Origin of the sequence: Rhizobium sp. PP-CC-3G-465, from assembly GCF_004343445.1 — a bacterium.
In the GTDB taxonomy this organism is placed as follows: domain Bacteria; phylum Pseudomonadota; class Alphaproteobacteria; order Rhizobiales; family Rhizobiaceae; genus Ferranicluibacter; species Ferranicluibacter rubi.
The window spans coordinates 1,860,620-2,313,683 of the sequence record NZ_SLYH01000001.1; the positions used below are offsets into that span (position 1 = coordinate 1,860,620).

Genomic DNA, 453,064 nt, shown 5'->3' on the forward strand with positions numbered 1-453,064 from the left:
GTGACGAAGCTTCGATCGTCGTTGGCAAGATCCTCGACAAGAACGACGACAACTACGGCTACAACGCCCAGACGAGCGAATATGGCGACATGATCGCCAGGGCCATCGTTGTGCTCACGCGATTCCGAGAAAAACAGCGAGTGTGCGTGTAACCGCGATCATGTTCTCGGTCTCCAACCGGCCAAAGGACCGGGCCGAGCCTGTCTCGCCTTACTGACATCGTCTTGTCGATCATGATCTGGGATGGCTTGCGAAGACCGTTCTCCGGTGACGGAAGAACCGTCGTCCGGATAAGCGGGGCATCGACCAGCGTGCCGGATATGAGCATGATGGTGACCGAGCCCGTTTCCGCGAAACGATCCGACTGGATGATAAGGGCCGGCCTTGGTTTGCCAAAGTCGCCCGGCATTGCGACCGTGACGATGTCACCCCTCGTCACGCATCCGCCTCGTCTCCAAGATCAGCCAGAGCAGCATCGATGAAGGCATCCGTATCGGTATCCATGGCATCTGCTGCAGCGACGATCCGTGCCTGACGGCGGCACTCTTCAAGGAAACCGGGGCTACGCGTATCTGGCAACCATATCTGCACCGGCCGCAGACCGGATGCACGCATGGCATCGCGGTGCTTCTGAACCCGTTGTGTCAAAGGCGTGCGCATGACCTGCCTCCTTCGTTACATGTAACATGATCAAATTCGACAAAACTGTCAAGTTTAGCGGACAGCTTCACGCATATCGCGGAACCTCCTCCGTGCATGAACGTTTAGCGAACATAACCACCTGAGGAGCACTTCATGTCCGACAAAGCCGTTGCCAACGACACGTCTTCCAACACCGAAAAGAACCCCGACGACTGGGTCAGCGGCGACGAGCCCATGACGGGAGCGCAGCGGTCTTATCTGCAGACGCTGTCGGAACAGGCGCATCAGCCGGATCAGTTTGCCGAGGACATCACCAAGGCGGAGGCTTCGAAACGGATCGATGCGCTGCGCAGCAAGCTCGATCTCGGCGAGTAGCCTGATCAGGAGGCGAGGAGCGCCTTGAGGTCGGTGGCGGGGTTTTCGATGGCGGCTTTGTCCGGTGTCGTCCCCATTTCGATCAGTTTCTTTCCAACAACGTAAGCCTTGGCGTCGTTGATCGCATCCACCGCGATCAGCGTGCCTTGGCGGTAGTACCAGACGGAGGCGCTGCCTTCTCTCTGTCCTGCTCGCGTGACCGTTTCGTCATGACCGAGGCCGAAGCCGGCGATCTGTAGCTTGACGTCGTATTGATCGGACCAGAACCACGGTTTCGCGTGGTAAGGCGTTGGCGTACCCGCGATGTTTGCCGCGATGGTTTCCGCCTGATCGACGGCGTTCTGCACGGATTCCAGACGGATCAGCATGTCGGCGAAGGGCAGCACGGCGCAATCACCCATCGCGAAGATGGAGGGGTCGCTGGAGCGGCCGTTGATATCCACAATGATCCCGTTCGCCGTCGCGATGCCCGCATCGTGGGCGATGCGGTCGTTGGCGGAGACGCCGATGCCGACGATCACGAGGTCGACGTGGATCTTCGTGCCATCCGACAATTCCGCCCCTGTCACTCGGCCGTCGTGTTCCAGCAGGTGCGTGAGGCCGGTGCCTTCGCGCAGGTCCACGCCGCGGGAGAGATGCAGGTTCCGCAAAATGTCTGAGGTTGCCGATGCGGCGACGCGTTGAACGATGCGGTCGGCCATCTCGATCAGGGTGACCTCGAGGCCCAGCGTGCGAGCGACGGCCGCAGCCTCCAACCCGATATAGCCGCCGCCGATGATGAGGGCGTGGCGGCCCGGGCGCATCTCCTCCGCAAGGCGGTCCGCATCCCGAAAGTCGCGCAGGGTGAAGACACCCTCGAGCGTCCCGCCGATGCTGTCCGGCAGGCGCCGGGGCGTGGCGCCGGTCGCGAGCGCCAGCGTGTCGTAGGCGAGCGCGGTGCCATCATCGAGCGTCACGGACTTTGCGGCACGGTCGATCGCGGTCACACGGCAGTCGAGCCGGACATCGATGGCGTGCTCGGCGTACCAGCTTTCCGGCCGATAGAGCAGCCGATCGAGCGTCATTTCGCGCAGGAGATATTTCTTGGACAGCGGCGGGCGCTGGTATGGCAAGCTTTGTTCGGCCGAGATCAAGGTAATCGGACGCGTGTCCTTCAGCGCGCGAAGCCTGGCGATCAGCGCAAAGGCCGCCTGCCCGCCGCCAACCACGACAAGCCGGTTGTCCTGCCCTGTCTCCCGCTCTTCCGCCACGCCGTCTTCCCTTCGCATGATTCCGCCCGAGACCTATCCCGTCGCGGGCGGAACCGTCAATGCGGTAGAAAACCGCGTGCGATCAATCCCGCTTGGGGATCTCCATGCCGGTCTTGACCGCCGGACGCTCCAGCGCGCGGGCGACCCAGGCCATGACGTTGGGGAAGCTCGCATAGTCGAGCACCTGATCGCCGCCGTAGAATTTTCGCGCACCCTCGATCCACGGGAAGGTGGCGATATCGGCGATGGTGTAATCGTCGCCCATCAGCCACTGGCGGCCTTCCAGACGGGTTTCGAGCACCGAGAGCAGCCGCTTGGATTCGTCGCGGTAGCGCTCCATCGGGTAGGGATTGTTGGCGACCTTGTCGGCGGCGAACTTGAAGAAGTGGCCGAACTGACCGAACATCGGCCCGACACCGCCCATCTGGAACATCACCCAGGCGAACGTTTCATACCGTCCGGCAGCGGAGGCCGGCAGAAGCTTACCAGTCTTTTCCGCGAGATAGACGAGGATGGCACCGGACTCGAACAGGCCGATCGGCTTTCCCTCAGGGCCGTTCGGATCGATGATCGCGGGAATGCGGCCGTTCGGGTTGAGCGAGACGAACTCCGGCGATTTCTGATCGTTGGTGCCGAAAGAGATGAGATGCGGCTGGTAGTCGAGGCCGAGTTCTTCGAGCGCGATCGAGATCTTCACGCCATTCGGCGTCGGTAGCGAATAAAGTTGAATGGCATCCGGCCGGGTGGCGGGCCAGCGGGTGGTGATGGGGAAGGAAGAGAGATCGGCCATGCGGGACGGGTTCCTTGGAAGGGGTTGCGGTTTCACATAGGGGCGGGATGTCAGCGGGGCGTGCGGCGATTTTCGTCGCCGTCATACATGCGAACCCGTTCTAGCCGCGCAACGCCGCCTGTACCCGCTCCACGATCTCCCGCACCCGGATGTCGTTCTCATGCCCCGGCTTGCGGGCGCGCACGAGGCAGGCTTGGCTGCGCAGGATGATGCCGTCGGAGAGGATCTTCAGGTGGTTGGCCGTCAGCGTCGAGCCGGTGGAGGTGATGTCGACGATGATGTCGGCGGAGCCCGAGGCCGGGGCGCCTTCGGTGGCGCCGAGGCTTTCGACGATGCGGTAGAGCTGGATGCCGTGGCTGCCGGAGAAGTGCTGCTGGGTCAGGCGCCAGTATTTGGTGGCGATGGCAAGCCGGCGGCCGTGGCGGGTGCGGAAATCGGCGGCGACATCGCCGAGATCGGCCATGGTATCGACGTCGAGCCAGATATCCGGCACGGCGACGACAACATCGGCATGGCCGAAGCCGAGGCGGGCGCAGAATTCCACCCGTTCGTCCGCATCCGCCAGACCTTCGCGCACGAGGTCTTCGCCCGTGACGCCGAAATCCACGGAGCCGGCGCCGATTTCGCGCGAGATTTCGGACGCCGACAGGAAGGCGATTTCGACATCGTCGATGCCTTCGACGCGGCCGCGATAGGAGCGGTCGTTGCCGACGGTCGATATTTTCAGGCCGGCGCGCTCGAAGATGGCCGAGGCCTCGTCCTTCATGCGGCCCTTGGAGGGGAGCGCGATGGTGATGGTCATGCAGGCTCTCCCGTTTTCCCCTGTGCGGCGTCGCGCAGCGCCTCGATGCGGTCGAGCCACAGCGAGAAACCGACGGCCGGGATGTGGCTTTGCGCACCGAGCAGCGTCATCAACCGGTCGAATCGGCCGCCACCGGCCAGCACCTCCGCACCGCCGGAGGCGACGATTTCGAAGACCATGCCGGTGTAATAGTCGAGCGGGCGGCCAAAGGCGGCGCGATAGGTCATGGCGGAGAGATCGGCACCGGCATTGGCGAGGGCTGCAAGACGCGCATCGAAGGCGGCGATAGCAGGGCCGAGTTTCAGGTCGGCGGCATCGGCGAAACCGGCGAGCGCTGCGGAGGCCTCGGCCAGCGGCAGGCGCAGCGTCAGGAACTCGCGCAGCAGCAGGAGTGCCGAGCCGTCGAGGCGGGTTTCGGCGAGCGCGCGCTTCTCTTTCAGGCGGCGGGCGATTTCGGTGGGCGAGCGGCTGGCATTGGTGGAGTAGCCGGTCTCTTCCATGCGGCGTTCCAGACGGGCGATCAGGTCATCCTGCCGGTCTGCCGACAGCAAGGCCTCGATCTCGGGGTCGAGCCCGGTCACGGGCTGGGGTCGGGCCAGGCGGTCGAGCAGCGCTTCGAGGTGGCCGACGTCGCCGAAGGCATGGATCAGCCGCTTCTGCCACCCGACCGGCAGGCCGAGGGCTGCGACCACGGCCTCGAACACGGCCTGATCGCCCAGCGTCAGCGAGAGGGTCTGAGCCTGGCCGGGCAGCACGACGCGCAGCAGGTCCATCGCATCGACGATGGCGCGCGCATCGGCACTCGCCACGTCCCGCTCTCCCAGATCCTCGATACCGGCCTGATAAAACTCCTCCGCGCCGCCGCGGCGCTGGCGGAAGACCTCGCCGAGATAGGCATAGCGCTTCGGCGTGCCGGTGGCGGTCTCGATATGGCGAAGGCAGACGGGAATGGTGAATTCCGGCCGCAGGCAGAGGCTCGTCCCCGTCTCGCTCGCGGTGAGAAAAATGCGCCGGCGCAAGTCCTCGCCCGCCATGTCGAGAAAGGGATCGGCCGGCTGGATGACCGGCGTATGCACCCGCTCGGCCCGCCGCGTGGCGAAGGCTGCAAGCAGGTCCGGGGCGAAATCGGGGAGATCGTAGCGGGTCATGGGTGTGCGGTTCCCGAGGGCGTGCGGGCGGGGGTGAGGAGAAGAACCGATACCGTCGCGGGGAGGCTGCCCCTCATCCGCCTGCCGGCACCTTCTCCCCGCTTGCGGGGCGAAGGGAGGGTGTGGCGACCGCTTTGCTTACCAAACGTAGTCAGGGTGTGGCGAGTGGTTGCCGGCATCTCAAGGGGCGCATGAGGCACGTCCCCTCGCCCCGCGTGCGGGGAGAGGGTTAGGGTGAGGGGCTGCGCGGTCGGCGATATCGAGGACACGCGCGTCAGCCTGCTGCCCGGTCGCGGTCCTGCCTCTGGGCATCCAGCATCTCGCGGACTTTTTCCACCAGTTCGGCTTCGGGCACGGAGACCTGCGCCACGCGGGCTTCGCGCCAGGTGGCGTTGTCCTCGATCTCGCCGGAGAGGCGCTTGCCTTCGATCAGGTCCTTGATCTGGACGAGGCCCTGCGCGCGCTCGTCGCCGCCCTGGATGATGGCCAGCGGCGCGCCGCGGCGGTCGGCGTATTTCAGCTGGTCGCCGAAGTTCTTTTTATTGCCCTGATACATTTCGGCGCGGATGCCGGCGTGGCGGAGCGCCTGGGTGAAGCGCTGATAGCGACCGAGCGCTTCGATGTCGCGATCCATGACGCAGACGACGACCGGGGCGAGAACCTCGTCGTCACCCAGCTTGCCGAGGTTCTTCAGCGCCGTCATCAGGCGGGAGACGCCGATCGAGAAGCCGGTGGCGGGCACGGGCTGGCCCATGAAGCGGGAGACGAGCCCATCGTAGCGACCACCGCCGCCGACGGAGCCGAAGACGACGCTTTCGCCCTTTTCGTTGGTGACGGGGAAGGTCAGTTCGGCTTCGAAGACGGGGCCGGTGTAGTATTCGAGGCCACGGATGACGGAGGGGTCGATCTTGATGCGGTCCTCGGCGTAGCCGGCTGCGCGCACAAGCGCCTCGATCTGATCGAGTTCGCTCATGCCCTGCGTGTAAAGGTCACTCGTCGGCTCGTAGCCATCCTGCGCGAGATAGGCGAGCACGCTGGCGATCTGGTCGGAGCCGAGGCCGGCGCCCTTCGTGAAGTCGCCGCTCTCGTCCTTGCGGCCTTCGCCGAGCAAGAGCTTCACGCCGTCGAGGCCGAACTTGTCGAGCTTGTCGATGGCACGGAGCACCGTCAGGCGGCGGCCGGCATTGTCGTCACCGGCAAGGCCGATGCCGTCGAGAACGCCGTCGAAAACCTTGCGGTTGTTTACCCGCACGACGAACTGGCCCTTCAGGCCCAGCTCCTCCATCGTATCGGCCATCATCATGCACATTTCGGCATCCGCTTGCACGCCGGCGGCGCCCACCGTGTCGGCGTCGAACTGCATGAACTGGCGGAAGCGGCCGGGGCCGGGTTTTTCGTTGCGGAAGACCCAGCCGGCGCGGAAGGTGCGGTAGGGCAGCTGGATCTCGTTGAAATTCTCCGCGACGTGGCGGGCGAGCGGCGCGGTGAGGTCGTAGCGCAGTGACATCCACTGATCGTCGTCGTCCTTCAGCGAGAAAACGCCTTCGTTCGGGCGGTCGCTGTCGGGCAGGAACTTGCCGAGTGCGTCGGTATATTCGAACAGCGGCGTTTCCACGGGATCGAAGCCGTAGCGCTCGTAGACCTCGCGGATTTTCGCCACCATGCCATCGACGGCGCGGATATCGGCGGCGGAGCGATCGACGAAGCCACGCGGCAGGCGGGCCTTGAGCTTCTGAGGCTTCTTCTTCTTGTCGTTCATGGCGTCTCGACCGTCTCGTTTGCGGCTGGAAGGGCTCGTTCTATAGCGTGGCGCCTTCCCTATCCGATCGCGGCCAGAGCGGCAAGGCTGGGCGGCAAGGCTGGGCGGGCGCAACGGGACGGCGCGGGCGGGCTTCCCTTCGCGCCGATCCTGCTTATGTTGAGAGGATGCGCCCCTTCATCCTCGCCCTCGCTGTCCTCTGCGCCATCCTGTCGGGATGGACCTCGGCCGTTGCGCAGGCGCAGGGTCTCGCGCATTGGGACGGCATCGCTGTCGCACATGATGCGGTGAGCGGCCATTCCGAAGCGCCCGCGTGCGCGAGCGGCTGCCCGCATCCGGCAAAGGGTGCGCATCCCATGCTCTGCTCGGCCTGTTTCGCACTGGAGGTCGCGGCCGGCGATCTCGGTCGGCTGGCAGTCCCGGTGCAGCGCGTGCGACCAGCGGCGGAGCTTCCGTTGGTGGCCTCCGCCCCGCAACCCGCAGCGCCGCCGCCCAAGGCGGTTCTTTCGACCTGATAGCCTTCATCATCATTTCGAAAGGACAGACCATGTTTCGACAACAGGCCGTATGCGCCGCAACGATCGCCCTTCTCTCCCTCTCGGCACCGTTTGCCGTGGCGCAGGACGCGGCCAAGCCCATGGATCACAGCCAGATGAACCATGAGAGCATGACAAAGCCCAAGGGCGACCAGAGCCCGTCGAGCCAGGCCTTTGCGAAGGCCAATGCCCGGATGCACGAGGGCATGGCCATCACGTACACCGGCAAGGCCGATGTGGACTTCGCCAAAGGCATGATCGCCCATCATCAGGGCGCGATCGACATGGCGAAGGTGGAGCTGGAGTTCGGCACCGACCCGAACCTGCGCGCACTGGCGCAGGAGGTGATCGCGGCGCAGGAAACCGAGATCACCCGTATGAAGGACTGGCTGGCCAAGAACGGCGGCTGAGGCCTGAAACATAAAGGCGTGGGGCGGGCCATGGCTTGCCCCACGCCGCACGGCGAGACGATTTGGAGGAGAACGGGATGAAGCGTTTCAAGACGATTGCGGGTGTGCTCTGTCTGCTGGTGGGGCTGATCTGGACGCTGCAGGGCGCCAATCTGATGGGCGGAAGCTTCATGACCGGGCAGACGCAGTGGCTCGTCATCGGCCTTGTTGTCGCCGTCATCGGCGTCGTGCTTCTGGCCAGCGGGCGGCGGGGCCGCACGCTGTAGGGCTGACGGTTACGGCCGCACGAAGGTGGCGCGCAGGTCCTCGATCGGCTGCCGGCAAATACAGCCTTCGATATGGTCGTTGACGAGGCCCATGGCCTGCATGAAGGCATAGACGGTGGTCGGGCCGACGAAGGTCCAGCCGCGTTTCTTCAGGTCCTTTGAGATCCGTACGGAGACGGGCGTCGTCGGATTGGCGGCGATCTCCGCGAAGGTGACAGTGGCAGGCCGCTCGTGCGGGGCCGGCTCATAGCTCCAGAAATAGCGGGCGAGCGTGCCGAATTCGGCGCGGAGATCCTGTGCGCGCTTCGCATTGTTGATGGTCGAGACGATCTTGCCGCGATGGCGCACGATGCCGGCGTCCGCAACGCAGCGGGCGATGTCGTCGTCGCCGAAGGCCGCGACGGCGTCGATGTCGAAGCCGGCAAAGGCGGCGCGGAAGGATTCGCGCTTCCTGAGGATCGTCAGCCAGGAGAGGCCGGACTGGAAGCCTTCGAGGCAGATCTTTTCGAACAGTTTGATGTCGTCGGTAACGGGGCGGCCCCATTCGTCGTCGTGGTAGCGCAGGTAATCCGGCAGTTGGCCCGGCCAGAAGCAGCGGGTCAGGCCGTCCGTGCCGGTGATCAGGCCCTTGATCACGCCCTGGGGTGCCTCGATCTCGCTCATCGCTCTCGCCTTCCCTACGCCGAAAATCTCGACGCTTCATGCTTCGTCAACCATTTTCCGAAAGCACGCAATAACCCTACCGAAGACTTTCACGGTCCGTCCACCCGTTCCGCGACGCTCGTTTACGCTTCCTATTCCGCTGCGGTGTCAGGCTTCCACCATACGCCGGATGAACCGGCTGAGCCACCGCCGCCGCCAGATCGAGAACGAGCCCGTCATGAAGACATTGTTGATCCTCACCACCCTCCTGTCCGTCACGCTGGCCGATATCGGGTCCGGATACGCGCAGGCCGCCGAGCGCTACGGCAACCGTCCGCCGGTCATCGTCAGCCCGGATCTGACCGCACCGTGGCTGATGCAGCTCGGCGCCGGCAATGTGCCCGTCGATCAGAGGGGCGTGCGCCGGCAGCGGGCCGCAGGCGACCAGCCGCGCATCGTCTACCGCGAGCGTCCGGCAGCCTATGCTCCGCGCCAGCAGGTGATCTACCAGCGCCCTTACCAGCGTCCGGCCCCTCAGCGGGCGGCACCGCTGGTCCGCTCGGCCGGCATGGTGGCGCCGCAGCGGCCCGTGCGGCCGATCGATCCGCAGTTCCTGCCGCAGATGGTGGCCTACGAGACCCGTGAGCGGGCCGGCACGATCGTCATCGATACCAATAGCCGCTTTCTCTATCTCGTCACCGGCAATGGCGAAGCCCGGCGCTATGGCGTCGGCGTCGGCAAGCCGGGCTTCGAGTGGGCCGGCGCCCACAAGGTGACGCGCAAGGCGGAGTGGCCGACCTGGCGCCCGCCATCCGAGATGATCGCCCGCGAGGCCGCCAAGGGGCATTATCTCCCCGCCAGCATGGAGGGCGGGCCTGCCAACCCGCTCGGCGCCCGCGCCATGTATCTCGGCTCCACGCTTTACCGCATCCACGGCACCAATGCGCCCTGGACCATCGGCTATGCCGTCTCCTCCGGCTGCATCCGGATGCGCAACGAAGACGTCACCGACCTTTACGAACGGGTGAATGTGGGGACGCGCGTCATTGTGCTGTGAGGCGAGCAGCGCGTCGGCGCGTAAGCCGGTTTCGACGCAGTATCGTGCTTTTTCGGCAACAGCCGTTCCCGAGGTGACATCGGGGATGGTCACATTCAGTCGATGTTGCAACCGATGATCTTGCGGGATGCGTGCGATCGAATAGCGTTTCCCCAATGCGTTGCGCAGGGCGCGACTGGCGGGCTCGAGTGGGAGAGACAAAAATGACAACGACAGCGAGAAGACTGGCAGGGGCCGCCCTGTCGGTCGCGATCTTGATCGGCGGCGCCGGCGTGGCATCGGCGACGATGATCGAGCGACCGGCCGCGACCATCGGGCAGAGCGACGTAACGACCGTTGCCGCCCCGCAGCGCAAGCCGGCGCGCGAATTCTGGCGCACCAAGGTGCGGCTGCGCACCGACGAGACGCCGGGCACCATCATCGTCGATACCAACCACAAATATCTCTACTACGTCGAAGGCAACAACAAGGCGACCCGCTACGGCATCGGTGTCGGGCGCGAGGGCTTTGGCTGGTCGGGCGTGGTGAAGGTGCAGCGCAAGGCCGAATGGCCCGGCTGGACGCCGCCCGCCGAAATGATCGTGCGCGAGCGCAAGAACGGACACATCCTGCCGGCCTACATGGAAGGCGGGGTCAACAACCCGCTCGGCGCGCGCGCCCTCTATCTCTACAAGGGCAAGAGCGACAGCGGCTTCCGCATCCACGGCACCAACCAGCCCTGGACCATCGGGCAGAACATGTCGTCCGGCTGCATCCGCATGATGAACCAGGATGTCGAGCACCTCTACGATCGCGCCTCGATCGGCGCCAAGGTGATCGTGGTCGGACCCGGCAACAGGCAGGGTGAGGTCTCCTACGACGACCGCGGCATCGACCTGCTGCGCACCATCTTCGGCGGCTGATCGTTTGGGTGTAAACTTTCGGGACCGGTCGGCTTGATGCCGGCCGGTCCTTTTTTCGTCTCTTGTTTTGTCGCATGATCCGACGCCGAAGCGATCTCGCTTCGGCTGGACATGCTGTGGGGGAAGCGCGTGGCGGACGAGCCTGTCGAAATGTTCTCCGCCATCCATCACAGCCGGGCGGCCGACGAGATCGTGCAGCGGATCGAGACGCTGATTCTCGACGGCGTGTTGCGCGACGGCGACCGGCTGCCGGGAGAGCGCGACCTTGCCGCCCGCTTCGACGTCTCCCGGCCGATTTTGCGGGAGGCGCTGAAGGAACTGGAGGCACGCGGGCTGCTCGTCAGCCGGCATGGCGGCGGGACCTTCGTCGCGGATATCATCGGTGAGATCTTTTCGCAGCCCATGCGCGCCCTGATCGTTCGCCACGAAAAGGCGGCGCGGGACTATCTGGACTATCGCCGCGAGATCGAGGGGCTGACGGCCGAGCGGGCCGCGCGCCATGCGACGCCTGCCGATCGCGAGAGCCTGACACGGATCGTGGCGCGGATGCGGGCAGCGAAGGATGCGGACGACCGCGACGGCGGCTTGCGCGCCGATATCGACTTCCACATGGCGGTGGGCGAAAGCGCTCACAACATCATCCTGCTGCACACGCTGCGGTCGTGCTACCGGCTGCTGGAGCAGGACATCTTCTTCAGCCGCACCACGGTGTTTTCGGCCCCGGGGGCGGCCGACAGGCTGCTGGAGCAGCACGAGGCCATCCATGCGGCCATCCTTGGCGCCGATGGCAATGCCGCTCGCCGGGCCGCCGAGAGCCATATCGATTTCGTGATCGGCGCAAGCCTCGATGCACACCGGACAGAGGACCGCGCGCGGGTTGCGCGTCTGCGCCTGCAGGAACGGCATCAGGATTGAATTGCGCCATTGGCTGTCGCATCCGCGATAGGCAATGGCGGTGCGCGACTATGTCTGCACAAGATTGCAGGCATAGTAAGAATCACTCACATGAAGTAGATTTCTATGGACTGTGACAGCCTCCGCGTCCATTCGAATATTCATATTTTCGGATATGACGGGAGCCATATCATTTTTTCTGACGATCATGGATCGACCTCCTTCCAGCGGAGTTAGGCCAGGCATTATCATCACCGCCGCTCGCGGCAACCTCGACTATTCTCCCGGACACTGATTCCGTGGAAAGGGCCGCACGTCATTGACCATCCTCGATAGCATCGTTTCCGAAGTCCGCCTGATGTTCCGCCGTCCCGAGCGCATGCAATTCGCTGCCCTGTGCTATCGATTCCGGAAGAAAAGTGCCGTGCCGGAAATGCTGTTGATCACCAGCCGTGACACCGGGCGCTGGGTGATTCCCAAGGGCTGGCCCATGGAAGGCAAGGCCTCGCACGAGGTCGCCGCCCGCGAGGCCTGGGAAGAGGCCGGCGTGAAGGGCGAGCCCTCCTCCGATTCCATCGGCAGCTTCATCTATGAAAAGGGTATGAACAACGGCCTGAAGATCACCTGCCGGGTTCACGTCTATCCGGTCGTCGTGTTCGACATGGCCAAGCGCTTTCCCGAAAAGGGCTCGCGCACCTTGGAATGGGTCACCTTCACGGAGGCTGCCGGCCGCGTTGCGGAACCGAGCCTGCGCGCGCTCATCCTCGACTTCCAGACCCAGCTTCTCTCGACCATGCAGCCCGACGAGCCCCGCAGCGTCGCGCAATAGTACGCCCCATTTTCGCACCGATCCTGCAGCACGATTCGTCTTCGGCCTGCTTTCGGCCGCTTTCGAGCGGCATGCAGGGCGATTATGAGACTGTCAGGTTTGTGGCATACCCTCAATCTGACAAAAGCTCGCCGGCGGTGATGTCGCGACGTTTGCGCGCTTGGCAAGCGTCGTGCGAGATTTCTCGTATAAGAGGACGACACGATACGGACGGCGCCTGCCCTGCCGCGCGACTCAACTGTCGCGCAAGGGCTCTCACGCCGGTGCGACAAGGAATGACATGGGGAAGACGACACCCGCTCTGGAGAAATCGACACTCGACAAGGACCTCGACAAGCTGACGCTGAACGAGGAGGCGTCGCATTTCGTCCTGAAAAGCTCCGTCGGCCTCGGTCTCGGCTTCATCTTTCTCGTCTTCGTCATGATCATCGCGGCGAGCGCCGTTTCCACGGCTCCCGGCGCGATCATCGTCGTCGCGGCCGCGGCCATCGCCGGCTACATGGCCATGAACATCGGCGCCAACGACGTCACCAACAATGTCGGCGCAGCCGTCGGCGCGCGGGCGATGACGATGACCGGCGCGCTCGTGATCGCCGCGATCTTCGAGATCGCCGGCGCGCTGTTTGCCGGCGGGCGGGTCGTGTCGACCATCGAGGGTGGGCTCGTGGATGCCACGGCCTTCACCGACAGTGCGACACTGGTCTGGGTCATGATGTCGGCGCTGATATCGGCGGCCGTCTGGATCAACATCGCAACATGGTGCAGTGCGCCGATTTCCACGACGCATGCCATCGTCGGCAGCATTCTGGGCGGCGGCATCGCGGCCGTCGGGTTCTCGTCGGTGCAATGGCTGTCGCTCGGCGGCATCACGCTCAGCTGGATGCTGTCGCCCTTCATCGGCGGCGGGGTGGCGGCCGGGCTTTTGTTCTTCATCAAGACGTTCATCATCTACCGGGAGGACAAGATCGCCGGGGCGGTGTTCTGGATTCCGATCCTGCTCGCCTGCATGGGCGGCGTCTTCGCCGCTTATTTCGCACTGATCGGGCTGGAGCGTGTCTATGACATCCCCCTTGGCGAAGGGCTGGCGGTGGGCCTTGTCGTCGGTATCCTGATCTATCTCGTTTCGCGCCGCACCGTGGCGCGCCGGGCGGTCGGGCTCGAGAACCGCAACCAGTCGCTGCGGCCGCTGTTCCATCTGCCGCTCGTCGTCTCCGCGGCCCTTCTCTCGTTCGCGCACGGGTCCAACGACGTCTCGAATGCGGTCGGGCCGCTGTCGGCTATCGTTGCCAATGTCGGCACGCTGGCGCCGACGGAAACCGCGGACGTCGCGTTCTGGGTTCTCCTGATCGGCGCGCTCGGCATCTCCGCCGGGCTGCTGCTCTACGGGCCGAAGCTCATCCGCGTGGTCGGCGAGGAAATCACCAAGCTCAATCCGGTGCGCGCCTTCTGCGTCGCGCTCGCCACCGCCATCACCGTCATCTTCGCCTCGACCTTCGGTCTGCCGGTCAGCACGACCCATATCGCCGTCGGCGCCGTGTTCGGCATCGGCTTCTTCCGCGAATGGTACACGCGCAATTCCAAGCTGCGGCTGGACTATGTGCGGCGGAAAACGGGTCAGTCCGAGTTCCAGCTGCGGACCGAGCATGGCGCGGACGAGACGCGGCGGCGGCAGCTGGTTCGGCGCTCGCATTTCATGACCATCGTCGGCGCCTGGATCATCACCGTCCCCGCCTCCGCTCTGCTTTCGGCGCTCCTCTACATTCTCTTCTCCGCGATCTTTCTGTAGAACCGCATCATGAGAGCCAATTTTCGCATGCAGCGCCTGTTCGTCGAGCCGGATCTCGTCTCCGACATCGCGGTCGAGACGACGAAGGACCAGTTCAACTATCTCGCCAATGTGCTGCGCATGGAGGAAGGCCGCGATCTCCTCCTGTTCAACGGGCGTGACGGCGAGTGGCGGGCGGAGATTTCCATGCCCACCCGCAAGCGCATGGCGCTGATCCCGCGGGAGCAGACGCGGCCGCAGTCTCCCCTGCCCGACCTCCATTATCTCTTCGCGCCGCTGAAGGTGGGACGGCTCGACTATCTCGTGCAGAAGGCGGTGGAGATGGGTGCGGGCCTCTTGCAGCCCGTGATGACGCAGCATGTGCAGGGGCGCATCACCAGCCTGGAGCGGCTGCAGGCCAATGTCATCGAGGCCGCCGAGCAATGCGGCGTGCTGGCGGTGCCCGACGTGCGCGAGCCGGTGCGGCTGGAGGCGCTTCTGGAAACATGGCCGCGCGACCGCCGTATCCTCTTTTGCGACGAGGGCGATGCCGGCGACAATCCGGTGCCGGTGCTGCGCGGGCTGACGGATGCGCGGTTCGCGCTGCTCGTCGGTCCGGAAGGCGGGTTTTCCGAGGCAGAGCGGAGCATCTTGCGCGGGCTCGACTTCGTGACGGCGATCCCGCTCGGGCCGCGCATCCTGCGGGCCGACACGGCGGCCGTCGCCGCCATGGCGATCATTCAGGCGACGCTGGGCGACTGGCGCTGAAACGCCACAGGCTCCGTGAAATTTTGGAACCAAGGTTGAAATATTTTTGCTTGCACCGCATCTGAAAGCGGTTCAATCAGCCCATCATAGCTGCTCTCATACCCTGCTATCCGGCCGGGTTTCTCCGTTACCGAGACGATACCCATGGCCCGCGATACGACCGACCAGACACCGGTGACCTCCGTTTCCGAGTTGACCGAATATCTGGCGGACGGCAACAAGCCGAAAGAGGCCTTCCGCATCGGCACCGAGCACGAAAAATTCGTGTTCTACACCGCCGACAACAGCCCCGTGCCCTATGCCGGCGATGCCGGGATCCTCGCGCTTCTGGAAGGCATGCAGCAGAAGACCGGCTGGGAGCCGATCATCGATGCCGGGCATCTGATAGGCCTCGTGGAGCCGACAGGCCGTGGCGCGATCTCGCTGGAGCCGGGTGGGCAGTTCGAGCTTTCCGGCGCGCCGGTCGAGACGCTGCACGAGACCTGCAAGGAATCCAACACGCATCTGGCGGTGTTGCGCGATATCGCCGAGCCGCTCGGCATCCGCTTTCTCGGCATCGGCGGCAGCCCGACATGGACGCTGGCGGACACCCCGCGCATGCCGAAGTCGCGCTACGACATCATGACCCGCTACATGCCGAAGGTCGGCACCCAAGGTCTCGACATGATGTACCGGACCTGCACGATCCAGGTGAACCTCGATTTCTCGTCCGAAGCCGACATGGCGGCGAAGATGCAGGTGTCGCTGAAGCTGCAGCCACTGGCGACCGCACTGTTTGCCAGCTCGCCCTTCACCGAGGGCAAGCCGAACGGGCTGCAATCTTGGCGCGGCGAGATCTGGCGGGATACCGACAACCAGCGCGCCGGTGTGCTGCCCGCAGCGCTGACCGGTCATTTCCGCTTCGAGGAATATGTCGAGTGGGCGCTGGATGCGCCGATGTATTTCGTGGTGCGCGACGGGCGCTACCACGACTGTACCCATGTGACCTTCCGCCAGTTCATGGCCGGCGCGCTGAAGGGCGAGCTTGCCGACTGGGAGCCCAATATGGGCGACTGGACCAACCATCTCTCGACGCTGTTTCCCGATGTACGGCTGAAGCGGTTCCTCGAAATGCGGGGCGCGGATGGCGGCCCGTGGCGGCGCATCTGTGCCCTGCCCGCCTTCTGGGTCGGCCTGCTCTACGACGATGCCGCTCTTGCGAGCGCCGCCGAACTGGTGAAGGACTGGACCTATGAGGACGTCATCGCACTGCGCGATGCCGTGCCCGCGCAAGGGCTGGATGCAACGGTGCGGGGCCGCAAGCTCGGCGACATCGCCCGCGACGTGCTCTCGGTCTCGCGCGCCGGCCTGAAGGCGCGCAACCGGCTGAACGGCGAAGGCGTGGACGAAACCCATTTCCTCGCGCCGCTCGACGAGGTCGTCGCCCGCGGCACCACGCTCGCGCAGGAAATGCTGTCGCTCTACAAGGGTCGCTGGAACGGCTCGGTCGAACCGGTGTTCAAGGATTACGCCTACTGAGCGGCGCGGTATCCGGCGGCCTGGGTTAGAAAGCAATTTCCTATCGTCTTTTTCCCGTTATAGTGCAGCAGAGAGCGCTGCCTGCAACAAGGATGAGACGATGATCCCCCTATTCGACATGATGATGCAGGCACAGAACGGGCGTGCCATGGATGTCATGGCGCAGCAGTTCGGGCTGGCGCAGGAGCAGATGGCCAAGGCGACGGCCGCGCTGATGCCCGCCTTTTCCGCCGGGCTGAAGACCAACGCTGCCAACCCCTATGACTTCGGCACGTTTCTCGCGTCGATGAGCAGCGGCGGCTATGCCAAATATTTCGAGGACATGACCAAGGCCTTCACCCCGCAGGGGCTGGCCGACGGGCAGGCAGCGCTCGGGCAGATCTTCGGCTCGAAGGACATGTCGGGCGCCGTGGCGGCACAAGCCGCGCAGCTGACCGGGATCGGGCAGGACATCTACCGGCAGATGCTGCCGGTGGTGGCGAGCGCCATCATGGGCGGGCTGTTCAAGCAGGCGACCGGGCAGATGAGCGCGCCGCCCTCCTTCGGCGACAACCCGTTCGGCCCGGCGATGCAGACCTGGCTGGAGACGATCGGCCTTGCCCGCAAGAAGGAGCCCCCGGCCATGCCGAACCCCTTCGACAACCCTTTCACACAGGCGATGCAGGCCTTCTTCACCCCGCCGAAGTCGCCGGAAAAGCCGCAGGCCGCACCGGACATGTTTGCCGGCAACCCGTTCATGAAGGCCTTTCAGGACATGATGAGCATGGCCTCGCCCCAAGCTCCCGGCCAAGGTCAAGGCCAGGCAAAGCCGGCCGAGGCCCCGCCGGCGCCGAAGGCCCCTGTCGTCGATATGTTCAACACCATGTTCGACAGCGGCATCGAGGCGCAGAAGGAATATCAGAAGGCGATCGACGGGCTTTTCAAGCCGTTCCAGCCCAAAAGCTGAGACCCCGGCATTCGCGCATAAAAAAGCCCGGCGCCGAACGGATCGGAGCGCCGGGCAAGCGGCAGGGTCGTTGGCTATAACCCTGCGGGGAACGCGGATGATGCGAGCGGCCGCACCATCCGGGCGCCGCATGCCCGGGGAGAGCACGCGACACCAAAGAGGCTTGCCTCGCCTTCACCGGCCTTCGATCGGGGCGGGCTCACGGCGGCGGCGTCGGGTGTCAGCGGGAGCGGGCATCCCGGTAATAGCGGTTGGCGCGCTCGCGGGCGGCCGTGGTCAGATGCCGGCTCGGATCCTCGAAGAAGGCCGACATGGTGGCGTCGCGCACATCGTTCCGGCTAAGGCCGATATCGGCGAGCTGCCGGTCGTCGAGGTCGTGCAGATGGCCTGCAGCGCGGTGGTTCTTCAGGAGGCGCCAAACCGTCACGAGACCCTGCGTCAGTGCGGACAGGCGCAGCACGGCCGGCTTGCCGGCGAGGGTGAGATCAAGGGCGGTATCTGGCGTGCGCATTGGCTTTGCTCCTGAAAAGGCACGGGTCGGACATCCCACGTCCTTGAGCGGACACAGGTTGGATGGAGGTTGACCGAAGCATTGGCGCTGCGGGGGTTAAGAAGACGTTGTTTGCAGCCCGACAGTCGCAAATCGATATTGATCAGTCCAACGAATGTTTCTAATGGTATTCATCAAACAAACTTATAGGCACCGCCATGGCCTCTCCTCTCGACCTCGACCAGCTCCAGACTTTCGTCGCCATCGCCGACACGGGAAGCTTTACCCGGGCGGCCGAGCGGGTGTTCAAGACGCAATCGGCCGTGTCGATGCAGATGCGTCGGCTGGAAGAGCGGATCGGCAAGGCGCTGTTTGCGAAGGACGGGCGCGGCAACCGGCTGACGACCGAGGGCGAAAAGCTGCTCAACTATGCCCGCCGCATGATCCGCCTCAACAACGAGGCCGTCGCCGCCTTCGACGACAACCGGCTGGAGGGCACGCTGCGCATCGGCACGCCCGACGACTATGCCGACCGTTACATGCCGGAAATCATCGTTCGCTTTGCCAAGACCCATCCGAATGTCGAGCTTTTCATCGTCTGCGAACCCTCGGTGGACCTCGCCGAGAAGATCGCGCGCGGCGAGCTCGATATCGCGCTCGTCACCCACAATCCGCGTATTCGCGCGTCCGACGTCGTGCGCACGGAGCCGCTCTGCTGGGTGAGTTCGGCCAATCATCCCCTGTCGGAAAATGCCTCGGTGCCGCTGGCCGTGGGAAAGCGCGATTGCCAGTGGCGCCAAGCCGCCTGCTCGGCGCTGGATGCGACCGGCAAGGAATACAACATCCTGTTCACGAGCTGGTCCTCGACGGTTGTCGCAGCCGCCGTCCTCGCCGGCATGGCCGTTTCCGTGCTGCCGGAATCCGCACTTCGCAGCGGCATGAAGGTGCTGAGCCAAGCGGACGGCTTTCCCGCGCTCGCCCCCGTGCAGATCGGCATCATGAAGCGGCCGGGCCTCTCGCCGTCGCTCTCCACCGCCATCAGCAACCACATCACCGCCTGCCTCGACAACATCACGCCGCAGGTGACGGGCGACGATCTGGACGGCGACCTCAAAGGCCTCACGCGCATTCCCCGGGCCCGGCAGAACCAGCTTCTCTCCGGCTGGTAGGCACCCGAAGCCTCCCTTTCAAAGATATCCACATCCCGACATCAACCTCTGGACGCATTCCGCGACCTGCGCCATACTGACTTCGACGGGGGCTGGCAGCGGTTCCCGGCAGCATTCTGGGGGCCTGATGCGCGGCATGTGTCGCACACCGGGTGTCTAGCAGACATGGAATCGGGAAGACGGGAGTGACGGCATTTTCGGGTGCATCGGCGTTCGCAGCCGATGAGCCTCGAGGATATCGGGATCTGCGTAGCCGAAGGGTGGCGGAGGCGCTGATAAAGCCGGACAGTCGAACCCTGATCGCATATTCGAGCCTGCCTGCAGCACGCCGTGTCCATCGTCAGGGCATTCTGCTGCGGATCTTGAAACCGGTGCATGGCTTTCTCGTGGGGTGTTCCAGCATTTGCGAGCGGGCGATGCCGTAGCGGAGCGATCCATGACCGCCTCAGTCCATCCCGTCGACCAGAAGCTTGCCCCCACCCTTCTTGCGCCGCTGGCGCTGCAGCATGTGCTCGTGATGTATGCGGGCGCCGTGGCCGTGCCGCTGATCGTCGGCCGCGCGCTCAATCTTGCGCCGGAGGAGGTCGCCTTCCTCATCAGCGCGGACCTCTTTGCCTGCGGCATCGCCACTCTCATCCAGTGCTTCGGCTTTCCCGGGGTCGGCATTCGCCTGCCGGTGATGATGGGCGTGACCTTCGCCTCGCTCGGGCCGATGCTCTCGATGGCGAACGCACCGGATGTGGGGCTGCTCGGCATCTTCGGCTCGGTCATCGTCGCCGGCCTCTTCGGCATCCTCGTCGCGCCATTCATCTCGCGGCTGCTACCGCTGTTTCCGCCCGTCGTCACCGGCACCATCATCCTCGTCATCGGGCTCTCGCTGATGCGGGTCGGCATCAACTGGGCCGGTGGCGGGCAGCCGACGATGATGAAGGTGGTCGATGGTGTACCCGGCGCCTTTCCCAACCCGAACTATGCGCAGCTGCCGGGACTGGCCGTTGCCTTCTTCGTGCTCCTCGTCATCCTCGCGCTGCTGCGCTGGACATCGGGTTTTGCCCGCAACATCGCGGTTCTCCTTGGTATCGTCGCCGGCTGCGTGCTGGCAGGAGCGCTTGGCATGATGCATTTCGACAAGGTCGGCCAGGCCGCCTGGGTCGGCGTCATCCTGCCGTTTCACTTCGGCATGCCGCAGTTCCACCTCGTGCCCTCGATCACCATGTGCATCGTCATGATCGTGGTGATGATCGAATCGCTCGGCATGTTCTTGGCGCTCGGCGACATCACCGGCCGGAAGATCACCCGCGAAGCGCTGACACGCGGCCTGCGCGCCGACGGCCTGGGCACGCTGATCGGCGGCATCTTCAACACCTTTCCCTACACCTCGTTCTCCCAGAACGTCGGGCTCGTCGGCGTCACCGGCGTGCGCAGCCGCTGGGTGACGATAGCGGGCGGCGGCATCCTCATCGTGCTCGGCCTCCTGCCGAAGATGGCGGCGCTGGTGGAAGCCGTGCCGCAGGTGGTGCTCGGCGGCGCCGGTCTCGTAATGTTCGGCATGATCGCCGCCACGGGCGCCCGCATCCTCGCGACCGTCGATTTCCGCACCAACGCCAACAACCTCTTCGTCGTCGCCATCTCCGTCGGCTTCGGCATGATCCCGATCGTCGCCCCCACCTTCTTCAAGGCCCTGCCGCATGACCTGCACCCGCTGCTGGAGTCCGGCATCCTGCTGGCGGCCATCGCTTCGGTTTCGCTGAATGCGTTTTTCAATGGGGTGAAGAGCGAGGCGGAGGCCAGCGCGGAGGCAGCTGGTGCGGCGGCGGCGGTGGAGCATGGTTGAGGTCGTTTGAGGTGTTGAGATAGAAAAATAGAAAGGAAGGCCCTCTCTGCCCTGCCGGGCATCTCCCCCACAAGGGGGGAGAAGATCCTGGGCTGAACTCCCTTTTCCTCAAAAGAGGTACAATCGTTAAGCGGTCAGCCAACCACGAGTCTTCTCCCCCCTTGTGGGGGAGATGGCCGGCAGGCCAGAGAGGGTCTTTCTTCCTACTTCCCACCCCACAGCAAAAAACCGGAAGCGTCTCCGCTCCCGGTTCCTTGATACCAAACTCCTGACGCCGATTATTCGGCGGCGGCGGGCTGGTCGGCGCTGATGGTATCGGCCTGGTAGCCGTGCGCCTTGTTGAGCGCGGCGCGGACGCCGGCTTCGTAGTCGGGGTGGACCAGTTTGAAGTGGGCAAGCTGGCGCTCGACGATCTCGCCGGGGACGCCGCCCATCGCGGCCGCGATGTTGGAGAACAGGCGGGCCTTCTGGTCGGCGTCGAACAGGTTGAACAGCGCCGTCACCTGGACGTAGTCGTTGTTGCCGTCGCGGTGGTTGAAGCGGGCCATGTCTCCATCGATCCGCAGCGGCGGTTCGACGGCTGCGGGCTGTTCGACCGGGCCGTTGAACGAGTTGGGCTCGTAATAGGCATCCGGGTTACCGGTGCGAATGCCGCCGAACGTGTTCATCTGGCCATCGCGATGGTAGTGATGGACCGGGTTCTTCGGCTGGTTGACCGGGATGTGCTCGTAATGCGTGCCGAGGCGATGACGGTGTGCGTCGGCATAGGAGAACACGCGGGCCTGCAGCATCTTGTCCGGCGAGAACGCGATGCCGGGAACGATGTTCGACGGCGAGAAGGCGGCGTTCTCGACTTCGGCGAAGTAGTTTTCCGGGTTGCGGTTCAGCTCCATCGTGCCGATTTCGATCGGCGGATATTCGCTGTGCGGCCAGACCTTGGTGAGGTCGAACGGGTTGTACGAGGTCTTGTCGGCATCCAGTTCCGGCATGATCTGAACCTGAACGGTCCAGCGCGGATAGTTGCCTTCCTCGATCGAGCCGAACAGCGCTTCCTGATAGGATTCGCGCGTCTTGCCGATGACCTGCTCGGACTCTTCGTTCGTGTAGAACTTGTGGCCGTGCTGGGTCTTGAAGTGGAATTTTACCCAGTAGCGTTCGCCAGCATCGTTCCAGAACGAGAAGGTGTGCGAACCGTAGCCGTTCATGTGCAACGGCGAGGTCGGACAGCCGCGGTCGGACATCAGGATGGTGACCTGATGCAGGCTTTCCGGCGAGAGCGACCAGAAGTCCCACATGGCCGTTGCCGAACGCAGGTTGGTCTTAGGGTGGCGCTTCTGCGTGTGGATGAAGTCCGGGAACTTGTAGGGGTCGCGGACGAAGAACACAGGCGTGTTGTTGCCGACGAGGTCCCAGTTGCCTTCGGACGTGTAGAACTTCAGTGCGAAGCCGCGCACGTCGCGCTCGGCGTCGGCTGCACCCTGCTCACCGGCAACGGTGGAGAAGCGGGCGAGCATCGGGGTTTCCGCACCCGGCTGGAAAACGGCGGCCTTGGTGTATTTGGAAATGTCGCCGGTGATCTTCAGCGTGCCATAGGCACCCCAGCCCTTGGCGTGCACGGCGCGTTCCGGAATACGCTCGCGGTTCTGGTGGGCCAGCTTTTCGATCAGCTGGTAATCCTGAAGCATGATGCCGCCCTTGGGGCCGGCCGTCAGCGAGTTCTGGTTGTCCGGCACGGGCGCGCCGGCGGTCGTCGTCATTGTCGGGCGATCAGTCATTTCGTCCTCCTGTCTGGACATGTCGGGCTCGGTCACACCGGTCCCGCTCGTTCATCGCCGAGGCACATGGGCGCTCCGGCACGTTTGGCTCGCAGGACTCTTATCGAGCTTGCTCACCCAATTCCGCTTGCAAGGCCTCTGGAGCCTCTCCGGCCGTTGGGCCTGAAGCTCATCTTGATCGTCCAACATGCCGAAAATGCGACATGCGTCAGATATCAGACGCCAGATCCTCTTCTCGCATCCGGGATCGATAATTTCCAATTGTATTTCTTGTAATGTTCGATAGGAAATTCCGATCATGCTCACCGTCCGACAAATGCGCTATTTCGATGCCCTCGCCACCACGCGCCACTTCGGCCGCGCGGCCGAGATGGTCAATGTCAGCCAGCCGGCGCTTTCGGCGCAGATCGCCGAGATGGAGAAGGACCTCGGCGTCGCCCTCTTCGAGCGCAACCGCGCGGGCGCGCTGCTGACGCGGCAGGGAGAGGCTCTGCTACCGGAGGTGCAGGCGATTTTGCGGGCGGTCGATGCCCTCTACGACCGGGCGCGGCAGGTCACCGGCATTCTCGAAGGGCGGTTGCGGCTCGGCATCATCCCCACGGTCGCGCCCTATCTGGTGCCGGTGCTGATCCCCATGCTGCGGGAGCGGTTTCCCAAGCTCGAGATCGAGCTGCGCGAGTTGCTGACGTCGGGCTGCGTCGATGATGTAAAGGCCGGGCGGCTCGACTGCGCCATCGTGGCGCTGCCGCAGAACGAGGAGACGCTGGAAACGCTGCTGCTGTTTCAGGACCGGTTCCTCATCGCCACGGCGGACGACGAGAGCACCGTGCTGATGTCGCCGATGACGGAGGCGCAGGTGGATGTCGACCGGTTGCTGCTGCTGGAGGAAGGCCACTGCCTGCGCGACCAGGCGCTGGCCGTCTGCGGTGCCTCGGCCGGGCGGCGGGTGGCGAATTACGGTGCAACCTCCATGGCGACGCTGCTGCAGATGGTGAGCCATGGCATGGGCATCACGCTCATTCCGGAGATTGCGGTGAAGGAGGAGCGTGGGCGCAGCCGCATGCGCATCGTGCCCTTTGCCGAGCCGCAGCCATCGCGGCAGATCGGGCTCGTCTGGCGTGGCCGGTCGCGCCGGACCGCCGATCACCGGGCGCTCGCCGAGGTCGTCATCGACGCCTCGGCGAAGCTGCTCGAATGAGCTGAAAAACCTAACGCATGCCCCAGCCGTGGCTGACCATCAGCGACTGGCCGGTCAGGGCATTGGTCTCAAAGCCGGCCAGGAACAGCGCGACATTCGCCACATCCTCGATGGTCGTGAACTCGGTATCGACAGTGCCGCCCAGCATGACGCGCTTGACGACCTCTTCCTCCGAAATGCCCAGCGCCTTCGCCTGTTCCGGGATCTGCTTTTCCACCAGCGGCGTCTTGACGAAGCCGGGGCAGATGACGTTGGAGCGCACCCCATGCGGGCCGCCTTCCTTGGCAACCACGCGCGCGAGACCGAGCAGGCCGTGCTTGGCGGTGACATAGGCCGACTTCAGCGGCGAGGCTTCGTGCGAGTGGACGGAGCCCATGTAGATCAGCGCGCCGCCGCCCTGGCGCTTCATGTGCGGCATGCAGGCCTTGGTGGTGAGGAAGGCGCCGTCGAGGTGGATGGACAGCATCTTCTTCCAGTCCTCGAACGGGAAATCCTCGATTCTGTGGACGATCTGGACGCCGGCATTGGAGACGAGCACATCGACGCGGCCCCATTTTTCCACCACAGCGGCAACGCCGGCATTGACCGCCGCCTCCGACGTCACGTCCATGGCAAGGCCGATGGCTTCGCCGGGGCCGGAGGCGGTGAGGTCCGCGGCGGTGGCGTCGGATGCCTCCCGCTTCAGGTCGGCGATGGCGACGCGGGCGCCTTCGGCGACGTATCGCGCGGCGATGGCCCGGCCGATACCGCTGGCAGAGCCGGTGACGATGCAAACCTTGTCTTTCAGTTTCATGTTGCTCTCCCTCAATGCCCGGTGGTCGTGGCCACAGCTTGGACGATAATCGCTTCGCGCACGGGGTAAAGCCGGCAGGTCCGGGAAATGTGCCGAACGATCAGACGATGTGGATCGCGAGCAGCAGCCAGAGCAGCGCATTGAGGAAAAAGCCGGCGACGAACAGTCGGTGGCGGAGCATCAGCCGGTTGGAGGTGACGTGCACGAAGGCATGGCCATAGCGGGAGAGGACGAAGAGCCATGCCGCGGAGACCGTCAGGATGGACACGCCTTCCGTGACATAGAGAAGCGTGCAAACGAGGGTGAAGAGGACGGGAAGCTCGAACTGGTTGGTGAGATTGCGCGCCACCGTCGCGCTCGTTTCCGGCTCGACCGACGGGATCAGGAAATCGCGAGCCCGCGCCGTCCCCTGCCGCACCGCGCCGAAGCGCCGTTTTCCCATCAGGCCATAGACGATGTAGACCAGCAGGACTTGCGCGATCACGGGCCAGATCATGGCGGTGTTGGTCATGCGGCTTGTTCTCCTCGCCTGATGATCGGTTCGATATGTCCGGGAGAAGTAGGTGAGGCCCTGCTAAAGGAAAGGGAGCCGCGCGGTTTGCGTGCGGCTCCCCTCCCGAGTTCAGCAGATTCCAGAGTCTGTCAGGTTCATTCTGAACCAGCCATACTCTGGATTCCCTTATTGTCGTTTGTCTCTTCGGGATAACCGGATTCCACTTATCCCTGACAAACTCTAACAATCACGCGCCGGGATAGTTGGGGCTTTCGCGGGTGATCGTCACGTCGTGGGCATGGCTTTCGCGCAAGCCCGCACCCGAGATGCGGACGAAGGTGGCGCGATCCTGGAAGTCCTTCAGGGTCTTGCCGCCGACATAGCCCATGGAGGCCTTGAGACCGCCGGCCAGCTGGTGAAGGACGCCGGAGACCGGGCCCTTGTACGGCACCTGGCCCTCGATACCCTCCGGCACGAGCTTCAGCGTGTCGCGCACTTCCGCCTGGAAGTAGCGGTCCGCAGAGCCGCGCGCCATGGCGCCGACCGAGCCCATGCCGCGATAGGCCTTGAAGGAGCGGCCCTGATGCAGGAAGACTTCGCCCGGGCTTTCATCCGTGCCGGCCAGCAGCGAGCCGATCATGACGGCCGAAGCGCCGGCCGCGATGGCCTTGGCAAGGTCGCCCGAGAACTTGATGCCGCCATCGGCGATGACGGGGATATCGGCTGCGCGGGCGGCCTCGACGGCCGACATGATAGCGGCCAGCTGCGGCACGCCGACGCCGGCGACGATGCGCGTGGTGCAGATGGAGCCCGGGCCGATACCGACCTTGACGGCGTCGGCGCCGGCGTCGATCAGCGCCTTGGTGCCATCGGCGGTCGCCACGTTGCCGGCCATGATGCGAACCGAATTCGACATGGTCTTGACGCGCGTGACGGCATCGAGAACGCGCTGGGAGTGGCCATGCGCCGTGTCGATGACGATGAGGTCGATGCCGGCATCGATCAGGCGTTCGGCGCGCTCGACCCCGTCATCGCCGACCGAAATGGCGGCTGCGGCCCGCAGGCGGCCCTGCGCATCCTTGGAAGCATTGGGGTTCAGCTGCGACTTCTCGATGTCCTTGACCGTGATCAGGCCGACACAGCGGCCATCGGGATCCACCACCAGCAGCTTCTCGATGCGGTGGGTGTGCAGCAGGCGCTTGGCTTCCTGCTGGTCGACGTTTTCCTTCACCGTGATGAGGTTTTCGCGCGTCATCAGCTCATAGATGCGCTGACCGGGATCGGAGGCAAAACGGACGTCGCGATTGGTGACGATGCCGACGAGGCGGCCGGGCTTGTTGCCCTTGCCAGCATTCTCGACGACCGGAATGCCAGAGATGCCGTAGGTCTTCATCAGGCCGAGCGCGTCGGCAAGCGTTGCTTCCGGGCCGATCGTCACGGGGTTGACGACCATGCCGCTCTCGAACTTCTTGACCTGACGGACCTGCTCGGCCTGCTCGACCGGCGAGAGATTGCGGTGGATGACGCCGATGCCGCCGGCCTGGGCCATGGCGATGGCAAGACGGCCTTCCGTCACCGTATCCATGGCGGACGAGAGGATCGGCAGGTTGAGCTCGATATCCTGGGCGATGCGGGTGGCGATGTTGGTCTGGCCCGGCATGACCTCGGAGTGACCGGGCTGCAGGAGGACGTCGTCGAAGGTCAGAGCCTCCAGACCGGTAGCCGTTTCGATGATGCGCGCCATGGGCCAATTCCTTTAAAAATGTGAAAGGCGCCCGGACGGACGGGGTTCCGGCGGGAGCGTCGCCTGCCGGTCATCCTGGGAGGGGAATGACGGCAAGTGTTTCATGGAAGTTGGCGAGGGCACGTAACACGGATGTGACGGGATGGAAACAGAAAAAGCCCGGCGAGCCCGGAGCGGTCCCGCAAGACCGGTGGAGAAGCATTTTCAGATTCTATTAGCCGTGCCTTTTGGATCGGAATTAAGCTGCGTCCGGTAGACCTCTCCTCACGGCGCCTCGGAAGAAGGGCGACCGGCGAAACAGAGAAAAACAGGGACCGACAAGATGACCGCACTGCGCAAGCGAGCCCACGCTCAGGAAACACGTTTTGTACGTGAAGAAGAACTGACCTTTCGCGCCGAAGCGCGCCGTAACGCGCTGATCGGCCTGTGGGCCGCCGTCATGATCGACACACCGGATGCCGAAGCCTATGCCCGCGGGATCGTGGATGCCGGCGTGGAGAACCCGAACGGCGTCATCGACCGGCTGCACAGCGACTTCGAAGCCGCTGGCGTGATCTTCCTGGAAGACGATATTCGCGACCGCATGACCGGCATGCTGCGCTCGCTGCGCGACGAAATGTACGCCGCCTGACGGGCTGCCCGCGTCCAAGGACGCAGGCCATCAACCGTCAGAGATACAGCTGATACGACGCCGGCACGAAGCGGTAGCCGGCGTCCAGCTTTTCGGCATAGCCAACGGCCGGGAACGGCATGTGGTAGCCGATGAAGGGCAGCCGCTCGGAGGCCACCATGTCGAACACCTTGCGGCGTGACGCTGCGGCCTTTTCCTTGTCCATGTCGAACTTCACCTGCCAATCCGGCTGCTGGAGCGAGAGGACATAGTGATTGGCCGTATCGGCCGTCAGCATGAGATCCTTGCCCTGCGAGGAGACGCGGAAGACCATGTGGCCGGGCGAGTGACCGAAAGCAGCCATGGCGGTTATTCCCGATGCGACGTCGGCACCATCGCCGATCAGCGTCGCCTTTTCCACCAGCGGCACGACATTCTTCAGCACCGCCTTGTGCCCGCCCTCGGCGGGCGAACCCACGCGGGCCGGATCCTTCCAGAAGGCGAGTTCCGTTTCGCCCATCACATAGCGCGCATTGGGAAAGGCCGGCTTGCCGCCATCCATGAGGCCGTTGATATGATCGCCATGCATGTGGGTGAGAACCACGAGCGTGATGCTTTCCGGCGGATAGCCAACCGTCCGCAGGCCCTCCAGCAGCAGGCCGGTGCCGGCGGCGCGTCCTGCCTCGCCATTGCCGGTGTCGAACAGCACGACCTCCGACCCGGTCTCCACGACCACAGGCGAAAAGCCGTTGGCAAAGCGATCGGTCGGCAGAAAGTTCTTTTCCAGAAGTGCGGCGACAGCCTCCGGCGGCTGGTCGATGCCGAAGGTCTCGCTCGGCTTGTCGGCGAGCCGCAGACCGTCGCTAACGACGGTGATGGTGAAATCGCCGAGCCTGAAGCTCGAGCTCTTGCCGCCCGTCGTGGCCTTCGGCGTTTCCTTCGCACCCTTTCCGGCCGCATCCTGCGCAAAGGCAGCGCGCTTCATGATGAGGGGCGCGGCCAGCGCGCCGATGGCGGTTGCAGCAAAGAGGGCGCGTCGGCCGAGGGAAAATCCGTGCATCGATCGTTTCCTTTGTCTTTGAACATCAAGGTCGGTAGCAGAGGGTGGTCGTCCGTATCCGACCATGAAGCGCAGCCATGAGCCGTCCCGCATCGTGCGTGATCCGCCGGCAGAAGCGCCCAAGGTAGCGCAAGACGCACGCCTTGACAGAACGCGCGTTACGCCTTCACAGGAAGTTGACTATTGCGTGAGACGGGACACGGGACTTTCGTGTTTCCGTTTCTATCTCCCTCGCCATACAACCTCGCAAGACCGCACGCCCCCGCGCACCGGCATCTGCTCCCCTACCGTAGCGGCCATTCCCGGTATTCTCCGCCGGGCGCCCAAGAGGCCGTCGAAAAGGCTTGCCTTCGCATGAACCGCATCGTTCCGCTGATCCTCGCCGTCGCTCTTTTCATGGAGCAGATGGACTCCACGGTCATCGCGACCTCCCTGCCCGCCATCGCCCGCGACCTTGGCGTCGGTCCGATCACGCTCAAGCTGGCGCTGACCTCCTACATGGTGTCGCTTGCGATCTTCATTCCCTTAAGCGGCTGGATGGCCGACAGGTTCGGCGCCAAGCGCATCTTCCGCTCGGCCATCCTCGTGTTCATCGTCGGCTCCATTCTCTGCGCCATCTCCGGCGATCTCGTCTCCTTCGTCGGCGCGCGCTTCCTGCAGGGCATGGGCGGCGCGATGATGACGCCCGTGGCGCGGCTGGTGCTGGTGCGCAGCACGCAGCGCAGCGAACTGGTGAGCGCGATGGCGCTGCTCAGCATTCCCGCACTGACGGGGCCGCTGGCCGGCCCGCCGCTCGGCGGCTTCATCACCACCTACTTCTCCTGGCACTGGATCTTCATCATCAACGTGCCGGTCGGCATTCTCGGCTATATCCTGTCGGGCATCTACCTTCCCGAGGTCGTCAGCGACCGCCCGCCACCGATCGACGTCACCGGCTTCTTCCTCAGCGCCATCGCCGCCTCCGGCACCATGTTCGGCCTATCGGTGATGAGCCTGCCGGCCCTGCCGCCGAGCGTCGGCGCGATTGCGGCGGGCATCGGCATTCTCTGCGGCTTTCTCTACGTTCGCCACGCCCGGCACCACCCGGCACCGCTGCTCGATCTTAACCTTTTCAAGGACAGCGCCTTTCGCGCCGCGGCCATCGGCGGCACGCTCTTCCGCATTTCCATCGGTGCCATTCCCTTCCTCATGCCGCTGATGCTGCAGGTGGGCTTCGGCCTGTCGCCGTTCCAGTCGGGCATGATCACCTTCGTCGGCGCCATCGGCGCGCTGACGACGAAGTTCTTCGCCAAGCGCGTGCTCGTTTTCGCCGGCTTTCGCACGACGCTGATCATCGCGGCGCTGATCGGCACCGTCCTGACCTTCGTCAACGGCCTCTTCACGCCGGCCACGCCCTATATCGTCATGTGCCTCGTGCTGCTGATCGCCGGCTTTGCCCGCTCGTTCTTCTTCACCAGCATCAACGCGCTTTCCTTCGCCGACATTCCCGACGCCATGGCCAGCAAGGCGACCGCCATGAGCGCCGTGCTGCAACAGATGAGCCTGGCGCTCGGCGTCGCCGTGGCCGGTGCTATTCTGGAAGTGGAAAACCGTTGGACCGGCACGCAGCTGGAACTCGGCGATTTCCAGCTCGCCTTCATGCTGATCTCCGCCATCACCCTCACCTCCGTCATCCCCTTCATCGGCATGGCGAAAACCGCCGGCGCCGAAGTGTCCGGCCACGGCGCCGCAGCGCGGGAGAAGGGTGAGGCACAGCTGGAGTCGCTTGGGGGGAAGTAACTACTCTGCGCGTTCGCAAACCGCAGCGATCTTGTTGCCATCGGGATCGCGCAGGAAGGCGGCGTAAAACGAGGCATGAAACGGCCGAAGGCCCGGCGCGCCTTCGCATGTGCCGCCCATCCGAAGGCCTTCCGCATGAAACGAATCCACCGCCGCACGGCCGGCTGCTTCCAGTGCGATCGTCACGCCATTGCCGAAGCTTGCCGGTCGCCCGGCATAGGGCGCGACGACCCAGAGGCGGCACCGGCTGTCATCGGGATGCGCATAGCCGATATCGGCGCCGCTTTCCTGCCGGCGGACCAGTCCGAGAGGGGCCAGCGCAGCATCGTAGAACGTGCCTGCGCGGACCGGATCGTTCGAACCGACGGTGACGTAGAACAGCATCCGCTCAGCCCTCGTCGTCGTGTTCCGTCACATCCTCGCGCTCGTCCCGAAAGGTCTGACCTTCCGCCCGAAGATCGTCGTGATCCGAGATGCCCTCGCGCCGGCCCTTGAAGTCCTTTGCCAGTAGGAACATCTCGACCGATTCGGCGCGGGACGATGCCGGCTTGATGTGCAGGACCTGGCGGAAATTCTGCTTCAGCAGGTTGAGAAGCTCGCGCTCCGTGCCGCCCTGGAAGGTCTTGGCGAGAAAGTGCCCGCCGGGGCCGAGCACATCGATGGCGAAGTGGGCTGCAACCTCGCAGAGGTGCATGGTGCGGATATGATCGGTCTGGCGGTGGCCCGTGGTGGGGGCCGCCATGTCGGAGAGCACGAGATCCGGCGTGCCGCCCAGCGCATCCATAATGGCGTCGGGCGCGGAGGGATCGAGGAAATCGAGCTTCAGGATGATGACGCCGGGCAGCGGATCGACGTCGAGAAAATCGATCGCCACCACGCGCGGGTCCGTATCCGTAGAGCTCGTGACCTTGGCGGCGATCTGCGACCAGCTGCCGGGGGCCGTGCCCAGATCGATGATGCGCTTGGCGCCGGTCAGGATCTTGTGCTTCTCGTCGATCTCCAAGAGCTTGAAGGCCGCGCGGGCGCGATAGCCTTCCAACTGGGCGCGCTGCACATAGGGGTCGTTGATGTGGCGCTCGATCCAGCGCCGCGACGACGCCTTCAGCTTGCCCTTCTTCACCCTCTGCCCGAGTTTGCGTCCGGTCCGATTGCCGCCGATGGGGGGCTTGGTCATGAGCTTCGGCCCTCCTCGGAGCCAGTTTGTGGGCCGGGACGCGACAGGCGGCGGCCTCGACCGCGGCGCCAGACGCCATCATCGGCCATCATATCCGTCAAAAGGCCCTCGCGCAGCCCGCGATCGGCAACCCGCATGCGGGTCGACGGCCAGCGCCGGCGAATGGCTTCCAGAATGGCACAGCCGGCCAGAACGAGATCCGCCCGATCCGGCCCGATACAGGGATTGGCGGCGCGCGCCGCGAAATCCCAGGAGAGCAGACGCGCCTGCATGGCGGAGACCTCGTCGTCCGACAGCCAGAGCCCATCCACCCGGCGGCGGTCGTAGCGCGGCAGGTCGAGATGGACGCCGGCGAGCGTGGTGACCGTGCCGGACGTGCCGATGAGGTGAAAATCATCCGCCGCGCGGACGGCCTCGATCTCCGGGCAGTCGAAGCGATCGAGCATGCCGGAGACTTCGCGGATCATGCCCTCGAAGCTTTCCGGCGTGACGTCGCGTCCGCCGTGGCGCTCCGACAGCGTGACCACGCCGACCGGCAGCGAGGTCCAGTGGGTGATGTGATTGGCAAGCCGGCTCGACCTGTTGTCGCCGATGTGCAGCACGGCGATTTCCGACGAGCCGCCGCCGATATCGAACAGCACCACGGAGCGCGCCTCGCGCCCGACCAGCGATGCGCAGCCGGACACGGCGAGCCGCGCCTCGGTTTCCCGGTCGATGATCTCGAGCTCGAGCCCGGTTTCCGCAGACACGCGCTCCATGAAGATCACGCCGTTTTCGGCAGCACGGGCGGCTTCGGTCGCGATCAGCCGGGCACGCCGGATGTTGCGGTGCCCAAGCTTCGCCGCGCAGATCTTCAGCGCCTCGACCGAGCGGTTCATGGCATCCTCGGACAGGCGTCCGCTGGCCGCAAGGCCCTCGCCGAGCCGAACGATCCGGGAGAAGCCATCCACGACGCGGAACTGCCCCGGTCGCGTCGGCTGCGCGATCAGCAGGCGACAATTGTTGGTGCCGAGATCGAGCGCCGCATACAGCGGCGGCGGTCCGGAATCATCGCTCTCGAACGTATCCATGCGCCCGTTGGAGGCTGCGGCACGGTTTCCGGCGTTAGAGCCGGGCCGCGCGAAGTACCCGCCCTCCGCAGCCGATCCATGATGCCCGCCCTGCCCTGCACCATGGGCGCCGCGCCCGTGGCCCGCATGACCGGATGTCTTGTTGATCGGGGCGCCCGTGTGCGGGCCACCACGGGCTCCGCCCTGATTGGTGCCCTGTTCGAAACGCTGATGCCCGGAATGGCCGCTTTGCTGCGACACCGGGCGACCGGACGCGCCAGCCTGCGAACCGGAATCCGAATGCGCCGCCGTCCCGGCACCGCCCTGGACGCCCGGATTGCGGCCCTGCCTCTGCCCCGCCGACGCGCGACCGTCGCTACTGGGCGCGCCGACGCGGTCGCGCCCGGACCTTACGACATCCGTGCCCTGCAGCGGACGCGCCTGGGCATTACGGCGATGACGATGCTTGTGATTGCGGTGGCCTTTGCCGGCCGGTTCTGCCCCGCGTCCCTGCCCGGGCTTCGAACCGTTGCCAGTGGGCGCGCCCTGTGCCGCCGATCCGCCATCGGGATGGCTGCGCGAAGCACCGGCCGCACCACCTGCATCCTGTGCTGTAGCACTCACGCCGCCAACCACATGACCATGGCCGCCCACTTCGTCCCGCCGCTCGCCCGACCGGCGACCGGAAGCGTGACGCGAACCCTCGAAGGCGACGCTGCGATGCGCATCTCCATCGCGTGCCGGGCCATCCTGTGTTTGAGGGCCGCGAACATGCGCGTCCGAACCGGACGCCTTGATGTCGGCGCCGTGAACCGCACCATCGCCATGCAAAGCGCCACGCCCCTGCGCAGAGCCTGGAGAAGCGGACTTCGTCCGCCGCCGCCGCTTGCGTTTGCGCACGGGTTCGCCGTCCAGAACGGTCTGCCCGGAATGGCCTGCTCCGGATACGGAGGGGCCTTGGTTATGTGGGGAGCTGGCATGTGCGGAGCCCTTGCGCGCCGCCTTACGACGCCTGCGCTTGGCTTTGCCGGACCCGGGGATGGATTGCCCCTGGTTTCCGGCCGCTGCCGACGCCCCGCTCTCATACGGCGTATCGCCGTGCTCGGGGTCTTTCACTGATCTTACCACCGCGTCGCGCGAAGCCTTACAGGTCGCTCAAGACGCTCTCTCGATTTTCGTTGCCCCGACTCTACCAGCGCGCCCGCCTTTCGCCAACTGCTTTTTCCCAAACGACAATCCACCCTACAAAACCCGCATGTTCCACCCAAGCGCCGTCCGGTCCCGATCGAAAAACCACCCCATTCGACCATCCCGCAAAGTTTTTCAAAAACCCCCTTTGCATCCCGCCTCCTTTTGTCTATAAGCCCGGCACACCGACGGGCACAGCCCGCGCGTTGGGGAATAGGTTAACGGTAGACCCACGGACTCTGACTCCGTTAGTCCTGGTTCGAATCCAGGTTCCCCAGCCAAATCTTGTTAAATTCCATTTTTTCTAGTTTTTTCGTCGCGCCAACCCTGTTCGGCGTCAACGGCGATCTGATGCCATGCGGCTCTAAGTGGCGTGCATTTCTATCCCGAACTCCCGTGCGTTGCCGACAACCTGCTGATGGGACGAGGCCGCCATCCCTTCCCGGAACATTGGCTTCCCACCAGCGTTTTCGATCAGGAAACCAAGGAGAAGCGACATGGCCGACAAAGGCAGGGCTGGCGAAGAGGGTCATACGGACCGTAATCTCGATATTCATGACGAGGATGTGACACCGATCGGGAGTGAGGCGGAGTTGAGAGACAAGGATGGGGATGATGTGGAGCCGGATGATGTGATTTCGGCGGCTGCGCGTCGGGAGGCGGTTCGGTTGAAGGGGGACGTTTTTCTGGTGCGTTCCGATCTGGAGGATGCCGATCAGCGGGAAGCGACGCCAGGTGCGCGTGAGCAGGACTGAGGTTTTTCTCAAGAGTGATGTCGAACGGTGAGAAGCAAGCGGCAGGGGAGGACTTTGCCGCTCGATTTTTGCGCTCGCCGCGCTTGGCGAACGAGCCCGGGGCGTCTGTCAGGAACTTAAGCTTCGACAGCGCGTTTTCTCTGCATGTGCCGGTATTCGGCGAAACCATAAGGAGGAAGCTGTCATGAACCAGCGTTTTGATCCGAACGAAAAGCGCCCCGCAAACCCCACGTCCTGGCCCGCCGACGATGCGGCGAGAGCCGAGCAGGCTGCCCGTACGGACGCGGCGACAATGCGCCCAACCGCCGGGATCGACCCGGTGACGGCGGCACCGATGGGTGATCCCTTGGCACAGCGTCCGCTGGATCCAGCAGCGCCGACCACGCGGGCCCGTCGCAGCAACTGGCCGGTTCTGATCATTCTGCTTGCCGGTCTCGTGCTGGCATTGTTGGTGTGGTTGCCTGCGGAAATGTCGAATGACGCGTCCGACACGGCGATACAGCCCGCACCTGCCAGCCAAACGGCGACGCCGCCGGCCGCAGATGCGCCTGCCGCCACCGGTGCGCAGGCCCCTGCAACGGCGCCGACCGCGACACCGCCAGCGGCAACTGCCCCGGCTGAGACCGCTCCTGTCACCCCCGTAGCGCCGCCGGCTGCAACGGGTACTGCGCCAAGCACCGCTCCGTAAGTCAGGTGTGACGCTCGGAAGTGCTTTGAGAGAATGGAGAAAGCGAGGCCGGAAGGTCTCGCTTTTTTCGTGGTGCGTTTCTTCCACACACCGAACGTATTGCTCGGGCCAGTAAGGATGCAGACAGTCTCCTTCATATGGGCGAAATGCTGGACCGCACCTCGATGGTGGGCGCCGGTTCCTCTCCCATCTCATGCTGAGCAGCTGTTATCGTGTAGACGCTGCGAGCGCGAAAACCCGTTGACCGGACATAATCAGCCGTCCGGTCGAACCAAAGCGTTGCTCAGCGGTTTACCCAGGTGAAACGACCAGATCGAGGATCCGACGATGATCGAGAAGACCACACGCCGTGAAGAAGACTATCGTGATTATGAAGACCGCGACCTAAAGGACGGCTGGCCTTATGCCGACGAAGTCTCCGGTTCGCCGACCGATGTCGCCAACCGGTCTTATGGCGAGACGCCGGAGAGTTTCGACGAGTCGGGTAATCCTGGCTTCGAGACCTCGGACGAAACGGTTCGGATCGGCCATGGCGGTCCGGATATCCTGCGGGACGATCCGGAGGCCGATACCGATGATGACGGCATGGAAGAGGCGCTTTCCAATGCGCTTGAAGAGCATGAGATCGACACATCCGCCATCGACATCAAAGTTCTTCGTGGCGTTGCCGAACTGTCCGGTGAGGTCGAGACGGCAGCCGATCGTCGTGCTGTCGAGGAACTTGCATACCGCATTCCCGGCATCTCCAAGGTGCGGAACGACCTGACGACGATTGCCGTTGATGCGGCATTCCCGAGCGGGTTGAACGATTGAGATCCTGCCGAAGTGTAAAGAGCTTATCTGACGTCTCCGCTTAAGCATTTGCCTACGCTCGGCGTGTCGGACTATGAACCTTGGATGTTTTATCTGCGCGGTCCTTTCGGCCGCGCAGTTTTGTGTTTTGCGCGTTGGGGGTGACGATGGAGGATGTGGACGAGGCGCGCGGGGCGCCGTTTCATACGACCGCGTTCGTCACCGGGCTTGGGCGCGGCATTGCAGGCGCGCTCCTCTTTGCCCTGCCCATGCAGATGACAATGGAGATGTGGGATTTCGGCTTTGCCATGGATCGCTTCCGGCTCGCTCTGCTTCTCGTCATCACTGTGCCCCTGCTTGTGGGCATCGCGCATCGCATCGGTTTCGAGAAGACTTTTTCTTGGCGCGAGGATATTCGCGATGCCATGATTGCCTATGCGATCGGCATTCTCGCCAGCGCGATGATCCTCACTCTGTTCAAGCTTCTGACGCCGGAGACGGCCGAGCAGGATTTCCTCGGCAAGATCGCGTTGCAGGCCGTTCCCGCTGGTATCGGCGCGCTTCTCGGCCGCAGCCAGCTCGGCACCGACCCTGACGACGCGGAAGATGAGCCGGACAGCGGCTATGGCGCCGAGCTTTTCATGATGGCGGTGGGTGCGCTGTTTCTCAACCTCAACATGGCGCCGACGGAAGAGATGATCCTGATCTCCTACAAGATGACGCCGTGGCATGCGCTGGCCACCATCGGCCTGTCGATCCTCGTCATGCATGCGTTCGTCTATGCCGTCTCGTTCAAAGGTGGGCACGAGCTGGAGGGTACGCCGGGATGGCACGCGCTGATCCGGTTCACCCTGCCGGGCTATGTCATCGCGCTGCTGGTCAGCCTTTATTGCCTGTGGAGTTTCGGCAGGCTGGACGGGTCAGGCTCCATGCCGGCCTTGATGTCCACCATCGTGCTCGGCTTTCCCGGAGCGATCGGCGCAGCGGCCGCACGGCTGATCCTGTGAGGTTCTGATGGCACGTTCCCGCCGCAAGGTCGTTCGCCGCCACCCGCATTGGATCGAGTGGACCACCGGTCTTCTCTCCACCGCGCTCGTCGCCACCATGACCGGCATGATCCTCTATCACGGCCTGACCGCCAAAGATGCGGCACCAGAGCTTAGCATCACCATCACCGCACAAAGGCCGACGGTGCAGGGCTTCGAGGTTTCCTTCATCGTCTCCAACGCCGGCAAAAAGACGGCTGCCGGCGTGCCTGTGACGGGACGGCTGCTGGATGGTGAAAAGCAGGAGGTGGAGACGCGGGAGGTGACGATCGATTATGTGCCCGCCCAGTCTCAGGTCGAAGGCGCCCTCGTGTTTTCTGCAGATCCCGGTGCCTATCGGCTCGATATTCATGCGTCCGGTTACAGCGACCCCTGACCTCTTTTTCCGCTGATCTCTCTATCAGTGAACGCGGTCGGCCATGGCCTCGCGGGTCGCGGCGATGTGGGCGGTGACGGCCTGATGCGCTGTGGCGGGATCGGCATAGACCTCGCCATCCAGCGGCCAGACGTGGAATTTGACGGCCATGAAGCGTAAGCCGTGCGCGTGCGGCATCAAGGTGCCGACGGCTTCGCCGGCAATCTCAACGATCTGTTTTTGCATGTCTATCTCCCGCCGCCGTGCCCCGGCAATCCCTCTCGTAGCGGCCACGACAGCCTGTCATGGCGGCCACGACGGTCTGTCGTGTGCAGCGACGGGGAAACGGCAGCAGAGGCCTATCGTTCCGTGTCCGACATCAAACAAACTTGTCCGCATTGCGAGGTCGTTTGATGGGACCGGGCGTTGCGAAGGTGTGGGCTCAGGCGACGAAGCGTTCCGGACGATAGGGGCCGAGATCGACGATGGTCGTGCGTTCGCCGGTCATCTTTTCGGCCAGCGCACGGCCGGTGACGGGGCCGAGGGTCATGCCGTGATGGGCGTGGCCGAAGGCAAACCACAGGCCTTCATGCCGCGGTGCCTTGCCGATGATAGGCATCATGTCCGGGGTGCAGGGCCGCGCACCCATCCACGGCTCCTCGTCGCGGCGCTCGGCGAGCGGGAAGAAGTCGCGGGCGACGCGCTCGGCACGGGCGAGCTGCACCGGCGTCTTCGGCGCATCGCGGGTCGCGAACTCGGCGCCGGTCGTGAGTCGGATTCCACGCAGCATGGGTGCGAGGAAGTATCCCTTCTCGGCGTCGAGCACCCAGTTGTTCAACCGTTCGCCCTCCTGCGTGCCGTAATGCATATGGTAGCCACGCTTGACCGCGAGCGGGTAGCGGTAACCCAGCTTGCGGGTGACGGTGTCCGCCCAGGGACCGAGGGCGACGACGACCTCCGCCGCCTCGATCGGTCCATCCGGCGAGGCGATGCGCCAGCCGGGGCCTTCCAGAACGTGCTCGAGTGTTGCGGCATCGCCAGCGACCAGGCGCCCGCCGAGGGACTGGAAATAGGTGAGGTAGGCCTTGTTCAGGCTATGGGGATCGCGGATCGACCACGGATCGGTCCACCGCAGACCGCCGGCAAGGTCGATGCGGATCGAGGGTTCTAGTGCCTTGACGTCGCTCGGCGACAGCTTCTGGTGATTGACGCCGAAGCCGGCCGACAGGCGCTCGGCCTCCTTATAGGCAGCATCGCGGGCGGCATCCGTGCGGAAAACCTTCATCCAGCCATCGCGCTGAATGAGGTTGTCGGCACCGGATGCCTTGATGAGGTCGGCATGTTCGGTGATCGAGTTCTCGATCAGCGGCGCATAGAGCCTTGCGATATGCTGGTGCTGGGTAAAGCCTGAATTCCACCAGTAGCGCACCAGAAACGGCACCAGACCCGGCAGGGCCTTCAGGTGGTAATGCGCGTCGATCGTGTTGTTCAGGGCATAGCGGAACAGGGCGCCGAAATCATGCGGGAAGCCGTAGGGCACGACGCCCTCGCGCTGGATGAGGCCGGCATTGCCGAAGGAGGTCTCCTCCCCTGCCCCGCGGCGATCGACGAGCAGAACCGATTTTCCGCGCCGTGCCAGATGGATCGCCGTGGACAGGCCGACAATCCCCGCACCCAGAACCGCCACATCCGTCTTCATCGTGCTCAACTCCATGTTCCCAGCGCGTCGCGTCTTCGTGCCTATGTCAGCATTTTCCAGACGTTCCGCAACAGGTCTGATCAGGAATTCGCTGTTCGGGGCGCTCTCCGCACAACGAAAAAGGGAGTGGCGAACCACTCCCTTTCCAATGCCATGCGTACGTCGTTTCTGACAAATCTCAGGTGCGGCGACGCATCAAGCTTGCGACGAGCGAGATGACGAGGAAGGCAAGAAACAGGAAGAACAGGATCTGCGCAATACCGGCAGATGCGCCCGCAATGCCGCCGAAACCGAGAACACCTGCGATGATAGCAACAACGAGAAAAACAAGTGCGTAGTACAACATGGTTTCTTTCTCCGATGAACTCATGCTCACTAACGCATCACAATATCGTTTGTTCCCTCAGTGCGTGCAATGCGAAGACGGCCGGCAGGCTTGATGTGATGGCTGCGCGGTACGAGGCCGGAGGTAACAGCTGGAAAAATCGGGATCTTCTAGCGGCGCATTCGCCCCTTCGTCGCGGCCACAAAGCGTCTCCCCGCCAACCCCTGCGGAGCAACGACCTTTAAGTATTCATTTACCATAACGGGAGCGCTGGTTCATTTTGACACGACGTTGCCACAGGATTGGCGGAACTTCACCGTGCACGAGGCGTTGAGTTCACGATTCATTGAGGCGAGACACCAACATGACCGTATCGAACGCACATATCTGGAAGTCCGTTGCGGCCTCGGCGCGGCCTGCATCGCGGTCGAGCGAGAAGAACCTTCACATCGGCCAAACGCTGAAGGATCTCTACTTCAACGGTCAGATGCCGGCGACGGATGGGCGGTTCGAGCAGTTGCTGGATGCGCTGGATTCGTCGGAAGACCGCAGCGAGCGGCATTGATTTTTATTCAACAGACATCGTGAGGGCGGCCCGGTGGGTCGCCTTTTTTTGTTGTCTGGAAATGGGTGATGACAACCGGCGAACATGGAAAAAGGCGGCTGATCGCTCAGCCGCCTAGTCCTCATACGATCAGGGCTTCGGGTTGGCGAGCACGATGCTGCCGGGGTTGGCCTTGTAGGCGGCGGCGTCGTAGGCGGGCTGGGTTTCCAGCTGCTCCTTGGTGTAGGGCGAATAGATCGTCATCGCGCCCTTGGCATCAGCCATCACCTGAATATTGGCGGCACTCATCGCCACCGGCTTCTGCGCGATGCCGAGAAAGCCGCCGACGTCGATAATATAGGCTTCGAGCTTGCCGTCCTTCGCCAAGATCACATCGCCGACCTCGCCGATCTTCGTGTCGTCGGCCACTTTCACCGGCGTGCCGATCAGCTTGTCGGCCGACAGCATGGCGGCATCGACCGGCTTCAGCTCATCAGTGGGCTCGGTGGTCGCTGCGTCGGGCGCCAGATCCGGATCGGTCATCTCCGGTGTGGTACCGGTCTGCGGAACGGTCGGTTCGGCGCCGGCGGCATCCAGTGGGACTTCCGTATTCTCCGGCGTTGCAAGCGGCTTGGCCGCGGTGTCCGTGGATGCTGCAGGCGTCGTCGCCGCGGTATCCTTGGTAACGGCACCATCCATGACAGCCTTGCGCTGGAAGGCGGGCGCGGCTTCCAGATCCTGCTTGGTCATGGAGACCACGAGGATCTTGGCGCCATCACGCTCCGACCACGAGGCGCGATCGAAATTGACGGCCACATCCTTTTCGCCGATGCCGAGGAAGCCGCCGACACCGACGACGAGCGCTTCGGTGGCGCCGGCCGCGTTGATCACGACATCCTTGACCTCGCCGATCGCTTCGCCCTCCTCGTCAACGCCCGTATAGACCGTCTTGCCGATGACGTTGGACGCGAGCATATCGTCGCCTGCTGCGGCAGCTGCAACAGGGGCGGAAGCTGCGGGTGCTGCCGGCGTCTGCTGCGCCAGTGCGGTACCGGCGAGAGCGGCAGCAAGAACTGTGCTTGCCAGAAGGGTTTTCAGCATCGGATTGCTCCTTAAAACGTGAGACGATGAGACAGAATTGAATAAAGGGCTGGGGCTACGAGATGCGTGCGACGCCTTGTCGGCATGCGCGGTCTCGGAATGTATTCTGGAACAGAGAAAACATGTGGGAGGCGAAACGCAGCTTGATGCGCGTGCCGGCGGCCGTCATGGCCGACTTCGTGTTGCGGAGATGATGGCATCACCCCTTTGGTGACGCTGGATACGTCGCTGATTCCGCGCCGGTTACCTGCCACACCACACACTATCCCTTTATCCACACAGCCCCTACAACGTAGGCAGGGCAGGATTTGTTCCCACGGCGAGGCCGCAGTCTGCGCTGGAGGCATGTCGGTGAACGGCTCCCGGACGCGGGCATCAAACTGGTATGATCAGTGCTTGGAACAAAAGGGAGAGACGCGCGTTGTAGCTCCGCATTCCGAATGAACCCAAAGAGGAACCGCCAATGCTCGGCACCATTCTCGTGATCGTCCTTGTACTCCTGCTCATCGGCGCTCTGCCGACGTGGGGCCACAGCCGCAGCTGGGGCTACGGACCTTCCGGTGGCTTGGGGCTGGTGGTCGTTATCCTTCTTGTGTTGGTCCTTATGGGACGCATATAAAACCTCGGCTTTCCCAGAGGGCCATCCACACCAAGTTGAACCGGAGGATATCACCATGAAAAAAGCTCTTCTCGTCGTCGCCCTGATCATGCCGCTCGCAGCCTGCACCCAGACGGAACGCGGCGCCGGCATCGGCGCCGCATCGGGCGCCATCATCGGCGGCGTGGCAACGGGCAATGTCCGTGGCGCAGCGATCGGCGCTGGCGTTGGCGGCCTTGCTGGCGCGCTGATCGGTCAGGCAAACGAACCGGGCCGCTGCATCTACCGCGACCGCAACGGCCGCCGCTACACGGCATCCTGCTGATCGGATCTTTCGGTCATAGACTGAAACGGAAAAACGGGCCTCGGCCCGTTTTTTTGTGTCGCTACTCTGAGGCTTCGCTCTTTCGTCAGCCCTTGCGCGCATCCTCGACGCTGTCGAGTTGCTGCAGGAGATCGAGAAACGCATCGGGAAGCGGTTCCCGCTCCACGGCACTGTAGAGGGCTCTCAGTTTCGAGACGATCTGGCTGTTCGGGTCCATGGTCTCCGCATGTTGCAGGACCGCGCGAGGTTTGGGGTTGGTCATATCCGCCATGATGTCAGGTCCGTTTCGTCCGAAGTCCGATCGCGCTCGTCCCGGTGCGGCCTGTCGGCATCCTCAAATTGATCACGTCGCCCTCATGCTTTGTAATTCTTGCCGATCAAACTTTCCACACGACGGGAAACATGGTCAAACGTCCCTGTTTCGACTCGTCGAACGATCTAACTTTGTCCGGTTTCGGCGCCAATATATCGAAGGACGTCTTTCATGTCACTTTCCATGCGGATCGCCGCACACCTTCCCTATGTCCGCCGCTTCTCCCGCGCCATCACGGGCTCGCAGACGTCGGGCGATGCCTATGTCGCGGCCGTCCTCGAAGCGTTGATTGCCAATATCGACCTGTTCCCCAAAACGTCGAGCGACCGGGTCAGCGTCTTCAAACTCTATTGCTCGCTGTTCGATACGATCACCATCAAGATCGACGAAGAGGCGGTGAACTCGCCTTATGCCTGGGAAAAGCGGGCCGCCGCCAATCTGGCGCGGATCTCGCCCGATGCGCGCAAGGCGTTTCTGCTCGTCTCCGTCGAAGGCTTCAACCCGGATGAGACCGCGGAAATCCTGAGCGTTACGCCGGATGCCGTGGCCGGACTGATTCAGCAGGCGTCGACGGACATTGCCCGTCAGGTCGTGACCGACATCCTCATCATCGAGGACGAGCCGCTGATCGCCATGGATATCGAGGATATGGTGCGCAGCCTCGGCCACGGCGTGGCCGGCATCGCCCGCACGCATAGCGAGGCGGTCGAGCTGTTCAAGCGGACATCGCCGAAGATGGTTCTGGCCGACATCCAGCTTGCGGATGGCAGCTCGGGTATCGATGCGGTGAACGAGATTCTCTCGACGGCGACCGTACCGGTGATCTTCATCACCGCGTTTCCGGAGCGCCTGCTGACGGGCGAAAAGCCGGAACCGGCCTTCCTCGTCACCAAGCCGTTCAACCCCGATATGGTGAAGGCGCTGATCAGCCAGGCGCTGTTCTTCAACGAGAACGCCCCTGCCGGCGAGGCCTGAGAGGCTCATCAGCCCGGCAGCTGGCGTTCCGGCGGCCGGGTGCGGACCTCGTTGAAGATGGTGAGACCGATGAGCGCGAGCGGCATGGCCAGCATCGCGCCGACGGCACCCCACATCCATGTCCAGAAAATGATGGCGATGAAGATCAGGAACGGATTGATCTCCAGGCGATGGCCAAGAATCGCCGGTGTCACCAGATTTTCCATGACCAGATGCAGCAGGAAGAAGCAGGCAGCCGGCAACAGTGCCATGATCATGCTGTCATGCGTCATCAGGCCGGCGCAGGTGAGCGCGATGGTCATGGCGGTAACGCCGAGATAGGGAATGAAGCTCGAAACGAAGGCGAAGAGACCCCAGAGAACCGCGCCCGAGAGTCCGCCAACAAAGGCAATGAGCGCCGTGATCGTGCCGAGCGAAATATAGATCAGGCTGGCGGTGGAGAAATAGAAACCGACCGCACTCTCCGTGGCGTTCATGACGCGGATGGCCGTCAGGCGGCGCTCATGCGTAGCGAAGGCAAGGATGATGGTCTTGCGCAGATGCGCGCGGCCGATGAGGAACAGGCCGAGGGCTGCGAGGAAGATCAGCGTCTGCACGAAGGCGGGCGTCAGGCCCGTAGCGACCAGCCCCAGCATGGAACCGGCATTGGCCATGACCATGTCCGAGATCGCCTTCTCATTCGCGCCGTTGATGGCACGTTTCACCCATTCGAACCGCTCGAAGAAGGGTAGAAACCGCTGGACCGCATCTTCCATCATCGCTGGCGCCTTGGCGGTCAGCGTGGAGATCGGCTCGATCAAGGCATTGACGAGGAAAAAGACCAGCACCACGAAGACAATGCCGAAGAACAGGCCGCCGAGCATGGGCGGTAGGCCGAAGCGCGAGAGCCTGTCGGCCGCGACACCCAGCACCATACCGACGACAATTGCTAGCGTGACGGGCATCAGGATGGATTCGAGCGTGTAAATGACGCCGGACATCAGGATGACGAATGTGCCGACGATGCTCCAGGCGACGACAAGATCGAGGCCGGTCTTAGGATCGGCCAGTGCCGTCGCCTCGGACGGCGGCGGGTTTTCGATGTGCGCTTTCTTCTTGGCCTTGAACAAGGCCCGCTCCGGTATGGCAGAATTCATCTTTGACCTCCACTCGCAATGAGCGCGGGCCGAAAGCTGCCGCGGTATCTTGCCTGACGCCCCACATTTACGGTCTTGCGATGCTCAACGAGCATGAGCTGATAGCCGGGACGTCCGTCAATCCGGATACGGGAGAAAAGTTCCCGTAACGCTCTGAAGGCCCACCATTTTCCACCAAAAATGGTGTTTTTCAGCGGGCGCTTTTACATTCGGCAGGATCAGTACTTTTCCGGCGGAAAGATCCGCAGGGTCAGCGAGAAGAGGCCGAGACCAAGGAGAACGACCAGCAGCGTGTTCGCCACGTCGTCGGATGTTGCGGAGACGACGCCGACGGCAAGTGCGGCGCAGACGAGCAGGATCAGGCCGAGCCTGGGCAGCCAGTAAAGCATGGGGGGCGTCCTTCGATGTGTGGAAACGTTAATTCTGGCCTAACAACGGCCCGATTTGCCAAATTGTTCCCAAGCTTTCGCGAAGCTTGTGATCCGGGACATTTCCGGCGGCGTACGTCTCGACGAACAAAGAACCGAGAGCGCGCGCCATGCACAGATTCCTCCTCTCCATCAGCCTGTTGTTGGCCTCCGGCAGCACCGCAGCCTTTGCGGCCGGCATGACCGAGGCCGACATCCGCGACAAGATCATCGGGCGTACGATCTATCTCGAAGCGCCGATGGGCGGAGAGTTTCCGCTGAACTACCGGACGTCGGGCGTGGTGGATGGGGATGGCAAGGCGCTTGGGATCGGCAAGCTGATCCAGCCGAGCGACACCGGCAAATGGTGGATCGCCGACGACAAGCTCTGCCAGCAGTTCACCACCTGGTACAAGGGCGCGAAAATGTGCTTCGACCTGACCGCAACCGGCGGCGACAAGGTGAAGTGGGTGCGCGACAATGGCGAGAGCGGCATGGCGCGGATCGGCAACTAGGGGCGGAACCGGGCGACGGTGTCGCCGCCCGGCGTTCGCACCTTAAAGGGCGGCGATGACGATGACTTCGACCAGGTATTCCGGGGTCGCGAGCTTTGCTTCGCCCGTGGCGCGCGCCGGCGTGTTGCCCTGCGGTGCCCACTTGTCCCAGACGGCATTCATCTTCGGGAAGTCGGCCATGTCGGCCAGCCAGATGGTGGCGTTGAGGATGCGGGTTTTATCGGTGCCGGCCTGTTCCAGCAGGCGATCGACGGAAGCCAGCGCCTGGCTCGTCTGGGTTGCGACGTCGTCGCCGGCATTGCCGACCTGGCCGGCGAGATAGACCGTGCCGTTGTGAACGACGGCCTGGCTCATGCGCGGGCCGGTCTCGAAGCGTGTGATATCCATGGTGAAATTCCTATTGCTCGAATGCGTTGACGCCGAAGCGCAGACGCATCGGGGCTTACAGGAGAACAGGCCTCAGGAAAACCTTCCGGCTGAAAAGTTCATCGCGCTCCCGCGTTTAAAGCGACGCAGGTGACGGGGGGAATTCGAGCCGCACGCGCGTCCCCTCCCCGGGCCGCGAATCCACCGTCAGCGCGGCGTCGTGCAGTTCGGCGATGCGCTCCACGATCTTCAGACCGACGCCGAGCGCGTCCGAGCTCTTGATCCGCCCACTGTCGAGGATGTGGCTGGGAGAGCGGCCGAAGCCGGGGCCGTCGTCGGCCACTTCCAGAAGTCCGGTTTCCGCCGTCCGCACCGAGATGCGCGTCCCCTTCGGCGTGTGCTTGACCGCGTTCTCGACGAGGTTGCTGATGGTGTTTTCGACCAGTGCCGGCACAGCGCGGATCTCGCCGCCGCCCTCCTCCACGAATTCGAGCGTGCGGCCGCTGTTGAAGACGAAGGGCGCGAGCTGGGCGACGACATCGCTCGCAAGCCCCGCCAGTGACACCGGCTTGAACGAGGCGGCATCGACCACGTCGAGCCGGGCGAGCGAGGTCAGCTGCTCCAGCATATGGGTCAGTGCCTCCAGGTCCTTTTCGGCCTTGCGCGCGCGGGGGTCGTCGATCCGCTCCAGTTCCATGCGGACGACGGCGACGGGCGTGCGGATTTCGTGGGCGATCGATGTGGAGAATATTTTTTGCGCCTGGATCAAGTCTGCCACCCGCACCAAGAGCCGGTTGACCGCATTGGCGAAGTTGGCGATCTCGCGCGGCATGCCCTCGGTCGAGAGCGGGCTGAAGGCCGCACGCGGATCGATGGCGTCTGCCGCCTTGCCGGCTTCCACTACCGGCTTCAGCGCGCGCCGGACGGAAAGAATGGTGGCGCCGGCAACGAGGCCGAACATCAGCGGCATGGGGATGATCAGATGATCCCGCAACTCGTGCAGCAGTACGCTGGTGACGAACCCATGGGGATCGCGCAGGACCGCAAGCTCGACGAACACCTCCTGTGTCCCGAACCGGAACGAGCGCCCACCGGCGACGCTGAGCGGCTTTCCGGGCGCGATCTCGCGCTGCCAGAAGGTCGGCGGGTTGATTTCGATCGGCAGGAAGTGGCGCTGGCAGAGCGCCTCGCAGTTGGAAAACAGGACTTCGCCGGCGGAGGTGCGGACCCGGACGAAGATGTCGCCGTCGGTCTCATCCTCGCGCATCGTGTAGCGTTCGGCGAGCGCCGGCGGCATCTGGAAGGAGATGCGGTCCTTGGCGACGACGATGCCTTCGGCCAGCGTTTCCGCCTCCTGCCCGATGAGAAAGCCGCCGAGATCGGCATCGTTCGACCAGTATTCGGCCAGCACGATGCCGAACTCCAGCATCATCGCGAGCACCGTGAAGGTGACGATGCGTAGCGAGACGATGCCGATCAGGGAGCGATCCCGCACGGCGTTCATGGCGCGGCCTGCAGCATGTAGCCGACGCCCCGCACGGTCACGAGATCGGCGCCGGTCTCGAACGGCAGCAGCTTCTTGCGCAGGCGCGACACGGCAAGCTCCAGCGCGTTGGCGGTCATCTCCTCGCCGAATTCCGACAGCGCCAGTTCCAGCTTGCGCTTCTGCACCACCCGGCCGGCATCGCGCATCAGCAGTTCGGCCAGCGCCCGCTCGCGCGGCGGCAGCGCGACGATGGTGCTGCTGCAGGACAGCTCAGCCATGGCAGGATCGTAGCGCAGATGGCCGCATTCGAGCACCGGCTGCAACGATGTCGGGCTGCGGCGCAGCATGGCGCGGCAGCGCGCCAGGAACTCGCGGTGGTGGAACGGCTTGACGAGGTAATCGTCTGCGCCCGCATCCAGCCCCTCGATCCGCTCCTCGATCGACCCACGCGCCGTGATGACGAGGACCGGCAGGTCCTTGTAGGTCTTGCGGATCTGGCGCAGCAGTTCGAGCCCATTGCCATCCGGCAGGCCGAGATCGAGGAGGATGAGGTCATGCTCGCGCAGCGTCAGCGTCACCGTGGCGTCGGCGATCGTCGTCACGACATCGAGCCGCCAGCCGGCCTCGCGGACGGTTTCGCCCAGAAGCTCGGCGAGCCGGGGACTGTCTTCAACCAGCAGCAGCCGCATGCATCTGTCTCACATGTTGGAAAAGCGGATCTGGAAACACGCCGACCGTATCAGCTTTCGCAGCCGACGACAGCGCCTCCCGCATCATCGTTGCGGGCCGTTGCTCATGGAGGCCGCGACGACGTCGCCGGTCATCGGGTCCATGACGACATCGGCCTGCAAGTGGCGCACCGTCAGTGCCTCGATCTCGTAGCAGGAGCCGATGACAATGATATGCCGGATATCGGGATAGCCAGCGGCCACGGCCTTGCGGGAGATCGCCTCGCGGCTCATCCAGTGCGCCTGCGGTTCCCGCGTACAATCCGCCTTCGGGCCACCAGCGAGCGCCGTGCCCGCGGGAAATGCGAGAGGTAGAAGAGGAAGCACAAGACGGAGCAGGCGGCGCATCGGCAATCTCCAGGGGCGGGCCATTGGAGATATGCCGATGTCTTGCCGTCATCCGCCTGTCAGAAGCCGATCGAACGTCAACCTGCCGGGACGGAAGGCGGGGCGTCATCAAGCGGGTGGTAGCACGCGAAGCGATGATCGACCGGACCGTCGAGCGCCGGCATCTTTTCGCGACAGAGATCCGTCGCACGCCAGCAGCGCGGGTTGAACGGACAGCCGCTCGGGGGATTGAGCGGCGACGGCAGCTCGCCCTGCAGCTGGATGCGCTGGCGCTTGCCTTCCGGATTGGCGACCGGGGTCGCTGACAGGAGCGCCGCGGTATAGGGATGCTGCGGGTTCGTGAACACGCTTTCCGCCGTCCCCGTTTCCACCGGGCGGCCGAGATACATGACCATGATGTCGTCTGCGATATGGCGCACCACGGAAAGGCCGTGCGAGATGAAGAGGTAGGCCAGGCCCATCTCCTTCTGCAGGTCCATCAACAGGTTCAGCACCTGCGCCTGGATCGACAGGTCGAGCGCGGACACCGGTTCGTCCAGCACCAGCACCTTCGGCCGTAGCATCAGGGCGCGCGCAATGGCGATGCGCTGGCGCTGGCCACCGGAGAACATATGCGGGTAGCGATCGTAATGCTCCGGCCGCAAGCCGACCTTGCGCATCATCTCCTCCACCTTAGCCCGCCGCGTGGCTGCGTCGTCGGTGGTATTGATCTTCAACGGCTCTTCCAGAAGGGACCCGACCTTCTGGCGCGGATTGAGCGAGCCATAGGGGTTCTGGAAGACGATCTGCACGAGGCTGCGCAGCGAGGCATCGCCGACGCGGGCCGGCTTGCCGTCGATCAGCAGTTCGCCACCGCTCGGATCCTCGATCATGGTGACGAGGCGGGCGAGCGTGGACTTGCCGCAGCCGCTTTCGCCGACCACTGCCAGCGTGCGGCCGGAGTGGAGCGAGAAGGATACGCCGTTCAACGCCCGCACGGTCGCCGCCGGTTTGAACATGCCGCGGGAGACGGAATAGAAGCGCTGGAGGTCGTGGCCTTCGAGGACGGGTCTGGATGCGGTCTCGCTCATCGCGTGCCCTCCCCTGCAAGCTCGACGGTCATCGTCGGGTGGTTCTGCGGAATGCCGTCGATCAGCGGATAGTTGCACAGCGCGCGGCCGAGCTCGGGGCCCTGCCGCATAACGGAGCGCGAACAGAGATCGGTGGCGAAGGCGCAGCGCGGCGAGAACAGACAGCCTTGCGGGCGATCATGCTGGCCCGGCACGACGCCGAGAATGGAGGGCAGACGCTCGCCGATCTGCGCGCGTTCGGGAAGAGACGCGAGAAGGGCCGCCGTATAGGGGTGATGCGGATCGCGGAAGAGCGCCTTGACCGGCTGCTCCTCGACCTTCTGGCCGGCATATTGCACCTGCACACGCTCGGCGGTTTCCGCGACCACGCCCATATCATGGGTGATCAGCACCAGCGCCATGCCGTTTTCCTTTTGCAGGCGAACGAGCAGGTCGAGGATCTGGGCCTGGATGGTCACGTCGAGCGCCGTCGTCGGCTCGTCCGCGATGAGGAGCTTCGGATTGCAGGAGAGTGCCATGGCGATCATGACGCGCTGGCTCATGCCGCCCGACATCTGGTGCGGGAAGTTCGACAGGCGGTCTTCCGGCGAGGGAATACCGACGAGCTTCAGGAGTTCGATCGAGCGGGCGCGGCGCGCGGCGCGGTCGAGGCCCATGTGGATGCGCAGGCTTTCGCCCAGCTGAAAGCCGACCGTGAAGCACGGATTGAGGCTCGACATCGGCTCCTGGAAGATCATCGCCATGTCCTTGCCGATGATCTTGCGCCGGTTGCGGGGCGAAAGCTTCAGCAGGTCCTGGCCGTTGAAGGCCATGCGGTCGGCGGTGATCTTCGCCGTCCAGGGCAGAAGGCCCATGACGGCAAGCATGGAGACGGACTTGCCGGAGCCGCTTTCGCCGACGATCGACAGGATTTCCCCGGTGTCGCAGGTGAGCGAGACGCCATCCACCGCGCGGAAGGTGCCGGTGGAGGTCTGGAACTCGACGGTGAGGTTCTGGATATCGAGAAGCGGCATCAGGACCTCTTCAGTTTGGGATCGAGCGCATCGCGCAGGCCGTCGCCCATCAGGTTGATGGCAAGCACGGTGATGAGGATGGCAAGGCCGGGGAAGGTGACGACCCACCAGGCGCGCTGGATGAATTCGCGCGCTTCGGCAAGCATCGTGCCCCATTCCGGCGTCGGCGGTTGAGCGCCCATGCCGAGGAAGCCCAGCGCCGCGGCGTCCAGAATGGCGGCGGAGAAGGCGAGTGTCGCCTGCACGATCAGCGGCGCCAGACAGTTCGGCAGGATGGTGACGAACATGATGCGCAGCGTGCCGGCACCGGCAACCTGGCTACCGATGACGTAGTCCTTGTTGCGCTCCGTCATGACGGAGGCGCGCGTCAGGCGCACGAAATGCGGCAGGTTGACGAGTGCGATGGCGATCATGGCGTTGACGAGGCCTGGGCCGAGCACGGCGACGAGGACCAGCGCGAGCAGCAGCGACGGGAATGCGAGGATGATATCCATCAGCCGCATGATGATGGTGTCGGTGGTGCCGCGGAAGAAGCCGGCGACGAGGCCGATCAGTACGCCCGCGACCACCGAGAGGGTGACGACGATGAGGCCGACGAACAGCGAGAAGCGCGCGCCGTACATCAGACGGGTCAGGATATCGCGGCCGACAGGATCGGTGCCGAGAAGATACTCGGCGCGGCCGCCTTCGGCAAAGACCGGCGGCAGCAGCAGGACGTCACGGTTCTGGATGATCGGATCATGGGCGGTCAGCAGCGGCGCGAAGATCGCCATCAGCAGGATGATCACGAAGATGCCGAGCCCGAGCACGGCGCCGCGATTGCTGGAAAAGTAGAACCAGAACTCGGCAAAGCCGGAGGGCGGCGCCGACGGGGTGGCGGCGGCTGCCGCTGCGGGGGATACGGATTTGGTTTCGACAGATGACATCGGTCGCGTCTCCTATCGCCGGATGCGGGGATTCGCCCAACCGTAGAGAAGGTCGACGATCAGATTGACGAACATGATCACGAGCGTGATCATCATGAGGCCGCCCTGCACGACGGCATAGTCGCGCTTGAACACGCTATCGACCATCCACTTGCCGATGCCCGGCCAGGAGAAGATGCTCTCGGTCAGGATCGCGCCGCCGAGCAGCACGCCGATCTGCAGGCCGATGGTGGTGATAACGGGGATCATGGCATTGCGCAGCGCGTGGACGCCGATGATGCGGAAGGGCGACATGCCCTTGGAGCGGGCGGTGCGGACATAGTCTTCGCTCAGCACTTCGAGCATGGCGGACCTTGTCTGGCGCGCGATGACGGCGAGTGGAATGGTGGCGAGCACGATCGTCGGCAGGATCATATGGCTGACGGCGGAGCCGAACGCGCCCTTCTGGCCGGACAGCAGACTATCGATCAGCATGAAGCCGGTGACGGGCGGGAAGAAATAGAGGAACGAGATGCGGCCCGAGACGGGCGTCCAGCCGAGCGTTCCCGAGAAGAAGATGATGAGCAGCAGGCCCCACCAGAAGATCGGCATGGAATAGCCGACGAGCGCCGTGCCCATGATGGTCTGGTCGAGCCAGGTGCCGCGCTTGACCGCCGCCACCACGCCTGCCGGGATCCCAAGACAGACCGCGAGGATGATGGCACAGATCGCAAGCTCCATGGTCGCCGGAAACAGCGTCATGAAATCATCGATAACAGGGCGCTTGGAGATGATGGAGCGTCCGAAATCGCCCTGCAGCAGGCCGGTGAGATAGTCGAAATACTGGACGTACATCGGCCGGTCGAGGCCAAGCTCCGCCATGATCTGCGCATGCCGTTCCGGCGCCATGACGCGCTCGCCGGAGAGCAGCATGACGGGATCGCCGGGAAGCAGGCGGATGAAGGAGAAGGCGATGATGGAAACCCCGACGAAGGTCGGGATGAGGACGGCGAGCCGCCCGAAAATGAAGCGCAGCATGAGCGTTCCGTAAGATTGCAAAACCGGCGGCCCGATAGGTATCGGACCGCCGGAGACACCGCGGATGCGGCAGACGTGGCGATGTTACTCGGCGATATCAACGCCGTCGAAGCGGTGGATGCCGAGCGGATCCTGGACGTAGCCCGAGACCTTCTTGTTCATCGGCATGAAGACCAGGGAATGGTCGATCGTGTTCCAGGGCGCTTCCTTCTTGAAGACGAGCTGGGCCTGCTGGTAGAGCTTGGTACGCTCCGCCTGGTCCGGCGTCAGCTTGGCCTTCTTGACGAGATCGTCGAACTCCTTGTTGCACCACTGTGCACGATTGTTGCCGCCAACCGCGGTGCAGCCGAGCAGCGTGTCCAGGAAGTTGTCCGGATCGCCATTGTCGCCGGTCCAGCCGAGGATGACCGCGCCGTCGCGGGCCTTGTCGGAGGAGAGTTTCAGGTATTCGGCCCATTCGTAGGAGACGATTTCGACCTCGACGCCAATCTTGGCAAGGTCGGCCTGCATGAGTTCGGCCGCACGGCGGGCGTTCAGCATGTAGGGACGCGACACGGGCATGGCCCAGATCTTCATCTTGAGGTTGGAGACGCCGGCGGCCTCGAGCGCCTTCTTGGCGGCTTCCGGATCGTACTTGTCGTCCTCGACGGCGTCGTTATAGGACCACATCGTCGGCGGGATCGGGTTCTTGGCAACGGTCGCGGCGCCCTGGAAGACGGCATCGACGATCGCCTGCTTGTTGACGGCCATGTTGAGCGCCTTGCGCACTTCCGGCTTGTCGAACGGTGCAACCAGCGTGTTGTAGGCGAGGTAGGAGACGTTCAGGCCTTCTTCCTTGAGGACCGTCAGGTTCTCATCCTTCTGCAGCTCGGAAACGTCGGCTGCATTCGGATACGGCATGATGTGGCATTCGCCGGCCTTCAGCTTCTGCGCACGCACGGCGGCATCCGTCGTGATGGCGAAGACGAGGTCGTCGATCTTCTGCTTGCCGCCCCAGTAGTCGGGGTTGGCCTTGTAGCGGATGGCAGCGTCGGCCTGATAGGCGACAAAGGTGTAGGGACCGGTGCCGAGCGGCTGCTGGTTCATCATCTCCATCTTGCCGTCGGCCTGCAGCTTGTCGGCATATTCTTTGGAATAGATGGAGGCGAAGTCCATGCCGAGGTTGGCGAGGAACGGCGCCTCGGACTTGTTGAGAACGAACTTGACGGTGAGGTCATCGACCTTCTCGATGGACTTGATCAGCTCGGGAAAGCCCATGCCGCTGAAGTATTCGTAGGTCGCGCCGGCGACATACTTGTTCCACGGATTATCGGCCTTGTACTGGCGCTCGAACGAGAAGATGACGTCGTCGGCATTCAGCTCGCGGGTCGGCGTGAAGAAGTCGGTGGTCTGGAACTTGACGCCCGGGCGCAGCTTGAAGGTATATTCGGTCCCGTCAGCCGACATTTCCCAGCTCTCGGCCAGGCCCGGCTCGATTTCCGTGCTGCCTTTCTTGAACTCGACAAGACGGTTGTAGACCGTGCGCGAGGAGGCATCGAACGTGGTGCCCGCCGTGTAGAGCGCGGAGTCGAAACCTTCGGGCGAGCCCTCGGAGCAATAAACCAGCGTCTTCGACCAGGCACTGCCGGCCATCAGCGTCACGACAGCCGTCGCCGCGAGAAGAGTAGAGAGCTTTTTCATCACCGTTTTCCCAGTTTTCTTGTGTTCTCTTGAAACATTCTTATTCGCAAATGATCCGGATCGCAGCCGCAACCGGTCAGACCGGAAAGGAACGACATTTGCTGCGGCAATGCAATAACCCGCTCCATTCTTTTGTCCAGTTGGAAAATTTATCCAAGATATAAGACATCTACGCTACGTCATTCCGGATTTCCGACCTTGCGATGCGCGCGCTTTGCTGTCCGAGCCCTGTCGTCCGTGGAAAGGGTCGGCGTGCCACGCGAGCGACCGCTTCATGTCCGGAAGGCGCACGGCGTTTCCCATTTCGAGCGGGTTTCACCTTTTTTAGGGGAGTTGCCAAGCGCGAATTGCCCGCTAAGCTAGTATTCCGGGAGCCAGGGGGGCATCATCGACGTGGGCGCGTTGCTGGAAAGTTGCAGACGCTACGATTTTCAAAAGGATCTTGAGAAAGCGCTCAACCGCGTCGATTTCTTCCGGATTTTCCACATGCTGGCACTTGGTGCCGGGTTCGATCACTTCGGCGTGTTGCAGCTCGGCCAGGAGGCCGAACCTGCTCTTCTGACCACGCGACTGGTGCTGCACGACCTGCCGCCCGGGCTGACGGAGGAGTATGACCGGCGCTACAGGCTTTCCGATTGCCTGCTTCTCAAGAGCCTCCACGCGTCCACCGTGCCCTCCGTATGGTCGGCATCCAAGGACGATGCGGCGACCTCGAATGCCGGAACGGATTTCCTGGCGCAGATCGGCTTCGACCTCGTGGCCTGCGTACCTGTCCACAGCATCGTCGGCACGCGCTATGTCGTGCTCTATTTCGGGGATAACGACGACATCGATCGTACCTGCCACGTCGAGCTCTGTTACAACTCGATCACGGCGTTCGACTATTTCTATCGGTTCGTGCTGGCAACGCGGGCGGGAATGGGGCTGACGGCGCGGGAGACGGAAATTCTCCGGTGGATTTCACATGGAAAGACGGCGAGCGAAATTGCCCTCATCGTCTCGGTTTCCGAACACACGATCAACTCGCATACGGCGACGATCCTGAAAAAACTGGATGTCGTCAATCGGACGCAAATGGTTGCCAAGGCCATCAGGGAACAAATTATCCAATGATCGTATTTGGGGCGATCGAGCCCCGAAAGATATAAAACGACAATTATTTTAGATATTTATAGATAACGGAACATTCATGTCGATGCCCACACCTGTCCAAATTCTTCTGATCGACGACGAACCCGCCGAGCATGTGATCCTCCGGCGGCTGATGAGCAAGGTTCAGGCCTTCGCCATCCAGCTGCATTACTGCGAGACGATCGAAGCCGCCCTGCCCCTGCTCGAGCGGGGCACGCCCGTATCCATGGTGCTGGTCGACAACCGGCTTCCGCCGCATGGCGACTTCCGCGATACGGTGCCGCAGATCCGCCAGAAGGGCTTCATCGGCCCCGTCGGCGTCATCTCCGGCTCGCTGGACGACGCGTATTTCCAGTCGTTCCAGGAATTCGGCGTCGATTTCCGCCTCGACAAGGCGGAGCTCGACCCAACCGCCATCGAATTTCTGCTGCAGGAATATCTCGTGAAGTCCTGAAACGAAAACGACGCGTCTGCTGGAGACGCGTCGTTCCTTACTCGACGTGTGCCGGTCTTCCGGAGAGGCTGCCCTCAGGCAGCCGTCTGGGGCTGTGCCGCCGGAGCGACGTAGGGAAGCGGGTCGATGCCGAGCAGGAAGTTGATCTGCGGGCGTGACTTGACCAGATCGTCGATCGAATATTGCGAAAGCACGTCGAAGAAAGCGTTCAGCGCCTTGCGCAAGGCCGTGTTCAGGCCGCAGCTATCGACCAGCGGGCAATCCACTTCGCCAGCATCGAAGCATTCCGCCATCAAGAAGCTGTCTTCCGTCACCTTGACGACATCGAACAGCGTGATCTGCGAAGCGGGCTTGGGCAGGCGCACGCCGCCATTGCGACCGCGAACCGTTTCCACGAGGCCGGCCTTGTTCAGCGGCTGGAGAATCTTGAACAGAAACAGCTCGGACACGCCATAGGCCCTGGCGATTTCCGGGATGCGGCTCAGATGCCCTTCGTTTGCAGCACAATACATCAGGATGCGAACGGCATAATTGGTCTGCTTGGTCAGGCGCATTCTTCACTCCGATGCTCGGACGCAGGCGAATCCCAGATCGCCACTTCCCTGTCGTTCCTACATATAGAACGCCTGCCAGTTTGGAACAATTCCAAAAAGAAGAAATGTCGAGAAAGATGCTCATGAAAAAAGGGCCCCTTGCGAGGGCCCTTTCACGACAGTCACAAAAGACGGAAATTACTTCATCGTCGGCATGACGAATTCGGCGCCGTCCTTGATGCCGGAAGGCCAGCGGCTGGTGATCGTCTTGGTGCGCGTCCAGAACTTGATCGAGTCCGTGCCGTGCTGGTTGAGGTCGCCGAAGGACGAAGACTTCCAGCCGCCGAAGGAGTGGTAGGCGAGCGGAACGGGGATCGGAACGTTGACGCCGACCATGCCGATGTTGATGCGGGAGGCGAAGTCGCGGGCCGCATCGCCATCGCGGGTGTAGATCGCGACGCCATTGCCGTATTCGTGCTTCATCGGCAGATCGAGCGCTTCCTCGTAGGTCTTGGCGCGGACGACGGAGAGGACGGGGCCGAAGATCTCGGTCTTGTAGATGTCCATATCCGGCGTGACGTTGTCGAACAGGCAGCCACCGACGAAATATCCGTCCTCATAACCCTGCAGCGTGAAGCCGCGGCCATCGACGACGAGATTGGCACCGGCTTCCACGCCCTTGTCGATCAGGCCGAGAATGCGGTCGCGCGCTTCCTTGGTGACGACGGGGCCGAGGTCGGCCTTGTCGTCGGTATAGGGGCCGATGCGCAGGCTCTCGACCATGGGCGTCAGCTTCTCGATCAGCCGGTTGGCGGTTTCCTCACCGACGGGAACGGCAACGGAGATCGCCATGCAGCGCTCGCCGGCCGAGCCGTAGCCGGCGCCCATCAGGGCATTCGCAGCCTGGTCGAGATCGGCATCCGGCATGATGATCATGTGGTTCTTGGCGCCGCCGAAGCACTGGGCGCGCTTGCCGTTCATGGCCGCGGTGCCATAGACGTAGCGGGCAATCGGCGTGGAACCGACGAAGGAGACGGCGGAGATATCGGGATGCGTCAGGATCGCATCGACCGCGCCCTTGTCGCCATTGACGACGTTGAGGATGCCGGCGGGCAGGCCTGCCTCGATCATCAGTTCGGCGAGGCGGATCGGCACGGACGGATCGCGCTCGGACGGCTTCAGAATGAAGGCATTGCCGCAGGCGATGGCCGGGGCGAACATCCACATCGGGATCATGCCCGGGAAGTTGAACGGCGTGATGCCGGCGCCGATGCCGACCGGCTGGCGGATCGAGTACATATCGATGTTCGGGCCGGCGCCTTCGGTGAACTCGCTCTTCGACAGATGCGGGATGCCGATGACGAATTCGCAGACTTCGAGACCGCGGACGATATCGCCCTTGGCATCGTCGATGGTCTTGCCATGTTCACGCGAAAGCAGTTCCGCAAGCTCGTTCATGTTGTCGTTCAGGAGCTGGACGAACTTCATGAACACGCGGGCGCGGCGCTGCGGGTTGGTGGCAGCCCATTTCGGTTGTGCGGCCTTGGCGTTCTCGACGGCTGCTGCCAGTTCCGCGTCGCTGGCCAGCGCCACCGTGCCCTGCACTTCGCCCGTTGCCGGATTGAAGATATTGCTCGTGCGGCCGCTGGTGCCGGCAACCGTCTTGCCGCCGATGAAATGACCGATCTCGTACATGGCTGTCTCCTCCAGATTGTCGTTGCTGTTGGCGAGACGATCGCACTACAGTCTACACAAATCAACGTGCGAAATTCAGGAACAGTTGTGCAGAAATCGACACAAGATAGGCTGACACCGTGAACTGGGACGATGTGCGGATGTTTCTCGCCGTCGCCCGAACGGGGCAGATCCTCTCGGCATCCAAGCGGGTGGGCGTCAACCATGCGACGCTCAGCCGACGGGTGACGGCGCTGGAGGAGGCGCTGAAGACCCGGCTGCTCGTTCGCCGGACCAATGGCTGCGAGTTGACGGCGGAGGGCGAGGTGTTCTTTCACGCCGCCGAGCGGATGGAGACGGAGATGCTGGCGGCGCAGGCGCATGTCGGCCGGGTCGATACGGCGGTCGCCGGCACCGTGCGGATCGGAGCGCCGGACGGTTTCGGCGTGTCGTTCCTCGCGCCGCGTCTCGGGCGGCTTACGGCCCGCTTTCCGGCCCTGCGCATTCAGCTGGTGCCGGTGCCCCGCTCCTTCTCGCTGTCACAGCGAGAGGCAGATATCGCCATCACGCTCGAACGGCCGGAACAGGGTCGGCTCGTCTCGTCCAAGCTCACCGATTACACCCTCGGCATCTATGCGTCCGACGCCTATCTACAGGAGAACGGCACGCCCGAGAGCATCGAGGCGCTGAAGCGGCATCGGCGGATCGGCTATGTCGAGGATCTTCTCTGGACGGCCTCGCTCGACTTTACCGGCGAGGTGATGCGCAACTGGGATGCGGGCTTCGAGATTTCGAGTGCAACGGGGCAGACGGAGGCGGTGCGATCCGGCGCCGGCATCGGCATCCTACACAATTACATCGCGCGCCAGCATGGCGAATTATGCCGTATCCTGCCCGATGCGACGATCCGGCGGGCCTACTGGACGACCTATCACGAGAGCGCGCGGGACCTGCTGCGCGTGCGGACCGTGGTCGATTTCCTGCAGGAACTCGTCGCTGCAGAGCATGCGATCTTCATCTGAGGGGTTCGGGGATCAGCGGAGGCGGAATCAGCGGAGAAAGACGATCATCATGGCAATTCCGACCGTGCCGGCCGGAATTGCCAGATTAGCTTCGCACGTCATGCACTTCATCCACCATTGTTTTCGAGCTGCGCATCATGCGCCTCGGTTCTCCATCGAACAGGACGACTTTAGCGGCGCAAACGTGAACGGGATCTTAACACGGCCCTCTCCGGCGTGCAGCGCGACGTGAAAGGTTAATACCTGTTTAACGCGCTGCCGTGATATCTCGGGAGGACGCCCCGATCTTTATGCGGGTTCTACGCCGAGAGTTCTTTCATCACTCGCCGGAATCGATCCGAGATCCGGTCGCGCGCATGATGGCGCCCTGACGTCACCTGCCGCTTGCCGGCGACCCAGACGCTGTCCGGCCGGGTGCCGTTGGCAAACAGCCAGGCATCGAGCACGGCATCGTGGCGCGCGCCGCTATCGGGCATCGACAGCGAAACCATATCGGCTGGAGCACCCGCCACGAGCCCGAGCGGAGAGGCCGCACCGAGCGCGATGGCGCCGCCGGCCGCCGCAGCATCGAACAGGGCGCGTCCCGTCGATTGGTCGGCTGCCGCCATGACGTTGCGGGAGCGGTGCAGGAGGCGCTGGGAATATTCGAGCTGCCGCAGTTCGTCGGGCAGGCCGATCAGGATGTTGCTGTCCGAGCCGATGCCGAAACGGCCGCCAGCCGCACCGAAGACGGTAGCATTGAACGTGCCGTCGCCGAGATTGGCCTCGGTGATCGGGCAAAGGCCGGCAATCGCGCCGCTCTTCGCCATGCGCTTCGTCTCGTCATCGGTCATATGCGTCGCATGGATGAGGCACCAGCGCGGATCGAGCCCGACATGGTCGAGGAGCCATTCGACCGGGCGCGCGCCGGACCAGGCGATGCAGTCCTCCACCTCCTTCACCTGTTCGGCGACATGGATATGGATCGGCCCCTCCCCGGCCATGGCGACCACCGCCGCGATCTCCTCCGGCGTTGCCGCACGCAGGCTGTGCGGGGCAACGCCGACGCGCGACGCGGGCAGGCCGGCCACTGCCGCGCGGCACCCCTCCAGCAGGCGGGCGAAGCTGTCGAGCGTATTGATGAAGCGTCGCTGACCTTCGCTCGACGCCGCACCGCCGAACGTGGAATGGGCGTAAAACACCGGCAGAAGTGTCAGGCCGATCCCCGTTTCGGATGCGGCAGCCGCGATGCGCACGGCCATCTCGGCGATATCGGCATAGGGGCTGCCATCGATCGCGTGGTGCAGGTAGTGAAACTCGCCGACGCGGGAGAAGCCCTGTTCGAGCATTTCCATGTAAAGCTGGGCCGCGACCGCCTCCACCTGCTCGGGCGTCATCGTCAGCGCGAAGCGATACATGACGGTGCGCCAGCTCCAGAAGCTGTCGGCGCCAGGGCCGCGCACTTCGGCCAGCCCCGCCATGCCGCGCTGGAAGGCGTGACTGTGAAGGTTCGGCATGCCGGGGAGAAGGACGGCGTGGCGCTCCTCGCCGGCATGCGGCTTTGCATCGGCTTCGACGGATACAATGCGCCCGTCGGCAAGCGAGATCCGGATATCGTCATGCCAGCCGTCCGGCAGGAGGGCCGATGCCGCCAAGATCGTGTCCGTCTTTCCCGTTACCTGTCCCGTCACTGCCTGGCTTTCCATCGTCCTGCTCCCGATATTGGCCGCGCCGCAGCTTCAGAATGAGGCTTGCGCTCCGTTACCATTTGTATATACATAATGACGAGCGAAGGAAAGGCGGGAAAAGCGATGTCTTCCATGAAGTCCCCATCGGCAGTGTCGGGCATCTCGGCCTGCGACACGCTCTGGCACAACGCCCAGCTTGCCACGCTCGACCCCACCTTGCCCGGCCTTGGTCTCATCGAACAGGGTGCGATTGCCGTTTCGAATGGCCGGATCGTCTATGCCGGGCCGGAAGCGGATCTTCCTTTTCCACGTGAGGCTGCCGGCCATCTCGTCGACTGCGGCGGGCGGCTGATCACGCCGGGGCTGATCGATTGCCATACGCACCTCGTCCATGCCGGCGACCGGGCGAACGAATTCGAGATGCGTCTGGCCGGCGCAACGTACGAAGAGGTTGCGCGTGCCGGCGGCGGCATCGTCTCCTCCGTGCGCGCACTTAGAGAAGCGAGCGAGGACGATCTCGTGGCGCAGTCCCTGCCTCGCCTCGATGCGCTGATGGCCGAGGGTGTGACGACCGTCGAGATCAAGTCTGGCTACGGGCTAGATCTTGACCATGAACGCAAGACGCTACAGGCCGCGCGCCGGCTCGGCGCGCTTCGCGACGTCACCGTGCGCACGACCTTTCTCGGCGCCCATGCCCTGCCGCCCGAGTTCAAGGGTGACAGCGCGGGCTATATCGCCAAAGTTGCCGACGAGATGCTGCCGGCGCTTGCTGCGGATGGCCTTGCCGATGCGGTGGATGGGTTCTGCGAAGGGATCGCTTTTTCGCCGGACGAGATGCGGCGCGTGTTCGATGCGGCAAAGGCCCATGGCCTGCCGGTCAAGCTGCATGCGGATCAGCTTTCCAACCTGCATGGCGCAGCCCTTGCTGCCGAATATAGCGCTCTGTCGGCCGATCATCTGGAATATACCGATGCGGCCGGGGCGCAGGCGATGGCGGCGAGCGGCACGGTGGCCGTCATCCTTCCCGGCGCCTTCTACTTCATCCGCGAAACGAAGAAGCCGCCGATCGACCTCTTCCGGCAGGCCGGCGTCGCGATGGCGATCGCCACCGACAACAATCCGGGCACATCGCCGTTGACCTCCCTGCTCCTGACCATGAACATGGCCGCGACCCTCTTCGGCATGACCGTGACCGAGTGCATCGCCGGCGTGACGCGGGAGGCGGCACGCGCGTTGGGGCTGGTCGACGAGGTGGGAACGCTGGAGGTTGGCAAGCGGGCCGATCTCGCCATCTGGTCGGTGGCCCGCCCCGCCGAACTCGTCTACCGCATGGGGTTCAACCCGCTCCATGCCCGCATCTACAACGGACACTGATGGCGCGGGCCAAGCCCCGCCAGACCTTTAGGACTTTGCCATGACGCTTGTTCTGCAGCCGGGCTCCGTGCCCCTTTCCACCCTCGAAACGCTCTATTGGACCGGCGAGCCCGCCCGGCTCGATCCCTCCTTCGATGCCGGCATCGAGAAGGCTGCGGCGCGCATCGCGGAGATCGCCGGTGGCAATGCTCCCGTCTACGGCATCAATACCGGCTTCGGGAAACTGGCGAGCATCCGCATCGATGCCGCCGATGTCGCGACGCTTCAGCGCAACCTCATCCTATCGCATTGCTGCGGCGTCGGCGAGCCGCTGGCCGACAACATCGTTCGGCTGATCATGGCGTTGAAGCTCGTTTCGCTCGGCCGCGGCGCTTCGGGCGTGCGGCTGGCGCTGGTGCGGCTGATCGAGGCCATGCTGGAAAAGGGCGTTATTCCCGTCATCCCCGAAAAGGGCTCCGTCGGCGCATCCGGCGATCTCGCGCCGCTCGCCCATATGGCGGCGGTGATGATGGGCGAAGGCGAGGCCTTCTTCGAGGGCGCACGGCTCGACGGGCGCACCGCGCTGGAGCGGGCCGGCCTTGCCCCCGTCATTCTCGCAGCCAAGGAAGGGCTGGCGCTCATCAACGGCACGCAGGTATCGACAGCACTGGCGCTCGCCGGCCTCTTCCGGGCGCATCGTGCGGCGCAGTCGGCGCTGATCACCGGCGCGCTTTCGACCGATGCGGCCATGGGCTCTTCGGCACCGTTCCATCCCGATATCCATACCCTGCGCGGCCATCGGGGCCAGATCGATGCGGCGGCGGCACTTCGCGGCCTGCTTGCGGGCTCGGTGATCCGCGAAAGCCATATCGAGGGTGACGAGCGCGTGCAGGACCCCTATTGCATCCGCTGCCAGCCCCAGGTGGACGGCGCCTGCCTCGACCTGTTGCGCTCCGTCGCCCGCACGCTGGAGATCGAAGCCAATGCGGTGACCGACAATCCGCTCGTGCTCTCCGACAACTCCGTCGTCTCCGGCGGCAATTTCCATGCCGAGCCCGTGGCGTTTGCCGCCGACCAGATCGCTCTTGCGGTCTGCGAGATCGGGGCCATCGCCCAGCGGCGCATCGCGCTTCTGGTCGATCCCGCCCTCTCCTACGGCCTGCCGGCCTTCCTCGCGAAAACGCCGGGGCTGAACTCCGGCCTGATGATCGCCGAGGTGACGTCCGCGGCGTTGATGAGCGAGAACAAGCAGATGTCGCACCCGGCCTCCGTCGATTCGACGCCCACCTCCGCCAATCAGGAGGACCATGTGTCCATGGCCTGCCACGGCGCACGCCGGCTGCTGCAGATGACGGACAATCTCTTCTCCATCATCGGCATCGAGGCGCTGACGGCGGCACAAGGCATCGATTTCCGTGCTCCGCTGGTGTCGAGCCCGGAGCTGTCCAACGTCATCGCCGCCATCCGCACCGTCGTGGCGACGCTCGAAACCGACCGCTACATGGCGACCGACCTCAAGGCTGCGCGCGACATCGTGGCCGATGGCCGGTTGAACGCTGCGGTATCCCACGGCATCCTGCCGGTTCTGGAGGCCTGACATGTCCGTTTTCGAGATCACACGGGGCAACTCGCCGGTCATCCTCGCCTTCCCGCACACGGGGACGGACGTACCTTCCGACATTGCCGCCCGGTTGAACGACAATGGCCGTATCCTTGCCGACACCGACTGGCACATCCACACGCTCTATGACGGGCTGCTGGCGGAGGTGACAACCGTGCGCGCCACCTTCCACCGCTACGTGATCGACGCCAATCGCGATCCGGAGGGCGGGAGCCTCTATCCCGGGCAGAACACCACGGGGCTTGTGCCGGAGACCGATTTCGACGGCGTACCGATCTGGAGGCAAGGTGCTGCGCCCACGGCCGAGGACATTTCGGCACGTCTGCAAGCCTTCCACCAGCCCTATCATGCCGCCCTTGCCGCCGAGATCGCGCGGGTGAAGGCGCTGCATGGCGTCGCCATTCTCTATGATTGCCACTCGATCCGCTCGCACATCCCCTTCCTGTTCGAAGGCAAGCTGCCGGACTTCAACATCGGCACGGACAATGGCCGGACCTGCGCGCCTGAGATCGAGGCGGCTGCCGTTACCGTCTCCGCCGTTGCCGCCGGCTATGACAGCGTGCTCAACGGCCGCTTCAAGGGCGGCTGGACGACGCGGCATTACGGCCGGCCGAATGAGGGCGTCCACGTCATCCAGATGGAGCTGGCGCAATCCACGCATCTGGCCACCGAAGCGCCGCCCTTCGCCTATGATCCTGCCAAGGCCGAGCCGCTTCGCCGCCATCTCAAGGACATTCTGGAGCGCATCGCGACGATCGCGCCCACGCTCGCACACTCATAAAAAGGGGAAACCGATGACCAACCCGCGCCACAATATCCGCGACGTCCGCGCTGCCCGCGGCACCGAACTGACCGCGAAATCCTGGATGACCGAAGCGCCGCTGCGCATGCTGATGAACAATCTCGACCCCGAGGTCGCCGAGAACCCGCACGAGCTGGTGGTCTATGGCGGCATCGGCCGGGCAGCGCGCACCTGGGCGGATTTCGACAAGATCGTCGCCTCGTTGCGCGATCTGGAGGAAGACGAGACGCTGATGGTGCAGTCCGGCAAGCCGGTCGGCATCTTCCGCACGCACAAGGACGCGCCGCGCGTGCTGATCGCCAACTCCAACCTCGTTCCGCATTGGGCGACGTGGGATCACTTCAACGAGCTCGATAAGAAGGGCTTGGCCATGTACGGCCAGATGACCGCGGGCTCGTGGATCTATATCGGCAGCCAGGGCATCGTGCAGGGCACCTACGAGACCTTCGTGGAAGCCGGGCGCCAGCATTACGACGGCAATCTCACCGGACGCTGGGTGCTGACCGGCGGGCTCGGCGGCATGGGCGGCGCGCAGCCGCTGGCGGCCGTCATGGCCGGCGCCTGCTGCCTTGCGGTCGAGTGCAACCCCGACAGCATCGATTTCCGCATCCGCACCCGCTATGTCGATGCGCGCGCCGACACGCTGGACGAGGCGATGGAGATGATCGAACGCTGGACGGCCGCCGGCGAGGCGAAATCCGTCGGCCTGCTCGGCAATGCCGCCGACATCTTCCCCGAAATGGTGCGCCGCGGCATCCGGCCCGACATGGTCACCGACCAGACATCGGCCCATGACCCCATCAATGGCTACCTGCCCAAGGGCTGGACGATGGCCGAATGGCGCCAGAAGCGCGAGAGCGACCCGAAGGCCGTGGAAAAGGCCGCGCGCGCCTCGATGCGCGACCACGTGGAGGCCATGCTCGCCTTCCAGCAGGCCGGCATTCCCACCTTCGACTACGGCAACAATATCCGCCAGGTCGCCAAGGACGAGGGACTCGAGAATGCATTCGACTTCCCGGGTTTCGTGCCGGCCTATATCCGCCCGCTCTTCTGCCGCGGCATCGGCCCCTTCCGCTGGGCGGCCCTGTCCGGCGATCCGGAAGACATCCGCAAGACCGACGCCAAGGTGAAGGAACTGCTGCCCGACAACAAGCACCTGCACAACTGGCTGGACATGGCCGCCGAGCGCATCGCCTTCCAGGGCCTGCCGGCGCGCATCTGCTGGGTGGGCCTGGGCGATCGCCATCGGCTGGGCCTTGCCTTCAACGAGATGGTGCGCACCGGCGAGCTCGCAGCACCGATTGTGATTGGCCGCGACCATCTCGACAGTGGCTCCGTCGCCTCGCCGAACCGCGAGACCGAAGCCATGAAGGACGGCTCTGACGCCGTATCGGACTGGCCGCTGCTCAACGCGCTGCTCAACACCGCCTCGGGCGCGACCTGGGTATCCCTGCATCACGGCGGCGGCGTCGGCATGGGCTTCTCCCAGCATTCGGGAGTCGTCATCTGCTGCGACGGCTCTGAGGATGCCGACCGCCGCATCGAGCGTGTGTTGTGGAACGACCCGGCCACCGGCGTCATGCGCCATGCGGATGCCGGCTACGACATCGCGCTCGATTGCGCCCGCGACAAGGGCCTGCGCCTGCCGGGCATTCTCGGCAACTGATCGCACGAACGGCAGGCGTCCGCGCCTGCCGTTCGCTCTCGGCACTTTCCTCCGGAGACACCCCATGACGGTCTTTCGCAACAGCGACCACCGCCGCATGCCTTGGAAGAACGGCGGCGGCGAGACGGTGGAGATCGCCGTCTTTCCGGCAGACGCCTCCATAGAGACGTTCGGCTGGCGGGTCAGCATGGCCTCGGTGGCGACGGATGGTCCGTTTTCGGTCTTTCCGGGCGTGGACCGGACCCTGTCGATCCTCGACGGTCACGGCATGGTGCTGGACATATCAGGCCGGACGCCGGTGACGCTGACGGCGCGCGATGCGCCTCATGCGTTTCCTGCGGATGCCACGACGGAGGCGACGCTCGTCGATGGTGCCATCACCGATCTCAACGTAATGACCCGCCGTGGGGCCTTCGTGCATGCCGTTGAGCGGCGCGTGATCGACGGGGTGACGGAGGTGAAGCGGCATGGCGGGACGCAGATGCTGCTGTCGCTCGGCGATGTCAGCATGGGCCCGGTGCGGCTCGGTCGTCTCGACGCGCTGCTGCTCGATGGCGACGTAACGCTGGAAACGGAGCAGGCCGTGACCGTCTATCTCATCCGGATCGATGCGGCTTAAGCAGCGCACCATCCCCTCTGCGCCCTTACGGCTTTGAGCGCCAAGCTCAAAGCGTCGGGTTTTCGAGGTCCGCGCTCGCGCTTTTCGCGGCGATGAAACGGTCCATTGCGGCAAAGGAGAAGGCGTCGATCGGCAGCTGCGTGCCACCCTCAAGGGCGAGGTCCGCCAGGATTTCGCCGACGACGCTCGTGAACTTGAAGCCGTGGCCGGAACAGGGTGATGCCACGACGATGCGGGGGTCGGACGGCAGGAGGTCGATCAGGAAATCCTCGCTCGGCAGCATGGTGTAACGGCAGGTCGTCGCGCGCACCCGCATGCCGGCAGCCGTCGGCAGGCGGTGGCGGACGAAGGCGTCGAGCAGATCCGTATCACGCGCGTTGACCGGCGGATTGGGCGCATGCGGGTCGATCGGCTCCATGAAATGCGCGTGACGCCCGACCTTGATGCCATCGACGCCGATGGCCGGGAAACCGAAATACGAACCGTTATCCCCCTCGTCGCGGATGAAAGCGGGCATGCGCTGCGGCGTGGTGATGAAGCCATCCTTCGGCTGGTACCATGCGACCACCTGCTTGATGGGCACGGCCTTGCCGGCGAGATCCGGCACGAGGTCGGTGATCCAGGATCCCGTGGCGACGATGACCTTGCCAGCGCTATAGCGGCCGGTGGCGGTTTCGATCGAGATACCATCGGCCTCCGGGTGGATGGCGGTTACCTTTTCCCCGAAATGCAGGGCCGCACCATCGGTCGCGGCGAGCTTCACGTAACCCATGACGGCCGCTTCCGGCCGGAGGTATCCACCTTGCGGGTCGAGCACGGCAATCTCGTCGTCATCGATTGCGAAGGCGGGATGGCGGGCGCGCAGGGCCTTCGCGTCGATCGTCTCCGACGCCAACCCGTGCATTTCGCTGCTCTTGCGGGTGCCGCTGACGATCTTGCTGTCCGGCAAGCCGATCTGCAGCACGCCGGTGATGGTCAGGATGTCCTCGCGCAGCCGGGTTTCCATCGCCCGCCAATTGGCATAGGCGCGCTGCAGCAGCGGCACGTAGGACGGATCCTCGAAGTAGCCGAGGCGGATGAGGCGGCTGTCGCCATGGGAGGAGCCGAGCCCGTGGGCGGGATAATAGGCATCGAACCCGATCACCGAAACGCCGCGCGCGGCAAGATGGGCTGCCGCTGCGCTGCCCATGGCACCGAGACCGATAATAGCGACATCGAAGCGGGCGGTCATGAGGCATCCTTCTCGTGGTCTGGCTTCTCGTGGTCTGAGCCGTCTTCATAGCCTGCAGACAGGGATAGACCATATCGCGCCGCACCGCGCGAGAGAGAAATGGCCGGGCGCCTACCCAGCCTGCCCGCGAACCGCCGGACCTTCGGAACCCGAGGCATCAATGATCGGGATCTCCGGCATTGCGGCTTGCGAGAAGGATGCGAAGTCGAAGGCCGGCAGGGGCCCCGAGGTCATGAGGGTGAAATCGAACGAGGATTTCCGGTCCGGCCCCAGCACATATTGCCGGTGTACGCGCAGGAAATCGAGCTTGATGCGCTTGTAGCGCTCCGCGGACAGAATGTGCTTCAGCCGGATCGTCACGATGCGCGCCGGCGGTGCATCCCCATGGCCGCACAGGGCCACCACGGGCGCCTTGTAGAAATGGATGGAGTCCGTCAGGCACTGGACTTCCAGCCAGTCGATCCCGGTCGCGCGCGCCAGAAGCCCGACGCGGGCGCGCAGGCGGGTGGCGGGTCGCAGCAGCGCGCATTGCAGGATGGCCCCGCCCAGCGTGACGAACACGATGCGGCGGCCCTGCATCAGCTCCGGCTCCCGCTCCAAGAGCGCGCCGATGACATGGGCGGCGATGGTGGAGCCCATGCTGTGGGACGTCACGAGCACCTCGTCGCAGCCGGTATCCCGGGCTTCAACGAGAACCTTGCGGGCGGCGTCGATCGCCGCCTCCAGCCAGAGATCGACCTCCGGCCGATCGAGCGCGGCCATGGCGACGGCGAGTTCCCAATCGGCAAAGAGATGCAGGGTATGGAGGCGTTCGGCCTGAGGTATCAGCACGAACCGGAAGAGCGCAACAGCGGCCGGCGTGCTCCAGAGGAGGTTCCAGGCGGGCAACCCGAGGAGAAGGGGCGCGAGCGCAAAGCCGATCGAGGCGAGAAACGCGAGCGCGACCAGCAGGAACGGGAAGATGAAGAAGAGGCCGAAGCGCCAGGCATGACGGAAATAGCCGATCAGCCCGCCGTGGCGAACGACCTGCACGGCGCTCGCATATCCGGCCATGAGACGGCGGTGAAGCGGCTTGTCCGTGAGCAGCGCCACCAGTCGGTGATGGTCGAAGATGTGGATGCGGCTTTCCGTGTGGTGGCCCTGGCCGGTGGCCGTGGCATCGAAGCAGGGAACCTCCGTGGTTTCCACCAGCGGACCGACATGGAAATAGAGGCCCCAGACATGCGTGCTCTGCACGGCCGCGCGCGCAAAACGCGCCAGGTGCGCATGGGCATCCAGAGGCTCGAAGCCCGGAAAATGCAGGACGATCCGCTTGCGGACGGTAGACGCGTTGCCATCTGTCATGGACGTCCTTTCTTGGCTTCTCCGGCCGGGTTCTGACCGATGCCTGAATGCGCGCTTGTCTTGACCCGATCTGCCGCGAGGCATGATCGCCGGGCAGCGCATTCCCTGGCACAGCCGGATTGCATGAGGGAGCAGGGCATTTTGCCGGACCCTAAGTCCGCCTTCCCTATCCCCTGTCCTCAGACTTGTTCTTTACAAGGGCTGATGCATATCCCTGTTCGGACGCTCCATGCATCAGCCTGGAGGGTTTGGCAATCCTGCCGCGTCCGGAGAGGGCGATGTTCGGCTGCCGTTCATGTTTGAGAGCGCAGATAGCATGACGACGTCTCTCTGGTGCTCTGGGCGGCGACGTGTATCGTGGTTTTGGCGCTTGTCGTTTTGCAGATTGCCCCCTTGAAAGGTTGACCCCATGCGTGCCGTCCTGTCGGTTCTTCTTCTCTCTTCCACCGCCCTCCTCGCCGGCTGCGTCGATGACGGTGCTCGCTACGATAGCGGGCCCCGCTATTCGGCAAGCGGCGTCTATATCCGGGAATCGCGACCCGACATCTACCGCGTGCCGGTCTACACCGAACGCGACCGCCGTCCGCGCTATGATCGCGACAACCGTTACGACCGCGACGACCGTGCGCGGGACGACCGGCGCGTGCGCCGCGAACAGGCCGACCGGGATGCCGGCGACAACGGCTATCGCCGCGACCGCGACGACGACCGGCGTGGCCCGGCACGCCCCGGCTACGTTTGCGAATACCCCTGCATTCGCTGATATCGATCGTTCCAGAACAGGACGGGCGGGTGGAGTACCCCGCCCGTTTCCCTGCTTCATGCAAAGCGCCCTCATGGTCGTCTCGATGCATGTCGTGTGAAATACCGCTCATGCGCGGTTCTTTCGCGCCGGGTTGAAGCGCATGCGCGCTTCCCCGAGACCACGGCCCGCTTCCGGTGCCCGGATCTGTACGCGCCCCGCCGGCCGATTGGTCGTTGCACCCCAGCGATAAAGCACTGCACACCCCATATATTAGGGATTTTAAATTCAAACTTTGTTTAGACTACCACAATAGAACTACACTGGTCGGTTGCAGGCATGATGCCCGTACGATCCCATCCAGCACATGACGTATCGCTTGTACCGTCGGCCTTTCGGTCGTCCGGGCGCTTTCGCACGTCACTGGCGTCGGATCACACTGCCATTCCCCAGATTTGCCCCCCAACACACGTTGAGAGAGCCCATGTCCATTTTCCAGAATGCCAAGGTCGGCACCAAATTGATGATCACGTCCGGGATCAGTATCCTGCTCGTCCTCGGCATCATTTCCAACCAGCTGATCAGCGATGCGAGGACGGCAGAAGCCAATGCCATTCTTGAGCGGGAGCAGATCGTTCTCGACGGAGTCGTCAATGCGAAGCTCGCCCTGAGCAACATGCGGTTCGCCTCGCGTGGCCTGCGCCTCGTCAACAGCGAGGCCGAAACCGGGAAGGCGACGGCCGATGTGAAGACCTATTTCGACAATGGCATGGCCGGCATGCAGAAGCCCCTCCAGGTCGCGCCGGAGCGCGATACGCTGAAGCAGATCGCAGCGCGGCTGACGGACTACAAGACGATTTCGGACAAGCGCTCCGCGGACCTCCTTCTGGCGTTCCAGAAGGTCGGTGGGCGCAAGCTGACGGCCGAGGAAATGTCGGCTGCCGTCGCCACCACCGCCGCCGACAATACGAAGGTCGCGGAAACCACCAGCAAGCTCATCAACGACGCGGTGGAAGACGCCACCGGGATCACGGCTGAGGCGAAAGCATCGCTGAAAGCCGTGGTCGCGCAGGCCCGCACGGTCTCCCTCACCATCAATTCCGCGATCATCCTCATCCTCATCGCATCCGCCATCGTTCTCGTGCGCAGCGTCGGTCGTCCAATCCGTGTGATGACGCAGGCCATGCGCCAGCTGGCCGCCGGGCAGACCGACATCGATCCCGGCAATACCGAACGCAAGGATGAAATCGGCGACATGGCCGGCGCGGTCGAAGTGTTCCGCCAGTCCGCCATCAGCAACAAGCGGCTCGAGCAGGAGGCGGAAGCCGCCCGCGCCCATGCGGAAGCCGAGCGCGAGCGCCTGACGGCCGAAGCCGAAGCATCCGCCCGCGAACGCATGCAGCAGGCGACATCCGGCCTTGCCACCGGCCTGCGCCGTCTGGCCTCCGGCGATCTCGGCTTCCAGCTCGACCAGGCATTCGCCCCGGATTTCGAGGCGCTTCGTCACGACCTGAACGGCGCGATCGGCCAGCTGTCCGCCACACTTCTCTCCGTCGCCCAGGCGACCACGCAGATCGACACCGGAACCCGCGAGATCAGCCAGAGCGCCGACGACCTTTCGCGCCGGACCGAACAGCAGGCAGCCTCGCTCGAGGAAACCGCCGCGGCCCTCGACGAAATCACCGCCAATGTCACCAACTCCTCCAAGCGCGCCGAGGAAGCCCGTTCGATCGCCGTACAGGCCAATGCCAGCGCCGGCCAGTCCGGCAAGGTCGTCGCCGATGCCGTCGATGCCATGCAGAAGATCGAACAGTCTTCCGATCAGGTTGCCAACATTATCGGCGTCATCGACGAGATCGCGTTCCAGACCAACCTGCTCGCGCTGAATGCCGGGGTGGAAGCCGCTCGCGCCGGTGAAGCCGGCAAGGGTTTCGCCGTGGTCGCTCAGGAAGTGCGCGAACTCGCCCAGCGCTCGGCCAAGGCCGCCAAAGAGATCAAGGATCTGATCCGCAATTCGTCGGTCGAGGTGCAGAGCGGCGTCAAGCTCGTCAGCCAGACCGGTGAAGCCCTCAAGACCATCGAGGACTACATCGTCAGCATCAACCAGCACATGGACGCGATCGCGACCTCGGCGCGTGAGCAATCGGTCGGCCTGTCCGAGGTCAATACGGCCGTGAACCAGATGGATCAGGTGACGCAGCAGAACGCGGCGATGGTGGAAGAAAGCAATGCCGCCAGCGCCGCGCTCGCCGGCGAAGCCGAACGCCTGCGCGACCTCATCAGCCGCTTCCAGTTCGGCGACGCCAAACGTTCGTCCGCAAGAACCACGACCCCTGTCGCCGCCGCCAATGCCAGCCACCGCCCGGCAGCCTCCCCTGCCCGCAAAATGACCGCCCAGATCGCCCGCTCCTTCTCCGGCAACGCCGCGGTGCAGCAGACCTGGGAAGATTTCTGATCGGTTAGAATGAGAGTCTAGACGTGAGGAAAACGCCATCCGCGAGAATTTGCGGGTGGCGTTTTCCGTTGGTGCGTCGGATCTTTCGGGTGCACGCGGGCAAAAACCAGGAAAGCGGGTTGAGGATGGTTTGGAGAAAGCAGGCCGGAAATACGCGAGCAGGAGCGTCGTGAGAGCAATGTCGCCGCCATGCCTCCGCCGACGGGGAGAAGCGTACATTCGACGCAGCCGATCGGCGTCATGTCGCCTTGGGAAATCCATTGCGCAGATTGTTCAAGGGCGTAGCCGTGCTCAAGCTCGATGCAGTGCACGAGCCTGAATGATCAGCTGTTTTCATGTCATTGTGGAAAAATGGTACGGTTGGGGGGTCTCGAACCTCCGACCTCAGGTGCCACAAACCTGCGCTCTAACCAACTGAGCTACAACCGCACGAACAAGCATGTCGCTTGGTCGCGTCATTACGGCCATGGGTTCGGTTTGGCAAGTCCGAACTTCGAATTTTGGCCAAAAAACCGGGCGGTTTCCCGTCCGGTTCTGGATTTACGGGGCTTTTCCGACGGCAGGATCAGGCGCGGGGGATGCTGGACAGGGCCTTTTCGGCGGCGTCCTTGGTCGGCTTGACCAGGTTTTCGGCGACCTTGCGGGTGGTTTCCTGCATGCCGCGGGTCTGTTCCATGGCCAGCTCGGCCTGCTTGCGGATGAAGGCCGTCTGAAGTTCGAAGACCTCCGACAGGGATTTGCAGGCGATCAGCGCTTCCATGTGGGACAGCGACGTTTCAGCATTGGTGCGCAGCGCGTCGATCGCCTTCAGGCTCAGCTCGACCGTGCCGGACTGGGCGCTCTCGACCGTGGCTTCGATGGTCTTGCCAGCCTCTTCGGCGGCCGCCTTCATCTTCGCATACGCTTCGCGCGATTGCGTCGCGCCCTTCTCGGCAAAGTCGCGGAAGGTTTCGGTGACCTTGTTCGGGTCGAAATTCGAAATGGAAAAGATGTCCTGAGTCATCGAAGTGTCCTGGTTGGCGTCGGCTTGTAGCGGCGGATTTCGGGTTCTCACCATCTTCTACGACAAATTATGTTGCGATGCAACATAATTTTGCACTGCAACATGCGCCATTTCGTTACATTAACCTTGCGTTAGGAAAGAGGGCGGTTTTCACTGCGAAAACGATGCTCAAGCTGGACCCTTTCGGGGGTCACGGATATTAATAGTCTATTAACGCATCCGGAGACCCGAGACCTCCGCCAGAGCCGGATAGAAGAATGCCCGTGAAATCCTACCCCTTCATCGACATTGCCGTTCATGAACGTGTGCGGGATCATTTCGCGCGTGGCGATGCGGCCATTCTGTTTGCGCCGGATCTGTCGCGGGTGCTCTGGTCGAATGGCGAGGGTGCGGCTCTCTTCGGGCTGGGCTCGATCTATGACTTTCTGGATGGGGGGCCCAGCGCTGCGAGCGTTGCCTTTCGCCAGCTGCAATCGACCGCGCGCCAGTTGCGCGAGGCGGGGGAGACGCGCCGATTTCTGATGCGCATGTCCGCCGGGTTCCAGAGCGTGACCGTGAATGCCGAACTCGCACTGATCGACGTGCGCGCCGGCGAACGGGCGATCCTCTTCACCGCACCGCGCCTTGCGCCATCCCGTGCCGGCCGTCCCGTGCCGGTGGCGGAGATGGCCGCGCGGATGATTTCGGGTTTCGACGATCCGGATACCCACATGGCGGTGCTCGATGGCGCGGGGGCCGTGCTCGCCTCGTCGCCGCAGTTTCAGGCGCTCGGCATGACGCAGCAGACGCTGCTGTCGCTGGTCGAAGCAGTCGGTCGCGATAGCGACTGGCTGCTGAAGCGGCCCGTACCCACGGGCAAGGGAACGCTGCCGGCAGCCATCGGCAAGGTTTCGGCCGATCCGGCGCTGCACCTGCTTTTCGCGGTGGAGACGATTCTCGGGCATATGGATGCAACGAGCGACGTCAGCGTGCCGGTAGAAGCGGCGGCCGCTGCCGCGGAGCCGCCGGCGAGCGCTGAAGCCGCCGATCTGGATGTGCCGGAAGCGGTTGATATCCCTGATGTCGAGGCGCGCGACAGCCATGCGGAGGCTGAAGAGGTCGCGGCCGATGTTTTCGAGCCTGTCGATAGCTTGGATGTCGCGCCTGATGGTTCGTCGAGGGACATCGAGCAGGATGATGAGACGATCGCCACGGCTGCGTCGGACGACGAGGCGCTGGATCTGGTCGAGGACACAACCGTGGCGGACGAGCCTGCGGATGTGCTGCCGGTTGTCGATGAGGCCGCTGACGTCGATGTGACGGACGTGGACCAGGATGTCCCGGCTACGGACGCGCATAATGGCCTCGACGATGTCGTTGAGGAGGCTGAGCCGGCCGGCGTGGACGTTGAGGAAACGTCTTCCGAGGTTATCGACGCCGCAGGCGACGAGGTCGCTCCGTCCGATGACCTAACCGCGAAGACCCATGCCGAGGGTGATGCGAGCGGCGGTGACGATGTCCCCGTTGCAGAGCCCGCGGCTTTCGCTTTCGATCCCGCCATGCGGTCCATCCGGTTCGTCTGGAAGATCGGAGCGGACGGGCGTTTCAGCGAGATTTCGCGCGAGTTCGCGCTGGCGGTCGGCCCGCAGGCTGCCGATGTTCTGGGGCAGAGCTTTGCCGATCTCGCCGCGCGCTTCGCGCTCGATCCCGATGGAACCATCGTGGAGCTGTTGAACCGGCGCGACACATGGTCGGGCAAGACGGTGCTGTGGCCGGTCGAAGGCGAAGCGCTCTGCGTTCCGGTCGATCTCGCCGCCTTGCCGACCTACTCGCGCAACCGGGAATTCGACGGCTTTCGCGGCTTCGGCATCGTGCGGGTGTCCGATGCGGTCGCGGACCCGGCGGCGCGTGGGCTCAACCTTGCCGGCCTGTCGACTGTCGGAGATGATGTGGAGCCGGCGCAGGACGCGGAAGTTCTCGGCGAGGCTTTGGAAGAGACCCCTGCCCTGCCGGACGAGGACTTTGCCTCCGATGCGCAGCGCGAGACGCTGGAGGATGACGGCTCGTTCTTCGTTGCGGCGGATGAGGACGTGTCCTCTTCGGACAAGACTGACACAACCGATACCGTTGCCGATGACCTCGTCCCCCTTGAGGATGGCCTTCCGCGCGATCCCTTCATGGGCGAACGTCCGGCGCTGAAGCTGGTAGAGACGCCATCGCGGCGCCATTCGGACAAGATCGTTCCGATAGACGATGCGCGCCCGACAAGCACCGAGACGCTGACGCGAAGCGAGCAGGCGGCCTTTCGCGAGATTGCGCGTCAGCTGACGACGACCTTCGGCAAGCGCACGGAGCCGGCAGGATCACCGGTCGAAGGCGAGACGGATGCTGAACAGGCTGCGGCGGATCCGGCGACAAGTGCAGAGGTCGGTCAGAACGATGTGCAGGCCGAGGACGCGATAACGGAAGAAGCGGTCGCCGGCGCGCCTGACGAGGTCGAGGCAGCGGGCGACGCCACCTCGGACGCGGATGAGACCTTGGCGGCTGGTGATGATGCCGTCGCTACGCCCGAACCCAGGCCTGCCGATGAGGACAAGCCCGCTGACGCTGCCGAGGGCGTTGCGGATGCCGACGATCATGGGCCAGCCGCGGACGATGCTGCGTTGACTGCGGATGACGAGACGCCAGCGGCGGACGCTGCCGACATGCCCACGGAAGAGGTTCTCGAACCTGTTGCCGCCGGCGAGCTTGAGGGCGACGACGAGGCTGGCGACAAAGATGCAGCACTAAGCCCTGCGATGATCGATCGCCTGGAGAGCGCGGTGCTGATCCACAGCGGTGACGAACTCTATCATGCGAATGCCGCCTTTCTCGAACTGACCGGCTATCACACGCTGCAGGATCTGCGCGTGGAGGGCGGCATCGACGCTCTGTTCGTCGGCGAAGACGAAGGTATTCTCGACGTACCCCCAGGCGCGATGATGATGATCCGCAATGACGGCCGGCTGGTGCCGGTGACGGCGCGGCTGCAGGCCATTCCGTTCGACGACAAGGGCGTGGCGCTGATGATGTCGCTGGTTCTGGTCGAGACGCTGCCGGCCGATGCCTTACCCGTCGAGGACGAGGGGCTGCCCGAAGGCGAGTATGTCGCGGACATCGCCGAAAGCCATGCGGACGCGCCCGAAACGGTCGAGGCAGGTTCGTCATCGATTGCGGATCAGGCTGCGATCGCCGAAGCCGAGGCGCGGGTGGAGGCGCTTCAGATCGAGACCGAGGAGCTGCGCGCGATCCTGGAAACGGCAACGGACGGCGTCGTGGTGATGGGTACGGATGGCGATATCCGGTCGCTGAACCGTTCCGCCAATGCCCTGTTCAACTATAATGATGCCGATGTGATCGGTAAGCCGTTTGCCACTCTGTTTGCGCATGAGAGCCAGCGTGCGGTCATGGATTATCTCGCGGGTCTTGCCGGCCACGGCGTTGCCAGCGTGCTCAACGATGGACGCGAAGTGATCGGCCGGGAGGCGTCGGGCGGGTTCATTCCGCTGTTCATGACCATGGGTCGCCTGTCCTCCTCCAGCGGCTATTGCGCCGTCATTCGCGATATCACGCAGTGGAAGCGGACCGAGGAAGAACTGCGCAGCGCCAAGCGGGCGGCGGAAACGGCGAACGCGCACAAGACGGATTTTCTGGCGCGCGTCAGCCATGAGATCCGCACGCCGCTCAACGCCATCATCGGCTTTTCCGACATGATGGCGAGCGAGCATTTCGGGCCGATCGGCAGTGCCCGCTATATCGAATATGCCAGCGACATCGGCCGGTCCGGTCGCCATGTACTGGATATCGTCAACGATCTCCTCGACATATCGAAGATCGAAGCCGGCGAAATGGAGCTGGACTTTGCCGCAGTCGAGATCAACGAGGCGGTTTCGGAAGCCGTTTCGCTGGTGCAACCGCAGGCCAATGCCCAACGCGTCATCATCCGCACGTCGCTATCGACCTCGGTGCCCAGCGTCGTTGCCGATAACCGTTCGATCAAGCAGATCGCGCTGAACATCCTTGCCAATGCCATTCGCTTCACCCCGGCCGGCGGGCAGATCGTGGTGTCCACAGCCTACGAAGCCAATGGCAGCGTGATGCTGCGCATCCGCGACACCGGTGTCGGCATGACGCGGACCGAGCTTGAACAGGCCATGAAACCTTTCCGGCAGGTAACGACCGGCACGCGCATGCGTGGCGAGGGTACGGGGCTGGGCTTGCCGCTGACGAAGGCGATGGCCGAAGCCAACCGCGCATTGTTCGCCATCAACTCGGCGCCGAACGAGGGCACGCTGGTGGAAATTACGTTCCCGTCGCAGCGGGTTCTGGCCAACTGATTTCCTTTGTGGAAACCGAGGCTCGAAAGGGAGGCAGCCATAGGGCTGCCTCAAGTTGAGTGCTTTCGAACACGTATAATCGACATCATGTCGGAGATCCGGCTTTGCCGGCGCAAGGTCTGTCATGGACCTGCGAGAGCCCAACCATGACGGTGCGGACGATAAGGAAGACTTAACAACCGCTCCCTGCAATCTTGTCGTTGAAAGACACGATGCAACCTCTATGGCAGGCTTTCCGGCGGAAAGCGCATGTTTCCGGCGGTCATTATTTATCCCTAGACTTACGTCATAGCGGGATTTCGGAGCCTCGATGCTCGCGCCTGTCTCAGGCCCTGAGATCCTCAAGATCGGCATAGAGATCCAGTGCTTCCGGATTGGCCAGCGCTTCCTTGTTCTTCACTGACCGGCCGTGCACCACGTCGCGAACGGCGAGTTCGACGATCTTGCCGGACTTGGTTCGCGGGATGTCGGCGACGGCGATGATCTTGGCGGGGACGTGGCGGGGCGAGGCGCCGGTGCGGATGCGGGTGCGGATCGCCTTGACCAGATCGTCATCGAGCGAGACGCCGCTGGCAAGCCGTACGAACAGCACGACGCGCACGTCGTCGTCCCAATCCTGCCCGATGCACAGCGCCTCGGCGACCTCCTCCATCTGCTCGACCTGATTATAGATCTCCGCCGTGCCGATGCGGACACCGCCGGGGTTGAGTGTGGCATCCGAGCGGCCATGGATGATGAGGCCCCCATGCGCGGTCCACTCGGCAAAGTCGCCATGGCACCAGATATTGTCGAAGCGATCGAAGTAGGCGGCGTGGTATCGGGCGCCGTCGGGGTCGTTCCAGAACATGATCGGCATGCTCGGAAACGCCTTGGTACAGACCAACTCCCCCTTCTCGCCCCTGATCGGGCGCCCCTCGTCGTCCCAGACATCCATGGCGAGCGCCAGTCCCGGCCCCTGGATCTCGCCGCGCCAGACGGGCTTCAGCGGATTGCCGAGCACGAAGCAGGCGACGATATCGGTGCCGCCGGAGATGGAGGCGAGCTGGATATCGGACTTGATGCCGTCATAAACGAAGGTGAAGCCCTCCGGCGACAGAGGCGATCCGGTCGAGGTCATGACACGGAGGGCCGAGAGATCGTGAGTCTCTTTTGGCATTAGCCCGGACTTCCGAACGGCATCGATATATTTCGCCGAGGTGCCGAAGACGGTGAAGCGTTCGGCCTGCGCAAAGTCGAACAGGACCGAGCCATCGGGATAGAAGGGCGAGCCGTCATAGAGGCACAAGGTGACACCGGCGGCGAGACCGGTGGCGAGCCAGTTCCACATCATCCAGCCGCAGGTGGTGAAGTAGAACAGCCGGTCGCCATCCTTCAGCCCGCAATGCAGAACGTGTTCCTTCAGATGCTGGACCAATGTGCCCCCGGCCGAATGCACGATGCATTTCGGAACGCCCGTGGTGCCGGAGGAAAAGAGGATGTAGAGCGGATGGGAAAACGGTAGCCGGCGAAATGACAGGGCCTGCGCCTCGAACGGGGCGATGAAATCCGGCAGCGTGCGGCCATCGGCGAGCTTGGAGACCAGCGCATCAGCCTCTCCCGCATAGGGAATAACGAGCACGGGAATACCGAGCCGGTCAGACACGGCCTTCACCTTCTCCGACACATCCTGGCGCTTGCCATTGTACCAGTAGCCGTCGCAGGCGATGAACAGTTTTGGCGAGATCTGGCCAAAACGGTCGAGCACGCCCTGTTCGCCGAAATCAGGTGAGCAGGACGACCAGATGGCGCCGAGCGACGCTGTCGCCAACATCAGGGCAACGGTCTCCGGCAGGTTCGGCATCATGGCGGCAACGCGGTCGCCCTCGCCGATACCGAGCGCGACCAGCGCCTGTTGCAGGCGGGATACCAGCGCAGCCAGCGCATCCCAGGAGAGACGGGACGAGACCTTGTCCTCGCCGCGGGACACGATGGCATCGTCGCTGCCGGTTTTCCGCAGAAGGTTTTCGGCGAAGTTGAGGCTGGCATCGGGAAAGAAGCGGGCTTGCGTCATAGGGCCGTCATCGACCAGCGCGCGGGCGCCCTTGTCTCCGACGATGCCGCAGAAATCCCAGAGATCGCTCCAGAAACTGGCACGGTCGGCCACGGACCAAGCGTGAAACGCATCGACATCGGCAAAATGCACGCGGTGCCGCTTGCTGCAGAGCGCCATGAAGGCCGTCAACGGCTGCGCTTCGATGGAGGCTTGCGATGGTGTCCAGAGCGGCTGGTCGGAATGCATCATCTTCCCCTCATACGCGGCACTCGATCTATAACACGTCGTCGCGCGGGGTAAACGGACCTTGGCGAACCCTTGCCGATTTCACGCCGAGCCGCTCACGTCGTGCCTGTCGAACCCCGACGTAAGAGGTGACCGGACCTCATGGCGAAGGCCCGGCAGAGGTCTTGCCGGGCCTTCGATCACAGCCGGTGGCGGTATCAGCCACGGCTCTGGGTAACGATGACAGGGATCATCAGGTCACCCCAGTTGCCTTCGCCGGCGTGATGGCGGGCGGAGCGGACGAGCTCGACCGAAACACCAGCCTCGACGGCCTTCATGATAGTGTGGTTCAGGCGGTGCAGGTCGTTGGCGACCATGCGGATCGCGGCCTGCTGGTCGGTGGTCATGCTGGATGCCTGTTCGTCTGCGCGTTCCTTGACGCGGGTCTGGATCGTCATTGTGGTCGTCCTTTCCTGAGGAATTACGGGTCTTTAGGCGTTACGGGCTCTGGGAAATTCCGGGCCTTGGTTCGGATAGGGTGTGCCGACGTCTAGCCGTCGATCTGAAGGCGGGCGCGAACCACCTGCTTTGCCTGGTTGCCGGACAGGACGTCCAGGCCTGTGAAGGAGGCTTCCTCGCGGAGGCTCTTCCAGAGGCGGTTCGCGCCGTTCCTTGCCAGCGTCGAGCGATCGGCGACGGAGCCAGGAAGGCGCGCCACATCGTTCACCGGAATGATCCGCACGACCTTGTCAAAGCCGCCGGCCGAAGCGGAAAACACCGTCGTGTCAATTTTCGTCATGAGATCCTCCTTTCGCATCGATCACCTGGGGAACCGTCTCCAGTTCCTCCGTGATCCCTGCAGAGAGATGTACCGAATGATCGAATTTTTCGCCAATGGTTTCAGTGTATTGCGACTGTGAAAGAGGTTATGCTGTCTTGTCTTTTACATCACAGGTCTGTAATATTGTAAAAATAGTCAAGGATCGAAACATCCGGCGCGGTGTAAATTTTGTCATGAGCGAGAACAAGATCTTTGCCGGACCGCGCGTCCGCCGTATCCGCAACGGGCTGTCGCTGACGCAGACGGCCATGGCCGAAGCGCTGGGCATCTCGCCGTCCTATCTCAACCTGATCGAGCGCAACCAGCGCCCGCTGACGGTGCAGCTGCTCCTGAAGCTGGCCGCCGTCTACCAGATCGACCTTGCGGAACTGCGCGGGCAGGCCTCCGACAGCCTGGGCGAGCTGCGCGCCGTATTCGCCGATCCGCTGCTTTCGGGCGAGCTGCCGGGTGATCAGGAGCTGATCGAGATCGCGGAAGCGGCGCCGAATGCGGCGATGGGGCTGATCAAGCTCTACCGGGCCTACAAGGAACAATCGTCGCGGCTGAAGGATCTGACGAGCCTGCTGTCCGGCCAGGATCAGGCTGCAGCCCTCAGCGGCGCCCGCCTGCCGATGGACGAGGTGCGCGAGATCTTCGAGACCCGGCCTTATCATTTCGCGCGGCTCGATGCCGCGGCCGAGGCGTTTCATCAGCGGCTGGCGCCCGGAGACGACCTGCAGACGGCGCTGAAGGACTGGCTGCGGCGCGACCACGGGCTCGCGGTGCGCACCCTGCCGATCCACGTCATGCCGGATCTTCGCCGCCGGTTCGATCGGCATTCGCTGCGCCTGTTCCTGTCCGAACGCCTGTCGGCCGAGGACCAGCTTTGCGAAATCGCCATGGAGGCTGCGCATTTCGCCATGCCGGAGGCGCTTGCCGAAGAGCTGGCGGCTCTGCCGCTCACCTCCGGCGAAGCGCGGCGCATCGCCCGGTTCGAGCTGGCCCGTTATGCCGCGCTGGCGCTGATGATGCCTTACGGCACCTTCCTCGACATCTGTCGGCGCGTGCAGTTCGATATCGACCTCGTGCGGGTGCGCATGCGGGTGAGCTTCGAGCAGGCGGCGAGCCGCATGGTGACGTTGCAGCGCAGCGGTGCACTCGGGCCACCCTTCTTCCTTCTGGAAATCGACCATGCCGGCAACCGGCTGCGCGCGCGTGGCGCGACGGGCTTTCCGCATCGGGCCTTCGGCGGCGGATGCGTGAAGCTGAGCCTGCATGCGACATTCGCCCAGCCGGGGCAGATCCTGGTGGAGCGCGCCGAGATGCCGGCTGGCGCCAGCTTCCTTCTCGTCGCGCGAACGACGGACGGGCCACGTTCGGGCTTCAACGAGCGCGTGCGGCGCACCGCGCTTCTGCTCGGCTGCGAGGCGGGACACGCCGGCGAGACGGTCTATGCGGCCGTGCCAGCGCCGCCGCTTGCCGCGGGCACCGCCTGTCGCCTCTGCGAGCGCCAGGGCTGTCTTGCGCGCGCCGAACCGCCGGTGACGCGCCCCCTCGGGCTCGATGAAATGGTGGCTGGGCTGAGCGTCTTCGACTTCCAGTAACGAAAGGCGAACGCTGTCGGCGGCGGTTCCCGTGGATGTCCCTCGCGGGCGTCGTTCGCGGGTGCGAAAGGTCTTGAGCTTCGATGGAAAGCTGCTTAACCTTTCGTTACGCGGCTGAGGCCGCGAACAATAAAGGGGAATAGCATGTCGTTGAAGTTCGTCAGCTTGGTCACTGGCCTCGTCCTGGCCGGATCCACAGGGTTTGCGAGCGCGCAGGAGCGCGTCGTCAATGTCTACAACTGGTCCGACTACATCGATGCCAGCATCCTTGAGGACTTCACCAAGGAAACCGGCATCAAAGTCGTCTACGATGTGTTCGATTCCAACGAGATCGTGGAGACCAAGCTTCTGGCCGGCGGCACCGGTTACGACGTCGTGGTTCCCACGGCCGACTTCCTGCAGCGCCAGATCAAGGCCGGCGTGTTCCAGAAGCTCGACAAGTCGAAGCTGCCGAACATCGCCAATATGTGGGACATGGTGATGCAGCGCACCGCCCGCTACGACCCCGGCAACGAATATGCCGTGGACTATATGTGGGGCACCAACGGCATCGGCTACAACGTGGCCAAGGCCAAGGAAATCCTCGGCTCCGACGCGCGGCCCGGCCTCGAAGTCCTGTTCGATCCGGCGATTGCCGCGAAGTTCAAGGATTGCGGCATCTACGTGCTCGACGCGCCGAAGGACGTGCTGCCATCCGCCCTCACCTATCTCGGCCTCGACCCCGACAGCCACGACCAGGCAGATCTCGACAAGGCCGGCGAGCTGATGCTGAAGGCACGCCCCTTCATCCGCAAGTTCCATTCGTCCGAATACATCAATGCGCTCGCCAATGGCGATATCTGCATCGCCTTCGGCTATTCCGGCGACCTGCTGCAGGCCCGCTCGCGCGCCGAGGAAGCCAAGGCCGGCGTCGAGGTCAACTATTCCATTCCGTCGCAGGGCGCGCAGATGTGGTTCGACATGATGGCGATCCCCGCCGATGCGCCGCATCTGGAAGAGGCCCATGCCTTCATCAACTACATGATGAAGCCGGAGGTGATCGCGAAGGCGTCTGACTACGTCTTCTATGCCAACGGCAACAAGGCCTCCCAGAAGTTCGTCTCCAAGGACATCCTCGAGGATCCCGCGGTCTACCCGGACGAGGCGACGATGGCCAAGCTTTACACGATCTCTCCCTGGGACCCGAAAACACAGCGCGTGGCGACACGCCTCTGGACCCGGGTTCTCACAGGTCAGTAAGTCCTTCCTTCAATGCCCGGTTCTCCTAAGTTCCGGGCATTTTCCATCCTGCGGCGTCCTCTCTTCAGCTCACGCGGCCTTGCGGCCCATCGGGAACCCCTTCATGAAGTCTCTTGGCAGCATTCGCCGCTCCTTTTCTCCCTGGACGGACCCCTCGTCCAAACCCTTCATCTCCTTTCGCAACGTCACCAAGCGCTTCGGCGATTTCGTCGCAGTTGACGATCTCTCGCTCGATATCTATACGCGCGAATTCCACGCCCTGCTCGGCGCGTCCGGCTGCGGAAAATCGACGCTGCTGCGGATGCTCGCCGGCTTCGAGCAGCCGACCTCGGGCGAAATCATCCTCGACGGGCAGAATCTAGCGGGCATTCCGCCCTATCGCCGCCCCGTCAACATGATGTTCCAGTCCTATGCCCTGTTTCCGCACATGACGGTGGAAACCAACATCGCCTTCGGGCTGAAGCAGGACGGCATGCCGAAACCGGCGATTGCCGAGCGCGTGACGCAGATGCTGAAGCTCGTGAAGATGGAGCAGTTCGCCAAGCGCAAGCCACACCAGCTCTCCGGCGGCCAGCGGCAGCGCGTGGCGCTCGCCCGGTCGCTCGCCAAGCAGCCGAAGGTGCTGCTGCTCGACGAACCGCTCGGCGCGCTCGACAAGAAGCTGCGCGAGGAAACCCAGTTCGAGCTGATGGACCTGCAGCAGGATCTCGGCCTCACCTTCGTCGTCGTGACGCACGACCAGGAAGAGGCGATGACCATGGCCGACCGCATCGCCGTGATGGCGCATGGCAAGGTCATCCAAGTGGCGACGCCGGCCGAGATCTACGAGGCGCCGAACTCCCGCTTCGTGGCCGACTTCATCGGCGACGTGAACATCTTCGACGGCACGGTCTCGCGGGCGCAGGCCTCCGAGATCCGCATCGAGGCGGATGCGGGCTTTGCCATCGAGGCGGCCAGCAGCGAACATCCGAGTGAAGGCGCCAAAGCCGGCTTTGCCATCCGCCCGGAAAAAATCCGCGTCGGGCGGCAGGTGCCGGCCGGAAGCCTCGTCAACGCGGCGGAGGGCGAGCTTTGGGACATCGCCTATCTCGGCGACATGACCGTCTATCACGTCAAGCTGAACAGCGGCAAAGTCGTCAAGGCATCGTCGCTGAATGCGGTGCGCGCCGTCGAGGACCCGCTCGGCTACGACCAGAAAGTCTGGATCTCGTTCGACCGGGATGCCGGCGTCGTGCTGAAGGATTGAGCCCGATGAACAGGCTGCTCCCCGCCATCGTCAACCGTCTCGTGATCATCATCCCCTATGCGTGGCTGCTGGTCTTCTTCCTCATCCCCTTCGTCATCGTGTTGCGGATCTCGCTGTCGGAAGCCGCCATCGCCATGCCGCCCTACCTCCCCGTCTTCGCCTGGGCGGACGGCCTTTCGGGCTTCATCGACAATATCCGGCAGTTCTCCTTCGACAATTATGTCTGGCTGACGGAGGACGCGCTCTATACGAACGCCTATCTCTCCAGCCTCACCATCGCGCTGATCTCGACCGCACTGACCCTGCTCATCGCCTATCCCATCGCCTACGGCATGGCGAAGGCGCCTGCGACGCTGCGCCCGACGCTGCTGATGCTGGTGATCCTGCCGTTCTGGACGAGCTTCCTCATCCGCGTCTATGCCTGGATCGCCATCCTGAAGCCCGAAGGCCTGCTCAACCAACTTCTGCTATCCGTCGGACTGATCAGCGAGCCGTTGATCATCCTCAACACCAATACCGCAATCTATATCGGCATCGTCTATTCCTACCTGCCGTTCATGGTCCTGCCGCTCTATTCCGCGCTCGAAAAGATGGATCACAGCCTGACGGAAGCCGCACAGGATCTTGGCTGCACGCCAATCTCGGCCTTCTGGCGCATCACCTTCCCGCTGTCGCTGCCGGGCGTCGTCGCCGGCTGCCTGCTGGTCTTCATTCCCGCCGTCGGCGAGTTCGTCATTCCCGATCTGCTCGGCGGCTCGGAAACGCTGATGATCGGCAAGACGCTCTGGAACGAGTTCAACGCCAACCGGGACTGGCCCGTCTCTTCGGCGGTCGCGGCCATCCTGCTGATGATCCTCGTGGTGCCGATCATGTTCTTCCAGAATGCGCAGTCGCGCCTCGATCGCGAGGGCCGATAGGATGAACCGCTGGTCCCGCTTCAACATCGCCTCGATCGTCATCGGCTTTGCGTTCTTGTATCTGCCGATCGTGCTGCTCGTCGTCTTCTCGTTCAATGCGTCGAAGCTCGTCACCGTCTGGGCTGGGTTCTCGACACAATGGTACGGGCAGCTCTTCCGCAACCGGGCCCTGATGGATGCGGCCTGGGTCACGGTGCGCGTCGGCCTGCTCTCGGCGACCGTCGCAACCGTGCTCGGCACGCTCGCGGCGCTCGCCATGACGCGTTACCAGCGCTTTCACGGCCGGGTGCTGTTTTCGGGCATGATCTATGCGCCGCTCGTGATGCCCGAGGTGATCACGGGCCTGTCGATGCTGCTGCTCTTCGTCGCGATCGGCTTCGATCGCGGTTTCTGGACGCTGACGATCGCGCACATCACCTTCACCATGTGCTTCGTCGCGGTCGTCATCCAGTCGCGGCTGGCGAGCTTCGACCGGTCGATCGAAGAGGCTGCCCTCGACCTCGGCGCAACGCCGACCGCGACCTTCTTTCAGGTGACGCTGCCGGTCATCGCGCCGGCCGTCTTCTCCGGCTGGGTGCTCGCCTTCACCCTGTCGCTCGACGATCTCGTCATCTCCAGCTTCACCTCCGGCCCTGGCGCGACCACGCTTCCGATGAAGATCTACAGCCAGGTACGCCTCGGCGTCACGCCCGAGATCAACGCCGCCTGCACCATCCTCATCGGTATCGTCGCCACCGGCGTCCTCATCACCTCCATCGTCTCCCGCCGCCAGCAGATCCAGCGGGAACGGGACGAGCGCGCGGCGTTTGCTATGGGGTGAGTGGGGCATCTTGAAGATGCGCAGGGTCGGGTAGCAAGAAAGGCTTTCTCTGCCCTGCCGGGCATCTCCCCCACAAGGGGGGAGAGGACTCGTAGCACGCGCTCAGCCTTATCCTTGAACGTTCCTTGAGATGTCGAGCGGCTCGCCCCAAGTCTTCTCCCCCCTTGTGGGGGAGATGCCCGGCAGGGCAGAGAGGGCCTTTTTTTCGTAAACTCTCCAAACAGTTACCGGGAACAAGATGCCCCAACGCAAAACGCCGGGACTGAGCCCGGCGTTTTGCATTTCGACCTGCGTTCCATCCCCCCCCTTAGGCAGCACGCCCCATGCGGTGGCCCGTTGCGGGTTCCAGGCGGAACTGTTCGACCAGTTGCATCAGGGTGTCGGCCTGCTCTGCCAGGGCGCGGCTGGCCGTCGTGGCTTCGTCGACCATGGTGGCGTTCTGCTGGGTCATCTGGTCCATCTGGTTGACGGAGCCGTTGACCTCGTGGAGGGCGGAGGCCTGGTCGCGGCTGGCGGTGGCGATCATATCCACGTGCTGGCTGACGGTAACGATCTGCTGGCTGATGGAGGCGAGCACGGCGCCGGTCTCCTTCACCGCCTGCGAACCCGCCGTCACTTCGAGCGTGGACTTGTTGATCAGCCCCTTGATCTCGCGCGCGGCACCGGCCGAGCGCTGGGCGAGTTCGCGCACTTCCTGTGCGACGACAGCAAAGCCCTTGCCCGCCTCCCCTGCCCGCGCCGCCTCGATGCCGGCATTGAGCGCGAGGAGATTGGTCTGGAACGCGATTTCGTCGATGACCTCGATGATCTGCTCGATCTGGCGCGAGGCATCCTCGATGCGGCTCATGGCCGAGATCGCATTGGTGACGACGACGCCCGAGCCGTCGGCGCTCTTCTTGGTGTGCGACACGGCGACATTGGCTTCATGGGCGCGCTCGGCCGAGGAGCGCACGGTGACCGTGATCTGATCGACGGCAGCCGCAGTTTCCTCGAGCGAGGCGGCCTGCGCCTCGGTGCGACGCGACAGGCTGTCGGCGGAGGCGTGCATGTCGTTGCCGCTGCGCTGGATCAGGACGGCATTGTTGCGGATCTGTAGGAGCGTATCCTGCAGGCGAACGAGCGAGCCGTTGAAATCGATGCGCAGCTGTTCGAGGCGGCCGTTGAACGGCGTCTCGATCTGCTGCGACAGATCCCCCTGGGCAAGGCGCCCAAGGCCTGCGGCGAGCTGGCTGACCGCGAAATCGATCTGGCTGTCCATCGATTGCTTCTCGGCATCGTTGCGGCTGCGCTCGGCATCGGCCTGCAGCCGCTGCTCCTCGCTCTGCGCCTCGATGCGCACCTTCGACAGAGCATTCTCCTTGAAGACGCCCAGCGCGCGAGCCATGTCGCCGATCTCGTCCTGACGGGCGTCGCCGTCGATGCGCGTGTCGAGCGCCCCTTCGGCCAGCCGGCGCATGGCGGCGGTGATCTGGCCGATCGGACCTTTCAGCGTCAGCACCAGCGCGATGCCGGCGAGAAGGGCGATGACGACGCCGCCGGCGGTCGCAAAGACGGAGACCTGATTGGCCTTTTCGCGCTCGATCGCCGCATTGGTCTTCTGGTCTTCGGCAAAGCCGACGAGCTGCTGCCAGATCTGGTCGATATCGGCTGCCGCGTCGGCGAATTCCTTATGCCGCCCCGCGCTGACGCCGATCAGCGACATGCTGTCCGACTTGATCTTGCCGGCGACCGGCTGGACGGTTGCCGCAAGGCCCGCGAAGAAGGGCATTTCGGGCGCCGTGTAGGCGATGTTGAGGACTTCCTGATTGAGCACGTTGACCTCGCGGGCAAGGCGCGCCTGGTCCGTCTGCTGGGACGTTTCGAGGAAGCTGCTGGCAGCAAGCCGGATTCCGGAAACGGCGGTGACGATGGCACGTGCGTTTTCGAGGATCTTGTTGGCCTTGATCAGCGGCGCATCGAGCTTGCCGAACGTCGCCGTCGCATTGCGCATCGTCGCGGTGGCCGCGGTCTGGAACTGGATGCTGGCCTGGCGGAAGCGCGCGACCAGCCGGCCGATCGCCTTGGCGTTTTCATCGCTCAGGTCGCCATTGTTGGTCAGCGTGCGGATCTCGCCGATGGTCGCCTTGAACGTGTCGGCCACGGCCTTCTGGTTGGCCGGAAGCGCCGTGCCAATCTGGGTGAGAACCTGTTCGAGCGCGGCCTGGCCATCACGCGCCACCTTGATCTTGGCTTCGGGTGTCGGCGCGCGGGCGAAATCGGAGGTGAGGCCGGTGAGGATGTCGCTGGAGGCGGTCAGCCGCTCGGCTTCGCGCAGGAGCGATTTCGCCTTGGTCTCGTCGTCGCGCACGCGCTGCTCGACGGAGGTCGCCTCCTCGATCAGCTTGCCCTGCGTCGAGAGGAGAAGACGGATGCTCTTGGTGATGGATGTGCGCAGCGCGACTTCCGTCTCATGCAACTTCCAGAGTTCGCCGACGCGCTCGCGGATCTTCGCGGTGCCGGCGATGGCGCTGTCGAGCTGGCTGGCGCCCTCGCTGTTTTCCATCTGGGCGCGCGTCCCGTTAAGCACAGCCTCCTGGCTGGTGATCTTGAGGACGACGTCGTCGCGCGTCTGTTCGCTCGCGTCCGTCAGGAACGCATTCATGCCGGCATAGACGTCGCGGAAGCCGGACAGTGACTGGAGCACGCTGTTGGAGATTTCCATGCGCCCCTGCAGCAAGCCGGATGCGTAGAGCCCGGTCAGGCCGACGGCGCAGATACTGACGACGAAGGGCAGGATGAAGAAGAGAACCTTCGTCTGTATCTTGAAGCGGGCAAGGATCTTGTCGATGAACATGGGCGCGTCCTGGCTTGCAGGGCCTGCATCCGCCTCCCCCAAGCCGCCATCGGCTTCTTCGGTGCGCTTCATGTCAGGCCGTCATCATGGTCTGATTAGAGCGCCGCGCGTCCTGTATGACGCGCTAAGGTCGCTCTAACAGTTTATAGCTGCTGCATAATTTTGTCCTTAAACCGATCCCGGTTTAAGGAATTATGCAGTAGAATGCGGGGATACCGCCAGCCGCTTCGCAATCATTGCAGGACGCCGCAGCCCTCCGGTCGCGTCGTCCAAGCCTGCTCCTCAATGGGTGCAGCTTGGACGAGATGCGTTAATTTCATGTAAGCAGCACGAGACATTGTCACGCACCTGCCATGTCGGCATGGCAAACAATAGGGACACACCTCGACCGTCCTCACGGCCAGACGGACCTCAAAGAAATGGCCCCTGAGGGGCCGCCGGTTCTGGAAATTTACAGGTTCGCCGATTGATGGGCCGCCTCACTTGGGGAAACGACCAACGCGCGTCATTGTCCGCGCAGGATGTCAGGCTGCAGCTCTCGATGCAGCCAGAAGCATATTCGCCCGTTTGCTACCGCTTCAGAAGGATCCCAGGGTCGAGAGACCAATAATGGCGGCAGCTGTCAAAACAGCAGCGGCCGTATAGGTCAGCGCCAGGATTTTCTGTGTACGGCTTTCATCGGCCTTGGTGATGGCGATGGCACGGGCATTGCGTCGGCTATGCTGGTTCATGATTTCATGTCCTTCCGTCCGAAGAGAATAGACCCGGTTGAGACGATCCACCAGCCACTTTCTGTCGCACCCGTTAAAAATGCGAAAACCGTGCCGCTGCGGGACAATCCGTTCCCATTCGTCAGGTAGGGTCGGACAGTTTCGTTAACAAGGGCTGAAGCACCTTCACGCTTTTGGCATCGCGGGCATTTTACCGATCAGACGGCCTGGCCGCAGGAGAAGCCGGAGGCCCAGGCCCACTGGAAATTATAACCGCCAAGCCAGCCGGTGACATCGACGCATTCCCCGATGAAGAAAAGGCCGGGAACGGCCTTTGCCATCATGGTGCGGGAATCCAGATAACGGGTGTCCACGCCGCCGAGAGTCACTTCCGCCGTGCGGTAGCCTTCCGATCCCGCGGGTTTCAGCGACCAGCCGGAGACGAGCGCCACCAGCCCGTCGATCGCCTTGTCGGAGAGGTCGGCCAGCGGGCGGTCGAGAAGCCCCGCTTCCGTCGCCAGATGCTGCGCGAGGCGCTTGGGCAAGTGTTCGCCAAGCACGGTCTGCACCGCCTGCCGGCCCTGCGTGCGGCGGGCCGCCTTCATCAGGGCGCCCAGATCGGTGCCCGGCTCGAAGGCCACGCGGATCTCCTCGCCTTCGCGCCAGTAGGACGAAATCTGCAGGATCGCCGGCCCGCTCAGGCCCCGGTGGGTAAAGAGCATGGCTTCGTTGAACGCCGTCTTGCCGCAGGCGGCGCGCACATCGACAGCGAGACCCGCGAGCGCACCGAGGCTCTCTTTCGCCGCATCGGCCACCGTCAGCGGCACGAGACCGGGGCGCGTTTCGACCAGCGCCAGGCCGAACTGCTCGGCGATGCGATAGGCAAAGCCGGTGGCACCCATCTTCGGGATCGACTTGCCGCCGGTGGCGATGACGAGCGTGCGGGCGTCGATGGTCTCTTCGGCAAGACCGACACGAAAGCCTGTGGCAGAAGCCTCGACACGGGCGATTTCCGTTCCCAGCCGGAGCACGACGCCGGCCGCCTTCATCTCCTCCATGAGCATGCGGACGATGTCGCGGGCGGTATCGTCGCAGAAGAGCTGCCCCAGCGTCTTTTCGTGCCAGCCAATGCCGTGCCGCTCGACGAGGGCGACGAAATCGCGCGGCGTATAGCGGGCGAGTGCCGATTTGGCAAAATGCGGGTTCTGCGAGAGGAAGTTGGCGGGCGCTGTATGGAGGTTGGTGAAGTTGCAACGGCCGCCGCCGGAGATGCGGATTTTTTCGCCCGGCGCCCTCGCGTGATCGAGCACGAGCACGCTGCGGCCCCGGCGCCCGGCTTCCGCCGCGCACATCATTCCCGCCGCGCCCGCGCCGATGATCACCACGTCGAAGCTCTTTGCCACGCACGTCTCCTTCTGGTCCCACTGCATCATTCCTGAAATCGAAATCGATTTCAGGAATGATGCAGCAGGTATAAGCGCTACAGCGAACCTGAGTGCGCCATATATGGCGCACGGCGCTGTAGATGCCCCGATAACGTCAACGGCATCCAATCTCCAGCATTTTCGCGCTCTGCAAGCTGGCCAATCGTCAAACACCGTCTATGATAAGCAATATCCGAAAGAACCCCGGTGATTTATGCCTGCGAAGAAAACGATCGCTAACACGACGACGAAATCTGGTAAAAGCAACAAGATCCCGTCCGCCCTTCAGGCGCCGCGCGGGGTGAAGACCTGGAAGGAAGCCGCCGACTGGCTGAAGGTCCGGGGTATCGAAGACGTGGAGTGCATCACGCCCGATATTGCCGGGGTTCCCCGCGGCAAGATGATGCCGTCCTCCAAGTTCACCTCCAACACCTCGCTCGCTTTGCCCTCCGCCATCTACCGGCACACGATTTCGGGCGAGTACCCGGAGGAAACGGGCGACTTCCGCTATGACAGCCGCGACAGCGACATCAAGCTCGTGCCGGATCTCTCCACACTCTCCATCGTTCCCTGGGAAACCGACCCGACCGCGCAGGTGATCTGCGATATCGCCGGCTCCAAGGGCGAAAACGTGCCCTACACGCCGCGCAACGTGCTGAAGCATGTGCTGGAGCTTTACCGGCTGAAGGGCTGGAAGCCGGTCGTCGCGCCCGAGATCGAGTTCTACCTCGTTGCCAAGAACGACGATCCCGACTATCCGCTGCATCCGCCGAAGGGCCGTTCCGGCCGCTCGATCCAGGGTGGGCAAGCCTATTCGATCGCCGGCGTCAACGAGTTCGACGAACTCATCGACGACATCTACCACTTCTCCGAAAAGCAGGGTCTGGAGATCGACACGCTGATCCACGAAGAGGGACCGGCGCAGCTCGAGATCAACCTGCGGCATGGCGACCCGATCGAGCTGGCCGACCAGGTGTTCCTGTTCAAGCGCACGATCCGCGAAGCTGCGCTGAAGCACGGGATCTACGCGACCTTCATGGCCAAGCCCATGCAGAGCCAGGCGGGCTCGGCCATGCACATCCACCAGTCGATCGTGGAGGTGAACACCGGCCGCAACCTGTTTTCCAACGCGGACGGCTCGCCCTCCAAGGAGTTCTTTCACTTCATCGGCGGCATGCAGACCTATATCCCGAAGGCGCTGTCGATGATGGCGCCTTATGTGAACTCCTATCGCCGGCTGACGCCGGATATGTCGGCACCGGTCAACAATGCCTGGGGCTACGACAACCGGACGACGGCGTTTCGTGTGCCGGATTCCGAACCGGCCGCACGGCGCGTGGAAAACCGGCTGCCGAGTTCGGACGCCAACCCCTATCTGGCGCTCGCGGCCTCGCTCGGCTGCGGCTATCTCGGCCTGACGCAGGCGCTGGAGCCGACGGCACCGGCCGACGACAGCGTCAACACCAAGGCGATCGAGCTGCCGCGCGGTCTCCTGGAAGCGGTCGCGGCGCTGGAAGCGGAACCCGCCTTCCACGACGTGTTCTCGGCCGAGTTCATCGCCATCTATGCCGGCGTGAAACGCGGAGAGTTCGAGACGTTCATGCAGGTGATCAGCCCCTGGGAGCGGGAATATCTGCTTCTCAACGTGTGAGCCTCGCCATGACCTCCGAGGTACAGTGGCAGAGCCCGATCTCGCCCGGCATTTCCTGGTACGAGGATGCCGTCGGCGAGCGTCCGGCCTATCCGACGCTCGACGGCGACATGACGGCCGATGTCGCCGTTATCGGCGGCGGCTTCACCGGCCTTCAGGCGGCCCATAACCTCGCCGCCGGCGGGGTACGGGTCGTCCTGATCGACGCCTGCCGCTTCGGCGACGGGGCGTCCGGACGCAATGGCGGGCAGTTCGGCACCGGCCAGCGTGCCGAGGTGGACGAGCTTGAAAAGCAGTACGGGCGAGAGCGGGCCAAAGCGCTCTTCGACATGGCGGAAGATGCAAAGCGCGGTCTCCTCGCCTTCGCCGCGCGCCACGACATCGACATGGAGTACCAGCCGGGTCACCTCTCGGTAACGCACAAAGCCTCCTCCGAGAAGGACTACCGGGCCTATGTTGAGAGCATGGCGCGCGATTACGGCTATCCGCACATGCAGATGATGGATGCCGAGGAAACGGCCAAACGCGTGGGATCACGGCATTACGTGCTCGGCATCCGTGACACCGGCACCGGCCATATCCAGCCGATGAAGTTGCTGGTGGGGCTCGCCCGCGCCGCGCAGGCGGCAGGCGCGCAGCTGTTCGAGAACAGCAATGCCACGAACATCCTGATATCCCAGGGCAAGGTGCTGGTGGAAACCGCACGCGGCACCATTCGCGCCGACCGGGCGCTGATCGCCTGCAACGCCCATATCGGCACGCTGGAGCCGGTAACCGCTTCGCATGTCATGCCGATCCGCTCCTTCATCGGCGCAACCGAGCCGCTGGGCGATGCATCGCCCGTTCTGCCAGGGGGCGAGAGCGTTGCCGACAGCCGCTTCGTGGTGCGCTACTTCCGCCGGTCGCGCGACGGGCGGTTGCTCTTCGGCGGTCGTGAAGCCTATACGGCCGACAATCCGCGCGACATTTCCACGCATATCCGGCGGCAGATCGCGGGGATCTACCCGGACCTTGCCGACGTGCGAATGACCCATGCCTGGGGCGGGTCCGTTGGCATCACCATGCCGCGCCAGCCCTTCGTGCGCGAGGTCATGCCCGGCGTCACCACCGTTGGCGGGTTTTCCGGCCATGGCGTCATGCTGTCCAATCATTGCGGAAAACTCTATGCCGATCTCGTGCTCGGACGCGGTGGCGATCTCGACCTTTTGAAGGAACTGCGCGTTCCCGCCTTCCCCGGCGGTCGCCGTTTCCGATCGCCGCTTTTGTTCCTGGCGCTCACTTGGTATGCTTTGCGCGACAAGCTCTGACCCACCCCCCGGCGCATTTTTTGCAACGCAGCACTGGCGCCTTTAAATCGATTAGATTATAAAACGCCCGACCTGAGAGAGATCGATATCCCATGAGCAGCCAGATCATTCCCGTCGAACCTTTTGACTATGTCGTCTTCGGCGGCACCGGCGATCTTGCCGAGCGGAAGCTCCTTCCTGCCCTCTACCACCGCCAGCTCGATGGCCAGCTGACCGACCCGACCCGCATCATCGGCGCATCGCGCACCGCGATGACGCACGAGGAATACCGGCAGTTCGGCCGCGCGGCGCTGAAGGAACACCTGAAGGCCGGCGAGTACGACGAGGCGCAGGTCAAGACGTTCACCGAACGGCTCTACTACATTTCCGTCGATGCCAAGTCCGACCAGGGTTGGGACAAGCTGAAATCCTTGCTGGACGAGGCCAAGGACCGCGTCCGCGCCTTCTATCTCGCCGTCGCCCCCGGCATCTTCGGCGCCATTTCCGAGAAGATCCGCGACCACAAGCTGATCACCAAGACCACCCGCATCGTGGTGGAAAAGCCGATCGGCCGCGATCTCGCCTCCGCGCTGGAGCTGAACGACACGATCGGCAAGGTGTTCAAGGAAGAACAGATCTTCCGCATCGACCACTACCTCGGCAAAGAAACCGTGCAGAACCTGATGGCGCTGCGTTTTGCCAACACGCTGTACGAGCCGCTGTGGAATTCATCCTATATCGACCACATCCAGATCACGGTGGCCGAAGCCGTCGGCCTTGAAAGCCGCGCCGGCTACTACGACACGGCCGGTGCGCTGCGCGACATGGTGCAGAACCATATTCTCCAGCTGCTTTGCCTCGTCGCCATGGAAGTTCCGCCTTCCATGAATGCGGAGGCCGTGCGCGACGAGAAGCTGAAAGTGCTGCGCGCGCTGAAGCCGATCACCGCTGCCAATGTCGAGAAGATGACGGTGCGCGGCCAGTACAAGGCTGGCGCATCTGCCGGCGGCCCGGTCAAGGGCTACCTCGAAGAGCTCGAAGGCGGCGTTTCCAACACCGAGACCTTCGTCGGCATCAAGGCCGAGATCAACAACTGGCGCTGGGCGGGCGTTCCCTTTTACATCCGTACCGGCAAGCGCATGGCGACCCGGATGTCGGAAATCGTCATCTCCTTCAAGCCGATCCCGCACTCGATCTTCGACGACGCGGCCGGCCGCGTGGAAGCCAACCAGCTGATCATCCGCCTGCAGCCGGACGAAGGCGTCAAGCAGTCGCTGATGATCAAGGACCCGGGCCCGGGCGGCATGCGCCTGCGCAACGTGTCGCTGGACATGACCTTTGCGGAATCCTTCAATGCCCGCAGCGCCGACGCCTATGAGCGCCTGCTGCTCGATGTCATCCGTAACAACCAGACCCTGTTCATGCGCCGCGACGAGGTGGAAGCCGCATGGCGCTGGGTCGATCCGATCCTCAAGGCCTGGGACGAAGTGGGCCAGAAGCCGCAGTCCTACACGGCCGGCACCTGGGGTCCGAGCCAGGCGATCGCGCTGATCGAGCGTGACGGCCGCACCTGGCATGAAGTGGTCTAAGCCATGACCGCCACGCTCCAAACCTTCGAGACCTCGGCAGAGCTTGCCGAAAACCTGGCGAAGGCCGTTGCCGACGCTCTCTCCGCCGGCATTGCCAGAGACGGATCGGCCTCCATCGCCGTTTCCGGTGGCTCGACGCCAAAGGCCTTCTTCAAGGCGCTTTCGAACGCGCCGCTCGACTGGACCAAGGTCACCGTGACGCTGGTGGACGAGCGGTTCGTCGAGCCTGACAGCGACCGTTCCAACGAAAAGCTGGTGCGCGACAATCTTCTGACGGGCGCAGCTTCGGCCGCCGCCTTCCAGCCGCTCTACTACCCCACGGCCACGGCCGAGGAGTCGGCGGCAACCGCCACCAAGGAAACGGCCGGGATCGGCCGGCCTTTCGACGTCGTGGTGCTGGGCATGGGTGGCGACGGGCACACGGCCTCGTTCTTTCCCGGCGGATCGCGCCTTGCCGAGGCGCTCGACTTGAAGACACCGCGCGGCGTGATGACCATGCAGGCGGACGGGGCCGGCGAGCCGCGACTGACCTACACGTTTACGAGCCTCGAGGATGCGCGGCTTCTGGTGCTGCATATCGAAGGCGACGCCAAGAAGACGGTGCTGGAGACGGCGCAAGGGGACGGCCCGGAAACGGACATGCCGATCCGCGCCATCCTGCGCCGTGCCGCCTCGCCGGTCGCGATTTTCTGGGCGCCGTAACAGAGGGCACCTCAACAGGGGTGCCGTCACGGTCACGGGCCCGTCGCGCGAGACTTGACACAACCGGCGCTCATTCGCGCCGATACCGATGATCCACATCTGAGACAGGGGCCAGACAGGCCCCGGAAGGATAGGCCATGACCGTCGATCCCCGCATCGCAGCTATCACTGCCCGCATCGTCGAGCGCTCCAAGCCATCGCGCGAACTCTACCTGCACCGGGTGCGCAACGCAGCCGCCAAAGGCGTGCACCGCTCCGTGCTCGGCTGCGGCAACCTCGCACACGGCTTCGCCGTCTGTTCCCCCTCCGAGAAGGTTGCGCTGTCGGGAGACACCGTGCCCAATCTCGGGATCATCACCTCCTACAACGACATGCTGTCGGCGCATCAGCCGTTCGAGACCTACCCGGCGATGATACGCGAAGCGGCAGCTGAAGCGGGCGGCATCGCGCAGGTGGCTGGCGGCGTTCCCGCCATGTGCGATGGCGTGACGCAAGGGCAGCCCGGCATGGAGCTGTCGCTGTTTTCGCGCGACCTCATCGCCATGGCCGCCGGCATCGGCCTGTCGCACAATATGTTCGACAGCACCGTCTATCTCGGCGTCTGCGACAAGATCGTGCCCGGCCTGATGATCGCGGCCATGACCTTCGGCCACCTCCCCGCCGTGTTCATTCCCGCGGGTCCCATGACGACGGGCCTGCCGAACGACGAAAAGGCCCGCGTGCGCCAGCTCTATGCCGAAGGCAAGATCGGCCGCGACGAGCTGCTGGATGCCGAATCCAAGTCCTATCACGGGCCCGGCACCTGCACCTTCTACGGCACGGCCAACTCCAACCAGATGGTCATGGAGATCATGGGCTTCCACATGCCCGGCGCCTCCTTCATCAATCCCGGCACACCGCTGCGCGACGCGCTGACGCGCGAGGCGACCAAGCGGGCGCTCGCGATCACCGCGCTCGGCAACGAGTTCACGCCGGCCGGCGAGATGATCGACGAGCGCTCCATCGTCAACGGCGTCATCGGCCTACATGCGACGGGTGGCTCAACCAACCACACGATGCACCTCGTCGCCATGGCGCGTGCCGCCGGCATCATGCTCACCTGGCAGGATATTTCGGAACTCTCCGACATCATTCCGCTACTCGCCCGCGTCTACCCGAACGGCCTTGCGGACGTGAACCATTTCCACGCCGCCGGCGGCATCGGCTATCTCATCGGCCAGTTGCTGAAGACCGGCATGATCCATGAGGATGTCCGCACCGTCTTCGGCCATGGACTTCAGGCCTATGCGATCGACGTGAAGCTCGGCGAGAACGGCACGGTCGCCCGCGAGCGCGCGCCCGACGTCAGCCACGACCCGAAGGTGCTCGCCACGATCGACAAGCCTTTTCAGGCGACCGGCGGCCTCAAGATGCTCACCGGCAACCTCGGCAAGGCCGTCATCAAGATCTCGGCCGTCAAGCCGGAGCGCCACATCATCGAAGCGCCGGCCAAGATCTTTCACGATCAGGCGGGCCTGAACGACGCCTTCAAGGAGGGCAAGCTCGAGGGCGATTTCGTCGCCGTCGTCCGCTTCCAGGGCCCGAAGGCGAACGGCATGCCGGAACTGCACAAGCTGACGACGGTGCTGGGAATCCTCCAGGATCGCGGCCAGATGGTCGCCCTCATCACCGACGGCCGCATGTCCGGCGCCTCCGGCAAGGTCCCCTCCGCCATCCACATGACCCCCGAGGCCAAGGACGGCGGCCCGATCTCCAAGATCCGCGAAGGCGACATTATCCGGCTGGATGCCACGACCGGCAAGATCAACGTGCTGGTGTCGGACGCAGAACTGGACGCGCGCGAGCCGGCAGAAGCCGACCTCTCCGGCAACGAATTCGGCATGGGCCGAGAGCTGTTCGCACCGTTCCGGGCGATGACGGGGGCTGCGGAACACGGGGCGAGCGTGTTTTTTCACTGAAAAACGAAACTTCGCTATCCCACATTAGAAAAGAGCGCGCCGACATCATCGGCGCGCTCTTTTTTGTCTTATGCCAGAAACTCCAGCAAATCCTTGTTCAACCGATCTGGTACGGTTGCAAACAGACCATGGGGTTCGCCGTCATACTCGATCAGTCGCGCACCGGCGATGCCGTTCGCGGCCGCGCGGCCTGATGGATCGATGGGAACGGTCTTGTCTGCCGTACCGTGAATGACGAGCGTCGGGATAGTGAACGAGGCGAGGTCTGGACGAAAATCCGTCGTTCCAAAGGCTGTGACGCAGTCGATCGTCGCCTTCGGGCTAGCCATGACTCCGAGTACGAAGGACCAGTCGAGCACGCCCTGGCTAACGGGACGGCTCACCAGTCCCACACCATAAAACGTCTTTGCGAAGCTCTGCAGGAAGGCGAAACGATCCTCGCGGATCTGCGCCTTCATATCCTCGAAGACGCTGGCATCGACGCCATCCGGGTTGGTCTCGTCCTTGAGAAGATACGGAGCGACCGATGCCACGAGGACGGCCTTGGCGATGCGCGATGCGCCATGACGGGAGAGGTAGCGCGCGATTTCGCCGCCGCCCATGGAGAAGCCGACCAGCGAGACATCCTGCAGGTCAAGCTCCTCGATGACGCTCGCCAGATCGTCGGCGAAGGTATCGTAGTTGTACCCGGTCGCCGGATGACCAGATTGGCCGAAGCCGCGGCGGTCATATGTGATGACGCGGTAGCCTGCTTCGAGCAGGGCTACGGTCTGATATTCAAACATATCGCCGGTCAGAGGCCAGCCATGGATAAGAACGACGGGACGGCCTTGCCCCATATCCTTGACATGAAGTTGTGTGCCGTCCTTTGCATCGATATACGCCATGCGGAAATCCTTTGCTGTGTTGCCCCACCCAATTCGCAGACGACGGGTTTGGTTCCGGCAAAAGCATTCGCGGCTGTGATCGATGGCTTAACGCCGATACGTCTTCCCCTCCCCATCGAACAGATGCAGCTTGGCGCGGTCTGCGGTGAAGCGGACCCGCTCTCCACGCTTGATCGGCTGGATGCCGGCAAGTTTGGCGATGATCGGTTCGTCGGGAACGAGGCCTTCGATGTAGAGGAGGGTGACTTCGCCCAGCGCCTCGACGATGGAAACGGTGCCTTCGAAGAGGAAGCTGTCCCCGGTGGTGATCTGAAGGTCTTCGGGGCGGACGCCGAAGCTGGCCTGCCGGCCGCTTTCGGTATCGGGCGTCGGGATATCGAGGATGTCGCGCTTGCCGCCGACGAGTTCGACCGTCGTCTGGGCGCCGGTGGCGACGATCCTGGCGGGGATGATGTTCATGGCGGGCGAGCCGATGAACTGGGCGACGAAGAGGTTGGCGGGGCGCTCGTAGAGTTCGAGCGGCGGACCGACCTGCTCGATATGACCGCCAGAGAGCACGACGATGCGGTCCGCAAGCGTCATCGCCTCCACCTGATCGTGGGTGACGTAGATCATGGTCGTGTCGGCCATCTGCTCGTTCAGCCGGGCGATCTCGATGCGGGTGGCGACGCGCAGCGCCGCGTCGAGGTTCGACAGGGGCTCATCGAACAGGAAGACCTTGGGGTCGCGGCAGATGGCGCGGCCGATGGCGACGCGCTGGCGCTGGCCACCGGAGAGCGCCTTCGGCAGGCGGTCGAGATATTGCGTGAGCTGCAGGATATCGGCGGCGGCGCGGACGCGGCGGTCGATTTCCTCCTTGCTTTCCTTGGCGATGCGCATGCCGAAGGCCATGTTGTCGTAGACCGTCATATGCGGGTAGAGCGCATAGGACTGGAACACCATGGCGATGCCGCGCTTCGACGGCGGGGTATCGTTGACCTTCTCGCCCTCGATGAACATCTCACCACCGGTGATCTCCTCGAGCCCGGCGATCATGCGCAGCAGCGTCGACTTTCCGCAGCCGGACGGGCCGACGAAGACGATGAACTCGCCCTTCTCGATCGTCAGATCGATACCGTGGATGACGTCCACGGCACCATAGGATTTGCGGATCTTGCGTAGTTCCAGTCCGGACATGGGTCCCTCCCCGTTCACTTCAATCGTGATCGTCAGACGATCCGCGCGAAAAATCCGCTCCAGGCGGGCAGTGTAATGCTGTTGTCGCCGAGTTCCGAGGCAAAGCCGTGGCCGGTCAGCACCTCGAGCCGCTCGGCCGGCCGTTCGACCGATGCTGTCTCGCCGCTCATGTTGAACAAGCATAGCAGCGTCTCGTTGCCATGGCTCCGTTCGAAGCCGAGGATCGGCGCTGCGTAGGGCTTGAAGGCGATTTCGCCCTTGGCCAGCGCCGTGTACTGGCGGCGGAAGGCGAGGAAGCGGCGGTAGTGGTGGAGGACAGAGCGCATGTCCTGTTCCTGCACCGAGACGGCGCGGGGCAGATGCTCGGGCGGCACCGGTAGCCAGGGACGGCCATCGCCGAAGCCGCCGTTCTGCGCGTCGGCCTCCCAGACCATCGGCGTGCGGCAGCCGTCGCGGCCCTTGAAGTCGGGCCAGAACTGGATGCCGTAGGGATCCTGCAGGTCCTCGAAGGCGAGATCGGCCTCGGTCAGCGCCAGTTCTTCACCCTGATAGATGCAGACGGAACCGCGCAGCGACATCAGCATGCTGGCGAGCAATTTCGCGTGGGCGTCATGATCCGCGATGCCCTGCCCCCAGCGGGAGACATGGCGCACGACGTCGTGGTTGGAAAACGCCCAGCAGGCCCAGCCTTCGGGTGCTGCCCGCTCGAAGGCGTGCTGCACCTCGGCGACGCGCGCCGGCGTCAGCGGATCGGGCGCCAGGAACTCGAAGGCGTAGCACATGTGCATCTTGTCGCCGCCCGACGTGTACTGGCCGGCGATTTCGAGACCGATCTGGCTGTCGCCCACCTCGCCCACCGCGGCGATCGCCGGATATTCGTCCATGACGGCGCGGAAGCGCTGGAGGAAGGCGATGTTTTCAGGCCGGTTCTTGTCGTAGAGATGTTCCTGATAGTTGTAGGGGTTCACGGCCGGGGCCGTATTGGCATTGCGGCGCTCGGGCGCCAGCGCCGGATTGTCGCGCAGTTGCAGGTCGTGGAAGTAGAAATTGATCGTGTCGAGGCGAAAACCGTCGACGCCGCGCTCCAGCCAAAAGCGCTCGACGGATATCAGCGCGTCCTGCACCTCGGTGTTGTGAAGGTTGAGGTCCGGCTGCGAGGTCAGGAAGTTGTGCATGTAATATTGCAGGCGCGTCGGGTCCCAAGCCCAAGCCGAACCGCCGAAGATCGACATCCAGTTGTTAGGCGGCGTGCCGTCGGGCTTGGAGTCCGACCAGACGTACCAGTCCGCCTTCGGGTTGAAGCGGCTGGAGCGGCTTTCGGCAAACCAGGGGTGCTGGTCCGAGGTGTGGGAGAGCACGAGGTCGATCATGACCCGGATTCCCAGACGATGCGCCTCGGCGATCAGGTCGTCGAAATCCGACAGCAGGCCGAAGATCGGATCGACGCCGTTATAGTTCGAGACGTCGTAGCCAAAATCCTTCATCGGCGAAGTGAAGAAGGGCGAGATCCAGATGGCATCGACATTCAGCGAGGCGATGTAGGGCAGCCGGCGCGTGATCCCCTTGAGATCGCCGATGCCGTCGTCGTTGCTGTCCTGATAGGACCGCGGGTAGATCTGGTAAATCACGGCGCCGCGCCACCAGTCGCGGTCGGCGGGCAGCAGGGTGGAGGTCTGTTCGGTCTGGGTCTTGCGAAGGGGTAGGCTCATGGAAAGGGGCGGGTCCTTGGACGGGTGGGTTCGGGAGACGATGGTTCAGGTCGCCTGAGTGGGATCAACCGCCCTTGACGGATCCCGCCAACAGGCCGCGCACGAGATAGCGCTGCAGGCTGAAGAACACGAGGAGCGGAATGATGATGGTGATGAAGGCGGAGGCCGTCAGGATTTCCCAGTTGCCGCCGCGCGAGCCGAGCAGGTTGACGAGGCGGCCGGTGAGCACGAGCTCATTATTGCCTGTGCCGAGGAAGACCATGGCGACGAGGAGGTCGTTCCATGTCCAGAGGAACTGGAAGATGGCGAAGGAGGCGAGTGCGGGGAAGGACAGCGGCAGGATGATCTTGACGAAGATGTCGAAATCGCTGGCGCCATCGACCCGGGCGGACTCCATGATCTCGCGCGGCAGGCCGGCCATATAGTTGCGCAGCAGATAGATGGCAAGCGGCAGGCCGAAGCCCATATGCGCGAGCCAGATGCCGACATAGGTCTTGGCGGGAACGCCGAGGAACGCGCCGACGCCGTTATAGAGCTTGAGCAGCGGGATCAGCGACATCTGCAAGGGTACGACCAGCAGGCCGACGACGATGGCAATGAGGACGGTGCGGCCGGGAAACGGCATCCAGGCGAGTGCATAGGCCGCAAAGGCCGCAACGAGGATGGGGATGATGGTGGAGGGAATGGAGACGGTCAGCGAGTTGATGAAGGACGCGCCGATTCCTTCCGCATTGAGAACCTCGCGGTAATTGTCGAAGGTGAAGCGCGAGGGGACGGCGGCCTGAACGAAGATGCGCTGGCCACGCGAGCCTTCCATGGCAACGTCGGAGACGATCTCATATGTGCCGTCCTCCTGCACGGTCAGACGCTCGCCGTCGTTGAGCGTCGCGGTCTGGCCGGGCTCGAAGGCTGCCGGTTCCTGCGTGCGGAAGCCGAAGGCGGAGACCTTGGCGCCGGGATTGTCGAGCGCGTTGCCGGATATGACGAACTTGCCGTCGCGCTGCTGCTGCGCTTCCGGGCCCGGTGCGCGCACCGTCAGGTTCTGGCTGGAGGTGGACAACGCCGTCCACCAGCCGGAGACGGCCAGCTGGTCCTTGTCGCGCAGCGACGAGATGAGAAGGCCCGCTGTCGGGATCGTCCAGAGGATGACCAGCAGCAGCACCGAGAGGTGGACGAAGAGGACGAGCGGGGAGCGTTTCGATGCGATCATCTCAGTGTCCCTTCATCTCTTTGGCGGCATTGCGAATGTTCCAGATCATGATCGGCACGACGAGGAGCATGATGACCACGGCGATCGCCGCGCCGCGGCCGAAATCGCCACCGCCCCGGAACATCCAGTCGAACATGAGATTGGCCAGAACCTGCGTCTGCCATTGCCCGTTGGTCATCGCCAGCACGATGTCGAACACCTTGAGGACGAGGATGGTGATGGTGGTCCAGACCACGGCGATGGTGCCCCAGATCTGCGGGATCATGATCTTGAAGAAGATCTGGAAGCCGTTCGCCCCGTCGATCACGGCGGCCTCGACCGTTTCCTCCGGAATGCCGCGCAGGGCCGCCGACAGGATGACCATGGCAAAGCCGGTCTGGATCCAGACGAGGATGGCCATTAGGAAGAAGTTGTTCCAGAGCGGGATGGTGACCCAGGCCTGCGGCTCGAAGCCGAGCGATGTGACGATGGCGTTGAGCAGGCCGATCTGCTCCGTGCCGGCAGCGCGGTAGTCGTAGATGAACTTCCAGATGACCGATGCGCCGACGAAGGAGATGGCCATAGGCATGAAGATCAGCGTCTTGGCAATGTTGCCCCACCAGATGCGGTCGGTCAGAGCCGCGATGATCAGGCCGAAGAAGGTGGCGAGCGCCGGGACGACGAGCAGCCAGAGGAAATTGTTGAAGATCGACTGGCGGAACTCGCCGTCATTGATCATCCAGACATAGTTGGCGCCGCCGACGAAATTCTGCCCTGCACGATCGTGGAAGGAGAGCCAGACGGACTCGATAACCGGATAGATGAGGTAGATCGTCATGGCGAAGAGCGCCGGAAACAGGAAGAGCCAGGGGCGGATGGCGTTGCTGATGCGCAGATTGCGCGATGCCTTGGCGCCCGATCGACCCTTTGACGGGAAGATGAGGTCGAGGATCAGGTTCGTTCCGTAGAAATAGGCAGCGCAGGCGAGAACGCCGGCCACCATCGTTACCACAGCCATCAACAATTGCTGCATGTTCCCCCCTCAGGCCGCGGCGCGGCCGACCGTCGTCCACCCACAAGATCGAACCCGCGCGCGCCACTTGCCATGGTGGCAAGTGGCGCGCGACGTCGCGAAACGATCGTTACTTGATGCTGTCCCAGGACTTCTGGATGTCGGTTGCCACATCGGCTGCCGGCTTGCCGCCGACATAGTCGATCATGGCGGTCCAGAAGGCGCCGGCGCCGATCTTGCCGGGCATCAGGTCGGAGCCGTCGAAGCGGAAGGTGGTCGCATTGAGGAGAATATCCCCCTGCTTCTTCATCGGCGCATTGGCGTAGGTATCGAGGTTCACGCCCTTGTACGGGGTGAGGAAGCTCGACTGGGCCATCCAGACCTCATGCGCGATCGGCGTCTTCAAGAAGTCGAGGAAGGCGCGCGAAGCCGGCGTGTCCTTGGTGATCATGGCGAGCGTGCCGGCACCGAGGACCGGATTTCCGAGTTCCGGCTTGCTGGCATAAGGCGGCATGTAGAAGAAATCCGCGTCTTCGCCGACCTTCGTGCCTTCCGGGAAGAAGGACGGAATGAAGGATGCCTGGTGATGCAGGTAGCACTTCGGCGGCGAGGCGAAGAGGCCCTTCGGGCTGTCGCGGAAGTCGGTGGACGAGACCGCCTGCGTGCCGCCATCGACATATTTCGGGTTCTTGGCAAAGAAGCCGAACTCGTCGATCGCGCCGACGACGGCGGGGTCGTTGAACGGAATGGCGTTCGAGACCCACTTGTCATAGGTGTCGGCCGGCTGCGTGCGCAGCATCATGTCTTCGACCCAGTCGGTCGCCGGCCAGCCGGTCGCGCCGCCGGAACCGAGACCGATGCACCACGGCGTGCCGCCATCGGCGACGATCTTGTCGGTCAGGGCCTTCAGCTCTTCCATGGTCTTGGGCACTTCATAGCCCGCATCCTCGAAGTTCTCGGGCACGTACCAGACAAGCGACTTGACGTCGATCTTGTAGGGGAACGCGTAGAGCGCCTTCTGGCCGTCCTTGCCGGCATAGGTCGACAGATCGACCCAGGACTGGCCCGCCGCGTAATTGTCGAGCAGCCACTTGTCCGTGCCTTCGCTGAGCGGTGTCAGGTAGCCCTTGGAGGCGAGGTCGGCGATGAGACCCGGCTGCGGCAGGATCGCGACATCCGGCGGCGAGCCCGCCTGCGTGTCGATGACGATCTGCTGCTCGTAGTTCTCGGACGACGAATATTTCACGTCGGCGCCGGTAACGTCGCGGAAATAGTCGAGCACGGCTTCGAACAGGACCTGGTCTTCGCCGCGCCAGGGGCCGAAGATGGTCAGCGACTGACCCTTCAGGTCATGCCCGGACTTGAAGTCCTCGTAGCTTTTCCAGTTGAACTTGGCGTCTTCGCCCGGCTTGAACTTCAGCTCCGCCGCCAAGGCGGTTCCTGCGATAAGAGCAAGCGCAGCTGCGCCCAGGATCAGTTTGGTCTTCACGTGTTTCCTCCCGAAAAACCGCTGCACCTTGCCGGCATCTTTCCTTGATGGCCGCTTTCAAAGCGCTTTGAGAAGCTTAAGAAATCATTGGTCGAGGCGGCAAGTCAAGAGGTTTTGCATGCCTGTCCATCGTAAGTTGTTAATTTGCAGTGCAGCGAAGGTTTGCAGTGCGGCAAGACGAGAACCGTTTTGCGCAGCCATGCCTTTAGTGGTAATCAGCAATCATACCGCTTTGAGGGGGTATCGAAGCGCTTTGGCGGGAGTTCTGGAGGATGGTCGTCAATCTCAGACAGTTGGCCGAGATGCTGGGTCTGTCGCAGACGACGGTCAGCCGGGCGCTGAACGGCTATCCGGAGGTGAATGCGGAAACGCGCGAGCGCGTGCTGCAGGCCGTGCGCGACACCGGCTATCGGCCGAACCGGGCAGCGCAGCGGCTGGCGACCGGCCGTGCCGCCTCGATCGGCCTCGTGATGACGGTCGCTCCCGATATCGATACGGACGTGCATTTCAGCGCCTTCCTGACCGGACTTGGGGAAGCTTCCGTTCGTCACGACTTTCATTTCGTCATCAATCCCAGTGCGCCGGAAGAGGAAGAGACGACCTTTCGTCGGCTGGCGGCCAGCGGCAATGTCGATGCGCTCTTCATAGCCTCCGTACGTCGTGACGATCCACGGATCGAGATGCTGCGCTCTTTGCCGATCCCCTATCTGGTGCACGGCCGGGCGATCGGTCAGGGCGAAGACTATCCCTTCCTCGACATCGACAATGAGGGCGCTTTCTACGAGGCGACGCAGTTGCTGATCTCGCTCGGGCACCGCCGCATTGCGCTGATCAACGGGCAGGAACACCTGACCTTTGCCATGCGCCGGAAGGCCGGCATGCTGGCGGCTCTTCAGGAAGCTGGGCTGGAAACACAGGATGTTCTGATCGCCCATGACTTCATGACGGACGAATACGGGTTTCGGGCGACGACGGCATTCCTGGCCGATGCGCGGCCGCCGACCGCCATTCTCTGTTCCAGCACGGTCATGGCGCTGGGCGTGGTCAGGGCCCTGAACCGCGCCGGGCTGAAGGTCGGCGACGACGTGTCGCTGATCGCGCATGACGACGTGCTACCGCTGCTGAAACCGGAACATTTCAACGTGCCGCTGACGACCACGCAGTCCTCGCTACGGGCAGCGGGCGCCCGCGTCGCCGAACGGCTGATCACCCATGTCCTGAGCCCGGAAGACGCACTGGAGCACGAGGTTTGGCAGGCGGAACTGATCATCCGCGACTCGACCAAGCCGGCGCCGCGGGGCTGACATCAAAGATTAGAAGCTCGGCGCTTCCACGCCGGCCGCGCGGTGGGCGGCGATGACGGTGTTGGCCATCAGCATGGCGATGGTCATCGGCCCGACGCCGCCGGGGACGGGCGTGATGGTTGCGGCGATATCCTTGCACTCGGCGAAGGCGACGTCACCGACGAGGCGGGTTTTCCCCTCCCCCCGCTCGGGCGCCGCGATGCGATTGATGCCGACATCGATGACGGTGGCACCGGGCTTGACCCAATCCGCCTTCACCATTTCCGGCCGGCCGACGGCGGCAACGAGAATATCCGCATTGCGGCAGACGGCGGGCAGATCCCGCGTGCGCGAATGGGCGACCGTCACGGTCGCGTTGGCGGCGAGCAGCAGGGCTGCCATCGGCTTGCCGAACAGGTTGGAGCGTCCGATGACGACCGCATTGAGGCCCGAGAGATCGGCGCCATGGGTCTGGCGAACGAAGACCATGGCGCCAGCCGGCGTGCAGGAGACGAGACCGCCCTTGAGGTCGCCGGTCGCAAGCTTTCCGGCATTGACGACATTCAGTCCGTCCACGTCCTTTTCCGGCCGGATCGACTGGATGATGGGGTCGGCGTCGAAATGCGGCGGCAGGGGCAGTTGCACGAGGATGCCGTGGATCGCGGGATCGGCATTGAGGCGATCGACGATGGCAGCGAGGTCATCCTGGGTGGTTTCCTCCGGCAGCGTGTGCTGCACGGATACGAAACCACATTCCTTGGCCATACGGCTCTTGGAGGAGACGTAGGTGTGGCTGGCCGGATCATTGCCGACGATGACGACGGCAAGCCCCGTCTTGACGCCGTGGCTTTCTTCCAGCGTGCTGGCCGCTGTCTTCACGCGGTCGAGAACGGAGGCGGCTACGGTCTTTCCATCGATAACGGTGCTCATTAGGCCCTCGCGGATATGGTTCGTCCAGAGGGACATATAGGGCGCGAACGCCAGCAGATCGCCTCAATGCGTCCTAAGCTGTTCTTCACGAGGATTTCAAGGCCGACATGGGCCTGTACCGGAAGATCGCTCTCCGGTGCACCGTTTTTGCTCGAACCGGGACGATATCGTTACAGCGATGCGACCCGCCGGGCCGGCAGTGTGCGTGCCGTGCGCGGCCCGGTCAGCTTGCGCCAGAGAACGAAGCGCAGGAAGACCGGGATGCCGATGACGTAGCGCTTCCACAGGCGTTGCGGCTCGATGGTCATGCGGTAGAGCCACTCCAGGCGCATGCGACGGATGGATTCGGGTGCACGCGGCACCTCGCCGGCGATGAAATCGAACAATGCACCCACACCGAGCACGAGCCGGGCATGCCCCGGGCCGACATAGCGGTCGATCCACTTTTCCTGGCGCGGCGTGCCCATGGCGATCAGCAGGATATCAGGGCTGGCCTTGCGGACCTTCGCCATGACGGCATCGGATTCGGACGGATCAAAGTAGCCGTCCGATACCGGAATGAACGTGTGCCAGGGCGTATGCTTGGCGAAATTCTCGGCCGCCCGCTGCAGGACATCGGCGCGCGCGCCGACCATGGCCACACGGCGGGGCGTGCGCATGTAGGTGAGCATGGCCGGCACGAAATCGGTGCCGTTCAGATTGGCGGGGAACGGCTTGCCATGAAAGATCTTGGAGGCGATATCGACGCCATGGCCATCCGGCAGCACGACATGCCGCTCGAGGATCGCGCGGTAGTCGGGGTCTTCCATCATGTAATTGGCATTGTTGGCATTCAGGAAGGAAATGATCGTTTGCCCGATCGGCAACGAGGCGACCTCGTCCACGAAGGTGAAAGCTTCCTCCCATTCGAAATCGCAGACCGCGAGGTCGAGGATGTCGCGGTGGGACGGCTGGATCGAGACGGGCGGAAAATATTTCATGCGGGCAATCCTCCATCAAGGAGCATCGCGCCGCACGAGCACCGTCCTCATTCCCTGTCCCTGCTCTCGCTCGTCGTCGCGGTCAAGCGGAGACGGAGCGGGCTGTGACGAGAACGAATATTCCCGGATGCCTGTGCGGTCACGATCCTCGGATCAATTGACGGCACAATAGCAAAGCGGTCTGAAATCGCGTTTAAACCATTCAATCAAAAGCCTTTTCCCGAATTCAGGATCCGTTTACGACGATCCTGTGAAAAGGCGAGCAAGAGCAAGCATGGCGGCCGGGGAAACGATGTTTCCCGCCCGGCGACGGCTCTTCGATCGTTTCAAGCTGATACAGGCCCGTGACGGAAGATGCGTCCACCGACTCAATGGCCGGCGGCTGCCTTCTCTGCCGCACCGGGGATGACGTCGTGTGCGGTGTTGCCGTTGCGATCGACGATCGCGACCGGCTCCGGCTGCTTGCGGCTTTCGCGATTTGCGACGCGCGCGACATCGGCCTTGGAAAGATATTCGAGCTGTTCGACCAGCACCTCGAAGATCACCTCTTCCTTCATCTGCTCGTTCAGGCCCGCCTTCACGACCGACTTGAAGTTGGCGAGATCGAAGGATTTGCTGTCCTCGACATTGATCAGCTGCTTGCCGACGAGAATATCGAACAGCGCGTTGGTGACGGTCTCCTTCAAGGGAACCGGCAGCGTCTTCACCTTTGTCTTGTCCACGGCGAAGGAGAGCTTCGTCAGAAAGTACCCCTGCACGCCGCCATCGCGGAGCACCGGGACCGTGATCAGCTCGCCGGGAACGTATTCCTGCACGGCGAGCCGAGCCTGCTCCTCACTGGATTCCACCGGTGCGGAGGCGTGACGCATCGAGACATAGACCGATCCGAGCGTGATGCCTGCGACCCAGACGCCGGTGAGAAGAAGCTTGATCATACCATCGCGCCGTAACGGAACTGTTCTTCGGAGTAGATGCCATCGGCATCGGCGTCCTGCGCCGCAGTCTTCAGCAGCTCGACCACTGAGCGGCAGGCCTCCAGATGGGCCTCGACCTTCTCGGAATTGGTCGCCAGCTTGTTGCGGATATGCTTGGCCTGCGACAGGTAGGACGGCGACACGTCGGTCGGCGCTGCCTGCCGGCGGTTGAGCATGGTCAGCTCATAGAGGCACCGGCTCTTGCGCAGGTTGGACGCCTTGAGGTCGAAGGTGGGATCGACGCCGATCCGGGCGTTCTCATTGTCGAGGATCATCTCGAGCCGACCCAGAATGTTGCGGACCCGCACATCGCCCGAAGCCTGAATTTCCATAAAACGTCTCCCGTCTTGGCACGGCACCCAGGTGGATTTCGCCGCTCACCCTGCGCCTGCATTCCTGATTTTCCGCATGTCTCGACGTCTGGGGCCAACCCTCTGACATCACGTGCGAAACATGAACCTCTGCCGGCGGCCGGGGCATCTGGACGATGCCGGCAGCCGGTCCGCGTCGCTGCGCCGGCCCCCTCAGGGCCGGGCGTCCTCTTATTCCGTTTCCGGCTGATCGCGTTCCGCGAACCGGAAACAAGAACCATCGAAAATCTCTGGCCGGAAGGCCGGATTTTCACTGGACGGAATACGGTTTCCGGTCTGATCAGCCGGAAGCCGTATCACTCCGTGCTGCCTGTCGAGGACAGTGCGTCGCTCGCCCGGAAGCCGTCCAGCGCCTTGCGCTGATATTCCTGCACCATGCTCTGGGCCATGTTGGCGCTGTTGCCATCGAGCTGCGCGCTGACGCGATTGGTCATGCTCGTGCCGCCGGCGCCATCGGCCACCATGCTCGCGGCGATACCGACGCCGTCGCCCTTGGCCATGACGTTGCCGATCTGCTCGGCCATCATGCTCTTCCAGATGTCGCCGGCCGTGCCCTTGCCGTAAACGTCCTCGCTGTTGCTCGGCATCATCGACTTGACGAAGTTCTGGAGCACCATGGCCTCGAACTTCCGATAGGTTTCCGGCACCTTCTTCGGCTCGGCGCGGTTGTCGATATTCCCCAGGCCGGAACCGCCCTGGTTCTGGTTGAGGATTGCGACCGTGTTGGCAAAACCATTGCCGGTCTCCGCAAGGCTCGACGCGCGGAAGGCGGCCCGGTTGGACTGCAGACGCGCCTGCGCCTCTTTGACCTGCGTCGGATCGGCCGCGCGCAGGACATCCATCACCAGATCGGTCGGAGGAGAAATGGCCATCCGGGTGCTTCCTTCGTCATGCAGCCTGCAGCCCGCTGAGAGAGGCTGAAAATCCGCGATGAAAATCAGATATTTGGCTGGATGAAACGAGACCGTCGCATCCTGCCGACCGGGGCCACTATGAGTGGTCAAGCTTACCGGAAGCTGGCGCGCCATGCATGACATGCTGGTCGATGAGATCGTAGATCGCATCGTCCGCCTCGGCGCGCTCTTCGAGCGCACGGGCATCCTTCATATGCTCGGCCAGCCGGTCGCCCTTCGCCCGCTCCTTGAGCACGCGCGCTTCGTGTACCTGCTGGATGCCCTCGAGCATCTGGTCCTTCTGGGCGAGGCGGCCGAGTTGCGACGCGTAGTGGCCGGAAAACATGGCGTGGAGGGGCTTCGCCGAGCCCATGGCGTCGGCCACGACGTCGATCGTGGTCGCGAGTTCGCGGCGCTGGCGGGCGGTTTCGGAAAGCTCGTTTTCCGCCATCTGTTCGAGATGGCGCTGGACGGCGACGAGGCGCTTCAGCTTGTCGGAGCGGTTTCCGGCCATGTCTATATTCCCTGCATGACGACGGCGAAGCCATCGGCGAACAGCCGCAGCATGGCGGCGATGCCCAGATAGAGAAGGAACAACCCGCCCATGATGAGGTAGGGCGCGGAGATGAAGTAGAGTGGCATCTGCGGCGCCAGCTTGTTGACCATGCCGAGCGCCACGTTGAAGAGCAGGCCATAGATGATGAACGGGCTCGACAGGCGCAGCATGATCATGAAGGTCATTTCCAGCGCATTGGTCATCGTGATCAGGATGCCCTGCGGATCGAACCCGACGCCGAGCGGCATGACCCTGTAGCTGTCGAAGATCGACTCGAAGATCACGTGATGGAAATCGAGCATGAAGAGCACCATGAGCCCGGCAAAGGAGATCATGTTCGTCACCTGGTTTTCCGAGGAGTCTTCCAGCACGTCGCTGGCCGGCGGCGCGGTGAAGCCGATCATCATGGTGAGCACGGTGCCGACGAACTGCAGGCCGAGCGCATAGAAACGGGCGATGAGGCCGATCACGCTGCCGATGACGATCTCGGTGGTGATGATGTAGATATAGGTGTGACCCTTGCCGGAGATCTGCGGATAGATGTCGTTCCACATCAGCGGCAGGATCGCCATCGAGATCGCGACCGCCGTGAAGAGTCGGATCTGGACCGAGACACGGGCCGACGAGAAACCCGGCATGACCATGATGCAGGCGCCGATACGGCAGAACGCCGCAAACAGCGCCAGCACCGTGCCTTCCGGGTCTGTTATCATGAAATGGAGCCGATGATCTTGATCTCGAGCCCCTTTGCGAGCTCGACATGGCTGAGGACCGGCAGCGTGGCAAACAGGCGTTCGATGATCATGCGGACATAAGAGCGGGATTCGGGCGAAGATACCAGTACGAACGGCATGCCGCGATCCAGATGTTCGCGGATGACGCGGGTCGCCTCCTCGCTGAATTCCTCGAGGTGGCGCGGATCGATGTCGAACTCGACGATATCGCCCTTGGCGTCGCGCTTGAGCGCCTGGTGGAACACCATGTCCCACTTGTTGCCGAGGCGCAGCACACGCAGCGTGCCGTTGTCGGAGAGATCGCCGCAGAGCTGCTGCGACATGCGGACGCGGACGTGCTCGACGATATGTTCGGTCTTGCGGACATGCGGGGCGAGTTCGGCGACCGCTTCGAGGATCAGGTGCAGGTTGCGGATGGAGACGCGCTCGGCGAGCAGCAGCTTCAGCACGGCCTGCAGGCCCGAATAGGACATGTGCGAGGTGCAAATCTCGTCCGCGAGCTTGCGGTATTCGGGATCGAGACGCTCGATGAGGATCTTGACGTCCTTGTAGGACAGCAGCTGCGGCAGGTTGTTGCGGATGACTTCCGACAGGTGCGTGAGCACGACGGAGACGTTGTCGATCGGGTGGAAGCCTTCGCGCTTCAGGTCTTCGGTGAAGGTTTCGAGGATCGAGACGGCGGGCATGCCGAAGGCGGGTTCGCGGATATCGTCGCCGGGAACCGTCGGACGACGGCCACCGCCGGTGACGACGATGACTTCGCCGACACGCACCGTATTCGACGCGATCGTCGTGCCGTGGACGCGGATGTGGTAGGCCTTGTCCGGCACGGCAATGTCGTCGGAGACCTTGATCTCGGGAACGATGAGCCCGTACTGGCTGGCGAATTTGCGGCGCATCTTGCCGACGCGGAAGGCGAGTTCCTGGTGGGCGCCGAGCAGTCGGGTCGAGACCTGCTTGCCGAGCAGCAGCTCGATTTCCGCGGTCTTGAGGACGGACTTGACGCTGTCCTTCTCGCTGTCCTTGACCTGGGCTGCCGTCTGCAGATCCTGCTCGCGCTTCAGCTGACTTGCGGCTGCAGCACGGCGCGGGATGATATAGGCTATGGCGGCCATGCCGACACCGAGCGTGGCGAAGGGAATGAAGGGCAGACCAGGGATGATGGAGAGCATGGCCAAAAGGCCCGCCGCCACCATTAGTGCGCGGGGATAGTTGCTGAGCTGGCCGACGACCGCCTGGTCGGTGGAGCCCGAGGTGCCGCCGCGCGACACGAGAAGGCCGGCGGCCAGCGAGACGATCAGGGCCGGGATCTGCGAGACCAGACCGTCTCCGACCGAGAGCTTGACGAACACGTCCGCCGCTTCGCCGATCGACATGCCGTGGCGGAAATAGCCGATGATGATGCCGCCGAACACGTTGATGCCGGTGATGAGAAGGCCGGCGACCGCATCGCCGCGCACGAACTTCGAGGCACCGTCCATGGAGCCGAAGAAGGAGCTTTCCTCCTCCAGCTCGCGCCGGCGATGCTGCGCTTCCTTCTCGTTGATCAGGCCCGCCGACAGGTCGGCGTCGATCGACATCTGCTTGCCGGGAATGGCATCGAGGGTGAAGCGGGCGCCGACTTCCGCGATACGCGTGGCACCCTTGGTGATGACGATGAAGTTCACCGTGATCAGGATGAGGAAGACGATCAGACCGATGACGAAGTCGCCGCCCATGACGAGTTCGGCGAAGCCCGCAATGACGCCGCCGGCCGCATCGTGCCCCTGGTGCCCGTGCGAGAGAATGACGCGCGTCGTCGCGATGTTCAGCGCGAGGCGGATCATGGTCGAGATCAGCAAGATAACCGGGAAGGACGAGAAATCGAGCGGCCGCTGGATCCAGAGCGATACCATCAGGATGAGGATGGAGAAGGCGATGGAGAAGGCCAGCCCCATGTCGATCAGGAAGGGCGGGATCGGCAGGAAGAGGATCGACAGGATCGCGACGATGCCGAGCGCAAAGCCGACATCGCGCCCGTTCGGGGCGATCTTGGGGATTACAATTGCAGGAGGTTGTGCCATCGGAATGTCCGTCTCGTCATGAGAGGCGGGCGACATTCATACCTGTCGCCCCATATGCCGACAGTTCTAGGTGTCCAAGCTTGCGCGGGGATGGCTGGCGAGGCGAAACGGAAGGCGCCGTCGATGGCTTGCCTAGCCCGGACGGGGATCAGAAGCCGGTCTGGATGCGGGAGAAGACGATGTCGGTGAAGATCGAGACCTGCGAGCCGATGAACGGCGCGGCGATGGCGACGGTCACGAGGACCGCCAGGATCTTCGGAACGAAGGTCAGCGTCATTTCCTGAACCTGCGTCAGCGCCTGGATCAGGGCGACGACGAGGCCGACGATCATGGCGGCGAGAACGGGCGGGCCCGATGCCACGACCACCGTCCACATTGCCGTCTGAACCATGTCGAGAGCGTCGGCCTCATTCATTGCAGTATCACTTCACCACGGAGGATCGGACCAATTCCTGGACCGAGACCGCTACTTTACCGAAACCCCAGGACCGATGGGAAGCTTGGTGCCGTTTTCGAGAAGCGCAACGATTCCGTCGGAGTATAGCGTGACCTCCTTGACCACGCCAGTCGTCTTGCCATCGGCGCTCGTTACCGTCTTGCCGATGACGGCATTCGCTTCCGAGAGCGAGGTACGCTGCAGCAGGCTTTCCAGATTGGTGTTCGTCTGGATGGTCTGCTCGACCTGGGAGAAGGTTGCGAGCTGGGAGATCTGCTGGGTGCTATCCATCGGCTGCGTCGGATCCTGATTCTTCATCTGGGCGACGAGCAGCTTGAGGAAGCTGTCATAGTTGAGGCTGGCCTTGGTGGACGCGGTTGCCGCGTCCTTGGCCGTGGTGTTCGTCGTCGGGGTGGTCGCTGCCGCAGCGCCGACCGGAATAGCTACCGCCATGGTGCAATCTCCTTGCGGATGTGTTCGATCATCGCCGGCGCCATTTCCTGGGCGTTGAGGATCTTGTCTTCGATCGGGTAGAGACCGCGGATCGCCTTCAGGGCGTCGAAGGCACGACCCTGCATGACGAGACCGTCGACGCGCTTCAGTTCAGACAGAATCTCGTCGTTCTTGAAGCAATTCAACAGCATGACGATCGACTTGCGGAACATGATGGTCGACTGCTCGGCACCTTCCGGATTGATCAGGATCATCTGGGCGATGAAATAGAGCTGACGCAACGGGGTGGTCGCGTCCTCCGGCTGGAGGACGTGGTTTTCGAGCAGGAAGGTGACATCGTTCAGGAATTCGACCGCCACCTTGCGATCGACCCGCAGAACGGCGCCATTCACAAAGATCCGTTCGCCCGACTTCAGCGAGATACGCAGTGTGCTTTTCATTTCAGTCCATCCCTGATGATGGTTGTGATGTCGATGATGCCCTGGAAGTTCGAGGATTCGCGTTTGCGGATCTTCTCGGTTTCGCTCAGAATCCAGATGGCGATGGAGATGAGATTGGCACGCAGCTCTTCGTTCAGCTGATTGTCGGGCGCGCGCAGATCCTCGATGAAACGGATCCAGAGACGCCGCGTGTAGTAGACCGCTTCGATCGCTTCTCGGGAGTACCCCTTCTGCAGGCTGGCAGATGCGAGAAGTGCTATCGAACGGTCGAGGACTTGTCGCTCACGATCCTTGGAGTCGGCAACGCCGTCCTCCATGATCTCGGCATACGAAAACTGATACATTCAGACATCCCTCATGTTTGTCTAAGGCCTCTTCGCATCAGAGGAAATTGATCAAGCTCAACTGCTGCATTCGCGACGTGAGCGTGTAAGACGTCTCGATCTGCGTCATCAGGGCCTTCATCCGCGTGGTCGCCTCATAGGGATCGACACCCTCGAGGTCGCTGACATGGGTGGTGAGCAGCTTCGTCTGGGAGTCCAGCAACGCATTGGCCTTGCCGACGCGCCCCTCGGACGTGCCAAGATCGCTTCCCATGCTGATCAAGCCGGAAATCGCCTGCTGGGTATAGTTCTGCGCCGTCTGGTTGACGACCTGGCGCGCCTGGCTGGAGAGATCCTCGGTCAGCAGCTGGTCGGCGATCATGGAGGCCAGCACCATCTTACGGACACCCGCCTCGTTGGCGTTCGTCGTCGTCGATACGACTTCGGATCCGGAAATGCGGCTCTGGACATTCTTGTCCGAGGCCTGCGACCAATCCGTCATCCACTGATCGGGGACCGCCTTTTCACCGGCGCTCGTATCGCCCACGTAGAGCGGCACGATCTTGCGATCGATGAAGTCCTTCATCTGATCGGCGGAAAGGTCGCGGTAGCCCGTGATCGTCGCGTTGGCGGGATTGCTGTTGTTCTCCAGCTTGAAGCTTTCGAACGCATCGGCAAAAGTTTGCTTGGCGGCCGCGTTCTCTGCATAAGGCGTCAGCGGCCTGGCGTCGGAATTGAGGCCGGAAAGAAGGTATTCTCCGTTCGACTGGGAGTTTGCCGCCACGAAGAACGCGTTGAACGTCGAGGTGAGCGCCGTCTTCGTGTTGCCAAGCCGCGAGGCGTCGTCGACGCCCATGCTACCCACCAGCGTGGTGTTCATTTCCTCGCCCGCCTTGCGCATCGATTCGACGGCAAGCTGCGATGTCGAGAGACGCTGGGTTACGAGTGCGTTCGTGTCCTTAATGTTGGTCAGGCGCTGCAGCTCGTCCTTCAGGCTGACAAGCCGAGCCGCGCTGGAACCGAGAGCCGCACCCGGATCGGCATGAATGCCGGTCGTTACTTCCTGCTGGAGCTTAACGACTTCAGACTGGCCGCGCTGGACGCTGAGCCGCAGTGCGTTTTGGACCGCCAGATTGGAAATGAATGACGTCTTCATCTTATCTCACCATGTCCAGCAGGGATTTGAGCATCTCGTCCACCGTGGTCAACAGCTTTGCCGACGCCTTGTAGGACTGCTCGAGATCGAGCATCAGCGACAATTCCTCGTCGAGACTGACGCCGGTTTCGTTGCTCAGAGTCTGCTGCATCTGCGCCACCATGGCGCCCTTGGTCTCGTCGGCAGACGTTGCCGCCTTGCGCAGCTGCTCGATCCAGCCGATCGAGTTGGAGGCATAGCCCATGACGGTTGCGCTTCCGCCGATATCCGCCGTGGCGTCGAACGCCTGCGGCGTTCCCATCTGTTCGATGAGACCGTCGAGGCGACCGGTATAGGCCGCAACACTGTCTCTGTTGTAGGTGTAGTTCGTCGAGGTGGACGTGTTGTTGAAACCGCCGTCCCGCAGCAGCATGGGATTGTCATCGACCGCAGCGTTGATCTTGATGCGTCCGGCGAGACCTGTGGATATCGTGCCTGCCGTCGGCATGTCCGTGCTGCTCGAGTCGATGAACAGACCCGGCACTCCCGGCTCCCGGTTTTCCTCCGGTATCGTCTGGTCCGTCTCGCGGAAGGAGACGATGAGACCGCGGGCGATCTCGTCCAGCTGGTTCTGCATCATGGGTGCGATATCGTCGCGCAGCTGAAAGAGAGCCGCGAGCGTTCCCTGCGCGGTGGTGTTGCCACCAGTGCCGGGCTTCAGCTCTTCATTGTCGATCTCCACATGAAACGGCGGAGACGAAGACCCGTCCTTGCCGACCAGTTCGACCTTGCGTGCCGACGTCTCGAAGAGCACGCTGCCATCGCTCGTATAGATGACGGTGTCCATGCTCTGGCGCATGGTGGTCGAGATGCCAACGATGCCGGCAATCGACTTCAGGAGCGAGTCCCGCTTGTCGAGCGCATCGCTCGCATCCTTGCCATTGGCCAGCATTCCGATGACGGTATAGTTCACCTTCTCGAAGGCCGAGAGATATTCGTTGAGCTGCACGACCTGCTCGCCGATCTCCTTGTCCGTCGTCGCCTTGACCTGATCGACGACTGTGGAGGCGGAGTTCAAAGCGTTTGCAACGTCTCGCGCGTCCGCCACGGCGGATCTGGCGATCGTAATGCTGCTGGGCGACGCGGCAAACGTCTGGAGGCTGCTGCGGAACGCAGTCATGTAGGTCGATGGCGACGTCGGATAATCCGCGCCGCCAAAGGCGGACTGTATCTGCTGGAGACCGAACAACAGCCTCGACTGCCCTGCATCGTCCGAGATGCTGGCAACGGTCTGCTTGAACAGCGCGTCGTTCTGGGCGCGCTGCACCTTGAGATAAGGCTGTCCGTCGTTGTCTACGCCCATCATGGCGAGACGACGCGAGTAGTCGGCACTGCCAACATTCGCGATGTTCTGCGATACGATGGCCGTTTGCTTGCCGGTATTGCTGAAGATCGTCTGAGCCGTGGTAATGGCAGAAGCGAGAGACATGACGGAGCCCGTCCTTTTCTAGATCAGCGCTTGAGGTTGACCAGGACGTCCAGAAGGTCGGCGCCTGTCTGGAAGACTTTGGAATTTGCCGTGTAGCTGCGCTGGGATTCGATCATCGCCGTCAGTTCGTCAGCGATATCGACGTTGGAGCCTTCAAGAGCGTTATCCTGAACCCCGCCGAACTGGCCGGTACCTGCGTACCCGACGGAAACCTCGCCGGAGGAGGCACCTGCCAGGTAGACGTTGCCGGTCTGCGGCTCAAGGTTGTTGACGCTCTGGACCGTTGCGAGGGCCAGGCGATAACGGGGATCCAGATCGTTGTTTGCGTATCGGACGTAAACGATACCTTCCTTGTCGATCTCGAAGCCGGCAACGGCGCTCGGCGCGTTCCCGTCCTTGTTTCCGGGGACCGGCGTGAAGGCGGAACCCAGCTGGGTCGTCTTGGACAGATCGATCGTGATCTCGTTGAGCTTGGCGCCGGCATACGTCTTCTCGGCCGTCGTGACCGTGACCGGCGACGTCGTCAGGCTGCCGTCTTCTCCGAAGGCCATCGTGGTCGTACCAAGCGAGTCACCGCTGGCGCGATCCGTCACGGCGACGTTCCAGGCGTTGGTCCCGCTCTTCGTGTAGGAAATATCGAGGACGCGCGCATTGCCCTGCGTGTCGTAGACGCTCAACGAGGTCGTGGATGCATCAGCACCTGCCGTCGTCCGTGAGTCCAGGTTTGCACCGAAGGCTGCAACCGTCGTGCCCGTTGCCGTCAGGCCCCCGGACGAGAGATTGATGTTCGTCAGACCGTCGAAGCTGTTGGCGACGGCCGTCGGCGCTTGGCCATTGACATAGGCATAACCCTGAAGGGCGTAACCACCCGAATTGATCAGGTTGCCGTCTTCGTTTTTGGTAAAGGCGCCGGCGCGGGTCATGAAAGGGCTGCCGGTCGCGTCCGATACGACGAAGAAGCCCTCGCCGTTGATCCGCAGGTCGGAGCCGGAGGTCGTCGTGACCGTGGCGCCTTCGTTCTCGATGCTGCGGCGAACCTTCGTCTCGACACCACCGGAATTGTAGCTTCCACCCGTGGCTGGCAGGATCAACGAGGAAAACTCCGTCGATGAGCGCTTGTAGCCAGTGGTGCTGGCATTCGCGATGTTCTCCGCGACGGTGCTAAGGCGGTTGGCCTGTGCGTTCATGCCGGAACCGCCGGTCTGCATCATTCCAAAGAGACTCATGTCCAATCCTCGTTTCGTTCGTCTTGGCGACACTAGGAAGCAAGCCTTGCGTGAACCTGTTCAGGCTGCCTGTCCCGGCTGAAGAGACGAAGGATCGAACGAAATTTCCTGAGGAAAATCAGCCGTCTGAAATGAAAAGGAGCCATGGCGTCTCCCGATTGCGAACCCTCGTCGTTCGCTTTCGAAAGACCCCATGGCTCCTTTGGAAACCGGGGTAGACGTTGGAGGCTTAGCTCCAGTCGATGCAGTAGCCCAGGAAGCGCTTGCTATCGATCGGATCGAAGCCAAGCTTCTTGCGCAGCTTCTTGCGCAGCTTGCTGATGTGGCTCTCGACGACGTTCTCTTCGACGTCTTCGTCGAAGATGCCATAGATCGCGTTGAAGATCTGCGACTTGGAGACGCGACGGCCACGGTTGGCGACCAGATATTCCAGGATGCGGCGCTCGCGGCGCGGCAAGGCGAAGGTATCGCCTTCGATCTCGGGATCGCGACCGTCCGAGAAGACGCGGATCGCACCGATATCGGTGTAGTTGGACAGGGACTTGAGGCGGCGGCGGATGGCCGCTGCACGGGCGAGGATCTCGCGGGGATGAACCGGCTTGCGCACGACGTCATCGACTCCGCAGTCGAAGAAGGCGAGCGTGGCTTCCAGCGACGGCGTATCGCTGATGGCGATGACCGGGGCCGTGGAACGATCACGGATGGCGCGGGGAAGCGTCATGGCCCGTTCGCCCTGGCCGATCAGGAACACCTCGACAGCATCGATATCGCTGTCGGCGGCGGTGGAGACCCAGTCGCCGAATTCCTTGGGATCAAACCCGGTGGAGGGTACGCCTTCCCGTCCGAAGAGAGAGGTGTATCCATCTTTTACAAGTTCACGTTCATCAACCACTACGATCATTCGTCCGCTCCGAATCAGTATGGTGTTTTCCAATACGTCATTGGTACGAATCGTGGCGCCTCGTCACAATTAGAGGCTTTTGGTGGGTAGAAATGGTACTAGCTCAGGGTCCCCGCACCGATTTGATCAAGATGTAGTGGCTCATTTCGATACACCGACTATTAATTCTGTGGAAAGGTTAACGCGTGTTAATGATCGCCATTGCACGTGCCTTATTTTTGCGACGAAGAACCTGCGCGTGCATTGCAACAAATCATCGGTTTAAAATCGTATAGGTTGTTATTAACGGACGTTCAACGACAGAAGGACGCAGCGTTCGGCGTCCATTTTCCGTAACCTGTCGCGACCAGATTTGCGATCACGCGGCAGACATATCGCTTCTGGGCAGGATCGTTGTTCGGACCGGCATGATACCGCGCGACGGCCATGGTCCAGGTTTCGTGGCGGGCATGGAGATTTGCAAGGAAGCGTGCGGCATATTCGACGTTTGCACGCGGATCGAGCATCGCTTCGGGTGAGGTGAAATTCTCCCCATGGTAGCGATAATTTATCTGCATACAACCGAGATCGATGAGCTTTGCACCCCCTGCCCGAGCCGTCTCGAACCTCTGCAGCACCTCGCTTGCGCTCGACGCGAACACGGCCTTGCCATCGATGTTCATGGCATAAGGCTGCAGCGAGCCCTTGCGGCCCGTTTCCGTCAGTCCGACCGAATAGAGGATGCCTTCGGGAATGCCATATTTGGCGGCTGCAGCGACGATCTGGCTTTCGCACAGGCCGGCATCCGAGCCGGATGCGGCGTGTGCGACCATGGGAGCACTAGAAATAAAGCTCGTCAGACAGGCCAGGCTGAGGTGCCGCAGGCGTTTCACGAAGCGTGTCTTGTCTGGTCCGCCCGTCATCTGCACTCCGCTGTCCTGCGCCGCCATTACGGCCTTCTCCGCCATTGCCTGCCGCAAGGCCGCCTTGGCTGTCCCGTCCGTTCTGCGACGGCTGCTGCTGGTTGCTCTGTGGTTGCCCCGAGCCGTCATTTCCACCGGCGCTGTCCAACGGGGTGAAGATTACATTGACCTGATCGACTTGGAAGCCCTGCGCGCGAAGCGCCTTGATCATCGCATCCTGATCGTTGGTGAGCTGCCGGTAGGCGTCGCCCGTCTGGACACGAAGATCGATCTGCAACTCGTCGTCGCGCAGGCGCAACGTGGCCGTGACGAGACCGAGGTCGATCGGGTGCATCTGGATCTTGAGCGTGTTGACCACCTTGCCGGTGGCAGCCTGTGAACCTGTGTTTGCCTGGAGCGCCTGCGTCGGATCACCATTGCCCGTGATCGCGGCGGCAACCGCCTGGGCGTTGGCCGTCATCGGTAACGGGTTGCCGAGCGTCGGTGCGATGCCGAGATAGCGCCGGGCATCCAGCACGGTGACGGTCTCGGCCTTGGTGTTCGCCTGATCGTTCGATGCCGTGGACGCGGGCCGGTCGGCATCCGCTCGCAGAGAGATCGGGCTCACTTTGCCATCCGCCCGCGCGAAGCGGAAGACCTGATCGGTGCCATCCGTCGATGTCGGCAGTGCCGATGAATCAACTGCGGCCATTGAGGCCATAGGCATGCTTGCCTTGTCGCCCGTCACCTTGAGGCCCGGCATCCTCACCTTGGACTCGTTGCTTTCCCCCTTGGTGGACGCATCCACCGCCGGCTGTGCCGTGACCGGGCCGAGAATGGCCATGAGACTGCGAATATCTATCTCTGGGGCGGGTGCTGCTGCTGCGGTATCCTCCGCAGGCTCCGGCGTCGTCTCGGTCGTCACCTGCTTTGTCTGGCGCAGGAGAGACGATGCTGCGACGTGCGGAGATAGCTTGTCAGCAGCAGGCTCGACAACGTCCGATGCCTTGGTCACGCCGATCTTTTCAGGGGCAACAGCTTGAAGATGCGCAGGTATCGCCAGGACTGGAAGAGAGTCTGAATCAACCACTGCGGGAGGTTGGTTCCCGGCCGTTGTCCGTGCATCGGTTGATTTCACCCCGGCGGGCGCCCTTGCCACACGCACGGTGGCAGGCGCGTCGGATCCCGGATTCTGCACCGTTTCGGATGTGACCGCCGTCGTCAGTGTCTCAAGCGTCTTTTCGACAAGAATCGGAGCTGCCACTTTCGGTTCTGCCGTATTGGGGCTCTTGCCGGCTCTGACCTTTTTCTCATCGTCCGCCGGCACTGTCGCAGCACCTGCAGCCGTTCCGGCGCTATCTGCTTCTGGGTCGGCCTTGATGGCTTTCAGCGCGAGGGTGGCAGAGAGCGTTGCGGTCGCAGCTGCCTGTGTCGTCTTGGGGAGCGCCGTCTGGCTTTCGCTTGTCGCTTCGTCGGACGAGGGTGGCGGAACGGCTGCTTCACCGTCTGCATCCTGAGATTGCGGTGCTGTCACGAGAGACAGGAGAGCGAGCGCGTCGGTCTTCCCGGCAGGTGTCGCAGACGAGACAGCCGAATTCCTATCCTTCGATGCGCCTGCACCGTGAGCGACAGATGCATGTGGCGTCTGGTCAGACTCTGCCTCAGCTTCCTTCGATGTCGAAGCAAAGTCTTCGGCTGTGCGCGTTTGCGCAGCATCCGCCTTGTCGACCTGTCTGGTGTGTGCAGACGAACCGGTTGTCGTGATTTGTGCCGGCTCATCCGGCTGAGTCTTTGTGTGGCCGGCCGACGCGTGCGTCTTCGCGTTCGTATCCCGTGCGTGCCCGAGATCGGCGAACGTCTTGCGAAAGGCTGCGCCGCCTTCGCCTTCGCCAGGGCGGTTCTTGACGGCAGAAACACTCGCGCGGGCAGCTTTGGCTGCCGGCAGCGCATCATCAAGGGATCTCATGTCTACATATCCTCCCGCAGCAGCGCGTCGATCTCGCCCAGCTTGCTCTTCCCGCTCGTTAGAAACGTCGCCAGCGCCGGATCGATATCCACGGAAGCCGATGTCTCGGGCTCGGTGGGCGCAGCCTCGGATGCCGTTGGCGTCGCGGGGGCTGCAAAGGGGCTGTCGCTGCTACCGGATCCCGACAGGGCTTCGGGAGATGGCGTTTGTGCAGCCAGTATATCAGCGCTGGCTTGTGCTGAACTGTCGGCACTGGCCTGCACATCCGCAACCGGAGCACGCAGCACCTCCCGTGCAACGGCCTGGGCTGCCTCCCTCAAGCTGCGATCGCGCGCAGAAAGTTCGGCATCGGGAATGGCTTCGATAGTCTTGACGGCGTCGAGGATGCCGGTCGACGGCACATTTACGAGGCCGGAATAGAACGTGGCGAGAGCGTTCGGCTCCATATCCGCTGCAGCGGATAGCGCCGCTGCGCGTTCCGAGGCAAGTTTCGTCAGAGGCTTCAGCCCTGCAATGGCAGCGTTCCGCGCAATCCGCAGGAAGATCTCGCGCTGGCGCGGCTTGTCCATGAAGGACAGGATCTCCTCGATCTTCTGGCGCTTTTCATCGCCGTAATTGGCGACCGCAAGCTCCACGAAGATATCCGCGAACTGGCCCGCATAAGGCGACGTCATGAAGCGGCGGGTATAGGCAAGCGAGTACGCCAGCGCCCGATCGACATTGCCGGCACGTGTGGTCAGCATGAGGGAACGGCGCAGGGCCGCTTCCTCGATATTGGTGCCCGGTGCCACAAGTCTTGCCCAGTCATAGGCTTTCACAGCCTTGCCGGGATCCTGTTGAGCGACCGCATTGCCATAGACGAGGTAGAGATACGGTCCGATCGGCGCATTCTTGTACTCGTCGATCGTCTTCGACATGATCTCCACGATCAGACCGCCCTTGCCGTTCAGGTAATGGCTCAGGGCATCGGTGACGCGATTGTCGAAATTGCCGTCGATGTCGCGACTGGCGAGGTAGGCGAGCGTCTTCGGGTTGCCCCCGCTCATGGCGTAGATCAGCGCTGCGTCCACATTGCGGGGATCCGCAAAGACGCTTCGATCGGCCGTCATCAGGCGCTTTTCGATGGCACCGAGCATGAACTGCTGCATATCGGCCGAGGAGAGATCGCCATGCACCACGCTGTCCTGAACGTGCTGCAGCGAGCGGATCATCTTGTAGGGCGGCAGGTTGTCGTCTTCGCTCCCTGCGGCGTGAACGGCAGACAGCGAGACGAGCGATGCGCATGTGCCAAGCAGAATGGAGCGGAGAGCCTTCATCATGGCCTAGCCCTGGTTCGTCTGGACGAGGATCTCGATGCGCCGGTTTGCCGCCGCGTTCGGATCCGTCGGAACCTGCAGGCGCCGGTCGGCGAAACCACTGATCTGGCTGACGCGGTTTTCGGCAAGGCCACCGTGGACCAGCATGTAATAGGCGCTCTGCGCGCGATCGGCCGACAGGCGCCAGTTGTCGTAGCCACCCGACTTGAACGGCCGTCCGTCGGTATGGCCGCGGATGGCGATCGCGCCGGTCCGGGTCGAGAGCAGCTTGCCGATCTTCTCCATGGCGAGAACCGTCGCGCGCTCCGGAACGGCCGAACCCAGGCCGAACATCGGGGTATCGCTCTGCTCGCTGATCGAGACCAGCAGCCCGCCTTCGGTCGGCGTCACGATGAGGCCTTCGGCAAGTTTGCCGGCGGCGCCGCCGATCTCCTTCTCGATGGCCTCTTTCAAATCCGTCGCAGCCTTGGTCTCGGCGACCGACGGCGCGGCCTTCGGGGTTGCGGGATCGTTCGCAGCCGCCATGGCATCGCTCTTGCCGTCGCCGATATTTTCCGCAGCACCGTTGCCCGCCTTGTCGGCGGCACTCGAACCGGCGTCGGCGATCTTCTTCAGTTCGACCTGCTTCGTCCAGAAATCCGGATCGAAGGGATCGCGATAGGCTTCTCCACCCTCGGCACCCGTTGCCGGGCCGGAGGTCGAGGCTCCGCCGTCCCCTTTCGAGCTGATATTGGTTTCGCGGCCGACCTCGTTGGCGATCTCGGACAACACGGAATAGGGATTCTCGAAGAAATCGGCGTCGGAATATTTGGTTTCCTCGCCCGATGTCGCAGCTTCATCCTCACCGGTCTTGGCCGATCCGCCGCTTTTCGGCTGGTCGCCATCGACCTTGGATCGCGACTGCGTCTCCTCGCCCTTCGCGTCTTTCGCCGGCGCCTTGACGCCCTTTTCCGCCGGTTCCTGCTGGGTCAGCTGGACCGGATTGAAGTAGGAGGCGATGGCGGCCTTGGTCTTCGGGTTGGAGGCGTTGATCAGCCACATGACCAGGAAGAAGGCCATCATGGCGGTCATGAAGTCGGCATAAGCGATCTTCCAGGCGCCCCCATGGCTGCCGCCATGGGCAGGGGCATGCCGCTTGATGATGATGATTTCATTCTTGCCGTGATGGCTGTTGCTCTCGCTCATGCTATCACTTTCCGCACGGTATCAGCCCAGGCCGATAGCCGGGTCATCAGAATCGAATCGCCGAATTCGGCGGAGAGGTCGATGTCGTCCGTTTCGACGTGGCGGAAGGTCACCTCCGTGTCGGAGAGACGCGCCTCGAGCGCCTGGAACATCCGGGACGGGCCGCGCACGGTGATCTTCACAGCATCGCCATCGACGGAATGCCGGATCGCGATGGCGAGCGACTCGATGGCCTTTTCGGTCAGCTGCTCCTGCAGGATTGGCGCGAGAACCTGGGCCGTCTGCTCGGAGATCATGTCGGCGAGCAGCGAGCCGATCTCGCTGAAGCGTTGATGGATCATCGCGGCGGCCTCGTTTTCCAGTCGTTCACGAATCGTCTCGCACTCGGCTTCATGTTCGGCCCGCAAGGCGGCGATCTCGGCTTGGTGGCGGGCGCGCATTTCCATTTCGGCATGCTCGCGGCCGCGGCCATAGGCGCTCTGGCGTTCGGCCTCGATATCGATGACCGGCTCCGGCGGCTGCTTCGCGACCGGGCGCGTATCGCGGGAGATCGGCTCTTCGAGTTCGTGGAAATACGTCTTGGGCACGCGCGTCAGGTCCACCTTGGGCGCGCTGAAATCTTTGAGATATCGGGAAAGCGGCGCCGTCATCGTTGCATCTCCGGCATCGGCCGCTGCGCATCGGTGCGCATGGGGGCGGTGCAGGCTGGGGACAACAGGCTTTCGGGGCCGAAACAACGGGTCATGGGCACGTCCGACCGTCTCCTTCTGGGCCCGTGCCGTGTCAGCAGAGCCCGGACATCTCGTTGAGCAGACAGGCGGAACGGGATCCGGAAGGCTGCAAGCGGCAGTGCAAGGACAGGATGCACCGGCGGCCCCTTCCCGCGACAAGCGGGATCTTCTGCCTCGACCGCGCGCCTGAAAAGGGCACGGCCAGAGACGGGGCTGCGAGAGGAGACTAGCGGGTCAAACTTGTGCGAGGGTTGAAGGGTGTTGGACCGCGCTCGGGCAATAGCGCGGTCCAACCGATCCACCGAAGCCGATGACCGCGGCTCCGGCGAATGACGGCCTCCCCACGAAGGGAGGCCTTGTCTCGGCTTACTGCTGGAAGAGGCGCAGGATGTTTTCGGAATTGGTGTTGGCAATCGAGAGAGACTGGACGCCGAGCTGCTGCTGCGTCTGCAGCGCCTTCAGGCGGGTCGATTCCTCGTTCATGTCGGCATCCACCAGACGGCCGACGCCCTTGTCGATCACGTCGATCAGGTTGGCGACGAAGCCTTCCTGCAGGTCGATGCGCTTGGTGATGGCGCCGAGTGTCGAGGCCGCGTCCGTCAGGCCGGACAGGATCGAATTGACCGCGGAGAGCATCCCCGCAATTTCCTGCGGCGTCGTCGAGGTCTTCAGTTCGATCACTGTGCCAGGCGCAGCGACGCCGCCCTGTGCAGCGATCAGGTGGTAGGTGGCTGACGTCGTTCCGCCCAGACCGTCCGGCTGATCGACCGTGATGTCCTTGGTCAACTGACCGCGCGACGGATCTTTCAGGTCGATCATGATCGACGTGGCTGTATCGTAGTCAAGCGTCGTGACGGAAACCGAGCCATCCGACGAGCGGTTGAAGGAACCAACGATCGACTTGACGCCGACAGCGGCCGTATTGGCGTTGTAGAGCCAGTTTTCGCCGGAGAACGAGGCGGACTGCGAGGCGGCGGCGAGCTGGTTCTTCAGCTCGGTAATTTCCTTGTTGATCTTGGACTTGTCGACGCCCGGCTCGCTGGCCGCGACGAGCTTCGACTGGATCTCGCTGATGACGTCGATCGAGGAGCTCATGGCCGAATAGGAGGTATCGACCTTGGCGGCGCCGAGGCCCAGCGCGTCCTGTACGGTCGAAAGCGCCATGTTGTCCGAGCGCATGGTCGTTGCGATGGACCAATAGGCGGCATTGTCGGCTGCGGTTTCGACGCGGTAGCCCGAGGAAACACGCGCCTGCGTTTCTTCCATCGAGGTATTGATCGTCCGCAGGGTCTGCAGAGCCGCCATTGCGGCGGCATTGGTCATGATGCTGGTCATTGGGGTTTGCCCTTTTGTCAAAACGTCGGGGACATGCGGCTGAAAGCTGCTGCGACGAAACGGCGTCATGCACACTGCCCAATTTACCCGATCGGCAGCTCGTCGTGTTAAGAATGATTTAATCCCGTTATGGTTAACAAAGGTTTAAATGACGCGCCGGTGCGTCAATCTTCATGAACAGATTTAAACGAAGATGACGAATTCGTTAAACCGCTGTTCGACAACGAAAAAAGCCGCCCTCTTGCGAGAGCGGCTTTTGCCTGATCGGATCGGACGGCGCCGGAGCGCCGTATCCTCGGTCTCTTAACGGAAGAGCGAGAGGATGTTTTCCGAGTTCGAGTTGGCGATCGAGAGCGACTGGACGCCGAGCTGCTGCTGAGTCTGCAGGGCCTTGAGGCGGGTCGATTCTTCGTTCATGTCGGCGTCGACCAGACGGCCGATGCCCTTTTCGAAGGACGAGCTGAGATCGTTGACGAAATCGGCCTGCAGGCCGATGCGCTTGTTAAGGGCACCGAGATCGGCACCGGCATCGGTCATTTTCTGCAGTACGGAGTCAACACCGGAAAGTGCCTGTGAGAGGGCAGCAGGCGTCGTCAGCGTCTTTACGTCGAGGGTTAGGACACTGTAGGTCAGAGACACATCCGTTGTACCGTCGACGTCCTTGTACGTGATGTTCTCAGAAAGCTTCCCACCCGTGGTATCGACTGCGCCCGTGGCATCGACCTTGATCAGCAGGCTGTTGCTTGTGTCAAACGAAAGCGTCGTGAGGCTCACATTGTTGTTGCTGTCACGGTTGAAGCCGCCAACGACCTCCTTCGTTGCGCCCACAGTCCCCTGGACCCAGTTCTCACCGGAGAAGGCGGCAGACTTCGAGATCGACTTGAGCTGGTTCTGAAGTTCGGCGATTTCTTTCTGTACCTTGGCCTTGTCGACGCCCGGCTCACTGGCAGCGACCAGCTTGGCCTTGATTTCATCGACGACCTTGATGGAAGAGTCCATTGCTGTGTAGGCAACGTCGGTCTTAGCAGCGCCCAAGCCGAGCGCGTCCTGAACGGTTCCGAGTGCCTTGTTGTCGGACTTCATGGTCGTTGCGATCGACCAGTATGCGGCGTTATCGGCAGCTACGCCGACCTTGAGGCCGGAGGAAACGCGACCCTGCGTCGTCTCCATGTCCGCGCCGATCTGGCGCAGCGTGGAGAGTGCCGCCATTGCGGAAGAATTTGTCAGAATGCTCGTCATTGTAATCTGCCCCTCTTGAACAGGAAAATATGGAAGGGACATTCCGGCCTTTACCGGGAAACAGCAGCCAGCTTCATGCCTGCTAACGTGTTAAATCTCTTGGTTAACCCGCTGTTTCGATGAGCACAGAAAACACCATCAGGGTTAAGGAACAGCTAAAGCGGAAAAAAAATCGAATCAGACAACAGAAAAGGCCGCGCCTCCTGCGAGACGCGGCCTTTTCTATTTTTCGTTTTGTCCAGACCCTTACAGGCCGTCCGCTTCGATTAACGGAAGAGCGACAGGATGTTCTGCGATTCCGAGTTGGCGATCGAGAGCGACTGGATGCCGAGCTGCTGCTGGGTCTGCAGGGCCTTGAGGCGGGTCGATTCTTCGTTCATGTCAGCGTCCACCAGACGGCCGATGCCCTTGTCGAAGGACGATGTCAGGTCGCTGATAAAATCCGACTGCATGTCGATGCGCTTGTTGAGGGCACCGAGGTCGGCACCGACATCCGTCATCTTCTGAAGAACGGAATCCACACCGGAAATTGCCTTTGAGAGGTCAGCAGGCGTCGTCAACGTCTTGACGTCGAGGGTCAGGACGCTGAAGTTCAGAGACACGTCCGTTGTACGATCAACGTCCTTGTACGTGATGTTCTCAGACAGCTTGCCACCCGTGTTATCGATGGCGCCCGCGGCATCGACCTTGACCAACAGGCTGTTGCTCGTGTCGAAGGAAAGCGTCGTGAGGCTCACATTGTTGTTGCTGTCACGGTTGAAGCCGCCAACGACCTCTTTCGTTGCGCCCGCAGTCCCCTGGACCCAGTTCTCACCGGAGAAGGCGGCCGACTTCGAGATCGACTTGAGCTGGTTCTGAAGTTCGGCGATGTCCTTCTGTACCTTGGCCTTGTCGACGCCGGGCTCGCTGGCAGCGACCAGCTTGGCCTTGATTTCATCGACGACCTTGATCGAAGAATCGATCGCCGTGTAGGCGACATCTGTCTTTGCAGCGCCGAGGCCGAGGGCGTCCTGAACCGTTGCGAGTGCCTTGTTGTCCGACTTCATGGTCGTGGAGATCGACCAGTATGCGGCGTTGTCGGACGCCGAACCGACTTTAAGGCCGGAGGAGATGCGCGACTGCGTCGTCTCCATGTCGCTGTTGATCGTGCGCAGCGTGGAGAGTGCTGCCATTGCGGAAACGTTGGTATTGATGCTCGTCATTAGACTGTCCCTCTAAGGTACAAAAAACAAAAAACTTAGGGACATACCGGACTAACTTACCGGTGATAACGGTTCGGCATCATGCCACTCGGTACCTGTTATTCCTCAGGAGAACCAAACCCGTCATGTAGGGTGAATATCGCAGTCAAAGCTTGCGATTTGCTTAAATCCACCTTTTTGGGACACGGGCTCAACGGGCCGCAAAACGACGCAGCGCCGGAAAATTAATCAATGAAAACAATAATTTGAAAAAGCCATTAAGACTAAATACACCGTGCTGCGCAATACTTGGTTAACTACGCCGCAAAGGTCAGTTAAACGAGCGCACCAAACTGCCCACGAGCAGGTTCCAGCCGTCGATCAGGACGAAGAAAAGAATCTTGAAGGGCAAGGAAATGGAGGTCGGCGGCAGCATCATCATGCCCATCGCCATCGTGATGGTCGCCACGATCAGATCGATGACGAGGAAGGGCAGCATGATCAGGAAGCCGATCTCGAAGCCACGCCGGATCTCGGAGATCATGAAGGCGGGGATGACGGCACGCAGGTCGACGCGGCCGTCCACGACCACGGTCTGGTTCTTCTCCTGGGCGATATCGACGAAGAGCTGAAGGTCCCGGTCGCGGGTATTGGCCAGCATGAATTCGCGGAAGGGCTCGCTGATGCGGGTGAGCGCTTCGGTCTCGGTGATCTGGTTCTGGATCAGCGGATCGACGCCCTCGCGCCACGCACGGTCGAAGGTGGGCGCCATGACGTAGAAGGTCATGAACAGCGCGAGGCTGACCATGATCATGTTCGACGGCGTCGTCGCAAGGCCCATGCCGGTGCGCAGGATCGCAAAAGCGATAACGAAGCGCGGGAAGCTCGTGACCATGATGAGGATTCCGGGCGCGACCGACAGGATCGTCAGGAGCCCGAACGTGCGGATGATCCACGAGGCCGCGGAGCCGTCGATCGGCTGGTTGAAGATCTGGGAAGGAAACCCTTGGGCCCCTGCGATCCCCGTCATGGCAACCATGGCGGCTATGAATGCGACCAGACGAATCATTGGACCACGAATGTTCTGAAGATCACATTCGTTACGCGCCCTTCGGAGCGCAGGTCAACCCGTTCCTGGATATCGTCCTTCAGATACTGGAAGCCGCGGGGGCCCTCGATCTGTTGCAGGGAGACGGTGCGCAGATAAGCGGCGACATCTTCGTGGATCTGCTGCGCCATGGCGACGTCGGGTGTGCCCTTGAAAAGGAGCGCCAGTTCCAGCCGGATCCAGTTTTCCGTGGGATAGGACAGGTTGGTGGTGATCGGGTCGAGCTGGAGAACACCATTGGCCTCCGTCGAGGCCTTCGGGAGACCTTCCTCGTCTTCCTTCTTGGCCTTGCCATGCTCGCCACCGGCCGGGGCTGCCTCGTTGGCCGCCTCCGCCGCTTCCCGAGCCTTGATGGTGGCCTTTGCCTCTTCCAGCACCCGCGCCTCGTCCGAGGTCAGCGGTTCGGGCGCCAGCATGCCGCCGAGGAACCAGCCCCCGCCGGCGCCGAGCACCGAGACGATGGCGATCGCCGCGATGGTCATGACCATGCCGCTTTTCTTTTTCGGCGGTGCGCCGCCTTCGATCTCGTCCATCAGAGCCTCGCTTGTGCCTTCCAGATGTCCATCCGATCCGCTTCCTGCCCACCCTTGCGGGTCTGCGCAGCGGCGATCAGAGCGGCGATATGATGTCCATGACCTGCTGCCCCCAAGGCGGCTGCTGCACTTCCGTCAGGCGACCACGGCCGCCATAGGAGATACGGGCCTCGGCGATTTTGTCGTAGGAGATCATGTTCTTCGCATCGACGTCCTGCGGCCGGACGATACCGGCGACATTGAGGATGCGGAGTTCGTGGTTGACGCGAACCTCCTGCGAGCCGCTGATCAGCAGGTTGCCGTTCTCCAGCACCCCGGTGACCACAGCGGCAACCAGAAGGACGAGCTTTTCGGAGCGCTCCGTCGTCCCCTCCCCCTTCGTCGAGGTATTGGAACCGTAATCGAGATTGCCCTTCCAGGCGAAATCGCTCGTCTGGGAATTGCCGGCAGCGCCGACATTGTAGCCACTGTCGTTGGTGCGCTTGCGGTCGGTCTTGTTGTCGAAGCTCGCCTTGTCGTCGATGCGGATATCGACGGTGATGATGTCGCCGATCTTCATGGCGCGGGCATCCTTGAAGAGCGCCGATTGCTGGTCGCTCCACAGGGAGTATCCGCTCGCTACCTGATGCGGCTCCTTGGGATACATCGCGAGCTGCGGCGTCTGCGTATATTGCAGGCCGCTGCCGATCGGGCTCATGGCCGGTGCGCGACCGACGTCGTGCAGCGACGACTGGCAACCGGTCAAAAGACTTGCGGCCAGGGCGGCCGAAAGGCGAATGTTCATGACGGTTCCTTCGATGTGTTCGGATCGGCGGCACTGGAAATGATGTTTGTCAGAATGGCCGCCTTTTCATCGCTCATCTCGCTAAGGATGAGGCTCGACTGGCGGGGCGGCAGCTTCATGATGACGGCGGCGGCAATTTCCGAGCGCACCAGCGTGAGCTTGCTCGCCGCTGCGTCCGGCTTCATGGTCTTGTAGATATCGACGAGGTTGAGCTCGGCCTGCTTCAGGAATTCGTCGCGACGCTTGCGCCAGTCCTCGTATTCCGCCCGCTTCTTTTCCAGAAGCGCGATGCGCTCGTCGACGCCCGCCTGCAACTGTTCGATCTGCTGCTTTTGCAGGAGGTAGCGCTGGTCGCGGGCGGCATCTGCGATGTTGGTGCAGAATTGCTGGATCTCGCCGCCCTGGGGGGCACCCGTGCCGGACGGTGCAGCAACCTCCTGGGCGAAGGCGCCCGGGATCGTCAGGACGAGCGTGACGGCGGCACCGATGAACAACTGGCGCAGACGAGGGGAAAGCGTGTGTGTTGCGGTCATTGCAGAACGAGCTCCGCCTGGAGGGCACCGGCCGATTTGATGCCCTGGAGAATGGAAATGATGCCGTCCGGCTTCACGCCGATCGAATTCAGGCCCGAGACGAGCGTGCGCAGATTGGATCCGTTGAGAATGGCGACCTTGCCGCCGGCCTCTGTGGCGTCGATCCGCGTGTTCGGCTCGACGGCGGTTTCGCCGCGCGAGAAAGGTTCGGGCTGGACGACCGTCGGCGTTTCGGTGACCTGCACCGTCAGCGTGCCGAAGCTCACCGCCACCGGCGAGATCTGCACGTCCTGCCCGATGACGATCGTGCCGGTCCGCTCGTTGACGACGACCCGGGCGGGGACATCTGTCTCGATGACGAGATTTTCGACATCCGCCATCAGGCGGGCGAGATCGGCCATCTTGGGCTTGTCGATGACCACGGTCTGGCTGTCGCGGGCTTCGGCGATCTGGCCGCCGAACTGTTCGCGCCCATAGCGGTTGATGGCCGCGGCCATGCCGACGGCGGTGGAGAAGTCGGGATTGCGGAGCTGGAGAACGAGATTGACCCCGTCCTTGAACTTCGCTGGCAGCTCGCGCTCGATGATGGCGCCGTTCGGCACGCGGCCGGCCGTCGTGATGCCCTGCTGCAACGTCGCGGCATCGCCTTCGGCGCTGAAGCCGGTGACGACGACGGACCCCTGGGCCACCGCGTAGATCTGTCCATCGGCACCCGACAGAGACGTCATGACCAGCGTGCCGCCGCGCAGCGAGGTGCTGTCGCCGAGCGACCCTACGGTCACGTCGATACGGCTGCCGGGGCTTGCGAACGGCGGCAGGTTCGCGGTGACGAGCACGGCCGCGATGTTCTTCGACCGGGATTCGCCGCCCTGCGTGGAGATGCCGAGGTTCTGCAGCATGGCGCGCAACGACTGCTCGGTGAAGGGCGAGGAGCGCAGGCTGTCGCCCGTGCCCTGCAGGCCGACCACGAGGCCGTAGCCGATCAGCTGGTTGTCGCGGCCCGACTGCAGCGAGGCCACATCCTTGATGCGCGCCGCGGCGGATGCGGTATCGACGCCGAGGGTGAGGTTGAGCGGCAGGCTGAGAGCCAGCGCCGCAACCACCGCGATGAGGCGCCGTGCCATGGAAAAGATCATTTTGCCACCACGTGTACTGTGCCGTCTGCCATGACGGTGCCCGAGACGATCATGCCGGAATCGGTGTTGCGGATACGGATGAGGTCGCCGACCGAGGCATTGTCGAGCGGCGAGCCGCCGGCCGTGATGGTCAGCGAGCCGTTCGAGTAGACGATCCGCACGGCCTTGCCGCGTTCCACGGCATAGGGCTCGCGCAGTCCGGCGACGAAGATGACGCGGCCGGCGAGAAGCGTGCGGTTGGTGACCTTGCCGACGACCTGATCGAGACCGGAGGCATAGTCGCCCGACAGGTCCGGATTGGTGACGGCGACCACCTGCAGGTGCGTCTCCTCGATGGTCTGGCCGGGATAGATGGTTTCCGTGGGGATGACGGCCGTCTTGGAGGCGGTCCGGGCGCCGCTCTGGCTGCTGCTCTGACTTCCGGCCTGACCGCTCGCGCCGGTCATCGTCATCGTGGAAAAGGCGGCAGCACACAGCATCGTGGCAAGCAGGCGCCGGGTGGCGTGCTGCACGAAGCGCGCCGCCAACCTTTCCTTCCCCAGCCTGTTCATCGGGCGAAACATCATGTCTGCCGCTCCTTTCGCGTTTTCGCCGCTTATCTCAGGTTCTTGCTGACCGTGGAGGCCATCTCGTCGGCCGCCTGGATGATCTTCGAGTTCATCTCGTAGGCGCGCTGCGCCGAGATGAGGTCGGTGATTTCCTTGACCGGATCGACGTTCGACGCCTCGAGATACTTCTGCTTGATCTGGGCGTAGCCCGGATCGGCCGGTGAGCCGACGACGGCAGCGCCCGATGCCGGCGTTTCCTTGAAGAGGTTGTCGCCCTGCGGCGCGAGACCGGCTTCGTTGATGAAGTTGGCGATCGTCAGCTGGCCCACCGTCTGGGGAATGCTGCTGCCGTCGATGAGCGCCATGACCTGCCCGGACGTGCTGACCGTGACCTGTGCGGCCCCTTGCGGAATGGTGATGCCGGGGACGACCGTGTAGCCGTCGATGGTGACGAGCTGGCCTGTATCATTGGTGTTGAAGGCACCGGCACGGGTGTAAGCCGTCTCGCCATCGGGCGTTTCGACCTGAAACCAGCCGCGGCCGACGAGCGCCATGTCGAGATCGTTGCCCGTCTGAACGAGGCTGCCCTGGATGTGCAGGTTGCGCACGGCCGAGGTCTGGACGCCGAGGCCGACATTGGCGCCTTCCGGAACGACCGCCTGGTTCGCCCGGTTGGGTACACCGGCGGCACGCTCGGTCTGGTAGAGAAGATCGGAGAACTCGGCACGCGCCCGCTTGTAGCCCGTCGTGTTGATGTTCGCGATGTTGTTCGCGATCACTTCGAGGTTGAGCTGCTGGGCGTTCATGCCGGTGGCGGCAATGGAGAGAGCCTTCATGGTACTATTCCTTTAGATCCGCGCCTCAGATCGGTGTACGGGCGATTTCGAGATAGGCGGTGACGATCTTGTCGCGGATGGCGATGGCGGTCTGAAGCGACTGTTCGGCGCTCATGACGGCATCGATGACTTCGCGGGTGTTTGCCTTGCCGCTGATCCCCGCGATGGACGAGGTTTCGGCGGAGCGCAGCGAGTTGCTCATCTCCGATGCCATGCCGCTGAAGACCTCCGAGAAGCTCTGCCCGGCCGGTGACGTGCTGCCGAGCGCCTGCGAGGCCATGGAGGCTGCGGAACTCGTGGCGTTCGTGGTGCTTTCGGTGGCGGAAGAGAGCGCGGCACCGATGGTCTTGATTGCGTCGATCATTATTGCGAAGCCCTCAGAAGGTCGATTGTCTGGGAAATGAGGTCGCGCGCCTGCTTGGTGGTCTGCAGGTTGGCCTCGTAGGAACGGTTGGCTTCGCGCATGTCGGCCATTTCGATCAGCACGTTGACGTTGGGCAGCTTGACCATGCCCTTGTCGTCGGCGGCCGGGTTGCCTGGGTCGAATTCGACGCTGAAGTCGGACTGATCAACGCCGAGCTTCTGGACCTCGACGCTCGAAGCACCGCTGACGCGATCCACTTCGGCGGCAAAGCTGATCGTCTTGCGGCGGTAGGGATCGGCACCAGCGGTATCGCCGGTCGAGCGGGCGTTGGCGATGTTTTCGGACACGATGCGCAGGCGGGTGGACTCGGCTTCGAGACCGGAGGCTGCGACTTTGAGAGCGGAGACGAGAGGATCCATGGCCATTACTTCCTGACGACCATCAGCATCATGCGATGGAAGGACTTCACGAGACCGGTGTTGAGTTCATAATCCCGCTTCACTTCGCCGGACTTCATAAGCTCCTTCTCGATCTCGACGCTGTTGCCCGACTGCTGGACTTCGCCATCGTCGATCAGCGAGGTCTCGGTGATCTGGTTGCTCATGGGACCGCTTGAAAAATGCGCGGGATTGGTAGCCGCCAGCTGAAAGCCGGTTTCCTTCATGACGCTATCGAACGGCTTGATGTCCTTCGATGCGTAGTGCGGCGTATTGGCGTTGGCGATGTTGCCTGCGACGACATTCTGGCGGACGGCGAGCCACTGCGCTTGCCTCGATGCCAGTTCGAACAGCTGAATAGGTTGCATCATGCGACTCCATGCTTGTTGCTGGAGACACTAGGCTTGTAAACTTGCGTGGGACTGGCGCGGATTTGCAGGCTTTCGGCGCGTGAGAGCGCACGAAAACGGCCTTCGACCAAACTGTGAAAAGGCCGTCATGGCGAGGCTCCGGGCGAGCGCCAAGTGGTTCACGAGAACGCAAATGGCACTGCAAGCCATCGATGGCGATGGCCGAGCCTGTGCAAGCATCATGCAAGCGGAAGATGAGGAAGGGCGGAACGTGTCATTCCGCCTTGAAGACGTCTCCCCGGGACGTGATCATCACCCAGCTGCCATCGCGCTCCTCGAGCGTGGCAAGCCGGCTGTTGTCCGGCAAGGGCGAGCCTACCCGGACGATATACATGCCGCTGACATCCTCGATCAGGGCGCGACCGCCGGCGACGTGGACGAGCTTGAAGGTGATCGATCCGGGCAAGGGCTGGTCGAGCATCGGCTCGGCGGGCTCTCCCGATTTCGCTGCAGGCGCGGGCACGGTCGCGGTGACGAGCCGATCGACGGCGGCCTGCGTTTCCGCAGCCAGTGTCTGCGCCGGTTCGGACGGAGACGCCTCCGGGGCGGACGCCATGCCCGGCGTGCCGATCTTTTCGGGAAGATCCCGCGTGGCGCCGTTCCAGAGGGCGGGAAGCGCGAATTTCTCCTGATTGAGAAAGGCGTACCACGGGAAGAACATGGCAAGGCCCGCAAGGGCGATCCCCGTGCCGACGAGCGCCTTGTCGAAAATGGGCATGCGATCGCTCTGCTTGCGCTGCCTGACGATTTCGTCTGCGTCCATGTCGTTCATGCCGGCCTCCTTCCCGTCGTCAGCGCCGCGCCTGCTGTCCGCCCGCTCCGGCCTTCAGCGCATTGGCGAGGTCGGTAAAGGCGTCGAAAGCAGGGCGTTCGCCCGGTGTCTGCTTCAAGATGTCGTAAATGACCGGCACCTGTTTGATGGCCATGTCGAGATCGGGATCCGAGCCGGCGCGGTAGCCGCCGATGAGGCGGAGGTCGCGGGTTTCCTCGTAGCGGTGGATCAGCGACTTCAGCCGCGAGACCAGCATTTCCTGATCCGGCGTCCAGGCCTTGCGCGCGAGACGCGAGACGGAGGACAGCGGGTTGATCGGGGGATAACGGCCCTCTTCGGCCAGGCTTCGGTCCATGACGATGTGACCGTCGAGAATACCGCGCGTGGAGTCGGCGATCGGGTCGTTGTGGTTGTCGCCGTCGACGAGGATCGAGATGATCGCCGTGATGGTGCCCGTGCCTTCCGGGCCGGGGCCGGCGCGTTCGAGAAGACGGGGCAATTCCGTGAAGACGGAGGCGGGATAGCCGCGCGCGATCGGCGGCTCGCCGGACGCCGTCGCCACTTCGCGGATGGCGTGGGCGAAGCGGGTCACGCTGTCGATGATGAGGAGGACGTTGTCGCCCTGATCGCGGAAATGCTCGGCGATGGTGATGGCCGTCAGCGGCGCCATCTTGCGCAGCATCGGGCTCTCGTCGCTGGTGGCGACCACAGCGACCGACTTCTTCAGATTGTCGCCGAGTGTGTCCTCGATGAATTCGCGCACTTCGCGGCCACGTTCGCCGACAAGCGCGATGACGACGCGGTCGAAGGCATCGGCGCGGGCGAGCATGGAGAGAAGCGTCGATTTGCCGACGCCGGAGCCGGCGAAGACACCGAGACGCTGGCCGAGGCAGAGCGGCGAAAAGATATCGACGGCACGAACGCCGGTGCGGAAGCCGTGCTCGACGCGCTGGCGCGTCATGGACGGCGGCGCGGAGGTGGAAATGGCGCGGCGGACGTCGCCCTGCATCATCGGCCCGCGGCCATCGATCGGCTCGCCGAGCGAATTGATGGTGCGGCCGCACCAGCTGGCGGTCGGGGCGACACGGAAGGCACCCTTGCGGATGACCGTGTCGTGAATGCCGATAGGCTCGCCCGGCTCGATCGGGCAGACGACAACGGTTTCCGGCTCGACCTTGACGACTTCGCCGAGATGGATGCCGGTCGCGCTCTTGTGGGCGACGAACTCGCCGAGGCGAACATGGCGCGACAGGCCGCTGACGGTGTAGTGACCGGGCGAAATGGTCTGGACATGGCCGCCGGGCGCAACGGCATGTTCGGCCTTGGAGTACCGATCGACGAGACCGGCGAGCGCCGACAATGCGGTCGATGCCTGCCGGACGTCGAGCGGCTGGTCGCTGATGACGGTCACTTGCTGCCACCGAGCGTCTTGATCGCCTCATCCAGCGAGGTCTCGCTGTCGCGCAGCAGCGAGGCGATGCTCTCGAAGGCGCGCGAGACGGTGATCAGCTGCGACATCTCCTGAACGGGATTGACGTTGGATTCCTCGACATAGCCCTGCATCACGCCGACATCCATGCGATCGACGACCGGTTCCGGAGCGGTCGTCGGGATCACGGAGGAATTGTCGTAGCGACGGAAACCGTTGGCGAAGTTGGCCTCGGAGAGGCCGAGGGCCGCCACCTGGTTGCCGTTCTGGCGAATGGAGCCGTCGTTCCCGATGACGACCTCGCCGGCATTGGCGTTCAGCTGGATCGGAGCGCCGCCCGCGTCGAGAACCGGGTAACCCCGCAGGGTGACGAGATCGCCGGTTTCGGTCAGGGAAAAACGCCCGTCGCGCGTCAGCGCCGGGCCGGCCGGTGTTTCGATGGACAGCCACGCATCGCCCTTGATGGCGACATCGAGCGTATTGCCCGTATGGGACAGACCGCCCGACGAGGTGTTCAGGAACTCCGCACCCTCACCGACGAAGGCGACCTTGGTCGGCCGGGTATCGCCGAGCACGGTGTTGAACTTCACTTCCGTGGCGCGAAAGCCGACGGTGGTGGAGTTGGCGACATTGTCGGCCAGGGTGTTCATGCGCTTTTCAAGCGCAATCTGCGAGGAAACGCCGACGTACAGACCGGTTTGCATGCTCATCGACCTCCGAGCTTCAAAGTGTTGATGGACAGGAGCAGATCGGACGAAATGCCGAAGCCGCTCTGCGTGCCGAAAAGGGCCAGGGGATCGTAATTGCTCGTGGCATGGTCCAGCTCCCAGAGCGCCGTGAAGCGCTCCATCAGCTTCGACATTTTCTGCGGATCCTGCAGATCCTTGAGGTCGATCGCCTTGGAGACGGCGTCGGCCTGCTTGTCGATATCGGCGGCAGCAAAGGCGTCGGGGACCTGCATGATCGTGCGCACGACCTGCGCCAGCGCCTCGTCGGCCAGGAGGCCAAAGGCATTGGTGACGCCGGGCGCCATGCGTTCGAAATAGAGGGCCAGGCGAACGCCGGCATTATCCTCGCCGGCATCCTGCTCCAGCGTCTGGCGCGCATATTTCTCCGTCACGCCCTTGCGGGCCTTGTCGGAGGCCGTGGCGGCCGCGCCGTCCGCGGCGAAGTTGAGCGACTTCACGAGATCGGTGTAGCGGCTGTCGGAAAGCTTGTTGGCGAAGGCATCGTCGCTGGCAACGCCTTCGGTCAGCACCTTGCGCATGAAGGCCTTGGCATAGCCCATGTCTTCGAGGCCATGAGCCTTCATGGCATAATCATACAGGCGGGGATCGGCGAAGAAGTCGTCGATCGATTTCACATTGCCGATATGGGCGAGATAATATTCGGTTTCCCGCGCCACGTCGGGCTTCTCCGTGACGCGCTTCAGCGACGTCGTCAGGTCGGCCGTTATCTGCCTGTAGCTGGTGAAGGTGGTGGTCACGGCATGTCCCCGAAGGCGAAGCGCACGGCTTGGGCCCGGCTTCTGTTCACCGCCAAGCTGAACCATGCTCCTTGCGCGAACCTGTCGAACTTTCCGCGGGTTGCAACCAGCCTCACGCAAGCATCGGACCCTAGGGATGGACCCCACAATCCACCACTGCGGCAGGTAGAGACATGAACATCATCATCGGACTCGTCATGACAATGGGCTGTATTCTCGGCGGCTTCATTGCGATGGGCGGGCACATGGCCGTTCTCAACCAGCCGTTCGAGCTCGTCATCATCGGCGGTGCCGGCATCGGCGGCTTCATCATGGGCAACTCCATGAAGACGGTGAAGGACGCCGGCAAGGCGCTCGTGGAAGCCTTCAAGCACAAGGTACCCAAGCAGCGCGAATATCTCGATACGCTCGGCGTGCTTTACAGCCTCATGCGCGACCTGCGCACCAAGTCGCGCAACGAGATCGAAAGCCACATCGACAACCCGGACGAATCCGCGATCTTCCAGTCGGCACCGACCGTTCTGAAGAACAAGGACCTGACGGCCTTCATCTGCGACTACGTCCGCCTCATCATCATCGGCAATGCCCGCAGCCACGAGATCGAGGCGCTGATGGACGAGGAAATCAACACCATCACCCACGACAAGATGCATTCGTACAATTCGCTGGCAACGATGGGCGACGCCTTTCCCGCCATCGGCATCGTCGCGGCCGTTCTCGGCGTCATCAAGGCCATGGGCGCCATCACAGAGAGCCCGGAAGTTCTCGGCGGCAAGATCGCGGCCGCCCTCGTCGGCACCATGCTCGGCATCTTCCTGTCCTACTGCATCGTCAGTCCGCTGATCGCCAACGTCAAGCATGTGCGCGAAAAGCAGAACCGCCTCTACATCATCGTCAAGCAGACGCTGCTCGCATACATGAACGGCTCCGTGCCGCAGGTGGCGCTCGAATACGGCCGCAAGACGATTTCCTCCTATGAGCGTCCGTCGATCGACGCGGTCGAGCAGGAAATGATGAACCCCGGCGGTGGCGGCGAGAGCAAGGCGGCCTGATCCATGACCAGCGAGAACATCTACTCCTTCGATCGCAGACTGCTGGCGCGCATGACCGGCGCGCTCGGCGACGACAAGACCATCGGCAAGATCTGCGCCGATCTCGGCCAGGTCTTCGGCGAGTTCCTGCCGGATCTGCTGCAAAGCGAAACCGGGCTCGACCTGACCATCGGCTATGCAGGGTTCGACACGGGCCTGAAGAGCGCGCTGATCCGCAAGCTCGGCGACGGTGTGGCACTCTCCGATTGTCTGTTGCGCAACTGGTGCAGCGACTTCACCATCAGCTGCGACAGCCCGGCCATCATCACCATGATGGAGATGCTGCTGGGATCGCCAGCCGAATCCATCGAGGAGCCGAAGCCGCGCAACCTGTCGGGCATCGAGCTCGATGTGGCGGCCATCGTCTTCGAAAAGGTCGCGGGCGTTCTGAAATCCGCGGTGAATGCAGCCGGCGGCTTCGAGCCGATCGTCGGCAAGGCCTATAATGCCGAAAGCCGGCCGGCGCCCGACAAGGATGCCGAGGACGTTTACGCGGCCTGCGTGAACATCACCCTTGGCGTCGGACCCGTCCTGTCCACATTCTCGATCCTCGTGCCGCAGCAGACACTGCTGAAAACCACGATCGTGTTTCCCAAGGGCATCGGACAGGCGCGCCGCCAGAAGACCGCCTGGGCCGAACAGGTCGAGCAACAGGTTCGCCGCTCCATGGTCGAGCTGCAGGCGCATATCAAGCTCGAGGAGCTGACGCTCGCCGCGATCACGCAGCTCAAGCCCGGCGACGTCATCCCCTTCCACGACCCGAAGGACGTTCGCGTCGATGTGAAGGCGAACGGTCGCGACCTCTATGTCTGCGAATTCGGGCGCTCGGGTGCCCGCTATACCGTGCGGGTCAAGGACACGTACGGTACGGAAGACGAACTTCTTCAGCATCTCACGCGCTAATCCACGGGTCCCCCACGCCACGACAGGCTTGGGGCAAGTTTCAACTGGAATACTCTCGACATGGCACCCAAGACAGCACCACTGACAGAAGACCAGAGCGCGGTCACCGGCGATGCCGAGCTCGATCAGGCTATCGACGATCTGCGCGGCGTCCTGAAAACGGATGCCGAGGGCGGCATTGCAGAAACGGACTTCGACATGGACTTCGGCGCGGCCCCGGCGGCGGCCCCCGACTTCATGAGCGATTTCGGCGCGATCGGCGACGACGACGATCCGTTTGCCGGCAGCTTTGCCGAGGCTGCGCCAAGTGCGGCGACGGCCTTTGGCGACACCTCGTTCGAAGACAGCTTTGCAACGCCTTCGGCAACGGCCGGCGCCACGATGCATGGCAATCTCGATCTGATCATGGACATCCCGATCGATGTGCAGATCGTGCTCGGATCCAGCCGGATGCAGGTTTCCGGCCTGATGGGTCTGACGGAGGGCGCGACGATCGCTCTCGACCGCAAGATCGGCGAGCCGGTCGAGATCATGGTCAACGGCCGGGTCATCGGCCGCGGCGAGATCACGGTTCTCGAGGACGACGATACCCGGTTCGGCGTCAGGCTGATCGAGGTCAACAGCGGAAAAAAGGCCTGAGGGCCGGATGAGACTGGAGAAAGGCGGTCATGATGGCCGGCTTTCATATCCCGCAAGGGCACTGCATTCCTTCCGGGCCATTAGGGCCTGGAGACAACCGCAGCAGATGAAGAGCGTTTCGGCGGCGTGACCGAGAGCGACGCCGTACAGGAAGGATCCATGATGGATTACGACGATTTCGAAGCATCGGCGCTGACGCGCCCCCTGACCCAGATGGACAAGGCTGCGGCCGTGCTGTTGAGCATGGGCAAGCCGATTGCCGGGAAATTGTTGAAATTCTTCACGCAGAGCGAGTTGCAGGGCATCATCGCCTCCGCGCAGACGCTGCGATCCATCGAGCCGCATGAGCTCGAAATCCTCGTCAACGAATTCGAAGACCTGTTCACCGAAGGTGCAGGCCTGATGGACAATGCCAAGGCGATCGAGGCCATCCTCGAAGAGGGCCTGACACCCGACGAGGTCGATGGCCTTCTCGGTCGCCGCACGGCGTTCCAATCCTACGAGACCAGCATCTGGGACCGGCTGCAGGATGCCGATCCGGTCTTCGTCTCGCAGCATCTTTCCAAAGAACACCCCCAGACGATCGCCTACATTCTGTCGATGATGCCTTCCACCTTCGGCGCCAAGGTGCTGCTGCAGCTGCCGGAAGCCGGACGTGCCGACATCATCAACCGAACCGTCAACATGAAGAACGTGGCGCCGAAGGCAGCTGCGATCATCGAGACGCGCGTCATCGAACTGCTGCGCCAGATGGATTCCGAGCGCAACTCGGCCGGTTCGGTCAAGATCGCCGAAGTCATGAACGAGATGGAGAAGAGCGACGTCGACACGCTGCTCGCCTCGCTCGAATCGATCAGCACGGATTCGGTCAAGAAGGTCCGCCCGAAGATCTTCCTGTTCGACGACATCCTGCTCATGCCGCAGAAGAGCCGCGTGGCTCTGTTCAACGATATCGCTGGCGACATCATCACGATGGCACTCCGCGGTTCGAGCATGGAGATGCGCGAAAGCGTGCTCGCCTCGATCGGCGCCCGCCAGCGCCGCATGATCGAGTCGGATCTGAGTTCGGGCGACGCCGGGATCAATCCGCGCGACATCGCGGTTGCGCGCCGCTCGGTTACGCAGGAAGCCATTCGCCTCGCCGCCAGCGGCCAGATCGAACTGAAGCCGAAGGAAGCCGTCGCCGCTTAAACCGGTCGACCCCGAGATCTCCAAAGCCCGCCTGCAACATGCGTTGCGGCGGGCTTTCGCATTTCGGAACGCGCTGCCTCCCGAAAGGCCGGCTGGACCGACCTTTGCAGGACGGGGAAAGACGAGGCTCTTGCCAGACGGTGCCCGTCAGCCCACAACATCGGCGACAATGCCAGCCGGCACGAGATGATCGGTCTCGGCACAGGCGCGATATCGTGAAGGGCCGTTTTCATGTCGGACGACCAGGATAAAGACAGCAAAACCGAATTGCCGTCCGAGAAAAAGATCAGCGATGCCCTCGAAAAGGGAAACGTGCCGTTTTCCCGCGAGGTCACGATGTTCGCCTCGACGCTCGCCATCTACATCTATGTGGTCTTCTTTCTGCCGGACGGGTTCCGCAGCATGGCCGAAGCGCTGAAGGATGTGTTCGAGCAGCCGGACGCCTGGCGAATCACCACGTCGAACGACGCATCCGCCCTGATATCGAAGCTCCTCTGGGCCTCCGGCGCGCTGGTCGTGCCGGTGTTCGTGCTGATGATCGCATTCGGTGTGGGATCGTCGATCCTGCAGAACCTGCCGAGCCCCGTCTTCGACCGAATCGCCCCGAAACTGAACCGGATCTCGCCGATCGCCGGAGTGGGCCGGATCTACAGTCTGCCCGGCCTCGTGGAATTCGCGAAGTCCTTCTTCAAGATCGCCGTCATCTCCGGCATCGTTGCGCTGACACTCTGGGACGATTTCTACGCGACGCTCGACGCGATGTTCTCGGACCCGATCACGATCTTCGAGATCATGGGCCGCGACTTCAACAAGATCATGAACGTCGTCCTCTTTTCGACGGCGGCGATCGCCATCGCCGACTTTTTCTGGACGCGGCATCACTGGCACAGCGAGCTGCGCATGACGAAGCAGGAGGTGAAGGAGGAAATGAAGCAGACGCAGGGCGATCCTATTGTAAAGGCTCGCTTACGCTCAATCGCACGCGACCGTGCGCGGCGTCGAATGATTTCCTCCGTTCCGCGCGCAACGCTGGTGATTGCGAACCCAACCCACTTTGCCGTGGCGCTACGCTATGTTCGGGAAGAAGGCGACGCTCCGGTCGTGGTTGCCAAGGGGCAGGACCTCGTGGCGCTGCGCATTCGCGCCCTCGCGGAGGAAAACAACATCCCCGTCTTCGAGGACCCGCCCCTCGCACGCTCAATGTTTGCGCAAGTCTCGGTGGATAGTGTCATTCCACCGGTGTTTTACAAGGCGGTCGCCGAACTCATCCACCGGGTCTACGCAACGAAATCGAACCCGACACGGATGAACTGATTGCGATGAAAAAATGCGAATATTCCGAACAGCGCGAAAAGATCGTTGCGGATGCCATCCGTCCGGTCGCGACCGAACTTCGTCTCATCGATGCCGCCGACTTCATTGCGCTCCTGCGCTATGAATCGCACGGCAGCCTCGCCGACCTGGTATCGTCGGCGGCCGAGCTCTACTTCGTTCCGGGTACCGTCAATTTCGGCATTGGCGGCAATTACATGCTGGATTGGAATCGCAATCCGGAAATCGTGCTCGATCTCGAACTGAAGCCCGATGGCGTCACCGTCTACGCGCAACTCGCGCTGCGCGACAACTCGGCTGCCATCGAAATCAACCATATCGCCTTCAAGAAGCCGTCCGTCGATCCGGAAGAGAACACGGCGTTCCTCGCCCGCAGCCTGGACGCGGCCAAGTTCATCAAATCCTATCCCACGGCGATGGCCAGCTAGAGCTGTTTTTTTGCCGCATTGTCCGACGCCGAAGCGATCCCGCTTCGGCTGGAAATGCTCCAAAAGCGGGCCGGAACCGGCTGTTCAGCTGATATAGCCAAGGCGGATCGCCTTGGCGATCGCCTGGATGCGATTGACGGAATCGAGCTTGGCGGTGGCCGCACCCAGATAGGCGTTCACGGTGTGCACCGACAGGCCCATCTTTTCCGCGATCTCTTCGCTGATGTATCCGTCCCCGGCCATCTGCAGGCAGCCGATCTCGCGTTCGCTCAGCGCCTCGGCCGGCTGCAGGCGGCGCTCGTCGGCGGCAAACAGATCGGTCATGACGTGGCAGCTGCGACCGTGGAGATCGAGAATGACCTCGCTGGTCAGATCGAGCGACGGCGCCATGAAGGCGACGTAGCCATTGCCCTGCGCGCCGAGGCGCACGGGAAAGGCGATTCCGGCATAGGGAAGCGTGCGCGGCTTCATGCGAAGCACGAAGCGGTCGAAATCGATCGTCTCCGCTGTCTGCCGATTGTCTGCACCGTTCCACAGGAGGGGCAGAAGCGAGATATCGAGGTGCTGCTTCATCTCGTCGCCATAGGTCGAGACGACGTCATGCGTCATCTCTTCCGCCGCCGTTCCCCAGTTGTCGAGAACGCATGTCAGCTTGCGCGACGCCGGCAGGCCGTTTCCGTTCATTCGGAAGACGGCGAAGTTGCGGGCTTCGATATCCTTCTGCATCACCTGCAGGCGGGCGACCAGAGTGGCTGTGCGCGATGCCCGGGTCTGGCGGCCGTTGCGGCTGTCATCGCCGCTTCGAGCCCCTGGGATATAGATGACCATCGGCGTTCCTATACCAGGTTGTTTCGGACCGCGCAGGCAATCGCTTCCGAGCGCGTCTTGGTCGCCGTCTTACGCATGACACTGGTGATGTAGTTGTTGATGGTATTGCGCGAGATGCCGAGAATAAGGGCGATCTCCTCGCTGGTCTTGCCTTCCGCGATCCACGAGAGGCATTCGAGTTCGCGTTCCGTCAGGTCGAAATCGCGTTCCGAGCGCAGCGACGTTTCGCGCGCGAGGCTGGCGAAATAACCGGTGAGCAGACCGATGTCACGCAGACCTTCCCGCGACAGGATCAGGTCCTGCGGGAAGAGCAGCATCAGCGACAGCCGGAGCCGGCCGATGGAAAAGGTGATGGCGCAATATTCGCGGCTGATGCCGCGACCAAGGACGGCCTCTTCGGGAAGGCGCATGAAGACGGGATGCAGCAGCGACAGGCACTTTTCCTGCTCGTTGGTCTTGGCGTGAAGCCCCTGCATCACCTGGCCCAGCCGCTTGACCACATCGAAGGGCCAATCCGAAACCATGACAAAGTCGAGGCCGCTATCCTGCGACAGGTCGTAGCGCGCGAGAAGATAATGGCTGGCGCCGACATAATCCGTTAGGGCCGCAAGCGCCTTGTTGAGTTGGCCGCGCGCCGCATAATCGCCGAGCTTCTCCAGAAGCTGGCGCTTTGCAGCAGGGTGACCGGTCGAGCTTGCCGGCGCCGGCTGGCCGGCGTGAACAGCAAGGCTCGATCCGCCCATTGCCGTTCGCATCGAGGCGACCGGCACAGATCGACCCGCAATCTCCGTCTGAAGAGCTTCCATGATATTTTCCCCGTGTGGATCCGGTCATGCGATCTGCGCACGCGCACTGCCGGAGGGCAGCGACACGGCCGGGGATCCGCATTCCCCGGCGAGCACACATCATCATGCGAATCACTGTTAAAACTATACAGGCCCGAACTCAAAAAACTACTGCCAGCTTATCGGGATTTACTTTTTGTTAATAACCTGAAGTGATTCGTAAATGCAGCATCACAGAACCGTCGCCGACCGTGAACAAACGAGAACAAAAAAATTATCGCTTTGTTAATGATCATTTTTCTCTGCGACATTATGGGCTCTCAGAGCCGGAACCGGAGAGAAATCGCGTTTTTTAGAGCCGTCAGCATGCTGGAAATGGGCATCCAATGAATCAAGTGGCGAATCGGATTTGTATTTGAGGGGATCATGTTGCGCAATTGCACCAAAACGATTTCGAGCACAATAGGGAGAGCCCGTAAGCACACACCTAGCAACTTTGACAACTATACCAGTTTCTGGAAGAATTTTTCTTGAAGTGACACAATCAATTTTCCCGCGCCCGGAGTCGAAGAGCATCCGCAAGCAAGCAAAGTCGTCTTTCCACATAAAAAAATAACCAAATGGTTAAATAGAGGAATCCCCGGTGCGCCGCGGCGACTCTGGCGACGCAGACAGGACACTGCGGAAACGACATGAAGACTCCGGCCATCGTCGCCCGGACCTTTCCAGGCCCGTCGACCGGCAGACGAGCCACCGCCGTTTCTTTGTCATGCCACTGTCAGGTCCGAACGAAAAAAATCCGCCGAAGGGGCGGATTTTCTCGTCTGCTTTGTTTTTTGGCCTCAGGCGGCTTTTTCTGCGACCCATTTGCGCAGGATCTTGGCAGCGCGTTCCTCGTTGATCTCGACCATACGCGCCAGCCGCCGTTCCGGGCCCTCCTTGACGCGGCGGTTGAAGTCGCCGCCGTCTTCGCCGAGGCTGAGCAGGTCGTCCGTGCTGTCGAAGCCGAAATCCGAACCGAAACCTTCCATGAGCGCACCACCTGCAGCACCCCCCGGTGCGGGCGAGAAGTCGGGGAGTTCGAGGCCGACGGCCTCGGTTTCCGTGAGGGTGCCCGGTCCGCCGAAGCCCATGGAGCGGGCCAGAGGACGCAGGCCCATCCAGACCACGAGGACGGCGACCGTGATGAAGGCGAGGGCGTTGATGATGCCGCCGAGATTGCGCGTCAGCGTTTCCATAATGCTCGGGCCTTCGACCGGCGTGTCGAGCAGCTGGTTGTTGACGAAGTCCATGGCGGTCAGCGTCACCACGTCGCCGCGGGCCGCGTCGATGCCGACAGCGGATGCCACGATCTTTTGCATGTCGGCGAGATAGGTGTCGATCTTCGCCTGGTCCGCACCTTCGCCGACCATGGCGGCGACCCGGCCGCGATTGACGACGACGGCGACGGAGAGCTTTTCGACCTTGTAGCTGTTCTTGGTGGTGGCGACCGTCTTCGAATTGATCTCGTAATTGGTCTGCTCTTCCTTCTTCTCGGCCTGGTCGTTCGACTGCGGCCCGGCACCACCGCTCTTGGGGGCTGCCTGCGGCACGTTCTGCTGAACGGTCGCCGCATTGTCCGCCTGCTGCTGGCTCGACTTCTGCTCTTCCTTGGTGACCCGTGTCGAACGTTCGACGCGCGATTCCGGATCGAAGGTGGTTTCCTGAACCTGCTGCGTATCGGTATTGAGCTGTGCGGTGACGCTGGAGCGGAAGTTGTCGACGCCGAGGAAGGGCGAGAGGGCCTTGTCGATGTTCTTCTCGATTTCGCCCTGCACGGACTGGACGATGGAGAGCGACTGGCTCATCGCACCGTTCTGCGGATCGTCGCCGGAGGCGAGCAGCTGGCCGGCGCTGTCGAGAATGGTCACGTCGTCGATGGACAGGCCGGGAACCGACGAGCCGACGAGATGGCGGATGGAGGCTGCAGCGTTGCGACCGATGGTCGAGCTGGCGCGGATCATGACGGAGGCGGTCGGCTTCTGCTCGGTCTTGCGAAAGCTGCCGCGGTCGGCCATCACGATGTGGACGCGGGCCGAAGCGATGCCGGAGATCTGCTGGATGGTGCGGGCGATTTCGCCTTCGAGGGCGCGGACCCGGGTGACTTCCTGCATGAACGACGTCAGGCCAAGCGAGCCGACATTGTCGAACAGTTCGTAACCGGCATTGGCGCTGTTGGGCAGGCCGCGCTCGGCGAGAAACAGGCGGGCCTTGCCCGTGGTGCCGACCGGAACCTGAACGCTCTTGCCATCCGTGCCGACATCGAAGGGGATACCGCCCTCGGCCAGCGCCATGCTGACCTGGTTCAGGTCGCCCGATTCAAGGTTGACGTAGAGCGTCTCGTAGGCCGGCTTGTTGACGTAGAGCCCGGCTGCCAGAACGAGCCCGATCGTTACGAAGGCTGCTGCCGCCAGCGCGATCAGCTTGCCCTGCCCCAGGCTCTTCAAATTTTTCGTGACCGACGAAAGTTGTTCTAACAGATTCATTCTGTTTCGCACCCAGTAGCGCACTTCACCGTGCGAGATTGCACGGACGAAGCTTCATTGCGCAGTCCCAACATTGAGATCCGATCCGGCCGCATCTGGCGAAAACTCTCGCAAATGCGGGGCATAGATCCATCTGACCCGTTTGGAGAATAGGATGCGAAGCTTGCGCGAACTTGTCGTTCGCCCCCGCGAGCGTCAGTATTTCGAGAGATTCTAAAACGGCAAAACGCACCTTCGGCTGTAACCGGAGGTGCGTTTTGCCGCTGTTTTCGGCCTGGAGACGGTCGTTTTTGCTAGAAGGCTTCGAAATCGCCGGCGGCTTCCGTCAGCGGCTGCGAATGGCCGTGGCGCAGGCCGTTTGCGAGCGACTTCTGCATATCCGCCAGCTTCACCAGGTTCAGCGCCGTGGAAATATCGACCAGCCAGGATTCCGGAAGCGCCGCGGTGATGGTGTCGATGAACTCGGCCAGCCCGCGCGTCTTCTGGACCGCAAGGTCGATGCCCTGCAGCACCTGGATGCGGTGGGCCGCATTGGCCTGCGGATCGCCGGCGATCTCACCGAGCATCGGCTCGATCCGCTCGATGAGATAGGCGACGTCGTGCAGTTCCGAGACGACACGCATCATCACGTCGGGCAGGGCCTCGTCCATGTCGCCGGGGTGCTCTTTTCGCTCGCTCTGCATATGATGTCCCCTGACCGCGCGCCGGACGGCGCGGTTGCTGATTAAAAGAATTCGATCGAATTGTCTGCGGGCTTGGGAGCCGGGACCGGGCGCTGCTCCTGGGCCACGGTCTTCTGCGTCTCGACGCCGGTCAGGGCGTATTGACGGGCCCGGCCGGTGACCGGCCAGTATTCCAGCTTGCGGCCGTGCTCGCCGCCCGTGCTCTCGCCGACGATGGGGATACCTTCGTCCTGGAGGAAGCGGCGGGCGAACAGGGCGTTCTGCTCACCGACATTGGAAAAACGTGCAATGGTTTTGGCGCCGCCGAAGATCTTGGCCTCAAGACGGTCGCGCCGCGCGCCTTTCTTGAGAAGTCCGTTGATCAGCAATTCCATGAGATGGACGCCATATCGCGTGGCGTCGCCTCCCGATGACATCGCTTCGGCGGAACCGGGCAGCAGGAAATGGTTGATGCCGCCCACGCCTGCCACGGGATCACGCATGCAGGCAGCCACACAGGAGCCGAGAATCGTCGAAAGAACCACGTCCGGGTCCGTGACGACCTTGTACTCGCCCTGGATGACATGCACGCGCTTAACCGCAGCGTCTAAGGTCATTTGAGTGCTCCGAACACGGCTTCGATCGCCGCCCGCATCTTTTCGATGGTGAAGGGTTTGGCCAGGACGTTGTTGGCGCCCAGTGCCGCCGCCTTGGTGACGAGGGCACGGTCGCCCTGAGCCGTCAACATGATGAAGGCGGCCTTCTTGGTTGCCGGATTGGTGCGCACGGCCTGAAGCAGGCCGAGTCCGTCCATCTTCGGCATGTTGAAGTCCGAGATCACGAGATGGTGCGGCTGTTGCGCCATGATCTTGGCGCCCTGCTCGCCATCGGCGGCAACGGTGATCTGCTTGAAGCCGAGCTGCTGGAGCGCTTCGCCCAACAGAAGCCGGCTGGTAACCTGATCGTCGACGATCAGCACTTTGATTTTTTCGGCGATAGACATTTATTCAGTTCCTTCCCTTCGGGTCGCGGCGCATTTCAGAACTTCCTCCCCGATGGAGTTGAGGGGCAGTTGCATTTCGACGGCGCCTATTTCGTAGGCCACCCTCGGCATTCCATAGACCACACAGGTCTTTTCATTCTGGCCGAACGTCCGGGCCCCGGCCTGGCGCATCCGCAGAAGGCCGGAGGCGCCATCGCGCCCCATGCCCGTCAGGATGACGCCAATGCCGTTGCGTCCGGCGAGATCCGCCACAGAATCGAATAGAACGTCCACGGACGGGCGATGTCCGTTGACAGGCTCCCGGTCGATCAGCCGGCAGGTCGGTGCCGACGGATTGACCACCTGGAGGTGACGATCGCCCCCTGGGGCAAGGTAGATCTTGCCGATCTCAAGCCTGGCGCCGTCGACAGCCTCTTCGACCGTCGGGGCGCAGAGCCGGTTGAGACGTTCCGAAAAGCTCTTCGTGAAGGTGACCGGCATGTGCTGGGTGATCACCGTCGGCGGGCAGTTCTTCGGAAACTTCTGCAAGACGTTGATCAGGGCCTCCACCCCCCCGGTGGAGGACCCGATGGCGATGATCCGGCGGGCGGCCCGGTAGTCGACCGCCGTCGCATTGGTGTTCGCGGCACTCGGTGCGGCGACCTTGTTGCCGGATATGATGAACTTGCGCTGCGAGCGCGCCGCCGCCTTCACCTTTTCGGCAAGGTCGGCGAAGGGGTGCAGATCGCCCGGCAAAGGCTTGCCGACGCAGTCGAAAGCGCCGATCTCGAGCGCCGCGACCGAGGCTTCCGCACCCTTGTGCGTCAGCGTGGAGACCATGATGACGGGCATCGGGCGCAGCCGCATGATCTTCTCGAGGAATTCGAGACCGTTCATGTTGGGCATCTCGATGTCGAGCGTGACGACGTCGGGATTGAGATCCTTGATAGCCTGGCGCGCCTGCATGGCATCGGCCGCCTGACCGACCACGTTGACGGCGGGATCGGCATTCAGGATGGCCGTGATGAGACCGCGCATGGTGGCGCTGTCATCGACGACGAGGACGCGAGCGGGCGCGGTCATGAGCGGCCTCCCCCGTGCTTGCCGGTATAGCGGTAGGCGGTGATGCCGATATTGTCGAACACGGCCTTGGCATCGCCTGAGACGCGTTCGGAGTGACCGATATAGAGGTGCCCTCCCCCATCCAGCATCGTCGAGAACCGCGACCAGATCTTCATCTGCGTCGGCTCGTCGAAGTAGATGACGACGTTGCGGCAGAAGATCACGTCGAACGGACCCTTGAACGGCCACTGCGCCATCAGGTTCAGTTCGTTGAAGGTGATGAGCCGCTTGACCTTGTCGTCGATCTGCCACTTCTCGCGGCCGTTGACCGAGGTCTGCGAAAAGAACTGCTTGCGCATCTGCGGTGTAACCGTTTCCAGCGCGTTGATGTCGTAGGCACCGGCCCGGGCGATCGCGAGGATCTTCGGGTCGATATCGGTCGCCAACACGCGGATGTCGTATTCTGCCGCATTGGGCAGGACCGACAGGATGGTCAGCGCGATCGAATAGGGCTCCTGCCCGTCGGAACAGGCGGCAGACCAGATGCGTACGCGACCGCCGGCCTTAGCACGCGCGATCAGTCCCGGCAGGACCGTGTCGCGCAGATGTTCGAAATGGTGGTTCTCGCGGAAGAACCGCGTGAAATTGGTGGTGAGGTGCGAGAGCATATCCCGGCGCTCGGCGGCACCGGCTGGGGACGACACGAGGTTGCAGTACTCGCGGAAGCCACCGAGCCCAAGATTGCGGATGTGTTTCGACAGGCGCGAATAGACGAGCGAGGCCTTGGTCTCGTTCAGATAGATGCCGGCATCAGCATAGATCATCGCTGCGATCTCGGAAAGATCGCGGCGCGTCAGCGGATATTCTCCGCTGGCCAGGCACTCGTCGGGCGACGCTTTCGTGTCGAAGGCGGCCATTCTGCTCATGCGGCTTCGCTTTCGGTGTGAGGGAAGACGGCGTCCAGTTCGATCAGGCAGATCATGCGCTTCTCGATGGCCAGAATGCCGCGGGCAAAGGTTCGCTCGAAGTCGGAACTGACATCGGGCGTCGGCTGTATGTTGTCATTCGTCACGCTCAGTATGTCGGACACCGCCTCGACCAGCAGCCCGACGATCCTCTGTCCGGACTGAGCGACGATGATGACATGCCGAACGGTCGGTTCGGCCGGGTTCATTCCGAGGCGCGCTGCCAGATCGATGATCGGCAGGACCGCGCCCCGAAGGTTGATGACGCCGAGCATGTAGCCCGGCGCATGTGGCATCGACGTCGCAGGCGTCCAGCCACGGATCTCGCGCACCGACATGATATCGACGCAGAACTCCTGGTCGCCGATCCTGAAGGCGATCAGTTCGCGGGCACCGCTGGTCATGGTGTTTGCGAGCGTCGTCATGGCTTATCCCACAGCGGACAGGGCTGATTCCAGCCTGAGGGGCTGGCCGCGGGAGGCGGCAACCACAGCGTCCACATCCAGGATCAGGGCCACGCGGCCGTCACCGAGAATGGTCGCCGCGGCGATGCCGGGCACGTGTGTGTAGTTCGCCTCCAAGCTCTTGATCACGACCTGACGCTGACCCTGGATCGCATCGACCATCAGCGCGCGCTGACCGCCACCTTCCGATTCCACCAGCAGCGCCACGCCCTCGACGGGATTGGCCTGCGTGGCGCGGAAGTTGAGGATCCGGCCGACATCGACCAGCGGGCAGAAGGAGTTCCGGATCGAGATCAGGCGCTGTGTCGCACCGAAGGAATGGATCGAGGCGGCATCCGGCTGCAGCGTTTCGACGATGGCCGTCAGCGGCACGACCAGCGTCTGGTTGGCGACCGTGACCACCATGCCGTCTAGCACGGCCAGCGTCAGCGGCAGGCTCATGGTGAAGACGGAGCCCTGGCCGGGCTTCGACGAGATGTTGATACGTCCGCCGAGCGCCTGGATGGAGCGCTTGACCACGTCCATGCCGACGCCGCGGCCGGAAAGGTCGGAGACCTTCTCGGCGGTCGAGAAGCCGGCGTGGAAGATCAGGTTGTCGATTTCCTCGTCCGACAGGTTGGCGTCGGCCGCGATCAGGTCGTTGTCGATCGCCTTCTGGCGGACGCGTTCGCGGTTGATGCCGGCGCCGTCGTCGGCAAGTTCGATGATGATGCGGCCCGAGCGGTGCTTGGCGGTCAGGCGAACGGTGCCTTCCGGGTTCTTGCCGAGCGCGATGCGCTTCTCCGGCATTTCCAGGCCGTGATCGACCGCGTTGCGGATCATATGCGTCAGCGGCTCGGCGAGCTTGTCGATGACGGTCTTGTCGACTTCGGTGTTCTCGCCCTCGGTGACCAGGCGCACCGACTTGCCGGTGATATCGGCGATTTCGCGCACGGTACGGGCCATGCGCTGGAAGACAGGCTTCACCGGCTGGGCGCGGATGGCCATGACCGAGTCCTGGATCTCTCGGGTGAGCTGCTGCAGCTCTTCGAGGCCCATATTGATCGACGACGTGCCGTTGGCGTCGTTCTCGATGACGCTCTGCGACAGCATCGCCTGGTTGATGACGAGCTCGCCCACGAGGTTGATCAGGCGGTCGACGCGATCGAGATCGACGCGGATCGTCTGGCCTGCGGCTGCGGCCTGCTGCGCACTGGCAGCGTTTGCAGCGGGCGCCTGCTTCGCATCGGCAGCCTTGGCGGCGGCGCTGGCAAGGTTGAGGACGTTGCTGGCGGTTTCGAGAGCCGTGATCGTGGCTTCGCGCTCGCCGGCGGCGATCTGTTCTTCTTCCTCGACCACGCCGAGGGGATGTTCATGCTCCTCGTCTAGGATCGACAGATCGAAGGGTACGGCCTGCATCGGGGCGTCGCCTTCGACCGCGACCGGCTGCTCGCCTTCGGCAAGCTCGGCCACAGAGAGTTCGCAGTCCCATTCGGCAAATTCGAACACGCCGCGGATCGCATCTTCGCCCTTGTCGGTGCGAAGCGAGATCTTCCACGAGAAGTAGGCGTCTTCCGGGTTCAGGCCATCGAGCGACGGCAGGCTGTCCATGTCGCAAAGAATGCTCATCTCGCCGAGACGGGAGAGATCGCGCAGGAGCAGCGTCGCCTCGTTGCCCTTGCGATAGAGATCGGCGTTCGGCTTGAAGGAGATCTCGAAGGTCGGCATCGCAGCCGGTTCGGCAACGGCGTCGTCACCGAAATCGTCGAACGAGAAGGCGACGGGCACGAAGCCCTGGTCATTGGTTGCGGCTGGAGCCGGAGCCGGAGCGGCCGGCGACGGCTTGGCGGCTGCGGGCTTGGCGGCAGCCTTGGCCACGGGAGCCTCTGCGGCTCCCGGGAGGGGCGTGCCGTGGGCCAGTGCTTCGAGTTCGCGGATCAGCTGCTTGGAGCGCGCTTCATCCACACTGCCGCCGTCGCGGGCGCAGTTGGTCAGGTCGGCCAGGACGTCGGCCGACTTGAGCATGACTTTCAGAACCTCCTGCGTGGGTTCCAGCTTGTTGGAGCGAACGCAATCCAGTGTCGTTTCGAACACGTGAGCGAACGAGACCAGATCATCCAGCCCGAAGGCGCCCGCGCCACCCTTGATGGAGTGAACGGCACGAAAGACCGCATTAACCGTCTCCGGATCGCGATCCCCGTCATTTAAACGAAGGAGACCGGATTCCAGTTCTGCGAGCTGTTCTTCACATTCCTGGAAGAAGATCTCTTTGATTTCATTCATATCCATAGCTGGAATCCTGGCGAGGGTTTTTTAAGCGGTTACGCGCTCGATGGCGTCGATCAGCTTTGTCGGATCGAAGGGCTTGACGATCCAGCCGGTCGCTCCGGCCTGACGGGCGCGGTTCTTCTTTTCCGCGTCGCTTTCCGTGGTCAGGACCAGGATCGGGATGGCACGGTACTTCTCGTTGCGGCGGACGCCCTCGATGAAACCGAAGCCGTCGAGGCGGGGCATGTTGATGTCGGTGACGATGACATCGGGATTACAGTCTTCGAGGACTTCGAGACCTTCGATGCCATCTTCGGCCTGAATGGTTTCGAAACCGGCATTGTTGAGCGTCACGAGGAGCATATTCCGGATCGTCCGGCTATCGTCCACGGTGAGAACCTTCTTCTTCATTTTCAGATCTCCTTAGCCATCAGATGGTCGACATTGACCCCGATGAGCTGCGTCGTTTTGGTGAAAGCGTCCGACACCTTGGAAATGGTGAAGGCGTGTTTGTCCTCTTCCCAGCTTTTGGCACCGGCCATCAGCACCTGGACGCAGAGCGCTCCGACCCGCTCCACGGCCGAAGCATCGACCACGATGTTGCTGCCGCGCATCTCCGTCAGCTTGCGATGAAGGACGCTGGCCTCGTTGAGGTCGAGGACCGGCGCGAGATTGAGCGTCTTCGATGCGGCTTTCTTTGGGGCCATCACGGCGCCTTTCCTTGTGTCACCTGGAGGAGATTGACCTGTCGAACGAAACCGTCCGCATTGCGATGGCCGGCAGGACCGGTGTCACGCAGGCGGAACGGGCATGGACGCAGAGCCGGGAACATCGTCATGATCGCCCCCATGCCGACACGCGCCCGAAGGCGATGTCGTCCTCGTCTTCGAGAAAAGCCTCCGCCCTCGCCACCTGCGCAGGCAGAGCCTGTCGCGGCGGCGTGGCGGCGGCCATCATCTTGTCTGCCGCGCGTGCGCCCGTGTTTGCAGGGCGCAGCGTGAAGCGGCGAATGGTTTCGCCAAGCTCGATCGTCACCATGCGCGCCGTCTGACCGGCAGCCGCCGTGCGTTCGGCATCGCTGGTGAGACCTGCAAGCGCGCGGCCGGAGCGGCCGATCTCGGTGCGCAGGTCTTCGAGGCTGGACAGATCCTCACCCGACTGCCGGGCGATACCTGTGATGGCGGACTGGATGCCGTGAACCTGCTCGACGATGCTGCCGATGGCGGCCTGCGTGCGGCCGACCCGTTCGACGCCGGCATCGACCTGAGCCTTCGTGCCCGTGACGAGCTGCTTGATCTCGCGGGCCGCATCGCCGGAACGCTGGGCGAGCGCCCGGACTTCCTGGGCGACGACCGCAAAGCCGCGACCGCTTTCGCCGGCGCGTGCAGCTTCGATACCGGCATTCAGCGCAAGGAGATTGGTCTGGAAGGCGATCTCGTCGATGACGCCGATGATCTGACCGATCTTCTCGGCGGAGGATTCGATGTCGGCCATGGCCGCAATCGCAAGACCGGCGATCTCGCCGCTGCGCTCGACGGAATGTCCCGTCGCAGCAACGGCCTTTTCAGCCGCGGAGCTTTCCCGTGCACTGTCGCGAACTCTGATAACGAGGGCTTCCAGCCGTTCGGCAACCGAATCCAGCGCCGCCGCTTCGGATTGCGCGGCCGATCCAAGACGCTCGGTTCCCGCGGTCATCGTCTCGCTGGCCGTAGCCGAGGAGGAGATCCCGGCGTCCAGATTGCGCAGGTTCGATTCGATCGCGTCGAGGGCGGCATCCAGTGAGCGGGCAAGCGGCACGGCCGCTTCCGGCACGTCGGCCGGGGTTCGCGCAGAGACGTCGCCCGCGGCCAGCGCCTCGGCGATACCGGTGAAGGCTGCGAGCAACTCGGCTTCCGACGTCGCGCGCGTTTCCGCCAGCTGGCGCTGGTGGGTCTGGCGCTGTTCGTTGAAGCGAAGGGTGACGCCGATTTCCGTATCGACGAAAACGGTGCGGATGAGGGCGGAGATAAGGTCCGTCAGTTCCTGCTGCTTGCCCTTGCCGGTCGCCAGCATGGATTTCGGCCAGAACGCCTCGATGGCGGAGACGATCAGCCGCTCGAGGATGACGCCGTGGCCGGCGATCTGCCAGCGGGGGTCGAGGCCCATGCGGCTTTCCGCATCGGCCAGCACCTTGACGCGCTCGGCATAGAGACTGTCGAACCGCGCATCCGTCAACACGCCCCAATGAGAGGCGTGGAGGTCGTGCAGCCGGTCGATCTGACGATCGCTGGAGAAATGGCGCGAGGCTTCGGGGAAGGTCTGAAGGCGCTGGAAAAGATCGCGCAGCGCGAGATCGACCTGCGGCTGGAGGGCCTGGCGATGACGGCGCAGGATGTCGGTTTCGCTGGAATCCAGCCCGGCAAACCGCAGGCGCTCGACCAGGCTTCCTGCCTGCGCCCTCCGGTTCTGGTCTGCCACGGCTTCCTGTCCCACGTTTGTCCCCGGTCCCGGTATGTCTCCCGTCAGGGCCGGTGACCATCACCGCCTGCCGAATGAAATGAGAATGTGCGCCCGATGGCGCCATATGATGCCTGCTTGTCCGAGAACGGAGCACAGGCCCCGTTAACGTCACATACCGGGTTGGGACCGGCTCGTCGGATCGGCATCATGCCCGGGAGGGGATTAAGGGGTCCCCGCTTCGACGTGTAGGGACCATGTTTATGGTTAATTCCTTGCTTGAAAGTTAACGCCACCTCCCTAATCCACAGAACGCTGAAAGATCGTGCCGGAAAGGGCGCAAACGCCTGTCGGCACAGGTTTTCATCCCCCATTCCTCGCAATTGTGGCCGTGGTCTCGCGCGCATAGAAAGAGGACACTTCCGGCGCGACACCCAGCTGCCCGGCGACCGCGTCTTGGACGGCGCGATGAGGTCGTTCCGGCATCGTGCGCGTCTTCCAGGGAAGGATCCAGCGGACATCATGATGATGACGCGAAAAGGAAACGGGCAATGATTGTTCTCGGACTGAGCGCCACCCTCATCGCATGCCTGACGCTCGTTGCCATCTCCGTCCTTCTCAACATCGACGACGGCCGGGTCGCGCTTCCCTCGCGCATCCTCTGAGCCGTCTTCGGGACAGTCTTCATCTCAACATTTCCTGTTGCTGAAGATCTAACCCGGCGCGCGCGCTGCCCTATCTCCTGGTTCATCCATTCGGAAAGGAACCATCCATGGGTATCGAAAGCATTCTCATCTTCCTCCTGATCGGCGCAGTAGCCGGTTGGCTTGCCGGCCTCATCGTGTCCGGCTTCGGCTTTGGCCTGTTCGGCAACATCATCGTCGGCATCATCGGCGCCTTCATCGCAGGCTGGCTGTTCCCGCGTCTCGGTTTCGTGATCGGCGGCGGCATTCTCGCGGCCATCATCCATGCGACCCTTGGCGCGATCATCCTGCTCGTGCTCATCCGCGTGATCAAACGAGCCTGAGGAAGAGGCATCATGTCCAGCACGACAGACCCCAAAATCGAAGCCGCCCTCGCGTCGTTCATTTCCGACCATCCGGAGATCAACAGCCGCGACGCGGCCATCGCCGCCATTCTCGAGAACTGGTTTACAAGCCACGGCTACCTGCCGCACGGTCAGGAGGGCACGCGCCCGGAAGACCTTGACGCAACAAACGACGACTGAAAAAATCGGCGACAGCAATGCTGGAGGCGGGCTCAACGGCCCGCCTTTTCGTTTCAGCACGTGACACGGGCTGGCAACCGACGAACCTTTCAGAGAGCGGACAGCCTCATGAGCCTTTCCTCCGTGACCGCCTTCCTGGCCGAGAAGGCACCCGACCTCAAGGTCATCGTTCTCGACGAGAGCACGGCGACCGTTGCCATGGCGGCGGCGGCACATCGCGTCGTGCCGGCGCAGATCGCCAAGACACTGGCGCTCCGGGTCGCAGACGCGGTGATCCTGATCGTCACGGGCGGTGAAGCGCGCATCGACAACAAGAAATTCAAGGCGCGGTTCGGCACCAAAGCCCGGATGCTCGACCTTTCCGAAGTGGAAGCAGAGACGAGCCATCCGGTGGGCGGCGTCTGCCCTTTCGGTCTGCCAAAGCCGCTTGCGGTCTATTGCGACGTCTCGCTGCGCGCCTTCGACATCGTCGTGCCGGCGGCGGGCGCCACCAATGCCGCCGTGCGAATTTCACCCGAACGCATGGCCGACATAACCGGAGCGGAGTGGATCGACGTGACCGCCTCGACATAAATCGGGCGGATTGCGGAGGCTCGTGAAAAGACCTTTCGAAACAACGGGTAATGCCATTGCGCGTGCGTCATTTCATACGCACATTCGAGCCGACCGCTGCCCCCGCCTTGTTTCAGCCATCGAATGGCCAAGAAAATTGCCTTGAAGCGGCGGTTCCGACCGATAGTGAGAGAATCAACGCATGAACAGGATTGCCTTGTCGGCTCTGCTGGCGGCATGCACCGCCACCTCGGCTGCCGCCATGGATCAGACGCTCGTTCGCCAGTTCCAGAAACTCGATCCCGCCACACGGCTGGAGCAGCGCTGCGATACGGAAGCGATGGAGCGCATCAACAAGGACAAGACGCAGTACCGGCCCGACAAGGTCATCGCCTACGCGTTCGGCGATCCGGTGACGGCCACCAACACCATCACCGCGCCCGGCGCCGTCTTCCGCAGCCAGGGAGAATGGTATCGGCTGAAATTCCGCTGCACCACCGGCCCTGATCACATCGATGTGCGATCGTTCAAATATGAGATCGGCAGCCAGATCCCGCATGATGCCTGGGAGAGGCACTATCTATATCCCTGAGGTTCGATGATCTCCCGTCTTGGGAGGCCGTCGATAGAACCCTACAGGAAAGCCCAGAGACCGAGAACCGTCAGGACGGCAAGGAACGCCATGGTGTTCAACAGCGTGCGCATCATATGTGTGGCCATGTTCAACTCCTCCCTCAGCGCGGCCGATGCCTCTGCATGCCGCGCCATTTCTCCCGATCGACTTATCGCGTTTCCGGAACGGCCTCCTCCTAGGCCTCTCCATTTCCAAGTGCCGAGGCCCCTGATTTCGTGAGCATATCATCGACGCGTTAATAAACCTCATGACAGAGGTGTGAACCGCTGTCCATTAGCGGATGCGAAGATTCCGTCGCGGAATCTCGCGCTTGCGAAAAATATTTCGGAAGGCATGGAATAGAGCGCCATCGCCATGCGTATATCTCACATGGACGACAGGAAAAGCCCCTTCGATGTCATCGGCCAGCTCGGCGCTCTCAGGCGTTATGCCCGTTCGCTCGTACGCAATCCCGACGATGCCGAGGATCTGGTGCAGGACGCACTGATGCGCGCCTATGAGCGCCGGCCGACCTTTCGTCAGGGTGCGAACCTGCGGACCTGGCTGATGTCCGTCCTTCACAACACGCATATCGACAGCCTGCGCCGCAAGCGCTCGCAGACGCGGCGCGTGGAGGAAGCGGCTCTGCTTTCGCAAGGCCTGCATCATGGCGGTGCGGAAGATGTCGTTCGTCTCGGGCAATTGCGCGAGGCGTTCTTCAGCCTTCCCGAAGAGCAGCGCGCCGCGCTCCATCTCGTCGCCATCGACGAGATGTCCTACCAGGACGCCGCGCGCGTTCTCGATATTCCCGTGGGGACACTGATGTCGCGCCTTTCCCGCGCGCGGGCCCGCCTGCGCGCCTTCGAGGAAGATCGCACGCCGACCCACCTCAAGATCGTTGGAGGCACCGACAATGACCATGGCTGACCCGATCCTCGACAGCGACCTCGATGCCTATGTGGACAACCAGCTGACGCCGCAGCGCCGGCTTCAGGTCGAGGCGCATCTGGCGCAGAACCCGGAGTCCGCTGCCCGGGTGATGGGTGATCTGCATCTGCGCGGCGAGCTGCGTCTGTCGCTGCTGGCGACCGTCGATCCCGGCGGCACGCGGCAAACCCGGGATGCGGCGCGCCGGCTGGAAAGCGGCCTGCACTTTCCCCGCGTCAGTCAGCAGCTGCAGAAGGTGGCGGCGGTTACCCTTCTCGTGGGTGCCGGCTGGGTTGCCAGCACGAGCTTCGGTCCGTTCCAGGTGACCGAGGTCGTGGCATCCGAGCCGCCACCCGCGCATGTTGAAGAGGCCGTTCGCGCCCACCGCACGGCGGAGATCCGCGAGACCATGACATCGCAGCCGGAGGTGCAGACCTACGACCGCGAGGACATTCGCGCGGCGACGGCGATCATCATGCCGGCCCTGCCCGAAAGCTGGACCGTGGTGGACGTTCAGGTGTTCCCCTCACGCTTCGGCCCGAGCGTCGAGCTTGCGATCCGCACGCCGGACAAGGAGCAGATGTCGCTCTTTGCCGTGCGCCCCGGGGCGTTCTCGGTGCGGCCTGTCAAGACCTACGCCATCGACGGCATCGAGGCGGCGGACTGGCAGATCGGCGACGTGGCCTATGCGCTGGTGGCCGCGCCCGGTGGCACCACAGGCGAGGCCAAGCTGGCGCAGACGGCGGAGCGCCTGTCTAAAACCCTTTACTGACCTCTGGCCCGCCCGGCGCCAGAGCCATTCACACTTTCTCATCTATCAAGGAGAACCTCGATGAGCTTCAGCAATCCCGGCCCCCGTTACGGCGCAACGGCGCAAAGCGGCGCCTTCCTCGACCAGGCCCTGCGCCAGCACATGCTGCGGGTGTACAACTATATGGGCCTCGGCCTCGTGGTCACCGGCCTCGTCGCCTTCATCGTCGGGACGACACCGGCGCTCTACGTGCCGATCTTCCAGACGCCCCTGAAGTGGGTCGTCATGCTGGCACCGCTCGGCTTCGTGCTGTTCCTGTCGTTCCGCCTGCAGACCATGTCGGCCGGCGCGGCACAGGCGATGTTCTGGGCGTTCTGCGCCGTCATGGGCCTGTCGCTCGCGTCCGTGTTCCTCGTATTCACCGGAACGAGCATCGCGCGCACCTTCTTCATCGCCGCGACCATGTTCGGCGCGACAAGCCTTTACGGCTACGTGACGAAGGCCGACCTGTCGAAGATGGGCTCGTTCCTGATGATGGGCCTGATCGGCGTCGTCATCGCCTCGGTCGTCAATATCTTCCTCGGCTCGTCGGCCCTGCAGTTCGCCATCTCGGTGATCGGCATCGTCGTCTTCGTCGGCCTGACCGCCTACGACACGCAGAACATCAAGTCACAGTTCGCCGAGAACATGGACCAGGAATCGCAGCAGAAGCTCGCCGTCTTCGGCGCCCTGTCGCTGTACCTGAACTTCGTCAACATCTTCCAGCTCCTGCTGAACTTCACCGGCGAGCGCGAATAGTCGACATATCTTCCCTTCCGGCCTCGATGGCCGGGAGGGCCCTATCCGACCAGACCCCTGCAACAACCCTGTTGCGTATGAGATCACGGAGACACATCACCATGGACAGCAATGACCGCCAGGCGATCGACGGGCTTTTCTCCCGCATTGCCGAGGTCGAGCGCCAATCCGGCCAGCTCGATCAGGAGGCCAATGCCTTCATCGGCCAGAAGATCGCGGCCCAGCCGACGGCCCCTTACCTGATGGCGCAGACCATCGTGGTGCAGGATCAGGCCCTTGCCGCAGCCGAGCAGCGCATCCAGGAACTGGAGCGCCAGTCCTCAAGCCGCTCCTCCGGCGGGCTGTTTTCCAGCCTGTTCGGCGGTGGGAGCCAGGCCACCCCTGCCCGCCGCGCGGCACCCGCCGCCGTCTACGGACAGCAAGCGCCGCAGCAAGGCGCCTACGGCCAAACCGGCACGGCCATGGGCCAGCCGTCGGCCGGCCAGCCTAACGGCCAGCCGAATAGCCCCTGGGGCAACCAGGGTGCCGCCCAGCAGGGCCAGCGCAGCGGCGGCGGCTTCCTGCAGGGTGCCGCCCAGACCGCCATGGGCGTCGCCGGAGGCATGCTGCTCGGCAGCGCCATCGGCAGCATGTTCTCCGGCAACGAAGCCAACGCGGCGGAAACGCCGGCTGAAGCGGAAGCTCCGGCGGAAGATGTCGGTGCGGATATGGGCGACGACATGGGCGATATAGATTTCTGATCGCCTGAAACAGCTCGAGAAGAATGAGAAAGAGCCGGTCAAAAGCCGGCTCTTTTTTTGCGTGATCACCGTCGTCGGTGAGGCCGCAGACGTGTTCAGGGGCTGACTCGACACCTGAAATGGTGGGGTCGTCCGCGGCACACGGCTTCGGTAGGCCTGGATTTTGTTTGATCAGTTCGTCGGGGAGAATGGTGCTGCTAGAGAGATTTGAACTCTCGGCCTCTCCCTTACCAAGGGAGTGCTCTACCCCTGAGCTATAGCAGCACTGAAGACAGCGGCGGCGTGTTGGCGACCGTGTCGGAGCGAGGGCCTATTGCCATAGGTTTTCGGGGAGCGCAAGGCGGATGGTGCGGTTTTCTTGTGTTTGGTCGGATTTGAATGACAGCAAGGCAGGACGCGGGTTTCGCGCGGCGTGGTGATTTCGTAGGAAGGCTGCTTGGTAAAGCAGTGATAGGTAGCCTTGGTACCATCGATCGTTCAGTGCAGGCGATAACGTGAGGCAAAGAGGAGCGACGGGATGAGTGAGGCGGAGCGGCAGGCGCAGGCTCGGCGGGAACGGGCGGCGCGGACGCTGCGGGAGAACCTTCAGCGCCGCAAGCAGCAGGGGCGTGCCCGGCGGGCGGGCGATGCCGACGAGGCCGTGGGGCTGCCGGCGGCCGGCGGTGAGGCATCCCGTGATGCGGCTTCGACGACCGAGGGCGACCTTCCTGTCGGAGACATTGGTTCGGCCGATGACACGGTGGAAAAATAGAAGGGAAGGCATTCTCGACGCAAACCGAATCGGGTCGCGTTGCCGATATCGCGTGCGAAACGGCGAGCGATGCTTATCGCGATTGTTGAGCAAACCGGCATCCTGCCGTAAATCCGGACGAATCCTTGAGATAATAGCGCGCGGCACCCTTCTTTTAGGGCTCCAGCATTGGCGATACACCCGCTTGCGCCTCGGCGTTCTGCGGGTCGCTTCTCATTTGCCGTGGCTTGCTTTATGGAAGCCGTCTTTCCTGCCGACGAACGGCACATCTATCATTCAGGGGCTCCATAGCCCTGACGAGGACCGATCATGGATCGCATCAGAATTACCGGTGGCAACGAGCTTCACGGGATCATCCCGATTTCCGGCGCCAAAAACGCCGCCTTGCCGCTGATGATCGCATCGCTCCTGACGGACGACACGCTGACGCTGGAAAACGTGCCGCATCTGGCCGATGTCGAGCAGCTGATCCGCATCCTCGGTAATCACGGCGCCGATATTTCGGTCAATGGCCGGCGCGAGCGGCAGGGCGAAAGCTATGCCCGCACGATCCACTTCACCTGCCGCAACATCGTCGATACCACGGCACCCTATGAGCTGGTCTCCAAAATGCGGGCGAGCTTCTGGGTCATCGGCCCGCTTCTGGCACGCGAGGGCAGAGCCCGCGTATCGCTGCCGGGCGGCTGCGCCATCGGCACGCGGCCGGTCGACCTGTTCATCGAGGGCCTAGCGGCGCTCGGTGCGAACATCGAGATCGACAGCGGCTATATCAATGCGACGGCGCCGACCGGCGGCCTCATCGGTGCGCGCTATGTGTTTCCGAAAGTCTCCGTCGGCGCGACGCACGTCATGATGATGGCAGCAACGCTTGCCAATGGCACGACGACGATCGGCAATGCTGCGCGCGAGCCGGAAGTGGTCGATCTTGCGAACTGCCTCAATGCCATGGGCGCGAAGGTTACGGGCGCCGGCACCTCCACCATCACCATCGAAGGCGTCACCTCCCTTTCGGGCGCGCGCCACCGGGTTCTGCCCGACCGCATCGAAACCGGCACGTACGCCATGGCCGTGGCCATGACCGGCGGCGATGTGATCCTGGAAGGGACCGATGCGAGCCTGCTCGATACGGCGCTGGAAGCGATCCGCCGCGCCGGCGCGGAGATCACGCCGACGGAAACCGGCATCCGGGTCTACCGCAATGGCGGCGGCATCAAGCCGGTGGATGTGGTCACAGACCCCTTCCCCGGCTTCCCGACCGACCTGCAGGCGCAGTTCATGGGCCTGATGACGCGCTCCAACGGCGTTTCGCACATCACCGAGACGATCTTCGAGAACCGTTTCATGCATGTGCAGGAACTCGCCCGCCTCGGCGCACGCATCACGCTCTCCGGGCAGACGGCGAAGATCGAGGGCGTGCCGCGCCTCAAAGGTGCACCGGTCATGGCGACCGACCTTCGTGCCTCCGTATCGCTCGTCATCGCCGGCCTCGTGGCCGAAGGCGATACGACCGTCTCGCGCGTCTACCATCTCGATCGCGGCTTCGAGCGGCTGGAAGAAAAGCTGACCCGCTGCGGCGCCATCGTCGAGCGCGTCACCGACTGATGCGATCCCGGTCGCGGCCCATTGCGCAAGCACCTGTTGCGCAAGGCCCGTTGCGCAAGGATGAGCCGCGACCTATCTCTGCTACAGGACCACGGAACCCGATGGCCCGGCAGGCAGAACCGCACAGGTAGGATCGCATGGACACATTGAAGCTCATGGCGCTGGACGCGCAGGACCTCGAGATCGTCTCCGCTCATGTGCAGGATGCGGTCTTCAAGGTCGAGGGCATCTCTTATGCGCCGCGAACCGGCACCTTTGCCCTGGTGGTGAACCGCTTCGTCTGGGAAAAGACGGTTGATGGAAAAACCGGCACCGCAGACAAGAAGACGAATGAGCGCCGCCGCGCCGTGATCGGTTTTCACCGGGTGACATCGGTGCGCTCCATCGGCTTTTCGCGAACGGACACGGATGCCGTGCTCTCGCTGCTCGCCCTGCGGTTCGAGCCGAACGGCGAAGGCCCGGATGGCGTGCTGGAACTGGTGTTGGCCGGCGACGCGACGATCGCGCTGAATGTGGAATGTATCGAGGTACAGCTTGCGGATACGGGCGGGGCGTGGGAAACCGCTTTCAGGCCTCACCATCCGGAAAGCTGAGACGATGCCGGCCGGCGCTTGACGGGAAAACGGCCTATCCGGCTGCCGACTCGACCGGCGTCTTTGCTCATGGCATGCCCGCATCCTGATACGATTTCCGCCGACACGAAGGATAAAGACCCAGTGGCCATTCGCCTCGATCATCGCGCTTCCGATTTCGAGGCCGCTTTTGCGGCTTTTCTCACCACCAAGCGGGAGGTGTCCGAAGATGTCGACCTCGCCGTGCGCCGGATCATCGCCGACGTGCGCGAGCGGGGCGATGTGGCGCTCGCCGAATATACGCTGAAGTGGGACAAGCTCGACCTCTCCACCACGCCCATGACCGTGACAGCCGAAGAGATTGACGCCGCCATCGAATCCGTGCCCTCCGAAGTGCTGGGCGCACTGAAGGTCGCAGCCGTGCGGATCGAGGCGCACCATTCCCGCCAGCTGCCGAAGGACGACATCTATACCGATGCCATGGGTGTCGGTCTCGGCTCGCGCTGGACCCCGATCGATGCCGTCGGCCTCTATGTCCCCGGGGGAACCGCGAGCTATCCGAGCTCCGTGCTGATGAACGCTTTGCCGGCCAAGGTCGCGGGCGTTCCGCGCGTGGTCATGGTGGTGCCGGCACTGGCCGGAAACATCAATCCCGCCGTGCTGGCTGCGGCCCGCATGGCTGGCGTGTCGGAGATCTACCGGATCGGCGGCGCCCAGGCCATCGCGGCGCTTGCCTACGGCACGGCCACCATCGCGCCGGTCGCCAAGATCATGGGGCCCGGCAATGCCTATGTCGCGGCGGCCAAGCGGCAGGTGTTCGGCACTGTCGGCATCGACATGATCGCCGGTCCTTCCGAAGTCCTCGTCATCGCAGACAAGGACAACGATCCCGACTGGATTGCGGCCGATCTGCTGGCGCAGGCCGAGCATGATCCGGGCGCGCAGTCGATCCTCATCACCGACGACGTCGATTTCGCCGATGCGGTCGAGCGCGCGGTCGAGCGGCAACTCGTCACGCTTCCCCGGGCCGAGACGGCACGCAGCAGCTGGCGCGACTTCGGCGCGATCATTCTGGTCGAGGACCTCTCTACCGCGCCGGATCTCGCCAACCGGATTGCCGCCGAGCACCTCGAGCTGGCGCTGACTGACGCCGATGCGATGATCCCGCAGATCCGCAATGCTGGGGCGATCTTCGTCGGGCGCTACACGCCCGAGGTCATCGGCGACTATGTCGGCGGCTCCAACCATGTCCTTCCCACGGCCCGTTCGGCACGCTTTTCCTCCGGCCTCGGCGTGCTCGACTATATGAAGCGCACCTCGATCCTCCGGCTCGGGCCGGACGAGCTGCGCGACCTCGGCCCCGCCGCCATCGCGCTTGCCCGCGCGGAAGGGCTGGAGGCGCATGCGCGCTCCGTCGCGATCCGGCTCAATCTCGGAGAGGCGGGATGAGCCAGCTGCCCGCCTTTCGCCTATGCGACGTGGTGCTGGACGAGACGATCGGCCGCTCGACGCCCGATGTGGAGCATGAGCGGGCGGTTGCGATCTTCGACCTGATCGAAGAGAACAGTTTCGAGCCGATCGGTCATGATGGCGGGCCCTACCGGCTGAAACTGTCGCTGATGGACAGCAAGCTCGTGCTCGTCGTGACCACGGAGGCCGGTGGCGACGTCATCACCCATATCCTGTCGCTGACGCCGTTCAGGCGGATCGTGCGAGATTACTTCATGATCTGCGAGAGCTATTACGAGGCGATCCGTAGCTCGACACCGAGCCAGATCGAGGCGATCGACATGGGCCGGCGCGGCATTCACAACGAGGGCTCGCAAACGCTGATGGATCGCCTCTCGGGCAAGATCAAGCTCGACTTTGATACGGCGCGCCGGCTCTTCACCCTCGTCTGCGTGCTCTACTGGCGGGGATAGGCGATGGCGCCGGGGCTTGAACCGCGAGACGACGGCGCCAGTCCACCCCGGTCGGTGCTGTTCATGTGCGGCATGAATGCCATTCGCTCGCCCATGGCCGAGGTGCTGGCGAAGGCGCTGCTACCGCCCGGTACCTATATCGCATCCGCCGGCGTAAAGACCGGCGAACGCGACCCCTTCGTCGATGTCGTGTTGGACGAGCTGGGCCTGACCGCCGGACGCCACGAGCCGCATACGCTGGACCAGCTCGAGGACGATTATTTCGACATGATCGTTACCCTCGCCCCGGAAGCCCATCACACCGCGCTGGAACTGACCCGCTCCATGGCCGTGGATGTGGAATACTGGCCGACGGCGGACCCGACGGCCACCCGCGGCACGCGCGACCAGATCCTTGCGGCCTATCGCGACGTCCGCGACCATCTGGAAACGCTCATCCGGCATCGTTTGCTTGGACAATCGCCGCGCAAGATGCCATAGAGCGGGTCACGCGCAGCCGCGCATGCGAGGACAACCGTTCTCCGGCGGCCGCACGGACCCTCGTCGACGCCATCGTGCCCGGCCTGCAGCGTCGAAAGACGCCGTTTTGCTGTTGCCGAACCCCGGTTGCTGACGGAAAGATCGAAAACCGGAACGCCGCTGTTCACAAACGGACGGTGATTGTGTAGTTTCCGGCAAATTTTTTAAAGAGGCCCAGTGCCTTCATGAAACTCGGAAAGACAAATCGTCAATGGCGAAAGAAGAAGTCCTCGAATTCCCGGGCGTCGTAACCGAACTGCTCCCCAATGCGACGTTCCGCGTCAAGCTGGAGAACGAACACGAAATCATCGCCCACACCGCCGGCCGCATGCGCAAGAACCGCATCCGCGTTCTCGCCGGCGACAAGGTGCTGGTGGAAATGACCCCCTACGACCTGACCAAGGGCCGCATCACCTACCGCTTCAAGTAAAGCGGGCAGCACAAGCAGGGCAAGCACCGCTGGCCGCGGAATAGCTGCCGTTTACGGCGGTTCGGTCGCAATCGAGCGGTAGCCCGGCTTTCCATGGTGCCCGCGAGGGGATGCCTCTAAGACGCTCCGTTTCCTTGCGAACGCCGTTTCGACGCAAATGTCGACTGCACCACACCGGTCCGCAACGTAACCTGCCGCAGGTGCTCGTGCCTGGAAACCGGTTCCGGTCAAGATCCTTGCGGAGAGATCCGGGAAACGACAGACGATGGCACACGATCAGACGCTTATCCTGGCATCCGGCTCGCCGCGCCGCGTCGAGCTGCTCGCCCAAGTGGGCATCGAGCCCAAACGCCTGATGCCGATGGATCTCGACGAGACCCCGCGGCGCACCGAGCATCCGCGCTCGCTTGCCTGGCGGCTTTCCGCCGAAAAGGCCCGTGCGGCCACGGCGGCGCTGAAGGGCATGGACGAGGCACGCGGCGCATATCTGCTGGCAGCCGATACCGTCGTCAGCGTCGGCCGGCGTATTCTCCAGAAGCCCGAGAGCGTCAGTGAGGCCACGGCGGCGCTGACCCTTCTCTCCGGCCGCAGCCACCGCGTCTATACCGGCATCTGCCTCATCACGCCGGATGGTTCCGTGCGTCAGAAGGTCGTGGACACGAAGGTCCGCTTCCGCCGCCTGACCTCGCACGACATCGAAAGCTACCTCGCCTCCGGCCAGTGGCGCGGCAAGGCGGGCGGCTATGCTATCCAGGGCATTGCCGGCAGCTTCGTCGTGAAACTCGTCGGCTCCTACACCAATGTCGTCGGCCTGCCCCTGACCGAAACCGTTGCCCTCCTCTCCGGCGAGGGCTTCAACGTGCATGACGCCTGGCTCGAAGGATGACACCATGAGCAACGATACCCCCAAGTCCCCCCGCGGCTCCAAGCCTGCCAACGACACTGCAAACGCCGCCGGCACCACATCGGCCAAACCCGCCTCCAACGTCGCCCCGCTGCGCAAGACCGTGCCCTGCCCCGAATGCGGCCGCCCGTCCCATCGCGAGCACTATCCCTTCTGCTCGAACCGCTGCCGCGACCTCGACCTCAGCCGCTGGCTGACCGGCGCCTACGCCATCCCCGTCTCGCAGGACGAGGACAACCCCGACGACACGCTCCAGAACAGTACGCGCGACGACGAATAGATCGTGGCGCCTGACGAAGATTTTTGCCGCCTTGTGATCGACAGATGCGGGCAGCAATGACGGCCATCCTGTGCCGAATGCATGGCGATTACCCTTCGTGCGCCTTTCCGCCCAGATGATCCGGCGACAGAGACCCGCGCGGCCCAGCCGAACGGCCCTCCCGCGCCCCGAAACAGCCGAAGAACCTGAATTCTATCAACACGTTGATCCCGAAACGCATTTTCTGTCAGAAAAACGCCATCTGGCGCTGGACACCTCCGAACAAGATGTTATAACCCCGCTCGCTTCCCGGGGAAAACCAAAGCCCCACGGTCTGCAAAGACCTTCGAAGCCGGTATGCCCGGATAGCTCAGTTGGTAGAGCAGCGGATTGAAAATCCGCGTGTCGGTGGTTCAAATCCGCCTCCGGGCACCACTCTAAGCCTTTATTGCGCCTACGTTTTTTCATATCCGCATCCAATCTGATATAACCGAGTTTGACAAAATCACAAAGTGGGTTTGACAACTTTCGTTTTGCGTTTGTTCAATTCGGCCTCGAAATCCGTCACAGCGGCCGATGTCTGCTTGGTCATATCAGCGCGCTTCGAGTAGTGCCGCGCCATGGCTTCTGTCGCATGTCCAAGCACGAGCTGGATGGTCCCGTAGTCCTTGCCCATCTCGCGCAGGATCGTCGCCACGGTGTGCCTCAGCCCCTTGAGAGTGAGCCCAGGCTGAACAACGCCCTTTGCCTCAAGATCGGTCTTCAGCTTGTGCCAGTTCGTAGAGAAGCCGTTGTAGGTCCACGGCTTGCCACGGCTGTTGGCGCATAGCGTGATGGCGTCATGTGGCCCTGCCGCCGCCATAGCGGCCTCAACGGGCTCGAAGAGCGGCAGGAACACTTCCTGACCCGTCTTGCCGCGCCTCGTGTCGATCCGGCCATCGCGGATAGCTGTCTTCGGCAGACCCAAGGCGTCCTGAGGATCGAGGCCGTAGAACATCATCAGCGTGAACGGGAGAAGCATATGCTTCGGCATGGCCGCTTGTACGGCGTCGCGCTCAGCGTCCGTCCACGGCCGGTTCGCTGCCGGCGCGCCCTTCTTCTTCCGAATAGCTCGAATGCCGGCCGCTGGATTGTCGGAGACGTGTCCACGCTCCTTGCCCCACGCGAACAGCAACGAGATCACCCGGACGAGATAGTTCGCGAAATGATCCTTCCGCGACGCACGAGCCTTGTCGCGCATCTTGACGATCAGCGGCGAGTTGAAGCGTGACAGAGGCGTGTCCTCGATCGGTCGCAAATACTCAAAGCATTTTTCGTAGTCGGAGATCGTACGCGCTGCCAGATCGCCGCTTGTGAAGGCGCTGGCGCGATAAAGCTTGATCAGCATGCCGAGCGTGCCCGGCTTCGCCTCTACGGCCTTGTGTTGCTCGTTGATGCGATGGACTTCCATGTTGAAGGCCAGCGAGTAGACCTCGAACACGGTGCAGTCGATCTTCTCCCCGGTCTTGCGGTGGTATGCCCGCCAACGGAACGGCGGTTTCTTGTCCTGCTGGATCTTCCAGCCCTTGTAGGGGTTCTGTCGTTTCTCGCGGCCACTTGTCATGTCAGCCTCGCCAGCACGTCGGCGTCCGTGTCCGAGCTGCCGAGCTTTATTCCATCGATCCAGTCATCCAGATCGCGCATATCATGCCGCTCGGAACCGTCCGCGAGTTTCACGGGCGGCACCTTGCAGAGCCGCCCGAACAGTTTCACCGATAACCCGCAGTATTCGGCAGCCTCACGCACCGTAAGCATGCGCCGAGGCGAAACCTTGATATTGAGAGTGGCGCTGGACATCAGCACTCCCCCTTCTTGCAAGGCCCGGCCATTGAGCGAAGAAAAGCTTCGCGCAAATCCTCATCGGCGTTGTCCATAATATCGCCATGAAGCGTGCTGTTGCGAAGAAGCGCTCTAGCCTTTGCGCGCATGCCATCTTCGGTCGTGACGGGGAACTGCGCAAAGGAACGAGCCGCGTGATCCATCGCAATCATTTCTGGATGCCGGTCTATCAACTCGCCCCGGCCGTTGCTGGTTGCCTCCCAGGCAATCCGGTGTTCCTCGTATTGATGAACCATTGCATTCAGTACGCTGACTTCTTTGCCGCCCAGCGAGCAGACCTCGCGAAAATCTGTCAGATCGTGCCGGATGTAATCATTGATCATTCCCGCACAGGCTTCGACGCGAGCCACCGCGAGCCAAAGCATCGCCGATACCCTGTCGCAGCGCACGCGCGCGTTTTGCTCTGTCGGCCTGTCGAGCGAGACAAAATTTTCCAGAGCGATATCTACAAGGTGGAAGAGGTGACTTAAATCCGACTGGATATCGTCCAACGTGATCCGGCTTGCGTCGTCGTCGGTTTTCGTTGTAGTGTTATTCTGCATTTCAGTTTCCTCTCAGGGAATTGATCCAAAGGGGCGATGCTGGTTCTCAGGCCGTAGCATCGCCCTTTGCTTTTTCATCACTTGCCAATCCTTTAGAGATCAGCAACCTCATTGCCTCGGCACGGGAGCGGACGCGGTTGCGAAAGCTCCAATCGTCGACAGCGTTCATTGTCGATTTCTCAATCATCATCTGAAACCGCTCGGTCTTAAGCTCAGATGCGTCCACTTACTGAACCTCCATCACTTCCATCACTAATGGATTTATGGAGAACAGCTCGTTAACTGTCAAGCGACTGACGTAAGTTCCAGCACTTGCGGAACAGATCGTTTTGATTATGTTAACCAAAAATCGGAGCGCGATATGAGTGACGACCCCAAAACCCTGAAATTTCAGCTGATGCTATCTGAAGCGGAAGCTGAGGAGATTGATGACTGGGGTTACAAGAACCGTATCCGCAGCAGGGCCGAGGCCATGAGACGGCTTTGCCAGATCGGGTTGCGAGCAGAAAAGACTATGCTCGAAATCGCTTCTGTAGCGGAGAACGGATCAGCCTGGGCGAAAAAAGCCTTGGATTACAATACAGACGATAGTCTTGATGACCTCGCGGCAGAAGATGCAGCGAGGTTACGGAAAAATGCGGCCCTGTTCGCTTATATGGGAAGCGTCGCAACACGCGTGTCTGCCGACTCTCTTGTTGAAGGCAGCGCGCCATTGAAGATCACAAGAGATTTTTCGGAAGCTATGAAACAAGCCGGGCAAGTGAGCGACGCAACGCTCCGAGATGCCGATCGAGTTATAAAGTTCATTGATGACTTCAAAGAACGCTTTCCGGGCACTGCCTTCCGCCCGCCGGAGGAGTGATCGACACTGCTGAATAATGGCCAACTTGGCCACCTTTTCAGGCACGCAAATTTGCCGACCCGACATCAGCAGCGGACAAATTGTTGGTTTTGAACATAACCGCATAGACCCTTGAGGATCGACCGTGATGGAGCCAGCAGCCGAAGCGAGTATCTGGACCGTTTTACTCCCTGTCCTGATTGGCGGCGTACTGGCGGTCATTGGCGGCGCAGTAGGACCAGCCATTGGTCACATTCTGGTGGCTAGAGAAGCAGCTAGAACTCGACGTCGAGAGCGTCTTGAAGCCCTGCTTGCAGCTGTCATTTCGCAGTCTGATTGGCTGCAAGCGAAGGTGCGTACAACGCTGTTTAGCGAAAATCCCGACATACAAACGCAACCGCTTCCAACTGCAGTTTCTATTGCAACTATATATTTTAGAGATCTCTTGCCAGCTCTACGTACTCTAGAGATTGCATCTCTAGAGTATCAAGGTTGGATAACAACTGCTGGAATAAACCGTTTGGAGAACAAGAAAGCGGAATTTGAAGAAGACTTCAAAACCACCTATGGAGCATACATTAAAGAGGTTGCTAATTTCATGGATGCTGTCGAGAATTACGTAAAAGAACATCCAAGTGAAATTTGACACGTGATTGAAATAGTGACGCTGGCGTCATATTTTACGCGGCTGATTTAGACCCTTTCGCCCCTCTTCCGAGCTTTCCGCACGGCATCGACCGTGCGAGCCGGAAGCTCAGCTTTCAGCGTGGCGACTTGTCGCTCGACACGCGCCAGACCTTCCTTGTCGGCTCCGGGCGCGTTGATTGTGATGTTAACCGGAGCGGATACGGTAGAGCCTGAAGAGCTTTTCGGAAGCGCAGGCAACAGCGGCGCCGCCAGCTTGCTGCCATCCACGGCCCCACCATCGGCCAGCCTGATTGCGCGGCCAGCATTGATCACTTCCAGAAGACGCCGGTTCTGCTTCGTGGCTGCCGCATTGACGACGAACTCCCCGTTGGAAAGCTGCGCCGGGATACTGTCACTCGTGGACGTGCCGGGACCGGAAACCTTGCCGCCGCCCGCAGCCTTGATACCGCCCATGGCCATTCCCGCTCCCGGCCCGCCGCCGCCGCCGCCGCCGAAAATGGTCCCAATGATGCTGCCGAAGATACCGCCGCCAGATCCACCGCCGCCGTTGAGCAGGCTATTCAAGGCGCTATCGAGCAGCATATCGCCAACCTTTTTCAGCGCGTTCGCCAGCGCCTCGCTGGCCTTCACGCCGTTCATGAGGTCATCGACCAGGCCGCGCGCCACATCCTTGGAGCCATCCCGGAACGCCTCGACGGCCTGCTTGTTGGCGCGCTGCGCCTCCGCCAGCTTCGTGCTGGCGGCTTCGGCCTCCCCATACTTCGTCGCCAGCGCCAGCATGGCCTCTGCCTGCTCACGCGCGGCCGGCGACAGGTTTTCGAAATCACCTTTCAGCAGCTGCTCGACGCTCGACAATTCCTTGCCGGCCGCCGTGCCTTTCTGCTTCGCCGCCGTCAACAGCTCGCCAGCGATCGAGGCGCGCTCCTGCGACAGTCCATAGTCCTCGATCAGCGGATTGAGCGTGGCCTGCGCCGCCGTCTCCATCTCGATCGCGGCGGTGCGCTCCTTGATGCGGTCCACGAGCTGCTGATAATCGTCCGTCGAGCGCCCGCCGCCGCCGCCCTTCCTGCCGCCGCCCGATCCACCAGACCCGCCAGAGCCTTTCTTAGGCGCGGGCGAAACCGGGTAGTCCTTGATCGAGATCGGCTTGACGACAGGCGGCGGGGTGACCTCCGGCGCGGCCGGCAGTCGGCCGGTCTTCGGCGCGGCAGGATCTTCGAAGGCCTGGTCAATCCGGTTCTGGATCGCATCTTCCTTCATGCTCGTGCCGAGCGGCTTGCCCTGAAAGATGTCCTGATTGATTTGGCCCATCTTATTGATGATGCCGGGAATGCCGCCCATGACCTGACGGAAGAGAGACGCGCGCTCGATCGCCGTGTTGATCCAGCCGATGAAAGCGCCGATGTCCGAGTTTGCGACAGCCTGAAGCTGTGCACCAAACCCGGCAACCGATGACGTTAGATTGTCGATCGCCGCGGCGAACTGGTCGCCGGCGCCGGTCACCTTGTTGAACTCGCCCGCCACATCTACAAGCGTGTTCCGAAACCGGACCATGGCCTGTGAGATCGTGCCTTCCGCATCCTTGACCTTTTCTTCCATTGCCGTAGTGCCGGCAATGACGCCCTGGAAGAGCGCGGCCGAAGAGAGATCGCCGCTCAACATGAGATTACGCAGCTTGGTTACCGAACCCGCCGCTTCCTCGATGCCGTCAGCAGCGGCCTGAAGGATCGTAGGCGCGCCCTCGATGAGAGACTGAAACTCTTCCGCACGAACCGTGCCGCCTGCCAGCGCCTGCGACAACTGCTGCAACGCGCCGCTGGCCTGCACTGTGTCCGTGCCGCCGACCCTGAGTGCAAGGCCGATGCTGTCCACGAACTGCTTCATTTCTGGCTGCGTTGCGCCCAGCTCCTTCTGCGTCAGCGAAAGCTTGCTGTAGAGCTGCACCAATGCCTCAATGGGAACCGCGTTCTTTTGGGCGGAGGCAAAGAGATCGTCATACACGCTCTTCAGTTCACTACCCGACAGACCGGCAACCTTCAGTGCATTAGAGATGCCCGTGGCCGTGTCGATAAGTTCCTTTCCCGCTCCGAGCGAAAAGCCAACGCCGAGAGCACCACTCAGCAAGGCAACACCCTTGCCGGCCGTGGCCCATATCTGCTGGATTTTCTTGGCAACGGCTTCATGCTCCCGCTGGACGGCGCGCATCTGACGGTTCGTCACGCCGCGAGCGCGCTCCATTTCGCGCTGATATTGCTTGATGTCGGCAGAGAGCTGCACGACGAGTTTTTCAACGTCCGTTGCCATTAATGCACCTCCTGCGAAACGTTCTCAGCCCGCACGATCGCCGCGCCGTGATCGAGCGACGCCGCGAAATCTAGGCTGTTGCAGCCCTCCTTTGCGGCAGCCAGTGAGCCAACGAGGAGCGCCGTCGCGATGTCCTGTCGGGAAAATCCTTGGTCCTGCATGACCGCCATCATGTGGAAAACGAAATCATCAGCATCGGCCATCTGGCACTCCTCGAAAGGCTGAAACCAAAAGGCGTGGGCGATCGATCTGACCGCCCACGCCTCACGTGAAGACTGGCAGCGGATCAGGTCACGTTGCCGAAGTCACCGTAGGTCAGGGCCTTCGGGCGCTTGATGGCAAGGCCGATACGCTCCTCCGCCAGAATGGCGACGAGGTTGCGGACAAAGAAATCCGCATGCTCCGTGGAGACCTCGACGCGGGCCTGCCAGCGGTCATAGAGCGTGCCAGCCGCCTGGAACGCACCGACAAGGAACTTGTCCACGGCCATGGCCGGCGTCGAGACAACAGGCAGACCGAACAGCAGGGAAGCGATGTTCTGGCCCGGCGCGCCGAGGAGATATTCGCCGTCTGCGTTCTTCAGCAGGCGCATGCGCATCCAGTCGGCCGAGGAGACAACCACGCCGTCCGGCTCCAGATCCGTGAGAGCCGTCTGCAGGATGCCGAGGCCGATGGTGTCTATCATCGTCGCACCCGGCACGACGAACGGAGCGGTGAAGGCCGTCGCCTGCGTCACCATCCCGAGGAGGTTCTGTCCGACGCCGGAACCGTTGAGCAGCTGTTCCTCTTCCTTCAGCTTCAGGCCATAGATCAGCTCGCCGTCGATCACATCGCGCAGCTGCGGCGCGTCATCGAGGATCTGCCGCGAAGCAGGGATCCAGTGCGCGATGACTCGCATCTGGGTCTGCACAAGCTCCAGCGCCATGGCGCTTTCCGGCTTCAGAGCACCCTCCTCCACCATCGCCGCCGCACCCGGCCGCGTCACGAGGCGAGGATATTCGACAAAGCCGGAACTGACATTCACGACAGGCAGGAGGTTGCGGATCGTGAAACGGCGCTGCGGGAGACCGACGTACGGGTCACGCGCGGCCGGAGCCAGCGCGCCGGCCGAATTTTCTGCCGTGGTGATTGTTGCCTTGACCTGCACGCTCACCCGGCCAGGGCGCGCCTGCTGATTTGCGAACGATTTGACGTCATCGTCGTCAGAAAACTGCTTGCCGATCGTATCGGGCATGCTGTCGTCGAGGCCGCTGCGACGGGAGGCCTTCTGCGCAAGCTCGAACAGCTCGGCGCCATGGTTTTCGATCTGCTGCTTCATCGCAGCCAGTTCGTCATTTGTGGCTCCGAGTTTGCTGAGCGTTTCAGCGGCATGGTCCCCAAACTTGCGGGAGAGGGCTTCCAGCGGACTGCCGGTATCCTTCGTGAGATAGCCGGCGCTGTTGAGGAGATGCGCTGTTGCGCGCTTTACCGCTGCCGGCTTCTGGTGGAGTGTCATGTTTAAAGACCTTTCAGGGCTTGGGTTGCACGGTCGATTGCGGCGGCTAGCCGCGTTACTTCGTCCGTGTCGATCTCATTTTCTTTGGAGAGGGCTTTCCAGCCGCCGGCGGCGACCAGCTGTGCCGCGCTTTTCGACAGGCCGCCTTCACGCAGCATGTCTACGAGTTCGGCCTTGGAGTTGAAGGATTTGACAGTCTCTGTCATTGCCTCACGGTTCGCAGGGAAGGTAACAATGCTGATCTCAAAGAGATCGAGCTCCAGAAGATCTCGAGGCGTGCCGGGCTTCACCTTCTTTTCGCGATAGCCGATGGACATTCCATCGACATCGCCGGCCAGCAGGTGCTCGTAAGCATCCTTGCCGTTCGTGGTCTTGAGGTTGAGTTGCCCGACGACATAGAGGCCGCGACCGTCCTCGCGCATCTCCAGCCACTTGCCGATTGGCACCGTATTGTCATGCTGCCAAAGCATTTTCGGCATCGTGCCGCGCTGGCGATGGTCTGCCAGCGTTTTCGCGAAAGCGCCTGCAATGACGCGCTCGCCGTAGTGATCGACGTCGAGGAACGTTGAGCCATAGCCCGTGATGCGGCCGTTTGCATCGGCCTTGACCTCGATTGAGGGCGCATCAGCGTATTTGAGAGTTGAGGAAGACTTGAGCAGCAGTTGAGACATGGGCGCACCTTCGGAAACGTCAAAACACGCGAGCCGATGGCCCGCTTTGTGCTTCGCGCCCGGTATGGTCGCCGGTACTGCCGAAGGTGGATTGTCTTGTTGCGCCCGAGTCCAGCCGGTGGCGCTTTCGATCAAGCCGAAGCGGAACATGCCAGCATCGCGCATCGTCGTCAATGCCCCCTGCCTGTCGGCTTGTCTTCGCCGGTGATGCTGTGGAAAAGTCCACCGTCAACTTTCGCCGCGAACTGGCGGAGCGCTTCGGCTGCTTTAGGCGAGCCGTCGATCTTGCAGGCCTGCGCGATCGCGTAGGTCAGCAGCCGGTCGAGCGCCATGGCGACCGGCGCACCGGCGTCGTTCACCATCATCAGCAGCGCCCGCTCGGTAATGACGTCGCAGACCTGCTTGACCTTGGCCCAGCGCTCCTGTTCGCGTTCGTTTTCGATCGTTGTTCTCTTCGGGGTCATGTGCGGCTCCTTCGCTTGATGATGGCCATGATTTCGTCCTGTGTCGGGGCGCGGCCGCCGAACTTGCGGCGCATTTCGGCCAGCATGCGCCGGCCGTCTGCCTGGTACTGCCGAGCGTAGCGGCGGCCTCGCTCCTCCTTGCACTTGAACGAGCAGACCTCGCGGCGCGAGTGCGCCGGCTTCTCGAAATCCGCGTCACAGATCGAGCACTTCAGCTGAACTGCCGCCGGTAAATTAAATCGGGAAATATTATCGCAAACGGCTTCCTCTCTTTGGTTTTCATCAACGTTTACAGTGTCTTGACTTTCCGTCATGGCTGGCTTCGCCTCTGGATTGGGGTTTGACCGGAAATAAATCGGCTGAGCAAAAAAAACCTCTGAATGCGGGGGACGCGGGTGTACACGCGAAGGCCCTCTCAGACTTTCGATGCCCCCCCTCCGTCGATGACCGTCAGCCTCGGCCGCTCCTCCGTCTCGCTGCCTCGATGGTCCTCGTCGTCCCACTCGATCGTATTGGCTATGCATCGAAGGACTGTCGCCGCATGGTCGCGACCGACCTCCTGAACAAGCATCTTGAGCGATGCGGTCGAGAGGATCGTCCGCACTTCCACAGGGTCTGCACCCTCAGCAATCAATCGAGCGCACAGCTCTGCGACCTCTGCCCGCACATAGTCCCAGCCCAAGCTCACCATGCTGCCCGCTCCTCGCGCTGCTTGTGGCTGTCGTGGTAGGCCTTGCTCACCGTCTGAATGTTTGCCTTGTCCCAGAACAGCGCGAGGTCGCCACGATGCGGGATGATGTGGTCAGCTACCGGGCTGTTGGGAGCCGGGAACTTGCCCAGGCAGATCACGCCCGTCTGCTGGCAGGTCCAGTTGTCACGAGCGTACACCTCGTCGCGCAGCTTCCGCCACGCTCGGCTGTTGTACAGCTTGCGTGAGGCCTGAAGCCTGTCACGCTCCCTCGTCCTCTCGCGCTCAGCCTGCTCCCGGTCGACAGGCTTCGGCGTGCCGAGCCGAGGTGCAGCGGGCGCAAGCCTTGGCGGCAATGTCTTCAGTCTACCCATGTATATCTCCTGTTTTCTATGTATTACTGTAAACAATACTTCGAGACGTTCGCGGCAAGCTCGAGCTTTCCAGCCTCCATAAGCTTGTCCCGAATGAATGATATTCCTCGATGATACTTTTGCCGCTCCTCGCGCGTCGCCTCTTCGGCAATGCGTTCCGGCAACCACTCGATCACTTCGCCGTAGATCCGCGATCCGCACCGCAGGAGATCCGCGTTCCAGCGTTCGCTTGCCTTCCGCTCGCTGCGTATCGGAGCGTCTGCTTTGGGTGCAACCTTTAGGCGAATACCATCTTCATCAAGAGCCGATCTTGGCTTCGGCTTGCTCTGCGTTTTCGGTTCCGGCTCAGCAACAGAACTCGACGCCTGAGACGTGGTAGGGCTCAGTGGGTGATTAACAGGAGTTAACTGTACAGGAGTTAGGGTGACGCTAGCGTCACTATTCAAAGTGACGCTAGCGTCACTATTCGAGCCCTCGTCATCGTCATAACGGCCCATGAAAATGGCTTCGATATCGCTGTGAAGCTCACGAAATCGCTGCCACCTCGGGGTGTAATTGCACGTGCTCGTTTTGCCCTTGCCGGCCTTGCGGAACTTGTCGAAGAGGCGGCCGGGACCGGTGCAGAGCGCGTTGGTCGCGTTGATCACGTTGCGGGGTGCGATCTTCGACATCGCCGCCAGGCGCTCGACGGACGGAAAGCACGTGTCATCCGTTGCGCCTACATGACGCAGGATCGCGTTCGCGACGAACATCTCAGCGCGCGTCAGCCCAAGGTGACCCGACGAGATCACCTTGAAGGCGGCGGTAACGTCGCCCTTCTGTCGGTCGGTCTTTCCGCGCGGCGGCATCAGTCGGCCGACGCTTCCTGTCGCGCAATGCGAGCCAGACGGACCGCCTCAACGGCGTCGACATTGCCAAGGTCGTATGACTGTTTGACGTAGTGGATGATGGGACGCGGGCAGCTATCAAGATGCTGCGTAAGCCATGCAACGGCACGCTCTAAACGGTCCGAGACCGTAGCAATTTCGTTTGACAAAACCGGGCTAAGGTCTTGTTTATCGCAGTCGGGTTTGACAACTTTTTCTGCGTAAGGTAGTGCAAAACCACGGGTAGCACGGGATTGAAAATCCGCGTGTCGGTGGTTCAAATCCGCCTCCGGGCACCATTTCCCCGAAGTTACTCTGAGGTTTTGCGTCGTGGCGGGTCACTGATCTCGCTAGTGCAATACGTCCTGCCCAGCCCGCTCACCAAGCTCCCACATGCACCGCCCCAGCCTCATCCTCCAGGCACGGGCCCACCACCGCGATCGTCTTTTGCCCCGCGGCGAAGACGGCGCGGGAAGGGAGGTCCATTGTGGGGTTGTCGGGGTGGTCTCCGGTGAGGGTTTTCAGGGCGTGTTCGGAGAGGCCGTAGACGACGCGGCCGATGCCGGTCCAGTAGATGGCGCCGGCGCACATGGCGCAGGGTTCGGCCGAGGAATACATGGTGCATGTGGCGAGGAAGGGTTCGCGGTAGCGTTTGGAGGCTTCGGTCGCGAGCAGGCGTTCGGCGTGGGCGGTGGCGTCGAGGTCGGGGAAGTAGCCGTTTTCCATTTCGATCAGCACCTCGCCTTCAGGGCCTGTCAGAAGCGCGCCGAAGGGCATGTTGCCGTGGGTCTGGGCGCGGCGGGCGATGTCGAAGGTTTGTCGCAGGAGGCGGGCGTCGGCTTCGGTGAGAGGCGGGCTTGCAGAGGGCGGGTTGCCTGGGGCTTCGGCGGCCTGCGTGCTGCTCGCCTCACGTGGCCGCGCTGGAACGCGGTCGATCGCGGCCGGGTTCGTCGATGTCTGGTCGGCTGTCGTCTTCTCGCTCATGGCGTGCTCCTTGTTCTCCCGTGGGACGTTTGCGCTTTCAGGGGCGTGAGGCTGTCGAGATAGGACGGAAGAGTTGGGGCGGCGGGCGCTCGAAGGTCTGGCGGCCGTTCTTCCAGGCGGCCGTGGCCGTGGCCGGGCCGGCGATGGCCTGCGCGGCGGAGGGGGCCGACAGGAGGACGAGGGTGGCGGGATCGCCGATGGCGGGCGGCAGGGCACTCAGGCCGAGCAGGCGTTCCGCGTTGACCGTGATCATATCGAAAACGCCTGCGAGAGCCTGCTCTGTGCCCAGTTGCGCGACATTCGCGTAGAGATTGGCCATGCGCAGCAGCGAGACGTCGCCGAACGGGGTGAACGGGTTCAGCACATTGTTGGTTGAAATGGTGGTGAGCACGCCGAGGCTTGCAAGGCGGTGGGCCGGCGTGACGCCGCGGGGAACGAGATGCGTCGCGGCGCGGCCGGTGAGGAAGAGGTCGGTCGCCGGGAGGACGGTGACGGCGATGCCGGCTTCCGCGATCTTCCGGGCGATCTCCACAAATGCCTCCGGCGGTAGCGCGGACAGTTTGGTGACGTGACCAACGGAAACCCGGCCCTGGTAACCGCGCCGCAGCGTCTCGGCGATGACCGTCGGCAGGTTGGAGCCTTCGGGGTCGAGATCGAAATCCAAGTGAAAATCGACGGACACGCCGTGGCGTTCGGCAAGGTCGAAGATGGCGGCGATATGCGCCTGCGGATCGGGATCGGTATAGGGACAGCCGCCGACGAGATCGGCGCCGGACCGCAGCGCCGCATCCAGCATCTCCAGCGTGCCCGGATCGTTGGTCAGACCTTCCTGCGCGAAGGCGCAGATCTCGATGTCGATCAGCGCGCGATAGTCGGCCCGGAGCTGTTTGATCGCCTCGAAAGAACGGAAGCCGGCCCGTCCGTCGATTTCGACGAAGGTGCGGATGCGGTTCGTGCCGTTGACGATCGCCTGCTCCACGACATCCGCGGCCCTTGCGTAGACGTCCGACTGCGTAAAGGCGGCCTTGGCGCGCGAGGTCTCGGCGACCGCTTCGGCCAGCGTACCGGTGCAGAGCGTGCAACGGCCGATGATGCTGGCCTTGTCGAGATGCAGATGGGTTTCGACGAGGCCACGGCAGAGGAGATGGCCCTCGGCATCGCGTTCCGGCGCGTCGCAGACGAAGGATCGCGTTGCGCTTTCGGCGATGCCGGCTATGACGCCGTTTTCGAACGCGATATCGGTTACGCCTTCCCTTCCCTGCAGGCGGGCATTGCGGATCACGAAATCGATGGTCATTGTTGCCTCGCAATCGCTCGGGTGCAGACCCCATAGCATTTCTTGTTCAGGCCGATTCACCTGAACAAGAAATGCTATAGATTCAAAGTGTAGAGCGACCTTTGCGCGTTCAGATAAACGCGCGGCGCTCTACGGGTCAGCGAAGTTGAAACGGGTTTTCGCGAGAACGCAAGGCCGGAGATGGTGATGAATCGATGAGCGGGCAGCAATCCACGGAAACGTCTGGGATGGCGGGCAAGGAACCTGCGCGCGGGCGCGGCGGCATGGTCACCAGTCCGCATGTTCTGGCAAGCGAAGCGGGTGCGCGCGTGTTGCGGGAGGGCGGCAATGCGCTGGAAGCCTGTATCGCGACAGGTGCTGCCATCGCCGTGCTCTACCCGCACTTCTGCGGTCTGGGCGGCGATGCCGTGTGGATCGTTGCCGATCCCGATGGCCGGCGGACCTGCTTTCTGGGCATCGGGCAGGCGGCGCGACAACTGCCCGCGCGAAGCGGAAATGAGGCCGGCATTCCCCTTCGCGGTGCAGGCTCGGCGCTGACCAGCGCCTGCGTGGTGGACAGCTGGGGGCATGCGCATGCCTACTCAGCGCGGCACTGGGGCGGAACGCGAACCTTCGCCAGCCTGCTGGACGATGCCATCGGCTTTGCGAAGGACGGATTTCCGGTCACGGCGTCGCAGGCCTTCTGGCTCGACTTCCGCAAGGCGGAGGCCGTGAACTGGCCGGGTTTTGCCGAGGTGTTCATGCCCGGGGGTACTGCTCCAGAGGTCGGTGCGATCTTTCGCCAGCCGCAGCTTGCCCGCACGCTCGAACGGCTGGCGGCGGATGGACCGCATGCCTTCTACGAAGGGCCGCTGGCGCAGGCGATCGCAGACGGGCTGCGCGCGGCCGGATCTCCGCTGACAGCAGTGGATCTGGCAGAAACGCGAACGCGGGAAGAAGCACCGGCAAGCCTTGTCTATCGCGGCGTGGAACTGCTGGCGCCACCGCCACCGACGCAGGGCGTGACGACGCTGGCCATCATGGGCATTCTCGCGCATTTCGACCTAGCCGAACTTGAGGCCGGAAGCGCCGATCACTTGCATCTCTGCGTAGAGGCCGTGAAGCAGGCCTTTCTCGACCGGCACGGGATTGCCGATCCCGACGTCAGCGAGCAGCGTGTCGATGCGCTTCTCGACCCCGGCCATCTCGCGGCCCGGGCGCAGGCTATCGATATCACCCAGGCACGGGTCTGGCCGGATGTGTTTCGTACCGGCGACACCGTGTTCTTCGGCGCGACGGATGCCGAGGGGCGCAGCGTCAGCGTGCTCCAGAGCACCTATTTCGACTGGGGAAGCGGTGTGGTCGTGGGCGATACCGGCATTCTCTGGCAAAACCGGGGTGCCGCCTTCTCGCTCGACCCCGGCCATCCCAATGTGCTGGCGCCGGGCAAGCGGCCCTTCTACACGCTCAACCCCGGCATGGGCCTGCGCAACGGGCGCCCGGCGCTGATCTACGGAACCCAAGGGGCCGATGGGCAGCCGCAGACGCTGGCCATGCTTCTCACCCGGCTGATCGATTTCGGCGAAGATCCGGCACAGGCGCTTGCCGGCCCGCGGTTTCTTCTCGGCAAGACCTTTTCCGACAGCCGCGACAGCCTGAAGCTCGAAGCGGATGCAGGTGAGGCGGTTTTCGAAACGCTTGCCTCACGCGGCCATCTGCTGTCACCCCTGCCCGCGCAAAGCCCGATCGCCGGACAGGCGGGCGTCATTCGGGTGAACGCGGACGGCACGCTCGACGGTGCGCATGATCCGCGTGGGGATGGCATCGCCATCGCCGTCGACGAAGATATGTCGCCGGCTAAATAGCGATCCGCTGTGGCTGGAAATCCGTGATGTCGTTCGGGGCGACCATGTCGCTTTCGGCGGAGCCCCTGGGAAAGACGCTACCGACGCCGATGAGGACTGGATTGTCGTAACCGATCTCGGAGATGCCGATGTGCATGGTCGATACCGTGCCGTGCCAGCGCCGTTCCTCCGCGCGGCTGATGTTGGAGGCGATGACCACCGGCATGGCACCGGACATACCCTCGGCCATCAGGCGCTCGGCAATGGCAGGGGCCGTGCGGCCGCCCATGTAGAAGACGGTCGTGGTGCGCGGGTCGGCGCAGGCGCGCCAGTCGACATCGGTCGGCAGGCAGCCTTTGCGCGAATGGCCGGTGATGAAGCGGACGGCGTGGGTGTGGTCGCGGTGGGTCAGGGACACGCCGAGGCGGGAGGCAAGCGCGCTGGCGGCGGTGATGCCGGGAACGACGTCCACAGGAATGCCATGCGCCTCCAGGCAGGCGATCTCCTCGCCGGCCCGGCCGAACACCATGGGATCGCCGCTCTTCAGGCGCACCACGGTCTTGCCGGCTTTGGCGAAGGTGACCATCATCGCGTTGATGTCTTCCTGCTTGCAACTGGTGCGGCCGCCTCGCTTGCCGACCAGCATGCGCTTGGCCTCCCGCCGGGCAAGCTCCAACACGTCGCCGGAGACGAGATCGTCGAACAGGATGACGTCTGCGGCCTGCAGCGCACGAACGGCTTTCAAGGTCAGCAGTTCCGCATCGCCTGGGCCGGCGCCGACCAGCGTGACTTTACCGAGACCCGGTCCACCGCGCGTCTCCCTGCGCCTAGCGGCCAGACGATCGGCTTCGGCGACGAGATCCGCAGCGCTCTCCGCTGTGGGAACACTGGTGAAAGCCCGATCGACGAAGCGTTCCCAGAAGGCACGCCGCTCCGGGCCCGGATGCAGACGCGCACTGACAGCGTCGCGGAGCGACTGGGCCAGCATCGACCAGCCCTTGATGCTCTGCGGCAGCAGCGTCTCGATGCGGCGGCGGATCGCCTGCGCCAGGATCGGCGCGGCGCCATCGGTGGAGATCGCGACGACGACTGGCGAGCGGTTGACGATGGAGCCGAACTGGAACTGGCAGAAAGCCGGCTTATCGATGACATTGACCGGCACGCCGGCTGCGACCGCGGCCTCGTAAAAGGCGCGCGCCTCGTCTTCCTCCTCGCAATCGGCAATGGCGAGAGCGGCACCGGGCATGATGCCTGCGGTCCACGCCTGTGGATGGTGGACGAAGGTGCCACGCGCCCGACCTGCCGCGCTGTCTTCAGCATGACGCAGGAGCATATCGGCAAAGACGTCGCAAAGCGTGTCGTCGGGTGCGTAGACGTGAACCTCGGCGCCACAGGCGGCGAGAAGTTCGGCCTTCCAGCATGCACCTTCCGTGCCGCCGGCAAGGACGACGCGCTTGCCTTCTAGACCCCAGAAGACGGGGAGTTTTGCCAGAGCCTCGACGCGAGCGGTAGACCTTGAGGGCAAACCCTCGCGGGAGGCGGTGGCGTTATTCGGCAGCAGCGATACGCGTTCCATTGAGGATCTCCCTGATCTCTGCGCGGCAGGAGCCGCAATTGGTGCCTGCGTTAAGAGCCTTGCCGATGGCCTCGACCGTGCAGCATCCGCCGGCCGCTGCGGTGACGATCTGGTTGATGCCGACGTTGAAGCAGGAACAGACCGTGGCGCCGGGATCGACCGCCTCGGCGCCCGGGCGGCCCGCGACGACCGCAAAGCGGCGCCGCAGATCGGCATGAGTGGCGCCCAGCTGGGCGATGGCCCAGTTTCTGGCGACGGCCACGGGGCGCGGGCTGAGGAAGACGGCGCCGAGCAGCCGCTCGCCGTCGAAGAAGGCCAGCCGGATATGGCCGGTGACGGCATCGCGGTAGCCGAGGGGTTCAAGTCCGGGGGGAATGCCGAGCGTTTCGACACTCCAACCGGTCCAGTCGCGATCCTGCACCCCGCCCTCCTCCCCGAAAGGCAGGGGTGCAGCCGCAAACTCCATCCGCCAGCCACCGGCCGCCCGTGCGAGGGCGTGATAGGCGAGCGGATGAGAGGAGGATTTGGAGATTTCGGGCTTTTCGACCGAGATGGCAAAGCCGTAGAGCCCGACATCGAGCTTGGCAGCGGCGACGGCCACATGCTTGGAAGCGGGCTGTCCGGACACGGGATCCACCAGCCCCGGCACCAAAGCATCGATGCGGGCGGCGGAGGCGAACTGATCGTTCCAGTGCATGGGTGCAAACAGGTGCCCCGGCTTCTGGCGCGGCGTCACGAGAGCGCGCAGCACCGCGCGTCCCTGCGGGCTTTCCAGCACCACGAGGTCGGCCGGCGTCAGGCCGAGCGACCGGGCGTCGTCCGGGTGGATCTCCACAAAGGGTTCGGCGAAATGCGCGGTCAGGCGCGCCGTCTTGCCGGTGCGCGTCATCGTGTGCCACTGGTCGCGGATACGGCCGGTATTGAGCGCGAAGGGATGTGCTGCCGTCGTCCGTTGATCACGGGCGGGGATGACGGGGACGAAGCGCGCCCGGCCATCCGGATGGTAGAAGCGACCGTCTGCGAAGAAACGGCTGTCGGCCGCATTCGGGGCCGTGCCGGCTGGCTGTGGCCACTGGAAGGGCGCGAGCGCGTCGTAGGCATCCGCCGTGATATCGGTATGGGCGCCGATGTCGAAATCGCGGTTTCCCTCGTTCTCAAAGGCGGAGAGTGCAGCGTGCTCGGCAAAGACGGCAGCGGGACCGACGAAATCGAAGGCGGTATCAAAGCCCATGCGCCGTGCAACCTCAGCCATTTGCCACCAGTCGGCTTTCGCCTCGCCCGGTGCGCTCAAAAACGCCCGCTGGCGCGAGATACGGCGTTCGGAATTGGTGACCGTTCCGTGCTTTTCACCCCAGCCGAGCGATGGTAGCAGCACATGGGCATGCGCCGTTGTATCGGTCTCGGCCATGACGTCGGAGACGACGACGAAGGGACAGGCCACAAGTGCCGCCCGTACGAGATCGGCTTCGGGCATGGAGACGATGGGGTTGGTCGCCATGATCCAGATCGCCTTCACCCGGCCATCCGCAACGGCGCGGAAGAGATCGACGGCTTTCAGGCCCTGCTTGTCGGCGATGGCAGGCGACTGCCAGAAGCGCTGGACGGTGTCGCGATCCTCCGTGCTTTCGATCGCCATATGGGCGGCGAGCATGTTGGCAAGGCCCCCGACCTCGCGTCCGCCCATGGCATTCGGCTGGCCGGTGAGCGAGAACGGCCCCATGCCGGGCTTACCGATGCGGCCGGTGGCAAGGTGGCAATTGATGATGGCATTGACCTTGTCGCTGCCGGAGGAAGACTGGTTGACCCCCTGGCTATAGCAGGTGACGACGCGCTCGCTGGCCGCAAACAGCGCGTAGAAGGCTTCGATATCCGCGGCATCGAGCCCCGTGCTTTCCACCACCTCGGCGATGCCGAGATGTGCGACGCGGGACAGGGCGGCTTCGAAGCCTTGCGTGTGATCGTCGACGAAAGCCCGGTCGAGCATGCTTCTCGCGGCGAGATCGGCGAGCAGGCCGCCGAACAAGGCCGTGTCGCCATCGGGCAGGATCGACAGGTGCAGGTCGGCGATATCGCTGGTCGCGGTGCGGCGCGGATCGATGACGACCACCTTCATCTGCGGCCGGGCGGCTTTGGCAGCAGCGAGGCGCTGGTAGATGACCGGGTGGCACCAGGCGAGGTTGGAGCCGGTGAGGACGACGAGATCGGCAAGCTCGATATCCGCATAGGTGCCCGGCACCGTATCCGACCCGAAGGCACGCCGATGGCCGGCAACCGAAGAGGACATGCAGAGGCGGGAATTGGTGTCGATGTTCGCCGAGCCGATGAACCCCTTCATCAGCTTGTTGGCGACGTAATAGTCCTCGGTCAGAAGCTGGCCCGAGACATAGAAGGCGACCGAGTCCGGTCCGTGCTGCCGGATGGTTTCGGCGAACGTCGTGGCGACCAGATCGAGCGCCGCATCCCAGGACGCAGGCGCGCCTGATATGTGGGGCGTGAGCAGGCGACCGTCGAGATCGATGGTTTCGGCGAGCGCCGAGCCCTTGGAGCAGAGCCTGCCGAAGTTCGCCGGATGATCGGGATCGCCACGCACCGAAACGGCACCGGTCTCCTCGACGCGAGCGATCACGCCGCAGCCGACACCGCAATAGGGACAGGTGGTCTTGGTTTCAACGGGCATCGATATTTCCCAAGGTTGACGCGAGGGATAGCCCCTCATCCGGCTGCCGCCACCTTCTCCCCGCAGGCGGGGAGAAGGAATTTGTGGCACGGGCTCAGACTCGATCATGAGCCTTCGAGATAGAAGCGAGCGCTTGCCGCATGTCCCTTCTCCCCGCCTGCGGGGAGAAGGTCCCGGCAGGGGGATGAGGGGCTGATACCGGCCCCTATTCCGCCGCGACGAGCAGGCTAAGGGTATCGACCGCGATCGACAGGAATCCATCGCGGTTGCGGATCGGGATGGTGCGAACCGCGCCTTCGTCGGCACCCTGCGCCTGTCCGGTTTCGAGCGAGATCACCATGTTGTGCAGCGGGCACGTGACGGATGTCCCGTGGACGATGCCCTGCGATAGGGGGCCGGCCTTGTGGGGGCAGCGGTCCTCCATCGCAAAGACCTGATCGTCCGCCGTGCGGAAGACGGCGATGCGGCCCTGGGGCGTACGGACGCAGCGGGCACCGCGCAGGGGAATGTCGTGAATCGTGCCGATATCGACCCAGTTGACGCCCAAACCAGCCTCGAAACCGGCCGCATCGCTTTCCCGGATGTTCTTCGTTTCCATGGCCATCACTCCGCCGCTTCCGCCATGCCGACGACGGCCATGGGTTTGAACTCGTGCTTGTCCTTGCCGGAGACGCGCTCCGACCAGGGATCGACCTGTGCGAATGTCTGGGAGAACACGAAGCGGTCGAAATAGCCCTTGCGCTTTTCCGCGTCGCCCATGATCTGGCGGCGGATTTCGTCCAGCCCGACGCGCTTTGCCCATTTGTAGATGCGCTCGAGGTAGCGGCCCTGCTCGCGGTACATCTGCGCCAGCGCCACGATGTGTTCGAGGGCTTCGTCTTCGGTGGCGACGAGGCCCAGCACTTCGGTGCCCTTGATGTCGAGGCCGGCAGCGCCTGCAAAATGGATCTCGTAGCCACTATCGACGCAGATGACGCCGATGTCCTTGCAGGTCGCTTCCGCGCAGTTGCGCGGACAGCCGGACACGGCGAGCTTCAGCTTGGCCGGCGTCCAGGAGCCCCACATGAACTTCTCCAGCCGGATTCCGAACCCGGTCGAATCCTGCGTGCCGAAGCGGCACCAGTCCGTGCCCACGCAGGTCTTCACGGTACGAAGACCTTTGGCATAGGCCTGCCCCGAGACGAAGCCGGCCTTGCCGAGATCCGCCCAGACGGCCGGCAGGTCTTCCTTGTGGATGCCTAGAAGGTCGATGCGCTGCCCGCCGGTCACCTTGACCATGGGGATCTCGAACTTGTCGACCACGTCGGCGATGGCGCGCAGTTCGCCGGCATTGGTGACGCCGCCCCACATCCTGGGAACGACGGAATAGGTGCCGTCCTTCTGGATGTTGGCGTGGACGCGTTCGTTGATGAAGCGCGACTGGTAGTCGTCGGCATACTCATCCGGCCAGTCGCAGACGAGATAGTAGTTGAGCGCCGGCCGGCACTTGGCGCAGCCGCAGGAGGTCTTCCACTCCAGTTCCTGCATGACGGCCGGAATGGTCTTGAGCCCCTTGGCGACGATCAGGCGGCGCACGTCGTCGTGGCCGAGATCGGTGCACTTGCACATGGGCTGGACGGCCGCCGGGTTGTAGCTGTCGCCGAGCGTCAGCACCATCAGCTGCTCGACGAGGCCGGTGCAGGAGCCGCAGGAGGCGGAGGCCTTGGTATGGGCGCGCACGTCGTCGAGCGACGTCAGGCCCTTGGCGTTGATCGTGCCGACGATCTTGCTCTTACAGACGCCGTTGCAGCCGCAGATTTCCGCATCATCCGGCAAGGCTGCAACGGCCGCCGTAGGGTCCAGCGGGCTGCCCCCCTGATAGGCCTGGCCGAAAATAAGGGTATCGCGCATCTCGGAGATGTCGGTTCCCCGCTTGATCATATCGAAGAACCAGGCGCCGTCGGCCGTCTCGCCGTAGAGCACGGCGCCGACGATGCGATTGTCCTTCAGCACGAGGCGTTTATAGACGCCGGCGGTGGCGTCGCGCAGCACGATCTCCTCGCGGTCCTCGCCTTCGGCGAAGTCGCCGGCCGAGAACAGGTTGATGCCGGTGACCTTGAGCTTGGTGTTGACCACAGAGCCCCGGTACTCCGAGGCGCCGCCGATCAGCCGATCCGCGAGTGTCTTCGCGCTTTCATAGAGCGGTGCGACGAGGCCGTAGCAGACGCCGCGGTGCTCGGCGCATTCGCCGAGCGCGTAGATCGAGCCGTCCGACGTCATCATGCCGTCGTCCACCACGATGCCGCGGTTGGTGACGACGCCCGCCTCCTTGGCGAGTTGGGCTGCCGGTCGGATGCCGACGGCCATCACGACGATGGTGCCTTCGATCACCCGGCCGTCTTCGAGCTCGATGCCCTCGACCTTGTCCTCGCCGACGATGCGCTTGGTGTTCGCCTTGGTGATGATCTCGATGCCGCGATCGTTGAGGGCCTTTTCGAGCAGGTAGGCCGCCGGCGGATCGAGCTGGCGCTCCATGATGGTGGGCATGATGTGGATGACGGTGACATCCATGCCCTGGCGCTTGAGGCCGTAGGCGGCCTCAAGCCCGAGCAGACCGGCGCCGATGACGATGGCACGACCGCCGCGCTTGGTGGCATCGAGCATCTTCTCGACATCGTCCAGATCGCGATAGGCGAGAACGCCGAGCAGCGTGTGTCCCGGTACGGGGATGATGAAGGGCAGCGAGCCGGTCGCAATAACCAGCTTGTCGTAGCTCTCGGTGACGCCGTTCGCCGAGGTCACGGTCTTGGCGGTGCGGTTGATGCCGGTGACCTTCGCGCCCTTGTGCAGCGTCACGCCGTGGCGGGCGTACCAGTCGTCGCCATGGATGACGATGTCTTCGTAGAGCTTCTCGCCGGAGAGGACCGGCGACAGCATGATGCGGTCGTAGTTAACGCGCGGCTCGGCGTTGAAGATCACGACGTCGTAGAGGCCGGGGGCCTGTTCGAAGAGTTCTTCCAGCATGCGGCCGGGCGCCATGCCGTTGCCGATGATGACCAGTTTCTGTTTCATGTCATCCTCTCCTTCAAGCGGCTTCCACGAGGCGGTGGCGCTCGTAGAGGAATTTCAGGACGGCTTCCCGGCACTTCAGGTAGCTGCGGTCGGTGGCCAGCTCGATGCGGTTGCGCGGGCGGGCGATCGGCACGTCGAGGATCTCGCCGATGCGGGCCGCCGGGCCGTTGGTCATCATGACGATGCGGTCGGAGAGCAGTACGGCCTCGTCCACGTCGTGCGTGATCATCAGCACGGTGTTGCCGAGTTTCGCATGGATCTGCATGACCTGATCCTGCAGGTGGGCGCGGGTGAGCGCATCGAGCGCGCCGAAGGGCTCGTCGAGCAGCAGCACCTTCGGCTCCATGGCGAGCGCACGGGCGATGCCGACGCGCTGCTTCATGCCGCCGGACACTTCGGAGGGCTTCTTGTCCTTCGCATGGGTCATCTGCACGAGATCGAGATTGCGCATCACCCAGTCATGGCGTTCCGCCTTCGACTTCTTGCGGGAGAAGACCTTGTCGACGGCAAGCGACACGTTTTCGTAGACGGTGAGCCAGGGAAGGAGCGAGTGGTTCTGGAAGACCACCGCGCGCTCCGGGCCGGGCTCGGAGACTTCCTTATTTTCGAGCAGCACCGCACCGCTGGTGACTTTGGTCAGGCCGGCGACGAGGTTGAGCAGCGTGGACTTGCCGCAGCCGGAATGGCCGATGATCGAGATGAACTCGCCCTTTTCGACGCCGAGCGAGACCTGCTTGAGGACTTCGGAGACCTGGCCGTTGCGCTCGAACGACTTGTCGACCAGTTCGATGGAGAGATAGGATTTTGCCATGGAAACGTTCTCCTTCAGGCCGTTGCAGTGCCGCGGGTGACCAGGCGGCCGATGAATGCGATGAAGCGATCGAGGAAGAAGCCGACGACGCCGACGTAGATGAGGGCGACGATGATGTCGCTGATGAGCGACGAATTCCACGCATCCCAGATGAAGAAGCCGATGCCGACGCCGCCGATGAGCATTTCGGCCGCGACGATGGCGAGCCAAGAGAGGCCGATGCCGATGCGCAGGCCCGTGAAGATGTAGGGGGCGGCGGCCGGCAGCATGATCTTGGCGAAATATTCGAACTGGTTGAGGCGTAGCACCTTGGCGACGTTCTGGTAGTCCTGCGGGATATTGCGGATGCCGACGGCGGTGTTGATGATGACCGGCCAGACCGCGGTGATAAAGATGACGAAGATCGCCGAGGGATTGCCGTCCCGGAAGGCGGCGAGCGACAGCGGCAGCCAGGCGAGCGGCGGCACGGTGCGCAGGATCTGGAAGATCGGGTCGAGACCCTTCATGGCCCACTGGCTTTGCCCGACGAGCACGCCCATGGCGATGCCGACGACGACGGCGATGGCATAGCCGACCGCCACGCGCTGAAGGCTGGCCATGATGTGCCAGGCCATGCCCTGGTCGGTGCCCTGACCGATGTAGAAGGGGTGGACGATGAGATCCCAGCTCTCGGCCATCACCCGGGTCGGGGATGGCAGGCTCGATGTCGGGGAGGAACAGATGAGCTCCCAGGCGGCGAGCAGGACGAGCAGCGTGACGAGCGGCGGCACGAGATCACTTGCAATGGCCGAGAGGCGCCGCATGAGCTGCGATGGGGCCGGACGCTTGGCCGGCGCGGAGAAGGTGACGACCTGAGCACTCGGCTTTGCCTTGGCGGGGGCCGTGTTGAGATTGGTGACGGACATGCCGGTCTCCTGAGAATGAGGGTTGCGGCCGGAGCACAAGGCGCCGGCCCATCGGGTCCGGTCAGGCGAAGCGCTTGATCGACAGGCTCTGCAGGTAGGCTTCCGGGTTTGCCGGATCGAAGGTCTTGCCGTCGAAGAAGGTCTCGACGCCGCGCGATGTGGAGGCGGGTACGTCGGTAATGCCGAGATCCTTGGCGGCGGCGCGCCAGATGTCCTCGCGGTTGACCTTGGAGATCAGCGCCTTGATGTCGGTGTCCGGCGCATACTTGCCCCAGCGCATATCCTCGGTCAGGAACCAGGCGTCATGGCTCTGGTAGGGGTAGGAAGCGTGGTCGGCCCAGAACTTCATGAGGTGCGGGCTCTGGTCGACCACCTTGCCGTTGCCGTAGTCGTACTGACCCTTCAGGCGGCCAACGATGTCCTTTGCCGGCACGTTGAACCAGGCGCGCTTGCCGATGATGGCGGCCATCTCTTCCTTGTTGACCATGTCGTCGCACCACTGCTGGGCTTCCATGATGGCCATGGTCAGTGCCTTGGCGGCATTCGGGTTGGCTTCCACCCAGTCGCTGCGCATCGCAAAGGATTTTTCGGGGTGCTTGTCCCAGATCTCGGCCGTGTTGACCGCGGTGTAGCCGATGCCCTGGTTGACCAGCTGCGCATTCCACGGCTCGCCGACGCAGAAACAGTCCATGGTGCCGACCTTCATGTTGGCGACCATCTGCGGCGGGGGAACGACGATGGTTTCGACATCCGTATCCGGATCGATGCCGCCGGCTGCCAGCCAGTAGCGGATCCAGAGATCGTGCGTGCCGCCGGGGAAGGTCATGGCGACCTTGGCAGCCGTGCCCTCGGCCTTCTTCTTGGCGAAAACTTCCTTCAGCACGCCCGAGTCGATGCCGACCTTCAAATCCGCATAGGCCGAGCCGACGGAGATCGCCTGGGCATCGAGGTTGAGCCGGGCGAGGATGGACATGGGCAGCGGCTGGTTGTTCTGGGTCACCTTGCCGGCCGAGATGAGGTAGGGCATGGGGGTGAGGATATGCGCGCCGTCGATGCCGTTACCGGCCGAGCCGAGCACCAGATTGTCGCGCGTTGTGCCCCAGGACGCCTGCTTGACGACATTCACCTCGGTCATGCCGTGCTTGTCGAAGAAGCCCTTTTCCTTGGCGATGATCAGTGGCGAGCTGTCCGTCAGCGCGATGAAGCCGAGCGTTGCCTTGGTGGTCTCCGGCCCTGCCCCTTGCGCAAAGGCGCCACTGGGGAAAGCAGCCTTCATGGCCGTAAGGAGTGCTGCGGTGGCCGTGGTCTTGAGGATCGAGCGGCGGCTCAGGGACGGGGTCGGAATGCGGGTCATCGAAGGATATCCTCTGGTGAAACGGGCGGAAGCTTGGAAATTTCGGCACAAAAAAACGCCGCTCGGAAAATGCTTCTCAAGGAGCCTGAAGCTCCGGAGCAAAAACCTTGCGACGTCGGTGTCATTGGGTGAGCGCGTCTTGCGCTCTTTCGCTTCAATCGCCGTTGACTGAGCAATACCTCAGAAGCAAGCGGCGTGCCAAATGCCGAAAGCTCGATCAAGAGGTTGTTTCGAAAGGAAAATCACGACTGTGCTTGAAATATAACCAATCTGCTCTTTGCTTATCTTCTAGCCACATGCCTGCAACGCAGCGAAAAGCATGCATCGCAAAACGGCACCGTCACCATCAGGCGTCGTCGCTGAGGGAGCCCGCAACCCGCTCGTAGCGGACGGGAAAGGCGGCGACATAATCCGGGATGGCCTGGGGATCGAAGGTGAAGCCATCCATGAAGCGGTCGCCGAAGGATGTCCCTTCCGCCCTGAGATCGGCATCGGCGGGGCCTGTACCCAAAGCGGCGCGATAGAGATCGGGCCGGTAGGCTGAGAGAGCCTTTTCCGCCAGCGCCGGCGACCACTCGGCCTGCCCCCAGCGGAGCATCTGGCTATATGTCCAGAGCGCGTGGCTCGGCCGGGGATAGTTCGCAAAGCCGCCATGGAAGGTGAAGTAATCCGGGATCACCCGACGCTCGCCGGTGTCATCGAGGCTGAACTCGCCGGCGAGCACCCGGCGGATGATATCGACCGGAGCGGCGATGTAGTTCGGCTGCGCGAGAAGCGCTGCGAGTTCGTCGTGGTTTTCGCCCCTGTCGCACCACCGGGCGGCGGCATCCAGCGCGACCAGCAGGCGGGACACGGTTTCGGGATGGCTCTCCGCCCAGTCCGGCCGCATGCCGATGACCTTTTCGGGCGCCGACGGCCAGATGTCCTGTTTGGCGGCGACGATGCGGCCGACGCCGCGTTCCGATGCCACCATATTCCATGGCGCCCCGACGCAGAAGCCGTCAATGGCGCCCGCGGCCAGCGCATCGGAGGTCAACGGCGGGGGAACGACGACGAGCTTCACGTCGAGGTCCGGGTCGATACCGCCGGCGGCGAGCCAGTAGCGGAACTCGTAATTGTGAGACGAGAACGGATAGGTCATGCCGAAGGTGGGTGGCGCCTCGCCGGCATCCCGCATCCCGTCGAGAACGCGGCGGAGCACCCTTGCATGCGCGAGCGCATCAGCGCCCTCCGGGGCGCCGGCATCGCGCATGCGGGCAAAGAGCCGGGTCGAGAGCGTGATGGCATTGCCACCCCGCCCCAGCGAAAACGGCGTGATCGTCGGCGACGGGTTGGAGCCGAGCCCCAGCATGGAGGCGACGGGCATCGGCGAGAGCATATGGGCAATGTCGAACTGACGGAATGCCAGGCGGTCCCGCACATTGGCCCAGGACACGTCGCGCACGAGGTCGAGCGCCAGTCCCTCGCGGGCCGCGAAACCGAACTCGGCCGCCGCAATCAGCACGGAAGCATCGACAAGCGGAATGAAGCCGGCCCTGAGGACGCGTGCACCCTCGCTCTTCGCACCGCGTGCCGGTGCCGCAAGGGCAGCGCCAGGCGCCGCAGACGCTGCGCCGGGGGAGATCAGCGTTGTCGTCATGGGCGTATCCTCCGGTCTATGGGGCGGCAGCGGAACGCAGCGATCATGTCAGCAGACCCGCCGCCGTCACGACGCTTTGCGCGATATCGGCGATCTTCTTCTTCTCGTTCATGGCGGTCTGCCGCAACAGGGTGAACGCCTCCTCCTCGGAGAGACCGCGCATCTTCATCATGATGCCCTTGGCGCGTTCCACGACCTTGCGCTCCTCGAGCGCGGATCTCGCTTCCGCCAGTTCCCGCTGCAGCCTGGAGAACGCGTTGAACCGGCTGACGGCCATGTCGAGGATCGGCTTCACCCGCTCCTTGCGCAGACCATCGACGATATAGGCGGAAACGCCGGCATCGACGGCCGCTTCGATCGAGGCCGTATCCGAACGATCGACGAACATGGCGATCGGGCGGCTGACGGTGCGGGTCAGCTGGAAGAGATGCTCCATCATGTCCCGGTTCGGATTTTCGAGATCGATGATGATGACATCCGGCTTCAGCGTCTCGATGATCCGGGCGACGCCGTTGACCTCGTGGATCACCGTGACCTTGAGATGCCCGGCCTCGCGCAGGCCCTCCTCGATGATCGAGGACCGGATGGCATTTTCATCGATGACGAGGATCGTGAGATCGGCGTGGCGCATTCGCCTATTCTTGTGCAGCGCAACAGAATGCGCAAGCGCTCCTGTGCCAAGATTTCGGGATGCCGACAGGCGGCGCGTCTTCGGGCTTGCTCGCGACCGGACAATAATTGTAACGGTGTGTTCGAAACGGCCGGGATACAGTGTCCGCCTGGGCTCGCAGGCGCCGTGACAGACGGCGCTTGGCGCCTCGAGACGGACGTGTCGAGCCAGCTGTTTCGCGCACGCAACGTGTCTTGCCCGGTGCGAGACGTGAAGGAAAGTCTGACATTCCATGACCGCATCCGCCGGCCCTGCCCAGCAGGACACCGCAGGCACGAAGAAATTTCTCGTCCTGCTCATGGGATCCATCGGTGTCGTCTATGGCGACATCGGAACCAGCCCGCTCTATGCGTTTCGCGAAGCGCTCCGCCCATTCTCGCATGACGGCATCAGCCATAACGAGGTCATCGGCCTCATCTCGCTGATGGTCTGGACGCTGACGATCATCGTCACCTTCAAGTATGTCCTCTTTCTCCTGCGCGCCGACAATGACGGCGAAGGCGGCACGCTGTCGCTTCTCGCCCTTCTGATGAAGAAGACGGGCCGCTACATGCCGGTGCTGTTCTTCGCGGGCATCATCGGCGCCGCCCTGTTCATCGGGGATGCCATGATCACGCCGGCGCTGTCGGTGATGTCCGCCGTCGAGGGGCTGAAGCTCGTGACACCGGCGCTGAGCGGCTACGTCCTACCGATCTCGGCCGCGATGATGGTCGGCCTCTTCGCCGTACAGTCGCGCGGCACGGCCGCCGTTTCCAATTTCTTCGGGCCGATCACCGTTCTCTGGTTCCTGGCCATGGCCTGGGGCGGCCTCCTGCATATCGGCGACGACTACACGATCCTCGAAGCGCTCAATCCGATCAACGCCGTCTGGTTCATCACCCATGCCGGCTTCGTCGGGCTCATCGTGCTCGGCGCGGTGTTCCTCACCGTCACCGGGGCCGAAGCGCTCTATGCCGATCTCGGCCATTTCGGCCGCAAGCCGATCCAGGTCGCTTGGTTCATCCTCGTCTTCCCGTCGCTGGCGCTGAACTATCTCGGCCAGGGCGCCTTCGTGCTGGCGCATCCGGAGGCGGCGGAAAACCCGTTCTATCTGATGTATCCCGACTGGGCGCTGCTGCCGATCGTGCTTCTGGCCACGGCTGCCACCATCATCGCCAGCCAGGCGGTCATCACCGGCGCGTTTTCGCTCGCGCGTCAGGCCGTCCATCTCGGGTTCCTCCCGCGCCTGCAGATCACCTTCACCTCCGAGACGAATACGGGGCAGATCTACGTTCCCGCCGTCAACACGCTGCTCTTCGTCGGGGTTCTCGTGCTCATCTTCACCTTCGGGGATTCGGAGTCGCTGGCGACCGCCTATGGTATCTCGGTCACCGGCGCGATGGTGGTGACGACCCTGATGGCGTTCCAGTTCCTGCGCTCGGTGTGGAAATGGAGCGCCGTTGCCGCAGGCGCCGTTCTCCTGCCGCTGCTGCTTCTCGAAACGGTCTTCCTCGCCGCCAACCTCCTCAAGATCCATGATGGCGGCTGGGTGCCCGTCCTACTGGCGGCGACCATCATGGTCATCATGTGGACATGGCGGAAGGGCTCGATGATCCTGCGCGAAAAGACTGCGCGCAACGACATCCCGCTCGAAACCTTCATCCGGTCGATCGAGAAGAAGTCCGATCACGCCCCGGTCGCCGTTCCCGGCACGGCCGTGTTCCTGACCAGCGTGCCCGACAAGACGCCGGCGGTGCTGCTGCACAATATCAAGCACAACCACGTCCTGCACGAGCAGAACGTCATCCTGACGGTTCGCACCGCCGACACGCCCTATGTGCCGCCTGCGTCCCGCATCGAACTCGTCCGGATTTCCGATCGCTTCCTCCGCATCCAGATCACATTCGGATTCATGGACGACCAGAACGTGTCCAAGGCGCTGGGTCTCTGCAAGAAGGCAGGCTTCAAGTTCGAGATCATGCAAACGTCGTTTTATGTCGGACGGCGCAACCTGATCAGCGACCCGAACTCCGGCCTGCCCAAGTGGCAGGATCGCCTCTATATCGCGCTCGCCGGCATCGGCATCGACCCCTCCGACTACTTCCGTCTGCCGGCAAACCGGGTGGTGGAGCTCGGTGAACAGGTGACGATCTGATCGCGGAGCATGCGTACCGCGCCCCACGCTCGGTCCTGCATCCCGCATTGCAGCATTTGCCCCTGGGAAGGCCTCTATCCTATGGCATTGCGGGAGGCCTTCTGCTAACCACCGCCGCGTAGAGGCTTGGCATGGGGGCGGATTCCCGGGCCATACGCATGAGGCCCCTGTCGGTCGGCACCATCCAGCAGGCCTTAAAACCTGCACATTTTCGGGTCATCCACCGCCTGTTTGAAGTACATTCATCCTCCATTCATGCAAGGAAGGTCTTTCTTCTTTTATGGTCGGTAGAAAACGAAATGAATCGCTCGACAAACGAGCCCGCTTGTTGCTGTACTCAGCAAGGCGCTGGCTGTTGCGCCGTAAAGTTGAAAATTTAGACGCATATATCTACGATATTTATTTTAGTTATACCTCACATACACAGAGTCATTGTGTCCGAGTCCCGAGGCAGGGACTGCCATCCAGGAGAAGTTCTGATTGATTTTTCGGGACCCAAGTGCAATCAGCAAGTCACACCGCAGACAGTTCAGAGCGTTCGATAAAAGATGACAGCAGAAATCATAGGGCGCGCCTGCGTCGCTCCGGGAGCTGATTCGCCTCAAGCGCTTTTTCGGCTTCTGCGGCAGGGCAAATGTGCGGTAACGCAGATTCCATCGGATCGGTGGGACCTTGCTCGCTTCTGGCATCCCGAGATGGGCAACCCCGGCAAGACCTATTCGTTTGCCGCTGGGGTGATCGACGACATCTATGGTTTCGATCCCGCCGCCTTCGGCATGTCGCAGCGCGAAGCCATGTATATGGATCCGCAGCAGCGCGTTCTCCTGCAACTGGCGTGGCGCGCGGTCGAAGACGCCAACATCTCGCTGACCTCGCTCCAGGGCGAAAATGTCGGCGTCTATGTCGGCGCGTCGAGCCTCGACCATGCGAACCTCACGGTCGAAGACCCGGCGGCTGCCGGCCCCTACTTCATGACCGGCAATACGCTGTCCGTCATTTCGAACCGAATCTCCCACATCTTCGGGCTTAGTGGCCCGTCCATGACCATCGATACGGCCTGTTCGTCCTCCATCGTCGCGCTCGACCAGGCGATGCGGGCGCTGAATGCCGGAGAGATCGACACCGCCATCGTCGGCGGCATCAATATTCTCGCCCATCCCCTGCCCTTCGTCGGGTTTGCGCAGGCGCGCATGCTGTCGCCCGAGGGCCTGTGCCGCGCCTATGACAACGACGGCGCTGGATATGTGCGTGCCGAAGGCGGCGTCGTGTTCGTCCTGCGCCGCTCCGATCGGGCCCGGCAGGAAAAGGATCGCAGCTACGCGCGCATCGTCGCGACGGGCACGAACTCGGCCGGCCGCACGAACGGCATTTCTCTGCCGTCGCGCGAGTCCCAGGCAGCCCTGCTGCGGTCGATCTACGAAGGCAACAATATCGACGCCAACCAGGTCGCCTTCGTCGAAGGCCATGGGACCGGCACCAAGGTCGGCGACCCGGCGGAAGTCTGGTCGATCGGCACGGTCATCGGCACCAACCGGCGCGCGCCGGTACCGATCGGCTCCATCAAGTCGAATATCGGGCACACCGAGCCTGCATCCGGCCTCTTCGGCATGCTGAAGGCCGTCATGGCGCTCGAGAACAATTATCTTCCGGCATCGCTGCATTTCGATACGCCGAACGAAAACATCGACTTCGACGGATTGAACGTGCGCGTCACGGCGAACCCGATCGAGCTTCTGCGTGGCAAGCGCGCGCGCCTCGCCGGCATCAACTCCTTCGGCTTCGGCGGCGCCAATGCGCATGTCGTGATTTCCGATCCCGAGCCCGTATCCGAAGACCGCCAGCGCAACGCGGCTTCCGGTCATATGTTCATGGCGAGCGCCCATACGGCGAGCAGCCTCGAAGAGCTTCTGCGCGCCTACAAGTCGTCCTTCGCCAAGGCCTCCCGCGAGGAGGCCCGTGCCATCATCGCCGCGTCCGGTGTGAACCGTACGGCCATGCGCCACCGCTTTGCGGCACGCAGCGAGAACCCCGAAGACATCATCCGCGCCATTTCGAGCCATATCGAAGCTCCGGCGTCCGATCTCGGCGAGACCGGCGAAGCCGTGACGCGGGATGCGAAGGTCGCCTTCGTGTTTTCCGGAAACGGCTCGCAGTGGGCCGGCATGGGTGCGGACGCCTTCCGCGAAAACCTGCATTTCCGCCAGTGCTTCACCTCGATCAGCGCCCTGTTCAAGTTCCACGCGGACCTGGATCTCGCAGCGCTGCTGACCGATCCGGATCTTGCCCATAAGCTGGCCGACACCAAGATCGCCCAGCCGCTGCTCTTTGCGGTGCAGGCAGCCCTGTCGGATTCGCTGGTTGCCATGGGAATCAAGCCGACGGCGGTCTTCGGCCATTCCGTCGGCGAAATCGCTGCAGCCTATGCGGCCGGCGCCCTGTCGCTGGTCGATGCGGTGGCGATCGTCGCAAAACGCTCTCTGCATCAGGACCTGCTGGCCGGCAAGGGCACCATGGCCGCCGTCATGCTCGGCGACGAGGCCGCTCAGGCCTTCGCGGAGAAGCACGGCATCGCCAATGTCTGCGTTGCCGCCATCAATGCCCGCAACTCCGTGACCATTTCCGGTCCCGTGGCTGAAGTGACCGCGTTCCGGGATGCCGCCCGCAAGGCGAAGATCCCGGTCCAGATCCTCGACATCAACTACCCGTTCCACCACCCTATCATCGACCAGGCCAAAAAGGCCTTCATGGGCGATATTCCGGACCTGGCGCCGCGCACCACCGAGATTGCCTATCTCTCCACCGTCACAGGCGAGCGCCTCGACGGCTCTCAGCTGGATGTCGACTACTGGTGGAAGAACGTGCGCGAGCCAGTTCGTTTCCAGGCCGCGACGGAAGCGGCCATCGCACTCGGCTGCACGCTGTTCCTCGAGATCTCGCCACGCCCGATCCTGTCGTCCTACGTCAAGGAAACAATCAAGGCGGCGACCGCGCCGGGCATCGTGGTGCCCACCTTGCTGAAGGAAGTTGCGGCCAAGGGGATCGACCCGGTGTCGCGCGCCATGGCCCGCGCCATCGCGCATGGTGCCGACTGCAATCCGGCGCGCCTCTTCGGCAAGCGGAATGCGTCCGTGCGCCTGCCGCTGCTGCCGTTCGAGCCGACCGAACTCCGGCCGGCCGTCACCAGCGACAGCGCTGATCTCTTCGGCCGCGGCTCCCGCGTCCCCTATACGCTTGCCGGCTGGCGCGCCGATCTGAACGGCGGCAGCTGGAAGAACCATATCGACGGACATCTCTTTCCGGATCTCGCCGAACACGTCGTCGATGGAAAGTCCATCCTGCCGGGCAGCGGCTTCATCGAGATCGCGATCTCCGCGGCGCAGCAGTTCTATGGCACCAGCGAGGTCGAGATCACCAATCTTGAAATCGTACGCCCGCTGGAACTCGGCGACACCAAGATCATGGAGCTCTCGACGCTTCTGTCGCCGGAAACCGGCGACATCGAGATCCGCTCGCGCGAGCGCCTGACGGAAGACGACTGGGCGGTGCATGCGGTTGCCCGCTGCCGCAAGCCGATCGCGCGCAACGACCACATCCGGCCCGACTTCAAGGGTCTCGAGAAGACGGAAACCGTTCTTGCGGCGAAGGCCTACGAGACAGCGCGGCAGTTCGGACTGGATTACGGCCCGAGATTCCAGCTGCTGTCGAAAGCCGTCGCGTTCGGTGAGCGGTTCATCGATGTCGAGCTGAAGACGCCGTCCGAGGCGGGACACCCGTTCGTGTCCTACAGCCTCAATCCGATCTCCGTCGATGCGACCTTCCACGGCATGGTGGCGCTGTTTGGCCGGTTTACCGGCGAAGCTGGCGGCGCACCCTATATCCCCGTTCGGTTCGGCTCGGTTCGGCTTGCAGCCTCGGGCCAGGTGATCAAGCGGGCGATCGCCGAGGTGGAGCGTGTCAGCGCGAACTCCATCAAGGCCAAGTTCCGCTTTTACGGCGAGGACGGCAAGCTCGTCGCCGCGTTCGACGACTGCCGCTTCCGCCGGACCTATCTGCGCCAGCACAAGACGCTGGACATGCTGTCGTACCACTACGAGGCCGTGCCCTCCGATACGCTGGCGGCCATGCGGCCCGCGCAGCCGAAGCCGCTGCCGGCTATCCTTCTGCCGGCCGATGGCGGCGACGGGATCGACAACACGACGCTGCTCTTCAACGCGGCCATCTACCGGGCCTGCCACGAAATCGCGCTGAAGCTCGCGCGCGGCGGCAACCAGGTAGACATGCGGCTTCTGCCCGGCGATGTCGGCTTCCGCTGCTTCCTCAGCAACTGCCTCGTCGTCCTCGGAGATGCAGGCCTTGCAGAGCATACCGACAATCGCTGGACAGTGGCGGCGGACTTCGCTCTGCCTCCGGTCAGCGAAATCCTGAAGGAACTCTACGCTGAAAATGCCGCACGCGCCGTCGAGGCCGTGCTGATCAACGATGCCTACACGGAAGCGCTCGATCGCCTGTCGGCGCTTTATGCTACGGAACTCTCCGGCCAGGGCGGCGAAGACACCGTCGTTCAGACGACGGGTTTCATCAGCGAGGCCACGCTCGATCATCAGGCCGTCCACTCGCTAGCCACCCGCCAGCGGACCGACATGGTGTACACGGCACTGGAGCAGGCTCTCTCGTCGGCCGAAAACGGCCTTCGCATCATCGAGCTTGGCACCGTGTCGGCCAATTTCACGCGGCGCCTTGCGGCTCTTGCCGTGCGCCATGGCGCAAGCCTTGCCGTGATCGAGCCGCGCGACAATGCGCAACGCAACCTTGAAATCGCGTTCGAAGACGATGCGCGCGTATCCGTCCTGAAGAAGGACGCGTTCACGTCGGTCAAGACGGTCGATATCGTCGTCAGTGCATCCGAGATGCTGTTTGCCCTGGCGGACGAAGATCCGTCGCTTCGTGGCATTCTCGGTCACGCCCTACGCCCAGGCGGCGCCTTCATCGCCGTGACGACAGCGCCGACCGTGTTCAGCGATTTCGCCTATGGCCTGACGGACGGATGGTTTGCCCGAAGCCAGTCGCCGGAATTCCCGATCGGTCGGTTTGCAACCGCACCGCAGTGGGAAAAATGTCTTTCCGACCTGAGGCTGGCCGATATCGTCGTCGATGATCGCGAAGGGGCCTACGGCGCGCTGATCGCGCTCGAGGCGAGAGCAGGCCGATCCGCGCTCGACGCAGCGTCGCCAGACGTTGCGGCACCCGTATCGCATCACCCGATCCTTGTGCTCGGGACAGCGGCGGCGACCGCCGCCTTGCCGGCATCCATTTCCGACTGTGCGATCATGCCCGTGACGCTCACGGGCGAAGAGACCGACAAGGTGCAGCTTCTCGATGCGTTCAAGGCGCTTCAGGGGCGCGCCATCCGGGCGGTCTACCTGTCGCCTGCGCCGTCCGCAGATACGCTTGAGGATTCCGAGCACCTGCAGACCATCGTCCTGTCGCTCAGTGCCTTCGGCGAAGCCGTCCGCGCGCATCATGCGGATCGTGAACCCACGGGCGACGAGCGTCCGCACCTGGCACTGGTTGCCCCGGGCGGATCGCCGGTCGCCGCAACGTCGGCGCTGAACAGCGGCGTCTGGACCTTCTGCCGCGTTCTCCAGAACGAGTACGACCTGATCGATCTCCACGCGGTCGACGCTCCCGCTGCGACCCCGTCTGAAGTCGAGACAGTGCTCGCTCTCGCGGCAGCGCTGATCGAGAGTGAACACGAGAACCGCGAATGGGCCGTCATCGACGGTCATGCGCAGGAGATCCGGGCCGTTCCCGGCCCGGTCGAAGGCACCCTTCGCCAGACGCAGTCCTTCGAGGCTGCGACCATCCGCCAGCGGGTGGCCTCGCAGGTCGGCAGCATCGCATGGGAAGCCACCAGCCTGCCGAAACCCGGCCCGACGGATGTCGTCGTTGAAGTCGCGGCCACCGGTCTCAACTTCCGTGACGTGATGTGGGCCATGGGCCTTCTTCCGGAAGAGGCGCTTGAGGACGGATTTGCCGGTGCGACGATCGGCATGGAGCTTTCCGGCCACGTGGTCGCGCTCGGCAGCGAGATCACGGACCTTGCCATCGGCGATCCCGTCATGGCCATGGCCTCGGCTGCCTTCTCGACGCATGCGGTGGTCGCACGCGCCGGCATCGCCCGGTTGCCGGAAACGGTCAGCCCGGTTGCCGCCGCCACGGTTCCGGTCGCCTTCCTCACGGCCTATTATGCGATGATCGAACTCGGTCGCATCCGCGCCGGCGAGACCATCCTCATCCATGGCGCGGCCGGCGGTGTCGGCCTTGCAGCGCTGCAGGTGGCAAAGCATGCCGGTGCCAAGGTGATCGCCACCGCCGGCACCCGCGAAAAACGTCACTTCCTGACGATGCTGGGTGCCGATCACGTCTTCGATTCGCGTTCGCTGTCCTTCGTGGAGGACATTCGTGCCGTGACCCATGGCGAGGGCGTCGATCTCGTTCTGAACTCGCTCTTTGCCGAGGCGATGGAGCAGAGCCTGTCGCTGGTCAAACCCTTCGGCCGGTTCCTGGAACTCGGCAAGCGCGACTACTTTGCCGACAGCAAGATCGGGCTTCGCCCGTTCCGCCGGAACATCAGCTATTTCGGCATCGATGCCGACCAGCTGCTTGTCAACCAGCCGGACCTGACCAAGCGGATCTTCGCCGAGGTCGGACAGCTGTTCGAAGAGGGCAAGTTCGTGCCGCTGCCCTATCGTGCCTTCGCGCATGACGAGATCGGCAATGCCTTCCGCCTGATGCAGAATGCCGGGCATATCGGCAAGATCGTCGTGCTTCCGCCTGTTGCCGGCCGGGATTCCGTTTCGGCAGCCGCCGGCGCGCGGATGACGGTATCCGGCGACGGCGTGCATCTGGTCGTCGGCGGTATCGGCGGCTTCGGCCTTGCCGCTGCCAACTGGCTCGTGGAAAAGGGTGCCCGCCGGATCGCGCTCACCACCCGTCGCGGTGTGGCCGATGCCGAAACGCTGGACGCGATCCAGCGCTGGGACGCCAAGGGCGTCGTTGCCAGCGTTCACGCCTGCGATATCACCAATGTCGATGCGACGGTCGCGATGCTCGCAACGCTGCGGCGCGAAGGCCCGCTGAAAGGCATCATTCATGCCGCCATGGTGCTTGACGATGCGCTGATCTCCAATCTCGACCGGGCGCGTAACCGCCCCGTCATCGATACCAAGGCGAAGGGCGCTGCCGTGCTCGACAGCCTGACGCGGAAGGACGATCTCGACCTCTTCCTGCTGTTCTCGTCGGCAACGACCTTGGTCGGCAATCCCGGCCAGGGCAATTACGTCGCGGCCAACGGCTATCTCGAGGGACTGGCGCAGGCGCGGCGGGCAGCGGGACTGAAGGGTCTCGCCATCGGCTTCGGCGCGATCGCCGATACCGGCTATTTGGCGCAGAATACCGAGGTCAACGACATCCTGTCGAAGCGCATCGGCAAGACCGCGCTGAAGGCACAGGCGGCGCTCGACCAGGTGGAAGCCTATATCGTTGCCGACCCCGGCACGGTGAATGCCGCGACCGCCATGATTGCCGAGTTCGACTGGGCGGCCGCGCGCAATTTGCCGGTCGTTCGCCAGCCGCTGTTCGAGGTGGTAATGCGCACCGCCGACCAGCATACCGGCAGCAGCGACGGCAGCACGCTCGATCTCGTCGCCATGATCGAGGGCAAATCGCCGCAGGAGGGCGAAGATCTGCTTTATGAGCTCGTGGCCAACGAAATCGCCGCAATTCTGCGGGTTTCCAAGGATACGATCTCCCGGAACAAGGTCTTGAAGGAAATCGGGCTGGACAGTTTGATGGCCGTTGAACTCGGCATCAGCTTCCAGCAGAATACGGGCTTCGACATGCCACTCTCGGGCGTCGCCGACAATACGACCGTTGGGGACGTTGCGCACAAGCTGTACGAAAAGGTCAGCAAGCGCGACCAGGGAAGCGACGAGGAAGAGCCGCCGACGGAAGACAAGATCCTGAACGAACTGACCCAGCGCCATAAGGCGACGTCTCCGGAGAAAGCTGCAAGCCAATGAGCGACGACCGGCAACCTGCCGCATCGAAGATGAACAGCAGCATCCGGGAGAACCTGCTCGACCGGATGCGCAACACGCATCAGTCGTCCGAGCGCAACCGGATGGCCCGCTCCGAACGCGAGGTTCCGACGCCGGTGCGCCGGACGCAGATGCGGTTCGAGGACCTGCCGGAATTCAAGCAGGTGCAGACCCAGGAGGCGGCGAGCGCGCAGCTCGGTATCGACAATCCCTTCTACCGTGCCCATGCGACGGCGGCCGGCGCGACGACCATCATCAATGGTCGCGAGCTGATCAACTTCGCCTCCTACGACTATCTCGGCCTCAACCGTCACCCGCATGTGCTGGAGAAGGCGAACGAGGCGATCGGCACCTATGGCATTTCGGCGTCGGCCAGCCGCCTCGTGGCCGGCGAGCGTCCGGTGCATGGCGAACTGGAAGAGCGGATCGCCCGTTTCTACGGCGTGGATGCCGCGGTTTGCTTCGTTAGCGGTTACCTGACCAATGTCGCGGCGATCAGCTGCCTGCTCGGCCCGAAGGATCTCGTCGTCCATGACGAGTTCATCCACAACAGCGCCCTTGCCGGCATCAAGCTTTCGGGCGCCACGCGTCGTCTGTTCAAGCACAACGACGCCCAGGACCTCGAAACGGTGCTGCGGACGGTGTCCGGCGACTACCGTCGCATCCTCGTGGTCGTCGAAGGCATCTATTCGATGGATGGCGACGTGGCGAACCTGCCGGCCATCCTCAAGCTCAAGGCGGAATACGGCTTCTGGCTGATGGTGGACGAGGCGCATTCCCTCGGCATTCTCGGCCGTCGGGGTCGCGGCACGTTCGAGCATTACGGCATCGACCCGAAAGAGGTCGATATCTGGATGGGCACGCTGTCGAAGACGACGGCAAGCTGTGGCGGCTATATCGCCGGCAACGCGGCGCTTGCTTCCGTCCTCAAGGCAACGGCAGGCGGTTTCGTCTACAGCGTCGGCCTTGCACCGGCGCTGACGGCCGCGGCCATCGGCAGCCTCGATATTCTGGAGAGCGAGCCGCAGCGTGCCGCAGCCCTCCGGCGCAACGGAACGCTGTTTTTGAAGCTTGCGCAGGAAGCCGGTCTCGACACTGGGCTCAGCGCCGGTTTCTCCGTCGTACCGGTTCTCGTCGGCGACAGCCTGCGGGCGGTGCAGCTTTCGAACGACCTCCTGGCGGCCGGCGTCAATGCGCTGCCGATCATTCACCCTGCCGTGCCCGAAGGCCTGGCGCGCCTGCGCTTCTTCATCACCAGCGAGCACACCGAAGAGCAGATCCGCAAGACGGTGGCGCTGACGGCGGAGAAGCTCAAAGACCTCACCGACCGCAATTTCGGGCTGGCCTCCATCGACATCCAGCAGATGATGAAACTTCTGGCGGCCCGGTGAAACGGGCGCCACGGTCTTCGGTGACGCACGCGTCCAGACCGCTGGGCGTCGCATGACACATGTGGTCATCACCGGTGGATCGAGCGGTATCGGCCTCGCCGTGGCACGGATCTATGTTGGTCGCGGCTATCGCGTTTCTCTCATCGCGCGCGGCACGGCAGCGCTCGAAGCGGCGCAAATCGCACTGCGCGAGGGAAACGAAGGGCGCGTTCACATCGCCGCGGCGGATGTCGCGGATGCGGACGCCGTCGGCGCGGCGATCCGCGCCTGCGAGGCGGAAGCCGGTCCCTGCGACATCCTGATCTGCTCGGCCGGCATTGTGGAGCCATCCCCTTTCGAAGACCAGACGGAAGCCGACTTCGATCGCCAGATCGCCGTCAACCTGTCCGGCTCCGTCCATGCGGTCCGTGCCGTCTATGCGCAGATGTGCGCACGCGGACGGGGGCGTATCATGCTCGTCTCATCCGGCGCGGGGCTGATCGGCATTCCCGGATATGCCGCCTATTGCGCATCGAAATTCGCGCTGCGGGGTTTTGCCGAGGCCTTGCGATCGGAAGCAAAGCCTAGGGGCGTCACGGTCTCCATCTGCTTCCCGCCCGATACCCAAACGCCACAACTGGAGCGAGAACGCGCGGCACGTCCGGCGGAAGCCGAGGTGATCATGGGTCAGGTCAAGCCCTGGAGCGCCGAGCAGGTGGCGACCCACATGGTGCTGGCACTCGATCGCGGGCGCTTCGACATCTATTTCGGGCTGACGCTTCTCGCGCTCGGGAGGCTCGCTCCGCTCGTGCGCCCCCTCATCGACTGGCACTTCGACCGGCAGATTCGCCGCCTACAGAGAGTAACGGAACCGTGACAACGCTTGTCACCCATCGTGATTGCCTCTAGAACTCGGGCGCGACGTGACGGCGCTCACGCCGCGATATTGAAGGGTTTCGTTTGCCGTCGACATCGCTCCAGCTTCACGATCATCCGGTCTCGTTGATCCTCGTCTGCTTCACGCTCTCGTTCCTCGTTGCGTGGTTCACCGACAGGTTCGCTCTGCCCGCGCGCGAGCGTCGCCGCAACATGCCGGCAAACAGGACTGTGTGGCACGGGCTGCGCGACGGCATAGCCCGCATGCCGGTCGTCGCCATCATCTATGCGTTCTTCTTCGCCATCTCCTGGCGCCCGCTGTATGGTGCTGCTGGTTGCATGAGCTTCTTCATCATCTTCACCGCGATCTCGCGCGCCAAGTTCCGGTTCATCCGCGAACCCCTGGTGTTTTCCGACATCGCGCTGGTGGCGGATGTCTTCAAATACAAGTCGATCTTCTATGCGAACTCCCTGAACATCGTCTTTTGGTTCGTCGCTTTCGGCTATGTCTTCGGCGTGTCCGGCCTCTACATGTATTTCGAGCCGAACGTGCTCCCGAACCATGCCGAGCCGTTCTATGTCGTGGTGATGGTCATCGCCGCCGCGCTGCCCTGGATCTCGCTCTTCTGGGGCCCGGTCAACACACCGACGGCGGACCTCGTGCAGCGGCTCGTCGGCAAGCCCGATGCCAAGGTCAGCACCGTCCGTTTCGGCACCTTCTCCTCCGTCGTGTTCCACTTCATCATCTGGCTCGGCGTCCGCCGGGAGAAGATCGTCAACGAGCTATCCGGCGCCTTCTTCGCCGCCGTCAACGACCTCATCGGGCATGATGCGGAGAACAAGGCGCCGCTCGTCGTCGTCTGGCAGTCGGAGTCCTTCCTCGACATGCGCCATTACGGCGTCAACTCCATTCGCCTTCCGACCATCGACCGGTTGCAGAAGCTCTCCACGCAGTGGGGACGCATCGCGACGGTGTTCGAGGGTGGGTATACGCTGCGCACCGAATTTGCCGTTCTGAGCGGGCTGCAGCCCGACGATATTCATGTGGATGCCAGCTACCCCTATCTCCGGGCGCGGCACTACACCGATGTGGTGTGGCCGACCAAGCTCAAGAAGGCGGGCTGGCGGACGCACTTCATCCACCCCTACGACCGCACGTTTTTCCTCCGCCACAAGGCGATGCCGCTGCTCGGCTTCGAGGAGATGACGATGCTGGACGCTTTCGATCACGATCCGGCGCGCGACGGGCCCTATGTCTCCGATACCGCGCTGACGCGCAAGGTGATCGAGGCGGTGGACAAGCAAAAGGACGACAAGGGCAGCTTCATCTTCGTCGCCTCCATGGCCAATCACGGCCCGTGGGAGCCCGGCCGCGTTCCCGGCTATAGCGATCCCGTCAGTATCTATCTGGAGATCCTGCAGCAGTCGGACAGGGCGCTCGGCCAACTGGTCGATCATCTGAACAAGCTCGACCGGCCGGTCTGGCTCGTGTTCTACGGCGACCATGCGCCGCTGCTGAAATCCTTCGCCGACCCCTTCCCGGACCCGCGCACCGATTATTTCATCACGCCGCTGGCGGCGGCCCGCACGCTGCAGCAGGGGCCCGTGTTCCCGCGCAACGAAGAGCCCTGGAACCTGCTGAAGGCCATGCTGAAGCATGCGAACCTTCACAAGGACGAGCTGGACTAGGCGGCGATGACCCTTGGCGGCACGCACGCATCCGGCACGACACAGCGGGTGTTCCTGTTTCTCGAAGGACCGTCGTCGCCGCTCTTCATGAAGATCGCCGACCGGCTGGAAGCTGAGGGGCATGCCTGCCTGCGGGTGAACCTCAATATCGGCGACCGGATCTTCTGGCGCCGGCGCGGAGGATACGCGTTTCGGGGGCGCCCGGAGGCGTGGGCCGGCTGGATTGCCGATTTTCTGACGCGCCACGGCGTGACCGACCTCGTCCTTCTGGGCGAGGAACGCCCCTACCACCGGGTGGCGACGCAGGCTGCGAAGCGGCTCTCGATCGACATCTACGTGATCGAAATGGGGTACCTGCGACCGGACTGGCTGACGCTCGAGCGCGACGGCATGTCGACCAACTCGCACTTTCCGGATGATCCCGACCATATCCTGCGGGCAGCCCGTGACGTGCCCGAACCCGACTGGACGCGCCGCTATACCCAGACGTTTCTGGCGGAAGCCGCCTACGACCTGCTCTACAATCTGCCAAATGCGTTTCTGTGGTTCCTCTACCCGCATTATCGCCGCCACGCGCTCTACCATCCGCTGCTGGAATATGGAGGGTGGATCCTCAGGCTCGTGCAGGAGAAACGGCGCCTACGGGAAGCGCAGGCGACGATCTCGGCTCTCGAAGCGGGACACGGCCCCCTGTTCATCTTTCCCCTGCAACTGCAGACGGATTTCCAGCTTCGGGCGCATTCGCCCTATCACGACCAGCAGCAGGCGATCGACGAGGTCCTGACGTCGTTTTCGCGTTTTGCCGCACCTGACGCACGGCTCTTGGTGAAGATCCATCCGCTCGACAACGGCCTTGTCGACTGGGCCGGGACGATCGCGCGAAAGGCTGCGGCCCTCGGGCTCGGTTCACGCGTCTCGTTTCTCGATGGCGGAGACCTTGCTGTCTTGATCGGCCTCAGCGCCGGCATCGTGACCGTCAACTCCACCGTCGGGCTGCATGCGCTGCAGCAACGCAAGCCGGTGAAGGTACTGGGCGTCGCGATGTTCGACATCGACAGGCTGACGGATCAACAGCCCCTCGACGCCTTCTGGTGCGCGCCGCGTCTGCCGGATGCCGATGTCTGCTCGGCCTTCTTCCGGCTCGTCGCAGCCGCCATCCAGGTTCGGGGAAATTTCTATTCGAAGACCGGGACGGATGCCGGTGCGGAGGCAATCGCTGCCCGTCTTCTCGCGCGCGATGTCAACGAGCCGGATGCCTTCGTCGATCCGCCGCCGCGCAAGCACCCGGTCAAACGACCGCGACCTTAACCGTCACGCGACGCCGGCGCGCAGCAGGTCGTGAATGTGCAGAATGCCGACCGGCGTCTCGGTTTCATCGACCAAGAAAAGCACCGTGACCTTGCTCGACTGCATGACCTGCATGGCAGCGCTTGCCAGCAGCTGCGGCGAGATCACGCGCGGCTTGACCGACATGATCGCCTCGACCGTCTGTTGCAGGAGACCGTCCGACATATGGCGGCGCAAGTCGCCATCGGTGATGACGCCCGCAAGTTTGCCGTCCTTGCCAACGACGCCGACGACGCCGAAGCCCTTGGAGGACATCTCGATCAGCGCCTGCCCCATCTGCGCGCCGAGCGGCAGAAGCGGCATGGCGTCGCTGCGATGTGCGAGTTCGCCGACGAGCAGAAGCTGCGCGCCGAGCTTGCCGCCGGGATGGAAGGTCTTGAAATCCTCGGCCGAGAAGCCGCGACGCTCCAGAAGTGCTATCGCCAGCGCGTCGCCGACGGCCAGTTGCAGAAGCGCCGAGGTGGTTGGCGCCAGTCCGTGCGGGCAGGCTTCATTGACCTTGGGAATGACGATCGGCACGGTGGAATGGCGGGCGAGCAGGCTGTCGCGGTTCGACGTCAGCGAGATCACCGGCACCTTGAAGCGCTGGGCATAGGCCAGCATGTTGCCGAGCTCGACCGTTTCGCCCGACCACGACAGCAGGATGAGCAGATCGTCCGAGGTGATCATGCCGAGATCGCCGTGGCTGGCTTCCGTCGGATGCACGAAATAGGCTGACGTTCCCGTGGATGCCATGGTGGCCGCGATCTTGCGGCCGATATGCCCGCTCTTGCCGACGCCGGAGACGACGACACGGCCGTTGCGATCGGCAATCAGCGTCACGGCATCGGCCAGATTGCGCGCGAAGACCGCATCATTGGCAAAGCTGGTGGCGAGCGCATTGACGCCATCGACCGTGGTGGCAAGCGAGCGTCCGATGGAGTCGAGAATCGCGCTGTCCTCAGTCAGGCTGGCATCGATCGATCTAAGGCTCATTGTATCTCTCCCGGCAATCTCAACGCGGGTTACTCCCTGCGCGGGGAAAGATCAACGCGTAAACCTCAACGTACCAAGTCAGCCACATCGCTGCGTCTCGGTAAAAGCGCCCCTGTGCGGCGCCGTGCAAAAAGCTCAGCTGACGCGCTGGACCACCGTTTCGTCCGGCAGCGCCACGCGGTGCTTTTCGGGGTTGGCGATGAAATCCTCGAGCGTCATCGAATCCAGGATATCGGCCATCGCATCCCGCACGATGGTCATCGAGCGGCGCACTTCGCAGGTTTCGGGGTCGTTGCAATCGTCGCAGACCTCGTAGGCCGTGCGGCTGGCACAGCGGATCGGCGCCAGCGGGCCGTCCAGCGTGCGCACCACCTGCCCGATGCGAATCTGGGCTGCGGGACGCGACAGCGAATAGCCGCCGCCCGGCCCCTTCTTCGACTTCAGGAAGCCGGCATTGCGCAGTTCGAGCAGGATGGCGTCGAGAAACTTCTTGGGAATATTGTTGCGGGTCGCAATTTCGGTGATGAACGCCGTCTCACCCGGATCCAGATGCGCCAGATCAACCAGCGCCTTTAATCCGTACTTACCCTTTTTCGTCAACATTCCGCGTGCTCGTCCTGAGAGGCCTACACCCGACAATTCAGGCGTGCTGCCACGCCACACTATCACGTTTGGCGCATTCCAGACATAGGCAGCTCACCCCGGAGTGAGGTTTTTACCGGGAAAGCAGCAAGAATATGGGTCGGGAGCATGGCAGCCCGTATCAGGCGGCCATTTCCGCCAGTCGGCTGGGCCGTGCACGAGCACCGGCGAGATGGGTGACGACCGCATGGCGGGCAGCGTCTGCGGTGGCGAAGCGCTGCGCGTCGAGTTCCCAGACATGGTACTTCACGGCGACGAACTTCAGCGTGCCGGCATCGGGTACGACCACGCCAACAGCTTCGCCGTTGATCTCAATGACCTGCCGGTTGGCGGTCGCATTCGCGTTGATGGTGTTCTTTTCCATAGTGAACGCTCCTTCCGCGCCAAAGGCGGGAGTGTCTGTCAGTTTCGCAAGTCTTGATGGTTTATGCCGGGGTCACATTCGCGAAAGCGAACACATCCACCGGTCTGCCACTGCTTTACGACACAGGGAACGAGAGCCGCGGAGGGAAGCGGTACGGTCAATGTCGAACATGCACTCTCCCCTGGCTCTACCCGTTCCAAACGGGCCTTCCGGAAACATACCGCCGACCGTGGTCTCTGCGGATGATTTGAAACTAATGCAGTCTATACCGGAAGTCAATTACAAAATCATGTCTGGCGCAATCTCATTCCAAAATAACTCTCAAAGACGCCATTATCGATAGTCTCATTCCATATTCCGCCATTATTCGGAAATCTATGCTGATTCGATCGTGCCTGGAGGAACTTCCGTGGGCACGACGAATCTAGTGTGTTCTTCGCACGAAAAAAGGGCGGCCCGATGGACCGCCCTGTGAAATTTTCATGACGTTTCGTTGTCAGGGCGGACGGCCCGGAGCCGCAGCGATCCCGCTGCGGCTGGAAATGCCTCAACCCTTGACCGGCTCTCCCGGGAGGCCAGCGGCGCGGGCCGTTTCCCGGTCCTTCCACCAGCGGCTGAGGAACAGCAGGATCGGACCGCCGATATAAATCGACGAGGTGGTCGCGACGATGACGCCGAAGATCATCGGCCAGGCGAAGCTCTTCACCGCGTCGCCGCCCCAGATGGCCATGGGGACCAGCGAGAAGGCCGTCGCCATGGAGGTGAAGATACATCGCGCGAGAACCTGGTTGATCGACATGTCGATCAGCTCGGAGAACGGCATCGACTTGTACTTGCGCAGGTTTTCTCGCATGCGGTCGTAGACCACGACCTTGTCGTTGACGGAGTAGCCGATCATCGTCAGCACCGCGGCGATGGCCGTGAGGTTGAAGTCGATCCCCGTCAGCGCGAAGAAGCCGATGGTCTTGGTGATGTCGAGCAGCAGAACCGCAATGGCGCCCACGGCAAAGTGCCATTCGAACCGCCACCAGATGTAGATCAGGATGGCGAGCATGGCGAGCGACACGGCGAGGAAGCCGGAACGTGCAAGCTCCGCACTGATCGTCGGACCCACCACTTCCGTACGCTCGAACGAGGCATCCGGAATCGAGCTCGCGACGGCGCCCTTGATGGCGTTCAGCGCGACCGTCTGTTCCTGCTCGCCGCCCGGCTGACGCTGAACGCGGATGAGAACGGAGGTGCCCTGGCCGAATTCCTGCAGCGCGACTTCGCCAAGGTTCAGGCCTTCGAGGTTTTCGCGCAGCTTGGGCAGGTCGAGCGTCGTCTTCGACGTGGTCTCCACCTGAATACCGCCGACGAAATCGATTCCGTAGTTCAGGCCCGGTGTGAAGAACAGGATGATGGAGCTGATCGACAGGAAGGCCGACGTCGCGATGGCGATGTAGCGGCCGCGCATGAAGGAGAAGTGCGGCAGATGCCGGACCTTGCCGAACAGCCACGGGATGTCGAGCTTCTTCATCTTCCGGCGCACAACCACTTCGCGCATCATCAGGCGGACGACGGTGATGGAGGTGAACATGGAGATGACGATGCCGAGCATCATGGTGACGGCGAAGCCGCGGACCGGGCCGGAGCCGAAGGCAAACAGCAGCACGGTGCCCGCAAGCGTCGTGACGTTACTGTCGATGATGGTGGCATAGGCCTTGTTGAAGCCGACATCGAGCGCCTTCATGGCGCCGGCACCGGCTGCGGTTTCTTCCCGGATACGGGCGTTGATGAGGATGTTGGCGTCGACCGCCATGCCGATGCCGAGGATGATACCGGCGATGCCGGGCAGCGTCAGCGTGGAGCCGAGCATGCCGAGCACGCCGATCGTCAGGATCGTGTGCAGCAGCAGGCCGACATTGGCGATCATGCCCCAGGAGCCGTAGAGCACGAGCATGAGCGTGACGACGAGGATGAAGCCGGCAATGCCGGTGAAGATGCCCATGCGGATGGAGTCGGAGCCGAGGTTCGGGCCGACGGAGCGTTCCTCGATGATGGTCAGCGGCGCCGGCAGAGCGCCCGAGCGCAGGAGTGCGGAGAGAACAGTGGCTTCCTGGGCGGTGAAGTTGCCCGAGATCTGGCCCTGCCCGCCGAGGATCGGCTCGCGGATGACGGGCGCCGTCAGCACCTTGCCGTCGAGCACGATGGCGAAGGGCTTGCCGACATTGTCGCGGGTGATTTCGGCGAACTGGCGTGCGCCCTGTGCGTCGAAGGAGAAGGAGACGATCGGCTCGTTGGTCTGCTGGTTGAAGCCGGCCTTGGCGTCGGCAAGACGCTCGCCGGAAATGGCGACGCGGGTCTCGACGGCATATTTCGCCGGATCGTTGGCGCCGACGAGGATATCGACGCCGCGCGGCGCGACACCGTTCGGATCGACCGTCTGGTCGACCATGTGGAAGCTCATCTGGGCGGTGGAGCCGAGAAGCTGGCGCAGGCGCGTCGGGTCCTGCAGACCCGGCAGCTGGACGAGGATGCGGTCCGAGCCGACGCGCTGGATGAGCGGTTCGGCGACGCCGACCTGGTCGACGCGGCGGCGGATGATCTCGAGGCTCTGATCGACGGCGGCCGTCATGCGCTCGTCGAGGCCGGCCTGGGTCAGGCGCACGGTGATGGCGGCGTCAGTGCTGGTGACGTCGATATCGGAAGACGACGTGCCGAAACCGAGCGGGCTTGCCGGAGCGGCGAGCGCGTTGATCTTCGGAGCCACGCGGCCGCGGGCGTCCACATCGGCGATCGTGACGACGATGGCGTCGCCGGCGATGCGGGCGGAGGAGACGGGCACGCGCTCGGTGCGCAGCACGCCGCGAATGTCATCCAGAAGCGTGTTCAGCCGGGCCTGCCGCAGGCCGGCGGCATCGACTTCGAGCACGAGATGGGAGCCGCCCTTGAGGTCGAGACCGAGGGTAACCGGCTTGACCGGGAGGTAGGCGGCATAACGCTGCTGCGTTTCCACCGAGAGAACGTTGGGAAGCGCCGCGATGATCCCGAAGAGGGTAATCGCGACATAGGCCAGAATGGCCCATTTCGATGTGCGCATGAAGGGTTTCCAATATCGTCCGCCCTGAACCCCTGATGGGTGCGGCGGGTCGTGAAGGCAAAGGGTATGACGCGCAAGGGGCCGGCGCGTCAGCGGCCGAACGACGCCCGAACCGGTGGCGCCCGGGCCTCGGCGGCCCCGGAGACACCGCCGTCAAGACGATGGCTGCGGCCTGAAGCGGCGTTGACGGTGACCGGATGAAGAAGTGTTGGTGCGCGGAAGACCGGCAGGAAGAATGTGCCGGGACCGCCGGGAACGGGCTTTGCGTCCACGCGCTCGGCGGTGAACCGGATGTCTGCCGGCTGGGCCGCCCGCAGAGCCTGACGGGAGAGCGCGGTATCGGCCGCGCGGCCATCCCTGTTCTCACGGTCGGAGACGTCGCCCGGTCGCAAGGATGCGCCGGTTCCCGACGCGACGATCTGGGCAGATGCGACGAGCGGCATCGCGAGCACGGCGGCAAACAGCCAGAACAGCGCCAGAAGCCTGGTCGAGGCTCCCCACACTGCCCGGCGCCATTCCTGGCGGTCCTGCCGCCATGGCTGGCGGCGACTTGTTCTGCCGATCCCGTCGTTCACGGGCCTGTCCTTCCCTGCGGGTCGCGTCCCGGCGCTTGTTCAACGTGGTCGCGTCCCGGCGCTCCGTTGATTTGGTCGCGTTGCGGCGCTCCGTCGATGCGGGCCTTACAACCATTCCCGGCAACCAAAGTCAAATCACGCTCTATCCGTGGACGTGGCCGGAAGGCCAAGGCACGACGTTTGCCGCCTCAGCCGGCACTGCGCAAGAGCGGGCAAACCAGCCCGGTCGGGCCACCTTCGCACGGCACGCAGAGCGCGTCGCCCTCGAAGGTTTGAACCGTACAGCCAGCTGTTTCGAGCGCGGCCTGCGTTTTCGGATAGCCTGACAGCATCACCAGTTCCCCTGGCTTCAGCGCGAGAACCTGGAGACTGACACCGTTGCTGGCATGGAATTCGTCGGCGGGAGCCTCAACGAGGCTGATGCCCCATTCCTGCAGGATCTGGTAGAGCGCAACGGGAAGAAGCGGCGCGAAGACCAATGCCAGATCGCGCCTCAAGGGGCTGACGATCGAAGACAGGTGGAAGCAGGCATCGTCGCCATTCCAGAGCGGCAGGTCGTAGCTGAGGGCATCGACGCCTTGTGCGGAAAGAATCGTCGCGAGCTGGGCTATGCCTTCGTCATTGGTGCGCAATCCCCGGCCGATGAGCAACGTTTCCACATCCAGCCAGACGACATCGCCGCCCTCGACCGTACCAAAGCCGTCGATGCGGCCGAGAATCGGAATGCCTGCCTTCTTGCAGGCGGCTTCGTGCAGCGCGACCTCCTTGCGTCGCTCGATCTTGCCCGGCCGCAGGAGGACCGCACCATGCGGCGTCATCAACAGGGGATCCTGCGTGAACATCGCATCGGCGAGACCATCGCCTCTGTCCTCGATCCAGAGGATCTCGGCACCGGATTGCTCCACAAGGTTTGCAAAGTCGCCATATTGACGGATGGCTTTTTCAGCGTCGAAAGCCGCACCATAATGCCACGTGGCGGCGTCGGCATCGATGAGGCTTTTCGCCGGGCGGCGCATGAGGACGCGCTTGAGGGGGGCCGACATATCCCGAACGCCGAATTCCGCCATGGTCTCTCCTGTCCGGGCACAGCACCCGACAGCGCGGCATGCATCATGCGGCGCATCATAGGCAGGATATGGACGGCAGCAAGGCCGACGAAAAAAGGCCGCAGGACGGGACGATCCTGCGGCTCAAAATCGGGACAGTCTATCAGGCGACACCGCAAGCACGGTGTCGATGGCTGACCATAGCCGACGGCCCTCAGCATCGGCTTAAGCGGTTCGGGACAATTTTACGGATCGTGGTATTTCCGTCCCTTGGTCTTTCGCTTCCAGGCTGCAGCTTCGCTCAAGATTGCGACGATATCTCTTGGCACATGCCGGCGGGCATACGGTATCCAGCATGTCCGCACCCATGCAGATCCCCGATCCGCCCGCCGGCATTCCCCTCCCTCCTTATCATCAACAGCTGGCACGCGTCGTCAGCCACGGGATCATTTTCCCCTTGCCTCGGTTCATGTGTCGGGCGACATGCGTTACGACCGCGCCGGTCGTTTCGGCGGATGGCGAGAAGGATGGTAGCGATGAAGACGGCGGCAGAATGCCAATCGATGGCGGATATCCGGACGGAGATCGATCGGCTCGACGAGACCCTCATGCAGCTTCTGGCAGAACGCTGGAGCTATATCGGCAGGGCGGGCGAGATCAAGACGAAGGCCGGCCTTCCCGCCGACATTCCAAGCCGCGTCGATGAAGTCCGCGCCAATGTCCGCCGCCATGCCGCCGATCTCGGCCTCGATCCTGCATTCTACGATGCGATCTGGATGCAGCTGATCCGCCACAGCATCGTGCGGGAAGAAGAAATTCTCGCGCCGCAGGGCCCCCATTCAGGGGCCTGACACAACCTCGAGCCCCTTCGGTGCATTCCGGGATCAGAGCGCGGCGATATAGCTCGCGAGCCTGTCGGCTGCGGTGCGGATGTGCAGCGGATCGCGCAGGAAGCAGGCGCGCATGAAGCCCGCCCCGCCTGCACCGAACGCCGTGCCGGGTGCGAGGCCAACCAACGTCCGATCGACGATATCGAGCGCTGCCGCGCGCACGTCGGTGATGCCGTCGATCTTCAGGAAGGCATAGATGGCGCCATCCGGGCGCAGCGTTTCCACGCGGTTCGTCGCAATCAACGCATCGCAGAGGATATCCCGCGACATCGTCGCCTTGACGACGTTCTGGCGGGCGAATTCGTCGCCGTGATCGAGCGCCGCGCAGGCGCCGGCCTGGATGAAAGGTGCAACGCCGGAGGTGGAATACTGGATGAGGTTCTCGAGTGCCTGTCCGATCTCTGCCGGAGCGATGATCCACCCTGCCCGCCAGCCGGTCATCGACCAGTTCTTGGAAAACGAGTTGACGAAAATGATCCGATCCCCGTCGTCCATCACGTCGAGGAAGGACGGCGCGCGGGCATGGCGTAGAAGTAGAGCGCGTAGATTTCGTCGGCGATGATCCACAGCCCATGGCGGCGGGCGAGATCCAGAAGGGCGACGAGATCGGACTGCGTTGCCGTCCAGCCGGTCGGGTTCGACGGCGTGTTGACGAAGATCGCTTTGGTGCGTGGCGTGATCGCCGCCTCGATACGACCGAGATCCAGCTGCCACTTGCCATCCGTGAACGACAGGGGCACGCCGATGGCGCGGGCGCCGGAGAGTTCGGCGGAGGCCGCGAAATTCGGCCAGGCCGGCGTAAGGTAAAGAAGCTCGTCGCCCGGAGAAGCCACGGCCTCGACCGAGAGCTTGATCGACTGCATGCCGGAGCCGGTGACGAAGACATTGTCCATGCCGAGCGTCTTGTTGAAGTGCCGGTCGTAGTAGCGGACGATCGCCTGACGCAGCTCGGGGATGCCGCGCTGCCAGGTATAAAAGGTCTCGCCCGCCGTCAGGGATGCCCGTGCCGCCTGCGAGATGAAGTCCGGCGTTGGCAGATCGCCCTCGCCCACCCAGAGCGGAATGAGCCCTTCGCGACCGCGCGCATAGTTCACGACCTCGACGATGCCGCTCTGCGGTGCGGCGAGCGCCCGGGCGCTGAGGCCGGGTGCGGCGGCGGTTGAACCGCGGGAAGACTGGGGAAGCGACGAGAATGACGACATGGCTGGCTGCGGTCCGGTTGACGACGACCCGGACGTCCTAGACCCTTTCGACCGGACGATCACGCGATAATCGCTGGCCGTCCGATCGATTTTCGTGATGGATCGGCTTAAACGCGCGGTGCGCGCAGCAGGTCGCGGATTTCGGTCAGCAGCTGGACGTCTGCCGGCGGCGGAGCCTGCTCTTCCTTGCCCTCGCGCTTGTCGCGCTCGACGGAGGCGCGCAGCTTGTTCACACCCTTGATCATCATGAAGATGATCCAGGCGAGGATGAGGAAGTTGATGAAGACGGTGATGAAATTGCCGTAGGCAAAGATGGCGCCCTGCTCGCGCGCCTGCGCCAGCGTCGTCGCCGTCACATTGCCGCTGAGGACGAGGAAGTAGTTGGAGAAATCGAAGCCGCCGCCCGTCAGCGCGCCGACGACCGGCATGACGAGGTCGTTGACGACGCTGTCGACGATCTTGCTGAAGGCCGCGCCGATGATGACACCGACGGCCAGATCCATCACGTTGCCGCGGGCGATAAATTGCTTGAACTCGTTCAACATCCCAACTCTCCTTTGACGTGCACCGGACGCTCCGGACCCCGATACACAACCTATCGCCCTCTTCGCGAAAGAAAAGCCGTAACCGCACGCTTTCGTGATCCCTGCTTTCCGATCCAAGCCGGGCTTCGACTTAAGACGAAAGCCAAGGCAATTCTCTTGGGCGTGCCTTTGGCCTATGCTCGACACGAGGGACGCAAGCAGAGGGAGGGACCCATGCTATCCGGCACGGTCGTCTTCGCGGCCGCATTCACCTATCTGCTGCTTCTTTTTGCCGTTGCCACCTATGGCGACCGCAAGGCGGCGTCCAGTGGTCTTGCCGCCCGTGGCCGGCCCCTCGTCTATGCCTTCAGCCTGGCGATCTACTGCACCAGCTGGACCTATTTCGGCGGCATCGGCCTTGCGGCAGAGCGGGGGCTGGAATTCACCGGCATCTATATCGGCCCGATCCTCATGTTTACCGTAGGCCTGCCGATCATCCGCCGCATCACCACGCTGGCCAAATCGCAGAAGCTGACATCGGTCGCCGATTTCATGGCGGCGCGCTACGGCAAGAACCCCACGGTCGCCGGCATCGTCGCGCTGATTTCGCTGGTCGGCGCCATTCCCTATATCGCCTTGCAGCTGAAGGCCGTATCGAGCTCCATGGCCGTGCTGGTCGACACGCGGCCCTACGGGCTCGACAGCGGAACGGCGTTCATCGATCTGCCGCTGCTCGTCACGCTGTTTCTCGCCTGCTTTGCCATCGTCTTCGGCACCCGCCATACGGATGCGACGGAGCATCAGGACGGGCTGATCCTCGCCATCGCCATGGAATCCGTCGTCAAGCTCGTGGCGCTGGTCACCGTCGGGCTCTACGTCGTCTTCTTCCTGTTCGATGGCCCGGCCGACATGCTGGCCCGCGCCCGGGAAAACAGCGCCGTCATGGAGGCCCTGACCTACAGCACGCCGATGGCGCGGTGGATCGTGCTCACCCTCCTCTCGGCCATCGCCATCATCATGCTGCCGCGGCAGTTCCATGTGACGGTGGTGGAGAACCGGACGCCGGGCGAGCTGCGGATGGCGGGCATCCTGTTTCCGCTCTATCTCGTTGGCATCAATCTCTTCGTGCTGCCGGTTGCCATCGCGGGCATGCTGACGTTCCAGGGGAACGGCGTTGCCGACCTTTACCTCCTGACGCTGCCGCTGTCGCACGATCTGCCGGTTCTCACGCTCGTCGCCTTCATCGGCGGTTTTTCGGCGGCGACCGCCATGGTCATCGTCGCCTCCGTCGCCCTGTCGATCATGCTGTCGAACGACATCGTCATGCCGATCTTCCTGCGGCGAAACCTGACCGGGCGTGGGCGCTCCAAGGATGTCGGCGCCACGCTGCTCAACGTTCGCCGGACGGCGATCTTCGCCGTGCTGCTGCTCGGCTACGGCTATTATCGCGCGGCCGACATGAGCGCCGGTCTCGCCTCGCTCGGCCTTTTGTCCTTCGCCGCCATCGCCCAGATGGCGCCGGCCATGTTCGGCGGGCTCGTCTGGCGGCAGGCGAATGCGCGCGGCGCCATTGCCGGCATGACCATCGGTTTCTTCGTCTGGGCCTACCTGCTCTTCCTGCCGAGCCTTGGCGGTCCCGACAATTCGCAGGTCGCAGCGACCATTCTCGGCTTCCTGTTTCCCTTTGCCGAGATGTTCACCGCGCAGACCGCCGATCCGCTGGTCAACGCCACGGCGCTCAGCCTGCTCTTCAACACGACCGCCTATGTGCTCTTCTCGCTGTCGCGGTCGCCGAAGCCGCTGGAGCGGCTGCAAGCGGGGTTCTTCATCCACCGGGCGTCGCGCACGGAACGCGCCTTTCGCGGTCGCAAGACCAAGATCACCGTGCTCGACCTGAAAAGCACCATCGCGCGCTATCTCGGCGAGGAGCGCATGCAGCGGTCGTTCGAGACCTATGCGAAGAAGAGCGGGCGGCGGCTCGAAGACGGGCAGCCGGCCGATATGGCGCTCATCCATTTCTCCGAGCAGATCCTCGGCAGCGCCATCGGCTCATCCTCGGCCCGCCTCGTGCTGTCGCTCGTCCTGCAACGGCTGGACGATACCTCGCCGGACACCGCTATTCTGCTCGATCAGGCGAGCGAAGCGCTGCAATACAATCAGGATATGCTGCAGACAGCGCTCTCGCAGATGGATCAGGGCATCGCCGTCTTCGACAGCTCCAACCACCTGATCATCTGGAACCGCCGGTTCCGGCAACTGCTCGATCTGCCGGAGGCTTCGGGCCAGGTGGGCTTTCCGCTGTCGGAGATTGTCGCGATCCTGACGCAGCGGGGAGACCGGGTGCGCGATGGCGAACCGGCCTTGCTGACGAGCTTTCTGGTCCTCGACAAGCCGTTTCAACTGGTCCTTTCGGGCGGCGAGCGGATCATCGAGGTGCGCAGCAATGCAATGCCGGACAAGGGGCTGGTGACCACCTATACCGACATCACCCAGCGGGTCGCGGCCGACATGGCGCTGCTGCAGGCCAACGAAACGCTGGAAGCGCGCGTCGCCGAGCGCACGGCAGAGCTGACGCGGGTGAACCGCGAGGTGGCGGAAGCGCGCGCGGCGGCCGAAGAGGCCAACAACGGCAAGACGCGCTTCTTTGCCGCGGCAGGCCACGACATCCTGCAGCCGCTGAACGCCGCGCGGCTCTATTCCTCCTCACTGGTCGAGCGGCTGGGCGCCTCCGAAAACCGCCTTCTCGTCCAGAACATCGACTCGTCCCTGGAGTCCGTCGAGGCTATCCTCGGTGCCGTGCTCGATATTTCCCGGCTCGACACGGGCGCGATGAAGGCGCGACTGCAGACCGTGCCGCTCGATGATTTCCTCCGGCGGATCGAGACGGATTTTGCGCCCGTGGCCAAGGCGAAGGGACTGACGCTCACCGTCATGCCGACTTCGCTCAGCGTTCGCACCGACCCGAACCTCCTGCGCCGGCTGGTGCAGAACCTAGTGTCGAACGCCGTGAAATACACGCCGAGCGGTCGCGTGCTTGTGGGGGTGCGGCGCCGCGGTGCGGAGGCGGTCATTGAGGTCATCGATTCCGGCATCGGCATTCCCGCCTCGAAATTCCGCACGGTGTTCAAGGAGTTCGCGCGACTGGAGGAAGGCGCGCGGACGGCCTCCGGCCTTGGACTGGGCCTGTCGATCGTGGACCGCATCTCGCGCGTCCTGCATCACGGCGTCGATCTGCAGTCGGTCCCCGGCAAGGGCACGCGGTTCCGGGTAACGCTGCCGATCGAGGCGGGCGCGGTGCGGCCAGTGGGGGCCGTTGCGGATATCGCGGCCTCCGGTCCTGCCGCGCCGATGAACGGGCTGGCCGTGCTCTGCATCGACAATGAGCCACGGATCCTCGAAGGCATGCGCAGCCTTCTGGAAAACTGGGGATGCCGTGTAATGACCGCAGCTTCGGCAGATGCGTGGCTGTCGGGCGATATCGGCGACATGCCGGATACGATCATCGCCGACTACCATCTCGATCACGCGACGGGGATCGACGCCATCCGCGACATCCGGGCTGCCTGCGGTCACAAGGTGCCGGCGCTCCTGATCACGGCGGACAGGTCGGTGGAGGTGCGCGCTGCGGCCGAGCGAGACGGGATCGCGCTGCAGAACAAGCCGGTGCGGCCCGCCGCGCTACGGGCCTGGCTGACGCGCTCGGCAGCGATGCCGAAGGCGGCGGCCGAATGATCCCGCCGCGACGGCGTAGTGACTACGCCGCGACGGCAGTGACCTTGCCGAGCTGGATGACGGCCTGCGTGCGGCTATCGACGTTGAGCTTCAGGAGAATGGCCGAGACATGCGCCTTGATGGTCGCCTCGGACACGCTGAGCTCATAGGCGATCTGTTTGTTGAGCAGCCCTTCCGCCAGCATGGCCAGCACACGGGACTGCTGCGGTGTCAGCGTGTTCAGCCGCTGGATCAGGTCGGCCACATCGGGCTCGTGGCTCATGCCGCGCCGGAAACCGTCCGGCGTGTAGAGATTGCCGGCGATCACCGTATCGATCGCGCCGCGGATATCCTCGATACCCGCCGATTTCGACAGAAAGCCGCAAGCGCCGAGATCGATCGCGCGGGTGATGGTGGCGGGCTCGTCATGGGCGGAGACGATGAGGATCGGCAGCGAAGGAAATTCCGTGCGCAGCACCATCAGGCCTGAAAAGCCGCTGACGCCGGGCATGGTCAGATCGAGCATCAGGAGATCGGCATCCGGGTGGCGCGCGGCCGCCTCGCGCACGGCGCCGAAATCGCCAGCCTCGACGATATCGGGCGCACCCGGCATGGCGGCAAGCGCCTGGCGCATCGCCCCTCGAAAGAGCGGGTGGTCGTCTGCAACGATGATGGTCATTCCCATTGCCATGATGCTCCCTCCTCGAGCGACCGGCCGTCAGGTCCTCCAACCCGTCAGCCGGCTTCATGTCCTATCGTTCCGGAGATCGTCCGGATCACGTCTTGCGGAGATCGCCCTCGGGCTCGGTCGCCGGCGGGGTTTTCTCCTCCCCCTGCCACTCGCGCCCGAAGTCTCTGGCGATCCCCATGAAGCTGCGCATCATTCTATCCATAATGCCCATGGTCTGGTCAATCTCTTCCTGCGTCGGCAGTCGCGGGGAGAAGCCGGCTGGCGCGTCTGTCACGGCTTTTTCCAGCGTTTCCACGCGCTTTTCGAGAAGATCGAGTTCCAGGTCATAGGCCGTCCGCTCATCGGCGGCCATGCGGCAGACGAGATCGCCGTCCTTTTCCTGGCAGAGCGTGACCTCGCCCGTTTGCGTGTCCAGGCGGGCGATGCCGGTGTCGGTCTTCTGCATGCTGTAGCGGCCGGGCGCCGGCTCCTGCGCAAGGGCCGGTGCGATGCCCGCCAGCATCGCGAGGACGGCAAGGGACAAGCTCTGCGGTGGAAGGCGACGGTTCAGCATGGCGGCAAATCTCCCTTGAGCCGTTGTTGGTCGAGCGCATCTGTGACACGCATGTTACACGAGTGGTGGACTTTTACGGCGCTTTGCGGCAAGTCCACGGCATCAGGGCCTGTCCGTTCTGTCCGGACCGGCACCGTCGATCCAGCGTTGCGGACCATCGAGCCGCCCTGCGCCATGGCCCGAACCAGAGAGACGAGGAGCGAGCACCATGTCCGGCATCATCTACAAAATCGTGCCATCGTCCCTGTGGCGAAACGCGCAGGCAGCCGGAACGTTCGAGGGCGCGCCGGTCGATCTCGCCGATGGCTTCATTCATTTCTCCACGGCCGAACAGGTACAGGAAACCGCGCGGCGGCACTTTGCCGGGCAGGACGATCTGCTGCTGGTCGGCATCGACGGCGAGGCACTGGGCGAGGCACTCGTCTATGAGACATCCCGAGGCGGAGCGCTGTTTCCCCATCTCTACGGCCCGCTTCCTCTGACGGCCGTGATCTCCGAGCAGCCCTTGCCGCTGTCGTCGGATGGCACCCACGTTTTTCCGGAGTTTCGCGCATGAGGCTCAATCTGGAAGCGCTGGCGCGACGCGCGCTGTTTCTCGCCGATCCGGAGACGGCCCATGGGCTCTCCATCAAGGCCCTGCGGTCCGGCCTAGTGCCGTCTCATGCGGCTCCGGCCGATCCGCGGCTGCGCCAGTCGGTGGCCGGCATCAGTTTTCCCAACCCGGTCGGCATGGCTGCCGGCTACGACAAGAATGCCGAAGTGCCGGAAGCGCTGCTGCGCCTCGGCTTCGGCTTCACGGAAATCGGCACCGTGACGCCGCGCCCGCAGGCAGGCAACGACCGGCCGCGCATCTTCCGGCTGGTTCGCGACGAGGCCGTCATCAACCGGCTGGGCTTCAACAATGAGGGCCATGCCGCAGCGCTGGAGCGCCTGAAGGCTTGCCGGGCCGATCCGCTGATCGGCGTCAATATCGGTGCCAACAAGGACAGCACCGATCGGGTGAACGACTATGTGCTCGGCATTCGCTGCTTTGCGCCCGTTGCCCGCTACTTCACCGCCAACATCTCCTCTCCCAACACGCCCGGCCTGCGCGACCTGCAGGCACGCGGAAGCCTGTCGGCGCTGCTGACCGCCGTGCTGGAGGCGCGGGATATCGAGGTGCGCAAGCTGAAACGCAAGTTGCCGGTGTTCCTGAAGATCGCGCCGGATCTCAGCGACGAGGGCATGGACGATATCGCCGCGGAAGCGCTCGCCCATCCGCTCGACGGGTTGATCGTCTCCAACACGACGCTCTCGCGCGCCGGACTGAGCGAGGGGCCCCAAGCGGCGGAGGCCGGCGGCCTCTCCGGCAAGCCGCTCTTCGATCCCTCGACCGTCGTGCTCGCGAAAATGCGCCAGCGCGTCGGGCCCAACCTGCCGATCATCGGCGTCGGCGGCATCCATTCTTCCGAGACGGCGGCGGAGAAGATCCGGGCCGGGGCCGATCTGGTCCAGCTTTATTCCGGTATGATCTACGAAGGCCCAGCGCTTCCCGGCCGGATCGTTCGCGGCCTGTCGCGCATCTGCGACCGCGAGGGCCTGGCCTCGATCCGCGACATCCGGGATTCGCGAACCGACTACTGGGCCGCGAAGGTCTGAGCCGACCGCCGGGGCACGCGCGACAGAAGCAGCAAGCCCCGGCAGAGCAGGAACAGGTTCAGCGCCGCCCAGAGGCCGTGATTGCCGAAAACCGGCACGAGGGCGCAGAGCGCCGCAATATAGATCGCGAACGCCGCCAGCATCATGTTTCTCATATCACGCGACCAGGTCGCGCCGATGAAGACGCCGTCCATGAGGAAGGCAAGCGCACCCGTCATCGCGGTCAGCGCCGCCCAGGGCGTGTAGTCGTAAGCGATCGCGCGGACATCCGGAGCCGTGGTCAGAAGATCGACGAGGTCGTTTCCGAACAGGAAGAAGCCGAGCGTGGTCAGCGCGGCGAGCCCAAAGCACCAGAGGGCCGTCATCTTCAGCGCGCGCTCGAAGGCCGGGCGGTATCCTGCACCAATGGCGCGGCCGATCAGCTGCTCGGCAGCATTGGCAAGGCCGTCGAGGTAATAGCCGGCCACAAGGAAGATCGTCATCAGCACGGCATTGGCCGCGAGCGTGACGGGGCCGAAAGCCGTGCCGACCCGCGTCATCACCAGAAAGACCGCGAGGAGCACGAAGGACCGGATCATGATGTCGCGGTTGAGCGCGAAGAGGCGCGTCAGACCGGCGCGCTCGGCGATCCCCCGCCATGTTGGCCGTGCCGTGGGGTCGAAGCGGGAGACGACGAGCGCGAATCCGACAAGGGCACCCACCACCTCGCCGGTCAGCGTGGCGATGGCGACGCCGGCCACGCCCCAGCCAATATAGAGCCCGAGCGTGATCGACAGGACGATATTGACGCCGTTGATCAGCGTCTGCAGCAGGAGGCCGAGCGTCGCCTGGCCCCGACCGAGCACGTAGCCAAGGATGGCGTAGTTGGCGAGGGACGCGGGCGCGGCGAGGATGCGCCAGAGGAAATAGGTGCGCGTGACCTCGGCCACGGCATCGCCGGGATCGAGCAGCTTCAGCCCCGCCCAGAGGAGCAGCGGCGACACGGCAATGGTCGCGACGCCGGCCGTCAGCGCGATGATCATCGAGCGCCAAAACACCGTCTGCTCCTCGCGCCGGTCACCGCGGCCATAGGCCTGCGCCACGAGCCCGGTCGTTGCCGAGCGGAGAAAATTGAACGTCACGAAGATGAGGTCGAAGACCACGGCCCCGACGGCAAGGCCTGCGAGCAGCGTGGCGTCGCCAAGCCGCCCGACCACCGCGGTATCGACAAGGCCGAGAAGCGGCGTCGTGAGGAAGCCGAGCGTCATGGGGACGGCGATGGACAGAATAAGCCGGTTGGTGACGTGGAAGGCACCTGCCCCTTGCCGGTCGAGGCCGCTTACGTCATGATCGATGCTGCCTGCCTGCATGTGTTCGTCTCCCGACGTCATGCAGTGGCGTTTCCCAAGGCCCTCAGGTGCCGGAGGAGAGCACCATCGCCCAATAGGGCCGGTTGCCGGAGGCGGGGTTGCGCATGACGGCAACGCCCAGACCTGAATAGCCGGGTCCGAGCATGTTTTCGAGATGTTTCGGCGAGTTCAGCCAGGCAAGATAGGCCTTTTGCGCATCGGCCTGACCGACCGCGATGTTCTCGGCCGCCGGGAGGGCCACCGACTGGCTTTTCATACGACCGCCGAAGCTGTCCGTAATGCCGATCAGATGCGCCATCTTGCCCGCCTTCGCCATACGGCCGGCCTGGGAAAGGGCGGCGCTCGCAGCGGCTGGATCGCGCGACAGGGGGCTCAGGCCACGCTCTTTGCGCAGACCGTTGATCAGGCCGAGCGTCGCCTCAGTCTGGTCGCTCCCGTCTCCGGGCGGTGCCAGCACCGACGTCGTACTACAGCCGGCAAGACCGGCCAGCGTGAGGATGGCCGCCGTCTTCAGGAGCGTGCGACGGTTCTGCGCGGAGGAAACGGGCATGTTATCGGCGGAAACTCAGGAGCCTGAGGACGATGAAGATCGGAACGACAACAGCGGCGCCGATCAGAAGGTACTCACCGACATCGCCGAGCGCATCGAAACCGGTGTACCAGAGCTCGACGAAGAAATCGCGGATGCTGCGGAAGATGCCATAGGGCGTCCAGCCGAAAACGGTCATGAGGAAGCCGACGATCAGCGACAGGACCAGAAGCTTTACGATCACCCGGCCGGGCGTATCGCCAAGAAACCTGTTCACACCATCCGCCATGTCTATCCGTCTCCCTGGGCTGTCTCACGCGTATCTGCGCCGGGCTCGAACGTCCCTGCCCAGCATGTAGCGGTCACGGCCTTCTGTCGCAAGGATTGTGGGCGGAATCGCGGCGCATCCGAGCAACCCTGCGAATTCCCTTTTCACGCATCCAGCGACCGCCTATGTCATCGTTCGCCATCCGGCATCCGGCGCAGGAGCTCCGTCATGAACCCGCATCAACTGTCCTCCGGCGACCTCATCGCCGACCGGCGCGCCGAATATGCCCAGATGCTGGCGGCGAGCGGCGATCATGCGGAAGCGGCGGACCTGATGCGGCAGGCGCTGGAGTTGGTGCCCGATTGGGCGGCCGGCTGGTTTCGCCTTGCCGACCACGAGGAGAAGGCCGGAGAACGCGAAGCGGCCGTTGCGTCGCTTGCCCGCGTGCTCGATCTCAATCCCGAGGACATTTTCGGCGCGCGCCTGAAGCGCGCCGTTCTCGGTGCCGGTGAGGTGCCCGGACAGGCGCCCAGCGCCTATGTCGCGCGACTGTTCGACGACTATGCGGACCGGTTCGATGCGGCTCTGGTGGAGCGATTGGCATATACGGTGCCCGGACGGCTGGCGGGGATGGTGGAGCGCTTTACGGGCGGCGCGACACTTGAGCACGCCATCGACCTCGGCTGCGGCACAGGCCTCTTCGGCGCGGAAATCCGGCATCGGGTGGGCACGCTGGAGGGCTATGATCTCTCGTCCAACATGCTGGCGAAAGCGGCCGAGAAGCATCTTTACGATCACCTCGGGGAAGCCGATCTTTCCAAGGCGCTTGTCGCCTCCGGTCTGATCGCTCCGGATCGCCCCGAATATCGCGCAGATCTTGCGGCAGCGGCCGACGTCCTGATGTATCTCGGTGATCTCGTGGCGGTCTTTGCCATCGTCCCGCATCTGTTGCAGGCGAAAGGGCTTTTTGCCTTCTCCGTCGAGGATGCGGAGGACCGCGCGGGGAACAGCTCCGCCGAGGGTTTCGTTCTGCGCCCGTCGCTGCGCTACGCTCATACGGAGACCTATGTCCGCAGTCTCTGCGAAACGGCCGGGCTTGAGGTGCTTGAGGTGACGCGTGCGACCATTCGCAAAGATGGCGCGCATGACGTCGCCGGCATTCTGTTTCTTTCGCGCAAGAGCCTCTAAACGACGCTTTATTGCGAAGATGAAATAGGTCAGCATTCCTTACGTATTTGTCTTGCAAAGCACCTGGAAACGCCGATGATATCGGTGTTTCCAGGGCATGCGGCCGCGTGCGCTGACGTCTTGAACAACCGCATCTTCTGACCCTCTCGGGCACCACGCCCGTCGATACCGACCTCAACGCTTTTTCGGAGCGAATGCCATGTCCCTGATTTCGGCCCTCGGCTTCTGGAACACCAATGCGGCGCGCCATACGCCGATCGAGGATGTGCAGGGTGTCTTCACCGGCAGTGTCGTCTCGGCGCTCGGGCTGTATATTCTGGCCAGTGCAGGGCTTCTCACGGGCAGCACTGCAGGCGTCGCCTTCCTCTTGCATTATGCCTTGGACGTGAACTTCGGCCTTGCCTTCTTCCTGCTCAACCTGCCGTTCTTCTATCTCTCGCTCAAGCAGCTGGGATGGGCCTTTACCATCAAGACCTTTATCGCCATCGGCCTGACATCCGTCATCGCCGACATGCAGTCGCGCTTCTTTGTGATTTCGAGCATCCATCCAGCCTGGGCGGCCCTTCTCGGCGGCCTGCTGCTCGGCTATGGCCTGCTGGCGCTCTATCGCCACCGCGCCAGCCTTGGTGGCGTCGGCATTCTCGGGATCTATCTGCAAGAGCGTTTCGGCATCCGCGCCGGTCTCGTGCAGCTTGCCATCGATCTCTGCGTGCTCACCGCGGCCTTCTTCGTCACCCTTCCCTCGGTCGTCTTCTACTCCGTTCTTGGTGCCGTCGCGCTCAATCTCTTCGTGACGATCAACCACCGGTCCGATCGCTACATCGCCCTCTAGGTCAGGCGACACAGAACCGGCATCCCGCGAGCGTCACTTCATCGTGTTGAAGCCTTCGATCCAGGCCTCGCGCTTTGCGCGGCTCGACGCTGCATAAGGGCAGGACCGGAGCGCCATGCCTTCGAAGGCGGCATTCCGTCCCTCGCATCGCAGCCGCGCCGCCTCTTCCGGCGTCAGCGCCGGCTCGGCTTCGCCAAGGTCGTCGGACGACGGCGGCGTCTCCCGTTTCAACCTCGCTTCGATGCTGCGCAACGTGGCAAGGACCGGTGCTGTCGCATCGATGGTCCGTGCGGTGGTGTTCTCTCCTCTTTGTCCCGGCACGATGAAGGTCATTTGCGGTCTCCTACTCCTGTTGATCCTCTTCTATCATCGAAATATGAAATACATTTTTCGCTTCATGGGCCCGGCCGGACGCCTGTCTGGGGTGCCGCCTCGTCCATTGCCTTGCGGACAGTCTCGTGGATGTCGTGATCCTTGTCATCCTCATGGTGCGCCGAATTGCCACCGTCCTTGCGTTCCAGCTCGCGGTCGATCGTTGCGCGGTCGCCTTCGGCAGGTTCCTGAAGGATCTTGTTGTCGGTCGGTACCGTGTCTTTCTCGCCCATGATGTCGTCCTTTCATGTTTGCGAAGATTGCCTTTTGTTAACGAGAGGAAACGAGCAGCCACATTGATGGTTCCTTGAACGGCTCCACACCTTTCCGTTTCCGCTGCAAAGCCGTATGCCTCTCCTTGATCAAACAAAGAGGCAGGACATGACGGCAGTCAGAGGAGCGTTCACGGCGCTGATCCATTCTCGGGCGGAGCGGCATTCGCTGCTGGAGGATGCGCAGGGCATCGTGGCCGGCAGCATGCTGGCCGTCCTCGGCGTTGCGCTGCTGCAGGGCGCCGGTCTGTTCACCGGCGGCACGGCCGGCGCGGCGTTTCTGCTGCACTATGCGACCGGACTATCCTTCGGCGCCTGCTTCTTCGCGATCAACCTGCCGTTTGCCTATCTCGCCTATCGCCGGCTGGGCATGGGTTTCACGTTGAAGACCTTTGCGGCGATCGCGCTGACGGCGCTCCTGTCCGAGATCGTGCCGGCGCAGCTCGGTCTTGCCAGCGTCGATCCGCTCGTGGGTGGCCTGTTCGGCGGACTGGCGATCGGGGCGGGCATGCTGGCGCTGTTCCGGCACCGGGCCAGCCTTGGCGGCATCGGCATCCTCGCGGTCTACATTCAGGATCGCTTTGGTTTCCGGGCAGGACTCGTGCAGCTCGGCTTCGATGCCGTGATCCTCGCCTTCGCCGTCTTTCTGGCCAGCCCCTTCATCATCCTCTGCTCCGTCCTCGGCGCGCTGGTGCTCAACCTCACCATCGCCGTGAACCATCGCAAGGACCGCTACATCGCGTTCTGACGGCGCAAGCCGCGCGTCGATTTGCGCTGCTTGCGTGCCCTGGCGTCTGGAAACAACAGGGGCTGCGTTCTACATTCGTACCCGTGAAACAGATCCCGTCCGTTCAACCCGCATCGCCGGCCTTCGCCCTGCCCGAACCGTTCCTGCGCTGGTTCTCGCGCAAGGGCTGGCAGCCGCGTGCGCATCAGCTCGATCTGCTCGCGCGAATCCGCGGCGGCGAAAGCATGTTGCTGATCGCGCCGACCGGGGCCGGCAAGACGCTTGCAGGCTTTTTGCCCTCGCTGGTGTCCCTCACCGAGCGCGGCCGGATACCGCCCGGCACCGGGTTCCACGGCATCCACACGCTCTACATCTCGCCGCTGAAGGCGCTGGCCGTCGATATCGAGCGCAATCTGATGACGCCTGTCGGCGAGATGGGGCTGCCGATCCGGGTGGAGAACCGGACCGGCGATACGCCTCAATCCAAGCGCCAGCGCCAGAAGCTCGATCCGCCGGATATTCTCCTAACGACGCCGGAGCAAGTGGCGCTGCTGATCGCCAACGGCGAAGCCGAGCGCTTCTTCAAGAATCTGGAATATGTCATCTTCGACGAGCTGCACTCGCTGGTCACCTCCAAGCGCGGCCATCTGCTGGCGCTCGGGCTCGCGCGGCTGAGGCGGCTTGCGCCCGGGCTGAAGACCATCGGCCTTTCCGCGACGGTCGCCGACCCCATGGACCTTCAGCGCTGGCTGGTGGCGCAAGTGCCGGATCGAGAGAAAGCTGCTGGCCTCATCACGGTTTCGGGCGGAGCAAAGCCCGATATCTCCATTCTCGCGAGCGAGGTTCGCGTGCCCTGGTCCGGGCATACGGCGAGCTACGCCATGCCGGAGGTCTACGAGGCGATCAAGCGGCACCGCACCGCCCTCCTCTTCGTCAACACGCGCAATCAGGCTGAGCGGCTGTTCCAGGCGCTCTGGACCATCAACGACGACAACCTGCCGATTGCCCTGCATCACGGTTCGCTCGATGTGGGCCAGCGGCGCAAGGTGGAGGCGGCCATGGCGGAAAACCGCCTGCGCGCCGTGGTCGCCACATCGACGCTCGATCTCGGCATCGACTGGGGCGATGTGGATCTCGTCATCCATGTCGGCGCGCCGAAGGGGGCGAGCCGCCTCGCCCAGCGCATCGGCCGCTCCAACCACCGCATGGACGAGCCGAGCCAGGCGATCCTCGTGCCGGCGAACCGTTTCGAGGTGATGGAATGCCAGGCGGCGCTCGATGCCAATTATCTGGGAGCACAGGACACGCCGCCGGTCGGCCGGGGTGCGCTCGACGTGCTTGCCCAGCATGTGCTCGGTATGGCCTGCGCCGCCCCGTTCGATCCGCTGGAACTTTACGATGAGATTACCAGCGCCTCGCCCTATGCCGAGCTGACATGGGAAACCTTCGAGCGCATTGTCGATTTCGTGGCGACAGGCGGCTATGCGCTGCGCACCTACGAGCGCTATGCCCGCATCCGCAAGACGGAGGACGGACTGTGGCGGGTGTCGAACGGCAAGGTCGCGCAGCAGTACCGGCTGAACATCGGCACCATCATCGAATCGCCGACGTTGAACGTGCGGCTGGTCGGCAAGATGGCCAGCAAGGCGCGCATGGGACGCGGCGGCCTGTCGCTCGGCAAGGTAGAGGAGTTCTTCCTGGAGATGCTGTCGCCGGGCGATACGTTTCTGTTCGGCGGCAAAGTTATCCGCTTCGAGGGCATCCATGAGAACGAGTGTCTGGTGACGCAGGGGTACAAGCTCGACCCGAAGATCCCTTCCTATGCCGGCGGCAAGTTCCCGCTCTCGACCTATCTCGCGGCACAGGTGCGCCGGATGCTCGCCGACCCCGAGGCTCACGCCGACCTGCCGGAGCAGGTGCGCGACTGGCTGGCGATCCAGCGTGACCTGTCCATGCTACCGCGCGAGGACGAGCTGCTGATCGAGACGTTCCCCTATGGCAACCGCCACTTCATGGTTGCCTATGCCTTCGAGGGGCGGCTTGCCCATCAGACGCTCGGCATGCTGCTGACGCGCAGGCTCGACCGGGCGGGGCTGAACCCGATGGGCTTCGTCGCCACGGATTATTCGCTGGCCATCTGGTGCATGGAGGACATGACGCAGGCGTTCGAAGCCGGCCACCCGTCGCTTGCCGAGCTTTTCGACGAGGACATGCTGGGCGACGATCTTGAGGCGTGGCTGGACGAGAGCTATCTCTTGAAACGCACCTTCCGCAACTGCGCCATCATCGCCGGACTCATCGAGCCTCGGCATCCCGGGAAGGAGAAGACCGGCCGGCAGGTCACGGTCTCCAGCGACCTGATCTACGACGTGCTGCGCAGCCACGAGCCGGACCACATCCTGCTGGAAGCGACGCGCAACGATGCGGCAACAGGGCTTTTGGATATCGGCCGGCTTGGCGATATGCTGGTGCGAATCAAGAGCCACATCGTCCACCGGCCGCTCGAAAAGGTTTCTCCGCTCGCCGTCCCGATCATGCTGGAAATCGGCCGGGAATCCGTGCCGGGCCAGGCGCCGGACGCGCTGCTGGCGGAAGCCGCCGACGAGCTGATCTTCGAGGCGATGGGCGAACACGCCGACATGCCGGCTCTTTCGAAAGACTCTGACAAGCCGGTGGATCGACCGGTGGGAATAATTCGCTGATGCACCGCCTCTACCATGCCAGCCGCACCGCGGCCGATGCCTACCCCGCCCTCTCCGAGCGCATCGCCATCAACGGCGTCGCCGCCGTCTGCGATCCGCTTGGCGGCCTTCACCTGCCGGATCACGACGTGCTCGTCGTCTCAGACCTGCACCTCGAAAAAGGCTCGGCCTTCGCCCGCCGCGGCATGATGCTGCCGCCTTACGACACGCTTTCGACGCTGAAGATCCTGCAGGCTATCATCGCCCGCCACAACCCGAAGACCGTCATCAGCCTTGGCGACAATTTCCATGATCGCGTCGGCTCCGCTTTGATGCCGGAGATGTTTCGTCAGATGATCGTCGACATGGCGCGCGGGCGCGAATGGATCTGGATCAACGGCAACCACGACCCGGACGGTGCCGCGACCCTGCCGGGCACATCCCTCGACGAATTGCGGCTTAACGGCCTCACATTCCGGCACGAGCCGAGCGTCGATGCGATCCCAGGCGAAATCGCCGGCCACCTTCACCCCGCCGCCATCGTCCGCCGCCGCGAGAAATCCGTGCGCCGCGCCTGTTTCGCCACCGACGGCACCCGCCTCGTCATGCCCGCCTTCGGCGTCACCACCGGCGGCATGGACCTCGCCCACCCCAACATCTGCCGCCTGTTCGACCAGACGAGACTGACCGCCCACATGCTGGGCCGGGATCGGATCTACTCGGTGCGGTTTGCGAATTTGCGGGGGTGATTGGGGTGTGTGCTCGGCGGGTGTGGCCGCCCCTCATCCGGCTGCCGCCACCTTCTCCCCGCGAGCGGGGCGAAGGGACATCTGGCACCCTTTGTGCTTACCAATAAGAGTCAGATCGAGGGCCACCACAAGTCTCTTCTCCCCGTCAAAACGGGGAGAAGATGCCGGCAGGCAGATGAGGGGCCGCTCGGAGGTAGCAATCTAAAACGCGTTGAACGTCAGCGTGGTCAGCGAGCGGGTGATGCCGGGGACGGTGGCGAGGTGGTCGTTGATGAACTTGCCGATGTCCTGGCCTTCTTCGATGTAGACTTTGATGATCAGGTCGTAGTCGCCGGAGGTGGAGTACATTTCCGAGACGATTTCCTTGCGGTAGATCGCGTCGGCGACCTCGTAGGTCTTGCCGGGGGCGCATTGGAGCTGGACGAAGATCGGCTTCATGACGGTTGGTCCTCATATGTTTCTGCACGACATAGGGCAGAATCGCGGTCTGTGGAACCGTGGCGTTCTGGAAGGTGACGGGACTTTTCCTTCCGTCGCGTCGGAAGGCGACGCCTTTCTCCCTAGTCGCGTCGGAAGGCGACGCCTTTCTCCCTAGTCGCGTCGGAAGGCGACGCTGGCGGCCCAGCCGGTGATGACGGCGAGGAGGACGGCGAAGAGGCCGTAGAAGAAGGGGTGCTTGTGGGCGGCCTCGGTGATGGCGGCTTCGAGGCCCGTTTTGACGACCCGGAGCGGCAGGGCCTTGGCGGCCACGAACACGCCGTCGCGGAAGAGATAGGCGCGCACGACATGGACGCCGTTGGGCACGTCGGCCGGCAGGCGCACGGAGGCCTTGAAGAGGCTGGCGGAGATGAACTGCACCCCGCCGGGATCGCGCTGGTAGACGCCGCTCGTTTCGCGCAGGCGCCGGAAGGCACTGCGAAACTCGGTGACGCTGCTGCCGTCACCGATATAGCCGATCGGGCTCAGCGTCATGTGGGCCACGCCGATGCCCATATTGTTCATCTCGTTGGCCGGGGCGATGGCATCGATGTCGCGCGTGCTCGACAGGGAATAGGATTCCGGCACGAGTTCGAACGTCATCGACTGGGTGTTGACCCAGATGCCGAACACGCGGCGCTTCTTGCGCACGGTGGCACTTTCCTTCGGGCCTTCCAGCGAGACGACGATGTTGTATTTGCCCTGCGCCAGAAGGTCGGGCGCAAAGCCGTCGATCGCGCCGAAAATCGTGAGGTCGGCGCCGCGGAAGTCGGAGGTGATGGCGATTTCGTCGGTGGAGATACCGATGTCGAGCTTTTCGGTGAACTCGTCCACGCGGCTCTGGGCGGCGGCGGAAGCCGCGAGAGCGAGAACCACGAGGAGGCTTGCGAGAAGGCTGGGGACAAGACGGGGCATCAGAAGCCGGACCCCGACGAGATGACCGAATAGATGTCGGCGGGCGGCAGCACGAGCTCGACCGCAAGCCGGATGCCGACGGCCAGCACCAGCAGAGCCAGCAGCGCCCGCAATTGCTCGCCGCGCAGCTTCTGCCCGACGCGCACGCCATATTGCGCCCCGATGACGCCGGCGATCATCAGCACGAAGGCAAGGACGATATCGACGGTGTAGTTGGCCGTCGCCTGGACGATGACGGTGTAGGCGGACACGAAGATGATCTGGAACAGCGACGTCCCCACGACGACATTGGTGGGGATGCGCAGGAGATAGATCATCGCGGGCACCATGATGAAGCCGCCGCCGACCCCCATGACGGAGGTGAGGATGCCGATGCAGAAGCCGAGGCCTGCGACCGGGATGATGCTGAGATAGATCTTCGACTTCTTGAACCGCACCTTGAGGGGCAGGCGGTGGATCCAGCCGTGGTGGCCGGGACGGCGCAACGGCATGGTCTCGTTGCGCTTGGCACGTCGCAACGCGCTGATGCTTTCGGCCAGCATCAGCGAGCCGACGGAGCCGAGCAGCAGCACATAGGCAAGCGAAATCACCAGATCGAGCTGGCCGATGCGGCGCAGGGCGGCAAAGATCCAGATGCCGAGCGTCGCCCCCGCCAAGCCCCCGAGCAGCAGAACGGTGCCGAGCTTGATATCGATGGTGCCGCGGCGGAAATGAGTGATGGCGCCGGAGATGGAGGAAGCGACGACCTGATTGGCGCCCGTGGCGACGGCAACGACCGGCGGGATGTTGTAGAAGATCAGCAGCGGCGTGATGAGGAATCCGCCGCCGACGCCGAACATGCCGGAGAGAAAGCCGACGGCCGCCCCCATGCCGAGGATGATCAGCACGTTCACCGACAATTCCGCAATGGGCAGGTAGATCGTCACGGCCGGACCTCAAACGTCGAACAGAGCGCCGTATCTGACGGACGCTCTCAAACGAAGGCAGCGCGAACCGCAAGAGACCGCGCCCTTTGCCTCAGTATGCACCGGGCTGCTGCATAATGTCTAAACGGCGTCCGGCTTTCTCGAACTTTGGCCCCGGACGCAGCGGAACGCGCGTCCGATTGCGTCACGCCGAGATCAGCCGTTGCGCTTCAGCAGCTCCTTGACAAGGGCGTCGGTGATGCGGCCGTTCGGCTCCTGGCCGATCGAGGTCTGGAAGGCCTTGATGGCGTTGACGGTCTTGGCGCCGAGCGCGCCATCCGGCGTACCCGCATCGAAGCCGTTATTGTTGAGGATGGCCTGAATGTTGCGGACGGCCTTCTTCATATCGACCGAGGACGTCTTGGTGCCCTTGCCGACCCAGGTGTCCGGAACCGTCGTGTCGTTACCCTTCGGATCGAGCGTTGCCGGCTTCCAGGCGGCGACCTTGGCCTTGGCGGCCGTCAGCTGGTCCGGAGACAGTTCCTTTTCCACCTGATCGCGCTTCTGGGCCGCATCCGTATCGCCATCGGCGGCCGCGACCGAGAACCACTTGTAGGATTCCGAGAGGTCCTTCGCGACGCCGTTACCGCGGGCATAGAGAATGGCGAGGTTGAACTGGCTGTCGCGCAGGCCGAGGTCTGCGGCCTTCGCAAACCACATGCTGGCGAGCGTGAAGTCCGGATTGGCGCCGCTGCCGCTGGCCAGCATGACCGCGAGGTTGTGCATGGCATTGGCATTGCCGCTCTCGGCCGCCTGCTGGTAGAGCGCACGGGCCCGGGCGGGATCGCGCGGAACGCCGGTGCCCTTTTCATAGAGGCTGCCGAGGCGATACTGCGCGGGAACCACGCCGGCATCCGCCGCGCGCTGGTACCATTCGGCAGCCTTGGCGAAGTCGGCCTTGACGCCGCGGCCTTCGGTATAGACCGCGCCGATTTCGAAGTAGGCCTTGGGATCGCCGGCACGGGCCGCATCGGCAAGCGCTGCCGGCACGATTTCAGCCGACACCTCGACGGGAGCTACGGACGCCGGTGCTTCGGATGCCTGCGCAACGGGTGTTTCGGCCGGAGCATTCTCCGCTGCCGGTGCTGTCGCCTGCGGCTCCGATGCCGCGGCACTTTCGCTACCGGTTGCCTCGCCTTGCGGCTGCAGCGAACTCAACGGTGTGACGCCTTCGTCCGACGCCTGTGGCGCGGGTTCGCTGGTGGGCGCAGCCAGGGCCGGCGCCGCGTCCGAGGGGATTTCCGATGCGGCATCGGCGGGGGCCGTTTCCATCGCGGCCGGCGTTTCGATGGTTGTGACGGGTGCCGCCGCCTGCTCGTGCTTCATCAGCGTGCTGACGAGCGGATAGGAGAGGATGGCGAGGAGCACCGCGCCGACGGCCATGAGGATCGGGCGGCGATGACGGGCAAGGGCGCTCGGGGCGGCACCCGGACGGGCCGCTATACGGTTGCCGGTGTCCACTTCCTGCGCTGCCTGCTGGGCTGCACGGCGGGCTGCCGCGATGAAATCGGACTTGTCGCCGTCTCCCGAAACAGCCGGATATGCCGCCTGTCCCGCGCGAACGCGCTCCAGGATCCGCTTGACATCGGGCGTGCCGGAGCCCGGCTCCAGCAGCTGGTTGGCAGCGTCCGGATTGATGGTTTCCAGCGCATCGATCGACGGCGTCGGCTCGACGAACTGGCGCTCCACGGGGGCTGCCTGCTTGCCGCGCTTGGCCGAAAAGCGGCTGGTGAGGCCGGAGAGAAGGCCGGTGCGGGCGGCGGGGGCATCGACCGGCGCCGATGTTGCGGGCTCGCGGCGTTCGGCGTCGGCGGCATGCGCGGCATCGATGCCGATGTTCTCGGCGACCCGGTGGTCGCGTTCCCCAGGCATCGCGACGGTGGCGCGCATGTTGCGCGTCAGGTCGTCATAGCTGCTACCGCCGACCTCTTCGCGCTCCAGAAAGGCGGGCGTTTCGGCACGGGGCATCGGTGCCGCCGTATCGCGGCGGCCGAAGGCGGGGGCGGGCTCGTCGCGGAGCATGTCATCACGGAGCATGGGCGCGGAGGCCCGCTCCTCGATACGCTCCAGCTTGTCGGCGATGTGCACGAGCGTTTCGTGCAGTGCCTCGAAGGTGCGGGCGGTGCGCTCGTCGCTCGAGCGGCTGAGATCTTCCAGCGTCTTCAGGTCGTCGGCGAGCGCCGAGATGGCGGCGATATCGGCAATGGCCGGGGCTGCCGACTGTGTCATGCCGTTGCGCGTATAGGCTTCCATCACGGCTTCGGCGGCCTGACGGGCGGCCTCGATGATGTATTCGTCGCTGGAGGCGAGATAATCCTCCAGCGCGTTCATGCGGCCCTCGACTTCGGCGGGCACGGCGGCTGCGACCTCGCGCGGCTCGCTGATGAGGAAGGAGAGATTGGCGATCTGGTCCTGCAGGCTGCGCAGCACCTGGCCATCGTCATAAGGGGCAGCATGCGTCTCATCGAGACGCTGGGCGATACCCGACAGCTGGTCTTCGAGGCGCAGGAAGCGATCGTCGACCAGCGGTGCGGGGCTGTCGAGGCCATCGATACGGCGGGCGAGATCGTCGAAGCGGCGGGCCAGCGTGTCGCTCACATCACCGGTATCGAGTGCATCGATCTTGGCGGAGATTTCGGCGAGGTGACCGCTGAGGTCGGGCTGCGGCGAGGCGCGCTCGGCGCGCTCCATCATGGCGGAAAGATGATCGAGGCGCTCTTCGAGGCGGGCGGCGGCTTCGGCGTTGACCAGATCTTCCACGCGCGCGGACAGCGCTTCGATGCGGGAAGCGAGGCCATTGTCGGCGGGAAAGGCGAGATCGTCGATCTGGCGCGACAGGTCGACGAGCCGGCTTTCGACGCGGGTGACGCCCGGGCTGTCGGATGTGGACGCCGTGCGGCCGCTGGCGACGATGGCGCGGCTGATCTCGTCCAGGCGCGCATCGAGATCGGCGAACTGCTCCTGGAAACGGCGATCGTCCGGCTGCATGTGGCGGCCGATCAGGTCGATGGCCTGTGCCACGGCCACGAGCTTGTCCTCCAGCGCATAGAGCGCCGGGCCATTGTTCATGGTGCCGAGCTGCGACTTGATCTCGTCGAGGCGATAGGCCAGCGCAACGAGTTCGTCGTCGCGGGCGGCATCGAACACGTTCAGCCGGTCCTCGACGCCGGTCCAGCGGCTCTCCATACGGCGCACGCTTTCCTCGCGTGCGAGACCGTCGATCATGGCGCGCATCTCGTCGAGATCGGCGCGCAGGGCATCGCTGTCGGAGGTCGTCGGCTGGCGGCCGAGATCGGCCAGCGCGAGCGAGAGACGCTGCAGGTCCTGACGGATATCGTGTGCGAGCGCATCGCCCTGCGTGGCGGCGGCGGCGATGCCGTGCATCTCGCTGCGCAGCGACGACATTTCGCGGGAAAGACCCTGCTCGATATCGCGCTTCAGGTCCTGGCGAAGGCCGACCAGAGCCGTGGCGATATCGCGAACGGCGGCATCCGACATGGCGGCGGGTGCAGCCTGCGGAACGGGACGGGATGCGGCGCGCACCGGCTCGGCCGCGATCCGTGCGGAACGATCATCGTCCAGCGAACGGCGCGGAGGCTGGCGGTCGTCATAGGCGGGCATGACGTAGCGGTCGGGCGAACGGGAGACGGCGGGGGCCGGTGCCGTGGCTGGCGTGGAGGGCGCGCGCGTCTGGATCTGATGGCGCTCGGTCGCCTTTTCCAGACGGGTGGCGCTCAGCGCGCGCTGGCGCTGAAGGATTTCGGAAATGGCATCGGCACGGGAAACCGGGCGTTCGGCAATGGCGGGACGTGGCTCCACTCTTGCCGCTTCCGGCGGACGGGCCTCGCGCTTGGCGGGCGCGATCAAGCCTTCGATCCGGGCTTCCAGGCCTTCGATCGTGCGGTTGAGAGCTTCCAGCGAGGAACGCTCGCCGTGCCGACCGTCAAGACGCTCGTCGGCCGGCATGCCCATCCGGGGAGGAGTTGATCGCGATCCGTTCATGTTTGCTTTCGCCTCTTCGCCTGGCATTCCCCGAACACGACTGAAGGATCAGGCCCCTTGAGCCGGTGGACAAGGCTGCGGACGACTCGGAACGGAACAAGCAGCATTGACCTCTCGCGCCACTTTCCCGGAACGTGGTAAACAAGCCGTTAACCTGTGGGAGGATTTCGGATTCGGCCTTCGAAAATCCCGGACGACGCCACGCCTTAGGGTGCCGTTTACGCCAGATTGTTCGGGCAAAATGCTGCGGACCTGAATTTTGACGTTTACGCGCACGTCAGTTTTTAATAGAGTACCCTCATGAATGGCCTTATGAGGTTAGGCCGCAGGGAGGAAGACAGTCGATGCCCATCTACAAGGCTCCGGTCGAGGATACGCTTTTCATTCTTAACGACGTGCTCGGCATCGAGCGCTACAACAATATTCCCGGTTTCTCGGACGTGACGCCCGACATGCTGGATGCCATCGTCGGCGAAGCCGCAAAGCTTGCTGAGGAAGTGCTTTTCCCGCTGAACCTCTCCGGCGACCAGGAAGGCTGCGTGCGCCACCCGGACGGTTCGGTTACGACGCCCAAGGGGTTCAAAGAAGCCTATGAGCTCTACCGCGAAAGCGGCTGGCTCGGCCTTGCCGCACCGGAAGAATTCGGCGGCCAGGGCCTGCCCTACACGCTGCACACGGCGATCGGCGAATACATGTCCTCCGCCAACATGTCGCTGACCATGTATCCCGGCCTGACGCAGGGCGCGATCGCCGCCATCATCGAGCATGGCACGGACGAGCAGCGCGCCACCTACCTGCCGAAGATGATCGCCGGCGAATGGACGGGAACGATGAACCTGACGGAGCCGCACTGTGGCACCGATCTCGGGCTCCTGCGCTCCAAGGCCGTGCCGCAGCCGGACGGCAGCTACAAGATTTCCGGGCAGAAGATCTTCATCTCCGCCGGCGAACACGACATGGCCGACAACATCATCCATCTCGTTCTCGCCCGCATCGAAGGCGCGCCCGAAGGGACGAAGGGTATCTCGCTCTTCATCGTGCCGAAGTTCATCGTGGAAGCCGACGGCACGCCGGGCACGCGCAACGGTGCGACCTGCGGTGCCATCGAGCACAAGATGGGCATTCACGGCAACTCGACCTGCGTCATGAATTATGACGATGCGACGGGCTACCTGATCGGCCCGGCCAATCGCGGCCTGAACGCCATGTTCGTCATGATGAACGAGGCCCGGCTCGGCGTCGGCCTTCAGGGCCTCTCCGTTTCGGAAATCGCCTATCAGAACGCCGTTGCCTACGCGCGCGAGCGCCTTCAGGGCCGCTCGCTGTCGGGCATCAAGGCGCCGGACAAGAAGGCCGATCCGCTGATCGTCCACCCCGACATCCGCCGCGTGCTGATGACCATCCGCGCCTTCAACGAGTCCAGCCGCGCCTTCACGCTGTGGACCGCACTGAAGTCGGACGTGGCGCATCGCTCTGAGGACGAGGCCGAACGCCAGACGGCGGACGATCTACTTGGCCTCGTGACGCCGATCCTCAAGGGCGTGCTGACCGACCGCGGCTTCGACCACGCCGTCATGGCCCAGCAGGTCTTCGGCGGGCACGGCTATATCGAAGAGCACGGCATGAGCCAGTATGTGCGCGATGCGCGCATCGCCATGATCTATGAGGGTGCGAACGGCATCCAGGCGCTCGACCTCGTCGGCCGCAAGCTCGGCCTCAACGGCGGTCGCGCCGTGATGGCTCTGTTCAAGGAGATCGGCGACTTCTGCGACGAGAACCGCGGCGACGAGCAGATGACCGCCTATACCAAGGCGCTCAAGAAAAGCCTCAACGACCTGCAGTCGGCGTCCATGTGGTTCATGTCGAACGCCATGGCGAAACCCGACAATGCCGGTGCCGGCTCGACAGACTACATGCACCTCAGCGGCCTCGTCGTGCTCGGCTACATGTGGGCGAAGATGGCCAAGACCGCACAGGGGCTGCTCGCATCGGGCGCCGGTGACCGCGAGGACTTCCTGAAGAACAAGCTGTTGACCGCGACCTTCTACATGGACCGCATCCTGCCCGAGACGGCCCTGCGCCGCTCGCGCATCGAGGCGGGATCGGATACGCTCATGGCACTCGACGCCGCCGCATTCTGAAACTCGAGATTGTACCTTAGAGCGCCGCGCGTCATTCATGACGCGCTAAGGTCGCTCTAACACTTTAAGCTTGCTGCATAATTTTATCGCCTCCACGGATAGATCGACGGCTTTGAGCCGATTGGGAGAACGGGATCATGACTGACGTATTCATTTACGACCATGTGCGCACGCCACGCGGTCGCGGCAAGAAGGACGGCGCCCTCCATGAGGTGCCGACGCCCCGCCTTGCCGCACGCATGCTCGAAGCGCTGCGCGACCGCAACGACCTCGATACGAATACCGTCGACGACATCATCATGGGTTGCGTCGATCCGGTGTTTGAAGCCGGCGCCGTGATCCCGAAGGCCGCGGCCTTCGAGGCGGGCTATTCCAACCGCGCACCGGGGATCCAGATCTCCCGCTTCTGCGCATCGGCGCTCGATGCCATCAATCTCGCGGCCGGCAAGATCGCGCAGGGCGCAGACGACATCGTCATCGCCGGCGGCGTCGAGAGCATGTCGCGCGTCGGCATGGGCATGTCGGGCGGCGCCTGGTACATGGACCCCTCCGTCAGCCTCCCCGGCTACTTCATGCCGCAGGGCGTGTCGGCCGATCTGATCGCGACGAAGTACGGCTTCTCGCGCGATGACGTGGATGCCTATGCCGTCGAGAGCCAGCGCCGTGCCGGTGTTTCCTGGGAGAAGGGCTATTTCGACCGGTCCGTCGTTCCGGTGAAGGACCAGAACGGCATCGTCATCCTCGCCAAGGACGAGCATATGCGTCCGACGACGACGATGCAGAACCTTGCCGGCCTCAACCCCTCCTTCCAGATGCCCGGCGAGATGGGCGGCTTCGAGTCCGTCGGCATCCAGGCGCATCCGGAAATCGAGAAGATCAACTACGTCCACCATGCAGGCAACTCGTCGGGCATCGTTGACGGCGCCGGCCTCGTTCTGCTCGGTTCCAAGGCCGGCGGCGAGAGCCTCGGCCGCAAGCCGCGCGCCCGCATCAAGGCCTTCGCGAACATCGGCTCCGACCCGGCGCTCATGCTAACCGGCCCTGTGGACGTGACGGAAAAGCTGCTGAAGCGTGCCGGCATGACGATCGGCGATATCGACCTGTTCGAGCTGAACGAGGCCTTTGCCGCCGTGGTGCTGCGCTACCTCCAGGCTTTCGACATCTCGCACGACATCATGAACGTCAATGGCGGCGCCATCGCGCTCGGCCATCCGCTCGGCGCCACCGGCGCGATGATCCTCGGCACGGTGCTCGACGAGCTTGAACGTCGCGACCTTAACACCGCCCTCGTCACGCTCTGCATCGGCGCGGGCATGGGCACCGCTACGATCATCGAACGCGTCTGAGGGGGAGAGAACCATGAGCTACACCAATTTCACCATCGAAACGGACGCCGACGGCATCGCTCTCGTGACCTGGGACATGCCGGACAAGTCGATGAACGTGTTCACGGCCGAGGTCCTGCGGGAGCTCGCCGCTGTCAACGACGCGATCGTGAAGGACGAAGCCATTAAGGGTGTCGTCTTCACCTCGGGCAAGGCGACCTTCTCGGGCGGCGCCGATCTCTCGATGATCAAGGGCATGTTCACCTTCCAGGCTGAAGAGAAGAAGAAGAACCCGGAAACCGCAGCGCAGAAGCTGTTCGAGCTTTGCGGCGAGATGACGGGCCTGTTCCGCAAGATCGAGACCTCCGGCAAGCCGTGGGTTTCCGCCATCAATGGTACCTGCATGGGCGGCGCCTTCGAGCTGTCGCTCGCCTGCCATGGCCGCGTCGCCTCCAACTCCAAGGCGGTCAAGATCGCCCTGCCTGAAGTGAAGGTCGGGATCTTCCCCGGCGCCGGTGGCACGCAGCGCGTGCCGCGTCTCACCAATGCGCAGGATGCTCTGCAGATGATGACGACCGGGCAGACGCTGACGCCCCAGCGCGCCAAGGCGCTCGGCCTCGTACACGAGCTTGCCGCTCCCGAGGCGTTGATCGAAGCCGCCAAGGCCATGATCAGGAACGGCCTGAAGGCTGTCCAGCCATGGGACGAAAAGGGCTTCAAGGCGCCCGGCGGCTCCATGTGGAGCGCGGCGGGTGCCCAGCTCTGGCCGGCCGCCTCCGGTATCCTGCGCCGCGAGACCTACGGCAACTATCCCGGCGCGCTGGCCATCGTGAAGTGCGTCTATGAAGGTCTTCAGGTTCCCTTCGATACGGCGCTGAAGATCGAGCAGCGCTACTTCACGCAGATCCTGCAGACCACCGAGGCCTTCTCGATGATCCGCTCGCTGTTCGTCTCCATGCAGGAACTCGGCAAGGGCGCACGCCGGCCGGCCGGCGTTCCGAAGTCGGACTTCAAGCATGTCGGCGTCATCGGCGCAGGCTTCATGGGCGCCTCCATCGCCTACGTCACAGCCGCCGCCGGCATTCCCGTCACCCTCATCGACCGCGACATCGACGCGGCGACCAAGGGCAAGGCGCATTCCGAAGGTTTGGTGAAGGACAGCGTGGCCAAGGGCCGCATGACGCAGGAAAAGGGCGAACAGCTGCTCGCGCTGATCACCCCGTCCGCCGATTATGCAGACCTGAAGACCTCTGATTTCGTGGTCGAGGCCGTGTTCGAGGATCGCAAGGTCAAGAAGGACGTGATCGAGGCCGTCGAAGCCGTGCTGTCTCCCGACGCGATCTTCGCATCCAACACCTCGACGCTGCCGATCACCGGTCTTGCCGAGAACTCCAAGCGTCCGGCCCAGTTCATCGGCGTCCACTTCTTCTCGCCGGTCGAGAAGATGATGCTGACCGAGGTCATTCTCGGCAAGGAAACCGGCGACGCGGCGCTTGCCAGGGCGCTCGACTATATCGCCGCGATCAAGAAGACCCCGATCGTCGTCAACGACACGCGCGGCTTCTACGTCAACCGTTGCGTCTTCCGCTACATCCACGAAGCCTATGACATGCTGATCGAAGGCGTGCCGGCGGTGATGATCGAGAACGTGGCCAAGATGGCCGGCATGCCGGTCGGCCCCCTCTCGCTCAACGACGAGGTCGCCATCGACCTGTCGCAGAAGATCCTCAAGGCAACCGTTGCCGATCTCGGCGAACAGGCGGTCGATCCGGCGCATCTCGAACTCGTCAACAAGCTCGTCGATGATCTCGACCGGCGCGGACGCAAGAATGGCAAGGGTTTCTACGACTATCCGGAGAAGCCGGCGAAGAAGCACATCTGGGCGGGCCTGAAGGATCTCTACCCGCAGAAGCCAGCGGACGAACTCGACGTTCAGACGCTCAAGGACCGCTTCCTCGTCACCATTGCGCTGGAGGCTGCCCGCACCATCGAAGAGGGCATCGTCACCGATCCGCGCGAGGCCGATGTCGGCTCCATCCTCGGCTTCGGCTTTGCGCCCTATACCGGCGGCACGTTGTCCTACATCGACGGCATGGGCGCCAAGGCCTTCGTCGCCCTCTGCGAGAAGCTGGCGCTAAGCTATGGCGACCACTTCGCGCCGACACCGCTGCTGAAGGACATGGCAGCCAAGGGCGAAACCTTCTACGGCCGCTTCGACCCTTACGCAAAGGTCGCTGCCGCTGCCTGATAGAAGCTGTCAGCGGGCTTGCCGATGGAACCCGGCCCGGACGAAGTCGATAATGAAAAAGGCCGGCGCATTGTGCGCCGGCCTTCTCTTTTGGGACCTATATCTCTCGGGGGCAGAGCCGCCGCAACGGGATCAGGATGCCTGGATGGCCGAGACCTGCCACTGGGTGGAAGGCCGGCGGAAGAAGGTCCAGACTTCGGTCGCTTCGGTCGGGCGATCCGGATCGCCTTCGACGACCTTGCCGGTGTTGCGGTCGCGGGTCACGTCGATGCTCTCGTAGCGCATCGCGACCGTTGCGAATTCTCCGGGTTCCTCGCGCCAGGATTCGGCCAGGTCACCCTGGAGAAGCTTGACGTCGTGGACTTCGTTGCGCACGCCCTTGGTCGCGTTTTCGCTCAGTTCCTCGGCGAGCCACGACATGGCTTCCGGCGTCGTCAGACGACGCAGGGCACCGTAGTCTTCGGCGCCGTAGGCTGTCTGCACGTCCTTCAGCATGGTCTCGAAACGCTCCAGATCGGCCGGGCCGATGCCGAGCTCATCCGAAACGGCGGCGGAGCGCGCCGGCTGGGCCTGCGGTGCAGGGCCGCCTCCGATGCGGGGGATGGAGAAGCCCGGGCCGCGCGAAGCTTGCGCATTTGCCTGTGCCGGCCCCTGCGCCGGCAAATTTGCCGCCTCGCGGGCGTAGCCGTTGTACGAACTGCTGGTAGCACCGCCAGCTCCTGCACGACCGGTTGCTGGCTGCTGCTGGCGATTGCGAAGGAAGCGCATCAGCAGCATTGCGGCACCGGCGATCAGCGCGAGCTGAAGCAGCATGCCGAGGAAGCCGGCAGCGCCGCCGAAGCCGTTGCCCATCATCATGCCGAGCAGGCCGCCGAGCGCAAGGCCGCCCAGCAGCGAACCGCCAAAGCCGCCAAAGAAGCCACCGGGACGACGCGCGGGCGCGGTCTGGGCGGCACCCGGCTGGTTCTGCGCCGCGTTCGGGCGGGTCGATTGCGGGGTCATGGTCCGGTCGATCGGCGCCGTGGTGTTCGGGGCCGTACGCGTGACGGGCGGTGCGGAGAAGGTGCGCGTACCGCGGCTACCGAAGCCACCGCCTGCACGGCGTGCTTCTGCGAAATCCGTCGCCGTGATGACGAGCGTCATCGCGACCGCCGACAATACTGCAAATTTCTTCAATCCTGACATGCCTCATCCCCGTTATCATTCAACCGGGTCGCTAAACCCTTATGCTGGATATATGGGCATGAATGCCGCGTGTTGAAAGGGTTTTGAGCATCGTTCACGAAAACGGCATCGGCCGTGACGGAACAGCTGGACACAAACGTCCATCCCACGCCGCAGTCGGCGCTCTCGACGTTTGGTCAGTTCGTCAGGTCGTAGGGAATGCGATAGCCGGTCTTTTCCAGCCAGGCGATCAGGGCCTTCGGCTCATCGGTCTGGATGATCGTCGCGCCACGGTCGATCCAGAAGCCCCAGCTTTCGAGCGGCTTGCCGTCGATGACAGCGCGCTCATCCCCGCGACCGCCCGCCTGCATGCCCGGTGCGCGGTTGATGATCGTGTAGGTATTGACCCACTGGTGCCAGTTGCCGCGGATGGCGGCAGCGCGGGCCTTGGCGGAGAACAGCACGCCGCCATCCACCGTCTGCGGTGCATCGTCGGCGTGCCAGTGGACGAGTTCAGCGGCCGGCGCACTGAAGCTCGACGTCGCCTTCGCCATGAAATCCGGATCGTGTACGGCATCGTCGGCGAGGATGGGCAGGAACGTGACGTCGGGACCGATCGCTGTCATCAGCGCCCTGGCGTCGGCGATGCGCCTGTCGTTCCAAAGGTTTTCCTTGACGAGGATCTGCTCCGCCATCCCGAGGCGACGCGCGAGCGTCGCCACCTCCGGCAGGATGTCCGGCGTCAGCTTATTGTCGATGTTGACGAGGATGCGGCCGCGGGTCTCGATGAGGGCTTGCTCCAGCGTCGGCACCGTCTCATCCGTCGCATGACCGTCAGCCTCGACCACGAGGCGGCAGGTTTTCAGCGTGGCCAATGGTGTCGTGCGGGTTTCGCCGCGGCAGGTCGTGGTGCGATCCAGAAAATCGTCGTGCATGAGGATCAGCGTGCCGTCGGAGGACTTGCGGACATCGAGCTCGATCATCTCGGCACCGAGTGCGATGGCGTTACGGATCGCATCGAGCGAATTCTCCGCGCGGATCATGCGGCCGTTTTCCTTCCAGCCCGTCCGGTGCGCGACGACCATGATGTGACTGCGCCAGGCATTGGCGTTCTTCAATCGGTCGAGGATCCGGGCAGTCCGCGTGTTATCGACCGCCTGGGCGGGAAAGGTCGAGACCATAGCGATGCAGAAGGCGAATGCGGAGATAAGAAGACCGGTCCGGCGCATCGTGCAAGCCCTTTGGACGGTTGCGTGTCCGCTGGGCTTAGAATCCGGCCGTGACAGCGCCGTGAAGCTGCGATGACGGGAGCATGAAGTGTGATGCGGCCTTAGCGGGACGCCTCGTTCGCCCGCATCGGCATGCTGTCGATCAGGCCGAAGAGCTGATCCGGCGCCACCGGCTTATCTGCCCGCAACTTGATGCCGCCGTCCTTGCCGACGAGGATCGCAGTGAACCGCCTGCCCTCATCGATGCCGGCGTCGTTGCGAAGTTCTTGCGCCGTGACAGCAGCCGCCTTGCCGTAGATCGGTTTTACGGTGTCGCCCACAACTTCGAGGACCACCATATCGCGATCTGCGAGGGCTTTCGTATCGTCGACAAGAAGCCGCCGCTGCTCTGTCGCATCGGGATCTCCGGGGTTTGCGAAGACGATGAGCACGCGGTTCTTCCAGCCGAAGGCATCGAGGCCGGCGGCGCTGGCGTGCGATGTGCCGGTGGCGGCGAGAAGGGCGAATGCGACCGTCTTGAGACTGCGGATCATCGGGGATCTCCTTCATGCGACAAACGCCGCGCGTCGGCGCGGCGTTCCTTCACTTCCCCGTCAGCGCTCGTGGCGGTCAGGCGATGAACGTGTCGTAGAGCAGCTTGACGTTGAGCACGACGATGATCGTGGCGACCAGCCAGGCAAGCACCCCGACCCAACGGGCAACCACGAAGGTGCCCATCTTTTCCCGGTTGGTGACGAAGCTGACGAGCGGGATAACCGCGAAGGGCAGCTGCATGGAGAGCACGACCTGGCTCAGCACCAGAAGCTCGGCCGTGCCCCGTTCGCCGTAGAGATAGGTAATGACGACGACGGGCACGATGGCGATGCCACGGGTGATGAGGCGGCGTGCCCAATTGGGGATCGTCAGCCGCAGGAAGCCTTCCATGACGATCTGGCCGGCAAGGGTCGCCGTGACGGTGGAGTTGAGGCCGGAGGCGAGAAGCGCCACGGCGAAGAGCGTCGACGCGATGCCGAGGCCAAGCAAGGGCGAGAGAAGTTCGTAGGCCTGTTCGATTTCCGCGACGTCGGTGCGGCCATTGGCATGGAAGACGGAGGCTGCGACGATGAGGATGGCGGCATTGATAAACAGCGCCAGCATGAGCGCGATCGTGCTGTCGAGGGTTGCCCATTTGATGGCCTCGCGCTTGCCCGGCTCGGTCCGCTCGAACTGGCGCGTCTGGACGATGGACGAGTGGAGATAGAGATTGTGCGGCATGACCGTGGCGCCGATGATGCCGATGGCGATGTAGAGCATGGCCGGATTGGTGACGACCTCCGTCGAGGGCAGGAAGCCCTGCAGGACGGCCGCGACCGGCGGGGCCGCCGCCGCGATCTGCACGATGAAACAGAGGGCGATGATGCCGAGCAGCGCCATGACGAAGGCTTCCAGGAAGCGGAAGCCCTTCTGCATCAGATAAAGAAGCAGGATGGCATCGAGCGCGGTGATCAGCGCGCCGGCGATCAGGGGAATGCCGAACAGCAGCTTCAGCGCGATCGCCGTACCGATGACCTCCGCAAGGTCGCAGGCGATAATGGCGAGTTCGCAGGCGATCCAGAGCACGAAACCGACGGGCTTCGGATAGGCATCGCGACAGGCCTGCGCCAGATCCCGGCCCGTGGCGATGCCGAGACGCGCGGCCAGCGCCTGCAACAGGATAGCCATGAGGTTTGAGAGCAGAATGACGGTCAACAGCGTGTAGCCGAACTGGGCGCCACCGGCGATATCGGTTGCCCAGTTGCCGGGGTCCATGTAGCCGACCGACACCATATATCCCGGGCCGACAAAGGCGAGGAACCGCCGGAACCACGTGCCGCCGGTGGGCACCGCGACGGTCGAATGCACATCGGCGAGACTCTGGCGTCCCTCCTCTTCCGAATGGTTGAACCGCCAGCTGGAGCGGGTCTCGCGCTGGTTCAGTGAAGCGTCGGGGGTGGCCATCGGGGCAGTCTCCGGATGCGGAAAGGCGTCAAGGGCGGAAAATTAGGGCAGGCCCCAACATTATGCAATATGCTATATTTCATCGATCTTGCTTTTTTCCGCAGTGCGGTGTCATTGTAGCGGTGCACGCATTGTGGCGGTGCCCGAATTGTGACGGTGGAAGAGCGGATAAAGCCATTCGGCAAATCCGGCGCGCATGCTAGACACGCAAAAACCGATGCCATGCCCATTCAGGCATACGAACTGGAAGGATCAGGAATACGTGGCGCGTCGAACCATTCCCCGCGCGGATCCTCTTCCGGACGCCGACATTCACTCCGAGGGCTTTCGCCAGACACGGGAAGCGCGGCGCGGCGCTCTAGTCGAGGACTATGTCGAGCTCATCGCCGACCTGATCGATGACGGCAACGAGGCGCGTCAGGTAGATATCGCCGCCCGTCTGGGCGTGGCGCAACCGACCGTCGCCAAGATGCTGGCACGGCTTGCCGCCGATGGCCTCGTCTCGCGCAAACCCTATCGCGGCGTGTTCCTGACGGAGGCCGGGCAGAAGATGGCGGCCGAAAGCCGCGAGCGTCACCAGACCGTGGAGCAGTTTCTGCGTTGTCTCGGCGTCAGCCCGGAGACGGCCCGCATCGATGCCGAAGGCATCGAGCACCATGTCAGCGACGAGACGCTCGCCGCCTTCCGCCGTCTGATTGCCGACAGGTCCTAGAGCGTTTCCGCGAATCGCGGAAACGCTCTATCTCATTGTTTTAACGCAATTCCGGACGCAAAACCGCTGCGCACTTTTGCTGGAATTTCTCTAGAGCCCGAGGCAGGACAGCATGATGAAGGTGGCGAACAGCACGAAATGGGTCATGCCTTCGATGGCATTGGTCTCGCCGTCGTTGAGGTTGATGGCGGCGACGATCAGCGTGATGGTGATCATGACCGTCTGTACCGGCGTCATCGCCATGATGAACGGCTGGCCTGTGTAAAGCGCGATCGCCTCCATGACCGGGACGGTGAGGATGACCGTCGACAGCGAGGCACCCAGAGCGATGTTGACCACCGATTGCATGTGATTGGCGAGCGCCGAGCGCATGGCCGTCATGATCTCGGGCGCGGCCGAAATGGCAGCGACCACGATGGCGGCGAGAACCGGCGGCGCGCCGGTACCCTCCAGGCCCGTATTGAGCAGCGTCGACATGATTTCGGCAAGAACGCCGATGACGACGATGCCGAAAACGAGAACGCCGATCGAGAGCGTCGTGCTTTGGGGTTCCTCGACGTGGCCGCCAGCGCTTTCGCGGCGCGTCTTCGGATAGCTGTAGCTGAAGAAATAGCTATGTGCACCGACCTGCATGCGCAGGAACACGGCGTAGAGCATGATCATGGCGACGATGGTGAAGGCGGAATAGAAGTGCCACTTCGCCTGCGGAATGAATTCCGGCACGATCATGGAAATGCTCATGGCCGTCAGGATCATGACGCAATAGGTGCGGCTGGAATCATCGTTATAGGGCTGCTCGCCATGCTTCAGGCCACCCAGAAGCGCGGCGATGCCGAGAATGCCGTTGATATCGAGCATGACGGCGGAATAGATCGTATCGCGCACCAGCGTCGGCGAACTCTCGGGCGAACTCATCATGATCGCGAGAATGACCACCTCGACCAGCACGGCCGACAGCGTCAGGATCATCGTGCCATAGGGATCGCCAACCTTGGTCGCGAGGATTTCCGCATGGTGCGCCACCCGCATGGAGGCGAGAATGATGGCGGCGATGAGGAACACGGCACCGGCGAGCGATGCCACCTGCCCCATGCCGATCAGCGTGTGCTCTGCGGAAAAACCGGCGATACCGGCAGCAATGGCAACGAGGATGAGCCGCTCTGAGCGGATGAGGGTAGAGAGCACGGCGCCTCGCTCGTCTGGATGCTGGAATGCGACTGGGTCGGCCTGACGTCGTCGGGAAATGCAAGTATAGGTGCCGGGAGACGCATTTCAACAAAAGCGCTACGCGTGGGCGGACAAGGATTATTTTCCTCGCATTCTTTACTTGATGCTGCTTTTTGGCTAGTCTCCTGCCGGATAGAGGAGAGGTTCCGCTTCCCCGGACATGTCATCCGGACACCTTGACCAGGACACCAAGATTACCAGGACCCCGGGACGATGCTGTCACATGAGCGTATCTGGCATGCGATAGACGCCTTGGCGGAGCGGCACCAGATGTCGCCGTCGGGGCTTGCCAGGCGTGCCGGCCTCGATCCGACGTCGTTCAACAAATCCAAGCGCCAGTCCGCCGATGGGCGTGAGCGCTGGCCATCCACCGAATCCATCGCCAAGGTTCTCGACGCGACAGGCTCGACCATCGGGCAGTTCATGGAATTCCTGCGGCCGGACGGCGGCAAGGGCTACGACAGCCCGGAAACGCTGGCTCCGTCCAGTGCCATTCCGCTCCTCGGCTTTGCGCAGGCGGGTGCTGGCGGCTTTTTCGACGATGGCGGCTTTCCCGCAGGCCAGGGCTGGGACGTGGTCGATTTCCCCGCGGCCGGCACGAAAACGGGCGTCTACGCGCTGGAAATCCAGGGCGACAGCATGCAGCCGCTCTACCGGGATGGCGATGTGCTGATCGTGGAGCCGGGCGCGCAGGTTCGCCGTGGCGACCGTGTCGTCGTCAAGACCACCGAAGGCGAGGTCATGGCCAAGGTGCTGATGCGGCAAAGCGCGCGCGGCATCGATCTTCACTCCCTCAACCCCGAACATCCGAACCGCAGCTTCGACCTTTCCGAGGTGGAGTGGATTGCCCGGATCATCTGGGCGAGCCAGTAGGACCGTTTTCCTCATGCAACGTTCCCTACTTCGTATCGGCGGCCCCACGCTCTGCGTCGTCCTGACCCTCGGCCTGCTTCTGGCGGGCAAGTCGGCGATCACGGGCGCGGAGAGCACGGCCGTACCGGAGATGACGCTGGAGACGCCCGATCTCAGCGACGTGCCAATGATCGGCGAAGATCCTGCTGTCAGTAATGATGTCCCCGCCGATCCCGGCACGGAGGCGATGCCGTTTTCTCCCGACGTACAGACGCCGGAGGGTGACGTGACGCCGGTCCCGGTTCCCGAGCCGCCGGCGGTGGATTCGGAATCCCTGGCGCCGCCAGGCGAGGTGCCGGTCGATCCGGCCACGCTGGAGGAGACCATTCTCCGGCATCCCGTTGCTCTGTCGGCCGGTCTTGTCCAGTTCGAGGGACGAACGATCCAGATCGCGGGCGTCAAGCCGCAGTCGGCCGACCGGATCTGCCGGGCGACGACGGGTGACTGGCCGTGTGGCACCGTTGCCCGCACCGCCTTCCGCAATTTCATTCGCGCCCGGGCTTTTACCTGTCAGACGCCGAAAGGCGGATGGAGCGGAACGGTGACGGCGCGCTGCACGGTCGGCACCGATGATCCTGCCCTCTGGCTTGCCCGTAATGGCTGGGCGGAGGTGGACGGAGACGATACCGCCCTGACGGCAGCGGTAGCATCCGCGAAGACCACGGCAAAGGGTTTCTACCGCGCAGGCACGGAGCCCTCCCCGCCTTTTCAGGGTCTTGCGCCTTGATATTTCGGACGTTCTGCCTGCGGTTGGAGCATCGAAGGTGCAGCACACCGAGCCCATGCCTTGCAACGACGTTACGGCGACTATACGTGCGGGGCGGATGAACCCCGGAGATCGCATGTCCCAAACTTTGACCCACCAGGAAGCCCTGATCCACGTCATGGTCATGATGTCCGCGGTCGATAGCGCCATGAGCGACGAGGAGCTGGAGCGGATCGGCAAGCTCTCCCGTATCCTGCCCGTCTTCGACGACTTCGAGGCAGACGACCTCGTGCCCGTGGCACAGCGCTGCGCGACCCTGCTGTCGGCACCAGAGGGGCTGGATATTCTGCTGGAGCTGGTGCGGGAAGCCCTGCCGCCGCGGCTGTTCGAGACGGCCTATGCGCTGGCCGTCGATATCGCGGCCGTCGATCTCAATATCCGCACCGAAGAGCTGCGGCTCCTCGCTTTGCTGCGCGACCGTCTCGGCCTCGACAAGCTCGTCTGCGCCGCCATCGAGCGTGGCGCGCAGGCCCGCATGCGGTTCTAGAGTCCGCCAGGTTCATTCTGAACCAGCCAAACTCTGGATTCCCTTGTCGTCGTTTGTCTCTTCGGGATAACCGGATTCCACTTATCCCTGACAAACTCTAAACGGACGCCCGGAAGCGCGATCAGTAGATACCGGTCGGGAAATACCGCAGATAGATTTCGTTGAGGCGGCCGCTGCGGGATAGCTCCAGAAGCGCGTGATCCAGCGCCTGCGTCAGGGCCGGATCGCCCTTCCGGTTCATGATCGCCAGGCCTTCGCCGAGGAAATGCTCGGAGACGTAAGCGCCTCCGACCAGCGCGCAGCAGGCTGCCGCATCGGCCGAGGCTGCCCAGAAGGACAGCTGCATGCCGTCCGAGAAGACCGCATTCACCGTGCCCGCCTTCAAGGCCTGCAGCATGGCCGCGCGGTCGGGAAAGGCCTGCGCGGTGGCTGCTGGAAAGAACGCCTTGAACATGGCCTCATGCGTCGTGCCCGCGACGACGCCGACCGGCTTTGCGAGGATTGCCGACAGGTCGACTTTGGCGGCTGCGCCTCCCGATATCCCTGCCGATGTCCGGGCGGCAAAGCGGGCGGGGAGACGCAGGAACGGCCGCGTGAAGGCGAAGCGCTGGCGAAGTTCGTCCGTCATATCAACGCCCGCAAGGACAGCCTCGCCCTGCCCCTCCTCCAGCGCCGGCTGCAGTTCCTCGAAGGTTACGGCCTGAATCTGGCACTTCGCCTCGATCTCCAGAACCCGGCAGATCTCGCGGGCGAGATCGACGTGGAAGCCGGACAGCTTCTGCGATTGATCGATGAAGTTGAACGGCGGGAAATCGACGGTGGTCAGGAACCGCAAGCGTGCAAGCCCGCTGAGATCCGGCTTTGCAATCCGCTCGCGGGCGTCGAAGGACAAAGGCAGCTCGCGCATGGGCTCTGCCGCGTGCACTGCGATACCCCCTATCCAAGCCGTCACAAAGATGATTAAGATTATCCTAATGATCGGTTGAATTGAGAAAATCCGTATCATTCTCATCAAATTCCGGCTTCAGGTCTTCAAGGGCCGACGCTGTCTGCGACGAGGTGTTCATGCGTGTCCTAGACTACCCGTCGCTGCCGGGAATGGCTACTCGAAGAGCGCGTGCCGTTTCGGAAAACACGCCTCTACCCGCCTTTTCGGTCGATCTGTTGCGCGAAGGACGCCTGCTTCTCAAGCTCGGCATCGGCAAGCCGACGATCGCCCGCATGATGCTGCGGGCACAGGAAAACGGAACAACCGCCGAGGAAGAGCTTCTGGCCTCCGGCGAGATCGTCGATACGCTGTACTTCGAGGCGCTGGCGGATCTGCTGGGGCTGCCGTTCATGGCGGAGATCGATGTCGATCAGGTTCATGATGCCGAGACGCTGGATGCGCAGCTCGTCTTACCGGACATGCTGCGCCTCTACCATTCCAGCCGTCCGGCGATCACCGTCATCGTGCCCAAACTCAGCCAGATCCACGACCTCGCGCTGACGCTTGATCGACGGCCGGCGCTTACCGAAATCCTGGCTGTGTCGACGCCGCGTGCGGTGCGGACAGCTGCCTGGGCGGCGGGCCGGGAGCGGCGCGTGCGCGACACGGTCAGCCTCCTCTTCGAGGCATCGCCACTGCATAGCGCCCGCATCGTCTTCTGGGGCAAGCAGGGATTCTATGCCGGGCTCGGGCTTTCGATTTTCGTTTTCTCCGCTTTTCTTGCGCCTCTCGTCTGGCTGCTGGTCACGCATCTCCTGTTGACCAGCCTCTATTTCTGCCAGCTTTTCCTGCGTGCGCGAGCTCTCCTCCATGTGAAAAAAGTCGTAACGAAGCTGCCATCCGTCGAGAGGCTTGAGGGGCAGCAGACGGGCCCTCTTCCGGTCTACTCGATCTTCGTCGCTCTCTACCGCGAGACGGAGGTGGTGGCGCAACTGGTCGGAGCCCTCGACCGTCTCGATTGGCCCCGGTCGCGCCTCGATATCAAGCTGATCTGCGAGGCCGACGATGGCGAAACGCTCGCGGCGCTGGAAGCCTTGTCGCTATCCTCCGAATACGAGATCGTACGCGTTCCCCCGGCCGGGCCGCGCACGAAGCCGAAGGCACTGAGCTATGCCCTGCCCGGTGCGCGCGGCGCGTTTCTCACCATCTACGACGCGGAGGACCGGCCGGACCCGGGGCAGTTGCGGGAGGCTCATACCGTCTTTCTTGCCGCGGATCCGCGCGTTGCGTGCCTCCAGTCGCCTTTGGTCGTCACGAATGCTAAAGCGGGCTGGCTCAGCGCGATGTTCGCGCTCGAATATGCCGCGCTGTTTCGCGGGCTCCTGCCCTTCCTGTCCTCTGCCGGTCTCCCTCTGCCACTCGGCGGCACCTCGAACCATTTTCGTGTGGATGTTCTCAAGGCGGTCGGAGGCTGGGACCCCTTCAATACGACGGAGGACGCGGATCTCGGCATGCGGCTCCATCGGCTGGGCTACCGGTCGCAGATGATCCTCCGCCCGACGCTCGAGGACGCGCCGACGGACACGGCAGCCTGGTTTGCGCAGCGGACGCGGTGGTACAAGGGCTGGCTGCAGACATGGCTCGTGATCATGCGCGACCCCGGACGTCTCCATCGACAGATGGGATGGAAGGCCTTCGCAACCTCGCAGATCCTCGTGGCCGGCATGATCCTGTCGGCGCTCAGCCATCCGCTGACCATCGCATTCCTGTTCTATCTCGGCTGGACGTTGCTGGCCGGCAACCTTTCGAGCGGAGACACGATCCTTGCCTCCTGCCTGATGCTCCTCGATATCCTCAATGTCATCGGGAGCTACGCCATCGTGATCCAGCTCGGCCGCAAGTCGATGAGCGCCGACGAGTGGCGGGCGGTGGGTGGACGATGGCGGGCCGTATCCGTCTACTGGCTGATGATCTCCGGCGCGGCCTGGGCCGCCATCATCGAGCTCTATCGCAAGCCGTTCGTCTGGAACAAGACCCCGCACCGGCCCACAAAGCCATAGAGCATTTCCAGCCGAAGCGGACTCGCTTTGGCGTCGGACAATGCGGCAAAACAACGGACGGGAGCCGGCGGTCAGCGCCTCCGATTGGCCGCAGCGCGGTTGTAGTAGGCCTGCTTCTGCTTGTACATGTCGATATCGGCGCGCTTGACCAGGGCTTCCATGCTCTCCGCGGCCAAGCTGGTTGCGCGGCCCATGGAGACGCTGAGCGTGCCCGTGGGATAAAACTGGTTGTTGATCTTCAGGAGATCGTCGATGCTCTCGATCATCGCGGCCACCGCCATCTCGTCGGCACCGGGCATGAGCAGGGCGAATTCGTCGCCGCCAATGCGGGCGGCACGATTGGGACCGCTCACCGCCTCGTTCAGCACCTCGCCCAGACGCCGCAGAAGCGCATCGCCGGCATCGTGGCCGCGCTGATCGTTCGCCTCCTTCAGACCGTTGAGATCGAGAATGACGACGGACACCGGGCGTAGCGACTTCCGCTCGATCCGGTTCAGCTCCTCCATGTAGAAGGCACGGTTGTGCAGCTTGGTCAGAACGTCGTGCTTGCCGAGATATTCGAGATAGGCTTCGGCCTTCTTGCGGGCGGTAATGTCGGTCAGGGCGACCTGCACCAGCGACCAGTCGTCCTCGTGTCCCGGCAGGACGGAAAACTGCAGCAGCACGAACCGCTCCGACCCGTCGAGCGCATAGTTGACGACTTCGCGATGGTGGAACAGGTTGCCGTTCCAGAGCTCGATCAGTTGCTCGCGAAAATGCTGCTGCATGTTGCCGCGGAAGATCTCGGCAAGCCGATGGAACAGCGTCCGGCGGTCGGGCGCGCCGAAAAGATCGAGTGTCGCCTGATTGACGTCGATCACCCGGATCTCGCTCATGCACTGCGTGACGAACTCGGGATGAACGTCGGTGAACACGCGGAAGTCCACGATGCCGCGCTGGCGCACGTCGTCCAGCAAGATCTTGATCCGGCTGAAATCTTCCACCCAGAGCGAGACCGGGGAGTGTTCGAAGATCCCTTCCGCATATTGGCGGCTTTCCCGCTCCGCGCGGGCCGCGGTTTCGCGCGTCGTCACGTCTTCCGTGGTCAGAAGGACCCGGGCCAGCGTTCCTTCGTGGCCCGGAAGCACATTGCCTCTCAGCTGGATGTCGAGCCTGCGCCCGCCCAATGTGTAATTGATGGCATTGCTGGAAAAGGCGGATTTGCCGTCGAAGAGCTGCGAGAGTTCGCTGATATGGCTGGTCAGCATGTCGTCGCGGAAGACGAGGCCGAGGTTTTCGACCAGATGATCGAGGTCGCGCGCCTCGAACAGGTCCAGCGTCCGCTTGTTGACCTTCAGCACCTTGATGCGGCTGGAGCAGGCTGCCACACGCGCAGGATCTTCGGCAAGAAAAGCGGAGATGTTCTCGACGCCCTCTCCACGCCATGTCTCGAACAAGGCGTGGACGCCGCTGAAATCCTCGATCCACATGGCGACAGGCGCCAGATCGAACGTTTGGGCTACATCGTCTTCCATCGTCACGAAATCATGGATCCTTGTTGAATCGATGTGTCATTTTTGACTGACCCTTAAAGCCGTAACCAAGAAAAGACGATCTTGCAACGCGACCGATGCTGCGCCGCACGCAAAACCAGCCTTTCGCGGTATTGCCTTGGAGAACTTGCGTGACATCCCTTTGAAGGTCACGGCCGTGTCACGCCAATTGACGGGAATATCACACATCCGTATGTTACCCCCATGCCGAAGGCTGCAGCTTTCGGGTGGGGATGGGAGGACGATACGATGGATTGCCTGCTCGGCATCGACAATGGACTGACGGTGACGAAGGCCGTCGTCTTCCGGCCGGATGGAACGCCGATTTCCGTCGCGCGTCGCCGGGTCGCGCAGTCCCTTCCGCATCCGCGCTGGGTGGAGCGCGATATGGATGGGCTCTGGGCGGCCACGGCCGAGGCGATCCGCGAAGCGATCACGACAGCCGGCTGCCGTCCATCCGACATCAAAGCGGTTGCTGCGACTGCGCATGGCGATGGCGTCTATGTTCTCGGTCGCGACAGCCGGCCGCTCGGGCCTGGCATCCTGTCGCTCGACAGCCGCGCCGGTGCATTGTCCGATGCGTGGAACGCGACGGAGATCGCCGCGCGGGCGCTCAAACTCACCGGCCAGTCTCCGCATGCGTCCGCGCCATCGGCCATCCTTGCCTGGATTCGCGACAACCAGCCGGAACGGTTCGCCGGCATCGGCCATGTGCTGGCCTGCAAGGACTGGCTCCGCTTCTGCCTGACCGGCACGATCGGTACGGACCGGACGGAGGCGAGCATCTCCTTCACGAATGTCGCGACACAGGCTTTCGACCGCGACGCGCTGGCGCTGTTTGGCCTGGATGCCTTGTGGAACGCGCTTCCCGATATGGCGCCATCGGCCGCGATCGTCGGCGGCGTCACGGCCGCGGCCTCTGCGCTGACGGGGCTTCTGGAGGGAACGCCCGTCGCTGCCGGGCTGCACGACGTGACGGCCTCGGCTCTGGGGATCGGCGGGCATGAGACGGGATTGCTGTCGATCGTTGCCGGCACCTATTCGATCAACGAAGTGGTGACGGACCGGCCGGTGACCGATCCGCGCTGGCATTGCCGAAGCGCCATCGAGCCCGGACAGTGGAACAACATGGCCGTTTCCCCGGCATCCACCGCAAATTACGACTGGTTCCTCGACCAGTTCTGCCGCGCCGAGCAGAGCGAAGCTGCGAAAAGCGGCGCTGGCGTTCACGAGCTTTTGAAGCCGGAACTCGATGCCGCCTTCGGTCGTCCGTCCGATATCCTGTTCCACCCCTACCTGTTCGGTTCGCCCTATGGCAGCACGGCGAGCGCCGGCTTTTTCGGCGTTCACGGCTGGCACGATCGCGGCGACATGCTGAAGGCCGTGCTCGAAGGCATCGTCTTCAACCACAAGGCTCATGTGGACGACCTGCGGAGCGTCATGCCGATCACGGAGGCGCGGATTTCGGGCGGCGGCGCGCGAAACCCTGCGCTGTCGCAGATGTTTGCCGACGCGCTCGACCTGCCGGTGCATGTGACCTCGGCGGATGAAGCCGCAGCCTGGGGTGCGGCACTGACGGCAGGGGCAGCCATCGGCCTCTATGACAGCCCGCAGGCCGGCGCACGCCAGACCACGACGATCCTGCGCAGCCACACGCCGGACGCTGAGCGAAGAGCGGCCCTTGCGGCACGGTACACCCTTTACCGCGAGATGGCGGAAGCGATGCAGCCGCACTGGCGGGCCATCGAACGGCTGGCGGAAGGCTCGCGGAAGGCCATCGCGACATGAAAGCCGATGCGCGCCGGGACGAGATCGCCGACTACATCATGCAGGCCGGACAGGCACGCATCGAGGATCTCGTCACGCATTTCGGCGTGTCGCGCATGACGATCCACCGCCATGTCGATCGCCTCGCCCATCAGGGCGTGCTGCGCAAGCTGCACGGCACCGTCACCGTTCAGCCATCCGGCCTTTACGAGAGCGCCTTCCGCTACCGCGAGACCGTTGGCAAATCGGAGAAGGCAGCGCTGGCGCGCGCCGCCCTTGCCCATGTGGAGCCGGGACAGGCGGTGATGCTCGACGACAGCACCACCGGTGCCGCCCTTGCCGACCTTCTCGTCGGCGTACGGCCGCTGACGGTGATCACCAACGGGCTCGTCTCCACCAACAGGCTGATCGACAACGACGAAATCGAGGTGCTCTGCCTTGGCGGCACCTATCACCGCACGTTCAATGCTTTCATCGGCCTGATAACCGAGCGCGCCGTGGCAGCGTTGCGGGCCAACGTGTTCTTCTGCTCGGCCTCGGCGGTGGAAGGCGGCACGGCGTTCATCCAGGATGCGCAGGTGACAAAGGTCAAGCAGGCGATGATGGCCGCGGCCTCGCGCCGCATCCTGCTGCTCGACTCCTCCAAATTCGGCAAGGTAGCCCTGAACGTCTTTGCCGACCTCACGGCCTTCGATGCCGTGCTGGCCACCGACCGGCTGGCAGACAGCGTCCGCGCCGATCTTCTTGCACGCGGCGTTCCCCTCAGCATTACCAAGACAGGCAGGACATCATGAGCGAAACCGTCAACGAGACGCGCTGGCCGGGCGGCATGGCTGAGCGCATGGAAGCGATCGCCAGAACCGGCACCGTCGATGTCGTCATTATCGGCGCTGGCGTCAACGGTGCCGGTCTGTTTCGCGATCTTTGCGCACAGGGGCTCACCTGCCTCATCCTCGACAAGTCGGATTACGGCTCCGGCACGAGTGCCGCACCCTCGCGGCTGATCCATGGGGGGCTGAAATATCTAGAAACGGGCGAGCTGCGGCTGGTCGCGCAATCCACCTACGAGCGTAACCTGCTGCTGCGCAACGCGCCGCATTACGTGAAGCCGCTCGCGACCGTCATTCCAATCTTTTCCTGGACAAAAGGCGTCTGGTCGGCCGTGCGCACGCTCTTCGGTGCCAAGGGAACGCCGCGCAGCCGCGGTGCGCTTCTGATCAAGACCGGGCTTTCGATGTATGACGCCTATGGCGCCCGCCAGCGGGTGATGCCGCGGCACACGATGGCGGGCAAGGCCGCATCGCTGCGCAGCCTGCCGGCGCTGACGCCGCGCATCGTGGCCACCGGCACCTATTACGACGCGACCGTAACGCATCCCGAGCGACTGGTGGCCGAACTGGTGCGCGACGGCCTCGCGGCGAGCCCCACCTCCGCCGCCGTCAATCATGCACGTCTGGAAAGCCGCGCCGGCGATACGCTTATTATTTCCAGCCTGCTCGACGGCGCGCAGTTGCGCGTGAAGCCGAAGCTCGTGGTCAATGCCGGCGGGCCCTGGATCGACACGGTCAATGCGACGCTCGGCGAAACCTCCCGCATGATCGGGGGAACCAAGGGCTCGCACATCCTGCTGCGCCACGATGCGCTGCTGAAGGAACTCGCCGGCCGGATGATCTACTTCGAGGCCGATGACGGCCGCATCTGCCTCGTCTTCGACTATCTCGGCCGCGCGATGGTCGGCTCGACCGACATCAAGGCCGACCAGCCGGACAGCGTGCGCTGCGAAGATGACGAGATCGAGTATCTTCTGGACAGCCTCGGCAAGCTCCTGCCGAAGATGTCATTCGACCGCAGCCAGATCGTCTACACCTATAGCGGCATCCGTCCTTTGCCGGCTAATAATGCGAGCGATCCCGGCCTGATCAGCCGCGATCACGTGACGCCGGTGCTGGAGCCGACGGGAGACCGTCCGTTCCCCGTTCTGTCGTTGGTCGGCGGCAAGTGGACGACCTTTCGCGGCTATGCGGAAGAGGTAGCCGACACCGTGCTGAATCGTCTTGGTCGGACGCGCACGGTTTCGACGGAGGCCATGCCCATCGGTGGCGGGCGCGACTATCCAGGTGACGATGCTGCACGCCACCGGCTGGTGGCCGATATCGCCGCGACATCAGGCCTTCCCCAAGCGCAAACGGAGGCGCTGTTTGCCCGCTACGGAACGACGGCGCGGGCCGTGGCTCAGCACATCGCCGCGTCAAGTGCTGCCCCCCTTCCTGACGCGCCGGACCATGTCGAGGGCGAGATCGATTATCTCGTACGCAATGAGCAGGTGGGACGGCTCGCCGATATCGTGCTTCGCCGCACGGCGCTTGCCGTCACGGGCACGCTGACGCTGCGTCTCCTTCGCCGTATCGCGGAGATTGCCGGGCAGGCGCTCGATTGGAATGCGGCGAGGATAGAGCAGGAGATCGAGAGCGTCAGAGACGAACTCTCGCGACTGCATGGCGTGACCCTGGCTTAGTCGCCGGGGTTCCATCGCTTGATGTGGGCCAATATCTCGAGATCGCCTCGGACAATAAAAAAGGCCGGGGCGAAACCGCACCGACCTTCCTCATTTGCTTTTATCAAGTTGCCAGTACATCCGTGGTCAAATCGACGAAAGCTTGTATCGGACCCGAGAACATCTCTTTTCGAAACGCTCGACCGGTTGCCGATAAGAGAGATATAGGAGCCGAATGTGACGACTTCAAGTCGAAACCGAATTTTCTTCGAAGAATCATTCTGATTGAGATTTTTGGTCCAGGAACCGGCTCAGTGATACGCCGTTTCGCTCGAACCCCTGAGATAGCTGGAGCGGGTGAAGGGAATCGAACCCTCGTATTCAGCTTGGGAAGCTGCTGCTCTACCATTGAGCTACACCCGCCGATGCGCCAGACATCCAACAGATGCGGCGGCGTGTCAATCCTCAAGCGAAAAAACGAGGCTTCGAAACGCGCTTCTCAGCCGCGAAAATGCTTGGAAAGCTTCAAGCCCTGCGCCTGATAGTTCGAGCCGACACCCAAGCCATACAGCCCTTTCGGGCGCTCCATCATGTGTTCGTAAACGAGGCGGCCGACAATCTGGCCGTGTTCGAGAATGAAAGGCACCTCGTGGCTGCGCACTTCGAGCACGGCGCGGCTGCCGGTGCCACCGGCCTGCGCATGGCCAAAGCCGGGGTCGAAGAAGCCGGCATAGTGGACGCGGAACTCGCCGACCAGCGGATCGAACGGCGTCATTTCCGCTGCAAAGAGCGGTGGGACGTGCACGGCCTCGCGCGAGACGAGAATGTAGAACTCATCGGGATCGAGGATGAGTTCGTCGGCGCCGCGGCTGTAGAGCGGCTCCCAGAAATCGTAGATCCCGTGCGCACCCTTGCGGTCCACATCCACCACCGCCGTGTGGTGCTTGCCGCGATAGCCGATGAGCCCGTCCTCGCCGGTCCCCTTCAGGTCGATGGACAGCGCGATGCCGGCGCCGGACACGTTCGGCGTATCGCTCGCCACCAGCGTCTCGGTGCGGTGAAGCTCGAGAACTTCGGTCTCGGTCAGCAGTGCATGGCCCACCCGGAAGCGGATCTGCGACAGGCGCGAGCCGCGCCGCACGATGATGGGAAAGGTGCGCGGGCTGATTTCGAGGTAGAGCGGGCCGCGATAGCCGGCGGGGATCTTGTCGAACTCCTGCGCGCGATCGGTGATGACGCGGGTGAAGATATCGAGCCGGCCGGTCGAGCTTTTCGGATTGGCCGAAGCCGACATCGCGGCGGGCAGATCGAGGCTTTCCATGAGGGGTACGATGTAGACGCAGCCCGTTTCGAGCACGGCCCCTTCGCTCAGGTCGATCACATGCAGCTTGAGGCGATCGAGCTTGTCGGCGACGAGATGTCCCGGACCCGGCATGAAGCTCGCGCGCACGCGGAAGGCCCGGGCGCCGAGCCGCAGGTCGAGGCTCGCCGGCTGGATCTGGTCGTCGTCCAGCGGCCCTTCGCTGAGAAGACGGCCTTGCTCGAACAGCGAAGCGATTGCGCTATCCGCCAGAATGCCCGTTTCGCGCGCCATGCCATCATCCTTTTTTAGAGGCCGACAAAACCAAATACGGCCGATTGACGCAAGCGGGGCGAAGACGTATGGGAACTTATCCCGTGGTGATTTGGCCGGTCGGCTTGCAGCCACGTTAAACAAATGGCTAAAAAGACCGGGCTCGAACCGGTCTGCTTTACGCGACCGGTTTTTTTGTTTCTGGAAGGAGACAATTGATGAGCACGGCAAACAACACATGGCGCCCGGCGACACAGCTCGTCCACGGCGGCACCACCCGCTCCAGCCACGGCGAAACCTCCGAAGCGATCTTCCTGACGCAGGGCTTCGTCTACGAGACGTCGGAAGCCGCGGAAGCGCGCTTCAAGGGCGAGACGGACGGCTTCATCTATGCCCGCTACGGCAGCCCCACCAATGACATGTTCGAAAAGCGCATGTGCCTGCTGGAAGGCGCCGAAGATGCGCGCGCGACGGCCTCGGGCATGGCGGCGGTCTCGGCGGCCATCCTCTGCCAGCTGAAGGCCGGCGATCATATCGTTGCGGCCCGCGCGCTCTTCGGCTCGTGCCGCTGGGTCGTGGAAACGCTGGCGCCGACCTACGGTATCGAATGCACGCTGGTCGATGGCCGGTTCATCGAGAACTGGGAAAAGGCGATCCGCCCGAACACCAAGGTCTTCTTCCTGGAAAGCCCGACCAACCCGACGCTGGAAGTGGTCGATATCGCGGCCGTAGCCAAGCTTGCCGATGCGGCAGGCGCCAAGCTGGTGGTGGACAACGTCTTTGCGACGCCGCTGCTGCAGAAGCCGCTCGAACTCGGCGCGCATGTCGTCGTCTATTCCGCCACCAAGCATATCGACGGCCAGGGCCGGTGCCTCGGCGGCGTCATCCTGTCGTCGAAGGACTGGATCGACGAGCATCTGCACGACTACTTCCGCCACACGGGCCCTGCCCTGTCGCCGTTCAACGCCTGGACGCTGCTGAAGGGCATCGAAACCCTGCCGCTGCGCGTTCGCCAGCAGAGCGAGAACGCGGCGAAGGTTGCCGATTTTCTTGCCGAGCAGAACCAGATCGCCCGCGTGATCTATCCCGGCCGGAAAGATCATCCGCAGGCCGACATTATCGCCAAGCAGATGAAAGGCGGCTCCACGCTGGTCTGCTTCGAGATGAAGGGTGGCAAGGATGCGGCGTTCGCGCTGCAGAACGCGCTCGAGATCGTCAAGATTTCCAACAATCTCGGCGACGCCAAGAGCCTGATCACGCATCCGGCGACGACGACACACAAGAACCTTGCCGAGGACGCCCGCGCCGAGCTCGGGATTTCCGACGGCACAGTGCGCCTCTCGGCCGGGATCGAGGACAGCGACGACCTGATCGAGGATTTCGCTCGGGCGCTCAAGGCCGTTTCGGCCTGAGTCACCTCTTCTGCCATCGCTAAACGCTTGAAAATCGCGCCTCACGGGCGCGATTTTTCTTTGTGCCGCGCTGCAACACACTTTCCGCGGGCGTTATTCTTCGGGAAACCATCTGGCTCTAGAATAGAGCTCAGCGACTGGAAAGGTTTTGCATCATGTATCGCGCGCTGACACGGGACATCGAGGTCACCGTAGAGCCTTATTATCTGGAGGATCAGTCCGATCCCGAAGACGGGCGCTACGTCTGGGGCTACCGGATCCTGATCTCCAACCGCTCCGTCAAGACGGTGCGGCTGATGACGCGCTACTGGCACATTACCGATGAAAACGGGCAGGTGGACGAGGTGAACGGCCCCGGCGTGATCGGCGAGCAGCCGGTTCTCAACCCCGGCGACACGTTCGAATATTCCTCCGGCTGCCCGCTCGATACGCCATCCGGCGTCATGTTCGGCCACTACGCGATGGAGACGCCCGAAGGTGAGACCTTCACGGTGGATATTCCCGCCTTCTCGCTGGATCTGCCCGGCCTCAGCCGCACGCTGAACTGACCCCCGGCCGCAAGAGCCGGGAGCCTATTCGGCAAGGTCTCGCCGGGTCGGCTTACTGCGGACGGACTTCCGTCGCCTCGAAGGTGTAGGTGGTGGAGCAGAACTCGCAGGTCACCGAAATGACGCCATCCTCCACGGTGCTTTCGATCTCCTCCTGGCTGAAGCTGGCGAGGACATCGCGAAGCTTCTCGCGCGAGCAGGCACACTGGTCGTAGACCGCCTGCGGCGGATAGACCCGTACCCCGCGCTCATGAAACAGACGAAAGAGCAGCCGTTCGGTACCGACCGTTGGGTCGGTCAGCTCGTCGGCATCGATCGTCTCCACCATCACGCGGGCTTCGTCCCACAGATCGTCCACGCTGCCATCGAAGCTCTCGGCACCATCGCCACCATGCAGGTCCTGCTGGCGTATCCGGTCCGGTGCTTCGGGCAGAAACTGCGCGACCATGCCGCCGGCACGCCAGCGGTGACGCGGCTTGCCGTTCTCGTCGCGATCCAGAAGCTCGGCGACGCCGAGGCGCACCTTGGTGGGGATCTGCTCCGACTGGCGGAAGTAGACGCCGGCGATCTCCTCGAGCGAGGCGCCGTCAAGCGGCACAATGCCCTGATAGCGCTGGGTGAACTCGCCCTGATCGATGGTGAAGGCGAGAACGCCCTGTCCGAGAAGAGCCTGTGAATCGGTCTCGCCCTTCTCGATGGCGCTGGCCAAGGCCTCCTCGTCGTAGCGGGCATAGGCCCGCACGCGGTCGGGCGTCGAGAAATCGGCGACGACGAGGTCGACAGGACCATCGCTCTTCGTCTGGATGATCAGCTTGCCGTCGAACTTCAGCGAGGTGCCAAGCAGCACCGTCAGCACCACCGTTTCGGCCACGAGGCGCGCGACCGGAAGCGGATAATTGTGACGTTCGAGGATCGCGTCCAGCATCGGTCCGAGCTGGACGGCGCGACCGCGCACATCGAGACCTTCCACCTGAAAGGGCACGACGCGGTCATCGCCCGCATAGCCGAATTCGCCGAGATCTGGTCCCTTGTCCACCATGTCCATACTCCTGATGCAAGACTCGCCGCGGCGAGCCCGAACGCAGATGACAGCTCCCCGGACAGGTCCGGGAATCGCAAGCCGCAACTCCATTCTATTGGATTGATATGAAATGCCAGCAAAAAACCGTGGCATCCCGCTTGGCCCCTAGATCGGGAGCCGGATGCCGGTTTTCAAGGTTTCGGCGCTGCAAGCCGACGGGAAGCGTTCAAAGCGCGCCGAGGCACCAGGCAAGGATCGACTTCTGCGCGTGCAGGCGGTTCTCGGCCTCGTCGAACACGACGGACTGGCGGCCGTCGATCACCTCGTCGGTCACTTCCTCGCCACGATGCGCCGGCAGGCAGTGCATGAACAGTGCGTTCTCATCCGCCTTCGACATCAGGGCCGCATTGACCTGATACGGCTGGAAGACATTGTGGCCGCGGGCGCGGTGTTCCTGGTTCATCGACACCCATGTGTCCGTCACCACGCAGTCGGCTCCGGCCACCGTCTTTTCCGGATCGTGCGACAGGACGACATTGCCGCCATTGTTGCGCGCCCAGTTGAGGATCTTGTCGTCGGGCTCGGAGCCGAGCGGCACGGCCATCTTCATCGTGTAGCCGAAACGGGCGGAGCCCTCGATGAAGGAATGCAGCACGTTGTTGCCATCGCCCGTCCAGGCGATGGTTTTGCCCTTTACGGGGCCGTTATGCTCCTCGAAGGTCATGATGTCAGCCATGATCTGGCAGGGATGCGTCGTATCCGTCAGCGCGTTGATGACGGGCACGGTGGCGTGTTCGGCAAGTTCGAGCAGGCGGCTGTGGTCCGTCGTGCGGATCATGATCGCATCGACATAGCGCGAGAGGACCTTGGCGGTATCGCCGATGGTCTCGGCGCGACCGAGCTGCATTTCCGTGCCCGACAGGAACAGCGTCTCGCCGCCGAGCTGCCGCATGCCAACATCGAAGGACACGCGGGTCCGCGTCGAAGGCTTTTCGAAGATCATGGCGAGCATCTTGCCGGCCAGCGGCTTCTCGGCTGTCCCGGCCTTGGTCGCTGCCTTTCGCACCCGCGCATCATCGATGATGGAGCGCAGGTTCTCGGCCGACATGGCGGAGAGATCGAGGAAGTGCCGGGTATCAGCCATGGAAATGCGTGTCCTGTCCTTGTCCCATCGGGGCTTCAGCCCCCTGTCCGGGCCTGGGTGTCGGTAATCCTGGGTGTGGGGTGGCGCGGCCTTAAGCGGTCGCGCGCTGCTTCACAGCCGTCAGCGTCTCGCTGGCGCGCTCGATGCGGGCGAGGCCCTCGCGGGCTTCCTCCGCAGTGGTGATCAGCGGCGGCAGCAGACGGATGACGTTTTCGCCGGCAGGAACGGCCAGCATCTTTTCCGCCCGGATCGCCTTCAGCAGATCTGCCGAGGGAACCACCGCCTTGATGCCGAGCATGAGGCCTTCGCCGCGGATTTCCTCGATCACGTCGGGGAAGCGGTCGGCAAGCGACGCCAGGCCCTGGCGGAAGACGAGCGCAACGTCGCGGACGTGCTCGAGGAAGCCGTCGCCCAGAACCACGTCGAGCACGGCATTGCCGACGGCCATGGCCAGCGGATTGCCGCCATAGGTGGAACCATGCGTGCCGGCGACCATGCCGGAGGCGGCCTCTTCCGTCGCAAGGCAGGCGCCGAGCGGAAAGCCGCCGCCGATGCCCTTGGCAGCCGCCAGAATATCCGGCGCAATGCCGGACCATTCATAGGCGAAGAGCTTGCCGGTCCGGCCGACGCCGCACTGGACTTCGTCGAAGATCAGCATCAGGCCGTATTCGTCGCAGAGGTCGCGCAGCGCCTGCAGGAAGGCCTTGGGTGCCGGGCGTATGCCGCCCTCGCCCTGGATCGGCTCGATCAGGATCGCAGCGGTTTCCTCGGTGATCGCATCCTTGACGGCATCGAGATCGCCGAAGGGGACCTGCACGAAGCCGGGCGCCTTGGGGCCGAAGCCTTCGAGATACTTCGCCTGTCCGCCAGCCGCGATCGTCGCGAGCGTGCGGCCGTGGAAGGCGCCTTCGAAGGTGATGACGTGGAAACGCTCCGTCCGGCCCTTGGCGAACTGGTAGCGGCGCGCGGTCTTGATGGCGCATTCTAGCGCTTCCGCACCGGAATTGGTGAAGAAGACCTTGTCGGCAAAGGTGTTGTCGGTCAGGCGCTTGGCAAGCTTTTCCTGGCCGGGAATTTCGTAGAGGTTCGACAGATGCCAGACCTTTTCGGCCTGATCCTTCAGCGCCGCCACCAGATGCGGATGGGCGTGGCCAAGCGAATTGACCGCGACGCCGGCGGCGAAATCGAGATAGCGCGAGCCATCTTCCGCCACCAGCCAGACACCCTCGCCGCGCTCGAAGCGCAGCGGCGCGCGCATGTAGGTCTCGTAAAGCGGGGTTGCCTCGGCCATCGTGCCAATCTCCTCGTCCTGTCCGCGCGGGCTGCGGGAAGGTTCGATCTGTTTTGCAGAGACCGGCAGTGCCGGCCCGAAATTAAAAATACCGCCCTTACGGCGGCGAGCGCACTATCGGTATTTCAGGTGCCGCTGTCAACAAAAGTCCCGGAATTACAGCCTTGTCGCGCGTTTTTCAGGCGCGATGCTTTCTGGAGAAAAGGCCTTGCAAATATATCACGCGGTGACAGCAAGTTGGGGAAAACCCAAAAATCGATTCGGGTCGATTCCCCGGACTCTTGTCAGGGAGTCACCCCGTCTCTAGGTTAGCAAATAATTGCTAGACGCATGCGGCGGACCTAGTCACCAAAAGAGTCAAGGCGTTGCAGCTTCGGAGCCATCCGGGGCGCGGTGAGGGATTCGTCCTTCAGGAACGGCCTGGAACGGAGACGACCATGAATTGGACTGACGAGCGGGTTGAGAGACTGAAGAAGCTCTGGGCCGAGGGGTTGAGCGCGAGCCAGATCGCGGCGCAGCTCGGCGGCGTCAGCCGTAATGCCGTCATCGGCAAGGTTCATCGCCTGTCGCTTCCCGGTCGTGCCAAGGCCGGCGGTGCCGCCCCGAGCGCAAACCGCCCGAAGCGTCCCGTCGTCGCCGCACGCCCGGCAGCCCCGGAAGCCGTCGTCGCCAACGCCGCTCCGCGCGCAGCACCGCTGCGCCCCATGGCGCGCCCGGTCAGCACGATGAACGTGATCGAGGATTCCGAAAGCGCCTTCGCACCGGAAACCGCACTGACGGTGACCGGCAGCGGGACAAGCGGCGCAACGGGCAGCAATGTCGTCGTGCCGATGTCGCGCAAGCTCGTGCTGACGCAGCTCACCGACCGCACCTGCAAGTGGCCGATCGGCGATCCGATGAAGGAGGAATTCCACTTCTGCGGCAACGACTCTCCGGATAGCTCACCCTACTGCACCTTCCACGCCAAGCTGGCCTACCAGCCCTCGGCCGAGCGTCGCCGCGCGCGATAAGCGCCTGGCAGACCACAAACGAAAAGGCCTTCTTCGTCCCGCGAAGAAGGCCTTTTGCGTTATGTATGATGGAGGATCTTGTCTGCACCGGGCCCAGGCAATCGACAGCCATGCAGCCTTCGAAGACGTTACGCTTCGGGATTGAAGCGTAACGTCTTCAGCTTTCCAGCGAGTAGCCTGCGCCCCGCACCGTGCGGATGACGTCCTGCATATTGGAGAAGTTGAGCGCCTTGCGCAGGCGGCCGACATGGACGTCGACGGTGCGCTCGTCCACATATATGTCATGTCCCCAGACGCCGTCGAGAAGCTGCGAGCGGGAGAAGACGCGACCGGGCGAGGCCATGAAGAATTCGAGCAGGCGAAACTCCGTCGGCCCGAGGCGGACTTCGCGGGTCTTGCGGTGAACGCGGTGCGTTTCGCGGTCCAGCTCGATATCGCCGCATTTCAGAAGCGAGGACAGGACTTCGGGACGCGCACGGCGCAGCATGGCTTTCACGCGCGCAATCAGCTCGGGCGTCGAGAACGGCTTGACGACATAATCGTCGGCGCCGGTGGCAAGTCCGCGGACCCGCTCGCTCTCCTCGCCCCGCGCCGTCAGCATGATGATCGGCAGGCGTTCCGTTTCGCTGCGCTGGCGCAGGCGCCGGCAAAGCTCGATGCCGGAAACGCCGGGCAGCATCCAGTCGAGGATCAGAAGATCGGGCAGCCGCTCCTGCAGCCGCACCTCCGCCTCGTCGCCCCGGTTGATGGTGTCGACATCGAAGCCTTCGGCCTCGAGATTGTAACGCAGGAGGACGCTCAGCGCTTCTTCATCTTCGACAACGGCAATTTTCGGCTGCATTTCTGGACTCCGTAGTGCCCTTGTCGCGTGACAAGGCTTTCGCCAGAACCCGAGGGTGGCGATCATCGTTGACAGTTTTCATGCGTGGCGCAGAGGCCACCGGATGGCTGCATACCTTCAGCCGAACGTCCGCCGGCCTCAAGACCGGAGGCGATGGCGCAGGAGCATTTCGGCTCCCGCGCCCCTCGCTCAGGTGGCGAGTGCGCCGACGGTGTTCGACGAGTCGTCTTTCGGACGTTCGCCCAGCGGCTGCGCACCGGTCGTCATGTAGTAGATCGTCTCGGCGATGTTGGTCGCATGGTCGCCGATGCGCTCGATGTTCTTGGCGCAGAACAGAAGATGTGTGCAGGGTGTGATGTTGCGCGGATCTTCCATCATGTAGGTCAGAAGCTCGCGGAACAGCGAGGTGTAGATCGCGTCGATCTCGCCGTCGCGCTCGCGGATGGCCTTCGCCTTCTCGGCCGAACGGGATGCGTAGACATCCAGCACTTCCTTCAGCTGCATGAGCGTCAGTTCGGCGAGATGCTCGATCCCGCGGGACAGCTGCCGCGGCAGGCTGGCGCTGGAGACGGCGATGACGCGCTTGGCCGTGTTCTTGCCAAGGTCGCCCACGCGCTCGAGATCGGCCGCGATGCGGATCGACCCCATGATTTCGCGCAGGTCGGCCGCCATCGGCTGGCGCTTGGCGATCGTCACGATCGCCTTCTCGCCGATCTGGCGCTCGGCGTCGTCGAGCACGACGTCGTCGGAGATGACCTTCTGGGCAAGGCCCAGATCGGCATTGACGAGGGCGCGAACGGATTCGGCCACCATCTGCTCGGCAAGGCCACCCATCTCGGAGATACGGCGGCTCAGGTACTTCAGGTCTTCGTCATAGACGGATGCGATATGGGTTGCCATGGATCCTGTCCTTGGAGTTCGGTCACGGGCGCAAAGCTGTCGGTCGGGCAACCGATCAGCCGAAGCGGCCCATGATGTAATCCTGGGTGCGCTGGTCATCCGGATTGGTGAACATCTTGTCGGTGTCGTTCTCCTCGACGAGATTGCCGAGGTGGAACATGGCGGTGCGCTGCGAGACGCGGGCTGCCTGCTGCATGGAGTGCGTGACGATCACGATCGTGTAGTTGGCGCGCAGCTCGTGGATCAGCTCCTCGACCTTTGCGGTGGCGATCGGGTCGAGCGCCGAACAGGGCTCGTCCATGAGGATGACCTCGGGGCTGACGGCAACGGCGCGCGCGATGCAGAGACGCTGCTGCTGGCCGCCGGAAAGGCCGGTGCCGGACTCGTGCAGACGGTCCTTGACCTCGTTCCACAGACCAGCCTTCTGCAGGCTCTGCTCGACGATGGCGTCGAGTTCGGCCTTGGTGCGGGCGAGACCGTGGATCTTCGGGCCATAGGTCACGTTTTCGTAGATGGACTTCGGAAACGGGTTCGGCTTCTGGAAAACCATGCCGACGCGCGCCCGCAGCTCGACGACGTCGATCGAGGGATCGTAGATATCACCGCCGTCGAGCGTGATCTTGCCCGTGACCTTGCAGTGGTCGATCGTGTCGTTCATGCGGTTGAGCGTCCGCAGGAAGGTCGACTTGCCGCAGCCCGAGGGGCCGATCAGCGCCGTGACCGTGTTTTCGCGGATGTTGAGGTTCACGTCGAACAGCGCACGCTTTTCGCCGTAGTAGACCGACACATCCTTGCCGATCATCTTGTGAGGGACAGCATTCATCTTCTGATCGACCGCCTTTTCGAGAGTCGCTTCTGACATCATGTTCATTATTTTCTACCTCACTACCAGCGTCGTTCAAAGCGGCGCCGCAACAGGATTGCGCCAAGGTTCATGACCACCAGGAAGATCAGGAGCACGATGATCGCGCCGGAGGTCCTTTCGACAAATGCACGTTCGGCTTCGTTGGCCCACATGTAGATCTGGACCGGCAGTGCCGTGGAAGGTTCGAGCGGCGAGCCCGGGAAATCGACCACGAAGGCCACCATGCCGATGAGAAGCAGCGGCGCGGTTTCGCCGAGCGCATGCGCCAGGCCGATGATGGTGCCCGTGAGGATCCCCGGCATGGCAAGCGGCAGGACGTGGTGGAAGATGGTCTGCATCTTCGAGGCACCGAGACCGAGGGCTGCGGCACGGATGGACGGCGGCACGGCCTTCAGCGCCGCACGCGTGGCGATGATGATCGTGGGCAGCGTCATCAACGTGAGGACGAGACCGCCAACGAGGGCCGCCGAGCGCGGCATGCCGGCGAAGTTGATGAAGATCGACAGGCCGAGCAGACCGTAGACGATGGAGGGAACGGCCGCGAGATTGTTGATGTTGACCTCGATGAGGTCGGTCAGCTTGTTCTTCGGCGCGAACTCTTCGAGATAGATCGAGGCGGAGACACCGATCGGCAGCGCGAGCGCCAGCACGATCAGCATCATGTAGAGCGAGCCGAGCGCTGCGACGCCGATACCGGCAGCTTCGGGACGCGAAGATGCGCCTGATGTGAAGAGGCCCGTGTTGAACGACTTCGTCATCGCGCCGTCCTGCGCGAGGGTCTGCATCCAGCCGATCTGCTTGTCCTTCACCTTGCGGTTGGCTTCGGAAACCGTCACGTCGATCTGGCCCTTGTTGGCCGAGTCGATGTTGCCTTCCGCCAGAAGCGCCACCGACACCGTCTGGCCGATGATCGCAGGGTTGGCGACGACGACGTCGCGAAGCTGCGTACGGGCGCTGGCCGAAACCATGTCGGTCGCCAGTTTGACCTCCGCCCGGTTGGCCGGGTCCAGCCCCAGCTTCTGCACCAGCGCATCGCGTACCAGCAGCGGATAGTTCGCCGTCATCAGCTTTGCTGGGTTGGTCGCCCGTTCGTTCTTCGGGTCGATGACCTGTTCGCTGAACGTGATCGGCAGGACGATCTCGGTCTGCAGGAAGGCCGTGTAGCCCTTGGACACGACCGTCCAGAGCAGGAGACCGAGGAAGAAGATGCCGATGGAGATGGCGCCGATGCCATAGGCCCGGAAGCGGCGTTCTGCGGCGTAGCGGCGCTTGATGCCGATATCGCGACGGGTGGATGCGGGACGCTGCGACGCACCGGCGAGCGATGAGGTCATGTCGGTCATTCGTACTGTTCCCGGTATTTGCGCACGATGTAGAGCGCGTAAATGTTGAGGCAGAGCGTGATGGCAAAGAGCGTGATGCCGAGCGCGAAGGCGACGAGGGTCTGCGGAGAGGTGAACTCCAGGTCGCCCGTCAGCTGGTTGACGATCTTCACCGTGACGGTCGTCATCGGCTCGAAGGGGTTGATCTGCATGCGGGCGGCGACACCGGCCGCAAGCACCACGATCATCGTCTCGCCGACGGCGCGGGATGCCGTGAGCAGAAGCGCACCGACGATGCCGGGAAGAGCGGCAGGAAGGACGACGCGCTTGATGGTTTCCGACCGCGTGGCACCGAGGCCGAGCGAACCGTCGCGCAGCGAGCCGGGCACCTGCGTAATGATGTCATCCGACAGGGAGGACACGAAGGGAATCAGCATGATGCCCATGACGAGGCCGGCGGTGAGAACGCTCTGCGCCTGGATGAAGCTGGCATAGTTGCCGGTAACGAGGCCGTTTAACTGGCCCGAGATATCGCGCAGGAACGGGCCGACCGTGACGAGGGCGAAGAAGCCGTAGACGATGGTCGGGATGCCGGCGAGGATTTCGAGCAGCGGCTTGGCGATCGAGCGTACCGTGCTGTTGGCATATTCCGCCATGTAGATGGCGGCGAACAGGCCGATCGGCACGGCAAAGAGCATGGCGACGAAGGCGATGTAGAGCGTGCCGGCGAGGAGCGGCAGGAGGCCGAACTGCCCGGCCTGCCCCGCCTGACCGGCTGCGGCGAAGCGCGGATCCCATACCGTACCGAAGAAGAACTCCATCGGCGACACCGAGGCGAAGAAGCGCAGGGCTTCCGACAGCATGGAGCCGATGATGCCGACAGTGGTAAGGATGGCGATGGACGATGCGAGGATCAGGCCGCCGAGAATGACCTGCTCGACACGGTTGCGGGCCCGGAAGCGCTGCGAGATGCCGCGGAGCGCCAGAAGCGTTCCACCGATGGCCAGCAGCAGCACGACACCGGCCATGGCGAGATGGCTGTTTGCCGTCATCCGGTTGAAAGTCGTGGCGGACTCGATCATCCAGGGTTCGCCGGCGCCGGCCAGCGGAATGCCCTTGGCACCCATGGCGTCGCGAAGATTGATGGAACCGCTGTCGAGCGCACTGCGCTCGGCGTCCGAGAGAAGGGCGAGACCGCGTGCAACCGACTTGACCTGGCCGAGTGCCAGCTGGGCGGGCGCGTTGCCCTGGTTCAGGACCTCGGTCGGCAGATGGAAAAGCACGCTGCGATCGATCATCGGCGGCGCGGCGACGAGCCAGACGGCGAGCACGACGAGCGAAGGAAGCAGAGCCCAGATGGCGGCGTAGCTGCCGTGGTAGCCGGGCAGAGAATGCAGCGAGGAAAGCTTGCCACCGGCCGTGGCCATGGCCCGCGAACGACCCATCACGAAGGCGGATGCGCCGACGAGCAGGACGAGGAGAAAGAGGAGAGAAGCGCTCATGGTCTGGGTCCCCCGGTCGTTTCACGACATCGCATGCTGCAAGATCGGACGCCGGCCATTCGAACGTTGGGGCTCCCGCACGGCGCTCGCGCGCCGTGCGGGGTGATCCTTAAGAGACCGGGTCTCCGGATCGGCTCCTATTACAGCTGTGTGCCGTCGGTAAAGGCCTTGCGGTCGGCTTCGCGCTCTGCATCCGGTGCGGACACGAGACCATAGGCCGACAGCGGGCTTTCCGGGCCGACCATCTGGTCGTCGAGGAAGAATTCAACGAACTCCTTCAGGCCGGGGATAACGCCGAGATGCGCCTTCTTGACGTAGAAGAACAGCGGGCGCGAGACCGGGTATTCGCCGGAAGCGATCGTTTCCGTGGTCGGGACGACGCCGTTGACGGTTGCAACCTTCAGCTTGTCGGCGTTGTTTTCATAGAAAGCGAGACCGAAGACGCCGATGCCGTTCTTGTTGGCAGCGATGCGGGCCAGGGTTTCCGTGTAGTCGCCGTCGATGTCGACAGCCTTGCCATCCTTGCGAACGGCAACGCAGGTGCGGGCCTGTTCCTTGGCGTCGGCAACGGCCGCCTTGATGACCTCTTCAGCGCCGGAAGCCTTGCAGCCCGCATGAAGGATCTTCTCTTCGAAGACTTCGCGCGTGCCGTGCTTTTCGCCCGGGATGTAGGCAGCGATTTCGGCGTCCGGCAGGCTCTTATTGACCTCGGACCACTTCGTATAGGGGTTCGCGACGAGCTTGCCGTCGACGACGACCTGGGCTGCGAGGCCGAGGTAGAGGTCCTTCGGCTCCAGCTTCAGATCGGCATTGCCGCTGTCGGTGGCGAACACGATGCCGTCATAGCCGATCTTGACTTCCTGCACTTCGGTCACGCCGGCCGACTTGCATTCCGCCAGTTCGCTGTCCTTGATCTTGCGCGAAGCATTGGCGATGTCGATGGTGTCGGGGCCGACGCCCTTGCAGAATTCCTTGAGGCCGGCACCCGTGCCGCCGGATTCGACGACCGGCGTCTTGAAGTCGGGGAAGGTCTCGCCGAAGGTTTCGGCAACGATCTTTGCATAGGGAAGAACGGTGGACGAACCAGCGATCTGGATCTGGTCGCGGGCAGCAGCAGCGCCAGCAAAGGCGACGGAAGCCACCAGGGCTGCGGCAGTCAGTTTCAGGGCGTTCATGGAATTCTCCCGGATGGGCTTGTGTGGGTGCGCTAGAGTGTCAGCGCTCGCTTTCGCCGTTTATTCTCATCGGCTGCCCTTCATTAGCGGCCGATGCCACCAGCTTTTATGTCAAGTTGACGAAAGATTTATGACAGTCCATCTTTCTGATTTTTATAAGCTTTTTTCTGGAAATCCAAATTCCGCCGATATTCCGTCAAAAACGGACCGTGAAAACGGTTCCCTCGCCCAACACGGAGCGGACAATCAGGCGGGCGCGGTGCCGGGTGAGGATGTGTTTGACGATCGCAAGCCCCAGCCCGGTGCCTTTCTTCGAGCGGCTGGCCTCGACATTCACCCGGTAAAAACGCTCGGTGATGCGCGGCACGTGCTCGGCGGGAATGCCCGGCCCGTGATCGCGCACCGAGACCTCGACCGGATCACCGCCGCCGCCGGACAGGGTCACCTCCACGGTCTTGCCTTCCTGCCCATACTTGCAGGCATTTTCCACGAGGTTCTCGAACACCTCGATCAGCTCGTCGCGATCCCCCTGAACGACGACGGGAAATGACGGAACGGCGAGCGAGATGGTGATGCCCACATCCTGGGCGAGCGGCCCCAGCGTGTCGCAGACATGGCCGAGCAGAGGTGCAAGCGCGACCTCCTGCTCGGGCGCGATGTGGGATTTCAGCTCGAGGCGGGAAAGTGACAGCAGGTCATCGACAAGGCGGCTCATCCGGTTCGCCTGCTCCAGCATGATGCCGAGGAACCGCTCATGCGCCTTCACATCGTTGCGCGCCGGCCCCTGCAGCGTCTCGATGAAGCCGCGCAGGGAGGCGAGCGGGGTGCGCAGTTCGTGGCTGGCATTGGCGACGAAATCCGAGCGCATGCGATCGATGCGGCGCGCCTGCGAGATATCGCGGTAGGAAACGACATAGACGGTATCGATGCCTTCCGGCGCCGACACCCGCTTTGGGCCACCAGCGGCCAGCGCAGCCGGCGCGACGCGTACGATGTAGACGGCCTCGGACGGCAGACGTTCGGAATGTTCGATCTGGTTGATGCGGCCGGTCGCGATGGTCTCCCGCACCATATCGAGGATGCCCGGGGAACGGACGCGACCGGAAAGGTCGGAATTGGCCGGAATGACACCGAAAGCCTTTTCGGCCGCTTGGTTCTGGAAGAGCACGCGCTCGTCCGGTCCGATGACGAGCACCGGCATATCCAAGGCGTCGAAGCCGGCTTCGAGCGTCGCCAGTTCGGCCTCACCGGTGGAAGGCAGCGGCTCGACGGCGGCGGGGGGCGCCGGCATCGCCGGTTGCCGCAGAAGCGCCAGAACGAGAACGATCCAGAATGCGCTAGCAAGCGCGGCGTGGCCGCTGGTCGCGATCAATCCAACGCAGCCGGCAAGGGTGAGGCCGATCAGCCATTTCTCCGCCCAGATGCGGGTGCCCATCGTCCGCCAATATGTCGTTTCCTGCACACGTCCTCCCGACTGTCGCTGCCTGCTCGAACGAGCCTGCGCCAACAGGCACATACAATCACACCTGCCAGCCGATGCGGCGACATCCAGCATGTAATACCAAGTGTCGATGATAGGGACCTATAGGACAGGCTTCTCGGGTTTTCTGGCGTTGTCGAGGTTCTTGACCGATGCGACAGCATTGATCTGCGAACCTCTCCTAGCCAGAAAACCCGAGAAGCCTGCCGAAGGTAGCTCCTATCATCGACACTTGGTATAACCCGGCTTCATGACATGATTTTCACGGTGCGCTTGAAATCGCAATGGACTTATGGCCTGCTCCCCAGCCACGGCGGCAACCGCCCCTTCAAGCTCGGCCCGCTTGGCACATACGGAGATAAGCAGCATGGACGACAACAAGCCGGTCGAGATCGTCATCAACGGGAAGACGCGCCTGTTCGACGTCGACACGCCGGACCTGCCGGACTGGATCACCAAATCCGCCATGGCCTCCGGCGGCTACCCCTATGAAAAGAAGCTGAACAAGGACGTCTTCAAGGCCGAGCTGGAAAAGCTGCAGATCGAGCTGGTGAAGGTGCAGACCTGGCAACAGGCGAGCGGCAAGCGCGTCATCGTGCTGTTCGAGGGGCGCGATGCGGCCGGCAAGGGCGGCGCGATCCACGAAACCCGCGCCTATATGAACCCGCGTACGGCACGGATCGTCGCGCTGACCAAGCCGACCGAGACGGAAAGCGGGCAATGGTATTTCCAGCGCTACGTCTCGCATTTTCCGACGAAGGGCGAGTTCGTGCTGTTCGACCGGTCCTGGTACAATCGCGCCGGCGTCGAGCCGGTCATGGGCTTTTGCACGCCGGCGGAGTACGAGCATTTCCTCAAGCAGGTCCCGGCATTCGAGAAGCTGATCGTCGACGAGGGCATCGTGCTCTTCAAGATCTGGCTGGAAATCGGGCAGGAAATGCAGCTGATGCAGTTCCACCAGCGCCGCCACGATCCGCTGAAGGTGTGGAAGCTTTCGCCCATGGACATCGAGGCTTTGTCGCGCTGGAACGATTATACCGAAAAGCGCAACCGCATGCTGAAGGAAACCCACAAGGGCAAGGCGCCCTGGACAGTGATTCTCGGCAACGACCGCCGCCGCGCCCGGCTGAATCTCATCCGCCATATCCTGACCGGACTGGACTATACCGGCAAGGACGAGAAGGCGATCGGCGAGATCGACGGCAAGATCCTGAACTCAGAGCACCATTTTCTCAAGTCGTGATGTCCTGAAGTGGCCAATGACGGGGGCGGCGGCGGGATCCGGTACCGCCGTTCGTCTCACTGTCCGGGCAGGAGCCGGATGGCATAGAGATCGAGACTACCGCCATTGGCGGTGACGTCGCTGTTCACAAGGATACGGCCGGGCCCGTTCGGCGACATCGTACGGTCGAAGCTGATCTTGAACAGCATGTCGCTCTTCTCGTCATTGACCGTGAACCGATGACGACCGCAATCACCGAGGGATGCGAAGTCGCATTCCACCGAAAACTGGGTCGGCTTGCCGTTTGCCGATTGCACGCTGAGGGCGATGGTGGAAGTCTGCCCCGACATGCGCTGCAGCGCCGATGCCGGCACCTCGATGGCGACATTGCCGCTGGCATCGCCGGTACCCGACGCGATGCGCAGCCGTGCTCCACCCTCGTCGCGCACCACCTCGGTACGAACACGCGCGCCTGGCGTAACGCCGCCCGTGGCAGTCGGCAGATAGAGATCGACCCAATCCGCCGTGAAGCCGGCCTGGGCACCGAGCGTTCGCAGGCCTGCGCCGCCATCGAAATCCTCCGCGGCCACGGTCGGCGGAGGTGCCGGCTGGCCCTGCGGGCGTTCGAGAAGACCCGTGCTCATGACCCACCACGTTGCGCTGCCGATGGCTGCCACGAGCACGGCCGCAACCATGAGAATGGAGGCGATACGCCCGCCGCGGCCACGGCGCCTACGCGGCACGAGCGGCTCCGCACCGGGAAGGCCGAGATCGTTGACGGCATCGCGCGCCTGCGCGCCCGGCCGCTTGGAATCGCGAACCGGCGCGACCATCGGCGTTGGCGTTTCCGTGAACGGTGCATCATCATCCTCGCGGTGCCGGTCGCCGCGCTCCACCCTGCCATCTCCGCGCGGTCCATCCACGTCAGGGGCATCGAACGAAGGGGCGTCACGCGGGGACGAGGGGCGCTCGGCGGTCACCTCGCCAAACCCGGGCTCCTGCCGCTCGGCATCGCGGCCGCTGGCACGCTGCTGCGCACGGGGAGCGTCGGCAATGGTCACGTGGGGCTCGGCAGGGGATGCAGGCTCTGCGGGATTTTGCGGAGGAACTGTGGAAGGAGAGACGGGGGCTGGAGAGACGAGGGCCGGAGAGACGGGGGCCGGAGAGACGGGGGCCGGAGAGACGGGGGCCGGAGAGACTGGGGAATGAACGACCGAGAGATCGCGAAGAGCCGCCCGCTCCTGCTGTTCGATCGCGTGAATGGTGACTTCCAGCCGATGCCGCTGCTGGGCGACGACGGTTTCGTCAAGGACGTTCTGCTTGCGCAGGCCGGCTTCGAGCGCATTTCGTGCCGATTGGTAGATCCGAGCGCGCGTTTCCGCACTTGCCCGGTCGGAGCGCTCCAGCGCCTGCTTGATGGCCGTTTCCAGTCCGCTCACGGTAATCCCTTGCCACCTTGGGCCTGCGCTTCGGGCATCCTGAGGGATGCAGGTGCCGAAACGCAGGAAAGCACGTTCACTTTTCGGTAACGATTGACGTCTCGTTACGCAAGTCCGCGCAATGCACATAGGCTGGTATGAGCACCTTTCCAGCCTCTTCCAGCAGGGTTCGGATCGTGAACCCCTGTTCAACCATCTGAAAAGCAACGGATCTGGGGATTTAACATGCGCGTCGCAGGACGCCACGAAGCCCTCCCCCAGGGTGCCCTGCCGCATCTCACGATACCCCTCTTGTCAGACCCGCCATCCCGCGGTTATCTTCCGTTTACGCAAACGTCAATCAAGAGAGAGCACCATGGCCCTGCCGCCGATCCTGTCCCGTCTTCGCATCCCCGTCGTGTCGGCGCCGCTGTTCATCATATCGCATCCGGCGCTGACCATCGCCCAGTGCAAGGCAGGCGTCGTCGGCTCCTTCCCGGCGCTCAATGCCCGGCCGGAAGCGCAGCTTGACGAGTGGCTGGCCATGATCACGGAGGAACTGGCCGCCCATGACAAGGCGAACCCGGACCACCCCTCTGCCCCCTTCGCCGTCAACCAGATCGTCCACCGCTCCAACCGCCGGCTGGAACACGACCTGATGCTCTGTGCGAAGTACAAGGTGCCGATCGTCATCTCCTCGCTCGGCGCCGTGCCGGAGGTGAATGCGGCCGTGCACAGCTATGGCGGCATCGTGCTGCACGACGTGATCCACGATCGCCATGCGCGCTCCGCCATCAACAAGGGCGCAGACGGGCTGATCGCCGTTGCGGCCGGCGCCGGCGGCCATACCGGCGCGCTGTCGCCCTTTGCGCTTATTCAGGAAATCCGCAGCTGGTTCTCCGGCCCGCTCCTCCTGTCCGGCGCGATTGCCAATGGCGGCGCGGTGCTGGCGGCTCAGGCTATGGGCGCAGATCTCGCCTATATCGGGTCCGCCTTCATCGCGACCGAAGAAGCCCGGGCGAGCGACGGCTACAAGCAGATGATCGTCGACAGCAAGGCGAAGGACATCGTGGAAACGCCGCACTTCACCGGCGTCAACGGCAACTATCTCCGCCCCTCCATTGCCGCAGCCGGACTGGACGCCGACAACCTGCCCGTTGCCGATGCCGCCACCATGGACCTCGAGGCCGCCGTCGGCACCGGTGCGAAAGCCTGGCGCGACATCTGGGGCTCGGGCCAAGGCATCGGCGCCATCACAGCCGTCACCCCTGTCGCAACACTCGTGGAGCGTCTGGAAACGGAATACAACGCAGCCCGCGCGCGCCTCTCGCTGTAGCGGCTCCACGATATTCCCGCGGGCAGCCACCTTGCCCGCGTCAGTTTTTCCCTCAACAGACGAAGAGACCGCTTGAATTCCCCGAACTTTGCAGGTATCAGCCCCTCACAACACAGGCTGAACCCTTTGGTTCGCCCGGTGAGCCGCTTTAGCTCAGGTGGTAGAGCACATCATTCGTAATGATGGGGTCGCAGGTTCGAGTCCTGCAAGCGGCACCATTTCCTTTTATCACCTGTTATAACCGCCTTAGCATTCTGCTGAGCTCAATCAGCACATCTGCTCGCTTGCATAGCCAATTGGCTTTTCACGAAGTGGCCATCCGGACGCACTCAAGCGGACGCGTCGGTCAATCCTCACGAGACAGGTAGAGCTGCGAACCTAAACAAACGAAGGCAGAGCTGCGTGAGTGCGGCTCTGCCTTCGACGGTTATTTTCAGGCTGTAACGGCGGCGTCAGGCTGCGGCGATGGCTTTTTCAATGTCCTGAATCGAGTGCCCGGTGAGATCCTTGTCCAGTTCTCCGACGAGCGCGTCGGAGAGGGCCTTGTGATAGCCCTTTCGAAGCTCGCCGAGCGTGCGCGGTGCCGCGATGATCACGAGCTTCTTGATCTTACCGTCGAGGACGCGCTTGTTCAGAAGATCGACCACGCCAGCAGTAAAGCCATCTTCATCCTGCTGACCGTCGCTCGGGTTGGCGGCGCTGCTGGAATGGCGGCCTCCTGAGGGAATTTTCGAGTCATCGACCTCGGCGTCGGGCAAGGCTTTGAGCTGGATATCGGATGCCTGGCCCTCGTTCTTGAAAAGGACGAGCTTTTTGCCATCGGCAACGGCGACGACTGCATTCTGGGGAAGGTCCATGATAATCTCCGTTGTCATGACGCAGAGGCATGGCGCTTTGCCGTGCTTTGCGCATACTCGATAGAAGCCTTCCAGGCCGCTTTTCGTTCCGCTCTCATTGAGCGAAACGATCGCTTGTCGCCTTTAACGATCCCTATGGGACCTCGAACGCACGCCGTCAGGTTTCGCTGGAAAGGTGGCCGCAGACGTGCGGCATGCGCCTGAAGTCGGGTCCGATACCGACCATCGATCATCCTCGGCTTGCCGCTCTGAACTTCATCGCGAAGGGGCGGATCAGCTGGTGCGGTCCAGCTGATCCGCCCCGATACCCTTTACTCGACCCACTCGTTGCTGAACGTCAGGCGGGCGACGGTGATCGTTCTGCCCGTCTCGTCGCGGACGGTAAGGGCGATAGTGCCGTTGCGGGTTTCCGGCATTTCGTCCCGGGCGATATCCCCGAGAATGCGGGCGACCTCCATGGCCACGGACTCGCGTGAGGCCATATCCTGGCCTTCCTCGTCCAGCACCGGGCCATCTCCATTGTGAAGATCGAAGAAGTAGCGGCTCATTACATGTCTCTACGTTCTCTGTGCGTTTGCGCCACGCTAAGCCGGAGACGAACCTTTTGTTCCGGCGCGATCAGGCGCCCGGCCGTAAAACATGCGCACGGCGATGCCGTGGTGCGTTTTGCGCTTGCCGTCTTTCAAACACCGCTGTTTAAAATGCGCCGCGGCCCCGGCCTGCGCGTGGCTTGTCTCTACCGGTTCATTCTCGAAGGCCTTCATCGTGATCGACATTCTCATTCAGAACCTCGCCAATCACGACATCGTGTCGGAGGATGAACGAAGCCTTGTGAGATCCCTTGCCGCCCGCGAGCGATCGTACGAGGTCGATGAGGACCTGGTGTCGGAGAATAGTCGGCCGTCCTACAGCACGCTGCTGACCGCAGGCTTTGCGGCACGCTACAAGCTGACGCCGGATGGCACGCGGCAGATCACGGCGCTGCATGTCCCCGGCGATTTCGTCGATCTGCATGCTTTCCTCCTGAAAACGATGGACCACGGAATCATCGCGCTTTCCCCCTGTCGCGTCATGCAAATCGATCACACCGAACTGGAAACCGTGACGCGGAAGGCCCCGCACCTGACGCGGCTGCTCTGGCTGAAGACGATCATCGATGGCGCGATCCACCGCGAATGGATCGTTGCCATGGGCCGTCGCTCAAAGCGCGCGCATCTCGCCCATCTTCTCTGCGAGCTGCATATGCGCCTGCAGGCGATGGGGCTGACGCAGGACCTGAGCTTCCACTTCCCCTTGTCGCAAGGAGAGATGGCGGACGTGCTCGGGCTGTCGCTCGTCCACATGAACCGCACCATCCAGAACTTGCGCAAGGACGGCCTGATCAGCTGGGTCAATCACACGGTGACGATCCTCGACTGGGACGAGCTTCGTGACATCGCGGATTTCGATCCGACCTATTTGAGCCTGACCGTGGAGCCGCGCTGAGGCGGCTCACTTTGGCCAGTAGACATCCGAGCGATAGTCGTCGGGGATGCTTTCGAGGCTCGAGAGCGCCAGCGCGATCGCCATGATCTGCAGATGCTTGATATGGACCTCGCGCGGCATGTCGATGCCGGTTGCGAGCGAACGCACGCGATGACGCTCATGGCCGAGCACGGACAGTCTCCGGCGCGCCTCCGCCTCGACATCGCGAGCACCGACCGGTGCCTCGCCGCGATCGGCATCATCCTTTCCGACAAGTCTCAATCCCATTCTCTGCCCCAGGAAACGAACCTGCCGCCATGATGGCGGAAACGGTTCGTTTCTCAAGTCGCAGAAATGAGGAGCAAAACCTTGGATAGGGTTGAGTTCCCGCTGCTTAAGCCTGCTCGTTCTCCGGAACATTGCGTCGCAGTTCCTCCAGCCACAGACGTGCATTGCCGTCGGAGGGTGCCCGCCAGTCGCCGCGCGGCGAGAGAGATCCGCCGGAGGTGACCTTCGGGCCGTTCGGCGAGGCGGACCGCTTGAACTGGCTGGTCGTGAAGAAGCGGAACAGGAACGCTTCCAGCCATTTGCGGATGGTGGCGAGATCGTAGGCGTTCCGGCTCTCCTCGGGGAAGCCCGTGGGCCAGGCGCCGGCCTTCGCATCATGCCAGGCATGCCAAGCGAGAAACGCGACCTTGGAGGGCTTCAGGCCGAAACGGGTGATGTAGTAGAGCGCGAAATCGTGCAGTGCGTAGGGGCCGATCTTGTCCTCCGTGCTCTGGATCGCGCCCGTCTCGTCGGCCGGCACGAGTTCGGGCGAGATGACGGTATCGAGAACATCGGCGAGCGTCGCATTCGTCTCGGGATCGAAGAGGTCCTTGGCGATGATCCAGCGGATGAGGTGCTGAATGAGGGTCTTCGGCACGGAGGCGTTGACGTTGTAATGGCTCATGTGGTCGCCGACGCCATAGGTGGACCAGCCGAGCGCGATCTCCGAGAGATCGCCGGTGCCGAGCACCAGCGCGTCGTAGCGGTTGGCGGCGCGGAACAGGAAATCGGTGCGCAGGCCTGCCTGTACGTTCTCGAACGTGATGTCGTAGACCGGCTTTCCCTCGGCGTAAGGGTGCTTCAGGTCCTTCAGCAGCTGTTCTGCCAGCGGCTTGATGTCGATCTCGTCGGCGGTGATGCCGAGCGACCGCATCAGCTTCCAGGCGTTCGTCTTGGTCACGTCGCCGGTGGCAAAGCCCGGCATGGTGAAGCCGAGAATGCCGGAGCGCGGGAGGCCCAGCTGGTCGAAGGCACACGCGGCGACGACGAGGGCATGGGTGCTGTCGAGGCCGCCGGAGACGCCGATGCAGATCTTCTTGATGCCGGTAGCCTGCAGCCGCTTCATCAGGCCCTGAACCTGAATGTTATAGGTCTCGTAGCAATCCTGATCGAGCCGGGCGGGATCGGCGGGCACGAAGGGATAGCGCGAGATGGCGCGCTCGAACCCGATATCGCCCCTGTCCGGCTCAAACTGGAACTCGACCGTGCGAAAGGTCCGATCCTCGCGGTGCTGGTGGTTGGCGGCGTCGTTGAACGTGCCGGTGCGCAGGCGCTCGAGCAGCAGGCGATCGACGTCGATGTCGGCGACGCACATTTGCGGGCCGCTCGGGAAGCGCTCGGTCTCGGCCAGGAAACTGCCGAGTTCGTAGATGCAGGCCTGCCCGTCCCAGGCGAGATCGGTGGTGGATTCGCCCGGACCGGCTGCGGCATAGACATAGGCGGCAAAGCAGCGGCTGGACTGGGAGCCCGCAAGCTGGCGGCGCGTTTCGGCCTTGCCGACGGTGACATTGCTGGCCGAGAGATTGGTGAGGAGCAGCGCGCCGGCGAGTGCACCGAAATCGCTCGGCGAGGCGGCGATCCAGACGTCCTCGCAGATTTCGATGTGGAAGACGAAGCCGCGCACGTCGGTTGCCGAAAACAAGAGATCCACGCCGAACGGAGCCACCTGCCCTGCCACCGCGATGGTCTCGCCGCGAATGTCGCGGCCGGCCGCGCACCAGCGCTTCTCGTAGAACTCGCGGTAGTTCGGAAGATAGCTCTTCGGAACGACGCCGAGGATGCGGCCGCGGTGGATGGCGAGGGCGCAATTGTAGAGCCGGCCGTTCTTCGGGATCGGCGCGCCGACGAGGAGGACGGGCGAAAGCGTGCGGCTTTCCTCCACCACGCGGGCGAGCGCCATATCAACCGCCTCGTGCAGTGCCGCCTGGCCCAGCAGATCATCGAGCGTGTAGCTGGAAATGCAGAGTTCGGGAAACACCATCAGAGCGACAGAGCGGGCATGGCCGTCCCGTGCGAGCGCGATCACCTGTTCGGCGTTGAAAGCGGGGTCGGCAACCTCGCAGCGCGGCGTGCAGGCCGCAACGCGAACGAAACCCTGATCATAGGCTGAAAAGAAATTCACCGGCACGCATCCCGTTTTGATCGCTATCACAGCCAACCTTACGGCAGGCGGCGGCTCGGGAAAAGGCTTTGTGCCCTGCTTTGCAGGCCTATCAGGCCTGCTTGATCAGCTTGGCGGTCTGCTCCGGCGCCGGCGTCGTCACCTCGTGCAGCCATTCGCGCCAGATGGCGACGATCAGCGCCATGAGCACCGGGCCGACGAAGAGCCCGAGGAACCCCATGGTCTTCACGCCCCCCACGAGGCCGAAGAAGGTCGGCAGGAACGGCAGCTTGATCGGCCCGCCGACGAGGCGCGGACGGAGCGTCTTGTCGACGATGAAGAGCTCGATCGTGCCCCAGGCAAAGAGTGCGAAACCGGCGACCGGCGCACCGCTGGCCAAGAGATAGACGGAAACGAGCGTGAAGCAGAGCGGCGCGCCGCCGGGGATGAGCGCCATGAAGCCGGTGATGATGCCGAGGGTGACCGGCGACGGCACGCCGGCGATCCAGTAGGCGACGCCGAGCACGAGACCCTCGCCGATAGCGATGAGGCCCATGCCGGTGACGGTGGAGGAGATGGTGAGCGGCACGATGCGCGATACGCGTTCCCACCGCATGGGGAGAATGCGCTCGCCGAGCTTGTCGAGCTGCGCCACGAACTTCTCGCCGTCGCGATAGACGAAGAACAGGGTAATGAGCATGAAGAGCAGAGTCAGCAGCGAGCGCGCAGCCCCTGCCCCGACCACGAGCGCACCACGATAGATGCTGCCGATATTGGAGCCGCTGACCAGCTGCACGAGTTCGCCGAGCGCGCCGGGATGCCCGACATATTTGGCCCATTGCACGCCGAGCCAGGCCCCTCCGAGCGGCAGCTGCAGCACCCAGGCGGGCACATCCGCACCGACGGAATTGGCCTCGACCGCCCATCCGACCCAGCCGCGGAACTCATCGACCGCGTAGATGGCGGCGAAAGTCACGGGCGTCACGATGAAGGCGACGACGAGGATGATGGCAATCGTGGCGCCGATGGTGCGATTGCCGTTCACCGCCACCAGCAGGCGGCGGTAGAGCGGCCAGCTGGCAAAGCCGATGACGACCGCGGCCAGAACGGGCACGAGAAAGCCGTGAAAGAAATAGGCGCCGGCAAGGAGGATGAATACGAGCAGCCAGCGTGCGGCCGATGCGGGCCCGACCAGCGCCGAACGATCATAGGCTGGACGGCCGAACAGCCGCGGCTCTGCAGGCTGGTTTTCCAATTCGCGATGGCGCACCCGGTACCTCCGTCAGGCTTCTGCCTGCAATTGCCTTATCCACTCTCTATAACAGCCGAATGGCAAGCGCGGGATGACAATTCCACAAACAGAGCCAAAATATGGCGACACCTGGAATGGGTTTCCGTGCGAAATCGCTCAAATACGGCGCGATGACCGCTCGACGGCAACGGAAATCGCGAAGATCCCGATGCCGAACACGGCCATGACGGCGCCGACGAGGCCGGTGGAGGTCCAGCCGTAACCGGCTGCAATCGCCACGCCGCCGAGCCAGGCGCCGAGCGCGTTGGCGAGATTGAAGGCCGAATGCATCAGGGCCGCGGCGAGCGTCTGCGCGTCGCCGGCCACATCCATCAGGCGGGTCTGCATGGCCGGCACCATGAGGAAGCCAAAGCCGATGGAGAGGATGTTGAACATCGCCATGACAGGCGAATGCATCGTGGCGTAGAACAGCAGGAGTGCCGCGAGATTGAAGACGAGACCGAGGCCGATCGCCTTGAGGAGCGACCAGTCGGCGAGCCGCGCGCCGATGATGTTGCCGAGGATCATGCCGGCACCGAAGACAGACAGCATCAGCGGCACGCTGGAGAGCGACAGGCCCGCCACCTCCGTCAGGGCCGGCGTGATATAGCTGAAGGTCGCGAACATGCCGCCGCACCCGATCGCGCAGATGCCGAGGGTCAGCCAGACCTGCAGCTTCTTCAACGCGCCGAGTTCGCGCAGTGGCGACGATGCGGCATTGCCCCGGTCTTTGGGCACGAAGACCATGATGAGCCCAATGGTCAGCAGGCTGATGCCGCCGACGATGGCGAAGGCCGCGCGCCAGCCGAGTGCCTGGCCGAACCATGCGGCAAGCGGGGTGCCGAGCAGCGTGGCGATGGTGAGGCCCATCATGACGCGGCCGATGGCGCGGCCCCGCTGGTGCGGCGCGACCATGCCGGCGGCCACCAGCGCGGCAACGCCGAAATAGGCCCCATGCGGCAGACCGGCGAGAAACCGGGCCGTGACCAGCAGACCGAAGGACGGCACGAGCGCGCTGGCGATATTGCCGAGCGCGAACAGCGCCATGAGCGTCAAAAGCACGGTGTGGCGGGCATATCGTGCGGCGATCACCGCGATGAGCGGCGCACCGACAACGACGCCGAGCGCATAGGCGCTGATGACGATGCCGGCCCGCGGCACGGACACAGCGAGATCCTGAGCGACCTGGGGCAGCAGGCCCATGATCGCGAACTCGCCCGTGCCGATGCCGAACCCGCCGACGGCCAACGCGACTTCTGCCATGGACACGCCGCCGAAGCGGGCGACGGAATGAGACGGAAGCGCGGTATCGGACATGGCTTTGACCTTGCGTCGAGACCGCATGGGGCCTCAGGGAGGAGCGCGGCAACCGGCGCGGGAACACAGCCGGGCATATGCCGTCACGGGCTGGCGTAAACCTTATCCGGCGCCGCTGCAAAGGCTTGGTGCTTAGCCATGCACTTACGGAAGAGGACCTATGCTTTTGCGACATGGCTTATTGACGCTTACGTGTAGGTCATATAATTCGAAAGACACTTGAAGCCGCTGCTGAAGAGCATAGACTTCGACACCGGCCCACTCGGGAGACGTGGGGCATCTGGAGGATTGCCGGACGACACCGGCACAGGGAGGACGAACATGCCCGATACGGCCAGCCGGACACAATCGATGTTGCCTGACAGGCCCTGGCTTGCGTCCTACCCTGTCGGCATGCCGACGGAAATTGCGGCCAGCCCCTACACATCCCTTGGTCATATGTTCGAGACGTCGTGTGCCACGCACGCGGATCGTCCGGCCTATACCTGTATGGGCACCACGATCACGTTCGGCGCCCTGGCGAAAACCGTCGACGCCTTTGCCGCCTATTTGCAGTCGACAGGGCTGAAACAGGGCGATCGCGTCGCGGTGATGATGCCGAACGTGCTGCAGAATCCGGTGACGATCTTTGCGATCCTGCGGGCAGGCCTCGTGGTCGTCAACGTCAACCCGCTCTATACCCCCAGGGAACTCGAGCACCAACTGAAGGACAGCGGCGCGAAGGCCATCGTCGTGCTTGAAAACTTCGCCCACACCGTGGAGCAGGTCGCCTCCAAGACCGCGCTCCAGCACATCGTCGTCGCCTCGATGGGCGATCTGCTCGGCGCCAAGGGGCTGCTCGTCAATTTCATCGTCCGCCGGGTGAAAAAACTGGTGCCGGCCTGGTCGCTGCGCGGTCATGTCAGGTTCAACACGGCCATCGCCAAGGGCAAGCGGCTGACGCTGGCCAAACCCGACGTCAAGGCTGGCGATATCGCATTCCTGCAGTATACCGGCGGGACCACCGGCGTTTCCAAGGGTGCCGTGCTGACGCATGCCAACCTTCTGGCGAATGCGGCGCAGATGAGCCTCTGGATCGAGACGGCCTTCGTCAACAAGCCGAAGCCCGACACCCTTGTCTTCCTCTGTGCGCTGCCGCTTTATCACATCTTCGCGCTGACCGTGAATGGGCTAATGGGTCTGGTGCTCGGCGGCCACAATATCCTCATTCCCAATCCGCGCGACATCCCGTCGCTGGTCAAGGAATTCGGCAGCCACAAGGTCACGATCTTCCCCGGCCTCAACACGTTGTTCAACGCGTTGCTGAACAACGGTCCGTTCCGCGCGCTCGACTTCTCGTCGCTGGTGCTTACCTTCGGCGGCGGCATGGCCGTGCAGCGGCCGGTGGCGGAGCGATGGGAAAAGGTGACGGGCTGCTCGATCAAGGAAGGCTATGGCCTGTCGGAGACCTCGCCGGTCGCAACGGCCAACCGCCTCGACCTGCCGGACTTTACCGGGACCATCGGCCTGCCTTTGCCTTCGACCGATATCGAAATCCGCAACGAGGCCGACGAGAGCGTGCCGATCGGCGATGTCGGCGAGATCTGTATTCGCGGACCGCAGGTCATGCCCGGCTACTGGAACAAACCGGAGGAAACCGCGCAGGCGATTTCCAAGGACGGCTTCTTTCGCACCGGCGACATCGGCCGCATGAGCGCCGACGGGCTGATCAAGATCGTGGACCGCAAGAAGGACATGATCCTCGTCTCCGGCTTCAACGTCTTCCCGAACGAGATCGAGGAAGTGGTGATGTCCTATCCCGGTGTTCTGGAATGTGCTGCGATCGGTATTCCGGATGCACATTCCGGCGAAGCGGTAAAGCTGTTCGTCGTCCGTCGCGACCCCAACGTTACAGAGGCAGAGATTCGCGCGCATTGCAACGACGGCCTGACCAACTACAAACGCCCGCGCATCATCGAATTCCGCGACGACCTGCCGAAATCCAATGTCGGCAAGATCCTACGCAAGGAATTGCGCAGCTGAAGACTGCACGGGCACGATGTCCTTGAATATCCTGGCCCTCCACGAATATCCGGGCGCCCGCGAAAATCGGGCGCCGAGGCTTGATTTGCAGTGACCAAACGCACTAGCTATCGCGGCTGATAAAAACCCATTGAAAGCATGTCCGGACGGCTCGAAGCCTTCCGGAACTGCCCGAGGAGCCGATGATGAAAGCGCTGGTCGAAGAGCTGAAGAGCACCGCCACCGAAACAGACGCCACCGATATCCGTGCAGCGTTTGCTGCCGATCCGGAGCGCTTCCAGCGCTTCTCTGTCACGCTCGACGACATCCTGTTCGACTATTCGAAATGCGCCGTGAACGCGCGGGTGCTCGACGGCCTCGAGGCCATCGCCAAGGCTGCACGCGTGGCTGAAAAGCGCGACGAGATGTTTGCCGGCAAACCGATCAACTTCACCGAAGGCCGCGCCGTTCTCCATACGGCACTTCGCAACCGGTCGAACACGCCGGTTCTGGTCGATGGCCGCGACGTGATGCCGGACGTCAATGCCGTGCTCGACGCCATGGGCGTGTTTTCCGACAAGATCCGCACCGGCGCGTTGACAGGGGCAACCGGCAAGAAAATCACCGACATCGTCAATATCGGCATCGGCGGCTCGGATCTCGGTCCTGTCATGGCGACGCTGGCGCTGGCGCCGGAGCATGACGGCCCGCGCACCCATTTCGTCTCCAATATCGACGGCGCCCATATCGCCGATACGCTGAAGCTGCTCGATCCGGAAACGTCCCTATTCATCGTCGCGTCGAAGACGTTCACGACGATCGAGACGATGACGAACGCCCAGACGGCACGCGCCTTCATCGCTAAGGCGCTTGGCGAAGAGGCCGTCGGCCACCATTTCTGCGCCGTCTCCACGGCGCTCGACAAGGTCGCCGCCTTCGGCATCGCCAGCGACCGCATCTTCGGCTTCTGGGATTGGGTCGGCGGACGCTATTCCATCTGGTCGGCCATCGGCCTGCCGTTGATGATCGCCATCGGCAAGGAAAAGTTCGGTGAATTTCTGGCCGGCGCGCATGCGATCGACGAGCATTTCAAGACCGCGCCGCTGCGCCAGAACCTGCCGATGCTGCTCGGCCTCATCGGCTACTACCACCGCAACGTGCTCGGCTACCCCTCGCGCGCCATCCTGCCCTACGACCAGCGCCTGTCGCGCTTTCCGGCCTATCTGCAGCAGCTCGACATGGAATCGAACGGCAAGGGCGTGACGCTCGACGGCACGCCGGTCGAGGGCAATTCCGGGCCGGTGGTCTGGGGCGAGCCGGGTACCAACGGTCAGCACGCGTTCTACCAGCTGATCCACCAGGGCACGACGGTCATTCCGGCCGAGTTCATGATCGCGGCCAATGCGCATGAGACGACGTTGCGCCATCAGCACGACCTGCTGATCGCCAATTGCCTCGCCCAGTCGGAAGCCCTGATGAAGGGCCGCACGCTGGAAGAGGCAAAGGCCCAGCTGACGGACAAGGGCATGGACGACGCCAAGGCCGACCACATCGCGCCGCACCGCGTGTTCACCGGCAACCGCCCTTCGCTGACCATCGTCTACGACAAGCTGACCCCCTTCGCACTCGGTCGCCTGATCGCGCTCTACGAACATCGCGTCTTCGTCGAAGGTGCGCTCTTCAACATCAACTCCTTCGACCAGTGGGGCGTGGAGCTCGGCAAGGAACTGGCGACGGGCCTGCTTCCTGTGGTCGAAGGCAAGGAAAGCGCCGAAGGCCACGACAGCTCGACCGTCGGCCTGGTGAAGGCGCTGCTCGCAGCCAAGAAGTAGACCCCCGCCTTCGAATTCGGCCCATCCGACAACGATCTTCCCCTGCGGGGGAAGATCCCTTTGTTGAACGCTTACCCGTAAACCCTCTTCTTCGGCGCCATCGACGCGGGCAAAACTGTTGCCGCTCGGCGACACCGGCGGGGTTTCCGCTGCCTTACCTTTGTTTCCGGGAAACGTGATCGAATCACGCCTTGTGCCTGTACGGGCGGGGGATAGAGATCAGGTCTCACCGGGGCACTGCTTATGACACCGACCGATATCGCCGATCCATTCTCGCGCCGCACCTTCCTGCTCGGCGCGCTGTCCGCGGCCGCCACGGTGGCGGGTTGCACGACCTCGACGGGCGTGCGCAGTCCGCCGGTCCCGCCCGTGATCAGCCGCCCGATCCTGCCGCCGACGGAGGAAGAGCTCGCCGTGATGTATGGCGCGGTAGAGGATGACGGCATTCTCATTCCCGCCATCCCCTATCGCGAAATCGATCCGCGCTTCTATCGCCAGCGTGTGGCCAACACGACCGGCGAGCCCGACAATACGGTCATCGTGGATACACCCGGCCGGTTCCTCTACATCACCGAACCCGGTGGCACGGCCATGCGCTATGGCGTTGGCATCGGGCGCGAAGGCTTTGCCTGGCAGGGCGAGGGCACCATTCACTGGCGCCAGCACTGGCCGCGCTGGAAGCCGCCGAACGAAATGGTCGCGCGCCAGCCGGAACTCGCCCGCTACTCCATTGAAAACGGCGGCATGGAGCCGGGCCTCAAAAACCCGCTCGGCGCGCGTGCGCTCTATATCTTCCAGAACGGACAGGACACGCTGTACCGGCTGCATGGCAGCCCGGAATGGCGCTCTATCGGCAAGGCCGTATCCTCCGGCTGCGTGCGCCTGATGAACCAGGATATCATCGACCTTTACACCCGCGTTCCCTATCACGCGCGCATCGTCGTGCATCAATAGGACCATCGTCGGCGCGCCTCAGGATTGGCGCGCCGCATTCTTAAACGTTACAGGCCGATCTCGTAGGCCCAGGGCGGATTGGCGCCCGCGCGCGACACCGTGACGGAAGCCGCCTTTGCGCCGAGTGCGAGGGCCGCCTGGATGGCGTCGTCGCTCAGGGTCGCGATGGCCTCCTTCGTGAGCAGGTTGTTCATCTTCAGCGACGCGAGAATGCCGGCGTCGAACGTATCGCCGGCACCGACCGTATCGACCACCGTCACCTTTTCGCCGGGTACGGACACCTTGCCGCGCACCGTATAGGCATCGGCGCCGTCGGCGCCCTTGGTGATGACGACGAGCTTCGGGCCGCGGGCGAGCCAATGCCCGACCAGCGTTTCATGATTCCCCTCCTCGCCGAACCAGTCGAGATCCTCGTCCGAAAACTTGACGATATCCGACATGGCGGCCATGCGCAGCATGCGCGCTTTGTGGGCCTCGGCATCCTTGATGAAGCCGGGGCGGATGTTCGGATCGAAGGAGATCACGCGCTTCTTGTGCTCGCGCGTCATCAGCGCCTCATAGGTCGAGCCGCAGGGCTCCGGAATGAGGCTGATGGCACCGAAATGCAGGGCCTCGCAGAAATCGCCAAGCGCCGGTAGATCCGCTTCCGTGATCATACGGCCGGCGCTGTTCTCGTCGAAGAAGGCGTAGGTGGCCGAGCCGTTGACGAGCTTGACCACGGCGAGCGTCGTGTGCAGATCGGATGTCGCTGACGGGGCGAAATCCACATTGCTGCTCTTCAGCGTGTCGCGCAGGATATCGCCGAACATATCGCTCGACAGGCCGGTGAAGAAGCCGGTGGGAATGCCGAGACGCCCGAGCGCGATCGCCGTATTGAAGATCGCGCCGCCCGCATAGGGCGCAAAAGCGGGTTCGCCGAGCGTGGATTCGCGCGGCAGCATATCGATCAGGGCCTCGCCGCAGCAGATGATCATGGGTCTTCCTCTTGGGATACTAAGCGTTGCAGTCAATGGGCTTGTCGGGCGATCGGCCTTCTGACGGGCTCAGCCCGCCAAAGCGGAGATGCCGCCGTGACGGCCCGACCATTCAAGCGGTGCATCGAGGAAGGCCTCGACGCTCGCCAGAGTCTCCCCATCGAAAAGCTTGTCTTCGCGGGCGACCGCCAGCACGTTGCGCCATGTGGCGATGTTGTGGAGCGTGATGCCCTTCCTGGCCATGTTGGCGCGGCCTTCGGGAAAGATATCGTAGTAGAACAGTGCCATGCCGTGATCGACCACGCCGCCGGCGGCGCGAATGGCATCGATGAAGGTGAACATGGAGACGCCGGCCGTCGTCAGGTCCTCGATGACGAGAACGCGGGCGCCCTCGGGCATGTGGCCCTCGATCTGGTTCGTGCGACCATGGCCCTTCGGCGCCTTGCGCACGTAGATCATCGGCAGCGCCAGGCGCTCGGCCAGCATCGCGGCGAAGGGAATGCCCGCCGTCTCGCCACCGGCGATGACGTCGAATTTTTCGAAGCCCGCCTCGCGCATGACGGTGACGGCTGCGAAATCCATGACGGCGGAGCGGATGCGCGGGTAGGAAATCAGCTTGCGGCAATCGATGTAGACCGGGCTCGCCATGCCGGAGGCAAGCTTGTAGGGCTGGTCGGCCCGGAAGTGCACCGCCTTGATCTCCCACAGCATTTTCGCCAGAAGCTCGGCCATCACGGCCTTGTTGGGGAAGGATGTGGGGATCATGGTGCGGTTCCTCTTGATCGAAGGCTCAAAGCGTGGCGGCAGGCGGCGGCGGTTCCCGCGTCAGGACCTCTGCTCGCAGAAGGTGATGCGGTTGGCGAAGGGATCGGTGACCGTGACTTGCAGTCCCCAGGGGGCGGTGTCGAGGCCGGGCTTCATGTAGGCATAGTTGCGGCCAGAAAGCTCGGCCTGCAGCGCTGTCGCATCGGCAACGGGCACGAAGATGCGGGTGCCGGGCGTCGTGTCGCCGGCATGCTCGCTCAGATGGAGCATCAGCGCATCGCGCGAGACCTGCGCGTAGAGCGGCATGCCCTCGGCGAAGCGATGCTCCCAATCCAGCTTGAAGCCGAGAAAGCCCAGATAGAATTCCATCGCCTTCTCCACCGAGAAGATCCGGAAGATCGGGATGGCCGGCTTGATCCCGGCCTCAGCGCGCTCGTCAGCCATGCGTTTCCTCCACGGCCCAGTGCAGCGGGAACATCGGATCGAACACCGTCACAGGGCCGGCACCCGTCTCGATCTTTGCGGGATAATCCACCGGTTCGCTGCGGCGAGTGAGCGTGATCGTCTCGTCATTCACCGGCAGACCGTACCAGGCGGGACCGTTGCGGGAGGCGAAGTCTTCGAGCGTGTGCAGCGCGTCTTCCTGTTCGAACACGTGGGCAAGGCAGCTCATCGTGTTGACCGAGGTATAGATGCCCGCACAGCCGCAGGCGCATTCCTTGAGCGGATCGACATGCGGGGCGCTGTCGGTGCCAAGGAAGAACCGCGCATCGCCGGAGGTCGCGGCCTTGCGCAGGGCCTGCCGGTGGACCTCGCGCTTGGCAACGGGCAGGCAGTAATAATGCGGGCGGATGCCGCCGACGAGGAGCGCGTTGCGGTTGATGATCAGATGGTGGGTGGTGATCGAGCCGGCGAGGTTCTTTGCAGTGCCCTTGATGTAATCGACGCCGTCCTGCGTCGTCACGTGCTCCATCGTCACCTTCAGTTCCGGCAGGCGACGGCGCAACGGGTCGAGCACGGTTTCGATGAAGACGGCCTCGCGGTCGAAGATATCGACCTCGGGCGTCGTCACCTCGCCATGGACGCACAGCGGCAGGCCGATCTCGGCCATTTTTTCGAGCACCGGCATGACCTTTTCGAGGTCGCGGACACCGCCATGGGAGTTGGTGGTGGCACCGGCGGGATAGAGCTTGACCGCGTGAATGAGCCCGCTTGCCTTGCCGTGCGCGACGTCTGCTGCCTCCGTGTGCTCGGTCAGATAGAGCGTCATCAGGGGTTCGAAACGGTCGCCCGCAGGGAGAGCCGCGAGGATGCGGGCGCGGTAGGCCTCGGCATCTACCGTGGTCACCACCGGTGGCACGAGGTTCGGCATGATGATGGCGCGGGCGAAGTGGCGGCTGGTGTCGGGCAGCACGCCCTTGAGCATGTCGCCGTCGCGCAGGTGCAGGTGCCAATCGTCGGGCCGGCGGATGGTGAGGGTTGTCGTCTGGTGGTCGCTCATCGTCTGCCTCTCCTCCTGCGGATATCAGCGGACCCGTGAGGGATCCGAGACGATCTGCATCGCTTTCGTGGCCGCGCGCCCTGCTCCAAGGCTCGGGCTGTCCGTTCCCGTTTGCCTCATCGGGCCTCGGATGACAATGGCCTGATGGCCTCTGCAATCACGGCTGCTCAAAAACCTCGAGCGTGATATCGGCCGGCCGGGAACCGTTGCAGATGCGCTCGCCGTTCGGCAGGTCGTTGCCGTAGAGCTTCCATTGGATGGCCTCCTCGTCGAGACCGTAATGGATCCAGCGCTGGCGCAGGCGCTCTTCCAGTACGGCATAGGCCGGGCCGACGAAGATCGTGAGGTCGAAGAGCGGTGCGAGCCGGGTCCAGGGCGCCTCGTCGAGCAGCAGGTAATTGCCTTCGGCCAAAATGAAGCGGGTTTCCGGCGCAATGGGACGCGCCGATGCGATGGCGATCTCGCGGGCGCGGTCGAAGACCGGCACCAGAACCTCCTCGTCGCTGCGGCGTACCGCCGTGACGATATCGAGGAAGCCGCGCACGTCGAAGGTTTCCGGCGCGCCCTTGCGCTTCAGGAGGCCGCGCTCTTCAAGGATGCCATTGTCCATGTGGAAGCCGTCCATCGGCAGCACCACGGATGTCTCGCCGCGAGCGGCAAGCTCGGCATGCAGCGCATCGGCCAGCGTCGATTTGCCGGCGCCCGGAGGGCCGGCGATGGCGATGATGAAACGGGCGGCACCGGCCGCCCGATCGAGAACGAGATCGGCGATCTCGCCAACGGTCCGTGTCATGCCGCCAGCGCCTCGCTCGGGGGTTCCTTGGCGCCGGTCATGAAGGCCACGGCATCCGACATCGTATAGTCCTTCGGATTGATGACGCAGAGACGCTTGCCGAGGCGGTGGATGTGGATGCGGTCGGCCACTTCGAAGACATGCGGCATGTTGTGCGAGATGAGCACGATCGGCATGCCGCGCGAGCGCACGTCGAGGATCAGCTCCAGCACGCGCCGGCTTTCCTTGACGCCGAGGGCCGCCGTGGGTTCGTCGAGGATGACGACCTTCGAGCCAAAGGCTGCGGCACGGGCCACAGCCACGCCCTGACGCTGGCCGCCGGACAGCGTTTCCACCGCCTGGTTGATGTTCTGGATGGTCATCAGGCCGAGTTCGGACAGCTTGTCGCGGGCGAACTTCTCCATCGCGCTCTTGTCGAGCATGCGGAACACCGAGCCGAGCACGCCGGGTTTGCGGATCTCGCGGCCGAGGAACATGTTGTCGGCGATCGACAGCGCCGGAGACACCGCGAGGTTCTGGTAGACGGTCTCGATGCCGGCCTTTTGCGCCTCGATCGGCGATTTGAAGCTGATCAGCTGGCCGTCGAGGCGGATCTCGCCTTCGTCGGGCTTGATCGCGCCGGAGATCGCCTTGATCAGCGAGGACTTGCCGGCACCGTTGTCGCCGATGACCGCAAGGATTTCGCCTTTGTGCAGATCGAAATCCGCATGGTCGAGCGCAGTGACGCGGCCATAGCGCTTGACGAGACCGCGGCCCGTGAGAAGAGGTGCTTCATTATAGGCGGGAGCGTTCATCAGCCTGCTACCTTTCTAATCCACTGGTCGATGGCGACGGCGGCGATGATGAGAACGCCGATCATGAAATAGGTCCATTGCGGGTCGGTGCCGATGAGGCGCAGGCCAAGCTGGAAGACGCCGACGATGAGCGCTCCGAACAGCATGCCCATGATGGAGCCGCGTCCGCCGAAGAGCGAGATGCCGCCGATCACGACGGCCGTGATGGATTCGATGTTGGCGAACTGGCCGGCGGTCGGGGAGACCGACCCGATACGGCCGATGAGAGCCCAGCCGGCAAGGGCACAGATGATGCCGGAAAGCGTATAGACCGAGAGGAGCATGCGCTTGACGTTGACGCCCGCAAGTTCGGCTGCGACCGGATCGTCGCCGACGGCATAGAGGTGGCGTCCCCAGGCGGTCTTGTTCAGCACGTACCAGAGAAGGGCGACCACCAGGATCATGGCGACGACGCCATAGGTGAACACGGCGCCGCCGATGCGGAACGTGTAGCCGAACAGCTTGAGAAGCGGCGCGGTCGCCTCGATATCCTGGCTGCGGATCGTCTCGTTGGCGGAATAGAGGAAGTTGGAGGCGAGAATGATCTGCCACATGCCGAGCGTGACGATGAAGGGCGGCAGCTTCATGCGGGCAATCAGCCAGCCATTGATGGCGCCACAGAGCGCGCCGACGCCAAAGCCGGACAGGATCGCGACTTCCACAGGCAGGCCGTAGCGGAAGACGAACTGGCCCATAACGACGGAGGAGAGCACCATGATGGCGCCGACCGAGAGATCGATGCCTGCCGTCATGATGACCAGCGTCTGAGCCGCACCGACGATACCGACGATCGCCACCTGCTGCAGGATCAGCGTCATCGAGAAGGCGGAGAAGAATTTCGATCCGAGGATCGAGCCGAAGATGATCAGCGACAGCACGAGCACGATCAGCGGAACCGCAGAGGGCCGCGAGTGCAGGAAATGCTGGAAGTGCTGGACGGGTGTCTTGCGGTCGGTGTCGAAAGACGCAACCGTCTTGGAACTGCCGGACAGGACGGACTCGAAGTCCTGCGAGGGCCGCGCAGCGGCTGTTGGCTCGCTCATCAATATATCCTCCGCTTGGCGGCCTGTGCAGGTGACCTCGAACGGGAGGTCATGCCGGGCCGGGCGCTTCGTCGGGATGACGGGTCAAGAGTGGCTTATTTTGAAAAAGGGGCGGCCGAAGCCGCCCCTCGCATGTCGTATGGAAATGCGCAGATCAGCCCCAGCACTTGTCCGTGCCGGCCTTGATGTCGATCGATTCGACGCCAGCCGCAGGCTTGCCTGTGACGAGCGAGACGCCCGTGTCGAAGAAGGTCTTGCCGGGGGTCGGCTGCGGCTTTTCGCCGGTGTCGGCGAACTTCTTGATGGCCTCGACGCCGAGCGCCGCCATCTGCAGCGGATACTGCTGCGAGGTCGCGCCGATAACGCCTTCCTCGACGTTCTTGATGCCCGGGCAACCGCCGTCGACGGAGACGATCAGCACGTCCTTCTCGCGGCCGACGGCCTTGAGCGCTTCGTAGGCGCCGGCAGCGGCCGGCTCGTTGATCGTGTGGACGACGTTGATGGTCGGATCCTTCTGGAGAAGGTTTTCCATGGCGGTACGGCCGCCTTCTTCGTTGCCGTTGGTGATGTCGTGGCCGACGATGCGGGCATCGTCCTCGTCACCGATCTTGTTCGGATCCTTCGGGTCGATGCCGAAGCCCATCATGAAGCCCTGGTCGCGCATGACGTCGACGGAAGGCTGCGAGGGGGTGAGATCGAGGAAGGCGACCTTTGCGTCCTTGGCGGCATCGCCGAGGGTGGCAGCAGCCCACTGGCCGATCAGCTTGCCGGCGAGAAGGTTGTCGGTCGCAAACGTCGCATCGGCGCTGTCGGCCGGTTCCAGCGGGGTGTCGAGCGCGATGACAAGAAGACCGGCGTCGCGGGCCTGCTTGACCGTGGGCACGATGCCCTTGGTGTCGGACGCGGCAATCAGGATACCCTTGGCGCCATCGGCGATGCAGGTTTCGATGGCGGCAACCTGGCTTTCGCTATCGCCGTCGATCTTGCCGGCATAGGCCTTGAGCGTCACGCCCAGTTCCTTGGCCTTGGCTTCGGCGCCTTCCTTCATCTTGACGAAGAAGGGGTTCGTATCGGTCTTGGTGATGAGGCAGGCGGTCACGTCGGCAGCCTGTGCCGAGCCCGCGAAAACGACGCCGAGCGCCAGCGCGCCGAGACCGGCGGTTACGAGATTCTTCATGGATATCCTCCCAAGGATCAAATGGTGAGCCGGGTTCCCGGCCCGTCAGGCTTCGCGATCGTTACGTCCTCCGCAATGAAACCGCGCTTCCGTTAGCGAGCAAACACTAAACGTTTTTGCCTGTCAATAACTAAATCAAATTGATTTATTAAAAACCTGTGGCATTCTCTGCCTGTCGATTGTGCAGCCGCATGCCTAGCATGCAGAGAAAAGCGCAGGGACAGTTTCGGCGCTGCGCCGGAACGGGAGGACTGGAATGACGGACTTTACCGAACAGGAGACGCTGCCTGTCATGCCCGATGTCGTGGATCCCGCGGGCGGGGCAAACCAGACACGCGTGCGTGCCCACAACGAGCGACTGGTGATGTCGCTCGTGCGTCGCCACGACGGCCTATCGAAGGCGGATATCGCGCGCCGGTCGGGTCTTTCGGCGCAGACGGTGTCGGTGATCATGCGCGCGCTGGAGAAGGACGGGCTGCTCGTTCGCGGCGAGCCGACGCGTGGTCGCGTCGGGCAGCCATCGGTGCCGATGCATCTCAATCCGTCCGCCGTCTACTCCTTCGGCGTCAAGATCGGCCGGCGCAGCGCCGACCTCATCCTGATGGACTTCGTCGGCACGATCCGGCTCAACCTGCACCAGCCTTACCCCTACCCCATGCCCGACGACATTCTCGCCTTCATCACCGAGGGGGTGGCGAAGCTGGAGCGGATGCTGAGCGCCGACGAGCGCTCGCGCATTGCCGGCATCGGCATCGCCACGCCATTCGAGTTGTGGAACTGGGCACCCGAAGTCGGCGCACCGAGCGAGGCCATGGAGCGCTGGCGGCATTTCGACCTGCAGGCGGCGGTGTCGGAGCGCACGTCCTACCCCGTCCACCTGCAGAACGACGCGACGAGCGCCTGCGGCGCGGAGCTCGTGTTCGGCGTCGGCGCGAACTATCCGGATTTCATCTATTTCTACATCGGCTCCTTTATCGGCGGCGGCATCGTGCTGAACTCCGCGCTGTTCTCCGGCCGCACGGGAACCGCGGGAGCGCTGGGCCCCTTGCAGGTGCCGGGACCGGACGGGCGCACGCAGCCGCTTCTCAAGGTCGCCTCGATCTTCGTTCTCGAAAACATGCTGCGGGACCGCGGCATCGATGCGCGGCCGCTCTGGTACACGGCCGAGGAGTGGATCGATTTCGGGCCAGCGCTGGAGGACTGGATCGTCCAGACGGCCGAGGCGCTCGCCCGCGCCATCATCTCCGCCGCCTCGATCATCGATTTTGCCGCAGCCGTCATCGACGGCGGCTTTCCCGCCTGGGTGCGCGCGCGCATCGTCGCCGCCACACGTACGGCCGTGCAGGATCTCGACCTGCAGGGCGTCATCGTGCCCGATATCATCGAGGGCGCCGTCGGCTCCGAGGCGCGTGCCATCGGCGGGGCGAGCTTGCCGCTCTTCTCGCGTTATCTTCTCGACACCAATGTCCTCTTCAAGGAACCTGCCTGATGCTGAAAGGTCTTTCCCCTCTCCTGAGCCCCGACCTGCTCGCAACGCTCCGCGCCATGGGCCATGGCGATGAGATCGCCATCGTCGATGGCAACTATCCCGCGCTCGAACATGCCCGCCGGCTGATCCGCCTCGACGGCCATGGCGTGGTGCCGGTGGTCGATGCCATCCTCAGCGTCATGCCGATCGACGATTTCGTGGACGAGGCGATCTTCCGCGCGACGGTAAAGCAGGACCGGGATCTTCTCGATCCCGTACACGCAGAGCTGATCGCCTGCTGCGCCCGGCACGAGCCGGAGAGGACCGTGGTGCCGCTGCTCGGCCCCGACTTCTATCCGCGGGTCAAGGCCGCGCATACGGTGGTGCAGACCAGCGAGCCGCGCCTCTACGGCAACATGATCCTGCGCAAGGGCGTCATCTACCCCGCAGGGTGATGCGCCATCCGAGAAACGCAAAACCCGCCGGATGTCGATCCGGCGGGTTTTTCATGGGGCGAAAGAGAGGCGATCAGGTGCGGCGCGCGTCCACCGAAAGGGCGCCGGGGCCGAAGGCTGCGAGCACGAGGAAGCCACCAGCCATGGCGAAGTTCTTCTGGAAGTTGATCGCCTGGCCCATGTCGGCAAAGTTGAAATGCGCGATGAATGCCGTGGCGATGCAGAAGGCGGCGAGAACATAGGCCGTCGGGCGCGTGAAGAAGCCGACGAGAATGAAGATGCCGCCGACGAGTTCGACCAGCGAGACGATCACTGCAGTGACCATCGGAACCGGCAGGCCGGCGCCGGCGAAGTAGCCGGCCGTTCCCGAGAGGTTGGTGATCTTGCCGAAACCGGCGACGATGAAGATGATGGAGAGGAGAATGCGTCCGACGAGGACGATGGCGCTGGTGGACATGGGTACGGGCTCCGTTGAGGAAGAAGATATCTTAGCTTTAGCAACAATGCATGACAAACATAGCCCACACACCGACGACACATCGTTCACAAGGGGTGAACGACAACGGCCAATCGTCAACTTCGACTTCCACGTCGCAACCGTGCCGGACAGGATGCAGGCTAGCGGATCTCACCGGCCTGCGGGCCCCAGGTATCGGTGAGGGCGAAGCCGTCGGCCAGGGGATCGAACGGATCGAGGGCGACCTGGTGGAGGCCGAACGTCCAGCCCCGGCCGGAGATAGTGGGAATGATGGCCGGACGGCCGGCGACTTCGGTGACGCTTTCGAGCCCAACCTCGAACTCCGAACCGATGATCGAGCGGGACTTGAACACATCGCCGGGCTTGGCGAGACCGCGGGCGTGCAGCGTGGCGAGGTTGGCGGAGCTGCCGGTGCCGCAGGGAGAGCGATCGACCCGGCCCGGCCACATGGTCGTGCACGTGCGCACCGTGCCATCGGCTTCCGTGCTGCGGAACATGACATAGGCGACGCCGGAGATTTCCGGGATCTCGGGATGGACCGTCGGGATGGTGCGGTTGACGATATCCTTGATGATCATGCCGGCCTCCACGATCGCGCGGGCATTGGCCTTCTCGATCGTCGTGCCGATCTGGTGCACGTCCACCAGCGCATAGAAGATGCCGCCATAGCAGAGATCGACCTTGATCGTGCCCCATTGCGGCGTTTCCACCTCGACATCCAGCGCCTGAACGAAGGACGGGGTCATGGTCAGCTTGACGCGCTCGCAGCGGCCGTCGCGGCATGTCGCCGTCGCCTTGACGAGGCCGGCGGCGGTGTCGAGCATGACGACCGTTTCCGGCTCCTTCATCTCGACGATGCCGGATTCGAGCAGCGCAGTGGTGACGCAGATGGAGTTGGAACCGGACATGGCATGCGCCTGATCGGCCTGGAGAATGATGAAGCCGGCATCGGCTTCCGGACGCTTGGCCGGCAGCAGCAGATTGACCGAGCCGATGGAGGACGCGCGCGGCTCCAGGCAGAGGAACCGCCGGAGGCTGTCATCCACGGTATTAATGTGATGAAGCTGCTCGGCGATCGTGTTGCCCGGAATCTTCGGCACACCACCGATGGCGACCTTGCCGATTTCGCCCTCGCAATGAACATCCAGCAGCTGGATCGTGCGCTTCCATCTCATCGGTCGAACTCCTCTTGTGCCGTCCTGTCGCGCAGACTGGCGACAAAATGTGTACAGAGGCGTTTACGCCTGTTCTCAGCTTTTGCCTAGGGACCTCGTTCGATCGTCTGCACGTTTCCGACCCCGCAAGCGGCATGGCGCGACCTGGCTTTGCGTGGTAGGTTTCCCGCATGATGCCTGCCGTTCCCACCGATGATTTCGACTGCCAAAGCTGCGGCGCCTGCTGTTCCTACTCCGCCGACTGGCCGCGCTTCTCGATGGAGAGCGAAGAGGAATTGGCACGGATTCCCGAAGAGCTGGTGTCCGTCGATCTCGGCGGCATGCGGTGCGAGAACGATAGGTGCGCTGCATTGTCCGGTGTGTTGGGTCAGCATGTCGGCTGCGGCATCTACGATGTCAGGCCAATCGTCTGTCGCACCTGCATGCCGGGCGACGACGAGTGCCTGACGGCGCGGCAGGCTCTGTCGGCACATGTCCTGCTCTAGGCGATCCGACGGCATGCTCTCCTAATTGCCGCATAAACCACGCCAAAAAAGGCCTCCAAGCGTGGATCGTGAGGCACTCCGCCGAATTTTCCGGATGGAGATGCGGCGTACGCAGCCGTAGTCTGCAGATCGTGTTCTCTGACGACGCATCCTCCTGTTTTAGCACCTGAAAAGGCCTACCGATGAGCCAGACGCCGCTGAAGTCCCCCCTCGACACGATGCCGCTTCCGTTCGAGGCCTTTGCGCCGCCGCTCGCTGCCCCGACACCGCTTCGCGCCGCCGTCACGCGCGCTTATCGCCAGCCGGAGGCACCTTGCGTTGCCGCCCTTCTGGAACAGGCGACGCTGCCGGAGGACGTGCGCGTACAGGCCGCGAGGACAGCGCGCGGGCTTATCACCGCGCTGCGTGCGAAGCATAAGGGCTCGGGCGTCGAGGGGCTGGTGCATGAATACTCGCTGTCGAGCCAGGAAGGTGTGGCGCTGATGTGCCTTGCCGAAGCCCTGCTGCGCATTCCCGACACAGCCACGCGCGATGCTCTCATCCGCGACAAGATCGCCACCGGCGACTGGCGCTCGCATGTCGGCGGCGGACGCTCGCTCTTCGTCAACGCGGCTACATGGGGCCTCGTCGTTACCGGCAAGCTGACCTCGACCGTCAACGACCGCGGGCTTTCGGCGGCGCTCACACGCCTCATCGCGCGGGCCGGCGAGCCGGTCATCCGCCGCGGCGTCGATATGGCCATGCGGATGATGGGAGAGCAGTTCGTCACCGGCGAAACCATCGATGAAGCGCTGAAGCGCGCGCGCCCGCTGGAAGCCCGCGGCTTCCGCTATTCTTACGACATGCTCGGCGAGGCCGCGACGACAGCGGCCGATGCGAAGCGCTATTACGCCGACTACGAGAACGCCATCCATGCCATCGGCAAGGCCGCGGCCGGCCGGGGGATCTATGAGGGTCCCGGCATTTCCATCAAGCTCTCGGCGCTGCACCCCCGCTATGTCAGGGCGCAGGCGGCGCGCGTGATGCGCGAACTTCTGCCCCGGGTGAAGGCGCTGGCGTTGATCGCCAAGGGCTATGATATCGGGCTGAACATCGACGCCGAGGAAGCCGATCGGCTGGAACTGTCGCTCGATCTTCTCGAGGCCCTGCGGCTCGATCCAGATCTCTCCGGCTGGCACGGCGTCGGCTTCGTTGTCCAGGCTTATGGCAAGCGCTGCCCCATGGTGCTCGACGTCGTCATCGACCTTGCCCGCCGCTCCGGCCACCGCATGATGGTGCGCCTCGTCAAGGGCGCCTATTGGGATGCCGAGATCAAGCGGGCGCAGGTGGACGGGCTCGAGGACTTCCCGGTCTTCACGCGCAAGATCCACACCGACGTTTCCTACATCGCCTGCGCGCGCAAGCTGCTGGCGGCCAAGGATGTCATCTTCCCCCAGTTCGCCACGCACAACGCGCAGAGCCTCGCCACCATCCACGCCATGGCCGGCCCGGATTTCACCGTCGGGGACTATGAGTTCCAGTGCCTGCACGGCATGGGCGAGCCGCTGTACGACGAGGTCGTCGGTGCGGACAAGCTGAACCGGCCCTGCCGCATCTATGCACCCGTTGGCACGCACGAGACCCTGCTCGCCTATCTCGTCCGCCGCCTGCTGGAGAATGGCGCCAACTCGTCCTTCGTCAACCGGATCGCCGATCCCACTGTCTCCGTGGACGAACTGATCGCCGATCCGGTGGAGATCGTGCGCGGCATGCCCTCCCCCGGCGGCCCCCATGACAAGATCCGCCTGCCCTCAGCGCTCTATCCCGGCCGCAGCAACTCGGCTGGCCTCGACCTCTCCTCGGAAACGACGCTGACGATGCTCTCCGAGACCTTCTCCAAGAGTGCGACCGCCGACTGGACCGCTGCCCCCATGCTTGCGGGCGATACGCCTTCCGGGCCGTCGCGGCCTGTCGAGAACCCAGGCGACCGGCGCGACCGCGTCGGCACCGTGACCGAGGCGTCGGACGCCGATGCGGTGCGAGCGGTTACGCTTGCCGCCGATGCCAGCGCCCGGTGGGGTGCGACGGCGCCGGCCGAGCGGGCCGCCTGCCTGTCGCGTGCGGCAGACCTGATGCAGGCGCGCATGCCCGATCTTCTCGGCCTCATCATCCGCGAGGCCGGCAAGTCCGCGCCGAACGCGATTGCCGAGGTGCGCGAGGCGATCGACTTCCTGCGCTATTATGCGGAACAGGCCGGCCGGACGCTGGGTCCGGCGCATGGCGCCCTTGGCCCGATCGTCTGCATCAGCCCCTGGAATTTCCCACTGGCCATCTTCACCGGACAGATCGCCGCCGCGCTCGTCGCTGGCAATCCGGTGCTAGCAAAGCCCGCCGAGGAAACGCCGCTGATCGCCGCCGAAGGCGTGCGCCTGCTGCATGAGGCCGGCATCCCCAGGGATGTCCTCCAATTCCTGCCGGGCGACGGGCGCGTGGGTGCGGCTCTCGTCGGGGCGGAGGGCGTTGCCGGGGTGATGTTTACCGGATCGACCGAGGTTGCGCGGCTCATTCAGGCCCAGCTTGCCGGACGGTTCTCGCCCGAGGGCAAGCCGATCCCGCTGATTGCCGAGACGGGCGGGCAGAACGCCATGATCGTCGACAGTTCGGCACTTGCCGAACAGGTGGTGGCCGACGTCATCGCGTCTGCCTTCGACAGCGCCGGACAGCGCTGCTCGGCACTGCGCGTCCTCTGCCTGCAGACGGATGTCGCCGACCGCGTCCTGACCATGCTGAAAGGCGCCCTGCATGAGTTGGATATCGGCCGCACCGACCGGCTTTCCGTCGATGTCGGGCCGGTGATCTCCGCTGAGGCGAAAGAGACGATCGACAAGCACATCGCCGCCATGCGCGGCATCGGCGCGCGCTTCGAGCAGATCGCCATGCCGGATGCCACCGCCCACGGCACCTTCGTCGCGCCGACGATCATCGAGATCGCAAAACTGTCGGACCTCGCCCGCGAGGTGTTCGGGCCGGTGCTGCATGTCCTGCGCTACGAGCGGGACGATCTCGACGGGCTGATCGACGACATCAACGCCACAGGCTACGGCCTGACCTTCGGCCTGCACACGCGCCTCGATGAGACCATTGCGCATGTGACAAGCCGGGTGAAGGCCGGCAATCTCTACGTCAACCGCAACATCATCGGCGCGGTCGTCGGCGTGCAGCCCTTCGGCGGGCGCGGGCTTTCGGGCACGGGGCCGAAGGCCGGCGGTCCGCTCTATCTCGGCCGTCTCGTCCGCGTCGCCCCGGTTCCGCCGCAGATCAGCTCCGTGCATACGGATCCGGCGCTGCTCGATTTCGCCAAGTGGCTCGACGGCCGCGGCCTGAAAACGGAGGCATCCGCTGCCCGCGATACCGGCAGCCTGTCCCCGCTCGGCCTCGTCAGCGAGATGCCGGGGCCAGTCGGCGAGCGCAATCTCTACGCGCTGCATCCGCGCGGCCAGATCCTTCTGGTACCGCAAACGATTGACGGCCTGATCCGTCAGATCTCGGCCGTGCTCGCGACCGGCAATACGGGCGTCATCGATGCCGCTTCAGGGCTCGAAGGCGACATCGCCGCGCTGCCGGCCAGCGTCGCAGCGCGCCTGTCGTTTACCCAAGACTGGGCCTCGGCCGGCCCCTTCTCCGGAGCCCTCATCGAAGGGGACGCAGACCGGGTGAAGGCGGCCAACCAGACCATCGCCGGCCTGCCGGGTCCGCTCGTCCTCGTGCAGGCGGCAACAGCCACGGAGCTTGTGGTCAATCCGGAAGCCTACGGCCTCAACTGGCTGCTGGAGGAGGTTTCCACCAGCGTCAACACGGCCGCGGCCGGCGGCAATGCCAGCTTGATGTCGATCGGCTGACGCGCAGCGTCTTCATGAGCCGGGACGATGATGCGTCATCCCGGCTCTCCATCCTTGGCGCCATGCGGATTTCAACGCTCCGGATTTTGCCGTATGAGACGGCATGCTCACGCTTGCCCGCCCGCACAGTTTTCCTCAGGAGATCCGGAAGAGCCGGTTTCTGGCGCATTGCGCGCCAGTGACCGACGAGGCGGAGGCGCGCGCGTTTCTAGCCGCCCAGTCGGACCCGACGGCCACGCACAATTGCTGGGCCTGGCGGATCGGGCAGACCTATCGCTTCAACGATGACGGAGAGCCGGGCGGCACGGCCGGCAAGCCCATCCTGCAGGCGATCGACGGGCAAGGGCTCGATCATGTCGTCGTTCTCGTCATCCGCTGGTTCGGCGGCATCCTGCTCGGCAGTGGTGGCCTGATGCGCGCCTATGGCGGCACGGCGGCCATGGCGTTGCACGGGGCGGAGCGCATCGAGCATATCGCAATGACACGCGGCACCGTACGGGTTGCATTTGCCGACCTCGCGCTGCTCAAGGCCCGCCTCGCGAGCCTTGGCACCCTCGTCATCGAGGAGACCTTCATCGCGACCGGCGCAGATCTCACGCTCGACGTGCCGGAGGGCTTGCGCGATCCGGCAAGGCTGCTGGCGAGCGATGTGACCAGTGGACGCTCCGTGCTGCGCTTCGACGGCGATCTCCCGGTTTAGTTTCCGCACGGCCTGCGCAGCGTCAACGTGCCGAACAAACAGGGAGCGAGATGGTTTGGCATACCTGACATTCAGGAGACTGCCATGAAAGACACCTTCCATCTCATCCGTTTCATTGAAGCGCAGTCGCGCATCTATCAACAGGCTCGGAGCGAGCTGGCTGCTGGAAATAAACGGACGCACTGGATGTGGTTCGTCTTTCCGCAGATCGGCGGCCTTGGGTCCTCATCCACTGCACGGCACTTTGCGATCTCCGGGCTGGCGGAGGCACAGGCCTATCTCCAGCACCCGCTTCTCGGCAGAAGGCTTCTGGACTGCACATCGACCGTCAACGGGTTGGACGATGCGCTGACGGCCCGCGCGATCTTCTCCAGCCCTGACGACCTGAAGTTCCGCTCGTCGATGACGCTCTTTTCTTATGCAGCCATCCAGGGGGATAGTGATCCCGCACCGTTCCAGACGGCCTTGAAGCGCTATTTCGGCGGGAAGCCGGACCTGCGCACTCTCGACTTGCTTAAGCCCGCCCTTGGCCGCCCTGCAGCCTTGCACGCCGCGACGGGCGGACGATGAGAAGGGAAAGAGTGGCATGACGACAAAGTTGGATCCGCTACGGCAATCGGAGAAGACGCGTTTTTATCGTCATGTTTTAAAGGGGGAGAGAAATGGCGCACCCGGAACGATTCGAACGTCCGACCCTCAGATTCGTAGTCTGATGCTCTATCCAGCTGAGCTACGGGTGCGTGCAACAGCGTCTGCTGTGTGCGTGGCGATCCTCTAAAGCCTGGGAGAAATGAATGCAAGCCAAATTCGGGAAATTTCCTGATTTTTGCTTCAGCGATTTTTCATCCAACTGAATTCATTGTCATTTTCCATGACGACAAGATGACGGTGAATTTCGGGTTCAGGTTCGTCCCTGCGAACGGAACGCGTCGAGGGGGACTGGACGATCGGGGAGTTCGATGCGGAACAGCGTGCCGGGCGTGGCTTTTTCCACCAGCGCGATAGTGCCGCCATGGGCGAGCACCAGTTCGCGGGCAATGGCCAGACCGAGGCCGGTGCCGCCCGAGCGAGCCGAGCCGCGGAAGGCTGCAAACAGGTTCTCCCGCGCTTTGCGCGGCATGCCGGGGCCGGTGTCGTCGACGGTGATGCTGACGACGCTGCCGGTGCGCATGGCGGAGACCGTGACGTTGCGCGCGGGATTGCCGGGATCGTTTTCGTTCATCAGCGCCTGAACGGCATTGCGGCAGATATTGTGCACCACGCGGAACAGCTGCTCGCCATCCGCATCGACCTCCAGATCGTCGGGAACCGCGATGACGAAGCCGATGCCGGACTTCGGGTCGATCGCGAGCACCTCGCCGACATCCTCCACCACCGGGCGTAGCGCGATAAAGCGGCGGCGCGGCTCCGGCTCGGTCGTGCGGCCATATTCCAGCACTTCGCTGGTGTACCCGACCGCACGGTCGATGGTGCGCAGCAAGGTCGGTGCGAATCGCTTGACCACGGGGTCGTCCACATCGGCCAGGCGGTCGGACAGGAGCTGGGCGGACGACAGGATGTTGCGCATGTCGTGGTTGATCTTGGAAACGGCGAGACCGAGATCGGCGAGGTTCTTCTGCTGCTTCAGGGTTTTTTGCAGCTGGGTCTGCATCGCGGCAAGGTGCCGGCCGGCCATGGCGAGCTCATCGTGACCCGGCAAGGGCTCCATCACGCGGCGGGGGTCGGCGGGGTCGGCGGCAAAGTCGCGCATGCTTGCCGTCATGCGGCGGATCGGGGCGATCATCACGCGGTTGATGACGAGGAAGATCAAAGTTGCCGTGAACAGCGAGATGCCGATGGAGACGAGGAAGACGGAGCGCGCATAGACGAGCATGGCCTTGCGCAGGCTGCGTTCATCCATGACCAGTTCGATCAGCGTGTCGCTCTCGCCGATCGGCCCGTAGAAGCGGATGGTGCGATCGCCGCCGAAGAGCAGCGTGTCGAAGGCATCACGGATGGCACCGACGGCGCCGGTATTGGCCACGTCGAACTTGGCGTCCACTTCCGGCGGCATCTCCGTAGCGGCGATAAGGCGCGATTCCTCGGCGCGGCGAAGGGCGATCGCCTTCGTTCCCGTCGCCATCAGCGTATCCTCGCGCACCGGGCCGGAGAGCTGCATGTTCTGCAAGCCATCCACCACGACGGCGGCGGCGGCGGCCGTATTCAGCCTATCCTGCATCCAGCGCAGCCGCATGTTGGCGACGGACGGCACGAAGATCAGGATTTCGGCGATCATGACGAACAGGATCGTCAGCAGCAGGAGCTTGCCGGAAAGGCCGCGCAGGAACCCCGAGCGCAGCTGCGGCTCGTCCAGAGCCGTCTCGTTCATGGCGTCCATCGACATTCAGCGTTCCCATGGCGCCGACCTGCCGGACACAACCGGCCGTTCACCGGCGCATTGCGCCAATTATAGGTCACACCTGCCGAATGTCCAAGCCGCGGCCTGAGGCTTCCCGATGCAGGGCCGGGCGGCTCAGAACTCCTCCCAGTTGTCTTGCGAGGCGGCAGGGACTGGTGCGGCATGGGTGGCCGGGCCGGCGGAAAAGGCGCGAGCGACAGATCCCATCATCTTGCGGGCCGGCGATGCGACGGGACGGGCCGTGGCGGAAACAGGCCTGGGCGCGCCTGCACGCGGCGCGACGGCTTTCAGGGGCGCAGGGCGGGCCGGCAGGGCCGTGGTGCCTGGGCGCGTGTTCGACGTGGCGTAGGCGGCGGCAGGCTTGGACTGATCCAGCCGGAAATGGCCGATCATGTGCGCAAGGTTTTCGGCTTCCGTCGAGAGCCTGTGGGTGGCGGCGTTCGCCTCTTCCACCATGGCGGCGTTCTGCTGGGTCACCTTGTCCATCTGGTTGACGGCCGTGGAGACCTCGCCGAGGCCTGTGGCCTGCTCGCGCGCCGCCGTGGCGATCGAGTGGATGTGATCCGTGATCGAGAGGACCCGGCTTTCGATCTCGCCGAGAACCTGCCCCGTTTCCTGCACCAGCTGCACGCCGGTGGACACTTCGGCGCCGGATTTGGCGATGAGCACCTTGATGTCCTTGGCAGCGCGTGCGGCGCGCTGAGCCAGCTCGCGCACTTCCTGAGCGACGACCGCAAAGCCCTTGCCCGCCTCGCCTGCCCGCGCGGCCTCGACGCCGGCATTAAGGGCCAGCAGGTTGGTCTGGAAGGCGATTTCGTCGATGACGTTGGTGATCTTGCCGATTTCGCTTGAGGCCTGCTCGATGCGGCCCATGGCATCGACCGCGCTGCGCACGACGGTGCCGGACTGGGCAGCCGCTTCCTTGGCCTGCGTCACGATAACGGTGGCTTCCTGGGCACGCTCCGTCGATGTCTGGACGGCAACCGTGATCTGGCCGAGCGAGGCCGAGGTCTGTTCGAGAGATGCGGCCTGCTGTTCGGTGCGCTTGGCAAGGTCATCCGTGGCCGAGCGCAGTTCGCCCGAAGCGCCGGTGATCTCGAGCGTCGTCGAGCGGACTTCGCCGAGCGTCTTCTGGAGGACCGAAAGCGTCTCGTTCACATTGCGCTGGAGTTCGGCAAAGGCACCCTGGAAATCGCCGGTCATGGGCTGCGTCAGGTCGCCCTGGGCGAGGCTTGCGATGACGCGACCGGTCTCCCCGATGCCGCGATCGACGCCTGCCACGAGTTCATTCACATTTCCGGCGAAGCGATCGAGGCTCGGCTCGCCGTAGGTCCGTGTGATGCGGCGGGAGAAGTCGCCGGCGGCGGCGGCCTCCACGACATGCGCCATGCTGACCTGCAGGTCGGCGGTCTTTTCACGCAGAACGCCGTCTTCGCTGCTTGTCCGGCGGGCCGTCAGGCCATTGCTTCTGAAGACCTCGACGGCACGCGCCATCTCGCCGATCTCGTCGGACCGCTTGGCCTCGGGAAGATCGACGTCGAGATCGCCCCCAGCCAGTGCCGTCATCGACCGGGTCAGGTCGGAGATGGGCCGGCTGAGCTCACGGCGGGCAATGGAGACGGCAACCAGAAGGCCGGCGGCGAGACCGATGAGAGCGGTCGCCGCGATCATGATGGTCATCTGCCATCCGATGCCGTCGATTTCCGTCTGGATCGCCGTGAGATCGGCCTTGTCCTTGGTCACGACGGCGTCGATCTCGGCCTGGAAGGCCTTGCGGTTGGCGCGGTTCTGGTCGGTGTTGCCCTGCTCGTTGGCGGCTTTCAGGGAGACGGCGCGGGCGAGGCGCGCGGTTTCCATGCGGAAGGTGCGGAATTCGGCAGCGCGGCCGACGACGGCCTCGAACGCCGGCAGATCCGCCTGCGGCACCAGCGGGCGCCATTCGGCGGTGAGGACATCGATCTTGTCGAGCGTCTTCAGGAGCCCCTCGGCGAAGGGCTCGGCTTTTTCCAAGGTGGACGCGGCGTAAATCCCGCGGGACTCCATGACGACGGCTGTCACCAGGCGGTTGAGCTTCTCGCCATTATAGGCGCGCTCGGAAGCCCCCTTGTATGCGGCAAGCTGGCTGTCGTAGCGGGCGACGACGGCAAACGCCATCCCGGCCACGACGAGCGTGACCACGCTCATGACGATGACGATCAACGAAATCTTACCGCGTATGCGCATGGCCCGCGTCCCCTCCAACGGCTTCCTCGCAGGAGATTGTTCCCGCCTCCCGCGCTCTTCCGGGCAAATTATCGGTAACTGGTTAATAACATTGTAGCGGACACCTGCCGATTTTCGTGGAACCGCCGTCGTTTCGCTCAAGGCGACGCTGGGCGGGATGAGGATCGGCGAAGACGCGTTTGCGCATGAAAAGTGCCCTGAAACCGGGCTGGCGATTGACTTTGACACTTTTATTCTTATAAGCCGCCGCACGTCTGGGAACTGAATGGCGGGCAAGCTTCGTGCTTGCCGGCTCTGCCGTGCCCGGACAGAAACGCTGCTTGCTTAAGGAAGCAAACCAAGAAGGGCCGCACACCGCGGTATTAAAATAAATGCCAAAGCGTACCTACCAACCCTCCAAGCTTGTTCGCAAGCGTCGCCACGGTTTCCGTGCACGTATTGCTACCAAGGGCGGCCGCAAGGTTATCGTTGCCCGTCGCGCCCGCGGCCGCAAGCGTCTTTCGGCCTAATGGCATACGGCGTCCGCGCCGTCGCCATAGCCGGCACTCCTGCCCTGCAGGAGGTTGCCGGTGAAAAGAGATCCCAGACGCATGACGTCAGGTAATCCCAAATCAACTGTCGGGCGGCTGAAAAGCCGGCCGCAGTTTCTTGCCGTGCGTGCAGGCGAGAAGCGGAAGGGCTCCGTTTTCCTGCTCGAAGTGCTCGACAGACAAGCGGCGGACGAGCCCGCCCGCGTCGGTTTCACGGTAACGAAGAAGCATGGCAATGCGGTGGAACGGAACCGCATGCGCCGTCGCTTGCGCGAGGCCGTCAGGCTCCAAGCCGCGTTTGCAATGAAACCCGGCCACGACTATGTGATTGTCGCCCGCCGCGAGGTGCTTGGCGTCCCCTTCGACAGGCTGGCAAAAATGCTCGGTGCCCGAATCGAAGGCCCACTCGAAGGCAGGCAGAAACAGGCACGGCCGCCGGCCGGCTCCAGGAAAGAATGATGGACAAGAACCGCAACTATTTCATCGCGATCGGCCTGTCGGTGCTGATCCTCATCGCCTGGCAGTTTCTCTATATCAATCCGAAGATGGAGCGCGAGCGCATCGCGCAGGAAGCCGTGCAGGCCCAGCAGGCCCAGACACCGGCCAACACGACCGGCGGCTCTATCCCCGGCGCCATTCCCGGCACTGCGACGACCGCCGTTCCCGGCGCCGTGCCGCAGGGTGCCGCGCGTGAGGAGGCCATCGCACGCTCTGCCCGTGTCGTCATCGACACGCAGGCCCTCTCCGGCTCGATCAACCTCACCGGCGCCCGTCTCGACGACCTGAAGCTGCGCGAATATCACGAGACCGTCGACGACAAGAGCCCGATCATCACGCTTTTCAGCCCGGCCGAAACGCCGGAAGGCTACTTTACCGAAATCGGCTATGTCGGCGATGCCTCGACCGGTGCAGTTCCCGGCCCGTCCACCGTCTGGACGGCGCCCGAAGGCGCGAAGCTGACGACCGCGACGCCGGTCACGCTGACCTTCACCAACGAGAAGGGCGTGGTCTTCACGCGCGTCATCTCGATCGACGAGCATTTCATGTTCAAGATCGACGACACGATCCAGAACGCGACCGGCGCACCGATCGCACTGTCCACCTATGGCCGGGTGACCCGCTTCAACAAGCCGGTGACGCCCAGCGTCTACGTTCTGCATGAAGGCTTCATCGGCGTTATCGGCGAGCATGGCCTCGAAGAGGTCAGCTACAGCAAGGTCGAGGACAATGCACCGGCACAGCCCGGCAAGACGACCGGCGGCTGGCTCGGCATCACCGACAAGTACTGGGCGGCGACCATCGTCCCGCCGCAGGCGACGCCCTACGAGACGCGTTTCGCCCACTTCACCGACGGTCGCCCGCGCTACCAGGCCGATTACAAGCAGGATGCCATCACGGTGGCACCCGGCCAGACGACGACGCTGAACAACCTCGTCTTTGCCGGCGCCAAGCAAGTGCCGCTCGTCGATGGCTATGAAGCGAGCTACAACATTCCGAAGTTCGACCTGCTTATCGACTGGGGCTGGTTCTATTTCATCACCAAGCCGATGTTCAAGCTGATGGACTTCTTCTTCCGCTTCTTCGGCAATTTCGGCGTCGCCATCCTTCTCACCACCATCGTCGTCAAGGCGCTTTTCTTCCCGCTTGCCAGCAAGCAGTACGCCTCCATGGCGAACATGAAGAAGATCCAGCCGAAGATGGAGGAGATGAAGAAGAAGTTCGGCGACGACCGGATGGGCATGCAGCAGGCCATGATGGCGCTGTACAAGGAAGAGAAGATCAACCCGATCGCGGGTTGCTGGCCGATCCTCCTGCAGATCCCAGTGTTCTTCGCGCTCTACAAGGTCATCTACGTCACGATCGAAATGCGGCACGCGCCGTTCTTCGGCTGGATCCAGGATCTATCCGCGCCGGACCCGACCTCGCTCTTCAACCTGTTCGGCCTCCTGCCCTTCGCCGTTCCGCACGCTCTGATGATCGGCGTCTGGCCGTTGATCATGGGTGTCACCATGTTCCTGCAGATGCGCATGAACCCGACGCCACCCGATCCGACGCAGGCGATGCTCTTCACGTGGATGCCGGTGGTCTTCACCTTCATGCTGTCGAGCTTCCCGGCCGGTCTCGTGATCTACTGGGCCTGGAACAACACGCTCTCGGTCATCCAGCAGGCCTTCATCATGAAGCGCCACGGCGTCAAGGTCGAGCTGTTCGACAACATCAAGAACCTGTTCTCGCGAAAACCGAAGCCCGCGGAATAGCGACCGACCTTCCCGCCCCGGGCCGCAAGCCCGGGGTTTTCTTTTTCAGCCCCTGAGGGACCTGCCGATGACCGACACCGCCCTGAACGACGAAAAGCCGATGTTCGGCAATCCCTGGATCTTCATTCGCGGCGTTCCCTCCATGGAGTTCCTGCCGCCCGAGGGGCCGACGGAAATCGCCTTTGCCGGACGCTCGAACGTCGGCAAGTCCTCGCTGATCAATGCGCTCGTGGGGCAGAAGGGGCTGGCGCGCACGTCCAACACGCCCGGGCGGACGCAGGAGCTCAACTACTTCGTGCCGGACGGATATTCGGGTGCTGCCGGCGACCTGCCGCCGATGGCGCTGATCGACATGCCGGGCTACGGCTATGCGCAGGCGCCGAAGGCGCATGTGGATGCCTGGACGAAGCTGGTGTTCGACTATCTGCGCGGCCGTGCCACGCTGAAGCGTGTCTATGTGCTGATCGACAGCCGCCACGGCATCAAGCCAAACGACGACGACGTGCTGTCGCTGCTCGACAAAGCCGCCGTATCCTATCAGGTCGTGCTAACGAAGACGGACAAGATCAAGGCGGGCGCCGTGCCGCATCTGATGGCGGAGACGCTGGAAAAGATCCGCAAGCGCCCGGCTGCTTTCCCGGAAATCGTTGCGACATCGTCCGAAAAGGGCGAAGGCATCGAAGAGCTGCGCTTGGCGATCCTCACCGCGATCCGGAACTGAGATTATCCGAACACACCCGGCGCGGCCGCATGCCGCGCCTCAGGTTTTGCCACCCGGTATCAGGCGGGTGCCGCACCCGGCACGAAGGTCATCGACAGGCCGTTGATGCAGTGACGCTGGCCGGTCGGCTTCGGGCCGTCGTCGAAGATGTGCCCGAGATGCCCGCCGCAGCGGCTGCAATGACATTCGGTCCGCACCATCAGGAACGAGGTGTCGGTGCGCGTTCCCACGGCATCGGGCAGCGCCTGCCAGAAGCTCGGCCAGCCCGTGCCGCTGTCGAATTTCGTTTCCGAGGAATAGACCGGGAGGGCGCAGCCGGCACACTGGAAGGTGCCCTTGCGCTTCTCCTCGTTGAGGGCGCTCGTGAACGGGCGCTCCGTGTCTTCATGCCGCAGGATGCGGTACGGCTCGTCACCGAGCATCGCCTTCCATTCGGCATCCGTCTTCGTCACCGCGAATGTTTCGGCAGCGGCGAAGGGAGCAATCTGGTTCTTCAAAGCAAAAGCGGCAACACCGGCCGTGCCGGTCAGGAGAAAGAAGCGGCGGCTGAGCATGGGACCTCCATGCGGGCGATATGGAGCCCGCGCCGGTGTTCTACGCCTGTCCGGTGCGTTCAGAAAGAAGCCCGCCGATCAAACCCGCGTGAGCATGGCCGCGCTCGGATACGCCAGCTCAGCGACCGGCAATACCGCTGCTGAGGATCTTGCCCGTCGGGGCGCCCGTCGGCGAACCGCCTGCCGGCTCGAGGCTGACCGTGATTGGCGCGCCGTCGCGCAGGCGGGTCCGCACCGCCTTGGGCACGACGATCTCGCCATGGCTGTTTGCGTTGACGACGCCAAGCGACACGGGGGCGGCACCTTCCGGCGTCAGCCAGACTTCGAGCGACTTCGCATCCGCCACGCCCGGTGCGCTGGCGGCGGCTGCGACAGGGGCGAGCCGGAGACGGCCGCTGTCGTTATCGTAACGCGCCGTCAGCGCCAGATCAGACCCTGCGAGATTAAGGCTCGTCGTCAGGCCGCGCGTCGGCGAGGCTGCGAAGAGGCCGGACTGGGAGACGCCCGTTGCGACCAAACCGATAATCGAGACGCAGGCGACGCCGCGCCAGAAGGCGGCGGAGTTCCAGATGGCGACGTTGAAAACCGGCACGCGTTCGCGCTGGGGACGTGCCCGCACAGCCATCGGCTCAGCGAAGGGCGATGCGCGGCGCGGGGCGCGGCGGGTGGGGCGCGGCGTCTGATCGACGGTCAGCATGTTGCTGCGCCAGTGATCGACCATCGCTGCGAAGTTGCGGTCGAGCGTCATGCGCGCCTCGACCTTCTGCCGGTCTTCCGGGGAGAGAACGCCGAGGACGTACTCTCCGGCAATAACCTGATCGAGGCGGGAATCGCCACTCTTCGCGTTTTCTGTCGTCATGATGTCAATGTGCTCGCCTAGAACCGCGGCCATGCCAAGCGGATGATGGACGGGATCATACGCATGGTTCGGCGCATTTTCCACGGCTTTTACGCCGCAGGCCTCATGTTCGGCCGAAGGCGGCGCGAAGCGCTGCCATTTCCGGCTGTCATCATGCCGTTATATTACCTTCCGATCATTCCCCCGAGAAAAAACTTGCGCTAAACAGCATCCGCATCGATCCCGAAGGTTTCCGACATGTCCCCATCCGAAAGCGAAATCCAGGCCCGTCTTCTCGCACAGGCCCTGCCCTATATGCAGCGTTACGAGAACAAGACGATCGTCGTGAAATATGGCGGGCATGCCATGGGCGACCCGGAGCTCGGCAAGGCGTTCGCCGCCGATATCGCGCTGCTCAAGCAGTCCGGCGTCAACCCGATCGTCGTGCATGGCGGCGGCCCGCAGATCGGCGCCATGCTGACCAAGATGGGCATCGAATCGAAGTTCGAAGGCGGGCTGCGCGTCACGGACCAGAAGACGGTCGAGATCGTCGAAATGGTTCTGGCCGGCTCGATCAACAAGGAGATCGTGGCGCTCATCAACCAGACCGGGGAATGGGCGATCGGCCTCTGCGGCAAGGACGGCAACATGGTCTTTGCCGAAAAGGCCCGCAAAACCGTTATCGATCCCGACAGCAATATCGAGCGCGTGCTCGATCTCGGCTTCGTCGGTGAGGTGATCGAGGTGGATCGTACACTTCTCGATCTCCTGGCGAAGTCGGAAATGATCCCCGTCATCGCCCCGGTCGCCCCCGGCCGCGACGGCGCGACCTACAACATCAATGCCGATACGTTCGCAGGCGCCATTGCCGGCGCGCTCAACGCCACGCGCCTCCTGTTCCTGACCGACGTTCCCGGCGTGCTCGACAAGAACAAGGAACTCATCAAGGAACTCTCCGTCGCCGAAGCGCTGGCGCTGATCGCCGACGGCACGATTTCCGGCGGCATGATTCCCAAGGTCGAAACCTGCATCGAGGCCATCAAGGCCGGCGTTCAGGGCGTTGTCATCCTCAACGGCAAGACGGCCCATTCGGTGCTGCTTGAGATCTTCACCGAACACGGCGCGGGAACGCTGATCGTTCCGTAAGAAATCAGTCCGCACCTGTCTCGAGGTGAGCGACATCGCCGAGCGAAACGACCGCCCGGCTCTGCCACAGATCGTCCTGCTCGAGATGGGTGATGCTGCCCGACGCCACCTTGAAGGCGACCCAGCCGGCCGCATGGATCGGCATGCCGATCCACTTCGCCACGACGAAGGTCAGGGCGAAGCCATGGGTCACGACGATCTGGCAGTCGCAGGGGCGGGCCATGATCGCATCCATCGCCCCATAAATTCGGGTCGCCAGTTCCCGCCGGGTCTCGCCACCGGTCAGACTGTTGCGATAGTCGAGCCGGTCGTCTTCCGGAGTGGATTCGTGCCGCAGGTCGAGCCATTCCTGCGGCCGCCCTTCGGCGGCGCCGTAGCTGATTTCCCGCAGGTCGCGGTTTACGGTGATGCCGGTTCGGAACAGATCGGCGATCGTATCGGCCGTTTCGGACGCGCGCAGCAGATCGGAGCTGACGATCTCGACCGGCCGGTTGCCGATACGTGCAAAGAGCGCCTGCGCGATGGCGCCCGCCTGCGCCTGACCTCGTTTCGTCAGACCCGTATCGAACCATCCGCCGACGCGCTTCTCGACGTGGTGGGCGGATTCCGGGTGCGTGACGACGAAAATCGTTCTCATGGCTGTTTCCTTATCGCAGCACACTTATAGTTTGTCAGCTTGCGTATCATTCTTCTCTGCCGCTCTTTCTGGCGCCCGACTTCGCATTCTTGGAACAGGCCCTCATGACCTCGATCGACCGACTGCCGACCATCGACGATTTCGCCCATGTCACCGAATGGGTGTTCGACATGGACAACACGCTCTACCCGCATCGCGTCAACCTGTTCTCGCAGATCGACCGCAACATGACGGCCTTCGTGGCCGACCTGCTGCTGATGGAGCCGGCCGATGCGAAGCTGCTGCAGAAGCAGTATTACCGCGACCATGGCACGACGCTGAAGGGCCTGATGGTCCATCACGGTATCGACCCGAACGATTTTCTGCAGAAGGCGCATGCGATCGACTACAATGTCATCCCGCCCGATCCGGCGCTGGGGGACGCGATCAAGGCGCTGCCGGGGCGCAAGTTCATCTTTACCAACGGCACGGTGGTGCATGCGCAGATGGCGGCGCGGGCGCTCGGCATTCTCGATCATTTCGATGATATCTTCGACATCGTCGCGGCCGACTACGTGCCGAAGCCGGCGGGCGCGACCTATGACAAGTTCGCGAGCCTCAACCGCGTCGATACCCGCAATGCCGCCATGTTCGAGGACCTGCCGCGCAACCTGACGGTTCCCAAGGCGCTCGGCATGAAGACGGTTCTTCTGGTGCCTCAGAATTTCGAGTACGAATTCGCGGAAGCCTGGGAACAGAGCGAAGACGGGAACGCGGATATCGACTTCGTGACGGAAGACCTTGCCGGTTTCCTGCGGCGGCTCGTGCGCTCCGCTTGAGCCAACGCCCGGCCTTCATTACCGAAGTTTAACTGGTGCCTGGCGGCGTCTCCTCTATCTTCGTGCTCAGGGACGAACATGCTGCGGTCAGCCCTGCGATAAAGCGGCACCGCATCCCCCAAGCACAGCACGCGGCCACATCCTGCCTTTCGGGACGATGGCGCATGCTTCTCGACAAGGACGACTCATGACCAAGAAAACCCTCATCCTCGGACTTTCCGCCGTCGCCATCGCTGCCTCGGCCCTGGCAACACCGTCATTCGCCGCAAAGCACAATGGCCCGACGCGCGAGCAGCGCGCCGAGTGGATGATCAAGCAGCTGGATACGGACAAGGATGGCAAGGTTTCGCGCGCCGAAGCCGATGCCGCGGCATCGCGCGCCTTTGCCGCGTTCGATACCGACAAGAACGGGCAGGTCACACCCGACGAGGTGAAGGCCAAGCGCGAGGCCTTCAAGGCGGCGCGTGCCGAGATGCGCAAGGCGGACAAGGGCCCGGAGCGCCAGGAAGCTCGCGCCAAGCTGCAGGAACTGCGCCCGGCCATGATCCCCGCGATGGGCCCGCGCATGTTCAAGCAGGCCGATACCGACAAGAACGGCTCGCTCTCGCTGGCCGAGGTGACGGCAGCAGCTGGCGAGCGCTTCCAAAAGCGGGACGCGAACGGTGACGGCTTCATCGATGCGGCCGATCTGACCCGGAAGATCTGATCCCGGAAACGAAGCCTGCACTTCACATGGAAATGCCCCGTCTCCGGGGCATTTTTCGTTTCGACCGGACCCTGATCTTCACGCTTTCAGCGTGACTTCGCCTTCGTCCTCGCCATCCCAATAGTGCGCGCGCTCGGCAACGACCTTGATCATCACCAAACCTTCGGTGTCGATGCCGTCGGCAAACCACTTGTCGATATCGGCAGACCAGTGTTCCCTGAAAGCTTGCCTGTCACGGATGAGGTCGGCCTTGCCTTCCACGGCCACCAGAAAGGCCTTGGTCCCCTGGAAGGCGAGAGCGACCTTGGAGTCGGCCTTAATGTCGTCCACCATGCGGGTATCGTCGAGCGTAAAATAGTAGGAGCTGCCGTCGTAATCGACGTTGCGGTTGTTGCTCATCGGCCGGCCGGCGATCGCGCCGCCATCGGTGTGCGTCGAGAGCATGCAGATGTCGATCTCGCGCATCTTTTCGGCGAGATCGGCAAGGGTCTTGTTGGTCATGGCTTCAGTCTCCTCTTCGTGACCCAGGAGAACGCAGGCCGGACCAACTTGTTGCCTTGCCGCTTTCGCGCGAAAGGACGTCCTATCTCTCGCCCGACGCGAGCGGCAGGGAGTCGGGATCGACGCTGCCGTAGAAGCGGGCGATGATGTCCCAGGCCTCGTCGGCGGTATCCACGAACTGGATCAGATCGACATCCCCCGGCGCGATGGTGCCGAAGGCGGCGAGCGCGTCGAAATCGACGATGGAGCGCCAGAATTTTTCACCGAACAGGATGAGCGGCACCAGCGCCATGCGCCCCGTCTGCATCAGCGTGATCGTCTCGAAGAGCTCGTCCAGCGTGCCGAAGCCGCCGGGGAAGACCGTGACGGCCTTGGCGCGCACGAGGAAGTGCATCTTGCGGATCGCGAAATAGTGGAAGTTGAAGCTGAGGTCCGGCGTGACGTAGGGATTGGGCGCCTGCTCGTGCGGCAGAACGATGTTCAGCCCGATCGACGGCGCTCCGACATCGGCCGCGCCGCGATTGCCCGCCTCCATGACGCCCGGCCCGCCGCCCGTGACGACGACGAACTCCTTGTAGCCGGATTGCGCCGAATGCTCCGCGCAGAGCCGCGCGAACTTGCGGGCCTCGTCGTAATAGACGGAGGCTGCCGTCAGGTTCTCGCGCTGCGTCTCGTTCTTGGCCGCCCAGGCATCCTTGCCGGGCTCGGGAATGCGGGCGCCGCCGAACATGACGACGGTGGAGGTGATGCCGCGCTCGGCCAGCGCCATCTCGGTCTTCAGCAGTTCGAGCTGCAGGCGGATCGGCCGCAGTTCCTCGCGGCAGAGAAAGTCCTCGTCGGCATAGGCCAGACGATAGGATGGCGAGAGCGATTGCGGGGTCTTTTCGACGCTAGCCGCGCGGGTCCGTGCCTGCGCGCTGTCTGCAAGGGGATCCCAGACCCCGTCCTTACGCCGCAAATTCCGCTTCTTCATCCGTGTCATGGGGGCTCTCGTCTCCAACGCAGGCCGCAGCAAAGGCCGGCGAATCTCATCACTTACGTTCCCGTGACATAGACCGTGCCTCCCGGTGCGCCGCAACCGAAAAACGCTTCAAATCTCGGGCATCATGCTCTACAGCGTTGGAAATCAGCCCGGATTTTTAGGATTTGCGATGACCTCCCACGATCTTGCCTTTCTCGCTTCCACGATCGAGACCACCTTCGACAACCGCGATACGGTGACGACCGGCACGAAAGGCGAGGTGCGCGACGCCGTGGAAACGGCGCTGAACCTGCTGGACAGCGGCAAAGTGCGGGTTGCAGAACGCGCATCGGACGGAAACTGGACGGTCAACCAGTGGCTCAAGAAGGCGGTTCTCCTCTCCTTCCGCCTCAACCCGATGGAAATCGTCAAGGGCGGCCCGGGCGGCTCGACCTGGTGGGATAAGGTGCCCTCCAAGTTCGACGGCTGGAGCGCGAACGAATTCGAGAACGCCGGCTTTCGCGCCGTGCCGAACTGCGTCGTACGCCGCTCGGCCTATATCGCGCCGAACGCCATCCTGATGCCGTCCTTCGTCAACCTTGGCGCCTATGTCGGCGAGGGCACGATGGTCGATACCTGGGCCACCGTCGGCTCCTGCGCCCAGATCGGCGCCCATGTGCACCTGTCGGGTGGCGTCGGCATCGGCGGCGTTCTGGAGCCGATGCAGGCCGGCCCGACCATCATCGAGGACAACTGCTTCATCGGTGCGCGTTCGGAAGTCGTGGAAGGCTGCATCATCCGGGAAGGCTCCGTCCTCGGCATGGGCGTCTTCATCGGCAAGTCCACCCGCATCGTGGACCGCGCCACCGGCGAGATCACCTATGGCGAAGTGCCGCCCTACTCCGTCGTCGTTGCCGGTGCGCTGGCATCCGACAAGGTGATGGGCAACGGCCAGCCGGCACCTGCGCTCTATTGCGCCGTCATCGTCAAGCGTGTGGATGAGAAGACCCGCTCGAAGACGGGGATCAACGAGCTGCTGCGCGACTGAGGTCGCCTTGCATAAAGCGCTTCAGCGAAGCGGGATCCGGCAGGTAAAGCAGGTTTCCGCTTCGTTCGACGTGACGTCGATCGTGCCGCCATGCGCCTTGACGATCTCCGAGGCGATATAGAGCCCGAGGCCCAATCCCTCGCGGCCATGCTCGACCGTGGCACGCACGAAGGGCTTGAACAGGTCGCGCCGGACGGCCTGCGGGATCTGCTTGCCTGAATTGGTGACGCTGACAATGAACTCGCGTCCGACCTCAGCCGTCCTCACACGGATCGGGCTATCGGCGTTGCCATGCGTCAGGGCATTTGCCACGAGGTTGGAGACGAGCTGGCCCATCCGGCCTTCGTCGCAGCGCACGAGGCAATCACTGAAATCGGTCTCGATCGACCGGCCGGGATTGGCAATGCTCAGCTCGGCAACCACATGCTCCAGCACGGGCCGCAGCGGCACGCGCTCGGCCTGCTCCACCGCCAGCCCGCCGCCCAGACGCCCGCGCGCGAAGTCCAGGACATTGTCGATGAGACCCGACATCCGCACGACGCTGGCACGCATGAGCTCCACCACGGTCTTCGACTTGTCGCTGAGGTCAGTGCGCGCCAGCATGCGCGTGCCCGCGTCGATCGAGGCCAGGGGATTGCGCAGGTCGTGGCCGAGAACGGCGATGAATTGTTCGCGCAGTTCGTTCGCATGCCGGTCCTGCTCCATCTTGCGACGGGCATCGACGTGGAAGGCGATCAGTTCGGCGAACAGCCGGAACATATCGACGATCTCAGGCGTGTTGAGCTTGTTGGGTGCGGGATCGATGGCGCAGAGCGTGCCGAAGAAGGAGCCGTCCGAGAGAAGGATGGGGGCGGAGATGTAGCTCTGGAAGCCGTATTGCGCTGGCGTGTGATGACAGGCGAATTCCGGGTCTTCGGCCACATGCTCGATGATGACGACCTCGCGATGATCGCGGATCTCGTTGCAGATGGTCGTCTCGATAGCCAATTCATTGCCGGGGGCGAGGCCGAAGTCGATCTTGTCGAGAACGCCGCAGGCGATCCACCGGCTTTCCGTGACGCGGGCCACGGCAGCAAAGCCCATGCCGGTGACGCGGCAGACGACATCCAGAACTTTCGGTACGGCATCGATCCTGGAGACGATATCGACGGATTCGGCGGCCAGATCGGGCAACGGTATACTCTCGGAACAGAACATCAGACGTGGTTGCGAGGGTAACCTTTCGCACACCCACAAGCAATGGGCGCAACGGAGCATCTGCCCTGATGACGCTCCGTTGATGTAGCGATATCTAACGTTTGAAAGGCTCGGGGCGCCGGTTGGCGGCCTGCCGCTCCACCATCCAGCCGGGATATTCCGGGGCAAGCGCGCTGACGGTGTCGAGCCGGTCGAGATCCTCGGCATCCAGCCGAACCTCGGTGGCCTTCAGGTTTTGCTCCAGCTGTTCCAGCCGCTTGGCGCCGATGATGACGGTGCTGACGAAAGGCTTGGCGAGAATATAGGCGAGCGCGATCTCGGCGACGCTGACACCATGCTTTTCACCGACCTCGCGCATGGCGGCGACGCAGGCCCAGGCCCGGTCCTTGTCGACGGGCGGAAAGTCGAAGGTGGCGCGGCGGCCCTCGCCGTTTCCAGGTGCGCCCGGGCCATACTTGCCGGACAGGAGCCCGCCGGCCAGCGGCGACCAGACCATAAGGCCGAGCTTTTCCTCCAGCAACAAGGGAGCAAGCTCCCGCTCCAGATCGCGCCCGGCAATCGAATAATAGGCCTGAAGACTATCGAAGCGGGCGTAGCCCTTGCGTTCGGAAATACCCAGCGCCTTCGCGATCCGCCAAGCCTGCCAGTTGGAGACGCCGATGTAGCGCACGAGCCCGCGGGAGACGAGGTCGTCCAGCGCGCGCAGGGTCTCGTCGACCGGCGTCACAGGATCGGTGGCGTGGATCTGGTAGAGGTCGATATGGTCGGTCTGCAGGCGCTCGAGGCTTTCCTCGACCGAGTCCATGATATGGCCACGGGAGGCGCCGCGGTCGTTGGGCTTGTCGCTCATCACGCCATAGACCTTGGTGGCGATGATCACGTCCTTGCGCGCAACCGCGTTGTTCTTCAGCGCCTGCCCCAGCAGCCGTTCCGACTGGCCGAAGGAATAAACATCGGCGGTGTCGATGAAATTGATGCCGGCAGCAAGCGACCGCTCGACGATCCGGTCGGCGGCGTCCTGGTCCACATCCGCGATCGGCCCCCATCGCGGATCGTCCGGCGAGCCGAAGGTCATCGTTCCCAAGCAGAGTTCGGAGACGAAGAGGCCGGTATTGCCAAGCTGATTGTAGCGCATGGTCTGTTCCCATCCTGTCGATATGGATCGTTTTCGGCGCGTTCTGACCTACTAGCTAGCGGAGGATACGCGCAGGTCCAGCGTCATCCTCCATACGCTCACGCCGCTTCGACCTCGATCGTCACATGCGAAAGCTCCGTGATATGCGCGAGTTTCGCGCGGTAGAAGGCCGGAGGCTTCGGGCTCGCTGCCTTCAGCGCGACGATGGCGCCGTGATGGCCGGGACCGAGCTGCCAGACGTGCAGGTCGGTGATCCTGACATCGCCATCCTCGACGGCGTGGCGGATTTCGTCCGGCAGATCTTCGCCTGCGGGACCGTAATCGAGCAGAACCGCGCCACTGTCGCGCAGGAGGCCGAACGACCAGCGGGCGATGACGAGCGCACCGACGATACCGATGGCAGGATCGAGCCAGAGCCAGCCGTAAAGGCTGCCAAGAACCAGCGCGGCAATGGCCAGGACCGAGGTCAGAGCATCGGCGAGCACATGAAGATAGGCGCCGCGCAGATTGTTATCCGTGTGGTGCGGGGCTTGCGAATGATGATCGTGGTGGGGGTGATCATGACCATGGGTGTGGTCATGATGGTGCCCGCCATCGCCATGGCTATGACCACCGTGTCCATGATGATGATCGCCGCCGAGCAGCCAGGCGCAGAGGAGATTGACGGCTAGGCCGAGGGCTGCGACGGCGATCGCCTGATGAAAGTCGATCGACACGGGCGACCACAGCCGCAGCGCGCTTTCCCAGGCGATGAACAAAGCGACGAGGGCCAGAACGATGGCGCTGGCAAAGCCTGCGAGATCGCCAAGCTTGCCCGTACCGAAGGTGAAGCGCGGGTTGCGGGCATTGCGCCGGGCATAGACATAGGCAAGGGCCGTGATCAGCATCGCGGCTGCGTGGGTGGACATATGCCAGCCATCCGCGACCAGCGCCATGGAGCCGAAGGCGGTGCCGGCCACGATTTCCGCGACCATCATGGCGGCGGTCAGCACGATGACGATCCATGTGCGACGCTCGTTGCGCGCATGGTCGCGGCCAAGGAAGACATGCTCGTGCGGGCTCGAAAGGCGGCTCTCGGTCATTTCAGATAGGTCCTCATCACCTCGATCAGATCTGCGGCACCCCTCGCCCGCTCGGGATCGTCATCCGTATCCGGGTCGGCCACGTGGTTGCGGATGTGATCCTCGATCAGCTCGGCCGTCAGCCCGGTGACCGCACCGCGAACGGAGGCGACCTGATTGAGGATGGCGCCACAGGGCTCATCCGCTTCCAGCGCGCGTTCGATCGCCTCCAACTGCCCCCTGAGGCGGCGGACGCGGGCGATCAGTTTGGTCTTGTTCTTCGACATATGCGACATAGCATAGGGGGATACCCTATATTACCCTCTCTCGCAATCCGTTGCTGCATCAGCGAACTGCCGTGACAGCCGGGGAGCGATCGGATACATCTTTGCGGAATCAACAGGCTGCCTTCATGTCCCTTGCCGATCCCGCATCCTCCGCTCATTCCTCTTCCGCGCCTTCTCCCAGCGACCCGGTGGCCAATCTTGCCGCCCTTATCCGCTGCCCCTCGGTGACGCCTGCCGAAGGCGGTGCGCTCGGGGTGTTGGATGCCATGCTGGGCCCGCTCGGCTTCTCCGTGGACCGCGTGCTCGCGCAGGAAGAGGGGACGCCCGATATCGAGAACCTCTATGCCCGGCTCGGCAGCCCCGGCGATCACGCTGGCGATCATCCCGGCGGTCCGCACCTGCTGTTCGCCGGCCACACCGACGTCGTGCCTGTCGGCGACGAGGCAGCCTGGACGCACCCGCCTTTTTCCGCCGCCGTCGAAAATGGCCTGATGTATGGCCGCGGTGCGGTCGACATGAAGGGCGGCATTGCCTGCTTCATTGCCGCCGTCGCCCGTTACGTCGAACGGCACGGAGCGCCGAAGGGGGCGATCTCCCTCCTCATCACCGGTGACGAGGAAGGCCCCGCCATCAATGGGACCACGAAGCTGCTCGACTGGGCGACAGCCCGCAGCGAGCGCTGGGACGCCTGCATCGTCGGCGAGCCGACCAATCCCGACCGGCTTGGCGACATGATCAAGATCGGCCGTCGCGGCTCGCTGTCGGGTACGGTCATGGTTCACGGCGTGCAGGGCCATGCCGCCTATCCGCATCTGGCGGACAGCCCCGTGCGGGGTGCGCTGCAGCTTGCAACCGCGCTCATGGATCCACCCTTCGATACGGGCACGGAAAACTTCCAGCCGTCGAACCTCGAGGTCACCAGCCTCGACGTCGGCAATCCCGCCGTCAACGTGATCCCGGCACGCGCGACCTTTCGCTTCAACATCCGCTTCAACGATACGTGGGACGCCGACAGCCTCAGGGCGGAGATCATCGCGCGGCTCGACCGCGCAGCGGCAGACGGCCCGCTGCGGCCGGGTCGCGATCCCGTTCGCTACGATCTCGTGTGGAACGAGCGGCCGAGCCACGTCTTCCTGACCCGCAGCAACCAGCTCATCTCGTCGCTCTCGTCCGCCGTCGAGGCCGTGACCGGCCGGCAGCCGGCGCTTTCGACCACGGGCGGCACCTCGGATGCGCGCTTTATCAAGGATCACTGCCCGGTGGTGGAATTCGGGCTCGTCGGCCAGACGATGCATATGGTGGACGAGCGCGTCTCCGTTGCCGATCTGGAAACGCTGACCGGCATCTATCTCGCCTTTCTCGAACGCTGGTTCGACAATGCCGCAGCTTGACGAGATCGGCATCTACCTCAAGGGCGTCTGGATGCTGGTGCTGGGCAAGCCGGAAGGCTTCGACTGGCTGGATCTGAGCGCCTCCGGCGTCTGGCGCTCCTTTGCCGCCATTCTCTGGTGCCTGCCGGCCATGGCCGTCAGCTGGTCGGCCTGGCGCATGTTCTACCTTGCCAACATGCCCGACGGCTCGACGGCGGGTCTCGCCTTCATCGCCAAGCTGTTCATCGTGGATGTCGCGACCTGGATCCTGCCGATCCTGCTGATCATCATGCTCGCCCGGCCGCTCGGCTACGGGCCGGCACTGAGCGCGATCATCGTCGTCACCAACTGGCTGTCGATCCCGACCTTTTACGGCATGGCGTTTCCGGCAGCCATCCGGCTGGTCGTTCCCGGCAGCGAAGGGCTGACGGGCATGCTCTCGCTGATCGCTCTCATTGCCATCATCATCGCGATCTTCCGGGTGCTGAAAGTCATCACGGGCGGTGATCAGACGCTGCTCGCCGCAACGCTCTCCGCTCTGTTCATCCTGCCGTCGCTGATGATCGGCGAAATGCTGCAGCGCAGCTTCGGCCTGCTGCCGGCGTAAAGCCGGTCAGTAATCAACCTGCATGAAATAGAGCCCATCCGGCGGGGCGACCGGGCCGCAGGCCTTGCGATCGCGGGCGTCGAGGGCAGCACGCACCCGCTCGACCGGCCACTTCCCCTCGCCCACCATCTTCAGCGTTCCCGCCAGCGAGCGGATCTGATTGTGGAGGAAACTCTGGGCCGTGGCCCGGATCTCGATCACGTCTCCGTCCCGCGTCACATCCAGACGGTCGAGCGTGCGCACGGGGCTATTGGCCTGACAGTGGACGGAGCGGAACGTGGTGAAATCATGCCGGCCGACCAGCGTCTGCGCGGCCTCGTGCATCAGCCCCGCGTCCAGAGGCTTCACCACCCACCAGGCCCGCTTGGCTTCGAGCGCCAAAGGCGAGTGGCGGCAGATGATGCGGTAGAGGTAGTGGCGGCGAAGGGCCGAGAAGCGTGCATCGAACGTTTCCGGCACGCTCTCGGCGTCGAGGATCGCGACCCGCTCGCCATGCTGGCCAAGATGCGCGTTCAGCGCGTTGCGCAGCGTTTCCGCCGGCCAGTCGCGCGTGAGATCGGTATGCGCCACCTGCCCACGGGCGTGGACGCCGGAATCGGTGCGGCCCGCGCCGCGGACCGCCACGGTCTCGCCCGTCAGCCGCAGGATGGCGCCTTCGATGGCGCCCTGTACGGAGCGGCCATTGTCCTGGCGCTGCCAGCCGACATAGGACGTTCCGTCATATTCCACCAGAAGCCGGAAACGCGGCATTCAGAACAGCCTCGTGCCGGCGGGAACCGGCGTACCGCGCCGGAACTCGTCAGCGGGCAGGACCTTGCCCCCCGCCTTCTGCAGCCGCGTCAGGCGGATGGAGCCATCACCGCAGGCAATCGTCAGGTCGTCGAAAAGGGCCGTGCCCGTCTCTCCGCCGGCCGTCTCGACCGTGGAGGCGAGAACCTTGACCCGCTCGCGCTTGCCGGCGATGTCGAGCTCGAACCAGGCGCCCGGAAAGGGCGACAGGCCGCGAATGTGATCGTGGACTTCCTGCGCCGGCTTGGCGAAATCGATGTGGGTTTCGCCCTTGGCGATCTTCGCGGCGTAGAGGACGCCCGCCTCGCGCTGCGGGGTCAGCGGCAGATCGTCCGCTTCCAGCTTCTCCAGTGCCTCGCGCATCAGGGCCGCACCGCGCACCATGAGCCTGTCGTGCAGCTCGCCCGCCGTCATGTCGGGGCCGATGGTGACGAGGCTGGTCAGGGCCACGGGGCCGGTGTCGAGCCCCTTCTCCATCTTCATGACCATCATGCCGGTTTCGCGGTCGCCCGCCATGATCGCCCGCTGGATGGGGGCCGCACCACGCCAGCGCGGCAGCAGGGAGGCATGGCCGTTGTAGCAGCCCAGCCGCGTTCCCGACAGAATGGCTTCGGGCAGAAGCAGGCCATAGGCCACGACGACGGCCACGTCGGCATCCAGCGCGCGAAACGCTTCGCGGTCCTCGTCCGTCTTGAAATTCAACGGTGTGCGAACCTCGATACCGAGCAGTTCTGCGGCCTGATGCACAGGGGATTTCTGCAGATCGAGCCCGCGTCGGCCGCCGGGACGCGGGGGCTGGGTGTAGACGGCAGCGATCCTGTGGCCAGCCTGCGCCAGTGCGGCGAGCGTCGGCACGGAGAACTCCGGCGTTCCCATGAAAGTGATGCGCAGCGACATGATGGCCTCCTCTGGATAACGCGGCCGGGCGATAGCACGGTCGCGCCGGCAGCTGACGGCGGCCCGCCCCGATCAGATCGCCTTCGAACCGCGGGTCTTGGCGGCCTTGGTGAATTTGCGCACGACCATCTCGCGCTTCAGCTTGGAGATGTGGTCGATAAACAGCACACCGTTCAAGTGGTCGATCTCGTGCTGCAGACAAGTGGCGAGCAGCCCATCCGCCGCGATTTCCTGCTGACGACCCTCCCGATCGAGATAGCGCAGGGTGATGCCGGCGGGGCGCTCGACCTCGGCGTAATAGTCGGGAATCGACAGGCAGCCCTCTTCGTAAACAGAGCGCTCGTCCGTCGATGTCAGAATTTCCGGATTGATGAAGACCTGCGGCGCCGCGTCGTCACCCTCCTTGGCAAGGTCGATCACCAGCAAGCGGCGGGGAAGGCCGATCTGGATCGCCGCCAGCCCGATGCCCGGCGCGTCGTACATGGTTTTCAGCATGTCGTCGGCGACCCGGCGCACGTCGTCGTCGACACGCTCGACGGGCGCGGAGATCTGGCGAAGCAGGGGATCGGGCAGGATGATAAGAGGCTTGATCGTCATGGCGTCGTGATAGCCGATCTTTTCTGGCGATGGAATTCGGACACGGAGAATTTGCGCTGATTTTCACGCGGAATTTGTCGCTGCCCCCGATGATGTTCACGATTTGATCTGGCCTTGGCGATAAATTTCGGTACAGTCCGGCCATGAACGCTTTCTCGCTTACCGATATCTTGCTCGCAGCCGCCAACGCGATGGGCCTCTCCGCGTCCGTTCTCGCGTGGCTTCTGGTCGGCGCAGTGGTTCTCGTCGCTCTCGCCATCCTCGCTGCCTTTCGCCGCCGGGGCGCGGCCAATGCCGATACGGCGCAGGAGCAGATGGCCGCGCTGATCCAGTCGCAGACCGAGATGCAGGGCCGGATCGCGGCCATCGCCGACATCTTCGGCACGCGGCAATACGAGCTGAACCAGTCGATCAACCAGCGGATCGACGGCATGACGCAGCGCATCGGTGCCTCGATCACCGAGCAGACGCGGCAGACGCATGAGAACCTGCGCACGCTGCAGGAGCGGCTGGCCGTGATCGACACGGCCCAGACGAACATCCAGTCGCTCGCCAAGGACATGGCCGGGCTGCAGCAGATCCTTGCCAACAAGCAGACGCGCGGCGCCTTCGGTCAGGGACGCATGGAAACGATCATCGCCGACGGCCTGCCGCAGGGTGCCTATGCGTTTCAGGCGACGCTGTCCAACGCTTCGCGGCCGGACTGCATTATCCGCATGCCGAACGGCCAGCCGGGATTGGCGATCGATGCGAAGTTTCCGCTGGAGGCGTGGAACGCCATGCGGGCGGCACAAACGCCGGAGCTGAAACGGCAGGCATCGCTCCTCTTCCGGCGCGACATCGAGGTGCATATCAAGGACATCGCGGGGAAATACCTGATCCCTGGCGAGACGCAGGATACCGCCTTCCTGTTCGTGCCCTCCGAGTCGATCTTCGCCGACATTCACGAGCATTTCGAGAGCATCGTCCAGAAGGCGCACCGGTCGCGCGTCGTCATCGTCTCGCCCTCGCTGCTGCTGCTCTCCATTCAGGTCATCCAGGCGATCCTGCGCGACCATCGCATGCGCGAGCAAGCCCATCTGATCCAGGACGAAGTCGTGCGGCTGATGGAGGACCTGTCGCGGCTGGACGAGCGGGTGCGCAAGCTGCACGGGCACTTCACCACCACGCAGAAGGACGTCGACGACGTCCTGATCTCGTCCGACAAGCTGAAACGCCGGGGCGCGAAGATCGAGGCTCTGGACCTGCAGGAGGGCGGAGGCGCCGCGTCTGCTGACCCCGCATCACCTGTGCAGGGCGGTTCGCAGCCCGGGCAGACCTCTGCCCCCGGCAGCCGCATCGGTTCGCTGAAGCTGAGAGTGGTTGACGAGGACTGAGGGCGTCGGGCAGTGTCCGGCTTACACACGCCGCTCGACGCGGCGCATTCGGGAGGCATTGCATGATCACCGTTTTCGGTTCCATCAATATGGACCTTATCGCCACCACGGCGCGCCTGCCGAAACCGGGCGAAACGGTGACGGGCAACAGCTTCACCACGGCAGCCGGCGGCAAGGGCGCAAACCAGGCGCTGGCAGCAACCCGCGCCGGCGCTTCCGTGCGCATGGCCGGCGCCGTTGGCTGGGATGCCTTCGCCGAATCCGCCCTCGGCCTCATGAAAGAGGCGGGGACAGACCTGTCTCTGGTGAAGACCGCAAGCGAGCCGACCGGCACCGCGCATATTCTGGTCGGCGGCGATGGCGAAAACGTGATCGTGGTCGTCGCCAGCGCCAACGGCACCGTCAACGAGGCGGATGCGCTGGCCGCCATCGAAACGATGACGCCGCAGGATACGCTGGTGCTGCAGCTCGAAATACCGCCCGAGGCCGTCGAAGGTGCGCTTCTCGCCGCTCGCGAGCGCGGCGTCCGCTCGATCATCAACATCGCGCCTTTGACGGAACATGCCGCAGCGCTCGGCCGCATGGCCGATATCGTGGTCGCCAACGAAACCGAATTCGAGCGCCTCGCCGGCCGGGACCGGCTGTCGCCGGAAGAGCGCCAGTCGGCAATCCGTGCGCTCAGTGCCGAAACGGGCCAGACGGTCATCGTCACGCTGGGTGCGGACGGCGTCATCGCCATGCATGAAGGTGAAATATATGCCGCAGACGGCCTCGTGATCGAGCCTGTCGATACGGTCGGCGCCGGCGATACGTTCTGCGGCTATCTCGCAGCCGGGCTCGATGCCGGACTGCCGTTCGATACAGCCCTGCGGCGGGCCGCGGTCGCAGGCTCGCTTGCCTGCCTCAAGCCCGGCGCACAGCCCGCCATTCCGCTCGCGAGCGCGGTGGATGCTGCCCTTTGAGGGCTGTCGCGAGATCCTGAGTTCCGGCAGCGTCTGCCTGACCGGAACCAATCCTTGCCCGAGGGCGTTTAGCGTTCGGTAGACAAGGAGAACCCGAAATGTCTTTCAATTCCTCCAGTGAAGATGTCAGCGCCCTTCGTGACGAAGTTGCGCGCCTGACGAAGATCGTTTCCTCGCAGGGCGCCCGCGCCTACAGCGACACGCGCGAGAAAGCGGCAGAAGCTTATGATGCGGCAGCGCCGTACGCCAAGAAGGCTGTGGCACAGGTCAAGGCCGAGAGCCGTGCCGTAGCGGATGTCGCCCGCGAACACCCCACCGGTATCGCTGGTGTCGTCGTTCTCGCAACGGCGATCGGCATTGCCGTCGGCTACATCCTTGGTTCGTCGAGCGAGCCCGAGCCCCGGTCCTGGTGGCGTTGAGTATTAGCTACAGAATCGATATCCAGAACCGCGCGTCCGCAAGGGTCGCGCGGTTTTTCGTTGACTGTACCCTGCTCAGAGGCGCGCGAGCCGCTCCGTCAGAAGATCGAAGAAACCGTCGGCATCGACGTCCTTCATGACCTTCGCATTGTGCGGGCGGCCCGTGACCTGCCACCAGTCCACGACGGTCATGCCGACCGTCAGCTCCGACGTCGTCTCGATCTCGACGTTGCAGTCCCGACCGGAAAAGAGCTCCGGGCGAAGCATGTAGGCGATCACGGTCGGGTCGTGCAGCGGGCCGCCATCGCTGCCGTATTTCTCGATGTCGAAGCGCTCGAAGAAATCGAGCATTTCCGCCATGGCGACGGCGGCCGGGCGGCCAATGGCGCGGATGCGATCGACGCGCGCTTTCAGCGTCATCACCTTGTGCGTCACGTCGAGCGGCATCATGACGATGGGCATGCCGGACTTGAAGACGATGTCGGCCGCTTCCGGATCGACATAGATGTTGAACTCCGCCGCCGGCGTGATGTTGCCGCCCTCGAAGAAGCCGCCGCCCATCATCACCAGTTCCTTGACCTGGCCTGCGATCTCCGGCGCCTTTTGCAGTGCCAGCGCGATATTGGTAAGAGCGCCCAGCGTGCAGAGGGTCACGGTTCCCTCGGGCTCGGCGCGCAGCGTCTCGATGATGAAATCCACCGCATGCGTGTCCTGCAGCGGCATGGTCGGCTCGGCGAGAATAGTGCCGTCGAGGCCGGTCGAGCCGTGGACGTGCTCCGCCGTGACGAGCGTGCGCGAGAGCGGTTTGTCGGCACCGGCATAGACCTTGACGTCCGGACGGCTAGAGAGCTCGCAGATGATGCGGGCGTTGCGGGCGGTGAGGCTCAGCGGCACGTTGCCGGCAACGGCCGTGATGCCGACGACGTCGAGCGCTTCCGGGCTTGCGAGCGCCAGCATGATGGCGGCCGCGTCGTCCTGTCCGGGATCGGTGTCGATGATGATCTTGGCGGGTGCGCTCACGGCGATATCCTTATCCTGCTGTCGATACCTCCTCCATAGAATGATTCCCTAAGCGCTGTCAGGCGTCGTTGCACGGCCGTGGTGATTCGCATGAAGAGAGGTGCGAAGCGGCTTGCGCGTCTTGGAGGTCCACCCCATATATTCAGCGCGGACGCCGCCTCGCGGGTTCGCGCATCGGTCGCTTGAGGTTTGCAAGGACGAGACATGAGCCGCCTGACGCCTTTTACGAGCCCGCTGATGCTGGGCTTCGACGCCATGGAGAAGACGCTCGAACGCGTCGCCAAGGGCAATGACGGCTATCCTCCCTATAATATCGAACGTGTGCGCGGCGGGATGGCGGAAGAGCCGGAGCGCCTGCGAATCACGCTCGCCGTGGCCGGCTTCGCCGAAGACGATCTCGACGTGACGATCGAGGAGAACCAGCTCGTCATTCGCGGCCGCCAGACCGACACGGAAGAGCGCGACTATCTCCATCGCGGGATCGCGGCACGTCAGTTCCAGCGCATGTTCGTGCTTGCCGAGGGCATGGAGGTGCTGAAGGCGGAATTGCGCAACGGACTGCTTTCCGTCGATCTCATTCGTCCGGAACCTGCTCGTATGGTAAAGAAAATTAACATTTTGGTCTCAGAGTGATCTCACCGGCAAGGGTGACCTCGCCGGCTGCAAGGCTGGCGACCCTGGTTGCGAATTTCGCCAATCCTCGCATGAAAACATAATCTTATGTCGCGTGACCTTTCCGAGGAAAGGTTCGTGCGGCAACGAGGAGAGAGTTCATGGGATTGAAGCACGTCAGCAGCCATTTGTCGAAAACCGACCTGGCACATCTTGGTGCAGGTGAAGTCGGTTACATCCGGAAAATGCGGTCTGACGAAGTCTCGCGCTGCTTTCCCGAGGCTCCCAGCATGGAGCCGGGTCTTGACCTCTGGGCCCTCTTCGGCGCCGATGGCACCCCGATTCTCCTCACCGACAACCGTTCCAGCACCTTCTTCAAGGCTGCCGAAGACGACCTGAAGACGGTCACGCTTCACTGATTCGCAGCCGTTGCCTGAACGACGCCGCCCGCCATGAAATTCGGCCATAGCGGCGTTCATATCTTCCCCGCAAAAGTCTTTGCCGTCCTGCCTGCCTTCGGATAACCGGAGGGCATGAAAAAGCAGGACATCGTCGCCTATCTGTTCCTCGCCTTCGCCTGGGGGCTATCGTTCCTCGTGCTCCTGCACGTGGTCGATGCCTTCGGCTGGGTCGGCGCGGTCACGTTGCGCAGTCTTGTCGCCGGCGGCACGCTTCTCGCCTTCGCAGCCTTGCGTCGCCGTGCTCTTCATTTCGGCGCACGCCGGCTCCCCTTCGTCATCGTCGGGGCAACCACGGTGGCCGGGCAGCTGATCGGCCTTTCCTATGCAACGCCGCGCATCGGAACGGCGATGGCCGCGATTCTGGTCGCCGCGATCCCGCTCTTCTCCATGGTGATCGCACATCTCTGGAAGCTGGAGCGCATGCGGGCGCAGGGGCTACTCGGGCTCGTCACCGGCACGATCGGGATCGTGCTGTTGGTTGGCTTTCCCGCTGTGCCCATCACGCCCGATTTTCTTCTCGGTTGTGCCGCGTCGCTCTTCAGTGCCTTCTGCGCCGCCTTCGGCAGCAATTATGCGAGCCACCGCCTGCGCGGCATCGGATCGCTGGAGGTTACGATCGGTGCATTTCTCTCGGGCGGGATCATGACGCTGCCGCTTCTGCTGGCGGTCCCGGTGCCGGGCCTGCCCTCATGGTCGGATGTCGGTGCGCTTCTGGTGCTTGCCTGCGTCATGAGCGCGCTGACCTACGTCACCTATTTCCGCCTCGTCGCCTCCATCGGCGCCACGCGCACGATCAGCGTCGAATTCGCGGTAACGGTCGTTGCCGTTCTCGTCGGCGCCGTCGTGCTCGACGAGCCGATCGCCCCCCTACAGATCGCCGGTGCCGCCGTCATTATCGCCGGCTGCGCGCTGGTGCTCGGCCTCTTGCCCTTCGGGCGCAAACCGAAGCTCAAGCCCGTCCCTTGACAATCCGAAGCCTCAGGCCTCTTTGCGCCGAAAGGTGAGATAGGCGGAGCTGCGCCCCTCGCGCCGTGCCTTGGCCTCGTAGCGCGTGCTCGGCCAGGTGTCGTAGGGCGTCAGCCAGTCGCTGGCGTTGCGGGCAGGCCAGTCGAAGGCGGCGTGACCGCGGCAGTGCAGCAGCGTCCAGTTCACATAGGTATCGATGTCGGAGGCAAAGCAGAACAGGCCGCCGGGCTTCAGCACGCGGGCGAAACGGTCGAGATTGACGGGCGAGACGAACCGGCGCTTCCAGTGCTTCCGCTTCGGCCAGGGGTCGGGATAGAGCAGGTCGATCTGGTCGATGCTCGCTGCCGGCAGCCAGTCGAGAACCTGCGTCGCATCGTCGTCATGCAGACGGATGTTGCGCGCGCCGACCTCTTCGATGCGTCCGACCAGCTTTGCCATGGAGTTGACGAAGGGCTCGACGCCGATGAAGCCGGTCGAGGGCTGCTCGACGGCGCGGTGGATCAGATGCTCGCCGCCGCCAAAGCCGATCTCCAGCCGCACGCGCTCAACGGCATCCGGGAAGAGGCTCTTCAGATCGTCCGGCGCGGGCGCATCGAGGTCGAGACGGAACGTCGGCAGGCCGTGTTCCAGCTGCGCTGCCTGGCTCGCCCGCAGCGGCTTTCCCTTGCGGCGGCCGAAAAAGGCCTCTGTGGCCCGGGTGGGGGACCCGGAGGGGCGCTTGTCTGTCATGCGCTGACGTCTCCAAAAACAAAAACGGATGCCGGTAAAGGCATCCGTTCTCTTGTCACACATTCACGCAAACCGAAACGGTTCAGGCGGTTTTCAGCGCATCCTTCAGCGGCTTGACGAGGTCGAGACGCTCCCAGGAGAACGAACCGTCGCGCCCAGCCTTGCGACCGAAATGGCCATAGGCCGATGTCTTGGCGTAGATCGGCTTGTTCAGGTCGAGATGGCGGCGGATGCCGGAGGGCGAAAGGTCGATCGTCTTGCGGATCGCGGCTTCGACTTCATCTTCGCTGATCTTTCCCGTGCCATGCAGATCGACATAGATCGAAAGCGGCTGGGCAACGCCGATGGCGTAGGACAGCTGGATCGTGCAGCGATCGGCCAGGCCAGCCGCCACGACGTTCTTGGCGAGGTAGCGGGCAACATAGGCTGCGGAACGATCGACCTTGGTCGTGTCCTTGCCCGAAAAGGCACCGCCGCCATGCGGTGCGGCACCACCATAGGTGTCCACGATGATCTTGCGGCCCGTGAGGCCTGCATCGCCATCCGGTCCGCCGATGACGAACTTACCGGTGGGGTTGATGTACCAGTTGCAGTCGGCCGCAATCTCGATGTCGTGCAGCGCTTCGCGGATATAGGGCTCGACGACGGCGCGCACCTTGGCGGAATCCCAGCTCTCGTCGAGATGCTGAGTCGACAGGACGATGGACGCGACCTCCTTCGGCTGTCCGTCGACGTAGCGCACGGTGACCTGGCTCTTTGCGTCCGGGCCCAGCTTGCCGGCATCGCCCTCGCCCTTCTTGCGGGCAGCCGCGAGCAAATGAAGGATACGGTGAGAGTAATAGATCGGGGCCGGCATGAGATCGGCGGTTTCGCGGCAGGCGTAACCGAACATGATGCCCTGGTCGCCGGCACCTTCGTCACCCTGCTTGTCGGCTGCGTTATCGACGCCCTGGGCGATATCGGCCGACTGCGAGTGCAGCAGCACGTCGATCTTCGCGGTCTTCCAGTGGAAGCCGTCCTGTTCGTAGCCGATTTCGCGGATGGCCTTGCGGGCAGCCGTCTTGAACTTGGCCGGATTGATGACGTCCTTGCCGTTCTTGTCCTTCTTCATCAGGCTCGGCGGCAGGCGGACCTCACCGGCGATCACCACGCGGTTCGTGGTCGCCAGCGTTTCGCAGGCGATGCGCACGCCCCAGGGATCGACACCCGTCTTTGCTGCTTCGCGATAGACCAGATCGACGATCTCGTCCGAAATCCGGTCGCAAACCTTATCGGGATGTCCCTCGGCCACGGACTCGGAAGTAAACAGGTAGTTAGCACGCATGCGGGACGTCCCCTCAGTGAAAACAGGCTTCGACGGTGTAGTAAGTATGCCCGTAAAAGACAAGCGCACAAGGACATAAATATATCTTTATATCAACAAATGAGGTTGTTTATTGCCGAATTTTGGCTTGCTGCGGCGTGAAACCGATTTTTCACAGCGTCCTGGTCGACATGAAAAAAGCGGCCCGTAAGCCGCTCTTTTCATACGAATCTCATTGCATTATTCCGAGTCGACGTCTGCCGCGAGCGCCTTGACCAGATCGACGATCTTGCGCCGGACCTTGGGGTCACCGATCTTGACGAAAGCCCGGTTCAACTGGAGGCCTTCGGACGACGATAGGAAGTCGACGACATAGTTGGAGCTTGAGGCTTCGGCCATGCCGGACGCACCGCTGCCGGACCCGCCATCTCCAGGCGCATCTTCGAAGAAGAAGGACACCGGAACATTGAGAATAGCGGAGATGTTCTGAAGACGGCTCGCACCGACACGGTTTGTGCCTTTTTCGTATTTCTGAATTTGCTGAAATGTAATGCCGAGTGCTTCGCCCAGCTTCTCCTGGCTCATTCCAAGCATTGTCCGGCGAAGCCTGATCCGACTTCCGACATGGATGTCGATCGGATTCGGCTTCTTTTTGTTCTCAATCATAGCGGGTTCCTATTATTCGAAGTTACTTCAGCCCGTACTTCGGCCGTTGCAAAGAGCAGACCACATGCCATGCCACATAGTCCGGGTCATTCCCCTCCGAGCATAGGTGCGTTTGACGGCAGCGGCACTATGCAACTTCGCGCGTTTTGGGTCAATTCTGCCGAAAAACAAAACCAAAACGAGAAAGTATCGCGAACACCATCATAAACAGCACCAGAACGAGAGCGTGCCTCCGCTGTTGCTCGGGCGCGGCGACCAAAGCCGCACGACCGGGCAGAATTGTGTCGAAAAAGCCACGTTCGCCAAGAGAAAGGCCGGATACAACATTTCCTCGCGCATCGATGACCGCTGAAATGCCGGAATTGGCCGCGCGGATCATCGGGACGCCATTCTCGACCGCGCGCAGGCGCGCCTGCTGGAAGTGCTGGTAGGGCCCCGGCGTATCGCCGAACCAGGCGTCATTGGTGATGTTGAGCAGCGCGCCGGTGGAGAGCGCGTCGCTGCCGATCTCGTTCGGGAAAATCGCCTCGTAGCAGATCAGGGGATAAAGCGTGCGCCCGCCCGGCAGCGTCAGGATGGTGCGGGTGGCTGCTGATGAGAAGCCGCCCGGCATCGAGGCGGCGATCGCATTCAGCCCCATGCGCGACAGCAAATCCTCGAACGGCAGATACTCGCCGAAGGGCACGAGGTGGACCTTGTCGGCGGCGCCGACGATCTGGCCTTGATCGTCGATGACATAGACGGAATTGTAGTAACGCGGCGGCAGGCCGGCGCCCGCATCTTCCGTGCGGACAGCGCCGGTAACGAGGAGCTGCCCGTCCTGCAGCACATCGGCGATCCGCGTCAGGGCATCCGGGTTGTCCGTGAGGATGAAGGGAACAGCCGTTTCCGGCCAGACGATGATATCCGGCCGCTTGCCACCCGTCTCGGGCGGCGCTGCGCTCAGCGCCAGATGGGCCTCGAAGACGGAGGCGCGCTCGCTGTCATCGAGTTTTCTGGCCTGATCGATGACGGGCTGGACGATCCTCACCGTTGTCTGCGGCTCGGCTGCGGGCGGCTGGGGCTCGTGCAGACGATAGGCGCCATAGCCGACATGAGCCGCGACCAGAGCGGCCGCGAGCGTCAGCCCGACGCCCATGCCCTTGCGGGTGCCAATGAGGGCGGGCGCGGCATAGACGAAGACGGCGAGCAGGTTGATGCCGACCATGCCGACCAGCGAGACCGACTGCATGAGGAGCGGCACCGGCATGGCGGCCATTCCGATCGTGTTCCAGGGGAAGCCCGTGAACAGAACGCCGCGCAGCCATTCGGCGCCTGCGAAGGCAACGGCGAGCGCCGCGATGCGCCCTGCCCCGTCGGACCAGAGCAGACGGGCGACGAAGGCCGCCAAGCCGTAATAGATCGCAAGCACGGCGGGCAGGCCGACAACGGCGAGCGGCAGCGCCCAGGCGAAGGTGTCGGCCTCCACCAACAGCGCATTGCCGAGCCACCAGAGACTGCCGAGGAGATAACCGAAGCCGAAGCACCAGCCGAGCGAGAAGGCAGGCAGCGCCCGGCGAAGCGGGCCGTGTTCCGGCTGACCGGACGTGCCGTCGAGCAGCCAGACGAGAACGGGGAAGGTCAAAAACGGAACGGCGAAGATGTTGAAGGGCGGCAAGGCGAGGACCGTGACCAGCCCGGCCAGAAACGCAAGGGATGCCCGCCGTAGACCCGACGACAGCATGATCCTGCCGGCCAAACGTTCCATTCGCAATCCTATCCGCCTGCTACGATGCGGGTATCCGGCACCGTGCTCCACGATGATCCCGTGGCACCGGTCGATGTCCCACGCTCTTCATGATGCATCAGGCATGCCCAGAGCATGTGTCCTGTTGCTGATCGACGCGCCGGAAAAAGCCATGCCACGACCTGCCCTGCGGAACGGCGTCGCAGCCGTCAGCGGCCGGACGGCTCTTCGGTGGAGGTCGCTTCGGTCCGTGGGGGCTCGACACCGATGTCTTCCTCGCCCTTCACGGTCACGCGGCGGCGGGCCGGTGGGCGCTTGCGGACGATCCGGACCTTCTTCACGCGCCGGGGGTCGGCATCCAGAACCTGGAATTCGAATCCCGGCAGGGCCTGCACGACCTCGCCGCGGGCGGGAATGCGGCCGAGGGATGCGAACACCAATCCACCCAGCGTATCCACTTCCTCCAGTTGCTCGCGCACGTCGAAATCGGGACCGATCGCAGCCGCGATCACCTCGAGCTCGACGCGGGCATCTGCCACGAAGATGTCGTCCGACGTGCGGGAGAACATGACCTCGCTGTCGTCATGCTCGTCCTCGATATCGCCGACGACCATTTCGACGATGTCCTCCAGCGACGCCAGCCCATCGGTGCCGCCATATTCATCGATGACGAGCGCCATCTGGATGCGCGCGGCCTGCATGCGCTGCATGAGGTCGGAGGCATGCATGGACGGGGGCACGAACAGAACCTGGCGAATGATGCCCGCCTCTTCCACCGTCTTGTCGAGATCGATACGGGCGAGGTCGATGCCGGCGCGCGGCTGGCGCTGCACCTTCTGAGGACGATCCGCGGCCAGGGCCGCCACGGCCGGCGATGCCGCCACGCGGGGCGGGCCGCGGCGGTGGGCGCGCGCCTGCTTCGTCACATAGGAGAGGAGATCGCGGATGTGGACCATCCCGCGGGGATCATCGAGGCTTTCGCTGTAGACCGGCATGCGCGAGCGCCCGGACTCCTCGAAGATGATCATGAGTTCGCCGATGGTAATGCTCTGGTCGACGGCCTCGATATCGGCCCGCGGCACCATCACATCCTCTACGCGCACTTCGCGAAAGCGCAGGATGTTGTTGAGCATGGCGCGCTCGGCCGGCGAGAAGACCTCGTCGGCCCCCGGATCCGCCATCAGGGCGTCGGCAAGATCCTCGCGGATCGTGGCGCCGTTCGGGCTGCGGAACAGGCGGGCCGCACGGGCCCAGAAAGAGGTATGGTGCCGGTGGCCTTCCGGCTTGTGGGCCTCGGGCTTAAGGGCGTCGGCGGCTTCGGCCTCGTAGGCTTGGACCGCGCTACTACTGCCCGGTTCGTCCTGACTGGAGGCGTCGGCATCGTCTTTGCCAGCCACGGCCGGCTGTGATCTGAAGTCGCTCATCGTTCCAAACTGTCAAACGGGATCGCTGTCCCCATAAGGATCAGATACCCCAAGACCCGAGAGAATGCGAGTCTCCAGCTGTTCCATTTGCTCCGCATCCTCTGTTTCCAGGTGGTCGTAGCCGAAAAGATGCAGGAAACCATGTACCAGAAGATGTGTCAGATGGTCATCGAAGGGCTTCCCGAGGTCTTCTGATTCGCGCACCAGCGTCTCGTAAGCCAGCACGATATCGCCCAGCATCGGGCCCGGCATGCCGCCGGGTACCACGGGAAAGGCCGGGAAGGACAGGACGTTCGTCGGCTTGTCCTGGCTGCGCCATTCCGCATTGATGCTGCGGATTTCCGCGTCGCTGGTGAAGACGAGAGACAGTTCCGGCGTCATCTTCGGAAAGGGCTGGCCCTCTTCGCGCGCGAGAAAGGCGGCGGCATGTTCGAGGATGCGCGTGCTCGATGCCTCGAGCACGGCTTCATCCGGCCAGCCGCCTTCCTCGACGCTGACCTGAAGTTCCAGCAAGGATGTATGCGACATGCTTTACAGGCTTTCGTCCGGCACGGCCGTCTGCGCCTCGTAGGCCCGCACGATCCGCGCGACCATCGGGTGGCGCACGACATCAACGTCTTTGAAGCGCACGACCGACACGCCCTCGACCTCTTTCAGAATCTGCAGCGCTTCCACGAGGCCCGACTTGGTGCCACGCGGCAAGTCGACCTGGCTTGGGTCGCCGGTCACGATCATGCGACCGTTCTCGCCGAGTCGCGTCAGGAACATCTTCATCTGCATGGTCGTCGTGTTCTGCGCCTCGTCGAGAATGACGACGGCGTTGCCGAGTGTGCGGCCGCGCATGAAGGCGAGCGGGGCGATTTCGATGACGCCGGCGGTGATCGCCCGCTCGACCTTGTCGCCGGGCATCATATCGTAGAGCGCATCATAAAGCGGGCGGAGATAAGGATCGACCTTCTCCTTCATGTCGCCGGGCAGGAAGCCGAGGCGCTCGCCGGCCTCGACGGCCGGGCGCGAGAGGATGATGCGATCGACCGCGCCGCGTTCCAGAAGCTGTGCGGCATAGGCAACAGCGAGGTAAGTCTTGCCGGTACCGGCCGGGCCGACGCCGAAGACGAGCTCGGAGCGTTCCAGCGCGCGGATATAGGCATCCTGCGTCGGCGTGCGGGCGGCAATGGTCTTCTTGCGGGTCGAGATCTGCGCGAGGTTCAACTTGGCCTTCTTCTCCATGGTGGGAAGCTGCAACTGGTCGTCGGCGGCAACGGCCATGCGGATCGCGCCCTCGACGTCAGAGGTCTCAACCGTGCTGCCCTTTTGCAGGCGACCGTAGAGATAATCCAGTGCCCGGCGCGCCTGATTGGTCGCCGTCACCTCGCCCGAGATCGCCACGGAATTGCCGCGCGGGCGGGCATCCACATGCAGGCGCTGCTCGATGAGCTTGAGGTTCTGATCGTATTGTCCGAACAGCTCGCTCGCAAAGCGGTTGTTCTCGAAGGTGAGCACGAAGTGATTGGCGTCTGTCGTAGGCGTTGTCTTCGACTGGCGCGGCGGGTTTGAAACCAATTCGTGTCCGTTCAAGCGGCAGGGCTCCCGAGGATGACGTCAGGCCCTGATTGTATCAGTCGTCGACCACGTCGGCAAACAAACTGTTAGGACCCGCGGCGGTGATTCGTACCTTGATAATGTCACCGATTTCCACGCCCTTTGCATCAACATTCACCGACTGCAGCCAGGGCGAGCGACCGATAAGTTGGCCGGGCATGCGGCCGGGCTTTTCCAGAAGCAGATCGATCGTGCGGCCGATGCAGCTTTCGTTAAAGGCGCGCTGCTGCTCGAGAAGCAAAGCCTGTAGCGTTTCCAAGCGCTTGGCCTTGATATCCTCCGGCACCTGATCCTTGAGGTCCGCGCCGGGTGTGCCGGGACGGGTTGAATATTTGAACGAAAATGCCTGTGCATAACCAATGGTGCGCACGAGGCTCAGCGTGTCCTCGAAATCCGCATCGGTCTCGCCGGGGAAGCCGACGATGAAATCGCCCGACAAAGCGAGGTTCGGCTGGGCGCGGCGGATTCGCTCGACCAGCGCTACATATTCGGCCGCCGTGTGACGCCGGTTCATGGCCTTGAGGATACGGTCCGAGCCCGACTGGACCGGCAGATGCAGGTAGGGCATCAGCGCCGGCAGGGAGCGGTGCGCCTCGATCAGGCTGTCGTCCATGTCGCGCGGGTGGCTGGTGGTGTAGCGCAGGCGCGCGAGGCCATCGATTTCCGACAGCCGTTGCAGGAGAGCGCCGAGGCCCTCGCCGCCCGCCGTGACGGTACCGTGCCAGGCGTTGACGTTCTGTCCGAGTAGCGTGATTTCGCGAACGCCGGCGGACACCAGCTTCTCGGCTTCCGCGACGATCTGCGCCATGGGGCGGGAGACTTCCGAGCCGCGCGTATAGGGTACGACGCAGAAGGTACAGAACTTGTCGCAGCCTTCCTGCACGGTGAGGAAGGCTGTGACCCCGCGCGCACGGGTCTTTGCCTTGTCGGGCGCCGGCAGATGTTCGAACTTGTCCTCGATCGCGTAGTCGGTTTCGAGCACGCGCTCGCCGCGGCTGACGCGCTTCAGCGCCTCCGGCAGACGGTGATAGGTCTGCGGCCCGATGACGAGATCGACGGCGGGCGCCCGACGCAGGATCTCGTCGCCCTCGGCCTGCGCCACGCAGCCGGCCACGCCGATCATCATCTCACGCCCTTCGCCCGCCTTGCGCTTCTTCAGGTCGCGCAGTCGGCCAAGGGCGGAGTAGACCTTTTCGGCTGCCTTCTCCCGGATATGACAGGTGTTCAGAAGAACGAGATCCGCATCCTCCGCATTGTCGGTCGCGACATAGCCATCCTTCGCCAGCGCGTCCGTCATCCTGTCGGAATCATAGACGTTCATCTGACAGCCATAGGTCTTCACGAAGACCTTTTTCGTCGGCGTCGGAGCGAGGGCGGATGCGGGAGCAAGGAGCGTTTGGTCGGTCATGCCAGGTGCATAGCGCAAATCAGGGTGGAAATGAAGCGATGTGGGTTTGGTAAGGTGTCGGGATGGGAGATAGGAAAAAGGAAGGAAAAACCCTCTCTGCCCTGCCGGGCATCTCCCCACAAGGGGGGAGAAGACGTGGGGCAAGGCCTCGCTCCCCGATTAAATGCCTCGGTGGAGCAGACTCTTTTTTGTGCGCACGCCCGAAGATGGAGCGAGCGACCACCGCGAGTCTTCTCCCCCCTTGTTGGGGAGATGCCCGGCAGGGCAGAGAGGGTTTTCCTTAAAACATCCTCACCGCCCCCGAAGCCGCGCCAGCAGCATTGTCTTCAGTTGCGTCTCCACCTCCCGGCTCACCAGCTTGCGGTTGCTGGCGGCGCGGTAGGCGATGGTGTCGCCGAAGACGAGATCGACGTCGACGGCGCCTTCGCGCAGGATGCCCATGAGATGTGGCACCAGCTCGATATCGCCCGGCCAGGCGGCGATGGGGCGGTGGTAGCGGCCCATCGGCATACCGTGGACTTTTGTGTAGGCGATGGCGACCGGCTGGACGTGGACGATCCCCTCAGGCGCCAGCGGTACGGCGGCAGCGGCGGCTCCGAAAAGCGAGGTCTTGATCTCCAGCAGCCGGTTGCCATCAGAGGTCGTGCCTTCGGGAAAGAGCACGACGATTTCGCCCGCGGCGAGGCGTGCGCCGATCTCGTTGACCTGATTGCCCGTGGTGCGCTTCTGCTCGCGTGCGACGAAGATGGTTGCCTGCAGACGGGCGAGCAGGCCGAACACGGGCCATGCCTTTACCTCTGCTTTTGCGATGAAGACGACATCTGCGACCGAGCCGAGGGCGAGGATGTCCTTCCAGCTGACATGGTTCGCCACGAGCAGGAGCGGTCGCCGTGTATCCAGCGCGCCGTGGACATGCACCCGAAGCCCGATCATGCGGCAGGCGATACGGTGCCAGAGGCGCGGCAGGGTTCGCCTTGCCGGTCCGTTGCGCCAGAGCAGGAAGAGCTGCACCGGCGCGAGCAGAAGCGTCGCCAGAACGAGGAGCGAGACGCAGACAACGATCCGGAGCCAGACGATCATCGGCCGCTCAGAGATCGAGACGGAGAACGTCGGCACCGCCGGGGGCGGCATCCGGGCCGGACGGCTTGTAATAGGCCTTGCGCTCGCCGACCTTGCGAAAGCCAAGCCGGCGGTAGAGCGCCAGTGCGGCCACATTGGCCTGATCGACCTCGAGGAACATCGCCTCTGCGCCATCCTGTCGGGCACGGCCGAGCGCCGCCTGCATCAGGCGCCATCCGAGGCTGACCCTGACATAGCGGGGATCGACGCCAATGGTCAGAATTTCCGCTTCGCCGCCGGCCGACCGCGTCAGCACGAAGCCGCCCATCGCCGATCCACTGGCCGCATTGTTCTGGCGGGCGACGAAGCCGAAGACGCTTTCCTGCAGAAGCAGTGCGTGAAATTCGCTGGCGCTCCAGGCCGGCTTGAAAAGAGCGGCGTGAATGCGCGCGACGCCTGGGAGATGATCGACATTCATGTCGAAGATATCGAACTCCGGACGGCGGATGAAGTAATCGATCAGTGCCATCTCAGGCGCGTGCCACGGCAAAGCCCGCCTGAGAGCGGACGTCCGGGCCTCGGAGGTAGAGCGGTTTCGGCAGGGCGATCGCGGGATCGGCGGCCGCGCCGAGCTTTGCCACGACCGCGATATCGGCAGTATCGAACGGCCTTTCGCTCGCTTGCGCCGCTGCGTCTTCGCGCAACAGGGATGCGCCGGAGCCGCTGATCGTGCCGGCAAAGGTGGCGAACCCGGTCCGGGCGGAGCCGACATCGAGCGCTTCGGCTTCAGCCATCGGCTGTCCCGCGGCGTCGAACGTCTGGAGATAGACCTCCTCGCGCTTGGCATCGGTGACGATGAGGACGGGATGGCCGGGCGCGGCTGCGAGCGTGGATGTGGCCAGTGCCTGCAGGACGGAAATGCCGACGACGGGACGGCCCAGAGCAAGCCCGAGGCCTCGGGCTGTGGCCACGCCGACGCGGATGCCGGTAAAGGAGCCGGGACCGATGGTGACGGCGATGCGATCGACCTTGTCCATCTCGAGGCCGGCCGCCTCCAGTGCTTCGTCGATGAAGCCCATCAAGCGCTCGGCATGGCCGCGGCCGATATCGGCGCCAGCAATGCTCAGCGTCGCGTCGCGCGCGGCATCATAGAGCGCGACGTTACAGGCCGTGCCGGCAGTGTCGATGGCAAGAACGATCATGCGGAAGGATGGCCCCGTCTCAGGATGCCCGTCCCCCGGGCGGTCGTTGATCCCCTCGGAAGCGCCGCCCCCGGCGCCTCCTGAAGGGCAGTCTTATCGGTTGCGGATCAGACCGCTTCGACGGCCTGAACCTCGGGCACGAAGTGGTGCAGAAGATTCTGCACGCCATGCTTCAGGGTCGCGGTCGAAGAGGGGCAGCCCGAACAGGCGCCCTTCATGTTGAGGAAGACCGTGCCGTCGCGAAAACCCTTGAAGGTGATGTCGCCGCCGTCCTGAGCGACGGCCGGGCGGACGCGGGTTTCCAGCAGTTCCTTGATGGTCGCGACGATGGTCTCGTCGCCCTTCTCGAAGAACTCGCCTTCCTGATCGACCTCTTCCGCACGGCCCTGCCCCGCCATGATCGGCTGGCCAGACATGAAGTGCTCCATGATGGAGCCGAGGATGGCGGGCTTCAGGTGCTGCCACTCGGCATCCGCCTTGGTGACGGTGATGAAGTCGTAGCCGAAATAGACGCCGGTGACGCCGGGAATGTCGAAGATGCGGGCGGCAAGCGAGGAACTCGCGCGGGCCTCGGTCTCGTCGCGAAACTCGGCCGTGCCGGTTTCCAGCACGACCTTGCCCGGCAGGAACTTCAGCGTTGCGGGGTTCGGGGTCGATTCGGTCTGAATGAACATGATGTGCTCCCTGTCGGGTCAAGGCCGACGGTCAAAGAATGCCGGATGAGCATAGGCGTCTCGAGCCTCGCCATCAAGCCTGCGCTCCGACCGTGAAATGGTGATTGCCGAGCGTGCATACCAGAGGTGCAGGTCGTTGGACAGAAAGATCCGTCACCGACAGGCTGCGTCCGATCAGCTCAGCGCGTCGATCTCTTCGTCCGTCAGCAAATCCGGGATGACGGTGACGGGGATCGGGAAGACTGCCGTCTTGCCGGCGATGGAGGCGACCAGCGGGCCGGGGCCGTCCTTATAGGAGCCGGCGGCGAGAACGAGGATGGCGATATCGCGGTCTTCCTCGATGAGGCCGTAGATCTGCTCGGTCGGAAGCCCCTCGCGGATGATCATTTCCGGCTCGATGCCGATCTTCTCGCGCACGTCATGGGCGACCTTTGCAAGTGTCGCTTCCGCTTCGGCACGGGCCTCGGCCCGCATGATTCCCTCGACGCCCAGCCATTGCTGGAAATCGCCATCGGGAATGACATAGAGCAGAGCGAGGGCGCCGGAGGAATGCTTGGCGCGCATGCCGGCATAGTGGACGGCGCGGCCGCATTCCGGGGTGTCGTCGATCACCGCCAGAAACTTGCGGCGGTGACCTTCCATGCGTGAGAGACGTGTCGAGACCATGTGGGAACTCTGACATTCGCGCCGGCCCTTCGCAAGGCCGTTTTCGTCTCGTCCCCGTCCGGTGACGGAAGCGCCTACTGGAGGAAGCCGATGATCTCGCGAACCTCGCGCATCGTGGTTTCCGCCCGCGCCCGCGCCCGCTCGCCGCCATCGCGCAAGATGGCATCGATGTGGCTGGTGTCGCCCATCAGCCGCGACATTTCGCCGGTGATCGGCGCGAGGACGTTGACGGCGAGATCGACCAGCGCCGGCTTGAAGACGGAGAACTGCTGGCCGCCGAACTCGGCGAGGATCTCGGCCTTGGTGCGGTCGGCAAGGGCTGCGTAGATGCCGACGAGATTGTCGGCTTCCGGGCGTCCGGCAAGACCTTCGATCTCCGAGGGCAAGCCATCCGGATCGGTCTTTGCCTTCCGGATCTTCTTCGAGATCGTCTCGGCGTCATCCACGAGGTTGATGCGCGAGAGATCGGACGGATCGGACTTCGACATCTTCTTCGTGCCATCGCGCAGGCTCATGACGCGCGGCGCCGGCCCGTCGATCATCGGCTCGACCATCGGGAAATAGGCATGCACCGGCTTCTCGCCGACCGTGATGTCGACGCCCTTGCCGCCCTTGCGGATGTGGGTCTGATAATCGAGGTTGAACTTCATGGCGATATCGCGTGTGAGCTCCAGATGCTGCTTCTGATCGTCGCCGACCGGTACATGCGTCGCGCGGTAGACGAGGATGTCGGCGGCCATCAGGCTGGGATAGGCAAGCAGCCCCAGCGAGGCATTCTCGCGGTCCTTGCCGGCCTTGTCCTTGAACTGCGTCATGCGGTTCATCCAGCCGATGCGCGCGACGCAGTTGAAGATCCAGGCGAGCTCCGCGTGCTGCGGCACGGCCGACTGGTTGAAGACGATATGGGCCTTCGGGTCGATGCCGGAGGCGATGAAGGCTGCTGCAATCGAGCGGATCTGACCCGGCAGGTCCTCATGCACCAGCTGCGCCGTGATCGAATGCAGGTCCACCACACAATACATGCAGTCGTTGTTGTCCTGCAGCGCCACGAATTTGCGGATCGCGCCGAGATAATTGCCGAGGTGAAGATTGCCTGTCGGCTGGACACCGGAGAAGACGAGCGGCGGAAAGTTTGACATGGAGACCTCGATCGGGCGCGGGAAATCATGCGGTCTGCCGCGGAAACGGCCGGCAGAATTTTCCGGGCTTATGCACGGGCGGTGCCCGACAATCAAGGTGGTTCTCTGTCTGTCAGTCTCAACCGGCCGGCTGCAGGAGATCCCAGAGATTGCCGAAGGGATCGGCAAAGACCGCAACGGTGCCGTAAGGCTCATGCCGCGGCTCTTCGCGAAAGGCGACGCCCTTGGCGAGCATGGCGGCGTGGTCGCGCGCGAAATCGTCGGTGTGCAGAAAGAACGCGACGCGCCCGCCGGTCTGGTTGCCGATGGCCGCCGCCTGCGCCGCGCCGTCCGCCTTGGCGATCAGCAGCGCGGTTTCGCGCGCACCGCGGGGCCGCAGCAGCACCCAGCGCTTGCCGTCCCCCATGTCGAGATTTTCCAGAAGCTCGAAGCCGAGGCTGTCACGATAGAAGGCGATGGCGTCGTCGTAATCGGGCACCACGAGGGTGATGCGGGCGATGGTCTGTTGCATCGGTTGCCTCGTGGCTGTGGTCACATTTGCGGCGGAGGCAGGACGCTGGTGTCCGCCTCCTCCTGAGCGGTTTCGGGGCGCGGCTTGCGCTTCAGGTTGCGGCGGAGCATCGAGGCGTCGGCGCCGCCGATGGCGAAGGCGAGCGCGAAATAGACGATCATCGCCATGCCGATCAGCAGCATCAGGGCCGTCAGCTGCGTCAGAAGACGCGCCTGCGGGGTCAGCCAGTCGGCAAGGTAGCCAGAGGCGTAGTGCAGCGCGACGGCCATAACGACCGTTGCCGCGACCAGACGCAGGACGCGCGAAAACAAGGCTGGCTCCCACTCCCAGTGGCCGCGGCGGACGAGCGTCACGAAGAGCAGCACCGTCGTCAGCCAGCCGGAGGCGGCTTCGGCCGTGGCGATGCCGCGTTCGCCGTAGATCGGGAACAGCGATACGGCGAGCAGGCAGTTGAAGGCGACCGAGATGCCGGTGAACCGCATCGGCGTCTTGGTGTCTTCGCGCGCGAAGAAGCCGGGGTTGAGCGCCTTGATCATCACGAAGGCGGGAAGGCCGAGGCCATAGATCGCCAGCGTCGAGGCGACCGTCGCCGTGGTGGCCGGCGAGAAGGCGCCGCGCTCGTAAAGCACACGCACGATCTCGTCGGAGATGACCCAGATGGCGCCGGCGGCCGGCAGCGTGAGGAACAGCACGAATTCGAGCGAGCGGTTCTGCAGGTTCGCCGCTTCCTTCACCGCACCGCCGCGAAGGGCGCGCGACAGCTCGGGCAGAAGCACCACGCCGACGGCGATGCCGACGACGCCGAGCGGCAGCTGGTAGACCCGGTCGGCATATTGCAGCACGGCGATGGCGCCGTCCTTGGTGGAGGCGATCATCTGGCCGATCAACTGGTTGATCTGAGTGATGCCACCGGTGATGGCGGCGGGAAAGGCGAGCACCAGCAGGCGCTTGACGTTGGGCGTGTAGCGCGGGCGGCGTAGGCCGAACCGCATGCCCGCATGGCGCACGCCTGCATAAAGCACCGCCATCTGCAGGATACCGGCAACGAGCACGCCCCAAGAGAGATACCAGGCCGTCATCAACGGGTCGGCGCCGGTCCAAAGACCATAGGCGAGTGCTGCAATCAGGGTCAGGTTCAGAAAGACGGGGGCGATGGCGGCGGCGAAATAATGGTGCAGCGAGTTCAGCATGCCCGACAGCATCGCCGTCAGCGACATGCACATGAGATAGGGAAACATCACGATGGCGAGCTTGACCGTGACGTCGAACTTCTCGGGATCGTTGACGAAACCCGGCGCGATGATCGTCGAGACGATCAGCGGCATGGCCAGTTCCATGGCGATGGTGATGACGAGCAGCACCGTAAAGAGGACGCCGAGAACCTCCTCGGAAAAGCGCTTCGCACCGTCGATGCCGTTCGCCTCGATCTCCTTGGCAAACAGCGGCACGAAGGCGGCGTTGAACGCGCCTTCGGCAAAGAGGCGGCGGAAGAGATTGGGAAAGCGGAACGCGGCGTAGAAGGCATCGGCCATGGGGCCGGTGCCCAGCGCCGCGGCCATCAGCGTCTCGCGGCCGAAGCCGAGCAGCCGGCTGCCGAGCGTGGCTCCGCCGACGGTTGCAAACTTGCGGGCAAGGCTCATCCGTCAGCTTTCATCTTGCGGGACCCGGCGGACCGCGTGTTCGACGGGGCCGCCGCACCTTGGGGGACGGCACTGCCTTCCGGCGAGTGGCCTGAAGGTGCATGGCCGAGGGGCGCAATCCCTTGCGCGATGATGCCGGCCGGCATGCGGTCGCGCACCTCGTCGGCCTGTTCCGCCATCACGGCCTTGAGGCGGGCGGTGATATGGCTGTGCCGTGTCTCGTTGGTGATCTTCGCGCCTAGGAGGTCGGTCACGTAGAAGGTGTCGATGACCTTCTCGCCGAAGGTGGTGATGTGGGCGGAATGGATGTCGAGCGACAGATCCGCCAGCACCGCCGTGATCTCCGACAGAAGGCCCGTCCGGTCGAGGCATTCGACCTCGACAACCGTGAACTTGTTCGACAGCGAATTGCTGATCGTGACGGCAGGCGGCACGGTGAAGGTCTTGTTGCGCTTGCGGCCCTTGGTGCGGCTGGCAATGACGCCCGGCAGGTCCTTCTTGCCCGAAAGCACGTCCTCGATCATGCGGCCGATGCTGGCTGCGCGCCGCGTCTCGTCGTCATCGACGGTGAATTCGCGGTTGATGAGGATGGTGTCGAGCGCGCGACCGTCCGATGTCGTGAAGATCTGCGCATCGACGATGTTGGCGCCGGCGGCGGCACAGGCGCCGGCGATGATGGCGAGCAGGCGCGGATGGTCGGGCGCAAGAACCGTGATCTCGGTAATGGCGTGGAACTGGTGCGTCCGCACCATGGTGGCGAGCGTCCGCTCGACCTTGTCCGTTTCGCGGATGAAGCGGGCATGACGGACCTGATCGTCAAGCGACACGGACAGCAGGTAGGGCTGGTAGTGCAGCCGCGAATAGGTCTTGCGGTCCTTGCTGCTGAAATCCTCCAGCGCATCGAAGAGCAGCGAGGCCGCGTGCGCGGCGCGCTCCTTGCGCGGCACGTCGGAGAAACCGCCGGACAGCAGCAGTTCGGTCTCGTAGTAGAGCGTGCGGAGCAGCTGCCCCTTCCAGCCGTTCCAGACGCCCGGGCCGACGGCGCGAATGTCGCAGACGGTGAGGATCATCAGCATCTTCAGCCGGTCGAGCGACTGGACGCGTTCGGCGAAGTCGAGGATCGTCTTGCGGTCGTTGAGGTCGCGGGTCTGCGCGACCATCGACATGGTCAGGTGTTCCTCGATCAGCCAGGACACCGTTTCGGTCTGCTTGTACGTCAGGCGGAAGCGGGGTGCGAGGCGACGGGCGAGCCGGGCGCCGGCCTGCGAGTGATCCTCCGGGCGACCCTTGGCGACATCGTGCAGGAGCACGGCGACGTAGAGTGCGGTGCGCTCCTCCACCTGCGGCATGAGCTTGGCGGCGAGCGGGTGGATATCCTGATCGAGCCCGCGATCGATGCGCGACAGCATGTCCACGGCCCGCAGCAGGTGCTCGTCCACCGTGTAGTGGTGGTACATGTTGAACTGCATCAGCGAGACGATGCGGCCGAACTCGGGGATGAAGCGGCCGAGTACGCCGGCCTCGTTCATGCGGCGCAGCACCAGCTCCGGGTCGCGGCGCGAAGTGAGGATGGAGATGAAGAGGCGGTTGGCCTCCTCGTTCTCGCGCAGGGCCGGCGTGATAAGGCCGAGCGACCGGGTCAGCTGCTTGAGAGCGGCCGGGTGGAACTCCAGACCGTTGACGTCGGCGATGTGGAAGAAGCGGATGAGGTTGACCGGATCGCGCCGGAAGATGTCGGGGCTTGCCAGCGCGATGCGGCCGCCATCGTCGACGAATTCGAGCGAGCCGGCGATCTTGCGGACGCGGCGGCGGAAGCGGTTGATGACGGCGGAAAAGCCCGGCAGTTCCTTGGCCTGCTGGTCCTCCAGCGCCGCGCAGAAGATGCGCGTGAGGTCGCCGACATTCTTGGCGACGAGGAAGTAGTGCTTCATGAAGCGCTCGACCGAAGTCATGCCGGGATGATCCTGATAGCCGAGGCTCTCGGCAATCTCGCGCTGGATATCGAACGACAGGCGCTCCTCGGCCTTGCCCGTCAGGAAGTGCATGTGGCAGCGCACGGCCCAGAGGAAATCGTCGGATTTGCGGAACAGATGGTATTCGGAGCGCGAGAGCACGCCGAGCTTGACGAGATCGGCGGACTCGCGGACGCGGTAGTAATATTTGGCGATCCAGAACAGCGTGTGCAGATCGCGCAGGCCGCCCTTGCCTTCCTTGACGTTAGGCTCCACGAGGTAGCGCGTGTCGCCGGCCTTGCGGTGGCGCTCGTTGCGCTCGGCCAGCTTGGCGGCGATGAATTGCGGACCCGTATTGCGGACGATCTCATCGTCGAAACGGGCTTCCAGATCGTCCACCAGCCCGGCGCAGCCGCAGATCAGGCGCGCTTCGAGAATGGCGGTGCGGATCGTCATGTCCTCTTCGGACAGGCGGATACACTCTTCCACCGTGCGGGTGGCATGGCCGACCTTGAAGCCCATGTCCCAGAGTAGATAGAGCATGTACTCGATCGCCGGCTCGCAGAAGGGCAGCTTTCGCGCTGGCAGAAGGAACAGAAGATCGATGTCGGAGCCGGGGGCGAGCGTGCCGCGACCATAGCCGCCGACGGCCGCCACCGCGATCTGCATGGAAGGCGGCATGCCGGCCGCGTTGAAGACATGGTTCAGCACGAAATCGTGCAGGATGGCGATCAGCCGGTCCTGTAGCCAGGAAATGCGGGCCGCACAGGCAAGCCCGCCGCCGTCCTCTTTCAGGAGTTCGTAGGCTTTGGCGCGGCCACGGGCATTGGCGTCTTTCAGCGCGGCCAGCAGGGCCTGACGCATCGGGTCGCGCTGTTCGGCATGCGCCGACGCGATGAAATCCACCTTGGCCTTGAGGGCTGCGATGTCCAGGATGTCGCTGAAGTCGATGTCCTGTCTCCTTGGCGCCGGCCGGATGTACTCCGGGCGCGCGATAGTTGCGAGCCGCTGTTTTGGCATCACATTCGAACCTTCCGCCCTTCCGGCGTAAACGGGCCACCGGTCGCAGCGCGATCGTCATTTGCACCCCGACCCCCATTTCCCGCCAGGGTCTGAAGGGTATAGGGCAAAACGATTGCCAAGACGTTTCCGACCCGGCTGATGCATCGTTTCCAACGGGCAATTGCGCCCTTTAGAAGGCGTCCTTAGGCTGCTCGCCTGACCCAGAGCTGGATATGGTGGAGGCGACAGGGGAAGGTCAAGCCCCACGTCCCTTCGCCCCGCGTGCGGGGAGAAGGTGGCGGCAGCCGGACGAGGGGCTTGCTGCGCGTTCAGCGGGTGCGGTAGCCCCTCACCCTAACCCTCTCCCCGCATGCGGGGAGAGGGGACTTGGTTGGCGGATTTGGCTGCCGCTGAAGGCCCGAGAGCGTGTGCTGCGAGATGAGGATCTCGTTGAGGAGAAGCGTCAGGAGAGCTGCTTCTTCAGGGCGTAAAGCGCATCCATCGCCTCGCGCGGCGTCATGTCGTCCGGGTTGAGGCGCTTCAGCGCATCTTCCACCGCGGACGGCTTCGCGCGGGAGATCTCCTCGCGGCGGATGGCCACCTGGAACAGGGGGAGATCGTCAATCAGCTGGCTGGCCGGGTTTTTCCGGTCGGCATCCTCGAGTTTCGCCAGCACGTCCTTTGCGCGGGCGACGACGGCTGCGGGCAGGCCCGCGAGACGGGCGACCTGGATGCCGTAGGAGCGATCGGCCGAACCCGGGCCGACCTCGTGCAGGAAGATCACGTCGCCGTCCCATTCCTTGACGCGCATGGTCACGTTGGACAGGCGTTTGAGCTTTTCCGAGAGAACGGTCAGCTCGTGAAAATGCGTGGCGAACAGGCCGCGGCAACGATTGGCCTCGTGCAGATGCTCGACGGCCGCCCAGGCGATCGACAGGCCATCAAACGTCGCGGTTCCCCGGCCGATCTCGTCGAGGATCACGAGCGATCGATCCGTCGCCTGATTGAGGATGGCCGCCGTCTCGACCATCTCGACCATGAAGGTGGACCGGCCGCGCGCGAGGTCGTCGGAGGCGCCGACGCGGGAAAACAGGCGATCGACCACGCCGATATGGGCGCTGGCGGCGGGCACGTAGGAACCCATCTGCGCCATGATCGCGATCAGCGCGTTCTGGCGGAGAAACGTCGATTTACCGCCCATATTGGGGCCGGTCAGCAGCCACAAGGCGCCGTCTCCCTCCGGCGAGAGGGGCGAAAGATCGCAGGTATTGGCGACGAAGGCCGCGGAGGCCTGGCGGCGCAGCGCCTGCTCGACCACCGGATGCCGGCCACCGTCGATCGCGAACATCTTGGAGCTATCGACCGTCGGGCGGCGGTAATCCTGCTCCTCGGCCAGCACGGCAAGCCCAGCGGAAACGTCGAGGACGGCAAGGGCGAGCGCTGCCGCCTTGATCTGGTCTGCCGCGGCAATGACAGCTTCCACCATGCTGTCGAAGGCAGCAAGCTCAAGGCCAAGCGCCCGGTCGGCGGCGTTGGCGATCTTGGTTTCGAGATCGGCAAGCTCCGTGGTCGTGAAGCGCATGGCGTTGGCCATGGTCTGGCGGTGGATGAAGCGGGCCTTGGCACCCTCCCCCTCCGTCATCGGACCGGCATTTCCCGCGGTCACCTCGATGAAATAGCCGAGCACGTTGTTGTATTTGATCTTCAGCGACCGGATGCCGGTTTCCTCGGCGTAGCTCAGCTGCAGCGCGGCGATGACACGGCGGGACTGGTCGCGAAGAGCGCGCATCTCGTCGAGCTCGGCGTGACAGCCGTCGCGCAGGAAGCCGCCATCGCGCTTGAGAAGCGGGAGATCGTCGGCCAGCATGCCGGCGAGCTTTTCGGAAAGCTCGGAAGGCAACGCGGCGAGCGCGGTGCGTGCAGCCTCCAGCTCCGAGGGCAGATCGGGCTGATCGATCAGCCGGGCGATGTCGGCACCGGTGCGAATGCCGATGAGCACGGCACCGAGATCGCGCGGGCCGCCGCGGCCGAGGGAGAGGCGCGACAGGGCGCGCGGCATGTCCGGCACGTGCTTCAGCGCCGCGCGCAGATCGGCACAGAGCGCGGGCTGCGCGAGGATGGTGGCGATAGAATCGAGACGGGTGCGAACGCGCTCGGGGTCGGTCAGCGGCGACATCAGCCGCTCGGCAAGGAGGCGCCCACCGCCGCCGGTCACCGTCCGGTCGAGCGCCCGCAGTAGGGACCCGTCCCGGCTGCCGGAGAGGGTCTTGACCAGTTCCAGGTTCGCCCGGGTGGCGGGATCGATGAAGAGCGTCGAGGCAGCACTTTCGCGCTCGGGCGTGTCGAGCGGCGGGCGCTCGGCAAGCTGGGTCTTTTCAACATAGCCGACGGCCGCCGAGGCGGCGGCGAGCTCGGCGCGCGAGAATTGGCCGAAGCCGTCGAGCGTCTTCACGCCGTAGTAGCGGGCCAGGCGGTTTTCCGCGGTGGCGCTGTCGAACAGGATGGCCGGCTGCGGCACGGCGACGCGACCGATGACGTCGAGCACGGGGCGCATGTCGGGATCGTGGAACAGCGTGTCGGCCAGAATGAGTTCGCGCGGCTCGATGCGCAGGATATCGGCGAGAAGCCGCGTTTCCGTGGTTTCCGACAGCCGGAAGATGCCTGTGGAAATGTCAATCCAGGCAAGCGCAAAGGCGGGCTCGGCGCTGCCACGCAGGCGGGCCATCGCCATGAGGTAATTGCTCTCGGAGGCGACGAGCAGCTTTTCTTCCGTGATGGTGCCAGGCGTGACGAGACGCACGACGTCGCGCTTGACGACGGACTTGGAGCCGCGTTTGCGGGCTTCCGCCGGATCCTCGATCTGCTCGCATACGGCGACGCGGAAGCCGAGGCCGATGAGCTTCTGCAGGTAATCGTCGGCGGCGTGGATGGGCACGCCGCACATGGGAATGTCCTGGCCGAGATGCTGCCCGCGTTTCGTCAGAACGATCCCGAGTGCGCGCGAAGCTTCCAGCGCATCGTCGAAGAACAGCTCGTAGAAATCGCCCATCCGGTAAAACAGCAGGGAGCCCGGATTGTTGGCCTTGATCTCGATATACTGTTCCATCATCGGCGTCGCCTGCACGCGCACCTCCGGCAGCACTGAGGATGGCGCCGTCGTTGCTTCGGCCGGTGATGAAAAGTGTGTCGTCAAGATATACCAGTTTTTTCTAAAAAAGCCGCCAGCCGGCCAAAAAGACAGTGTCACCCTAGCGAACGGCGTCTATAGAAGACAACAAGAAAGCGCGGCCGGGGGTGGCCGCCCACAGAAGCTTGAGGGATCCGAGGGAGCATCATCATGGCAAACGAACGCAAGGCCCGCGCAGGCGGAACAGCCGTCACGGATCAGGAAGCGCTGGATTTTCACTCGCAGGGACGCCCCGGCAAGCTGGAGATCACGCCGACGAAGCCCATGGCGACACAGCGCGATCTGTCGCTGGCCTATTCACCCGGCGTTGCCGTTCCCGTGAAGGCCATCGCGGCCGATCCGGCGACGGCCTATGACTATACGACGCGCGGCAACATGGTCGCCGTCATCTCCAACGGCACCGCCATTCTCGGCCTCGGCAATCTGGGCGCGCTGGCCTCCAAGCCGGTCATGGAAGGCAAGTCGGTCCTCTTCAAGCGCTTCGCGGACGTCGATTCCATCGACCTCGAGGTCGATACGGAAGATGCCGATACCTTCATCAACTGCGTGCGCTATCTCGGCCCCTCCTTCGGCGGCATCAACCTCGAGGATATCAAGGCGCCGGAATGCTTCATCATCGAGCAGAAGCTGCGCGAGATCATGGACATTCCGGTGTTTCACGACGACCAGCACGGCACCGCGATCATCGCGACGGCCGGCCTGATCAACGCGCTGGAACTGACCGGCCGAGACCTCAAGACCACGCGCCTCGTCTGCAACGGCGCGGGTGCTGCGGCCATCGCCTGCGTGGAGCTGATCAAATCTCTCGGGTTTGCGCCCGAAAACGTCATCATGTGTGACACCAAGGGCGTGATCTACCAGGGCCGCACCGAGGGTATGAACCAGTGGAAGTCAGCCCACGCCGCCAAGACCGACCGGCGGACGCTGGAAGAGGCGATGGACGGCGCGGATGTCGTGCTCGGCCTGTCGCAGAAGGGCGCCTTCTCGGAAGCCATGATCCGCTCGATGGCACCCCGGCCGATCATCTTCGCCATGGCCAATCCCGACCCGGAAATCACGCCGGAAGAGGTGGCCTCCATTCGTGACGACGCGATCATGGCGACCGGGCGCTCGGACTATCCGAACCAGGTCAACAATGTGCTCTGTTTCCCCTACATGTTCCGTGGTGCGCTCGACGTGCGGGCCACCACGATCAACGAAGAGATGAAGATCGCGGCTGCCCGCGCGCTGGCAAGCCTTGCCAAGGAAGACGTGCCGGACGACGTCGCGGCAGCCTATCAGGGCAACCGTCCGCGCTTCGGGGCGCAGTACATCATCCCCGTTCCCTTCGATCCGCGCCTGATCTCATCCATTCCGGTCGCCGTCGCCAAGGCGGCGATGGAGAGCGGCGTGGCGCAAAAACCGATCGCCGACCTTGCCGCCTATGGCCACCAGCTTTCGATGCGCCGCGACCCGATCGCCTCGACGCTGGCACGGATCTACGAGCGCGTACGGCTCGCGCCAAAGCGTATCGTCTTCACCGAGGGTGAGGAAGTGCCGATGATGCGCTCGGCGTTGGCCTATGCCAACCAGAAGCTCGGCACCGCGCTGCTGCTTGGCCGCGAGGACCGGATGCGCGAGACGGCGGCGCGCGAGGGCATCGATCTCGACCGCCCCGGGATCAAGCTCGTCAATGCGCGCATTTCCGATCGCACCGGCGCCTATACGGATTATCTCTATGCCCGCCTGCAGCGGGAGGGGTTCCTCTTCCGCGATGCACAGCGACTGATCAACAACGACCGCAATCACTTCGCCGCCTGCATGGTCGCGCTGGGTGACGCCGATGGTATGGTGACGGGCATCACCCGCAACTATTCGACCGCGCTCGACGACGTCAGGCGCTGCATCGACGCCAAGCCCGGCCACCGCGTCATCGGCGTGTCGATCGCGCTCTGCCGCGGCCGCACGGTTCTGGTGGCGGATACGGCCGTGCATGACATGCCGTCGTCGGAAGAGCTTGCCGACATCGCCGTGGAGGCCGCAGGCCTTGCCCGACGCCTCGGCTATGTGCCGCGCGTGGCGATGCTCGCCTATTCCACCTTCGGGCATCCGCAGGGGGAACGTTCGGAGCGGGTCCGCGAGGCGGTCAAGATCCTCGACCGTCGCCGCGTCGATTTCGAATATGATGGCGAAATGGCGGCCGATGTCGCGCTGAACATGAAGGTGATGGAGCAGTACCCGTTCTGCCGCCTCTCCGGCCCGGCAACCGTGCTCGTCATGCCGGCGTTCCACTCCGCGTCCATCTCGACCAAGATGCTGCAGGAACTCGGCGGCGCCACGATCATCGGTCCGCTTCTCGTCGGCCTCGATAAGTCCGTGCAGATCGTCTCGCTGACCGCCAAAGATTCCGAGATCGTCAACATGGCGGCACTGGCGGCCTACAACGCCGGGTAAAGGGCAATCGGGTTCGCCCGATATCCACGAAAACCGCCCTTCCCGATATGGGGAGGGCGTGAGTGTTTTATGCTTCAGGCCTCGTGTGGAGGTTCATCGTCCCCCGGCATGCCGCGGCTCACATGAGCAACCCGTCAAGTTCGCGACCGTATCGGAGCGACCTTTTCGCCGTTTAGAGAGCGAAGCGGGTGGCGTCGGCGCCGTAGTAGTTGAGGTAGCGGCCGGCGATGTTGGTGATCGGCAGGACGACGAGAACGTCCGTGGTGCGGAAGGCCTCGTCCACCACGGCGCCGTCGCCGACCATGGCGCCGATGCGCAGATATCCCTTGATCAAGGGCGGCATGGCCGAGAGGGCGGCGCGGGCCTGGATGGCCTCGACAGGCATCAGGTCCATGACGCGGTAGAGTTCCGGCCGCGCCTTCACCTGCCACTCGCCGCTTGCCGGCACCGTGTGGTGCAGGAAGGACAGAGCCAGCGCGTGATGTTCGGGGACGGTACCGGGAAACGAGGCGCAGCCGAACATGGCGTCGATGCCGTGCTTCAGCGCATAGGCCCAGTTGCCCTGCCAGAGAAGCTCCACCGTGCGCTTGGTGCGATAGGAGGGCAGCACGCAGGAGCGGCCGAGTTCCATGAAGCGCTTGCCGGGGTGACGGGCGATCAGCGGATCCACGAGAAATTCGGAGGCGGAATAGAAGCCATCAGCCGCCGCCGCCACGTCCTGGCGCAGCAGCCTGTAGGTTCCCACGATCTGCGCCTCGGACTGGCCGGGCAGCGAGGTATCGAGCACCAGAAGATGGTCGCAGACGGCATCCCAGCCGTCGATATCGCGGCCGATCAAGGCGGCACCGGCCGGCACACGGGCGCCCATCTCCTCGACGAACACCTTGTAGCGCAACGCCTGTGCGGCATCGATTTCGGAGGCCGTGCGGGCGATCCGGGTTTCAAGCGGCCCGATGCGGCCGAGCACGTCGCTGGCCGGCGCCGTCTCGCGCGGCGGACGCGAACGAACGATGGTCGGGCTCGCGACGGGCACGGACATGGTGCGGAGAGCCGAAACGGATTCCAGAATTTCGATCGTCATCGCAGATTACCCCTAATCGCGAGCATGCGTCTGCACGTTGACCGCGAACGCCTGGAAAAGACGACGGGCATTTTCCCGACATTTTCCGAATCGCACTCGGGCCGCGGTGGCAGTCCGCTTCCTGCAGGCCTTTAAGCATGTCACTGCAACAAGACCGTGACAAGGCTTACGGACAGGTCCTTAGCCGGCGATCAATCGGGCGACCCGCTCGATCAGGGATTTGGGATCGGCGGGCTTTGCAAGGACGGCGTCCGCACCTGCCTCCAGCAGATCACGGTGCGTTTCGGGGCGACGATCCGACGTCTGTACGATGACGGGGAGCCGTGATGCGCCGTCCGTCAACCGTTCGGAGAGGCGTAGACGGCGCAGCATCGTCAGGCCGTCGCCATGGGGCATATTGAGGTCGGTGATCAGGATCTTCGGCGCCTGCCCCTCGCCCGCGGTATCTGACAGCCCCTGATCGAGGATATCGCCCATGGCGGCGAAATCGACGACATGGCGCACGGCGTAGCCGGCGCGCTCCAGCGTGCTGCGGAGGATCGCGGCATTGACCGGATCGTCCTCGCCGAGGAGCACGGTTTGCACGGCAAGCGGTACGGGTTCGCAAGAGGTTTCCACCGCATCCCGCAGGACCGGACGATTGTCGTTGATCGCATCGCGAACCTCGATGCCCTTCAGCTGCCCCTTGAGCACCGCCACCAGCGAGCGCTCCCTTAAGGGGCGGATCAGCCAGGCGTGGAAGCCGTCGGTCTGGTGCAGCGGCTGCTGGATGCGTTCTTCCGGATTGACCAGATAGGTTCTGCGCAGCGGCAAGGCTTCGAGGTCCGGCCTGTCGTCGCAGATCCGCCGGAAGAGGGCAGCACAGCGGTGATCGACGATGATGTCGGTGAGACGCTCCTCGCTACCCGCATCCATTGCGATCTTCAGAAAATGACCGGCCTGCTCGATGGTTGAGACGATGCGGCAGCGGCCGCCAAGCGTCTCGATCGTCGCGGCCAGCGCTTCGGAGGCGGGTCCCTTCGGCGCGACGAGGAGCACGCGGGAGCTGGCGAGTGTCCGGGTGCGGGCCGTGGCCAGCGGCGTTGGGGATACCTTCAGGGGAAAGCGGATCTCGAAGAGGCTGCCGAGGCCAAGGCGGCTGGAGACGGTGATATCGCCCCCGAAGGCCCTGATGATCCGACGCGATATGGCAAGGCCGAGACCCGTTCCGCCGGCTTTCGAGGCGGTGTCGCCGGCCTGCTCGAACGCGTCGAAGATGCGGGACTGGTCGTCAGGGGTCATGCCCGGCCCCGTGTCGGTCACCCGCAGCACGAGTGCGCCCTGCTGCTCGGCGCAGCTGACGAGGACGCCGCCGGTCGTCGTGAACTTGACGGCGTTGCCCACCACGTTGAACAGGACCTGCTTCAGCCGAGGACCGTCGATCTGCAGCGTGTCCGGCACATCGGCGGCGATCGTCGAGGCGATCTCGATGCCCTTCGCATGGGCACGATGCGACAGCATTTCCACGACGCTCTCGATCAGCGGACGCAAGGCTTGGCGCGTCGGCCGCAGGGCGAACCGCCCAGCTTCCATCGAGGCGCAATCGAGGAGGTCGTCGACGAGTTGCACGAGATCGTGGCCGGACTGGCGCATGCCGGCGAGATAGTTCGCCTGCTGGGCGCTCAGCCGGGTCTGGTCGAGGAGGTCGCTCATTCCGAGAATACCGGAGAGCGGCGTGCGGATCTCGTGGCTGACGGTTGCCAGCAGGTGGGATTTCGCTTGGCTTTCGGCCTCGACCCTCCGGAGCGCCGCTTCGCTGCTGCGTGCCGCGCTGACATTGTCGGTGATATCCCGCCCAACGCTGACGATACGCAGCGTGCCCGTGTCCGCCTCGCGTATCAGCACGTCATGCCAGTCGAAAGAGCGCAGGCCATCGGCGGTCGTGACCTCGACCGTATAGCGACCGGAGGTGCCGGCGGGCCGGAGTTCGAGCCCCAGCGCCTCGCAACGCTGTCCCTCGGGCGCGGGCGCGCCGGCCAAGGCCCGGAAGGTCTCGTTTGCCTCAAGAATAATGCCCTTGGCGTCGCGCAGGATCGCAATATCGCCGAGGGCATCATGGATTGCGAACCGCGACATGCTGGCTTCGCGGGCTTCCCAGGCACGGTCGCCGGACCGTTCGAATGTTGCGCCGGTGCCGTGCCGGCTGCGGCGCCAGTCACTGACAAGAAGGGCTGTTCCGGCGATACCCGCAATGGCAAGCCCGATAGGGAGCAGGAGGAGATTTTCTTCCAGACCGACCGCGACGATGGCAGCGGAGGCGAGAAGGCCGGCGCCGGCAATGGCCGGGCGAAAGGCGGAGACGCGGGTGGTGCCGGGGTTCGTTTCAGCGGCGCCATGCTCCGGAAAGGGCGTGCGTGGCGGGAGAACATCCGGCGCTGCGGTGTGCTGCGACAGTTTCCGGATGATCTCGCGCTGCAGTTTCGACGGCTCGCTCATACGCGTTATCTATCACGCAGCCGTTGGAAATGATTTCAGCCGATCGCTCGCATTCTAACGATCGCGTTTTTTTGCCTGCAGGATTTCGTCCAGCACGATGGCGCCGGCCCCGACGGTGATGAAGGCATCGGCTAGGTTGAAGACGGCGAAGGACCATGTCTCGGTGTGGAACCGGATATAATCGATCACATACCCATAGAGAAACCGGTCGACCAGATTGCCGAGCGCGCCGGCGATGATCATCGCATAGCCGAGATGGGCGAAGAACCGGTCCTTCGGCGTCTTGCGCCAGAGCCAGAGCACGAAGCAAACCACCACAAGGCGCATACCGACGATGAACCAGCCATCCATGCCCGACAGCATGGAGAAGGCGACGCCGTAATTATAGACCCGGTAGAGCTCCAGCATGGGGATGACGTGAACGCCCTCCTCCATCGGCAGGTAAGCCTCGACCGCCTGCTTGATCGCCTGATCGAGCAGGAGGGCGATGATGATGAAGATCGCGATCGGCCAGGGTCGTGAAAACAAGGTCGGGCGTCTGTCGGGTGCGGCCGGCGAAAGAGGCGTCTGGCTTTTGGTCATCCGCGGTCGTCCAGTGTAAGCAGGTGTCGGCGGGCCTCGAACAGCATGACGCCGGTGGCGATGGCGAGGTTGAGCGAATCCGCGCGTCCTGCCTGCGGAATGCGGGCAAGCTTGTCGGCCTTCGCTGCAAGCTCGTCCGGCAAGCCGGCCTGTTCGTTGCCCATGAGCACGACGACCGGGCGAGGACGATAGTCGATCGTGCGGTAATCGACGGCACCGGCGAGATGGGTTCCCACGACCATGACGCCCGCCTGCTTCTGCCAGGCGAGGAACTCGGCCACGCTGGCGCGGAACACCGGCACGGCAAAGACCGAGCCCATGGTCGCGCGTACGGTTTCGAGCGAGAAGGGATCCGTCGTCTCACCGATGAGGATGACGCCGGAGACGCCGGCCGCATCCGCCGTGCGGATGATGGTGCCGAGATTGCCGGGATCGCGCACCCTGTCGAGCGCCACATAGGTCTCGTTCGCGCGCGGTTTGATGTCCCTCAAGGTTCCGTAGCGCTGCTCGAACACGCCGACGACCATCTGCGGATTGTCGCGGCGGGTGACGGTGGCGATGACCTTTTCGCTGACCTCCAGTACGAGGCCGCCCCGGGCCACGGTGCGTGCGGCGATGTCATCAACGGGCTTCTTTCCCTTGGCGGCCTTGGCATAGACCAGCGTGCGGATGGTCCAGCCGAGTTCGACAGCATCGATGACGAGCTTCAGGCCTTCGGCGATGAAGGTGCCGCTCTCGTCGCGCGCCTTCTTCTGCGTTAGCGCGCGGATGTCCTTGATGATCGGATTGGCAAGGCTCGTGACCTCCTTCACCTGGCCCACCCGGCCCTCGCCGCGTCCCACCTGTCCGCGCGGATTGCCATCGCTGTAATCGCTGCTCATTTCGGCACCCATCGGCTGAAGAGAGAGGTGGACAGCGCCCGGCCGGAACCGGCCTCGCCATCCTGTTTCGACCCGGCGGATTCGCGCAGGATCAGTTCGCCGGACTCGACGACGCCCCCGCGGCCGCGCATGACTTCGCGCATGAGCTCGTGGATCGAATAGAAGCTTGCCCGGATGGAATAGGCCGTGAGAACGAGGCCGCGCGCATCGTCGGACAGGAGTTCGCGGCAGATATCGAGCATGCCGGAGAGATGATCGAAGAGGTGCCAGACCTCGCCGTTCGGACCACGGCCGAACTTCGGCGGGTCGGTGAGGATGATGTCATAGCGGCTGCCGCGGCGCTCCTCGCGCTGGATAAACTTCATGGCGTCGTCGCAGATCCAGCGGATCGGCAGGCTTTCACCGCGGCCGAGCGCCTGATTCTCGCGTCCCCAGCCGATGGCCTTCTTCGAGGCATCGACGTGTGTCACCTCCGCCCCGGCCTTCGCCGCGATCAGCGAGGCGACGCCGGTATAGCCGAAGAGGTTCAGCACCTTCAGCGGTCGTCCCGCCTCCTCGACCTGCGTCTTCATCCAGCGCCAATGCGCCAGCTGCTCGGGGAAAACGCCGACATGGCGGAAGGAGGTGAAACGGCCGTAGAATTCGGCATCGAGCAGGCGCATCGGCCAGGTCTCGCCGAGCATTTCGCGCGGGAAACGCCAGCGGCCCATGCCGTCTTCGTCGGTATCGCCGGTGAAGATCGCATCCGCGCGCTCCCAGAGCGGGGCTTGCGACTTCGGCCACAGCGCCTGCGCCTCGGGGCGGACGATCGTGTAGGGGCCGTATTGCTCGAGCTTGAGCGCGTCGCCACTGTCGATCAGGCGATAATCGGCCTCCCCTGCGGTTTCCAGAATGACGGGCACGCGCTCGGCGGGTTTGTCTCCGGTTCTTGGGCGCATGGTCACGGGCGCAAGCGCTTCCTGCCTGGGCTCAGACGGGGATGGACGCGGCGAGGCCGGCTGCGGGCGGCTTGAGGAGCGCTGTCCGTGCGGCTCCTGCGCTGCGGGCTTTGCTCCTGCCTTGAAAGGCGGCACAACGGCGGCATCCGACCGGGCGGGCCCGGCGGTCGGCGCGCTCGTGCGGGAGGGACCGGATTTCGGTGGCGCCTTGCCGGGCGATCGTCTCTGCTTGTCCTTCAAGGGGCGTCGTTTCCCGTTTCTTCAGCGTGTCGCGTGCAAATAGCACCGCAACTGCTCTTGGCAAAGCAGTTTCCACCCGTAGATTCCGGAGCACACTGCGGCAGGGATCAGCGCCTGTCGTCGTAGCGCATGAGATCGAGGAGGATATCCATGGACATGACCGGTGAAGAGCGGATCTCCGCACCGCGCGACGCCGTCTGGGCAGCGCTCAACGATCCCGAGGTGCTCAAAGACTGCATTCCCGGCTGCACGCTGCTGGAATGGACCTCACCGACGACGCTCGACGCGGTGGTCACCGTGAAGTTCGGTTTCATGTCGATGGCATTTTCGGGCGTCATCACGCTGTCGAACATGAACCCGCCCGAGAGCTACACGATTTCGGGTGAAGGCAAAGGCGGCCTTGCCGGATACGCGAAAGGCGGCGCGGATGTGCGGCTGGTGGAGGACGGCAATGACACCATTCTGCATTACGCCATCGTCGCGGATGTTTCCGGCAAGATCGCGTCGCTTGGATCGAAACTCGTGCAATCCGGCGCAAACCGGATCGCAAGCCGCTTCTTTTCCGACTTCACCGCGGCCGCCAATGCGAAGGCGGTGGCCTGAAGATTATTTTTGCTGGGCAGCGATCATCGTCGGGGTCGAGCCCTGGAAGGCCGGGCGATCGGCCACGGGATTTGCTGCCTGGGCGGAAACGATCGCCTCCTGCTGCAGGCGGCGCTTTTCAGCTTCCGTATGCCACTTCAGCGCTTCCTTCGCCTCGATGCGCGAGCGCTTGCGATACTTGCCCTGGCTGAACCAGACGGCAAAGGCGCCGATGACAAGGCCGAGGATGACGGCCAGGAACAGGAAAACGAAGAAGGGGCCGGAAATGGCCAGGACCGTGTCGGACGGGTCGAACGGATTGAAGCCCAGCGTGACCTGCTGCCGGTTGGCGACACAGAGCACGACGAGCACGATCCCGAGCGGAACGAGGACGACGATGTTCAGAATTTTACGCAGCATGCGAGCCGGTCTCCGCGTCTATCAAGGCTTGACGACAACATGGGCGGCAAACCTGCCGGGTCAAGATCAGATCGCCATGGACAAGGACGGCGACCGCGAGATCAGTCTTCGTCTTCCTCGTCAACATCCGCGTCCGAGCCCGGGTTCAGCCGTTCGCGCAGCTCCTTGCCGGTCTTGAAGAACGGCACCCATTTTTCCTCGACGAAGACGCTGTCGCCGGTGCGCGGGTTGCGACCCGAGCGGGACGGACGATTCTTGACGGAGAAGGCGCCGAAGCCGCGAAGTTCGACGCGGTTGCCCGCCGCCAGCGCATCCGTAATCTCGTCGAGAACGGCATTGACGATATTCTCGACATCGCGGTGGTAGAGGTGCGGATTTCGCGCCGCCACGATCTGCACCAGTTCCGACTTGATCACCCTCTGCCCCCTTTGACGACGTTCTTCGCGATACGCCCGTCATCCGCGGGCAACGATCGAGATCCATTCGCGAAACGGACACGCCTCAGGGCGGGTTGCCCCGCGCCCGGCGTCTCTCAATCGCGGCCAACCTGCCAAACGGAAACGAGACCGTCAAGAAACAACTTGTCCTGCGACGGATTTCCCGAAAACGGAAAACCGTCAAATCCCAACGATTTGGCGAAGATTGCGGCCAGCGAGCCCAGCCCGAAGGGCAACGTGGTCTGCGGCTTTTCCCAATCGACGATCGGCAGGGTGTCGGCCACGTCCCGGCTCTTCAAATAGTCCCGGATCTCACGCTCGCCGCCAAGTTCGTCGATAAGGTTCAGGCCGATCGCCTGCCGCCCCGTGAAAATGCGGCCATCGCCGAGGCGAAGCGCTTCCTCGCGCGGGATCTCCCGGCGTTCGGCCACGAGATCGACGAACCAGGCATAGCTGTCGTCGATCATCGACTGGATGACGGCCTTTGCTGCATCGCTCGGCGGATGGAACGGCGACGGCTCGGCCTTCAGCGGGGCCGACTTGATCTCCTCAAGCGACACGCCGAGCTTGTCGAGCAGCGTCTTGACCTGCGGATACTGGAAGAGGACGCCGATGGAGCCGGTGATGGAGGTGTCGCCGGCGATGATCCGGTCGCCAGCCAGCGCCACCATGTAGCCAGCGGACGCGGCCAGCGTGCGGACGTCGGACACGACCGGCTTCTTCTCCGCAACCTTGCGGATCGCATCGTAGAGCGTCTCGCCGCCGAAGGTGGAGCCGCCGGGCGAATTGATGCTGACGATCAGGCCCTTGACCTGATCGGCCTTGGCAATGCGGTCGAGCCGTTCGATCAGCTCGCGATCATCGAGAATGACGCCAGAGATGGTGACACGCGCGACCTGGCTTGCACCGAGTACGCCGGAGCGCGACTGCGCGATGGCGGCATAGGCGCCGATGGCGACGAGCACGATGAGGCCGATCGCCACGAGGCGCCAGAAGCCAAGCTTGCGACGAAGCTGCCGCCGATCGACGAATGCGAGAGGATCCATTCCATATTTCCCTGTTCAGCGCACGGCAGGACAAGCCGGCACCGTCTGTTTCGACGATGACTCCTACTGCATAAACGCGTGGACAGGTATCGGCGCGCGCGTAAAAATTCCATCGCCATCGAGAGCCGGTGATGATGTTTCAGATAAGATCGATTGACGCTTGCCCGGTGTAGCGACAAAGAATTTCAAGCCTCCATTGTATGGCGACATAAAAATCTCCATATTCCGCATTCTTGACACCATCGGCTGACGCAGCACGGACCTCGACTTCGTCATCGCCCCTGGATTTACGGAACCGCTCATGGCGAACGATGTGCATTTTCCCGGCGCCCTGCCGCATACGGGGCCGACGGTCAACGACGCCTATGAACGGGCGGCGCGGCATTCGCGCCGGGTCAAGCGGCTGAAGATCGTCCTGCCGATCGTTGCCGTCGTCATCGCCGTGATCTTCGCTGCCGTCTCCATCGTGCGCACCATGTTGCCGGAGGAACTGCATATCGAGAACGCGACGATCGAGAACGGCAAGATCGTCATGCAGAATCCCGCAATTTCCGGGCGCAACAAGCAGGATATCAGCTATTCGATGAAGGCCGAGCGGGCGCTGCAGGACATCGCCAATCCGGATCTCATCACGCTCGAGAAGATCCACGCGGAAATGCCGGTCAACGACAAGACGATCGCGACCGTGGATGCAACGAGCGGGCTTTACGACCGCGGCGGCAATACGCTCGATATGAACGCGCCCTTTACCATCTCCATGAACAATGGCGTCATCGCCGATTTCCAGTCCGCCTATCTGGATATCAATGCGGGCGAGATGCAGAGCAAGAAGCCGATCGCCATCCGGATGTCCGGTGGGTCGATTGTTGCGCAAGAGATGAGAATGACGGATAAAGGGCGGGTTATTTCCTTTGAAGGCATGGTGAAGGTCGTCGTCGAGCCGAGCACCATTCGCAAGAACGCAAATTAGGACCCGGTGCCATCCATGTCGACCCTCCATGCCTCCTTCCCCCGCCGCAGCCTTTCTCTCGCGGGCATCCTCGCATCTTCGCTGGCCTGTCTCTGCCTGACCATCGCCCCGGCGTCTGCCCAGCAGAAAAGCCGGATGAACGGCATGAAGCTGTCCAACGACCAGCCGATCCAGATCGAGAGCGACAAGCTGGAGATCAAGGATCCCGAGAGCAAGGCGATCTTCACCGGCAACGTCAAGGTCGTGCAGGGCGCGACGACGCTGCAGGCGGGCAGCATGGTCGTCTACTACAAGTCCGGCGGCGGCTCGATTTCGGGCGGCAATGCCGAGATCGACCGGATCGAGGTCGACAATAAGGTCTTCCTGCAATCCGGCACGCAGCAGGCGACGGCCGATAGCGGCCAGTTCAACATGGCGGCGCAGACGCTGGTGCTGAAGGGCAAGCAGGTCGTGCTCTCGGAAGGCAAGAACGTCTTCAGCGGCTGCCAGCTCAATGTGCAGATGGAAACCGGAGAGGCACAGCTGGACTCCTGTGGCGGCCGCGTCCAGATCCAGCTCGATCCGAAATCCCAGAAGACCAACTGACGCAGCCCCAGATCGTGAACATTTCCTTCAAGCGCAAGCGCGGCGCCGAGCCGGCCGACACCTCCCATGCCAAGGATCCCGGCACCGCCGTCTTCGATGACCGGTCGCCCGAGGATAAGGCACGCTACGACGGCACGCTGATCGCGCGTGGCCTGACCAAGAGCTATCGCGACCGCAGGGTGGTGAACGGCGTTTCCCTCGTCGTGCGACGTGGCGAAGCCGTCGGCCTGCTGGGGCCGAACGGCGCCGGCAAGACGACCTGCTTCTACATGATCACCGGCCTCGTCCCCGTCGACGAGGGCTCCATCGAGATCAACGGCAACGACGTCACGTCCATGCCGATGTATCGACGGGCGCGGCTCGGCGTCGGTTACCTGCCGCAGGAAGCCTCGATTTTCCGCGGGCTTTCGGTCGAGGACAACATTCGTGCCGTGCTGGAGCTGCACGAGCCCAAGCGCGCGACGCAGGACGCCAAGCTGAATGCGTTGCTCGACGAATTCAACATCACGCATCTGCGCAAGGCTGCGGCGATCTCGCTGTCGGGCGGCGAACGGCGTCGGCTGGAAATCGCACGCGCGCTGGCGACCGACCCGACCTTTATGCTGCTCGACGAGCCCTTTGCGGGCGTCGATCCCATTTCGGTCGCGGACATTCAAGCGCTGGTGCGCCATCTCACCTCGCGCGGCATCGGCGTGCTCATCACGGACCACAATGTCCGCGAGACGCTGGGCCTCATCGACCGTGCCTACATCATCCACGCGGGCGAGGTGCTGACCCACGGGCGCGCCAACGACATCGTCAACAATCCGGACGTGCGCCGGCTCTATCTCGGCGATAATTTCAGCTTGTAGAACATTTCTGCCTGTAGGACCGGGAGCGCCGCGAAGGCCGGGCATGTATCATGCGCCGGCCAGACGCGCGGCGCATCTCTCCCCTTGACGTCGCCGGGGGATTGCGCGACGTTCGACCATCGATGACGCGGGGGCGGCGCCACCGGAAAGATGCGTTTCCATCCCTTGGCGATGCCCTGACATCCTTAACGGTTTGTAAGCGGAATCGAAGGTCTTGGAGCATGGTGGATCATGCTGCCTCTCTCATCTGCCGTTTCATCCGGCATCATGCTTTCCCCAGCGGCAACCTTATCAAATTTACGACAGCCGCTTGACCAAACCTCCATAATAAGCAATTTTCGGGCCAGTTGACAAAGCGGGCTGAGATTTCGCGTCAGAGCGAGCAGTGTTCCGGATATCCGGAACTTTGCGCGGCGTCCTTCACGACACCGAGATGGCTCCGCAGCTTTGCGCTGATGCAGTGGTCGCGATGCCGTTTCCGGTCTTGAGATGTCTGCGGTAGGGGAGTTTTGCGTTCATGGCACTTTCGGCCAGCCTGTATCTGCGCCAGTCCCAGACCCTGGCTATGACGCCGCAGCTGATGCAGTCGATCCAGCTGTTGCAGATGACGCATTTCGAGCTGACGCAGTTCATCGAGCAGGAGGTCGAGAAGAACCCCCTCCTCGAATTCGTCTCCGAAGCCGACCAGCCGGGCGAAAGCACCCGCGAGGACATGCCGTCCGAAAGCCGCGATGGCGAGGATTTTTCCGGCCTGACCGACGTCTATGACGGCACGACGCGCGACGATTCCCTGCGCATGAGCGAGACGCTGGACGCCAATTTCGAGAACGTCTTCCCGGACGACACCTCCCCCCAGCGCGCCGATGCGCCGGAACTGCTCAGCCAGTGGAAATCCATGTCCGGCGGGGGCGACGGGGAGACCAGCGAGGGCTATGATCTCGAAGATTTCGTCGCCAACCGGCTGACCTTGCGCGACGTCCTGAACGAGCAGCTGATCCTCAGCATTCACGGCAACCGCGACCGGCTGATCGCCCAGGCGCTGATCGACCAGCTCGATGATGCGGGCTATCTGCACGCCGACACGACGGAAACGGCCGACCAGCTCGGCTGCACGGTGCGGGATGTCGAGGCGGTGCTTGCCACCCTGCAACGCTTCGATCCGCCCGGCGTTTTCGCCCGAAGCCTCAGCGAATGTCTCGCGATCCAGCTGCGCCAGAAGAACCGGCTGGACCCGGCGATGTCGGCCCTGATCGGCAATCTGGAACTGCTCGCGCGGCGGGATTTCGCGACGTTGAAGAAACTCTGCAGCGTCGATGAAGAAGACCTGATCGATATGCTCGGCGAGATCCGCAAGCTCGACCCGAAGCCGGGCACGAGCTTCGAGTTGACGCCCTGCGAGGCGATCGTGCCGGATATCGTCGTGCGTGCCGCACCCGACGGCACCTGGGCCGTAGAGCTCAATCCGGAGACGCTGCCACGCGTGCTCGTCAACCAAGTCTACTACACGACGGTTTCGCGGCATGCGCCGAAGAACAGCGGCGACCACGCCTTCCTGTCGGAGTGCCTGCAGACCGCCAACTGGCTGACCCGCAGCCTCGACCAGCGCGCCAAGACCATCATGAAGGTGGCGACCGAGATCGTGCGTCAGCAGGACGCGTTTCTCGTCAACGGCGTCGATCACCTGCGGCCGCTCAACCTCAAGACCATCGCCGATGCGATCAAGATGCACGAGTCGACCGTCAGCCGCGTGACGTCCAACAAGTACATGCTGACGCCGCGCGGCCTGTTCGAGCTGAAATATTTTTTCACCGTCTCGATCGGCTCGGCAGAGGGCGGAGACGGGCATTCGGCGGAATCGGTTCGCCACCGCATCCGCAACATGATCGTGCTCGAAAGCCCGGAGGCCGTGCTGTCGGACGACGACATCGTGGAGATCCTGAAGAAGGGCGGCGTCGATCTCGCCCGCCGGACGGTCGCAAAATATCGTGAAGCGATGAATATACCATCATCCGTGCAGCGCCGGCGCGAAAAACGCGCCATGGCAAAGGCTTCCGCCTAACCGACGAGACCGGCCGGGTGCACTGCAGCACCGACAACGCGCAATGGATGTTAAGCTTTCATTGACATTTGACGGCAGCCCGCTTATAGGGCGCGCCGACAGTCATCAACGATGGGCTCCTTTTTTTCCTCCCCTGACATCGCCGATCACGTGCAAAGTGAAAACGGCTGCGTGAAAGGCTTGGAGGTAGAAGGCGCTTGGAATAAACTGGACACGCAAATCATGAAAGAGAGGAAACTCCATGAATGTGCGTGTATCCGGTAAACATATGGAAATCGGCGAGAGCTTTCGTCTTCGAATCGAGGACCAGATCACTCAGGCGGTCACCAAGTATTTCGACGGAGGGTATTCGAGCCAGGTCACGGTGGTGAAGTCGGGACCGCGTTTCAGCGCGGACTGCATGATCCATCTCGACACGGGCGCTACGTTGCATGCAAACGGCGAGGCTTCGGAGCCGCAGGCCGCATTCGACGCAGCATCGGAACGGATCTCAAAGCGCATTCGGCGGTACAAGCGCAGGCTGAAGGATCACCACAACGGCAGTGGTCATGCCGGCCTCGAAGTCGCTTACACCGTGATGGACTCGGTGCCGGACGAAGAGGACGAACTGCCGGAGGATTACGCACCGACGATCGTTGCGGAAAGCTCCAAGCAAATCCGGACCATGTCGGTGGCGAATGCCGTCATGGCGCTCGACATGACGGACAATCCGGTGCTGATGTTCCGCAATCCCGGCAATGACGAACTCAACATCGTCTATCGCCGGACGGACGGGAATATCGGCTGGATCGACGCCGCCAGCATGAAGAGCTGACGCATAAGGACGGAGCGCCGCTTCGGGATCGCCTCTATAGAGCGACCGGATGGCGCATGAAACAGAGACCGAACCTGCCCGGGACGCTTCGTCCCGAGGCAGACGGTCAAGACAAGCGAGGCGGCGCGCGAGGAGCGGCCGCCTCGTTGATCGACGGTGAATGGCAGGCACGGGGATGAGGCCTGTCGAGCATCGAGGGAAATGGGCCGCAGGGCCGGCACGTCGTGCCGCCCGACGCGACCCTGTCAACAAGGTAAGACAAAATGGCATTGGCAGGTCTGCTGCAGCAAGATGCGATATTTCCGACCCTTCGGGTCCAGTCCAAGAAGCAACTGCTTCAGGAACTGGCCATCAAGGCTTCCAAGCTGACCGGCCTGCCCGAGCGCGAGATCTTCGACGTCATTCTGCAGCGCGAGCGGCTGGGCTCGACGGGCGTCGGCAACGGTATCGCCATTCCGCACGGCAAGCTGCCCGGCGTCACCGCCATAGTCGGCATTTTCGCGCGACTGGAAACGCCGGTGGACTTCGAAGCGCTGGACGACCAGCCGGTCGATCTCGTCTTCCTGCTGCTCGCCCCGGAAGGTGCCGGTGCCGACCATCTGAAGGCGCTGTCGCGCATTGCCCGCGTGCTACGCGACCCCGACATGGTCGCCCGCCTGCGCGGCACCGAGTCCGCCTCAGCCATCTACACCTTCCTCAGCGACGACCAGACCTCCAACGCGGCCTGATTTCAACTCGGTTTGAGCGGATCTTTTCCGTCAATCCTGCACGTTGATATCGACAGCGCCCGGCTCCGGGTGAATACTCCCCTTCGACAAAACGAGGGACGAGAGCGCATGACGGGAACGGGTTCGGGACGATTGGCGGGCAAGATTGCCCTGATCAGCGGCGGTGCCGGCGGCTGCGGCCTTGCGGCATCGGAGCTTTTTGCTCGGGAGGGCGCGAAGGTCGGCATCGTCGATCTGCCGTCGAGCCGCGGTGAAGAGGTTGCCGCGGGCATTCGTGCCGCCGGTGGCGAAGCGATCTTCGCCCCGGCCGATGTCTCCGTCTCCCGCGACGTGACCGCAGCCGTCAAAGCCGTGGACGCCGCCTTCGGGGGCATTACCGTCCTCTTCAATCATGCCGGTATTCTGGCCGTCGGGCCGTTTCTCGAAACGGAAGAGGACGAGTGGGACCGGCTGATGGCCGTCAACGTCCGCTCCATGTTCCTGATGACCAAGGCCGTGCTGCCGGGCATGATCGCGGCCGGCGGCGGCAGTATCGTTTCAACCTCCTCGATTTCGGCCGTGGCCGCGACGCCGATGGAGGTGCTCTACGACACGACGAAGGGCGCCTGCCATATGTTCGCCCGCGCCATCGCGGTGGAGTTCCGCGACCGCAATATCCGCTCCAACGCCGTCTGCCCGGGCTTCATCGCCACCGACCATGGCAAGCGCGAACTGGTGGGCCTTGCCAAATACGGCATCGACGTTTCGGATTCGGCCATCGCCGCACAGCAAGGGCGCCTCTGCGAGCCGATCGAGGTGGCGCGTGCCGCCCTGTTTCTCGCGAGCGATGAGGCGAGCTTCATCAATGGCACCCACTTGTTCGTCGACAATGGCTTTACCGCCGTCTGAGAGGACCCGTCATGGACACGACGATTTCACGGCAGGCCGGTGGCCTCTGGCGCAACTGGGTCGGAAACCAAGCCTGCATCGTGCGGGCCCGCGGTGCGCCCGGAAGCGAGGCGGAACTGTCGGAGATGGTGCGGGCGGCAGCGGCCGAGGGGATGGCCGTCCGTTGTGCCGGCTCCGGTCACTCCTTCACGCCCGTGGCGCTGACCAGCGGCCTGCACCTGACGCTCTCGGGCATGCAGGGCGTGACCGGCATCGACCGGGCGCGCAAACGGGTTTCCGTTTCGGCAGGGACCACCATCAATGCGCTCGGCAAGGTGCTGAAGGATAACGGCCTCTCGCTGATCAACCAGGGCGACATCGACAGCCAGGCGTTGGCCGGCGCCCTGACGACCGGCACGCATGGCACGGGTGCTGCGCTCGGCAACATGGCCTCGCAGATCGTCGGCATGCGGATCGTCCAGCCGGATGGCAGCATTCTGATTGCGGACGAAAGCAATCCGGATCTGCTGAACGCCGCGCGCGTTTCCATCGGCATGCTGGGCGTGATCTCGGAGATCACCTTGCAGGCGATGGACAGCTACCGCCTGCACGAAAAGCTCTGGCGCTGCAGTTTCGACGAATGCATGGAGAGCCATGACGAACTGGCCGCGCAACACCGGCATTTCGGTTTCTTCTGGTGCCCTGTGCCCGAAAGCCGGCACTGCTACTGCCTGCCGGACACCGCCTCGGTCTCGACCACGCAGAGCCTCTCCGACGTCTGCGAGATGAAGGTCATCGACATCACGGACGCCGAACCGATGGAGCGGGGGTTCGAGAAGATCGCCTATTCCTCGGAAATCTATCCGATCGAATATGTGCCGAACTTTCACGAGCTGGAATATGCCGTGCCGGTGCGGCATGGCAAAGACGCCTGCCGGGCGGTGCGCGAGCTGATGCTCACCAAGCACCCGACCTGCATCTATCCGATCGAATACCGCTTCACGGCCGGTGACCCCGGCTGGATCAGCCCGTTCTTCGAACAGGATTCGATCACCCTCTCCGTCTCCGGCGAGCCGGGCACGGACTACTGGGCGTATCTGTCGGATGTCGATTCGATCCTGCGGCAGTTCGGCTCTCGGCCGCACTGGGGAAAGCTGCATTTTCTGACGGGTGACGACTTAACGGCGCTCTATCCCCGTGCAGGAGACTTCCGCGCCTTGCGGGAGAAACTCGATCCCGGCGGCGTGTTTCTGAACGACCATCTGCGGCAGCTGTTCGGATAGACCAAACAGCGGCAACGGAGCGCTATCTCGATAGCGCGGGCAAGACTGGAAGCCGGAGAGGTCGCTCGCCCTCCCCGGCCTCCGTCGATTGTCAGTTGGCCGAGGCTTCGCCTTCGGCAATGACGACCTTCGGACCGCCCTTGGCGACGCCGACCATGGCGGGACGCAGGACGCGCTCGCCGATCGTAAAGCCGGCTTGGACGACCTGAACGACCGTGTTGTGGGGCACGTCCGGGTTCGGGATTTCGAACATGGCCTGATGGAAGTTCGGGTCGAACTTCTGGCCTTCCGGTTCAAGCTTGCGAACGCCGTGGCGCTCAAGTGTCGACAGCATGGACCGCTCGGTCAGCTCGACACCTTCGATCAGGGTGCTGAGGCCCGCATCGGCACCGGCCCGCACGTCGGCCGGAATGGCATCCAGCGCACGACGGAGATTGTCGGACACGGCCAGCATGTCGCGAGCAAAGCCTGCCACGGAGTAGGACTTGGCATCCTTGACTTCGCGCTCGGTGCGACGGCGCAGATTGTCCATGTCGGCGGCCAGCCGCATATAGCGATCACGGAAATCGGCCGCTTCGGCGCGCGCGGCCTCCAGCTCTTCGGCTTCGGCCTGAGCCGCCTCATCGGCGTCTTCAAACATGTCGTGCACATCTGCCTCGGCCGGCGTGACGATGTCTTCCGCCGGCTTGCTGGCTTCGGCACCGTGTTTGTTTGTTTCGTCGGTCATGACGTCTCCGCATTCAGGATCGTTTCGGGAATTTGATGCCGATATCGAGGTTCGGGCGCCAAAAATCAAGGGTCGTTGCGCCCGATCGCCCGCCGCCCCGGGCATCGTCGGGGTCGGCTATCGTGAAAGGCGCGACATGAGCTGTGCCGTATAGTCCACCATCGGCACGATCCGCGCGTAATTCAGCCGCGTCGGGCCGATGACGCCGACCGCGCCGATGATCCGATCGTCACCATCCTTATAGGGCGCGACGATGAGCGACGAGCCGGACAGCGAGAACAGCTTGTTCTCCGATCCGATGAAAATCCGCACGCCCGGCCCGGTCTCCGCAAGACTGAGAAGCTCGATCATACTGTCCTTCTTCTCAAGGTCATCGAACAGCATGCGCAGCCGATCGATATCCTCTGCGCCGGCAAGACCTTCGAGAAGATTGGCACGGCCGCGCACGATCAGCTGGGTCGGGCTCTTGTCGTCGGCATCGCCGCCGGACCAGCTGGCAAGGCCACGCTCGACCAGATCCTGCGACAGGACGTCGAGTTCGGTGCGGACCGTCTCCTTGACCTTTTGCAACTGTCCCCGCACCTCGGCAAGCGTTTGGCCGGCCAGATGCGCATTCAGGAAATTCGCCGCTTCCGTCAGCTGCGAGCTCGTGACGCCGGCGGGCAGCTCGATGATGCGGTTTTCCACCTGATCGTGCTCGCCGACCAGCACCGCCAAGGCCTTGGTGGGGGCAAGACGCATGAATTCGACATGCTTGAGCACAGGATCGTTCTTCGCCGTGATGACGAGGCCGGCACCGCGCGACATGCCGGACAGGACCTGGCTTGCCACGTTGAACAATTGCTCCACCGGCTGGTCCCGGTCGCTCCGGCGTACCTGGCGGTCGATCGAGGCGCGGTCTTCTGCCGAGAGATTGCCGACCTGCATGAAGGCGTCCACAAAGAAGCGCAGCCCGATCTGCGTCGGCAGACGCCCCGCGCTGACATGCGGCGAGTAGATGAGGCCCAGCTCCTCAAGATCGCTCATGACATTGCGCACCGAGGCCGGCGAAAGCGACATCGGGAGAAGCCGCGACAGGCTGCGGGAGCCCAGCGGCTCACCGCTGTCCAGATAGCTTTCAACGATGCGGCGGAAGACCTCGCCGGAGCGCTCGTCGAGGGCCGAGAGCCTGTCGCGCATTGCCGATGTCAGCGCCGCCGTGTCGGCGGATCGTTCCTTTTGTACCATAACCGAAATATAGTGAGAGGCCGTCGGATCGACAAAGGGAAAATTGGCATTCAGGCGCTGTCGCGCGTCTTTGACGGCGGTATTTCGCTCCTCGTATTTCCTTTGCGCGACAACATAGGCTAGAAGGCACGCAACCTTAAGACCTAGGAGTCCACGATGCGGCCGTCCGGCAGAAAAACAGATCAGATGCGCAAGGTCACCTTCGAGCGCAACGTCTCCAAGCATGCCGAAGGCTCGTGCCTGGTCAAGTTTGGCGATACGCATGTGCTGTGCACGGCGAGCCTTGAAGAAAAGACGCCGCCATGGCTGCGCAACAGCGGCAAGGGCTGGGTAACCGCGGAATACGGCATGCTGCCGCGCGCGACCGGCGACCGCATGAAGCGCGAAGCCGCAACCGGCAAGCAGAGCGGCCGCACGCAGGAAATCCAGCGCCTCATCGGCCGCTCGCTCCGCTCGGTCGTCGACCTGCAGGCGCTCGGCGAACGCCAGATCTCGCTCGATTGCGACGTGATCCAGGCCGATGGCGGCACCCGCACGGCGTCCATCACCGGCGCATGGATCGCGCTGCACGACTGCCTGAAGTGGATGGAAGCACGCAACATGACGAAGGTCGAGCGTGTGCTGAAGGATCACGTCGCGGCGATTTCCTGCGGCATCTTCGCCGATCAGGCCGTGATCGATCTCGATTATCTGGAAGATAGCGCCGCCGAGACGGATGCGAACTTCGTCATGACCGGCTCCGGCGGCATCGTCGAAATTCAGGGCACGGCCGAAGGCAAGCCTTTCTCCGAAGCGGAATTCGCAAGCCTGATGGGTCTGGCGAAGAACGGCATCTCCGAACTGGTCGCCCTGCAGAAGCAGACGATCGCTTAAGAACGGAGGCCAAGCGGTGGCGGATAGGACTCAGGTTCTCGAAGGTATTCTGGAAACGGCGCTCTACGCATCGGATCTGGATGCGGCCGACCGCTTTTATGGCGAGGTGCTCGGACTGGAGCGCATCGCCCGCGTCGATGGCCGCCACCTGTTCTTTCGCTGCGGACAGGGCGTTCTCCTGATCTTCAACCCGACCGAGACTCTGAAGCCTACGGAGGCCCCTGCTTTGCCTGTCCCGGTGCACGGCACGACCGGCCCCGGCCATGTTTGCTTCCGGGTGTCGCGCGACAATCTGACATCCCTGCGGGAGAGACTTGCGGCGGATGGCGTGATGATCGAGAGTGAGATCACCTGGCCAACGGGCGCGCGATCCTTTTATTTTCGCGACCCGGCCGGCAACAGCCTGGAATGCGCCGAACCGGGCCTCTGGTCCATCGGCTGAACCGATCTTCTCCATGCCGTGCGTCAACCGTTCGCTTTCATGCGGATCGGACGACCCATATTCACCGACCCACGTTTCCGCGGCGTTTCGACGTCCTCCGGTTCACACTTCGAGACCCACCATGACACGCACGCTTGACGACAAGACGCTGATCGTCGCCAGCCACAATGCCGGCAAGATCCGCGAAATCCGCGATCTGATCGGCCCGCTCGGCTTTTCCGCAAAATCCGCCGCCGACCTCAACTTCATCGAGCCGGACGAGACCGGCACGACGTTCGAGGAGAACGCGACCATCAAGGCGCTCGCCTCCGCACAGGCCTCCGGCCTGCCGGCCCTATCCGACGATTCAGGACTGGTCGTGGACGCCCTGAACGGCGATCCCGGCGTCTACACCGCGAACTGGGCCGAGACGGCCGACGGGACGCGCGACTTTGCCATGGCCATGCACAAGGTGGAAGTCGCCCTGCAGGCGGCTGGCGCGACGACGCTGGAGACACGCTCCGCCCGCTTCGTCTCCGTGCTCTGCCTTGCCTGGCCGGATGGGCATGTAGAGCTTTTTCGCGGCGAAGTGGAAGGAACCGTGGTGTGGCCGCCGCGCGGCAGCCAAGGTTTTGGCTATGATCCGGTCTTCCAGCCGGAAGGCCATGAGCGCACCTTCGGCGAAATGAGTGCCGACGAGAAGCACGGCTGGAGGCCCGGCGATGCCAACGCCCTTTCCCATCGCGCCCGCGCCTTCAAGGTGTTTGCCGAGACCTGCCTCGGCGCCTGACGGATATGGCTGACTTCTCCTTCATCGGCGACAAGACGGACCCCGGCTTTGGGGTCTATGTCCATTGGCCGTTCTGCGCGGCCAAGTGCCCCTATTGCGACTTCAACAGTCATGTGCGCCATCAGGGCGTCGATCAGGCTCGCTATGTCTCCGCCTTCCTGAAGGAGATGGAGGAAGCGCGCCGGCTGTCGGGCCCGCGCACCGTGACCAGCATCTTTCTCGGCGGCGGTACGCCTTCGTTGATGGACCCTGCGACGGTCGATGCCATCATGAACGGCATTGCGCGCTTCTGGCATGTACCGGATGGCATCGAGATCACGCTGGAGGCCAATCCTTCCAGCGTGGAGGCGACGCGGTTTCGTGGTTACCGTGCTGCTGGCGTCAACCGCGTGTCCCTCGGCGTGCAGGCGCTGAACGATCGCGACCTCAAGTTCCTCGGGCGGCTTCACAATGTGGAGGATGCGCTGAAGGCGATCGGGCTCGCGCGGGATATCTTTCCGCGCATGTCGTTCGACCTGATCTATGCGCGGCCGAAGCAGACCGTCGAGGAATGGGAAGCGGAGCTGAAACAGGCCGTCTCCTATGCCGTCGATCATCTGTCGCTCTACCAGTTGACGATCGAGGAAGGCACGCCCTTTTACGGTTTGCACAAGGCAGGCAAGCTCGTCGTGCCCGATGGCGACCAGTCGGCGCTTCTCTACGAGGCGACGCAGGACATCACGGCTGCAATCGGCATGCCGGCCTACGAGGTTTCCAACCACGCGGTGCCCGGGGCGGAGAGCCGGCATAACCTGACCTATTGGCGCTATGGCGACTATGCCGGCATCGGCCCCGGCGCCCATGGCCGGCTGACGATCGGCCGGGAGAAGCTAGCGACGGCGACCGAGCGCAAGCCGGAGACCTGGCTCGACCTCGTCGAGGCCAATGGTCATGGGATGATCGATCAGGAGGTGCTTGGCTATGACGAGCAGTCCGACGAATTGTTGCTGATGGGCCTGCGCCTCAAGGAAGGCATCGACCTCGTGCGCTGGGAAGCGCTATCCGGTCGCCCGCCCGATCCGGAAAAGGAACGCTTCCTGATCGAGCACGGGTTCATCGAGCGGATCGGCAATTCCCGGCTGCGCTGTACCCCCTCCGGCATGCTGATCCTCGACGCCGTCGTTGCGGATCTCGCCTGCTGAGGAAAATCAGAGGTGAGGTGACCGGCTCTATAATCTGTCAGGTTCATTCTGAACCCGACAGATTCTCGTTTTCTTTGATGTCGTTTGCCTTTTCGGGATAACCGGTTTTCACTTATCCCTGACAAACTCTGAGGCCGGTCACAGGACGATCAGGCCCACTCGCCGCCGCGCATCACGGGCACCGCCGTGCCATCTTCCCGAACGCCGTCGATATCGACCTTGTCGGAGCCGATCATCCAGTCGATGTGGATGAGGCTGGAATTGCCGCCTTGTGCGGCGATCTGCTCCTGGCTGAGGGACGCGCCGTCGAGGAAGCACTTCGAGTAGCATTGGCCGAGCGCGATATGGCACGAGGCGTTCTCGTCGAAGAGCGTATTGTAGAACAGGATGCCGCTGGCCGAAATCGGCGAGGAATGCGGCACGAGGGCAACCTCCCCCAGGCGCCGGGCGCCTTCATCCGTATCCAGAACCTTGTTGAGAACCGATTCGCCTTTCGACGCCTTCGCCTCGACAATCCGCCCGTCTTCGAAACGAACCTGGATATCATCGATCAACGTTCCCTGATGCGACAGCGGCTTCGTGCTGGACACATGGCCTTCGACCCGCAAGGCATGGGGCGTGGTAAAGACCTCTTCCGTCGGGATGTTGGGATTGCAGGTGATGCCATTCTTGGCGGTGGACGCGCCGCCGTGCCACTCATGCCCGTCTGCAAGGCCGACCGTCAGATCCGTTCCCGGACCGGTGAAATGAAGCGCGGAAAAGCGTTCGCCGTTCAGCCAGGTCGAGCGCTTGCGCAGGTTGGCGTTGTGCTCCTTCCAGGCTGCGACCGGATCCTCGACATCGACGCGGGATGCCGCGAAGATGGCGTTGGCCAGTTTCTCTACGGCCACGTTCTCAGGATCGTTCGGAAACATCTGCCGCGCCCATGACGGATTGGGGTAGGAGACGATGTTCCAGTTGATGTCGAAGTTCGAGATCTTCTCCAGCGCCGGCTTGTAAGCGATGGACATAGCCTTGTTCGCCCGCGCGACCTTCGACGGGTCCTGCGTTGCCAGCATCATGGGATTGTCGCCGGAAATCGCCAAGCGCGCCGCGTTGCCGGCATAGGCCTTCGCCATGCCCTCATAGAGCCAGTTGCTAGCGCGGTCGAAGCTCTCGTCGGGCGCATGTTCGTAGCGCGCCAGCGTGCTCTCTTCATCGGAATAGAACGTCGTGACCAGACCAGCACCGGCGAGATAGGCGTGCTTGGTGATCAACCGAACCATCGGCAGAGCCGCGATGGGCGCCGTGATCACAAGATCCTGGCCTCGTTCGAGACCAAGGCCAATCTTGACGGCCACCTCGGCCAGTTTCTCGAGTTTCCTGGAGTCGATTGGCTGGGTGTCTGTCGCAGTTGCTGGCATGTCGAACATCTTTCACTGGGAAACGAGGTTCGAAGTTAGGGCATGCGAGCTGCTATTTGAAGAGGGATAGAGTGGGATCAGTAACCCGCGCGGTGGTTTCGGAGGACCCGCTCCAAAGCCAGGCCAACGATGAGCAAGACCACCGTCCAGCAACCGATATAGGTCACGGACAGAAGATGGGTCGGATAGGTCGGATAGAAGCCGGTGCGAAACAGCGAAACGAAGTGCATCATCGGATTATAGGCAACGATGTTCCGCAACTCAGGCGGCATATATTCGGGAATGAAGAACACAGCGCTCAAGAAAATCTGGACGCGAGAAAAGAAGCCCCAGAACAACTTCCAAGGATGGAAGAGGAACGTGATGAAAGAGTTAACAAGACCGATCCCGAACGAAAAGACGGTTAACATCAAAATGGAGACGATGATAGGCGTGAAATCGTAGGGGATCGCGAACCGAGATAATCCCAAGGCATAAATCATCACGAAACCCAGTCCGAACATCATCGTGAAGGAAAGAAGCTCCACGAAACTGCGCGCGAGGGAATAATCCAGCGCTTCGACATAGGGGATACTGGTGACCGACTTGGCAGCCTCCAGCGCTGAAGCGGTCTTGATGCTAATCGTGCGAAAAAACAGAACAGGGAGAATGCCCGTGCTGATAAACAGGAGCAGACTGTCTCCGATAAGGAGATGCCTGTGCATGAACGTGAAGATCGCCCAGTGGATGACGATGAAAACAATCGCTTCCAGCAGATCGAAGAGCTGGCCGAAGGCGTGCTTGCTGTTCCGCAGACGAACTTCACGTATCGTCAGTGCACTCACGATCCGCAGCTGCCGGGAGATCCCGACGGGAATAACACCCATGCTCATTGGCAGCTCTCCGGTCGCGCCAAACTACGCATGGTCTCTGATGCTGTAATAGACGAGCGTCATCACGATCCAGAGGCCAACTGCCGACAAGAAGACGAGGAACGTATCGAAAACGACCTTGGGATAGGCAGCGATCTGCGCAATACCGGGCTGAACATATGTCGCCAGGTAGATCTGGTTGTTGCTGGCGAGCATGCGCGCATTTTCGTAATTTGTCAGCGACGAGGTATATAGCTTGGTCGCGATATCGAGATCGCTCTGGATCTTGTCGTACTGCGTCATCAGCTGCGCGTCTGCCAGCATGGCTTTGTTCGAAACGCCATCGCCCGTTGACCGAACCTGAGACTGCAGACGATCGAGTTCCTGCTGCGTCGCGTTGATCTGGGATTTCAGCACGGTCAGACGCGGCGACTTGGCATCCATATAGCTTCCCAGCGCCGTGTACTGCGCCTGAAGGTCGGCAAGGCTACCGTGGAGCTTGGTGATCAACTGGATCTTGCCGTCGGCTTCCTTGCGTGCGTCGATGCTCTTCTGGCCGGTGCGCAGTTCCGTTTCCTGGCTGCGAACGTTCGTCAGGCGGGCTTCGGAGCGATCGAGCTCCGCCTTGGCGAATGCGAGCTGGCTCTGGCGCGCCTTTTCGGACAGATCGTTGACCAGCTTTTCGCAGAGGTCCTTCAGCGCCGTCGAGATACGGAATGCGTCCTGCGGCGAGAATGCCGCCACTTCGATCGTGTTGATCCCGGTGGTCAGGTCGTAGCTGGTCGAAAGCCGCTTGTTCCAATAATTGACCAAGCCTTCGAGGGACACATCGGAGCTGAGCCGGGACAGAAAATCCACCTCGGGACGCGAGTAGATTTCCCGCAAGCCGACATCTTTTTCCAGCGACTCCACCGCATCGCGGCTCATGGCGTAATCGGATACGATGTAGCTGTTCGACATCGTCAATGCGAGTTCGGCAGCGCTCGAACCACCGCCCCCTTCGCCCGGACGAACCGAAAAGCGAAACTCCGAGACGTAACGCGGCGAAGCGACGGCGGCGTAATAAAGACCGCCGATAATGGTGGGGATGATGACGACCAGAAGAAAGGCAAGCTTTGCGCCCGAAAAGCCACTCTTGGCCTTCGTGACGAAGCCGGTCATCTTTTCGGATTTATAGGTAACCGTAGTCTTGCGAACCGGCTTTGCAGGCAGATCCGGCATGCGCTTCGGCACCGCCGCCATCTGACGGTTCGGTCGAACCTCATCCAGCCTCAGAACAAGTGCGCCATCCTCCTGCCGTGATTTCAGCTTGTCGGCTCTCGCGGTCTTGGACGCGTCGCTCATTGGCACTCCTGAAGGGGTCTTCGGCCTGTTTCGCAGCATGTATACCATGACTTACGGCCATTCGGAAGATCACCGCGACAAAGCGCGGCGATCATGTCCTGAGACAGCTTTTGCCCGGAGATGAAGGCATTATTGCGGCGCAACAATGCCTTCTCTTTTTCACTACTTAAAGTTGTTCAGCGTGCTACCGACAGATGCGGCCTGCGCGACGGGCGCCGCGGTCGAGCTGACCAAGGTTGCGAATTTGCGCACCTCGGCGAGCGAAGAGTTGGCGATATAGATCAGGTCGCGGTTTCGCAGGCTGAAGCCCTTGAGGAGGAAGAAGCCGTTCGGATCCTTCAGGTCGATCTGGTAGATGACGTTCGTCGTCGCACCGGACGATGCGACCTTGCCCGGCACCATGCGCTGCACGAGCGATGTCGGCTCGGTGCGGTAGATGAAGACGCCGCGCGCATTGGCCCGCTCGTCGTTCAGGCCGCCGACCTTGGCAAGTGCCTGGTTGAGGAAGAGCTGCGATTCGTCGAACTGGATGGACGCATTGGCCGTCGCGGCACCGAACACGGTGAAGCTTCGTGGCTGGCGAATGAGCGCAATGACGTCGTCCGACTGGACGTAGATGTTCTCGCTCGGGTCCGAAATCAGCCGCTCCATCGGAACGGTTTCCGTGCGTCGGCCGCGCGTGATCTGGACGGAGAGCTGATGCGATTCGATGCGCGGTCCGCCTGCCATGGCGATGACGTCGAGCAGCTTCTCGCCGCGGGGCGAAAGAGCGATGCGGCCACTGCTGGCGACTTCGCCGGTGACGGTGACGGTGTTGGAAACGTTCTTGACGACGCTGACGAGAACCTGCGGCTGGATGGCGATGCGCGCGAGCGCATTCTCGATGGCGGCCTTGACCTGCTGCGGCGTGCGGTTGGCAGCCTGCACGGTGCCGGCATAGGGCACGGAGATCGTGCCGGACTCGGAGACCGGCTGTTCCGGTATCTGCGTCGCGCCCTTGGCGGAACCGCCGGAGAAGAGACCGTCAGGCGACGCTTCCCAAATGGAGACGACGACCGTGTCGCCGACGCCGATGATGGACGAGCTTCGCTTGCGCGTATTGCCCAGTGTTTCGGCGAGCTGCGTGTCGAGGCTGCTGGAGAGAAGCGAGACGATACCCTGGGTGACCGGAATCACCGTGTAGGGGGAATAGCTATCCTTGGCTTCCTGGAGAATCTGCCCGGAGCTCGGTCCGGAGCTCGGCATAACCGTGCAGGACGTGGTGCTCAGGCAGATGGCGGCCAGCGACAAACTGGTAAATTTGGTCAAGAACGGCATGGGCACCCTCAAGCGCAGATCCTTCAGACGAAGATGATCTGCTCCCCCGAAATAGCGGTGTCGTTTTGGTTATCTCAACACCAACTGGTAAACAATGACTTCAAGGTCGCACCAGACAAAAACAAACAGGCCTCTGCAAAAAGGGCACAGTGCCTGAGGTCAGTATCGGTTGGACTCCAGGATCTCAGGCGGACAGGTCCACACGGAATCCTTGAATTTTACGGCCTTGCGAAGCGGAAATGCCTTGAACAGCGCTTCTCCGGTATAGGTCAGTCCCTTCCAGTTTCGATCGATGAAGCCGATGGCATCGGCCCAATCGGTTGGTTCCATCAATGGCTGAAGATAGCTCAGCACGGTCTCGCGATCGGCACCGCCATAAAAGTCGATCATACGATGATCGATCGGCTGCGGGCCATCGAAAGGTAAGGCCGCAGCCTCGCCGCGACCGGTCGAAAACCAGGCGCAGGGGATGTTGTAAGTTTCAGCTATGACCAAACCGTGAAGACTGGTGGAGAGAATCCGGCGGCAGGCGGCGATCTCGCGCACCTTTCGCTCGAAACCCTCCATGGTCGCATCCGTGTACGTGTTGATGATCGTAATGTCGTCCGCCAGTTCCGGGGGAATGGCATATCGGGTCAGCTGCGCCTTGACGGTTGCCGCCGCCGTCGCCTCATCAAGCTCGGAAATATGGACGATCACGCCCAGCTCAAAGCGCTTCTCAAGGTCGGGAAAGGGAAAAATACGCGGCAGGAACCAGACGGGATCGCCGAAGACATCGGGTACATCCAGACCCAGAGCCCGCAGACCGGTGGCCGTTTGCCGTCCACGAACCGCGTGCACGACGAGTTCCGTTTCAGGGGGCACAGCGTAAGGCGAGAGCGCGCCGGATGGTCCGCGATTGAGGTCGAACCCCGTGCCCCACAGATGCACACACGCACCCTGCTGGGCATGCCCGATGGTGCCGACCGCCGCTAGTCTCTCTCTCGGTTGATCAAACGCGGCCGGCTCGATCCGCAGGCCGGACATCACGGAAACGACCACCGCGCTCAGGGCGTCGCCGAGATTGGCGTCGGGATGGCGGTCGGTCGTCCAGACCCAGGAGAGACGCACAGCTTCGGCCGCACCCCGGTCACTTGTCACCAAGGCACCGGAGGCTGCCGATCTGTCGGGAGAGACGGAACGACGGAAAAGTCTTTTGGCTGCTTTTAGAGGCACGTCAAACTCCGCTCAGGCCACGGGCGTGCGCCGCCAGTTTCGAAAGCCAGCCGCGCGATGGCGGCACGCCTTCGGTTGGCGGCCGATGACGCTCCATGGGAAGCGAAGCAATGAGAGGGTGATCGAAGGCGCTGCCGGTCGGACCCTTGTCGAGCATCGTCCCCGGCAAGGGGAAGGCATCGATCAGTTCTTCTCCGGTAAACGTCTTCTGGTACCAGATGTCGTCGATCGCCCGGATCAGCGCGCCCCAGTCCGTCGCCGTGCGGCGGGGCTGGTACCAGACATCGAGGCTTTCCTGACCGATGCCCTGGTAAAGATCGACGAAGCGAAGGTCGAGCCCCTCCTCCTCCATCAGGTCGATCTTTCCCGGACCTGCCTGTGCAGCGCGGGGGGAAAAGTAAAGACAGGGGATGCCGTAGGATTCGGCAAAGACCATGCCGTGAAGGCTGGTGGAGACGATGCGCTTGCACGAAAGAATTTCGTCGAGCCGCTGCCGCAGCGCGCCAACGGAAATCGGGGTCACCGTATTGATCAGGCGGACGCTCGACCGGTCGGCGTCCGAGACATGATGGCGCAGCGATTCCGGCTTGGGATGCGCTTCGTAAGCGCGATCTTCCAGCTCGGACAGATGCAGGATAACGCCGAGTTCGCAGGTCTTTTCGACCGGTGCGGTGTGAAACCGCGGCAGCAGCCAGAGCGGATCGCCGAACACGCCGGCCCCTTGTGCATCGGGCGCCAGCAGGCGGCGACTGAACGGACCGCGCGTCGCATAGGTCGTGATCCGGGTGTCTGCCGGCGTCTGATAAGCGATCTTCGGCTTGTCGCCCTGATGCGGATTGAGGTTGGGCGAGGTGCCTGTTCCCCAGAAAGAAACGTCGCCGCCCGCAAACATGTGACCGATCGTGCCGACCGCCGCCAGCCGCGTGGCCTGGGACTTGGCAGCCATGTGATGCACCGGCAGGCCCGACATCATCGAAACGATAACGGCGGACAGGGCGTCACCAAGGTTGAGATAGGATTCCTTACCCGTCGTGGTTACCCAGGAGAGCGGAATGGTGCCCTCCGATTTAACAATATCAATGAGTTTTTGAGACAAATTCCACCATCGCGGCATTACTGAAATGGGCTTACCGGCCGCCCGGTATCGCCTTGGCCCTTTGGCCGAGCGTATACCATAGGCGAATAGTGTGCGAAAGTGGCGCGAGTAAGCCTATCCTTGCGGGGCGATCCCGCGCTTTTCCTACCGGCTTTGCGCGACCTGCAGGCGCGCAGCCGCAACGTCTGACGAGTTTTCATGTATCGCCTTTCCATGACGCCGCTGACGATCGAGACGCCGAGCGTGCTCTTCGATCTTTCGCGACTGGTGCGCAGCCGCCACAAGCCGTTCGGCACCGGCGTCGATCGCATCGACCTCGCCATCGGCCTCGACCTCGTCGCGCGCTTCGGCACCAACTGCCATTTTCTACATGCAGGCATCCACGGCATCTGCCGGCTCGATCATTCCCTCGGCCGCGCCGTCCTCAGCCATCTCGATGCCGCCTGGAACGGGAGTTCCGGCGAACGCCTGGAGACGACCGCCGATTGGCGCCTCTCGGTCATGCCCTTCGTCGATCGCATGTCACATCGCTTGCCCCGCTCGATCATCAACCGGCAGACCACCTATGTCGTTGCCTCCCATTCCGGCCTCGGCAAGGTGAAGGGTGGCATGAAACGGCTCGATCCGAAGGCCGAGATGAAGCGGGTCGTCTATATCCACGATCTCATTCCGATCGATTTTCCGGAGTATCAGCGGCCGCAGACCTACAAGCAGTTCACCGCCTATCTCGATGAACTTTTCGATGCACCGGTCCAGGTCGTCGCAAACTCGAAGGATACGGCGTTGCGCATGCAGGCCTATGCCGCAGCGCAGAGCATGAGGCTGTCGGGCACGGAGGTGATCATTCCCACCCTGACATTCGGTGCCGTGGCTTCAGCGCCGGTCGCCCCCGCCGTTCGCGCCGTCATCGAGGATCCCAACCCCTATTTCGTGACGCTCGGCACCATCGAACCCAGAAAAAACCATCTTCTGCTGCTGGAGATCTGGCGCATGATGGCGGATCGACAACAGATCCCGCGCCTTTGCATCATCGGCAAGCGCGGATGGGAGAACGAGAACGTCATCGACATGCTGGAACGGTCGCCGGTCATCCGGGAACATGTGCTGGAGTTCGGCGGTCTCGGCGATCACGAGGTTCAGTTGCTGCTCAAGGGCGCGAGAGCCCTGCTCTTTCCCTCCTTTGCGGAAGGGCTTGGCATTCCTCTTCTGGAAGCGGGAGCGCTGGGCGTTCCTGCCATCGTGTCGGACATTCCCGTGTTTCACGAGATTGCGCCTTCGGATACTGTCTTTCTCAACCCGATCGACGGTTTGGGATGGATGCGCGAGATCCTTGCCCGAAGCGGGGAAGGCACAACAAACGAGACGGAAGGCCAGGCGTGAGCGTTACCTTTACCAATGTGCACAAGACGCTTCGTCAGAAAAACGAGAAGACGAAGGTGCTGGACGATGCCAGCGCTCTGTTCCCCGGCGACAAGATCACCGGAATCCTGTCGCCGCCCGGCGGCGGGAAGACGAGCACCGTGCAGCTGACCACGGGCAAGCTTCGTCCGGACCTCGGCAGCGTGCGCCGGGAATCGCTCGTTTCCTTTCCGGTCGCCGGTGGCGGTGTCTTCAACAATGCCCTGACGGGACGGGAAAACCTGGCCTTTCTCTGCCGCGTCTTCGGTTTCGACCCCTTGCCGATCATCCGTTTTGTGATCGACTTTGCCGAGGTGGGCAAGGCGATCGACAAGCCGATGAAACTGCTCAACCGCGACGAACGCACGCGCCTGCTGTTCACCTCGTGCTATGCGATTCCGTTCGAGACCTATATCGTCGACGAGACGCTTCTGGGTGGCCGCGGCGCGTTTCGCGAGCGGTGCGTGGAACTGGTCGAGGAGCGGATGCAGACATCGGGCTTCCTGATCTTCACATCGTCACCTGTCCTGTTGCGCCGCTATTGCAACGCATTCTTCACCATAGACCGCATGAAAATCACGCCGATGGACAGCACCGACGATGCCGTGGCCGCCATCGGCGAGGATCGCCTGAAGTTCGGCGCCGGCGATATCGAAGGCATCGATGAGAGCAGCGACGACACGTCCGTGATCAATCCGGGATGAGACCCGCCGTAGATCCACAAACCGACAGACTGCCGGTCCTCACCTATGCCTTTCATATGCAGGCCTGGAAGAGAGAGGTACTGCGCCGCTATTTTCCGGAGCGGACCTTCGTTTTCGTTCCCTTCTTCCTCAGCGAGACCCGGCTTCGCACAGAGTGGCTTGACCGGATCGATCTCGCAGCCTCGCCCGAGATTTTCGTCTGGAGCCTGAACCTGCCGGAAACGGTCCGGGCATTCGCACGTCGCAACGCGATCCCGGTCCATGTCGTGGAGGATGGTTTCATCCGTTCGGCCGTTCCGCATGCCGGTCGCACGCCGCCGCTATCGCTGATCGTGGACAGGCAGACGGCCTATTTCGACAGCCGGACGGCCTCCGATCTCGAAGACATCCTGCAACATCACGATTTCGAGGGAGATCCCCTGTTGATGGAGCGGGCGCGTCAAGGAATGGCGCTGCTTCTGTCGACGGGAATCAGCAAGTACAACGCGCCCTTGCGTGAGGTCGCCTTGCCATACGGACCCAAGCGCAAGCGACGGGTGCTGGCGCTGGGCCAAGTGGATGGCGATGCATCGATCCGTTATGGCTGCCCGCGGCCCGTGACCAACGAGGACATGGTGCGGGAGGCCGTTGCCGAAAACCCTGATGCCGAGGTCATCTACAAGCCGCACCCAGACGTGCTCAGCGGTGTTCGAAGCTCGTACGCAGACCTCTTCGAACTCGCGCGCATCTGCACGGTCCTCACAGACCGCATCCCCCTGTCCCGTGCCTTCGAGACGATCGACCATGTCTACGCCATCACGTCCCTTGCCGGGTTCGAGGCGCTGCTGCGAGGGCTGCCCGTCACCGTTCTCGGCCTGCCCTTCTATGCCGGATGGGGTCTGACGGAGGATCGGCAGACAACGGCGCGCCGGCAGCGGCGCCTGACCATCGAGCAGGTGTTCGCCGCGACATATCTGCTGTATCCTCGCTATTTCCAGCCGGAGACGGGTGAGAACTCGACGTTCGAGGCCGTCATCGGCGATCTCCGCCGCCCTGTCGCGCCGGCCTTCGCCTATCGAAAGCCGCCTTCGTGGCGCGCCTCTGGCCCCTACGGGGTTCTGGGTTGGCGCCACGCACTGACGCCGATCGTCGCCGCTGCCGTCAGACAGGTCGCAACGGCCGAAGATGCCGATTACTACCTGCACTACCCGATCGACTTCTTTCGCGAGCGGCCCGAACGCACCTTCCGCACCATCGGACGTCTCCTTTATCCTTTCGACGAAAGGCCGGACCGACAGAGCGATGCACCCTTCCGGTTGCTTCCGGAAGGTCAATCGCCTAGATAACCAACGCAGTTTCGCTTCAGGACGTGGTCTTCCCATCCTTACAGACACATCTCCCCCTCGAGATGTGGGCTCGCCGCCCGCACCGCATTCGAGGGGACGAAGACAGGACGATAAGCATTCGATGACCAAGCCCCGCGTGATGATCGACGGTTACAATCTGGCCCTGGAAAAGGGGACGGGCATCGCCACCTATGCCCGCAATCTCAGCGGCCACCTGTCCGAACTCGGCTACCCCATCGACCTTCTCTATGGCGTTCGCGCTTCGGTCGGCAAAAATGCCCTGCTTTCGGAAGTCGGGTTCTTCGACCCGTCGACGCGGGCGCTGAAACCGACCGAGGTCATCAAGCGGCTGGCGACGTCGCCGCTCGGCACCACGGCGCGCCAGGTGCCGATCACCGGCAAGGTCATCGCGCGGCATGTGCCGGGCGGATTGCCCAAGCACGAGCGCATCTTCAACTCTCGCAATCTCTATACGATTTCGCGCTGGCACTTCCGCACCTACGGCCAGTTCATGCAGACGAGCTACGACCAGTCCGCCGACATCGCCCACTGGACGTATCCGCTGCCGATCAAGCTGAAAAATGCGGCGAACATCTACACGATCCATGACCTCGTGCCGCTGCGCCTGCCCTATGCCACGCTCGACAACAAACGCGAGTTCCTGAAGACCGTCCGCAAGATCGCCGACAAGGCCGATCACATCGTCACGGTCTCGGAGGTCTCGAAGCGCGATATCGTCGAACTCCTCGGCGTGGACGAAAGCCGGGTGACCAACACCTACCAGGCGGTCAACCTGCCGAGCCATATCCTCAACCGCGACGAGGACGAGGTGCGCAACGAGGTCGCGTCGATCTTCGGACTGGAGCACAAGAAATTCTTCCTGTTCTTCGGCGCGATCGAGCCGAAGAAGAACATCGGCCGGATCATCGAGGCCTATCTGGCGAGCCAGGTCAGCTATCCCCTCGTGATCGTCGGCCAGCTGGTGTGGAAGAACGCCAACGACCTCCGGCTTCTCGGCGTTCCCGGCGGCGGCAAGAAGACGGACGTCTATGACCCGACGATCGGTCACGTGACGCGCTCCTCCTCGATCGTACGCCTCGAATATCTACCGCTAAGCCTGCTGATGTCCCTGATCCGCTGCGCCCGCTCCGTCGTCTTTCCGTCGCTCTACGAAGGATTCGGCCTGCCGATCCTCGAAGCCATGCAGCTGGGAACGGCCGTCATCACCGGCAGCGAAGGTGCCAATCCGGAAATTGCCGGCGACAGCGCCATCGTGGTCGATCCCTATGACGTCAATGCAATCGCGCAGGCCATTCGCGATGTCGCCCATGACGATGCCCTGATGCGGTATTACGAGGCCGAGGGCCTCGAGCGGGCGAAATTGTTTTCGCCGGAGCGCTATGCAGAGCGGCTCGATTCGCTCTACACCACATTGAAGTGACACCTTGATGCAGTCGATACGGAAGAGCAGCGATGAGTGACGAAAAGGCTCGGCTGGACGGTCTCGTGGCGCGTGCGCGCGAGACGGCAATTTCGGGTGCCAGCCCGGAGATCTCGGCCGTTCTCCTTGACATGGCGGCAGCGCTGGATGCAGCGCACACCGCCGAGGAGACCGTTCGTCGCGAGGCTTTCCGCGAGGGTATCCGTGGTGCGGCCAAGGTCATCCGCAACCGGCAGGCAACCCCCGGCTCTCCGCTTGGCGACCTTCTCTCCTCGGCCAATGCCGATCCCGAAGCCTTCGCGAACGAAGTGCTGAAGGTCGCAGGCGGGGAACCCGTGACGGTGGCCGATCTGCGGCGGCTGCGCCAGAAGGTCAATACGGCGACCGAAGGCTCCGACGATATCGATGACGATCTGAAGCAAATCTATTATTCCGTGATGAACGAGCGCAATCCGACGGCCGCCGACATCCTGCCGCCGGGTTCTCCGTCTCGCTCGCTCGATGTGGCCACGTTCATTCTGGAGCGCATCCTGCGGGATGGCTGGTGGACGCTCGGCAATAGCGGCATCAATGCCAGCGATCAGCCGGTGGGCAAGGTCGGGCTGTCGCCGGCGCAGAGCTCGAAGCCCCAGACGGCACCGACCCCGCCGCTCGCACTCCTGTCCGCCCTCGTTCTGACACTGATCGAGACCAGCAAAGGGCGCTGACGCAGACGTCGCGGTGCCGAGCGCTTGCGCGCTCAGGCCTTGTTGCGCAGCCTGTCGGCAAGGTTGAGCTCCTTCACGTCATGCTGCAGCACCAGCCCCTGAAGCACCGGGTGCTCCCAGATGGTTTCGCCCGGACGGGCTTCCAGCGGTGCGAAATCGAGCGGAAAGGCGGCGATCAACGCTTCCGCATCGAACGCCTTCGGCGTCCAGGCGCGGTCGATGGCGGAGATGAGATCGTCCCAATCGGTCAGTTCCGTGCGGGGCAAGGCATAGACGGGCAGTTCGGTGAGGCCGAGACCGCGATAGAGATCGATAACCCGGGGATCGAGGTCGCAGGTCTCGTCGAGCTTTCGCATGTGCAGCCCGTTCACCGGACCATGCGTAGCGAAATGCAGACAGGGAATATTGTAGCTTTCGGCAAACACCATGCCGTGCAGGCTGGTGGAAACGATCCGTTCGCAGGCGAGGATCTCGTCGATCCGGGTTTTCATGGCGTCCATACCGATGGGCGTGACCGTGTTGATCAGGCGGACATGCGGAGCGAAGGCCTCCGGTATTTTGTAACGCAGCAGCGTTTCCTTCAGGTGTGCTTCCGGATCGCGATCGGCCAGTTCCGACAGGTGGACGATGACGCCGAGCTTCCAGGTCTTCTCAACCGGTGGCGCATAGAACCGCGGCAGCAGCCAGACGGGATCGCCATAGATGCCGACCGTGCCTTCCGCCGAGCCGGTGATCAGCGCCTCCGACAGGGGCCCCCGCGTTGCCGTGACGTGAAACGTTGAGTCTTCGGAAGGCGCGAACGGGATCAACTCCTCCTTTGCCGCCGATGGATTGGTCCAGCGCGAGGACCCCGTACCCCAGAACCAGACCTCACCGCCGGAAACGCCATGCGCGATGGTGCCGACGCAGGCCATGCGCATCGTCTTGGAGCGGGAGGGAACCCGATGAACCGGCTTTCCGCTGAGGAGCGCCACCATGACCGGGCTCAGGGCATCGCCGATATTCAGGTAATCCATGGCCATCGTCGATCCCGCCCAGGAGAGCGGCACGGAGCCTGTCTTGCGGACCTGCTCGGCGAGCCTGTTCATCTTCATCTATCGACCTTCCCTGTTCCGAGCCCCGAGGGCGCGGCGGATCATACGTAAGTCATAAGGCAGAAATCGGAAGGCTGGCTGCGGATGCAGGCACCTTTCCCGCTTGCCTTCTGTCTGTCGTTCACACGTCCGTTTCCGGCACCGGCATGAGGGTGAAAAGTTCCTGTGCCAGCTTCACGCCGCGCAAGGCATAGCGGCCGATGGAGACCACCTCCCTGTCGCCGGGAGGCGGTGCCGCCGCCACGAAGGGCGAGGACATGACGACCGTGCGATCGACGAAACGGCAAAGCGAGGCGATGCGGCTGACCTCGTTGACGGCGGGTCCGATGACCGTGAAATCGAGGCGATCGGCGCTGCCGATATTGCCATAGAAAACGTCCCCGATATGCAGCCCGAGATAGACTTCGGTGGTCGGGCGGCCTTCCATGGCGCGGCGTGCGTTGAGATCGGCAAGCTTGCCGCGCAGGCGCCGTTCGGCGTCCAGCGCCCGACGACAGGCATCTTCCCGCTCCTCCGCCTTGAAGATCGCCAGCGTGCCGTCGCCGATCAGTTTCAGCACATTGCCCCCGGCCTCATGGATGGAGGTGATGACCGCATCGGCGTAATCGTTGAGGAACGGAATGATTTCGTCCGGGGCGAGGCTTTCGGTGATGCGGGTGTAGTTCTGCAGGTCGGAAAACCAGAGCACTGCCGAAATCCGCTCGGCCTTGCCCCGGGTGATGCGGCCTTCCAGCACGTGGCTTGCGGCGTCTTCGCCGAGATAGACTTCGGCAATCGTCCGCGTGACGCGGCTGAGCGATCCTGCCTTGATGGCAAGGGCGAGGACGGGCACCAGCGAGCGCAGCGCATCGACCCCCTGATCCGAAAAACCACCCTCGTCGGCCGTCGTCCAGTGCGAGTAGAAACAGTCCATATCGCCGATATGGGCGTCCGGCGAGAAGCGGTGGATCATGGCGATATAGTCGCGATGACCGTCCGCCAGCAGCGTGTCCAGCGCATAGAAATCGGTGGGATCGCCGAAGCCGATCCGGCGGCGCAACTCGTTGCCGTTGGTTTCGCGCAGGTGGTAGAACGGCGAACGCTTCCAGTTTTCCTCGGAGACGCCCTCGTTCGTCGGGCCGTATTCGAACATGCCCTTGCCCGGCTCGCGGCTGTCCCACTGGAAGGCGCGCCCTTCATAGACCGGGTGGAGGGTGTCGATGAGCGCGAGCCCTCTGTCGAGCGGCAGCCCGGCTTCGCGCAGATGCTCGCAGAAGCCACGCATGATCTCCATCTCGTCGGAGCCCTTGAGACCCTGCGTCGTCAGCCATGCGGAGATGCGTGCGATTTCGCCTGAGTCCATGTCCGCCACTCCCTGTACCCGTCGTCATGATGCTGCGGTTCCCGGCCCCTCGGCTTCGAAACGGAACGGCAAGAAATTGTTCGAGGGTGTCGGGTTCTACTGCATATTCCGCCAAACCGGAATCGTTTTCAGTCCCATTTCCGAAAGGTCAGGCGAACATTAAGATGCGTCGGGGTTTATGCGTCCTTCGACGTGTAGAGCGCGCGGGAGCGTTCGAGGTGGCGCAGCATGGCCTGCTCCGTGGCATCGGCGTCGCGGGCGACAATGCAGTCGATGATGGATTGGTGCTCGGAGAGCGTCACGGTCTCCTTGCCGGTCCAGATCAGCATGTGCGTGTGGTAGCCGCGCAACCAGGCGAGCATAGCTTCGCTGACGGCGATATAGATGGGATTGCCGGAGATGCGGGCGATGCGGCTGTGAAACTCCATGTCGGCCGCGATGAAGGCGGCGGCATCGTCCAGTGCCGCCTCCTGCCGAACGAGGATCGCCGCGAGGTCTGTAATATCGGCTTCGGTCGCCTTGACGGCAGCGTCCCTTGCCATGCCCCGCTCGAAGAAGATGCGAGCGCTTTTCAGGTGCTCCAGCGTGTCGGAGGATTTCGCGAGCATCATCTGAGCCGTCGTATCCACCTGACGCAGGATCGACCGGGCCGTAAGCTCCAGCACCCGGGCGCGTTCCCCATGCGAGATTACGACGAGGCCCATATTGGCCAGTGCCTGCATCGCCTCGCGGATCGCCGGCCGCCCGACGCCGAAACGCTCCATCAGCTCCCGCTCCGAGGGCATTTCGTCGCCGGGATTCAGCTCGCCGGACGTGATCATCGCCTGCAGGCGGGAAAAAACCTCGTCGGACAGTTTTCGGCGCGTGATGGTTTCGGTCGGCTGGCTCATGAGGTTCCGGATATTTGTTCGATCCTGCATCTTCGCATGCCGCAACGCGCTTGGAAAAGGGAAACGCGTCCGCGCCTCGCTTTCTCCCCTGTCGCAACGGCTGCTGCTTCTGCGCATTTTCCGGTCATCGATACTTGCGTCATTGTTATACTCATTATACCAGTTCATCAACGACGATCTGCCGGAGCCGGCAGGTCGAGACGGGGAGGAGAAGCCGATGATCACCGTGACCTATCGCATCGAGACGACGGGAAGCGTCGAGGCCATGGCTGCCAAAATCGCCAGCGACCAGTCTACAGGGACCTTCGTGCCGGTTCCGGGTGAAACGGAAGAACTGAAGGCACGGGTTGCTGCACGGGTGATCGCGATCCGGCCGCTTGAGCCCGCGAAGACGCCGAGCTGGCCGGAAGCGCCATCGGATCACGGAACCATCCACCGGGCCGATGTGGACATCGCCTTTCCGCTCGACGCCGTGGGCACGGACCTCTCGGCGCTGATGACGATCGCCATCGGCGGCATCTTCTCCATCAAGGGCATGACGGGGCTTCGTGTCGTGGATCTCAAGCTGCCACCGGAATATGGTGCCGCCTATCCCGGCCCCCAGTTCGGCCTGCCGGGCAGCCGGCGGCTGACGGGCGTCGAGGGCCGGCCGATCATCGGCACGATCGTCAAGCCAGCCCTGGGTTTGAGACCGATGGAAACGGCCGAACTGGTCGGCGAACTGATCGGCTCCGGCGTCGATTTCATCAAGGACGACGAAAAGCTGATGAGCCCGGCCTATTCGCCGCTGAAGGAGCGCGTCGCCGCCATCATGCCGCTGATCCTCGATTACGAGCAGAAGACCGGCAAGAAGGTGATGTATGCCTTCGGCATCTCGCATACGGACCCGGACGAGATGATGCGCAACCACGACATGGTGCTCAGCGCCGGTGGCAATTGCGCCGTCGTCAATATCAACTCGATCGGCATGGGCGGCATGGCGTTCCTCCGCAAGCGCTCCGGCCTCGTGCTGCATGCGCATCGCAACGGCTGGGATGTTCTGACCCGGCATCCCGGCATCGGTTTCGACTTCAAGGTCTGGCAGCAGTTCTGGCGGCTGCTTGGCGTCGATCAGTTCCAGATCAACGGCATCGGCGTGAAATACTGGGAGCCGGACGAGAGCTTCGTCGAATCCTTCAAGGCCGTGTCCACACCGCTCTTTTCGCCGGCGGATTGCCTGCTTCCGGTTGCCGGGTCCGGGCAGTGGGGTGGGCAGGCGCCCGAAACCTATCGACGCACGGGGCGGACGACCGATCTTCTTTACCTCTGCGGGGGCGGCATCGTCAGCCATCCCGGCGGACCTGCCGCGGGCGTGCATGCCGTGCGGCAGGCCTGGGAGGCCGCCGTCGCCGACATCCCGCTCGAAACCTACGCGCTCGACCACCCCGAGCTTGCGGCATCCTTGAAGACCTTCGGCGGAAAGGATGCCTGACATGGCGGCCCCCCTGCTTCTCAGCTATTACGGCGATGATTTCACCGGCTCGACCGACGTCATGGAGGCGCTGGCCTCCCATGGCGTGGAGACCGTGCTCTTCCTGCGCATCCCCGATGATGCGCTGCTGCAGCGCTTTGCCCATTGCCGCGCCATCGGCCTTGCCGGCACCAGCCGCAGCGAGACACCGGACTGGATGGAGGAACACCTGACGCCGGTCTTTCAATGGCTGAAGGCGCTGGAGGCGACCGTCTCTCACTACAAGGTTTGCTCGACCTTCGATTCGGCCCCTGCGGTCGGTAATATCGGCCGGGCGATCGAGATCGGGCTCGATGTCTTCGGTCAGGGTCTCGCACCCCTTGTCGTCGGGGCACCGCAGCTCAAGCGCTACACGGCCTTCGGCCATTTGTTCGCCGGCTATCAAGGCGACGTCTATCGTATCGATCGCCATCCCGTCATGAGCCGGCATCCGGTGACACCGATGAACGAGGCCGATCTTACGCAGCATCTCGGGCACCAGACAGAACTGCCGGTGGCGCTGGCCGATCTCACCATGCTCACGGATGCGCAGATCGATGCGCGCGCCGCAACGCTTGCCGGCAAGGGCATTCTGATGCTGGATGTGGACGGACCGGAGACGCAGAAGGCGGCAGGCGCGCAACTTCTCCGGCTTGCCAACCACGGTTCGCGGTTCATGGCGGGATCGTCGGGCGTCGAATATGCGCTGCTCCAGGCTTGGCGCTCCGCAGGGCTGGTCGAGGGCGCACGGGACTTTCCGTCCCCTGGCAAGGCCGACCGGATCGCGGTCGTCTCCGGCAGCGTCTCTCCGACCACGGAGCGGCAGATCCGGCAGGCGACAGGCTCCGACGGCTTCGACGGCGTGCCACTCGATCCTCTGGCTCTTCTCGGGGAGGACGGCGAAAGCGTTATCGGCTGCGCGATCCGGGAGGCGCAGACGAGCCTTGCCGCCGGCCGCAGCGTCATCCTGCATACCGCGCTTGGTCCGCAGGCCGACCGTGGCGGCGAGATCGACCGGGTGGCCGGCAGCCGGCATCGGCTGGGGCAGATGCTTGGCCGGATTCTCCTGCACCTCATCGAAACGCAAGGTCTTGGCCGGGCTGTCATCGCGGGCGGCGACACGTCGAGCCATGCGCTCGGCGCGCTGAAGGTCGATGCCCTCACGACCCTGCTGCCGCTGCCGGAAACACCGGGATCGCCGCTGTGCACCGCCCATGGCCTGCATGCCCCGACCAACGGATTGCAGATTGCATTGAAGGGCGGACAGGTGGGACGCGATGGCTACTTCGCCCAGATCCGCGACGGACGCGCGACATCGGCTGGTTGACTCATTATACCAGCCTTCCTTACATAGCCTGACCTGATTGGCCGGGCTGGACCCTGAACGACACTTTTCAAGGACATTGACCATGCCGAGTTTTCGAGGAGCGCTGATCGGTTGCGGCTTCTTTGCCGTCAACCAGATGCATGCCTGGCAGGATGTGGAAGACGCCGAGATCGTCGCCATCTGCGACCGCGACCCGGAGCGCCTGCGGATCGTCGGCGACCAGTTCGGGATCGCGCGCCGCTATAGCGACGCCGCGCAGATGATGGCGGATGGCGGCTTCGATTTCGTCGACATCGCCACCACGGTCAACAGCCACCGCGCGCTGGTGGAGATGGCAGCTTCGCACCGCCTGCCGGTCATCTGCCAGAAGCCTTTCGCGCCGACGCTCCGCGATGCCAAAGCCATGGTCGCGGCCTGCGAGGCAGTGGGCGTTCCCCTGATGATCCACGAGAATTTCCGCTGGCAGACGCCGATCCAGGCGGTGCGCAAGGCGCTCGATACGGCCCAGATCGGCACGCCGTTCTGGGGCCGCTTCTCGTTCCGCTCCGGCTATGACGTGTTCTCGGGCCAGCCCTATCTGGCCAAAGGCGCGCGTTTCATCATCGAGGATCTGGGCATCCACACGCTGGACATCGCCCGCTACATTCTGGGCGACGTCACGACGCTCACTGCCCGCACCAAGCGCGTCAATCCTGCGATCAAGGGCGAGGACGTCGCGACGATCCTGCTCGATCACGAGAACGGCGCGACGTCGGTCGTCGATGTCAGCTATGCCACCAAGGCCTCCGTCGAGCCTTTCCCGGAGACTCTGATCGAGCTGGATGGGACCGAAGGCTCGTTGCGGCTGATGCAAGGGTACCGGCTGGAGATCACGAATGCATCCGGCACGGAGATCCACGACGTATCACCGACCCTCCTCCCTTGGGCATCGCGCCCGTGGCACAATATCCAGGAAAGCGTCCTTGCCATCCAGCAGCACTGGACGGAACGACTGGCGAGCGGCGCGGAAACCTCGACGTCCGGAGCCGACAATCTGAAGACCTTCGCGCTGGTGGAGGCGGCCTATGAAAGTGCGGCGACGCTGCAGCCCGTCGCGATCGGGCCGCTGATCGCATGACGGACGATGCGCTCGCTTTCCGCCTGACCGGCACCGTTCGCACTGAGCCGGATTCCCGCGTGCTCGCGGCTGGAGGACTTTCGGCGGAGCTTTCCGGCGGCGCACTGCTCAACATCCGCTTTGACGGTGTGGAGGTGCTTCGCGCCGTGTCCTTCCTCGTGCGTGATCGCGACTGGGGCACCTACGATCCCGAGATCGAAGATCTTGTCGTGGATCAGCGCGCGGACGGCTTCACCGTCACCTACCATGCGACATGCCATGGCCCGGAGGGGACGCAGCTCGTGCTTCAGGCCCGGGTCGAAGGTGACAAAGGCGGTCGGCTCGACTTTTCGGGCACGGCACGGTCCGAAACAGGATTCGAGACCAATCGCTGCGGCTTCTGCGTGCTCCACCCGATCGTCGGCGTCGCAGGAACGCCGGTTCGCATCGAGCATATCGATGGGACCGTCGAGGCGACCGTCCTGCCGGACCTCATCGAACCCTGGCAGCCCTTCAAGGAGATGCGCGCTATCACCCATCAGGCTCTGCCGGGCGTCAGCGTGGAATGCCGGATGGAGGGGGATACGTTCGAGATGGAAGACCAGCGCAACTGGTCGGATGCCTCCTACAAGACCTATGTCCGCCCGCTTGCTCTGCCCTGGCCCTACCGGATAGAGGCTGGCGTGGATGTTGCACAGCAGGTCACGTTGCAGGTCGTGGATAAGCGGTCTCGCCGTGCTGGTTCACGCTCGGCGCAGCTGGACGGCCCTGTGAAACTGACGCTTCAGGAAGGTCCTGCACAACCGCTGCCGCCGATCGGGCTGGTCGTCACGCCTGAGGAAGCGGCAGCGACGCAAGCCTTGCTTGACGCCGGCCTCGGCCCGCAGGCGCAGGCGTTGCTCTTCCACGTCGATCCGCTCGCAGGCCACGATGGTTCCGCATTCGATGCCTTCGCAGCTTTTGCGGCCCGGCATCAGGGATCGTCCACGCTGGAGATCGCGCTGCCCTGCCGGGAGCCCTTTGGTGACGAACTCCGAGCGATGGCCGCAGCGATGGACAAAGCAGGGTTCGCGCCGGACGCCGTCATGGTGTCACCCTCCGTCGATCGGCAATCGACACCGCCGGGCAGCGCCTGGCCGGACTGCCCGCCGCTCGATGACATCTATGCCGCAGCGCGGGCGGCATTCCCGAGCCGAGCGCTCGGTGGCGGCATGCTCAGCTACTTCACCGAACTGAACCGCAAGCGGGTGCCCGCGGCAGCACTCGATTTCATCAGCCATTGTACCAACCCGATCGTGCATGCGGCGGACGACCGCAGCGTCATGCAGACGCTGGAGGCGCTGCCCTTCATCACCCGCTCGGTGCGCGCGATCTACAGCGACCGGCGCTATCGCATCGGGCCCTCCACGATCCCCATGCGCCAGAACCCCTATGGCAGCCGGACGATGGACAATCCGGATGGCAGCCGGATTCCGATGGCGAACCGCGACCCGCGCCAGAACGGTCTTTTCGCTGCCGCCTACGCCATCGGCTATGCCATCTCAGTCGCACCGGCCGGGCTCGATCAGTTGACGCTTTCGGCCCTCACGGGCCCGTTCGGCCTGATCGCCGGCGCAAACGAACCCGTTCCCGAAGGCGGGCGGCGACCGCTGTTTCATGCCGTCGCCATGCTTGCGGATCTCGCCGGCGCGGAGGCCACCATCATCGCCTCCGACCGGCCGGATGCGGTTCTCGCAATGTGCGCGCAGAGGCAAAATGGCCGGACGATCCTTGCCGTCAACCTGACGCCACGACCGCAGACGCTCGATCTGTCCGCGCTCGGCATCCCTCCGGATGCATCGGCCTGTCGGCTGGATGCGGAAACGATGATCGATGCCGCGGTCGGTCCGCTGACGGCCGAACGGCTCGGCACCGGGGACGTTCGGCTCGGCGCCTATGGCGTGCTGCGGATCGACGACTGAGCACGCATTTTTCCGAAGCGGCGGCTTGCCGTTTGGGCTATCCTCCCCGCTCGCGACTGTGATCGCCGACCCGGAGGAGCCACGCTTATGACCCTCATCCGCACCCCTCTCGTGCATCTGACCCTCGTGATCGGCCTTGCCGTATCCCCTGCACAGGCGGCCTCGCCGCAGCCGGTTGCGGGTGAAAACGGCATGGTCGTCACGGCCCAGCACCTAGCGTCGGATGTCGGCGTGGAGATCCTGAAACAGGGCGGCAATGCGGTGGATGCCGCAGTTGCGGTCGGCTATGCGCTGGCCGTCGTCTACCCCACCGCCGGCAATATCGGCGGCGGCGGCTTCATGACGGTGCGCCTTGCCGACGGCCGCACCAGCTTTCTCGATTTCCGCGAGCGGGCGCCGCTTGCCGCGACCAAGACGATGTATCTCGACGACAGGGGCGAGATCGCCAAGGGCCGCAGCACGGATGGCTATCTCGCCGTCGGCGTGCCCGGATCGGTGGCCGGTTTCGAGGCCGCGCGCACCCGCTTCGGCACCCTGTCGCGCGAGGCACTTCTGGCACCGGCGGTCAAACTCGCTGAGCAGGGCTTCACCCTCGATGGCGGCGATGTCACTTCCCTCGGCAACAGCCTGAAGAAGCTCGGCCGCGACCCCGCCGCCGCCGCGATCTTCCTGACGCCCGACGGCCAAGCCCCGAAGATCGGTGCGACGCTGGTTCAGCCGGACCTCGGGCGCAGCCTGGCTGCGATCTCGAAGACGGGGCCGGATGCGTTCTACAAGGGCGCGATCGCGGACGACATCGTCAAGGCGAGCGCGGAGAAGGGCGGCATCCTGACGAAGGCGGATTTCGAGCGCTACGCGGTGCGCGAATTGAAGCCGGTCACCTGCACCTATCGCGGCTATGAGATCATCTCCTCCCCTCCGCCGAGCTCCGGCGGCGTCATCCTCTGCGAAATCCTCAACATTCTCGAAGGCTATCCGCTCGGTGAACTCGGCTCCGGTTCGGCGGCGACGGCGCATGTGATGATCGAGGCGATGCGCTATGCCTATGTCGACCGCAACTCGGCGCTCGGCGACCCCGACTTCGTCGAGAACCCGGTGGAGAAGCTGCTCGACAAGGCCTATGCGCAGGAGATCCGCGGCAAGATCGACCTTGAGAAGGCCGGCATTTCCGCCCAGCTTGCACCCAAGGGGCTCGGGGAAAGCCACGAGACGACGCATTACTCGATCATGGACAGCGCAGGCAACGCGGTCTCGGTCACCTATACACTCAACGGCTCCTTCGGCGCAGGCGTCGTCGCGCCCGGCACCGGCATCCTGCTCAACAACGAAATGGACGACTTCACCTCCAAGCCCGGCGCACCGAACCTCTACGGGCTCGTGCAGGGAGAGGCCAATGCGATCGCTCCGGGCAAGACGCCGCTCTCCTCCATGAGCCCGACCATCGTGACCAAGGACGGCAAACCGTTCATGGTCATCGGCAGCCCCGGCGGCGCCCGCATCATCACCATCACGCTCGAAGCCATCCTCAACGTCATCGACCATGGCATGACGCTGCAGGAGGCGATCGATGCGCCGCGGCTTCATCACCAATGGATGCCGGACACGGTGGCGATCGAGCCCTTCGCCTTGTCCGCCGACACGTTGAAGGTGCTTCAGGACATGGGGCACGATGTCGGCCCGGACAAGAACTGGCCGGTCTGGGGTCAGGCCGCCGGCATCCTCGTCGGCGGCAGGACGGCGGCGGAGGCGGGCGAAGGTTCGACAGGCGCCCGATATTACGGCGCCATGGACAGCCGCGCCGCCTCGGGCGCGGCGCGGGGGTATTGAGCGTTCACGCAAACAGCGTGCGCATCGCCTCGATTTCGTTCTCGCGGATATCATGGCCGCCATTGTGCCAAGCGAGCTGCGTGGTTGCGCCCTGCGCCGTGAAGTAATCGGCCAACGCGATGGTCAGCGGTGTCGGGCAGATGGGGTCGCGCTCGCCAGCGGTGACGAGAATGCGACGGCCGGTCAGCCCCTGTGCGGGCTTCGGCTGAAACGGGATCAGCGGATGCAGAAGTGCAGCCCGGTCGAAGAGATCGGGAAACTCCACCAGCACGTTCGCCAGAATGTTGGCGCCGTTGGAGAAGCCGAAGCCGAAGATCTCCGACGCCCCGACCGTTTCGGCCGTCTTCCGCACGAAATCGGCAAGCTTCTGCGTGCCGCGTGCGAGATCCGCCATATCGTAGACGCCTTCGCCGGTGCGGCGAAAGAAGCGGGCCGCTCCGTGTTCCGAGACATCGCCGCGCGGCGACAGGACGGTTGCGTCGGGACGCAGCTGGCTGGCGAAGGTGAAGAACTGGTTCTCGTCTCCGCCCGTGCCGTGCAGCGTCACGAGAAGCGGCGCGCCGGTCGCGCCCTTTTTGATGAGGTGCTTATAGTCCGTGTCAGTCATGACAAACTCCTCCGGTATTGCCGCCGCATGTCCTGCGACGGCTCCGGTTCTGTGTGATTTCCTGATCGTTGGCGATGGAAGCGCTTAGTCGAGCTTTTCCAGCTGCTGCTCCAGGATGGGCCGCAAGTGCTTGTGCTGCTGCGGCAGCTTCAGCGCCTCGCCCAGATGCGCCCGTTCCTCGTCGCGCTCGAAACCCGGCTCGTTGGTCGCGACCTCGAACAGAACGCCGCCGGGCGTGCGGAAATAGATCGCCCAGAAGTAATCGCGGTCGATGACCGGGGTGACCTGATAGCCCGTATCCATCAGCGCCTTGCGCACCTCCAGCTGGGCCGCGCGGTTATCGACGGCGAAGGCGACATGGTGGACGGAGCCTGCGCCCTGCCGGCTGCCGGGCGCGTCCGGTAGCGTCTCGATGTCGATAACACCGGCCGCCTGGGCGCCGGGCACGAGGAGGCGGGTAACGCCATCGCGCGTCTCCAGCGTGTCATAGCCCATGAAGCCGAGCAGTTCCGATGTCGCGCCGGCATCCCGCAGCCGCAGGGCGATCGAGTGGAAGCCGCGAATGGCGTGATCCGCGCTGATGCCGCCTGCCGTCCACGGCGTGCGCGGATCGTCGGCCGTCTCCACCAGCGCGAAGCCATCGCCATCCGGCCCGTTGAAGGACAGGCGCTTCTCGCCGAAGGTCTCGCTCGGCGTCACGCCGGTCACACCCTTCTTGGTCAGGCGATCCGCCCAGTAGGGAAGCGAGCCCTGCGGTACCGCGAAGACGGTCGTGCCGACTTCACCGGTTCCGGGACGGCCACGGGCGATGTGGGGGAACGGGAAATAGGTCATGACGGTGCCGGGCGTGCCGATCTCGTCGCCGTAATAGAGGTGATAGACGTCGGGCGCGTCGAAGTTGACGGTCTTCTTGATCCGGCGGAGGCCGAGGACATCCGTGAAGAACGCGTTGTTGACGCGGGCGTTTGCAGCCATCGACGTGACGTGATGGAGGCCCTTGATTTGGTCGATCATGATCTCATCCTTTCCTGCCCGAAGGTTTTACCATTGTGGCGGCGACCGGGCGTTTGATGAGGTCAAGATGGTGCAGGATAGCCGGCCGCGATAGAGGATCGATACAGGACGGATTGTTCTCAAATCGAGAACGATCACGTTTCGTTGTTCACCTCTCAGGCAGCGGCGGCGAAGGTCTCTCCGCCGCCCAGGTCCTCCGTTTTCTAGGCGCGGTCGAGGGCGAACAGGACCGAGAGGGGCGCCATGCCCTGCGTGCTGTGCGTGCCGTAGAGCGTTTCGCCGGTTGCCGGCGGCAGGTCCGCGGCTACATCGCCGAAATTGGCGCGCAGCTGCAGGCGGCGGTCACCGAGCTGCCAGTCGATGGCAAGCAGCCTGCCTTCCGCCATAAGGACCGTGCCGGCCGAGAGCGTGTTGGGAGCGGCAACCAGCAACGGGATGATGGCCCGTTTGCGGATGGCAATCAGCTCACGATAGAGGGCACGCCATTTCTGGCCTTCGTTTGCTTCGGATTTGGCCCAGTCGAGGCGCGTGTTTTCCATCGTCTCTATGGCGTTGGGGTCTGCCACGTCCTCGACGGACTTGCCGTCCGGAAGGCCGCCAAAATTGTCCATGTCGGTGCGCCGGCCTTCGCGCACCGCCTTGCCGAGCTCGCCGTCATAGTCGGTGAAAAACAGGAAGGGACGCGTCTCGCCATATTCCTCGCCCATGAACAGCATGGGGATATGCGGCGCCAGCATGGTGACGATGGTGAGCGCCTCTAGCATCTCCTTCGACGTCAGCGTGATCAGCCGATCGCCGAAGGCCCGGTTGCCGATCTGGTCGTGGTTCTGAAGAAAGCCCACGAAAGCTTCCATCGGCACCGGCTCGCTCATCTCCACCGGCTTCTGCCCGGGATAGATGTAGCCTTCGGTCAGTGCGCGGGCGAAGTTCTCGATCGGCTTGTCGATGAACTTGCCGTAGTAACCGTTCTTCTCGCCCGTCGCGACCACATGGGCCGCATGGTGATAGTCATCGTTCCAGTCGGCATCATAGAGCAGCGCCTCATTGTCGTCGCTGCGGCGCAGTTCGATGTGGTTTTCCGGATCCTCGGTGACGAGGTGGATGTGGCGGCCTTCGAACTCCGAGCGGGCACGGCGCGCGATCTCTATCAGGACATGTGTTTCCGCATCGTCGAAGATCATGTCGATCGCATCGAAGCGCAGGCCGTCGAGCCGGAACTCGCGCAGCCAGTAGAGCGCGTTCTCGACGAAGAAATCGCGCACCGGCTGCTTGTTGTAGGCGATGGCGGCACCCCAGGGGGTCTTCTTCCCCTCGCGGAAGAAGTCGGGCGCATAGGCGCTCAAATAGTTTCCGTCGGGTCCGAAGTGATTGTAGACGACATCCATGTAGACCATGAGGCCGAGCCCGTGTGCAGCATCGATGAAGGCTTTGAGATCGTCCGGCGAACCATAGGCATTATGCGGCGCGTAAGGATAGACGCCATCATAGCCCCAGCCTCGCGTGCCGCCGAAGTGCGAGACCGGCATGATCTCGACGGCGGTGATGCCCGTTTCTGCAATGTCAGCCAGCTTGTCGATGGCCGCCCGGAAGGTGCCTTCCGGCGTGAACGTACCGACATGGAATTCGTAGAGAATCGTTTCGGCCCAGGGCATGCCGGTCCAGCCGGCATGCTTCCACTGGTAGGCGTCGGGATCGACCAGCACGGCGGGGCCATGAACGTCTTCCGCCAGCGCGCGCGCGGCCGGGTCCGGTACGACCTTTCCGTCCGGCAGGACGAAGGCGTACGTGGCGCCGGGCTTTGCGTCGGGAATGATGGCTTCGAACCAGCCCTCGCCCGCTTTCTGCATCGCGTGGTCCTTGCCGTCCAGCCGTAACGTCAACGTGTCTTCGCCCGGCGCCCAGAGGCGGAACCGGGCGCCGCCCTCGGCCAGAAGCTCGGGTCCCCAGGCTGTCGTCTGCCGGTCTTCGGAAGGTCGTACGCTCTCGGTTGTCATCAGGGAGTTCATCCTGTCCTCGTATCGGTTCTGGGTTCGGCGCACTGTCTGCGCCTGCCCGGCTGGCCTGCGATCCGCCCTTCAACAAGCGGATCCGGGCAAAGGTTCCGGGCGCGCTCGCGTGTTTGCTGCATTGCGAAGGAAATGCATCGCGTGACCACAAAATCCAGTCCACGAAGCGACGGACAGGCAATGTTTATTGCTGACTGAACTTGTTCATGCTCCGGCCGTTAGCATGCGATAGGCGCAGACCGGCACCTTCCGGCTTCCGACAGGCCAGCACGACGGCGCCGAAAACAAGATTTCCTCTTCGAGAGGGAACAAAATGATGCGACGCACAATTTCTGATCCGATCAACACAGGGGACGTTTCATGGACGCCAAAGTCAATCAATACGCGGTCGAGCCGGGATCGTGGCATACGCTCGGGGCAACGCCCGACAAGGACGGCGTCAATTTCGCGATCTTTTCGGCACATGCCGAACGCATCGAACTTTGCCTCTTCGATGACAGTGGCGCCGTCGAAGTTGCCCGCATCGAGCTTCCCGAATACACGAACGAGATCTGGCACGGCTACATCCCCGGCCTGAAGCCCGGCGCGCTCTATGGCTATCGCGTCCACGGACCCTTTGATCCGGAGCGCGGGCATCGCTTCAATCCGAACAAGCTTCTGGTGGACCCCTACGCCCGCGAACTGGTTGGTGACGTGGAATGGTCGAAGGCGCATTTCGCCTATGAGATGGATGCTGAGACCGACAAAGACCTTTCCTTCAACACGCTCGACAGCGCGTCAGTGACGCCGAAAGGCCGCGTTATCGATCCGAAGACCTACGACTGGAAGGGCGATCGCGGCCCGATCATCCCGTGGTCGAAGACGATCTTTTACGAAACGCATGTGAAGGGCTTCACCAAGCTGCACCCGGCAATTCCGGAAAACATGCGTGGCACGTTCGACGGCATGGGCCACAAGGCAGCCGTCGATTATTTGAAGAGCCTCGGCATTACCTCGGTCGAACTGCTACCGACCCATTTCTTCCCCGACGACAGCATGCTGGTCGACAAGGGCCTCCACAATTACTGGGGATACAACACGCTCGGCTTCTTCGCACCTGCCACGCGTTATTACGGTCCACGCGCCCTCGATGGCTTCCGCGACATGGTTCGCGCCCTGCATGATGGCGGGCTCGAGGTCATTCTCGACGTGGTCTATAACCACACGGCCGAAGGCAACGAGCTTGGACCGACGCTCTCCTTCAAGGGCATCGACAACTTCTCCTACTACCGCACCCTGCCCGACAACCACCGCTACTATATCAACGACACCGGCACCGGGAATACGGTCAACACCTCGCATCCCCGCGTCTTGCAGATGGTGACAGACTCGCTGCGCTACTGGGTCGAAGAAATGCATGTCGATGGCTTCCGCTTCGACCTCGGCACCATTCTCGGTCGCGAGCCGGAAGGTTTCGACGAGCGCGGCGGTTTTTTCGATGCGGTTTCGCAGGATCCGGTTCTCTCCAAGGTCAAGCTCGTCGGCGAACCCTGGGACATCGGTCCGGGCGGCTATCAGGTCGGCGGCTTTCCGCCCGGCTGGGCCGAGTGGAACGACAAGTATCGCGACACGGTCCGCGATTACTGGATGGACACGGACGGCACGGCGCCGGATTTTGCGGCGCGCCTGTTCGGCTCCGGCGATATCTACGACCTTCGCGGCCGTCGCCCCTGGGCGAGCGTCAACTTCGTCGCCGCGCATGATGGCTTCACCATCAACGATCTCGTTTCCTACAACGAGAAGCACAACGATGCGAATGGCGAAGACAACAAGGACGGCCACGGCGACAACCGCAGCTTCAACTACGGCGCCGAGGGTCCGACCGAAGACGAGACCATCAACGCCACCCGCGAACGCCAGAAGCGGAACTTTCTCGCCACGCTGCTGCTATCGCACGGCACACCTATGATTCTCGGCGGCGACGAGTTCGGTCGCAGCCAGATGGGCAACAATAACGGCTACTGCCAAGACAGTGATATCAGCTGGATCCACTGGGAGAACCTGCCGCCCAGTGCCGACGTGCTGCGCGACTTCGTCCGACGGCTGACGACGTTGCGCGCGACCCAGCCGCTGCTGCACCGCGAGAACTGGCGCGACGGCATGGTCATCACTTGGCTGAATGCAGGTGGCGGCGAGCAGACCGAGGAACAGTGGCAGGATGGCGGCGGAACCACCATCGGTGCCCTGATCTCGCGCGACGATCTCGTCGGCAAGGACGGCGTCTGGTCGCATATTCTGATGATCTTCAACCCGCATGATGGCGTCGTTCCCTTCGCCCTTCCCGAGTCGCCCAGCGGCAGCTGGGTGCTGGAACTGACGACGGACGATCCGGCTGTCGAAGCGCAGCCTGTGGATGCGGCAGAAGCCTTCGATATGCAGGCCCGCAGCCTCGCGGTCTTCCGCCCGGCCTGATCATTTGAGACCGGCCCGCACTACGCGGGCCGGTTCAATTTCCGAACAAGAAAAAAGCCGGTCAGACGCAAGGTCAGGCCGGCTTCTTTCGTTCATTACGATGATAGGATCAGGCCGTCGCCTTTTGCGCCTTTGCGATCACCTTGCCATACAGCTCGGCATATTGCTCGGCGCTGCGCTCCCACGAGAAATTGGCCTTCATGCCCTGGTTCTGCAGGCGGGCCCATTTCTTCGGGTCGCGATAGGCGTGGAAGGCCCGGTGGATGGCGAGGCGGAGATTGTCGCTGGTGGCGGGGTGGAACTGGAAACCGGTGGCGACGCGCGCGGACATGGCTGCGTCGTTGGCGTCGATGATCGTTTCCGACAAGCCGCCCGTGCGGGAGACGACGGGTACGGCACCATAGCGCAGCGCATAGAGCTGCGTCAGGCCGCAAGGCTCGAAGCGGGAGGGCTGGATGATGATGTCGGTGCCGCCGTGCACGAGATGCGCCGTTTCCTCGTCATAGCCGATACGGACGCCGATCTTTCCGGGATGCCGCCCGGCAGCGAGCAGCAACTGGGTTTCGATGTCTTTCGAGCCCTTGCCGAGCACGATCAACTTGCCGCCGAGCGCCGCAATCTCCTCCGCGACCTCAGCCAGCATGTCGCCGCCCTTCTGCCAGGTAAGGCGGGTGACGGCGGCGAGAACAGGTCCGGGGGTCGCATCCAGCCGGAATGTCTCGAGCAGCCGGGGCCGGTTGATGCCGCGGTTGCGGATGTGACGGACGTCGTATCGTGCCGGCAGATAGGGGTCGGTGGCAGGATCCCAGATCTCGCTGTCGATGCCGTTGACGATGCCGGTGAAGGTATCGAGACGCGACAGAAGCGCGCCTTCCATGCCCATTCCGAGCTCCGGCGAAACGATCTCGCGCGCATAGGTCGGACTGACGGTGGTGATCGCGCTCGCGGTGCGGATGCCACCCTTGAGATAGCTCATGTCGCCGTAATATTCGAGGCAATCGATCGACAGCGCCTCGGGCGGAAGACCGATATCCTTCAGATGGGCGGCGGAATACTGGCCCTGAAATGCGAGGTTATGGATGGTGAGAACCGACGGGATCGCCCAGGCATTGGCGGAGTAGCGCATGTAGACCGAGGTCAGCGCCGTCTGCCAGTCATGGGTGTGCACGAGATCGGGCGTCCAGTCCGGCAGAAGCCCGCCTGCGACGGCCGAGGCCACGTAGGAGAGAACCGCGAAGCGCTTCCAGTTGTCGGGGTGGTCGATGCCATCCTCGCCGACATAGGGGCCGCCGGGACGATCATAGAGCGCCGGTGCGTTCAGCACGAGAAGATCGAGACCCTGGCACTCCGCTTCGAGCAGCCAGGCCGGGTTACCGAAGAGATCAGGGAAAAAATGCACCGGCCGCGCATTGCTTACTTCGGCGAGGACAGAGGTATAGCCGGGGATCAGGCTGCGGGTGCGATACCCGCGCGCGGAAAGGACTTTCGGCAGTGCCCCGGTCACGTCGGCAAGGCCGCCGGTTTTGATCAGGGGGAAGATTTCCGACGTCACAGACAGTACGTTCACGCAGGTCACGTTCCTCTTTGCAATCCGGTTGGATTGCCGGCTGAAATGGAGGTCGGGAGAAAAGCGAAACACCTCTTGCTCCGATGATGGAGGAAAGCGGACCCCGTGTCCGCACAAATATTGCGGAGCAGGTGAGAAACTTGTGCAGTGCGATTGGGAGGTGCGCCGCGTGCGCAGAATGTCGGGCGGGAGCCGTCGTCGCGAGGAAAATCAGGCACCGGGCAAGGCCGGCGCCTGTGCGGTCTCAGACCGTCTTGCGCTTGCGCTTTGCACCGGGATTTCCGGCAGCGCCGCCGTCCACAACAGACAGCGGAGGCTTGGCCTTATCGGCATTGGCAGGCTTGTCGACAGGTGCGGCTTCGTCCTCAGGCTCACCGAGCACCGAGGTGTTTTCGGCATTGGCAAGCTCTTGATAGGCTTGGCCCCAATGCTCGTCATGCCGACCTTCCGGCCGGCCTTCGGATTCCCACAAGGCATAAGCCCGCTTCTTGATCAGGTCTTCGTCTTTCTCGGTCATGGCCTTCTCCCTTTGATAATCGGACTACCGCCACTCCCAAATCAGGGAGGGTCAATTTGGTTCCAGATCAGACAGAAATTTTACCCGTTCCGGCGCTCTTTTAGAGGGAGCGACGAAAGTCCTTGGAGACAGAGTGTCCGCGTGGCCCTTGCGGTCGACACGACGGCTGGATGACGGTCGAAACCGCCCTATCTAGCGCTCACGGATCGTCTCGGCGCAGGCCCTTATCGCCGACGCGAAGAATCCGCCAAGTCACTGCCGCAACATGCAGCTTTCCGGAGTGTGTCATGAGAAAACGGATTGTTCTAGCCATTGCTGCCGCATCGGCTTTTGCCGGCCTGTCGCCAGCCGCCGCGCAAACGCCCAAGATCGAGGACGTCTGCGTGCAGGTCGCAAAGCACCTGCTTCTTGCCGAGACCTTTCAGACTGGCGTCGTCCAGTCCTTTCCGGAACTGAAGCCGCCGGGCGCCCGCCTCACCTTCTCCACCCGCGAAGGCGTCGAGAAGAAGGACATGGTGGATTCCATCGAGTGCGAATTCCAGAACACCGCCGCACCGTTCGACCTGCAGCGCTTCTGCGTATCCAGCACCTGCTATGGCCCGAATGAGCGCAACGAGGCCAACAAGCGCCGCTTCGATGAGGTTCGCGCGCTTCTGAAACGCGACGGCCTTTAGTTCAACGCAAAGCGCCATCGCGACCCCGCCGCGATGGCGCTTCTATGGAACGAAGCGGGCGGACACGGCGTCAGGTCGTGCTGACGCCGAAGGCTGTCAGCGTGTTGCGGCAGGCGCGCTGGAAACACTGGGCGGGGCCTTCGAGGCCTGAAGCTTGGCGGCTGACACGGGCGCCTTCCAGCAAGAGGAGCAGGGTATCCGCAAGGGTTTCGGGCTCCTCGATGCCCGTCCGCCGGCAGAGATCCGTCAGCTTTTCGCGCTGCAGAATCTTGAAGGTCTCGATGACGGCATGGGCCGGATGGCCCGCTTCCTTGAGTTCCACTGCGGCATTGGCAATGTCGCAACCGAACTGGTCGCGCTGGAGACAATCCGAAAGGGCCGTCACCCAAGCACCAAGCTGGGCCTTCGCATCATCGGGAAACCGCCTCTCGATGTCCGCCCACATTGCGCCGCTCTTTTCGGAGGTCACGCGAAGCGTCTCGCAGACGAGGTCGTCCTTGGAGCCGAAATGCCGGTAGAGCGTCATCTTGTTGGTCGACGCCGCCTCGGCGATCGCATCGACGCCGATGCCGCGGATGCCGTGCTGGCGAAACAGTTCGCAGGCGCTGGTGACGATACGGTCACGTGGAGCGACCTTTACGGAGGACAGACCGGGGGGCGATGTCGATTCCTGGTCCGGCTTCACAGTAGAGCCACGTTTGGCGTTTTTATTCACGACAGCGATTGACATGGGTGTGACCGTTCGGTAACAAATGACGTGTTACTTACCGGTAACACGCTAAAGCATTTCGGTCAAGGACAGGCCCAACCCCGCCTGTCCTCGGCTGTGGACGACACGAAGGAGAAGGCCATGAACATGGCACATGACGATCTGACCCTGAACGAGGTGCTGACCGATCCGATGATCCGCGCCGTGATGCGGGCCGATGGCGTGACCTCCTCGCAGTTCAAGACGCTGCTCTATTCGGCAGCGAACGCGCTGGAGCATGCCAAGCCGGAACCCGGCGGCGCCCGCACCCATGCGGCCAAGCTTCTGGCAGCGCCAAAACGCCGCCTGCTCGCCATGGTGCATCCGCTGGCGGTGCGCTCCGGCTCCGCCTGCGCTGCCTGCTACTGAGCAGCACTCCCGATCCACGGGTTTGGCTGCGATCGAGCCGGTCTGTGAGACGCGCCCCGTTCCCGGGCGACAAGAAAACCCGACCGGAAGGACCTCCTCCGGTCGGGTTTTTTGTGTCTGCTGCAGGGGAATGGCGTCAGACGCGGACGGCGAGTTCCTCGAAGTCCTGCGTTCCGAAGAATTTCAGGTAGCGCTCGACCTCGGCCGGGTCGCCCGTCGCCTTGCGGGGGTTGTCGGACAGCTTGACGGCCGGGCGGCCGTTGGCGTCGATGACCTTGCAGACGATGGAGATGGGGTTGAGACCGCTGACCTCCGTCGGTGCGCAATCAGCAAAGTCGTTGGTGAGGTTGGTGCCCCAGCCGAAGCTCATGCGCACCCTCCCCTCGAAATGCCGATAGGTCTTGACGATCATCTCGACATCGAGCCCGTCGGAGAAGATCAGCAGTTTTTCCCTAGGGTCGCGGCCATGGGCGCGCCACCAGTCGAGAATGCGCTCGCCGCCCTCGATCGGCGGGGCGCTGTCGGGGCGGAAGCCGGTCCAGTCGGCGACCCAGTCGGGCGCATTCTTGAGAAAGGCTGCCGTTCCGAAGGCGTCCGGCAGGACGATCAGCAGGTTGCCGCCATAAAGACGGTTCCAGTCCTGCAGGACCTTGTAAGGCGCATCCGCAAGGTCGGCATCGGTCTTGGCAAGGGCTGCCGCCACCATCGGCAACTCATGGGCATTGGTGCCGAGCGCCTCGAGATCGGTATCCATGGCGAGGAGCACATTGCTGGTGCCGGAGAAAGACTCGCCGATGCCTTCCTTCAACGCCTCGACGCACCAGCGCTGCCACAGAAACGAATGACGGCGGCGGGTGCCGAAATCGGAGATGCGCAGGTCGGGCACCGCCCGCAGCTGCTCCACCTTCGACCACATCTTCGCCTTGGCGCGGGCATAGAGAACGTCGAGCGCAAAGGGGCCCATGCCCTTCATGGCGGTGCGCGAGCGCAGCTCGTTGACGATGGCGAGCGCCGGGATTTCCCACATGCTCGTATGCGTCCACTTGCCGGGAAACGTCAGCTCATACTGGCCGTGGCGGCGCGAAAGCTCGTAGTCAGGCAGCTGGAAATCGGCCAGCCAGTCGAGGAAGTCGGGCGAGAAGATCTGCTTTCGACCATAGAAGGTGTTGCCGGCGAGCCAGATCATTTCCTTCTTGGTGAAGCGCATCGTGCGGACGTGATCCAGCTGCTCGCGCAGTTCCTGCTCATCGATCTCCTCCGTCAGAAGCACCGTCTTGGTGCGGTTGATCAGCGAAAAGGTCGCATCGACATCCGGGTAAAGACGCCAGATCATCTGCAACATCAGGAGCTTGTAGAAGTCCGTATCCAAGAGGCTGCGCACGACCGGGTCGAGCTTCCAGGCATTGTCGTAGACGCGCCGCGCAATATCCGTCTTCGTCATGCCGTATCCTCGCATCCGCGCGAACGGTGAAACCGCAGCGGATATTCCTCCGGCGCTGCACTATTGATGGCGCAACGAACTGCATCTTCATGCCACGCCAAACCGCTGCCTGCAACACGTGCGGGCCATCGAATGCTCCCGACAACATAACATTCAATCGTCACATAATCTCATTCATAATGTTGTATTTTTGCACGAGACTGTTTATATGGCCCTGAGGATGGAGATCGCAGTGGCTTTGAAACCGAACGATCGGCGGCAGGAGATCATGGATATTCTGATGGAGGCAGGCTCTGCTTCCGTCGAGGATCTGTCTCTGCGCTTTTCCGTCAGCAAGATGACCATCCATCGCGACCTCGACGATCTCGAGCAGGCGGGCCTCTTGCGCAAGGTCCATGGCGGGGCGTCCATTCAGTCGAGCGCGCAGTTCGAGAGCGACTTTCGCTACCGCGAGAAGATGGCGGCCGAGGAGAAGCGGCAGCTCGCATCCCATGCCGCAACACTGGTGGAGCCCGGGCAGATCATCATCATCGACGACGGCTCGACGGCCGGCGGTCTTGCCGATCATCTCGCGACCATCCGGCCGCTGACGGTGATCACCAACAACCTCTCCGTCATCGTCAAGCTCACCGCCATTCCCGGCATCGAGGTCATCTCGCTCGGGGGGCAGTACAGCCGCAAGTTCAACGGTTTCTTCGGCATCGTCACGGAGGAAACGTTGTCATCGCTGCGGGCCGACATCGCCTTTCTCTCCTCATCCGCCATTCAGGGGGCCGCCGCCTATCATCAGGATCAGGAAGTGGTGAAGACCAAGCGCCAGATGATGCGCTCGGCAAGCCGCAGCTACCTGCTGGTGGACCACGCGAAATTCGGCAAGCCGGCCCTGCACTTCCTGACGGGACTGGACGGCTTCAGCGCCGTTATCACCAGCGACCGCATCGACGCCGGCCACGAGGCTGCGCTGAGCGATGCCGGCATTTCGATCATCAAGGTCTGACGACCGGGACTTCACGACGAGGAGCATGCAGTGAAAACGAACGACATCTGGGTTGGAACGAGCTGGAAGATGAACAAGACGCTCAGCGAGGCCATGGCCTTCGCCGACGGTCTGGGGACGAGCGACGCCGCGCGCGATCCGCGCATCCAGCGCTTCGTCATCCCGCCCTTCACCGCCGCGCGCGAGGTCAAGCAGCGGCTGTCCGGCACCAGCGTCAAGGTGGGCGCGCAGAACATGCACTGGGACGATGCCGGCGCCTGGACCGGCGAAATCTCCGCACCGATGCTGGCCGATTGCGGGCTCGATCTCGTGGAGCTCGGTCATAGCGAACGGCGCGAGCATTTCGGCGAGACCGACCGGACCGTCGGCCTGAAGACCGCAGCCGCCGTCCGTCACGGCCTGACGCCGCTGATCTGCATCGGCGAGACGCTGTCCGAGCGCGAGGCCGGCGAGGCGGATGCGGTTCTCAAGCGACAGGTCGAAGGTGCGCTGTCCGAGCTCACCGGTGCGGACCGGGAAAAGCCGGTGCTTCTTGCCTACGAGCCCGTCTGGGCCATCGGCGTCAACGGCATTCCGGCATCGGCCGACTATGCCGACGACCGCCATGCCCGCATCGCCGAGGTGGCGAAGGCCTGTCTCGGCGTTTCCGTGCCCGTTCTCTATGGCGGCAGCGTCAATCCAGGCAATTGCGCGGAGCTGATCGCCAAACCCCATATCGACGGCCTCTTCATCGGCCGTTCCGCCTGGAATGTCAGTGGTTATCTCGACATCCTGACCCGCGTTTCATCCGCTCTCTGACATCAACAAAAGCCTGAAAGGAAACAGCCATGAAAATCGCCATCGGAGCCGACAGCGCCGGCAAGCCGCTTCTCGACGTCATCGCCAAGCATCTCGCGACCCGCAATGATATCGAGGTCACCGACCTCAGCCAGCAGGGCTTCTATGCAGACCTGTCGCAGAAGCTCGCACAGACCATCGTCGACGGCGAGAACGAGCGCGGCATCCTCTTCTGCGGTACCGGCATCGGCGTCAGCATTTCGGCCAACAAGGTGCCCGGCATCCGGGCGGCGCTGACGCACGATACCTATTCGGCGGAACGTGCCGCGAAGTCGAACAATGCCCAGATCATTACCATGGGCGCCCGCGTCATCGGACCGGAACTCGCCAAGGCGATCGTCGATACCTGGCTTGCCTCCGAGTTCGATCCGAGCGGCTCGTCCGCCGACAACGTCAAGGCGATCGATCGTCTCGATACCGCGAAATAACATTCCCTTCCGCCGGTCGCGCAGATCCTCCCTCGCGACCCCGGAGACAGACGCCCGGCAGCGATGCCGGGCGTTTTTCGTTGCACATTGATCAGGCGCGGACGCGCAGGAGGCGTAAAGCGTTGATGGTGACGAGCACCGTCGCCCCAGTATCCGCCAAAATCGCCGGCCACAGGCCTGTGATGCCAACCACAGTCGTGACGAGGAACACGGCCTTCAAACCGAGCGCGACGGCGATGTTCTGGCGAATATTGGCCATGCAGCGTTTCGACAGATCGATCAGCGCCGCGACATCGGCGATGCGCCCGTGAAGAATGGCAGCGTCCGCGGTTTCCAGCGCCACATCCGTACCGCCGCCGATGGCAATGCCGATATCGGCGGCCGCCAGTGCCGGCGCATCGTTGATGCCGTCTCCGACCTTGGCAACCGTCGCGCCCTGCGCCTTCAGTTCGCGCACGATGGTCTGCTTGTCCTCAGGCATCAGTTCGGCCCGCACGTCGATGCCGAGGTCACGCCCGACGGCCTCTGCCACGCGGCGGTTGTCGCCGGTGAGCATGACGGTGCGGATGCCGGCCGCCTTCAGTGCCGCAAGTGCCTGCCGTGCGTCCTTGCGCGGCTCGTCGCGCATGGCGATGGCGCCGGCCACCTGACCATCGATGACAAGTACCGACACGGTCTTGCCATCGTCGTTGAGCGCTTGGATCGCACTTGACTGCTCGGCGGAGAGCGGCACGATCTCGCCTGCGGCACGGGGCGAGCCGAGGAGAAGCTTTTGCTGGCCGACCGTGCCCGTGACCCCTTTGCCGCCCAAGGCTGATGCGCCTTCGGCTGCGGGATAGGCAATGCCCTCCGCCTCCGCCCGGGCGAGGATGGCGAGCGCCAGAGGATGGCTCGACCCCGCATCGAGCGCGGCCGAGAGCCGCAGGATGTCGCTCTCCGCAACCGCGAAGGCAAGAATATCGGTGACGACGGGACGGCCTTCGGTCAGCGTCCCCGTCTTGTCGAAGGCGACGGTATCGACCGTGCCGAGCTTTTCGAGGACGGCGCCGCCCTTGACCAGCAGTCCCCGACGAGCGCCAGCGGACAGGGAGGCAGCGATGGCGGCGGGCGTCGAGATGACCAGCGCGCAGGGGCAGCCGATGAGCAGGATGGCGAGGCCCTTGTAGACCCATTCCGACCAGGATCCTCCCGCCAGAAGCGGCGGCAGGATGGCGACCAGCGCGGCGACCACGACCACGCCCGGCGTGTAGTAACGCGAGAAACGATCGATGAAGCGCTCGGTCGGCGCCTTTGCCTCCTGCGCTTCCTCCACGAGACGGACGACGCGGGCGATGGTGTTGTCGGCCGCTGCCGCCGTGACGGTGACCCGCAGCACGCCTTCGCCATTGACGGTGCCGGCAAAGACCGGATCATTCGCGGTCTTGCGAACGGGCACGCTTTCGCCCGTCACCGGCGCTTCGTCGATCGCGCTTTCGCCGGAAATGATATCGCCATCGGCCGGAATGCGGTCGCCGGGGCGGATGCGGATGATGTTTCCGGGAAGGAGCGTTTCTGCTGGTACCTCGCGCGTGTTGCCGTTGTCATCGAGGAAGGCCGTCTTCGGCACGAGATCCGACAGGGCCTGAATGCTGCGCCGCGCCCGGCTGGCCGCTACACCCTCCAGCAGTTCGCCGACGAGAAACAGGAAGACGACGGCTGCCGCCTCCTCGCCCGCATCGATGATGACGGCGCCGATCGCCGCGATGGTCATCAGCATTTCGATCGAGAAGGGCGTTCCCGCCAGCGCCGCCATGATAGCGCGCCGGCCGATGGGCACGAGGCCGACGAGAAGCGCGATGAGGAAGGCGTTCGAGGCGAGCGGGGGAAACAGATGCCCGACGGCATAGGCGAGCACGAGGGCACCGCCGCAGAGAAGCGTCAGCCGGCCCTTGTCGGAGGCCCACCAGGGCCCGGACGTTGGCCCGTGGTCGTGCCCGTGCAGGCCCGAGGATGGAGCGGCAGCCGCGTTTGCCGGACTCTGATCGTGTTGATGATGCTTGTGGTCATGGTCGCCTTGGCCGTGGCTTTCATGTTCATGGTCGTCATGGGCGTGCCCTCCGCAGCAGGCCGAGGCCTGCGGAGTCGTTTTTACCGGCGTCCGGTTTGCGGGCACGGTCTTGTAGCCGAGACCCGACACCTTGCGGGCCAAAGCGGGAAGGTCCGTCGTCTCGTCATGGTGGACGGTCATGGCCTGCGTCGTCACCGAGACCGCGACATCGGCGACACCCGGTAGCCGCCGGACGGCTGTGTCGATCTTGGACGCGCAGGAGGCGCAGTCCATGCCTGAAACGTCGAATCGTGTTTGCCGCATCTCGCCCATCATCATCTCCGTCGCGTGATGGATCCTTGTAAAGGCTCTAGCGACTAGAGCTACAAGACCGAAAATGATGAGACGTGCGTTTCCTGCATCCGAGCCAGACGCGCAGGCGTAAGACGGGCAGCATAGGGATACGAGGATCATGGCCGAGAGCGAGGACGAACAACGCGACGAGGCGCGCTCAGCGGATCTCGACCATCGGCCCCTGATTGTCACGGTCGAGATGGAGGCGGCGGCGCAGGCACATTTCGATCATCTGCGGAGCCGGTATTTCCCGCCGGAGCGAAACTGGCTTTCCGCGCATATCACGCTGTTTCATGCCCTGCCGGGCAAGGAACGAGAGGCCATAGCGCAGCATCTCGCGCAGGCTGTTGCCGGGCGATCGCCGATCACGGTGACGGTCGAGCGTGTGCGCTTCCTTGGAAACGGCGTTGCCTTTGTGCTGTCGAGCCCGGCACTACAGGGCCTGCGGGCCTTGCTCGCCAAGCGTTTTCAGCCATGGCTGACGCGGCAGGACGAGCAGGGGTTCCGACCGCATGTGACGGTGCAGAACAAGGTTCCGGCGGAGACGGCGCGTGCGCTTCAGGCCACCTTGTCCGAAGACTTCGCGCCGTGGGATTTTACCGTCACCGGCCTTTCCCTCTGGCACTATGACGGTGGCCCTTGGGAGAAGACGGCCCGCTTTCCGCTCTCCTGACGGCGTCAGGTGCGGGCGCGGTGACAGGTTTCCGGGTCGGCATCGGCGCCGGCTTCCAGGCGCTCGGTGTAGCGGCGCATCATCTCGAGCTGAACTTCGGTCTGAAAATCCATGACCTGATGGTGGATATCGTCCTCGTCGCAGCCGAGTGCGCCGAGATCATCGGCAAGGCCGCGGCAGGCGGTGCGCCAGTAGGCAATAGCGGCCTCGCCGTGGATGGCCTCAAGTTCGGCCGCGCAACGGCGGATCAGGTTTGTCCGTCCGGACAGCGGAAAGGCGATGATCCCGCCATGCGTTTCCCGGGCGTCGTGTCCTGCCTTCATATTCACACCGATTCTCCTTCTGTCACACCGATGTAAGGAGATTTTGGTTAACGCTTCGTTTCCAACGTCTTGTTGCTGTTCTCTTATGTGACCAGCGGCACGGCGATCGCGCCGAGAACCTTGGCCGCATCGGCGGGCGACAGACGGACCTGCAAGCCGCGCTGCCCGCCATTGATATAGACCAGGGGCTCTGCAAGTACCGTCTCCTCGATGAAGGTCGGTACCGTCTTTTTCTGCCCGAACGGGCTGATGCCGCCGACATGGTAGCCGGTAAGCCGTTCGGCGGCCGCCGGCTTCATCATCGCGGCGGACTTGCCAGCAGCGGCCGTGGCCAGCTTCTTCATGCTCACTTCGCGATCGGACGGCACGACCACGCAGACCGGTCTGCCATCGACCTCCGCCATCAGCGTCTTCAGCACGCGCTGCGGCGCCTCACCCATCGCCTCGGCCGCAGCCATGCCGATCCGGTCCACCGAGGGGTCGTAATCGTAGCTATGGGTGGTGAACGCGGTTCCCGCCTTGGTCAGCATCTGTGTCGCACGCGTCGTCTTCGACATCGCCTGTTTCCCTTGGCTTATTTCCCGAACAGCGTGTCGTAGATCTCCGGCCGGAAACCCGCCGTCAGCGCACCATCGCGATCGAGGATCGGCCGCTTGATCATGGAAGGGTTGGCCAGCATCAAGGCGATCGCCTTTTCGGCATTGAGACCCTGCTTTTCCGCGTCCGTCAGCTTGCGAAACGTCGTTCCCGCCCTGTTCAGCACCGTTTCCCAGCCCAAGGCAGCACACCAGCCCGACAGATGCGCACGGTCGACGCCTTCGATCTTGTAGTCGTGAAAACGGTATTCCACGGCGTGACCGTCGAGCCACGTGCGGGCCTTCTTCATCGTGTCGCAGTTGCGGATGCCATAAAGGGTCGTGGTCACGGGTCAGTCCTCCAATGTTCCGGCCCTGCGGCCCGCTCCGGTGATCTCGGCACAGCCGATCTTCATCAGGTCATCCCGGCGGCGGGCAAAGCGTGCCGACGACCGCGTGACGACCAGCCCGGCCTGCGGTGCACGCACCTCCACGTCGTCTTCCGGAAAGCCGGGACGCGGGACGAGCACGGCCAGAAGATCGCCGGCTTCCACGCGATCTCCGATGTCGCGATGAAAAAGAATTGTGCCGGGACCAGGGGCCTTGATCATTTCGATCGTGTCGAGTGCGAAAGCCGGGCCACTATACGGCGGAAGCGCCAGCGATCCGCCGTCCACGACGCCGCGTGCCTCGAGAAATGCCCAGAGGCCGTCGGCATCGCGCTGCGCCACATCAGGCCCGACATCCCGACGCCCGCGCAATTCCACCGTGACGGAGAGACGGCCCGGCAACGAGGCACCCCGGCCGCCCTGCTCCTGCTTCCAGGCGTAGGAAACGGCCTCCTCGAAGGCCGAGCTTTCGCCATCGGAGAGAAACACGGCATCCACCTGCAAAGCAGATGCGAGATCGGAGGCCTCGGGCCAGAAGGCGCTGTCGATATAGGCATAGGGCAGCGATTCGTCGTCGCAATGCAGGTCGAGCACGAGATCGGCGCCGAGCGCACGGTAGAACAACTCCCGTTTCAACCGCTCCGGCGCGGTAAAACGATCGAGATCGACCAGCAGGTCGTCGCGAACGGAGGCAGAAATCAACGGAAAATCGCGATTGTAATTGCCGCGAGAGCCCAGGTCGAATCGACCCTGCATATCCCCGAAATGCGACTGCGCTGCGCCGATCGGGTTGGCCTGCGGCACGATGGTGATATCACCGTGGATCGCCCCTGCCGCGTCCGCCGCGCGAAGGCGCGCGCAGAGACGATGAAGCGTGGCGACGCCCGGACGTTCGTTGGCGTGCAAAGCCGCCTGAATATAGACCTTCGGCATGGAGCCAGCATGCTTACCGGCGAACTCCAACACCGGAACCCGCCAGCTCACCTCCGGCGTATCTCCGGGAATGACGATCACGTCCTGCTTCACCCTGGCCTCCATCTTGTGACGCGACTATAGCCTAACCGTTGCCACACTCAAGAACGAAAAGGGAACGAGTATTGCTTGAGCGACGTCGGCAGCTGACAGTCCAGGATCCTGCAGACGCACATCTGCGTACGACGTCCATCGCTGCGGGAGCAAATGCAAGAGCAGGCGCGTCACCCTTTCGGGTCGCGCCTGCCTGCTTTGCTTATTCCCACTCGATCGTGCCCGGTGGTTTCGACGTCACGTCATAAACCACACGATTGATGCCGCGAACTTCGTTGATGATGCGGGTTGCCGTGCGGCCGAGGAAGTTCATGTCGTAGGGGTAGAAATCGGCCGTCATGCCATCAACCGAGGTGACGGCGCGCAGGGCGCAGACGAAGTCGTAGGTGCGGTGGTCACCCATGACGCCGACGGTCTGGACCGGAAGCAGGACGGCAAAGGCCTGCCAGATGACGTCGTAGAGGCCGGCCTTGCGGATCTCGTCGAGATAGACGGCATCGGCCTTGCGCAGGATGTCGAGCTTTTCGCGCGTCACGCCGCCAGGGCAGCGGATGGCGAGGCCCGGGCCCGGGAACGGATGGCGGCCGACGAAGCGTTCCGGCAGACCGAGTTCGCGGCCGAGAACGCGGACTTCGTCCTTGAAGAGTTCGCGCAGCGGCTCGACCAGCTTCATGTTCATACGGGCCGGCAGGCCGCCGACATTGTGGTGGCTCTTGATCGTGACAGACGGGCCGCCCGAGAAGGACACGCTTTCGATGACGTCGGGATAGAGCGTGCCCTGCGCGAGGAAGGCCGGAGCGCCCTTGCCGTCCGAGGCGATCTTAGCGGCTTCCGCCTCGAACACCTCGATGAACAAGCGGCCGATGATCTTGCGCTTGACCTCGGGATCGACCTCGCCGGCAAGCTCGGTCAGAAAGAGGTCCGACGCATCCACATGGACGAGCGGGATATTGTAGTGATCGCGGAACATCTTGATCACTTCGTCCGCCTCGTTGAGGCGCATCATGCCATGGTCGACAAAGACGCAGGTCAGCTGGTCGCCGATCGCCTCGTGGATCAGCACGGCGGCAACCGAGCTGTCGACGCCGCCCGAGAGCGCGCAGAGCACACGGCCGTTCCCCACCTCGTCGCGGATCTTGCGGATCATTTCGGCGCGGTAGGCGGCCATGGTCCAGTCCGACTTCAGGCCGACGATCTTGTGCACGAAGTTGGAGAGGAGCTTGGCGCCATCCGGCGTGTGCACCACTTCGGGGTGGAACATGGTGGTGTAGTAGCGGCGGCTCTCATCGGCCGCGATCGCGAACGGTGCGTTCTCAGAGGTCGCGATGACCTCGAAGCCGTGCGGCAGCTGCGTCACGCGGTCGCCATGGCTCATCCACACCGGATAGCGGCCGCCGACCTCCCACAGGCCTTCGAACAGCGGGCTTGCCGCCTTGATCTCGACATCGGCACGGCCGAATTCGGCGGCATGACCACCCTCGACGGTGCCGCCGAGCTGGGTGCACATCGTCTGCTGGCCGTAGCAGATGCCGAGCAGCGGAATGCCGCTGTCGAACACCGCCTGCGGCGCGCGCGGGCTGCCTTCCGCCGTCACGGAGGCCGGTCCGCCGGAGAAGATCACGCCCTTCGGGCCCATGCGGGCGAAGGCTTCCTCGGCATTGTTGAAGGGATGGATCTCGCAATACACACCGGCTTCACGAACCCGGCGCGCGATGAGCTGCGTCACCTGGCTGCCGAAATCGATGATGAGGATGCTGTCGGGATGGGCTATCTCGGTCATGCCTGGCCTTTTCACGCGCGGGATCATTCCGAGCCTTTAAATAAACAGGCCGGCAAGTGCAACGTCTAACCCGCTTTTGCGTGGTTCAAAGGCCGAGTGCACTCTGCGCCATCGCCGTTTCCAGCCTGTCCACCATGGCTGCGAGCTTCTCGTCGATGACATGGAGATAGGCCGTCCAGTCGGAGACATGGCGAAGCTCGGCCTTGCCATCGGAAATACCGCGCAGTGCCAGAAGCGGCACGCCGAAGGCCTGGCAGGCGCGCAGCACGGCAAAGGTTTCCATATCCACCATGTCGGCGGCGATATCGGCATAGGCAGATCCGGAAACGATATTGCCGCCGGTGGAGAGGCTCGCCTCCGCAAGGCCCGGGATGCGCAGGGGCAAGGGAACCGTGACGGCCAAATCGAGGAAGGGCGTCGCGCCCTTCTCGAAGCCGAGCGGTGAGGCGTCCATATCGCGATAGGCAACCGAGGTGGCCTGATAGATTTCCGCCTGCTCCAGCGTGGCGGAGCCGGCCGATCCGAGGGAGACGACGAGCGCCGGGAGACGGTTTAAGGTCGAAAGCCGCGACAGCGCGCGCGTGACGGAGACGGCCGCCTCCACCGGGCCGACGCCGGTCATCAGCGGCGTCATTCGGGTCTTCAGATGCGGGCCGTATTCGGCCTCTGCCGCCATGACATAGATAATGGCTTGCTCGCCCACCGGCTTCAGCAGGGTCTCGGGCATCACATCGGGTTTCTTGCTCACTCTGCAAATCCTTCGCGGTCGCGCACGACCATCTTGGTGGCCGTCATCGAGGCGATCAGCTTGGGCGGGGCATCCTGCGACATGGCATAGGCGCGGCCGTCTGAGACGATGATGGTGGTGCCGGGCTTTGTCACTTCGCCGCGAAACAGGAAACGCTCGCCCCGGCCGGGCGAGAGAAGGTTGACCTTGAACTCGATGGTCAGCAGCCCCGCATCCGGCTCCAGCACGGAGTAACCGGCATAGGTGCCCGCCGTTTCCAGCGCGGACGAGATGATGCCGGCATGGAGAATGCCGTGCTGCTGCGTCATCATCTCGTTGAAGGGCAGCTCGATTTCCACCATGCCCTGTTCGACGCGTGTCAGTTCCGCGCCGATCATGCGCATGAAGGCCTGCCGGTCGAAACTCCGGCGGACACGGGCGCGAAAGTCCGGTTCAGTCGTCTCAGCCATGCCCAACACCCCTCTGCTACAGCTCCTGACCGGTCCTTGTGCCGGCAACGCGTTTGGAACCGGAGGAGACTGGCACGCAGCTCCCCTTCCCCGCAAGGGCTTAGGGTTTGGGATCCTCAGTTCAGGAGTAGAATAGAACCGTTGAGAAGCGTCGCAAACGAGACCCACGCGGCATAGGGCATGAAGAGCCATGCCGACAGGCGATCCTGCCGCCAGGAGACGGCGATGAAGGCGTAGACCGAGATCAGCAGCGCGAGGACGACGATCAGCGCCAAGGCGATTTCGTGAAAGCCGAAGAACAGCGGCGACCAGGCGAAGTTGAACAGCATCTGGGCGCCCCAGAAGCGCATGGCGCGCGAGCGCCATAATCCCACGCCGCGCGAGCGGCGGTCCTGCAGGAAGGTACGGGCGCCGACATATCCGATGATGACGTAAAGCGTGGTCCAAACCGGCGCGAAAATCCAGTTCGGCGGATTGAACGGCGGCTTCTGGAGGGACTGGTACCATTCGCCTGGAATGTTGTTGATCCCGATGAGGAGGCCGCAGGCGACAACGGCGACGATGAAGAGAGCATAGGTCAGGAGTGGGCGCATGAGGGTCCGATCAAGGGAATGTCCAGCCGGAGCGCGAATGCTTCGGGACCGGACAGCTGCGAAACTGGGCTTGGGATTTCGGCAACGAGGTAGACGGAAAATTAGGGCAGAGCTCAGCGGTTTACAGTGAGGTGCCGAGGCATAGCTCAGGTGGGGCGGGTGCGGACGATATGCTGGTCCCAGGCGATGGGGGTGCTCCTTCCCGCAAAACGGCCGTCATAGGAGGAGACCGCAAAACCCGGGCCCTGCGCCGGCGCGATGCCGGCGGCATTGGCAAGCCTGTCCAGCCGGACGAAGGCGCCGGTGCGCGCATCGACGGTGACGACCGCCCCGCCTTTCGGGGAGGCGAGCCCGACCAGGCCTTGCTCGCGGTAGACGGCGATGGCGCCGACGTAGTTGGAAAGCGCCGCTGAGGCTTCCTCCGGCAGGTCGAGAAAGCGAATGTCCTCGCCGGGCGCAAAGACGCCGGCGACGGGCGGGCGTGCGTTGCGAGGACCCTCGTACTGGCAGGCAAACCAGATCCGGCCTTTCGCATCGATGTCCACATGCCGGGTCGAGAGCTGCCGGAGATGAGGCGGCATGACATGACGTTCCACCAGACGGCCGGTCGCCGTTTCGATGAGCGCCAGGGACGGCTCCATGTGATCAAGATTCAGCTTGGTCCGCCCGAAATCCGGATGCGTCTCGATGCCGCCATTGGCGACCACCAGCAGGCGTCCATCCGGCGACAGCGTCATATCGTGCGGACCGATGCCGTGGGTCGGGAATTCGGTGATGCGACGGAAACCGTCCGTTCCGTCATAGACGCCGATCATGCCGCGATTGGCGGCAAAGTCGTTCTCCGTCGCGTAGAGCAACCGACCATCCGCCGAGAAGCAGCCATGCCCGAAGAAATGCCGTCCCTCGCTGGCGGTGATGACGACCGGCTCATTGCGCGCGACCCCGTCGAGGATCATCGCGAAGGTTCCCGGGCGACGGGCAAAGGCGACGGTGCGGCCCGACACCGGCGAATGCGCCAATCCATGGGCGCGATCCGGCAGGACATGACGATCGATGACCTCGCCTTCCTCGGAGACGGTCGCGATGCCGTAGGACCCATCGCCATCTCTGAAGGCGGAGGCAAAGACGGCGTCCGTCCGGGTAAGAGCCGTGGCAGACGCAGGCGAGAGCGACGCCGCCCAGGCGGCGCCGGCCATGGAGAGGAAGGCTCGTCTGTCGAGAAGCGTCATGGCTCAGCCCCGTCAGTCGCCATCGGCAAAGGAGAATCCGGCACCGAGCCCGATGGCCGCGCCGAAATCCATGTTCAGCCGTTGCAACAGATCGTTGGCATTGCGCAAGACGAGAAGCAGTTTCACGCGTTCGGCCGGGTCGATCAGTGCTTTGTCGATCGGCTGATCGACGGCATCGGCCGAGGCGATGAGATCGTTAAAGACGATGTCGATCGAGTCGGCGATCGACTGCTTGTCGGCCGGCAGAAGCGCCCGCATGCCGGCGGTATCGAACAGGGCCTTGAGGCCACGCGCATTGCCGGCAACGGAATCCATCGTCTCGCCGGAGCGCCAGTAAACGGCAAGCCGTGGGTGGCCCGCGGACGGCACCGGGGTGATCGCGCCGGCAAAGACCGGGCGCAGGCGCTGGTCGCGCAGGCTTTCCACGCCGTGGACGAGGATGCCGAGAAGTTCGGTCGCGGCCTCTCCCTCTGTCCGGTAGAGCGGATTGTCCTGGCCCGGCGCCTTCCAGGCGGCCTGCACGCCCCGCGGGTTCTCCCAGGCGGCGCTCAGTTCCGCGGCGACGCTTGTGAGGTTTTCGGCGATGGCGCGGGCATAGCGGCAACGGAAGCCATCGGGCGCATCGAGCAGCTCGTCGGCATCGGTGCCGAACAGCACGTATTCCAGTGCGCCGAGCCCCTGCACCGCGACGCTCTTGCCGCGCAGCGAGGTGGCGATCGTCGCGGTCTCGTCATTCTCGGCGAGGATCCGCTGAACCTGCTTCAGGCCCGTGCTCTTGCGATCGGGAAAGAACAGGACGCGCTCGAACCGGTTGTCATCGAGAACGGGTCCGACGCGGACGATCTCGATGCGCGACCAGGCGGCGGTAACCTCGGAGAACGCGCGCTTGGCACGGGCGAGCGACTGCGGTGATGGCCGGTGGCAGAGCGGGCGAAGGTGATCGGCCAGCGCGCCCGTGCGCTCCACCAGATCGCGGTAGCCGGGGCGGATGAAGCCATCGACGGCGCGGGCCATGGCCGTCGGCACGGCGTCTGCCACCAGTCCGCTCGATGGCGCTGCGCCGACATCGTCGTCCGCTTCTTGCGCGACGGCAGGCGTGGCGGAAACAAGTGCCGCGGTGAGCAGGAAGGCTGTCCATAGACGCATCAGAGCGACTCCAGAAAGGCGAGCAACGCCCGGCGATCCGCGGCGTCGAGGGAAACGAAACGATCGCGCGCGGCCTGCGCCTCACCACCGTGCCAGAGAACGGCTTCGGTCAGCGTCCGCGCGCGGCCGTCATGCAGGAAGCCCGCCCGCGCATCGACGGTTTGTGCAAGACCGATACCCCAAAGCGGCGGCGTGCGCCATTCCCCCGGCAGCGGCTTCGCCTCGTCCGTGCTCCCCGGAGCGGACGCCGGGACGGCATCGGACAGGCCCTCCCCCATATCGTGCAGGAGCAGGTCGGAATAGGGCCAGATGAGCTGGAATGCCGTAGACGGCGACGTCGGATCACGGCGGGTGACGAATTTCGGGACATGGCAGGAGGCGCAGCCCGCGTCGGAAAAGAGCTGCTTGCCCTTGAGGACGGCGGGTGCCGCGACGTTCCGCCGCGCCGGGACGGCGAGGTGGCGGGCATAGAAGGCGACGAGATCGAGCACCGGATCGGGCGCCTCGCTTGGTCCCAATCTCTCTTGCACGCCATCCTCCATGGCAAGGCATTGCGGCTGCCGGGCGGTGCAATCGCCATGGCTTCTTAGGTCGTCGGGTGTAGAGATGCCGATATCGGTCGCAAAGGCGTCCGCCGCCTGGGCCCGCACGGTTGCAGCCTGCGCCTTCCAGCCGACGCGGCCGAGCACGGGCGCGCCACTCGCTCCCGGCGCCAGCCAGGACGGACGGCCGCGGATGCCGTCGCCGTCGCGATCATCCGGGTCCGCATGGGCAAGGATATCGGCAACGTCGATCGCCTCCAGCAGGCCAAGCCCCGTCATCGGCGGCGCGAGGCGCGGCGACAAGCGGGTGGCGCTGTCGAGCGCCCCGTAGCTAAGGCCTTCGATGCCGTAGACCGGGCGGCGCAGACTGATGCGTTCGCCGCCGGCCAGTGTGACCGGCAGCTCTTCGTAGCGGAGCGCCAGATGCCCCTCGGCCGGCAGGCCGGGAACGCCGCTATCCTGCAACTGCCGGCCATAGACCGGGTCGCCCCCCACACCGGATCTCGATGCATCGGGGAACGAGAACTTCAGAACCAGCGAGGGGCTCCCGTCGGCACCGGCAGGCGGCCGTCCCCGCCCATCCCTGATATGGCAGGTTTCGCAGGATCGGGCATTGTAGAGCGGGCCGAGGCCGTCCGACGCCTGTGTCGAGGATGGCGAGGACACCCAGAGCTTTTCAAACAGGGCGCTGCCGAGGCGGAAGCTCTCTTCCCCACCACCATCGAGATTGCCTGCGGGATGCGTGAGCCCGGCCCGGTCGGGCTTTGCGGTCGAGGTTCCGGCGCCACCGGCCATGGCCTCGAAAGGTTCGGGTCGGGAGTAGTCATGCGTTGGCTTGACAACGTCGGCAACGCGGCGTCTGTCCTTTTCCGAAAGGTCGGTTCTCTGAGGCACCTTCTCGCTGTGCGGGACGGCAAGCACCGGCACAGGGTTGTCAGCCGCGGAGAGACGCCAACCTGCCCATGCGACGACGAAAGCCGCCGCGAGGGTCGCGGCGGTGATGGGCATGACGAAACGTGGTGTGGTCCGGGCGGTCATCGCGGATCAGGCTCCGCTGCGTCCGGACGCGGCTCTCATTTGAAGACGGCGTTCGGGTTGTCGAGGCTGTCGGAGCCTTCGAGTTCGATCTTGCCGAGATCCAGTGCGGTCAGCACGCGCTCGACGGTCTTCGACTGGGCGATGAGCCCGTCGATGGCCTTCTGGACGACGGCGTTGCCTTCGGTATTGCCTTCCCCGATCATCTGGTCGTAGGCCTCGACCGTCTGGCCGCGCTTGGCCATCGCCTGCATGGCCGCAACGGTCGCAGCGAGCTTTTCCTTCATCTCGGCATCGACGGCCGGATCCTTGGCGGCGACGAGTTCGGAGAGGGACGGCCCGGTCAGCTTCGTGCCGTCGGTGCGGGTATAGGTGCCGAGATAGGCCTGCTCGATGCCGATCGCGTCGTGAAGGTGCGAGTTGTAGGTGTTGTCCGAGAAGCAGTCATGCTCTTCTTCCGGATCGTGCAGCAGCAGGCCGAGCTTCATGCGCTCGCCGGCAAGCTCGCCATAAGACAGCGAACCCATGCCGGTCAGGATGGCGGTGAGGCCGGCCTTCGGATCGGCTTCGACATGCTTGGTGGCGGCACCATCCGGCGTCCAGTTGGCGACCATTTCCTTCAGGTCGGAAACGAGCAGATCGGTCGCGGCCTTGAGATAGGCGACGCGGCGATCGCAATTGCCGTTGGTGCAGGCCTTCGTATCATAATCGGTGTAGGGACGATTGCCGGCGCCCGGGCCGGTACCGTTCAGGTCCTGGCCCCAGAGCAGGAATTCGATGGCGTGGTAGCCGGTCGCGACGTTCGCCTCGATGCCGTCGGCTTCCTGCAGGGTGCCCGACAGGAACTCCGGCGTGATCTTCGAGGCGTCGATCTCCTTGCCGTCGATGGAGATCGTCTTGTTGGCGATGACGTTGGCGGTGAAGAGCGCGTTCTCGTCGCTTTCACTGCCATAGCTCGCATCGACATAGTCGATCAGGCCCTCGTCGAGTGGCCAGGCGTTGACCTTGCCTTCCCACTCATCGACGATCGGGTTGCCAAAACGGTAGACTTCGGTTTCCTGATAGGGATTGCGGGCGACCAGCCAGGCTTCGCGGGCGGCCTTGAGCGTTGCTTCGCTCGGCGTCGCGATCAGCGCGTCCACGGCCTTGTCGAGCGCCTGCGCGGTCGTCAGAGCGTCCTCGAACTTGGCATGGGCCACTTCGGAGTAATGCTTGAGCACGGCAGCGGCATCGGTCGCGGCATGGGCCGGCTGAATCGCCAGCACGGAGGTTGCGGTCGCCAGTGCCAGAGCGGCGATACGAAGGAATGATACGGTCATGACCTCTCCTCGGCGGAGCCCGGCCGGGGTCCGGACAGGGGTACCGCACGCGTGAAACGGATCCGGGACCGGGCGCGCCCTCAAGCACTCCCCTGTCCCGTTCGATCCTCATGAACCAAAACGAAACTTGTGTCAAAGCGTATAGTTTAGAATGCTTTGAACCTGTCACGCCTGCCGTTGCAGCATGGCGAAGAAGAAGCCGTCGGTCGCGGTGGATGCCGGCGACAGCGTCAGCGTGCGACCATCGCGCGTAACCGGGCGGCGAGCGGCCATGCCGAACAGGGCATTCCAGCTATCGATCGCCGACATGGCCGTTAAGGCCGGGTTCTCGCCAAGGAAGCGATCGACCTGCCGGTCGTTTTCTTCCGGCAGCACCGAACAGGTGACATAGACGAGCCGCCCGCCGGGACGGACGTAGCGCGCAGCTTCCGCCAGCGCCTCGCGCTGCTGGCCCTGGCGCTCCTCGATGTTGCGCTCGTTCAGGCGCCATTTCGTATCCGGGCGGCGGCGCCATGTTCCGGTGCCCGTGCAGGGCGCATCCACCAGCACGGCATCGCAGCGGTCCGTCAGATTGGCGAGCGCCTGCGGCCGGTCGTGAACCTGAACGTTGCGGGTACCCGCCCGCTTCAGCCGCTCGATGATCGGCGCCAGGCGCTTGCGGTCGGTATCGAAGGCGTGGACCTGGCCCTTGTTGTCCATGGTCGCGGACAGAGCCAGCGTCTTGCCACCGCCGCCGGCGCAGTAATCGAGGATCTGCTCGCCACCGGTCGCACCGACCAGATCGGCGACGATCTGCGAACCTTCGTCCTGAACCTCGAACCAGCCTTTCTGGAAGGACAGCTCGGCGGTCACGTTCGGGAGCCTCGAGGGGCCTTCGCCGGGGGCGACGCGCAGTCCTTGCCGTGCAGTCTCCGTCGGCTGCACGCCGGCCTCATCGAGCGCTTTGATAACTTTCGCGCGATCGGCCTTCAGCGTGTTAACGCGCAGGTCGAGGGCCGGGCGTTCGGCCAGTGCCGCGGCTTCCTCCAGCCAGCGATCGCCGAAGACCGCTTGGAAGGACGGCACCACCCATTCCGGGATATCGCCCTGAACATGAGCGGATGCGTCCTTAAGATCGCGACTGCGAAAAGCGGCCAAGGCGGCTTCGGGCAGCGGGGGCGGCGCGAAGCGGTCGCCCTCCAGGCTTGCCGCCAGCGTTTCCGGCGTCTGGCCCCACTGGCGCAGCATGACGGCGTAACCGAGCGCGGTCGCGCTATCGTCGTCCATCAGGTAGGCGTGGGACAGTTTCTGGCGGAGCGCGTCGTAGACGATATTGCCGATCGCGGCGCGGTCGCCGGATCCGGCGAACCGATGGGCAAGGCCCCAGTCCTTCAGCGCATCCGCAACAGGGCGCTTTCGCGTCTCGATATCGGAGAGAACATCGATCGCACCGGCAAGTCGTCCACCCAGTCGCATCGGTCACACTCCATCGGTCCGCAGCACAAATCCATCGTCTATTGAGGCGCCGTGTACCGGCGATGAAGGCGAAGAGCAAGCGGGAAGGCCTTTGCGGTCTTTGTCCTTCCCTCCACATTCCCGTGCCGTGCTCAGGCCGTGGAGGAAGTCTATCCATCGGTCCCGATCTTTTCCGGGAACCTTTTTCAGCGTCGGGCTTTAACCGACGACGCGATAACAGATGCTGGCGTGACCCGAACTCACCATGCCCACCTGTGAAGCTGCGGCCTTGGAAAGGTCAAGGACACGACCGCGAATGAACGGGCCGCGATCATTGATGCGAACGACGACGCTCTTGCCGTTGCGTTTGTTGGTGACTTCGACACGGGTTCCGAACTTCAGGCTGCGATGCGCAGCGGTCAGATAGGAAGCGTTCATTCTCTCGCCGGAAGCTGTCCGGGATGAGAGGGCATACCACGATGCGCCGCCGCAGCCGGCACCGGCTGCTTGAGATGGTGAGATAGATGTGAAAGTTGCCCCCAAAGCAACGCATGCCGCCAGTGCGACATTGGCAAGTTTCATACTCGTCAACAAGGTACCCCTTCGTCGTATCGTCTTGCTTTTCAGCGAACGAGACGGCTTGTCCGGGGCAAAAATGGCGGAAACGTGCTTCAACCGTTAAGCAACGGTTAGGATTTACTGTTTTCGCCGTCCGTTGAATTTTCTTAAAATTTTGAAAAATTATCCTTGGACTGAAAAAAGTCCGTGGAATCAAACCGATTCATAAAATGCGGCTTTTTGTGGAATGATTTTTCCACAGGCTGGATAAAATGAGATTAAAAGTTTGAAATCGCGAAAAACAGGTCGCTCTGCAGTGTTCTCTGAATCGCATTCTCTCGACATGGTTGCATTGCCGGCAAAGGAAATTCGGCCCTTACATCAGGATTTCCAGCAATCCTCGCTCCACATCTGACGAAGAGACTGACGGTAATCGGGATGAAGGAAGGTATATCCGGCGGCGCGTAGCTTTGCGTTCGAAACGCGCTTGTTTTCGCCATAGAAGGTACGCGCCATCGGCGAGAGTTCGGCGGTCTCGAAAGCGATTTCCGGCGGGGGCGTCACGCCCATCAGGCGCGCGGCTTCCAGCACGACATCCTGCGGCGGGGCAGGCTCGTCATCCGTGACGTTGAAGATCCCGCCTATGCCTTTCTCGCTCAGAAACGCGACGGAGCCTGCGATATCCTCGACGCGGATGCGGTTGAACACCTGCCCGGGCTTCACCAGACGCCGTGCCGTTCCATTCGCCAGATTGCAGAAGCCGTTGCGGCCTGGCCCGTAAATGCCCGAGAGCCTGAGAACGGCGACAGGGATGTCTGCGGCCTCGCCCAGATCCAGCCATGCCTGCTCCGCCTCGACGCGCTCCTTGGACCGGTCTGAGACGGGTTCGAGCGGTGCATCCTCGGTCACCCATGCCCCTTTGTGATCGCCGTAAACGCCGACGGTCGAGAGATAGGCGGCCCAACGGAGGTTTGGCATAAGGGTGGTGATATCGGGCATGCCGGTGCGCATCAGCGGATCGCCGGCCTTGCCGGGCGCGATGGACTGTACGAGATGCGTCGTTCGCTCCATGACGGCAAGAAGCTCGGGAGAGATCGTTTCGCCGTTATAGATGAGAGCCTCAAAACCCAGATCGGCAAGCACCTGCCGCCGCTCCTGCGAGCGGGTGGTACCGGCGACCGAGCCTGCCGCTGGCAGGAGACGGCGGGCGATGGCTGCGCCGGAAAAACCGGCACCCAGAATGAGAACGTCCATCATGCGGCTCCTGCTCGTATCCATTCTTCCAAGACCTCGCTGTCATCTTCCAAAGATCGCTCCTGGGCAAGTTCCATGAAAGCGTCGGGCGACAGCAGCCGGGACAACGCCCAGACGGCCATGCCGCGAACCACGGGTGCGGCATCCGTCAGGCGCGCGCGGCATGGGCCGACCAGCGCAGGATCGCCGGAATTGCCGGCGGCGATCAGACAGTTGCGCACGAAACGGTCGCGCCCGATGCGCTTGACCGGAGAGCCGGAGAACAGCGCGCGGAAACCGGAATCGTCGAGCGCAAGGAGAAGGGCGAGCGAGGGCGCGGCGAGATCGGCGCGGGCCTTCAGCTTCATCTCGCTCGCCGCAGCGGCAAACTTGTTCCAGGGACAGGCCGAGAGACAGTCGTCGCAGCCGTAGATGCGATTGCCGATGGCCGGGCGCAGCGCAGGATCGATCGGCCCCTTGTGCTCGATCGTGAGGTAGGAGATGCAGCGGCGCGCGTCGATCTTGTAGGGCGCGGGGAAGGCATCCGTCGGGCAGGCGTCGAGGCACGCGCGACAGGAGCCGCAATGATCGCGCTCGGGCGCATCGATCTCGAGATCTTCCGTCGTGAACAGGCTGCCGAGAAACAGCCAGGAGCCGAAGCTGCGGCTGACGAGATTGGTGTGCTTGCCCTGCCAGCCGAGCCCCGCCTGTTCGGCCAGCGGCTTCTCCATGACCGGCGCGGTATCTACGAACACCTTGACGTCGGCGCCTGCCCGCGCGGCAAAGCGCGTCGCGACCTCTTTCAGACGCCCCTTGATGACATCGTGATAGTCGCGGTTCTGGGCATAGACCGAAATGGCGCCACGATCCTTCAGGTCGAGCACCGCGCGCGGGTCGTGGTCAGGCCCATAGTTCATGCCGAACATGACGACGGAGCGCACCTCGCTCCAGAGCGTGCGCGGGTCCGCACGCCGCTCGGCGGTCTCGGCCATCCAGTCCATGGTGCCGTGATAGTCGTGATCGAGGAAATCCGCGAGGCGGGCCGGTGCGTCGGGTATCGTGTCCGGCGTCGTGACGCGACAGACGTCGAAGCCCTTGTCGCGTGCTTCGGCCTTCAGGAAGGCCGTGAGGCTCGCACGACGGCGCAGGGTTGCGCCGTCCGCGCGGCGGTGCGGATCAGAAGTCGAGGTCCGCATAATGCGATACCGGGGTCAGGCCGCGCACGCGCTCTGCCAGCAGCGGGCGGAAGGAGGGGCGCGACTTCAGGCGCTGGTACCAGTCCTTGGCGGCCGGCGCCTCCGTCCAGTCGATCTCACCCATATAGTCGAGCACGGAGAGGGCGGCAGCAGCGGCAAGGTCGGCATAGGACAGGCGATCGCCCGCCAGATAGGTGCGCGACCCTGCAAGCCAGGACAGGTACTTCATATGCTGGCGGATATTGGCGCGCGACAGACGCAGCATCTTCGAGTCAGGCGCGCCGCCGCCCTGCTCTGCCGTCATCTGCAGCTTGAAGATCCGCTCGCGCACCAGAGGGCGCGTCACGTCCGCCTCCATCTTCAGGAGGAACCATTCGGTCAGGCGGCGGATTTCCGCACGCTGGAACGGGTCTTCCGCCAGAAGCCGGCGCTCGCGTTTCAGGACACCATTGGTCTCGTCGAGATATTCGGAGATGACGGCGGCGCCGCACAAAGCCCGCATGCTGTCATCGACATAGACGGGCAGTGTCGCAGCCGGATTGAGCGCCAGAAAATCGCGTCGCTTTTCCCAGGGCTGCTCTTCCGTCAGATCCGTCTGGTAGCCGTATTCCGACAGGATGAGCCGGACGAAACGGGACGCTGTGGACATGGGGTGATGATAGAGTGTGGGCATCGATGCGTCTGTCTCGGAACAGGTTTTCAAGGTTGGATCGCGGGGCGCGGTTTCGTCTGGCAATGGCAGAGAGAAGGCAGCTATAAGACAGCGCTCGTCGCAGCTATAGAAGCAAGCTTTCCCGAACTCAAGCGAATCGGCCCTCCCCCGGTTCTTGAACCCTTAAACTCCTTTGCTTAAAGGAAACTTTACCTCATGCCCGAACATTCGATCTTCAGTGCGCTCATTCTGGGCCTTATCGAAGGCCTGACCGAGTTCATTCCCGTGTCCTCCACGGCGCATATCCTGCTGGCAGGCCATTTTCTGGGCTTTGAGTCGAAGGGGAAGACCTTCGAGATCATCATCCAGCTCGGCGCGATCCTCGCCATCCTGACCGTCTATTTCCAGCGGCTCTGGTCGATCCTGATCGCGCTGCCCAGCGATCCCAAGGCGCGGCGCTTCGTGCTTCTCATCCTGCTCGCCTTCCTGCCGGCGGCGGTTATCGGGTTTCTCGCTCATGACTTCATCAAGAACGTGCTGTTCGATACCCCGAAGCTGATCTGCGTCATGCTCATCGTCGGCGGCATCATTCTCTATGCAATCGATCGCATGCCGCTGAAGCCGCGCTACCACGACATGATGGACTACACGCCGGCGCTGGCGCTGAAGATCGGTCTGTTCCAGTGCCTCGCCATGATCCCCGGCACGTCCCGCTCCGGCGCGACCATTGCCGGCTCGCTGCTGATGGGCACCGACAAGCGCTCGGCCGCCGAATTCTCGTTCTTCCTCGCCATCCCCACCATGCTCGGTGCGACGGTTCTGGATCTCTACAAAAATCGCGACGTTCTGGATTTCAACGATGCCTCGCTGATCGCGGTCGGCTTCATCGCCGCCTTCGTCTCGGCGCTGCTCGTGGTGCGCTCGCTGCTCGCCTTCGTGTCCAGCCGCGGCTTTGCCCCGTTCGCCATCTGGCGCATCGTCGTCGGCACGGTCGGCCTCATCGGCCTCACCGTTTTCGGCTGACGCTTCAACAAGAAAAAACCGCATGCAGCCGGATCACGGTCTGCATGCGGTTTCCTGGCCCCCGCCATACGCTTAGAAATTCATATCGCCAGCCGATGAAACATCACGGCTACAAGACGACGTCAGCGACCGGAAACGAGACCGATCGACGAGGTCGTGCAAGGATCGACGCCATAAGCCGGCGCACAGTTATCGTGGCTGCCTGCCACGGTCTTCGGAGCGGCAAACGAGCCTGCAACGATGACCAATGCCGCGCACGCAAAGAAGATTGCGATCGACTTACCCATTTACTCTCTAGCCTTTCGAGATGTCGGAATGGCGTGCCCTGATCCTGACAAAGGCACGCGGCTGCTGTCTATGCTCCAGCACCGGCACAAGCAATAACGCAACATGTTGAATCGCCGGTAAAGGCCGACGGCAAATGTGCAGTGCGGCAGAACTGCAACGCCGCCTCGCCCGGACAAACGAAAGCCGCCGGTGATAAGCCGGCGGCTGGTTCATTCTGTCGTTCGTCAGCGCTCAGGCAGCCTTGCCGGAGCGGGTGTACTGGCCCTGCGGCCGGTAGCGGACGAGGTAGCTCGGGATGATCGCCTCGACCAGCGTCGGTTCGATGCCGAACGCCTTGAAGGTGCGGCCCTCCGCTTCGGCCGCCGACGAGACGACGTTGTCGCTCTTCAGCAGCGTCACCTGATCCGACGTCAGCGGCGGTGCGATGAGCGGCACCATGGAGGCGATGCTGCCGATGAGGGATGCGGCACCGAAGGGCAGCGTGACGAGCGCGCGCTTGCGATCGATCGCCTTCAGCATGATTTCGAGACACTGGCGGAAGGTCAGCACTTCCGGACCACCGAGTTCGTAGATCCGGCCCTTCTCGACCTTGCCTTCGACCGCCTTCGCGACAGCTTCCGCGACATCCGCGACATAGACCGGCTGGAACGCGGTCTTGCCGCCGCCGACCAGCGGCAGGGCCGGCGAAAAGCGCGACATCTGGGCAAACTTGTTGAAGAAGCCGTCTTCCGGACCGAAGACGATCGAGGGGCGTAGGATGACCGCATCCGGCTTGATTTCCATCACAGCCTTTTCGGCCTTCGCCTTCGACTGGGCGTAGATGGACCCGCTGCCGGCATCGGCACCGATCGCGGAGACGTGGGTGAGCGACGCACCGACGCTGCGCGCGGCCTCGGCCACAGCACGTGCGCCGAAATCCTGCACGGCATCGAACGTGTTACGGCCGGCCTCGAACAGGATGCCGACGCAGTTGACGACGTGATCGCTGCCCTGAACGGCCGCATCGACCGACTGGCGATAGCGCAGGTTCGCCTGGACGAAGGAGATCTGGCCGACATTGCCGAGCGGCTGCAGGAAGCCCGCCAGATCCGGGCGGCGCACGGCGACCCGGATGCGGAAACCGCGCCGAGCAAGCGCGCGCACCACGTGCCTCCCGACGAATCCCGATCCGCCGAAGACGGTGACGAGCGGGGGAAGATTGGACAGGGTCATGGAACGGCGCTCCGGTGTTTTTCAGGCATGATCAGTCATGCGATATAGCTTACCCTGCCTCGTACGGGAAGGTATCATGCGGCGCAACATGTCGCAGACGGGAAGCGCGGCTCAGACGCCTTCGACCACCAGCATGTCGGCATTGGCAACTTCTTGGCGGATGGCCGCGGCGATCTGGTATTCCGGCGAATTGTAGCAGGCGACGGCGGCCTCCATCGAAGGGAACTCGATGATCACATTGCGCGCCCGGATGTCGCCTTCCAGCTTTTCCACCGGTCCGCCGCGCGCGAGGAAGACGGCGCCGTATGCCTCGAAGGCGGGCTTGGCCGCTGAGACGTAATCCTTGTAGCGCTCGGCATCGCGAACATCGACGCGGGCGATCCAGTATCCCTTGGCCATGGCGATCTCCTTCTTGAAACGTGCGGTGTTGAAACGGTCAGTCGTTGCTCGGCCATGCCGCGCGGCGCATATCGTCGAGGATGGCGCGCGTTGCCGCGCGCGGATCTTCCGCCTTGACGATCGGTCGCCCGACGACGAGGTGGCTCGCACCGGCC

Annotated in this window: 420 protein-coding genes, 7 tRNA genes, 6 pseudogenes and 1 riboswitch (1 of these 434 only partly in view); of the genes and pseudogenes, 167 read left to right on the plus strand and 266 right to left on the minus strand. The window is 63.4% G+C overall.

What is annotated here, in order from left to right; translation table 11 throughout:
• Positions 1-114: 114 nt before the first annotated feature.
• A pseudogene (locus tag C8J33_RS08765) lies at positions 115-439 on the minus strand (type II toxin-antitoxin system PemK/MazF family toxin).
• Entirely contained in the window at positions 436-660 is a 225-nt protein-coding gene (locus C8J33_RS08770) for an antitoxin MazE family protein (RefSeq protein ID WP_110732870.1), read from the minus strand. Before C8J33_RS08770 ends, C8J33_RS08765 begins: the two are co-directional and overlap by 4 nt.
• A 135-nt stretch (positions 661-795) precedes the next feature.
• Between C8J33_RS08770 and C8J33_RS08775 the strand changes: the two genes are divergently transcribed.
• Positions 796-1,017, plus strand: coding sequence for a DUF3072 domain-containing protein (locus tag C8J33_RS08775; protein WP_092986867.1), 222 nt, complete (start codon positions 796-798; stop codon positions 1,015-1,017).
• A gap of 5 nt (positions 1,018-1,022) precedes the next feature.
• Here C8J33_RS08775 and C8J33_RS08780 read toward each other — a convergent pair whose 3' ends face one another.
• From C8J33_RS08780 to hisS, 5 genes are all read right to left on the minus strand, one after another.
• Complete coding sequence (locus tag C8J33_RS08780) at positions 1,023-2,285, minus strand: NAD(P)/FAD-dependent oxidoreductase (RefSeq protein WP_132663749.1); 1,263 nt, start codon at positions 2,283-2,285, stop codon at positions 1,023-1,025.
• Positions 2,286-2,349: 64 nt separating this feature from the next.
• Complete coding sequence (locus C8J33_RS08785) at positions 2,350-3,057, minus strand: glutathione binding-like protein (RefSeq protein WP_132663750.1); 708 nt, start codon at positions 3,055-3,057, stop codon at positions 2,350-2,352.
• 100 nt (positions 3,058-3,157) lie between these two features.
• Positions 3,158-3,859, minus strand: a complete 702-nt coding sequence (gene hisG, locus C8J33_RS08790; RefSeq protein ID WP_110799938.1) for an ATP phosphoribosyltransferase — start codon at positions 3,857-3,859, stop codon at positions 3,158-3,160.
• Positions 3,856-5,007: an ATP phosphoribosyltransferase regulatory subunit gene (locus C8J33_RS08795; RefSeq protein WP_132663751.1), complete on the minus strand. Its 1,152-nt coding sequence runs from the start codon at positions 5,005-5,007 to the stop codon at positions 3,856-3,858. The genes hisG and C8J33_RS08795 overlap by 4 nt, the downstream gene beginning before the upstream one ends.
• Before the next feature lie 274 nt (positions 5,008-5,281).
• Positions 5,282-6,766, minus strand: coding sequence for a histidine--tRNA ligase (gene hisS / locus C8J33_RS08800; protein WP_132663752.1), 1,485 nt, complete (start codon positions 6,764-6,766; stop codon positions 5,282-5,284).
• Between the two features lie 167 nt (positions 6,767-6,933).
• Between hisS and C8J33_RS08805 the strand changes: the two genes are divergently transcribed.
• The 3 genes from C8J33_RS08805 (at position 6,934) to C8J33_RS08815 (ending at position 7,978) form a co-directional block, all read left to right on the plus strand.
• A complete protein-coding gene (locus tag C8J33_RS08805; protein WP_132663753.1) occupies positions 6,934-7,281 on the plus strand; it encodes a hypothetical protein in 348 nt (115 codons plus the stop codon).
• 32 nt (positions 7,282-7,313) lie between these two features.
• Positions 7,314-7,712: a CopM family metallochaperone gene (gene copM, locus C8J33_RS08810; protein ID WP_132663754.1), complete on the plus strand. Its 399-nt coding sequence runs from the start codon at positions 7,314-7,316 to the stop codon at positions 7,710-7,712.
• A gap of 77 nt (positions 7,713-7,789) precedes the next feature.
• Positions 7,790-7,978 (plus strand): hypothetical protein, encoded by a 189-nt coding sequence (locus tag C8J33_RS08815; protein ID WP_132446357.1) that lies wholly within the window; start codon positions 7,790-7,792, stop codon positions 7,976-7,978.
• A 9-nt stretch (positions 7,979-7,987) separates the two neighbouring features.
• Here C8J33_RS08815 and C8J33_RS08820 read toward each other — a convergent pair whose 3' ends face one another.
• Positions 7,988-8,641 (minus strand): DNA-3-methyladenine glycosylase I, encoded by a 654-nt coding sequence (locus C8J33_RS08820; RefSeq protein ID WP_132663755.1) that lies wholly within the window; start codon positions 8,639-8,641, stop codon positions 7,988-7,990.
• Between the two features lie 217 nt (positions 8,642-8,858).
• Here C8J33_RS08820 and C8J33_RS08825 point away from each other — a divergent pair, with 217 nt between their 5' ends.
• The 8 genes from C8J33_RS08825 (at position 8,859) to C8J33_RS08860 (ending at position 17,299) form a co-directional block, all read left to right on the plus strand.
• Entirely contained in the window at positions 8,859-9,677 is an 819-nt protein-coding gene (locus C8J33_RS08825) for a L,D-transpeptidase (protein WP_132663756.1), read from the plus strand.
• A gap of 287 nt (positions 9,678-9,964) precedes the next feature.
• Positions 9,965-10,579 (plus strand): L,D-transpeptidase, encoded by a 615-nt coding sequence (locus C8J33_RS08830; RefSeq protein ID WP_422038093.1) that lies wholly within the window; start codon positions 9,965-9,967, stop codon positions 10,577-10,579.
• A gap of 150 nt (positions 10,580-10,729) precedes the next feature.
• Positions 10,730-11,494 (plus strand): FadR/GntR family transcriptional regulator, encoded by a 765-nt coding sequence (locus tag C8J33_RS08835; RefSeq protein ID WP_422038095.1) that lies wholly within the window; start codon positions 10,730-10,732, stop codon positions 11,492-11,494.
• Positions 11,495-11,792: 298 nt separating this feature from the next.
• Positions 11,793-12,302: an NUDIX hydrolase gene (locus C8J33_RS08840; protein WP_132663759.1), complete on the plus strand. Its 510-nt coding sequence runs from the start codon at positions 11,793-11,795 to the stop codon at positions 12,300-12,302.
• A 280-nt stretch (positions 12,303-12,582) separates the two neighbouring features.
• On the plus strand, positions 12,583-14,088 hold the full coding sequence (locus C8J33_RS08845) for an inorganic phosphate transporter (protein WP_132663760.1): 1,506 nt from the start codon (positions 12,583-12,585) through the stop codon (positions 14,086-14,088).
• 9 nt (positions 14,089-14,097) lie between these two features.
• Positions 14,098-14,835 (plus strand): 16S rRNA (uracil(1498)-N(3))-methyltransferase, encoded by a 738-nt coding sequence (locus tag C8J33_RS08850; RefSeq protein WP_110799947.1) that lies wholly within the window; start codon positions 14,098-14,100, stop codon positions 14,833-14,835.
• A 144-nt stretch (positions 14,836-14,979) separates the two neighbouring features.
• Positions 14,980-16,353 (plus strand): glutamate--cysteine ligase, encoded by a 1,374-nt coding sequence (locus C8J33_RS08855; protein ID WP_132663761.1) that lies wholly within the window; start codon positions 14,980-14,982, stop codon positions 16,351-16,353.
• A 100-nt stretch (positions 16,354-16,453) separates the two neighbouring features.
• Complete coding sequence (locus C8J33_RS08860; RefSeq protein WP_132663763.1) at positions 16,454-17,299, plus strand: DUF937 domain-containing protein; 846 nt, start codon at positions 16,454-16,456, stop codon at positions 17,297-17,299.
• 220 nt (positions 17,300-17,519) lie between these two features.
• Here the strand turns inward: C8J33_RS08860 and C8J33_RS08865 are convergent, their stop codons facing one another.
• Positions 17,520-17,810, minus strand: a complete 291-nt coding sequence (locus tag C8J33_RS08865) for a DUF1127 domain-containing protein (RefSeq protein WP_110799950.1) — start codon at positions 17,808-17,810, stop codon at positions 17,520-17,522.
• Between the two features lie 197 nt (positions 17,811-18,007).
• On the opposite strand from C8J33_RS08865, the gene C8J33_RS08870 reads away from it, so the two are divergent.
• Positions 18,008-18,958: a LysR substrate-binding domain-containing protein gene (locus C8J33_RS08870; protein WP_110799951.1), complete on the plus strand. Its 951-nt coding sequence runs from the start codon at positions 18,008-18,010 to the stop codon at positions 18,956-18,958.
• A 436-nt stretch (positions 18,959-19,394) separates the two neighbouring features.
• A complete protein-coding gene (locus C8J33_RS08875) occupies positions 19,395-20,792 on the plus strand; it encodes a nucleobase:cation symporter-2 family protein (RefSeq protein WP_132663765.1) in 1,398 nt (465 codons plus the stop codon).
• Positions 20,793-21,070: 278 nt separating this feature from the next.
• On the opposite strand, the gene katA is transcribed toward C8J33_RS08875, so the two are convergent.
• The gene (gene katA, locus C8J33_RS08880; protein ID WP_132663767.1) at positions 21,071-22,567 is read right to left on the minus strand and encodes a catalase KatA; all 1,497 of its coding nucleotides are present in this window, start codon (positions 22,565-22,567) and stop codon (positions 21,071-21,073) included.
• Positions 22,568-22,865: 298 nt separating this feature from the next.
• Here katA and C8J33_RS08885 point away from each other — a divergent pair, with 298 nt between their 5' ends.
• A complete protein-coding gene (locus C8J33_RS08885; RefSeq protein WP_110726848.1) occupies positions 22,866-23,765 on the plus strand; it encodes a hydrogen peroxide-inducible genes activator in 900 nt (299 codons plus the stop codon).
• A 10-nt stretch (positions 23,766-23,775) separates the two neighbouring features.
• Here the strand turns inward: C8J33_RS08885 and C8J33_RS08890 are convergent, their stop codons facing one another.
• The 3 genes from C8J33_RS08890 to guaB all read right to left on the minus strand — a co-directional run bounded on the left by C8J33_RS08890 (position 23,776) and on the right by guaB (position 26,795).
• Positions 23,776-24,558 carry a 3-hydroxybutyrate dehydrogenase gene (locus C8J33_RS08890; RefSeq protein ID WP_132663769.1) on the minus strand — a complete coding sequence of 261 codons (783 nt, stop codon included), beginning with the start codon at positions 24,556-24,558 and terminating at the stop codon, positions 23,776-23,778.
• 100 nt (positions 24,559-24,658) lie between these two features.
• Entirely contained in the window at positions 24,659-25,069 is a 411-nt protein-coding gene (locus C8J33_RS08895) for an MAPEG family protein (protein WP_132663771.1), read from the minus strand.
• 229 nt (positions 25,070-25,298) lie between these two features.
• A complete protein-coding gene (guaB, locus tag C8J33_RS08900; protein WP_110799955.1) occupies positions 25,299-26,795 on the minus strand; it encodes an IMP dehydrogenase in 1,497 nt (498 codons plus the stop codon).
• A 322-nt stretch (positions 26,796-27,117) separates the two neighbouring features.
• Between guaB and C8J33_RS08905 the strand changes: the two genes are divergently transcribed.
• A complete protein-coding gene (locus tag C8J33_RS08905) occupies positions 27,118-27,426 on the plus strand; it encodes an ATPase inhibitor subunit zeta (RefSeq protein WP_110807659.1) in 309 nt (102 codons plus the stop codon).
• A gap of 37 nt (positions 27,427-27,463) precedes the next feature.
• Here C8J33_RS08905 and C8J33_RS08910 read toward each other — a convergent pair whose 3' ends face one another.
• Positions 27,464-28,465, minus strand: coding sequence for an MBL fold metallo-hydrolase (locus C8J33_RS08910; protein WP_132663773.1), 1,002 nt, complete (start codon positions 28,463-28,465; stop codon positions 27,464-27,466).
• Between the two features lie 354 nt (positions 28,466-28,819).
• Here C8J33_RS08910 and C8J33_RS08915 point away from each other — a divergent pair, with 354 nt between their 5' ends.
• Positions 28,820-30,244 (plus strand): MFS transporter, encoded by a 1,425-nt coding sequence (locus C8J33_RS08915; protein WP_110726857.1) that lies wholly within the window; start codon positions 28,820-28,822, stop codon positions 30,242-30,244.
• Here C8J33_RS08915 and C8J33_RS08920 read toward each other — a convergent pair whose 3' ends face one another.
• Genes C8J33_RS08920 through C8J33_RS08930 form a run of 3 tightly spaced genes read right to left on the minus strand, consistent with a single transcriptional unit; the run spans position 30,245 to position 32,899 of the window.
• Positions 30,245-30,628 (minus strand): VOC family protein, encoded by a 384-nt coding sequence (locus tag C8J33_RS08920; RefSeq protein ID WP_132663775.1) that lies wholly within the window; start codon positions 30,626-30,628, stop codon positions 30,245-30,247.
• A 4-nt stretch (positions 30,629-30,632) separates the two neighbouring features.
• Complete coding sequence (locus C8J33_RS08925; RefSeq protein ID WP_110726859.1) at positions 30,633-31,418, minus strand: RlmE family RNA methyltransferase; 786 nt, start codon at positions 31,416-31,418, stop codon at positions 30,633-30,635.
• Entirely contained in the window at positions 31,415-32,899 is a 1,485-nt protein-coding gene (locus C8J33_RS08930; protein ID WP_132664511.1) for a Ppx/GppA phosphatase family protein, read from the minus strand. Before C8J33_RS08930 ends, C8J33_RS08925 begins: the two co-directional genes overlap by 4 nt.
• Positions 32,900-33,862: 963 nt before the next feature.
• On the opposite strand from C8J33_RS08930, the gene C8J33_RS08935 reads away from it, so the two are divergent.
• From C8J33_RS08935 to C8J33_RS08960, 6 genes are all read left to right on the plus strand, one after another.
• Positions 33,863-33,936 (plus strand) — tRNA-Gln (locus tag C8J33_RS08935).
• A 216-nt stretch (positions 33,937-34,152) separates the two neighbouring features.
• Entirely contained in the window at positions 34,153-34,410 is a 258-nt protein-coding gene (locus tag C8J33_RS08940) for a hypothetical protein (RefSeq protein WP_132663777.1), read from the plus strand.
• Positions 34,411-34,594: 184 nt separating this feature from the next.
• Positions 34,595-35,098 (plus strand): hypothetical protein, encoded by a 504-nt coding sequence (locus C8J33_RS08945; protein WP_132663779.1) that lies wholly within the window; start codon positions 34,595-34,597, stop codon positions 35,096-35,098.
• A gap of 327 nt (positions 35,099-35,425) precedes the next feature.
• Positions 35,426-35,911 carry a BON domain-containing protein gene (locus tag C8J33_RS08950; protein ID WP_132663781.1) on the plus strand — a complete coding sequence of 162 codons (486 nt, stop codon included), beginning with the start codon at positions 35,426-35,428 and terminating at the stop codon, positions 35,909-35,911.
• 146 nt (positions 35,912-36,057) lie between these two features.
• Positions 36,058-36,897 (plus strand): TIGR02587 family membrane protein, encoded by an 840-nt coding sequence (locus C8J33_RS08955; RefSeq protein WP_132663783.1) that lies wholly within the window; start codon positions 36,058-36,060, stop codon positions 36,895-36,897.
• 7 nt (positions 36,898-36,904) lie between these two features.
• Positions 36,905-37,312, plus strand: a complete 408-nt coding sequence (locus C8J33_RS08960; RefSeq protein WP_132663784.1) for a TIGR02588 family protein — start codon at positions 36,905-36,907, stop codon at positions 37,310-37,312.
• 24 nt (positions 37,313-37,336) lie between these two features.
• Here C8J33_RS08960 and C8J33_RS08965 read toward each other — a convergent pair whose 3' ends face one another.
• The 3 genes from C8J33_RS08965 to C8J33_RS08975 all read right to left on the minus strand — a co-directional run bounded on the left by C8J33_RS08965 (position 37,337) and on the right by C8J33_RS08975 (position 39,336).
• Positions 37,337-37,537, minus strand: a complete 201-nt coding sequence (locus C8J33_RS08965; RefSeq protein ID WP_132663786.1) for a hypothetical protein — start codon at positions 37,535-37,537, stop codon at positions 37,337-37,339.
• Between the two features lie 196 nt (positions 37,538-37,733).
• Positions 37,734-38,990, minus strand: coding sequence for an NAD(P)/FAD-dependent oxidoreductase (locus C8J33_RS08970; protein WP_110733415.1), 1,257 nt, complete (start codon positions 38,988-38,990; stop codon positions 37,734-37,736).
• 178 nt (positions 38,991-39,168) lie between these two features.
• Positions 39,169-39,336 carry a DUF1328 domain-containing protein gene (locus tag C8J33_RS08975; RefSeq protein ID WP_092935997.1) on the minus strand — a complete coding sequence of 56 codons (168 nt, stop codon included), beginning with the start codon at positions 39,334-39,336 and terminating at the stop codon, positions 39,169-39,171.
• A gap of 343 nt (positions 39,337-39,679) precedes the next feature.
• Here C8J33_RS08975 and C8J33_RS08980 point away from each other — a divergent pair, with 343 nt between their 5' ends.
• Positions 39,680-39,880 (plus strand): hypothetical protein, encoded by a 201-nt coding sequence (locus C8J33_RS08980; protein ID WP_110799964.1) that lies wholly within the window; start codon positions 39,680-39,682, stop codon positions 39,878-39,880.
• A gap of 129 nt (positions 39,881-40,009) precedes the next feature.
• On the opposite strand, the gene C8J33_RS08985 is transcribed toward C8J33_RS08980, so the two are convergent.
• The gene (locus C8J33_RS08985; protein ID WP_132663788.1) at positions 40,010-40,960 is read right to left on the minus strand and encodes a PRC-barrel domain-containing protein; all 951 of its coding nucleotides are present in this window, start codon (positions 40,958-40,960) and stop codon (positions 40,010-40,012) included.
• 463 nt (positions 40,961-41,423) lie between these two features.
• On the opposite strand from C8J33_RS08985, the gene C8J33_RS08990 reads away from it, so the two are divergent.
• The gene (locus C8J33_RS08990) at positions 41,424-41,579 is read left to right on the plus strand and encodes a DUF3309 family protein (protein WP_082477169.1); all 156 of its coding nucleotides are present in this window, start codon (positions 41,424-41,426) and stop codon (positions 41,577-41,579) included.
• Between the two features lie 55 nt (positions 41,580-41,634).
• The gene (locus tag C8J33_RS08995) at positions 41,635-41,883 is read left to right on the plus strand and encodes a glycine zipper domain-containing protein (protein ID WP_132663790.1); all 249 of its coding nucleotides are present in this window, start codon (positions 41,635-41,637) and stop codon (positions 41,881-41,883) included.
• An 85-nt stretch (positions 41,884-41,968) separates the two neighbouring features.
• Here the strand turns inward: C8J33_RS08995 and C8J33_RS09000 are convergent, their stop codons facing one another.
• On the minus strand, positions 41,969-42,154 hold the full coding sequence (locus tag C8J33_RS09000) for a NepR family anti-sigma factor (RefSeq protein ID WP_132663792.1): 186 nt from the start codon (positions 42,152-42,154) through the stop codon (positions 41,969-41,971).
• A 213-nt stretch (positions 42,155-42,367) separates the two neighbouring features.
• On the opposite strand from C8J33_RS09000, the gene C8J33_RS09005 reads away from it, so the two are divergent.
• Entirely contained in the window at positions 42,368-43,171 is an 804-nt protein-coding gene (locus C8J33_RS09005; RefSeq protein WP_132663794.1) for a response regulator, read from the plus strand.
• An 8-nt stretch (positions 43,172-43,179) separates the two neighbouring features.
• On the opposite strand, the gene C8J33_RS09010 is transcribed toward C8J33_RS09005, so the two are convergent.
• Positions 43,180-44,307, minus strand: a complete 1,128-nt coding sequence (locus C8J33_RS09010; RefSeq protein WP_132663796.1) for an AI-2E family transporter — start codon at positions 44,305-44,307, stop codon at positions 43,180-43,182.
• Positions 44,308-44,525: 218 nt separating this feature from the next.
• Complete coding sequence (locus tag C8J33_RS27020) at positions 44,526-44,696, minus strand: hypothetical protein (protein ID WP_092932282.1); 171 nt, start codon at positions 44,694-44,696, stop codon at positions 44,526-44,528.
• Between the two features lie 149 nt (positions 44,697-44,845).
• Between C8J33_RS27020 and C8J33_RS09015 the strand changes: the two genes are divergently transcribed.
• The gene (locus C8J33_RS09015; protein ID WP_132663798.1) at positions 44,846-45,229 is read left to right on the plus strand and encodes a hypothetical protein; all 384 of its coding nucleotides are present in this window, start codon (positions 44,846-44,848) and stop codon (positions 45,227-45,229) included.
• A 42-nt stretch (positions 45,230-45,271) separates the two neighbouring features.
• Here C8J33_RS09015 and C8J33_RS09020 read toward each other — a convergent pair whose 3' ends face one another.
• The 9 genes from C8J33_RS09020 to C8J33_RS09060 form a co-directional block, all read right to left on the minus strand.
• Entirely contained in the window at positions 45,272-45,616 is a 345-nt protein-coding gene (locus C8J33_RS09020; RefSeq protein WP_092932278.1) for a RidA family protein, read from the minus strand.
• A 115-nt stretch (positions 45,617-45,731) separates the two neighbouring features.
• Positions 45,732-47,099: a sensor histidine kinase gene (locus tag C8J33_RS09025; RefSeq protein ID WP_132663800.1), complete on the minus strand. Its 1,368-nt coding sequence runs from the start codon at positions 47,097-47,099 to the stop codon at positions 45,732-45,734.
• Entirely contained in the window at positions 47,096-47,770 is a 675-nt protein-coding gene (locus C8J33_RS09030) for a response regulator transcription factor (protein ID WP_132446295.1), read from the minus strand. The genes C8J33_RS09025 and C8J33_RS09030 overlap by 4 nt, the downstream gene beginning before the upstream one ends.
• An 84-nt stretch (positions 47,771-47,854) precedes the next feature.
• The gene (locus C8J33_RS09035) at positions 47,855-48,157 is read right to left on the minus strand and encodes a PepSY domain-containing protein (protein WP_165929767.1); all 303 of its coding nucleotides are present in this window, start codon (positions 48,155-48,157) and stop codon (positions 47,855-47,857) included.
• Between the two features lie 77 nt (positions 48,158-48,234).
• A complete protein-coding gene (locus tag C8J33_RS09040; protein WP_132446291.1) occupies positions 48,235-49,227 on the minus strand; it encodes a peptide ABC transporter ATP-binding protein in 993 nt (330 codons plus the stop codon).
• Positions 49,224-50,240, minus strand: coding sequence for an ABC transporter ATP-binding protein (locus C8J33_RS09045; RefSeq protein ID WP_110726883.1), 1,017 nt, complete (start codon positions 50,238-50,240; stop codon positions 49,224-49,226). Before C8J33_RS09045 ends, C8J33_RS09040 begins: the two co-directional genes overlap by 4 nt.
• Positions 50,240-51,166 carry an ABC transporter permease subunit gene (locus C8J33_RS09050; RefSeq protein WP_110799974.1) on the minus strand — a complete coding sequence of 309 codons (927 nt, stop codon included), beginning with the start codon at positions 51,164-51,166 and terminating at the stop codon, positions 50,240-50,242. Before C8J33_RS09050 ends, C8J33_RS09045 begins: the two co-directional genes overlap by 1 nt.
• A gap of 12 nt (positions 51,167-51,178) precedes the next feature.
• Entirely contained in the window at positions 51,179-52,183 is a 1,005-nt protein-coding gene (locus C8J33_RS09055) for an ABC transporter permease subunit (protein ID WP_110799975.1), read from the minus strand.
• An 84-nt stretch (positions 52,184-52,267) separates the two neighbouring features.
• Complete coding sequence (locus C8J33_RS09060; RefSeq protein ID WP_110799976.1) at positions 52,268-53,863, minus strand: ABC transporter substrate-binding protein; 1,596 nt, start codon at positions 53,861-53,863, stop codon at positions 52,268-52,270.
• A gap of 486 nt (positions 53,864-54,349) precedes the next feature.
• Here C8J33_RS09060 and C8J33_RS09065 point away from each other — a divergent pair, with 486 nt between their 5' ends.
• Together C8J33_RS09065 and C8J33_RS09070 are read left to right on the plus strand one after the other, a co-directional pair.
• Positions 54,350-54,976, plus strand: a complete 627-nt coding sequence (locus tag C8J33_RS09065) for a helix-turn-helix domain-containing protein (RefSeq protein ID WP_132446287.1) — start codon at positions 54,350-54,352, stop codon at positions 54,974-54,976.
• Positions 54,977-55,052: 76 nt separating this feature from the next.
• Positions 55,053-55,448: a response regulator gene (locus C8J33_RS09070; protein ID WP_132446285.1), complete on the plus strand. Its 396-nt coding sequence runs from the start codon at positions 55,053-55,055 to the stop codon at positions 55,446-55,448.
• Between the two features lie 74 nt (positions 55,449-55,522).
• Here the strand turns inward: C8J33_RS09070 and rirA are convergent, their stop codons facing one another.
• Both rirA and C8J33_RS09080 read right to left on the minus strand, forming a co-directional pair.
• Positions 55,523-56,002, minus strand: a complete 480-nt coding sequence (gene rirA / locus C8J33_RS09075; RefSeq protein WP_132663804.1) for an iron-responsive transcriptional regulator RirA — start codon at positions 56,000-56,002, stop codon at positions 55,523-55,525.
• A 177-nt stretch (positions 56,003-56,179) separates the two neighbouring features.
• On the minus strand, positions 56,180-57,676 hold the full coding sequence (locus C8J33_RS09080; RefSeq protein ID WP_132663806.1) for a CoA-acylating methylmalonate-semialdehyde dehydrogenase: 1,497 nt from the start codon (positions 57,674-57,676) through the stop codon (positions 56,180-56,182).
• A 119-nt stretch (positions 57,677-57,795) separates the two neighbouring features.
• Here C8J33_RS09080 and C8J33_RS09085 point away from each other — a divergent pair, with 119 nt between their 5' ends.
• Complete coding sequence (locus tag C8J33_RS09085) at positions 57,796-58,677, plus strand: LysR family transcriptional regulator (RefSeq protein ID WP_132446281.1); 882 nt, start codon at positions 57,796-57,798, stop codon at positions 58,675-58,677.
• A gap of 299 nt (positions 58,678-58,976) precedes the next feature.
• Here C8J33_RS09085 and C8J33_RS09090 read toward each other — a convergent pair whose 3' ends face one another.
• Entirely contained in the window at positions 58,977-60,362 is a 1,386-nt protein-coding gene (locus C8J33_RS09090) for a formimidoylglutamate deiminase (protein ID WP_132663808.1), read from the minus strand.
• A gap of 114 nt (positions 60,363-60,476) precedes the next feature.
• Between C8J33_RS09090 and hutI the strand changes: the two genes are divergently transcribed.
• The 5 genes from hutI (at position 60,477) to C8J33_RS09115 (ending at position 66,405) form a co-directional block, all read left to right on the plus strand.
• Positions 60,477-61,718 (plus strand): imidazolonepropionase, encoded by a 1,242-nt coding sequence (hutI, locus tag C8J33_RS09095; protein ID WP_132664512.1) that lies wholly within the window; start codon positions 60,477-60,479, stop codon positions 61,716-61,718.
• Between the two features lie 40 nt (positions 61,719-61,758).
• Complete coding sequence (gene hutH / locus C8J33_RS09100; protein ID WP_132663810.1) at positions 61,759-63,294, plus strand: histidine ammonia-lyase; 1,536 nt, start codon at positions 61,759-61,761, stop codon at positions 63,292-63,294.
• Between the two features lies 1 nt (position 63,295).
• Positions 63,296-64,099 (plus strand): N-formylglutamate deformylase, encoded by an 804-nt coding sequence (gene hutG, locus C8J33_RS09105; protein ID WP_132663812.1) that lies wholly within the window; start codon positions 63,296-63,298, stop codon positions 64,097-64,099.
• A 13-nt stretch (positions 64,100-64,112) separates the two neighbouring features.
• Positions 64,113-65,786, plus strand: a complete 1,674-nt coding sequence (gene hutU / locus C8J33_RS09110; RefSeq protein WP_110799984.1) for a urocanate hydratase — start codon at positions 64,113-64,115, stop codon at positions 65,784-65,786.
• 64 nt (positions 65,787-65,850) lie between these two features.
• A complete protein-coding gene (locus C8J33_RS09115; protein ID WP_132663813.1) occupies positions 65,851-66,405 on the plus strand; it encodes a HutD family protein in 555 nt (184 codons plus the stop codon).
• Between the two features lie 46 nt (positions 66,406-66,451).
• Here C8J33_RS09115 and solA read toward each other — a convergent pair whose 3' ends face one another.
• Entirely contained in the window at positions 66,452-67,636 is a 1,185-nt protein-coding gene (gene solA / locus C8J33_RS09120) for an N-methyl-L-tryptophan oxidase (protein WP_132663815.1), read from the minus strand.
• A gap of 111 nt (positions 67,637-67,747) precedes the next feature.
• On the minus strand, positions 67,748-68,980 hold the full coding sequence (locus C8J33_RS09125) for a hypothetical protein (RefSeq protein WP_132663817.1): 1,233 nt from the start codon (positions 68,978-68,980) through the stop codon (positions 67,748-67,750).
• 409 nt (positions 68,981-69,389) lie between these two features.
• Here C8J33_RS09125 and C8J33_RS09130 point away from each other — a divergent pair, with 409 nt between their 5' ends.
• Both C8J33_RS09130 and C8J33_RS09135 read left to right on the plus strand, forming a co-directional pair.
• Entirely contained in the window at positions 69,390-69,743 is a 354-nt protein-coding gene (locus tag C8J33_RS09130; RefSeq protein ID WP_207904014.1) for a hypothetical protein, read from the plus strand.
• A gap of 463 nt (positions 69,744-70,206) precedes the next feature.
• Entirely contained in the window at positions 70,207-72,177 is a 1,971-nt protein-coding gene (locus tag C8J33_RS09135; protein WP_245507096.1) for a methyl-accepting chemotaxis protein, read from the plus strand.
• 352 nt (positions 72,178-72,529) lie between these two features.
• Here C8J33_RS09135 and C8J33_RS09140 read toward each other — a convergent pair.
• Positions 72,530-72,606: transfer RNA gene (locus C8J33_RS09140), tRNA-His, on the minus strand.
• Positions 72,607-72,742: 136 nt separating this feature from the next.
• Complete coding sequence (locus tag C8J33_RS09145) at positions 72,743-73,180, minus strand: phasin (protein WP_132663819.1); 438 nt, start codon at positions 73,178-73,180, stop codon at positions 72,743-72,745.
• Between the two features lie 257 nt (positions 73,181-73,437).
• On the opposite strand from C8J33_RS09145, the gene C8J33_RS09150 reads away from it, so the two are divergent.
• Entirely contained in the window at positions 73,438-77,535 is a 4,098-nt protein-coding gene (locus tag C8J33_RS09150) for an ATP-binding protein (protein ID WP_132663821.1), read from the plus strand.
• Positions 77,536-77,860: 325 nt separating this feature from the next.
• Here the strand turns inward: C8J33_RS09150 and C8J33_RS09155 are convergent, their stop codons facing one another.
• The 3 genes from C8J33_RS09155 to C8J33_RS09165 all read right to left on the minus strand — a co-directional run bounded on the left by C8J33_RS09155 (position 77,861) and on the right by C8J33_RS09165 (position 80,591).
• Complete coding sequence (locus C8J33_RS09155) at positions 77,861-79,813, minus strand: acetoacetate--CoA ligase (RefSeq protein ID WP_132664514.1); 1,953 nt, start codon at positions 79,811-79,813, stop codon at positions 77,861-77,863.
• A gap of 197 nt (positions 79,814-80,010) precedes the next feature.
• A complete protein-coding gene (locus tag C8J33_RS09160; RefSeq protein ID WP_110726909.1) occupies positions 80,011-80,250 on the minus strand; it encodes a hypothetical protein in 240 nt (79 codons plus the stop codon).
• A gap of 92 nt (positions 80,251-80,342) precedes the next feature.
• Entirely contained in the window at positions 80,343-80,591 is a 249-nt protein-coding gene (locus tag C8J33_RS09165) for a hypothetical protein (RefSeq protein WP_132663823.1), read from the minus strand.
• 215 nt (positions 80,592-80,806) lie between these two features.
• Here C8J33_RS09165 and C8J33_RS09170 point away from each other — a divergent pair, with 215 nt between their 5' ends.
• The 5 genes from C8J33_RS09170 (at position 80,807) to C8J33_RS09190 (ending at position 86,438) form a co-directional block, all read left to right on the plus strand.
• The gene (locus C8J33_RS09170; protein ID WP_132663825.1) at positions 80,807-82,216 is read left to right on the plus strand and encodes an XRE family transcriptional regulator; all 1,410 of its coding nucleotides are present in this window, start codon (positions 80,807-80,809) and stop codon (positions 82,214-82,216) included.
• 144 nt (positions 82,217-82,360) lie between these two features.
• Positions 82,361-83,455, plus strand: coding sequence for a polyamine ABC transporter substrate-binding protein (locus tag C8J33_RS09175; protein WP_132663827.1), 1,095 nt, complete (start codon positions 82,361-82,363; stop codon positions 83,453-83,455).
• A gap of 103 nt (positions 83,456-83,558) precedes the next feature.
• On the plus strand, positions 83,559-84,701 hold the full coding sequence (locus C8J33_RS09180) for an ABC transporter ATP-binding protein (RefSeq protein ID WP_132663829.1): 1,143 nt from the start codon (positions 83,559-83,561) through the stop codon (positions 84,699-84,701).
• A gap of 5 nt (positions 84,702-84,706) precedes the next feature.
• Positions 84,707-85,618, plus strand: a complete 912-nt coding sequence (locus tag C8J33_RS09185) for an ABC transporter permease subunit (protein ID WP_110799996.1) — start codon at positions 84,707-84,709, stop codon at positions 85,616-85,618.
• Position 85,619: 1 nt separating this feature from the next.
• A complete protein-coding gene (locus C8J33_RS09190; protein ID WP_132663831.1) occupies positions 85,620-86,438 on the plus strand; it encodes an ABC transporter permease in 819 nt (272 codons plus the stop codon).
• Between the two features lie 307 nt (positions 86,439-86,745).
• Here C8J33_RS09190 and C8J33_RS09200 read toward each other — a convergent pair whose 3' ends face one another.
• From C8J33_RS09200 to C8J33_RS09210, 3 genes are all read right to left on the minus strand, one after another.
• On the minus strand, positions 86,746-89,271 hold the full coding sequence (locus C8J33_RS09200; protein WP_132664515.1) for a methyl-accepting chemotaxis protein: 2,526 nt from the start codon (positions 89,269-89,271) through the stop codon (positions 86,746-86,748).
• Between the two features lie 578 nt (positions 89,272-89,849).
• Positions 89,850-90,002 carry a hypothetical protein gene (locus C8J33_RS27025; protein WP_165910602.1) on the minus strand — a complete coding sequence of 51 codons (153 nt, stop codon included), beginning with the start codon at positions 90,000-90,002 and terminating at the stop codon, positions 89,850-89,852.
• Positions 90,003-90,199: 197 nt separating this feature from the next.
• Complete coding sequence (locus tag C8J33_RS09210) at positions 90,200-91,384, minus strand: NAD(P)/FAD-dependent oxidoreductase (protein ID WP_132663833.1); 1,185 nt, start codon at positions 91,382-91,384, stop codon at positions 90,200-90,202.
• 235 nt (positions 91,385-91,619) lie between these two features.
• On the opposite strand from C8J33_RS09210, the gene C8J33_RS09215 reads away from it, so the two are divergent.
• The 5 genes from C8J33_RS09215 (at position 91,620) to edd (ending at position 98,591) form a co-directional block, all read left to right on the plus strand.
• Entirely contained in the window at positions 91,620-93,056 is a 1,437-nt protein-coding gene (locus C8J33_RS09215) for a glutamine synthetase family protein (RefSeq protein WP_110726926.1), read from the plus strand.
• Between the two features lie 8 nt (positions 93,057-93,064).
• Positions 93,065-94,363 (plus strand): NAD(P)/FAD-dependent oxidoreductase, encoded by a 1,299-nt coding sequence (locus C8J33_RS09220; RefSeq protein ID WP_132663834.1) that lies wholly within the window; start codon positions 93,065-93,067, stop codon positions 94,361-94,363.
• A 92-nt stretch (positions 94,364-94,455) separates the two neighbouring features.
• A complete protein-coding gene (gene zwf, locus C8J33_RS09225) occupies positions 94,456-95,931 on the plus strand; it encodes a glucose-6-phosphate dehydrogenase (protein ID WP_132663836.1) in 1,476 nt (491 codons plus the stop codon).
• Between the two features lie 3 nt (positions 95,932-95,934).
• Positions 95,935-96,633, plus strand: a complete 699-nt coding sequence (pgl, locus tag C8J33_RS09230; RefSeq protein WP_132663838.1) for a 6-phosphogluconolactonase — start codon at positions 95,935-95,937, stop codon at positions 96,631-96,633.
• 137 nt (positions 96,634-96,770) lie between these two features.
• Positions 96,771-98,591: a phosphogluconate dehydratase gene (edd, locus tag C8J33_RS09235; RefSeq protein WP_132446250.1), complete on the plus strand. Its 1,821-nt coding sequence runs from the start codon at positions 96,771-96,773 to the stop codon at positions 98,589-98,591.
• Between the two features lie 68 nt (positions 98,592-98,659).
• On the opposite strand, the gene C8J33_RS09240 is transcribed toward edd, so the two are convergent.
• The 6 genes from C8J33_RS09240 to C8J33_RS09265 all read right to left on the minus strand — a co-directional run bounded on the left by C8J33_RS09240 (position 98,660) and on the right by C8J33_RS09265 (position 106,053).
• Positions 98,660-99,478: an alpha/beta fold hydrolase gene (locus C8J33_RS09240; RefSeq protein WP_132663840.1), complete on the minus strand. Its 819-nt coding sequence runs from the start codon at positions 99,476-99,478 to the stop codon at positions 98,660-98,662.
• A gap of 87 nt (positions 99,479-99,565) precedes the next feature.
• A complete protein-coding gene (locus tag C8J33_RS09245) occupies positions 99,566-100,654 on the minus strand; it encodes an ABC transporter ATP-binding protein (protein WP_110726938.1) in 1,089 nt (362 codons plus the stop codon).
• 32 nt (positions 100,655-100,686) lie between these two features.
• Positions 100,687-102,363 carry an alpha-glucosidase gene (locus C8J33_RS09250; RefSeq protein ID WP_132663842.1) on the minus strand — a complete coding sequence of 559 codons (1,677 nt, stop codon included), beginning with the start codon at positions 102,361-102,363 and terminating at the stop codon, positions 100,687-100,689.
• Positions 102,364-102,427: 64 nt separating this feature from the next.
• Positions 102,428-103,573, minus strand: a complete 1,146-nt coding sequence (locus tag C8J33_RS09255) for a carbohydrate ABC transporter permease (RefSeq protein ID WP_110726942.1) — start codon at positions 103,571-103,573, stop codon at positions 102,428-102,430.
• Between the two features lies 1 nt (position 103,574).
• On the minus strand, positions 103,575-104,585 hold the full coding sequence (locus C8J33_RS09260; protein ID WP_132663844.1) for a carbohydrate ABC transporter permease: 1,011 nt from the start codon (positions 104,583-104,585) through the stop codon (positions 103,575-103,577).
• 109 nt (positions 104,586-104,694) lie between these two features.
• Positions 104,695-106,053, minus strand: coding sequence for an ABC transporter substrate-binding protein (locus C8J33_RS09265; protein WP_132663846.1), 1,359 nt, complete (start codon positions 106,051-106,053; stop codon positions 104,695-104,697).
• Positions 106,054-106,325: 272 nt separating this feature from the next.
• Between C8J33_RS09265 and C8J33_RS09270 the strand changes: the two genes are divergently transcribed.
• A complete protein-coding gene (locus C8J33_RS09270) occupies positions 106,326-107,357 on the plus strand; it encodes a LacI family DNA-binding transcriptional regulator (RefSeq protein WP_110800009.1) in 1,032 nt (343 codons plus the stop codon).
• Between the two features lie 9 nt (positions 107,358-107,366).
• Here the strand turns inward: C8J33_RS09270 and folD are convergent, their stop codons facing one another.
• The 38 genes from folD to C8J33_RS09460 form a co-directional block, all read right to left on the minus strand.
• Positions 107,367-108,266, minus strand: a complete 900-nt coding sequence (gene folD / locus C8J33_RS09275; RefSeq protein ID WP_132663848.1) for a bifunctional methylenetetrahydrofolate dehydrogenase/methenyltetrahydrofolate cyclohydrolase FolD — start codon at positions 108,264-108,266, stop codon at positions 107,367-107,369.
• A 170-nt stretch (positions 108,267-108,436) separates the two neighbouring features.
• Entirely contained in the window at positions 108,437-109,246 is an 810-nt protein-coding gene (locus tag C8J33_RS09280; RefSeq protein ID WP_110800010.1) for a WecB/TagA/CpsF family glycosyltransferase, read from the minus strand.
• A 368-nt stretch (positions 109,247-109,614) separates the two neighbouring features.
• Complete coding sequence (locus C8J33_RS09285) at positions 109,615-110,181, minus strand: hypothetical protein (RefSeq protein ID WP_110726950.1); 567 nt, start codon at positions 110,179-110,181, stop codon at positions 109,615-109,617.
• The gene (locus C8J33_RS09290) at positions 110,178-110,552 is read right to left on the minus strand and encodes a hypothetical protein (protein ID WP_092932181.1); all 375 of its coding nucleotides are present in this window, start codon (positions 110,550-110,552) and stop codon (positions 110,178-110,180) included. The genes C8J33_RS09285 and C8J33_RS09290 overlap by 4 nt, the downstream gene beginning before the upstream one ends.
• A gap of 335 nt (positions 110,553-110,887) precedes the next feature.
• Entirely contained in the window at positions 110,888-111,463 is a 576-nt protein-coding gene (locus tag C8J33_RS09295; RefSeq protein ID WP_110800011.1) for a rod-binding protein, read from the minus strand.
• A 118-nt stretch (positions 111,464-111,581) separates the two neighbouring features.
• Positions 111,582-111,998 (minus strand): hypothetical protein, encoded by a 417-nt coding sequence (locus tag C8J33_RS09300; protein WP_092932179.1) that lies wholly within the window; start codon positions 111,996-111,998, stop codon positions 111,582-111,584.
• A gap of 2 nt (positions 111,999-112,000) precedes the next feature.
• Positions 112,001-112,753: a flagellar biosynthetic protein FliR gene (fliR, locus tag C8J33_RS09305; RefSeq protein WP_110800012.1), complete on the minus strand. Its 753-nt coding sequence runs from the start codon at positions 112,751-112,753 to the stop codon at positions 112,001-112,003.
• Positions 112,750-114,837: a flagellar biosynthesis protein FlhA gene (flhA, locus tag C8J33_RS09310; RefSeq protein ID WP_110800145.1), complete on the minus strand. Its 2,088-nt coding sequence runs from the start codon at positions 114,835-114,837 to the stop codon at positions 112,750-112,752. Before flhA ends, fliR begins: the two co-directional genes overlap by 4 nt.
• 148 nt (positions 114,838-114,985) lie before the next feature.
• Positions 114,986-115,252, minus strand: coding sequence for a flagellar biosynthesis protein FliQ (gene fliQ / locus C8J33_RS09315; protein WP_062595080.1), 267 nt, complete (start codon positions 115,250-115,252; stop codon positions 114,986-114,988).
• A gap of 51 nt (positions 115,253-115,303) precedes the next feature.
• Positions 115,304-115,726 carry a flagellar hook assembly protein FlgD gene (gene flgD, locus C8J33_RS09320; RefSeq protein WP_132663850.1) on the minus strand — a complete coding sequence of 141 codons (423 nt, stop codon included), beginning with the start codon at positions 115,724-115,726 and terminating at the stop codon, positions 115,304-115,306.
• Entirely contained in the window at positions 115,717-116,166 is a 450-nt protein-coding gene (gene flbT, locus C8J33_RS09325) for a flagellar biosynthesis repressor FlbT (RefSeq protein WP_092932171.1), read from the minus strand. Before flbT ends, flgD begins: the two co-directional genes overlap by 10 nt.
• Positions 116,163-116,510, minus strand: coding sequence for a flagellar biosynthesis regulator FlaF (gene flaF, locus C8J33_RS09330; RefSeq protein ID WP_110726959.1), 348 nt, complete (start codon positions 116,508-116,510; stop codon positions 116,163-116,165). Before flaF ends, flbT begins: the two co-directional genes overlap by 4 nt.
• 37 nt (positions 116,511-116,547) lie before the next feature.
• A complete protein-coding gene (locus C8J33_RS09335; RefSeq protein ID WP_110800014.1) occupies positions 116,548-117,645 on the minus strand; it encodes a flagellar hook-associated family protein in 1,098 nt (365 codons plus the stop codon).
• A gap of 1 nt (position 117,646) precedes the next feature.
• Positions 117,647-119,113, minus strand: a complete 1,467-nt coding sequence (gene flgK, locus C8J33_RS09340; RefSeq protein WP_132663852.1) for a flagellar hook-associated protein FlgK — start codon at positions 119,111-119,113, stop codon at positions 117,647-117,649.
• 23 nt (positions 119,114-119,136) lie between these two features.
• On the minus strand, positions 119,137-120,339 hold the full coding sequence (locus C8J33_RS09345; protein ID WP_132446230.1) for a flagellar hook protein FlgE: 1,203 nt from the start codon (positions 120,337-120,339) through the stop codon (positions 119,137-119,139).
• 229 nt (positions 120,340-120,568) lie between these two features.
• Entirely contained in the window at positions 120,569-121,240 is a 672-nt protein-coding gene (gene rem, locus C8J33_RS09350) for a transcriptional activator Rem (RefSeq protein ID WP_092932161.1), read from the minus strand.
• Between the two features lie 293 nt (positions 121,241-121,533).
• A complete protein-coding gene (locus tag C8J33_RS09355; RefSeq protein WP_132446228.1) occupies positions 121,534-122,052 on the minus strand; it encodes a transglycosylase SLT domain-containing protein in 519 nt (172 codons plus the stop codon).
• A gap of 7 nt (positions 122,053-122,059) precedes the next feature.
• A complete protein-coding gene (locus C8J33_RS09360) occupies positions 122,060-123,136 on the minus strand; it encodes a flagellar hook-length control protein FliK (protein ID WP_245507097.1) in 1,077 nt (358 codons plus the stop codon).
• Between the two features lie 953 nt (positions 123,137-124,089).
• Positions 124,090-125,406 (minus strand): chemotaxis protein MotC, encoded by a 1,317-nt coding sequence (motC, locus tag C8J33_RS09365; RefSeq protein ID WP_132663854.1) that lies wholly within the window; start codon positions 125,404-125,406, stop codon positions 124,090-124,092.
• 3 nt (positions 125,407-125,409) lie between these two features.
• The gene (locus C8J33_RS09370; RefSeq protein ID WP_132663855.1) at positions 125,410-126,588 is read right to left on the minus strand and encodes a flagellar motor protein MotB; all 1,179 of its coding nucleotides are present in this window, start codon (positions 126,586-126,588) and stop codon (positions 125,410-125,412) included.
• A complete protein-coding gene (locus tag C8J33_RS09375; protein WP_132663857.1) occupies positions 126,585-127,238 on the minus strand; it encodes a hypothetical protein in 654 nt (217 codons plus the stop codon). Before C8J33_RS09375 ends, C8J33_RS09370 begins: the two co-directional genes overlap by 4 nt.
• Positions 127,239-127,685: 447 nt before the next feature.
• The gene (locus C8J33_RS09380; protein ID WP_110800021.1) at positions 127,686-128,654 is read right to left on the minus strand and encodes a flagellin; all 969 of its coding nucleotides are present in this window, start codon (positions 128,652-128,654) and stop codon (positions 127,686-127,688) included.
• A gap of 303 nt (positions 128,655-128,957) precedes the next feature.
• The gene (locus C8J33_RS09385) at positions 128,958-129,893 is read right to left on the minus strand and encodes a flagellin (protein WP_132663859.1); all 936 of its coding nucleotides are present in this window, start codon (positions 129,891-129,893) and stop codon (positions 128,958-128,960) included.
• A 266-nt stretch (positions 129,894-130,159) separates the two neighbouring features.
• Complete coding sequence (locus C8J33_RS09390) at positions 130,160-131,095, minus strand: flagellin (RefSeq protein ID WP_132663861.1); 936 nt, start codon at positions 131,093-131,095, stop codon at positions 130,160-130,162.
• Positions 131,096-131,405: 310 nt separating this feature from the next.
• The gene (fliP, locus tag C8J33_RS09395) at positions 131,406-132,143 is read right to left on the minus strand and encodes a flagellar type III secretion system pore protein FliP (RefSeq protein ID WP_092932144.1); all 738 of its coding nucleotides are present in this window, start codon (positions 132,141-132,143) and stop codon (positions 131,406-131,408) included.
• Positions 132,140-132,715, minus strand: a complete 576-nt coding sequence (locus C8J33_RS09400) for a flagellar basal body-associated FliL family protein (protein WP_110732953.1) — start codon at positions 132,713-132,715, stop codon at positions 132,140-132,142. The genes fliP and C8J33_RS09400 overlap by 4 nt, the downstream gene beginning before the upstream one ends.
• A 76-nt stretch (positions 132,716-132,791) precedes the next feature.
• Entirely contained in the window at positions 132,792-133,499 is a 708-nt protein-coding gene (gene flgH, locus C8J33_RS09405; protein ID WP_113149157.1) for a flagellar basal body L-ring protein FlgH, read from the minus strand.
• Positions 133,496-134,032 (minus strand): MotE family protein, encoded by a 537-nt coding sequence (locus C8J33_RS09410; RefSeq protein ID WP_110800025.1) that lies wholly within the window; start codon positions 134,030-134,032, stop codon positions 133,496-133,498. Before C8J33_RS09410 ends, flgH begins: the two co-directional genes overlap by 4 nt.
• Positions 134,029-135,156 (minus strand): flagellar basal body P-ring protein FlgI, encoded by a 1,128-nt coding sequence (locus C8J33_RS09415; protein WP_110733423.1) that lies wholly within the window; start codon positions 135,154-135,156, stop codon positions 134,029-134,031. Before C8J33_RS09415 ends, C8J33_RS09410 begins: the two co-directional genes overlap by 4 nt.
• 8 nt (positions 135,157-135,164) lie before the next feature.
• Entirely contained in the window at positions 135,165-135,734 is a 570-nt protein-coding gene (flgA, locus tag C8J33_RS09420; protein ID WP_245507098.1) for a flagellar basal body P-ring formation chaperone FlgA, read from the minus strand.
• A 29-nt stretch (positions 135,735-135,763) separates the two neighbouring features.
• Positions 135,764-136,552, minus strand: coding sequence for a flagellar basal-body rod protein FlgG (gene flgG, locus C8J33_RS09425; protein WP_110800026.1), 789 nt, complete (start codon positions 136,550-136,552; stop codon positions 135,764-135,766).
• Between the two features lie 25 nt (positions 136,553-136,577).
• The gene (locus tag C8J33_RS09430; protein WP_110800027.1) at positions 136,578-136,916 is read right to left on the minus strand and encodes a flagellar hook-basal body complex protein FliE; all 339 of its coding nucleotides are present in this window, start codon (positions 136,914-136,916) and stop codon (positions 136,578-136,580) included.
• Positions 136,916-137,335: a flagellar basal body rod protein FlgC gene (gene flgC, locus C8J33_RS09435; RefSeq protein ID WP_132440318.1), complete on the minus strand. Its 420-nt coding sequence runs from the start codon at positions 137,333-137,335 to the stop codon at positions 136,916-136,918. Before flgC ends, C8J33_RS09430 begins: the two co-directional genes overlap by 1 nt.
• Before the next feature lie 5 nt (positions 137,336-137,340).
• Positions 137,341-137,721 (minus strand): flagellar basal body rod protein FlgB, encoded by a 381-nt coding sequence (gene flgB / locus C8J33_RS09440; protein ID WP_092935977.1) that lies wholly within the window; start codon positions 137,719-137,721, stop codon positions 137,341-137,343.
• A 256-nt stretch (positions 137,722-137,977) separates the two neighbouring features.
• Complete coding sequence (locus C8J33_RS09445; protein ID WP_132663863.1) at positions 137,978-138,535, minus strand: flagellar protein; 558 nt, start codon at positions 138,533-138,535, stop codon at positions 137,978-137,980.
• 19 nt (positions 138,536-138,554) lie between these two features.
• On the minus strand, positions 138,555-139,937 hold the full coding sequence (fliI, locus tag C8J33_RS09450; protein WP_110727797.1) for a flagellar protein export ATPase FliI: 1,383 nt from the start codon (positions 139,935-139,937) through the stop codon (positions 138,555-138,557).
• A gap of 5 nt (positions 139,938-139,942) precedes the next feature.
• Positions 139,943-140,668, minus strand: coding sequence for a flagellar basal-body rod protein FlgF (flgF, locus tag C8J33_RS09455; RefSeq protein WP_110800029.1), 726 nt, complete (start codon positions 140,666-140,668; stop codon positions 139,943-139,945).
• A 2-nt stretch (positions 140,669-140,670) separates the two neighbouring features.
• On the minus strand, positions 140,671-141,450 hold the full coding sequence (locus C8J33_RS09460) for a DUF1217 domain-containing protein (RefSeq protein WP_110800148.1): 780 nt from the start codon (positions 141,448-141,450) through the stop codon (positions 140,671-140,673).
• Positions 141,451-141,623: 173 nt separating this feature from the next.
• Here C8J33_RS09460 and motA point away from each other — a divergent pair, with 173 nt between their 5' ends.
• The 6 genes from motA to C8J33_RS09490 all read left to right on the plus strand — a co-directional run bounded on the left by motA (position 141,624) and on the right by C8J33_RS09490 (position 147,034).
• Entirely contained in the window at positions 141,624-142,502 is an 879-nt protein-coding gene (motA, locus tag C8J33_RS09465; RefSeq protein ID WP_092932128.1) for a flagellar motor stator protein MotA, read from the plus strand.
• 3 nt (positions 142,503-142,505) lie between these two features.
• A complete protein-coding gene (locus C8J33_RS09470) occupies positions 142,506-143,444 on the plus strand; it encodes a FliM/FliN family flagellar motor switch protein (RefSeq protein ID WP_110800030.1) in 939 nt (312 codons plus the stop codon).
• Positions 143,445-143,504: 60 nt separating this feature from the next.
• Positions 143,505-144,083, plus strand: coding sequence for a flagellar motor switch protein FliN (fliN, locus tag C8J33_RS09475; protein ID WP_132663865.1), 579 nt, complete (start codon positions 143,505-143,507; stop codon positions 144,081-144,083).
• Positions 144,084-144,242: 159 nt separating this feature from the next.
• Positions 144,243-145,274, plus strand: coding sequence for a flagellar motor switch protein FliG (gene fliG / locus C8J33_RS09480; RefSeq protein WP_092935971.1), 1,032 nt, complete (start codon positions 144,243-144,245; stop codon positions 145,272-145,274).
• A gap of 231 nt (positions 145,275-145,505) precedes the next feature.
• The gene (gene flhB / locus C8J33_RS09485; RefSeq protein WP_092932122.1) at positions 145,506-146,588 is read left to right on the plus strand and encodes a flagellar biosynthesis protein FlhB; all 1,083 of its coding nucleotides are present in this window, start codon (positions 145,506-145,508) and stop codon (positions 146,586-146,588) included.
• Between the two features lie 5 nt (positions 146,589-146,593).
• Entirely contained in the window at positions 146,594-147,034 is a 441-nt protein-coding gene (locus C8J33_RS09490; protein WP_092932120.1) for a hypothetical protein, read from the plus strand.
• A gap of 84 nt (positions 147,035-147,118) precedes the next feature.
• On the opposite strand, the gene visR is transcribed toward C8J33_RS09490, so the two are convergent.
• From visR to C8J33_RS09555, 13 genes are all read right to left on the minus strand, one after another.
• Entirely contained in the window at positions 147,119-147,862 is a 744-nt protein-coding gene (gene visR / locus C8J33_RS09495) for a transcriptional regulator VisR (RefSeq protein ID WP_132663867.1), read from the minus strand.
• Between the two features lie 8 nt (positions 147,863-147,870).
• Positions 147,871-148,617 (minus strand): transcriptional regulator VisN, encoded by a 747-nt coding sequence (gene visN, locus C8J33_RS09500; RefSeq protein ID WP_132664517.1) that lies wholly within the window; start codon positions 148,615-148,617, stop codon positions 147,871-147,873.
• An 872-nt stretch (positions 148,618-149,489) separates the two neighbouring features.
• Positions 149,490-151,172 (minus strand): flagellar basal-body MS-ring/collar protein FliF, encoded by a 1,683-nt coding sequence (fliF, locus tag C8J33_RS09505; RefSeq protein WP_132446208.1) that lies wholly within the window; start codon positions 151,170-151,172, stop codon positions 149,490-149,492.
• Positions 151,173-151,465: 293 nt separating this feature from the next.
• The gene (gene cheT, locus C8J33_RS09510) at positions 151,466-151,855 is read right to left on the minus strand and encodes a chemotaxis protein CheT (RefSeq protein WP_110726993.1); all 390 of its coding nucleotides are present in this window, start codon (positions 151,853-151,855) and stop codon (positions 151,466-151,468) included.
• A gap of 41 nt (positions 151,856-151,896) precedes the next feature.
• Positions 151,897-152,451, minus strand: coding sequence for a chemoreceptor glutamine deamidase CheD (gene cheD, locus C8J33_RS09515; RefSeq protein ID WP_062470351.1), 555 nt, complete (start codon positions 152,449-152,451; stop codon positions 151,897-151,899).
• Complete coding sequence (locus tag C8J33_RS09520) at positions 152,448-152,837, minus strand: response regulator (RefSeq protein ID WP_062470356.1); 390 nt, start codon at positions 152,835-152,837, stop codon at positions 152,448-152,450. The genes cheD and C8J33_RS09520 overlap by 4 nt, the downstream gene beginning before the upstream one ends.
• The gene (locus C8J33_RS09525) at positions 152,838-153,899 is read right to left on the minus strand and encodes a protein-glutamate methylesterase/protein-glutamine glutaminase (RefSeq protein ID WP_110800036.1); all 1,062 of its coding nucleotides are present in this window, start codon (positions 153,897-153,899) and stop codon (positions 152,838-152,840) included.
• Positions 153,896-154,804 (minus strand): protein-glutamate O-methyltransferase, encoded by a 909-nt coding sequence (locus C8J33_RS09530; protein ID WP_132446206.1) that lies wholly within the window; start codon positions 154,802-154,804, stop codon positions 153,896-153,898. Before C8J33_RS09530 ends, C8J33_RS09525 begins: the two co-directional genes overlap by 4 nt.
• The gene (locus C8J33_RS09535; protein WP_110800038.1) at positions 154,801-155,268 is read right to left on the minus strand and encodes a chemotaxis protein CheW; all 468 of its coding nucleotides are present in this window, start codon (positions 155,266-155,268) and stop codon (positions 154,801-154,803) included. The genes C8J33_RS09530 and C8J33_RS09535 overlap by 4 nt, the downstream gene beginning before the upstream one ends.
• 3 nt (positions 155,269-155,271) lie before the next feature.
• Entirely contained in the window at positions 155,272-157,575 is a 2,304-nt protein-coding gene (locus C8J33_RS09540; protein WP_132663869.1) for a chemotaxis protein CheA, read from the minus strand.
• A 24-nt stretch (positions 157,576-157,599) separates the two neighbouring features.
• Positions 157,600-157,965 (minus strand): chemotaxis response regulator CheY1, encoded by a 366-nt coding sequence (gene cheY1 / locus C8J33_RS09545; protein WP_062470377.1) that lies wholly within the window; start codon positions 157,963-157,965, stop codon positions 157,600-157,602.
• 2 nt (positions 157,966-157,967) lie between these two features.
• On the minus strand, positions 157,968-158,261 hold the full coding sequence (locus tag C8J33_RS09550; protein WP_132446202.1) for an STAS domain-containing protein: 294 nt from the start codon (positions 158,259-158,261) through the stop codon (positions 157,968-157,970).
• Positions 158,262-158,388: 127 nt separating this feature from the next.
• Complete coding sequence (locus tag C8J33_RS09555; RefSeq protein WP_132663871.1) at positions 158,389-160,026, minus strand: methyl-accepting chemotaxis protein; 1,638 nt, start codon at positions 160,024-160,026, stop codon at positions 158,389-158,391.
• Between the two features lie 736 nt (positions 160,027-160,762).
• Between C8J33_RS09555 and C8J33_RS09560 the strand changes: the two genes are divergently transcribed.
• The 4 genes from C8J33_RS09560 to C8J33_RS09575 all read left to right on the plus strand — a co-directional run bounded on the left by C8J33_RS09560 (position 160,763) and on the right by C8J33_RS09575 (position 162,362).
• Positions 160,763-161,017: a GlsB/YeaQ/YmgE family stress response membrane protein gene (locus tag C8J33_RS09560; RefSeq protein WP_092932100.1), complete on the plus strand. Its 255-nt coding sequence runs from the start codon at positions 160,763-160,765 to the stop codon at positions 161,015-161,017.
• A 12-nt stretch (positions 161,018-161,029) separates the two neighbouring features.
• Complete coding sequence (locus tag C8J33_RS09565; RefSeq protein WP_110727004.1) at positions 161,030-161,218, plus strand: hypothetical protein; 189 nt, start codon at positions 161,030-161,032, stop codon at positions 161,216-161,218.
• A 108-nt stretch (positions 161,219-161,326) separates the two neighbouring features.
• Positions 161,327-161,791 carry a YbaK/EbsC family protein gene (locus C8J33_RS09570; RefSeq protein WP_132663873.1) on the plus strand — a complete coding sequence of 155 codons (465 nt, stop codon included), beginning with the start codon at positions 161,327-161,329 and terminating at the stop codon, positions 161,789-161,791.
• A 181-nt stretch (positions 161,792-161,972) separates the two neighbouring features.
• Positions 161,973-162,362, plus strand: coding sequence for a DUF930 domain-containing protein (locus C8J33_RS09575; RefSeq protein WP_132446195.1), 390 nt, complete (start codon positions 161,973-161,975; stop codon positions 162,360-162,362).
• A 41-nt stretch (positions 162,363-162,403) separates the two neighbouring features.
• Here C8J33_RS09575 and C8J33_RS27795 read toward each other — a convergent pair whose 3' ends face one another.
• Positions 162,404-162,538: a hypothetical protein gene (locus tag C8J33_RS27795; protein WP_280953116.1), complete on the minus strand. Its 135-nt coding sequence runs from the start codon at positions 162,536-162,538 to the stop codon at positions 162,404-162,406.
• A 235-nt stretch (positions 162,539-162,773) separates the two neighbouring features.
• Between C8J33_RS27795 and C8J33_RS09580 the strand changes: the two genes are divergently transcribed.
• From C8J33_RS09580 to C8J33_RS09595, 4 genes are all read left to right on the plus strand, one after another.
• Positions 162,774-163,310, plus strand: coding sequence for a sigma-70 family RNA polymerase sigma factor (locus tag C8J33_RS09580; protein WP_092986559.1), 537 nt, complete (start codon positions 162,774-162,776; stop codon positions 163,308-163,310).
• Positions 163,297-164,082: an anti-sigma factor family protein gene (locus tag C8J33_RS09585; protein ID WP_132663875.1), complete on the plus strand. Its 786-nt coding sequence runs from the start codon at positions 163,297-163,299 to the stop codon at positions 164,080-164,082. The genes C8J33_RS09580 and C8J33_RS09585 overlap by 14 nt, the downstream gene beginning before the upstream one ends.
• A 60-nt stretch (positions 164,083-164,142) precedes the next feature.
• Entirely contained in the window at positions 164,143-164,859 is a 717-nt protein-coding gene (locus C8J33_RS09590) for a Bax inhibitor-1/YccA family protein (protein WP_110800045.1), read from the plus strand.
• 101 nt (positions 164,860-164,960) lie between these two features.
• Positions 164,961-165,599 (plus strand): DUF2076 domain-containing protein, encoded by a 639-nt coding sequence (locus C8J33_RS09595; RefSeq protein ID WP_132663877.1) that lies wholly within the window; start codon positions 164,961-164,963, stop codon positions 165,597-165,599.
• A gap of 189 nt (positions 165,600-165,788) precedes the next feature.
• On the opposite strand, the gene C8J33_RS09600 is transcribed toward C8J33_RS09595, so the two are convergent.
• Positions 165,789-165,863 (minus strand) — tRNA-Thr (locus C8J33_RS09600).
• A gap of 253 nt (positions 165,864-166,116) precedes the next feature.
• On the opposite strand from C8J33_RS09600, the gene C8J33_RS09605 reads away from it, so the two are divergent.
• The 10 genes and pseudogenes from C8J33_RS09605 (at position 166,117) to C8J33_RS09650 (ending at position 172,993) form a co-directional block, all read left to right on the plus strand.
• On the plus strand, positions 166,117-166,350 hold the full coding sequence (locus tag C8J33_RS09605; protein ID WP_132446187.1) for a hypothetical protein: 234 nt from the start codon (positions 166,117-166,119) through the stop codon (positions 166,348-166,350).
• A gap of 309 nt (positions 166,351-166,659) precedes the next feature.
• Positions 166,660-167,952 carry a UDP-N-acetylglucosamine 1-carboxyvinyltransferase gene (murA, locus tag C8J33_RS09610; RefSeq protein WP_132663879.1) on the plus strand — a complete coding sequence of 431 codons (1,293 nt, stop codon included), beginning with the start codon at positions 166,660-166,662 and terminating at the stop codon, positions 167,950-167,952.
• A gap of 137 nt (positions 167,953-168,089) precedes the next feature.
• Complete coding sequence (locus tag C8J33_RS09615; RefSeq protein ID WP_110800048.1) at positions 168,090-168,545, plus strand: DUF2948 family protein; 456 nt, start codon at positions 168,090-168,092, stop codon at positions 168,543-168,545.
• 123 nt (positions 168,546-168,668) lie between these two features.
• Positions 168,669-169,973, plus strand: a complete 1,305-nt coding sequence (hisD, locus tag C8J33_RS09620; RefSeq protein ID WP_132663881.1) for a histidinol dehydrogenase — start codon at positions 168,669-168,671, stop codon at positions 169,971-169,973.
• Positions 169,970-170,446, plus strand: coding sequence for a UPF0262 family protein (locus C8J33_RS09625; RefSeq protein WP_110800050.1), 477 nt, complete (start codon positions 169,970-169,972; stop codon positions 170,444-170,446). The genes hisD and C8J33_RS09625 overlap by 4 nt, the downstream gene beginning before the upstream one ends.
• Before the next feature lie 3 nt (positions 170,447-170,449).
• Positions 170,450-170,926, plus strand: a complete 477-nt coding sequence (locus tag C8J33_RS09630; RefSeq protein ID WP_110727022.1) for a low molecular weight phosphatase family protein — start codon at positions 170,450-170,452, stop codon at positions 170,924-170,926.
• Positions 170,927-171,176: 250 nt separating this feature from the next.
• A complete protein-coding gene (gene infA / locus C8J33_RS09635) occupies positions 171,177-171,395 on the plus strand; it encodes a translation initiation factor IF-1 (protein WP_004435948.1) in 219 nt (72 codons plus the stop codon).
• Between the two features lie 265 nt (positions 171,396-171,660).
• Complete coding sequence (locus C8J33_RS09640; protein ID WP_110727023.1) at positions 171,661-172,281, plus strand: Maf-like protein; 621 nt, start codon at positions 171,661-171,663, stop codon at positions 172,279-172,281.
• Positions 172,282-172,366: 85 nt separating this feature from the next.
• Positions 172,367-172,579: pseudogene (yacG, locus tag C8J33_RS27500) on the plus strand (DNA gyrase inhibitor YacG); the annotation flags it as partial.
• Between the two features lie 338 nt (positions 172,580-172,917).
• Positions 172,918-172,993: transfer RNA gene (locus C8J33_RS09650), tRNA-Phe, on the plus strand.
• Between the two features lie 70 nt (positions 172,994-173,063).
• Here C8J33_RS09650 and C8J33_RS09655 read toward each other — a convergent pair.
• From C8J33_RS09655 to C8J33_RS09670, 4 genes are read right to left on the minus strand one after another with little or no spacing between them, the layout of a single operon-like run.
• Positions 173,064-174,161 carry a tyrosine-type recombinase/integrase gene (locus tag C8J33_RS09655; RefSeq protein ID WP_132663885.1) on the minus strand — a complete coding sequence of 366 codons (1,098 nt, stop codon included), beginning with the start codon at positions 174,159-174,161 and terminating at the stop codon, positions 173,064-173,066.
• A complete protein-coding gene (locus tag C8J33_RS09660) occupies positions 174,158-174,394 on the minus strand; it encodes a hypothetical protein (RefSeq protein ID WP_132663887.1) in 237 nt (78 codons plus the stop codon). The genes C8J33_RS09655 and C8J33_RS09660 overlap by 4 nt, the downstream gene beginning before the upstream one ends.
• Positions 174,394-174,978, minus strand: coding sequence for a hypothetical protein (locus tag C8J33_RS09665; protein WP_132663889.1), 585 nt, complete (start codon positions 174,976-174,978; stop codon positions 174,394-174,396). Before C8J33_RS09665 ends, C8J33_RS09660 begins: the two co-directional genes overlap by 1 nt.
• Positions 174,979-175,024: 46 nt before the next feature.
• On the minus strand, positions 175,025-175,204 hold the full coding sequence (locus tag C8J33_RS09670) for a hypothetical protein (protein ID WP_132663891.1): 180 nt from the start codon (positions 175,202-175,204) through the stop codon (positions 175,025-175,027).
• Between the two features lie 135 nt (positions 175,205-175,339).
• Between C8J33_RS09670 and C8J33_RS09675 the strand changes: the two genes are divergently transcribed.
• Together C8J33_RS09675 and C8J33_RS09680 are read left to right on the plus strand one after the other, a co-directional pair.
• Positions 175,340-175,840 (plus strand): hypothetical protein, encoded by a 501-nt coding sequence (locus tag C8J33_RS09675; protein WP_132663892.1) that lies wholly within the window; start codon positions 175,340-175,342, stop codon positions 175,838-175,840.
• Between the two features lie 127 nt (positions 175,841-175,967).
• Positions 175,968-176,465: a hypothetical protein gene (locus C8J33_RS09680; RefSeq protein WP_132663894.1), complete on the plus strand. Its 498-nt coding sequence runs from the start codon at positions 175,968-175,970 to the stop codon at positions 176,463-176,465.
• Between the two features lie 47 nt (positions 176,466-176,512).
• Here C8J33_RS09680 and C8J33_RS09685 read toward each other — a convergent pair whose 3' ends face one another.
• From C8J33_RS09685 to C8J33_RS09735, 11 genes are all read right to left on the minus strand, one after another.
• The gene (locus C8J33_RS09685; protein ID WP_132663896.1) at positions 176,513-178,771 is read right to left on the minus strand and encodes a tape measure protein; all 2,259 of its coding nucleotides are present in this window, start codon (positions 178,769-178,771) and stop codon (positions 176,513-176,515) included.
• Positions 178,771-178,974, minus strand: coding sequence for a hypothetical protein (locus C8J33_RS09690; RefSeq protein ID WP_132663898.1), 204 nt, complete (start codon positions 178,972-178,974; stop codon positions 178,771-178,773). The genes C8J33_RS09685 and C8J33_RS09690 overlap by 1 nt, the downstream gene beginning before the upstream one ends.
• An 83-nt stretch (positions 178,975-179,057) precedes the next feature.
• Positions 179,058-180,266: a phage major capsid protein gene (locus tag C8J33_RS09695; protein WP_132663900.1), complete on the minus strand. Its 1,209-nt coding sequence runs from the start codon at positions 180,264-180,266 to the stop codon at positions 179,058-179,060.
• 2 nt (positions 180,267-180,268) lie between these two features.
• A complete protein-coding gene (locus C8J33_RS09700) occupies positions 180,269-181,102 on the minus strand; it encodes an HK97 family phage prohead protease (RefSeq protein WP_245507147.1) in 834 nt (277 codons plus the stop codon).
• Between the two features lie 5 nt (positions 181,103-181,107).
• Positions 181,108-181,401, minus strand: a complete 294-nt coding sequence (locus tag C8J33_RS09705; RefSeq protein ID WP_132663902.1) for a hypothetical protein — start codon at positions 181,399-181,401, stop codon at positions 181,108-181,110.
• On the minus strand, positions 181,398-181,715 hold the full coding sequence (locus C8J33_RS09710; protein WP_132663904.1) for a hypothetical protein: 318 nt from the start codon (positions 181,713-181,715) through the stop codon (positions 181,398-181,400). Before C8J33_RS09710 ends, C8J33_RS09705 begins: the two co-directional genes overlap by 4 nt.
• A gap of 101 nt (positions 181,716-181,816) precedes the next feature.
• Positions 181,817-182,092 (minus strand): hypothetical protein, encoded by a 276-nt coding sequence (locus C8J33_RS09715; RefSeq protein WP_132663906.1) that lies wholly within the window; start codon positions 182,090-182,092, stop codon positions 181,817-181,819.
• The gene (locus tag C8J33_RS09720; RefSeq protein WP_132663908.1) at positions 182,086-182,463 is read right to left on the minus strand and encodes an HNH endonuclease; all 378 of its coding nucleotides are present in this window, start codon (positions 182,461-182,463) and stop codon (positions 182,086-182,088) included. The genes C8J33_RS09715 and C8J33_RS09720 overlap by 7 nt, the downstream gene beginning before the upstream one ends.
• A 23-nt stretch (positions 182,464-182,486) precedes the next feature.
• Positions 182,487-183,311 carry a hypothetical protein gene (locus tag C8J33_RS09725; protein WP_132663910.1) on the minus strand — a complete coding sequence of 275 codons (825 nt, stop codon included), beginning with the start codon at positions 183,309-183,311 and terminating at the stop codon, positions 182,487-182,489.
• Positions 183,312-183,707: 396 nt separating this feature from the next.
• The gene (locus C8J33_RS09730; RefSeq protein WP_132663912.1) at positions 183,708-184,313 is read right to left on the minus strand and encodes a nucleoside deaminase; all 606 of its coding nucleotides are present in this window, start codon (positions 184,311-184,313) and stop codon (positions 183,708-183,710) included.
• A 37-nt stretch (positions 184,314-184,350) separates the two neighbouring features.
• A complete protein-coding gene (locus tag C8J33_RS09735; RefSeq protein WP_132663914.1) occupies positions 184,351-185,610 on the minus strand; it encodes an amidohydrolase family protein in 1,260 nt (419 codons plus the stop codon).
• Positions 185,611-185,873: 263 nt separating this feature from the next.
• On the opposite strand from C8J33_RS09735, the gene C8J33_RS09740 reads away from it, so the two are divergent.
• Complete coding sequence (locus C8J33_RS09740) at positions 185,874-187,454, plus strand: gamma-glutamyltransferase family protein (protein ID WP_132664519.1); 1,581 nt, start codon at positions 185,874-185,876, stop codon at positions 187,452-187,454.
• Here the strand turns inward: C8J33_RS09740 and cysG are convergent.
• The 9 genes from cysG to C8J33_RS09785 form a co-directional block, all read right to left on the minus strand.
• Entirely contained in the window at positions 187,447-189,009 is a 1,563-nt protein-coding gene (gene cysG / locus C8J33_RS09745) for a siroheme synthase CysG (RefSeq protein ID WP_132663916.1), read from the minus strand. The two genes, C8J33_RS09740 and cysG, sit on opposite strands and share 8 nt — an antisense overlap.
• Positions 188,981-191,686, minus strand: coding sequence for a nitrate reductase (locus tag C8J33_RS09750; RefSeq protein ID WP_132663918.1), 2,706 nt, complete (start codon positions 191,684-191,686; stop codon positions 188,981-188,983). The genes cysG and C8J33_RS09750 overlap by 29 nt, the downstream gene beginning before the upstream one ends.
• 205 nt (positions 191,687-191,891) lie before the next feature.
• Positions 191,892-192,233, minus strand: a complete 342-nt coding sequence (nirD, locus tag C8J33_RS09755) for a nitrite reductase small subunit NirD (protein WP_132664520.1) — start codon at positions 192,231-192,233, stop codon at positions 191,892-191,894.
• Between the two features lie 56 nt (positions 192,234-192,289).
• Positions 192,290-194,737 carry a nitrite reductase large subunit NirB gene (gene nirB, locus C8J33_RS09760; protein ID WP_132663920.1) on the minus strand — a complete coding sequence of 816 codons (2,448 nt, stop codon included), beginning with the start codon at positions 194,735-194,737 and terminating at the stop codon, positions 192,290-192,292.
• Between the two features lie 13 nt (positions 194,738-194,750).
• Entirely contained in the window at positions 194,751-195,548 is a 798-nt protein-coding gene (locus tag C8J33_RS09765) for an ABC transporter ATP-binding protein (RefSeq protein WP_132663922.1), read from the minus strand.
• Between the two features lie 14 nt (positions 195,549-195,562).
• Positions 195,563-196,453 carry a nitrate ABC transporter permease gene (gene ntrB / locus C8J33_RS09770; RefSeq protein ID WP_132663924.1) on the minus strand — a complete coding sequence of 297 codons (891 nt, stop codon included), beginning with the start codon at positions 196,451-196,453 and terminating at the stop codon, positions 195,563-195,565.
• A gap of 61 nt (positions 196,454-196,514) precedes the next feature.
• Positions 196,515-197,807, minus strand: coding sequence for a CmpA/NrtA family ABC transporter substrate-binding protein (locus C8J33_RS09775; RefSeq protein ID WP_132663926.1), 1,293 nt, complete (start codon positions 197,805-197,807; stop codon positions 196,515-196,517).
• 346 nt (positions 197,808-198,153) lie between these two features.
• Positions 198,154-199,446: a CmpA/NrtA family ABC transporter substrate-binding protein gene (locus C8J33_RS09780; protein WP_110800157.1), complete on the minus strand. Its 1,293-nt coding sequence runs from the start codon at positions 199,444-199,446 to the stop codon at positions 198,154-198,156.
• A 43-nt stretch (positions 199,447-199,489) separates the two neighbouring features.
• Positions 199,490-200,077, minus strand: coding sequence for an ANTAR domain-containing response regulator (locus tag C8J33_RS09785; RefSeq protein ID WP_132446159.1), 588 nt, complete (start codon positions 200,075-200,077; stop codon positions 199,490-199,492).
• Between the two features lie 271 nt (positions 200,078-200,348).
• On the opposite strand from C8J33_RS09785, the gene C8J33_RS09790 reads away from it, so the two are divergent.
• From C8J33_RS09790 to C8J33_RS09815, 6 genes and pseudogenes are all read left to right on the plus strand, one after another.
• Positions 200,349-202,250, plus strand: coding sequence for a potassium transporter Kup (locus tag C8J33_RS09790; protein ID WP_110800159.1), 1,902 nt, complete (start codon positions 200,349-200,351; stop codon positions 202,248-202,250).
• A 548-nt stretch (positions 202,251-202,798) separates the two neighbouring features.
• Complete coding sequence (locus C8J33_RS09795; protein ID WP_132663928.1) at positions 202,799-210,331, plus strand: type I polyketide synthase; 7,533 nt, start codon at positions 202,799-202,801, stop codon at positions 210,329-210,331.
• Positions 210,328-211,740, plus strand: coding sequence for an aminotransferase class I/II-fold pyridoxal phosphate-dependent enzyme (locus C8J33_RS09800; RefSeq protein ID WP_165916868.1), 1,413 nt, complete (start codon positions 210,328-210,330; stop codon positions 211,738-211,740). The genes C8J33_RS09795 and C8J33_RS09800 overlap by 4 nt, the downstream gene beginning before the upstream one ends.
• A gap of 52 nt (positions 211,741-211,792) precedes the next feature.
• Complete coding sequence (locus tag C8J33_RS09805) at positions 211,793-212,596, plus strand: SDR family oxidoreductase (protein WP_132663930.1); 804 nt, start codon at positions 211,793-211,795, stop codon at positions 212,594-212,596.
• Between the two features lie 83 nt (positions 212,597-212,679).
• On the plus strand, positions 212,680-214,284 hold the full coding sequence (locus C8J33_RS09810) for an LTA synthase family protein (RefSeq protein WP_132663932.1): 1,605 nt from the start codon (positions 212,680-212,682) through the stop codon (positions 214,282-214,284).
• A gap of 6 nt (positions 214,285-214,290) precedes the next feature.
• Positions 214,291-215,626 (plus strand): annotated as a pseudogene (locus C8J33_RS09815) (capsule biosynthesis protein).
• Here the strand turns inward: C8J33_RS09815 and C8J33_RS09820 are convergent.
• From C8J33_RS09820 to C8J33_RS09845, 6 genes are all read right to left on the minus strand, one after another.
• Positions 215,596-216,606: a KpsF/GutQ family sugar-phosphate isomerase gene (locus C8J33_RS09820; RefSeq protein WP_110800164.1), complete on the minus strand. Its 1,011-nt coding sequence runs from the start codon at positions 216,604-216,606 to the stop codon at positions 215,596-215,598. The pseudogene C8J33_RS09815 and the gene C8J33_RS09820 sit on opposite strands and share 31 nt — an antisense overlap.
• Positions 216,607-216,741: 135 nt before the next feature.
• The gene (locus C8J33_RS09825) at positions 216,742-217,209 is read right to left on the minus strand and encodes an RrF2 family transcriptional regulator (protein WP_132663936.1); all 468 of its coding nucleotides are present in this window, start codon (positions 217,207-217,209) and stop codon (positions 216,742-216,744) included.
• A gap of 160 nt (positions 217,210-217,369) precedes the next feature.
• Positions 217,370-217,612 carry a hypothetical protein gene (locus C8J33_RS09830; protein WP_132663938.1) on the minus strand — a complete coding sequence of 81 codons (243 nt, stop codon included), beginning with the start codon at positions 217,610-217,612 and terminating at the stop codon, positions 217,370-217,372.
• A 547-nt stretch (positions 217,613-218,159) separates the two neighbouring features.
• Positions 218,160-220,694, minus strand: a complete 2,535-nt coding sequence (secD, locus tag C8J33_RS09835; protein ID WP_132663940.1) for a protein translocase subunit SecD — start codon at positions 220,692-220,694, stop codon at positions 218,160-218,162.
• 89 nt (positions 220,695-220,783) lie between these two features.
• Positions 220,784-221,269, minus strand: a complete 486-nt coding sequence (locus C8J33_RS09840; RefSeq protein ID WP_132663942.1) for a hypothetical protein — start codon at positions 221,267-221,269, stop codon at positions 220,784-220,786.
• A gap of 188 nt (positions 221,270-221,457) precedes the next feature.
• Positions 221,458-222,336 carry a dimethylarginine dimethylaminohydrolase family protein gene (locus C8J33_RS09845; RefSeq protein WP_132663944.1) on the minus strand — a complete coding sequence of 293 codons (879 nt, stop codon included), beginning with the start codon at positions 222,334-222,336 and terminating at the stop codon, positions 221,458-221,460.
• Positions 222,337-222,851: 515 nt separating this feature from the next.
• Here C8J33_RS09845 and C8J33_RS09850 point away from each other — a divergent pair.
• Entirely contained in the window at positions 222,852-223,166 is a 315-nt protein-coding gene (locus C8J33_RS09850; RefSeq protein WP_132663946.1) for a chorismate mutase family protein, read from the plus strand.
• A gap of 33 nt (positions 223,167-223,199) precedes the next feature.
• On the opposite strand, the pseudogene C8J33_RS09855 reads toward C8J33_RS09850, so the two are convergent.
• A pseudogene (locus tag C8J33_RS09855) lies at positions 223,200-224,407 on the minus strand (pyridoxal phosphate-dependent aminotransferase).
• Positions 224,408-224,514: 107 nt separating this feature from the next.
• Positions 224,515-224,952 carry a large conductance mechanosensitive channel protein MscL gene (mscL, locus tag C8J33_RS09860; RefSeq protein WP_110732979.1) on the minus strand — a complete coding sequence of 146 codons (438 nt, stop codon included), beginning with the start codon at positions 224,950-224,952 and terminating at the stop codon, positions 224,515-224,517.
• Positions 224,953-225,165: 213 nt separating this feature from the next.
• Between mscL and C8J33_RS09865 the strand changes: the two genes are divergently transcribed.
• On the plus strand, positions 225,166-228,663 hold the full coding sequence (locus C8J33_RS09865) for a PAS domain-containing hybrid sensor histidine kinase/response regulator (protein ID WP_132663948.1): 3,498 nt from the start codon (positions 225,166-225,168) through the stop codon (positions 228,661-228,663).
• Positions 228,664-228,685: 22 nt separating this feature from the next.
• On the opposite strand, the gene C8J33_RS09870 is transcribed toward C8J33_RS09865, so the two are convergent.
• Together C8J33_RS09870 and C8J33_RS09875 are read right to left on the minus strand one after the other, a co-directional pair.
• Positions 228,686-229,333: a response regulator transcription factor gene (locus C8J33_RS09870; protein ID WP_110727072.1), complete on the minus strand. Its 648-nt coding sequence runs from the start codon at positions 229,331-229,333 to the stop codon at positions 228,686-228,688.
• A gap of 85 nt (positions 229,334-229,418) precedes the next feature.
• Positions 229,419-229,886, minus strand: a complete 468-nt coding sequence (locus tag C8J33_RS09875) for a hypothetical protein (RefSeq protein ID WP_422037830.1) — start codon at positions 229,884-229,886, stop codon at positions 229,419-229,421.
• Between the two features lie 208 nt (positions 229,887-230,094).
• Between C8J33_RS09875 and C8J33_RS09880 the strand changes: the two genes are divergently transcribed.
• Both C8J33_RS09880 and C8J33_RS09885 read left to right on the plus strand, forming a co-directional pair.
• Positions 230,095-230,442 (plus strand): DUF952 domain-containing protein, encoded by a 348-nt coding sequence (locus tag C8J33_RS09880; protein WP_132446133.1) that lies wholly within the window; start codon positions 230,095-230,097, stop codon positions 230,440-230,442.
• A complete protein-coding gene (locus C8J33_RS09885; RefSeq protein WP_132663950.1) occupies positions 230,439-231,524 on the plus strand; it encodes a quinone-dependent dihydroorotate dehydrogenase in 1,086 nt (361 codons plus the stop codon). Before C8J33_RS09880 ends, C8J33_RS09885 begins: the two co-directional genes overlap by 4 nt.
• On the opposite strand, the gene C8J33_RS09890 is transcribed toward C8J33_RS09885, so the two are convergent.
• The 3 genes from C8J33_RS09890 to C8J33_RS09900 are packed head-to-tail and all read right to left on the minus strand — an operon-like array spanning position 231,503 to position 233,691.
• A complete protein-coding gene (locus C8J33_RS09890; protein WP_132663952.1) occupies positions 231,503-232,873 on the minus strand; it encodes an MATE family efflux transporter in 1,371 nt (456 codons plus the stop codon). The two genes, C8J33_RS09885 and C8J33_RS09890, sit on opposite strands and share 22 nt — an antisense overlap.
• A gap of 43 nt (positions 232,874-232,916) precedes the next feature.
• Positions 232,917-233,423, minus strand: a complete 507-nt coding sequence (locus C8J33_RS09895) for a CAP domain-containing protein (RefSeq protein WP_132663954.1) — start codon at positions 233,421-233,423, stop codon at positions 232,917-232,919.
• 1 nt (position 233,424) lies between these two features.
• On the minus strand, positions 233,425-233,691 hold the full coding sequence (locus C8J33_RS09900; RefSeq protein ID WP_132663956.1) for a DUF6460 domain-containing protein: 267 nt from the start codon (positions 233,689-233,691) through the stop codon (positions 233,425-233,427).
• 207 nt (positions 233,692-233,898) lie between these two features.
• On the opposite strand from C8J33_RS09900, the gene C8J33_RS09905 reads away from it, so the two are divergent.
• Both C8J33_RS09905 and C8J33_RS09910 read left to right on the plus strand, forming a co-directional pair.
• Positions 233,899-234,858 carry a methyltransferase domain-containing protein gene (locus C8J33_RS09905; RefSeq protein ID WP_132663958.1) on the plus strand — a complete coding sequence of 320 codons (960 nt, stop codon included), beginning with the start codon at positions 233,899-233,901 and terminating at the stop codon, positions 234,856-234,858.
• A gap of 199 nt (positions 234,859-235,057) precedes the next feature.
• Positions 235,058-235,690 carry a YitT family protein gene (locus C8J33_RS09910; protein ID WP_110800177.1) on the plus strand — a complete coding sequence of 211 codons (633 nt, stop codon included), beginning with the start codon at positions 235,058-235,060 and terminating at the stop codon, positions 235,688-235,690.
• Positions 235,691-235,723: 33 nt separating this feature from the next.
• Here the strand turns inward: C8J33_RS09910 and C8J33_RS09915 are convergent, their stop codons facing one another.
• Together C8J33_RS09915 and C8J33_RS09920 are read right to left on the minus strand one after the other, a co-directional pair.
• Complete coding sequence (locus C8J33_RS09915; protein ID WP_132663960.1) at positions 235,724-236,023, minus strand: Rmf/CrpP family protein; 300 nt, start codon at positions 236,021-236,023, stop codon at positions 235,724-235,726.
• 62 nt (positions 236,024-236,085) lie between these two features.
• On the minus strand, positions 236,086-236,295 hold the full coding sequence (locus tag C8J33_RS09920; RefSeq protein WP_110800179.1) for a hypothetical protein: 210 nt from the start codon (positions 236,293-236,295) through the stop codon (positions 236,086-236,088).
• A 148-nt stretch (positions 236,296-236,443) separates the two neighbouring features.
• On the opposite strand from C8J33_RS09920, the gene C8J33_RS09925 reads away from it, so the two are divergent.
• The 3 genes from C8J33_RS09925 to pdeM all read left to right on the plus strand — a co-directional run bounded on the left by C8J33_RS09925 (position 236,444) and on the right by pdeM (position 240,491).
• Positions 236,444-237,082, plus strand: coding sequence for a YitT family protein (locus C8J33_RS09925; protein WP_245507100.1), 639 nt, complete (start codon positions 236,444-236,446; stop codon positions 237,080-237,082).
• 83 nt (positions 237,083-237,165) lie between these two features.
• Complete coding sequence (locus C8J33_RS09930) at positions 237,166-239,763, plus strand: ligase-associated DNA damage response DEXH box helicase (protein WP_165929768.1); 2,598 nt, start codon at positions 237,166-237,168, stop codon at positions 239,761-239,763.
• Positions 239,763-240,491: a ligase-associated DNA damage response endonuclease PdeM gene (gene pdeM / locus C8J33_RS09935; protein ID WP_132663964.1), complete on the plus strand. Its 729-nt coding sequence runs from the start codon at positions 239,763-239,765 to the stop codon at positions 240,489-240,491. The genes C8J33_RS09930 and pdeM overlap by 1 nt, the downstream gene beginning before the upstream one ends.
• A 201-nt stretch (positions 240,492-240,692) precedes the next feature.
• Here pdeM and C8J33_RS09940 read toward each other — a convergent pair whose 3' ends face one another.
• From C8J33_RS09940 to C8J33_RS09955, 4 genes are all read right to left on the minus strand, one after another.
• The gene (locus C8J33_RS09940; protein WP_110800183.1) at positions 240,693-240,929 is read right to left on the minus strand and encodes an Lrp/AsnC ligand binding domain-containing protein; all 237 of its coding nucleotides are present in this window, start codon (positions 240,927-240,929) and stop codon (positions 240,693-240,695) included.
• A 153-nt stretch (positions 240,930-241,082) separates the two neighbouring features.
• Positions 241,083-241,883 (minus strand): TIGR02186 family protein, encoded by an 801-nt coding sequence (locus C8J33_RS09945; RefSeq protein WP_132663966.1) that lies wholly within the window; start codon positions 241,881-241,883, stop codon positions 241,083-241,085.
• Positions 241,883-242,809, minus strand: coding sequence for a sulfite exporter TauE/SafE family protein (locus C8J33_RS09950; RefSeq protein WP_092931993.1), 927 nt, complete (start codon positions 242,807-242,809; stop codon positions 241,883-241,885). The genes C8J33_RS09945 and C8J33_RS09950 overlap by 1 nt, the downstream gene beginning before the upstream one ends.
• 195 nt (positions 242,810-243,004) lie before the next feature.
• Positions 243,005-246,820, minus strand: a complete 3,816-nt coding sequence (locus C8J33_RS09955) for a peptidoglycan-binding protein (protein WP_422038101.1) — start codon at positions 246,818-246,820, stop codon at positions 243,005-243,007.
• Between the two features lie 374 nt (positions 246,821-247,194).
• Here C8J33_RS09955 and C8J33_RS09960 point away from each other — a divergent pair, with 374 nt between their 5' ends.
• The 3 genes from C8J33_RS09960 to C8J33_RS09970 all read left to right on the plus strand — a co-directional run bounded on the left by C8J33_RS09960 (position 247,195) and on the right by C8J33_RS09970 (position 252,564).
• Positions 247,195-248,991: an acyl-CoA dehydrogenase C-terminal domain-containing protein gene (locus C8J33_RS09960; protein ID WP_132663970.1), complete on the plus strand. Its 1,797-nt coding sequence runs from the start codon at positions 247,195-247,197 to the stop codon at positions 248,989-248,991.
• A 137-nt stretch (positions 248,992-249,128) separates the two neighbouring features.
• Positions 249,129-250,337, plus strand: a complete 1,209-nt coding sequence (locus C8J33_RS09965; protein ID WP_132663972.1) for an acetyl-CoA C-acetyltransferase — start codon at positions 249,129-249,131, stop codon at positions 250,335-250,337.
• Positions 250,338-250,350: 13 nt separating this feature from the next.
• Positions 250,351-252,564 carry an FAD-dependent oxidoreductase gene (locus tag C8J33_RS09970; protein ID WP_132663974.1) on the plus strand — a complete coding sequence of 738 codons (2,214 nt, stop codon included), beginning with the start codon at positions 250,351-250,353 and terminating at the stop codon, positions 252,562-252,564.
• A 132-nt stretch (positions 252,565-252,696) separates the two neighbouring features.
• Here C8J33_RS09970 and C8J33_RS09975 read toward each other — a convergent pair whose 3' ends face one another.
• From C8J33_RS09975 to C8J33_RS09990, 4 genes are all read right to left on the minus strand, one after another.
• A complete protein-coding gene (locus C8J33_RS09975; RefSeq protein WP_132663976.1) occupies positions 252,697-253,749 on the minus strand; it encodes a Tim44 domain-containing protein in 1,053 nt (350 codons plus the stop codon).
• Between the two features lie 176 nt (positions 253,750-253,925).
• Positions 253,926-254,957, minus strand: a complete 1,032-nt coding sequence (locus C8J33_RS09980; protein WP_132663978.1) for a glycerophosphodiester phosphodiesterase family protein — start codon at positions 254,955-254,957, stop codon at positions 253,926-253,928.
• A 101-nt stretch (positions 254,958-255,058) separates the two neighbouring features.
• On the minus strand, positions 255,059-255,490 hold the full coding sequence (locus tag C8J33_RS09985; RefSeq protein ID WP_132663980.1) for a DUF4174 domain-containing protein: 432 nt from the start codon (positions 255,488-255,490) through the stop codon (positions 255,059-255,061).
• Between the two features lie 76 nt (positions 255,491-255,566).
• A complete protein-coding gene (locus tag C8J33_RS09990; RefSeq protein WP_110800192.1) occupies positions 255,567-256,934 on the minus strand; it encodes an Nramp family divalent metal transporter in 1,368 nt (455 codons plus the stop codon).
• A gap of 262 nt (positions 256,935-257,196) precedes the next feature.
• On the opposite strand from C8J33_RS09990, the gene mntR reads away from it, so the two are divergent.
• Positions 257,197-257,646, plus strand: coding sequence for a manganese-binding transcriptional regulator MntR (mntR, locus tag C8J33_RS09995; protein ID WP_113149243.1), 450 nt, complete (start codon positions 257,197-257,199; stop codon positions 257,644-257,646).
• Positions 257,647-257,736: 90 nt separating this feature from the next.
• Here the strand turns inward: mntR and C8J33_RS10000 are convergent, their stop codons facing one another.
• Complete coding sequence (locus C8J33_RS10000) at positions 257,737-258,738, minus strand: calcium:proton antiporter (protein ID WP_110733445.1); 1,002 nt, start codon at positions 258,736-258,738, stop codon at positions 257,737-257,739.
• A 348-nt stretch (positions 258,739-259,086) separates the two neighbouring features.
• Between C8J33_RS10000 and C8J33_RS10005 the strand changes: the two genes are divergently transcribed.
• The 3 genes from C8J33_RS10005 (at position 259,087) to C8J33_RS10015 (ending at position 261,038) form a co-directional block, all read left to right on the plus strand.
• Positions 259,087-259,746 (plus strand): S24 family peptidase, encoded by a 660-nt coding sequence (locus C8J33_RS10005; protein ID WP_132663982.1) that lies wholly within the window; start codon positions 259,087-259,089, stop codon positions 259,744-259,746.
• 13 nt (positions 259,747-259,759) lie between these two features.
• Complete coding sequence (locus C8J33_RS10010) at positions 259,760-260,512, plus strand: thermonuclease family protein (protein WP_132663984.1); 753 nt, start codon at positions 259,760-259,762, stop codon at positions 260,510-260,512.
• Between the two features lie 115 nt (positions 260,513-260,627).
• A complete protein-coding gene (locus C8J33_RS10015) occupies positions 260,628-261,038 on the plus strand; it encodes a tellurite resistance TerB family protein (RefSeq protein WP_132663986.1) in 411 nt (136 codons plus the stop codon).
• A 121-nt stretch (positions 261,039-261,159) separates the two neighbouring features.
• Here C8J33_RS10015 and C8J33_RS10020 read toward each other — a convergent pair whose 3' ends face one another.
• Positions 261,160-261,945, minus strand: a complete 786-nt coding sequence (locus C8J33_RS10020) for a transporter substrate-binding domain-containing protein (RefSeq protein WP_245507101.1) — start codon at positions 261,943-261,945, stop codon at positions 261,160-261,162.
• A 158-nt stretch (positions 261,946-262,103) separates the two neighbouring features.
• Here C8J33_RS10020 and C8J33_RS10025 point away from each other — a divergent pair, with 158 nt between their 5' ends.
• Positions 262,104-264,026: a glycosyltransferase family 2 protein gene (locus C8J33_RS10025; RefSeq protein WP_132663990.1), complete on the plus strand. Its 1,923-nt coding sequence runs from the start codon at positions 262,104-262,106 to the stop codon at positions 264,024-264,026.
• A gap of 71 nt (positions 264,027-264,097) precedes the next feature.
• Here the strand turns inward: C8J33_RS10025 and C8J33_RS10030 are convergent, their stop codons facing one another.
• The gene (locus tag C8J33_RS10030) at positions 264,098-265,540 is read right to left on the minus strand and encodes a sensor domain-containing diguanylate cyclase (protein WP_132664522.1); all 1,443 of its coding nucleotides are present in this window, start codon (positions 265,538-265,540) and stop codon (positions 264,098-264,100) included.
• Positions 265,541-265,807: 267 nt separating this feature from the next.
• Between C8J33_RS10030 and C8J33_RS10035 the strand changes: the two genes are divergently transcribed.
• Genes C8J33_RS10035 through C8J33_RS10045 form a run of 3 tightly spaced genes read left to right on the plus strand, consistent with a single transcriptional unit; the run spans position 265,808 to position 269,840 of the window.
• A complete protein-coding gene (locus tag C8J33_RS10035; RefSeq protein ID WP_132664523.1) occupies positions 265,808-267,346 on the plus strand; it encodes an FGGY-family carbohydrate kinase in 1,539 nt (512 codons plus the stop codon).
• The gene (locus tag C8J33_RS10040; protein WP_132663992.1) at positions 267,343-268,119 is read left to right on the plus strand and encodes a DeoR/GlpR family DNA-binding transcription regulator; all 777 of its coding nucleotides are present in this window, start codon (positions 267,343-267,345) and stop codon (positions 268,117-268,119) included. The genes C8J33_RS10035 and C8J33_RS10040 overlap by 4 nt, the downstream gene beginning before the upstream one ends.
• Positions 268,120-268,154: 35 nt before the next feature.
• The gene (locus tag C8J33_RS10045) at positions 268,155-269,840 is read left to right on the plus strand and encodes a glycerol-3-phosphate dehydrogenase/oxidase (RefSeq protein ID WP_132664524.1); all 1,686 of its coding nucleotides are present in this window, start codon (positions 268,155-268,157) and stop codon (positions 269,838-269,840) included.
• Positions 269,841-270,168: 328 nt separating this feature from the next.
• On the opposite strand, the gene C8J33_RS10050 is transcribed toward C8J33_RS10045, so the two are convergent.
• Positions 270,169-270,242: transfer RNA gene (locus C8J33_RS10050), tRNA-Gly, on the minus strand.
• 76 nt (positions 270,243-270,318) lie between these two features.
• Complete coding sequence (locus C8J33_RS10055; protein ID WP_132663994.1) at positions 270,319-271,413, minus strand: 2'-deoxycytidine 5'-triphosphate deaminase; 1,095 nt, start codon at positions 271,411-271,413, stop codon at positions 270,319-270,321.
• A 73-nt stretch (positions 271,414-271,486) separates the two neighbouring features.
• A riboswitch (SAM riboswitch) is annotated at positions 271,487-271,565 on the plus strand.
• A gap of 45 nt (positions 271,566-271,610) precedes the next feature.
• Here C8J33_RS10055 and C8J33_RS10060 point away from each other — a divergent pair.
• Both C8J33_RS10060 and apaG read left to right on the plus strand, forming a co-directional pair.
• Positions 271,611-272,804 (plus strand): O-succinylhomoserine sulfhydrylase, encoded by a 1,194-nt coding sequence (locus C8J33_RS10060; protein WP_132446093.1) that lies wholly within the window; start codon positions 271,611-271,613, stop codon positions 272,802-272,804.
• Between the two features lie 155 nt (positions 272,805-272,959).
• On the plus strand, positions 272,960-273,352 hold the full coding sequence (apaG, locus tag C8J33_RS10065) for a Co2+/Mg2+ efflux protein ApaG (protein WP_110727130.1): 393 nt from the start codon (positions 272,960-272,962) through the stop codon (positions 273,350-273,352).
• Between the two features lie 52 nt (positions 273,353-273,404).
• Here apaG and C8J33_RS10070 read toward each other — a convergent pair whose 3' ends face one another.
• From C8J33_RS10070 to C8J33_RS10080, 3 genes are all read right to left on the minus strand, one after another.
• Positions 273,405-274,391 (minus strand): Hsp33 family molecular chaperone, encoded by a 987-nt coding sequence (locus C8J33_RS10070; RefSeq protein WP_132663996.1) that lies wholly within the window; start codon positions 274,389-274,391, stop codon positions 273,405-273,407.
• 208 nt (positions 274,392-274,599) lie between these two features.
• Positions 274,600-275,517: an ornithine carbamoyltransferase gene (gene argF, locus C8J33_RS10075; protein WP_110727133.1), complete on the minus strand. Its 918-nt coding sequence runs from the start codon at positions 275,515-275,517 to the stop codon at positions 274,600-274,602.
• Between the two features lie 91 nt (positions 275,518-275,608).
• A complete protein-coding gene (locus tag C8J33_RS10080) occupies positions 275,609-276,808 on the minus strand; it encodes an aspartate aminotransferase family protein (RefSeq protein ID WP_110733006.1) in 1,200 nt (399 codons plus the stop codon).
• A 437-nt stretch (positions 276,809-277,245) separates the two neighbouring features.
• Between C8J33_RS10080 and C8J33_RS10085 the strand changes: the two genes are divergently transcribed.
• Positions 277,246-277,818, plus strand: coding sequence for a GcrA family cell cycle regulator (locus C8J33_RS10085; RefSeq protein WP_110800204.1), 573 nt, complete (start codon positions 277,246-277,248; stop codon positions 277,816-277,818).
• A 157-nt stretch (positions 277,819-277,975) separates the two neighbouring features.
• Here C8J33_RS10085 and phoB read toward each other — a convergent pair whose 3' ends face one another.
• The 7 genes from phoB to phoR all read right to left on the minus strand — a co-directional run bounded on the left by phoB (position 277,976) and on the right by phoR (position 285,858).
• Positions 277,976-278,659: a phosphate regulon transcriptional regulator PhoB gene (phoB, locus tag C8J33_RS10090; RefSeq protein ID WP_062595195.1), complete on the minus strand. Its 684-nt coding sequence runs from the start codon at positions 278,657-278,659 to the stop codon at positions 277,976-277,978.
• Between the two features lie 189 nt (positions 278,660-278,848).
• Entirely contained in the window at positions 278,849-279,559 is a 711-nt protein-coding gene (phoU, locus tag C8J33_RS10095) for a phosphate signaling complex protein PhoU (RefSeq protein ID WP_110727139.1), read from the minus strand.
• A gap of 55 nt (positions 279,560-279,614) precedes the next feature.
• Positions 279,615-280,430, minus strand: coding sequence for a phosphate ABC transporter ATP-binding protein PstB (pstB, locus tag C8J33_RS10100; RefSeq protein ID WP_092931939.1), 816 nt, complete (start codon positions 280,428-280,430; stop codon positions 279,615-279,617).
• 14 nt (positions 280,431-280,444) lie between these two features.
• Positions 280,445-281,767, minus strand: coding sequence for a phosphate ABC transporter permease PstA (pstA, locus tag C8J33_RS10105; protein WP_132663998.1), 1,323 nt, complete (start codon positions 281,765-281,767; stop codon positions 280,445-280,447).
• Positions 281,764-283,248 carry a phosphate ABC transporter permease subunit PstC gene (gene pstC, locus C8J33_RS10110; RefSeq protein ID WP_110727145.1) on the minus strand — a complete coding sequence of 495 codons (1,485 nt, stop codon included), beginning with the start codon at positions 283,246-283,248 and terminating at the stop codon, positions 281,764-281,766. Before pstC ends, pstA begins: the two co-directional genes overlap by 4 nt.
• Positions 283,249-283,388: 140 nt before the next feature.
• Positions 283,389-284,423, minus strand: coding sequence for a substrate-binding domain-containing protein (locus C8J33_RS10115; protein ID WP_132446087.1), 1,035 nt, complete (start codon positions 284,421-284,423; stop codon positions 283,389-283,391).
• 196 nt (positions 284,424-284,619) lie between these two features.
• Positions 284,620-285,858, minus strand: coding sequence for a phosphate regulon sensor histidine kinase PhoR (gene phoR / locus C8J33_RS10120; protein ID WP_245507150.1), 1,239 nt, complete (start codon positions 285,856-285,858; stop codon positions 284,620-284,622).
• Between the two features lie 412 nt (positions 285,859-286,270).
• Here phoR and ppk2 point away from each other — a divergent pair, with 412 nt between their 5' ends.
• Positions 286,271-287,146, plus strand: a complete 876-nt coding sequence (ppk2, locus tag C8J33_RS10125) for a polyphosphate kinase 2 (protein ID WP_110800209.1) — start codon at positions 286,271-286,273, stop codon at positions 287,144-287,146.
• Between the two features lie 56 nt (positions 287,147-287,202).
• On the opposite strand, the gene C8J33_RS27320 is transcribed toward ppk2, so the two are convergent.
• Positions 287,203-288,564, minus strand: a complete 1,362-nt coding sequence (locus C8J33_RS27320) for a biotin transporter BioY (RefSeq protein WP_207904015.1) — start codon at positions 288,562-288,564, stop codon at positions 287,203-287,205.
• 355 nt (positions 288,565-288,919) lie between these two features.
• Between C8J33_RS27320 and C8J33_RS10140 the strand changes: the two genes are divergently transcribed.
• Together C8J33_RS10140 and C8J33_RS10145 are read left to right on the plus strand one after the other, a co-directional pair.
• Complete coding sequence (locus C8J33_RS10140) at positions 288,920-289,879, plus strand: NAD(P)H-dependent flavin oxidoreductase (RefSeq protein WP_110733013.1); 960 nt, start codon at positions 288,920-288,922, stop codon at positions 289,877-289,879.
• A 142-nt stretch (positions 289,880-290,021) separates the two neighbouring features.
• Positions 290,022-290,097 (plus strand) — tRNA-Thr (locus C8J33_RS10145).
• 234 nt (positions 290,098-290,331) lie between these two features.
• Here the strand turns inward: C8J33_RS10145 and C8J33_RS10150 are convergent.
• From C8J33_RS10150 to C8J33_RS10160, 3 genes are all read right to left on the minus strand, one after another.
• Entirely contained in the window at positions 290,332-290,736 is a 405-nt protein-coding gene (locus C8J33_RS10150; RefSeq protein WP_110800213.1) for a host attachment family protein, read from the minus strand.
• 311 nt (positions 290,737-291,047) lie between these two features.
• Positions 291,048-291,284, minus strand: coding sequence for a DUF6894 family protein (locus C8J33_RS10155; RefSeq protein ID WP_110800214.1), 237 nt, complete (start codon positions 291,282-291,284; stop codon positions 291,048-291,050).
• 36 nt (positions 291,285-291,320) lie between these two features.
• Positions 291,321-291,512, minus strand: coding sequence for a hypothetical protein (locus C8J33_RS10160; protein WP_132664006.1), 192 nt, complete (start codon positions 291,510-291,512; stop codon positions 291,321-291,323).
• Here C8J33_RS10160 and C8J33_RS10165 point away from each other — a divergent pair.
• Positions 291,502-292,221 (plus strand): Crp/Fnr family transcriptional regulator, encoded by a 720-nt coding sequence (locus tag C8J33_RS10165; RefSeq protein WP_132664008.1) that lies wholly within the window; start codon positions 291,502-291,504, stop codon positions 292,219-292,221. The two genes, C8J33_RS10160 and C8J33_RS10165, sit on opposite strands and share 11 nt — an antisense overlap.
• A gap of 6 nt (positions 292,222-292,227) precedes the next feature.
• On the opposite strand, the gene C8J33_RS10170 is transcribed toward C8J33_RS10165, so the two are convergent.
• The 4 genes from C8J33_RS10170 to C8J33_RS10185 form a co-directional block, all read right to left on the minus strand.
• Entirely contained in the window at positions 292,228-292,482 is a 255-nt protein-coding gene (locus tag C8J33_RS10170; RefSeq protein ID WP_132664010.1) for a hypothetical protein, read from the minus strand.
• Positions 292,483-292,594: 112 nt separating this feature from the next.
• Positions 292,595-294,649 carry an NAD(+) synthase gene (locus tag C8J33_RS10175; RefSeq protein ID WP_132664012.1) on the minus strand — a complete coding sequence of 685 codons (2,055 nt, stop codon included), beginning with the start codon at positions 294,647-294,649 and terminating at the stop codon, positions 292,595-292,597.
• A gap of 91 nt (positions 294,650-294,740) precedes the next feature.
• Positions 294,741-295,898, minus strand: coding sequence for an AI-2E family transporter (locus C8J33_RS10180; RefSeq protein ID WP_132446073.1), 1,158 nt, complete (start codon positions 295,896-295,898; stop codon positions 294,741-294,743).
• Between the two features lie 138 nt (positions 295,899-296,036).
• On the minus strand, positions 296,037-297,236 hold the full coding sequence (locus C8J33_RS10185; RefSeq protein WP_132664014.1) for an MFS transporter: 1,200 nt from the start codon (positions 297,234-297,236) through the stop codon (positions 296,037-296,039).
• 321 nt (positions 297,237-297,557) lie between these two features.
• Between C8J33_RS10185 and C8J33_RS10190 the strand changes: the two genes are divergently transcribed.
• From C8J33_RS10190 to C8J33_RS10200, 3 genes are all read left to right on the plus strand, one after another.
• Positions 297,558-299,258, plus strand: a complete 1,701-nt coding sequence (locus C8J33_RS10190) for a long-chain-fatty-acid--CoA ligase (RefSeq protein WP_132664016.1) — start codon at positions 297,558-297,560, stop codon at positions 299,256-299,258.
• Positions 299,259-299,443: 185 nt separating this feature from the next.
• On the plus strand, positions 299,444-301,069 hold the full coding sequence (pgi, locus tag C8J33_RS10195) for a glucose-6-phosphate isomerase (RefSeq protein WP_132664525.1): 1,626 nt from the start codon (positions 299,444-299,446) through the stop codon (positions 301,067-301,069).
• A gap of 243 nt (positions 301,070-301,312) precedes the next feature.
• Positions 301,313-302,023: a L,D-transpeptidase family protein gene (locus C8J33_RS10200; protein WP_110733018.1), complete on the plus strand. Its 711-nt coding sequence runs from the start codon at positions 301,313-301,315 to the stop codon at positions 302,021-302,023.
• Between the two features lie 47 nt (positions 302,024-302,070).
• Here the strand turns inward: C8J33_RS10200 and C8J33_RS10205 are convergent, their stop codons facing one another.
• The 8 genes and pseudogenes from C8J33_RS10205 to C8J33_RS10240 all read right to left on the minus strand — a co-directional run bounded on the left by C8J33_RS10205 (position 302,071) and on the right by C8J33_RS10240 (position 309,109).
• The gene (locus tag C8J33_RS10205; RefSeq protein WP_132664018.1) at positions 302,071-302,997 is read right to left on the minus strand and encodes a carbohydrate kinase family protein; all 927 of its coding nucleotides are present in this window, start codon (positions 302,995-302,997) and stop codon (positions 302,071-302,073) included.
• A 69-nt stretch (positions 302,998-303,066) separates the two neighbouring features.
• Positions 303,067-303,762 (minus strand): orotate phosphoribosyltransferase, encoded by a 696-nt coding sequence (locus tag C8J33_RS10210; RefSeq protein WP_132446063.1) that lies wholly within the window; start codon positions 303,760-303,762, stop codon positions 303,067-303,069.
• Between the two features lie 60 nt (positions 303,763-303,822).
• Positions 303,823-304,182, minus strand: a pseudogene (locus C8J33_RS10215) (glyoxalase superfamily protein); the annotation flags it as partial.
• A gap of 16 nt (positions 304,183-304,198) precedes the next feature.
• Positions 304,199-305,263 (minus strand): dihydroorotase, encoded by a 1,065-nt coding sequence (pyrC, locus tag C8J33_RS10220; protein WP_132446061.1) that lies wholly within the window; start codon positions 305,261-305,263, stop codon positions 304,199-304,201.
• Between the two features lie 157 nt (positions 305,264-305,420).
• Positions 305,421-306,056 (minus strand): nucleoside triphosphate hydrolase, encoded by a 636-nt coding sequence (locus tag C8J33_RS10225; protein ID WP_132446059.1) that lies wholly within the window; start codon positions 306,054-306,056, stop codon positions 305,421-305,423.
• Positions 306,053-306,850: an ATP-binding cassette domain-containing protein gene (locus tag C8J33_RS10230; RefSeq protein WP_110727176.1), complete on the minus strand. Its 798-nt coding sequence runs from the start codon at positions 306,848-306,850 to the stop codon at positions 306,053-306,055. The genes C8J33_RS10225 and C8J33_RS10230 overlap by 4 nt, the downstream gene beginning before the upstream one ends.
• Positions 306,850-307,932, minus strand: a complete 1,083-nt coding sequence (locus C8J33_RS10235) for an ABC transporter permease (RefSeq protein WP_110727177.1) — start codon at positions 307,930-307,932, stop codon at positions 306,850-306,852. The genes C8J33_RS10230 and C8J33_RS10235 overlap by 1 nt, the downstream gene beginning before the upstream one ends.
• A gap of 154 nt (positions 307,933-308,086) precedes the next feature.
• Positions 308,087-309,109, minus strand: a complete 1,023-nt coding sequence (locus tag C8J33_RS10240; RefSeq protein WP_110727179.1) for a sugar ABC transporter substrate-binding protein — start codon at positions 309,107-309,109, stop codon at positions 308,087-308,089.
• Between the two features lie 256 nt (positions 309,110-309,365).
• Here C8J33_RS10240 and C8J33_RS10245 point away from each other — a divergent pair, with 256 nt between their 5' ends.
• Together C8J33_RS10245 and C8J33_RS10250 are read left to right on the plus strand one after the other, a co-directional pair.
• Positions 309,366-310,598: an ROK family transcriptional regulator gene (locus tag C8J33_RS10245; RefSeq protein ID WP_132664020.1), complete on the plus strand. Its 1,233-nt coding sequence runs from the start codon at positions 309,366-309,368 to the stop codon at positions 310,596-310,598.
• Positions 310,598-311,032 (plus strand): RbsD/FucU family protein, encoded by a 435-nt coding sequence (locus C8J33_RS10250; protein ID WP_092931890.1) that lies wholly within the window; start codon positions 310,598-310,600, stop codon positions 311,030-311,032. The genes C8J33_RS10245 and C8J33_RS10250 overlap by 1 nt, the downstream gene beginning before the upstream one ends.
• A 73-nt stretch (positions 311,033-311,105) precedes the next feature.
• Here the strand turns inward: C8J33_RS10250 and C8J33_RS10255 are convergent, their stop codons facing one another.
• Positions 311,106-311,489, minus strand: coding sequence for a DoxX family protein (locus tag C8J33_RS10255; protein WP_132664022.1), 384 nt, complete (start codon positions 311,487-311,489; stop codon positions 311,106-311,108).
• A 161-nt stretch (positions 311,490-311,650) separates the two neighbouring features.
• Positions 311,651-312,685, minus strand: coding sequence for a proline racemase family protein (locus tag C8J33_RS10260; protein WP_110800228.1), 1,035 nt, complete (start codon positions 312,683-312,685; stop codon positions 311,651-311,653).
• A 170-nt stretch (positions 312,686-312,855) separates the two neighbouring features.
• Between C8J33_RS10260 and C8J33_RS10265 the strand changes: the two genes are divergently transcribed.
• From C8J33_RS10265 to C8J33_RS10280, 4 genes are all read left to right on the plus strand, one after another.
• Positions 312,856-313,170 carry a YkgJ family cysteine cluster protein gene (locus C8J33_RS10265; RefSeq protein ID WP_132440131.1) on the plus strand — a complete coding sequence of 105 codons (315 nt, stop codon included), beginning with the start codon at positions 312,856-312,858 and terminating at the stop codon, positions 313,168-313,170.
• Positions 313,171-313,352: 182 nt separating this feature from the next.
• A complete protein-coding gene (gene putA / locus C8J33_RS10270; RefSeq protein ID WP_132664024.1) occupies positions 313,353-317,048 on the plus strand; it encodes a trifunctional transcriptional regulator/proline dehydrogenase/L-glutamate gamma-semialdehyde dehydrogenase in 3,696 nt (1,231 codons plus the stop codon).
• 103 nt (positions 317,049-317,151) lie between these two features.
• A complete protein-coding gene (locus tag C8J33_RS10275) occupies positions 317,152-317,748 on the plus strand; it encodes an IMPACT family protein (RefSeq protein ID WP_132664025.1) in 597 nt (198 codons plus the stop codon).
• Between the two features lie 84 nt (positions 317,749-317,832).
• Complete coding sequence (locus C8J33_RS10280) at positions 317,833-318,318, plus strand: DUF1810 domain-containing protein (RefSeq protein WP_132664027.1); 486 nt, start codon at positions 317,833-317,835, stop codon at positions 318,316-318,318.
• A gap of 93 nt (positions 318,319-318,411) precedes the next feature.
• Here C8J33_RS10280 and C8J33_RS10285 read toward each other — a convergent pair.
• From C8J33_RS10285 to C8J33_RS10295, 3 genes are all read right to left on the minus strand, one after another.
• Positions 318,412-318,488: transfer RNA gene (locus C8J33_RS10285), tRNA-Arg, on the minus strand.
• Between the two features lie 161 nt (positions 318,489-318,649).
• A complete protein-coding gene (locus C8J33_RS10290) occupies positions 318,650-320,131 on the minus strand; it encodes a sensor histidine kinase (protein ID WP_132446044.1) in 1,482 nt (493 codons plus the stop codon).
• A 129-nt stretch (positions 320,132-320,260) separates the two neighbouring features.
• Positions 320,261-322,369, minus strand: a complete 2,109-nt coding sequence (locus tag C8J33_RS10295) for a methyl-accepting chemotaxis protein (RefSeq protein ID WP_132664029.1) — start codon at positions 322,367-322,369, stop codon at positions 320,261-320,263.
• Between the two features lie 371 nt (positions 322,370-322,740).
• Here C8J33_RS10295 and rpmH point away from each other — a divergent pair, with 371 nt between their 5' ends.
• The 4 genes from rpmH (at position 322,741) to yihA (ending at position 325,878) form a co-directional block, all read left to right on the plus strand.
• Entirely contained in the window at positions 322,741-322,878 is a 138-nt protein-coding gene (gene rpmH / locus C8J33_RS10300) for a 50S ribosomal protein L34 (protein ID WP_092931870.1), read from the plus strand.
• 81 nt (positions 322,879-322,959) lie between these two features.
• Positions 322,960-323,358 (plus strand): ribonuclease P protein component, encoded by a 399-nt coding sequence (gene rnpA / locus C8J33_RS10305; RefSeq protein WP_132664031.1) that lies wholly within the window; start codon positions 322,960-322,962, stop codon positions 323,356-323,358.
• Complete coding sequence (yidC, locus tag C8J33_RS10310) at positions 323,358-325,157, plus strand: membrane protein insertase YidC (protein WP_165916865.1); 1,800 nt, start codon at positions 323,358-323,360, stop codon at positions 325,155-325,157. Before rnpA ends, yidC begins: the two co-directional genes overlap by 1 nt.
• A 67-nt stretch (positions 325,158-325,224) precedes the next feature.
• Positions 325,225-325,878, plus strand: a complete 654-nt coding sequence (gene yihA / locus C8J33_RS10315; RefSeq protein ID WP_132664033.1) for a ribosome biogenesis GTP-binding protein YihA/YsxC — start codon at positions 325,225-325,227, stop codon at positions 325,876-325,878.
• Positions 325,879-325,937: 59 nt separating this feature from the next.
• Here yihA and msrB read toward each other — a convergent pair whose 3' ends face one another.
• Complete coding sequence (msrB, locus tag C8J33_RS10320) at positions 325,938-326,432, minus strand: peptide-methionine (R)-S-oxide reductase MsrB (RefSeq protein WP_132664035.1); 495 nt, start codon at positions 326,430-326,432, stop codon at positions 325,938-325,940.
• A 118-nt stretch (positions 326,433-326,550) separates the two neighbouring features.
• Positions 326,551-327,291, minus strand: coding sequence for an anti-sigma factor domain-containing protein (locus tag C8J33_RS10325; protein ID WP_165929771.1), 741 nt, complete (start codon positions 327,289-327,291; stop codon positions 326,551-326,553).
• Between the two features lie 237 nt (positions 327,292-327,528).
• Here C8J33_RS10325 and argB point away from each other — a divergent pair, with 237 nt between their 5' ends.
• Positions 327,529-328,416, plus strand: a complete 888-nt coding sequence (gene argB, locus C8J33_RS10330; protein WP_110800238.1) for an acetylglutamate kinase — start codon at positions 327,529-327,531, stop codon at positions 328,414-328,416.
• A gap of 4 nt (positions 328,417-328,420) precedes the next feature.
• On the opposite strand, the gene C8J33_RS10335 is transcribed toward argB, so the two are convergent.
• Positions 328,421-329,053 carry a histidine phosphatase family protein gene (locus C8J33_RS10335; protein WP_132664039.1) on the minus strand — a complete coding sequence of 211 codons (633 nt, stop codon included), beginning with the start codon at positions 329,051-329,053 and terminating at the stop codon, positions 328,421-328,423.
• 104 nt (positions 329,054-329,157) lie between these two features.
• Here C8J33_RS10335 and C8J33_RS10340 point away from each other — a divergent pair, with 104 nt between their 5' ends.
• Both C8J33_RS10340 and C8J33_RS10345 read left to right on the plus strand, forming a co-directional pair.
• Positions 329,158-329,871 (plus strand): pyrimidine 5'-nucleotidase, encoded by a 714-nt coding sequence (locus C8J33_RS10340; RefSeq protein ID WP_132664041.1) that lies wholly within the window; start codon positions 329,158-329,160, stop codon positions 329,869-329,871.
• A 187-nt stretch (positions 329,872-330,058) separates the two neighbouring features.
• On the plus strand, positions 330,059-330,577 hold the full coding sequence (locus C8J33_RS10345) for an EF-hand domain-containing protein (RefSeq protein WP_165929772.1): 519 nt from the start codon (positions 330,059-330,061) through the stop codon (positions 330,575-330,577).
• 78 nt (positions 330,578-330,655) lie between these two features.
• On the opposite strand, the gene C8J33_RS10350 is transcribed toward C8J33_RS10345, so the two are convergent.
• Entirely contained in the window at positions 330,656-331,078 is a 423-nt protein-coding gene (locus C8J33_RS10350) for a pyridoxamine 5'-phosphate oxidase family protein (RefSeq protein WP_132664045.1), read from the minus strand.
• A gap of 82 nt (positions 331,079-331,160) precedes the next feature.
• Positions 331,161-332,060 (minus strand): LOG family protein, encoded by a 900-nt coding sequence (locus C8J33_RS10355; RefSeq protein WP_110800243.1) that lies wholly within the window; start codon positions 332,058-332,060, stop codon positions 331,161-331,163.
• Between the two features lie 169 nt (positions 332,061-332,229).
• Here C8J33_RS10355 and dapD point away from each other — a divergent pair, with 169 nt between their 5' ends.
• Complete coding sequence (gene dapD, locus C8J33_RS10360) at positions 332,230-333,087, plus strand: 2,3,4,5-tetrahydropyridine-2,6-dicarboxylate N-succinyltransferase (protein WP_132664047.1); 858 nt, start codon at positions 332,230-332,232, stop codon at positions 333,085-333,087.
• A gap of 21 nt (positions 333,088-333,108) precedes the next feature.
• Here dapD and C8J33_RS10365 read toward each other — a convergent pair whose 3' ends face one another.
• From C8J33_RS10365 to C8J33_RS10380, 4 genes are all read right to left on the minus strand, one after another.
• A complete protein-coding gene (locus C8J33_RS10365) occupies positions 333,109-334,260 on the minus strand; it encodes a GAF domain-containing sensor histidine kinase (RefSeq protein ID WP_245507102.1) in 1,152 nt (383 codons plus the stop codon).
• A 118-nt stretch (positions 334,261-334,378) separates the two neighbouring features.
• On the minus strand, positions 334,379-335,419 hold the full coding sequence (locus C8J33_RS10370; protein ID WP_132664051.1) for an aldo/keto reductase: 1,041 nt from the start codon (positions 335,417-335,419) through the stop codon (positions 334,379-334,381).
• 98 nt (positions 335,420-335,517) lie between these two features.
• The gene (dmeF, locus tag C8J33_RS10375; RefSeq protein ID WP_132664053.1) at positions 335,518-336,501 is read right to left on the minus strand and encodes a CDF family Co(II)/Ni(II) efflux transporter DmeF; all 984 of its coding nucleotides are present in this window, start codon (positions 336,499-336,501) and stop codon (positions 335,518-335,520) included.
• Positions 336,498-336,776, minus strand: coding sequence for a metal/formaldehyde-sensitive transcriptional repressor (locus C8J33_RS10380; protein ID WP_132446005.1), 279 nt, complete (start codon positions 336,774-336,776; stop codon positions 336,498-336,500). The genes dmeF and C8J33_RS10380 overlap by 4 nt, the downstream gene beginning before the upstream one ends.
• A 116-nt stretch (positions 336,777-336,892) precedes the next feature.
• Here C8J33_RS10380 and dapE point away from each other — a divergent pair, with 116 nt between their 5' ends.
• Entirely contained in the window at positions 336,893-338,158 is a 1,266-nt protein-coding gene (dapE, locus tag C8J33_RS10385) for a succinyl-diaminopimelate desuccinylase (RefSeq protein ID WP_132664055.1), read from the plus strand.
• Positions 338,145-338,744 (plus strand): hypothetical protein, encoded by a 600-nt coding sequence (locus C8J33_RS10390; RefSeq protein WP_132664057.1) that lies wholly within the window; start codon positions 338,145-338,147, stop codon positions 338,742-338,744. The genes dapE and C8J33_RS10390 overlap by 14 nt, the downstream gene beginning before the upstream one ends.
• A gap of 6 nt (positions 338,745-338,750) precedes the next feature.
• On the opposite strand, the gene truA is transcribed toward C8J33_RS10390, so the two are convergent.
• The 3 genes from truA to def form a co-directional block, all read right to left on the minus strand.
• Complete coding sequence (gene truA, locus C8J33_RS10395; protein WP_110800251.1) at positions 338,751-339,494, minus strand: tRNA pseudouridine(38-40) synthase TruA; 744 nt, start codon at positions 339,492-339,494, stop codon at positions 338,751-338,753.
• On the minus strand, positions 339,495-340,430 hold the full coding sequence (gene fmt / locus C8J33_RS10400; protein ID WP_132664059.1) for a methionyl-tRNA formyltransferase: 936 nt from the start codon (positions 340,428-340,430) through the stop codon (positions 339,495-339,497).
• 72 nt (positions 340,431-340,502) lie between these two features.
• Positions 340,503-341,027, minus strand: a complete 525-nt coding sequence (gene def, locus C8J33_RS10405; RefSeq protein WP_132664061.1) for a peptide deformylase — start codon at positions 341,025-341,027, stop codon at positions 340,503-340,505.
• A 191-nt stretch (positions 341,028-341,218) separates the two neighbouring features.
• On the opposite strand from def, the gene C8J33_RS10410 reads away from it, so the two are divergent.
• The 3 genes from C8J33_RS10410 to C8J33_RS10420 all read left to right on the plus strand — a co-directional run bounded on the left by C8J33_RS10410 (position 341,219) and on the right by C8J33_RS10420 (position 343,784).
• Positions 341,219-342,403 carry a DNA recombination protein RmuC gene (locus C8J33_RS10410; protein ID WP_132664526.1) on the plus strand — a complete coding sequence of 395 codons (1,185 nt, stop codon included), beginning with the start codon at positions 341,219-341,221 and terminating at the stop codon, positions 342,401-342,403.
• 62 nt (positions 342,404-342,465) lie between these two features.
• Positions 342,466-343,365, plus strand: a complete 900-nt coding sequence (locus C8J33_RS10415; RefSeq protein ID WP_132664063.1) for a ribokinase — start codon at positions 342,466-342,468, stop codon at positions 343,363-343,365.
• Between the two features lie 98 nt (positions 343,366-343,463).
• On the plus strand, positions 343,464-343,784 hold the full coding sequence (locus C8J33_RS10420; protein WP_132664065.1) for a hypothetical protein: 321 nt from the start codon (positions 343,464-343,466) through the stop codon (positions 343,782-343,784).
• 75 nt (positions 343,785-343,859) lie between these two features.
• On the opposite strand, the gene C8J33_RS10425 is transcribed toward C8J33_RS10420, so the two are convergent.
• Positions 343,860-344,804 (minus strand): nucleoside hydrolase, encoded by a 945-nt coding sequence (locus tag C8J33_RS10425; RefSeq protein WP_132664067.1) that lies wholly within the window; start codon positions 344,802-344,804, stop codon positions 343,860-343,862.
• A gap of 204 nt (positions 344,805-345,008) precedes the next feature.
• Between C8J33_RS10425 and C8J33_RS10430 the strand changes: the two genes are divergently transcribed.
• From C8J33_RS10430 to C8J33_RS10440, 3 genes are all read left to right on the plus strand, one after another.
• Positions 345,009-345,437, plus strand: a complete 429-nt coding sequence (locus C8J33_RS10430) for an Hsp20 family protein (RefSeq protein ID WP_110800256.1) — start codon at positions 345,009-345,011, stop codon at positions 345,435-345,437.
• A gap of 140 nt (positions 345,438-345,577) precedes the next feature.
• A complete protein-coding gene (locus C8J33_RS10435; RefSeq protein WP_062595250.1) occupies positions 345,578-345,835 on the plus strand; it encodes a DUF1150 family protein in 258 nt (85 codons plus the stop codon).
• A gap of 114 nt (positions 345,836-345,949) precedes the next feature.
• Positions 345,950-346,843 (plus strand): DMT family transporter, encoded by an 894-nt coding sequence (locus C8J33_RS10440; RefSeq protein ID WP_132664068.1) that lies wholly within the window; start codon positions 345,950-345,952, stop codon positions 346,841-346,843.
• A gap of 12 nt (positions 346,844-346,855) precedes the next feature.
• On the opposite strand, the gene trmB is transcribed toward C8J33_RS10440, so the two are convergent.
• The 18 genes and pseudogenes from trmB to mutS form a co-directional block, all read right to left on the minus strand.
• Positions 346,856-347,572, minus strand: coding sequence for a tRNA (guanine(46)-N(7))-methyltransferase TrmB (gene trmB, locus C8J33_RS10445; RefSeq protein ID WP_132664070.1), 717 nt, complete (start codon positions 347,570-347,572; stop codon positions 346,856-346,858).
• 82 nt (positions 347,573-347,654) lie between these two features.
• Complete coding sequence (gene metK / locus C8J33_RS10450) at positions 347,655-348,896, minus strand: methionine adenosyltransferase (protein ID WP_110727242.1); 1,242 nt, start codon at positions 348,894-348,896, stop codon at positions 347,655-347,657.
• A gap of 219 nt (positions 348,897-349,115) precedes the next feature.
• Positions 349,116-349,541 (minus strand): helix-turn-helix domain-containing protein, encoded by a 426-nt coding sequence (locus C8J33_RS10455; protein ID WP_110800260.1) that lies wholly within the window; start codon positions 349,539-349,541, stop codon positions 349,116-349,118.
• Between the two features lie 151 nt (positions 349,542-349,692).
• Positions 349,693-351,288 (minus strand): apolipoprotein N-acyltransferase, encoded by a 1,596-nt coding sequence (gene lnt, locus C8J33_RS10460; protein ID WP_132664072.1) that lies wholly within the window; start codon positions 351,286-351,288, stop codon positions 349,693-349,695.
• Positions 351,289-351,476: 188 nt separating this feature from the next.
• The gene (locus C8J33_RS10465) at positions 351,477-352,691 is read right to left on the minus strand and encodes a hemolysin family protein (protein ID WP_110800262.1); all 1,215 of its coding nucleotides are present in this window, start codon (positions 352,689-352,691) and stop codon (positions 351,477-351,479) included.
• 12 nt (positions 352,692-352,703) lie between these two features.
• The gene (ybeY, locus tag C8J33_RS10470) at positions 352,704-353,219 is read right to left on the minus strand and encodes an rRNA maturation RNase YbeY (protein WP_132664074.1); all 516 of its coding nucleotides are present in this window, start codon (positions 353,217-353,219) and stop codon (positions 352,704-352,706) included.
• Positions 353,220-353,222: 3 nt separating this feature from the next.
• Complete coding sequence (locus tag C8J33_RS10475) at positions 353,223-354,269, minus strand: PhoH family protein (RefSeq protein WP_110800264.1); 1,047 nt, start codon at positions 354,267-354,269, stop codon at positions 353,223-353,225.
• Positions 354,270-354,309: 40 nt separating this feature from the next.
• The gene (gene miaB, locus C8J33_RS10480; protein ID WP_132664076.1) at positions 354,310-355,701 is read right to left on the minus strand and encodes a tRNA (N6-isopentenyl adenosine(37)-C2)-methylthiotransferase MiaB; all 1,392 of its coding nucleotides are present in this window, start codon (positions 355,699-355,701) and stop codon (positions 354,310-354,312) included.
• Positions 355,702-355,992: 291 nt separating this feature from the next.
• Positions 355,993-356,781, minus strand: a complete 789-nt coding sequence (locus C8J33_RS10485; protein ID WP_132664077.1) for a lysophospholipid acyltransferase family protein — start codon at positions 356,779-356,781, stop codon at positions 355,993-355,995.
• Between the two features lie 7 nt (positions 356,782-356,788).
• On the minus strand, positions 356,789-357,289 hold the full coding sequence (locus C8J33_RS10490; protein WP_132445962.1) for a GNAT family N-acetyltransferase: 501 nt from the start codon (positions 357,287-357,289) through the stop codon (positions 356,789-356,791).
• Between the two features lies 1 nt (position 357,290).
• Positions 357,291-357,962, minus strand: coding sequence for a tRNA (adenosine(37)-N6)-threonylcarbamoyltransferase complex dimerization subunit type 1 TsaB (gene tsaB, locus C8J33_RS10495; RefSeq protein ID WP_132664079.1), 672 nt, complete (start codon positions 357,960-357,962; stop codon positions 357,291-357,293).
• Between the two features lie 107 nt (positions 357,963-358,069).
• The gene (locus C8J33_RS10500; RefSeq protein ID WP_110733054.1) at positions 358,070-358,636 is read right to left on the minus strand and encodes a NifU family protein; all 567 of its coding nucleotides are present in this window, start codon (positions 358,634-358,636) and stop codon (positions 358,070-358,072) included.
• A gap of 174 nt (positions 358,637-358,810) precedes the next feature.
• Positions 358,811-359,302: a universal stress protein gene (locus C8J33_RS10505; RefSeq protein WP_110727263.1), complete on the minus strand. Its 492-nt coding sequence runs from the start codon at positions 359,300-359,302 to the stop codon at positions 358,811-358,813.
• Positions 359,303-359,376: 74 nt separating this feature from the next.
• Positions 359,377-360,441, minus strand: a complete 1,065-nt coding sequence (gene trpS / locus C8J33_RS10510) for a tryptophan--tRNA ligase (RefSeq protein ID WP_132664080.1) — start codon at positions 360,439-360,441, stop codon at positions 359,377-359,379.
• Positions 360,442-360,559: 118 nt separating this feature from the next.
• On the minus strand, positions 360,560-360,952 hold the full coding sequence (locus tag C8J33_RS10515; RefSeq protein WP_132664082.1) for a VOC family protein: 393 nt from the start codon (positions 360,950-360,952) through the stop codon (positions 360,560-360,562).
• A 20-nt stretch (positions 360,953-360,972) separates the two neighbouring features.
• A complete protein-coding gene (murJ, locus tag C8J33_RS10520) occupies positions 360,973-362,592 on the minus strand; it encodes a murein biosynthesis integral membrane protein MurJ (protein ID WP_132664084.1) in 1,620 nt (539 codons plus the stop codon).
• Positions 362,593-362,681: 89 nt separating this feature from the next.
• Positions 362,682-365,564, minus strand: a pseudogene (locus C8J33_RS10525) ([protein-PII] uridylyltransferase); the annotation flags it as partial.
• Positions 365,565-366,009: 445 nt separating this feature from the next.
• Positions 366,010-368,688: a DNA mismatch repair protein MutS gene (gene mutS / locus C8J33_RS10535; protein WP_245507153.1), complete on the minus strand. Its 2,679-nt coding sequence runs from the start codon at positions 368,686-368,688 to the stop codon at positions 366,010-366,012.
• Between the two features lie 195 nt (positions 368,689-368,883).
• On the opposite strand from mutS, the gene C8J33_RS10540 reads away from it, so the two are divergent.
• Positions 368,884-371,166, plus strand: coding sequence for an NADP-dependent malic enzyme (locus tag C8J33_RS10540; RefSeq protein ID WP_132664090.1), 2,283 nt, complete (start codon positions 368,884-368,886; stop codon positions 371,164-371,166).
• Positions 371,167-371,338: 172 nt separating this feature from the next.
• On the opposite strand, the gene C8J33_RS10545 is transcribed toward C8J33_RS10540, so the two are convergent.
• The 5 genes from C8J33_RS10545 to C8J33_RS10565 all read right to left on the minus strand — a co-directional run bounded on the left by C8J33_RS10545 (position 371,339) and on the right by C8J33_RS10565 (position 377,258).
• Positions 371,339-372,205, minus strand: a complete 867-nt coding sequence (locus tag C8J33_RS10545) for a GNAT family N-acetyltransferase (RefSeq protein ID WP_245507154.1) — start codon at positions 372,203-372,205, stop codon at positions 371,339-371,341.
• 222 nt (positions 372,206-372,427) lie between these two features.
• Positions 372,428-374,722 (minus strand): hybrid sensor histidine kinase/response regulator, encoded by a 2,295-nt coding sequence (locus C8J33_RS10550; protein WP_132664095.1) that lies wholly within the window; start codon positions 374,720-374,722, stop codon positions 372,428-372,430.
• A 54-nt stretch (positions 374,723-374,776) separates the two neighbouring features.
• Positions 374,777-375,304, minus strand: a complete 528-nt coding sequence (gene lspA / locus C8J33_RS10555; RefSeq protein WP_132664097.1) for a signal peptidase II — start codon at positions 375,302-375,304, stop codon at positions 374,777-374,779.
• Positions 375,301-376,185 carry a TrmH family RNA methyltransferase gene (locus C8J33_RS10560; protein WP_132445935.1) on the minus strand — a complete coding sequence of 295 codons (885 nt, stop codon included), beginning with the start codon at positions 376,183-376,185 and terminating at the stop codon, positions 375,301-375,303. Before C8J33_RS10560 ends, lspA begins: the two co-directional genes overlap by 4 nt.
• Entirely contained in the window at positions 376,182-377,258 is a 1,077-nt protein-coding gene (locus tag C8J33_RS10565; protein ID WP_245507155.1) for a class I SAM-dependent methyltransferase, read from the minus strand. The genes C8J33_RS10560 and C8J33_RS10565 overlap by 4 nt, the downstream gene beginning before the upstream one ends.
• 255 nt (positions 377,259-377,513) lie before the next feature.
• Between C8J33_RS10565 and C8J33_RS10570 the strand changes: the two genes are divergently transcribed.
• Entirely contained in the window at positions 377,514-377,966 is a 453-nt protein-coding gene (locus tag C8J33_RS10570) for a CoxG family protein (RefSeq protein WP_132664101.1), read from the plus strand.
• 3 nt (positions 377,967-377,969) lie between these two features.
• Here the strand turns inward: C8J33_RS10570 and C8J33_RS10575 are convergent, their stop codons facing one another.
• The 3 genes from C8J33_RS10575 to sppA form a co-directional block, all read right to left on the minus strand.
• Positions 377,970-378,365, minus strand: a complete 396-nt coding sequence (locus tag C8J33_RS10575) for a DUF1049 domain-containing protein (RefSeq protein WP_245417010.1) — start codon at positions 378,363-378,365, stop codon at positions 377,970-377,972.
• Between the two features lie 101 nt (positions 378,366-378,466).
• On the minus strand, positions 378,467-378,781 hold the full coding sequence (locus tag C8J33_RS10580) for an integration host factor subunit beta (protein ID WP_092931772.1): 315 nt from the start codon (positions 378,779-378,781) through the stop codon (positions 378,467-378,469).
• Between the two features lie 116 nt (positions 378,782-378,897).
• Positions 378,898-379,848: a signal peptide peptidase SppA gene (gene sppA / locus C8J33_RS10585; RefSeq protein ID WP_132664103.1), complete on the minus strand. Its 951-nt coding sequence runs from the start codon at positions 379,846-379,848 to the stop codon at positions 378,898-378,900.
• Positions 379,849-380,149: 301 nt separating this feature from the next.
• Here sppA and lptC point away from each other — a divergent pair, with 301 nt between their 5' ends.
• The 8 genes from lptC (at position 380,150) to C8J33_RS10625 (ending at position 388,005) form a co-directional block, all read left to right on the plus strand.
• Positions 380,150-380,818, plus strand: a complete 669-nt coding sequence (lptC, locus tag C8J33_RS10590) for an LPS export ABC transporter periplasmic protein LptC (protein ID WP_110800282.1) — start codon at positions 380,150-380,152, stop codon at positions 380,816-380,818.
• A 15-nt stretch (positions 380,819-380,833) separates the two neighbouring features.
• Positions 380,834-381,403: an LptA/OstA family protein gene (locus C8J33_RS10595; RefSeq protein ID WP_110800283.1), complete on the plus strand. Its 570-nt coding sequence runs from the start codon at positions 380,834-380,836 to the stop codon at positions 381,401-381,403.
• A 14-nt stretch (positions 381,404-381,417) separates the two neighbouring features.
• Positions 381,418-382,254, plus strand: coding sequence for an LPS export ABC transporter ATP-binding protein (gene lptB, locus C8J33_RS10600; protein WP_422037881.1), 837 nt, complete (start codon positions 381,418-381,420; stop codon positions 382,252-382,254).
• A 517-nt stretch (positions 382,255-382,771) separates the two neighbouring features.
• Complete coding sequence (rpoN, locus tag C8J33_RS10605; protein ID WP_132664105.1) at positions 382,772-384,313, plus strand: RNA polymerase factor sigma-54; 1,542 nt, start codon at positions 382,772-382,774, stop codon at positions 384,311-384,313.
• Positions 384,314-384,554: 241 nt separating this feature from the next.
• Positions 384,555-385,127, plus strand: coding sequence for a ribosome hibernation-promoting factor, HPF/YfiA family (gene hpf, locus C8J33_RS10610; RefSeq protein WP_110800285.1), 573 nt, complete (start codon positions 384,555-384,557; stop codon positions 385,125-385,127).
• A 263-nt stretch (positions 385,128-385,390) separates the two neighbouring features.
• Positions 385,391-385,855 carry a PTS IIA-like nitrogen regulatory protein PtsN gene (gene ptsN, locus C8J33_RS10615; protein ID WP_062595280.1) on the plus strand — a complete coding sequence of 155 codons (465 nt, stop codon included), beginning with the start codon at positions 385,391-385,393 and terminating at the stop codon, positions 385,853-385,855.
• A gap of 108 nt (positions 385,856-385,963) precedes the next feature.
• Complete coding sequence (locus C8J33_RS10620) at positions 385,964-386,743, plus strand: SDR family NAD(P)-dependent oxidoreductase (RefSeq protein WP_132664107.1); 780 nt, start codon at positions 385,964-385,966, stop codon at positions 386,741-386,743.
• Between the two features lie 11 nt (positions 386,744-386,754).
• Positions 386,755-388,005 (plus strand): D-arabinono-1,4-lactone oxidase, encoded by a 1,251-nt coding sequence (locus tag C8J33_RS10625; protein WP_132664109.1) that lies wholly within the window; start codon positions 386,755-386,757, stop codon positions 388,003-388,005.
• Positions 388,006-388,096: 91 nt separating this feature from the next.
• Here the strand turns inward: C8J33_RS10625 and grpE are convergent, their stop codons facing one another.
• Both grpE and hrcA read right to left on the minus strand, forming a co-directional pair.
• Positions 388,097-388,732 carry a nucleotide exchange factor GrpE gene (gene grpE, locus C8J33_RS10630; protein WP_132664111.1) on the minus strand — a complete coding sequence of 212 codons (636 nt, stop codon included), beginning with the start codon at positions 388,730-388,732 and terminating at the stop codon, positions 388,097-388,099.
• Positions 388,733-388,849: 117 nt separating this feature from the next.
• Positions 388,850-389,911 carry a heat-inducible transcriptional repressor HrcA gene (gene hrcA, locus C8J33_RS10635; protein WP_110727298.1) on the minus strand — a complete coding sequence of 354 codons (1,062 nt, stop codon included), beginning with the start codon at positions 389,909-389,911 and terminating at the stop codon, positions 388,850-388,852.
• A gap of 204 nt (positions 389,912-390,115) precedes the next feature.
• Here hrcA and rph point away from each other — a divergent pair, with 204 nt between their 5' ends.
• The 4 genes from rph to hemW all read left to right on the plus strand — a co-directional run bounded on the left by rph (position 390,116) and on the right by hemW (position 393,224).
• Positions 390,116-390,832, plus strand: coding sequence for a ribonuclease PH (rph, locus tag C8J33_RS10640; RefSeq protein WP_110727299.1), 717 nt, complete (start codon positions 390,116-390,118; stop codon positions 390,830-390,832).
• Positions 390,833-390,848: 16 nt separating this feature from the next.
• Positions 390,849-391,274, plus strand: coding sequence for a VOC family protein (locus C8J33_RS10645; RefSeq protein WP_132445917.1), 426 nt, complete (start codon positions 390,849-390,851; stop codon positions 391,272-391,274).
• Positions 391,275-391,395: 121 nt separating this feature from the next.
• On the plus strand, positions 391,396-392,043 hold the full coding sequence (gene rdgB, locus C8J33_RS10650; protein ID WP_132664113.1) for an RdgB/HAM1 family non-canonical purine NTP pyrophosphatase: 648 nt from the start codon (positions 391,396-391,398) through the stop codon (positions 392,041-392,043).
• A gap of 5 nt (positions 392,044-392,048) precedes the next feature.
• Positions 392,049-393,224, plus strand: coding sequence for a radical SAM family heme chaperone HemW (gene hemW / locus C8J33_RS10655; RefSeq protein WP_110800290.1), 1,176 nt, complete (start codon positions 392,049-392,051; stop codon positions 393,222-393,224).
• Positions 393,225-393,373: 149 nt separating this feature from the next.
• Here hemW and C8J33_RS10660 read toward each other — a convergent pair whose 3' ends face one another.
• The 6 genes from C8J33_RS10660 to C8J33_RS10685 all read right to left on the minus strand — a co-directional run bounded on the left by C8J33_RS10660 (position 393,374) and on the right by C8J33_RS10685 (position 400,450).
• Complete coding sequence (locus C8J33_RS10660) at positions 393,374-394,627, minus strand: aminopeptidase (RefSeq protein WP_132664115.1); 1,254 nt, start codon at positions 394,625-394,627, stop codon at positions 393,374-393,376.
• A 77-nt stretch (positions 394,628-394,704) separates the two neighbouring features.
• On the minus strand, positions 394,705-395,499 hold the full coding sequence (locus tag C8J33_RS10665; protein ID WP_245507103.1) for an ABC transporter permease: 795 nt from the start codon (positions 395,497-395,499) through the stop codon (positions 394,705-394,707).
• Between the two features lie 24 nt (positions 395,500-395,523).
• The gene (locus tag C8J33_RS10670; RefSeq protein WP_132664117.1) at positions 395,524-396,822 is read right to left on the minus strand and encodes a hypothetical protein; all 1,299 of its coding nucleotides are present in this window, start codon (positions 396,820-396,822) and stop codon (positions 395,524-395,526) included.
• 162 nt (positions 396,823-396,984) lie between these two features.
• Positions 396,985-398,139, minus strand: a complete 1,155-nt coding sequence (locus C8J33_RS10675) for a polysaccharide biosynthesis/export family protein (protein WP_110800292.1) — start codon at positions 398,137-398,139, stop codon at positions 396,985-396,987.
• Positions 398,140-398,298: 159 nt separating this feature from the next.
• Positions 398,299-399,279, minus strand: a complete 981-nt coding sequence (locus tag C8J33_RS10680; protein ID WP_245420036.1) for a polysaccharide pyruvyl transferase family protein — start codon at positions 399,277-399,279, stop codon at positions 398,299-398,301.
• A 76-nt stretch (positions 399,280-399,355) separates the two neighbouring features.
• Positions 399,356-400,450 (minus strand): polysaccharide pyruvyl transferase family protein, encoded by a 1,095-nt coding sequence (locus C8J33_RS10685; RefSeq protein WP_245507104.1) that lies wholly within the window; start codon positions 400,448-400,450, stop codon positions 399,356-399,358.
• Between the two features lie 198 nt (positions 400,451-400,648).
• On the opposite strand from C8J33_RS10685, the gene C8J33_RS10690 reads away from it, so the two are divergent.
• The 5 genes from C8J33_RS10690 to C8J33_RS10710 all read left to right on the plus strand — a co-directional run bounded on the left by C8J33_RS10690 (position 400,649) and on the right by C8J33_RS10710 (position 406,025).
• Complete coding sequence (locus C8J33_RS10690) at positions 400,649-401,830, plus strand: glycosyltransferase family 4 protein (RefSeq protein WP_132664121.1); 1,182 nt, start codon at positions 400,649-400,651, stop codon at positions 401,828-401,830.
• Positions 401,827-402,552, plus strand: coding sequence for a hypothetical protein (locus tag C8J33_RS10695; protein ID WP_110800295.1), 726 nt, complete (start codon positions 401,827-401,829; stop codon positions 402,550-402,552). The genes C8J33_RS10690 and C8J33_RS10695 overlap by 4 nt, the downstream gene beginning before the upstream one ends.
• On the plus strand, positions 402,549-403,877 hold the full coding sequence (locus C8J33_RS10700) for a capsular polysaccharide biosynthesis protein (RefSeq protein ID WP_132664123.1): 1,329 nt from the start codon (positions 402,549-402,551) through the stop codon (positions 403,875-403,877). The genes C8J33_RS10695 and C8J33_RS10700 overlap by 4 nt, the downstream gene beginning before the upstream one ends.
• A 121-nt stretch (positions 403,878-403,998) precedes the next feature.
• Positions 403,999-405,318, plus strand: coding sequence for a glycosyltransferase family 4 protein (locus C8J33_RS10705; protein ID WP_245507105.1), 1,320 nt, complete (start codon positions 403,999-404,001; stop codon positions 405,316-405,318).
• Positions 405,319-405,350: 32 nt separating this feature from the next.
• The gene (locus C8J33_RS10710) at positions 405,351-406,025 is read left to right on the plus strand and encodes a hypothetical protein (RefSeq protein WP_132664125.1); all 675 of its coding nucleotides are present in this window, start codon (positions 405,351-405,353) and stop codon (positions 406,023-406,025) included.
• Positions 406,026-406,057: 32 nt separating this feature from the next.
• On the opposite strand, the gene C8J33_RS10715 is transcribed toward C8J33_RS10710, so the two are convergent.
• From C8J33_RS10715 to C8J33_RS10725, 3 genes are all read right to left on the minus strand, one after another.
• On the minus strand, positions 406,058-407,119 hold the full coding sequence (locus tag C8J33_RS10715; RefSeq protein ID WP_245507106.1) for a polysaccharide pyruvyl transferase family protein: 1,062 nt from the start codon (positions 407,117-407,119) through the stop codon (positions 406,058-406,060).
• Between the two features lie 121 nt (positions 407,120-407,240).
• Entirely contained in the window at positions 407,241-408,461 is a 1,221-nt protein-coding gene (locus tag C8J33_RS10720; RefSeq protein ID WP_132664127.1) for an adenylate/guanylate cyclase domain-containing protein, read from the minus strand.
• 176 nt (positions 408,462-408,637) lie between these two features.
• Complete coding sequence (locus C8J33_RS10725) at positions 408,638-409,351, minus strand: transcriptional regulator NanR (protein ID WP_110800299.1); 714 nt, start codon at positions 409,349-409,351, stop codon at positions 408,638-408,640.
• Positions 409,352-409,568: 217 nt separating this feature from the next.
• On the opposite strand from C8J33_RS10725, the gene oiaX reads away from it, so the two are divergent.
• From oiaX to ggt, 5 genes are all read left to right on the plus strand, one after another.
• Positions 409,569-410,822: a 3-oxo-isoapionate-4-phosphate decarboxylase OiaX gene (gene oiaX, locus C8J33_RS10730; RefSeq protein WP_132664129.1), complete on the plus strand. Its 1,254-nt coding sequence runs from the start codon at positions 409,569-409,571 to the stop codon at positions 410,820-410,822.
• A complete protein-coding gene (locus tag C8J33_RS10735) occupies positions 410,815-412,167 on the plus strand; it encodes a four-carbon acid sugar kinase family protein (protein ID WP_132664131.1) in 1,353 nt (450 codons plus the stop codon). The genes oiaX and C8J33_RS10735 overlap by 8 nt, the downstream gene beginning before the upstream one ends.
• A gap of 82 nt (positions 412,168-412,249) precedes the next feature.
• Complete coding sequence (locus C8J33_RS10740) at positions 412,250-413,284, plus strand: Gfo/Idh/MocA family protein (protein WP_132664133.1); 1,035 nt, start codon at positions 412,250-412,252, stop codon at positions 413,282-413,284.
• On the plus strand, positions 413,281-415,224 hold the full coding sequence (gene apnL / locus C8J33_RS10745) for a D-apionate lactonase (RefSeq protein WP_132664135.1): 1,944 nt from the start codon (positions 413,281-413,283) through the stop codon (positions 415,222-415,224). The genes C8J33_RS10740 and apnL overlap by 4 nt, the downstream gene beginning before the upstream one ends.
• Positions 415,225-415,311: 87 nt before the next feature.
• Positions 415,312-417,051: a gamma-glutamyltransferase gene (gene ggt / locus C8J33_RS10750; protein ID WP_132664137.1), complete on the plus strand. Its 1,740-nt coding sequence runs from the start codon at positions 415,312-415,314 to the stop codon at positions 417,049-417,051.
• A gap of 4 nt (positions 417,052-417,055) precedes the next feature.
• Here ggt and C8J33_RS10755 read toward each other — a convergent pair whose 3' ends face one another.
• The 3 genes from C8J33_RS10755 to treZ all read right to left on the minus strand — a co-directional run bounded on the left by C8J33_RS10755 (position 417,056) and on the right by treZ (position 420,666).
• Positions 417,056-417,658 carry an alpha/beta hydrolase gene (locus tag C8J33_RS10755; protein ID WP_132664139.1) on the minus strand — a complete coding sequence of 201 codons (603 nt, stop codon included), beginning with the start codon at positions 417,656-417,658 and terminating at the stop codon, positions 417,056-417,058.
• An 84-nt stretch (positions 417,659-417,742) separates the two neighbouring features.
• Positions 417,743-418,672 carry a VOC family protein gene (locus tag C8J33_RS10760; RefSeq protein ID WP_132664141.1) on the minus strand — a complete coding sequence of 310 codons (930 nt, stop codon included), beginning with the start codon at positions 418,670-418,672 and terminating at the stop codon, positions 417,743-417,745.
• Positions 418,673-418,875: 203 nt separating this feature from the next.
• The gene (treZ, locus tag C8J33_RS10765) at positions 418,876-420,666 is read right to left on the minus strand and encodes a malto-oligosyltrehalose trehalohydrolase (RefSeq protein WP_132664143.1); all 1,791 of its coding nucleotides are present in this window, start codon (positions 420,664-420,666) and stop codon (positions 418,876-418,878) included.
• A gap of 372 nt (positions 420,667-421,038) precedes the next feature.
• On the opposite strand from treZ, the gene glgX reads away from it, so the two are divergent.
• Entirely contained in the window at positions 421,039-423,129 is a 2,091-nt protein-coding gene (gene glgX, locus C8J33_RS10770) for a glycogen debranching protein GlgX (RefSeq protein ID WP_132664145.1), read from the plus strand.
• 109 nt (positions 423,130-423,238) lie between these two features.
• Here glgX and glgA read toward each other — a convergent pair whose 3' ends face one another.
• On the minus strand, positions 423,239-424,696 hold the full coding sequence (gene glgA / locus C8J33_RS10775; RefSeq protein WP_132664147.1) for a glycogen synthase GlgA: 1,458 nt from the start codon (positions 424,694-424,696) through the stop codon (positions 423,239-423,241).
• Positions 424,697-424,940: 244 nt separating this feature from the next.
• Positions 424,941-425,213, minus strand: coding sequence for a DUF2934 domain-containing protein (locus C8J33_RS10780; RefSeq protein WP_110800309.1), 273 nt, complete (start codon positions 425,211-425,213; stop codon positions 424,941-424,943).
• 287 nt (positions 425,214-425,500) lie between these two features.
• Here C8J33_RS10780 and C8J33_RS10785 point away from each other — a divergent pair, with 287 nt between their 5' ends.
• Positions 425,501-425,887, plus strand: coding sequence for a hypothetical protein (locus C8J33_RS10785; RefSeq protein ID WP_110800310.1), 387 nt, complete (start codon positions 425,501-425,503; stop codon positions 425,885-425,887).
• A 70-nt stretch (positions 425,888-425,957) separates the two neighbouring features.
• Here the strand turns inward: C8J33_RS10785 and C8J33_RS10790 are convergent, their stop codons facing one another.
• Positions 425,958-426,617: a TetR/AcrR family transcriptional regulator gene (locus tag C8J33_RS10790; protein WP_132664149.1), complete on the minus strand. Its 660-nt coding sequence runs from the start codon at positions 426,615-426,617 to the stop codon at positions 425,958-425,960.
• Between the two features lie 120 nt (positions 426,618-426,737).
• Between C8J33_RS10790 and C8J33_RS10795 the strand changes: the two genes are divergently transcribed.
• Complete coding sequence (locus tag C8J33_RS10795; RefSeq protein ID WP_132439966.1) at positions 426,738-427,004, plus strand: hypothetical protein; 267 nt, start codon at positions 426,738-426,740, stop codon at positions 427,002-427,004.
• 136 nt (positions 427,005-427,140) lie between these two features.
• Here C8J33_RS10795 and pncB read toward each other — a convergent pair whose 3' ends face one another.
• Entirely contained in the window at positions 427,141-428,445 is a 1,305-nt protein-coding gene (gene pncB, locus C8J33_RS10800; protein WP_132664151.1) for a nicotinate phosphoribosyltransferase, read from the minus strand.
• A 238-nt stretch (positions 428,446-428,683) separates the two neighbouring features.
• Between pncB and C8J33_RS10805 the strand changes: the two genes are divergently transcribed.
• The 3 genes from C8J33_RS10805 to C8J33_RS10815 are packed head-to-tail and all read left to right on the plus strand — an operon-like array spanning position 428,684 to position 430,707.
• Entirely contained in the window at positions 428,684-429,442 is a 759-nt protein-coding gene (locus C8J33_RS10805; protein ID WP_132664531.1) for a DeoR/GlpR family DNA-binding transcription regulator, read from the plus strand.
• Between the two features lie 30 nt (positions 429,443-429,472).
• The gene (locus tag C8J33_RS10810; protein ID WP_132664153.1) at positions 429,473-430,240 is read left to right on the plus strand and encodes a triose-phosphate isomerase; all 768 of its coding nucleotides are present in this window, start codon (positions 429,473-429,475) and stop codon (positions 430,238-430,240) included.
• 29 nt (positions 430,241-430,269) lie between these two features.
• A complete protein-coding gene (locus tag C8J33_RS10815) occupies positions 430,270-430,707 on the plus strand; it encodes an RpiB/LacA/LacB family sugar-phosphate isomerase (RefSeq protein ID WP_132664155.1) in 438 nt (145 codons plus the stop codon).
• Between the two features lie 91 nt (positions 430,708-430,798).
• On the opposite strand, the gene C8J33_RS10820 is transcribed toward C8J33_RS10815, so the two are convergent.
• Positions 430,799-433,066, minus strand: coding sequence for a heavy metal translocating P-type ATPase (locus C8J33_RS10820; RefSeq protein WP_132664157.1), 2,268 nt, complete (start codon positions 433,064-433,066; stop codon positions 430,799-430,801).
• 139 nt (positions 433,067-433,205) lie between these two features.
• Between C8J33_RS10820 and C8J33_RS10825 the strand changes: the two genes are divergently transcribed.
• Complete coding sequence (locus C8J33_RS10825) at positions 433,206-433,760, plus strand: 2'-5' RNA ligase family protein (RefSeq protein ID WP_132664159.1); 555 nt, start codon at positions 433,206-433,208, stop codon at positions 433,758-433,760.
• A 5-nt stretch (positions 433,761-433,765) separates the two neighbouring features.
• On the opposite strand, the gene C8J33_RS10830 is transcribed toward C8J33_RS10825, so the two are convergent.
• From C8J33_RS10830 to C8J33_RS10910, 17 genes are all read right to left on the minus strand, one after another.
• On the minus strand, positions 433,766-434,083 hold the full coding sequence (locus tag C8J33_RS10830; RefSeq protein WP_132664532.1) for a DUF6074 family protein: 318 nt from the start codon (positions 434,081-434,083) through the stop codon (positions 433,766-433,768).
• A gap of 83 nt (positions 434,084-434,166) precedes the next feature.
• Entirely contained in the window at positions 434,167-434,640 is a 474-nt protein-coding gene (gene ybaK, locus C8J33_RS10835; RefSeq protein ID WP_132664161.1) for a Cys-tRNA(Pro) deacylase, read from the minus strand.
• A 17-nt stretch (positions 434,641-434,657) separates the two neighbouring features.
• Complete coding sequence (locus C8J33_RS10840) at positions 434,658-435,008, minus strand: ArsC family reductase (protein WP_132664163.1); 351 nt, start codon at positions 435,006-435,008, stop codon at positions 434,658-434,660.
• 3 nt (positions 435,009-435,011) lie between these two features.
• Positions 435,012-436,085 (minus strand): succinylglutamate desuccinylase/aspartoacylase domain-containing protein, encoded by a 1,074-nt coding sequence (locus C8J33_RS10845; RefSeq protein ID WP_132664165.1) that lies wholly within the window; start codon positions 436,083-436,085, stop codon positions 435,012-435,014.
• A gap of 190 nt (positions 436,086-436,275) precedes the next feature.
• Positions 436,276-437,853, minus strand: coding sequence for a glutamine-hydrolyzing GMP synthase (gene guaA, locus C8J33_RS10850; protein WP_132664167.1), 1,578 nt, complete (start codon positions 437,851-437,853; stop codon positions 436,276-436,278).
• Between the two features lie 85 nt (positions 437,854-437,938).
• Positions 437,939-438,580, minus strand: a complete 642-nt coding sequence (locus C8J33_RS10855; RefSeq protein WP_132664533.1) for a 5'-methylthioadenosine/S-adenosylhomocysteine nucleosidase — start codon at positions 438,578-438,580, stop codon at positions 437,939-437,941.
• Between the two features lie 17 nt (positions 438,581-438,597).
• The gene (locus C8J33_RS10860) at positions 438,598-439,050 is read right to left on the minus strand and encodes a PaaI family thioesterase (protein WP_132664169.1); all 453 of its coding nucleotides are present in this window, start codon (positions 439,048-439,050) and stop codon (positions 438,598-438,600) included.
• Positions 439,051-439,166: 116 nt separating this feature from the next.
• Positions 439,167-439,643 (minus strand): TspO/MBR family protein, encoded by a 477-nt coding sequence (locus C8J33_RS10865; RefSeq protein WP_132445837.1) that lies wholly within the window; start codon positions 439,641-439,643, stop codon positions 439,167-439,169.
• A gap of 146 nt (positions 439,644-439,789) precedes the next feature.
• Complete coding sequence (locus tag C8J33_RS10870) at positions 439,790-440,872, minus strand: DUF1513 domain-containing protein (protein WP_132664171.1); 1,083 nt, start codon at positions 440,870-440,872, stop codon at positions 439,790-439,792.
• A gap of 12 nt (positions 440,873-440,884) precedes the next feature.
• Entirely contained in the window at positions 440,885-442,018 is a 1,134-nt protein-coding gene (locus C8J33_RS10875) for an imelysin family protein (protein WP_132664173.1), read from the minus strand.
• Positions 442,018-443,598 carry a di-heme oxidoredictase family protein gene (locus C8J33_RS10880; RefSeq protein WP_245507107.1) on the minus strand — a complete coding sequence of 527 codons (1,581 nt, stop codon included), beginning with the start codon at positions 443,596-443,598 and terminating at the stop codon, positions 442,018-442,020. The genes C8J33_RS10875 and C8J33_RS10880 overlap by 1 nt, the downstream gene beginning before the upstream one ends.
• A 35-nt stretch (positions 443,599-443,633) precedes the next feature.
• Entirely contained in the window at positions 443,634-444,914 is a 1,281-nt protein-coding gene (locus tag C8J33_RS10885; protein ID WP_132664175.1) for an imelysin family protein, read from the minus strand.
• 165 nt (positions 444,915-445,079) lie between these two features.
• Positions 445,080-446,369: an RsmB/NOP family class I SAM-dependent RNA methyltransferase gene (locus tag C8J33_RS10890; protein WP_132664177.1), complete on the minus strand. Its 1,290-nt coding sequence runs from the start codon at positions 446,367-446,369 to the stop codon at positions 445,080-445,082.
• A gap of 198 nt (positions 446,370-446,567) precedes the next feature.
• Positions 446,568-446,930, minus strand: coding sequence for a septal ring lytic transglycosylase RlpA family protein (locus C8J33_RS10895; RefSeq protein ID WP_132445823.1), 363 nt, complete (start codon positions 446,928-446,930; stop codon positions 446,568-446,570).
• A 357-nt stretch (positions 446,931-447,287) separates the two neighbouring features.
• The gene (locus C8J33_RS10900) at positions 447,288-448,160 is read right to left on the minus strand and encodes an SDR family oxidoreductase (protein ID WP_132664535.1); all 873 of its coding nucleotides are present in this window, start codon (positions 448,158-448,160) and stop codon (positions 447,288-447,290) included.
• Positions 448,160-449,335 (minus strand): tRNA epoxyqueuosine(34) reductase QueG, encoded by a 1,176-nt coding sequence (queG, locus tag C8J33_RS10905; RefSeq protein WP_132664179.1) that lies wholly within the window; start codon positions 449,333-449,335, stop codon positions 448,160-448,162. Before queG ends, C8J33_RS10900 begins: the two co-directional genes overlap by 1 nt.
• Complete coding sequence (locus tag C8J33_RS10910; protein ID WP_092931663.1) at positions 449,316-450,008, minus strand: glutathione S-transferase family protein; 693 nt, start codon at positions 450,006-450,008, stop codon at positions 449,316-449,318. Before C8J33_RS10910 ends, queG begins: the two co-directional genes overlap by 20 nt.
• 195 nt (positions 450,009-450,203) lie before the next feature.
• Here C8J33_RS10910 and C8J33_RS10915 point away from each other — a divergent pair, with 195 nt between their 5' ends.
• Positions 450,204-451,010: an undecaprenyl-diphosphate phosphatase gene (locus C8J33_RS10915; protein WP_132664181.1), complete on the plus strand. Its 807-nt coding sequence runs from the start codon at positions 450,204-450,206 to the stop codon at positions 451,008-451,010.
• A 519-nt stretch (positions 451,011-451,529) separates the two neighbouring features.
• On the opposite strand, the gene C8J33_RS10925 is transcribed toward C8J33_RS10915, so the two are convergent.
• The 3 genes from C8J33_RS10925 to pyrF form a co-directional block, all read right to left on the minus strand.
• On the minus strand, positions 451,530-452,510 hold the full coding sequence (locus tag C8J33_RS10925) for a complex I NDUFA9 subunit family protein (RefSeq protein ID WP_132664183.1): 981 nt from the start codon (positions 452,508-452,510) through the stop codon (positions 451,530-451,532).
• Positions 452,511-452,621: 111 nt separating this feature from the next.
• Entirely contained in the window at positions 452,622-452,909 is a 288-nt protein-coding gene (locus C8J33_RS10930; RefSeq protein WP_132445811.1) for a DUF1330 domain-containing protein, read from the minus strand.
• Between the two features lie 37 nt (positions 452,910-452,946).
• On the minus strand, positions 452,947-453,064 hold the final stretch of the coding sequence (gene pyrF, locus C8J33_RS10935) for an orotidine-5'-phosphate decarboxylase (protein ID WP_132664185.1). Its footprint extends 596 nt past the window's final position; 118 of the gene's 714 nt are visible here — the last part of the coding sequence; its start codon lies off the right edge, out of view; the stop codon is at positions 452,947-452,949.

Excerpts from the sequence above, each read along its gene's own strand:
- C8J33_RS08770 (WP_110732870.1), bottom strand. The coding sequence starts at position 660 with ATGCGCACGCCTTTGACACAACGGGTTCAGAAGCACCGCGATGCCATG.
- C8J33_RS08775 (WP_092986867.1), top strand. The coding sequence starts at position 796 with ATGTCCGACAAAGCCGTTGCCAACGACACGTCTTCCAACACCGAAAAG.
- C8J33_RS08780 (WP_132663749.1), bottom strand. The coding sequence starts at position 2,285 with ATGCGAAGGGAAGACGGCGTGGCGGAAGAGCGGGAGACAGGGCAGGAC.
- C8J33_RS08785 (WP_132663750.1), bottom strand. The coding sequence starts at position 3,057 with ATGGCCGATCTCTCTTCCTTCCCCATCACCACCCGCTGGCCCGCCACC.
- hisG (WP_110799938.1), bottom strand. The coding sequence starts at position 3,859 with ATGACCATCACCATCGCGCTCCCCTCCAAGGGCCGCATGAAGGACGAG.
- C8J33_RS08795 (WP_132663751.1), bottom strand. The coding sequence starts at position 5,007 with ATGACCCGCTACGATCTCCCCGATTTCGCCCCGGACCTGCTTGCAGCC.
- hisS (WP_132663752.1), bottom strand. The coding sequence starts at position 6,766 with ATGAACGACAAGAAGAAGAAGCCTCAGAAGCTCAAGGCCCGCCTGCCG.
- C8J33_RS08805 (WP_132663753.1), top strand. The coding sequence starts at position 6,934 with ATGCGCCCCTTCATCCTCGCCCTCGCTGTCCTCTGCGCCATCCTGTCG.
- copM (WP_132663754.1), top strand. The coding sequence starts at position 7,314 with ATGTTTCGACAACAGGCCGTATGCGCCGCAACGATCGCCCTTCTCTCC.
- C8J33_RS08815 (WP_132446357.1), top strand. The coding sequence starts at position 7,790 with ATGAAGCGTTTCAAGACGATTGCGGGTGTGCTCTGTCTGCTGGTGGGG.
- C8J33_RS08820 (WP_132663755.1), bottom strand. The coding sequence starts at position 8,641 with ATGAGCGAGATCGAGGCACCCCAGGGCGTGATCAAGGGCCTGATCACC.
- C8J33_RS08825 (WP_132663756.1), top strand. The coding sequence starts at position 8,859 with ATGAAGACATTGTTGATCCTCACCACCCTCCTGTCCGTCACGCTGGCC.
- C8J33_RS08830 (WP_422038093.1), top strand. The coding sequence starts at position 9,965 with ATGATCGAGCGACCGGCCGCGACCATCGGGCAGAGCGACGTAACGACC.
- C8J33_RS08835 (WP_422038095.1), top strand. The coding sequence starts at position 10,730 with ATGTTCTCCGCCATCCATCACAGCCGGGCGGCCGACGAGATCGTGCAG.
- C8J33_RS08845 (WP_132663760.1), top strand. The coding sequence starts at position 12,583 with ATGGGGAAGACGACACCCGCTCTGGAGAAATCGACACTCGACAAGGAC.
- C8J33_RS08850 (WP_110799947.1), top strand. The coding sequence starts at position 14,098 with ATGAGAGCCAATTTTCGCATGCAGCGCCTGTTCGTCGAGCCGGATCTC.
- C8J33_RS08855 (WP_132663761.1), top strand. The coding sequence starts at position 14,980 with ATGGCCCGCGATACGACCGACCAGACACCGGTGACCTCCGTTTCCGAG.
- C8J33_RS08860 (WP_132663763.1), top strand. The coding sequence starts at position 16,454 with ATGATCCCCCTATTCGACATGATGATGCAGGCACAGAACGGGCGTGCC.
- C8J33_RS08865 (WP_110799950.1), bottom strand. The coding sequence starts at position 17,810 with ATGCGCACGCCAGATACCGCCCTTGATCTCACCCTCGCCGGCAAGCCG.
- C8J33_RS08870 (WP_110799951.1), top strand. The coding sequence starts at position 18,008 with ATGGCCTCTCCTCTCGACCTCGACCAGCTCCAGACTTTCGTCGCCATC.
- C8J33_RS08875 (WP_132663765.1), top strand. The coding sequence starts at position 19,395 with ATGACCGCCTCAGTCCATCCCGTCGACCAGAAGCTTGCCCCCACCCTT.
- katA (WP_132663767.1), bottom strand. The coding sequence starts at position 22,567 with ATGACTGATCGCCCGACAATGACGACGACCGCCGGCGCGCCCGTGCCG.
- C8J33_RS08885 (WP_110726848.1), top strand. The coding sequence starts at position 22,866 with ATGCTCACCGTCCGACAAATGCGCTATTTCGATGCCCTCGCCACCACG.
- C8J33_RS08890 (WP_132663769.1), bottom strand. The coding sequence starts at position 24,558 with ATGAAACTGAAAGACAAGGTTTGCATCGTCACCGGCTCTGCCAGCGGT.
- C8J33_RS08895 (WP_132663771.1), bottom strand. The coding sequence starts at position 25,069 with ATGACCAACACCGCCATGATCTGGCCCGTGATCGCGCAAGTCCTGCTG.
- guaB (WP_110799955.1), bottom strand. The coding sequence starts at position 26,795 with ATGGCGCGCATCATCGAAACGGCTACCGGTCTGGAGGCTCTGACCTTC.
- C8J33_RS08905 (WP_110807659.1), top strand. The coding sequence starts at position 27,118 with ATGACCGCACTGCGCAAGCGAGCCCACGCTCAGGAAACACGTTTTGTA.
- C8J33_RS08910 (WP_132663773.1), bottom strand. The coding sequence starts at position 28,465 with ATGCACGGATTTTCCCTCGGCCGACGCGCCCTCTTTGCTGCAACCGCC.
- C8J33_RS08915 (WP_110726857.1), top strand. The coding sequence starts at position 28,820 with ATGAACCGCATCGTTCCGCTGATCCTCGCCGTCGCTCTTTTCATGGAG.
- C8J33_RS08920 (WP_132663775.1), bottom strand. The coding sequence starts at position 30,628 with ATGCTGTTCTACGTCACCGTCGGTTCGAACGATCCGGTCCGCGCAGGC.
- C8J33_RS08925 (WP_110726859.1), bottom strand. The coding sequence starts at position 31,418 with ATGACCAAGCCCCCCATCGGCGGCAATCGGACCGGACGCAAACTCGGG.
- C8J33_RS08940 (WP_132663777.1), top strand. The coding sequence starts at position 34,153 with ATGGCCGACAAAGGCAGGGCTGGCGAAGAGGGTCATACGGACCGTAAT.
- C8J33_RS08945 (WP_132663779.1), top strand. The coding sequence starts at position 34,595 with ATGAACCAGCGTTTTGATCCGAACGAAAAGCGCCCCGCAAACCCCACG.
- C8J33_RS08950 (WP_132663781.1), top strand. The coding sequence starts at position 35,426 with ATGATCGAGAAGACCACACGCCGTGAAGAAGACTATCGTGATTATGAA.
- C8J33_RS08955 (WP_132663783.1), top strand. The coding sequence starts at position 36,058 with ATGGAGGATGTGGACGAGGCGCGCGGGGCGCCGTTTCATACGACCGCG.
- C8J33_RS08960 (WP_132663784.1), top strand. The coding sequence starts at position 36,905 with ATGGCACGTTCCCGCCGCAAGGTCGTTCGCCGCCACCCGCATTGGATC.
- C8J33_RS08965 (WP_132663786.1), bottom strand. The coding sequence starts at position 37,537 with ATGCAAAAACAGATCGTTGAGATTGCCGGCGAAGCCGTCGGCACCTTG.
- C8J33_RS08970 (WP_110733415.1), bottom strand. The coding sequence starts at position 38,990 with ATGAAGACGGATGTGGCGGTTCTGGGTGCGGGGATTGTCGGCCTGTCC.
- C8J33_RS08975 (WP_092935997.1), bottom strand. The coding sequence starts at position 39,336 with ATGTTGTACTACGCACTTGTTTTTCTCGTTGTTGCTATCATCGCAGGT.
- C8J33_RS08980 (WP_110799964.1), top strand. The coding sequence starts at position 39,680 with ATGACCGTATCGAACGCACATATCTGGAAGTCCGTTGCGGCCTCGGCG.
- C8J33_RS08985 (WP_132663788.1), bottom strand. The coding sequence starts at position 40,960 with ATGCTGAAAACCCTTCTGGCAAGCACAGTTCTTGCTGCCGCTCTCGCC.
- C8J33_RS08990 (WP_082477169.1), top strand. The coding sequence starts at position 41,424 with ATGCTCGGCACCATTCTCGTGATCGTCCTTGTACTCCTGCTCATCGGC.
- C8J33_RS08995 (WP_132663790.1), top strand. The coding sequence starts at position 41,635 with ATGAAAAAAGCTCTTCTCGTCGTCGCCCTGATCATGCCGCTCGCAGCC.
- C8J33_RS09000 (WP_132663792.1), bottom strand. The coding sequence starts at position 42,154 with ATGGCGGATATGACCAACCCCAAACCTCGCGCGGTCCTGCAACATGCG.
- C8J33_RS09005 (WP_132663794.1), top strand. The coding sequence starts at position 42,368 with ATGTCACTTTCCATGCGGATCGCCGCACACCTTCCCTATGTCCGCCGC.
- C8J33_RS09010 (WP_132663796.1), bottom strand. The coding sequence starts at position 44,307 with ATGAATTCTGCCATACCGGAGCGGGCCTTGTTCAAGGCCAAGAAGAAA.
- C8J33_RS27020 (WP_092932282.1), bottom strand. The coding sequence starts at position 44,696 with ATGCTTTACTGGCTGCCCAGGCTCGGCCTGATCCTGCTCGTCTGCGCC.
- C8J33_RS09015 (WP_132663798.1), top strand. The coding sequence starts at position 44,846 with ATGCACAGATTCCTCCTCTCCATCAGCCTGTTGTTGGCCTCCGGCAGC.
- C8J33_RS09020 (WP_092932278.1), bottom strand. The coding sequence starts at position 45,616 with ATGGATATCACACGCTTCGAGACCGGCCCGCGCATGAGCCAGGCCGTC.
- C8J33_RS09025 (WP_132663800.1), bottom strand. The coding sequence starts at position 47,099 with ATGAACGCCGTGCGGGATCGCTCCCTGATCGGCATCGTCTCGCTACGC.
- C8J33_RS09030 (WP_132446295.1), bottom strand. The coding sequence starts at position 47,770 with ATGCGGCTGCTGCTGGTTGAAGACAGTCCCCGGCTCGCCGAGCTTCTG.
- C8J33_RS09035 (WP_165929767.1), bottom strand. The coding sequence starts at position 48,157 with ATGCGCCGCCTGCTCCGTCTTGTGCTTCCTCTTCTACCTCTCGCATTT.
- C8J33_RS09040 (WP_132446291.1), bottom strand. The coding sequence starts at position 49,227 with ATGAGCGAGACCGCATCCAGACCCGTCCTCGAAGGCCACGACCTCCAG.
- C8J33_RS09045 (WP_110726883.1), bottom strand. The coding sequence starts at position 50,240 with ATGCCGCTTCTCGATATCCAGAACCTCACCGTCGAGTTCCAGACCTCC.
- C8J33_RS09050 (WP_110799974.1), bottom strand. The coding sequence starts at position 51,166 with ATGTCATCTGTCGAAACCAAATCCGTATCCCCCGCAGCGGCAGCCGCC.
- C8J33_RS09055 (WP_110799975.1), bottom strand. The coding sequence starts at position 52,183 with ATGCTGCGCTTCATTTTCGGGCGGCTCGCCGTCCTCATCCCGACCTTC.
- C8J33_RS09060 (WP_110799976.1), bottom strand. The coding sequence starts at position 53,863 with ATGAAAAAGCTCTCTACTCTTCTCGCGGCGACGGCTGTCGTGACGCTG.
- C8J33_RS09065 (WP_132446287.1), top strand. The coding sequence starts at position 54,350 with ATGCTGGCACTTGGTGCCGGGTTCGATCACTTCGGCGTGTTGCAGCTC.
- C8J33_RS09070 (WP_132446285.1), top strand. The coding sequence starts at position 55,053 with ATGTCGATGCCCACACCTGTCCAAATTCTTCTGATCGACGACGAACCC.
- rirA (WP_132663804.1), bottom strand. The coding sequence starts at position 56,002 with ATGCGCCTGACCAAGCAGACCAATTATGCCGTTCGCATCCTGATGTAT.
- C8J33_RS09080 (WP_132663806.1), bottom strand. The coding sequence starts at position 57,676 with ATGTACGAGATCGGTCATTTCATCGGCGGCAAGACGGTTGCCGGCACC.
- C8J33_RS09090 (WP_132663808.1), bottom strand. The coding sequence starts at position 60,362 with ATGGAAAGCCAGGCAGTGACGGGACAGGTAACGGGAAAGACGGACACG.
- hutI (WP_132664512.1), top strand. The coding sequence starts at position 60,477 with ATGAAGTCCCCATCGGCAGTGTCGGGCATCTCGGCCTGCGACACGCTC.
- hutH (WP_132663810.1), top strand. The coding sequence starts at position 61,759 with ATGACGCTTGTTCTGCAGCCGGGCTCCGTGCCCCTTTCCACCCTCGAA.
- hutG (WP_132663812.1), top strand. The coding sequence starts at position 63,296 with ATGTCCGTTTTCGAGATCACACGGGGCAACTCGCCGGTCATCCTCGCC.
- hutU (WP_110799984.1), top strand. The coding sequence starts at position 64,113 with ATGACCAACCCGCGCCACAATATCCGCGACGTCCGCGCTGCCCGCGGC.
- C8J33_RS09115 (WP_132663813.1), top strand. The coding sequence starts at position 65,851 with ATGACGGTCTTTCGCAACAGCGACCACCGCCGCATGCCTTGGAAGAAC.
- solA (WP_132663815.1), bottom strand. The coding sequence starts at position 67,636 with ATGACCGCCCGCTTCGATGTCGCTATTATCGGTCTCGGTGCCATGGGC.
- C8J33_RS09125 (WP_132663817.1), bottom strand. The coding sequence starts at position 68,980 with ATGACAGATGGCAACGCGTCTACCGTCCGCAAGCGGATCGTCCTGCAT.
- C8J33_RS09130 (WP_207904014.1), top strand. The coding sequence starts at position 69,390 with ATGCGTGCCGTCCTGTCGGTTCTTCTTCTCTCTTCCACCGCCCTCCTC.
- C8J33_RS09135 (WP_245507096.1), top strand. The coding sequence starts at position 70,207 with ATGTCCATTTTCCAGAATGCCAAGGTCGGCACCAAATTGATGATCACG.
- C8J33_RS09145 (WP_132663819.1), bottom strand. The coding sequence starts at position 73,180 with ATGACTCAGGACATCTTTTCCATTTCGAATTTCGACCCGAACAAGGTC.
- C8J33_RS09150 (WP_132663821.1), top strand. The coding sequence starts at position 73,438 with ATGCCCGTGAAATCCTACCCCTTCATCGACATTGCCGTTCATGAACGT.
- C8J33_RS09155 (WP_132664514.1), bottom strand. The coding sequence starts at position 79,813 with ATGCATTCCGACCAGCCGCTCTGGACACCATCGCAAGCCTCCATCGAA.
- C8J33_RS09160 (WP_110726909.1), bottom strand. The coding sequence starts at position 80,250 with ATGACGATCCAGACCCGCGTCAAGGAACGCGCAGACGAACAGGCATCC.
- C8J33_RS09165 (WP_132663823.1), bottom strand. The coding sequence starts at position 80,591 with ATGACGAAAATTGACACGACGGTGTTTTCCGCTTCGGCCGGCGGCTTT.
- C8J33_RS09170 (WP_132663825.1), top strand. The coding sequence starts at position 80,807 with ATGAGCGAGAACAAGATCTTTGCCGGACCGCGCGTCCGCCGTATCCGC.
- C8J33_RS09175 (WP_132663827.1), top strand. The coding sequence starts at position 82,361 with ATGTCGTTGAAGTTCGTCAGCTTGGTCACTGGCCTCGTCCTGGCCGGA.
- C8J33_RS09180 (WP_132663829.1), top strand. The coding sequence starts at position 83,559 with ATGAAGTCTCTTGGCAGCATTCGCCGCTCCTTTTCTCCCTGGACGGAC.
- C8J33_RS09185 (WP_110799996.1), top strand. The coding sequence starts at position 84,707 with ATGAACAGGCTGCTCCCCGCCATCGTCAACCGTCTCGTGATCATCATC.
- C8J33_RS09190 (WP_132663831.1), top strand. The coding sequence starts at position 85,620 with ATGAACCGCTGGTCCCGCTTCAACATCGCCTCGATCGTCATCGGCTTT.
- C8J33_RS09200 (WP_132664515.1), bottom strand. The coding sequence starts at position 89,271 with ATGTTCATCGACAAGATCCTTGCCCGCTTCAAGATACAGACGAAGGTT.
- C8J33_RS27025 (WP_165910602.1), bottom strand. The coding sequence starts at position 90,002 with ATGAACCAGCATAGCCGACGCAATGCCCGTGCCATCGCCATCACCAAG.
- C8J33_RS09215 (WP_110726926.1), top strand. The coding sequence starts at position 91,620 with ATGCCTGCGAAGAAAACGATCGCTAACACGACGACGAAATCTGGTAAA.
- C8J33_RS09220 (WP_132663834.1), top strand. The coding sequence starts at position 93,065 with ATGACCTCCGAGGTACAGTGGCAGAGCCCGATCTCGCCCGGCATTTCC.
- zwf (WP_132663836.1), top strand. The coding sequence starts at position 94,456 with ATGAGCAGCCAGATCATTCCCGTCGAACCTTTTGACTATGTCGTCTTC.
- pgl (WP_132663838.1), top strand. The coding sequence starts at position 95,935 with ATGACCGCCACGCTCCAAACCTTCGAGACCTCGGCAGAGCTTGCCGAA.
- edd (WP_132446250.1), top strand. The coding sequence starts at position 96,771 with ATGACCGTCGATCCCCGCATCGCAGCTATCACTGCCCGCATCGTCGAG.
- C8J33_RS09240 (WP_132663840.1), bottom strand. The coding sequence starts at position 99,478 with ATGGCGTATATCGATGCAAAGGACGGCACACAACTTCATGTCAAGGAT.
- C8J33_RS09245 (WP_110726938.1), bottom strand. The coding sequence starts at position 100,654 with ATGTCCGGACTGGAACTACGCAAGATCCGCAAATCCTATGGTGCCGTG.
- C8J33_RS09250 (WP_132663842.1), bottom strand. The coding sequence starts at position 102,363 with ATGAGCCTACCCCTTCGCAAGACCCAGACCGAACAGACCTCCACCCTG.
- C8J33_RS09255 (WP_110726942.1), bottom strand. The coding sequence starts at position 103,573 with ATGATCGCATCGAAACGCTCCCCGCTCGTCCTCTTCGTCCACCTCTCG.
- C8J33_RS09260 (WP_132663844.1), bottom strand. The coding sequence starts at position 104,585 with ATGCAGCAATTGTTGATGGCTGTGGTAACGATGGTGGCCGGCGTTCTC.
- C8J33_RS09270 (WP_110800009.1), top strand. The coding sequence starts at position 106,326 with ATGGTCGTCAATCTCAGACAGTTGGCCGAGATGCTGGGTCTGTCGCAG.
- folD (WP_132663848.1), bottom strand. The coding sequence starts at position 108,266 with ATGAGCACCGTTATCGATGGAAAGACCGTAGCCGCCTCCGTTCTCGAC.
- C8J33_RS09280 (WP_110800010.1), bottom strand. The coding sequence starts at position 109,246 with ATGAAATATTTTCCGCCCGTCTCGATCCAGCCGTCCCACCGCGACATC.
- C8J33_RS09285 (WP_110726950.1), bottom strand. The coding sequence starts at position 110,181 with ATGATCAAGCTTCTTCTCACCGGCGTCTGGGTCGCAGGCATCACGCTC.
- C8J33_RS09290 (WP_092932181.1), bottom strand. The coding sequence starts at position 110,552 with ATGGAAATTCAGGCTTCGGGCGATGTGCGGGTCCGCAACATTCTGGGT.
- C8J33_RS09295 (WP_110800011.1), bottom strand. The coding sequence starts at position 111,463 with ATGGCCATTTCTCCTCCGACCGATCTGGTGATGGATGTCCTGCGCGCG.
- C8J33_RS09300 (WP_092932179.1), bottom strand. The coding sequence starts at position 111,998 with ATGGCCGGAAACCGCTCCGACAAGCTGAAGCGCCTCGTCGCCGTCCAG.
- fliR (WP_110800012.1), bottom strand. The coding sequence starts at position 112,753 with ATGATAACAGACCCGGAAGGCACGGTGCTGGCGCTGTTTGCGGCGTTC.
- flhA (WP_110800145.1), bottom strand. The coding sequence starts at position 114,837 with ATGGCACAACCTCCTGCAATTGTAATCCCCAAGATCGCCCCGAACGGG.
- fliQ (WP_062595080.1), bottom strand. The coding sequence starts at position 115,252 with ATGAATGAGGCCGACGCTCTCGACATGGTTCAGACGGCAATGTGGACG.
- flgD (WP_132663850.1), bottom strand. The coding sequence starts at position 115,726 with ATGGCGGTAGCTATTCCGGTCGGCGCTGCGGCAGCGACCACCCCGACG.
- flbT (WP_092932171.1), bottom strand. The coding sequence starts at position 116,166 with ATGAAAAGCACACTGCGTATCTCGCTGAAGTCGGGCGAACGGATCTTT.
- flaF (WP_110726959.1), bottom strand. The coding sequence starts at position 116,510 with ATGTATCAGTTTTCGTATGCCGAGATCATGGAGGACGGCGTTGCCGAC.
- C8J33_RS09335 (WP_110800014.1), bottom strand. The coding sequence starts at position 117,645 with ATGAAGACGTCATTCATTTCCAATCTGGCGGTCCAAAACGCACTGCGG.
- flgK (WP_132663852.1), bottom strand. The coding sequence starts at position 119,113 with ATGTCTCTCGCTTCTGCCATTACCACGGCTCAGACGATCTTCAGCAAT.
- C8J33_RS09345 (WP_132446230.1), bottom strand. The coding sequence starts at position 120,339 with ATGAGTCTCTTTGGAATGATGCAGACCGGCGGTTCCGGCATGAACGCA.
- rem (WP_092932161.1), bottom strand. The coding sequence starts at position 121,240 with ATGATCGTAGTGGTTGATGAACGTGAACTTGTAAAAGATGGATACACC.
- C8J33_RS09355 (WP_132446228.1), bottom strand. The coding sequence starts at position 122,052 with ATGGTCGCACACGCCGCATCCGGCTCGGATGCCGGCCTGTGCGAAAGC.
- motC (WP_132663854.1), bottom strand. The coding sequence starts at position 125,406 with ATGATGAAGGCTCTCCGCTCCATTCTGCTTGGCACATGCGCATCGCTC.
- C8J33_RS09370 (WP_132663855.1), bottom strand. The coding sequence starts at position 126,588 with ATGAGCGAGAGCAACAGCCATCACGGCAAGAATGAAATCATCATCATC.
- C8J33_RS09375 (WP_132663857.1), bottom strand. The coding sequence starts at position 127,238 with ATGACGGCGCCGCTTTCCCGATATCTCAAAGATTTCAGCGCGCCCAAG.
- C8J33_RS09380 (WP_110800021.1), bottom strand. The coding sequence starts at position 128,654 with ATGACCAGCATCATGACCAATGCCGCCGCAATGGCGGCTCTGCAGACC.
- C8J33_RS09385 (WP_132663859.1), bottom strand. The coding sequence starts at position 129,893 with ATGACGAGCATTCTGACAAATTCTTCCGCAATGGCGGCACTCTCCACG.
- C8J33_RS09390 (WP_132663861.1), bottom strand. The coding sequence starts at position 131,095 with ATGACGAGCATCAATACCAACGTTTCCGCAATGGCAGCACTCTCCACG.
- fliP (WP_092932144.1), bottom strand. The coding sequence starts at position 132,143 with ATGATTCGTCTGGTCGCATTCATAGCCGCCATGGTTGCCATGACGGGG.
- C8J33_RS09400 (WP_110732953.1), bottom strand. The coding sequence starts at position 132,715 with ATGGACGAGATCGAAGGCGGCGCACCGCCGAAAAAGAAAAGCGGCATG.
- flgH (WP_113149157.1), bottom strand. The coding sequence starts at position 133,499 with ATGAACATTCGCCTTTCGGCCGCCCTGGCCGCAAGTCTTTTGACCGGT.
- C8J33_RS09410 (WP_110800025.1), bottom strand. The coding sequence starts at position 134,032 with ATGACCGCAACACACACGCTTTCCCCTCGTCTGCGCCAGTTGTTCATC.
- C8J33_RS09415 (WP_110733423.1), bottom strand. The coding sequence starts at position 135,156 with ATGGCACGGCGCCTCATCGCGGTGGTTGCGGCGCTGGCTCTCAGCCTG.
- flgA (WP_245507098.1), bottom strand. The coding sequence starts at position 135,734 with ATGATGTTTCGCCCGATGAACAGGCTGGGGAAGGAAAGGTTGGCGGCG.
- flgG (WP_110800026.1), bottom strand. The coding sequence starts at position 136,552 with ATGAAGGCTCTCTCCATTGCCGCCACCGGCATGAACGCCCAGCAGCTC.
- C8J33_RS09430 (WP_110800027.1), bottom strand. The coding sequence starts at position 136,916 with ATGATCGACGCAATCAAGACCATCGGTGCCGCGCTCTCTTCCGCCACC.
- flgC (WP_132440318.1), bottom strand. The coding sequence starts at position 137,335 with ATGGATCCTCTCGTCTCCGCTCTCAAAGTCGCAGCCTCCGGTCTCGAA.
- flgB (WP_092935977.1), bottom strand. The coding sequence starts at position 137,721 with ATGCAACCTATTCAGCTGTTCGAACTGGCATCGAGGCAAGCGCAGTGG.
- C8J33_RS09445 (WP_132663863.1), bottom strand. The coding sequence starts at position 138,535 with ATGAACGACATGGACGCAGACGAAATCGTCAGGCAGCGCAAGCAGAGC.
- flgF (WP_110800029.1), bottom strand. The coding sequence starts at position 140,668 with ATGCAAACCGGTCTGTACGTCGGCGTTTCCTCGCAGATTGCGCTTGAA.
- motA (WP_092932128.1), top strand. The coding sequence starts at position 141,624 with ATGAACATCATCATCGGACTCGTCATGACAATGGGCTGTATTCTCGGC.
- C8J33_RS09470 (WP_110800030.1), top strand. The coding sequence starts at position 142,506 with ATGACCAGCGAGAACATCTACTCCTTCGATCGCAGACTGCTGGCGCGC.
- fliN (WP_132663865.1), top strand. The coding sequence starts at position 143,505 with ATGGCACCCAAGACAGCACCACTGACAGAAGACCAGAGCGCGGTCACC.
- fliG (WP_092935971.1), top strand. The coding sequence starts at position 144,243 with ATGATGGATTACGACGATTTCGAAGCATCGGCGCTGACGCGCCCCCTG.
- flhB (WP_092932122.1), top strand. The coding sequence starts at position 145,506 with ATGTCGGACGACCAGGATAAAGACAGCAAAACCGAATTGCCGTCCGAG.
- C8J33_RS09490 (WP_092932120.1), top strand. The coding sequence starts at position 146,594 with ATGAAAAAATGCGAATATTCCGAACAGCGCGAAAAGATCGTTGCGGAT.
- visR (WP_132663867.1), bottom strand. The coding sequence starts at position 147,862 with ATGGTCATCTATATCCCAGGGGCTCGAAGCGGCGATGACAGCCGCAAC.
- visN (WP_132664517.1), bottom strand. The coding sequence starts at position 148,617 with ATGCGAACGGCAATGGGCGGATCGAGCCTTGCTGTTCACGCCGGCCAG.
- fliF (WP_132446208.1), bottom strand. The coding sequence starts at position 151,172 with ATGAATCTGTTAGAACAACTTTCGTCGGTCACGAAAAATTTGAAGAGC.
- cheT (WP_110726993.1), bottom strand. The coding sequence starts at position 151,855 with ATGCAGAGCGAGCGAAAAGAGCACCCCGGCGACATGGACGAGGCCCTG.
- cheD (WP_062470351.1), bottom strand. The coding sequence starts at position 152,451 with ATGACCTTAGACGCTGCGGTTAAGCGCGTGCATGTCATCCAGGGCGAG.
- C8J33_RS09520 (WP_062470356.1), bottom strand. The coding sequence starts at position 152,837 with ATGTCTATCGCCGAAAAAATCAAAGTGCTGATCGTCGACGATCAGGTT.
- C8J33_RS09525 (WP_110800036.1), bottom strand. The coding sequence starts at position 153,899 with ATGACCGCGCCCGCTCGCGTCCTCGTCGTCGATGACAGCGCCACCATG.
- C8J33_RS09530 (WP_132446206.1), bottom strand. The coding sequence starts at position 154,804 with ATGAGCAGAATGGCCGCCTTCGACACGAAAGCGTCGCCCGACGAGTGC.
- C8J33_RS09535 (WP_110800038.1), bottom strand. The coding sequence starts at position 155,268 with ATGACGACGCTCGCAAACACCATGACCAGCGGTGCCCGCGAACTGATC.
- C8J33_RS09540 (WP_132663869.1), bottom strand. The coding sequence starts at position 157,575 with ATGGATATGAATGAAATCAAAGAGATCTTCTTCCAGGAATGTGAAGAA.
- cheY1 (WP_062470377.1), bottom strand. The coding sequence starts at position 157,965 with ATGAAGAAGAAGGTTCTCACCGTGGACGATAGCCGGACGATCCGGAAT.
- C8J33_RS09550 (WP_132446202.1), bottom strand. The coding sequence starts at position 158,261 with ATGGCCCCAAAGAAAGCCGCATCGAAGACGCTCAATCTCGCGCCGGTC.
- C8J33_RS09560 (WP_092932100.1), top strand. The coding sequence starts at position 160,763 with ATGGGTATCGAAAGCATTCTCATCTTCCTCCTGATCGGCGCAGTAGCC.
- C8J33_RS09565 (WP_110727004.1), top strand. The coding sequence starts at position 161,030 with ATGTCCAGCACGACAGACCCCAAAATCGAAGCCGCCCTCGCGTCGTTC.
- C8J33_RS09570 (WP_132663873.1), top strand. The coding sequence starts at position 161,327 with ATGAGCCTTTCCTCCGTGACCGCCTTCCTGGCCGAGAAGGCACCCGAC.
- C8J33_RS09575 (WP_132446195.1), top strand. The coding sequence starts at position 161,973 with ATGAACAGGATTGCCTTGTCGGCTCTGCTGGCGGCATGCACCGCCACC.
- C8J33_RS27795 (WP_280953116.1), bottom strand. The coding sequence starts at position 162,538 with ATGGCGCGGCATGCAGAGGCATCGGCCGCGCTGAGGGAGGAGTTGAAC.
- C8J33_RS09580 (WP_092986559.1), top strand. The coding sequence starts at position 162,774 with ATGGACGACAGGAAAAGCCCCTTCGATGTCATCGGCCAGCTCGGCGCT.
- C8J33_RS09585 (WP_132663875.1), top strand. The coding sequence starts at position 163,297 with ATGACCATGGCTGACCCGATCCTCGACAGCGACCTCGATGCCTATGTG.
- C8J33_RS09590 (WP_110800045.1), top strand. The coding sequence starts at position 164,143 with ATGAGCTTCAGCAATCCCGGCCCCCGTTACGGCGCAACGGCGCAAAGC.
- C8J33_RS09595 (WP_132663877.1), top strand. The coding sequence starts at position 164,961 with ATGGACAGCAATGACCGCCAGGCGATCGACGGGCTTTTCTCCCGCATT.
- C8J33_RS09605 (WP_132446187.1), top strand. The coding sequence starts at position 166,117 with ATGAGTGAGGCGGAGCGGCAGGCGCAGGCTCGGCGGGAACGGGCGGCG.
- murA (WP_132663879.1), top strand. The coding sequence starts at position 166,660 with ATGGATCGCATCAGAATTACCGGTGGCAACGAGCTTCACGGGATCATC.
- C8J33_RS09615 (WP_110800048.1), top strand. The coding sequence starts at position 168,090 with ATGGACACATTGAAGCTCATGGCGCTGGACGCGCAGGACCTCGAGATC.
- C8J33_RS09625 (WP_110800050.1), top strand. The coding sequence starts at position 169,970 with ATGAGCCAGCTGCCCGCCTTTCGCCTATGCGACGTGGTGCTGGACGAG.
- C8J33_RS09630 (WP_110727022.1), top strand. The coding sequence starts at position 170,450 with ATGGCGCCGGGGCTTGAACCGCGAGACGACGGCGCCAGTCCACCCCGG.
- infA (WP_004435948.1), top strand. The coding sequence starts at position 171,177 with ATGGCGAAAGAAGAAGTCCTCGAATTCCCGGGCGTCGTAACCGAACTG.
- C8J33_RS09640 (WP_110727023.1), top strand. The coding sequence starts at position 171,661 with ATGGCACACGATCAGACGCTTATCCTGGCATCCGGCTCGCCGCGCCGC.
- C8J33_RS09655 (WP_132663885.1), bottom strand. The coding sequence starts at position 174,161 with ATGACAAGTGGCCGCGAGAAACGACAGAACCCCTACAAGGGCTGGAAG.
- C8J33_RS09660 (WP_132663887.1), bottom strand. The coding sequence starts at position 174,394 with ATGTCCAGCGCCACTCTCAATATCAAGGTTTCGCCTCGGCGCATGCTT.
- C8J33_RS09665 (WP_132663889.1), bottom strand. The coding sequence starts at position 174,978 with ATGCAGAATAACACTACAACGAAAACCGACGACGACGCAAGCCGGATC.
- C8J33_RS09675 (WP_132663892.1), top strand. The coding sequence starts at position 175,340 with ATGAGTGACGACCCCAAAACCCTGAAATTTCAGCTGATGCTATCTGAA.
- C8J33_RS09680 (WP_132663894.1), top strand. The coding sequence starts at position 175,968 with ATGGAGCCAGCAGCCGAAGCGAGTATCTGGACCGTTTTACTCCCTGTC.
- C8J33_RS09685 (WP_132663896.1), bottom strand. The coding sequence starts at position 178,771 with ATGGCAACGGACGTTGAAAAACTCGTCGTGCAGCTCTCTGCCGACATC.
- C8J33_RS09690 (WP_132663898.1), bottom strand. The coding sequence starts at position 178,974 with ATGGCCGATGCTGATGATTTCGTTTTCCACATGATGGCGGTCATGCAG.
- C8J33_RS09695 (WP_132663900.1), bottom strand. The coding sequence starts at position 180,266 with ATGACACTCCACCAGAAGCCGGCAGCGGTAAAGCGCGCAACAGCGCAT.
- C8J33_RS09700 (WP_245507147.1), bottom strand. The coding sequence starts at position 181,102 with ATGCGCGATGCTGGCATGTTCCGCTTCGGCTTGATCGAAAGCGCCACC.
- C8J33_RS09705 (WP_132663902.1), bottom strand. The coding sequence starts at position 181,401 with ATGACCCCGAAGAGAACAACGATCGAAAACGAACGCGAACAGGAGCGC.
- C8J33_RS09710 (WP_132663904.1), bottom strand. The coding sequence starts at position 181,715 with ATGACGGAAAGTCAAGACACTGTAAACGTTGATGAAAACCAAAGAGAG.
- C8J33_RS09715 (WP_132663906.1), bottom strand. The coding sequence starts at position 182,092 with ATGGTGAGCTTGGGCTGGGACTATGTGCGGGCAGAGGTCGCAGAGCTG.
- C8J33_RS09720 (WP_132663908.1), bottom strand. The coding sequence starts at position 182,463 with ATGGGTAGACTGAAGACATTGCCGCCAAGGCTTGCGCCCGCTGCACCT.
- C8J33_RS09725 (WP_132663910.1), bottom strand. The coding sequence starts at position 183,311 with ATGCCGCCGCGCGGAAAGACCGACCGACAGAAGGGCGACGTTACCGCC.
- C8J33_RS09730 (WP_132663912.1), bottom strand. The coding sequence starts at position 184,313 with ATGAGCGAGAAGACGACAGCCGACCAGACATCGACGAACCCGGCCGCG.
- C8J33_RS09735 (WP_132663914.1), bottom strand. The coding sequence starts at position 185,610 with ATGACCATCGATTTCGTGATCCGCAATGCCCGCCTGCAGGGAAGGGAA.
- C8J33_RS09740 (WP_132664519.1), top strand. The coding sequence starts at position 185,874 with ATGGTCACCAGTCCGCATGTTCTGGCAAGCGAAGCGGGTGCGCGCGTG.
- cysG (WP_132663916.1), bottom strand. The coding sequence starts at position 189,009 with ATGGAACGCGTATCGCTGCTGCCGAATAACGCCACCGCCTCCCGCGAG.
- C8J33_RS09750 (WP_132663918.1), bottom strand. The coding sequence starts at position 191,686 with ATGCCCGTTGAAACCAAGACCACCTGTCCCTATTGCGGTGTCGGCTGC.
- nirB (WP_132663920.1), bottom strand. The coding sequence starts at position 194,737 with ATGAAACAGAAACTGGTCATCATCGGCAACGGCATGGCGCCCGGCCGC.
- C8J33_RS09765 (WP_132663922.1), bottom strand. The coding sequence starts at position 195,548 with ATGGCAAAATCCTATCTCTCCATCGAACTGGTCGACAAGTCGTTCGAG.
- ntrB (WP_132663924.1), bottom strand. The coding sequence starts at position 196,453 with ATGTCCGTCACCAATCTCAACACGGCCCCCGCCAAGGCAAAGCCGAGT.
- C8J33_RS09775 (WP_132663926.1), bottom strand. The coding sequence starts at position 197,807 with ATGACCCGCATTCCGACCCCGTCCCTGAGCCGCCGCTCGATCCTCAAG.
- C8J33_RS09780 (WP_110800157.1), bottom strand. The coding sequence starts at position 199,446 with ATGACGACAACGCTGATCTCCCCCGGCGCAGCGTCTGCGGCGCCTGGC.
- C8J33_RS09785 (WP_132446159.1), bottom strand. The coding sequence starts at position 200,077 with ATGCGCCACGCCGATCTCACGATCCTCGTCATCGATGAAAATGCCATC.
- C8J33_RS09790 (WP_110800159.1), top strand. The coding sequence starts at position 200,349 with ATGACCGCATCCGCCGGCCCTGCCCAGCAGGACACCGCAGGCACGAAG.
- C8J33_RS09795 (WP_132663928.1), top strand. The coding sequence starts at position 202,799 with ATGACAGCAGAAATCATAGGGCGCGCCTGCGTCGCTCCGGGAGCTGAT.
- C8J33_RS09800 (WP_165916868.1), top strand. The coding sequence starts at position 210,328 with ATGAGCGACGACCGGCAACCTGCCGCATCGAAGATGAACAGCAGCATC.
- C8J33_RS09805 (WP_132663930.1), top strand. The coding sequence starts at position 211,793 with ATGACACATGTGGTCATCACCGGTGGATCGAGCGGTATCGGCCTCGCC.
- C8J33_RS09820 (WP_110800164.1), bottom strand. The coding sequence starts at position 216,606 with ATGAGCCTTAGATCGATCGATGCCAGCCTGACTGAGGACAGCGCGATT.
- C8J33_RS09825 (WP_132663936.1), bottom strand. The coding sequence starts at position 217,209 with ATGTTGACGAAAAAGGGTAAGTACGGATTAAAGGCGCTGGTTGATCTG.
- C8J33_RS09830 (WP_132663938.1), bottom strand. The coding sequence starts at position 217,612 with ATGGAAAAGAACACCATCAACGCGAATGCGACCGCCAACCGGCAGGTC.
- secD (WP_132663940.1), bottom strand. The coding sequence starts at position 220,694 with ATGCGCACATCGAAATGGGCCATTCTGGCCTATGTCGCGATTACCCTC.
- C8J33_RS09845 (WP_132663944.1), bottom strand. The coding sequence starts at position 222,336 with ATGGCGGAATTCGGCGTTCGGGATATGTCGGCCCCCCTCAAGCGCGTC.
- C8J33_RS09850 (WP_132663946.1), top strand. The coding sequence starts at position 222,852 with ATGAAGACGGCGGCAGAATGCCAATCGATGGCGGATATCCGGACGGAG.
- mscL (WP_110732979.1), bottom strand. The coding sequence starts at position 224,952 with ATGTTGAACGAGTTCAAGCAATTTATCGCCCGCGGCAACGTGATGGAT.
- C8J33_RS09865 (WP_132663948.1), top strand. The coding sequence starts at position 225,166 with ATGCTATCCGGCACGGTCGTCTTCGCGGCCGCATTCACCTATCTGCTG.
- C8J33_RS09870 (WP_110727072.1), bottom strand. The coding sequence starts at position 229,333 with ATGGCAATGGGAATGACCATCATCGTTGCAGACGACCACCCGCTCTTT.
- C8J33_RS09875 (WP_422037830.1), bottom strand. The coding sequence starts at position 229,886 with ATGCTGAACCGTCGCCTTCCACCGCAGAGCTTGTCCCTTGCCGTCCTC.
- C8J33_RS09880 (WP_132446133.1), top strand. The coding sequence starts at position 230,095 with ATGTCCGGCATCATCTACAAAATCGTGCCATCGTCCCTGTGGCGAAAC.
- C8J33_RS09885 (WP_132663950.1), top strand. The coding sequence starts at position 230,439 with ATGAGGCTCAATCTGGAAGCGCTGGCGCGACGCGCGCTGTTTCTCGCC.
- C8J33_RS09890 (WP_132663952.1), bottom strand. The coding sequence starts at position 232,873 with ATGCAGGCAGGCAGCATCGATCATGACGTAAGCGGCCTCGACCGGCAA.
- C8J33_RS09895 (WP_132663954.1), bottom strand. The coding sequence starts at position 233,423 with ATGCCCGTTTCCTCCGCGCAGAACCGTCGCACGCTCCTGAAGACGGCG.
- C8J33_RS09900 (WP_132663956.1), bottom strand. The coding sequence starts at position 233,691 with ATGGCGGATGGTGTGAACAGGTTTCTTGGCGATACGCCCGGCCGGGTG.
- C8J33_RS09905 (WP_132663958.1), top strand. The coding sequence starts at position 233,899 with ATGAACCCGCATCAACTGTCCTCCGGCGACCTCATCGCCGACCGGCGC.
- C8J33_RS09910 (WP_110800177.1), top strand. The coding sequence starts at position 235,058 with ATGTCCCTGATTTCGGCCCTCGGCTTCTGGAACACCAATGCGGCGCGC.
- C8J33_RS09915 (WP_132663960.1), bottom strand. The coding sequence starts at position 236,023 with ATGACCTTCATCGTGCCGGGACAAAGAGGAGAGAACACCACCGCACGG.
- C8J33_RS09920 (WP_110800179.1), bottom strand. The coding sequence starts at position 236,295 with ATGGGCGAGAAAGACACGGTACCGACCGACAACAAGATCCTTCAGGAA.
- C8J33_RS09925 (WP_245507100.1), top strand. The coding sequence starts at position 236,444 with ATGACGGCAGTCAGAGGAGCGTTCACGGCGCTGATCCATTCTCGGGCG.
- pdeM (WP_132663964.1), top strand. The coding sequence starts at position 239,763 with ATGCACCGCCTCTACCATGCCAGCCGCACCGCGGCCGATGCCTACCCC.
- C8J33_RS09940 (WP_110800183.1), bottom strand. The coding sequence starts at position 240,929 with ATGAAGCCGATCTTCGTCCAGCTCCAATGCGCCCCCGGCAAGACCTAC.
- C8J33_RS09945 (WP_132663966.1), bottom strand. The coding sequence starts at position 241,883 with ATGCCCCGTCTTGTCCCCAGCCTTCTCGCAAGCCTCCTCGTGGTTCTC.
- C8J33_RS09955 (WP_422038101.1), bottom strand. The coding sequence starts at position 246,820 with ATGGGCATGCCGGCCGACGAGCGTCTTGACGGTCGGCACGGCGAGCGT.
- C8J33_RS09960 (WP_132663970.1), top strand. The coding sequence starts at position 247,195 with ATGCCCATCTACAAGGCTCCGGTCGAGGATACGCTTTTCATTCTTAAC.
- C8J33_RS09965 (WP_132663972.1), top strand. The coding sequence starts at position 249,129 with ATGACTGACGTATTCATTTACGACCATGTGCGCACGCCACGCGGTCGC.
- C8J33_RS09970 (WP_132663974.1), top strand. The coding sequence starts at position 250,351 with ATGAGCTACACCAATTTCACCATCGAAACGGACGCCGACGGCATCGCT.
- C8J33_RS09975 (WP_132663976.1), bottom strand. The coding sequence starts at position 253,749 with ATGTCAGGATTGAAGAAATTTGCAGTATTGTCGGCGGTCGCGATGACG.
- C8J33_RS09980 (WP_132663978.1), bottom strand. The coding sequence starts at position 254,957 with ATGCGCCGGACCGGTCTTCTTATCTCCGCATTCGCCTTCTGCATCGCT.
- C8J33_RS09985 (WP_132663980.1), bottom strand. The coding sequence starts at position 255,490 with ATGATCCGCAGTCTCAAGACGGTCGCATTCGCCCTTCTCGCCGCCACC.
- C8J33_RS09990 (WP_110800192.1), bottom strand. The coding sequence starts at position 256,934 with ATGGCCACCCCCGACGCTTCACTGAACCAGCGCGAGACCCGCTCCAGC.
- C8J33_RS10000 (WP_110733445.1), bottom strand. The coding sequence starts at position 258,738 with ATGGGGCAGGTGGCATCGCTCGCCGGTGCCGTGTTCCTCATCGCCGCC.
- C8J33_RS10005 (WP_132663982.1), top strand. The coding sequence starts at position 259,087 with ATGCTGTCACATGAGCGTATCTGGCATGCGATAGACGCCTTGGCGGAG.
- C8J33_RS10010 (WP_132663984.1), top strand. The coding sequence starts at position 259,760 with ATGCAACGTTCCCTACTTCGTATCGGCGGCCCCACGCTCTGCGTCGTC.
- C8J33_RS10015 (WP_132663986.1), top strand. The coding sequence starts at position 260,628 with ATGTCCCAAACTTTGACCCACCAGGAAGCCCTGATCCACGTCATGGTC.
- C8J33_RS10020 (WP_245507101.1), bottom strand. The coding sequence starts at position 261,945 with ATGCGCGAGCTGCCTTTGTCCTTCGACGCCCGCGAGCGGATTGCAAAG.
- C8J33_RS10025 (WP_132663990.1), top strand. The coding sequence starts at position 262,104 with ATGCGTGTCCTAGACTACCCGTCGCTGCCGGGAATGGCTACTCGAAGA.
- C8J33_RS10030 (WP_132664522.1), bottom strand. The coding sequence starts at position 265,540 with ATGGAAGACGATGTAGCCCAAACGTTCGATCTGGCGCCTGTCGCCATG.
- C8J33_RS10035 (WP_132664523.1), top strand. The coding sequence starts at position 265,808 with ATGGATTGCCTGCTCGGCATCGACAATGGACTGACGGTGACGAAGGCC.
- C8J33_RS10040 (WP_132663992.1), top strand. The coding sequence starts at position 267,343 with ATGAAAGCCGATGCGCGCCGGGACGAGATCGCCGACTACATCATGCAG.
- C8J33_RS10045 (WP_132664524.1), top strand. The coding sequence starts at position 268,155 with ATGGCTGAGCGCATGGAAGCGATCGCCAGAACCGGCACCGTCGATGTC.
- C8J33_RS10055 (WP_132663994.1), bottom strand. The coding sequence starts at position 271,413 with ATGGCGCGCGAAACGGGCATTCTGGCGGATAGCGCAATCGCTTCGCTG.
- C8J33_RS10060 (WP_132446093.1), top strand. The coding sequence starts at position 271,611 with ATGAGCACGGCAAACAACACATGGCGCCCGGCGACACAGCTCGTCCAC.
- apaG (WP_110727130.1), top strand. The coding sequence starts at position 272,960 with ATGTATCGCGCGCTGACACGGGACATCGAGGTCACCGTAGAGCCTTAT.
- C8J33_RS10070 (WP_132663996.1), bottom strand. The coding sequence starts at position 274,391 with ATGGTGGACAAGGGACCAGATCTCGGCGAATTCGGCTATGCGGGCGAT.
- argF (WP_110727133.1), bottom strand. The coding sequence starts at position 275,517 with ATGGCTGATACCCGGCACTTCCTCGATCTCTCCGCCATGTCGGCCGAG.
- C8J33_RS10080 (WP_110733006.1), bottom strand. The coding sequence starts at position 276,808 with ATGGCCGAGGCAACCCCGCTTTACGAGACCTACATGCGCGCGCCGCTG.
- C8J33_RS10085 (WP_110800204.1), top strand. The coding sequence starts at position 277,246 with ATGAATTGGACTGACGAGCGGGTTGAGAGACTGAAGAAGCTCTGGGCC.
- phoB (WP_062595195.1), bottom strand. The coding sequence starts at position 278,659 with ATGCAGCCGAAAATTGCCGTTGTCGAAGATGAAGAAGCGCTGAGCGTC.
- phoU (WP_110727139.1), bottom strand. The coding sequence starts at position 279,559 with ATGGCAACCCATATCGCATCCGTCTATGACGAAGACCTGAAGTACCTG.
- pstB (WP_092931939.1), bottom strand. The coding sequence starts at position 280,430 with ATGAACATGATGTCAGAAGCGACTCTCGAAAAGGCGGTCGATCAGAAG.
- pstA (WP_132663998.1), bottom strand. The coding sequence starts at position 281,767 with ATGACCGACATGACCTCATCGCTCGCCGGTGCGTCGCAGCGTCCCGCA.
- pstC (WP_110727145.1), bottom strand. The coding sequence starts at position 283,248 with ATGAGCGCTTCTCTCCTCTTTCTCCTCGTCCTGCTCGTCGGCGCATCC.
- C8J33_RS10115 (WP_132446087.1), bottom strand. The coding sequence starts at position 284,423 with ATGAACGCCCTGAAACTGACTGCCGCAGCCCTGGTGGCTTCCGTCGCC.
- phoR (WP_245507150.1), bottom strand. The coding sequence starts at position 285,858 with ATGGGCACCCGCATCTGGGCGGAGAAATGGCTGATCGGCCTCACCCTT.
- ppk2 (WP_110800209.1), top strand. The coding sequence starts at position 286,271 with ATGGACGACAACAAGCCGGTCGAGATCGTCATCAACGGGAAGACGCGC.
- C8J33_RS10140 (WP_110733013.1), top strand. The coding sequence starts at position 288,920 with ATGGCCCTGCCGCCGATCCTGTCCCGTCTTCGCATCCCCGTCGTGTCG.
- C8J33_RS10150 (WP_110800213.1), bottom strand. The coding sequence starts at position 290,736 with ATGGACCTTCCCCAGAATGCAGTCGTCGCCGTTGCCGATGGCAAAAAG.
- C8J33_RS10155 (WP_110800214.1), bottom strand. The coding sequence starts at position 291,284 with ATGAGCCGCTACTTCTTCGATCTTCACAATGGAGATGGCCCGGTGCTG.
- C8J33_RS10160 (WP_132664006.1), bottom strand. The coding sequence starts at position 291,512 with ATGTCGATCACGATGAAGGCCTTCGAGAATGAACCGGTAGAGACAAGC.
- C8J33_RS10185 (WP_132664014.1), bottom strand. The coding sequence starts at position 297,236 with ATGTCCGATACCGCGCTTCCGTCTCATTCCGTCGCCCGCTTCGGCGGC.
- C8J33_RS10190 (WP_132664016.1), top strand. The coding sequence starts at position 297,558 with ATGCCCGATACGGCCAGCCGGACACAATCGATGTTGCCTGACAGGCCC.
- pgi (WP_132664525.1), top strand. The coding sequence starts at position 299,444 with ATGAAAGCGCTGGTCGAAGAGCTGAAGAGCACCGCCACCGAAACAGAC.
- C8J33_RS10200 (WP_110733018.1), top strand. The coding sequence starts at position 301,313 with ATGACACCGACCGATATCGCCGATCCATTCTCGCGCCGCACCTTCCTG.
- C8J33_RS10205 (WP_132664018.1), bottom strand. The coding sequence starts at position 302,997 with ATGATCATCTGCTGCGGCGAGGCCCTGATCGATATGCTGCCGCGCGAA.
- C8J33_RS10210 (WP_132446063.1), bottom strand. The coding sequence starts at position 303,762 with ATGATCCCCACATCCTTCCCCAACAAGGCCGTGATGGCCGAGCTTCTG.
- pyrC (WP_132446061.1), bottom strand. The coding sequence starts at position 305,263 with ATGAGCGACCACCAGACGACAACCCTCACCATCCGCCGGCCCGACGAT.
- C8J33_RS10225 (WP_132446059.1), bottom strand. The coding sequence starts at position 306,056 with ATGACACGGACCGTTGGCGAGATCGCCGATCTCGTTCTCGATCGGGCG.
- C8J33_RS10230 (WP_110727176.1), bottom strand. The coding sequence starts at position 306,850 with ATGAACGCTCCCGCCTATAATGAAGCACCTCTTCTCACGGGCCGCGGT.
- C8J33_RS10235 (WP_110727177.1), bottom strand. The coding sequence starts at position 307,932 with ATGAGCGAGCCAACAGCCGCTGCGCGGCCCTCGCAGGACTTCGAGTCC.
- C8J33_RS10240 (WP_110727179.1), bottom strand. The coding sequence starts at position 309,109 with ATGAAGAATCTCGTAACCGCCGGTCTCGGCGCGCTGGCGCTCGGCGTC.
- C8J33_RS10245 (WP_132664020.1), top strand. The coding sequence starts at position 309,366 with ATGACGGACTTTACCGAACAGGAGACGCTGCCTGTCATGCCCGATGTC.
- C8J33_RS10250 (WP_092931890.1), top strand. The coding sequence starts at position 310,598 with ATGCTGAAAGGTCTTTCCCCTCTCCTGAGCCCCGACCTGCTCGCAACG.
- C8J33_RS10255 (WP_132664022.1), bottom strand. The coding sequence starts at position 311,489 with ATGTCCACCAGCGCCATCGTCCTCGTCGGACGCATTCTCCTCTCCATC.
- C8J33_RS10260 (WP_110800228.1), bottom strand. The coding sequence starts at position 312,685 with ATGAGATGGAAGCGCACGATCCAGCTGCTGGATGTTCATTGCGAGGGC.
- C8J33_RS10265 (WP_132440131.1), top strand. The coding sequence starts at position 312,856 with ATGATGCCTGCCGTTCCCACCGATGATTTCGACTGCCAAAGCTGCGGC.
- putA (WP_132664024.1), top strand. The coding sequence starts at position 313,353 with ATGAGCCAGACGCCGCTGAAGTCCCCCCTCGACACGATGCCGCTTCCG.
- C8J33_RS10275 (WP_132664025.1), top strand. The coding sequence starts at position 317,152 with ATGCTCACGCTTGCCCGCCCGCACAGTTTTCCTCAGGAGATCCGGAAG.
- C8J33_RS10280 (WP_132664027.1), top strand. The coding sequence starts at position 317,833 with ATGAAAGACACCTTCCATCTCATCCGTTTCATTGAAGCGCAGTCGCGC.
- C8J33_RS10290 (WP_132446044.1), bottom strand. The coding sequence starts at position 320,131 with ATGTCGATGGACGCCATGAACGAGACGGCTCTGGACGAGCCGCAGCTG.
- C8J33_RS10295 (WP_132664029.1), bottom strand. The coding sequence starts at position 322,369 with ATGCGCATACGCGGTAAGATTTCGTTGATCGTCATCGTCATGAGCGTG.
- rpmH (WP_092931870.1), top strand. The coding sequence starts at position 322,741 with ATGCCAAAGCGTACCTACCAACCCTCCAAGCTTGTTCGCAAGCGTCGC.
- rnpA (WP_132664031.1), top strand. The coding sequence starts at position 322,960 with ATGACGTCAGGTAATCCCAAATCAACTGTCGGGCGGCTGAAAAGCCGG.
- yidC (WP_165916865.1), top strand. The coding sequence starts at position 323,358 with ATGGACAAGAACCGCAACTATTTCATCGCGATCGGCCTGTCGGTGCTG.
- yihA (WP_132664033.1), top strand. The coding sequence starts at position 325,225 with ATGACCGACACCGCCCTGAACGACGAAAAGCCGATGTTCGGCAATCCC.
- msrB (WP_132664035.1), bottom strand. The coding sequence starts at position 326,432 with ATGCTCAGCCGCCGCTTCTTTCTCCTGACCGGCACGGCCGGTGTTGCC.
- C8J33_RS10325 (WP_165929771.1), bottom strand. The coding sequence starts at position 327,291 with ATGACGACAGAAAACGCGAAGAGTGGCGATTCCCGCCTCGATCAGGTT.
- argB (WP_110800238.1), top strand. The coding sequence starts at position 327,529 with ATGTCCCCATCCGAAAGCGAAATCCAGGCCCGTCTTCTCGCACAGGCC.
- C8J33_RS10335 (WP_132664039.1), bottom strand. The coding sequence starts at position 329,053 with ATGAGAACGATTTTCGTCGTCACGCACCCGGAATCCGCCCACCACGTC.
- C8J33_RS10340 (WP_132664041.1), top strand. The coding sequence starts at position 329,158 with ATGACCTCGATCGACCGACTGCCGACCATCGACGATTTCGCCCATGTC.
- C8J33_RS10345 (WP_165929772.1), top strand. The coding sequence starts at position 330,059 with ATGACCAAGAAAACCCTCATCCTCGGACTTTCCGCCGTCGCCATCGCT.
- C8J33_RS10350 (WP_132664045.1), bottom strand. The coding sequence starts at position 331,078 with ATGACCAACAAGACCCTTGCCGATCTCGCCGAAAAGATGCGCGAGATC.
- C8J33_RS10355 (WP_110800243.1), bottom strand. The coding sequence starts at position 332,060 with ATGACACGGATGAAGAAGCGGAATTTGCGGCGTAAGGACGGGGTCTGG.
- dapD (WP_132664047.1), top strand. The coding sequence starts at position 332,230 with ATGACCTCCCACGATCTTGCCTTTCTCGCTTCCACGATCGAGACCACC.
- C8J33_RS10370 (WP_132664051.1), bottom strand. The coding sequence starts at position 335,419 with ATGCGCTACAATCAGCTTGGCAATACCGGCCTCTTCGTCTCCGAACTC.
- dmeF (WP_132664053.1), bottom strand. The coding sequence starts at position 336,501 with ATGACCGAGAGCCGCCTTTCGAGCCCGCACGAGCATGTCTTCCTTGGC.
- C8J33_RS10380 (WP_132446005.1), bottom strand. The coding sequence starts at position 336,776 with ATGTCGCATATGTCGAAGAACAAGACCAAACTGATCGCCCGCGTCCGC.
- dapE (WP_132664055.1), top strand. The coding sequence starts at position 336,893 with ATGTCCCTTGCCGATCCCGCATCCTCCGCTCATTCCTCTTCCGCGCCT.
- C8J33_RS10390 (WP_132664057.1), top strand. The coding sequence starts at position 338,145 with ATGCCGCAGCTTGACGAGATCGGCATCTACCTCAAGGGCGTCTGGATG.
- truA (WP_110800251.1), bottom strand. The coding sequence starts at position 339,494 with ATGCCGCGTTTCCGGCTTCTGGTGGAATATGACGGAACGTCCTATGTC.
- fmt (WP_132664059.1), bottom strand. The coding sequence starts at position 340,430 with ATGTCGCTGCGCATCACTTTCATGGGAACGCCGGAGTTCTCCGTGCCG.
- def (WP_132664061.1), bottom strand. The coding sequence starts at position 341,027 with ATGACGATCAAGCCTCTTATCATCCTGCCCGATCCCCTGCTTCGCCAG.
- C8J33_RS10410 (WP_132664526.1), top strand. The coding sequence starts at position 341,219 with ATGGGCCTCTCCGCGTCCGTTCTCGCGTGGCTTCTGGTCGGCGCAGTG.
- C8J33_RS10415 (WP_132664063.1), top strand. The coding sequence starts at position 342,466 with ATGATCACCGTTTTCGGTTCCATCAATATGGACCTTATCGCCACCACG.
- C8J33_RS10420 (WP_132664065.1), top strand. The coding sequence starts at position 343,464 with ATGTCTTTCAATTCCTCCAGTGAAGATGTCAGCGCCCTTCGTGACGAA.
- C8J33_RS10430 (WP_110800256.1), top strand. The coding sequence starts at position 345,009 with ATGAGCCGCCTGACGCCTTTTACGAGCCCGCTGATGCTGGGCTTCGAC.
- C8J33_RS10435 (WP_062595250.1), top strand. The coding sequence starts at position 345,578 with ATGGGATTGAAGCACGTCAGCAGCCATTTGTCGAAAACCGACCTGGCA.
- C8J33_RS10440 (WP_132664068.1), top strand. The coding sequence starts at position 345,950 with ATGAAAAAGCAGGACATCGTCGCCTATCTGTTCCTCGCCTTCGCCTGG.
- trmB (WP_132664070.1), bottom strand. The coding sequence starts at position 347,572 with ATGACAGACAAGCGCCCCTCCGGGTCCCCCACCCGGGCCACAGAGGCC.
- metK (WP_110727242.1), bottom strand. The coding sequence starts at position 348,896 with ATGCGTGCTAACTACCTGTTTACTTCCGAGTCCGTGGCCGAGGGACAT.
- C8J33_RS10455 (WP_110800260.1), bottom strand. The coding sequence starts at position 349,541 with ATGATTGAGAACAAAAAGAAGCCGAATCCGATCGACATCCATGTCGGA.
- lnt (WP_132664072.1), bottom strand. The coding sequence starts at position 351,288 with ATGGAACGTTTGGCCGGCAGGATCATGCTGTCGTCGGGTCTACGGCGG.
- C8J33_RS10465 (WP_110800262.1), bottom strand. The coding sequence starts at position 352,691 with ATGAGCGACTTCAGATCACAGCCGGCCGTGGCTGGCAAAGACGATGCC.
- ybeY (WP_132664074.1), bottom strand. The coding sequence starts at position 353,219 with ATGTCGCATACATCCTTGCTGGAACTTCAGGTCAGCGTCGAGGAAGGC.
- miaB (WP_132664076.1), bottom strand. The coding sequence starts at position 355,701 with ATGACCGACCAAACGCTCCTTGCTCCCGCATCCGCCCTCGCTCCGACG.
- C8J33_RS10485 (WP_132664077.1), bottom strand. The coding sequence starts at position 356,781 with ATGATCGTCTGGCTCCGGATCGTTGTCTGCGTCTCGCTCCTCGTTCTG.
- C8J33_RS10490 (WP_132445962.1), bottom strand. The coding sequence starts at position 357,289 with ATGGCACTGATCGATTACTTCATCCGCCGTCCGGAGTTCGATATCTTC.
- tsaB (WP_132664079.1), bottom strand. The coding sequence starts at position 357,962 with ATGATCGTTCTTGCCATCGACACTGCCGGCACGGCCTGTAACGTCGCG.
- C8J33_RS10500 (WP_110733054.1), bottom strand. The coding sequence starts at position 358,636 with ATGTTCATTCAGACCGAATCGACCCCGAACCCCGCAACGCTGAAGTTC.
- C8J33_RS10505 (WP_110727263.1), bottom strand. The coding sequence starts at position 359,302 with ATGGTCTCGACACGTCTCTCACGCATGGAAGGTCACCGCCGCAAGTTT.
- trpS (WP_132664080.1), bottom strand. The coding sequence starts at position 360,441 with ATGTCAAACTTTCCGCCGCTCGTCTTCTCCGGTGTCCAGCCGACAGGC.
- C8J33_RS10515 (WP_132664082.1), bottom strand. The coding sequence starts at position 360,952 with ATGCAACAGACCATCGCCCGCATCACCCTCGTGGTGCCCGATTACGAC.
- murJ (WP_132664084.1), bottom strand. The coding sequence starts at position 362,592 with ATGAGCCTTGCCCGCAAGTTTGCAACCGTCGGCGGAGCCACGCTCGGC.
- C8J33_RS10540 (WP_132664090.1), top strand. The coding sequence starts at position 368,884 with ATGGCAAACGAACGCAAGGCCCGCGCAGGCGGAACAGCCGTCACGGAT.
- C8J33_RS10545 (WP_245507154.1), bottom strand. The coding sequence starts at position 372,205 with ATGTCCGTGCCCGTCGCGAGCCCGACCATCGTTCGTTCGCGTCCGCCG.
- C8J33_RS10550 (WP_132664095.1), bottom strand. The coding sequence starts at position 374,722 with ATGAGCGAGCCGTCGAAACTGCAGCGCGAGATCATCCGGAAACTGTCG.
- lspA (WP_132664097.1), bottom strand. The coding sequence starts at position 375,304 with ATGACCAAAAGCCAGACGCCTCTTTCGCCGGCCGCACCCGACAGACGC.
- C8J33_RS10560 (WP_132445935.1), bottom strand. The coding sequence starts at position 376,185 with ATGAGCAGCGATTACAGCGATGGCAATCCGCGCGGACAGGTGGGACGC.
- C8J33_RS10570 (WP_132664101.1), top strand. The coding sequence starts at position 377,514 with ATGGACATGACCGGTGAAGAGCGGATCTCCGCACCGCGCGACGCCGTC.
- C8J33_RS10575 (WP_245417010.1), bottom strand. The coding sequence starts at position 378,365 with ATGCTGCGTAAAATTCTGAACATCGTCGTCCTCGTTCCGCTCGGGATC.
- sppA (WP_132664103.1), bottom strand. The coding sequence starts at position 379,848 with ATGGATCCTCTCGCATTCGTCGATCGGCGGCAGCTTCGTCGCAAGCTT.
- lptC (WP_110800282.1), top strand. The coding sequence starts at position 380,150 with ATGGCGAACGATGTGCATTTTCCCGGCGCCCTGCCGCATACGGGGCCG.
- C8J33_RS10595 (WP_110800283.1), top strand. The coding sequence starts at position 380,834 with ATGTCGACCCTCCATGCCTCCTTCCCCCGCCGCAGCCTTTCTCTCGCG.
- rpoN (WP_132664105.1), top strand. The coding sequence starts at position 382,772 with ATGGCACTTTCGGCCAGCCTGTATCTGCGCCAGTCCCAGACCCTGGCT.
- hpf (WP_110800285.1), top strand. The coding sequence starts at position 384,555 with ATGAATGTGCGTGTATCCGGTAAACATATGGAAATCGGCGAGAGCTTT.
- ptsN (WP_062595280.1), top strand. The coding sequence starts at position 385,391 with ATGGCATTGGCAGGTCTGCTGCAGCAAGATGCGATATTTCCGACCCTT.
- C8J33_RS10620 (WP_132664107.1), top strand. The coding sequence starts at position 385,964 with ATGACGGGAACGGGTTCGGGACGATTGGCGGGCAAGATTGCCCTGATC.
- C8J33_RS10625 (WP_132664109.1), top strand. The coding sequence starts at position 386,755 with ATGGACACGACGATTTCACGGCAGGCCGGTGGCCTCTGGCGCAACTGG.
- grpE (WP_132664111.1), bottom strand. The coding sequence starts at position 388,732 with ATGACCGACGAAACAAACAAACACGGTGCCGAAGCCAGCAAGCCGGCG.
- hrcA (WP_110727298.1), bottom strand. The coding sequence starts at position 389,911 with ATGCGCGACAGGCTCTCGGCCCTCGACGAGCGCTCCGGCGAGGTCTTC.
- rph (WP_110727299.1), top strand. The coding sequence starts at position 390,116 with ATGCGGCCGTCCGGCAGAAAAACAGATCAGATGCGCAAGGTCACCTTC.
- rdgB (WP_132664113.1), top strand. The coding sequence starts at position 391,396 with ATGACACGCACGCTTGACGACAAGACGCTGATCGTCGCCAGCCACAAT.
- hemW (WP_110800290.1), top strand. The coding sequence starts at position 392,049 with ATGGCTGACTTCTCCTTCATCGGCGACAAGACGGACCCCGGCTTTGGG.
- C8J33_RS10660 (WP_132664115.1), bottom strand. The coding sequence starts at position 394,627 with ATGCCAGCAACTGCGACAGACACCCAGCCAATCGACTCCAGGAAACTC.
- C8J33_RS10665 (WP_245507103.1), bottom strand. The coding sequence starts at position 395,499 with ATGAGCATGGGTGTTATTCCCGTCGGGATCTCCCGGCAGCTGCGGATC.
- C8J33_RS10670 (WP_132664117.1), bottom strand. The coding sequence starts at position 396,822 with ATGAGCGACGCGTCCAAGACCGCGAGAGCCGACAAGCTGAAATCACGG.
- C8J33_RS10675 (WP_110800292.1), bottom strand. The coding sequence starts at position 398,139 with ATGCCGTTCTTGACCAAATTTACCAGTTTGTCGCTGGCCGCCATCTGC.
- C8J33_RS10690 (WP_132664121.1), top strand. The coding sequence starts at position 400,649 with ATGTATCGCCTTTCCATGACGCCGCTGACGATCGAGACGCCGAGCGTG.
- C8J33_RS10700 (WP_132664123.1), top strand. The coding sequence starts at position 402,549 with ATGAGACCCGCCGTAGATCCACAAACCGACAGACTGCCGGTCCTCACC.
- C8J33_RS10705 (WP_245507105.1), top strand. The coding sequence starts at position 403,999 with ATGACCAAGCCCCGCGTGATGATCGACGGTTACAATCTGGCCCTGGAA.
- C8J33_RS10710 (WP_132664125.1), top strand. The coding sequence starts at position 405,351 with ATGAGTGACGAAAAGGCTCGGCTGGACGGTCTCGTGGCGCGTGCGCGC.
- C8J33_RS10715 (WP_245507106.1), bottom strand. The coding sequence starts at position 407,119 with ATGAAGATGAACAGGCTCGCCGAGCAGGTCCGCAAGACAGGCTCCGTG.
- C8J33_RS10720 (WP_132664127.1), bottom strand. The coding sequence starts at position 408,461 with ATGGACTCAGGCGAAATCGCACGCATCTCCGCATGGCTGACGACGCAG.
- C8J33_RS10725 (WP_110800299.1), bottom strand. The coding sequence starts at position 409,351 with ATGAGCCAGCCGACCGAAACCATCACGCGCCGAAAACTGTCCGACGAG.
- oiaX (WP_132664129.1), top strand. The coding sequence starts at position 409,569 with ATGATCACCGTGACCTATCGCATCGAGACGACGGGAAGCGTCGAGGCC.
- C8J33_RS10735 (WP_132664131.1), top strand. The coding sequence starts at position 410,815 with ATGCCTGACATGGCGGCCCCCCTGCTTCTCAGCTATTACGGCGATGAT.
- C8J33_RS10740 (WP_132664133.1), top strand. The coding sequence starts at position 412,250 with ATGCCGAGTTTTCGAGGAGCGCTGATCGGTTGCGGCTTCTTTGCCGTC.
- apnL (WP_132664135.1), top strand. The coding sequence starts at position 413,281 with ATGACGGACGATGCGCTCGCTTTCCGCCTGACCGGCACCGTTCGCACT.
- ggt (WP_132664137.1), top strand. The coding sequence starts at position 415,312 with ATGACCCTCATCCGCACCCCTCTCGTGCATCTGACCCTCGTGATCGGC.
- C8J33_RS10755 (WP_132664139.1), bottom strand. The coding sequence starts at position 417,658 with ATGACTGACACGGACTATAAGCACCTCATCAAAAAGGGCGCGACCGGC.
- C8J33_RS10760 (WP_132664141.1), bottom strand. The coding sequence starts at position 418,672 with ATGATCGACCAAATCAAGGGCCTCCATCACGTCACGTCGATGGCTGCA.
- treZ (WP_132664143.1), bottom strand. The coding sequence starts at position 420,666 with ATGACAACCGAGAGCGTACGACCTTCCGAAGACCGGCAGACGACAGCC.
- glgX (WP_132664145.1), top strand. The coding sequence starts at position 421,039 with ATGGACGCCAAAGTCAATCAATACGCGGTCGAGCCGGGATCGTGGCAT.
- C8J33_RS10780 (WP_110800309.1), bottom strand. The coding sequence starts at position 425,213 with ATGACCGAGAAAGACGAAGACCTGATCAAGAAGCGGGCTTATGCCTTG.
- C8J33_RS10785 (WP_110800310.1), top strand. The coding sequence starts at position 425,501 with ATGAGAAAACGGATTGTTCTAGCCATTGCTGCCGCATCGGCTTTTGCC.
- C8J33_RS10790 (WP_132664149.1), bottom strand. The coding sequence starts at position 426,617 with ATGTCAATCGCTGTCGTGAATAAAAACGCCAAACGTGGCTCTACTGTG.
- C8J33_RS10795 (WP_132439966.1), top strand. The coding sequence starts at position 426,738 with ATGAACATGGCACATGACGATCTGACCCTGAACGAGGTGCTGACCGAT.
- pncB (WP_132664151.1), bottom strand. The coding sequence starts at position 428,445 with ATGACGAAGACGGATATTGCGCGGCGCGTCTACGACAATGCCTGGAAG.
- C8J33_RS10815 (WP_132664155.1), top strand. The coding sequence starts at position 430,270 with ATGAAAATCGCCATCGGAGCCGACAGCGCCGGCAAGCCGCTTCTCGAC.
- C8J33_RS10820 (WP_132664157.1), bottom strand. The coding sequence starts at position 433,066 with ATGGGCGAGATGCGGCAAACACGATTCGACGTTTCAGGCATGGACTGC.
- C8J33_RS10825 (WP_132664159.1), top strand. The coding sequence starts at position 433,206 with ATGGCCGAGAGCGAGGACGAACAACGCGACGAGGCGCGCTCAGCGGAT.
- C8J33_RS10830 (WP_132664532.1), bottom strand. The coding sequence starts at position 434,083 with ATGAAGGCAGGACACGACGCCCGGGAAACGCATGGCGGGATCATCGCC.
- ybaK (WP_132664161.1), bottom strand. The coding sequence starts at position 434,640 with ATGTCGAAGACGACGCGTGCGACACAGATGCTGACCAAGGCGGGAACC.
- C8J33_RS10845 (WP_132664165.1), bottom strand. The coding sequence starts at position 436,085 with ATGGAGGCCAGGGTGAAGCAGGACGTGATCGTCATTCCCGGAGATACG.
- guaA (WP_132664167.1), bottom strand. The coding sequence starts at position 437,853 with ATGACCGAGATAGCCCATCCCGACAGCATCCTCATCATCGATTTCGGC.
- C8J33_RS10855 (WP_132664533.1), bottom strand. The coding sequence starts at position 438,580 with ATGCCCGAGACCCTGCTGAAGCCGGTGGGCGAGCAAGCCATTATCTAT.
- C8J33_RS10860 (WP_132664169.1), bottom strand. The coding sequence starts at position 439,050 with ATGGCTGAGACGACTGAACCGGACTTTCGCGCCCGTGTCCGCCGGAGT.
- C8J33_RS10865 (WP_132445837.1), bottom strand. The coding sequence starts at position 439,643 with ATGCGCCCACTCCTGACCTATGCTCTCTTCATCGTCGCCGTTGTCGCC.
- C8J33_RS10870 (WP_132664171.1), bottom strand. The coding sequence starts at position 440,872 with ATGACGCTTCTCGACAGACGAGCCTTCCTCTCCATGGCCGGCGCCGCC.
- C8J33_RS10875 (WP_132664173.1), bottom strand. The coding sequence starts at position 442,018 with ATGCGTCTATGGACAGCCTTCCTGCTCACCGCGGCACTTGTTTCCGCC.
- C8J33_RS10880 (WP_245507107.1), bottom strand. The coding sequence starts at position 443,598 with ATGACCGCCCGGACCACACCACGTTTCGTCATGCCCATCACCGCCGCG.
- C8J33_RS10885 (WP_132664175.1), bottom strand. The coding sequence starts at position 444,914 with ATGACCGTATCATTCCTTCGTATCGCCGCTCTGGCACTGGCGACCGCA.
- C8J33_RS10890 (WP_132664177.1), bottom strand. The coding sequence starts at position 446,369 with ATGCGACTGGGTGGACGACTTGCCGGTGCGATCGATGTTCTCTCCGAT.
- C8J33_RS10895 (WP_132445823.1), bottom strand. The coding sequence starts at position 446,930 with ATGAAACTTGCCAATGTCGCACTGGCGGCATGCGTTGCTTTGGGGGCA.
- C8J33_RS10900 (WP_132664535.1), bottom strand. The coding sequence starts at position 448,160 with ATGGACGTTCTCATTCTGGGTGCCGGTTTTTCCGGCGCAGCCATCGCC.
- queG (WP_132664179.1), bottom strand. The coding sequence starts at position 449,335 with ATGCGGACCTCGACTTCTGATCCGCACCGCCGCGCGGACGGCGCAACC.
- C8J33_RS10910 (WP_092931663.1), bottom strand. The coding sequence starts at position 450,008 with ATGCCCACACTCTATCATCACCCCATGTCCACAGCGTCCCGTTTCGTC.
- C8J33_RS10915 (WP_132664181.1), top strand. The coding sequence starts at position 450,204 with ATGCCCGAACATTCGATCTTCAGTGCGCTCATTCTGGGCCTTATCGAA.
- C8J33_RS10925 (WP_132664183.1), bottom strand. The coding sequence starts at position 452,510 with ATGACCCTGTCCAATCTTCCCCCGCTCGTCACCGTCTTCGGCGGATCG.
- C8J33_RS10930 (WP_132445811.1), bottom strand. The coding sequence starts at position 452,909 with ATGGCCAAGGGATACTGGATCGCCCGCGTCGATGTTCGCGATGCCGAG.